Source organism: Sphingomonas sp. FARSPH, from assembly GCF_003355005.1.
In the GTDB taxonomy this organism is placed as follows: domain Bacteria; phylum Pseudomonadota; class Alphaproteobacteria; order Sphingomonadales; family Sphingomonadaceae; genus Sphingomonas.
The window spans coordinates 1,490,031-1,946,520 of record NZ_CP029985.1; the positions used below are offsets into that span (position 1 = coordinate 1,490,031).

At 68.7% G+C, this 456,490-nt stretch carries 395 protein-coding genes, 4 tRNA genes, 1 pseudogene and 1 riboswitch (2 of these 401 only partly in view); of the genes and pseudogenes, 225 read left to right on the plus strand and 175 right to left on the minus strand.

What is annotated here, in order from left to right; genetic code table 11:
• From DM480_RS07340 to DM480_RS07355, 4 genes are all read left to right on the plus strand, one after another.
• Positions 1–259 carry the final stretch of an NAD(P)-dependent oxidoreductase gene (locus DM480_RS07340; protein ID WP_115378249.1) on the plus strand. It extends 1,172 nt beyond the left edge of the window, so the window shows 259 of its 1,431 coding nt (coding positions 1,173–1,431); its start codon lies off the left edge, out of view; it ends in the stop codon at positions 257–259.
• On the plus strand, positions 256–816 hold the full coding sequence (locus tag DM480_RS07345; RefSeq protein WP_157968779.1) for a DUF2059 domain-containing protein: 561 nt from the start codon (positions 256–258) through the stop codon (positions 814–816). Before DM480_RS07340 ends, DM480_RS07345 begins: the two co-directional genes overlap by 4 nt.
• A gap of 11 nt (positions 817–827) precedes the next feature.
• Positions 828–5,354 carry a glutamate synthase large subunit gene (gene gltB / locus DM480_RS07350; RefSeq protein ID WP_115378251.1) on the plus strand — a complete coding sequence of 1,509 codons (4,527 nt, stop codon included), beginning with the start codon at positions 828–830 and terminating at the stop codon, positions 5,352–5,354.
• 179 nt (positions 5,355–5,533) lie between these two features.
• Positions 5,534–6,937, plus strand: coding sequence for a M20/M25/M40 family metallo-hydrolase (locus tag DM480_RS07355; protein ID WP_115378252.1), 1,404 nt, complete (start codon positions 5,534–5,536; stop codon positions 6,935–6,937).
• A gap of 159 nt (positions 6,938–7,096) precedes the next feature.
• On the opposite strand, the gene DM480_RS07360 is transcribed toward DM480_RS07355, so the two are convergent.
• Positions 7,097–9,055, minus strand: a complete 1,959-nt coding sequence (locus DM480_RS07360; protein ID WP_115378253.1) for a potassium transporter Kup — start codon at positions 9,053–9,055, stop codon at positions 7,097–7,099.
• Positions 9,056–9,194: 139 nt separating this feature from the next.
• On the opposite strand from DM480_RS07360, the gene pdeM reads away from it, so the two are divergent.
• A complete protein-coding gene (gene pdeM / locus DM480_RS07365) occupies positions 9,195–9,857 on the plus strand; it encodes a ligase-associated DNA damage response endonuclease PdeM (RefSeq protein ID WP_115378254.1) in 663 nt (220 codons plus the stop codon).
• Between the two features lie 73 nt (positions 9,858–9,930).
• Here the strand turns inward: pdeM and chrA are convergent, their stop codons facing one another.
• From chrA to pabB, 6 genes are all read right to left on the minus strand, one after another.
• On the minus strand, positions 9,931–11,319 hold the full coding sequence (gene chrA, locus DM480_RS07370) for a chromate efflux transporter (protein ID WP_115378255.1): 1,389 nt from the start codon (positions 11,317–11,319) through the stop codon (positions 9,931–9,933).
• Positions 11,316–12,149, minus strand: coding sequence for a chromate resistance protein ChrB domain-containing protein (locus DM480_RS07375; RefSeq protein WP_115378256.1), 834 nt, complete (start codon positions 12,147–12,149; stop codon positions 11,316–11,318). The genes chrA and DM480_RS07375 overlap by 4 nt, the downstream gene beginning before the upstream one ends.
• A 187-nt stretch (positions 12,150–12,336) precedes the next feature.
• Positions 12,337–12,990, minus strand: coding sequence for a peptide-methionine (S)-S-oxide reductase MsrA (gene msrA / locus DM480_RS07380; RefSeq protein ID WP_115378257.1), 654 nt, complete (start codon positions 12,988–12,990; stop codon positions 12,337–12,339).
• A gap of 55 nt (positions 12,991–13,045) precedes the next feature.
• A complete protein-coding gene (locus tag DM480_RS18245; protein ID WP_198665918.1) occupies positions 13,046–13,222 on the minus strand; it encodes a hypothetical protein in 177 nt (58 codons plus the stop codon).
• Positions 13,223–13,401: 179 nt separating this feature from the next.
• Positions 13,402–14,601 (minus strand): pyridoxal phosphate-dependent aminotransferase, encoded by a 1,200-nt coding sequence (locus DM480_RS07385; RefSeq protein ID WP_115378258.1) that lies wholly within the window; start codon positions 14,599–14,601, stop codon positions 13,402–13,404.
• Positions 14,602–14,640: 39 nt separating this feature from the next.
• Entirely contained in the window at positions 14,641–16,404 is a 1,764-nt protein-coding gene (gene pabB / locus DM480_RS07390; RefSeq protein ID WP_198665942.1) for an aminodeoxychorismate synthase component I, read from the minus strand.
• A 76-nt stretch (positions 16,405–16,480) separates the two neighbouring features.
• Between pabB and DM480_RS07395 the strand changes: the two genes are divergently transcribed.
• Positions 16,481–17,158, plus strand: a complete 678-nt coding sequence (locus DM480_RS07395) for an MBL fold metallo-hydrolase (RefSeq protein WP_115378259.1) — start codon at positions 16,481–16,483, stop codon at positions 17,156–17,158.
• A 154-nt stretch (positions 17,159–17,312) separates the two neighbouring features.
• On the opposite strand, the gene DM480_RS07400 is transcribed toward DM480_RS07395, so the two are convergent.
• Positions 17,313–19,682, minus strand: coding sequence for a glycoside hydrolase family 31 protein (locus tag DM480_RS07400; RefSeq protein WP_115378260.1), 2,370 nt, complete (start codon positions 19,680–19,682; stop codon positions 17,313–17,315).
• A gap of 443 nt (positions 19,683–20,125) precedes the next feature.
• On the opposite strand from DM480_RS07400, the gene rpmF reads away from it, so the two are divergent.
• The 5 genes from rpmF to DM480_RS07425 all read left to right on the plus strand — a co-directional run bounded on the left by rpmF (position 20,126) and on the right by DM480_RS07425 (position 23,139).
• Complete coding sequence (rpmF, locus tag DM480_RS07405) at positions 20,126–20,305, plus strand: 50S ribosomal protein L32 (RefSeq protein WP_115378261.1); 180 nt, start codon at positions 20,126–20,128, stop codon at positions 20,303–20,305.
• Between the two features lie 36 nt (positions 20,306–20,341).
• Entirely contained in the window at positions 20,342–21,370 is a 1,029-nt protein-coding gene (gene plsX, locus DM480_RS07410) for a phosphate acyltransferase PlsX (RefSeq protein ID WP_115378262.1), read from the plus strand.
• Between the two features lie 9 nt (positions 21,371–21,379).
• Positions 21,380–22,348, plus strand: a complete 969-nt coding sequence (locus DM480_RS07415) for a beta-ketoacyl-ACP synthase III (RefSeq protein WP_115378263.1) — start codon at positions 21,380–21,382, stop codon at positions 22,346–22,348.
• 124 nt (positions 22,349–22,472) lie between these two features.
• Complete coding sequence (locus DM480_RS07420) at positions 22,473–22,772, plus strand: integration host factor subunit alpha (protein WP_115378264.1); 300 nt, start codon at positions 22,473–22,475, stop codon at positions 22,770–22,772.
• A 4-nt stretch (positions 22,773–22,776) separates the two neighbouring features.
• Positions 22,777–23,139 (plus strand): MerR family transcriptional regulator, encoded by a 363-nt coding sequence (locus DM480_RS07425; protein ID WP_115378265.1) that lies wholly within the window; start codon positions 22,777–22,779, stop codon positions 23,137–23,139.
• Here DM480_RS07425 and DM480_RS07430 read toward each other — a convergent pair.
• Entirely contained in the window at positions 23,136–23,765 is a 630-nt protein-coding gene (locus DM480_RS07430) for a TetR/AcrR family transcriptional regulator (RefSeq protein ID WP_115378266.1), read from the minus strand. The genes DM480_RS07425 and DM480_RS07430 overlap by 4 nt on opposite strands.
• Before the next feature lie 135 nt (positions 23,766–23,900).
• On the opposite strand from DM480_RS07430, the gene DM480_RS07435 reads away from it, so the two are divergent.
• Both DM480_RS07435 and DM480_RS07440 read left to right on the plus strand, forming a co-directional pair.
• Positions 23,901–26,309 carry a TonB-dependent receptor gene (locus DM480_RS07435; RefSeq protein ID WP_115378267.1) on the plus strand — a complete coding sequence of 803 codons (2,409 nt, stop codon included), beginning with the start codon at positions 23,901–23,903 and terminating at the stop codon, positions 26,307–26,309.
• Positions 26,310–26,372: 63 nt separating this feature from the next.
• A complete protein-coding gene (locus tag DM480_RS07440; protein WP_115378268.1) occupies positions 26,373–27,611 on the plus strand; it encodes a spinster family MFS transporter in 1,239 nt (412 codons plus the stop codon).
• Positions 27,612–27,823: 212 nt separating this feature from the next.
• On the opposite strand, the gene DM480_RS07445 is transcribed toward DM480_RS07440, so the two are convergent.
• The 7 genes from DM480_RS07445 to rpmI form a co-directional block, all read right to left on the minus strand.
• Positions 27,824–29,350 carry a peptide chain release factor 3 gene (locus tag DM480_RS07445; protein WP_115378269.1) on the minus strand — a complete coding sequence of 509 codons (1,527 nt, stop codon included), beginning with the start codon at positions 29,348–29,350 and terminating at the stop codon, positions 27,824–27,826.
• Positions 29,351–29,504: 154 nt separating this feature from the next.
• Positions 29,505–30,386 (minus strand): aldose 1-epimerase family protein, encoded by an 882-nt coding sequence (locus DM480_RS07450; protein ID WP_115378270.1) that lies wholly within the window; start codon positions 30,384–30,386, stop codon positions 29,505–29,507.
• Positions 30,387–30,562: 176 nt separating this feature from the next.
• The gene (gene pheT, locus DM480_RS07455) at positions 30,563–32,929 is read right to left on the minus strand and encodes a phenylalanine--tRNA ligase subunit beta (protein WP_115378271.1); all 2,367 of its coding nucleotides are present in this window, start codon (positions 32,927–32,929) and stop codon (positions 30,563–30,565) included.
• A 148-nt stretch (positions 32,930–33,077) separates the two neighbouring features.
• Positions 33,078–34,205 (minus strand): phenylalanine--tRNA ligase subunit alpha, encoded by a 1,128-nt coding sequence (gene pheS / locus DM480_RS07460; RefSeq protein ID WP_115378272.1) that lies wholly within the window; start codon positions 34,203–34,205, stop codon positions 33,078–33,080.
• Positions 34,202–34,582 (minus strand): GIY-YIG nuclease family protein, encoded by a 381-nt coding sequence (locus DM480_RS07465; RefSeq protein ID WP_115378273.1) that lies wholly within the window; start codon positions 34,580–34,582, stop codon positions 34,202–34,204. Before DM480_RS07465 ends, pheS begins: the two co-directional genes overlap by 4 nt.
• Before the next feature lie 203 nt (positions 34,583–34,785).
• A complete protein-coding gene (gene rplT / locus DM480_RS07470) occupies positions 34,786–35,151 on the minus strand; it encodes a 50S ribosomal protein L20 (protein WP_115378274.1) in 366 nt (121 codons plus the stop codon).
• 14 nt (positions 35,152–35,165) lie between these two features.
• Complete coding sequence (gene rpmI, locus DM480_RS07475; protein ID WP_066489358.1) at positions 35,166–35,369, minus strand: 50S ribosomal protein L35; 204 nt, start codon at positions 35,367–35,369, stop codon at positions 35,166–35,168.
• 164 nt (positions 35,370–35,533) lie between these two features.
• Here rpmI and DM480_RS07480 point away from each other — a divergent pair, with 164 nt between their 5' ends.
• The gene (locus tag DM480_RS07480; RefSeq protein WP_115378275.1) at positions 35,534–37,651 is read left to right on the plus strand and encodes an AsmA family protein; all 2,118 of its coding nucleotides are present in this window, start codon (positions 35,534–35,536) and stop codon (positions 37,649–37,651) included.
• Positions 37,652–37,782: 131 nt separating this feature from the next.
• Here DM480_RS07480 and DM480_RS07485 read toward each other — a convergent pair whose 3' ends face one another.
• On the minus strand, positions 37,783–38,601 hold the full coding sequence (locus tag DM480_RS07485) for an inositol monophosphatase family protein (protein ID WP_115378276.1): 819 nt from the start codon (positions 38,599–38,601) through the stop codon (positions 37,783–37,785).
• 80 nt (positions 38,602–38,681) lie between these two features.
• On the opposite strand from DM480_RS07485, the gene DM480_RS07490 reads away from it, so the two are divergent.
• Positions 38,682–39,218 (plus strand): peroxiredoxin, encoded by a 537-nt coding sequence (locus DM480_RS07490; RefSeq protein WP_115378277.1) that lies wholly within the window; start codon positions 38,682–38,684, stop codon positions 39,216–39,218.
• A gap of 65 nt (positions 39,219–39,283) precedes the next feature.
• Entirely contained in the window at positions 39,284–40,345 is a 1,062-nt protein-coding gene (locus DM480_RS07495) for a GGDEF domain-containing protein (RefSeq protein WP_115378278.1), read from the plus strand.
• 446 nt (positions 40,346–40,791) lie between these two features.
• Here DM480_RS07495 and DM480_RS07500 read toward each other — a convergent pair whose 3' ends face one another.
• Both DM480_RS07500 and DM480_RS07505 read right to left on the minus strand, forming a co-directional pair.
• Positions 40,792–41,424: a YbhB/YbcL family Raf kinase inhibitor-like protein gene (locus DM480_RS07500; RefSeq protein WP_115378279.1), complete on the minus strand. Its 633-nt coding sequence runs from the start codon at positions 41,422–41,424 to the stop codon at positions 40,792–40,794.
• A gap of 7 nt (positions 41,425–41,431) precedes the next feature.
• Positions 41,432–41,947 (minus strand): hypothetical protein, encoded by a 516-nt coding sequence (locus DM480_RS07505; protein ID WP_115378280.1) that lies wholly within the window; start codon positions 41,945–41,947, stop codon positions 41,432–41,434.
• A gap of 41 nt (positions 41,948–41,988) precedes the next feature.
• Here DM480_RS07505 and DM480_RS07510 point away from each other — a divergent pair, with 41 nt between their 5' ends.
• Positions 41,989–42,429, plus strand: coding sequence for a DUF1810 domain-containing protein (locus DM480_RS07510; RefSeq protein WP_115378281.1), 441 nt, complete (start codon positions 41,989–41,991; stop codon positions 42,427–42,429).
• 159 nt (positions 42,430–42,588) lie between these two features.
• Here DM480_RS07510 and DM480_RS07515 read toward each other — a convergent pair whose 3' ends face one another.
• From DM480_RS07515 to DM480_RS07525, 3 genes are all read right to left on the minus strand, one after another.
• Entirely contained in the window at positions 42,589–42,936 is a 348-nt protein-coding gene (locus DM480_RS07515) for a tRNA-binding protein (RefSeq protein ID WP_115378282.1), read from the minus strand.
• A complete protein-coding gene (locus DM480_RS07520; protein ID WP_115378283.1) occupies positions 42,923–43,597 on the minus strand; it encodes a glutathione S-transferase family protein in 675 nt (224 codons plus the stop codon). Before DM480_RS07520 ends, DM480_RS07515 begins: the two co-directional genes overlap by 14 nt.
• Before the next feature lie 171 nt (positions 43,598–43,768).
• Positions 43,769–46,183: a ligase-associated DNA damage response DEXH box helicase gene (locus tag DM480_RS07525; protein ID WP_115378284.1), complete on the minus strand. Its 2,415-nt coding sequence runs from the start codon at positions 46,181–46,183 to the stop codon at positions 43,769–43,771.
• A 58-nt stretch (positions 46,184–46,241) separates the two neighbouring features.
• Here DM480_RS07525 and DM480_RS07530 point away from each other — a divergent pair, with 58 nt between their 5' ends.
• Positions 46,242–47,255: a ligase-associated DNA damage response exonuclease gene (locus tag DM480_RS07530; protein ID WP_115378285.1), complete on the plus strand. Its 1,014-nt coding sequence runs from the start codon at positions 46,242–46,244 to the stop codon at positions 47,253–47,255.
• A 3-nt stretch (positions 47,256–47,258) separates the two neighbouring features.
• Here DM480_RS07530 and DM480_RS07535 read toward each other — a convergent pair whose 3' ends face one another.
• From DM480_RS07535 to DM480_RS07560, 6 genes are all read right to left on the minus strand, one after another.
• Positions 47,259–48,110, minus strand: a complete 852-nt coding sequence (locus DM480_RS07535; RefSeq protein WP_115378286.1) for a hypothetical protein — start codon at positions 48,108–48,110, stop codon at positions 47,259–47,261.
• Between the two features lie 96 nt (positions 48,111–48,206).
• Positions 48,207–49,688, minus strand: coding sequence for an RNA polymerase factor sigma-54 (gene rpoN / locus DM480_RS07540; RefSeq protein ID WP_115378287.1), 1,482 nt, complete (start codon positions 49,686–49,688; stop codon positions 48,207–48,209).
• Positions 49,689–49,854: 166 nt separating this feature from the next.
• Positions 49,855–50,646, minus strand: a complete 792-nt coding sequence (lptB, locus tag DM480_RS07545; protein WP_115378288.1) for an LPS export ABC transporter ATP-binding protein — start codon at positions 50,644–50,646, stop codon at positions 49,855–49,857.
• 159 nt (positions 50,647–50,805) lie between these two features.
• Complete coding sequence (locus tag DM480_RS07550) at positions 50,806–51,366, minus strand: LptA/OstA family protein (RefSeq protein WP_115378289.1); 561 nt, start codon at positions 51,364–51,366, stop codon at positions 50,806–50,808.
• 5 nt (positions 51,367–51,371) lie between these two features.
• Complete coding sequence (gene lptC, locus DM480_RS07555; RefSeq protein ID WP_115378290.1) at positions 51,372–52,010, minus strand: LPS export ABC transporter periplasmic protein LptC; 639 nt, start codon at positions 52,008–52,010, stop codon at positions 51,372–51,374.
• 11 nt (positions 52,011–52,021) lie between these two features.
• Complete coding sequence (locus DM480_RS07560; RefSeq protein ID WP_115378291.1) at positions 52,022–52,642, minus strand: ribonuclease D; 621 nt, start codon at positions 52,640–52,642, stop codon at positions 52,022–52,024.
• Between the two features lie 287 nt (positions 52,643–52,929).
• On the opposite strand from DM480_RS07560, the gene DM480_RS18710 reads away from it, so the two are divergent.
• On the plus strand, positions 52,930–53,763 hold the full coding sequence (locus tag DM480_RS18710) for a cold-shock protein (RefSeq protein ID WP_115378292.1): 834 nt from the start codon (positions 52,930–52,932) through the stop codon (positions 53,761–53,763).
• Between the two features lie 78 nt (positions 53,764–53,841).
• Positions 53,842–54,648, plus strand: a complete 807-nt coding sequence (locus DM480_RS07570) for a glutaminyl-peptide cyclotransferase (RefSeq protein WP_115378293.1) — start codon at positions 53,842–53,844, stop codon at positions 54,646–54,648.
• A gap of 7 nt (positions 54,649–54,655) precedes the next feature.
• On the opposite strand, the gene DM480_RS07575 is transcribed toward DM480_RS07570, so the two are convergent.
• Entirely contained in the window at positions 54,656–55,159 is a 504-nt protein-coding gene (locus DM480_RS07575; protein WP_125471486.1) for a DUF5946 family protein, read from the minus strand.
• Between the two features lie 367 nt (positions 55,160–55,526).
• On the opposite strand from DM480_RS07575, the gene DM480_RS07580 reads away from it, so the two are divergent.
• Positions 55,527–56,219, plus strand: coding sequence for a DUF4336 domain-containing protein (locus DM480_RS07580; protein WP_115378295.1), 693 nt, complete (start codon positions 55,527–55,529; stop codon positions 56,217–56,219).
• A 22-nt stretch (positions 56,220–56,241) separates the two neighbouring features.
• On the opposite strand, the gene DM480_RS07585 is transcribed toward DM480_RS07580, so the two are convergent.
• On the minus strand, positions 56,242–57,831 hold the full coding sequence (locus DM480_RS07585; protein ID WP_115378296.1) for a cisplatin damage response ATP-dependent DNA ligase: 1,590 nt from the start codon (positions 57,829–57,831) through the stop codon (positions 56,242–56,244).
• A gap of 64 nt (positions 57,832–57,895) precedes the next feature.
• Here DM480_RS07585 and DM480_RS07590 point away from each other — a divergent pair, with 64 nt between their 5' ends.
• Positions 57,896–58,744, plus strand: coding sequence for a metallophosphoesterase (locus tag DM480_RS07590; RefSeq protein WP_157968780.1), 849 nt, complete (start codon positions 57,896–57,898; stop codon positions 58,742–58,744).
• A 29-nt stretch (positions 58,745–58,773) separates the two neighbouring features.
• Here the strand turns inward: DM480_RS07590 and DM480_RS07595 are convergent, their stop codons facing one another.
• From DM480_RS07595 to DM480_RS07605, 3 genes are all read right to left on the minus strand, one after another.
• On the minus strand, positions 58,774–59,265 hold the full coding sequence (locus DM480_RS07595; protein ID WP_115378297.1) for a Dps family protein: 492 nt from the start codon (positions 59,263–59,265) through the stop codon (positions 58,774–58,776).
• A 101-nt stretch (positions 59,266–59,366) separates the two neighbouring features.
• Positions 59,367–59,921, minus strand: coding sequence for a TMEM165/GDT1 family protein (locus DM480_RS07600; protein ID WP_232834162.1), 555 nt, complete (start codon positions 59,919–59,921; stop codon positions 59,367–59,369).
• A 20-nt stretch (positions 59,922–59,941) separates the two neighbouring features.
• Entirely contained in the window at positions 59,942–60,274 is a 333-nt protein-coding gene (locus tag DM480_RS07605) for a hypothetical protein (RefSeq protein WP_232834163.1), read from the minus strand.
• 182 nt (positions 60,275–60,456) lie between these two features.
• Between DM480_RS07605 and rpmG the strand changes: the two genes are divergently transcribed.
• Both rpmG and DM480_RS18715 read left to right on the plus strand, forming a co-directional pair.
• Entirely contained in the window at positions 60,457–60,624 is a 168-nt protein-coding gene (gene rpmG, locus DM480_RS07610; RefSeq protein WP_007407030.1) for a 50S ribosomal protein L33, read from the plus strand.
• 402 nt (positions 60,625–61,026) lie between these two features.
• Positions 61,027–61,722, plus strand: a complete 696-nt coding sequence (locus DM480_RS18715) for a methyl-accepting chemotaxis protein (protein WP_115378300.1) — start codon at positions 61,027–61,029, stop codon at positions 61,720–61,722.
• A gap of 29 nt (positions 61,723–61,751) precedes the next feature.
• Here the strand turns inward: DM480_RS18715 and DM480_RS07620 are convergent, their stop codons facing one another.
• Positions 61,752–62,114 (minus strand): response regulator, encoded by a 363-nt coding sequence (locus tag DM480_RS07620; protein ID WP_115378301.1) that lies wholly within the window; start codon positions 62,112–62,114, stop codon positions 61,752–61,754.
• 37 nt (positions 62,115–62,151) lie between these two features.
• Here DM480_RS07620 and DM480_RS07625 point away from each other — a divergent pair, with 37 nt between their 5' ends.
• The 4 genes from DM480_RS07625 (at position 62,152) to DM480_RS07640 (ending at position 64,828) form a co-directional block, all read left to right on the plus strand.
• The gene (locus tag DM480_RS07625) at positions 62,152–62,424 is read left to right on the plus strand and encodes a DUF3572 domain-containing protein (protein ID WP_115378302.1); all 273 of its coding nucleotides are present in this window, start codon (positions 62,152–62,154) and stop codon (positions 62,422–62,424) included.
• On the plus strand, positions 62,424–63,065 hold the full coding sequence (locus DM480_RS07630; RefSeq protein WP_115378303.1) for an HAD family hydrolase: 642 nt from the start codon (positions 62,424–62,426) through the stop codon (positions 63,063–63,065). The genes DM480_RS07625 and DM480_RS07630 overlap by 1 nt, the downstream gene beginning before the upstream one ends.
• 39 nt (positions 63,066–63,104) lie before the next feature.
• Entirely contained in the window at positions 63,105–63,569 is a 465-nt protein-coding gene (locus tag DM480_RS07635) for a RidA family protein (RefSeq protein WP_115378304.1), read from the plus strand.
• 119 nt (positions 63,570–63,688) lie between these two features.
• On the plus strand, positions 63,689–64,828 hold the full coding sequence (locus DM480_RS07640) for a GNAT family N-acetyltransferase (protein ID WP_115378305.1): 1,140 nt from the start codon (positions 63,689–63,691) through the stop codon (positions 64,826–64,828).
• On the opposite strand, the gene DM480_RS07645 is transcribed toward DM480_RS07640, so the two are convergent.
• Positions 64,806–66,455 (minus strand): hypothetical protein, encoded by a 1,650-nt coding sequence (locus tag DM480_RS07645; RefSeq protein WP_198665919.1) that lies wholly within the window; start codon positions 66,453–66,455, stop codon positions 64,806–64,808. The genes DM480_RS07640 and DM480_RS07645 overlap by 23 nt on opposite strands.
• Positions 66,456–66,553: 98 nt before the next feature.
• Entirely contained in the window at positions 66,554–67,771 is a 1,218-nt protein-coding gene (locus DM480_RS07650; RefSeq protein WP_115378306.1) for an argininosuccinate synthase, read from the minus strand.
• 168 nt (positions 67,772–67,939) lie between these two features.
• Here DM480_RS07650 and DM480_RS07655 point away from each other — a divergent pair, with 168 nt between their 5' ends.
• Positions 67,940–68,380, plus strand: coding sequence for an EF-hand domain-containing protein (locus DM480_RS07655; protein WP_115378307.1), 441 nt, complete (start codon positions 67,940–67,942; stop codon positions 68,378–68,380).
• 34 nt (positions 68,381–68,414) lie between these two features.
• Here the strand turns inward: DM480_RS07655 and DM480_RS07660 are convergent, their stop codons facing one another.
• The 3 genes from DM480_RS07660 to DM480_RS07670 form a co-directional block, all read right to left on the minus strand.
• Complete coding sequence (locus tag DM480_RS07660; protein ID WP_115378308.1) at positions 68,415–69,656, minus strand: SAM-dependent methyltransferase; 1,242 nt, start codon at positions 69,654–69,656, stop codon at positions 68,415–68,417.
• 211 nt (positions 69,657–69,867) lie between these two features.
• A complete protein-coding gene (locus DM480_RS07665; RefSeq protein ID WP_115378309.1) occupies positions 69,868–70,614 on the minus strand; it encodes a molybdopterin-dependent oxidoreductase in 747 nt (248 codons plus the stop codon).
• Positions 70,611–71,351 carry a cytochrome b/b6 domain-containing protein gene (locus DM480_RS07670; protein ID WP_115378310.1) on the minus strand — a complete coding sequence of 247 codons (741 nt, stop codon included), beginning with the start codon at positions 71,349–71,351 and terminating at the stop codon, positions 70,611–70,613. Before DM480_RS07670 ends, DM480_RS07665 begins: the two co-directional genes overlap by 4 nt.
• 26 nt (positions 71,352–71,377) lie before the next feature.
• Between DM480_RS07670 and DM480_RS07675 the strand changes: the two genes are divergently transcribed.
• Entirely contained in the window at positions 71,378–72,007 is a 630-nt protein-coding gene (locus DM480_RS07675; protein ID WP_115378311.1) for a flavin reductase family protein, read from the plus strand.
• A 40-nt stretch (positions 72,008–72,047) separates the two neighbouring features.
• On the opposite strand, the gene DM480_RS07680 is transcribed toward DM480_RS07675, so the two are convergent.
• The 6 genes from DM480_RS07680 to DM480_RS07705 all read right to left on the minus strand — a co-directional run bounded on the left by DM480_RS07680 (position 72,048) and on the right by DM480_RS07705 (position 76,582).
• A complete protein-coding gene (locus DM480_RS07680; protein WP_115378312.1) occupies positions 72,048–72,296 on the minus strand; it encodes a hypothetical protein in 249 nt (82 codons plus the stop codon).
• Positions 72,297–72,471: 175 nt separating this feature from the next.
• Complete coding sequence (locus DM480_RS07685) at positions 72,472–73,230, minus strand: sulfite exporter TauE/SafE family protein (RefSeq protein WP_310596132.1); 759 nt, start codon at positions 73,228–73,230, stop codon at positions 72,472–72,474.
• The gene (gene rlmN, locus DM480_RS07690) at positions 73,223–74,431 is read right to left on the minus strand and encodes a 23S rRNA (adenine(2503)-C(2))-methyltransferase RlmN (RefSeq protein WP_115380985.1); all 1,209 of its coding nucleotides are present in this window, start codon (positions 74,429–74,431) and stop codon (positions 73,223–73,225) included. Before rlmN ends, DM480_RS07685 begins: the two co-directional genes overlap by 8 nt.
• Positions 74,432–74,482: 51 nt before the next feature.
• Positions 74,483–75,373 (minus strand): AraC family transcriptional regulator, encoded by an 891-nt coding sequence (locus tag DM480_RS07695; RefSeq protein WP_232834164.1) that lies wholly within the window; start codon positions 75,371–75,373, stop codon positions 74,483–74,485.
• A 79-nt stretch (positions 75,374–75,452) separates the two neighbouring features.
• Entirely contained in the window at positions 75,453–75,935 is a 483-nt protein-coding gene (locus DM480_RS07700; protein WP_115380989.1) for a hypothetical protein, read from the minus strand.
• 2 nt (positions 75,936–75,937) lie between these two features.
• On the minus strand, positions 75,938–76,582 hold the full coding sequence (locus tag DM480_RS07705) for a histidine phosphatase family protein (protein ID WP_115378313.1): 645 nt from the start codon (positions 76,580–76,582) through the stop codon (positions 75,938–75,940).
• A 139-nt stretch (positions 76,583–76,721) separates the two neighbouring features.
• Here DM480_RS07705 and DM480_RS07710 point away from each other — a divergent pair, with 139 nt between their 5' ends.
• From DM480_RS07710 to DM480_RS07750, 9 genes are all read left to right on the plus strand, one after another.
• Positions 76,722–77,330, plus strand: a complete 609-nt coding sequence (locus DM480_RS07710; protein ID WP_115378314.1) for an outer membrane protein — start codon at positions 76,722–76,724, stop codon at positions 77,328–77,330.
• A 244-nt stretch (positions 77,331–77,574) separates the two neighbouring features.
• Positions 77,575–78,690: a DNA polymerase III subunit beta gene (gene dnaN, locus DM480_RS07715; protein WP_115378315.1), complete on the plus strand. Its 1,116-nt coding sequence runs from the start codon at positions 77,575–77,577 to the stop codon at positions 78,688–78,690.
• Between the two features lie 256 nt (positions 78,691–78,946).
• A riboswitch (cobalamin riboswitch) is annotated at positions 78,947–79,169 on the plus strand.
• Positions 79,170–79,295: 126 nt separating this feature from the next.
• Entirely contained in the window at positions 79,296–80,273 is a 978-nt protein-coding gene (locus tag DM480_RS07720; RefSeq protein WP_115378316.1) for a putative oxygenase MesX, read from the plus strand.
• Positions 80,274–80,319: 46 nt separating this feature from the next.
• A complete protein-coding gene (locus DM480_RS07725) occupies positions 80,320–81,348 on the plus strand; it encodes a methionine synthase (protein WP_115378317.1) in 1,029 nt (342 codons plus the stop codon).
• A gap of 88 nt (positions 81,349–81,436) precedes the next feature.
• Complete coding sequence (locus DM480_RS07730; RefSeq protein WP_115378318.1) at positions 81,437–82,216, plus strand: Coq4 family protein; 780 nt, start codon at positions 81,437–81,439, stop codon at positions 82,214–82,216.
• 30 nt (positions 82,217–82,246) lie between these two features.
• Complete coding sequence (gene recF / locus DM480_RS07735; RefSeq protein ID WP_115380991.1) at positions 82,247–83,302, plus strand: DNA replication/repair protein RecF; 1,056 nt, start codon at positions 82,247–82,249, stop codon at positions 83,300–83,302.
• Between the two features lie 90 nt (positions 83,303–83,392).
• The gene (locus DM480_RS07740; RefSeq protein ID WP_115378319.1) at positions 83,393–84,172 is read left to right on the plus strand and encodes an OmpA family protein; all 780 of its coding nucleotides are present in this window, start codon (positions 83,393–83,395) and stop codon (positions 84,170–84,172) included.
• Positions 84,173–84,325: 153 nt separating this feature from the next.
• Positions 84,326–86,809: a DNA topoisomerase (ATP-hydrolyzing) subunit B gene (gyrB, locus tag DM480_RS07745; protein ID WP_115378320.1), complete on the plus strand. Its 2,484-nt coding sequence runs from the start codon at positions 84,326–84,328 to the stop codon at positions 86,807–86,809.
• Positions 86,810–86,887: 78 nt separating this feature from the next.
• Entirely contained in the window at positions 86,888–87,634 is a 747-nt protein-coding gene (locus DM480_RS07750) for an SDR family NAD(P)-dependent oxidoreductase (protein ID WP_115378321.1), read from the plus strand.
• Positions 87,635–87,638: 4 nt separating this feature from the next.
• Here DM480_RS07750 and DM480_RS07755 read toward each other — a convergent pair whose 3' ends face one another.
• The gene (locus tag DM480_RS07755) at positions 87,639–88,631 is read right to left on the minus strand and encodes an oxygenase MpaB family protein (protein ID WP_115378322.1); all 993 of its coding nucleotides are present in this window, start codon (positions 88,629–88,631) and stop codon (positions 87,639–87,641) included.
• A 47-nt stretch (positions 88,632–88,678) separates the two neighbouring features.
• Between DM480_RS07755 and DM480_RS07760 the strand changes: the two genes are divergently transcribed.
• Positions 88,679–89,443: a class I SAM-dependent methyltransferase gene (locus DM480_RS07760; RefSeq protein ID WP_115378323.1), complete on the plus strand. Its 765-nt coding sequence runs from the start codon at positions 88,679–88,681 to the stop codon at positions 89,441–89,443.
• A gap of 114 nt (positions 89,444–89,557) precedes the next feature.
• Here the strand turns inward: DM480_RS07760 and DM480_RS07765 are convergent, their stop codons facing one another.
• Entirely contained in the window at positions 89,558–89,863 is a 306-nt protein-coding gene (locus DM480_RS07765) for a chorismate mutase (RefSeq protein ID WP_115378324.1), read from the minus strand.
• 200 nt (positions 89,864–90,063) lie between these two features.
• On the opposite strand from DM480_RS07765, the gene rpsD reads away from it, so the two are divergent.
• The 6 genes from rpsD (at position 90,064) to aguB (ending at position 95,877) form a co-directional block, all read left to right on the plus strand.
• Positions 90,064–90,678, plus strand: a complete 615-nt coding sequence (gene rpsD, locus DM480_RS07770; protein ID WP_115378325.1) for a 30S ribosomal protein S4 — start codon at positions 90,064–90,066, stop codon at positions 90,676–90,678.
• A gap of 259 nt (positions 90,679–90,937) precedes the next feature.
• Entirely contained in the window at positions 90,938–92,578 is a 1,641-nt protein-coding gene (locus DM480_RS07775; RefSeq protein WP_115380993.1) for a M28 family metallopeptidase, read from the plus strand.
• 8 nt (positions 92,579–92,586) lie between these two features.
• On the plus strand, positions 92,587–93,558 hold the full coding sequence (locus DM480_RS07780) for an agmatine deiminase family protein (protein ID WP_115380995.1): 972 nt from the start codon (positions 92,587–92,589) through the stop codon (positions 93,556–93,558).
• Positions 93,559–93,618: 60 nt separating this feature from the next.
• Positions 93,619–94,638 carry a hypothetical protein gene (locus DM480_RS07785; protein WP_125471487.1) on the plus strand — a complete coding sequence of 340 codons (1,020 nt, stop codon included), beginning with the start codon at positions 93,619–93,621 and terminating at the stop codon, positions 94,636–94,638.
• Positions 94,639–94,657: 19 nt separating this feature from the next.
• Positions 94,658–95,008: a DUF3147 family protein gene (locus tag DM480_RS07790; protein WP_115378327.1), complete on the plus strand. Its 351-nt coding sequence runs from the start codon at positions 94,658–94,660 to the stop codon at positions 95,006–95,008.
• 8 nt (positions 95,009–95,016) lie between these two features.
• Positions 95,017–95,877, plus strand: a complete 861-nt coding sequence (gene aguB / locus DM480_RS07795; protein WP_115378328.1) for an N-carbamoylputrescine amidase — start codon at positions 95,017–95,019, stop codon at positions 95,875–95,877.
• A 3-nt stretch (positions 95,878–95,880) separates the two neighbouring features.
• Here aguB and DM480_RS07800 read toward each other — a convergent pair whose 3' ends face one another.
• The gene (locus tag DM480_RS07800; protein WP_115380997.1) at positions 95,881–96,561 is read right to left on the minus strand and encodes a uracil-DNA glycosylase; all 681 of its coding nucleotides are present in this window, start codon (positions 96,559–96,561) and stop codon (positions 95,881–95,883) included.
• Between the two features lie 41 nt (positions 96,562–96,602).
• On the opposite strand from DM480_RS07800, the gene folK reads away from it, so the two are divergent.
• Both folK and DM480_RS07810 read left to right on the plus strand, forming a co-directional pair.
• The gene (gene folK, locus DM480_RS07805) at positions 96,603–97,085 is read left to right on the plus strand and encodes a 2-amino-4-hydroxy-6-hydroxymethyldihydropteridine diphosphokinase (RefSeq protein ID WP_115378329.1); all 483 of its coding nucleotides are present in this window, start codon (positions 96,603–96,605) and stop codon (positions 97,083–97,085) included.
• A 44-nt stretch (positions 97,086–97,129) separates the two neighbouring features.
• Positions 97,130–97,205, plus strand: a tRNA-Lys gene (locus DM480_RS07810).
• Between the two features lie 10 nt (positions 97,206–97,215).
• On the opposite strand, the gene DM480_RS07815 is transcribed toward DM480_RS07810, so the two are convergent.
• Positions 97,216–98,343 (minus strand): sulfotransferase, encoded by a 1,128-nt coding sequence (locus DM480_RS07815; protein ID WP_115378330.1) that lies wholly within the window; start codon positions 98,341–98,343, stop codon positions 97,216–97,218.
• A gap of 56 nt (positions 98,344–98,399) precedes the next feature.
• Between DM480_RS07815 and DM480_RS07820 the strand changes: the two genes are divergently transcribed.
• On the plus strand, positions 98,400–99,014 hold the full coding sequence (locus DM480_RS07820) for an aspartyl/asparaginyl beta-hydroxylase domain-containing protein (RefSeq protein WP_115378331.1): 615 nt from the start codon (positions 98,400–98,402) through the stop codon (positions 99,012–99,014).
• On the opposite strand, the gene DM480_RS07825 is transcribed toward DM480_RS07820, so the two are convergent.
• Positions 98,984–99,526, minus strand: coding sequence for a GNAT family N-acetyltransferase (locus DM480_RS07825; protein WP_115378332.1), 543 nt, complete (start codon positions 99,524–99,526; stop codon positions 98,984–98,986). The genes DM480_RS07820 and DM480_RS07825 overlap by 31 nt on opposite strands.
• A gap of 54 nt (positions 99,527–99,580) precedes the next feature.
• On the opposite strand from DM480_RS07825, the gene DM480_RS07830 reads away from it, so the two are divergent.
• A complete protein-coding gene (locus DM480_RS07830; RefSeq protein ID WP_115378333.1) occupies positions 99,581–99,874 on the plus strand; it encodes a DUF6916 family protein in 294 nt (97 codons plus the stop codon).
• Positions 99,875–99,933: 59 nt separating this feature from the next.
• Here DM480_RS07830 and DM480_RS07835 read toward each other — a convergent pair whose 3' ends face one another.
• Positions 99,934–100,557 (minus strand): phage tail protein, encoded by a 624-nt coding sequence (locus DM480_RS07835; RefSeq protein WP_115378334.1) that lies wholly within the window; start codon positions 100,555–100,557, stop codon positions 99,934–99,936.
• A 339-nt stretch (positions 100,558–100,896) separates the two neighbouring features.
• Between DM480_RS07835 and DM480_RS07840 the strand changes: the two genes are divergently transcribed.
• Both DM480_RS07840 and DM480_RS07845 read left to right on the plus strand, forming a co-directional pair.
• Positions 100,897–114,915 (plus strand): putative Ig domain-containing protein, encoded by a 14,019-nt coding sequence (locus tag DM480_RS07840; protein ID WP_198665920.1) that lies wholly within the window; start codon positions 100,897–100,899, stop codon positions 114,913–114,915.
• 71 nt (positions 114,916–114,986) lie between these two features.
• On the plus strand, positions 114,987–115,679 hold the full coding sequence (locus DM480_RS07845) for a phosphatase PAP2 family protein (RefSeq protein ID WP_115378336.1): 693 nt from the start codon (positions 114,987–114,989) through the stop codon (positions 115,677–115,679).
• On the opposite strand, the gene galE is transcribed toward DM480_RS07845, so the two are convergent.
• Positions 115,676–116,674 carry a UDP-glucose 4-epimerase GalE gene (gene galE / locus DM480_RS07850; protein ID WP_115378337.1) on the minus strand — a complete coding sequence of 333 codons (999 nt, stop codon included), beginning with the start codon at positions 116,672–116,674 and terminating at the stop codon, positions 115,676–115,678. The genes DM480_RS07845 and galE overlap by 4 nt on opposite strands.
• A gap of 71 nt (positions 116,675–116,745) precedes the next feature.
• Here galE and msrA (DM480_RS07855) point away from each other — a divergent pair, with 71 nt between their 5' ends.
• Entirely contained in the window at positions 116,746–117,291 is a 546-nt protein-coding gene (gene msrA, locus DM480_RS07855; protein ID WP_115378338.1) for a peptide-methionine (S)-S-oxide reductase MsrA, read from the plus strand.
• 46 nt (positions 117,292–117,337) lie between these two features.
• Here the strand turns inward: msrA (DM480_RS07855) and DM480_RS07860 are convergent, their stop codons facing one another.
• Positions 117,338–118,261, minus strand: a complete 924-nt coding sequence (locus DM480_RS07860) for an L-threonylcarbamoyladenylate synthase (RefSeq protein ID WP_232834165.1) — start codon at positions 118,259–118,261, stop codon at positions 117,338–117,340.
• A 38-nt stretch (positions 118,262–118,299) separates the two neighbouring features.
• Between DM480_RS07860 and DM480_RS07865 the strand changes: the two genes are divergently transcribed.
• Positions 118,300–120,003 (plus strand): acyl-CoA dehydrogenase, encoded by a 1,704-nt coding sequence (locus DM480_RS07865; RefSeq protein ID WP_115378340.1) that lies wholly within the window; start codon positions 118,300–118,302, stop codon positions 120,001–120,003.
• A 198-nt stretch (positions 120,004–120,201) separates the two neighbouring features.
• A complete protein-coding gene (locus DM480_RS07870) occupies positions 120,202–121,032 on the plus strand; it encodes an arylamine N-acetyltransferase family protein (RefSeq protein ID WP_115378341.1) in 831 nt (276 codons plus the stop codon).
• A 123-nt stretch (positions 121,033–121,155) separates the two neighbouring features.
• On the opposite strand, the gene DM480_RS07875 is transcribed toward DM480_RS07870, so the two are convergent.
• Positions 121,156–121,512 (minus strand): GntR family transcriptional regulator, encoded by a 357-nt coding sequence (locus DM480_RS07875; protein ID WP_115378342.1) that lies wholly within the window; start codon positions 121,510–121,512, stop codon positions 121,156–121,158.
• A gap of 37 nt (positions 121,513–121,549) precedes the next feature.
• Positions 121,550–122,128: a nitroreductase family protein gene (locus tag DM480_RS07880; RefSeq protein ID WP_115378343.1), complete on the minus strand. Its 579-nt coding sequence runs from the start codon at positions 122,126–122,128 to the stop codon at positions 121,550–121,552.
• Between the two features lie 217 nt (positions 122,129–122,345).
• Here DM480_RS07880 and DM480_RS07885 point away from each other — a divergent pair, with 217 nt between their 5' ends.
• Positions 122,346–123,941 (plus strand): peptide MFS transporter, encoded by a 1,596-nt coding sequence (locus tag DM480_RS07885; protein WP_115378344.1) that lies wholly within the window; start codon positions 122,346–122,348, stop codon positions 123,939–123,941.
• Positions 123,942–124,041: 100 nt separating this feature from the next.
• On the opposite strand, the gene DM480_RS07890 is transcribed toward DM480_RS07885, so the two are convergent.
• Both DM480_RS07890 and DM480_RS07895 read right to left on the minus strand, forming a co-directional pair.
• Positions 124,042–125,034 (minus strand): aldo/keto reductase, encoded by a 993-nt coding sequence (locus DM480_RS07890; RefSeq protein ID WP_115380999.1) that lies wholly within the window; start codon positions 125,032–125,034, stop codon positions 124,042–124,044.
• Entirely contained in the window at positions 125,012–126,262 is a 1,251-nt protein-coding gene (locus tag DM480_RS07895; protein ID WP_115378345.1) for a dicarboxylate/amino acid:cation symporter, read from the minus strand. The genes DM480_RS07890 and DM480_RS07895 overlap by 23 nt, the downstream gene beginning before the upstream one ends.
• Positions 126,263–126,318: 56 nt before the next feature.
• On the opposite strand from DM480_RS07895, the gene glmM reads away from it, so the two are divergent.
• The 7 genes from glmM to DM480_RS07930 all read left to right on the plus strand — a co-directional run bounded on the left by glmM (position 126,319) and on the right by DM480_RS07930 (position 133,121).
• Positions 126,319–127,662 carry a phosphoglucosamine mutase gene (gene glmM / locus DM480_RS07900; RefSeq protein ID WP_115378346.1) on the plus strand — a complete coding sequence of 448 codons (1,344 nt, stop codon included), beginning with the start codon at positions 126,319–126,321 and terminating at the stop codon, positions 127,660–127,662.
• Positions 127,662–127,886, plus strand: coding sequence for a DUF1272 domain-containing protein (locus DM480_RS07905; RefSeq protein WP_115378347.1), 225 nt, complete (start codon positions 127,662–127,664; stop codon positions 127,884–127,886). Before glmM ends, DM480_RS07905 begins: the two co-directional genes overlap by 1 nt.
• Before the next feature lie 286 nt (positions 127,887–128,172).
• Positions 128,173–128,940, plus strand: a complete 768-nt coding sequence (gene thiD / locus DM480_RS07910) for a bifunctional hydroxymethylpyrimidine kinase/phosphomethylpyrimidine kinase (RefSeq protein ID WP_115378348.1) — start codon at positions 128,173–128,175, stop codon at positions 128,938–128,940.
• On the plus strand, positions 128,928–129,545 hold the full coding sequence (locus DM480_RS07915; protein ID WP_115378349.1) for a ribonuclease HII: 618 nt from the start codon (positions 128,928–128,930) through the stop codon (positions 129,543–129,545). Before thiD ends, DM480_RS07915 begins: the two co-directional genes overlap by 13 nt.
• Positions 129,546–129,764: 219 nt before the next feature.
• Positions 129,765–130,940, plus strand: coding sequence for a site-specific DNA-methyltransferase (locus tag DM480_RS07920; protein WP_115378350.1), 1,176 nt, complete (start codon positions 129,765–129,767; stop codon positions 130,938–130,940).
• 137 nt (positions 130,941–131,077) lie between these two features.
• Entirely contained in the window at positions 131,078–132,133 is a 1,056-nt protein-coding gene (folP, locus tag DM480_RS07925; RefSeq protein WP_115378351.1) for a dihydropteroate synthase, read from the plus strand.
• A 103-nt stretch (positions 132,134–132,236) separates the two neighbouring features.
• Positions 132,237–133,121 (plus strand): bestrophin family protein, encoded by an 885-nt coding sequence (locus tag DM480_RS07930; protein WP_115378352.1) that lies wholly within the window; start codon positions 132,237–132,239, stop codon positions 133,119–133,121.
• 22 nt (positions 133,122–133,143) lie between these two features.
• Here the strand turns inward: DM480_RS07930 and DM480_RS07935 are convergent, their stop codons facing one another.
• On the minus strand, positions 133,144–134,556 hold the full coding sequence (locus DM480_RS07935) for a sigma-54-dependent transcriptional regulator (RefSeq protein ID WP_115378353.1): 1,413 nt from the start codon (positions 134,554–134,556) through the stop codon (positions 133,144–133,146).
• A 162-nt stretch (positions 134,557–134,718) separates the two neighbouring features.
• On the opposite strand from DM480_RS07935, the gene DM480_RS07940 reads away from it, so the two are divergent.
• The 6 genes from DM480_RS07940 to DM480_RS07965 all read left to right on the plus strand — a co-directional run bounded on the left by DM480_RS07940 (position 134,719) and on the right by DM480_RS07965 (position 139,288).
• A complete protein-coding gene (locus DM480_RS07940) occupies positions 134,719–134,841 on the plus strand; it encodes an aa3-type cytochrome c oxidase subunit IV (protein WP_232834166.1) in 123 nt (40 codons plus the stop codon).
• Positions 134,842–134,854: 13 nt separating this feature from the next.
• Positions 134,855–135,979 (plus strand): NAD(P) transhydrogenase subunit alpha, encoded by a 1,125-nt coding sequence (locus DM480_RS07945; RefSeq protein WP_115378355.1) that lies wholly within the window; start codon positions 134,855–134,857, stop codon positions 135,977–135,979.
• Positions 135,980–136,165: 186 nt separating this feature from the next.
• Positions 136,166–136,465, plus strand: coding sequence for an NAD(P) transhydrogenase subunit alpha (locus DM480_RS07950; protein ID WP_115378356.1), 300 nt, complete (start codon positions 136,166–136,168; stop codon positions 136,463–136,465).
• Positions 136,466–136,569: 104 nt separating this feature from the next.
• The gene (locus DM480_RS07955) at positions 136,570–138,069 is read left to right on the plus strand and encodes an NAD(P)(+) transhydrogenase (Re/Si-specific) subunit beta (protein WP_115378357.1); all 1,500 of its coding nucleotides are present in this window, start codon (positions 136,570–136,572) and stop codon (positions 138,067–138,069) included.
• A 128-nt stretch (positions 138,070–138,197) separates the two neighbouring features.
• Positions 138,198–139,154: a MarR family winged helix-turn-helix transcriptional regulator gene (locus tag DM480_RS07960; protein WP_115378358.1), complete on the plus strand. Its 957-nt coding sequence runs from the start codon at positions 138,198–138,200 to the stop codon at positions 139,152–139,154.
• Between the two features lie 58 nt (positions 139,155–139,212).
• A tRNA-Val gene (locus tag DM480_RS07965) sits at positions 139,213–139,288 on the plus strand.
• 21 nt (positions 139,289–139,309) lie between these two features.
• Here DM480_RS07965 and DM480_RS07970 read toward each other — a convergent pair.
• The 3 genes from DM480_RS07970 to DM480_RS07980 form a co-directional block, all read right to left on the minus strand.
• Positions 139,310–140,050, minus strand: a complete 741-nt coding sequence (locus tag DM480_RS07970) for a hypothetical protein (protein ID WP_115378359.1) — start codon at positions 140,048–140,050, stop codon at positions 139,310–139,312.
• A 7-nt stretch (positions 140,051–140,057) separates the two neighbouring features.
• The gene (locus DM480_RS07975; RefSeq protein ID WP_115378360.1) at positions 140,058–141,266 is read right to left on the minus strand and encodes a toxic anion resistance protein; all 1,209 of its coding nucleotides are present in this window, start codon (positions 141,264–141,266) and stop codon (positions 140,058–140,060) included.
• 316 nt (positions 141,267–141,582) lie between these two features.
• Positions 141,583–142,545, minus strand: a complete 963-nt coding sequence (locus DM480_RS07980) for a DMT family transporter (RefSeq protein ID WP_405053251.1) — start codon at positions 142,543–142,545, stop codon at positions 141,583–141,585.
• 54 nt (positions 142,546–142,599) lie between these two features.
• On the opposite strand from DM480_RS07980, the gene DM480_RS07985 reads away from it, so the two are divergent.
• Positions 142,600–143,064 (plus strand): helix-turn-helix domain-containing protein, encoded by a 465-nt coding sequence (locus DM480_RS07985; RefSeq protein WP_232834167.1) that lies wholly within the window; start codon positions 142,600–142,602, stop codon positions 143,062–143,064.
• A 135-nt stretch (positions 143,065–143,199) separates the two neighbouring features.
• On the plus strand, positions 143,200–145,023 hold the full coding sequence (gene typA / locus DM480_RS07990) for a translational GTPase TypA (RefSeq protein ID WP_115378363.1): 1,824 nt from the start codon (positions 143,200–143,202) through the stop codon (positions 145,021–145,023).
• A 118-nt stretch (positions 145,024–145,141) separates the two neighbouring features.
• Here typA and DM480_RS07995 read toward each other — a convergent pair whose 3' ends face one another.
• Positions 145,142–147,481: a TonB-dependent receptor gene (locus DM480_RS07995; RefSeq protein ID WP_115378364.1), complete on the minus strand. Its 2,340-nt coding sequence runs from the start codon at positions 147,479–147,481 to the stop codon at positions 145,142–145,144.
• A gap of 330 nt (positions 147,482–147,811) precedes the next feature.
• On the opposite strand from DM480_RS07995, the gene DM480_RS08000 reads away from it, so the two are divergent.
• Together DM480_RS08000 and DM480_RS08005 are read left to right on the plus strand one after the other, a co-directional pair.
• On the plus strand, positions 147,812–148,162 hold the full coding sequence (locus DM480_RS08000; RefSeq protein ID WP_115378365.1) for a hypothetical protein: 351 nt from the start codon (positions 147,812–147,814) through the stop codon (positions 148,160–148,162).
• 108 nt (positions 148,163–148,270) lie between these two features.
• A complete protein-coding gene (locus tag DM480_RS08005) occupies positions 148,271–148,567 on the plus strand; it encodes a DUF3297 family protein (protein ID WP_115381001.1) in 297 nt (98 codons plus the stop codon).
• A gap of 55 nt (positions 148,568–148,622) precedes the next feature.
• Here the strand turns inward: DM480_RS08005 and DM480_RS08010 are convergent, their stop codons facing one another.
• Complete coding sequence (locus tag DM480_RS08010) at positions 148,623–148,949, minus strand: ArsR/SmtB family transcription factor (protein WP_232834168.1); 327 nt, start codon at positions 148,947–148,949, stop codon at positions 148,623–148,625.
• A gap of 122 nt (positions 148,950–149,071) precedes the next feature.
• Positions 149,072–149,983, minus strand: a complete 912-nt coding sequence (locus DM480_RS08015; protein WP_115378367.1) for a protein-L-isoaspartate(D-aspartate) O-methyltransferase — start codon at positions 149,981–149,983, stop codon at positions 149,072–149,074.
• A 90-nt stretch (positions 149,984–150,073) separates the two neighbouring features.
• On the opposite strand from DM480_RS08015, the pseudogene DM480_RS18800 reads away from it, so the two are divergent.
• Positions 150,074–150,477, plus strand: a pseudogene (locus DM480_RS18800) (VOC family protein).
• A 360-nt stretch (positions 150,478–150,837) separates the two neighbouring features.
• On the opposite strand, the gene DM480_RS08025 reads toward DM480_RS18800, so the two are convergent.
• Together DM480_RS08025 and DM480_RS08030 are read right to left on the minus strand one after the other, a co-directional pair.
• Positions 150,838–152,700 carry an ABC-F family ATP-binding cassette domain-containing protein gene (locus DM480_RS08025; protein WP_115378368.1) on the minus strand — a complete coding sequence of 621 codons (1,863 nt, stop codon included), beginning with the start codon at positions 152,698–152,700 and terminating at the stop codon, positions 150,838–150,840.
• A gap of 82 nt (positions 152,701–152,782) precedes the next feature.
• Positions 152,783–153,346 (minus strand): helix-turn-helix domain-containing protein, encoded by a 564-nt coding sequence (locus tag DM480_RS08030; RefSeq protein ID WP_115378369.1) that lies wholly within the window; start codon positions 153,344–153,346, stop codon positions 152,783–152,785.
• Between the two features lie 90 nt (positions 153,347–153,436).
• On the opposite strand from DM480_RS08030, the gene DM480_RS08035 reads away from it, so the two are divergent.
• The 4 genes from DM480_RS08035 (at position 153,437) to DM480_RS08050 (ending at position 155,632) form a co-directional block, all read left to right on the plus strand.
• Positions 153,437–153,871 carry a DUF6456 domain-containing protein gene (locus DM480_RS08035; RefSeq protein WP_232834169.1) on the plus strand — a complete coding sequence of 145 codons (435 nt, stop codon included), beginning with the start codon at positions 153,437–153,439 and terminating at the stop codon, positions 153,869–153,871.
• Between the two features lie 97 nt (positions 153,872–153,968).
• Positions 153,969–154,931, plus strand: a complete 963-nt coding sequence (dapF, locus tag DM480_RS08040) for a diaminopimelate epimerase (protein WP_198665921.1) — start codon at positions 153,969–153,971, stop codon at positions 154,929–154,931.
• Between the two features lie 113 nt (positions 154,932–155,044).
• A complete protein-coding gene (locus tag DM480_RS08045) occupies positions 155,045–155,227 on the plus strand; it encodes a hypothetical protein (RefSeq protein ID WP_115378371.1) in 183 nt (60 codons plus the stop codon).
• An 84-nt stretch (positions 155,228–155,311) separates the two neighbouring features.
• Positions 155,312–155,632 (plus strand): hypothetical protein, encoded by a 321-nt coding sequence (locus tag DM480_RS08050; protein ID WP_115378372.1) that lies wholly within the window; start codon positions 155,312–155,314, stop codon positions 155,630–155,632.
• On the opposite strand, the gene DM480_RS08055 is transcribed toward DM480_RS08050, so the two are convergent.
• The gene (locus DM480_RS08055; RefSeq protein ID WP_115378373.1) at positions 155,612–156,295 is read right to left on the minus strand and encodes a hypothetical protein; all 684 of its coding nucleotides are present in this window, start codon (positions 156,293–156,295) and stop codon (positions 155,612–155,614) included. The two genes, DM480_RS08050 and DM480_RS08055, sit on opposite strands and share 21 nt — an antisense overlap.
• 253 nt (positions 156,296–156,548) lie before the next feature.
• On the opposite strand from DM480_RS08055, the gene DM480_RS08060 reads away from it, so the two are divergent.
• From DM480_RS08060 to DM480_RS08115, 12 genes are all read left to right on the plus strand, one after another.
• Entirely contained in the window at positions 156,549–157,082 is a 534-nt protein-coding gene (locus DM480_RS08060; RefSeq protein WP_115378374.1) for a hypothetical protein, read from the plus strand.
• Positions 157,082–158,443 (plus strand): DNA-packaging protein, encoded by a 1,362-nt coding sequence (locus tag DM480_RS08065; RefSeq protein ID WP_115378375.1) that lies wholly within the window; start codon positions 157,082–157,084, stop codon positions 158,441–158,443. The genes DM480_RS08060 and DM480_RS08065 overlap by 1 nt, the downstream gene beginning before the upstream one ends.
• A gap of 85 nt (positions 158,444–158,528) precedes the next feature.
• Positions 158,529–159,638, plus strand: coding sequence for a phage portal protein (locus DM480_RS08070; RefSeq protein ID WP_115378376.1), 1,110 nt, complete (start codon positions 158,529–158,531; stop codon positions 159,636–159,638).
• Complete coding sequence (locus DM480_RS08075) at positions 159,635–159,925, plus strand: DUF6127 family protein (protein ID WP_115378377.1); 291 nt, start codon at positions 159,635–159,637, stop codon at positions 159,923–159,925. The genes DM480_RS08070 and DM480_RS08075 overlap by 4 nt, the downstream gene beginning before the upstream one ends.
• Entirely contained in the window at positions 159,922–160,299 is a 378-nt protein-coding gene (locus DM480_RS08080; RefSeq protein WP_115381005.1) for an HK97 family phage prohead protease, read from the plus strand. The genes DM480_RS08075 and DM480_RS08080 overlap by 4 nt, the downstream gene beginning before the upstream one ends.
• Positions 160,300–160,315: 16 nt before the next feature.
• Complete coding sequence (locus DM480_RS08085) at positions 160,316–161,326, plus strand: phage major capsid protein (RefSeq protein WP_405053250.1); 1,011 nt, start codon at positions 160,316–160,318, stop codon at positions 161,324–161,326.
• 68 nt (positions 161,327–161,394) lie between these two features.
• Positions 161,395–161,916, plus strand: coding sequence for a hypothetical protein (locus DM480_RS08090; protein WP_115378379.1), 522 nt, complete (start codon positions 161,395–161,397; stop codon positions 161,914–161,916).
• 5 nt (positions 161,917–161,921) lie between these two features.
• The gene (gene gp17 / locus DM480_RS08095) at positions 161,922–162,311 is read left to right on the plus strand and encodes a tail completion protein gp17 (protein ID WP_232834195.1); all 390 of its coding nucleotides are present in this window, start codon (positions 161,922–161,924) and stop codon (positions 162,309–162,311) included.
• A gap of 54 nt (positions 162,312–162,365) precedes the next feature.
• On the plus strand, positions 162,366–162,773 hold the full coding sequence (locus DM480_RS08100) for a phage major tail protein, TP901-1 family (protein WP_115381007.1): 408 nt from the start codon (positions 162,366–162,368) through the stop codon (positions 162,771–162,773).
• On the plus strand, positions 162,770–163,108 hold the full coding sequence (locus tag DM480_RS08105; RefSeq protein WP_115378381.1) for a gene transfer agent family protein: 339 nt from the start codon (positions 162,770–162,772) through the stop codon (positions 163,106–163,108). Before DM480_RS08100 ends, DM480_RS08105 begins: the two co-directional genes overlap by 4 nt.
• A gap of 2 nt (positions 163,109–163,110) precedes the next feature.
• Positions 163,111–163,308: a phage tail assembly chaperone gene (locus DM480_RS08110; RefSeq protein ID WP_115378382.1), complete on the plus strand. Its 198-nt coding sequence runs from the start codon at positions 163,111–163,113 to the stop codon at positions 163,306–163,308.
• Entirely contained in the window at positions 163,301–163,846 is a 546-nt protein-coding gene (locus DM480_RS08115) for a tail tape measure protein (protein ID WP_115378383.1), read from the plus strand. The genes DM480_RS08110 and DM480_RS08115 overlap by 8 nt, the downstream gene beginning before the upstream one ends.
• Before the next feature lies 1 nt (position 163,847).
• Here the strand turns inward: DM480_RS08115 and DM480_RS08120 are convergent, their stop codons facing one another.
• Positions 163,848–164,900, minus strand: a complete 1,053-nt coding sequence (locus DM480_RS08120) for a DUF6615 family protein (RefSeq protein ID WP_115378384.1) — start codon at positions 164,898–164,900, stop codon at positions 163,848–163,850.
• Between the two features lie 107 nt (positions 164,901–165,007).
• Here DM480_RS08120 and DM480_RS08125 point away from each other — a divergent pair, with 107 nt between their 5' ends.
• From DM480_RS08125 to DM480_RS08155, 6 genes are all read left to right on the plus strand, one after another.
• Positions 165,008–167,275, plus strand: coding sequence for a DUF2460 domain-containing protein (locus tag DM480_RS08125; RefSeq protein WP_115378385.1), 2,268 nt, complete (start codon positions 165,008–165,010; stop codon positions 167,273–167,275).
• Entirely contained in the window at positions 167,272–168,087 is an 816-nt protein-coding gene (locus DM480_RS08130) for a DUF2163 domain-containing protein (protein ID WP_115378386.1), read from the plus strand. The genes DM480_RS08125 and DM480_RS08130 overlap by 4 nt, the downstream gene beginning before the upstream one ends.
• A gap of 398 nt (positions 168,088–168,485) precedes the next feature.
• The gene (locus tag DM480_RS08140; protein WP_115378387.1) at positions 168,486–170,639 is read left to right on the plus strand and encodes a phage tail protein; all 2,154 of its coding nucleotides are present in this window, start codon (positions 168,486–168,488) and stop codon (positions 170,637–170,639) included.
• On the plus strand, positions 170,636–171,139 hold the full coding sequence (locus DM480_RS08145) for a DUF2793 domain-containing protein (RefSeq protein ID WP_115378388.1): 504 nt from the start codon (positions 170,636–170,638) through the stop codon (positions 171,137–171,139). Before DM480_RS08140 ends, DM480_RS08145 begins: the two co-directional genes overlap by 4 nt.
• A gap of 110 nt (positions 171,140–171,249) precedes the next feature.
• The gene (locus DM480_RS08150; protein ID WP_115378389.1) at positions 171,250–172,371 is read left to right on the plus strand and encodes an OmpA family protein; all 1,122 of its coding nucleotides are present in this window, start codon (positions 171,250–171,252) and stop codon (positions 172,369–172,371) included.
• A 313-nt stretch (positions 172,372–172,684) separates the two neighbouring features.
• Positions 172,685–173,992, plus strand: coding sequence for a UDP-glucose dehydrogenase family protein (locus DM480_RS08155; protein ID WP_115378390.1), 1,308 nt, complete (start codon positions 172,685–172,687; stop codon positions 173,990–173,992).
• Here DM480_RS08155 and ygfZ read toward each other — a convergent pair.
• Positions 173,971–174,708, minus strand: a complete 738-nt coding sequence (gene ygfZ / locus DM480_RS08160) for a CAF17-like 4Fe-4S cluster assembly/insertion protein YgfZ (protein ID WP_115378391.1) — start codon at positions 174,706–174,708, stop codon at positions 173,971–173,973. The two genes, DM480_RS08155 and ygfZ, sit on opposite strands and share 22 nt — an antisense overlap.
• A gap of 77 nt (positions 174,709–174,785) precedes the next feature.
• Here ygfZ and pyrC point away from each other — a divergent pair, with 77 nt between their 5' ends.
• Positions 174,786–175,835 (plus strand): dihydroorotase, encoded by a 1,050-nt coding sequence (gene pyrC / locus DM480_RS08165; RefSeq protein WP_115378392.1) that lies wholly within the window; start codon positions 174,786–174,788, stop codon positions 175,833–175,835.
• Between the two features lie 18 nt (positions 175,836–175,853).
• Here pyrC and DM480_RS08170 read toward each other — a convergent pair whose 3' ends face one another.
• Complete coding sequence (locus tag DM480_RS08170; protein ID WP_115378393.1) at positions 175,854–176,621, minus strand: DUF1134 domain-containing protein; 768 nt, start codon at positions 176,619–176,621, stop codon at positions 175,854–175,856.
• Between the two features lie 162 nt (positions 176,622–176,783).
• On the opposite strand from DM480_RS08170, the gene DM480_RS08175 reads away from it, so the two are divergent.
• The 7 genes from DM480_RS08175 to DM480_RS08210 all read left to right on the plus strand — a co-directional run bounded on the left by DM480_RS08175 (position 176,784) and on the right by DM480_RS08210 (position 182,988).
• Positions 176,784–176,873, plus strand: a tRNA-Ser gene (locus tag DM480_RS08175).
• Positions 176,874–177,168: 295 nt separating this feature from the next.
• Entirely contained in the window at positions 177,169–178,047 is an 879-nt protein-coding gene (locus DM480_RS08185; RefSeq protein WP_115378395.1) for a TorF family putative porin, read from the plus strand.
• A gap of 113 nt (positions 178,048–178,160) precedes the next feature.
• Positions 178,161–178,250 carry a K(+)-transporting ATPase subunit F gene (kdpF, locus tag DM480_RS08190; protein ID WP_115378396.1) on the plus strand — a complete coding sequence of 30 codons (90 nt, stop codon included), beginning with the start codon at positions 178,161–178,163 and terminating at the stop codon, positions 178,248–178,250.
• A gap of 12 nt (positions 178,251–178,262) precedes the next feature.
• Positions 178,263–179,981, plus strand: a complete 1,719-nt coding sequence (kdpA, locus tag DM480_RS08195; protein WP_115378397.1) for a potassium-transporting ATPase subunit KdpA — start codon at positions 178,263–178,265, stop codon at positions 179,979–179,981.
• A gap of 12 nt (positions 179,982–179,993) precedes the next feature.
• The gene (gene kdpB, locus DM480_RS08200; RefSeq protein ID WP_115378398.1) at positions 179,994–182,042 is read left to right on the plus strand and encodes a potassium-transporting ATPase subunit KdpB; all 2,049 of its coding nucleotides are present in this window, start codon (positions 179,994–179,996) and stop codon (positions 182,040–182,042) included.
• 11 nt (positions 182,043–182,053) lie between these two features.
• Positions 182,054–182,653: a potassium-transporting ATPase subunit KdpC gene (gene kdpC / locus DM480_RS08205; RefSeq protein ID WP_115378399.1), complete on the plus strand. Its 600-nt coding sequence runs from the start codon at positions 182,054–182,056 to the stop codon at positions 182,651–182,653.
• Between the two features lie 80 nt (positions 182,654–182,733).
• Entirely contained in the window at positions 182,734–182,988 is a 255-nt protein-coding gene (locus DM480_RS08210; protein WP_115378400.1) for a hypothetical protein, read from the plus strand.
• 67 nt (positions 182,989–183,055) lie between these two features.
• Here DM480_RS08210 and DM480_RS08215 read toward each other — a convergent pair whose 3' ends face one another.
• Positions 183,056–183,955, minus strand: a complete 900-nt coding sequence (locus DM480_RS08215; RefSeq protein WP_115378401.1) for a DMT family transporter — start codon at positions 183,953–183,955, stop codon at positions 183,056–183,058.
• Positions 183,956–184,181: 226 nt separating this feature from the next.
• On the opposite strand from DM480_RS08215, the gene DM480_RS08220 reads away from it, so the two are divergent.
• Positions 184,182–185,471, plus strand: coding sequence for a dicarboxylate/amino acid:cation symporter (locus DM480_RS08220; RefSeq protein WP_198665775.1), 1,290 nt, complete (start codon positions 184,182–184,184; stop codon positions 185,469–185,471).
• A 10-nt stretch (positions 185,472–185,481) separates the two neighbouring features.
• On the opposite strand, the gene DM480_RS08225 is transcribed toward DM480_RS08220, so the two are convergent.
• On the minus strand, positions 185,482–186,057 hold the full coding sequence (locus DM480_RS08225) for an NADPH-dependent FMN reductase (RefSeq protein ID WP_115378402.1): 576 nt from the start codon (positions 186,055–186,057) through the stop codon (positions 185,482–185,484).
• 161 nt (positions 186,058–186,218) lie between these two features.
• On the opposite strand from DM480_RS08225, the gene DM480_RS08230 reads away from it, so the two are divergent.
• The 6 genes from DM480_RS08230 (at position 186,219) to DM480_RS08255 (ending at position 193,278) form a co-directional block, all read left to right on the plus strand.
• Complete coding sequence (locus DM480_RS08230) at positions 186,219–188,387, plus strand: transglycosylase domain-containing protein (protein ID WP_115378403.1); 2,169 nt, start codon at positions 186,219–186,221, stop codon at positions 188,385–188,387.
• 144 nt (positions 188,388–188,531) lie between these two features.
• Positions 188,532–188,912 carry a hypothetical protein gene (locus DM480_RS08235; protein ID WP_115378404.1) on the plus strand — a complete coding sequence of 127 codons (381 nt, stop codon included), beginning with the start codon at positions 188,532–188,534 and terminating at the stop codon, positions 188,910–188,912.
• Positions 188,909–190,057 carry a glutathionylspermidine synthase family protein gene (locus DM480_RS08240; protein WP_115378405.1) on the plus strand — a complete coding sequence of 383 codons (1,149 nt, stop codon included), beginning with the start codon at positions 188,909–188,911 and terminating at the stop codon, positions 190,055–190,057. The genes DM480_RS08235 and DM480_RS08240 overlap by 4 nt, the downstream gene beginning before the upstream one ends.
• A gap of 294 nt (positions 190,058–190,351) precedes the next feature.
• Positions 190,352–191,077, plus strand: coding sequence for a TorF family putative porin (locus tag DM480_RS08245; RefSeq protein WP_115378406.1), 726 nt, complete (start codon positions 190,352–190,354; stop codon positions 191,075–191,077).
• 273 nt (positions 191,078–191,350) lie between these two features.
• Entirely contained in the window at positions 191,351–192,352 is a 1,002-nt protein-coding gene (locus DM480_RS08250; RefSeq protein ID WP_115381011.1) for a threonine aldolase family protein, read from the plus strand.
• The gene (locus DM480_RS08255; RefSeq protein ID WP_115378407.1) at positions 192,349–193,278 is read left to right on the plus strand and encodes a DMT family transporter; all 930 of its coding nucleotides are present in this window, start codon (positions 192,349–192,351) and stop codon (positions 193,276–193,278) included. Before DM480_RS08250 ends, DM480_RS08255 begins: the two co-directional genes overlap by 4 nt.
• Here the strand turns inward: DM480_RS08255 and DM480_RS08260 are convergent.
• Positions 193,188–194,006: an NAD(P)-dependent oxidoreductase gene (locus DM480_RS08260; RefSeq protein WP_115378408.1), complete on the minus strand. Its 819-nt coding sequence runs from the start codon at positions 194,004–194,006 to the stop codon at positions 193,188–193,190. The genes DM480_RS08255 and DM480_RS08260 overlap by 91 nt on opposite strands.
• A gap of 1 nt (position 194,007) precedes the next feature.
• Positions 194,008–195,705, minus strand: a complete 1,698-nt coding sequence (locus DM480_RS08265; RefSeq protein WP_115378409.1) for a M28 family metallopeptidase — start codon at positions 195,703–195,705, stop codon at positions 194,008–194,010.
• A 188-nt stretch (positions 195,706–195,893) separates the two neighbouring features.
• Between DM480_RS08265 and pepN the strand changes: the two genes are divergently transcribed.
• A complete protein-coding gene (gene pepN, locus DM480_RS08270; protein WP_115378410.1) occupies positions 195,894–198,491 on the plus strand; it encodes an aminopeptidase N in 2,598 nt (865 codons plus the stop codon).
• A 233-nt stretch (positions 198,492–198,724) separates the two neighbouring features.
• On the opposite strand, the gene DM480_RS08275 is transcribed toward pepN, so the two are convergent.
• Positions 198,725–200,575, minus strand: coding sequence for an AcrB/AcrD/AcrF family protein (locus DM480_RS08275; RefSeq protein ID WP_115381013.1), 1,851 nt, complete (start codon positions 200,573–200,575; stop codon positions 198,725–198,727).
• 58 nt (positions 200,576–200,633) lie between these two features.
• Between DM480_RS08275 and DM480_RS08280 the strand changes: the two genes are divergently transcribed.
• Together DM480_RS08280 and DM480_RS08285 are read left to right on the plus strand one after the other, a co-directional pair.
• On the plus strand, positions 200,634–201,065 hold the full coding sequence (locus tag DM480_RS08280; protein WP_115378411.1) for a GtrA family protein: 432 nt from the start codon (positions 200,634–200,636) through the stop codon (positions 201,063–201,065).
• Positions 201,065–201,793, plus strand: coding sequence for a class I SAM-dependent methyltransferase (locus tag DM480_RS08285; RefSeq protein WP_115378412.1), 729 nt, complete (start codon positions 201,065–201,067; stop codon positions 201,791–201,793). The genes DM480_RS08280 and DM480_RS08285 overlap by 1 nt, the downstream gene beginning before the upstream one ends.
• Positions 201,794–201,811: 18 nt before the next feature.
• Here the strand turns inward: DM480_RS08285 and DM480_RS08290 are convergent, their stop codons facing one another.
• Positions 201,812–202,831, minus strand: coding sequence for a glycosyltransferase family 2 protein (locus DM480_RS08290; RefSeq protein ID WP_115378413.1), 1,020 nt, complete (start codon positions 202,829–202,831; stop codon positions 201,812–201,814).
• Between the two features lie 275 nt (positions 202,832–203,106).
• Between DM480_RS08290 and DM480_RS08295 the strand changes: the two genes are divergently transcribed.
• Entirely contained in the window at positions 203,107–206,385 is a 3,279-nt protein-coding gene (locus DM480_RS08295; protein ID WP_157968781.1) for a TonB-dependent receptor, read from the plus strand.
• Between the two features lie 144 nt (positions 206,386–206,529).
• On the opposite strand, the gene DM480_RS08300 is transcribed toward DM480_RS08295, so the two are convergent.
• Entirely contained in the window at positions 206,530–208,632 is a 2,103-nt protein-coding gene (locus tag DM480_RS08300) for a RelA/SpoT family protein (protein ID WP_115381015.1), read from the minus strand.
• 108 nt (positions 208,633–208,740) lie between these two features.
• Between DM480_RS08300 and DM480_RS08305 the strand changes: the two genes are divergently transcribed.
• A complete protein-coding gene (locus DM480_RS08305; protein ID WP_115378415.1) occupies positions 208,741–209,208 on the plus strand; it encodes a winged helix-turn-helix transcriptional regulator in 468 nt (155 codons plus the stop codon).
• Between the two features lie 19 nt (positions 209,209–209,227).
• Here DM480_RS08305 and DM480_RS08310 read toward each other — a convergent pair whose 3' ends face one another.
• The 3 genes from DM480_RS08310 to DM480_RS08320 form a co-directional block, all read right to left on the minus strand.
• Positions 209,228–210,004 (minus strand): sulfite exporter TauE/SafE family protein, encoded by a 777-nt coding sequence (locus DM480_RS08310; RefSeq protein WP_115378416.1) that lies wholly within the window; start codon positions 210,002–210,004, stop codon positions 209,228–209,230.
• A 238-nt stretch (positions 210,005–210,242) separates the two neighbouring features.
• Entirely contained in the window at positions 210,243–211,451 is a 1,209-nt protein-coding gene (locus DM480_RS08315; protein ID WP_115378417.1) for an LL-diaminopimelate aminotransferase, read from the minus strand.
• 294 nt (positions 211,452–211,745) lie between these two features.
• Positions 211,746–213,560, minus strand: coding sequence for a DUF885 domain-containing protein (locus tag DM480_RS08320; RefSeq protein ID WP_405053253.1), 1,815 nt, complete (start codon positions 213,558–213,560; stop codon positions 211,746–211,748).
• A gap of 164 nt (positions 213,561–213,724) precedes the next feature.
• On the opposite strand from DM480_RS08320, the gene DM480_RS08325 reads away from it, so the two are divergent.
• From DM480_RS08325 to clpS, 3 genes are all read left to right on the plus strand, one after another.
• Positions 213,725–215,461, plus strand: a complete 1,737-nt coding sequence (locus tag DM480_RS08325; protein WP_115378418.1) for a PHA/PHB synthase family protein — start codon at positions 213,725–213,727, stop codon at positions 215,459–215,461.
• A 322-nt stretch (positions 215,462–215,783) separates the two neighbouring features.
• On the plus strand, positions 215,784–216,239 hold the full coding sequence (locus DM480_RS08330; RefSeq protein WP_232833916.1) for a phasin family protein: 456 nt from the start codon (positions 215,784–215,786) through the stop codon (positions 216,237–216,239).
• A gap of 140 nt (positions 216,240–216,379) precedes the next feature.
• Positions 216,380–216,709 (plus strand): ATP-dependent Clp protease adapter ClpS, encoded by a 330-nt coding sequence (clpS, locus tag DM480_RS08335; protein ID WP_115378420.1) that lies wholly within the window; start codon positions 216,380–216,382, stop codon positions 216,707–216,709.
• Positions 216,710–216,781: 72 nt separating this feature from the next.
• Here the strand turns inward: clpS and DM480_RS08340 are convergent, their stop codons facing one another.
• Positions 216,782–217,450 (minus strand): Crp/Fnr family transcriptional regulator, encoded by a 669-nt coding sequence (locus DM480_RS08340; protein WP_232833917.1) that lies wholly within the window; start codon positions 217,448–217,450, stop codon positions 216,782–216,784.
• A 193-nt stretch (positions 217,451–217,643) separates the two neighbouring features.
• Here DM480_RS08340 and murA point away from each other — a divergent pair, with 193 nt between their 5' ends.
• A complete protein-coding gene (gene murA, locus DM480_RS08345) occupies positions 217,644–218,942 on the plus strand; it encodes a UDP-N-acetylglucosamine 1-carboxyvinyltransferase (RefSeq protein WP_115378421.1) in 1,299 nt (432 codons plus the stop codon).
• 33 nt (positions 218,943–218,975) lie between these two features.
• Here murA and DM480_RS08350 read toward each other — a convergent pair whose 3' ends face one another.
• The 6 genes from DM480_RS08350 to lgt all read right to left on the minus strand — a co-directional run bounded on the left by DM480_RS08350 (position 218,976) and on the right by lgt (position 224,333).
• Positions 218,976–219,494, minus strand: coding sequence for a phosphoribosyltransferase (locus tag DM480_RS08350; RefSeq protein WP_115378422.1), 519 nt, complete (start codon positions 219,492–219,494; stop codon positions 218,976–218,978).
• Between the two features lie 9 nt (positions 219,495–219,503).
• Complete coding sequence (locus DM480_RS08355) at positions 219,504–220,847, minus strand: cystathionine gamma-synthase family protein (RefSeq protein ID WP_115381021.1); 1,344 nt, start codon at positions 220,845–220,847, stop codon at positions 219,504–219,506.
• 76 nt (positions 220,848–220,923) lie between these two features.
• Positions 220,924–221,700: a peptidoglycan editing factor PgeF gene (gene pgeF, locus DM480_RS08360; RefSeq protein WP_232833918.1), complete on the minus strand. Its 777-nt coding sequence runs from the start codon at positions 221,698–221,700 to the stop codon at positions 220,924–220,926.
• The gene (locus DM480_RS08365; RefSeq protein WP_115378423.1) at positions 221,697–222,206 is read right to left on the minus strand and encodes a GNAT family N-acetyltransferase; all 510 of its coding nucleotides are present in this window, start codon (positions 222,204–222,206) and stop codon (positions 221,697–221,699) included. The genes pgeF and DM480_RS08365 overlap by 4 nt, the downstream gene beginning before the upstream one ends.
• The gene (locus DM480_RS08370) at positions 222,203–223,273 is read right to left on the minus strand and encodes a class I SAM-dependent methyltransferase (RefSeq protein WP_405053252.1); all 1,071 of its coding nucleotides are present in this window, start codon (positions 223,271–223,273) and stop codon (positions 222,203–222,205) included. The genes DM480_RS08365 and DM480_RS08370 overlap by 4 nt, the downstream gene beginning before the upstream one ends.
• A gap of 166 nt (positions 223,274–223,439) precedes the next feature.
• Entirely contained in the window at positions 223,440–224,333 is an 894-nt protein-coding gene (gene lgt, locus DM480_RS08375) for a prolipoprotein diacylglyceryl transferase (protein WP_115381027.1), read from the minus strand.
• Between the two features lie 66 nt (positions 224,334–224,399).
• On the opposite strand from lgt, the gene DM480_RS08380 reads away from it, so the two are divergent.
• A complete protein-coding gene (locus DM480_RS08380; protein ID WP_115378424.1) occupies positions 224,400–226,103 on the plus strand; it encodes a class I adenylate-forming enzyme family protein in 1,704 nt (567 codons plus the stop codon).
• 15 nt (positions 226,104–226,118) lie between these two features.
• Here the strand turns inward: DM480_RS08380 and DM480_RS08385 are convergent, their stop codons facing one another.
• Positions 226,119–226,310 carry a hypothetical protein gene (locus tag DM480_RS08385; RefSeq protein ID WP_115378425.1) on the minus strand — a complete coding sequence of 64 codons (192 nt, stop codon included), beginning with the start codon at positions 226,308–226,310 and terminating at the stop codon, positions 226,119–226,121.
• A gap of 303 nt (positions 226,311–226,613) precedes the next feature.
• On the opposite strand from DM480_RS08385, the gene DM480_RS08390 reads away from it, so the two are divergent.
• The 3 genes from DM480_RS08390 to phbB all read left to right on the plus strand — a co-directional run bounded on the left by DM480_RS08390 (position 226,614) and on the right by phbB (position 230,688).
• Positions 226,614–228,818, plus strand: coding sequence for a molybdopterin cofactor-binding domain-containing protein (locus DM480_RS08390; RefSeq protein WP_115378426.1), 2,205 nt, complete (start codon positions 226,614–226,616; stop codon positions 228,816–228,818).
• A 43-nt stretch (positions 228,819–228,861) separates the two neighbouring features.
• On the plus strand, positions 228,862–229,860 hold the full coding sequence (hemH, locus tag DM480_RS08395) for a ferrochelatase (protein WP_115378427.1): 999 nt from the start codon (positions 228,862–228,864) through the stop codon (positions 229,858–229,860).
• Positions 229,861–229,965: 105 nt separating this feature from the next.
• Positions 229,966–230,688: an acetoacetyl-CoA reductase gene (gene phbB / locus DM480_RS08400; RefSeq protein WP_115378428.1), complete on the plus strand. Its 723-nt coding sequence runs from the start codon at positions 229,966–229,968 to the stop codon at positions 230,686–230,688.
• Positions 230,689–230,924: 236 nt separating this feature from the next.
• Here the strand turns inward: phbB and DM480_RS08405 are convergent, their stop codons facing one another.
• Positions 230,925–231,317, minus strand: a complete 393-nt coding sequence (locus tag DM480_RS08405) for a glycine zipper 2TM domain-containing protein (protein ID WP_115378429.1) — start codon at positions 231,315–231,317, stop codon at positions 230,925–230,927.
• A gap of 167 nt (positions 231,318–231,484) precedes the next feature.
• Between DM480_RS08405 and DM480_RS08410 the strand changes: the two genes are divergently transcribed.
• A complete protein-coding gene (locus DM480_RS08410) occupies positions 231,485–232,510 on the plus strand; it encodes an esterase-like activity of phytase family protein (RefSeq protein WP_115378430.1) in 1,026 nt (341 codons plus the stop codon).
• Positions 232,511–232,579: 69 nt separating this feature from the next.
• On the opposite strand, the gene rpmB is transcribed toward DM480_RS08410, so the two are convergent.
• Positions 232,580–232,879: a 50S ribosomal protein L28 gene (gene rpmB, locus DM480_RS08415; RefSeq protein WP_115378431.1), complete on the minus strand. Its 300-nt coding sequence runs from the start codon at positions 232,877–232,879 to the stop codon at positions 232,580–232,582.
• Between the two features lie 181 nt (positions 232,880–233,060).
• Here rpmB and DM480_RS08420 point away from each other — a divergent pair, with 181 nt between their 5' ends.
• Together DM480_RS08420 and DM480_RS08425 are read left to right on the plus strand one after the other, a co-directional pair.
• On the plus strand, positions 233,061–233,270 hold the full coding sequence (locus DM480_RS08420; RefSeq protein WP_115378432.1) for a hypothetical protein: 210 nt from the start codon (positions 233,061–233,063) through the stop codon (positions 233,268–233,270).
• Between the two features lie 78 nt (positions 233,271–233,348).
• Positions 233,349–233,777: a nucleoside deaminase gene (locus tag DM480_RS08425; protein WP_115381029.1), complete on the plus strand. Its 429-nt coding sequence runs from the start codon at positions 233,349–233,351 to the stop codon at positions 233,775–233,777.
• Positions 233,778–233,825: 48 nt separating this feature from the next.
• On the opposite strand, the gene DM480_RS08430 is transcribed toward DM480_RS08425, so the two are convergent.
• A complete protein-coding gene (locus DM480_RS08430; protein ID WP_115381031.1) occupies positions 233,826–234,500 on the minus strand; it encodes an OmpA family protein in 675 nt (224 codons plus the stop codon).
• Positions 234,501–234,656: 156 nt separating this feature from the next.
• On the opposite strand from DM480_RS08430, the gene DM480_RS08435 reads away from it, so the two are divergent.
• Positions 234,657–235,958 carry a hemolysin family protein gene (locus DM480_RS08435; RefSeq protein WP_115378433.1) on the plus strand — a complete coding sequence of 434 codons (1,302 nt, stop codon included), beginning with the start codon at positions 234,657–234,659 and terminating at the stop codon, positions 235,956–235,958.
• A gap of 110 nt (positions 235,959–236,068) precedes the next feature.
• Here DM480_RS08435 and map read toward each other — a convergent pair whose 3' ends face one another.
• The 3 genes from map to purD form a co-directional block, all read right to left on the minus strand.
• Entirely contained in the window at positions 236,069–236,848 is a 780-nt protein-coding gene (map, locus tag DM480_RS08440; RefSeq protein ID WP_269801923.1) for a type I methionyl aminopeptidase, read from the minus strand.
• A complete protein-coding gene (locus DM480_RS08445; protein ID WP_115378434.1) occupies positions 236,845–237,534 on the minus strand; it encodes a hypothetical protein in 690 nt (229 codons plus the stop codon). Before DM480_RS08445 ends, map begins: the two co-directional genes overlap by 4 nt.
• A gap of 88 nt (positions 237,535–237,622) precedes the next feature.
• Positions 237,623–238,882, minus strand: a complete 1,260-nt coding sequence (gene purD / locus DM480_RS08450) for a phosphoribosylamine--glycine ligase (RefSeq protein WP_115378435.1) — start codon at positions 238,880–238,882, stop codon at positions 237,623–237,625.
• Between purD and xseA the strand changes: the two genes are divergently transcribed.
• The 4 genes from xseA (at position 238,881) to DM480_RS08470 (ending at position 244,797) form a co-directional block, all read left to right on the plus strand.
• Positions 238,881–240,290, plus strand: coding sequence for an exodeoxyribonuclease VII large subunit (xseA, locus tag DM480_RS08455; RefSeq protein WP_115378436.1), 1,410 nt, complete (start codon positions 238,881–238,883; stop codon positions 240,288–240,290). The two genes, purD and xseA, sit on opposite strands and share 2 nt — an antisense overlap.
• A gap of 13 nt (positions 240,291–240,303) precedes the next feature.
• Entirely contained in the window at positions 240,304–240,504 is a 201-nt protein-coding gene (locus tag DM480_RS08460; protein ID WP_115381035.1) for a DUF2093 domain-containing protein, read from the plus strand.
• Positions 240,501–241,355 (plus strand): M23 family metallopeptidase, encoded by an 855-nt coding sequence (locus DM480_RS08465; protein WP_115378437.1) that lies wholly within the window; start codon positions 240,501–240,503, stop codon positions 241,353–241,355. Before DM480_RS08460 ends, DM480_RS08465 begins: the two co-directional genes overlap by 4 nt.
• Positions 241,356–241,638: 283 nt before the next feature.
• Positions 241,639–244,797, plus strand: a complete 3,159-nt coding sequence (locus tag DM480_RS08470; RefSeq protein ID WP_115378438.1) for a TonB-dependent receptor — start codon at positions 241,639–241,641, stop codon at positions 244,795–244,797.
• A gap of 53 nt (positions 244,798–244,850) precedes the next feature.
• Here the strand turns inward: DM480_RS08470 and clpB are convergent, their stop codons facing one another.
• Positions 244,851–247,430: an ATP-dependent chaperone ClpB gene (clpB, locus tag DM480_RS08475; protein WP_115378439.1), complete on the minus strand. Its 2,580-nt coding sequence runs from the start codon at positions 247,428–247,430 to the stop codon at positions 244,851–244,853.
• Between the two features lie 180 nt (positions 247,431–247,610).
• On the opposite strand from clpB, the gene DM480_RS08480 reads away from it, so the two are divergent.
• The 4 genes from DM480_RS08480 (at position 247,611) to DM480_RS18730 (ending at position 253,586) form a co-directional block, all read left to right on the plus strand.
• Positions 247,611–250,448: a M16 family metallopeptidase gene (locus DM480_RS08480; protein WP_115378440.1), complete on the plus strand. Its 2,838-nt coding sequence runs from the start codon at positions 247,611–247,613 to the stop codon at positions 250,446–250,448.
• Positions 250,449–250,471: 23 nt separating this feature from the next.
• Positions 250,472–250,771 (plus strand): hypothetical protein, encoded by a 300-nt coding sequence (locus tag DM480_RS08485; protein ID WP_115378441.1) that lies wholly within the window; start codon positions 250,472–250,474, stop codon positions 250,769–250,771.
• A 117-nt stretch (positions 250,772–250,888) separates the two neighbouring features.
• Positions 250,889–252,811, plus strand: a complete 1,923-nt coding sequence (locus tag DM480_RS08490; RefSeq protein WP_115378442.1) for a CocE/NonD family hydrolase — start codon at positions 250,889–250,891, stop codon at positions 252,809–252,811.
• 34 nt (positions 252,812–252,845) lie between these two features.
• Entirely contained in the window at positions 252,846–253,586 is a 741-nt protein-coding gene (locus DM480_RS18730) for an energy transducer TonB (RefSeq protein ID WP_115378443.1), read from the plus strand.
• Positions 253,587–253,935: 349 nt separating this feature from the next.
• On the opposite strand, the gene DM480_RS08500 is transcribed toward DM480_RS18730, so the two are convergent.
• The 6 genes from DM480_RS08500 to DM480_RS08530 all read right to left on the minus strand — a co-directional run bounded on the left by DM480_RS08500 (position 253,936) and on the right by DM480_RS08530 (position 258,707).
• Positions 253,936–254,991 (minus strand): 5-(carboxyamino)imidazole ribonucleotide synthase, encoded by a 1,056-nt coding sequence (locus tag DM480_RS08500; protein WP_115378444.1) that lies wholly within the window; start codon positions 254,989–254,991, stop codon positions 253,936–253,938.
• Positions 254,988–255,443, minus strand: a complete 456-nt coding sequence (gene purE / locus DM480_RS08505) for a 5-(carboxyamino)imidazole ribonucleotide mutase (RefSeq protein ID WP_115378445.1) — start codon at positions 255,441–255,443, stop codon at positions 254,988–254,990. Before purE ends, DM480_RS08500 begins: the two co-directional genes overlap by 4 nt.
• A 408-nt stretch (positions 255,444–255,851) precedes the next feature.
• Complete coding sequence (gpmA, locus tag DM480_RS08515; RefSeq protein WP_115378447.1) at positions 255,852–256,538, minus strand: 2,3-diphosphoglycerate-dependent phosphoglycerate mutase; 687 nt, start codon at positions 256,536–256,538, stop codon at positions 255,852–255,854.
• Positions 256,538–257,005: a GNAT family N-acetyltransferase gene (locus tag DM480_RS08520; RefSeq protein ID WP_232833919.1), complete on the minus strand. Its 468-nt coding sequence runs from the start codon at positions 257,003–257,005 to the stop codon at positions 256,538–256,540. Before DM480_RS08520 ends, gpmA begins: the two co-directional genes overlap by 1 nt.
• Complete coding sequence (locus DM480_RS08525) at positions 257,002–258,111, minus strand: M14 family metallopeptidase (RefSeq protein WP_115378448.1); 1,110 nt, start codon at positions 258,109–258,111, stop codon at positions 257,002–257,004. Before DM480_RS08525 ends, DM480_RS08520 begins: the two co-directional genes overlap by 4 nt.
• Complete coding sequence (locus DM480_RS08530) at positions 258,108–258,707, minus strand: DUF4136 domain-containing protein (protein WP_115378449.1); 600 nt, start codon at positions 258,705–258,707, stop codon at positions 258,108–258,110. Before DM480_RS08530 ends, DM480_RS08525 begins: the two co-directional genes overlap by 4 nt.
• A gap of 134 nt (positions 258,708–258,841) precedes the next feature.
• Between DM480_RS08530 and ykgO the strand changes: the two genes are divergently transcribed.
• Entirely contained in the window at positions 258,842–258,967 is a 126-nt protein-coding gene (gene ykgO, locus DM480_RS08535; protein ID WP_003046794.1) for a type B 50S ribosomal protein L36, read from the plus strand.
• A gap of 12 nt (positions 258,968–258,979) precedes the next feature.
• On the plus strand, positions 258,980–259,585 hold the full coding sequence (locus tag DM480_RS08540; protein WP_232833920.1) for an HAD family hydrolase: 606 nt from the start codon (positions 258,980–258,982) through the stop codon (positions 259,583–259,585).
• Positions 259,586–259,619: 34 nt separating this feature from the next.
• On the opposite strand, the gene pyk is transcribed toward DM480_RS08540, so the two are convergent.
• On the minus strand, positions 259,620–261,074 hold the full coding sequence (gene pyk, locus DM480_RS08545; protein ID WP_115378451.1) for a pyruvate kinase: 1,455 nt from the start codon (positions 261,072–261,074) through the stop codon (positions 259,620–259,622).
• Between the two features lie 81 nt (positions 261,075–261,155).
• Between pyk and DM480_RS08550 the strand changes: the two genes are divergently transcribed.
• Positions 261,156–261,536: a DUF1244 domain-containing protein gene (locus DM480_RS08550; RefSeq protein ID WP_115381040.1), complete on the plus strand. Its 381-nt coding sequence runs from the start codon at positions 261,156–261,158 to the stop codon at positions 261,534–261,536.
• A 104-nt stretch (positions 261,537–261,640) separates the two neighbouring features.
• Entirely contained in the window at positions 261,641–261,907 is a 267-nt protein-coding gene (locus tag DM480_RS08555; RefSeq protein WP_115378452.1) for a DUF2312 domain-containing protein, read from the plus strand.
• 90 nt (positions 261,908–261,997) lie between these two features.
• Here the strand turns inward: DM480_RS08555 and DM480_RS08560 are convergent, their stop codons facing one another.
• Together DM480_RS08560 and DM480_RS08565 are read right to left on the minus strand one after the other, a co-directional pair.
• On the minus strand, positions 261,998–262,609 hold the full coding sequence (locus DM480_RS08560) for a DUF1826 domain-containing protein (RefSeq protein WP_198665777.1): 612 nt from the start codon (positions 262,607–262,609) through the stop codon (positions 261,998–262,000).
• Between the two features lie 68 nt (positions 262,610–262,677).
• Positions 262,678–264,144, minus strand: a complete 1,467-nt coding sequence (locus DM480_RS08565) for an ATP-binding protein (RefSeq protein WP_115378454.1) — start codon at positions 264,142–264,144, stop codon at positions 262,678–262,680.
• A 115-nt stretch (positions 264,145–264,259) separates the two neighbouring features.
• Here DM480_RS08565 and DM480_RS08570 point away from each other — a divergent pair, with 115 nt between their 5' ends.
• From DM480_RS08570 to ruvA, 5 genes are all read left to right on the plus strand, one after another.
• A complete protein-coding gene (locus tag DM480_RS08570; protein WP_115378455.1) occupies positions 264,260–264,793 on the plus strand; it encodes a DUF1003 domain-containing protein in 534 nt (177 codons plus the stop codon).
• A 100-nt stretch (positions 264,794–264,893) separates the two neighbouring features.
• Positions 264,894–265,637: a YebC/PmpR family DNA-binding transcriptional regulator gene (locus DM480_RS08575; RefSeq protein ID WP_115378456.1), complete on the plus strand. Its 744-nt coding sequence runs from the start codon at positions 264,894–264,896 to the stop codon at positions 265,635–265,637.
• 44 nt (positions 265,638–265,681) lie between these two features.
• Positions 265,682–266,086 carry an endonuclease domain-containing protein gene (locus tag DM480_RS08580; RefSeq protein WP_115378457.1) on the plus strand — a complete coding sequence of 135 codons (405 nt, stop codon included), beginning with the start codon at positions 265,682–265,684 and terminating at the stop codon, positions 266,084–266,086.
• Positions 266,083–266,589, plus strand: a complete 507-nt coding sequence (gene ruvC / locus DM480_RS08585) for a crossover junction endodeoxyribonuclease RuvC (protein WP_115378458.1) — start codon at positions 266,083–266,085, stop codon at positions 266,587–266,589. The genes DM480_RS08580 and ruvC overlap by 4 nt, the downstream gene beginning before the upstream one ends.
• Positions 266,586–267,188, plus strand: a complete 603-nt coding sequence (ruvA, locus tag DM480_RS08590; RefSeq protein WP_115378459.1) for a Holliday junction branch migration protein RuvA — start codon at positions 266,586–266,588, stop codon at positions 267,186–267,188. Before ruvC ends, ruvA begins: the two co-directional genes overlap by 4 nt.
• A gap of 3 nt (positions 267,189–267,191) precedes the next feature.
• Here the strand turns inward: ruvA and DM480_RS08595 are convergent, their stop codons facing one another.
• Together DM480_RS08595 and DM480_RS08600 are read right to left on the minus strand one after the other, a co-directional pair.
• Positions 267,192–268,700, minus strand: a complete 1,509-nt coding sequence (locus DM480_RS08595; RefSeq protein WP_115378460.1) for a glycoside hydrolase — start codon at positions 268,698–268,700, stop codon at positions 267,192–267,194.
• A gap of 2 nt (positions 268,701–268,702) precedes the next feature.
• Positions 268,703–270,004, minus strand: a complete 1,302-nt coding sequence (locus DM480_RS08600; protein ID WP_115378461.1) for a sugar MFS transporter — start codon at positions 270,002–270,004, stop codon at positions 268,703–268,705.
• A 151-nt stretch (positions 270,005–270,155) separates the two neighbouring features.
• On the opposite strand from DM480_RS08600, the gene DM480_RS08605 reads away from it, so the two are divergent.
• The 4 genes from DM480_RS08605 to DM480_RS08620 all read left to right on the plus strand — a co-directional run bounded on the left by DM480_RS08605 (position 270,156) and on the right by DM480_RS08620 (position 277,856).
• Positions 270,156–271,298 carry an aldose epimerase family protein gene (locus DM480_RS08605; protein WP_115378462.1) on the plus strand — a complete coding sequence of 381 codons (1,143 nt, stop codon included), beginning with the start codon at positions 270,156–270,158 and terminating at the stop codon, positions 271,296–271,298.
• Between the two features lie 13 nt (positions 271,299–271,311).
• The gene (locus DM480_RS08610; RefSeq protein WP_115378463.1) at positions 271,312–273,123 is read left to right on the plus strand and encodes an IlvD/Edd family dehydratase; all 1,812 of its coding nucleotides are present in this window, start codon (positions 271,312–271,314) and stop codon (positions 273,121–273,123) included.
• Positions 273,124–273,276: 153 nt separating this feature from the next.
• Complete coding sequence (locus tag DM480_RS08615; protein WP_115378464.1) at positions 273,277–276,528, plus strand: glycoside hydrolase family 2 TIM barrel-domain containing protein; 3,252 nt, start codon at positions 273,277–273,279, stop codon at positions 276,526–276,528.
• Positions 276,525–277,856, plus strand: coding sequence for a family 43 glycosylhydrolase (locus tag DM480_RS08620; protein WP_115378465.1), 1,332 nt, complete (start codon positions 276,525–276,527; stop codon positions 277,854–277,856). The genes DM480_RS08615 and DM480_RS08620 overlap by 4 nt, the downstream gene beginning before the upstream one ends.
• 49 nt (positions 277,857–277,905) lie before the next feature.
• Here DM480_RS08620 and DM480_RS08625 read toward each other — a convergent pair whose 3' ends face one another.
• The 6 genes from DM480_RS08625 to DM480_RS08650 form a co-directional block, all read right to left on the minus strand.
• Positions 277,906–278,517, minus strand: coding sequence for a hypothetical protein (locus DM480_RS08625; RefSeq protein WP_405053274.1), 612 nt, complete (start codon positions 278,515–278,517; stop codon positions 277,906–277,908).
• A gap of 110 nt (positions 278,518–278,627) precedes the next feature.
• Positions 278,628–279,536 carry a Gfo/Idh/MocA family protein gene (locus DM480_RS08630; protein WP_232834196.1) on the minus strand — a complete coding sequence of 303 codons (909 nt, stop codon included), beginning with the start codon at positions 279,534–279,536 and terminating at the stop codon, positions 278,628–278,630.
• Between the two features lie 29 nt (positions 279,537–279,565).
• Complete coding sequence (araD1, locus tag DM480_RS08635) at positions 279,566–280,558, minus strand: AraD1 family protein (RefSeq protein ID WP_115378467.1); 993 nt, start codon at positions 280,556–280,558, stop codon at positions 279,566–279,568.
• Positions 280,555–281,193 carry a 2-dehydro-3-deoxy-6-phosphogalactonate aldolase gene (locus DM480_RS08640; RefSeq protein ID WP_115378468.1) on the minus strand — a complete coding sequence of 213 codons (639 nt, stop codon included), beginning with the start codon at positions 281,191–281,193 and terminating at the stop codon, positions 280,555–280,557. Before DM480_RS08640 ends, araD1 begins: the two co-directional genes overlap by 4 nt.
• A complete protein-coding gene (locus tag DM480_RS08645) occupies positions 281,190–282,062 on the minus strand; it encodes a 2-dehydro-3-deoxygalactonokinase (protein ID WP_115378469.1) in 873 nt (290 codons plus the stop codon). Before DM480_RS08645 ends, DM480_RS08640 begins: the two co-directional genes overlap by 4 nt.
• Positions 282,063–282,203: 141 nt before the next feature.
• Positions 282,204–283,751, minus strand: coding sequence for an aldehyde dehydrogenase (NADP(+)) (locus tag DM480_RS08650; RefSeq protein WP_232833921.1), 1,548 nt, complete (start codon positions 283,749–283,751; stop codon positions 282,204–282,206).
• Positions 283,752–283,842: 91 nt separating this feature from the next.
• On the opposite strand from DM480_RS08650, the gene DM480_RS08655 reads away from it, so the two are divergent.
• Positions 283,843–284,712 carry an SMP-30/gluconolactonase/LRE family protein gene (locus DM480_RS08655; protein WP_115378470.1) on the plus strand — a complete coding sequence of 290 codons (870 nt, stop codon included), beginning with the start codon at positions 283,843–283,845 and terminating at the stop codon, positions 284,710–284,712.
• A gap of 19 nt (positions 284,713–284,731) precedes the next feature.
• On the opposite strand, the gene DM480_RS08660 is transcribed toward DM480_RS08655, so the two are convergent.
• The 6 genes from DM480_RS08660 to DM480_RS08685 all read right to left on the minus strand — a co-directional run bounded on the left by DM480_RS08660 (position 284,732) and on the right by DM480_RS08685 (position 292,816).
• Complete coding sequence (locus DM480_RS08660; protein WP_198665778.1) at positions 284,732–285,982, minus strand: arsenic transporter; 1,251 nt, start codon at positions 285,980–285,982, stop codon at positions 284,732–284,734.
• Positions 285,979–287,100, minus strand: a complete 1,122-nt coding sequence (locus DM480_RS08665) for a metallophosphoesterase family protein (RefSeq protein ID WP_115381046.1) — start codon at positions 287,098–287,100, stop codon at positions 285,979–285,981. Before DM480_RS08665 ends, DM480_RS08660 begins: the two co-directional genes overlap by 4 nt.
• Positions 287,097–288,377 (minus strand): MFS transporter, encoded by a 1,281-nt coding sequence (locus DM480_RS08670; protein ID WP_115378472.1) that lies wholly within the window; start codon positions 288,375–288,377, stop codon positions 287,097–287,099. The genes DM480_RS08665 and DM480_RS08670 overlap by 4 nt, the downstream gene beginning before the upstream one ends.
• Positions 288,378–288,477: 100 nt before the next feature.
• On the minus strand, positions 288,478–289,668 hold the full coding sequence (locus tag DM480_RS08675; RefSeq protein WP_115378473.1) for a histidine-type phosphatase: 1,191 nt from the start codon (positions 289,666–289,668) through the stop codon (positions 288,478–288,480).
• Positions 289,669–289,814: 146 nt separating this feature from the next.
• A complete protein-coding gene (locus DM480_RS08680) occupies positions 289,815–290,372 on the minus strand; it encodes a septal ring lytic transglycosylase RlpA family protein (RefSeq protein ID WP_115378474.1) in 558 nt (185 codons plus the stop codon).
• Positions 290,369–292,816, minus strand: a complete 2,448-nt coding sequence (locus DM480_RS08685; RefSeq protein WP_115378475.1) for a S9 family peptidase — start codon at positions 292,814–292,816, stop codon at positions 290,369–290,371. Before DM480_RS08685 ends, DM480_RS08680 begins: the two co-directional genes overlap by 4 nt.
• A 132-nt stretch (positions 292,817–292,948) precedes the next feature.
• On the opposite strand from DM480_RS08685, the gene DM480_RS08690 reads away from it, so the two are divergent.
• The gene (locus DM480_RS08690; protein ID WP_232833922.1) at positions 292,949–294,325 is read left to right on the plus strand and encodes an MFS transporter; all 1,377 of its coding nucleotides are present in this window, start codon (positions 292,949–292,951) and stop codon (positions 294,323–294,325) included.
• A 3-nt stretch (positions 294,326–294,328) separates the two neighbouring features.
• Here DM480_RS08690 and bglX read toward each other — a convergent pair whose 3' ends face one another.
• Positions 294,329–296,605 carry a beta-glucosidase BglX gene (gene bglX / locus DM480_RS08695; protein WP_115378476.1) on the minus strand — a complete coding sequence of 759 codons (2,277 nt, stop codon included), beginning with the start codon at positions 296,603–296,605 and terminating at the stop codon, positions 294,329–294,331.
• Positions 296,606–296,777: 172 nt separating this feature from the next.
• Here bglX and DM480_RS08700 point away from each other — a divergent pair, with 172 nt between their 5' ends.
• From DM480_RS08700 to DM480_RS08740, 9 genes are all read left to right on the plus strand, one after another.
• Positions 296,778–297,797, plus strand: coding sequence for a LacI family DNA-binding transcriptional regulator (locus DM480_RS08700; protein ID WP_115378477.1), 1,020 nt, complete (start codon positions 296,778–296,780; stop codon positions 297,795–297,797).
• The gene (locus tag DM480_RS08705) at positions 297,794–299,221 is read left to right on the plus strand and encodes a glucoamylase family protein (RefSeq protein WP_115378478.1); all 1,428 of its coding nucleotides are present in this window, start codon (positions 297,794–297,796) and stop codon (positions 299,219–299,221) included. The genes DM480_RS08700 and DM480_RS08705 overlap by 4 nt, the downstream gene beginning before the upstream one ends.
• Positions 299,218–300,762: a tryptophan halogenase family protein gene (locus DM480_RS08710; RefSeq protein WP_115378479.1), complete on the plus strand. Its 1,545-nt coding sequence runs from the start codon at positions 299,218–299,220 to the stop codon at positions 300,760–300,762. The genes DM480_RS08705 and DM480_RS08710 overlap by 4 nt, the downstream gene beginning before the upstream one ends.
• Positions 300,763–300,951: 189 nt before the next feature.
• Positions 300,952–303,960 carry a TonB-dependent receptor gene (locus DM480_RS08715; protein WP_115381050.1) on the plus strand — a complete coding sequence of 1,003 codons (3,009 nt, stop codon included), beginning with the start codon at positions 300,952–300,954 and terminating at the stop codon, positions 303,958–303,960.
• A gap of 756 nt (positions 303,961–304,716) precedes the next feature.
• Complete coding sequence (locus DM480_RS08720; protein WP_115378480.1) at positions 304,717–305,397, plus strand: DUF6445 family protein; 681 nt, start codon at positions 304,717–304,719, stop codon at positions 305,395–305,397.
• Complete coding sequence (locus tag DM480_RS08725) at positions 305,394–307,181, plus strand: family 43 glycosylhydrolase (RefSeq protein ID WP_115378481.1); 1,788 nt, start codon at positions 305,394–305,396, stop codon at positions 307,179–307,181. The genes DM480_RS08720 and DM480_RS08725 overlap by 4 nt, the downstream gene beginning before the upstream one ends.
• A gap of 55 nt (positions 307,182–307,236) precedes the next feature.
• Positions 307,237–307,914, plus strand: a complete 678-nt coding sequence (locus DM480_RS08730) for a DUF6445 family protein (protein WP_115378482.1) — start codon at positions 307,237–307,239, stop codon at positions 307,912–307,914.
• Between the two features lie 168 nt (positions 307,915–308,082).
• Entirely contained in the window at positions 308,083–310,995 is a 2,913-nt protein-coding gene (locus tag DM480_RS08735) for a TonB-dependent receptor (RefSeq protein WP_115378483.1), read from the plus strand.
• 192 nt (positions 310,996–311,187) lie between these two features.
• Positions 311,188–312,681 (plus strand): tryptophan halogenase family protein, encoded by a 1,494-nt coding sequence (locus DM480_RS08740; protein WP_115378484.1) that lies wholly within the window; start codon positions 311,188–311,190, stop codon positions 312,679–312,681.
• 55 nt (positions 312,682–312,736) lie between these two features.
• Here the strand turns inward: DM480_RS08740 and DM480_RS08745 are convergent, their stop codons facing one another.
• Positions 312,737–313,780: a LacI family DNA-binding transcriptional regulator gene (locus DM480_RS08745; RefSeq protein ID WP_115378485.1), complete on the minus strand. Its 1,044-nt coding sequence runs from the start codon at positions 313,778–313,780 to the stop codon at positions 312,737–312,739.
• Positions 313,781–313,938: 158 nt separating this feature from the next.
• On the opposite strand from DM480_RS08745, the gene DM480_RS08750 reads away from it, so the two are divergent.
• From DM480_RS08750 to DM480_RS08770, 5 genes are all read left to right on the plus strand, one after another.
• Positions 313,939–315,801: an alpha-amylase family glycosyl hydrolase gene (locus DM480_RS08750; RefSeq protein ID WP_405053272.1), complete on the plus strand. Its 1,863-nt coding sequence runs from the start codon at positions 313,939–313,941 to the stop codon at positions 315,799–315,801.
• Positions 315,798–317,408, plus strand: a complete 1,611-nt coding sequence (locus DM480_RS08755) for an alpha-glucosidase (RefSeq protein ID WP_115378486.1) — start codon at positions 315,798–315,800, stop codon at positions 317,406–317,408. Before DM480_RS08750 ends, DM480_RS08755 begins: the two co-directional genes overlap by 4 nt.
• Positions 317,405–319,594 (plus strand): glycoside hydrolase family 97 protein, encoded by a 2,190-nt coding sequence (locus DM480_RS08760; protein WP_232833923.1) that lies wholly within the window; start codon positions 317,405–317,407, stop codon positions 319,592–319,594. The genes DM480_RS08755 and DM480_RS08760 overlap by 4 nt, the downstream gene beginning before the upstream one ends.
• 235 nt (positions 319,595–319,829) lie before the next feature.
• Positions 319,830–321,314: a tryptophan halogenase family protein gene (locus DM480_RS08765; RefSeq protein WP_115378487.1), complete on the plus strand. Its 1,485-nt coding sequence runs from the start codon at positions 319,830–319,832 to the stop codon at positions 321,312–321,314.
• Positions 321,311–322,819 carry an MFS transporter gene (locus DM480_RS08770; protein WP_198665779.1) on the plus strand — a complete coding sequence of 503 codons (1,509 nt, stop codon included), beginning with the start codon at positions 321,311–321,313 and terminating at the stop codon, positions 322,817–322,819. Before DM480_RS08765 ends, DM480_RS08770 begins: the two co-directional genes overlap by 4 nt.
• A 181-nt stretch (positions 322,820–323,000) precedes the next feature.
• On the opposite strand, the gene DM480_RS08775 is transcribed toward DM480_RS08770, so the two are convergent.
• Positions 323,001–324,236, minus strand: a complete 1,236-nt coding sequence (locus tag DM480_RS08775) for an MFS transporter (RefSeq protein ID WP_115381058.1) — start codon at positions 324,234–324,236, stop codon at positions 323,001–323,003.
• A gap of 306 nt (positions 324,237–324,542) precedes the next feature.
• On the opposite strand from DM480_RS08775, the gene DM480_RS08780 reads away from it, so the two are divergent.
• Positions 324,543–327,134 (plus strand): TonB-dependent receptor, encoded by a 2,592-nt coding sequence (locus DM480_RS08780; protein ID WP_115381060.1) that lies wholly within the window; start codon positions 324,543–324,545, stop codon positions 327,132–327,134.
• Positions 327,135–327,194: 60 nt separating this feature from the next.
• On the opposite strand, the gene DM480_RS08785 is transcribed toward DM480_RS08780, so the two are convergent.
• The 4 genes from DM480_RS08785 to DM480_RS08800 all read right to left on the minus strand — a co-directional run bounded on the left by DM480_RS08785 (position 327,195) and on the right by DM480_RS08800 (position 335,155).
• Complete coding sequence (locus DM480_RS08785) at positions 327,195–328,550, minus strand: sensor histidine kinase (protein ID WP_232833925.1); 1,356 nt, start codon at positions 328,548–328,550, stop codon at positions 327,195–327,197.
• 10 nt (positions 328,551–328,560) lie between these two features.
• Complete coding sequence (locus DM480_RS08790) at positions 328,561–329,235, minus strand: response regulator transcription factor (RefSeq protein WP_115381064.1); 675 nt, start codon at positions 329,233–329,235, stop codon at positions 328,561–328,563.
• A gap of 138 nt (positions 329,236–329,373) precedes the next feature.
• Positions 329,374–332,103, minus strand: a complete 2,730-nt coding sequence (locus DM480_RS08795) for a DUF5695 domain-containing protein (protein ID WP_115378488.1) — start codon at positions 332,101–332,103, stop codon at positions 329,374–329,376.
• 97 nt (positions 332,104–332,200) lie between these two features.
• Positions 332,201–335,155, minus strand: a complete 2,955-nt coding sequence (locus DM480_RS08800; protein ID WP_232833926.1) for a TonB-dependent receptor domain-containing protein — start codon at positions 335,153–335,155, stop codon at positions 332,201–332,203.
• A 145-nt stretch (positions 335,156–335,300) separates the two neighbouring features.
• On the opposite strand from DM480_RS08800, the gene DM480_RS08805 reads away from it, so the two are divergent.
• The 12 genes from DM480_RS08805 to mmsB all read left to right on the plus strand — a co-directional run bounded on the left by DM480_RS08805 (position 335,301) and on the right by mmsB (position 350,288).
• The gene (locus DM480_RS08805) at positions 335,301–337,688 is read left to right on the plus strand and encodes a glycoside hydrolase family 127 protein (protein WP_115378490.1); all 2,388 of its coding nucleotides are present in this window, start codon (positions 335,301–335,303) and stop codon (positions 337,686–337,688) included.
• On the plus strand, positions 337,685–338,725 hold the full coding sequence (locus DM480_RS08810) for an Ldh family oxidoreductase (protein WP_198665780.1): 1,041 nt from the start codon (positions 337,685–337,687) through the stop codon (positions 338,723–338,725). The genes DM480_RS08805 and DM480_RS08810 overlap by 4 nt, the downstream gene beginning before the upstream one ends.
• On the plus strand, positions 338,722–340,488 hold the full coding sequence (locus DM480_RS08815) for a DUF885 domain-containing protein (protein WP_115378491.1): 1,767 nt from the start codon (positions 338,722–338,724) through the stop codon (positions 340,486–340,488). Before DM480_RS08810 ends, DM480_RS08815 begins: the two co-directional genes overlap by 4 nt.
• Positions 340,485–342,029, plus strand: a complete 1,545-nt coding sequence (locus tag DM480_RS08820) for a family 43 glycosylhydrolase (protein ID WP_232833927.1) — start codon at positions 340,485–340,487, stop codon at positions 342,027–342,029. Before DM480_RS08815 ends, DM480_RS08820 begins: the two co-directional genes overlap by 4 nt.
• A gap of 44 nt (positions 342,030–342,073) precedes the next feature.
• A complete protein-coding gene (locus DM480_RS08825; RefSeq protein ID WP_115378492.1) occupies positions 342,074–342,997 on the plus strand; it encodes a dihydrodipicolinate synthase family protein in 924 nt (307 codons plus the stop codon).
• Entirely contained in the window at positions 342,997–343,995 is a 999-nt protein-coding gene (locus DM480_RS08830; protein ID WP_115378493.1) for a 4-hydroxyproline epimerase, read from the plus strand. Before DM480_RS08825 ends, DM480_RS08830 begins: the two co-directional genes overlap by 1 nt.
• A gap of 167 nt (positions 343,996–344,162) precedes the next feature.
• Entirely contained in the window at positions 344,163–345,563 is a 1,401-nt protein-coding gene (locus DM480_RS08835) for an amino acid permease (protein WP_115378494.1), read from the plus strand.
• A gap of 40 nt (positions 345,564–345,603) precedes the next feature.
• Positions 345,604–346,035: a hypothetical protein gene (locus DM480_RS08840; protein ID WP_115378495.1), complete on the plus strand. Its 432-nt coding sequence runs from the start codon at positions 345,604–345,606 to the stop codon at positions 346,033–346,035.
• Positions 346,036–346,152: 117 nt separating this feature from the next.
• Complete coding sequence (locus tag DM480_RS08845) at positions 346,153–347,649, plus strand: CoA-acylating methylmalonate-semialdehyde dehydrogenase (RefSeq protein ID WP_115378496.1); 1,497 nt, start codon at positions 346,153–346,155, stop codon at positions 347,647–347,649.
• A gap of 5 nt (positions 347,650–347,654) precedes the next feature.
• Positions 347,655–348,155 carry a hypothetical protein gene (locus tag DM480_RS08850; RefSeq protein ID WP_115381070.1) on the plus strand — a complete coding sequence of 167 codons (501 nt, stop codon included), beginning with the start codon at positions 347,655–347,657 and terminating at the stop codon, positions 348,153–348,155.
• On the plus strand, positions 348,152–349,297 hold the full coding sequence (locus DM480_RS08855; RefSeq protein ID WP_115378497.1) for an acyl-CoA dehydrogenase family protein: 1,146 nt from the start codon (positions 348,152–348,154) through the stop codon (positions 349,295–349,297). The genes DM480_RS08850 and DM480_RS08855 overlap by 4 nt, the downstream gene beginning before the upstream one ends.
• Before the next feature lie 118 nt (positions 349,298–349,415).
• On the plus strand, positions 349,416–350,288 hold the full coding sequence (mmsB, locus tag DM480_RS08865) for a 3-hydroxyisobutyrate dehydrogenase (RefSeq protein ID WP_115378499.1): 873 nt from the start codon (positions 349,416–349,418) through the stop codon (positions 350,286–350,288).
• 43 nt (positions 350,289–350,331) lie between these two features.
• Here mmsB and DM480_RS08870 read toward each other — a convergent pair whose 3' ends face one another.
• A complete protein-coding gene (locus tag DM480_RS08870) occupies positions 350,332–350,964 on the minus strand; it encodes a L,D-transpeptidase family protein (RefSeq protein WP_115378500.1) in 633 nt (210 codons plus the stop codon).
• 207 nt (positions 350,965–351,171) lie between these two features.
• Between DM480_RS08870 and DM480_RS08875 the strand changes: the two genes are divergently transcribed.
• Positions 351,172–351,885 carry a murein L,D-transpeptidase catalytic domain family protein gene (locus DM480_RS08875; RefSeq protein WP_198665781.1) on the plus strand — a complete coding sequence of 238 codons (714 nt, stop codon included), beginning with the start codon at positions 351,172–351,174 and terminating at the stop codon, positions 351,883–351,885.
• 25 nt (positions 351,886–351,910) lie between these two features.
• On the opposite strand, the gene DM480_RS08880 is transcribed toward DM480_RS08875, so the two are convergent.
• The gene (locus DM480_RS08880) at positions 351,911–352,960 is read right to left on the minus strand and encodes a glycosyltransferase family 2 protein (RefSeq protein ID WP_115378501.1); all 1,050 of its coding nucleotides are present in this window, start codon (positions 352,958–352,960) and stop codon (positions 351,911–351,913) included.
• Positions 352,957–355,446 (minus strand): DegT/DnrJ/EryC1/StrS family aminotransferase, encoded by a 2,490-nt coding sequence (locus tag DM480_RS08885; RefSeq protein ID WP_115378502.1) that lies wholly within the window; start codon positions 355,444–355,446, stop codon positions 352,957–352,959. The genes DM480_RS08880 and DM480_RS08885 overlap by 4 nt, the downstream gene beginning before the upstream one ends.
• 122 nt (positions 355,447–355,568) lie before the next feature.
• Here DM480_RS08885 and DM480_RS08890 point away from each other — a divergent pair, with 122 nt between their 5' ends.
• The 4 genes from DM480_RS08890 (at position 355,569) to DM480_RS08905 (ending at position 360,243) form a co-directional block, all read left to right on the plus strand.
• A complete protein-coding gene (locus tag DM480_RS08890; RefSeq protein WP_232833928.1) occupies positions 355,569–356,072 on the plus strand; it encodes a MarR family winged helix-turn-helix transcriptional regulator in 504 nt (167 codons plus the stop codon).
• Entirely contained in the window at positions 356,069–357,478 is a 1,410-nt protein-coding gene (locus tag DM480_RS08895) for an efflux transporter outer membrane subunit (RefSeq protein ID WP_115378504.1), read from the plus strand. The genes DM480_RS08890 and DM480_RS08895 overlap by 4 nt, the downstream gene beginning before the upstream one ends.
• A gap of 68 nt (positions 357,479–357,546) precedes the next feature.
• Complete coding sequence (locus tag DM480_RS08900; RefSeq protein ID WP_115381074.1) at positions 357,547–358,686, plus strand: efflux RND transporter periplasmic adaptor subunit; 1,140 nt, start codon at positions 357,547–357,549, stop codon at positions 358,684–358,686.
• A gap of 15 nt (positions 358,687–358,701) precedes the next feature.
• A complete protein-coding gene (locus tag DM480_RS08905) occupies positions 358,702–360,243 on the plus strand; it encodes a DHA2 family efflux MFS transporter permease subunit (RefSeq protein WP_115378505.1) in 1,542 nt (513 codons plus the stop codon).
• 126 nt (positions 360,244–360,369) lie between these two features.
• On the opposite strand, the gene DM480_RS08910 is transcribed toward DM480_RS08905, so the two are convergent.
• Entirely contained in the window at positions 360,370–360,606 is a 237-nt protein-coding gene (locus DM480_RS08910) for a hypothetical protein (protein WP_115378506.1), read from the minus strand.
• A 136-nt stretch (positions 360,607–360,742) separates the two neighbouring features.
• On the opposite strand from DM480_RS08910, the gene DM480_RS08915 reads away from it, so the two are divergent.
• The 12 genes from DM480_RS08915 (at position 360,743) to DM480_RS08970 (ending at position 376,793) form a co-directional block, all read left to right on the plus strand.
• Positions 360,743–361,453: a response regulator gene (locus tag DM480_RS08915; protein ID WP_115378507.1), complete on the plus strand. Its 711-nt coding sequence runs from the start codon at positions 360,743–360,745 to the stop codon at positions 361,451–361,453.
• Positions 361,450–362,760: an ATP-binding protein gene (locus DM480_RS08920; RefSeq protein WP_115378508.1), complete on the plus strand. Its 1,311-nt coding sequence runs from the start codon at positions 361,450–361,452 to the stop codon at positions 362,758–362,760. The genes DM480_RS08915 and DM480_RS08920 overlap by 4 nt, the downstream gene beginning before the upstream one ends.
• Before the next feature lie 117 nt (positions 362,761–362,877).
• A complete protein-coding gene (locus DM480_RS08925) occupies positions 362,878–363,579 on the plus strand; it encodes a carbonic anhydrase (RefSeq protein WP_115378509.1) in 702 nt (233 codons plus the stop codon).
• Positions 363,579–365,087 (plus strand): SulP family inorganic anion transporter, encoded by a 1,509-nt coding sequence (locus DM480_RS08930; RefSeq protein ID WP_115378510.1) that lies wholly within the window; start codon positions 363,579–363,581, stop codon positions 365,085–365,087. The genes DM480_RS08925 and DM480_RS08930 overlap by 1 nt, the downstream gene beginning before the upstream one ends.
• Before the next feature lie 284 nt (positions 365,088–365,371).
• Positions 365,372–366,220 (plus strand): TorF family putative porin, encoded by an 849-nt coding sequence (locus DM480_RS08935; RefSeq protein WP_115378511.1) that lies wholly within the window; start codon positions 365,372–365,374, stop codon positions 366,218–366,220.
• Positions 366,221–366,296: 76 nt separating this feature from the next.
• Positions 366,297–367,415, plus strand: coding sequence for a glycosidase (locus DM480_RS08940; protein ID WP_115378512.1), 1,119 nt, complete (start codon positions 366,297–366,299; stop codon positions 367,413–367,415).
• Positions 367,416–367,472: 57 nt separating this feature from the next.
• Complete coding sequence (locus tag DM480_RS08945; protein ID WP_115378513.1) at positions 367,473–369,041, plus strand: alpha-amylase family glycosyl hydrolase; 1,569 nt, start codon at positions 367,473–367,475, stop codon at positions 369,039–369,041.
• A 136-nt stretch (positions 369,042–369,177) separates the two neighbouring features.
• A complete protein-coding gene (locus DM480_RS08950; protein WP_115378514.1) occupies positions 369,178–370,188 on the plus strand; it encodes a glycosyltransferase family 4 protein in 1,011 nt (336 codons plus the stop codon).
• Between the two features lie 33 nt (positions 370,189–370,221).
• Entirely contained in the window at positions 370,222–371,880 is a 1,659-nt protein-coding gene (locus tag DM480_RS08955; RefSeq protein WP_115381076.1) for an MFS transporter, read from the plus strand.
• Positions 371,877–373,049, plus strand: a complete 1,173-nt coding sequence (locus DM480_RS08960) for an HlyD family secretion protein (protein ID WP_115378515.1) — start codon at positions 371,877–371,879, stop codon at positions 373,047–373,049. The genes DM480_RS08955 and DM480_RS08960 overlap by 4 nt, the downstream gene beginning before the upstream one ends.
• A 224-nt stretch (positions 373,050–373,273) precedes the next feature.
• Positions 373,274–374,614 carry an efflux transporter outer membrane subunit gene (locus tag DM480_RS08965; RefSeq protein WP_232834198.1) on the plus strand — a complete coding sequence of 447 codons (1,341 nt, stop codon included), beginning with the start codon at positions 373,274–373,276 and terminating at the stop codon, positions 374,612–374,614.
• A 100-nt stretch (positions 374,615–374,714) separates the two neighbouring features.
• Positions 374,715–376,793 carry an ATP-binding protein gene (locus tag DM480_RS08970; RefSeq protein WP_232833929.1) on the plus strand — a complete coding sequence of 693 codons (2,079 nt, stop codon included), beginning with the start codon at positions 374,715–374,717 and terminating at the stop codon, positions 376,791–376,793.
• A gap of 42 nt (positions 376,794–376,835) precedes the next feature.
• Here the strand turns inward: DM480_RS08970 and DM480_RS08975 are convergent, their stop codons facing one another.
• The 4 genes from DM480_RS08975 to DM480_RS08990 are packed head-to-tail and all read right to left on the minus strand — an operon-like array spanning position 376,836 to position 381,571.
• A complete protein-coding gene (locus tag DM480_RS08975) occupies positions 376,836–377,660 on the minus strand; it encodes an HpcH/HpaI aldolase/citrate lyase family protein (RefSeq protein WP_115378518.1) in 825 nt (274 codons plus the stop codon).
• Positions 377,661–377,673: 13 nt separating this feature from the next.
• Positions 377,674–380,235: a bifunctional lysylphosphatidylglycerol flippase/synthetase MprF gene (gene mprF, locus DM480_RS08980; RefSeq protein ID WP_115378519.1), complete on the minus strand. Its 2,562-nt coding sequence runs from the start codon at positions 380,233–380,235 to the stop codon at positions 377,674–377,676.
• Positions 380,235–380,678, minus strand: a complete 444-nt coding sequence (locus tag DM480_RS08985) for a DUF2147 domain-containing protein (protein WP_115378520.1) — start codon at positions 380,676–380,678, stop codon at positions 380,235–380,237. Before DM480_RS08985 ends, mprF begins: the two co-directional genes overlap by 1 nt.
• Complete coding sequence (locus DM480_RS08990; RefSeq protein WP_157968782.1) at positions 380,675–381,571, minus strand: AcvB/VirJ family lysyl-phosphatidylglycerol hydrolase; 897 nt, start codon at positions 381,569–381,571, stop codon at positions 380,675–380,677. Before DM480_RS08990 ends, DM480_RS08985 begins: the two co-directional genes overlap by 4 nt.
• A gap of 150 nt (positions 381,572–381,721) precedes the next feature.
• Between DM480_RS08990 and DM480_RS08995 the strand changes: the two genes are divergently transcribed.
• Complete coding sequence (locus DM480_RS08995) at positions 381,722–384,760, plus strand: TonB-dependent receptor plug domain-containing protein (RefSeq protein ID WP_115378522.1); 3,039 nt, start codon at positions 381,722–381,724, stop codon at positions 384,758–384,760.
• A 71-nt stretch (positions 384,761–384,831) separates the two neighbouring features.
• On the opposite strand, the gene DM480_RS09000 is transcribed toward DM480_RS08995, so the two are convergent.
• Positions 384,832–388,239: a class I SAM-dependent DNA methyltransferase gene (locus tag DM480_RS09000; protein WP_115378523.1), complete on the minus strand. Its 3,408-nt coding sequence runs from the start codon at positions 388,237–388,239 to the stop codon at positions 384,832–384,834.
• A gap of 230 nt (positions 388,240–388,469) precedes the next feature.
• Complete coding sequence (locus DM480_RS09005) at positions 388,470–388,868, minus strand: hypothetical protein (RefSeq protein ID WP_115378524.1); 399 nt, start codon at positions 388,866–388,868, stop codon at positions 388,470–388,472.
• A gap of 132 nt (positions 388,869–389,000) precedes the next feature.
• On the opposite strand from DM480_RS09005, the gene uvrA reads away from it, so the two are divergent.
• Positions 389,001–391,904, plus strand: a complete 2,904-nt coding sequence (gene uvrA, locus DM480_RS09010) for an excinuclease ABC subunit UvrA (RefSeq protein ID WP_115378525.1) — start codon at positions 389,001–389,003, stop codon at positions 391,902–391,904.
• A 2-nt stretch (positions 391,905–391,906) separates the two neighbouring features.
• Here uvrA and DM480_RS09015 read toward each other — a convergent pair whose 3' ends face one another.
• The 3 genes from DM480_RS09015 to DM480_RS09025 form a co-directional block, all read right to left on the minus strand.
• On the minus strand, positions 391,907–393,394 hold the full coding sequence (locus DM480_RS09015) for a P-loop ATPase, Sll1717 family (RefSeq protein ID WP_115378526.1): 1,488 nt from the start codon (positions 393,392–393,394) through the stop codon (positions 391,907–391,909).
• Between the two features lie 68 nt (positions 393,395–393,462).
• Positions 393,463–393,744, minus strand: a complete 282-nt coding sequence (locus DM480_RS09020) for a BrnA antitoxin family protein (RefSeq protein ID WP_115378527.1) — start codon at positions 393,742–393,744, stop codon at positions 393,463–393,465.
• Entirely contained in the window at positions 393,704–393,982 is a 279-nt protein-coding gene (locus DM480_RS09025; RefSeq protein ID WP_115378528.1) for a BrnT family toxin, read from the minus strand. The genes DM480_RS09020 and DM480_RS09025 overlap by 41 nt, the downstream gene beginning before the upstream one ends.
• A gap of 161 nt (positions 393,983–394,143) precedes the next feature.
• Between DM480_RS09025 and DM480_RS09030 the strand changes: the two genes are divergently transcribed.
• Both DM480_RS09030 and DM480_RS09035 read left to right on the plus strand, forming a co-directional pair.
• Positions 394,144–395,055 carry a hypothetical protein gene (locus DM480_RS09030; protein ID WP_115378529.1) on the plus strand — a complete coding sequence of 304 codons (912 nt, stop codon included), beginning with the start codon at positions 394,144–394,146 and terminating at the stop codon, positions 395,053–395,055.
• Between the two features lie 202 nt (positions 395,056–395,257).
• Positions 395,258–397,192 carry a S9 family peptidase gene (locus DM480_RS09035; RefSeq protein WP_115378530.1) on the plus strand — a complete coding sequence of 645 codons (1,935 nt, stop codon included), beginning with the start codon at positions 395,258–395,260 and terminating at the stop codon, positions 397,190–397,192.
• A gap of 31 nt (positions 397,193–397,223) precedes the next feature.
• Here the strand turns inward: DM480_RS09035 and DM480_RS09040 are convergent, their stop codons facing one another.
• The 10 genes from DM480_RS09040 to DM480_RS09085 form a co-directional block, all read right to left on the minus strand.
• Entirely contained in the window at positions 397,224–398,249 is a 1,026-nt protein-coding gene (locus DM480_RS09040) for a cell wall hydrolase (RefSeq protein WP_405053275.1), read from the minus strand.
• 139 nt (positions 398,250–398,388) lie between these two features.
• On the minus strand, positions 398,389–401,253 hold the full coding sequence (locus tag DM480_RS09045; RefSeq protein WP_115378531.1) for a M16 family metallopeptidase: 2,865 nt from the start codon (positions 401,251–401,253) through the stop codon (positions 398,389–398,391).
• A 219-nt stretch (positions 401,254–401,472) separates the two neighbouring features.
• The gene (locus DM480_RS09050) at positions 401,473–401,682 is read right to left on the minus strand and encodes a hypothetical protein (protein WP_115378532.1); all 210 of its coding nucleotides are present in this window, start codon (positions 401,680–401,682) and stop codon (positions 401,473–401,475) included.
• 1 nt (position 401,683) lies between these two features.
• Positions 401,684–402,820: a tRNA guanosine(34) transglycosylase Tgt gene (gene tgt / locus DM480_RS09055; protein ID WP_115378533.1), complete on the minus strand. Its 1,137-nt coding sequence runs from the start codon at positions 402,818–402,820 to the stop codon at positions 401,684–401,686.
• A 337-nt stretch (positions 402,821–403,157) separates the two neighbouring features.
• Positions 403,158–403,625: an EF-hand domain-containing protein gene (locus tag DM480_RS09060; protein ID WP_232833930.1), complete on the minus strand. Its 468-nt coding sequence runs from the start codon at positions 403,623–403,625 to the stop codon at positions 403,158–403,160.
• A 5-nt stretch (positions 403,626–403,630) separates the two neighbouring features.
• Positions 403,631–404,662, minus strand: coding sequence for a tRNA preQ1(34) S-adenosylmethionine ribosyltransferase-isomerase QueA (gene queA, locus DM480_RS09065; RefSeq protein ID WP_115378534.1), 1,032 nt, complete (start codon positions 404,660–404,662; stop codon positions 403,631–403,633).
• Positions 404,659–405,360: a peptidylprolyl isomerase gene (locus tag DM480_RS09070; RefSeq protein ID WP_115378535.1), complete on the minus strand. Its 702-nt coding sequence runs from the start codon at positions 405,358–405,360 to the stop codon at positions 404,659–404,661. Before DM480_RS09070 ends, queA begins: the two co-directional genes overlap by 4 nt.
• Positions 405,361–405,438: 78 nt before the next feature.
• Positions 405,439–405,945: a pantetheine-phosphate adenylyltransferase gene (gene coaD / locus DM480_RS09075; RefSeq protein WP_115378536.1), complete on the minus strand. Its 507-nt coding sequence runs from the start codon at positions 405,943–405,945 to the stop codon at positions 405,439–405,441.
• Positions 405,946–405,959: 14 nt separating this feature from the next.
• On the minus strand, positions 405,960–406,865 hold the full coding sequence (locus DM480_RS09080; protein WP_115378537.1) for a polyprenyl synthetase family protein: 906 nt from the start codon (positions 406,863–406,865) through the stop codon (positions 405,960–405,962).
• A gap of 4 nt (positions 406,866–406,869) precedes the next feature.
• A complete protein-coding gene (locus tag DM480_RS09085; RefSeq protein WP_115378538.1) occupies positions 406,870–407,109 on the minus strand; it encodes an exodeoxyribonuclease VII small subunit in 240 nt (79 codons plus the stop codon).
• 61 nt (positions 407,110–407,170) lie between these two features.
• Here DM480_RS09085 and DM480_RS09090 point away from each other — a divergent pair, with 61 nt between their 5' ends.
• On the plus strand, positions 407,171–408,529 hold the full coding sequence (locus tag DM480_RS09090) for an NAD-dependent succinate-semialdehyde dehydrogenase (RefSeq protein ID WP_115378539.1): 1,359 nt from the start codon (positions 407,171–407,173) through the stop codon (positions 408,527–408,529).
• 4 nt (positions 408,530–408,533) lie between these two features.
• On the opposite strand, the gene DM480_RS09095 is transcribed toward DM480_RS09090, so the two are convergent.
• The 6 genes from DM480_RS09095 to DM480_RS09120 form a co-directional block, all read right to left on the minus strand.
• On the minus strand, positions 408,534–408,728 hold the full coding sequence (locus DM480_RS09095) for a hypothetical protein (protein ID WP_115378540.1): 195 nt from the start codon (positions 408,726–408,728) through the stop codon (positions 408,534–408,536).
• Between the two features lie 56 nt (positions 408,729–408,784).
• A complete protein-coding gene (locus tag DM480_RS09100; RefSeq protein WP_198665783.1) occupies positions 408,785–410,461 on the minus strand; it encodes a diguanylate cyclase in 1,677 nt (558 codons plus the stop codon).
• Positions 410,462–410,567: 106 nt separating this feature from the next.
• Complete coding sequence (locus tag DM480_RS09105; protein WP_115378541.1) at positions 410,568–410,825, minus strand: hypothetical protein; 258 nt, start codon at positions 410,823–410,825, stop codon at positions 410,568–410,570.
• Positions 410,816–411,010, minus strand: a complete 195-nt coding sequence (locus DM480_RS09110) for a CopG family transcriptional regulator (RefSeq protein WP_115378542.1) — start codon at positions 411,008–411,010, stop codon at positions 410,816–410,818. The genes DM480_RS09105 and DM480_RS09110 overlap by 10 nt, the downstream gene beginning before the upstream one ends.
• A gap of 73 nt (positions 411,011–411,083) precedes the next feature.
• On the minus strand, positions 411,084–413,399 hold the full coding sequence (clpA, locus tag DM480_RS09115) for an ATP-dependent Clp protease ATP-binding subunit ClpA (protein WP_115378543.1): 2,316 nt from the start codon (positions 413,397–413,399) through the stop codon (positions 411,084–411,086).
• Between the two features lie 135 nt (positions 413,400–413,534).
• Positions 413,535–413,729 carry a DUF1192 domain-containing protein gene (locus DM480_RS09120; protein ID WP_115378544.1) on the minus strand — a complete coding sequence of 65 codons (195 nt, stop codon included), beginning with the start codon at positions 413,727–413,729 and terminating at the stop codon, positions 413,535–413,537.
• Positions 413,730–413,806: 77 nt separating this feature from the next.
• On the opposite strand from DM480_RS09120, the gene DM480_RS09125 reads away from it, so the two are divergent.
• On the plus strand, positions 413,807–414,808 hold the full coding sequence (locus DM480_RS09125; RefSeq protein WP_198665784.1) for an NAD(P)H-quinone oxidoreductase: 1,002 nt from the start codon (positions 413,807–413,809) through the stop codon (positions 414,806–414,808).
• Positions 414,809–414,891: 83 nt separating this feature from the next.
• On the plus strand, positions 414,892–415,452 hold the full coding sequence (locus DM480_RS09130) for a hypothetical protein (RefSeq protein ID WP_232833932.1): 561 nt from the start codon (positions 414,892–414,894) through the stop codon (positions 415,450–415,452).
• Between the two features lie 180 nt (positions 415,453–415,632).
• On the opposite strand, the gene DM480_RS09135 is transcribed toward DM480_RS09130, so the two are convergent.
• The gene (locus DM480_RS09135) at positions 415,633–415,884 is read right to left on the minus strand and encodes a hypothetical protein (RefSeq protein ID WP_232833933.1); all 252 of its coding nucleotides are present in this window, start codon (positions 415,882–415,884) and stop codon (positions 415,633–415,635) included.
• Between the two features lie 192 nt (positions 415,885–416,076).
• On the opposite strand from DM480_RS09135, the gene DM480_RS09140 reads away from it, so the two are divergent.
• The 3 genes from DM480_RS09140 to DM480_RS09150 all read left to right on the plus strand — a co-directional run bounded on the left by DM480_RS09140 (position 416,077) and on the right by DM480_RS09150 (position 418,392).
• Complete coding sequence (locus DM480_RS09140; RefSeq protein ID WP_115378545.1) at positions 416,077–416,748, plus strand: DUF1013 domain-containing protein; 672 nt, start codon at positions 416,077–416,079, stop codon at positions 416,746–416,748.
• Between the two features lie 142 nt (positions 416,749–416,890).
• A complete protein-coding gene (locus tag DM480_RS09145; protein ID WP_115378546.1) occupies positions 416,891–417,748 on the plus strand; it encodes a dienelactone hydrolase family protein in 858 nt (285 codons plus the stop codon).
• Between the two features lie 23 nt (positions 417,749–417,771).
• Positions 417,772–418,392 (plus strand): glutathione S-transferase family protein, encoded by a 621-nt coding sequence (locus DM480_RS09150; protein ID WP_115378547.1) that lies wholly within the window; start codon positions 417,772–417,774, stop codon positions 418,390–418,392.
• 76 nt (positions 418,393–418,468) lie between these two features.
• Here DM480_RS09150 and DM480_RS09155 read toward each other — a convergent pair.
• Both DM480_RS09155 and cpdR read right to left on the minus strand, forming a co-directional pair.
• Positions 418,469–418,543 (minus strand) — tRNA-Val (locus tag DM480_RS09155).
• A 45-nt stretch (positions 418,544–418,588) separates the two neighbouring features.
• Positions 418,589–418,966: a cell cycle two-component system response regulator CpdR gene (gene cpdR, locus DM480_RS09160; RefSeq protein WP_115378548.1), complete on the minus strand. Its 378-nt coding sequence runs from the start codon at positions 418,964–418,966 to the stop codon at positions 418,589–418,591.
• 97 nt (positions 418,967–419,063) lie between these two features.
• On the opposite strand from cpdR, the gene DM480_RS09165 reads away from it, so the two are divergent.
• Positions 419,064–419,918: an N-formylglutamate amidohydrolase gene (locus DM480_RS09165; RefSeq protein ID WP_115378549.1), complete on the plus strand. Its 855-nt coding sequence runs from the start codon at positions 419,064–419,066 to the stop codon at positions 419,916–419,918.
• Between the two features lie 182 nt (positions 419,919–420,100).
• Here the strand turns inward: DM480_RS09165 and DM480_RS09170 are convergent, their stop codons facing one another.
• The 3 genes from DM480_RS09170 to DM480_RS09180 all read right to left on the minus strand — a co-directional run bounded on the left by DM480_RS09170 (position 420,101) and on the right by DM480_RS09180 (position 423,059).
• Entirely contained in the window at positions 420,101–420,649 is a 549-nt protein-coding gene (locus DM480_RS09170) for a cytochrome b (protein ID WP_115378550.1), read from the minus strand.
• Between the two features lie 150 nt (positions 420,650–420,799).
• Positions 420,800–421,561, minus strand: coding sequence for a SapC family protein (locus DM480_RS09175; protein WP_115378551.1), 762 nt, complete (start codon positions 421,559–421,561; stop codon positions 420,800–420,802).
• Between the two features lie 64 nt (positions 421,562–421,625).
• The gene (locus DM480_RS09180) at positions 421,626–423,059 is read right to left on the minus strand and encodes an FAD-binding oxidoreductase (protein WP_115378552.1); all 1,434 of its coding nucleotides are present in this window, start codon (positions 423,057–423,059) and stop codon (positions 421,626–421,628) included.
• Between the two features lie 47 nt (positions 423,060–423,106).
• Here DM480_RS09180 and DM480_RS09185 point away from each other — a divergent pair, with 47 nt between their 5' ends.
• The 6 genes from DM480_RS09185 (at position 423,107) to DM480_RS09210 (ending at position 429,859) form a co-directional block, all read left to right on the plus strand.
• Positions 423,107–423,583, plus strand: coding sequence for a hypothetical protein (locus tag DM480_RS09185; RefSeq protein WP_115378553.1), 477 nt, complete (start codon positions 423,107–423,109; stop codon positions 423,581–423,583).
• Between the two features lie 99 nt (positions 423,584–423,682).
• Positions 423,683–425,203: a DEAD/DEAH box helicase gene (locus tag DM480_RS09190; protein WP_115381087.1), complete on the plus strand. Its 1,521-nt coding sequence runs from the start codon at positions 423,683–423,685 to the stop codon at positions 425,201–425,203.
• A gap of 7 nt (positions 425,204–425,210) precedes the next feature.
• Complete coding sequence (locus DM480_RS09195; RefSeq protein ID WP_115381089.1) at positions 425,211–425,426, plus strand: DUF1289 domain-containing protein; 216 nt, start codon at positions 425,211–425,213, stop codon at positions 425,424–425,426.
• Positions 425,427–425,569: 143 nt separating this feature from the next.
• Positions 425,570–426,040, plus strand: a complete 471-nt coding sequence (locus DM480_RS09200; RefSeq protein WP_232834199.1) for a hypothetical protein — start codon at positions 425,570–425,572, stop codon at positions 426,038–426,040.
• A gap of 133 nt (positions 426,041–426,173) precedes the next feature.
• On the plus strand, positions 426,174–428,519 hold the full coding sequence (locus tag DM480_RS09205) for a TonB-dependent receptor family protein (RefSeq protein ID WP_115378555.1): 2,346 nt from the start codon (positions 426,174–426,176) through the stop codon (positions 428,517–428,519).
• Between the two features lie 2 nt (positions 428,520–428,521).
• The gene (locus DM480_RS09210) at positions 428,522–429,859 is read left to right on the plus strand and encodes a PepSY-associated TM helix domain-containing protein (RefSeq protein WP_115378556.1); all 1,338 of its coding nucleotides are present in this window, start codon (positions 428,522–428,524) and stop codon (positions 429,857–429,859) included.
• A gap of 39 nt (positions 429,860–429,898) precedes the next feature.
• On the opposite strand, the gene treF is transcribed toward DM480_RS09210, so the two are convergent.
• Positions 429,899–431,485, minus strand: a complete 1,587-nt coding sequence (treF, locus tag DM480_RS09215; RefSeq protein ID WP_115378557.1) for an alpha,alpha-trehalase TreF — start codon at positions 431,483–431,485, stop codon at positions 429,899–429,901.
• A 142-nt stretch (positions 431,486–431,627) separates the two neighbouring features.
• Between treF and DM480_RS09220 the strand changes: the two genes are divergently transcribed.
• A complete protein-coding gene (locus DM480_RS09220; RefSeq protein ID WP_115378558.1) occupies positions 431,628–432,452 on the plus strand; it encodes a shikimate 5-dehydrogenase in 825 nt (274 codons plus the stop codon).
• A gap of 71 nt (positions 432,453–432,523) precedes the next feature.
• Positions 432,524–433,309, plus strand: a complete 786-nt coding sequence (locus DM480_RS09225; RefSeq protein WP_232833934.1) for a hypothetical protein — start codon at positions 432,524–432,526, stop codon at positions 433,307–433,309.
• 128 nt (positions 433,310–433,437) lie between these two features.
• Here the strand turns inward: DM480_RS09225 and DM480_RS09230 are convergent, their stop codons facing one another.
• On the minus strand, positions 433,438–434,328 hold the full coding sequence (locus DM480_RS09230; RefSeq protein ID WP_115378559.1) for a prephenate dehydratase: 891 nt from the start codon (positions 434,326–434,328) through the stop codon (positions 433,438–433,440).
• A 117-nt stretch (positions 434,329–434,445) separates the two neighbouring features.
• Here DM480_RS09230 and DM480_RS09235 point away from each other — a divergent pair, with 117 nt between their 5' ends.
• Positions 434,446–435,150, plus strand: a complete 705-nt coding sequence (locus tag DM480_RS09235; protein ID WP_115378560.1) for a c-type cytochrome — start codon at positions 434,446–434,448, stop codon at positions 435,148–435,150.
• 177 nt (positions 435,151–435,327) lie between these two features.
• Here the strand turns inward: DM480_RS09235 and DM480_RS09240 are convergent, their stop codons facing one another.
• Together DM480_RS09240 and DM480_RS09245 are read right to left on the minus strand one after the other, a co-directional pair.
• The gene (locus tag DM480_RS09240) at positions 435,328–436,203 is read right to left on the minus strand and encodes a TIGR00730 family Rossman fold protein (RefSeq protein ID WP_115378561.1); all 876 of its coding nucleotides are present in this window, start codon (positions 436,201–436,203) and stop codon (positions 435,328–435,330) included.
• 32 nt (positions 436,204–436,235) lie between these two features.
• Entirely contained in the window at positions 436,236–436,865 is a 630-nt protein-coding gene (locus DM480_RS09245) for an extensin family protein (RefSeq protein WP_232833935.1), read from the minus strand.
• A 233-nt stretch (positions 436,866–437,098) separates the two neighbouring features.
• Between DM480_RS09245 and DM480_RS09250 the strand changes: the two genes are divergently transcribed.
• The 4 genes from DM480_RS09250 to DM480_RS09265 all read left to right on the plus strand — a co-directional run bounded on the left by DM480_RS09250 (position 437,099) and on the right by DM480_RS09265 (position 442,654).
• Positions 437,099–438,253 (plus strand): phosphoserine transaminase, encoded by a 1,155-nt coding sequence (locus tag DM480_RS09250; RefSeq protein WP_115378562.1) that lies wholly within the window; start codon positions 437,099–437,101, stop codon positions 438,251–438,253.
• A gap of 128 nt (positions 438,254–438,381) precedes the next feature.
• On the plus strand, positions 438,382–439,959 hold the full coding sequence (gene serA / locus DM480_RS09255) for a phosphoglycerate dehydrogenase (protein WP_115378563.1): 1,578 nt from the start codon (positions 438,382–438,384) through the stop codon (positions 439,957–439,959).
• 158 nt (positions 439,960–440,117) lie between these two features.
• Positions 440,118–441,224, plus strand: a complete 1,107-nt coding sequence (locus DM480_RS09260; protein WP_115378564.1) for an ATP phosphoribosyltransferase regulatory subunit — start codon at positions 440,118–440,120, stop codon at positions 441,222–441,224.
• Positions 441,225–441,364: 140 nt separating this feature from the next.
• Entirely contained in the window at positions 441,365–442,654 is a 1,290-nt protein-coding gene (locus tag DM480_RS09265) for an adenylosuccinate synthase (RefSeq protein ID WP_115378565.1), read from the plus strand.
• Positions 442,655–442,715: 61 nt separating this feature from the next.
• Here DM480_RS09265 and DM480_RS09270 read toward each other — a convergent pair whose 3' ends face one another.
• From DM480_RS09270 to DM480_RS09295, 6 genes are all read right to left on the minus strand, one after another.
• Positions 442,716–443,162: a hypothetical protein gene (locus DM480_RS09270; RefSeq protein ID WP_115378566.1), complete on the minus strand. Its 447-nt coding sequence runs from the start codon at positions 443,160–443,162 to the stop codon at positions 442,716–442,718.
• Between the two features lie 61 nt (positions 443,163–443,223).
• Positions 443,224–444,291 (minus strand): chorismate synthase, encoded by a 1,068-nt coding sequence (gene aroC / locus DM480_RS09275; protein ID WP_115378567.1) that lies wholly within the window; start codon positions 444,289–444,291, stop codon positions 443,224–443,226.
• Positions 444,288–444,599, minus strand: coding sequence for a hypothetical protein (locus DM480_RS09280; RefSeq protein ID WP_115378568.1), 312 nt, complete (start codon positions 444,597–444,599; stop codon positions 444,288–444,290). The genes aroC and DM480_RS09280 overlap by 4 nt, the downstream gene beginning before the upstream one ends.
• A gap of 12 nt (positions 444,600–444,611) precedes the next feature.
• Entirely contained in the window at positions 444,612–445,403 is a 792-nt protein-coding gene (gene fabI / locus DM480_RS09285) for an enoyl-ACP reductase FabI (RefSeq protein WP_115378569.1), read from the minus strand.
• Positions 445,404–445,414: 11 nt separating this feature from the next.
• Complete coding sequence (locus tag DM480_RS09290) at positions 445,415–446,368, minus strand: YihY/virulence factor BrkB family protein (RefSeq protein ID WP_115378570.1); 954 nt, start codon at positions 446,366–446,368, stop codon at positions 445,415–445,417.
• A 9-nt stretch (positions 446,369–446,377) separates the two neighbouring features.
• Positions 446,378–447,328, minus strand: coding sequence for a DnaJ C-terminal domain-containing protein (locus DM480_RS09295; protein WP_115378571.1), 951 nt, complete (start codon positions 447,326–447,328; stop codon positions 446,378–446,380).
• A 96-nt stretch (positions 447,329–447,424) separates the two neighbouring features.
• Here DM480_RS09295 and DM480_RS09300 point away from each other — a divergent pair, with 96 nt between their 5' ends.
• Complete coding sequence (locus DM480_RS09300; protein WP_115378572.1) at positions 447,425–447,700, plus strand: hypothetical protein; 276 nt, start codon at positions 447,425–447,427, stop codon at positions 447,698–447,700.
• 65 nt (positions 447,701–447,765) lie between these two features.
• On the opposite strand, the gene ligD is transcribed toward DM480_RS09300, so the two are convergent.
• Positions 447,766–450,216 carry a DNA ligase D gene (gene ligD / locus DM480_RS09305; RefSeq protein ID WP_115378573.1) on the minus strand — a complete coding sequence of 817 codons (2,451 nt, stop codon included), beginning with the start codon at positions 450,214–450,216 and terminating at the stop codon, positions 447,766–447,768.
• Between the two features lie 129 nt (positions 450,217–450,345).
• A complete protein-coding gene (ku, locus tag DM480_RS09310; protein WP_115378574.1) occupies positions 450,346–451,221 on the minus strand; it encodes a non-homologous end joining protein Ku in 876 nt (291 codons plus the stop codon).
• A 112-nt stretch (positions 451,222–451,333) separates the two neighbouring features.
• On the opposite strand from ku, the gene pdxH reads away from it, so the two are divergent.
• Genes pdxH through DM480_RS09325 form a run of 3 tightly spaced genes read left to right on the plus strand, consistent with a single transcriptional unit; the run spans position 451,334 to position 453,664 of the window.
• Entirely contained in the window at positions 451,334–451,915 is a 582-nt protein-coding gene (gene pdxH, locus DM480_RS09315; RefSeq protein WP_115378575.1) for a pyridoxamine 5'-phosphate oxidase, read from the plus strand.
• A complete protein-coding gene (locus DM480_RS09320) occupies positions 451,912–452,865 on the plus strand; it encodes a cation diffusion facilitator family transporter (protein WP_115378576.1) in 954 nt (317 codons plus the stop codon). Before pdxH ends, DM480_RS09320 begins: the two co-directional genes overlap by 4 nt.
• Before the next feature lies 1 nt (position 452,866).
• Positions 452,867–453,664, plus strand: coding sequence for a PhzF family phenazine biosynthesis protein (locus DM480_RS09325; RefSeq protein WP_115378577.1), 798 nt, complete (start codon positions 452,867–452,869; stop codon positions 453,662–453,664).
• 16 nt (positions 453,665–453,680) lie between these two features.
• Here the strand turns inward: DM480_RS09325 and DM480_RS09330 are convergent, their stop codons facing one another.
• Positions 453,681–453,935 carry a UvrB/UvrC motif-containing protein gene (locus DM480_RS09330; protein ID WP_115378578.1) on the minus strand — a complete coding sequence of 85 codons (255 nt, stop codon included), beginning with the start codon at positions 453,933–453,935 and terminating at the stop codon, positions 453,681–453,683.
• On the minus strand, positions 453,932–455,038 hold the full coding sequence (gene mnmA, locus DM480_RS09335; RefSeq protein WP_115378579.1) for a tRNA 2-thiouridine(34) synthase MnmA: 1,107 nt from the start codon (positions 455,036–455,038) through the stop codon (positions 453,932–453,934). Before mnmA ends, DM480_RS09330 begins: the two co-directional genes overlap by 4 nt.
• A gap of 124 nt (positions 455,039–455,162) precedes the next feature.
• Between mnmA and DM480_RS09340 the strand changes: the two genes are divergently transcribed.
• Positions 455,163–455,405, plus strand: a complete 243-nt coding sequence (locus tag DM480_RS09340) for a hypothetical protein (protein WP_232833936.1) — start codon at positions 455,163–455,165, stop codon at positions 455,403–455,405.
• Positions 455,406–455,509: 104 nt separating this feature from the next.
• Positions 455,510–455,809, plus strand: coding sequence for a CtrA inhibitor SciP (gene sciP / locus DM480_RS09345; RefSeq protein ID WP_115378580.1), 300 nt, complete (start codon positions 455,510–455,512; stop codon positions 455,807–455,809).
• A 76-nt stretch (positions 455,810–455,885) separates the two neighbouring features.
• On the opposite strand, the gene DM480_RS09350 is transcribed toward sciP, so the two are convergent.
• Positions 455,886–456,490, minus strand: partial view of a Ca2+-dependent phosphoinositide-specific phospholipase C gene (locus DM480_RS09350; RefSeq protein ID WP_115378581.1) — the 3' portion only. The gene runs 517 nt beyond the window's last position; the window shows 605 of its 1,122 coding nt (coding positions 518–1,122); its start codon lies beyond the right edge, outside the window — the gene reads right to left on this strand; its stop codon occupies positions 455,886–455,888.

Here is a 456,490-nt window from a genome sequence, read left to right on the forward strand (position 1 = left end):
CGTCATCAAGGCTTTGGGCTTCGACGCCGAGGACCTGCCGACGCTGTTCGGCGCGCCGGAGCTCGGCGTGTCGCGCTGGGGCACCGTGCTCGTCGACGGCAGGACGCTGATGACCAGCCTCGACGGCGTGTTCGCCGCGGGCGACATCGTGCGCGGCGCCAGCCTGGTCGTCTGGGCGATCCGCGATGGCCGCGACGTCGCGAGCGCGATGCACAAATGGCTGAAGGCGAAGGCGAAAGCCGAAAGGGTCGCGGCATGATGCGCCGTGCCGCCGCCCTCGCGCTCGCCGCCGCGAGCGTAACCGCCACCGCGCCGGTGCAGGCTGCCCCCGCACAGGCTGCCGCGCCCGGCACCATCGCCACCGCCCGCGCGATCGTCGCCGCGATGCACGTCGACCGCTCGCTCGACACGATGTTCGCGCAGCTGACGCCGCTCGTCTCGGCGAACATCCTCAACGCGATGCAGCAGGCGAAGGACGCGCCGCCCGCGCTCAAGGCGCGGATCGCGACGCCTGCGGGCCGTGAACAGGTGTCGGGGATCGTCGGGCAGGAGATCATCGCGGGTTTCCGCGGCCGCTACGACGATATCGCCGCGGGCCTGGCCGAGGAATATGTCCGCACCTTCAGCGAGGCGGAGCTGCAGACGATCCTCGCCTTCTACCGCTCGCCCACCGGCGCCAAGCTGATCGACGCGCAGCCCGCGATCCAGCGCGTCCTGTCCGAACAGGGCCGCGCGATCGGCCGCGAGGTCGGCATGGCCGCCTTTCCCAAGATCCTCCAGCGCGTGACCGCGCTCGACGCGCCGCAAGGCAAGTAGGAACTCCGTCGATGACCGACCCGATCACCGATCCCGCCGCCGGCCAGCGCCAGCATCTCGCCGACCACGGCATGTACCGCCCCGATTACGAAGGCGATGCGTGCGGCGTCGGTCTCGTCGCGGCGACCGACGGGCGCGCCTCGCGCCGCGTGGTGCAGTCGGCGATCGACGCGCTGAAGGCGGTGTGGCACCGCGGCGCGGTCGACGCCGACGGCAAGACGGGCGACGGCGCGGGCCTGCACATCGACCTGCCGCACCGCTTCTTCGACGATGCGGTCGTCGCCTCGGGCCACAAGGTGCTGCCAAACCGGCTCGCGGTCGGCATGATCTTCCTGCCGCGCACCGACCTCGGCGCGCAGGAAAGCTGCCGTACGATCGTCGAAAGCGTCATTATCGAGGCGGGCTACACCATCTATGGCTGGCGCCAGGTGCCCGTCGACGTCTCGGTCATCGGCCTGAAGGCGCAGGCGACCCGGCCGGAGATCGAACAGATCATGATCGCCGGCCCCATGCCGGACGAGGTCAGCGCGGCGGAGTTCGAAAAGACGCTCTACCTCGTGCGCCGCCGCATCGAAAAGCGCGTCATCGCCGCGCAGATCCAGGGCTTCTACGTCTGCAGCCTGTCGTGCCGCTCGATCGTCTACAAGGGGCTGTTCCTCGCGGAGAGCCTGTCGGTCTTCTACCCCGACCTGCAGGACCAGCGGTTCGAAAGCCGCGTCGCGATCTTCCACCAGCGTTATTCGACCAACACCTTTCCGCAATGGTGGCTGGCGCAGCCGTTCCGCTGCCTCGCGCACAATGGCGAGATCAACACGATCCGCGGCAACAAGAACTGGATGCTCAGCCACGAGATCCGGATGGCGGCGACCGCGTTCGGCGACAATTCGGAGGATATCAAGCCGGTGATCCCCGCCGGCGCGTCCGACACCGCGGCGCTCGACGCGGTGTTCGAGACGATCTGCCGTTCGGGGCGCGACGCGCCGACCGCGAAGATCATGCTGGTGCCAGAGGCGATGTCCGCCGACCTGCCCGCGCCGCACGCCGCGATGTACAATTACCTCGCCTCGGTGATGGAGCCGTGGGACGGCCCCGCCGCGCTGGCGATGACCGACGGGCGCTGGGCGGTCGGCGGCGTCGACCGCAACGCGCTGCGCCCGCTGCGCTACACGCAGACCGCCGACGGGCTGCTCATCGTCGGATCGGAAAGCGGCATGGTCGTCGTCCCCGAATCGACCGTCGTCGCCAAGGGGCGGCTGGGGCCGGGGCAGATGATCGCGGTCGACCTCGACGAGGGCCGCGTGCTGAACGACCGCGCGGTCAAGGACCGGATCGCCGCCGAGCATGATTATGCCGCGATGATCGGCGAATTCCACGCGATGCGCGACCTGCCCGAGGTCGCCGACGCCACCGTCCGCTACGACCGCGCCGATCTGACCCGCCGCCAGGTCGCCGCCGGCCTGACGCTGGAGGATATGGAACTGATCCTGTCGCCGATGGTCGAGGGCGGCAAGGAAGCCGTCGGCTCGATGGGCGACGACACGCCGCTCGCGGTGATTTCGGACAAGCCGCGGCTGATCAGCCAGTTCTTCCGCCAGAATTTCAGCCAGGTGACCAACCCGCCGATCGACTCGCTTCGCGAGCGCTATGTGATGTCGCTGAAGACGCGGTTCGGCAATCTCGCCAACATCCTCGATACCGAGGATCAGCGCGACCGCGTGCTCGTGCTCGATTCGCCCGTGCTGACCGGCCACGACTGGGCGCGGCTGCGCGCGCATTTCGGGTCGAGCGCGAGCGAGATCGACTGCACCTTCGACGCCGACGGCGGCCCGGAAAAGCTGCGCGCCGCGATCCAGCGCATCCGCAACGAGGCGGAACAGGCGGTGCGCCAGGGGAAGAGCGAGCTGTTCCTGACCGACGAGCATGTGTCCGAAGGGCGCGTCGCGATCGCCGGAGTGCTCGCGGTCGCGGCGGTGCACACGCATCTCGTCCGCAAGGGCCTGCGCTCCTACGCGTCGATCAATGTGCGGTCGGCGGAATGTCTCGACACGCATTATTATGCGGTGCTGATCGGCGTCGGCGCGACGACGGTGAACGCCTATCTGGCGGAGGCCGCGATCGTCGATCGCCAGGCGCGCGGCCTGTTCGGCGACTTGGGCCTCGACGCCTGCCTCGCGCGTCATCGCGTCGCGATCGAGGAAGGGCTGCTCAAGATCATGTCGAAGATGGGGATCGCGGTGATCTCCAGCTATCGCGGCGGCTATAATTTCGAGGCGGTCGGTTTGAGCCGCAGCCTGGTCAACGACCTGTTCCCCGGCATGCCCGCCAAGATTTCCGGCGAGGGCTACAACTCGCTCCATTACAGCGCGATCGTCCGCCACGAACAGGCGTGGGACGACGCCGTCGCCAAGCTGCCGATCGGCGGCTTCTACCGCCAGCGCCACACCGGCGAGACGCACGCTTATTCGGCGCAGCTGATGCACCTGCTGCAGACCGCGGTCGCGACCGACAGCTACACCAGCTATCTGCAATTCAGCCGCGGCGTCGCCGATCTGCCGCCCGTCTATCTGCGCGATCTGCTCCAGTTCAACTTCCCGGCAGAGGGCGTGCCCGTCGACCAGGTCGAGGCGATTACCGAGATCCGCAAGCGCTTCGTGACGCCCGGCATGTCGCTCGGCGCGCTGTCGCCTGAGGCACACGAGACGCTGGCGATCGCGATGAACCGCATCGGTGCGAAAGCGGTGTCGGGCGAGGGCGGCGAGGACGTCGGCCGCTTCACGCCTTATGACAATGGCGACAACGCCAATTCGACGATCAAGCAGGTCGCCTCGGGCCGGTTCGGCGTGACGGCGGAATATCTCGGCGCGTGCGAGGAGATAGAGATCAAGGTCGCGCAGGGCGCCAAGCCCGGCGAGGGCGGCCAGCTGCCGGGTTTCAAGGTCACCGAATTCATCGCCAGGCTGCGCCATGCGACGCCGGGCGTGACGCTGATCTCGCCGCCGCCGCACCACGACATCTATTCGATCGAAGACTTGGCGCAGCTGATCTACGACCTGAAGCAGATCAATCCGCGCGCGCGCGTCGGCGTGAAGCTGGTCAGCTCGGCGGGCATCGGCACCGTCGCGGCGGGCGTCGCCAAGGCGCATGCCGACGTCATCCTCGTCTCCGGCCATGTCGGCGGCACCGGCGCATCCCCGCAGACCAGCATCAAATATGCCGGCACGCCGTGGGAAATGGGCCTCAGCGAGGTCAACCAGGTGCTCACCCTCAACGGCTTGCGCGGCCGGGTGCGGCTGCGCGCCGACGGCGGGCTGAAGACGGGCCGCGACATCGTCATCGCCGCGATCCTCGGCGCGGAGGAATTCGGCATCGGTACGCTCAGCCTCGTCGCGATGGGCTGCATCATGGTGCGCCAGTGCCATTCGAACACTTGCCCGGTCGGCGTCTGCGTGCAGGATGAACGCCTGCGCGCCAAATTCACCGGCACGCCCGAAAAGGTCATCAACCTGATGACCTTCATTGCCGAGGAGGTGCGCGACATCCTCGCCCGCCTCGGCTGCCGCAGCCTCGACGAGGTGATCGGCCGCACCGAATTGCTCCGCCAGGTCAGCCGCGGCGCCGAGCATCTCGACGATCTCGATCTGAACCCGATCCTCGCCAAGGTCGATGCGACCGACGCGGAACGGCGCTTCTCGCTCTCGACCTTCCGCAACGATGTGCCCGACAGCCTCGATGCGCAGATCATCAAGGATGCCGCGCCAGTCTTCGCGCGCGGCGAAAAGATGCAGCTGACCTATTCTGTGCGCAATACGCACCGCGCGGTCGGCACGCGCCTGTCGAGCGAGATCACGCGCAAATTCGGCATGGCAAAGCTCGCCGACGGTCACGTCACCGTCCGTCTGCGAGGGAGCGCCGGCCAGTCGCTCGGCGCGTTCCTGTGCAAGGGCATCACGCTCGAGGTGTTCGGCGATGCCAACGATTACGTCGGCAAGGGTCTGTCGGGCGGCACGATCATCGTGCGCCCCGCCGTCTCCTCGCCGCTCGCCAGCCAGGACAATACGATCATCGGCAACACCGTGCTCTATGGTGCGACCAGCGGCACGCTGCTCGCCGCGGGGCAGGCGGGCGAGCGATTCGCGGTGCGCAACTCGGGCGCGACCGTGGTGGTCGAAGGCTGCGGCGCCAACGGCTGCGAATATATGACCGGCGGCGTTGCGGTCGTGCTCGGCCAGGTCGGCGCGAACTTCGGCGCGGGGATGACCGGCGGCATGGCCTTCGTCTATGATGCCGACGACAGCTTCGAACGCCGCGCCAATCCGGAAAACATCGTCTGGCAACGGCTGGCGTCGGCGCATTGGGAAGGCGTGCTGCGCAGCCTCGTCGAACGCCACGCGACAGCGACCGACAGCCGCTGGTCGAAGGGGCTGCTCGCCGACTGGGACGAGACGGTCGGCAGGTTCTGGCAGGTGGTGCCGAAGGAGATGCTCTCGCGCCAGACGCACGCCCTCGACGATACGCCGGATGCGGTCGCGGCCGAATAGGCCCGCCCTCGTCATCCCGGCCGAGGAGCCGGGGTCCCGCTTCTGTGTTGAGGCTTCCGAAAAGCGGGACCCCGGGTCGAGCCCGGGGTGACGAGAACGATGTGCGTGGCTCTTGCCCTATTGCCCGCCATCGCCATCCGCGCTCTACTTCCGCGTCAAACGACCGAGAAGGGGCATTCATGACGCGCACCATCACCGGCCTCGCCACCGCGGCGATCGCTCTTGCCACGGCCACCGCCGCACCCGCGCAGACGCGCCCCGACCAGCGGGCTTTCTTCGATCTCTACAAACAGCTCGTCGAAACCAACACCGTCGTCGGCGTCGGCAGCTGTACGCAGGCGGCGACGCAGATCGCGACCCGGCTGAAGGCGGCCGGCTATGCCGACGGCGACGTCACGCTCTTCTCGACGCCCGATCACCCGCAGGACGGTGGCCTCGTCGCCATCCTCAAGGGGTCGGATCCCGCCGCCAAACCGATGCTGCTGCTCGGCCATATCGACGTCGTCGCGGCGAAGCGCGAGGATTGGGTACGCGATCCGTTCAAGCTGATCGAGGAAGGCGGCTATTATTACGGCCGCGGCACGGTCGACGACAAGGCGATGAGCGCGGTCTGGGCGGACACGATGATCCGCCTGAAACAGGCCGGCAAGCCGCCGCGCCGCACGATCAAGCTCGCGCTGACCTGCGGCGAGGAGACGACGTTCGCGTTCAACGGCGCGGAATGGCTGGCGAAGAACAAACCCGACCTGATCGCGGCGGAATTCGCGCTCAACGAGGGCGGCGGCGGCCGCCTGACCGCGGATGGCAAGCGCGAGGTGCTGGCGATCCAGGTCGGCGAAAAGGCCGCGCAGAACTACACCTTCCTCGCCACCAACCCCGGCGGCCACAGTTCGCAGCCGGTGCCCGACAATGCGATCTACGAACTCGCCGATGCGGTGAAGGCGGTGCAGGGCTATGAATTCCCGATCCGCTTCACCGACACGACGCGCGCCTTCTTCACCGCCGCGGCGAAACAGGCGGGCGGCGACATGGGGCAGGCGATCACCCGCCTGCTCGCCAACCCGAACGACACCGCGGCGGACGCGATCGTCAGCCGCGACAAGACGTTCCATTCGACGCTGCGCACCACCTGCGTCGCGACGCTGCTCAATGCCGGCCATGCCGAAAACGCGCTGCCGCAGCGCGCCACCGCCAACATCAACTGCCGCATCTTCCCAGGCGAAACCGTCGACGGAACGCTCGCGCAGCTGCAGAAACTGGCAGGCGCGAAGGTGAAGGTCACCGCCAACCAGCCCGTCCGTCCCACCGCGATTCCGCCGACGCTCGATCCAAAGATCGTGGGCCCCGCGACCCGCCTCGCGGCGAAATATTTCCCCGGCACGCCGGTCGTGCCGCTGATGTCGACCGGCGCGACCGACGGCATCTTCCTCGAGGCGATCGGCATCCCCGTCTATGGCGTGCCCGGCATGTTCATCGAAAAGGACGGCGGCGGCATCCACGGCCTCAACGAGCGGATCGGCGTCACGTCGCTCTACGAGGGCCGCGACTATCTCTACGACCTGGTCAAGACCTACGCGGGGTAAGGGGCGATCGTCCTCGCGCCCTTACCTGGTCACCCCGGCCGCAGAGCCGGGGTCCCACTTCTTCTCGGACGCTGAATTGAAAGCGGGACCCCGGGTCAGGCCCGGGGTGACGCGCTAGAATGGTAGCCGAGGTTCGATAGTCACGGGCCCGCCCGGGTCCTACACCGTCACTTGCTCGCCCAGTTCCAGCACCTTGCCCGGCGGGATGCGCAGGAATTCGGTCGGGTCGCTCGCGTTCCTCTGCAGGAACATGAACACGCGGTCCTGCCACAAGGGCATGCCCTGATCCGCTTCGGGCTTCAGCGTGTTGCGGCCGATGAAGAAGCTGGTCTTCATCGCGTCCAGCCCCTGCACCTCGGTGCGCGCGCCGACGCCCAGGTCCGTGGGCACGTCTGGGCTTTCCATGAAGCCATAGGTCAGCACGACGACCTCGAAATTGTCGTCCAGCCGCTCCACCTTCGCGCGCCGCTCGGGCGGCACCACCGGCCGGTCCGCGGTGCGGATGCTGACAATCAGGTTGCGCGCGTGCAGCACCTTGTTGTGCTTGAGGTTGTGGAGCAGCGCGCCCGGCGCCGCGTCCGGATTGCCGGTCAGGAACACTGCGGTCCCCGGCACGCGTTCGGGCGGCCGTTTCGCCAGCGCGGCGGCAAGGTCGGCGAGCGGAATGCTCTGCCGCGCCTCGAACGCGCGCACGATGCCCTTGCCGCGGACCCAGGTATAGATGAGGAAGCCGATGCCGCCCGCGATCACCAGCGGCACCCAGCCGCCCTCGATCACGCGCAGGATGTTGGCGCCGAAAAAGATCGTGTCGAGCAGCAGGAACGGCAGGATCGCGGCGAGCGCCAGCGGCCGCCGCCATCCCCAGACGTGCCGCGCGACGAGGTAGCCGAGCAAGGTCGTCACCACCATCGTGCCCGTCACCGCGATGCCATAAGCGGCGGCCATCGCCGACGACGTCTTGAACTGGACGATCAGCACCAGCACGCCTGCGAGCAGCATCCAGTTGATCGCGGGCAGATAGATTTGCCCTGCGAAATCCGCCGACGTCTGGCGCAGCCGCATGCGCGGCAACAGGCCCAGCTGGACCGCCTGCTGCGTCAGCGAGAAGGCGCCGGTGATCACCGCCTGGCTGGCGATGACGGTGGCGAGCCCGGCGAGGATGACGAGCGGCCCGCGCACGCTTTCGGGCGCCATCAGATAGAACCAGTCCTGGTTGGCGAAGGGCGCGCCCGATGCCTGGGCCGCCTCCAGCTTCGACAGCGCGAACGCCCCCTGGCCCAGGTAATTGAGCATCAGCGCGGGGAAGACGAGGAACAGCCAGGCGAGCCGGATCGGCCGCTTGCCGAAATGCCCCATGTCCGCGGTCAGCGCCTCCGCACCCGTCACGGTCAGGAACACCGCGCCCAGCACGAACAATCCGATCGTGCCGTGCGTCGCGAGAAAATGGATGCCGTAGCTCGGGAAGAGTACGCGAAAGATCGAAAGCTCGTCGGCGATATGCCAGATGCCAAGGCCCCCGATGACGAGGAACCAGACGACGCAGATCGGGCCGAACAATTTGGCGACGATCGCGGTGCCGCGCGACTGGATGAAAAATAGCGCGATCAGGATGACGATCGTCAGCGCGCGGATCGTGCCCTCGTCGAATGTCTTCGCGGCGCTCGGGATCGTGCGCAGCCCCTCCATCGCCGACAGGACGGACAGCGACGGCGTGATGATCGCATCGCCATAGAATAAGGACGCGCCGACCGCGCCCAGCACGATCGCAATGCGCGAGCGTACGCCGATCGCGCGCCGCGCCAGCGCCGCGAGCGCGAGCACGCCGCCCTCGCCGTGGTTGTCGGCGCGCATCAGGAACAGCACGTATTTGATCGTGACGATCAGCGTCAGCGTCCACAGCGCGAGACTGAGCACGCCAAGGATTTCGCTCGGATCGATACCGTCCGCGGCGGTCTGGCCCAGCGCCTCGCGGAACGCGTAGAGCGGGCTGGTGCCGATGTCGCCGAACACGACGCCGATCGCACCCAGCATCAATCCGGCGAGCGCGGGATGCGTCTGCGGTGTGGCGGCCTCGGAAATCGAATGATGAGCGGTCGACGGACCGGCAATCGTGGACATGGCGCGCGACTTACCCCTGTAAAGAGCGCCCCTTGCGAAGGACGGCGCGCTTTACGCCTAATCCATGACAAGGCAAGCCCTATCGCATCACCGCCCGCAACCGCTTGATTTGTCGGCGTCATGGCGGCAAGGCGCGGGGATGGTTCCCTTTTCGTTCGGTGGCCACGATCTTGCCGCGCTCGGCGACGGCGCCTTGTGGTGGCCCGCGCGCCGCGCGCTGCTCGTCGCCGACCTGCATTTCGAAAAGGCGAGCTGGTTCGCGATGCGCGGCCAGATGCTGCCGCCCTATGATTCGCTCGCGACCCTCACCGAGCTTTCCCGGCTGGTCGCGGCGACCGGCGCGGCCGAACTCTGGTGCCTGGGCGACAGCTTCCACGATTCCGCCGGCTGCGAACGCCTGCCCGCCTCGGCGCAGGCGCTGCTGCGCGATCTGACCGCGCGCCTGCGCTGGACGTGGATCACCGGCAACCACGATTCCCTGCTCGTCGATCGCTGCGGCGGCGACGTCGTCGCGGAGGCCGCGGTCGACGGCCTGATCCTGCGCCACGAGGCCGCGCCCGACGAGCCGCGCCCCGAGCTGTCGGGCCATTTCCACCCGAAATTGCGCCTGCGCCTGCGCGGGCGTCAGGTCGCGCGCCGCTGCTTCGTCGCGACGGCGCGCAAGATCGTGCTGCCCGCCTTCGGGGCGCTCACCGGCGGCCTCGACGTCGATCACCCCGCGCTCACCGCCGCGATCGGCCGCGGCGCGGAGGCGCTGGTGCCGGTCGACAACCGCCTGCTCCGCTTCCCGATCGCGGCCTAGGGGTTTGATCCTCGGACGTGACGCATGGATCATGCGGCCGCGGTTCCGACCGCCCGCAGCGGCAGCGCGATCGTCATCGGATCATCCCGACGCCGTAAAGCACAAGACCCGCGGCCGACGTCGTCAGCAAGGTCGTGATGACTCCCGCCCGCAGCAGGAAGATCGCGCAGCCCGCGCCGAGCGACAGGATGAACGCCGCCGGATCGATGCTGGTCACCACCGGCGCATCGAAACGCAGCGGCCCCGCCGATACCCGCATCGTGACGCGGAACAGCGTGTGCAGGGCGAACCACACCGCCAGATTGAGGACGACGCCCACCACCGCCGCGGTGATGGCGGACAGCGCGCCCGCGACCGCGGCGTTGCCGCGAAGCCGTTCGATGAACGGCGCGCCGAGGAATATCCACAGGAAACACGGCACGAACGTCACCCAGGTCGCGAGCAGGCCGCCCAGCGTGCCGGCCACCAGCGGCGACAGCCCGCCGGCATCGCGATAGGCGCCGAGGAACCCGACGAATTGCAGGACCATGATCAGCGGCCCGGGCGTCGTTTCCGCCATGCCCAGGCCGTCCAGCATCTCCTTCGGTCCCAGCCAGCCGTAATGGCCCACCGCCTGCTGCGCGACATAGGCAAGGACGGCATAGGCGCCCCCGAACGTCACCATCGCCATCGTCGAGAAGAAAGTGGCGATGCGGCTGAACACATCCTCCGGGCCGCGCACGATCAGCAACGCGGCCACCGGCACCAGCCAGAGCGCGAGCCAGACCAGCGCGGTGCGGATCGTCTCCCGCCAGGTCGGCCGCGCATGCGCGGGCAATGCTTCGCCGAGCAGCGTGTCCGCGTCGGCGACGATCCTGCCTTGGGACGCGCCATGGCCCCCGCCCCGGAAGGCCGTGCCGCCGCGCCGGGTGGACCACCATCCGATGACGCCCGCGCCCAGCACGATCAGCGGAAAGGGTGCCCCCAGGAAGAAGATCAGGACGAAGGCCACAATGGCCAGCGACCGTGCCGGCACGGTCGTGAGCGCCCGGCCCCCGATCCGCACCACCGCCTGCAGCACGACGGCCAGCACCGCGCATTTCAGGCCGAAGAACAGCGCCGCGACGATACCGACCCGGCCGTAGAGGACGTAGACCCAGCTCAGCGCCATGATCGCCGCCGCGCCAGGCAGGATGAACAGCACGCCGGCGACGATGCCGCCCTTCGTGCGGTGCATCAGCCAGCCGATATAGGTGGCGAGCTGCTGCGCCTCCGGGCCGGGCAGCAGCATGCAATAGTTGAGCGCGTGGAGGAACCGCTGCTCGCCGATCCAGCGTTTCTCCTCGACCAGGATGCGGTGCATCACCGCAATCTGCCCGGCGGGACCGCCGAACGAGAGCATCGCGATGCGCAGCCACACCCAGAAGGCCTGACGCAGCGTGACCGGCGCCGGGCGCGTCGGCGTCGCCGCGTCCGCCGTCATGACGGCACCTTGCCGCGCGCCGGCCGATGCGACGACCAGTCGTGCTTCTCGCCCTGCGCATCGCGGCACCAGCGATACAGCGCGTCATACACGGCCATGCCGGCGTCGAGCTGGGCGTGATCGTCGCTGTGGATCCGCGACAGGCCGAGGGATATGGCGAGCAGTCCGGCCGTTTCCGGCGCCAGGTCCAGCCGATCGGTATCGGCGCCTCGCACGATCGCGGCCAATCGGACGAGCGGTGCGTAGGCGCCCAGGCCGAAGGCGTCGACCATCACATCGAAGGTGCAGCGCTCGCCGCGATGGGTCCAGAACACAGTCTCGTCCGCGACGTCGAAGGGTTCGGCCCGCTGCTCCGCCGCGACGGACAGCACCTCGCCGGGCGCGACGAACAGAAAGCGCGCCTGCGGATCGACGAACCGCCGGATCAACCAGGGGCAGGCGATCCGGTCCACCTTGGGCCGGGCGCGCGTCACCCACCGTGTCCGGCCGTCCTCGTGCCGCGGCGGCAGATGCGTCAGCGATACGGTGGGCAACCCGCTCGCCGTCCATGCGGCAAACCCCCCGTCCAGCACGTCGGCCGCCACGCCCTCGCTGCGCAGGACCGCCGCCGCGCCGGTCGCAGGCCCGCTGCCGCCGCCATCGACGATGACGGCCGGCGACCCGGCGTCCCAGGCGTCATAGCCCCAAAGCGTCGGATCGGGGTGGCGCGGAAAGACCGATCCCGGAATCGATTCTGCCGGGGCGCTGCGCAGGTCGACGATCCGCGGCGCGCCTGCCGATGCGACCAGGCGGGCGAGCTTGTCCGGTGTGATGGTATTTGGCGCAGGCATGATGCGTCCCTTGCATAATCGTGCTGGACGCGATGCTCTGGCTGACGCCTCGTGGGGAGATCGCTATCCCCATGCCACTAGTCAGCCATGACGACGGGCGGTTGTCAACCGAACACAAATCCGTGTCGGGGCGCCATTACCGTTCTCGATGTACGATCCCGCGCTCAGGCGGAGACGGAACGGCGCCTTACCGCGCCAGCGCCGGGAACCCCGCCTTGAACGCCGCGACCTTGGGCTTGTCCCACGCGACGATATAGGGGTGCGTCGGGTTCCGGTCGAAGAAGTTCTGGTGATAGGCTTCGGCCGGGTAGAAGCCGCCCTGCTCGATCCGCGTCACGATCGGCTTGCCGAAGCTCTTCGCCTGGCCGAGCTGCGCGATATAGGCGCGCGCCACTTTCGCCTGTTCGCCATCCTGCGGGAAGATCGCGGAACGATAGCTCGGGCCGCTGTCCGGTCCCTGCCGGTTGAGCTGCGTCGGATCGTGCGCGATCGAGAAATAGACGCGCAGCAATGTGGCATAGCTCACCTGCCGCGGGTCGAAGACGATCTTCACCGCTTCGGCATGGCGCGTCGTCTCGGTCGATACCTGCGGATAGGTGGCGGTGCCCGCCGTACCGCCGGCATAGCCCGCGGTGACGCTCTTCACGCCCTTCACCCGCTCGAACACCGCCTCCATGCCCCAGAAGCATCCGCCCGCCAGCACAGCGGTCTGCGTGCCCGGCGTCGCGGGCACGTCGATCCGCGCGGCGGGGATGGGGACCGCGCGCTCCGCATGCGCGAAGCCCGACGAGGCGAGGAGCAGGCCGCCCGCGGCGGCGATGGGCAGGAGCGTCTTCAGCATGACGCCGATTTGGGCGCGCGCAGCCGAATTACCAGAGGCACGCCCATAGGGTGCGTTATCGCGCGGTTTGCGCGGGGGCCGGCGCCGACAGCACGGCCGCGTCGTGATGCTCGGCGCTCGCCGGCTGCAGCGCGACGACGCCGACCGCGCCGATCGCGAAGCCGCCGACGAACCGCCAGAAGAAATCGGACTTCATCAGGTGCCGGGCCGTGTTGGTCGCCGTCTTGGTCATGATCGTTGCCTTCGTTCCTTCCCGGCGAAAGCGACATGGTCGCTGACCCGGTTTTCGCCATGCGACATGGGCGCACGACGCGTTGATCTCAATCGCGTTTATGGAAACACAGCGATGAACGAAGCGTGGGCGCTCCGTTCATCGCAGGTCGATATAGGTTAACCGGGTCGGCGGATGCGTCAGCGCAGGGCGGCGCACGCCTCCTGGATGCGCGTGCACGCCGCGCGCAGCAGGTCGTCCGACGTCGCATAGCTGATCCGCATCGCCGGCGACAGGCCGAACGCCGCGCCCTGCACCGCCGCGACCTTCGCATCGTCGAGCAGGTATCCGACGAAATCCTCGTCGGTGTCGATGCGGCGGCCGTTGGGCGTCGTCTTGCCGATCAGCCGGGCGAACGACGGATAGACATAAAAGGCGCCCTCGGGCGTCGGGCATGTCATGCCGTCGATCTCGCCCAGCATCCCGACGACGAGGTCGCGGCGCGCCTGGAATGCGGCCGCACGCTCCTTCAGGAAATCCTGCGGCCCGTTCAGCGCGGCGACCGCGGCGGCCTGCGCGATCGAACAGGGGTTGCTCGTCGATTGCGACTGCAGCTTGGCGATCGCCTTGATCAGCCAGGGCGCCCCCGCCGCGAAGCCGATGCGCCAGCCGGTCATCGCATAGGCCTTGGAACAGCCGTTGACGGTCAGCGTGCGCTCGTACAGCTCCGGGCACACCTCGGCGATCGTTGCGAAGCGGAAGCCGTCGTAGACGATATGCTCGTACATATCGTCGGCGAAGATCCACACGTGCGGATGCCGCGCCAGCACCGCGCCCAGCGCCTTCAGCTCGTCGACGCTGTAGGCCGCACCGGTCGGGTTCGACGGCGAATTCAGGATCACCCATTTGGTGCGTTCGGTGATCGCCGCGTCCAGCGCCTCGGGCGACAATTTGTAATTGGTCTCCGGTCCCGCCACCGCGATCACCGGCGTGCCGCCCGCGAACTGGACGACGTCGGGGTAGCTCACCCAATACGGCGCGGGCACCACCACCTCGTCGCCGGGGTTCACGCTCGCGACGATCGCGTTGAACAGCGTATGCTTGCCGCCGACGTTCACCGTCACCTGGTCGGTGGTGTAGGCAAGGTTGTTGTCGCGCGCGAACTTGGCGACGATCGCCTGCTTCAGCTCGATCGTGCCGTCGACGTTGGTATATTTGGTCTTGCCGTCGCGGATCGCCTGGATCGCCGCTTCCTTGACGAAATCGGGCGTGTCGAAGTCGGGCTCGCCCGCGCCGAGGCCAATCACGTCGACGCCGGCGCGCTTCAGCTCGAGCACGCGGCTGGTGATCGCGAGCGTGGGCGAGGGGCTGATGCGGCCGAGCGCGGCGGAGGGCTTCATGGCAGGGGCTTTCGTGGGGCGGGAAAGAACGCGCGCGCCCTATAGCGGCGAAGCGGCGTTTTCCGCAACCGCGAGAACCGCGGGAATCAGCCCGCGTAGCGCATTGCCGACAAAAAATTGCGCGTGGAGCGCTTCCGTAGACACATCCTGCTCGATCGCCCGGCCGTTCGCGATCAATTCCGCCCGGAGCACGCCGGGCAAAAGCCCGCGGGCCAGCGGCGGGGTCAGCAGCACGCCGTCGCCGCGCGGCACGAAGACATTGGTGAAGCTGCCCTCGGTCAGCATGCCGCCGCGGACGAACAGCACCTCGTCCGTTCCCGCCGCGCGTCGCGCCGCGTCGTAGAAGCCGCGGTCGCTCGTCTTGTGCCGCAATCGATAGTCATCGGGTGCGACGGGCAGCGGCACGAGCGCGACGCGCATCGGCGCGCTAAGTGGCGGCGGGGCTGGCGCAATGTCGATCGCCAGCGCACCGCTGCGCGCCAGCAGCAGTCGCACGCGCTTCGCCTCGCGCAACCGAAAGGTTGCCGCCTGCAGTTCGTTGCGCGCCGCATGCCGGTCGAACGCGAAGCCCAGCGCCGAAGCGCTCGCCTTCATCCGCGCCAGATGCCGCTCGAGCAGCAAAATGCCCTCCTCGGCATCGAACGCCATCGTCTCGATCAGGTCGATCGCGCGCTGGCCCGCGGCGACGAACGCGCCCTTCGCCAGACATTCCGCCCATTCGTCGTCCGCGCGGCTGTCCGCGACGATGCCCGATCCCAGGCCCAGCGTCGCGTGCGTCGCGTCCGCCGCCCAGTCCAGCGTGCGGATCGCGACGTTGAACGCCGCATCGCCATCCGCGTCGATCCGCCCGATGCTGCCGGTATAGACGCCGCGCGCCTCCGCCTCGACCGCGTCGATCACCTGCATGCTGCGCAGCTTCGGCGCGCCGGTGATCGACCCGCACGGAAACAGCGCGGCGAGCACGTCGACCGCATCGCGCTCCGGCGCCAAGCTCGCGGTGACGGTGGAGGTCATCTGGTGGATCGTCGGATAGGTCTCGATCGCGAACAGGTCGGGCACCGCGACGCTGCCCGCCACCGCGACGCGCGACAGGTCGTTGCGCATCAGGTCGACGATCATCAGATTTTCCGCGCGCTGCTTGGCATCGCCCGCCAGCCGCGCCGCCGCGGCGGCATCGCCCGCCGCGCTCTCGCCACGCGCCGCGGTGCCCTTCATCGGGCGGCAGGTCAGCGTGTCGCCGTCCAGCGCGAAGAACAGTTCGGGCGACAGCGACACGATCGTCCGCTCCCCGGTCGCCACCACCGCGCCATGGCCGGCGCCTGCCCGCGCCCGCAACCGCGCATAGAGCGCCAGCGGATCGCCCGCGACCGGCACGTCGGCGCGCAACGTCAGGTTCGCCTGATAGATATCGCCCGCCGCGATCCAGTCGAGCACGCGGGCGAACGCCGCGTCATAATCGTCGCGCCCGATCCGCGGCACCGGTGCGCCGGCATAGGCGCCCGCGGGATCGGGCAGCCAGTCCGCCGCGTCGACCGCCTGCCAGTCCGCGAACAGCCCGAACCACAGCAACGGCGCGCCCGTGTCGCGCACCGGCGCGCGCGGCATCAGCGCCGCGCCGGCTTCGTAGGCGAGGTATCCCGCCGCATGCAGCCCTTGCGCCCGCGCGCCGCGCAACCGCTCCAGCGCGGGAACGACCGCGTCCACCGTGTCCGCGCGCACCACCGCCACCGGATCGCGATACAGGCGCGCCGCGCCGCCGGGACGGGCATCGTCGAGCAATACGAACGGGGCGGCGATCATCATCGCCAGATGCGCAGGCGATCCGCCTTCGCGCAAGCCGCGATTGCCGCATCCCCGCGCGCTGCCTATCTCGCGGGGCATGAGCCAATCCTCTCCCCCCGTCGCCCCGCTGCGCGCCGCGATCGTCCCCGTCACGCCGATCCAGCAGAATTGCACCTTGATCTGGTGCACCGAGACGATGAAGGCCGCGGTCGTCGATCCGGGCGGCGACCTGCCGCGGATCAAGGCGGCGATCGAACAGGCGGGGATCACGGTCGAGAAAATCCTGCTCACCCACGGCCATATCGACCATGCCGGCGAGGCGAAGGCGCTCGCCCGCGACCTCGCCGTGCCGATCGAGGGCCCGCACGAGGCGGATCGTTTCTGGCTCGCCCGCCTCGACGAGGACGGGCGCACCTACGGCATCCGCGGCGAGGTGTTCGAGCCCGATCGCTGGCTGGTCGACGGCGACACGGTGACCGTCGGCAACCTCAGCCTCGACGTCTACGAAACGCCCGGCCACACGCTCGGCCACGTCATCTTCCACCATGCGCCGTCCAAATTCGCGCAGGTCGGCGACGTGCTGTTCCAGGGGTCGATCGGGCGCAGCGACCTGGCCGGCGGCAACCACCAGCAATTGATCGAGACGATCGTCACCAAGCTGTGGCCGCTCGGCGACGACACCGCCTTCATCCCCGGCCACGGCAACCCCAGCACCTTCGCGCACGAACGCGCGCACAACATGTTCGTCAGCGACCGCGCGCTCGCGGTGGAATAGGGTGGGTTTGTTTGGAAACGCGCGAAAGGGCGCGTTTCGTTGCGGCACCGGCCCACTCCCCCTCCCGACCACCCATCGAGGATACCGTGTGGGTGGCCGGGAGGGGGAGCGGGCCGGTGCCGCTAAAATGCGTCTCGACGCATTTTCAACAAACTCAGCGCTCCAGCCGCACCACCTGCGCGCGCCCGTCGTACCGCACGTCGATGCCCGCGCCCCGCGCCAGCCCGACGCCGCGGCCCGGCGCGACGCTCACGACCCGGAACGCGCGCGTCCGCATCATCCCCGGATAGCGGCCCTGGCGCGCGCCCAGCGTCAACGTGCCCGCGGCATCGTCCAGCGTCACGTCGATCGTCGCGCGTTCGCCGCGGCGCCAGCCCTGGCCGTCGCCCGCATCGTCATACAACGTGAAGCGGCCGTCCGCGCCGCGATAGACGCGCAGCTCCACCGGCCGGTCGGGCGATTCGTCGGCATGTTGCACGTCGCTGCCCAGCGGCAGGATCGTGCCCGCTGCGACATGCACCGGGATTTGTCCGATCGGCGCGGCGACGCGCACGCTCGCGCCGCCCGCCATCCGCGCGCCCGTCCAGAAATCGTACCAGTCGCGCCCCGCGGGCAGCCGCACGTCGCGCGCCGCCGCCCCCTGCTCGACCACCGGACTGACCAGCAGGCCGCGCCCGAACATATATTGGTCCGCGATCCGCCGCACCGCGGGATCGGCGGGAAACGCCATGCCCAGCGGATAGAGGAAGGACACGCCGCGATCCGCGACCTGCCACGATTGCGCATAGAGGAATGGCAGCAACCGGTAGCGCAGCCGCACCGCATCGATCAGCGGCGCGCGTGCGCCTTCGGGAAAGCTGTACACCTCTTTCCCTGCGCCGGTGCCGTGGATGCGGAACATCGGGTTGAACACCGCGAACTGCAGCCAGCGCGTGAACAGCTCCTGATACGCCGGATCGTCCGGGCTGCCGCCGAAGAAGCCGCCGATATCCGCCGACCAATAGGGGATGCCGCTCATCGAGAAATTGACGCCGCCGGGCACCTGCCGGCGGAACGCGTCCCAGGTGCCGACGACGTCGCCCGACCAGGTGATCGCCGCGTTGCGCTGCTGCCCCGCCCAGGCCGACCGGGTCAGGATCACCGGGCGCTTGGCGGCATAATCCATGGCCATCCCGTCGTGCACCGCGGTCGTGTGAAGCAACGGATAGGCGTTGTAGACGACCGCGCCCGGCCCCGCGGCGGTCGTCACGTCGCGCATCTCGCCCCATTGGCCGCCCAGCTCCGCCTCGCTGCCGTCCAGCCAGTATCCGTCGAACCCGACGCGGCCCAGCCGCTGCGACACGTCGCGCCAGTAGGTCGCGCGGGCCTTGGCGGAAAAGGCGTCGTACCAGCGGCCCTCGCCCGCCGGGTACACGTTGGGATAGGTCTTGGGATACAGCCCACCCGCCGCCTCCAGCGCCTTCGTCGTGTCGAGGCCGACGTCGAATCGCGCCCACACCGACACGATGCTGTGCACGTGCTGGCGGTGCAGCGTGCCCAGCATCGCCTTGGGATCGGGATAGCGCGCGGGGTCGAACCGGTGGCTGCCCCATTCGCCCGGCTTCCAATATTGCCAGTCCTGCACCACCGCATCCAGCGGAATGCCCATCTGGCGATAGCGCGCGGCGACGCCGAGCAGCTCGGCCTGCGACGCGTATCGCTCCTTCGACTGCCACAGACCCCAGGTCCAGCGCGCCATCATCGGCGCGGGGCCGGTCAACTGGCGATAGGCGGCGGTGATCGCGTCGACGTCCGGCCCCGCGAACAGGACGTAATCGACGCCCGATCCCGCCTGCGAGCGGAAGACGATACGGTCGGTCGCCTGCGGCACCGCGACCGCGACCTCGGTCACCGCCGGGTTGTTCCAGAACAGGCCGTAACCCGCGCTCGATACCAGCACGGGGACGCCGACGTCGGTGTTCGCCTGCTGCAACCGCACCGTCGTGCCGCGATAATCCATCACCCCCGCCTGGTGCTGGCCCAGGCCATAGATCGCCTGGTCGCCCGGAATCGCGAATCTCTGCTGCACCACGCCGTCGGGATCGGGCGTCCGGCCCAGCCGGCGCATCGCCGCGTCCGTCTCCGCGATCACCGGTTTGCCGTCCGCGCCCAGCAGCGCGACCGCGCCGTTCGCCTTGTCGATCGCGATCCGCATCATCGCCGTCGCGATCAGATAGCGCGTCGGCTCTTCGGTCAGTGTCCAGCTGGTGGCGCGCGGTGCGCCGACGATCGCCAGCGCGGGCGCCGCGGCGCCGTCTGCCGTGTCCACGGCCCGGATGCGCACACGCACGGTCCGCTCGCCCCAGATGTCGAGTCGCATCCGCCCGTCCGGCACCACCAGGTCGATCCCCGTCGCATCGCGCACGGGCGTGCCGACGCCCGTTGCCGCGGCCTGTGCCTCGGCGCCGGCGGCCGGGGCGGGCGCCGCGGGCAGGGGCGCTACGGGCACGGTGCTTGCCAGCAGAAGAAGGGCCAGTCGCATCATCTCTCTCCCCGGACGCACGCGGCGTCTCTGGGCGTAAACATGTCAGACAATTTGGCGGCATGCAAACTGGCCGCGGTTGGTCGGCGGCGCGCCGCGCGAATTCGCTGTCCTACATCATCGGTTTGTGCTACCTATGTTCCGCGCTGACGATCGGCGGCGTCGCAGGCCCTGCGACGTTTTCGGGCGGCGGCGCCGATAACCCGAAAGGGTGCGACCTTTGCGACCTTTCGCACGGGTCGCTTCGTTGCATAGGTCGATCCGCGCGGCCTTGCGTGTTTTGAGCGCAAAGCTTGCAACAATCGCCGAATTCGCTATAGGCCCGCGCTTCGCGATGCGCCCGGCTGTACGGCGGCGCCCAGCGGCCGGCGGTGAACGCGGGTCGTGCGGGCGGCGCCGGTCGTGCGTATCGATTCACTTTTTTAGTTCAAGAACAAGGTGCCGCAATGGCCGTCCCCAAGCGAAAGACCTCTCCCTCCAAGCGCGGCATGCGTCGCGGCCACGATTCGCTGTCGATCGAATCGTTCCAGGAATGCCCGAACTGCGGCGAGCTGAAGCGCCCGCACAATCTGTGCACCGCCTGCGGTCACTATAACGGTCGCGAGATCGTCACGGTCGAGGGCTAAGCCCCCGGTCTTATCCTTGGACAAGCGCTGATCACCATGCCCGACCAATCCTGGATCGCCGTCGATGCGATGGGCGGCGACGAAGGGCTGGCGGTGATGCTGGCCGGGGTCGCCCGCGCCCGGCGCCGTCACGAGGGCATGCGCTTCCTGCTGGTGGGGGATGAGGCGGCGATCGCCGCCGGGCTGAAGGCCCATCCCAACCTCAGCCAGGCGAGCGAGATCGTCCACGCCGCGGACCAGATCGGCTCGAGCGAAAAGCCCAGCCAGGCGATCCGCCGCGCCCGCACGACGTCGATGGGCGTCGCGATCGACCTGGTGAAACAGGGGCGGGCAGGCGCTGCCGTCTCGGCGGGCAATACCGGCGCGCTGATGGCGATGGCGAAGCTCGCGCTGCGCACGCTGCCCGGCATCGACCGCCCCGCGCTCGCCGCCCCGCTGCCGACGCTCGGCGACAACGACGTCATCATGCTCGATCTCGGCGCCAACACCGAGTGCGATGCCCGCAACCTCGTCCAGTTCGCGGTGATGGGCGCCGCCTATGCGCGCACCATCCTCGACCTCGACAGCCCCCGCGTCGCATTGCTCAACATCGGCAGCGAGGATCAGAAGGGCACGGACGAGATCCGCGACGCCGCCGCGATCCTGCGCGGCGCGAATCACCTGCCGCTGACCTTCACCGGCTTCGTCGAGGGCGACCGGCTGGCGCGCGGCCATCACGACGTCATCGTCTGCGACGGCTTTGCCGGCAACATCGCGCTCAAGACCGCCGAGGGCACCGCGCGTTTCGTCGGCGACCTGCTGAAGCGCGCCTTCCGCAGCTCGGCGCGCTCGAAGATCGGTTTCCTGATCTCGCGGCCCGCGACCGAGCTGCTGCGCGACCATCTCGATCCCAACAATCACAACGGCGCGGTCTTCCTCGGCCTCAATGGCATCATCGTGAAGAGCCACGGCGGCGCCAACGAGCTCGGCGTCGCCACCGCGATCGGCAATGCCGCCAAGATGGTGCGTGCCGACCTCACGCGCCGCATCGCCGAGGACCTCGGCAATTTCGAAAAGGCCGCGTAAGGGGACTTTATGATCCGTTCGGTCCTCCTCGGCACCGGCTCCGCGCTCCCGGCGCGGCAAGTCTCCAATCACGATCTCGCCGCGCAGCTCGACACCAGCGACGAATGGATCGTCGAGCGTACCGGCATCCGCATGCGCCACATCGCCGGCCCGGACGAAACGACCGCGACGCTCGCCGCCGATGCCGCCCGCGCCGCGCTCGATGCCGCCGGGGTGAGCGCGCAGGCCATCGACCTCATCGTCCTCGCCACCGCGACCCCCGACCAGACCTTTCCCGCCACCGCGACGAAGGTGCAGGCGATGCTCGGCATCGACGATTGCGTCGCCTTCGACGTCGCCGCCGTCTGCTCGGGCTTCCTCTATGCGGTGCAGGTCGCCGACGCGATGCTGCGCTCGGGGGTGCAGCGGCGCGCGCTCGTGATCGGCGCGGAAACGTTCAGCCGCATCCTCGACTGGGAAGACCGCACCACCGCGGTATTGTTCGGCGACGGCGCCGGCGCGATCGTGCTGGAGGCGCAGGACAGCGCCGACGCCGACGGGCGGGGCATCCTCGCGACGCGGCTGCATGCCGACGGACGGTACAACGATCTGCTCTACGTCGATGGCGGCCCCTCGACCACGGGCACCGTCGGCAAGCTGCGGATGAAGGGGCGCGAGGTGTTCCGCCACGCCGTCGTCAATCTCGCTGCGGTGATGGACGAATCGCTCCGTCTCGCGGGCCTCACCCCGGCCGACGTCGACTGGGTCGTGCCGCATCAGGCGAACGCGCGCATCCTCGATGCTACCAGCCGCAAGCTCGGCCTGCCCCCGGAAAAGGTCGTCATGACCGTCGACCGTCACGCCAACACCTCGGCCGCGTCCGTACCGCTCGCGCTGGACACCGCGACGCGCGACGGGCGTATCAAACCGGGACAGATCATCGTGCTGGAGGCGATGGGCGGCGGGTTCACTTGGGGTGCGGCGGTCCTGCGCTATTGATATTGATCAAGGGCCCGCCGGCACGGTAGCCTGTGACCGGAAAGTCACTTTCGGACACGTCTTGTCTGGTGTAGACATCGGGCGGGGGTGAACGACATTCAGAGGGCGGGGACGTAACGTGTTGATGACAACCGCGGGGACGCTGACGCGGGCGGATCTGGCAGAAGCGCTGCACCGGCAGATCGGATTGTCGCGGGCTGATTCGGCCAAGCTGGTCGAGCAGATCCTGACCGAGATGTGCGAGGCGCTGAGCCGGGGCGAGAACGTCAAGATTTCGGGCTTCGGCACCTTCGTCCTGCGGGACAAGGGCGAACGCGTCGGCCGCAATCCGAAGACCGGCATCGAGGTGCCGATCGCGCCCCGCCGCGTGCTCACCTTCCGTGCCAGTCAGATGATGCGCGACTGCATCGTCAACGCCGGCTGATCGCATGGCCGCGGACGTGGCCAAGGCAGACACCGCATTCCGCACGATCGGAGAGGTGTCGGCCGACACCGGCCTGCCGCACCACATCCTGCGCTATTGGGAGAGCCGCTTTCCCCAACTGCGCCCCGTCACCCGGGCGGGCAACCGGCGCTATTACCGGCCCGAAGACGTCGCGCTCGTCCGCCGGATCGACGCGCTGCTCCACCGCGAAGGCTATACGCTGCGCGGCGTCCAGCAACTGCTCGCCCGAGACGAGCGCGCCGATGCCGCCCCAATCGACGAAGCCGCGGCGCTGACAAGCCTGCGCGGCATCCGCGACCTGTTGGCGCAGGCGCTTGCCCAGGACGAGGGCCGCCCGCTGGGCTAGTCGCGTGGGCGCAGCCCGTCGCGCAGCATCGCCGCCGCCGCATCCGCCACGGCCTCTGCGGACTGGTCCTCACTCCACACGCCGTAGCGCAGGCCCAGGAACACGTTCATGCCCATGATCGCCCAGGCATGGACCTCGGCGACGTCCGCCCGCACCTCGCCGCGCTGCGCCGCACTGCGCAGCCGCTGCTCGATCCGCTCCGCCGTCGTCGCATAATGCAGGCGGAAGCTTTCCGGGTCGACGAACTCCGCCTCGTCGATGATGCGATAGATTTCCTTGTGCGCCCGGACGAAGCCGATGAACTGCGCCAGCCCCGCCCGCTCCGCCGCCAGCCCGTCGGCGGCGCCCCGGACTGCCGGCGCGACGTGATCGCGCACCTGATCCGACATATCGCGGACCAGCGCGCGGAACACCGCGTCCTTCGAATCGAAATAGGTGTAGAAGCTGCCGAGCGCGACGCCCGCCCGCCGCGTTATCGCGCTGATCGAGGCGTCGTGGAACCCGCGCTCGCCGAATTCCGCGGCGGCAGCATCCAGTAACGCGCGCAGTGTCCGCCGGCCGCGGTCGGTGCGTGGCATCTTCGCAGGTACCGGCGGATCGGTGGCCTGGAAGCTGTCCTGTGTCATGTCCCCTCCCTGCACCAGCCCCGAAACCCTGTCTGCACGACCAAGTTGAATACTGGTTCAGGTTTCAGTATAGGGATGTCGAACGACGTACAAGCCGGGATCAACCGGACGCGGCGTCGACAGGGGAGGTTGGCTATGAAGGCGCTTGGTACGTCCACGACACTCAAGCTGGGCGTGGCGCTCGCCGCGCTCTGCACGACGCCGGCGATAGCGCAGGTCGCGTCGGCCGCCGACCCCGCGCAAGCGGGGAGCGCCAGCGCGGCGGAAACCGCGCCCGACACGAACACGGCCGCTGCCGACGACGGCGACATCGTCGTCACCGCGCGGCGGCGTGCGGAAACCTTGCTGTCCGTACCGATCGCCGTCACCGCCTTCACCGCGGACAAGCTGGCCAAGTCGGGTGCGATCGACCTGACCGACATCCAGAACACGACACCCAATACGACGCTGAAGGTCGCGCGCGGCTCGAACTCGACGCTCGCCGCCTTCATTCGCGGCGTCGGCCAGCAGGATCCGGTGCCGGGCTTCGAGGCGGGCGTCGGCGTCTATCTCGACGACGTCTATCTCAACCGGCCGCAGGCAGCGGTGCTCGACATCTACGACGTCGACCGGATCGAGGTGCTGCGCGGCCCGCAGGGAACGCTATACGGGCGCAACACGATCGGCGGCGCGGTCAAATACGTCACCAAGCGCCTGCCCGACACGCCCGAAGTGCGGGTCAAGGGCACCTACGGCAGCTACAACCAGGCGGATGCGGTGGTCGCGTTGTCAGTGCCGATCGGCGATATGCTGAAGGTCGGCGTCGCGGGCGCGCGGCTGAGCCGCGACGGCTTCGGGCGCAACCTCAACCTCAATATAGACAATTACAACAAGGACATCTGGGCCGCGCGCGGCACGGTGGAGTTCGAGAGCCCGGACACGCGGCTGTTCGTGCGCATCACCGGCGACTATACGCACGACAAGAGCAACCCGCGCAACGGCCACCGCCTGATCCCCGGCATCGCCAGCGGAACGCCGGTGCTGGCGAACGTCTTCGACACGCAGGCCGGGCTCAACACGCCGCGCCAGAATATCGAGGCGGGCGGCCTGTCGATGAGCGTCAGCGCCAAGCTGACCGACCAGCTGACCTTGCGCAGCATCAGCGCGTACCGCGCCGACACATCTTATACTCCAATCGACTTCGACTCGCTGCCCGCGGTCGATGTCGACGTGCCCGCCGTCTATCGCAACGAGCAGACCAGCCAGGAATTCCAGCTGCTCTACAGCTCCGACAAGATCAACGGCCTGATCGGTTATTACTATCTGGGCGCCAAGGCCTCGACCGGGTTCGGCGTGCTCTTGTCGACCACCTTCCCGGGTCTCGACGCCTATACTGCGGGCGATGTGCGGACCGAGACGTCGTCGGTCTATGGCGACTTCACCTTCGACTTCACGCCGCAGATCAGCCTGTCGCTCGGCGGCCGCTATACGTGGGACGAGCGCAGCTCGTACATCTTCAAGGCCAATTACATCGGCCTGACCCAGGAGTTCGGCGGCACGCCGGTGCCGTTCCTGGGCACGCCGCCCTCGACCAATTTCCGCGGCGTCGCCAATTTCAAGCGCTTCACCCCGCGGGCCTCATTGAACTTCAAGCCGAACGACAACCACCTGCTCTATGCGTCCTATTCGGAAGGCTTCAAGGGCGGCGGGTTCGATCCGCGCGGGTCGGGCACGTCGGCGCCGATCAGCAACCCCGCCGCCGGACGGACGTATCAGGACATCTACAATTTCCTGCTGTTCCGCCCCGAAACCGTCACCAGCTACGAGATCGGGTGGAAGGGTGCCGCGTTCGACAAACGGCTGACCTGGGCGCTCGACGGTTTCTATTCGGACTATACCGACGTTCAGGTGCCGGGATCGGTCGGCTGCACCGTCGGCGGCGTGCAGACCTTCTGCGGCATCACCACCAACGCCGCCAAGGCGCGGATCAAGGGCATCGAGCTGGAAACCAACGCCGTGCTCGCCCGCGATTTCGCCGGCGCCGGATCGTCGTTCAGCCTGGCCGGCACGATGGGCTATATCGATGCCAAATACCGCAAGTTCATCGGCCCGACCGGGGTCGACGTCGCCAACGTCCGCGTTTTCCAGAATACGCCGGACTGGACGGCATCGGGCACCGCGACGGGCGCGATCCCGGTCGGCGACGGCCTGGTCACCGCCAATACCACCGTCTCCTACCGCAGCCTGACGCACCAGTTCGAGACGGCGAGCCCGTTCCTGGACCAGCCGGGCTATACGCTGTGGGATGCAGGCCTGACCTATGCCTTCGGCGCGGAGCGGCGCTATTCGATCGGCGTCTATGGCCGCAACCTGACCGACAAGCGCTACAAGACAAGCGGATACCAGTATATCAGGACCGACATCGCCGGTACGCCGCTCAACGCCGCGGGCCAGCCGATCACCAACGGCACCGGATATGTCCCGACATTGGGCAAGGAGGGCATCGCCACCGCCTTCTACGGCGCGCCGCGGCAGGTGTTCGGGACGTTCACCGCGCGGTTCTGATAGGGACAGTCCGTCACCCTCACCCTTCCCTCTCCCGGTGGGAGAGGGAGGCAGGAGAAGCAGATGCCGACCCGTTCCCGTTATCCGGCGCTCGTGCTGGCGATGCTGCTGCTCGTCTACACCTTCAACTTCCTCGACCGGCAGATCCTCGGCATCCTCGCGCAGCCGATCAAGGCGGACCTGAAGCTCAGCGATACCGAGCTTGGCGCGCTAGGGGGCATCGCCTTCGCCCTTCTCTATTCGACGCTCGCCATCCCGCTCGCGCTCGTCGCGGACCGCACCAGCCGCAGCTGGGTCATCACCGCCAGCCTGGCGGTGTGGAGCGGTTTCACCGCCCTGTGCGGGCTCGCCACCGGCTTCTGGCAATTGTTCGCCTTTCGCCTGGGCGTCGGGGTCGGCGAGGCGGGGGGCGTCGCGCCCTCCTATGCGATGATCGCCGACTATTTCCCGCCCGAACGCCGCGCGCGGGCGCTCGCCATCTATTCGCTCGGCATCCCGATCGGGCTTGCCGGCGGCGCGCTGCTCGGCGGGGTGATCGCCAGCCTGGTCGACTGGCGCTGGGCATTCATCGTCGTCGGGCTGGCGGGCGTCGTGCTCGCGCCGATATTCCGCCTCGTCGTCAAGGAACCGCCGCGGCCGCGGTCGGGCAGCGACGCGGTCCGCGTCGGCGCGGTGTTCCGCCTGCTCGCGGGCAAGCGCAGCTTCTGGCTGATGGCGTTCGCCGCGGCGTTCAGTTCGATGTGCGGCTATGGCCTCGCCTTCTGGGTGCCGTCGGTGCTGATCCGCAGCTTCGGCTTCACGCTTCTCGGCACGTCGCACTATGTCGCCTCGCTGTTGCTCGTCGGCGGCACGATCGGCGTGTTCGGCGGCGGCTGGCTTGCCGACCGGCTGGGCGCGCGCGACCGCGGCGCCTATGCGAGGCTGCCGGCGATCGCCTGGCTCATCACCGTGCCGCTGTTCGGGGCGGCGCTGATGAGCCCGTCGCCGGTCGTCGCCTGGTTCCTGTTCCTCATCCCCAACGGGCTCAACATCCTGTGGCTGGGGCCGGTGACGACCGCGGTCCAGCACCTCGTCCCCGCGCCGATGCGCGCGACCGCGTCGGCGAGCTTCCTGTTCATCAACAATCTGATCGGGCTGGGGCTGGGATCGTGGCTGATGGGGCGGTTGTCCGACGCGATGAAGGCGGCGCATGGTGTCGACGCGCTACGCTACGCCACCTTCTATGCGCTGGGCTTCTACGTGATCGCGGCCGCGCTGATGCTGAGCGCGGTCAAAGCGCTGCGCCGCGACTGGGTGGCGTGAAAGGTCGCGAAAGTCGCAGTGTTTGCGGGGCGTTGCCCACCATGTTGGCATGGCGGGCAAGCGCATGATAATGCACCGGAAGTCGCGCGAGTCTTGACAGAATTGACACCTGAACGCGACATCTCCTGTCGCGCCGGCGTTATTTTATGTCAACGATGCGAAAGAGCCTTTGTTCTCTTTCTGTACCACGATTTGCGCGTGTAGGACAGCCCTTACCGTTCGCGCGTCGCGAGGAAGCGGACCTTCGGGTAACGGTCGACGATATAGCCGACTTCCCATGCGCTCTTGGCGAGGAAGACGGGGTTGCCGTCGCGATCCTTGGCCATGGCGGCGCGGTTCAGGTCCATGAACGCCTTGAGGTCGGCGGGATCGTCCGCCGCGATCCAGCGCGCGGTGTCGAAGGGCGCGGGCTCCAGTCCGGCGGCAACCTTGTATTCCGCATCGAGCCGGCTGAGCAGCACGTCGAGCTGCAGCTGGCCGACGACGCCGATGATCCAGTTGCTGCCGATCTCCGGATAGAAGACCTGCGTCACGCCCTCTTGGGCCATGTCGTCGAGCGCTTTGCGCAATTGCTTGGTCTTGGTCGGGTCCTTGAGCGCGACGCGGCGCAGGATTTCGGGCGCGAAGTTCGGCAGGCCGGTGAAGCGCACGTCGGCCTTTTCGCTGAGCGTATCGCCGACGCGCAGGGTGCCGTGGTTGGGGATGCCGATGATGTCGCCGGGGAAGGCCTCGTCCGCCACTTCGCGATTCTGCGCGAAGAACAGGATCGGGGAGTGGACTGCGATCGGCTTGCCGTGGCCCGTGGGGGTCAGCTTCATGCCGCGTTTGAAGGTGCCCGAGCATAGCCGCATGAAGGCGATGCGGTCGCGGTGGTTGGGGTCCATGTTGGCCTGGACCTTGAACACGAAGCCGGTGACCTCGGAATTCTCCGGGCTGACCGGGGCGGGTTCGGCGGGCTGGGCGCGCGGGGGCGGCGCATGTTCGGCGAGCGCGGCGATCAGTTCGGCGGGGCCGAAATCCTTGAGCGCGGAGCCGAAGAAGACGGGTGTCAGATCGCCGTGGCGATAGGCGGCGGCGTCGAAGGCGGGATAGCCCACCTGCGCGAGCTCGATCTCCTCCGCGATATCCTCGGGCAGCGCCGGGTCCTGCTCCATCTTGCCCTGGAAGGTGCGGCTGTCGCCCTCCGGCCGGGTGATGCGGTTGGTGGCGAGGTCGAGGATACCCTGGAACGTCCCGCCCATGCCGACCGGCCAGGTCATCGGGCATACGTCCAATGCCAGCATGTCGGCGATCTCGTCGAGCAGTTCGAACACCGGCCGGCCTTCGCGGTCGACCTTGTTGACGAAGGTGATGATCGGGACGGATCGGAGGCGGCAGACCTCGAACAACTTGCGCGTCTGCGGCTCGATGCCCTTGGCGGCGTCGATCACCATGATCGCCGAATCGACCGCGGTCAGCGTGCGATAGGTATCCTCGCTGAAATCCTCGTGGCCCGGCGTGTCGAGCAGGTTGAAGGTGATGCCGTCATGTTCGAACGTCATCACCGACGAGGTGACGGAGATACCGCGCTGCTGCTCGATCTTCATCCAGTCGGAGCGCGCGCGTCGGTTCGCCCCGCGCGCCTTCACCTCGCCGGCGAGATGGATCGCGCCGCCGAAGTACAGCAGCTTTTCGGTCAGCGTCGTCTTGCCGGCGTCGGGGTGGGAGATGATCGCGAAGGTACGGCGGGGGGAGGTCATCACTGGGTCCGGTCAGAAGGCGTCATCCCCGCGCAGGCGGGGATCCAGATACTCAGGCGTTCGGGCAGGAGTCGCTGGCGTTGCGTCAATGGATTCCCGCCTACGCGGGAATGACGAAAATGGGAATTGCCGGGTCGCGCAACCAGACCCGCTTTTACGCGGTCAGCGTCACCTTCATGCGGATGTGCTTCGTGTCGCCGGGCGCGATCTCGAACACGCCGGGCTTGGCGCGGAAATCGCCCGCATAGCCTTCGGGATCGGCGATGCCGTGCCAGGGTTCGATGCAGACATAGGCGGCGCCGGGCTTGGTCCAGATGCCGAGCTTGGGCGTGTCCGGGAAGGCGACGTGGAGCTCGGGGCCCTCGCTCGCGCCATAGGTGACGGCTTGCGAGCGGACATGGTCCCAGACGAGCGCGTCGTCGGTGAACAGATCGTCGCGCAGCTGCAACGTGCGGCCGTCGAGCGGCGAGGGGCGCGTGGCGGCGGCGATCAGGCCGTCGGGAGCGATCTCGCGCAGCGCGCCGGGCTCGTCCGCCGCGAAGACGATGCGGTGGTCGGCGCGATCGTGCCCATAGGGCAGCGGCCACGCGAAGGCGGGATGGAAGCCGAAGCTCGCCGGCATGGCCGCGTCGTTGCGGTTGACGATGCGCGCCTCGACCGACAGCGTCGTGTCTTCGATCGAGAAGGTGATCTCCAGCCGGAAGGCGAAGGGGTAATGGCTGCGCGTCTGGTCGCTGTCCTCCAGCGCGAAGACGGCGTGACTGTCCGACGCCTCGACGACATCGAACAGCGAATGGCGGGCGAAACCGTGCTTGGGCATCGGATAGGTCGCGCCGTCGAGGTGGATCTGCAGCCCGTTGGTGACGCCGATCACCGGGAACAGGATCGGCGCGTGGCCGGTCCAGAAGGCCGGGTCGGCGTCGGTCATCAATTCGCGGCCTTGCGCATCGGTGAGGTGCGTGAGCTCGGCGCCATAGCTGTTGATCGCGGCGGTGAGCGCGCCGGAGGTGATGCGGATCATCTGGGGGTCGGTCATGATGCGGCCTGTAACGCACGAATGCCGGAAAATCCTCCCCTGCTGCGCAGGGGAGGGGGACCGCCGCCGGAGGCGGTGGTGGAGGGGCAGCCAAACAGAGCCATCGTCTGCGGCTGCCCCTCCACCATTCGGCTGCGCCGAACGGTCCCCCTCTCCCCGCGAAGCGGGGAGGATTTTCAGGTCCTGAGCACCGCACCCTGTTTCGCGGCGGCGGCGACGACCTTGTCGGCGATGGCCTTCAGCGCCTCGTCGGTGAAGCTCTTGTCGGTCGGCTGGAGCGTCACCTCGACCGCGACGGACTTCATGCCGGGCTCGACGCCCGTGCCGGTGAAGACGTCGAAGACGCGCGCGGCGGTGATCGCCGCCTTGTCCGCGCCGCGCACGCTGCGGACCAGCGCGTCGGCGGAGAGGGCGGCGGGGACGAGGAAGGCGAAGTCGCGGCGCACCGATTGCAGCGCGGGCGGCGCGAAGGCCGGGCGCATGAAGCCGCCGCCGCCGCGCTTCGCCGGCAAGGCGTCGAGGTAGAGTTCGACCGCGGCGATGCTGCCGTCGAGGTCGAACGCCTTAGTGAGCGTCGGATGCAACATGCCGAAGCGCGCGAGGATCGTCTTGGGCCCGAGCCGCAGCGTGCCCGACTGGCCGGGATGCCATGCGTCGCCGGCTTCCCCCATCACCTGCAGGTTGTCGACGGGCGCGCCTGCGGCGGCGAGCAGGGCGAGCGCCTCCGCCTTGGCGTCAAAGGCGTCGAAGGCCGCGGCCTTGCCGGCGCGCCAGCCGCGTTCGCGCGCGTTGCCGGCTAGGACGAGGCCGAGCGTCGGATGCTCGCCTTCGGCGAGATAGCGGCGGCCGATCTCGAACAGGCGCACGGCGGTGGCGCCGCGCGCAAGATTGCGGCGGGTCGCCGACAGCAGGCCGGGGAGCAGCGACGGGCGCATGACCTTCAGGTCCTCGCTGATCGGATTGGCAAGGCTCCACGCGCCGCCGCCGAACGGCGCGGCCTCGGCGTCGGAAACGAAGCTCCACGTCACCGCCTCGTCGAGGCCGCGCGCGGCGGCGGCGCGGCGGACGCGGCGCTCCAGCTTCTGCTGCGGCGTCGCGGTCGGCCTGGCGACGCCGGGCGCGCGGGGCAGGGGGACGGGCGCGACCTTGTCGATCCCCTCGATGCGGATCACTTCCTCGACCAGGTCGGCGGGGCCGTCGATGTCGCGGCGCCACGTCGGCACGGTGACACGCCAGTCATCGGCAACGGTGAAGCCGAGACGTTTGAGGATCGCCTTCTGCCGGTCGGGCGCGATGGCGAGGCCGCCGAGCGTTTCGGCGCGCGCCGGGTCGTAGGCGATCGTGCGCGGCGCCAGCGGCGGCTGGCCGGCGCGGGTGACGGCGCTGGCGGTGCCGCCGCAATATTGCTGGACGAGGAAGGTCGCGATGGCGAGGCCGTCGTCGAGGAACGCCGGGTCGACGCCGCGTTCGAACCGCTGGCGCGCATCCGACGTCAGCGCCAGCGCCTGGCCGGTGCGCGCGATCGCGTCGGGCGCGAAATAGGCGCATTCGATGATGACGTCGGTGGTCGCCTCCGACACGCCCGAATGCGCGCCGCCCATGATGCCACCGATATCGTGCACCGCGACATCGTCGGCGATGACGGTCATGCCTTCGGACAGGGTGTAGGTCCGGCCGTTGAGCGCCTCGACGGTTTCGCCGGTGCGCGCCTTCCGCGCGACGAGACCGCCCGACAGTTTCGCCTTGTCGTAGACGTGCAGTGGGCGGCCGCAATCGACGGTCATGTAGTTGGTGATGTCGACCAGTGCCGAGATCGGCTTCTGCCCGATCGCGGTCAGGCGGTGGCGCATCCACTCGGGCGCCTCGCCGTTGGTGAGGCCGCGCACCGCCTGCGCGTAGAAGGCGGGGCAGCCGTCCGCATCCTCGATGCGGACATCGGGGCCGGGGCCCTCGGTCACGACCACGGGCGCGGTCAGCGGCACGAGCGTGCCGAGCCCGGCGGCGGCGAGATCGCGCGCGATGCCGTGGACGCCCATGCAATCCTGGCGGTTGGGGGTGATCGACACGTCGATGACGGGATCGTCGAGCCCGGCATAATCGGGGAAGGGCGTGCCGATCGGCGCATCGGCGGGCAGTTCGATGATGCCGTCATGGCCCTCGCCGATCTGCAGCTCGCGCGCGGAGCACATCATGCCGTTCGACTCGACGCCGCGGATGCTCGCGACCTTCAGCGTCACGTCGAGCCCGGGGACATAGGCGCCCGGCGCGCCGAACACGCCGACCAGGCCGGCGCGCGCATTGGGGGCGCCGCAGACGACCTGCATCGGGCCGTCTCCGGCGTCGACCGACAGGACCTGGAGCTTGTCCGCCTGCGGATGCGGCGCGGCCGACAGGATGCGCGCGATGCGGAAGCTTTTGAGCGCATCGCCGGGATTGTCGACGCCCTCGACCTCCAGCCCGATGCGCGTCAGGCCGTCGAGGATATCCTCGAGGCCCGCGTCGGTGGTCAGGTGATGCTTGAGCCAGGAGAGGGTGAACTTCATCGGAACGTTCCGTCCTTATCGTCATCCCGGCGCAGGCCGGGACCCATGGACCCGGACCGCCGCTTGGTTCGCGGTCCGCGTCTTCATTACCAGCACCGCGTCCATGGGTCCCGGCCTGCGCCGGGATGACGGATCGGTGTATGCGGCGTCAGCCCGCCGCCCCGACCCCGCCCGACAGCGTCGGCACGTCGAGCGCGGCGAAGCCGTAATGCTTCAGCCAGCGGATATCGCCGTCGAAGAAGGGCCGAAGGTCGTCCATGCCGTATTTCAGCATGGCGAGCCGATCGATGCCGCTGCCGAAGGCGAAACCCTGCCATTCGTCGGGATCGAGGCCGCAGGCGGCGATCACCTTCGGGTGGACCATGCCGCTGCCCAAGACTTCCATCCAGCCGCCTCCCGAGCCGCCGATCACCCGCTTGCCCTTCTCGATCGTATAGCCGACGTCGACCTCCGCCGACGGTTCGGTGAAGGGGAAATAGCTGGGGCGCAGGCGCAGGACGATGTCGTCGCGCTCGAAGAACGCCTTGAGGAAGGTCTCCAGCGTCCATTTGAGGTGGCCGAGCGTGATGCCCTTGTCGATCACCAGCCCTTCGACCTGGTGGAACATCGGCGTGTGCGTCGCATCCGAATCGGAGCGGTAGGTGCGGCCCGGCGCGATGATGCGGATCGGCGGCGGCGTCTCCAGCATCGTGCGGATCTGCACCGGCGACGTGTGCGTGCGCAGCAGCGAGAAGGTGGTGCGCTCGTCGAACGTGCCCGCCGCCTTCGCGTCCTGGCCCTGGGTCAGGTAGAAGGTGTCGTGCATCGCGCGCGCCGGATGCGTTTCGGGAATGTTGAGCGCGCTGAAATTGTGCCAGTCGGTCTCGATCTCTGGCCCGGTCGCGACCGCGAAGCCCAGGTCGGCGAAGATTTCCGCCAGCTCGTCCATCACCTGGCTGACCGGATGGACCGTGCCTGCCAGCGGCGCGTCGGCGGGGAGCGTCATGTCGAGCGTCTCGGCGGCGAGGCGCGCGTCGAGCGCGGCGCGTTCGAGCGCGGCCTTGCGGGTGGCGATCGCCTCGGTCACCGATTCGCGCAAGCCGTGGATGCGCGGGCCTTCGACCTGGCGCTCCTCGGGGCTCATCTTGCCGAGCGTTTTCAGCAGTTGGGTGATGCTGCCCTGCTTGCCGAGCGCCTCGACGCGTAGGGATTCGAGGGTGTCGAGCGTGTCGCTCTGCCGGATGCGGTCGAGCAGATGCTCTTGCGGGTCGAGTTCGGCCACGTGAAACTCCGTCATTCCCGCGCAGGCGGGAATCCAGACGTCCTGCCGGTCGGGGCTTTGGCGTCCCGGCCTGCGCGGGACTGTGATGCAAGCGGCTCAAAGCCGAGGCCGATGGCAAGGTCAACCCAGTCGGGGTTGCTCTGTTCGATCAGCCGCGCCTTCCAGTCGCGGTTCCATTTCTTCAGTTGCTTCTCACGCCGGATGGCCGTTTCCATGTCGGACGCCATTTCGAACCAGACCAGCCTCTTGATGTCGTAGCGTTTGGTGAAGCCCTCGATCAGGCCCTCGCGGTGCTGGTAGATGCGCGCGAGCAGGTTCGAGGTGACGCCGATGTAGAGCGAACCGTGCCGCCCGCTGGCGAGGATGTAGACGCAGGGTTGCTTGGCTTCCACGGTCGCGTTTCCATTCCGTCATTCCCGCGGAGGCGGGAATCCAGACTGGCTGGCCTCCGTGACCCTTGCAAGGACCTGCTCGTCTGGATCCCCGCCTTCGCGGGGATGACGAAACGGGTAAAGGCCCGCACGCCCCCCGAAACCAAAACGGGCGCCGGTGTTGCCACCGGCGCCCGCCTGTTCGGTCTCGTCGCGAGGCGCTCTCAGGCGGCCTGCGGGAGGGCCGCCTTCGCCTGCGCGATGATGGCGGCAAAGGCCTCACCCTCGTGCATCGCGATGTCGGCCAGCACCTTGCGGTCGAGTTCGATGCCCGCGAGCTTCAGCCCGTGCATGAACTGCGAATAGGTCAGGCCCTCGGCGCGGACGCCGGCGTTGATGCGCTGGATCCACAGGCCGCGGAACGTGCGCTTCTTCACCTTGCGGTCGCGATAGGCGTACTGACCGGCCTTCTCCACCGCCTGGCGGGCGATGCGGATCGTGTTCTTGCGACGGCCGTAATAGCCCTTCGCCTGATCCAAAATCCTCTTGTGCTTGGCCTTGGTGGTCGTGCCGCGCTTTACTCGTGCCATATCTTAAGCCCTCCTCAGTTCAGGCCGTAGGGGGCCCAGGCCTTCACCGTCGCGGTGTCGGCCTTCGACAGCACCGTGGTGCCGCGGTTCTGGCGGATGTACTTGCCGTTATGGCTGATCAGGCGGTGGCGCTTGCCGGCGACGCCGTGCTTCAGCTTGCCGGTGGCGGTGAGCTTGAAGCGCTTCTTGACGCCGCTCTTGGTCTTGAGCTTGGGCATTTTGGTCCTTTCGCATGTGAGCGTCGCTTGAACAGCCGCGGCAGCCCTTGATGGCCGGGCCGTTCGTCCTCGCAACGCTCGGGAAGCTGGGGCCCTTAGCCGCGGTGCGCGCCAAAAGCAACCGATGCGGAACCGGAACGAGCCAGGGGCGCTTCACCCCGGCGATGGACGATCCCCAACCCGCTCCCAACGCCGCGGCGGCGCCCGCCGACACGCCGCCGCGCCGCCGGCGGGTGCGGCACATCGCACGCAACGCCGCGCTCGTCGTGCTGGGGCTGCTCTTCACCATCTGGCTGGTGCTGTTCGTGACCAAGGGCCGGTTCCTGAAGCATCCGTTCGAGACGATCGTCGGCCGGCTGACGCATCGCGAGGTGAAGGTTGCGGGCGATTTCCAGCTGTATTTCGCGCCGCTCCAGATCAAATTCGCCGCGCAGGGGCTGAGCATCGCCAACCCGGCCTGGGCGAGTCGGCCCTATCTGTTCCGTGCCGACGCGCTCGATTCGCGGATCGCGCCGCTGTCGCTGCTGTTCGGGCGGCGGCGTTTCTATTGGCTCGATCTCACCAACGGCGCGGTCGACCTGGAATGGTTGCCCGACCATAGCGGGAATACGTGGACGTTCAGCGCCAAAAAGGGCGGCAAGCCGCTGCAATTTCCCGTCATCGACCGCGCGAGCGTGACGGGAACGCGCGTGCGCTATCTCGACCCGCGGCTGCGCCTGCTCGCCGACCTTGCCGTCGATCCGATCCGGTCGGCCGACGCGCGGATCGGCGATGCGGTCGGCGTGACGGGGCAGGGCCGCCTGCGCGCGACGCCGTTCACCGTCGCCGCGCGCCTCTTGTCGCCCAACCAGACGGTGGCGCGCGGTGCGAACCGGCTGGAACTGACCGCGCATGCCGGCGCCAACGTCATCGACGTGACGGGCACCTTGCCCAGCCTTGCCGCGATCGAGGGCGTGCCGCTGCAGACGCGCGCGCGCGGGCGCGACCTGTCGCAGTTGCTCGGCATCATCGGCGTCGCGATCCCGCGCACGCGCACCTATCGGCTGAAGGCGCAACTGGTGCAGCAGGGGCGCGATTATCGCTTCACGCATCTGTCGGGCACGTTCGGCGACAGCGATGTCGCGGGCGCACTGACCGTCACCAACGGCGATCGGCTGTACCTCACATCGACGCTGGCGACGCGGCAGCTCGACATCGTCGATGCGGCGCCGTTCATCGGCTACAACCCCGATATCGTCGCCGCCAAGGGCGCGGCGGCGGCCGCCGCGGCGACGGGGGCCGCGCCTGAGCGGCTGCTGCCCGATGCCGCGCTGCCCGTCGCGACGATGCGGCGGTTCGACGCCGACCTCAAATGGACGATCCGCACGGTGCGATCGCGCCGCGTGCCGATCAGCGACGTCGACGTGACGCTGGCGCTGAAGGATGGGCGGCTGGCGCTGTCGCCGCTGTCGTTCGCGATGGCGCGCGGCAACGTCGCGGCCGACGTCGTCTTCGACACGCGCCAGCGGCCGGCGGCGGATTCCTACGACATTCGCCTCGCGCCGACGCCGCTGGGCAAGCTGCTCGCCGGCTGGGGCGTGGCGGAGGCGGGGACGACGGGCGTGGTGAAGGGGCGCATCCAGCTCGCGGGGCGGGGCGATTCGGTGCACGATTCGCTGGCCAGCGCGCGCGGTCGGATGGCGTTCGTGCTGCCCTCTGGTTCGATGTGGGCGCGCAACGCGCAATTGTCCGAGCTCGACATCGGGGTTTTCGTGCAGAAGATGTTCCAGCGGGAACTGAAGGAGCCGGTGCGGATCAATTGCGGGCTGGTCGGCTTTACGGTGCGCGACGGCGTGGCGGCGGCGGACCCGATCCTGATCGACACGACGAAGAACGTCGTCACCGGGCGCGGCGGGTTCAGTTTCCGCAACGAGACGGTCGACCTGGCCATCCGTGCCGACGGCAAGAAGTTCAGCCTGTTTTCGGGTCAGTCGCCGGTCAGCATCGGGGGCACGTTCGCGCACCCCTCGCTGAATGTGATCAGCCCGCAACTGCTGGCGCGGGCGGGCGCGGGGCTGGGGCTGGCGGTGGTCGCGACGCCGCTGGCGGGGATATTGGCGTTCGTCGACGTCGGCGATGCCAAGGCGGCGGCATGCGGGCCGGTGCTCGCCGGCGCCGACGCGCGCGCGCAGCGGACGACCAAGGGCAAGCCGCGCGAGGATGTCGGCAACGGCACCCCGGCGAAGAGCGGCGACGGCGGCGAGACCAAGGCGCAGCGGAAGAAGTTTCTGGGGATTTTCTGAGACGGGCGTGCCGTGCCCCTCGTGTCGTCATCCCCGCGGAGGCGGGGATCCAGACGCGCAGGTCGTCGAAAGAAGCGCACCGTCAGCGTCTCTGGATTCCCGCCTTCGCGGGAATGACGGAGAGGGGGCGATCAGTGCCCGTGCCCGTGCTCGTGGTGCGTCGCCCGCAGTGCCTCGAGCACGTCGTCGGTGCGGGCAGGGTCGCCGATGGCGAGGACGTGGCCGTCGCTCGCCGCGGTCAGCGGATCGCCGTTCCAGTCGCACATCCGCCCGCCCGCGCCCTCGACCACCGGCACCAACGCGGCGAAGTCGTAGAGTTGCAGGCCGCTTTCGGCGACGATGTCGAGATGGCCGCTGGCGAGCAGCGCGTAATTGTAGCAGTCGCCGCCATAGACCGGTCCCTGCCGGGCATGCCCGCCAGACGCCGCGGCGACGAGCGCCATGTAATGCGGCACGTCGCCGTCGGCGAACAGATGCGGGCTGGTGGTGGCGACGATCGCGCCTTCCAGCGCGGCGCAGGCGCGGGTCCGTGCGGGCCTGCCGTTGAACGTCGTCGGGCGGCCGGCGACGCCGATCCACCGTTCGCGCTGCACCGGCTGGTCGATAATGCCGAGCACGGGCCAGCCGTCCTCGACCAAAGCGATCAGCGTGCCGAAGATCGCGCGACCGACGGTGAAGCTGCGCGTGCCGTCGATCGGATCGAGCACCCATTGCCGCCCGGTGACGCCGTCCTTCGTGCCATATTCCTCGCCGACGATGCCGTCGCCCGCAGCCTCCGCGTCGAGCAGCCGGCGCATCGCGGCTTCCGCCTCGCGGTCGGCGCGCGTCACGGGACTGTGGTCGGCCTTGGTCTCGCCGCCGAAGTCCTGGCGGAAATAGGGGCGGATGACGGCACCGGCCGCATCGGCAAGGCGCTGGGCGAGAGCGAGATCGGCGGGGGTGACCGGCATCCGACCGTGCCTATCGCGCGCGCGCACATCGCGCTAGGCTGCATGCCATACACGGAAAAATAAGAGGAAGGATCTCCCGCATGCGCCTGTTTCCCGCCATTCTCGCCCTGGCCGTCGTCGCCGCGCCGGCCACCGCGGCGCTGACCGTGGGAGCGGCGGCGCCCGACTTCACGACACGCGGCGCGATGGCGGGCAAGGTGATCCCCGTCCACCTCGCCGAGGCGCTGAAGAAGGGGCCGGTCGTGCTCTATTTCTTCCCGGCGGCGTTCACCGGCGGCTGCAACGCCGAGGCGCATGCCTTTGCCGAGGCGATCCCCGCGTTCACGAAGGCGGGCGCGACGGTGATCGGCATGTCGGCGGACGACGTGCCGACGCTGCAGCGCTTTTCCAGCGAGAAGTGCGCAGGCCAGTTCGCGGTGGCGAGCGCGGGGCCGAAGGTGGTCGCGGGCTATGACGTCGCGCTCAAGGGTGGCCCGGCGGGCCGCGCGCTGACCTCGCGGACCAGCTACGTCATCGGGCAGGACGGGCGCGTCGCCTTCGTCCACGACGACATGGACCCGTCGCGCCACGTCGCGATGACGCTCGCCGCGGTGGAAAAGCTGCGCCGTCCGCGCTGAGCCGTTTTCACGCGATGATAACCAATGGCGCGTAAGCGCTTCGCCTATCTATCCGAGGGACAGGCATGCGCGGACCCATGACGGCAAGAAAGGGCGGTGAGGGCGACGTGTTCGCCCGCATCGGCGCTTTCCTGTCCGAACAGGGCCTCAGTCCGGAACCCGCCCATTATAGTTTCGCCTATTCGATCATCACCGAACCCGATGGCGCGATCGCGCAGGCGGTGCGGCGGCTGACCGATGGCGGGGTCCGGCTGCGGCGCGGCGACATCGAATCCCTGGGCGGCACGGTCGTCGCGGGCGCCCCAACGGGCGAGCCGGTTCAGCCGCGGCGCCCCGACATCAGCCACGCCGACGCGCTGGAGGACAATGCCGCGCGGCTCGTCGCAGAGACGCAGGCGCAGGTCGCCGGCTTCACGACGATCATGCAGGCGATGCAGGACGAGACGCGCGGGTTCGGCCGCGACCTCGCCGAAAGCGCGGCGGCGATCGGCACGCCGCAGGTCATCGGTCACGCCGGCGGCCTGGAAGAGATCGCGCGGATCACCGGCACGATGCTGGCGCGCGTCCGCGATGCGGAGGCGCGACTCGCGTCCGCGACGCACGAGGCGGAAGCGCTGCGCGCCAAGCTTGCCGAAGCGAACGACACCGCGCGGCGCGACGCGCTGACCGGCCTGCCCAACCGCCGCGCCTTCGAGGAGGCGTTCACCGCGCGCGGCGAGCGCGACGGCCCCTATTGCCTCGCGGTCGCCGACATCGACCGGTTCAAGCGGATCAACGACATTCACGGCCATCCGGTCGGCGATCGCGTGCTGTGCGCGGTCGGACGCCTGTTGGTCGAGGAATGTGCGGGCGAACTGGTGGTGCGGCATGGCGGCGAGGAATTCGCGATCCTGCTGCGCGGCAAGACGCTGGCGCAGGCGGCCGAGCATCTGGACGGCGTGCGCGCGATGATGGCGGCGAAGCGGTTCCGCATCCGCGAAAGCGACCAGCCGCTCGGCTCGGTGACGCTGTCGATCGGCGTCACCGCGGTGCAGGTGGGCGACGACAGCGCCGCCGCCTTCGACCGCGCGGACCGCCTGCTCTACACCGCCAAGGCGGAAGGCCGCGATCGGGTGTGCGCCGCCTGATAGTGGCGGATTTTCCGCGACACGGATGGCGGAATGCGCCAAGTCGTGTAGCGCGAAAACAGAAAATACAATGAAATTAGCTATTTAAGCAAAATGGCACGGTCGGTGCAAAGCCCTTAGTATCGCTGACGGATCGACCGGCAGCGAATACCAAAAGGGATCACACCATGTTTCTCCGCTTCGAAACCGCCCAGCGCGCCGCCGTCTCGATGGTCGTCGCCGTCGCCTTCGCCGCGCTCGCCGTCAGCGCCGCCGTCCCCGTCATGCCGATCGCCTGATGCCCGGCGCCAGCAGGAGAGATACCATGTACCGCAGCCTGTTCCTCAGCATCGCGAGCTTCGCCACCACCGTGCTCGTCATCGCCAGCCAGGGCGGCGTCCACTTCGCCTGACGCCGCTGCGCGGGTCCGGGGCCGGCACGCCGCCGGCCCGGTCCGCCGCGCCGGTTCACGCGGTCGCCACCGCACCCGCCGGACCGACCGGCGCCTCCTCCCCGCGGCCGTAGGTGCCGATCAGCACCCCCGCCGCCAGCACATGCCCCGCCATCGCCGCGATCACCGCGCCGCGCCCCGGCGTCGCGCCGGGATCGCCCGCGCCGGCATCCAGCGCGAACAGCTGAAACGCATAACGATGCGCGCCATGCCCGGTCGGTGGATCGGGCGGCAGCCAGCCTTCGGCGAAATAGCTGTTACGCCCGACGTCGCGCGCGGGCGTGCCCGCACCGTCGGCGGTTATCGCGCCCTCTTCCAGCCGCCCCGCATCGGCGGGCAGATGCCAGACGAGCGCATGCACCAGCGGGTGCGGCGTCGGCGCATCCGCATCCTCGACGATCAGCGCGAGGCTGGCGGTGCCTTCCGGCGGCACGCCCCAGGTCAGCGGCGGCGACACTCCGTCGCCATCGGCGGTGAACCGCGGCGGCAGCCGTGCGCCGTCGGCAAAAGCGGGGCTGGTCAGATCGAGCGACGCCAGATGGCGGTCCGGCGCGGCGGCCAGATCGACGCGCGCGATCGTCAGCTGGTCGAGGCCCGCGCGCACGCCGTCCAGCGCCTTGCCCAGCCAGTGCGGAACATGTTCGAGCATCGCGCCCTCAGCCCTGCTGACAGTCGCCGGGCCGGCGCACCGGCATGCTGCCTGCATACCAGAAGCTTGCGTCGGCAGCCTTTGCGGCGTCGTGCCAGCACGCCTCGCCACGGCTGCCGTCGGGCTGGACGATGAAGGTCCAGTTCTGGTCGCCGCAGTCGTGCGGGGTGCAGCCGTGCGCGGCGATGCGGCCGTCGGGCAGCCGGAAGATCGGCACGGTGACCGAATCGCGTGCGACGATACGATGGCGCAGGCTTTCGTCGGCGACCGCCTCGACCAGCGCCTGCGCGACCTCGGTCCGGTCGAAGAAGGCGATGCCCGCGACCGCATCGTTCGGATATTTGCCGATATAATCGGTGAGCGGCGGGCGCTGCTCCTGCCCCGGCAGCGGCTTCGCCTTTTGCATCGGCGGCGGCACGAAACCGGCGGGCGCGGTGTCGTTGTTGGCGGCCTTCTCCCGGCTGCCGCAGGCGGCGATGGCGAGCAGCAGCGGGAGCGCGAGGGCGGGGCGCAGGCGGGTCATGCAGGTGGAACGCGGCAGGGGGGCGGGCGGTTGCCTGACCGATGGCAGACTTCGACCTCGACCGGTTCGTGACCGCGCAGGCGGCGACCTACCGCCAAGCGCTCGGCGAACTGCGCCGCGGGCGCAAGACCGGCCATTGGATGTGGTTCGTGTTTCCGCAGATCGCCGGGCTGGGGCGCAGCGAGACCGCGCGCTTCTACGCGATCCGTTCTGCGGACGAGGCGCGGTCGTATCTGGCGCATCCGCTGCTCGGCCCGCGGCTGATCGAGGCGACGCAGGCGGTGACGGCGGCGCGGGGGAGCGTGGAGGCCATCCTGGGCGGGATCGACGCGGTCAAGCTGCGGTCGTCGATGACGCTGTTCGCGGCGGTGACGGACGATCCCGCGCCGTTCCGTGCGGCACTGGACCGATTCTTCGATGGGCAGGTCGATCCGGCGACCGTGGCGTTGCTGACGGGGCCCCCGACGTTTCCCTCGATTTGATCCGGGATGCTGCGCCACGGTCAGGGGCTCGTGTTCCTGCGCATGCAGGAACCCAGGGCCACGGGGGCACCGTCTCTGGCTCTGGGCTCCTGCGTCCGCAGGAGCACGGCGATCGAGAAGGGCGCAAGGCCGGCAGGGCGATCGATCGGGTGACGCCGATCAGAACAGGCGGCCGCCATTCGGGACGGGCAGGCTGGGTCCGATCAGCACGACCTTGCCGTCCGCGTCGGGAAAGCCGAGCGTCAGCACCTCCGACATGAACGGCCCGATTTGGCGCGGTGGGAAATTGACCACGGCGGCGACCTGGCGGCCGACCAGCGTGTCGGGGGCATAATGGTCGGTGATCTGGGCGGAGGATTTCTTCACGCCGATCTCAGGACCGAAATCGATGCGCAGCTTGATCGCGGGTTTGCGGGCCTCTGGAAAGGGTTCGGCCGCGACGATCGTGCCGACGCGGATGTCGACCGCCTCGAAATCGGCGAAGGCGATGGGCTCAGAAATCGACATTGTCGTAATGCGCGGGTGGGCCGATCAATTCCATGCGCTCCGACAGCAGCGGGCGGAAGGACGGCCGGCTCTTCAGCCCGCGATACCAGCGCGCGGTCTGTTCATGCCCCTTCCAGTCGATGCCGCCCAAATAATCGGCGACCGAAATCTGCGCCGCGGCGGCCAAATCGGCGAGGCTCATCGTCGCGCCGCCCAGCCAGTTGCGATGGTCGAGCAGGTAATCGGTATAGTCGAGGTGGCTGACCGCCGCCTTCATCGCCTCGCGCAGGCCCTTGGCGTCGGGCGCGGCGCGGTGGGCGAGCCGCTTGACGACGCGCTCGTGGAGCAGCGGCCCCGTCACGTCGCGATAGAAATGCATGTCGAACCAGGCGACCAGCCGGCGGATTTCCGCGCGGTTGGCAGCGGTGCCGTTGATCGTCGCCGCCTTGTCCACCGTCTCCTCGAAATATTCGCAGATCGCCATCGAATCGATCAGCGGCGCGCCGCCGCGGCTGGCATCGACCATCACCGGCGTCTGGCCGGCGGGGTTCATGTCCATGAACTCGTCGCGCCGGTCCCACGGCGATTCGCGGACCAGTTCGTAGCCGACGCCCTTCTCGCCGAGCAGCAGCCGCACCTTGCGGCTGAATGGGCACAGGGGGAATTGGTAGAGCTGCCACATGGTTACGTCCCTTAAGCCATGCGGGCGGGAGAGGTGAAGGGTCTGCTTGCCCCTTCTTCGTCATCCCCGCGCAGGCGGGGATCCAGAAACGCTGGGGTGTCGATGGAGCCGCAGCGTCGGCGTGTCTGGATTCCCGCCTGCGCGGGAATGACGGACGGGGGTTGCCGCCCCTCAATCCAGCCGCATCGCCTCCGCCGCCAGCGCCTCCGCCTCGACCAGCAGCGCATCGTCGGCACTGTTCGTCGCCACCCGCTCGCGGCCGATCAGCGTCAACACCGGCACCGCGAGCGGCGTCACCCGGTCGCGGTCGACGTGGAGCATCGTGTCGGCGGCGCGATCGAGCAGGTCGGCGAGGCGGCCGACATCGGTCATCCGCGCGCGCGCATCGTCCCAGGCCGCCTGCAGCAGCAGGTGCGTCGGTTCGTACTTGCGCAGCACGTCGTAGATGAGGTCGGTGGAAAAGGTCACCTGTCGCCCGGTCTTGCGCTTGCCCGGATGCTGCCGCTCGACCAGGCCGCCGATCACTGCGACCTCGCGAAAAGCGCGCTTGAGCAGGTGGCTGCGTTCGACCCAATCGACGAATTCGTGTTCGAGGATGTCCGGGCTGAACAGGGCGGCGGGATCGGTGACCTGTTCGAGGCCGTAGGTCGCGATCGCATAATCGTTGGCGACGAAGCCCAAAGGTTTGAGGCCCTGCGCCTCCATCCGCCGCGTTACCAGCATGCCCAGCGACTGGTGCGCGTTCCACCCTTCGAAACTGTAGGCGACCATGTAGTGCCGCCCTTCGCGCGGGAAGGTCTCGACGAGCAATTGGCCGGGTCGCGGCAGCGCGGAGCGATACGCCTGCACCTCCAGCCATTCGCGCACGTCGTCAGGGAAACGTGCCCATTGGGTCGGTTCGGCGAGGAAGGTGCGAACCCGGTTGGCGAGATTGGTCGACAGCGGCATACGCGCGCCGCCATAGGTGGGGATGCGCGCCGGGCGCGACGAGGCGCGCACGACGAGGTCCTCGGTGTCGATCCGCTCGACCTCGCAAGAGAGCCCCGCGAAGAAGAAGGTGTCGCCCGGCGTCAGCGTCGCGGCGAAACTTTCCTCGACCTTGCCGAGGCTGCGGCCGTTCTTGAAGCGCACCGTCAGCATCGTCGCCTCGACGATGATGCCGGCGTTGAGCCGGTGCTGCTGCACGAAACGCGGGTGGCTGACGCGCCAGGTGCCATCCGCCTCCTCGGTCAGCCGCTTGAACCGGTCATAGGCTTTGAGCGAATAGCCGCCGTCGCGGATGAAACCCAGCACGCGGTCGAACGTCTCGCCGGTCAGTGCCGAATAGGGCATCGCACCCTGGATCTCCGCGAGCAGGTCGTCGCGCCGGAACGGCCCCGCACAGGCGCAGGCCATGACATGCTGTGCGAGCACGTCGAGCGCGCCTTGGCGGAAGGGATCGGCGTCGAGCGCGCCTTCCTCCACCGCATCGAGCGCGGCGCGCGCCTCGAGATATTCGAAACGGTTGCCGGGGACGAGGATCGCTTCCGACGATTCGTCGAGGCGGTGGTTGGCGCGGCCGATCCGCTGGAGCAGGCGGCTCGATCCCTTGGGCGCGCCCATCTGGATGACGCAGTCGACGTCGCCCCAGTCGACGCCGAGGTCGAGGCTGGCGGTCGCGACGAGCGCCCGCAGCCGGCCGGATGCCATCGCGCCCTCAACCTTGCGCCGCGCCTCCAGCGCGAGGCTGCCGTGGTGGACGCCGATCGGCAGGCTCATCGCATTCGCCTTCCACAGGTCCTGGAAGATCAGCTCGGCGAGGCTGCGCGTGTTGCAGAAGACGATGGTGGTCTTGTGTGTCTCGATCTCCGCCATCACCTGTTCGGCAGCGTAGCGGCCCGAATGGCCGCTCCACGGCACGCGGCCCTGCGGCAGCAGGATCGCGATATTGGGGTCGGCGCCGCGCTCGCCGTGGACCAGATGCACCTGGTCGATGTCGCCATCGGGTGCCAGCCAGGCACGATAGGCGTCGGGGTCGGCGACGGTCGCGGACAGCGCGACGCGGCGGCACCTGGGCGCGAGCCGCTGCAACCGCGCCATGCACAAAGAGAGCAGATCGCCGCGCTTGCCGGTGGCAAAGGCGTGGACCTCGTCGACGACGATCGTCCTGAGGCCTTCGAACATCGTCGCGGCGTCGGGATAGCTGAGCAGCAGCGATAGCGATTCGGGCGTGGTGAGCAGGATGTGCGGCGGCTTGACCCGCTGGCGCGCCTTGCGATCGGACGGCGTGTCGCCGGTGCGCGTCTCGACGCGGATGGCAAGGCCCATCTCGTCGATCGGCGTGACGAGGTTGCGCTGGATGTCGACCGCCAGCGCTTTCAGCGGCGAGACGTAGAGCGTGTGCAAGCCGTCGCGCGGGGCCTCGATCAGCTCGGCGAGCGTCGGCAGGAAGCCCGACAGCGTCTTGCCCGCGCCGGTGGTCGCGACGAGCAGCGCATGGTGTCCGGCGTGTGCCTCGCGCAGCATGTCGATCTGGTGCCGGCGCGGCTGCCACCCGCGTGTCGAGAACCAGGCAGCGAGCGGGGCGGGGAGCGTGGCGTCGGGCATCGGCGCCCAATGTAGGCACGGTTGCGGCGAAACGCAGGCCTCGCGCGTAGAGCGGGGCATGGCACGGCTTGGCGATTGGCTGGAACCGCATCCGCACGGCATCTACGTGAAGCCCGCGGACGCGTGGATCGACCCGTCCGAGCCGGCGGCGCGCGCGCTGGTGACGCACGGCCATGCCGATCACGCGCGCGGCGGCCATGGCACGGTGTGGGCGACGCCGGAGACGCTGGCGATCATGGAGGCGCGCTACGGCCCGCAGGCGGGGATGCCGGTGGCTTATGGCGAGACGATCCGGCTGTCCGACGGCAAGGGGGGCGACGTCGACGTCGGCTTCGTGCCGGCGGGTCATGTGCTGGGGTCGGCGCAGATCGTGCTCGATCATCGCGGCGAACGCGTCGTCGTGTCGGGCGATTACAAGCGGCGGCCCGACCCGACGTGCGCGCCGTTCCAGCCGGTGGCCTGCGACGTCTTCGTGACCGAGGCGACCTTCGCGTTGCCGGTGTTCCGCCATCCGGACACGGGCGACGAGATCGACAAGCTGCTGGAGCGGCTGCACGCCAATCCCGACCGTTGCGTGCTCGTCGGCGCCTATGCGCTCGGCAAGGCGCAGCGGGTGATCGCGGAACTGCGCGAGCGGGGGCATGAAGCGCCCATCTATCTTCACGGCGCGCTGCAGCGACTATGCGACCTGTATGCCGAGCACGGCGTCAGGCTGGGCGAACTGATCCCCGTCGCCGACACGAAGAAGGCGGCGATGGCGGGCCATGTCGTGATGTGCCCGCCCGGCGCGCTCAACGACCGCTGGTCGCGGCGCCTGCCCGATCCGATCACCGCGATGGCGAGCGGATGGATGCGCGTGCGCCAGCGCGCGCGGCAGAAGAACGTCGAGCTGCCGTTGATCCTGTCCGACCATGCCGACTGGGACGAACTGACCGAGACGCTGACCGAGATCGCCCCGCGCGAGGTGTGGGTGACGCACGGCCGCGAGGAGGCGCTGGTCCATTGGTGCGAACAGCGCCAGATGAAGGCACGCGCGCTGGCGCTGGTGGGGTTCGAGGACGAGGACGATTGAGGGTCAGAGTTGTGGTTGCGCCCGGCTCGCCGCGACGATGCGCGATGCATCGGGAATGCGCCGCAGGGCGAACCGCGTCCACCACGGATGCCGGATGATCGCCGCGCAGAGCGAGTTCCAGAACGCGGTTTCGCCGCGGAAATCCTTCGGCCACTGGCTATGCAAAAGCTTGCGCGCGCCCTCGCTACGGCCGCTGAGCATGAGCGTCGTCAGCGCAGTGACGGTCCCGGTCGTCCCCGCGTCCATGGACCCGGATCGTTTTGCACGCGCCCATGCGCGAAGCTCACGTCCAATTGATCGTTCATCCGCATCTGTGATCGCCGGTCGTTTCGTCAGCGCCGGAAGGTCAACCATGAAGTCGTCGTGCGACCAGACGATCGGAAGTGGAACGATAGACACACCCGCGTGCGGCGCGCCGTTGAAATATTCGATATTGAAGGGGAGCGTGAGATGTAGACGGTCCGCTGCACGGCGCACTGTTGCCGAATCCATGCGCTCGCCCCGAAGCCGGCGGATGCGGATCGGGTCGACGAAAGTGACCGCAATGAGGTCCCCTTCTCCGCCGGAACCACCATCGTCGCCCAAGATCACCACGTCCGGCGAAACTGCGCTCGATTGACCCGCCCACAAGAGCTTGCCTACGATATAGCCGGCGCCCAGCGTCATCGTCTGCGTCCCACGCCGCGCCGCAAGCCCGCGGCAACTGCTGTCGCTGTCGCCGCCTGGTGGACAGGCCGTCACGACGATCGCGTTGCCGCCCCGCTGCCACAGCGGGCCAAGCGGCTGATCAGCGTGCGCGGCGCAGACCGGCACCAGCAGGGCTGCGGTAACCAAGGATCTGATCACGCCGCGCATCGCCGAAAGCTTTCCAGGGTAAGTTTAGCCGGGATCGTAGCAGATGGCCTTGGTACCGGTAGTGGATGACGGCTGGCAAAAGCGAAAAACAGCCGCCTACCCCCCCAATGCCTTTGCCCGCCGCCGTTGCACCGAGCTGCCGATGCCCATCGCCTCGCGGTATTTCGCCACCGTGCGGCGGGCGATGTCGAAGCCCTTGGCCTGAAGCAGTTCGACGAGCGTGTCGTCGGACAGGATCTTTGCTCCCTCGTTCGCGATCAGCTGGCGGATGGCGCTTTTCACCGCTTCGGCGGACACCGCGTCGCCGCCGTCAGCCGCCTGGATCGCACTCGTGAAGAAATACTTCAGCTCGAACACGCCGCGCGCGCAGCTTAGATATTTGTTGCTCGTCACCCGGCTGACGGTCGATTCGTGCATCTCGATCGCCTCTGCGACCTTGGCGAGCGTCATCGGCTTGAGGTGCGCGACGCCGTTCAGGAAGAACGCCTCCTGCTGCTTCACGATCTCGGTCGCGACCTTGATGATCGTGCGCTGGCGCTGGTCGAGCGCCTTGATGAGCCAGTTGGCGCTCGCGAGCGCATCGGTCAGCCACGCTTTGGATGCCTTGTCCTGCGGACCGTGGCTGAGTTCGTGGTAATAGCGGCGGTTGACGAGCACGCGCGGCAGCGTCGCGCTGTTGAGCTCGATGCCCCAGCCCGCCTTGGTTTTGGCGACGAACAGGTCGGGCGTCACCGCGGGCGCGGGCTCGCCGCCGAAGCGGCAGCCGGGCTTGGGGTCGTAACCGCGCAGCTCGCGGATCATGTCCGCCATATCCTCGTCGTCGACGCCGCACATCCGCTTCAATCGCGCCAGTTCGCCGCGCGCGAGCAGGTCGAGATTGTCGATCAGCCGCGCCATGCACGGGTCGTAGCGGTCCGCCTCCTTCGCCTGCAACGCGAGGCATTCGGCAAGGTCGCGCGCGCCGACGCCGGTGGGGTCGAGCGTCTGCACCTGCGCGAGCACGCGCTCGACGCGCGCGCGCGGGATGCCGAGCCGGTTGGCGATGTCGAGCAGCGGGGCGGAGAGATAACCCGCCTCGTCGAGCTGGTCGATCAGATGCTGCGCGACGAACCAGTCGGCGGCATCGACGACGGCGCCCGCCTGCGCCAGGAGGTGATCGGCGAGGCTGATGTCGGCGGCGGCGAAGCTGTCGAGGTCTGGGGCATCCTCGCCGCCCGGGCCGCCGCTGCCCGGCGCCGATCCGTTCATCGACAGCGCGCCGTCGAAGCCCCCCCCGCCATCGGCGACGCTGTCCTGCTGATGGCTTTCGGTCGCATAGTCGACGTCGAGCGGGTCGGCGGCGGCCGCGCCGGTGACGAGCGCGTCGGCGCCCGCGGGCTCGTCGGCCTCGGGGCGTTCGGGACGGACGATCTCGTCGGTCTGCGGCGCCTCGAGCAGCGGGTTCTTTTCGATCTCCTCGGCGATGAACGCCTCGATCTCGAGGTTGGACAGCGCGAGCAGCTTGATCGCCTGCTGCAGCTGCGGCGTCATCACCAAAGATTGCGACTGGCGCAGGTCGAGGCGCGGGGCGAGGCTCATCAGCCGGTTCCTCCCCGCTTGCGGGGAGGGGGACCGCGCCGTGCAGCGGCGCCGTGTAGGGGGCGTGCCGCGAATGCTGCGCGGCGTGGAAAGCCCCCTCCGTCAGCGCTTCGCGCTGCCACCTCCCCGTGCGGGGGAGGATAGAGGATGATCGCCCTCATCGGCGTTACAGCGAGAAGCCCTCGCCGAGATACAGGCGGCGGACGTTGGCGTCGGCGACGAGTTCTTCAGGGCTGCCGGTGAACAGCACGCGCCCGTCGTAGATGATGTAGGCGCGGTCGACGATGTCGAGCGTCTCGCGCACGTTGTGGTCGGTGATGAGCACGCCGATGTCGCGGCTTTTCAGGTCCTTCACCAGATCGCGGATGTCGGCGATCGAGATCGGGTCGATGCCGGCGAAGGGTTCGTCGAGCAGCATGATCGACGGTTCCGCCGCGAGTGCGCGCGCGATCTCCGCCCGGCGCCGCTCGCCGCCCGACAGCGCCATCGCGGGCGCGGCGCGCAGGCGGGTGAGGCCGAATTCGTCGAGCAGCCGGTCGAGCTTGCGCTGCCGCTCGGCCGGATCGGGCTCGGCGAGTTCGAGCACGGACGAGATGTTCTTCTCGATCGACATGCCGCGAAAGATGCTCGTTTCCTGCGGCAGATAGCCGAGGCCGAGGATCGCGCGGCGATACATCGGCAGGCGGGTGATATCCTCGCCGTCCAGCATGATGCGGCCCGAATCGGGCTTCACCAGCCCCATCACCGAGTAGAAGCACGTCGTCTTGCCCGCGCCGTTGGGGCCGAGCAGGCCGATCACCTCGCCGCGGTCGACGCTGACCGAGACGTCGGTGAGCACGACGCGCTTGTCGTAGGACTTGGCGATCGAGACGACCTGCAGCCCCTGCGCGCTCGGCGCCTCGTGGATCGGCTCGGCCGCGTTGAGACCGGAAACGGCGAGATCGGAAACGGCGTCCATCGTCCTCATGTCCCTCGTCGGTGTGCCGCGCCTGTCCGCCGCTTGGCAGGGTTCGTGCATGCGCCCGTTGCTGCCGCCGTCATGGCGCGTCCGGCGCGCGGAGGAAAGCCCCCTCGTGCCGATGGCGAAACGCGCCATCGCGCTGATCGATCGGCTGGATCAGTCGCGCTTGGGAACGGAGAAGGTACCCGTCACCCGGCCGCCGCCCTGCGACACGACGCCGCCGGTGTTGCCGGTGCCGGTCGCCGACGATCCGCCCGCGACGGACGATCCGTCCATCACCGCGCGGCCGGTGTCGAGGTTGATCGTCATCCGCCCGCCGTTGACGACGTTGCCGCCCTGCGTCAGCGTCACCGCGCCGATCATCGTGATGACGCGGCGGTTGAGGTCGTAGATCGCATATTGGCTGCGCGCGGTCTGGTCCGGACGGCGGACGGTGACGCCGCCGGCGGCATCGATGCGCGACACCTGCGGATTGCCGCCGATCACCTCGCCCGTATAGGCGACCGTCACCCGCGCGGCGTTGAGCGTCATCTCCGCCTGCCTGATCGCGACGTTACCGGTCAGGATGCCCCGATTCGCCTTGTCCTGCAGCTCGATATTATCGGCGGAAAAATCGATCGGCGCGTTCGAATTGTGGCGCTGCTGCGCCGCCAGCGGGGTGGCGACGGAAACGAGGGCGATCGACAGGGCGATCGGGAGGGGGAGCTGCGCGCGCATGCCGGCTATCTCGCCCCTCGCGGCACGATCCGCAAGCGGGCATTGCCATGCAATCGCACGACGCGATCATCGAGGTTCGCGTTGATGCTGTTGGCGCTGAACGTCCCCTGCTTCACGGTGCCGCGCACGCCGCCGTCGCTCCTCACCGTCTTCGCCTTCATGTCGACGACGGCGTCGGTGGTGTCGAGGCTGTAATTGTTGGGTGCGCGCACCGCGATCGGTCCGCGCACGCGCAATTGTTCGGAATTGAGGTCGTAATTGCCCTTGTCCGCGCGCAAGGTAGCGGGGCCGTCGGTCAGTTGCAGGTCTGCGGCCATGCGGTTGATCTGGACGATCGGCACCGACGACGACTGCTGCACCGCGGAACCCGCGTCGAGGCGGAAGGCCTGGCCCTTGTCGTCGAGCCCGCGATAGGTCGCCGACTGCAGCTTCATCCGCTCGTGCGCGACCTCGACCTTGTTCTTGTCGAGGACGAACGACACCTCGCTGCCCGCGGTCAGCGGCGCCATCACCAGAAACGCGGCGAGCACGCCGATCGCGATCGGCAGCGTGGTGCCGAGGATGCGGATCAGCCGGTCGTGGCGGCTGCCCGGGGCGGCCCATTGCTGGCGGGCGGTGCGGGCGCGGAGGGCGACGTCGGACATGCTATCCGCTACTACGCGTGAGCGAAGATATCGATCTCCGGCCAGCCGGCGAGATCGAGCGCGGCGCGCGTGGGCAGGAAATCGAAACACGCCTGCGCCAGGTGCAGGCGGTTCTCGCGGATCAGGCGCCGTTCCAGTTCGTCCTTGAGGCGATGGAGGAAGCGCACGTCGCTGGCGGCATAATCCTTCTGCGCGTCGCTGAGCTCGGGCCCGCCCCAGTCGGACGACTGCTGCTGCTTCGACAATTCCTGGCCGAGCAATTCGCGCACCAGTTCTTTCAGGCCGTGGCGGTCGGTGTAGGTCCGCACCAGGCGCGAGGCGATCTTCGTATCCCACACCGGCGCGGCGACGACGCTTAGGTAATGCTGCACGGCGGCGACGTCGAAACGGCCATAGTGGAACAGCTTCAGCCGCGAAGGGTCGGCGAGCACCGCCTTGAGGTTGGGCGCGGCATAGTCGCTGCCCGGCGCGAAGCGGACGAGATGCTCGTCGGGCCCGCCGTCGGACAGCTGGACGACGCACAATCGGTCGCGCGGCGTGATGAGGCCCATGGTCTCACTGTCCACCGCGATCGCGGCACCGGGGGCGAAGACGTCGGCGGGGAGGTCTTCCTCGTGGAAGTGTACGGTCATGCGACTCGCCCTACGCGGTGCGACCCTGCCGCTCAATATGCGACCGCGCCGATGCCTGAAATCCCGGCAGGAATGTGCCGGGCTGTGCCGTTCCGGCCACGCCCGCGCAAGTATTGGCACCAGACGGTCGCGGCACACGACGAATTTGTTCGCAGGGTCTTGCTTTGTGCGCTATGGGTTCGGTCATGGCGCAAAAGGTTTCGCGCCCGAAGGCTCGCGTTCGTCGTCCGGCGCACGGGTTCTTCGACAGGATCGGATGCGGGCGAACCGGGAAGACGAACAGGTTTATGAGTTACGACAAGGGTGGCCGCGGCAATCGTGGCGGACGTGGTCGCGATAAGCGCGATGGCTTCGGTGGCGACGATTTCGGCGGCGGCTTCGGTGGCGGTGGTTTCGGCGGCGGTGATCGCGGCGGCTTTGGCGGCGGCGGTTTCGGCGGTGGTGACCGTGGCGGCTTCGGCGGCGGCGGCGGTTTCGGTGGCGGCGGCGGCGGTGGTTTCCGCGGCGGCGGCGGTGGCGGCTTCGGTGGTGGTGGTGGCGGCGGCTTCGGCGGCGGTCGCGGCATGCCGCCGCAGGTCGTCGGCGAGGGCACCGGCGTCGTCAAGTTCTTCAACGCGCAGAAGGGCTTCGGCTTCGTCGTGCGCGATGACGGCGGCGAAGACGTGTTCGTCCACATCTCCGCGGTCGAGCAGGCCGGCCTGTCCGGCCTCGCCGAAGGCCAGCCGCTCGGCTTCACGCTCGTCGACCGCGGTGGCCGCATCTCGGCGACCGAGCTCAAGATCGATGGCGAGCCGATGGCGGTTACCGAGCGCGCGCCGCGTGAGCCGCGCGAAGGCGGCTTCGGCGATCGTGGCCCGCGTGCGGGCGGCGCTGGCGGTGCCGGTGGCCCGCAGCGTCAGCTGACCGGTGAGAAGGCGACCGGTACGGTCAAGTTCTTCAACGCGATGAAGGGCTTCGGCTTCATTCAGCGCGACGACGGCCAGCCCGACGCATTCGTCCACATCTCGGCGGTCGAGCGTGCCGGCATGCCGACGCTGAACGAGGGCGATCGCCTGCAGTTCGAGATCGAGGTCGATCGTCGCGGCAAGTATGCGGCGGTCAACCTGTCGCCGGGCAGCTGATCGCTTCCGATCCTGCTATGATGACGGCGGCCCGTCCGGATAGTCCGGGCGGGCCGTTCGTGTTTTAGGGGCTTGCCGATGCGTTTCTGGTCGATTCTTTCCGTCTTGCCCCTGCTGGTCGCGGGTGCCGCCGCGCCGGTGCCGCAGGCGGCGACCGTCGCGACCCCGCGCGCGGACGCGCCCGTGCCGCTGCTGACGGCGCGCGTGGTCGCACGCTATCCGCATGACACGCATGCCTTTACCGAAGGCCTGATCTTCGCCGACGGCGCGCTCTACGAAAGCGTCGGGCGCGAGGGCGAATCGGAGGTGCGCCGGGTGCAGCTGGCCGACGGCAAGGTGCTGGCGCGCGCCTCCATCCCGCCCGCGCAGTTCGGCGAAGGGCTGGCGCGGTGGGGCGACCAGCTGATCAGCCTGACCTGGCACGACGGCGTCGCGCACCGCTGGGACCGCAAGACCCTGCGCGCGGTCGGCACTGCGCGCTTCCCGGGCGAGGGCTGGGGGCTGGCGAGCGAGGGGAAGGCCCTGATCGAATCGGATGGCAGCGCGACGCTGAAGCGCTTCGACCCTGCGACGATGCGCGTCACCGGCCGCCTCGCGGTGACGATCCGCGGTAAGCCCGTCGACCAGCTCAACGAGTTGGAGGTCGTCGACGGCCAGATTCTCGCCAACGTCTGGCGCACGCCCTGGATCGTGCGCATCGATCCCGCGAGCGGCAGGGTCGACGCGGTCATCGACCTGCGCGCCCTCGTCGCCGAGGTCGCGGCGACCGACCCCGAAGCGGTGCCCAACGGCATCGCCTGGGACGAAAAGGGCCGGCGGCTGTTCGTCACGGGCAAATTGTGGCCGACGGTGTTCGAGGTGAAGCTGGAGCCGGCGGCGGATTAGGCGGCGGTTACGCGCCGAGCCGATCGAGCAAGATGTCGGTCGGCTCGCCCAGTGCCGCCCACGCATCATAGGCGCACCGCGCCCACTCGCGTACCATCGGCACGTGCGATGCCACCGGCGCGGCGAGCACATCGGCATGCGTGATGGCGAATCCGATCGGAATGTCCGGCAGCGAGGCGAAGTGGCCTTTGGCAAGCTTCTGCATGATCGGGGTGATCCCGGCCAGCGGTCGCCGACGCGCGAACGCGAGCCGCAAAGCGGCATAATGCACCCATACCGACTGCACCGCGCGCCGATCGCTCGGATCGCCGGGATGCTGCAGGGCGTGGGCATCGACGGTCAGCCGGTGAACGGCGCCAAACAAAGCCGGATTTTCGTACTCGCGCGTGAGAAGGCGGCCGTAGGCGGCCCAGCATCCGGGGGTCGACAGCATATAGCTATGCGTCGGTCCCGCCGTCGCCGGAAAGAAACCGCCGCAACCCGGGCATCGCTCGTCCGCCTCGTCGCGCATGTCCCGCCATTTCCATCCCGATGCCATCCACCCTCTGGCTAGAAGGGAATCGCATCATCCCGATCATCATGCCTGACATGTTCCGGCATAGCGAAAAGGCTTTGCGCCTGCCTTCCGAAAAGTGGCCGATCAGGTCCGTGTGTCGCGTTTACCCGCATGCCGGGCTGGCGGGCGGCGCGTGATGCTGCGATGTCGTTGCTTCGACAACGGGTTTGTGGGGGCGAGCGATCTGGCGCGCGAATCCCCGCGGGAGACCGATGCCCCCCACCGTTGGGATGCTTCGAGTGCCCGCAGGTTCCGACGGCAAGCGGCATGCCGACTACCGACCGTGTCCAGTCCAGACTAAGCTTGGCGAGGAGGGGCGATCATGCTGCATCGGTTCGGCGACGAGATTTGGACGGTCGAGGGCGCGACCGTGTTTGTGGCGGGCTTCGCCTACCCAACACGGATGGCCGTGATCCGACTCTCCACGGGCGACCTTTTCGTCTGGTCGCCCACCGCCCTGTCGGATCGGCTTCAAGCCGCAATCGAAATCCTGGGGCCAGTACGGCATATCGTTGCGCCAAATACCCTGCACCACCTTTTCATCGGCGAATGGCAGGCAGCCTATCCGGATGCGTCCCTGTACGGATTGCCGGCGTTGCGGGCCAAACGACCCGATCTACGCTGGGACCAGGACCTTGCGGACGCCCCCGCCGCCGCTTGGTCGGCCGAGATCGACCAGGTGTTGGTGGACAGAAACAGGATCACGGCGGAAGTCGTGTTCTTTCACCGGCGGAGCCGAACGGCGATCTTCACCGACCTTGTCCAGCATTTCGCGCCGGGATGGTTCAAAGGGTGGCGCGGTTTGGTCGCCAGCCTCGACCGCCTGACCGCGGACCGTCCGACTGTCCCCCGCAAGTTCCGGATGATGTTTCGGGACCGCGATCGCGCGCGACGGGCCGTGAGGCGGATCGCGGCATGGCCGACGGAGAGCGTGCTGTTGGCGCACGGCGCGCCGATCACGCACGACGGCCGCGACGCGATCCTGCATGCCTTCGCGTGGCTGCTGCGCGTGTAGCAGGCGGCGCGTCGATCGCGGCTCACGTCACTAGCCGCCGCAGCGTCTCCAGTCGGTCGGCTTCCGCGGCGGGCTTGTCGGTGCGGATGCGGGCGATGCGCGGGAAACGCATCGCGACGCCGGACTTGTGGCGGGTGGAGGCGTGAACCGAATCGAACGCGATCTCCAGCACCAGCGTCTTCTCCACCTCGCGTACCGGGCCGAAGCGTTGCACCGTGTGGCGGCGCACGAACGCGTCGAGCATGCGCAACTCTTCGTCGGTGATCCCCGAATAGGCCTTGCCGACGGGGAGCAGCTCGCCCTCTTCGGTCCAGCAGCCGAACGTATAGTCGCTATAGTAAGAGGAGCGGCGGCCGTTGCCGCGCTGCGCGTACATCATCACGCAATCGGCGGTCAGCGGATCGCGTTTCCATTTGTACCACAGGCCGGCGCGGCGGCCGCCGACATAGGGCGAATCGCGGCGCTTGAGCATCACGCCCTCGATCGCGGCATCGCGCGCGCCGGCGCGGATCGCTTCGAGGTCGGTGAAGCTGTCGGCGGCGATCACCTGGCTGATGTCGAACCGGTCGGGATCGAGCCGCGGCACGAACGCCTCCAGTCGCGCGCGCCGTTCCGTCCAGGGCAGGGCACGCAAATCCTGGGCGCCGTCGAACAGGATATCGTACAGGCGCACGAACGCGGGGTAATCGGCGAGCATCTTCTGGCTGACGACCTTGCGCCCGAGTCGCTGCTGCAGCGCGTTGAAGCTCGCCGCGCCGCCGCCATCCTCGAGCGTGCCGCCCTGCGCCTCGCCCTTGACCAGCAATTCGCCGTCGACCGCGCCGGGGGTGGAGAATGCGGCGGCGACGTCGGGGAAGCTCGCGGTCACGTCGTCGCCGGTGCGGCTGTACAGGCGCGTCTGGCCGGCGGTGTGGACGATCTGGACGCGGATGCCGTCCCATTTCCATTCCGCGGCATAATCGGCGAGGTCGACCTGCGCATCCTCGAGGCCATGCGCGAGCATGAAGGGGCGGAACACCGGCACGTCGGCGGCGGTCGGCTGCGCGCCGCCCGCGGCCCAGGCGAACAGCGGCGCATAAGGCGGCGACAGGCCGTGCCACACCTCCTCCACCGCATCGATGTCGAGGTCGAACGCCTGCGCCAGCGCGGTCTTGGCGAGCCGCGCGGAAACGCCGATGCGCAGTGCCCCCGTCGCCATCTTGAGCAGCGCGAACCGCTCCTCGGCATCGAGCCGGTCGAGCATGCCGGCGAGCGCGGCGGGCGCGTCGGAGCGCGACAGGTGCAGCAGGGTTTCGACCACCGACGCGACGGTGAGCGGGGGACCGGCGGGGGCGGGGACCGGCGCGGGCCACAGCAGCGCGACCGTCTCCGCGGTATCGCCGACATAGTCGCGGCTCATCCGGAACAGCACGGGGTCGACGCGCGCCTCGATCAGCGCGCGCACCACCGCGGGCTTGATCCCTGGAATGTCGAGGTCGCCGGTCAGCGCCGCCATCGCCCAGCCGCGGTCGGGGTCGGGTGTGGCATGCAGATAGTCGACGATCAGCTTCAGCTTCGCGTTGCGCCCGCGCGTATAGATGAGCGAATCGAGAAGCGCGGCGAAGGCGTGCATGACGGTCGAAACGCCTGGTGACGGCGAACCGCTCCCCCTAGCGATGGCGAATATGACGAGAGCGATGCGCAGGATCGGGGCGGTGATGCTTGGGCTGGCGGCGGCGGGCGCCGCCACGGTCGGTTATGGCCTGCACGAAATCGTCGCCGCGCCGGTGGTCAGGACGACGCGGGTCGCGCTGCGCGACTGGCCGGCGGGGGCAGCGCCGATCACGATCGCGTTGGTCAGCGACATCCACATCGGCAACCGCGCGATGGATGCAAGTCGCCTCGATCGAATCGTCGCGGCGGTCAACGCGCGGCGGCCCGACCTCGTGCTTCTCGCGGGGGATTTCGTCATCGGCCACGATGCGGCGAGCGGGGCCGGGGCGGCGGAGCAGCTCGTCGTGCCCTTGTCGCACCTGCGCGCACGGCTCGGCAGCTATGCGGTGCTTGGCAATCACGATCACTGGACGGGGGCGGCGCGAGTCGCGCGCGCGCTGGCCGCCGCGGGTATCCCGACGCTGTCCAACCGCAGCGTGCGGGCGGGGCCGGTGACGCTGGTCGGGGTCGACGATGCGTATAGCGGCCATGACGATGTCGCGCGCGCCTTCGCCGGGGTCGGGCAGGGCGCGACGGTCGTGGTGACGCATTCGCCCGATGTCGTCGCGCGGCTCGCGCCGGGGCAGGCGCCGCTGTTGCTCGCGGGGCATACGCATTGCGGGCAGGTGGTGCTGCCGACCGGTCGTGGGCTGACGGAATACAGCCTGCTGACTGGGCAGCGGCTGTACGATCCGCGATACCGGTGCGGGCGGATCGACGATCCGGGACGGACGGTGATCGTCACCGCCGGCGTCGGCGGCGGCAGCGCGCCGGTGCGACTGAGCGCGCCGCCCGACTGGTGGCTAGTCACCGTCGGCCCGGCGCGCCTCTGATCCGGATCGGCCGGATCGGGCTCGGGCGATCAGCCCTTGCGGCTGGCCTCGAACAGGAACCAGGCGCGCTCTTCGGCCTGGTCGGTCCATTCGTCGACGATGCCGCTGGTGGCATTGTCCTTCGCCGCTTCGGCGGCATCCTTTACGGTGCGGAACGCCTCGACCAGCTTCAGATTGTCCTCGCGCAGTTCGGCGAGCATCGCGTGCGCGTCGACGAAATCCTTGTCGTTGTCGGCGATCGTCTGGCGGCGGCTGATGTCGCCGATCGAGCGCAGCGTCGTGTTACCGATCTTGCGCACGCGTTCGGCGATCGCATCGGTCACGCCCAGGATCTGCGCCGCCTGGTCGTCGAGCAGCAGGTGATAGTCGCGAAAATGCGGGCCCGACACGTGCCAGTGGAAGTTCTTGGTCTTGATATACAGCGCGAAACAGTCGGCGAGCGCGGCGTTGAGCGCATCGGCGACGGAGCGGGTGTTGGTGAGGTCGGTCGGCGTACGCAGCGCCGGGTTGGTATCGGCCATCGGGACATCTCCTGCAATTTCGGTTCGGTGCGGCAACGACCCGACCGCCGAAATGCTCCCGCGAGCCTGCGCGACTTTCCTCGACCAGTCTGATCGGCGCGTCAGATCAGGCGCAACGCGCCGAGTGCGAGCCACACCGCGACGAGGAGGAACAGAATGCCTACCCCGCGGCGCAGGGCGGCCTGCGGCAAGGCGAGCCAGCCCGCCTCGCCCAGCGTTGCCGCGACGACGAGCGGAACGAGTCCGCCGATCGTAGCGCCGATCGTCGCGAACACCGGCTCGCCCGCGCGCGCGGCGAGCGCGAGGACGACGAACTGCACGCCGTCGCCGAACGCGAGGATGAACAGCCCGGCAAGGCTGGTGCCGAACGCACCGAGGCGCCAGCGGTCGAGCCGCTCGGGCGCCTTGGCGACGACGAGCATGCCGCCGCCCTGCAGTGCGAGCGCGAGCGCGACGAACAGTTGCCGCGCCTCCGGCGTCAGCTTCGGCCCGATCAGCGCGCCGCAGATCGCGGCGACCGCGGATGCGCCGGCCAGCGCGACCAGCGCGGCGGCGATGATGACACCGGTGCGGCGATAGCGGTCGGCAAGGATCGCCGCGAGCCGCGCGGGGCGATCGCCGATCTGGCCCAGCGCCGCCGCCAGCAGGGCCGCCATCAGCGCATCCATCGCGTGCGTCAGTGCGCCAGGCGGACCGAACAGGCGGCGGCGAAAGCGTCGCAGGCGGCGACGTCCTGCCGCTCGCACGCCACCGCGTCGCCGAGGATGCCGAGCCAGCTGTGGACCAAGGCGCCATGCTCGCCGCGGGAGAGCGCCGAATCGAGGAAATGCGCGACGGTGACCGCGGGGGCGAGGCCGTTGCGATGCGCGATCAGCCGGATCGCATCGACGTCGCGCGCCAGGTCGCGCGCGGCGACGTGCGGCGCACGGTCGTCGAGCGCGGCGATTCGCGCCGCCAGATCGGCGCGGACCGTCGCAAGGTTGGTGTCGCCGTCGATTCGCTGTGCCATCATCCACCCCCGTCGTCGTTGCTATAGCGCGGAGCGTCGCACGACGGTGGTAACTTCGCGGTTAAGCGCGCGTAGCGGGCGGCGTCGCGGTTGACTTTGCGGGGCACATCCGCCATGCGCCGCGGCTGATCGAGCGGTGGCGTCCGTGCCGCCGCTCTTATGCGTTTTCAGGAATACAGGCCATGGCCAAGCCGACTACCGTCAAGATCAAGCTCGTCAGCTCCGCCGACACCGGCTTCTTCTACGTCACCAAGAAGAACCCGCGCACGAAGACCGAGAAGCTGAGCTTCAACAAGTATGACCCCGTCGTGCGCAAGCATGTCGAGTTCAAGGAAGCCAAGATCAAGTAAGCCCTGATCGTCGATCGGTGCGGGCGCCGTGTCGCCCGTCGCCGATGTATCGGGTCGACCAAAGCCGCCGGCGCCACTCTGGTGCCGGCGGCTTTCGTCGTGGCGATCACCGGTGCCAGGCAGCGCCACTCCATTCGCCGCATGCCTTATTTCGGTGCGGTTGCGGACAGGTTGCGTTCATCTTTTGCGGGCAAAGAGGGCCGCGGCGGCCGGAACGTCCGGCTGCCCTGTATCGCGTCACTACGGGCTGGGGGCGGTGTCTTCTTCGAGGACGCCGCCCTTGGTTTATTCGGGCCCGTTTTGTGCGGCATCGTACGGTTTCAAGTGCGTTAACCCAACAACAAGACTGGTTCGACATTACATCCGCTATGGCGGATAAGCCGCCGACCGGAATACGCGGCCATGGAAGACTTCACCCCCGATGCCGAATATTGCTGCGCGGCCTGGCAGGCGGTGTGTGGGTCGGAGGCGGTCGTGGAATTCGCCCTAGATGGGCGGATCCTCTGGGCGAACGACATGTTCCTCGATCTGCTCGGCTATCGCCTCGATGAGATCGTCGGGCGCCACCACAGCATGTTGTGTAGCGCCGACCTCGTCGAAAGCGCCGATTACGGGCGCTTCTGGGCGGCGCTGCGCGCGGGAGAGTTCGTCAGCGGCGAATTCCGTCGTCAACGGCGCGACGGCGCCGACGTGTGGTTGCATGCCACGTACAGCGTGTTGCTTGACGCCGTCGGACGGCCGTGCCGCGTGCTGAAGATCGCCACCGATGCTACGCGACAGGTCCAGCTCGAGCGTCAGGCGACGCTGCTGCATGCCGAGGGGATGCGCCGCCAGCGCGAGCTGGAAACCCGCGGCGCGCTGCTCGATGCGACGATGGCGGAGCTGGGCACGATCGTCGAATGTATCGCGCAGATCGCCAGACAGACCAACCTGCTCGCGCTCAATGCGGCGATCGAGGCGACGCGGGCGGGCGATGCGGGGCGCGGTTTTGCGATCGTCGCCGCAGAGATCAAGAAGCTGGCCGGCGACACGCGCGCGGCGACGGTACGGGCGACCGACATGGTCACGGAACGGACAGCGGAACGCGCCGTGGTCTGAGCGGAAAATGCCGCCGCCCGGCAGCCGCGTCACAGCAGCGCGTTCACCGCATCGATGAAGCGCGCAAGGCTGATCGGTTTCGAGACATAGGCGGCGGCACCCGCGGCGCGGATACGCTCCTCGTCCTCGCGGCCCGCATAGGCGGTGACCGCCATCACCGGGATAGCGCTGAGATCGGGGTCCGCCTTCAGTTCGAGGATCAGCTCGTAGCCGGTGACGTGCGGCATCTGGATGTCCATGATGATGAGGTCGGGGACGAAATCGCGCGCGCGCGCCACCGCCTCGCGCCCGTCGCGCACCGGCTCGGCGGCGAACTGGTGCACGCGCAGCAGGTCGCAGAACAGCTTCAGATTGAGCTCGTTGTCCTCGACAACGAGAATCCTTTTTGCCACCTCGCACACCGTCCTTTCCGCTGTCATCGTGTAGGCAATGCGCGCGTCCGATACAAACACCCCCGATGCCGGTACGCTGGCGCTCCAGGCCCTGGTCTGGACGCTGGACGACGGCGACCGAGCCGATCGACTGCTGGCGTTGACCGGGCTCGACCCCGACGATCTGCGTGGGCGGGCGGGCGAGCCCGCGGTGCTCGCCGCCTGCCTCACCTTCCTCGAATCGCACGAACCCGATCTTGTCGCCTGCGCCGCGGCGATCGGCGTGCCCCCCGCGGCGCTGGTGCGCGCGCGCGAACAGCTGGAGACGTGATGAAGCCGCTGCTGATCTGCGATTGCGACGAGGTGCTGCTGCACATGGTGCGGCATTTCGGCGTGTGGCTGCGCGAGTCGCACGACATCGCCTTCACGCCCGATGGCGAGGATTTCGCCAATTCGATGCGCCGCGCGGATGGCAGCACCCCGACGCGCGACGAGATGTGGGGGCTGCTCGGCGGCTTCTTCCCCGGCGAGATGCACCGCCAGACGCTGGTGCCGCACGCTGCCGAGGCGCTGGCGCGGCTGGCGGAGACGGCCGAGATCGTCATCCTGACCAACCTGACCGATGCGTGCCGCACCGCGCGGATCGAACAGCTCGCGGCGTTCGGCATCGACCATCGCGTCGAATGCAACCAGGGCGGCAAGGGCGATCCCGTCGCGCGGCTGGTCGCGGAACATGGCGACCCCGTCACCGTCTTCGTCGACGACCTCGCCGTCCACCACGAATCGGTCGCGCGCCACGCGCCGCAGGTCCACCGGCTGCAGCTGATCGCCGAACCCGCGATGGCGCCCACCGTCCCGCCCGCCCGCCACGCGCATGCGCGGATCGACGACTGGCGCGCGGCGGCGGACTGGATCGCCGCCCGCTTCGCGGCGGGCGTGCCCGCCGAGTCGGCCTTGCCCGCGCGCGCCTGATCCCGCTACGGCCGCGCCAAGCTCAGGAAAGGATCATCGATGACCGACCGTATCGCCCGCAAGCTCGAGGAACTCGGCCTGTCGCTGCCGGAGGCCGCCGCCCCCGTCGCCGCCTATGTCCCCGTCGTCGAGGCGGGCGGGATGCTGCACCTGTCGGGGCAGCTGCCGTTCAGGGATGGCCAGCTCATCACCGGCCGCCTGGGCGATGGCGTGTCGCTGGAGGACGGCCAGGCCGCGGCGCAGGCGTGCGGCCTGATGATCGTCGCGCAGCTCAAGAAGTATCTGGGCGGTGACCTGTCGCGCGTGCGGCGGATCGTGAAGCTCGGCGTGTTCGTCAACTCGCACGGCGATTTCACCGACCAGCCCAAGGTCGCGAACGGCGCGTCGGAGCTGATGGTCGCGTTGTTCGGCGACGAGGGCCGTCATGCACGCAGCGCGGTCGGCGTGCCGGTGCTGCCGCTGGGCGCCGCGGTGGAGGTCGACGCGATCGTCCAGGTCGACTGAGGCGGCGCCTGCCCCATGCGTCGTTCCCGCCTTCGCGGGGATGATGCATGGGGCGCGTGCTGGAATGACCGGCGCGCAGGCCTATATCAACGGGCGATGAGCCCGATCCCCACCGTCGCATGACCGATGTCGTCGCGCGCCTCGCGGACGGGGTCCGCTCCATCCCCGCCGACCAATGGGATGCCTGCGCGGGCACGGCCAATCCCTTCGTCAGCCACGCCTTCCTCGCCGCGCTGGAAGACTCGGGCAGCGTCGGCGGTCGATCGGGCTGGCAACCGATCCCGATCCTGGTCGACGGCGCCGACGGCGCGCCGATCGGAATCGCGCCGGCCTATGCGAAGGCGCACAGCCAGGGCGAATATGTCTTCGACCACGCCTGGGCCGACGCATGGGAGCGCGCGGGCGGGGACTATTATCCCAAGCTCCAGATCGCCGCGCCGTTCAGCCCCGTGCCGGGCCCCAGGCTGCTGCTGCGCGATCCCGCCGCCGCGCCTGCGCTGATCGCGGCGCTGGAGGCGGTGACCGACCGGCATGGCCTGTCGTCGGCGCATGCGACCTTCGTCGCGCCCGATCAGCTGCCGCTGTTCGAACAGGCGGGGTGGCTGGTGCGCGAGGGGACGCAGTTCCACTGGGCGAACCGGGGTTATGCCAGCTTCGACGATTTCCTGGGCGCGCTCGCCAGCCGCAAGCGCAAGGCGATCCGCAAGGAGCGCGCGGCCGCGGTCGCGGGGCTGACGATCCGCCACCTGACGGGCGGCGATATCCGGCCCGCGCATTGGGACGCCTTCTGGACCTTCTACCAGGATACCGGCAGCCGCAAATGGGGGCATCCCTATCTGACGCGCGGCTTCTTCGACCTGCTCGGCGAGACGATGGGCGACCGGGTGCTGCTGATCCTCGCTGAGCGCGACGGCCGGCCGATCGCGGGCGCGCTCAACCTGATCGGCGACGACACGCTCTACGGCCGTTATTGGGGGTGCAGCGAGGAGGTGCCGTTCCTCCATTTCGAGCTTTGTTATTATCAGGCGATCGATGCGGCGATCGCGCGCGGCCTCGCGAGCGTCGAGGCGGGGGCGCAGGGCGAACACAAGCTGGCCCGCGGCTACGTGCCGGTGCCGACCTGGTCGGCGCATTACATTCCCGATGCGGGCTTCCGCCGCGCGGTCGCCGATTTCCTGGTCCGCGAACGCGCCGCGGTGGAGAGCGACCAGGCGTATCTCGCCGAACTCGCGCCGTTCAGGCGCGGGGCGGGGGACTAGGCAGCGGGAAGCTCATCGGGCGGCGCGGTGGCAGCAGCTCGGGGTCGATCTTCACCTTGGGTGGGCGGCGGTTGTCGACGCGGTAGAGCACCGAGCGGCCGTCGCGCCAGATCGGCGTCAGCCCGGCGACGAATTCGGGGCCGTAGGGGCCCGGATTGATCAGCCAGACGTAATCGAACGCATCGCGCGGCAGCATCGCCAGCGACAGCCGGAGCGGCCGCCACCATTCGCCGCGGCAGCGCCGGTCGGTGACGATCTCCGACGGATCGTGCGCAAAGCGGCCCGCGGGCGTGTAGCGCACGGTGAGCAGCTGCGCGCCCGCCATCGACCATTGATCGTTGGCATAGGCGTGGCGGCGGACGAGGGCGATACCGGGAATATGTTCGAGCCGCGAATAGGCCCAGTCGTCGTAGCAATGGCGGCCGATCATCGTCACCAGCCGCGCGCCTTCGGGCACATGGTCGAGCGCGGCGAGCGTGCGGTCGTAACTCTTGGCGTAGAGCCAGTAGCTGACCGTCTGCGCCGCCATGCGTATGCCGAAAAAAGCGAGACCGAGCGCCGCCAGCGTCGACGCGCCGCGCAGCGACAGCCCGCGCCGCGGCCGGAGCGCGATCAATGCGATGGCGAGCGCGAAGGGGGCAAGGCGCATGTCGGCATAAGCGGAGCCGAAGACGATGCGCGGCAGCAGCAGATAGACCGCGCACAGGAACAACGCCGACAGGCCGAGATTGCGCGAATATTCGACGCGCGAATCGCGCACGCCCTTCAGCAGGATGACGAACAGAATGGTGACGGAGACGATGTCGAACGCCATCCAGCGGTCGCGCAGCACCATCGTCACCCAGTTGATCTTCGCCTGCCAGTTGAACCAGTCCATCGTCTGGCCGGTGACGTGATCGCCCGATCGCCAGAACACCATCAGCAGGAAGGGCAGCGACAGCGGGAGGCAGCCGAGCCCGGCGCGCACGAACGCACGTGCCCAGTGGCGCGGGCCCCGTTCTTCCTGCGGGCGCGCGGTCATCTGGTCGTGCTGGCGGATCAGCTCCGCGGAAAAGGCGAGCACGCCCAGCACGCCCCAGCCGAAAGTGTGGCAGACCCACAAGGCGCAGGACAGCGGCACGAACAATGCGGCGCGCAAGGTGAGGCGCCCGGTGCGCGCCAGCCGCAGCCACAGCGCGAACAGGTTGAGCGCCAGCGCCATCGACAGCGCGAAGTTCACGAAGCCGAACTGAAACGGATAGCTGTAGGCGAGCGGCAGCGCGAACAGCGCGGTCGCGGGGATGCGGCCATGCACCTCGCGCGCGATCCACAACAGTCCCGATACGGTCAGCGCGGGGATGGCGATGACGATCAGCTTGACCGCCAGTTCCAGCCCGAAGATCGGCGCGAGCGGGATGATGAGAAGGTCGATGCCCAGGTTGCCGATCAGCGACCATCGGAAATCGTACCAGCCGGCCAGCCAAGGATGGCGACCGCCGTCGAGCTGGACGGCGTAGCGACCCATATGGCCGGGCAGATCGACCAAAGGCGGGATCTGCGGCCACAGCAACGGGATGATCGCGACGATCACCATCGCCACGACGAAACTGCGCGTCTGCCACCAGTGCAGCTGTTGGTCCTGCATCATACCGCCTTAGTGCGGCGGCTCACCTCACGACAAGCGCTTCCGCGCTGATGTGGGATGGTTGCATCTCTCCCCTCCCGCGGGCGGGAGGGGAGTGTCTGTCAGGCGTCCCGCCGGCCCAGCAGGCGCAGGCGCAGCGCGTTGAGCTTGATGAAGCCCGCCGCGTCGCGCTGGTCGTACGCGCCCTGATCGTCCTCGAACGTCACGACCTTTTCCGAATAGAGCGAATTGGGCGACTTGCGGCCGACGATATAGACGCCGCCCTTGTACAGCTTGAGCCGCACCGTGCCCGATACCTTCGCCTGGCTGTGGTCGATCGCCGCCTGCAGCATCTCGCGCTCCGGCGAGAACCAGAAGCCGTTGTAGATCAGCTCGGCATAGCGCGGCGCCAGCTCGTCCTTCAGGTGCGCGGCGCCGCGGTCGAGCGTGATCTGCTCGATCCCGCGATGGGCGAGGTGATAGATGGTGCCGCCCGGCGTCTCGTACATGCCGCGGCTCTTCATGCCGACGAAGCGATTCTCGACCAGGTCGAGCCGCCCGATGCCGTGGCGACGACCCAGCTCGTTGAGCTTGGTCAGCAAGGTCGCCGGGCTGGTCGCCTCGCCATTGAGCGCGACGCCGTCGCCGCGTTCGAAATCGATCGTGATGTATTCCGGCGCGTCGGGCGCGTCCTCCGGGTTCACCGTGCGCGAATAGACGTAGTCGGGCACCTCCTGCCACGGATCCTCGAGCACCTTCCCCTCGGAACTGGTGTGGAGCAGGTTCGCGTCGGTCGAGAAGGGCGATTCGCCGCGCTTGTCCTTTGCGACGGGAATCTGGTGCTGTTCGGCGAACTCGATCAGCTTGGTGCGGCTGGTCAGGTCCCATTCGCGCCACGGCGCGATCACCTTGATGTCGGGCGCGAGCGCGTAATAGCCGAGTTCGAAGCGGACCTGGTCGTTGCCCTTGCCGGTCGCACCGTGGCTGACCGCGTCGGCGCCGACCATCTTCGCGATCTCGATCTGGCGCTTGGCGATCAGCGGCCGCGCGATCGACGTGCCGAGCAGGTACAGCCCCTCGTACAGCGCGTTCGAGCGCATCATCGGGAAGACGTAATCGCGCACGAATTCCTCGCGCAGATCGTCGATGAAGATATGCTCCGGCTTGACGCCCGCCATCTGCGCCTTCTGACGCGCGGGCTCCAGCTCCTCGCCCTGGCCAAGGTCGGCGGTGAAGGTCACGACCTCGCAACTGTACGTCTGCTGCAGCCATTTCAGGATCACGCTCGTATCCAGGCCGCCCGAATAGGCGAGAACGACGCGGTTGATCTGATCGGCCACGGCAGCATCCTTTGACGTCTTGGGAAGGGGGAATATCGCCGCGCCCCTAGGGCGAAGGCGCGGCGCGTGCAACGGTTGCGTTCACATCGGGTTTAGGCGCGTGGGGGTAGGGCGGCGCATCGGGTCGCCGCCGACCCCATGTTCTTCGCAGCTTTTCGAAAGTGGCCCATGCGTCCGATCGTCCTTATCCCCCTGCTCCTCGTCGCAACGCCCGCACTGGCGGCGGACAAGACTCCGGCGAAGAGCCCGGCCGCGAAGGGCGCGGCGGCGAAGGTCGATCCGCGCATCCGCGCCGAGTTCGACCGCACCGACACCAACCACGACGGTTTCCTGAGCCGGGAGGAAATCGGCGCGCGCGTCGCGCGGATGGACGTCGGCAAGACCAAGATGCCGCCCGAACAGGCGAAGATGTTCGCCGACCGCTGGTTCACCACGGCGGATGCCAACCACGACGGCAAGGTCTCGCTCTACGAGATGCAGGGTTTGTTCCGCGCGATCGCCTCGCGCTACGACCTCAACCACGACGGCGTCATCAGCCTCGACGAACGTGCCGCGGCGCGCGCCGCGGTGATCGACGGGCCGAAGGGGGCCGCGCCGCAGGGGCGCTGACCCGCGAGTCCCCCCCCGGCGGGCCGGGGCGGAATCAGCTGCGCAGCGCCCGCTCGCCCTCGATCATGTAATCGCGCGTGATCGGCAGTTCGGTGCGGCTGCGCGAGAACTGGATCTGGTAATTGCACATGCCGCCATTCTCGAACGCCATCGCCGCGCCGGCGAGGTAGAAGGTCCACATGCGGTAGAAGCGTTCGTCGTAGAGTGCGACGATCGCATCCCGCGCCGCGACGGTGCGGCGATACCATTCATGCAGCGTGTAGGCGTAGTGCAGTCGCAGTACCTCGACGTCGGTCAGGAACAGGCGCAGCCCCTCGAACGCGGTCATCACCTCCGACAAAGCGGGGTTGTAGCCGCCGGGGAAGATGTATTTCGCCGTCCAGTCGTCGGTGACGCCGGGCTTGCCGAGCCGCCCGATCGTGTGGACCAGCGCGACGCCGTCCGCGGTCAGCAGGTCGCGGCACTTGGTGAAGAAGGTGCGGTATTGCGGCGGGCCGACGTGTTCGAACATGCCGACCGAGACGATGCGGTCGAACTTGCCGCCATGGGTTTCAGGGGCCACCCGGCGATAGTCGATCAGCTCGAAGCGCACCTGGTCGGCGACGCCCGCCGCGGCGGCGCGTTCGCGCGCGATCTTCAGCTGTTCCTCCGACAAGGTGACGCCCAGCACCTCGACCCCGAATTTGCGGTTGAGGTATAGCGCCATGCCGCCCCAGCCGCAGCCGATGTCGAGCACGCGCATCCCCGGCCGGATCGCGAGCTTGGCGGCGATATGCGCCAGCTTGTCCCCCTGCGCCTGTTCCAGCGGGTTGGCGGGATCGGTGTAATAGGCGCAGCTGTATTGCTTGTCCTTGTCGAGGAACAGGTCGTAGAGCCGCGCCGACAGATCGTAATGGTGCGCGACGTTGCGCTTCGACCGGCGTTCCATGTTGACCCGGTCGATCCGGTGCTTGACCGCGGCGGCGGCGCGCGCGGGCGCCGATGCGCCCAGCCGGTCCTGCCCCGCTTCCCACGGATCGTTGCTCGTCATCACCCGGACGAGCGCCATGATGTCGTCGCCATCGACGCTGAGGCTGCCGTCCATGTACGATTCGCCCGCGCCGAGCGAAGGGTTGGCGAGGATGCGGCGGGTGACGCCGCTGTCGTGGAAACGCAGCACGACATGGCCGAGATCGGCGTCGGGAGTGCCGAAGGTGACGGGCGGATGTCCGGGCCGGTGGAGGGTCAGTTCGCCGCGGGTGACGGCGCGGCGGAGGAAGGTGTCGATCAGCGCCATGGTCTGCGTCCGTAACGACCCGGTGGGGCGAAACGCAACCGACATTGGTAAGGGTTACGCCTATTTTATCCTGGTCGTCCGCCTGCGTGAGGCGGCCGACCACCTACTTCGGTCACCCCGGCCGTAGCGCCGAGGTCCCGCTTCATCTCAGGCCGCGAAAGCGGGACCGCGGATCAGGTCCCGGGCGACGATGGAAAAAGGACGACCCGCGTCAGATCCCTGCATACCAGTCGTAATCGACGTTATCCTCCCAATAGCCGCCCTGGCCCTTGCCGATGCCGTCGAGGCTGGCGACCGCATCGATGCCGGTCACGTATTTGGCGTGCTTGTAGCCCAGTTGGCGCTCGACGCGCAGCCTGACCGGCGCGCCGTGCGCGACCTCCAGCCGCCGGCCGTTCATCTTGAGCGCCAGGATCGTCTGCGGGTGGAAAGCGTCGACCGTGTCGATCGATTCGTAATAGGGCTGGCCGTTGTACAGATCGGCGCAGGTGAAGACGACGTATCGCGCGCTGCGCCGCATCCCCGCTGCCTGCAACACATTTCCCAGCATCGGCCCCTGCCACTGGCCGATCGCGCTCCATCCCTCGACGCAGTCGTGGCGCGTGATCTGCGTGCGCGCGGGCATGGCGGCGAGATCGGACAGGCGGAGCGACAACGGCCGGTCGACGAGGCCGCCGACCTTCAGCCGATAGCTGTCGAAGCCGTCGGCGACCATCGCGGCATAAGCGGGGGTGCCGGGATCGCGCGTGCCGTTGGCGCGGAAGATCGGCGACATCTGGTCGGGACGGAATTCGGGGGCGAGCGCGCCGCGGTCCATCAGCGCGCGCTGCAGCCCCTTGTGCATGTCGTCGCCCGCGAACAGGATACGCCGCGCCGCGGGCTGCTGGATCACCTTGTCGCAGCCCGCGAGCAGCAACCCGGCGCCGCCGACGAGCATGTTGCGTCGCTGCAGGATCATTCGGGCACCTTCCACCAGCCGGAGAGCATCGAGCGCAATTCGTTGCCCGCGCCCGCCAGGATGACGAGCACCAGGTGGACCACCGCGAACCCGCCGAGCAGGCTTGCCGCGATGAAGTGGATCGATCGTGCCGACTGGCGATCGCCGGTGACGTCGAGCAGCCACGGCCACGCCGCATCCATCCCCGGCGACAGCGCGAGCCCGGTCAGGATCATCGCGGGCAGCGCCACGAACAGGACGAGGATGTAGCTCCATTTCTGCAAGCTGTTGTACGCGCCCGGATCACGCGCGTCGTGGAAGCGGAAGTTCCAGTGGTCGCGTACGTCGGCGGCAAGATGCGCCGGGCTGACATCGGCGCGGGTCAGGCGCAGGCGGCGGAAATGCCGGTTGGCAATGCTCGCGACCATGAAGGCGGCGAGGCCGAAGGCGAAAACCAACGCGAAGAACAGATGCCAGCGGCGCGAGATGGCGAGGTTGTAGCTCGAGGGGATCGTCAGCCACGCCGGGAACCGCGGCAACGTCGCCCAGGCATGATCGAAGTTCGCACCATAGCGCCCCCAATAGAGCCGCGGATGCGCGTTCGAGATGCCGAGCCCGGAGCCGAGCAGGATGAAGAAGGCGATCGCGTTGGTCCAATGCCACAGCCGCGTGGCGACCGCGTGGCGGCGGATAAGCGTGCCGGGCGGCGGCGGAGCCTGGGGGGCGGATGGCGCGGCATCGGGGGCTGGCGGAACCATGATCCATGTGTAGCATCTAATGCGGCATGACCGAATGGCATTTCTACGAGCCCAGCGCCGGTCACGGCCTGGCGCACGATCCCCTCAATGCGATCGTCGCGCCGCGGCCGATCGGCTGGATCGGCAGCCTTTCCGAAGACGGCGTCGCCAATCTCGCGCCCTACAGCTTCTTCAACCTCGTCAACTACGCGCCGCCGCTGATCGCCTTTTCGTCGATGGGGTGGAAGGACAGCGTCGCCAACATCGCCGCGACGCGGGAATTCACCTGGAACCTCGCGACGCGCGCCCTTGCGGAGGCGATGAACGCCAGCGCCGCGATGGTGCCGGCGGAGGTCGACGAATTCACGCTTGCCGGGCTGGCGACGGCACCCTCGCGCCTGATCGCGCCGCCGCGCGTCGCGGCGAGCCCCGCATCGTTCGAATGCCGGCTGACCCAGCTCATCCGGCTGGAGACGAAGGAGGGGCGCGAACTCGACCAGTGGCTGGTGATCGGCGAGGCGGTGGGCATCCACATCGATACGGCGATGCTGGAGGGCGGCGTCTACCAGACCGCGCGCGCCCGCCCGATCCTGCGCGGCGGCGGACCGGCTGATTATTTCGAGATCGGCGAGGACGCGCTGTTCAGGATGCGGCGCCCGGGTGACGGGCGAGGATAAGAGGGAGTGGCGGCGCCACCGCTCCCTTTCACCCCGTCGTTCAGCAGATCTTGCCGTGCAGGATGTCGCCCGCGGCGATCAGGCCACTGATCACCCAGCCGATCGGCGCGGGCAGCAGCGGCTTGATATAGCCGAGCACGGTCTTCACCAGCGGCCAGTTCTGGCAGAACAATTGCTTGGGATCCGCGCCCAGCGCGGCGGCATCCACCGCCTTTGTATTTTCGCCGCCCATATCGTCGGCCAGCGCCTGCGCGATCCGGAGGCGTTCTTCCTGTGTGAAATCGACCATGACATTCCCCTGTTCACAACCGGCCAAAGCGGTCCGGCGGGGGCATGATCGCACGGCAGGTCGCGCCGCCGGCATGACGACGGCTCCATGGCGGAGCCGGTTCGGTACAATTGCGCCCCCGGTGGAGGCGTCGCCGCTTGCATCCTGCGCAAGCGCGGCGGGCAGCGGAGTCGCGTCAGCCGTAGGCGCGCCAGAAGAAGACCGCGGTCGTCGTCGCGGTGACGAGCAACGTCCAGCCGCGGATCGCCCAGGCGGGCAACCGCGTGCCGACCAGCGCGCCCAGCCAGCCGCCGAGGATCGATCCCACTAGCATCGGCAGGCAGTATCGCCACGCGACCATGCCCGACGCGACGAAGACGATCGTCGCCGCCGTATTGGCGACCGCGAGCATCAGCGTGCGCGGCGCGGCGAGGATCGCGGGATGCGCGCCGGTCAGCACGCCCCACATCGCGGTCAGCATCATGCCGACGCCGCCGCCGAAATAGCCGCCGTAGACGCCGAGCAGCGCCTGCCCCGTCATCACCGCGCGCGGCCCGGCGCGAAAACGGCTCGCCACCCAGTCGGCGGCGCGGCTGCCCAATGCGATGGCGATCGTCGCGGCGAGCAGCAGCCATGGCACGATGACGTCGAACGCGCGCGCCGGCGTCCCCACCAGCAACAGACTGCCGAGGAGGCCGCCCAGGAACGTCACCACCGACAGTGTGCGGATCGGCGCACCGCCGATCGGCGCGAGCCCGGCGCGATAGGTCCAGGCGCTGGCGATCGCGCCCGGCTGTACCGCGACGTTGCTCGTCGCATTCGCCTGTGTCGAGGGCAGGCCGAGCGCGATCAGCGTCGGCATCGTCGCGAACGACCCCCCGCCGGCGAGCGCGTTCATCGCGCCGCCCAGCACGCCCGCGCCGCCCGCCAGCGCGAGCGATGCTAACTCAGCCAAGCGCGGCCATCTTTTCCTCGGCTTCCCGGTCCATCTGCGCGCGGCTCTTCTTCTCGGCGGCGGTCTTCAGCTGGCCGCAAGCGGCGTCGATGTCGCGGCCGCGCGGCGTGCGCACGGGGGCGGAAATCCCCGCCTCGAACACGATGTTCGAGAAAGACCGGATCCGCTCCGGCGTCGAACATTCGTATGGCGCGCCGGGCCACGGATTGAACGGGATAAGGTTGACCTTCGCGGGCAGATCGTACTGGCGCAGCAGGCGGACGAGTTCGCGCGCATCCGCGTCCGAATCGTTCTTGTCCTTCAGCATCACATATTCGAACGTGATGCGCCGCGCGTTGTTGGCGCCGGGATAGTCGGCGCACGCCTGCAACAATTCCTCGATGCCGTATTTCTTGTTGAGCGGCACGATCTCGTCGCGCACGTCCTTGGTGACGGCATGGAGTGAGACGGCGAGGTTGACGCCGATCTCCGCGCCGGCGCGCGCCATCATCGGCACGACGCCGCTGGTCGACAGCGTGATGCGCCGCTTCGACAGCGCGAGGCCGTCGCCGTCCATCACCAGCTTCAGCGCGTCGCGCACCGCATCGAAATTGTAGAGCGGCTCGCCCATGCCCATCATCACGATGTTGGTGAGCAGGCGGCCTTCCGGCTGACTCGGCCATTCGCCGAGCGCATCGCGGGCGAGCATAACTTGGCCCACGATCTCGCCCGGCGTCAGGTTGCGGACGAGGCGCATCGTGCCCGTGTGGCAGAAGCGGCAGTTGAGCGTGCAGCCGACCTGGCTCGACACGCACAAGGTCCCCCGGTCCGCGTCCGGGATGAACACCATCTCGTAATCCTGCCCGTCGGGCGAGCGCAGCAGCCATTTGCGCGTGCCGTCGTTCGACACCTGCGCCTCGACCACATCGGGGCGGCCGATGACGAACCGCTCGGTCAGCCACGGGTGCTGCGCCTTGGCGATGTCGGTCATCTGCGCGAAGTCGGTCGCGCCGCGATTGTACAGCCAATGCCAGATCTGCTTGGCGCGCAGCTTCGCCTGCCGCGCGTCCATCCCCGCCTCGGCCAGCGTCTCGCGCAGCTGCTCCTTCGACAGGCCGATCAGGTCGACGCGTCCGTCCTCACGCAGCGTCGGTGCGCGCGGGACGGGCACAGGATCGATATGGCCCGGAATGGGCATGGGCGGGGACGACACTGTCAGCATGTCCGCCACATAGGCGAAAACGGCCGGGATTTCCACTCCCGGCCGTTCGGCTCAAGCGAGCGGCAGGTACAGTTCCATCACCGCCTCGCTCTCCGGCACGTCGGGGACGAAGGTAAGACGCCGGCCAAACAGCGGCGCATCGCGCAACGCCTCGCCGCTGGCGGGCAGCCAGTCGCGGTAGAGGAAGGTCGCACCCGCCTCGAGCGCGGCATCGCCGCCCGTGACGCGCAGCATCGCGGCGCGGCCGGCGGGGATCGCATCGCGTATGAAACCGGCGGCCTCCGCCTCCGAATCGGGGACGCGATCGGTCGCGACCGCAAGGTCCAAGCGATGGTCGGCGGGCGCGACCGTTTTCGGATCGGTGTGGAACAGATTGTACGTGTCGTGGCGCGCGGGCGGCAGGCGATGCGCCTTGCGAAAGGCGATAAAGCGCCGGATCGCCTCGCCGAGCAGGGCGGGATCGCCGCGATGTTCGAGGACGACGACGGGCACGGCGGGGCAATCGACGATGGCGACGTCGGCAGCGGTGTAGGTGGTCATCATTCGGCTCCTGGCTTGGGACAGCGGCGCAAGCGCCGCCTGCCACGCCGCCCAGTCCGGTGCAGTGCGAAATGCCGCCGGCGCCTGGCCCATCTGCGCGCGAAAGGCGCGGGCGAAGGCATCGGGCGCGTCATAGCCCGCATCGAGCGCGACCGTGGTGACGGCTGTGCCCGCGCGGAACGCAAGCCGGTGCGATGCCCGCGCGATCCGCGACAGGCGGACGTAGCGGTGAAGCGGCATGCCGACGAACGCGGCGAACTGGCGGTGAAAATGATGCGACGAAAAGGCGGCAAGCGCGCTCAGCCGCGCCAGCGACAGGTCGGCGTCGGGATGCCGATCGATATGATCGAGCACCCGCAGCATCCGGTCGCGATAGCGGCGTGCCGCCTCCTCCTGCATCATGTCCCCCGTGTCGTGGCGTGACCGGCGATAGGCGGCCAGATGTGCTCCTGCTCGACCGATCTTGCCTTTGTCGCGCCCGCTAACGCCCGACGCAGCCGAGCCCGGCGGCGTCGATCGCGGTCGCGGCGCCTGCCAGCAGGTAGACGTCGGCGAAGGGCGCGCCGCCGGGGGCGAGCGCCTCGATGCTCATGCTGCGGCCGCTGCGCAGCGCGGCGACGATCGCGCGGTCGCTCGGCGCGTCGGCGGCCCAGGCGTCGCGCGTGTTGGCGACGAGCGCGAAGCGCCGCTCGCCGACGCTGAGCGTGACGGGCGCGGACCGGTCGCGCGCGCGCGACAGGCGGACGTGGAGCGAGGCGCGCAACGGACGGCCTGGCCAGGTCGCGACGCTCGCCCAGCCGTCGCCGCGTCCACCCGCGCGCGCCGGCCGTGCGATCGCGTAGCAGCGCGCGGGCGCGGCGTCGCGGAACGCGCCCCAGCCCTTGTACACGCCGATCGTCTCGCGCGCCGCCGCGGGCGCGGCGAGCAGCAGCAGGACCGGGAGCAGGTGCCGGAGCGTGCGGATGCTCACGCGGGTGCGTGACCCGTGCCGCGGTGGACCAACGTCTCGCGCCCGCCCTCGACCAGCACCAGCGAGCCCTGCGGCAGGCCGGGCGCGATCGGCGGCCCGAAATCCGGATGCGCGGGTGCGTCCGTCATCACCCCGCGCAGCACGCGACTGGTGATGCCATGGCTGATGACCAGCCGGTCGCCGCGGTCGTCGTGCGTGTCCGCCAGCCAGCCGCCGACGCGCGCGGCGATTGCGCGATAGTCCTCGCCGTCGGCGGCGGGGCGCAGCAGGCCGTCGGGGGTGACGACGGGCCCGACCTCGCCGGTCACGTCGGCGTAATAACGCCCGCCCCAGCTGCCCATGCCGATCTCGGTCAGACGCGGATCGGTGCGCGTCGCGTGCCAGTCGAGCTCGAGATGCTCCGCGATCACCGCCAGCGTCTGCAGCGCACGGCCGGTCGGCGATGCCCACAGGGTGAGGGCCGGTCGCGCGCCCAGCAGGTCGCGCAACGCAAGGCCGATCTCGTCTGCCTGCGCGAAACCCGCACGGGTCAGCGGCGTGTGCGGCGTATCGCCCTGCAGCCGGCGTGCGGCGTTGAATACCGTTTCGCCGTGGCGGGCGATGAAGTCGCGGCCGCGGCGAGTGGTGGTGTCTGGCGTCATGGTTCCTGTGTGCCCGCCTGTGGCCGAAAGGCAACGGCTTTGCGCGTTTAGCTGCGGTTCATGCAACGACAGCGTCACTGGCCCATTGGAGCCGTCCGCCGCGGCTTCTGCCGTGGCCTGTCAGTAAAGGAGTAAAGTCATGCGTACCCTCATCATCGCCGCCGTGGCTGCCGGTACGACGCTGTGCGCGATACCCGCCGCCGCCCAGACCACCGGCGCGCCGTTCACCGGCCTGCGCATCGAAGGCGTCGCGGGTTATGACGCGCTGAAGGACGGCCACGACACCAGCGACGGCGTCGTCTATGGCGGCGGCGTCGGCTACGACGTGCGGCTCAACAATCTGGTTGTTGGCGCAGAGGGCGAGCTGACCGGGTCGACCACCGACACGCGTACCAGCAACCTCGTCAACCAGGGCGACCGTTTCCGCGTCGGCATGGGCCGCGACGTCTACCTCGGCGCGCGCGTCGGCGTACCGCTCAACCCGACGACGCTGGCTTATGCCAAGGGGGGCTACACCAACGCGCGCATCGACACGCGCTATACCAGCGGCACCACGGAGGTACGCGACCACACCGACCTCGATGGCTTCCGCCTCGGCGCTGGGCTGGAGCATCAGATGGGGTCGAACACCTATATCAAGGGTGAATACCGCTATTCGAACTACGGCCGCGCCAACGGCTCGGTCGGCAGTTACGACATCGACGCCGATCGCCACCAGATCGTCGCGGGCGTCGGCATGCGTTTCTAAGTGAGGGCGGTGCCGGCCCGCTCCCCTCCCGGCCACCCACATCGTATCCTGATGGGTGGCCGGGAGGGGAGCGGGCCGGCACCGCAAGATGAAGGCGCCGATCCGCGCCGCTTCGGCGGGCAGGGCGCTAACGCGCTGTTAACCGGAATCGCCCGAGGGGTCGGAGTGCTTGCTCCGACCCCTTTTTCGTGGGTAGAGCTATCGACGAACACGCCCCGGTTGCGGGGGACGGGGGTTTACTATCATGAAGGCGACGATCGAACGCGCGACGCTCCTCAAGGGGCTGAGCCATGTCCAGTCGGTGGTGGAGCGCCGCAACACCATCCCCATCCTGTCGAACGTGCTGCTGGAGGCGACGGCGGAAGGCGCGCTCCGGCTGATGGCGACCGACCTCGATCTGCAGATCAACGAATCGGTGCAGGCCGCGGTCGATCAGCCGGGCGCGACGACGGTGTCGGCGCACACCTTGTTCGACATCGCGCGCAAGCTGCCCGAGGGCGCGCAGGTGCAATTGACCGCCGCGGAAGGCCGGATGACGATCGTTGCGGGCCGCGCGCGGTTCAGCCTTGGCACGTTGCCGCGCGACGACTTCCCGGTGATCGCGGAAGGCGAATTGCCGACGCAGTTCGAAATCCCGTCCGAAACGCTGAAGCAGATCATCGACAAGACGCGCTTCGCCATCTCGACCGAAGAAACGCGCTACTATCTGAACGGCATCTTCCTCCACGTCGCCGACGACGGTAGCGAGCCGGTGCTGAAGGCGGCGGCGACCGATGGCCACCGCCTCGCGCGCGTCACGTTGCCGCGGCCCGAGGGCGCGGCGGGCATGCCCGACGTGATCGTGCCGCGCAAATGCGTCGCCGAACTGCGCAAGCTGCTGGACGAGGTCGACGGCTCGGTCGGCGTGTCGCTGTCGGGCACCAAGATCCGCTTCGACCTCGGCAATGCGATCCTGACGTCGAAGCTGATCGACGGCACCTTCCCCGATTACAGCCGCGTCATCCCGACCGCGAACGACAAAATCCTGAAGCTCGATCCCAAGAGCTTCATGGAAGGCGTCGATCGCGTCTCGACGATCGCGACCGAAAAGACGCGCGCGGTGAAGATGGCGCTCGACCGCGACCGGATCACGCTGTCGGTGACCAGCCCGGAGAACGGCACCGCGGCGGAGGAAGTCCCCGGCGACTATACCGCGCTGCCGTTCGAGATCGGCTTCAACAGTCGCTATCTGCTCGACATCCTCGGCCAGATCGACAGCGACACGGTGGAGGTGCACCTGGCCGACGCCGCGGCGCCGACGCTGATCCGCGAGAACGACAAGGCGCCCGCGCTCTATGTCCTGATGCCGATGCGCGTCTGACGCTGTCCGCCCGGCGGTGTCTGCGGAGGCCGAGCGGCGCCCGGGCGGACCCGCCGGGCATGACGCTGTGGTCTACGGCGCTGACCGGCTGCGACCCTAAGGGGTCCCTGGCGATTCGCCCGCATGGGCTCGCCCTTCACCAACCTCTCGCATCCTGGGCGCGGCGTCGCCGCGCTCCCGCATGTGCGTGCCCAGACCACGATATAAAGATATAAGGATATCTTTATATCGTGGTTGACAGCGGCGGTGCGCTGGTGTTCACTTGGCGGGTCGAGGTTCCCCATCCCAGGCATGGCGATGGGGCTAAGACGGGAAGCCGGTGGTGTCCTTCGAGGACAGAGTCCGGCGCTGCCCCCGCAACTGTAAGCGGTGAGCGGCGGCTCCATTTCGTGTCACTGGGCTTTGCAACGAGCCCGGGAAGGCCGGAGCCACCGCAGCGACCCGCGAGCCAGGAGACCTGCCTTTCGACGCCATAACGTTCCTCGGACGGGGGTTCCTCCGGTGGATCGCGCGTGACGCGAAAGCCCGGGGTGCGCGCCGCCATCCGGGGCGATCCCCGCCATGCGTGCTCCTGCCCGATCCCCGCCCGCAACAGCAGGTGAGTCATGACGGATAGCGGGTTCACGTTCACGATCGGCACCATTCCCTTCGACGAGGATTATCGCCCGGCCGACGCGACGCGCGTCACCACGAACTTCGCCAATCTGGCGCGTGGGGAGCGCCGGCGGGACAATCTGCGCAACACGCTGGTGATGATCGATCGCCGGTTCAACGCGCTGATGCATTGGGACAATCCGGCCGGCGATCGTTATGCGGTGGCGCTGACCATCGTATCCGCGGCGTTGCGGATCGGGACGGACGCGGCCGATCCGGCTTTTCCGCTGATCGAGATGCTGCACACCAGCGTCACGGACCGCACCACCGGCACGGTGCACGACGGCATGGTCGGCAACAATTTCTCCTCCTACGTCCGCGATTACGATTTCAGCATCGTCCTGCCCGATCACCAGAAAGCGGGCGGGGCGCCGGCGCGGTTCGGCGAGCTGCACGGCAATCTGTTCAGGCATTTCCTGAACTCAGACGCCTACCGCACGCGCTTCCACAAGGCGCCGGTCATCTGCCTTAGCGTGTCGAGCAAGGAGATGTATCACCGCACCGCGAACGTGCATCCGATCCTGGGCGTGGAATATCGGGCGCAGACGCGTTCGACGACCGACGACTATTTCGCGAAGATGGGGATGACGGCGCGCTATTTCATGCCGCCGCACGGCGCGGCGCCGCTCGCTTTCTACCACATCGGCGACCTTGTCGGGGATTACGGCACCCTCGAACTCGCCAGCACGATCGCGGTGATGGAGACGTTCCAGAAAATCTACCGCCCCGAAATCTACAACGCCAATTCGGTCGCGGCGGAACGCTATCGACCCAGCCTGACCGACCAGGATTATTCGCTGACCCGCATTGTCTACGATCGCGAGGAGCGCAGCCGGCTCGCGGTCGAGCAGGGCCGCTATGCGCGCGACCATCTGATCGTGCCGCACGGCGCGGCGCTGGCGCGCTGGTCCGCGACCCCCAGCCGCTGACAGCTGGCCGCTGACCGCTTTCGAACACCGACAGGATCTTTGCATCATGACCATATTGTTGCCGACGACGACCGCGGGCAGCCTGCCCAAGCCCGCCTGGCTCGCGCAGCCCGAGACCCTCTGGTCGCCGTGGAAGCTGGAGGGTGCGGCACTGGCCGCGGGCAAGCAGGACGCGCTGCGCCTCGCGCTCGACGACCAGCGGCGCGCCGGCATCACGATCGTCGGCGACGGCGAGCAGACGCGCCAGCATTTCGTCACGACCTTCATCGAACATCTGAGCGGCGTCGATTTCGACGCGCGCCGGGTGGTGCGGATCCGCGATCGCTACGACGCCAGCGTGCCGACCGTCGTCGGCGCGGTCGCGCGGCCCGCGCCGGTCTTCATCGAGGATGCCAGATTCCTGCGCGCGCAGACGGACCAGCCGATCAAATGGACGCTGCCCGGGCCGATGACGATGATCGATACGCTATACGATGCGCATTACGGCAGCCGCGAAAAGCTCGCCTGGGAATTCGCGCGGATCCTGAACGAGGAAGCGCGCGAGCTGGAGGCGGCGGGCGTCGACATCATCCAGTTCGACGAGCCCGCCTTCAACGTCTTCTTCGACGAGGCGAACGACTGGGGCATCGCGACGCTGGAACGCGCCGCGCAGGGGCTGACCGCGGAAACGGCGGTGCACATCTGCTATGGCTATGGCATCGCCGCCAATACCGAATGGAAGAAGACGCTGGGCCCGGAATGGCGCCAATATGAGCGGACCTTCCCCAATCTGCAGAAGTCCGCCATCGACATCGTCTCGCTCGAATGCCGCAATGCGCGCGTGCCGATGGACCTCCTCGAGCTCATCCGCGGCAAGAAGGTGATGGTGGGCGCGATCGACGTCGCGACCGACACGATCGAAACCGCCGAAGAGGTCGCCGAGACGCTGCGCGCCGCGTTGCGCTTCGTCGACGCCGACAAGCTCTATCCTGCGACCAATTGCGGCATGGCGCCGCTGTCGCGCGCGGTCGCGCGTGGCAAGCTGGCGGCGCTGGGCGCGGGGGCGGCGATCGTGCGCGCGGAGCTGATGCACTGATCCGCGCGCGAACGGCGTGCGGCGGGACTTGTCTTCGCGCCGAAGTTTCTTATACTGACATCATTGTCAGTAGGAGTCGCAAGTCCCCATGGCCAAGCTTCCCCCCTTCCCCGGCACCACCGGTCGCCGCGCGTGGCGCACCGCCTTCGATGCGCTCGGCAAGCTGCTCGCCAACGGCGACGACACGGGCCAGGTGTTTCGCATCATGCGCTCGCTCAACGTCGGCGACACCGCACGTGCCTATGGCCGGCTGCTCGCGACCAGCGAGGGCGGGCGCATGGCCTATGAACGGGTCGAACTGGCGCAGCGCTTTTCCGACCGCGATTGGGTCGCGACGTTTGCGCCGGGCACCGTCGGCGCGGCCTATCGCGACTTCCTCGCCACCACCGGCTATTCCGCCGACGGGCTGGTCGAGGTGAGTCGCCTCGATGCCGACCAGATCGACGTCGTCCACCCTTATGCCTGGATGGGCCGGCGCACGCGCGACGTGCACGACATCTGGCACGTCCTCACCGGTTACAAGGCGGACGAGACGATGGGCGAGGCGTGTCTCGTCGCCTTTTCCTACGCCCAGACGCGCGGGCTCGGCTGGGCGTTCATCGCGGGCGGTGCGGCGCTCAAGTCGCTGTTCGTGACCAAGAATCACCTGTTCGCGAAGGCGGTGCTCGAGGGCTATCGCAACGGCAAGCGCGCCGACTGGCTGCTCGGCGAGGATTACGAGGCGCTGATGGACGAGCCGCTCGATGCGGCGCGTGCCCGGCTGCGTATCGCCGAACCGCTCGCCTACCGGCACGCGCAGATCGCGCTGGGCGACCAATTGTCGTCCTACGCCAGTGCGATGAAGGAACGCGCCGCCGCGCTCGCCTAAGCGCCGCGGATGCTGCTAGGCGCGGACGCGATGCTGTCGCGCCTCGCCCTCACGGATTTCCGCAACCATGCCGCGCTGGTGCTGACGCCCGGTCCCGGGTTCGTCGTGCTGACGGGCGAGAATGGCGCGGGCAAGACCAACGTGCTGGAGGCGGTGTCGCTGCTCGCGCCCGGCCGCGGCCTGCGCCGCGCGGCGCTCGCCGACATGGCGCGGCAGGACGGGCCGGGCGGGTTCGGTGTCGCCGCGATGCTGGGCGGCGAGGATGTGGACCTCGCGACGGGGACGCTGGCGGGCGCGCCCGAGCGGCGATTGGTCCGCATTCAGGGCACGGGCGCGACCGCCAATGCGCTCGCCGAATGGCTCACCGTGCTGTGGCTGACCCCCGCGATGGACCGTCTGTTCGTCGAACCGGCGGGCGAGCGGCGACGCTTTCTCGACCGGCTGACCTTGGCGCTCGCGCCGTCGCACGCCCAGCATGCCGCGCGCTACGAGGCGGCGATGCGCGCGCGCAACCGCCTGCTGGCCGAGGATGCGCGTCCCGATCCTGCCTGGCTCGGCGCACTCGAGGGGCAGATGGCGGAGCATGGCGAGCGGGTGGAAGTTGCGCGGCGCAACACCGTCGATGTGCTCGCCGAGGCGCTGGCGACGCAGCCGGAGGGGCCGTTCGCGCGCGCCGGCCTGGCGCTCGACGGGTGGCAGGGGGATGCGGATCGCCTGCGCGCCGACCTCGGCGCCGGCCGCGCGCGCGATGCGGCGGCGGGGCGCGCGCTGACCGGTCCGCACCGCAGCGACCTCGTCGTTACGCATCTGGGCAAGGGGCAGGCGGCGGCGCTGTCGTCGACGGGCGAACAGAAGGCGCTGCTGCTCGGGATCGTGCTCGCGCATGCCGAACTCGTCGCGACGCGCGTCGGCCGCGCACCCGTGCTGCTGCTCGACGAGGTCGCCGCGCATCTCGACCCGCGTCGCCGCGCCGCCTTGTTCGAACGGCTGGCGGGGCGCGGGCAGGTGTGGATGACCGGCACCGAGCCCGCGCTGTTCGACGCGATCGGGGCGGAGGCGACCCGCGTCGCGCTGGGCGGCGGCTGAACGCCGCCTGTCGATGCGACTCATCGCAAGTTCAAGGCGTTTGGCCCACTTCGCCCCGGCAGAGAGCGGGGATTCGAAGGAGAAAACGCCATGAAGATGCTGATCACCGCCGCGACCGCCGCCGCTTTGGTCGCCGGTTTCGCCACGCCCGCCGGCGCGCAGGGGCGCTGGGACTGGGGTCCGGGCGACCGCCCCTATCGCCTCGTCGGCCCCGGCGTGCGCATGCTCTTTCCAGAATTGCGGATGAACCCGCGCGGCCGTGCATTCGTGATGCGCAATTTCGACTGGGACCATGATGGTATCATCTCCCCGCGCGAGGCGGACGCCGCCAACCGCGCCTTTGCCGAGGTTGCCGGCCCGCGCCGCGACCGGTTCGATTGGGATGCGCGCCGCCCGGTGGTGGTGGAGGAGCGCACGACGGTGATCGAGCGCGGGGCGCCGGCGGGCGGCTGGGATCGCCGCGCGATGCACGATTACGGTTTCCGCCAGACGCCGCGCGGCGCGACGCTGACGCTGCAGGAGGATGTGCTGTTCGCGACCGACAGCGACCGGTTGCGCCCCGGCGCGATCGAGAAGCTGCGTCCGCTTGCCGCCTATCTGCGCGCCAATCCGGGCGTGCGCGTCGCAATCGACGGCTATACCGACAGCCGCGGCACCGATGCGCATAATCAGGACCTGTCCGAACGCCGCGCTGCCAGCGTGCGGATGGCGTTCGACCAGATGGGCGTCACCCGCGCGCGCTTCAGCGTCGTCGGCCATGGCGAGCGCGACCCCGTCGCCAGCAATGCGACCGCGGCGGGCATGCGCCAGAACCGCCGTGTCGAGGTGACGTTGCTCGGCCGCCGCGCGACGGAATTCGCGCGCTACTGACGGGCAGCCGCAGGTCACCGTCACCCCGGCCGGAGAGCCGGGGTCCCGCTTCTTTCGACAGAAAGGCAGCGGGACCCCGGGTCAAGCCCGGGATGACGGCGATATCGGGGCATTTCGCTTTCGTTACAGCCGTCCGATCCCTATATCGGCCGCATGGCAGAACCCCAGAATAGCGAATACGGCGCCTCCTCGATCAAGGTGCTGAAGGGCCTCGACGCGGTGCGCAAGCGGCCCGGCATGTATATCGGCGACACCGACGATGGATCGGGCCTCCACCATATGGTGTTCGAGGTCAGCGACAATGCGATCGACGAGGCGCTGGCGGGTCATTGCGACCGGATCGACATCCAGCTGAACGCCGACGGGTCGGTCAGCGTGACCGACAACGGCCGCGGCATCCCGACCGGCATCCACCCCGAAGAGGGCGTCAGCGCGGCCGAGGTCATCATGACCCAGCTGCACGCGGGCGGCAAGTTCGAGAACACCAGCGACGATAATGCCTACAAGGTGTCCGGCGGCCTGCACGGCGTCGGCGTATCGGTGGTCAACGCGCTGTCGGAATTCCTCGACCTGACGATCTGGCGCGATGGCGAGGAGCATTACATGCGCTTCGCGCATGGCGATGCGGTCGCTCCGCTCAAGGTGGTGGGCAAGGCGGAGCCGGGCCAGAAGGGGACGCGCGTCACTTTCCTGCCCAGCCCGGCGACGTTCAAGATCACTGAATTCGACTTCGACAAGCTCGAACACCGCTATCGCGAGCTCGCCTTCCTCAATTCGGGCGTGCGCTTGTTCCTCACCGACGCGCGGCACGAAGAACCCAAGACGGTCGAACTCTATTACGAAGGCGGGATCGCCGCCTTCGTGAAGTGGCTGGACCGGGCAAAGTCGCCGCTGTTTCCCGAACCCATCGCCATCCATGGTCAACGCGACGCGATCGGCATGGACGTCGCGCTGGAATGGAACGACAGCTATTACGAGAACGTCCTGGCGTTCACCAACAACATTCCCCAGCGCGACGGCGGCACACACATCGCGGCGTTCCGCGCGGCGCTGACCCGCACGCTCAACAATTATGCCGACAAGTCGGGCCTGCTCAAGAAAGAGAAGGTGACGCTGACCGGCGACGACATGCGCGAGGGGCTGACCGCGATCGTCTCGGTCAAGCTGCCCGATCCGAAGTTCAGCAGCCAGACCAAGGACAAACTGGTATCCTCGGAAGTCCGCCAGCCGCTCGAATCGCTGATCGCAGACAAACTGGCCGACTGGCTGGAGGAAAATCCCCAGAACGCCCGCGCGATCGTCGCCAAGATCATCGATGCCGCCGCGGCGCGCGAGGCGGCGAAGCGCGCGCGCGAGCTGACGCGGCGCAAGGGCGTGATGGACATCGCCTCGCTCCCCGGAAAGCTCGCCGACTGCCAGGAAAAGGACCCTGCCAAGTCCGAACTGTTCCTGGTCGAGGGCGATTCGGCCGGCGGATCGGCCAAGCAGGGCCGCGACCGCCATTTCCAGGCGATCCTCCCCTTGCGCGGCAAGATCCTCAACACGGAACGCGCGCGCTTCGACCGGATGATCTCGTCGAAGGAGATCGGCACATTGATCCAGGCGATGGGCACCGGCATCGGCCGCGACGACTTCAACGCCGACAAATTGCGCTACCACAAGATCGTCATCATGACGGACGCCGACGTCGACGGCGCGCATATCCGCACGTTGCTGCTGACCTTCTTCTATCGCCAGATGCCCGAGCTGATCGAGCGCGGGCACCTCTTCATCGCGCAGCCGCCGCTGTACAAGGCGACGCGCGGGCGCTCCGAAGTCTATCTGAAGGATGATGCCGCGCTGGACGACTATCTGGTCGAGGCGGGCGTGGGATCAATGGTGTTCGAGACCGCGGGCGGCCCGCGCTCGGGCAGCGACCTCAAGGCGCTCGTCGATCATGCGCGGCGGATGCGTACGCTGATGCGCTACGTCCCTCGGCGCTACGACGCGTCGATCATCGAGGTGCTGGCGCTGGGCGGCGCGCTCGACCCGACCTTCACGCGCGACCAGCGCGCGGCGAGCGTCGCAGAGGTGACGCGTCGCCTCGATGCGGGCGACGACGAGGCGAAATGGACCGCGCGGCTGACCGAGGACGGCGGCATCCACTTCGAGCGGCGGTGGCGCGGCGTCACCGACCATCACATCGTCGAGGCTACTTTCCTCGCGAGCGCGGAGGCGCGCAAGCTGCATACGCTGGCGAGCGAAGAGGCGGACAGCTTTGCCGCCGCGGGCAAGCTCGTGCCGATGAAGGGGCAGGCGGAGGCGTCGGACGATCCGACCGACGAGGATGCGCAGCTGCCGACCACGCTGGCACGCGGCGAATCGCGGGTGGCGCGGCCGTCGCAATTGCTCGACGCGATCCTGGCGTCGGGGCGCAAGGGCCTGTCGATCCAGCGCTACAAGGGCCTGGGCGAGATGAACGCCGAGCAATTGTGGGAAACCACGCTCGACCCCGCCAACCGCACGATGCTGCGCGTCACCAGCGATGACGTGTCGGCCGCCGACATGATCTTCACCCAGTTGATGGGCGAGGTGGTCGAGCCGCGGCGTGAGTTCATCCAGGACAATGCGCTGAACGTCGCCAACCTCGACGTCTGACCGTCCTCCCCGTCACCCCGGATCAAGTCCGGGGTGACGGGGAAAGCCAAGATTACGCGCGGACCACAGGAGACAAAGATGAAGACCGCACTCGTCACCGGCGCGACCGCCGGTATCGGCGCCGCCACCGTCCGCGCGCTCGCGGGCGCGGGTTGGCATGTCGTTGCCACCGGTCGCCGCGCCGACCGGCTCGAGGCGCTTGCCGGAGAGTTCGACGGCCGCGTCCACGCCGCCGCCTTCGACGTGCGCGATGCGGATGCGATGACCGCGGCGCTCGACGCGCTGCCCGATGCGTTCCGGGGCATCGACCTGCTCGTCAACAACGCCGGCCTCGCGCTCGGCACCAAGCCCGCGCAGGACGCCAGCCTCGACGATTGGCGCACGATGATCGACACCAACGTCACCGCGCTCGTCGCGATCACGCACCGGCTGCTGCCGACGCTGATCGAACGCAAGGGCGGGATCGTCAACCTGTCGTCGGTCGCCGCGACCTATCCGTACACCGGCGGCAACGTCTATGGGGGTACCAAGGCGTTCGTGAAGCAGTTCACGCTCGGCCTGCGCAGCGATCTCGCCGGCACCGGCGTGCGCGTCGCGTCGATCGAGCCGGGGATGGTCGAGACGGAGTTCACATTGGTGCGCACGGGCGGCAACCAGCAGGCGTCGGACGCGCTCTACGGCGGCGCGGATCCGATGACGGCGGAGGATATCGCCGCGACCGTGCTGTGGATCGCCACGCTGCCGCCGCACCTCAATATCAATTCGCTGGAGCTGATGCCGGTCAGCCAGTCGTTCGCCGGCTTCCAGGTGGCGCGCAAGGGGTGAGCGGTCAATCCTCCCCGCTTGCGGGGAGGGGGACCAGCGCAGCTGGTGGAGGGGGGTATCCGCAGGCGCTTCGCTGCGTGGAGGTCCCCCCGTCAGGCCTGCGGCCCGCCACCTCCCCGCGTGCGGGGAGGATTAGGGAGTCATTGTGCCCGCGCCCGCTTCGCCGACCCGTGGTAAGCGCCCAGCGCAGCACGGATGCGACGCCCGCCATCCCCGCGCGGACGACGGGGCGGTGGATCGGCGGCCGTTCCAACCGGTGCATCGCCTTCGCCCACTCGGGCAGCAACGCGATGCCGCCTTCCAGCATCAGCGCCTGCGCCGGCGCCATCGCGGCGCTCGCGGGCCGCTGCCGCAGCAGTGCGCGGGCGACCTCGCGTGTGCGGTGATCGGCGCGCAACTGCGGTCGGATGGCGCGGAAATACGCCTCCACTGCCGCGCGCGACCGCGGCACACAGGTTGCGCCCAGCCGTTCGGCGATGATCGCGACTTCGGCGAGATACCGGTCCTGTTCCGCCGCCGACATGTCGGGATCGCGATACCGGCGATAGGCCGCGAGGAACATCGTCACCTCGGCGACGTGCACCCAGGTGAGCAGGGCGGGATCGTTGGCGCTATACGGCGTGCCGTCGGGTAGCGTGCCGGCGACGCGATCGTGGATCGCCCGCACCCGGGCGATCAGTCCTTCCGCGGTCGCGGTCGATCCATAGGTCGTGCCCGAGATGAACTGCGCCGTCCGCCGCAACCGCCCGAGCATATCGCGGCGGAAGTTCGAATGGTCCCACACGCCCGCCAGCGCGCCGGGATGCAACATCTGCAGCAGCAGGGCTGCGACGCCGCCCGCCATCATCGCGGTAAAATCGGAATGAACCCGCCACGCCGTCGATGCGGGTCCGAACAGCCCGTCGTCGCCCGCCGGCCGCGTCAGGTCGACGCCGCCCTCGCCGAAGCCGACCAGTCGATGGATTTGGCCCTGAATGGCGTCGCGAATATCGCCCATGGCTATCATTTAGTGTAGCACGGCCGCCAAACTAGCGACGGAGACGGATGATGCGGTGGATCGGTGCGATAGCGCTCGCGGCGCTCGGCGGTGCGGCGATGGCGCAGGGGCCGGCGGCGAAGGCGCCCGTGGTCAAAGGGCCCGCCAGCGCGCTCGTCGCCCGCGCGCTCGCCGATCCCGCGCGCGCCGACCAGCAGGGCGACGACGAGCGGCGCCAGGCGGCGGCGGTCGTCGCCTTTTCCGGGGCGAAGCCGGGCGATAGCGTGATCGATTACTTGCCGGGCAGCGGCTACTGGACGCGCATCTTCAGCGGCGTCGTCGGGCCGAAGGGGCACGTCTACGCCTATTGGCCTGCCGCCGCCGCGGCGCGGGCGGAAAAGAGCGTGGCCGCGCTCAAGGCACGCGGCCTCGCCAACGTGACCGCAGAGGTGCAGCCGACCAACCTGCCGACCGCGACGCAGCCCGTCGACCTGTTCTGGACGGTGCAGAATTATCACGATGTCCCCAATGCGGGCGCGGGCGAGCCCGTGCTGCGCGCGTTCGACACCGCTGTGTTCAAGCTGCTGAAGAAGGGCGGCACCTACGTCATCATCGACCATGCCGATGCGGCGGGCACGGGCCTTGCCGACACGCGCACCAAGCATCGCATCGATCCGGCCCTGGTACGCCGCCAGGTCGAATCGGTCGGGTTCCGCTTCGCCGGCGAGAGCAAGGTGCTCGCCAACCCGGCGGACGACCACAGCAAGCCGGTGTTCGACCCGAGCATTCGCGGCCACACCGACCAGTTCGTCTACAAGTTCAGGAAGCCCTGAGGCTGGCGCGTTCTATCCCGTCACCCCGGCCTTGAGCCGGGGTCCCGCTTTTTGGTACGGTCATCAGTAAGCGGGACCCGGATCAGGTCCGGGGTGACGAGGGGGGCGTCGCCGTCACCCCCGCCGGTCGAACGCCGCCAGTTCATAGGCTATCGACGCCTCGACCAGCCGCTCCCACAAATCGGCGACCACATGGTCCGGCACGCCCAGCCGCGCCGCCTCGGCGCGCGCGTTGGCGATCACCGCGGCTTTGCGCGCCTCGTCGCGCACATGGCCGCGTTCCGGCTTGATGCGCGCGGCGGCATCCATATAGGCGAAGCGGCGCGCGAGCAGCGCGACGAGGTCGCGGTCGAGCGCGTCGACGCCGGCGCGCACCTCGGTCATGGTGGTACAGTCCGGGCCGGGCAGGATCGTCGTCATCGCCGCGCTGTGCCGGGGCGGGGCGCACCTGTCCAGCTTGACTTGTCGCGGCCCGCCCGCTACGCGGCCGCCTTCGCAACCGCCCCCGCATCCCGGTGAAGCGGCGGGCCTGCCCTCATCAGAGACCAGCAGAGCGATACCGGGACCACCCCCGCGCCTTCGGGCACGGGATACGTCATTGTCGTTGCTAAGGAATACACATGTCGAAGCGTGCAAGCGCCAAGTACAAACTCGACCGGCGCATGGGCGAGAACATCTGGGGCCGCCCGAAGAGCCCGGTCAACAAGCGCGAATACGGCCCCGGCCAGCACGGCCAGCGCCGCAAGGGCAAGGTGTCGGACTTCGGTCTGCAGCTGCGCGCCAAGCAGAAGCTCAAGGGCTATTACGGCGACGTCACCGAAAAGCAGTTCCGCGCCTGCTACACCGAGGCGGCGCGCATGAAGGGCGACACCAGCCAGAACCTGATCGGCCTGCTCGAGCAGCGTCTCGACATGATCGTCTATCGCGCCAAGTTCGCGCCGACAATCTTCGCGGCGCGCCAGCTGGTCAGCCACGGCCACATCCGCGTCAACGGCGTGAAGTGCAACATCGCGTCGCGCCGCTGCTACATCGGCGACGAGATCTCGCTGGGCAAGAAGGCGCAGGAAATGGCGCTGGTGCTCGAGGCGCAGAGCCTCGCCGAGCGCGACGTCCCCGACTATGTCGCGCCCGACGGCACCGCCAAGGTGACGCTGGTCCGCGTGCCCACGCTGGACGAGGTCCCCTATCCGGTGAAGATGGAGCCGAACCTGGTGGTGGAATTCTACTCGCGCTAAACGCGAGGAATTGCACCGCCGGGCGGCCGGCGGCGCCGGAAGCGCCGTCCGACGACGCGGGATTCACTCCCGCGTCGGCCCGAGGTTTCAAGAAGAGGGCGGTCCTTCGGGGCCGCCCTTTTTCGTTGCCTCGCCGCCCGGCCATCCCCTGCATGACGCACCGCGGGGCTCGCATGCGCGACGCGCCTGAGCCTCCACCGTGGACAACCACCCTGCCGCGCGGCACAAGACCGGCCATATCGCCATGCCGGAGTCCTTGATGCGCCGTCCTTTTCTCGCCGCCCTCCTCGTCGCTGCCGCCGCAACCCCCGCGCTCGCGCAGACGATGCCGCAAATCTCCGTCGAGACGATGAAGGAGGTGACCAAGACCCTCTCCTCCGACGCGTTTGAGGGCCGCGCGCCGGGTAGCGCGGGCGAGACGAAGACGCTCGCCTACCTCCAGCAGCAGTTCGAGAAGGCGGGGCTGAAGCCCGGCAACAAGGGCAGCTGGCTGCAGGACGTGCCGCTGGTCGAGATCACCGCGAAGAACGTGACGCCGCTGACGATCACCGGCGGCAAGACCCCGCTCAGCCTCGCCTACGGCGCCGACATGGTCGTCGGCACCTATCGCGTCACGCCGCATATCGACGTGAAGGACAGCGACGTCGTCTTCGCCGGCTACGGCATCGTCGCGCCGGAAAAGGGCTGGAACGATTACGCCGGCCTCGACGTGAAGGGGAAGACGGTGATCGTCCTCATCAACGATCCCGACTGGCAGACGAAGGATCTGAAGGGTCCGTTCAACGGCCGCGCAATGACCTATTACGGTCGCTGGACGTACAAATATGAGGAAGCGGCGCGGCAGGGCGCGGCGGCGGTCATCATCGTCCACCAGACGGAGCCCGCGGCCTACGGGTGGAACGTCGTCCGCTCCAGCAACACGGGGCCGGCGCATGTCGCCGATGCCGCGAACGGCCATATGGACGACACCGCCGCGCACGGCTGGATGCAGCTCGACAAGGCGCGCGCGCTGTTCGCCAGCGCGGGCAAGGATTTCGACCAGCTCGCCGCCGCCGCGAAGGTCAAGGGCTTCCGGCCCGTGCCGCTCGGCGTGAAGGCGTCGGTGTCGTTCGACAATTCCATCACCAAGCAGGTGTCGCACAATGTCGTCGGCATCCTGCCGGGCAAGACCGCGCCGAACGAATATGTGCTGCTGTCGGCGCATTGGGATCACCTGGGCCGCTGCACGCCGGTCAATGGCGACGACATCTGCAACGGCGCGATCGACAACGCGGACGGCACCGCCGCGCTCGTCGCGCTGGCGCAGGCGAACGCCAAGGCGGGGCCGGCGCGCCGGTCGATGGTGTTCGTCGCGCTGACCGCGGAAGAATCGGGGCTGCTCGGCTCCGCGTATTATGGTGACAATCCAGTCTATCCGCTGGCGCAGACGGTCGGCGGCGCGAACATGGATGCGCTGGCGATGTACGGCCCGTCGAAGGACGTGATCGTCATCGGCCCGGGCAAGTCGGAGCTCGACCGCTATCTCGCCGCCGCGCTGAAGCGCCAGGGCCGCACTGCGACGCCCGAACCGACGCCGGAAAAGGGCTTCTACTATCGCTCAGACCATTTCAGCCTGGCGAAGCACGGCGTGCCGATGGTCTATTTCGAAACGGGCCAGGACCTCGTCACCGGCGGCCGCGCGGCGGGCGCGGCGGCGGCGAAGGATTACGAGGAACATCGTTACCACGCCCCTCAGGACGAATATGACCCCAAGTGGGACTGGCGCGGGGTGGAGCAGGACGTCCAGCTCTATTACATGATCGCGCGCGATCTGGCGGACGGACACGACTGGCCGAACTGGGTGCCGGGCGACGAGTTCCGCGCGATCCGTGACAAGAGCCGCGCAGGAGCGACACAGTGACGAGCCAGCTGACCCGCCCCCCGACCCCGCCCGCCGAATGGGCACCGCACAAGGCGGTGTGGATCGGTTTTCCCAGCCACGCCGAGCTGTGGGCCGAGGATCTCGAGCCGGCGCGCGCCGAGGTCGTCGCCTTCGCGCGCGCCGTCCATGCCGACGGCCGCGGTGAAAAGGTGATCCTCGTCGCCGCCGATGCGGAGGCGGGGATGGCGGCGGAGCGGATGGCGCCCTTCGCCGATGTCGTGGTGGAGCCGTTCGGCGACATCTGGCTGCGCGACACCGCGCCGATCCTGCTGAATAACGGCGAGGCGGCCGATTTCGATTTCAACGGCTGGGGCGGGAAATACGATCTGCCCGGCGACGATTCGATCGGGCTCCGGCTCGGCCAGTCGATCGGCGCGAAGGTCGGCTATTGCAACTGGGTGCTCGAAGGCGGCGCGATCGACGGCGACGGCGCGGGCACGGTGGTGACGACCGAGCAATGCCTGCTCAACCCCAATCGCAACCCGGCGATGACCAAGGCGGACATCGAGGCACGGCTGCGCGACGACCTGGGCTTTACGCGCGTCGTCTGGCTGGGTGACGGCCTGCTCAACGACCACACCGACGGCCATGTCGACAATCTCGCCCGCTTCGTCGGCGAGGGCCGCGTCGCCCTGCCGAAGGCGGCGGAGAACGACCCCAATTGGCAGGTCTTCCAGCATGCCGAGCGCGATTGCCGCGCCGCGGGACTGGAGGTCGTGCTGATCCCCTCGCCCGGCCGCGTGCTGCGCGACGAGGAGGTCGTGCCGGCGAGCTACATGAACTTCTACATCGGCAATGCCGCGGTCGTCGTGCCGCTTTACGGCAGCGAGAACGATCAGGCTGCGGTGCGGGCGATCCAGGCGATCTTTCCGGATCGCGCGGTCGTCGGCCTGCGCGCCGATCATATCCTGACCGGCGGTGGCAGCTTCCACTGCATCAGCCAGCAGATTCCGGCGTGATGGACGCGGCGCCGCCACGGCCGTAATCCGAAGACACGAAAAAAAACCGGGGAGCGGACGATGCGTACAGCGATCACGACGTCCAGTCATCGCGAGCCGCGTCGCCTGGTGCTCGGCACGATGCTGCCCGTCGCGGCGATCTGGGGAAGCGCGCTGGCGGTGCGCAGCGCGCTCGCGCTCGAACATCCTCGCATCGCCGCGCTGGTGTTTCTTTGGATCGCCTGCGACGCGTTGACGCTCGGGCTGCTCGCCCACTACCGTCGGCCGTTGCCGCGGCAGGTGCTGGCGACGCTCGCCGGCGGCGTCTTTGCAGCCTGGATGCTGTCGCCGGCGCCGCTGCGGGAGGCGGTGAGCGCGATGCCGTGGCTCGCCGCGGCGATGCTGGCGGTCGTCGCGCTGCACGTCGGCGTCCGGCTGGTCCGCGCGGGCGCGCTGTTGCCGAACGCCGATCTGCGCCGGACGGAGGGGTGGCGCCTCTTGCTGGGGGAGATGCTGCCGATGTCGGTCGCGCGCGTGCTGGTTGCGCAGGTCGGTCTGCTGCACCTCGCCCTGTTCCGCTGGAACGCGCCGGCGGACGTCCCTGCAGAGGCGCGCGGCTTCGCCTATCACCGCCAGCTCGCGCCGATGATGATCGCATTGACGTTGCTGTCGGTGATCGAGATCGGCGTTACGCATCTTGTGGTTCGCCATTGGAGTCACCTGGCCGCAACGATCATGGCCGTCGTCGGCGGATGGTCGCTGCTCTACCTCATCGGCCTCATCAAGTCGCTGCGGCTGCGGCCGGTGCTGCTGACGCCGACGGGCGTCCATCTGCGCGTCGGTATGCTGGTCGATCGCCTGGTGCCCTATGCGGACATCGCCCGGATCGAGGCGGAGCCTGCGGGCGACCGCGTCCGCGCTGCCGATACGCTCAACGTCGGCCTGCTCGCCTGGCCCAATCTGATGGTGCATCTGCGCCAGCCGGTGCCGCGACGCGGACTGTTCGGTCCCCGGCCGCCGCTCGCTGCCATCGCCTTCCGCCTTGACGATCCCGCGCCATTCGTGCGGCTGCTGCGCTGGCGACTGGGGCAGGCGGCGTGACGCGCCCCGGCGGGCGGCGATGCTCGCGCTGATCGTCCGCGCCCTGCTGTCGGGGCTCATCGTCGCGCTGGTCGCGACGATTGCCCGGCGCAGCCCGGCGGCGGGGGCGCTCGTCGCCTCGCTGCCGCTCGTCTCGGTGCTCGGCATGATCTGGCTATGGCACGACACGCGCGATCCCGTGCGGCTCGCGGATCACGCGCAGGCGACCTTGTGGTACGTATTGCCGTCGCTGCCCATGTTTCTCGTCATCCCGGCGCTGCTCCGCCACGGCGTCGGCTTCTGGCCGGCGCTCGGGGGTGGTTGCGCTGTCACGGTAGCGCTCTATCTCGCCACCGTCGCGATCGCCGCGCGATTCGGCGTTACGCTTTAGGACCTGCCATGACCGAAATTACCGTCGCCGCGCTGCAGCTGGCGTTTTCGAACGACATCGACGCGAACCTCGCCAACGTGTCGCGTTTGGTGCGCGAGGCGGCGGGGCAGGGTGCACAGGTGATCCTGCCGCCCGAACTCTTCGAGGGGGAATATTTCTGCCGTGTCGAGGACGAGGGGCTGTTCGCCAATGCCGCGCCGGTCCACGCGCACAAGGCGGTGCTGGCGATGCAGGCGCTGGCCAAGGACCTCGGCGTCACCATCCCCACCAGCTTCTTCGAGGCGGACGGGCCGCATTATTACAACAGCCTGGCGATGATCGGCCCCGACGGCGGCGTGCAGGGCGTCTATCGCAAGAGCCATATCCCCGACGGCCCAGGGTACGAGGAGAAGTTCTATTTCCGCCCCGGCAACACCGGGTTCAAGGTATGGCCGGCGCCGCCGCAGGCGCCCGGCTGGACGCTCGGCGTCGGCGTCTGCTGGGACCAATGGTATCCCGAGACGGCACGCGCGCTCATGCTGATGGGTGCGGAGTTGCTCTTCTACCCGACCGCGATCGGCAGCGAGCCGCATGACACCAGCCTCGACACCGCGCGGCTGTGGCGGCGCGCGATGGTGGGCCATGCGGTCAGCAACGTTGTGCCGATCGTCGCGGCGAACCGTGTCGGCGTCGAACACGACCAGACCTTCTACGGCACCAGCTTCATCGCCGACGAGCGCGGTGATATCCTCGCCGAACTCGACCGCGAGGAAGAGGGCGTGATCGTCGCGACGCTTGATCTCGCCAGGATCAAGCGCCACCGTGCCGCCTTCGGTTTCTTTCGCGATCGACGGCCGGATTTGTACGGGCGTCTCGTCCAGGACATCTGAGCCTCAGGCCGCGTCCAGTTCCACCGCGCGTGCGAAGACGGCGGCGAACATCGCAGGGGTCAGGCGGCCGGTGTTCTGGTTGTAGCGCGAGCAGTGATAACTATCGAGGACGATGCGCCCGTCGGGCATGCGATGCTCGGCGCCGTGCGCGAAGCGCGCCTTGGGCAGCTTGCCGCCCATCGCCTTGACCGCCGACTGGTGCGCGATCTGGCCGAGCGCGACGACGACGCGCAGCTTGGGCAGCGCGGCGAGCTCCGTCTCCAGGAACGGGCGGCAGGTGCGGATCTCGTCGGGTGTCGGCTTGTTTTCGGGCGGCAGGCATTTGACCGCGTTGAGAATGATCGCGCCCTTGAGGTACAGCGCCTCGTCCGCCTTGCCAGTATAGGTCCCCTCTGCAAGCCCCGCGGCGGTCAGCGTGTCGAACAGCAGCGGCCCCGACCGGTCGCCGGTGAAGGGCCGACCGGTGCGGTTCGCGCCCTGGCGCCCTGGCGCGAGGCCGACGATTGCCAGCCATGCGTCGGGATCGCCGAAGGCGGGGACGGGGGCGTTCCACCATTGCGGCAGTTCGGCGCGCAGCGCCTCGCGCACCGCGACGAGGCGCGGGCACAGCGGGCAGTCGCGCGGCGGCGCGATGGCGAGCAACGGAGCGAAGGGGAGCGGCGCAGGGGTCGCGGCGTCGTGCATCGTGTTTTCCAAAGACATGGCGCCTGCGTTAGGGGGGGCGGATGGCGACGACAATCTATGCGATCGGCCTCGGCTCCAACCGGCGCGGGCGACATGGCGGCCCCGCGGCGGAGGTGCGCGCCGCGCTCGCCGCGCTCGGCGATGTGATCGCGGCCTCGCCGATCGTCGCGACGCCGCCGCTCGGCCCGTCGATCCGCCGCTTCGCCAACGCCGCCGCGCTGATCGAGAGCGCCGAGACGCCGCCGCACTTGCTCGCGCGGCTGAAGCGGATCGAGGCGGCGTTCGGCCGGCGGCGCGGCCGGCGCTGGGGCGCGCGGGTGATCGATCTCGATATCCTGCTCTGGTCGGGCGGCCGCTGGCGCGACGCGCGGCTGACCGTGCCGCATGTCGCCTTGGCGCAGCGCGCGTTCGTAATCGTGCCGCTGGTGCGGATCGCGCCCGGATGGCGCGATCCCGTCAGCGGGCGCACGATCCGCCAGCTGGCAGCGCGGATCGATGCGCCCCGCCCGCGCCGGAAGGATTGACCCGCGGCGCCCGCGCGCCTAGGCCCCGCTCTCGCCGATGGCAGGGGTCCGTAGCTCAGTCGGTAGAGCAAGCGACTTTTAATCGAGAGGTCCCGGGTTCGAGCCCCGGCGGACCCACCATCGGCTTTCCCTATCCGCGCGCCGGCGCCGCCGTTGCCAGCAGCCGCGCGTGCTGGCCCGCCAGCCGCTCGGCCGCCGCGCGGACCGCGGCGTCGCTTTCCGCGCGCTTTCCCCCGCTGTCGTCGAGGAAGACGCGATCGGGATATTTCGCGTCGCGCCGCGCGGTCGCCGCGAGCGCGGCGCGGTCGCCGTCGTTCAGCGCCAGGCCGAAATGCGGTGCGATCCGTGCCGCGACCGCATCGGGCAGCGCGGTATAGGCGATCGCCAGCCCGCGCCCTTCCGCGAGCGCGGCGACCGCGGCGTCGTGGAAGGCGGCGAGCACCGCCGCGGCGCGCGCTTCGATCGCGATCGGTATCGGCTCTGCGGGGCGCAGCGCGGGCGGCATCAGGTCGGGCACCGTCTGCATGCCGGGGCGGCGCCGGTGCGAGACGATGACGTCGGCCGGATCGCGGAACAGATAGACCCAGGGCACGTCCGGGAACGCCGCGCGCAGCAGCGGAAAGGCTAGGATGTGCCAGCTGTCGAGCTTGACGACGATCCGCCGGCCGGGGGGCGACAGCAGCGCCAGCATCGTCCGCAGCGTCGCGATACGCGCGTGTTCCGCCCGGTCTGGCGCGGCGAGCACGAGGCGCAGCGCCGCGTCGAATGGATCGGGCTCCGACAACACGGCAACGCCCGGCACGGCACCCAGCATCTGCGCGATCAGCGTCGATCCGCAGCGCGACATGTGGAAGACGAAACCCGCCGGATCGGCCGCGCCATCGGGCGGCGGCAGATCGGCGAGCCGCGTCACCGGGCGGAGCAGCCGGTTCAGCGGCCGCGCGCGCGCCGCCGCCGCCGAATCGGCGAAGAAACTGTGCCGCAGCCCGTCCGCGCCGAACCGCGCCCAGGCGATCTCCGCGTCTTCGCCCGCACCCGTCACGCGCGCGGGATGCCAGTGCGGCCCCGGCTGCATGGCGCAGCGTAGCGGCGGCGGCGTCGCGGAGAGTGCCGCACGCGACAGGGCGATGCCCCAGTCGCGCGCCTGCGCGACGGCGTCGGCGGCGAAGACGTCGGGGTCGACCGTCCGGTCGAGCCGGTCCTGCGCTTCCTCGTCGTGCAGCAGGCGGCGGCGGAAGGCGTCGCGCGGATCGGTCATGGCTTGCGCTTTGCCGGGCGGGCGACGACGATGGCGCGCGCCGTCGGGGAGGGACCATGGGCTATCGCGATCGCATTCGACTGCCGCTGCGCTTCGATGCCGACCGTTTGCGCGCCGATTGCGCAAGCGCGGCGGGCGACGGTTGGACGCCGCATTTCCTGTCGCAGAATTACGATGGCGACTGGAGCGCGCTGCCGCTGCGTGCGCCGCAGGGGGCGGAACATCCGATCCTGATGCTGAGCGCGCATCCCGGCACGACCGATTTCGTCGATGCGCCCGCATTGTCGCGCACGCCCTATCTCGCCTGGCTGCTCGCGCAGCTGCATTGCCCGCTGAAAGTCGTGCGACTGATGCGGCTGACCCCGGGATCGGCGATCCGCCGCCATTGCGACCCCGGGCTGGACGCGGCGGAAGGGGAGGTGCGGTTGCACGTGCCCATCCAGACCAATGCCGGCGTCCGCTTCCTGCTCAACGATCGCGTCGTGACGATGCGGTCGGGCGAGTTGTGGTATCTGCGCCTCGCCGATCCGCATGCGGTGACGAACGACGGGGCGGAGGACCGCATCCACCTGGTCATCGATGCGGCGATGAACGACTGGCTCGATGCGCAGCTGCGTGCGGGCGAGCGCGCGGTGGCCGATCACGCGAGCGACAGCCGCATCGCGCGATAGGGCGCGACCGGATCGTCGCCGGGCACCTCGACATAGCCGCACCGGCGGTACAGCGCGGCCGCGCGCGAATTATCCATGGCGACGGACAGCGCGATCGCCATCGCGCCCCGTTCGACCGCGACGTCGCGCAGTGCCCGCATCATCGCGCTGCCGATGCCGCGTCCCCGCCGGTCCGCGTCGATGCCGATGTCGATCACGCGCCACACCGCGTCTGCCGTGGCGAGGCACAGGTGACCGACGCACGCCCGGTCGGCGGCGTCGATCGTCCAGTGTCGTCCGCCCAGCGCGCGGTAATGATGCCGCTGCGCCTGCCACTGGCCGGCGGCGAGCGCTTCGCACTGCGCCGCATCCCAACCGAATGCGGCATGGTGCCGCACGCCCTCGATACCCGCGCGAGCGCGATGCGCGGCGATATCCGCATCGTCTTCCGGCCGGATCGCCAGATCGGATCGATAATGAAGCAGATTGTCGGTCAGCAGGTGGCCGATCGCGTCGCTATCGCTCTTGTTCATAGCCGCTCCTGCCCGGCACAAGGCGCATATCCCGTTTGTGGCGAAAGGATCATCGTGCACCTGCTCTGTCCCGAAGATTTCGATGCCTGGGTGGGTCGCCAGGTTCGCGTCGAAACCGTTCCCCAGCCGATCGAGGTGACGCTGCAGCGCGTCGCGCGCGCGCCGCGGCTGGCGCCCGAGATCGACTTTCGCGAGCCCTTCTCGCTGTTTTTCGAATCGCCGCGCGACGTGATGCTGCTCGACGGCACCTATCGCTTCGATTGCGGGCAGGGCGGGCCGCACGACATCTACATCACGCAATTGCACCCGACCGCGACGCATCGCGTCTACCAGGCAGTGTTCAACTGAGTCTGCCGCCGCGCTGATGCGCCCGGGCCGTCACCAAACCGCCCGGACGCATGCGCGGATCAATTGCGCGACGGCCAGACGCCCTGAAGCGCGATGATCGTCATGATACCGAGATACGGCTGCACCAGGTTGACGGGCTGCGAGCCGCCTGCCGGTTGGACGGCGACGCTGCCCGCCACCGTGCCCGAGACGCTGACGCCGCCCAGGTTTACCGCGGTGGCCGTCGAATTCGCCGGCGCATAGAGAACCGGCGTGGCGGTGCCCGCCTGATCCCCGCAATTAGCAAGATAGCCGCCAGCGACAGGGTCGGACGAGAGATCGAGGCTCGACACGCCGCTCTTCGCCTGAAGCTGGCCGGAAAAGGACGAGCCCGTTGGCGTGAATGCCGCGGTGTGCGTGTGCATCGGCAGCTGCTGCCCGGTCAGCGTCGTATTCTCGACGCCGCCGATCTGGCCCCAGCTGTATGGCTGCAGCCCCGGTCCCTGGCCGGTGCCGACAAACACGCGGCCGCGCGCGTCGGGAAGGCCGAACGTGGTCTGGCCGTTGCCGCCGAATGTAGTGCCGAGCAGCGAGAACAACGCCTGCTGCTGCGCCAGATTCATCAATTGCCCGTTGCACTGCGCCCAGCCGCGCGGCGCATAGTTGAATCCGACCTGCATGATCTGGCCGATGAACGGTTCCATAGGATGCTCCCTCCCCGTGAATGTACGGTAGCGGCATGATAAACCCGTCGATCCGTCAAGTCATGGGGGAGTTCGACCCAGATTCGATCAATGAATAATCGTTTCGCATCCGATCCGTGATTGCGATCGGTCGGCGATGAAAGTGAACAACAACATTCATTATGGATTATTCTGTTACGAGATTCGATGAAATGGGCTTTCCCCGTGCCGGTTGGTGTGTTGCGCGGGTCGTAAACTTGAAGGTAAGGAAAGGGTAGGGGATCGGGGGGAAGTTAAGTGGTCGGCGATCTGGCTGATGCGTTCGACGCATCGTGCGCGCGTCTTGCCCGGCATTCGGGCATGATCGGCGACGCTCGCCGTCCCGCGCGATCCTGGCGCCGGCATGTCGTCGCTGCCGCGGCCGGGCTTGCGGCGATGTGCGGCGGCCTGATGCCGGCCCGCGCCTTTGCGTCCACCGGGTGCGATCAGATCAATGCGGGCGCGCTCAATCGTCAGGTGACCTATACCAATGGGTCGATCTCCGCCGCGAACACGAAGCTGAACGGCGCAACGACGGCCGCGACGATCCTGCGAACGACCCAGACCAGCGACCAGGTTTTCGGCACCGGCGCTTATTATCCGGATGCGACGACGACCTTTGCCTTTGCGGCCAACGACCAGATCACGCTCTCTTCATCGATCAGCGGCTTTTCGACCGGAACGAACGCCACCTCCAGCCTGCGGGTGGGTCTGCGGCGCGGCGTATCGGCGACCACCGGCTCGAATGTGGGCTACATCGTCACCTACACGAGCAACGCGACGCAGCCCAACGTCGATCTGACGATCTCCAACGAAACGGCGCTGGGCGTCCAGTTTACGATGGGCGGATCGACCGCGTCTGGCACAATCACCACCACGGTTACCTGCACGCCCGCGGCCAGCGCGCCGACGCTCGGCAGCTTCACCTATGGCAGCACCGTCGCCTACAACGCCGGCTCGGCGACCGCGACCAACATCGACGTCGCAACCGGCGGCAATGCCACCAACACCCCGACCGGCTATACCGTGTCGGACAGCGCGGGCGGCACCTATGGCGCGTCGGCGGCGACGGCCGGCGGCGGCACCGTCACGATCGCCAGCAATGGCGCCGCCGCCTACACGCCGCGCGTCGGCTATCGCGGCAACGACACCTTCTATGCGCGCGCATCGAACGGCGGCGGCACGTCCAATCCGGCGAGCGTCACGGTCAGCGTCGGCAACCCCACGCTCACCGCGACGCTGACCGGCAGCGGCGCGCGGCAGGGAGCTGCCTTGTCGGGCTATGCGGTGACGCCGGCGGGCGGCGCCTCGCCCTATACGTGCGCGCTTAACAGCGGATCGGCGGCGCCGCCCGCGGGCGTGACGCTCGCGACCAACTGCACCCTGTCGGGGACGCCGACCGTCTCGGGCACCTTCAGTTTCGCGGTCGACGTGACCGACAGTTCGGTGACCGGCGCGAACGGGAGCACCGCCTCGCCCTGGACGCAGAACAACGTCGCGATCGGCGGGTTCGTCATCGCCGCGCCCCTGCCGACGATCGCCGCGATCGCGCCCGCGGTCGGCCCGACCGGGCAGGGGACGTCGGTGACGATCACCGGCACCAACTTCACCGGGGCGACCGCGGTCACCTTCGGCGGCGTCGGCGCGTCGACGTTCACCGTTACCTCCGCGACGCAGATCACCGCCACCACGCCCGCCACCGTCACTGCCGGCGCGGTCGACGTCGTGGTGACGACGCCGGGCGGCGTGGCCACATCGACCAACGGCTTCCGCTTCAGCGCCGCGCCCGCGGCCCCGGTGGTGACCGCGCCCGCGAACGGCGCGACGACCGGCGCGACGCGGCCGACCTATACGGGCACGGCGGGCGCGAACCTGACCGTCACCGTCCTCGTCGACGGCGCCAGCATCGGCACGACGACGGCGAGTGCCGCGGGCAACTGGACGACGACGCAACCGACCGCGCTCGCCGCGACGTCGCACACCGTCGCGGCGCAGGCGACCAATGCCGACGGGCTGACCGGTCCCGTGTCGGCGTCGAACACCTTCACCGTCACGCCGGCGCCCCTCGCGAGCGCCTATACCGCGCCCGCGGTCGCCTATAATCCGGGCGGCGGCAGCGCGACGAGCTTCAGCATCGCCGCGAAGGCCAGCGGCAGTCCGACCGGTTTCGCGGTCGGATCGGCGGCGACCGCGCAGGGCGGCGCCGTCTCGATCACCAATGCCGGGCTCGTCAGCTACACCGCGCCCGTCGGCTTCCGCGGCAACGACAGCTTCACCTATACCGCGAGCAACGCGGGCGGCACGTCCGCGCCCGCGGTGGTGACCGTGCCGGTATCCAACCCGGCGCTGAGCGCGACCTTGAGCGGCAGCGGCACGCGCGGCGTCGCGCTCGGCGGCGTCGCGATCGCGGGGGCGGGCGGGCTCGCGCCGTACAGTTGCGCGACGACGCTCGTCTCGGGCGCGTTGCCGGCCGGCACCACGCTCGCCAGCGACTGCACGATCATCGGCACGCCCACCGCCAGCGGCAGTTTCAGCTTCACCGTCGGCCTCACCGATTCCTCGCAGCCCGCCTTCACGCAGACCAGCGGCACGCTGACGCTCGTCATCGCGGCGCCGACGCTCACGCTGACGCCGTCGACTCTGCCCGGTGCGACCGCAGGCGTCGCCTATTCGCAGGCGCTGTCGGCCGGCGGCGGCGTCGCGCCTTATAGCTATGCGGTGACCACCGGCGCGTTGCCGAGCGGGATCACGCTGGCGGGCGGGACCTTGTCGGGTACGCCGACGCAGGCGGGCATATACAATGTCACGATCACCGCCACCGACAGCGCGACCGCGGGCAGCGGCGGGCCGTATACGGCCGCGCGCAGCTACGCGCTGACAGTCGCCGCGCCGACGATCGCGCTGACGCAGGCGACGATCCCGGCGGGCACCGCGGGCGTCGCCTACAGCCAGACGCTGACGGCAAGTGGCGGCACGCCCGGCTATACCTATGCCGTGACCTCAGGCGCGTTGCCTGCCGGCGTCACGCTGGCCACGGGCGGCACGCTTAGCGGTACGCCGACCGCGGCGGGGACGTTCAACGTCACGATCACCGCAACGGATTCCAGCACCGGTTCGGGCGCGCCTTATTCGGGCAGCCGCGCCTACACGCTGACGATCGCCGCGCCGACGATCGCGCTCACGCCGACGACGATCCCCGCCGGCACTGCGGGCACCGCCTATAGCCAGACGCTGACTGCAAGCGGCGGCACGCCGGCCTATACCTACGCTGTCACCGCCGGTGCCTTGCCGGCAGGCGTGACGCTAAGCACGAGCGGCACGTTGAGCGGCACGCCGATCGGATCCGGCACGTTCAATTTCACCGTCACCGCGACGGATTCGACCACCGGCACGGGCGCGCCTTACACGGGCAGCCGCAGCTACGCGCTGACGATCACCGCGCCGACGGTCACGCTGACGCCTGCGATGATCTCGGCCGGTACCGCAGGCGTTGCCTATAGCGAGACGCTGACCGCGAGCGGCGGTACGCCGACCTATACCTACGCCGTCACTGCGGGCGCGCTGCCCGCCGGCCTGACGCTGAGCACGGGCGGGACATTGAGCGGCACGCCGACCGCGGCGGGGACGTTCAACGTCACGATCACCGCAACGGACTCGAGCACCGGTTCGAGCGCGCCTTATTCGGGCAGCCGCGCCTACACGCTAACCATCGCCGCGCCGACGATCACGCTGACGCCGACGACGATTCCGGCGGGCACCGCTGGCGCCGCCTACAGCCAGACGCTGAGCGCGAGCGGCGGTACGCCGACCTATACCTACGCCGTCACTGCGGGCGCGCTGCCCGCCGGCCTGACGCTGGCCACGGGGGGCACGCTGAGCGGCACGCCGGTCGGGTCCGACAGGTACAATTTCACCGTTACTGCGACGGATTCGACCACGGGCTCGGGTGCACCTTACACAGGCAGCCGCAGCTATGCCCTCACCATCGCCGCGCCGACGATCGCGCTGACGCAGACGACGATCCCGGCGGGCACCGCGGGCGTTGCCTATAGCGAGACGCTGAACGCGACCGGCGGCACGCCCGGTTATACCTACGCCGTGACCGCGGGCGCGCTGCCTGCCGGCGTCACGCTGAGCACGGGCGGCACACTGAGCGGCACGCCGACCGCGGCGGGGACGTTCAATGTGACGATCACCGCGACGGATTCGAGCACTGGTTCGGGCGCGCCCTACACAGGCAGTCGCAATTACACGCTCACCATAGCAGCACCGACAATCGCACTCACGCCGACGACAATCTCCGCCGGCACGGCTGGCACCGCGTACAGCCAGACGCTGACAGCGAGCGGCGGCACGCCGGCCTATACCTACGCTGTCACCGCCGGCGCGCTGCCTGCGGGCGTGACGCTCGCCACGAGCGGCACGCTGAGCGGCACGCCGGTCGGGTCCGGCACGTTCAATTTCACCATCACTGCGACGGATTCGACCACCGGCGCGGGCGCACCCTATACGGGCAGCCGCAGCTACGCGCTGACGATCGCCGCGCCGACTGTCACGTTGACCCCGACGTCGGTCCCCGCAGGCACCGCAGGCGTTGCCTACAGCGAGACGCTGACCGCGACCGGCGGCACGCCCGGTTATACCTATGCCGTCACCGCGGGCGCGTTGCCCGCTGGCGTGACGCTGGCCACGGGCGGCACGCTGAGCGGCACGCCGACCGCGGCGGGGACGTTCAATGTGACGATCACCGCGACGGACTCCAGCACCGGTTCGGGCGCGCCCTACACGGGCAGCCGCGCCTACACGCTGACGATCGCCGCGCCGACGATCGCGCTCACGCCGACGACCATCCCCGCCGGCACCGCTGGCACCGCCTATAGCCAGACGCTGACCGCGAGCGGCGGCACGCCGGCCTATACCTACGCCGTCATCGCCGGTGCCTTGCCTGCCGGGCTGACACTGAGCACGAGCGGCACGTTGAGCGGCACGCCGGTCGGGTCCGGCACATACAATTTCACGCTCACCGCGACCGACGCGACCACCGGCACGGGTGCACCCTACACGGGCAGCCGCAGCTACGCCCTCACCATCGCCGCGCCGACGATCGCGCTGACGCCGACATCGGTTCCCGCAGGAACCGCGGGCGTTGCCTACAGCGAGACATTGACCGCGAGCGGCGGCACGCCCGGTTATACCTACGCCGTCACGGCGGGCGCATTGCCGGCCGGACTGACGCTGAGCACGAGCGGCACGTTGAGCGGCACGCCGACCGCGGCGGGGACGTTCAACGTCACGATCACCGCGACGGACTCGAGCACCGGCACGGGCGCGCCCTACACAGGCAGCCGCGCCTACACGCTGACCGTCGCCGCACCGACGATCGCACTCACGCCGACGACGATCCCGGCAGGCACCGCGGGTGTCGCCTACAGCCAGACGCTGACCGCGAGCGGCGGCACGCCGGCCTATACCTACACCGTGACCGCCGGTGCCTTGCCGGCCGGCGTGACGCTGTCGAGCAGCGGCGCGCTGAGCGGCACGCCGGTCGGGTCCGGCACGTACACTTTCACCGTTACCGCGACGGATTCGACCACCGGCGCCGGCGCGCCCTATGCGGGCAGCCAGTCGTATACGCTGAGCATCGCCGCGCCGACGATCGCCGTTTCGCCGGCCAGCACCCCCGGGGCGACCGTGGGCGTCGCCTATCGGATCTCGCTCTCGGCGACCGGGGGCACCGCGCCTTATGCATTCGTGGTCACCGCCGGTGCCCTGCCAGCGGGACTGACGCTCGCCGCCGACGGTACGCTCGGCGGGACGCCAACCGCGGGCGGGAGCTTCAGCTTTGCCGTCACCGCCACCGACGCCTCGACCGGCCGCTTCACCGGCACGCGCAGTTATATGCTGACCGTGGGCGCGCCGACGATCGCGCTCGCGCCCGCCTCGCTTCCCGCCGGGACGGTGGGGGCCGGATATAACAGCAGCATCACCGCGAGCGGCGGTACGCCGATCTATACCTATGCGGTGACCGCGGGCGCGCTGCCCGCCGGGCTGACGCTGACGAGCGACGGCACGCTGTCGGGTACGCCGACCGCGGCGGGCAGCTTTACCGCGACGATCACCGCCACCGACGCCTCGACCGGCGGCACGCGTTACACCGGCAGCCAGGCCTATACGCTCAGCATCGCCGCCGCCGCGCTGTCGTTGCAGCCGGCGACCTTGCCGGCGGCGACCGCGCGCGCGGCCTATGCCGCCAGCGTCAGCGCGACCGGCGGCACCGCGCCCTACAGCTATCGCGTCTCCGCGGGCAGCCTGCCCGCCGGTGTGACGCTGGCGACCGACGGCACGCTGTCGGGCACGCCGAGCGCGCCGGGCAACTTCACCGTGACGATCGCCGCGACCGACAGTTCGACCGGGGCGGGCGCGCCCTTCACTGCGACGCGCAGCTACACGCTCGCCGTCGCCGCGCCGCCGCTGTCGATCGCGACGACGACGCTGCCCGCGATGACGGTCGGCCGCGCCTATAGCGCGACGATCGCGGCGAGCGGCGGCATCGCGCCTTATGGCTATGCGGTCACCGCGGGCACGCTGCCCACGGGTATAAGCCTGGCAAGCGACGGCACGCTGTCGGGCGTGCCGACCGCGGGCGGCAGCTTCGCCGTCACCATCACGGTCACCGACGGTGCGACGCAGAGCGCGGCGCAGGCCTATACGATCGCCGTCGCGGGTGCCGCCATCGCGATCGCGCCGACGACCCTGCCCTCGGCGACGCCGGGTCTTGCCTACAGCCAGACGCTGGCCGCAACGGGCGGCACCGCGCCCTACACCTATGCGATCACCACGGGCAGTCTGCCGGCCGGGCTGACGCTGGCGTCGAACGGCACGCTCGCCGGCACGCCGACCGCGGGCGGATCGTTCACCTTCGCGGTCACCGCCACTGATGGCTCGACGGGCAGCGGGCCCTATACGGGCACGCAGAGCTACACGCTCGCGGTGGGCACGCCGACGATCGTGGTCACCGGCACCGGGCTGCCCGGCGGCACGGTCGGCGCGGCCTATGGCGCGACGCTCGGCGCGAGCGGCGGCGTCGGCCCGTACCGCTACGCGGTCAGCAGCGGCGCGCTGCCCGCCGGCCTGACGCTGGTCAGCGACGGCACCCTCGCCGGCACGCCGACCGCGAGCGGCAATTTCCCCATCACGATCACCGCGACCGACAGTTCGACCGGGGCGGGGCCGTTCAGCGGCAGCCGCGCGCTCGTTATCGCCATCGCCGCGCCGACGATCGCACTGACCCCGGCGACGCTGCCGGCGGCGACGCCGGGCACCGCGTACAGCCAGACCCTGACGGCAGCGGGCGGCATCGCGCCCTATGGCTATGCGATCACCGCCGGCGCATTGCCGCCGGGCGTAACGCTGTCGACCAGCGGCACGCTCGCCGGCACGCCGACCGCCGGCGGCAGCTTCGCCTTCACGGTGACCGCGACCGACAGCGCGGGCGGCAACGGCCCGCACGGCGGCAGCCAGGCCTATACGCTGACCGTCGGCGCGCCGACGGTCGCGCTCGCGCCGACCAGCCTGCCCGCCGCGACCGCGGGCACTGCGTACAGCCAGACGCTGGGCGCCACCGGCGGCACCGCGCCTTATGGCTATGCGGTGACCGCGGGCGCACTGCCCGCGGGCGTCACGCTGGCGGCGAACGGCACGCTGTCGGGCACACCGACCGCGACCGGCAGCTTCGGCTTCACCGTCACTGCGACGGACAGCTCGACCGGCGCCGGACCCTATGCGGGCACGCGTGCCTACACGCTCCTCGTCAATGCCGCACCGATCGCGCTGGGCACCGCGGCGCTGCCCGCAGGCACCGTCGGCACCGCTTATGCCGGCGCCGTCGCCGCGACCGGCGGCGTCGCGCCCTATCGTTATGCGGTGAGCGCGGACGCGCTGCCGACCGGCGTGACGCTGGCGAGCGACGGCACGTTGTCGGGCACGCCGACCGCGAGCGGCACCTTCACCGCGACGGTCACCGTCACGGACAGCGCGACCGGGACCGCCGCCACCGCGAGCCGTGCCTATACGATCGCGATCGCGGCGCCGGCGCTGACGCTATCGCCCGCGACGCTGCCCACCGCGACGTCGGGTGCCGCCTACAGCCAGACGCTGGCGGCCGGCGGCGGCACCGCGCCGTACACCTATGCGGTAAGCGCGGGCAGCCTTCCCGCCGGGCTGACCTTGTCGTCGACGGGTACGCTCGCCGGCACGCCGACCGCCGGCGGCAGCTTCACGTTCACGCTGACGGCGACGGACAGCTCGACGGGCGCAGGCCCGTACAGCGTCAGCCGCGCCTACACGCTCGCCATCGCCGCGCCGACGGTGGTCGTCGACACGACGGCGCTGCCGGGCGCGACGGTGGGCACGGCCTATGCCGCGACGCTGGCGGCGAGCGGCGGCGTCGGGCCGTATCGCTACGCGGTGAGCGCGGGTGCGTTACCCGCGGGTGTGACCCTGGCGAGCGACGGCACGCTATCGGGCACGCCGACGACGGGCGGCAGCTTCGCGGTCACCGTCACCGCGACCGACAGTTCGGGCGGATCGGGTCCGTTCAGCGGCAGCCGTGCGCTGACCCTCACCGTCGCGGCGCCGACGCTGGCGCTGACGCCGGCGAACCTGCCAGCGGGGACGGTGGGCACGAGCTATGCCGCGACGCTCGCCGCGACGGGCGGCACGCCTGGCTACACCTATGCGGTGAGCGCGGGCGCGCTGCCGACCGGGGTGACGCTTGATGCCAAGACCGGCGCGCTGTCGGGCACGCCGACAGCCAGCGGTAGTTTCGCGGTGACGATCACCGCGACGGACAGCTCGACCGGCGCCGGCCCCTATAGCGCGACTCGCGCCTACACGATCGCCGTCGCCGCGCCGACGATCGCGATCACGCCGGCGAGCCTGCCGGCGGCAAACGTCGGCACCGCCTATGCGCAGACGGTGTCGGCGACGGGCGGCACGCCGGGCTATCGTTTCGCGGTGAGCGCGGGTGCGCTGCCGGCGGGAATCACGCTCGCGGCCAACGGCACGCTGTCGGGCACGCCGACCGCGGGCGGCCGCTTCGCCTTCACGCTCACCGCAACGGACAGTTCGACGGGCAGCGGTGGTGCGTTCAGCGCGTCGCAGGCCTATGTCTTGGCCGTCGACGCCCCCACGCTCGCGCTCGCGCAGGCGACACTGCCGGGCGGCAATGTCGGCAGCGCGTATAGCGCCAGCGTCGCCGCGACGGGCGGCGTCGCGCCCTATCGCTATGCGGTGAGCGCTGGCGCGCTGCCGGCCGGCGTCACGCTCGATGCGGCGACCGGCACGCTCGCCGGCACGCCGACCGCGGGTGGCAGTTTCGCCTTCACGCTGACGGCGACGGACAGTTCGACGGGCGCAGGGCCGTACAGCGTCAGCCGCGCCTATACGCTCGCCGTCGCCGCCCCCACGCTCGCGCTCGCGCAGGCGACGTTGCCGGGTGGCAACGTCGGCAGCGCGTATAGCGCCAGCGTCGCGGCGACGGGCGGGGTCGCGCCCTATCGCTATGCGGTGAGCGCGGGCGCGCTGCCGGCAGGCGTCACGCTCGACGCGGCGACCGGCACGCTCGCCGGCACGCCGACCGCGGGCGGTAGCTTCACGTTCACGCTGACCGCGACGGACAGTTCGACGGGCGCAGGCCCGTACAGCGTCAGCCGCGCCTATACGCTCGCCATCGGCGCGCCAACGGTGGTCGTCGACACGGCAACGCTGCCGGGCGCGACGGTAGGCAATGCCTATACCGCGACGTTGTCGGCAAGCGGCGGCGTCGGGCCGTATCGCTATGCGGTGACCACAGGCGCCTTGCCCGCGGGCGTAACGCTGGCGACGGACGGCACGCTGTCGGGCACGCCGACGAAGGGCGGCAGCTTCGCGATCACAGTGACGGCGACCGACAGTTCGGGCGGTTCGGGGCCGTTCAGCGGCAGCCGCGCGCTGACGTTGGTCGTCGCCGCGCCGACGCTGGCGCTGACGCCGGCGACGCTGCCGGCGGGGACGGTGGGCGCGAGCTATGCCGCGACATTGGCCGCGACGGGCGGCACTCCGGGCTACACCTATGCGGTGAGCGCGGGCGCGCTGCCGACCGGGGTGACGCTCGATGCCAAGACCGGCGCGCTGTCGGGCACGCCGACAGCCAGCGGTAGTTTCGCGGTGACGATCACCGCGACGGACAGCTCGACCGGCGCCGGCCCGTATAGCGCAACCCGCACCTATACGATCGCCATCGCCGCACCGACGCTGACGCTCGCCCAGGCGACCGTGCCCGGCGGTACCGTCGGCACCGCGTACAGCGCCAGCCTCGCGGCGAGCGGCGGCGTCGCGCCCTATCGCTACAGCGTCAGCACCGGCGCATTGCCGGCGGGCGTCACGCTCGACGCAGCGGCCGGCGCGCTTGCCGGCACGCCGACCGCGGGCGGCGACTTCACCTTCACGCTGACCGCGACCGACAGCTCGACGGGCGCAGGCCCCTATAGCGTCAGCCGCGCCTATACGCTGGCGATCGGCGCGGCGACGGTGGCGATCACCACCGCGACGCTGCCCGATGCGACCGTTGCCGCGGCCTACAGCCAGACGCTCGCCGCCAATGGCGGTATCGCGCCCTACAGCTATGCCGTGACCGCGGGCAGCCTGCCCGCTGGGCTGGCGCTATCGCCGACCGGCACGATCGCCGGGACGCCGACCGCGAGCGGCAGCTTCACCGTCACGATCGCGGCACGCGACGCATCGACGGGGGCCGGGCCCTATGCCGGGACGCGCACGCTGACGCTCGCGGTACGCGCGGCGGCGGTGTCGATCGATACCGCGGCGCTGCCCGATGCGACGGTCGCCGCCGCCTACAGCCAGGCGCTTGCCGCGAGCGGTGGCGTCGCGCCGTACAGTTATGCGGTCAGCGCGGGAACGTTGCCGGCGGGGCTGACGCTGTCGCCGACCGGCACGCTGTCCGGCACGCCGACCGCCGGTGGCCGCTTCACCGTCACCGTCACCGCGACCGACAGTTCGGCAGGTGCGGGGCCGGCGAGCGCGACGCGCGTCTACACGCTCAACGTCGCGGCGCCCGCGATCGCGCTGACGCCGGCGACTTTGCCGGCGGCGACGACGGGCGCCGCATACAGCCAGACGCTCGGCGCGGCGGGCGGAATCGCGCCGTACAGCTACGCGATCACCGCCGGCGCCTTGCCGACCGGGCTGACGCTGTCGTCGACCGGCACGCTGTCCGGCACGCCCACCGTCGGGGGCAGCTTCGCGTTCACCGTCACCGCCAGCGACACCGCGACGGGCAGCGGCCCGTACCGCGGTACGCAGGCCTATACCCTGGTCGTCGGTGCGGCCGCGATTGTCGTCGATCCCGCGCCGCTTGCCACCGCGACCGTGGGCCAGCGCTATGCCGCGACCCTTTCGGCAAGCGGCGGCATCGCGCCTTATCGCTACGCGGTGAGCGCAGGCGCGCTGCCGGCGGGCGTTACCCTGGCCGGCGACGGCACGCTGTCGGGCATCCCGACCGCAGGCGGCAGCTTCGCGGTCACCATCTCCGCGACCGACAGTTCGGGCGGTTCCGGGCCGTTCAGCGCCACCCGTGCGCTGACGCTCACCGTCACGGCGCCGACGCTGGCACTGACCCCCACCGCGCTCGCCGACGGGCGCGTGCAGCAGGCCTATGGCGCCAGCCTCTCCGCGTCGGGCGGCACCGCGCCCTACAGCTTCGCGGTCACCGCCGGCGCATTGCCGACCGGTGTGACGCTGGCGGCGAACGGCACGCTCGCCGGCACGCCGAGCGTGTTCGGCACCTTCGCCTTCACCGTCACCGCGACCGATGCCTCGACGGGCAGCGGGCCCTATACCGCGGCGCAGGCCTATCGCCTGGTGATCGCCGCGCCCGACGCGCCGGTCGCGGGCGCGACGAGCCTGTCGGTCGCTTATGGCGCCGGGCCGACGATCGTCCGACCGGTGCTCACCGGCGGCACCGCCACCGCGCTGGCGATCGCGACGCCGCCGCAGCACGGCACCGCGACGGTCGACGGGCTGACGCTGCGCTACGCGCCCGCCGCCGGCTATTTCGGGGCGGACAGCTTCGCCTATACCGCGAGCAACGACGGCGGCACCTCGGCGCCCGCGACGGTCAGCGTCACCGTCGCCAAGCCGGCCGCGCCGACCGCGGCGGACCGCGACGGCATCGCCGTCGCCTACGCCAGCGCGGGGACGAGCATCGATCTCGCGACATCGATCACCGGCGTCGTATCGGGCGTGACGATCACCACGCCGCCAGCACACGGCAGCGCGTCGGTCAGCGGCACCATCGTCACCTACGTCCCCGCGAACGGCTATTTCGGTGCCGACAGCTTCGGCTATGCCGCGACGGGACCGGGCGGCACCTCCGCCCCGGCGAGCGTGCGGCTGACCGTCGCCGCGCCGCCACCGCCGGCGGCCAAGCCGGGGGCGGGCAGCGTCGCGGGCTCGACGCAGGGCGGGACCCAGGTCGGCATCGACCTCGGCGCACTGGTCGACGGCGTCACCACGGGCGTCGAGATCGTCGTCCAGCCGCAGCACGGCACGGTGACGCTGAGCGCCGCGCCGGCGGGCAATGCCGTCGCGCTCGGCGGCCGCGATGCGGCGACCGGCGTCATCTCGACCGCCGCGACCGGGGGCCGCTACACCGCGACCTACACGCCGGCCGCGGGCTTCGCCGGGGTCGACAGCTTCCAGTTCGTCGCGGTCGGCCCCGGCGGGCGCTCGGCAGCGGCGACGGTGACGATCACCGTCCTCGGCACCGCGCCCATCGCGCAGAACAAGGTGGCGAGCATCGGCGACGGCCAGCAGGTGTCGATCGATCTCACCGCCGGCGCGGTCGGCGGGCCGTTCACCGCGGCGCAGGTAGTGAGCGCCAGCCCGGCCGGAGTCGCGCAGACCGCGATCGTCGCGACGGGCGCCGGCTACCGCCTCGACGTGACGCCCGCGAACCGCTTCGGCGGGACGCTCGCGATCCGCTACACGCTGACCAATGCGTTCGGCACGTCGACGCCGGCGACCGTCACGGTCACCGTCGCCGCGCGGCCCGACCCCTCGCTCGACCCGACGCTGCGCGGGTTGAGCGATGCGCAGGCGGAAAGCGCCCGTCGCCTGACGCGCGCGCAGATCGACAACTTCATGCGCCGCGCCGAGACGCTGCATGGCGGTGGCGGCCGCGCGGGCGTCTCGATGGGAACGCGTCTCAACGCGCTCGGTATCGGCGGTACCGGGGTCGCGAGCGGCCAGTCGTTCGGCGAGCGGATGCTCCATCCGGGGGCGACCAGCCCGCGCGACGATCTCGATCGCCGCTCGGAACTCGCCGCCGCGCTCGACGGCGCCGCGCCGGGTGCGCGCACGATCGGCCGCCATGCCGCCGGCGCACCCGCCGCGACCGATACGGCCGCGGACCCAGCGGACGCGACCGACGGCACGAAGGGTGGGCGCCGGATCGGCGCGCCGGGGATCTGGTCGGGCGGTTCGGTCGACGTCGGCACGCTCGACGCGCGAGAGGGCCGCAGCAAGATCACCGCAAGCACCGCGGGTCTCAGCGCAGGCGTCGACGTCCGCGTCGCGCCGGGGGTCACGCTCGGCGTGGGCGGCGGCTATGGCAACGAGGCGAGCCGGATCGGCGGCGATGCGGCGCGGCTGCGCACGCACGGCACGATGGCGGCGGCCTATGCCAGCGTCACGCCGGTCGACGGCACGTTCATCGACGGCATGATCGGGCGCGGTGACCTCGACATGCGCCTCCGGCGCCTGGTCGCGCAGACCGGCGGGGTCGCGGTCGGCGATCGCAAGGCGGACCTGGTGTTCGGCGCGCTGGCGGCGGGGATCGATCGCAGCGCACGGACGCTGCGCTGGTCCGCCTATGGCCGGTTCGAATATATGCAGGCCGATCTGGCGGCCTATCGCGAAACCGGCGCGGATCGCTACAACCTTCGCTTCGACGCACGCCGGCTACGGTCGCTGGGCGGGGTGCTCGGCGGCCGGATCGAGGGGCTGTACCGCACCACGTTCGGCGCGATGATGCCGCGGCTGCGCGCCGAATGGCGGCATGAATTCGCCGACGCCGATCCGCAGCTGCTCGATTACGCCGACATCGCCGGCCCGGCCTATTACCGCCTCGACACGCTCGGCTGGAGGCGCGACCAGTTCCAGCTGTCGATCGGGACGCGGGCGGCGCTGCCCGACGACTGGCTGCTCGATCTCGACCTCGGCGTATCGGCCGGGCAGGGGCAGCGCTCGGGCACGGTGCGCGTCGGTATCGGCAAGGGCTTCTGACGCCGGAACCGTCTGCCACCCCCGATCGTCCCCTTCGGCACGATCGGGGGCGGCGGAGAGGCGGCGGCATCATGCGGACGGGCGAAGGCAATCGGGACGAGGCGGCGCCGCGCCCGCCGCGCCGCATACCCCCGCTGCTCGGCGGGCTTGCCGTCATCGCCGCCGGCCTCGCGCTGATGCTGGCGGCGGGCTATGCGACCAGCCGCTGGCCCTTCGCTTTCGACCGCGCGATCCTGGTCGGCCTGCGCCACTGGCACGGACCGGCCTGGATGCCCCGGGTCGCCGCGGACATCACCGCTTTGGGCGGCGGGGTGATCCTCACCATCGTCGTCGTCGCGGTCGTCGGGCTGCTGATCGTCCAGCGGCTGTGGCTCACCGCGCTGGCGACCGGGGCGGCGAGCCTGTCGGCGGGGATGATGGTCGATGTCATCAAGGGGCTGGCGGTGCGCGCGCGGCCCGAACTCGTGCCGCATCTCGTCGACGCCACCGGCTACAGCTTTCCGAGCGGCCATGCCGCGTCGAGCGCGTGCATCTACCTGACGCTCGCCGTGCTCGGCGGGCAGGTGACGCCGCGGCGCAGCGTGCGCCGCTATCTGCTCGTCGTCGCGGTGCTGCTCGTCGGCGCGATCGGGTCGAGCCGCGTCTATCTCGGTGTCCACTGGCCGAGCGACGTCATCGCCGGGTGGAGCTTCGGCACGCTCTGGGCGCTCGGCTGGTGGATCGCCACCGCGAACGCCCGTTGCACGATCGCCGACGAGCGTTAGGCCGTCCGTTCGGCGAGCCTGCGCTCCCAGGCAAGCGCATCGCGCACGATCGTGTCGAGCTCGTCGCGCTGCGGCCGCCACGGCAGCGCGGCGAGGATCGCTGTGTTGTCCGCGACCAGTTCCGCCGGATCGCCTACACGGCGCCCTTCCAGCCGGCGCTCGATCGTCATGTTGGTGACCCGGTCGACCGCGTCGAGCACCTCGAGCACCGAAAAGCCGCGCCCGTAGCCGCAGTTGAGCACATGGCTCTCCGCCGGCCGCGCGACGAGCAGTTCGAGCGCGGCGACATGCGCCGCGGCAAGGTCGCTGACGTGGATATAGTCGCGCACGCCGGTGCCGTCGCGCGTCGGAAAGTCGGTGCCGTAGACGCCGACATGCCCGCGCTTGCCCGCCGCCGCCTCGACCGCGATCTTGATGAGATGCGTCGCACCCACCGTCGACTGGCCCGATCGCCCCTGCGGGTCCGCGCCGGCGACGTTGAAATAGCGAAGCGCGCAATAATTGATCGGATGCGCCGCGGCGACATCGCGCAGCATATATTCGGTCATCAGCTTCGACATGCCGTACGGATTGATCGGTGCCTTGGGATCCCCCTCCGCCACGGGTACCCGCTCTGGCGTGCCATAGGTCGCCGCGGTCGAGGAGAAGATGAAGTGCGGCACGCCGCCCGCCACCGCGCTTTCCAGCAGATCGCACGTCGCGGCGGTGTTGTTGCGATAATATTTGAGCGGATCGCTCACCGATTCGGGCACCACCACCGATCCGGCGAAATGCATGATCGCGCGCACGTCGTGGTCGCGGATGACGTCGCGGATCGCCGGGTCGGCGACATTCATCGTCACCAATGTCGCGCGGGGATCGACCGCCCAGTCGAACCCGGTGACGAGATTGTCGACGACGACCACCTGATAACCCGCATCGCACAGCGCCAGCACCGCGTGGCTGCCGATATAGCCTGCCCCGCCCGTCACCATCACCTTGCCGTCGATCGTCATCTGTCGGTCCCCATCCGTCCGTTGCGCCGCGCTAGCCGCTTCCTATCTTGGAGGCAAAGGAGACATCCAACATGACGGATTATGCGACGCTCGCGGGCGGCTGCTTCTGGTGTACCGAGGCGGTGTTCAAGGACGTGATCGGCGTCGAAAGCGTCGAAAGCGGCTATATCGGCGGGCATGTTCCCGATCCGACCTACAAGCAGGTGTGCGGCGGCGACACCGGTCATGCCGAGGCGATCCGCGTCGGCTACGACCCTGCCCAGATCAGTTACGCCGATCTGCTCGCGATCTTCTTCGCGACGCACGACCCGACGCAGCTCAACCGCCAAGGCAACGACATCGGCACGCAATATCGCTCCGCGATCTTCCCGGCGGACGAGGCGCAGGCCGCCGAGGCGCGCGCCGCGATCCAGCGGGCACAGGCCGATCAGTCCGCGCCGATCGTCACCACGATCGAACCGATGGCGGAGTGGTATCCGGCGGAAGGGTATCACCAGGATTATTGGGAAACCTCGGGCCGGTCGAACCCCTATTGCATGGCGGTGATCCCGCCTAAGCTGCAGAAGCTGCGCAAGAGCTTCCAGGCGCGCTCGAAGGCGGCGTCGGTCGAGGCGTAACGAAACAGGTCGTCACCCGGGACGGTTCGCCGGGTGACGGCCGGGATCAGCGATGCGCCGCGCGGCGCAGCCGGTCGTTGATCGCTTCGCCCAGCCCGTCCGCCGGGATCGGCGCCACTGCGATGGCGCGCGCGTCGCTCGCGTCCGCGCGGTGCAGCGCGTCGAACAGCCGCGCCGCCGCTTCGGTCAGGTCGCCCGCCGCCGACAGCGTCTCGTTCCCCGCGACCGCCCCGAAACCGATCAGCCATTCGCCCTCCGCTGCCGCCAGCGCGTCGAGGCGCAGCGGCTTGACCGGCGCGTAATGGCTCTTGAGCTGCCCCGGCGCGGTGACGCTGCCCCCCTCTGCCCGCCGCTCCACCGCGAAGGGCAGGTCACCCATCGCGATCGGCCCGGGGCGCAGCAAGGTACGCCCTGCAAGGATCGTCGATTCCAGCCCCGCCTCGGTCGGCCCGTCGTCCAGGATCAGCCCGATCTGCGCGCCGAGGCTAGACGCGACATGCGCCGCGCGCGTCGGGCTGATGCCGTTGCTGGCATTGGCGGACGGCGCGGCCAGTGGCCGCCCGCTCGCCGCCAGCACCGCCTGCATCGCGCGGTGGCGCGGCACGCGGATCGCCACCGTCGGCAATCCCGCGGTCACCAGCGCCGCGATCGGCGCGCGTTCGCGCAACGGCAGCACCAGCGTCAGCGGCCCCGGCCAGAACATCGCCGCCAGCATCCGCGCATCGTCGTCGAACACCGCCAGCGCCGCCGCCGCCGCCACATCGGGGACATGGACGATCAGCGGGTTGAAGCTCGGCCGCCCCTTGGCGGCATAGATGCGTGCGACGGCGTCCGCGTTCGTCGCATCCGCGGCGAGGCCGTAGACCGTCTCGGTCGGCACTGCGACGGGTTCGCCCGCGGTGATTCGCGCCGCGGCTTCCGCGACCGCAGCCATGCCGTAGCGTAAGATTCGCGGTTTTGAATCGGCCATGTTCGGTGCCTATAAACAGCGCATCCAAGGAGAGAAACATGACCTTCCGCCCCGCCGTCGCCGACCAGCGTTTCGTGCTGGAGCACGTCGTCCGGATCGACGAGCTCGCCCACACCGATCGCTTCGCTGCCGCCAGCCCCGACGTCGTCGATGCGGTGCTGGAGGGGGTCGGCCAGTTCGCCGCGGGCGAATGGGCGCCGCTCAACCGCGAGGGCGACACCGTCGGCGCGAAATGGGCGCCCGACGGCGTCCACATGCCGGAAAGCTTCATCAAGGCGTATCGCGATTACGTCGAGGGCGGCTGGGGCACGATCGGCGTGCCGGAGGAATGGGGCGGGCAGGGGCTGCCGTTCGCGATCCAGACCGCGGTGCTCGACACGCTCGGGTCGGCGAACATGGGCTTTGCGCTCTGCCCGACGCTGACCGTCGGCGCGATCGAGGCGCTGATCCATCATGGTACGCCCGAGCAGCAGGCGACATACTTGCCGCATCTCGCCACCGGCGCGTGGACGGGGACGATGAACCTCACCGAGCCGCAGGCGGGCAGCGACGTCGGCGCGCTGCGCGCCACCGCGACCCCGCTCGGCAACGACAAATGGTCGATCAAGGGGACGAAGATCTACATCTCGTTCGGCGACCACGACATGGTGGACAATATCGTCCACCTCGTCCTCGCCCGCACGCCGGGTTCGCCGCCGGGCACGCGCGGGATCAGCCTGTTCCTCGTCCCCAAATACCGCCTCAACGCGGACGGCACGCCGGGCGACTTCAACGACGTGCGCGTCGTGTCGATCGAGCACAAGATGGGCCTCCACGCCTCGCCCACCTGCGTCCTGTCGTTCGGCGACCAGGACGATTGCGTCGGCGAGCTGATCGGGCCGGAGCATGGCGGCATGCGCGCGATGTTCACGATGATGAACAACGCCCGCCTCAACGTCGGCCTGCAGGGCGTACAGGTCGCGGAAGGCGCGACGCAAAAGGCGGTCGGCTATGCGCTGGAGCGCGTGCAGGGCGCGCGCGACGGCCAGCCCGCGCGTATCGTCGAACATCCCGACGTCCGCCGCATGCTGCTGCGCATGACCGCGCAGACGCAGGCGGCGCGCGCGATCGTCTATTATGCCGCGGGCCAGGTCGACCGCGCCGCGCTCGGCGATGCGGCGGCGAGGAACCGGCTGGAGATCGTCACCCCGCTCGCCAAGGCGCACGGCACCGATATCGGCAACGAAGTCGCCAGCCTCGGCATCCAGGTCCATGGCGGCATGGGCTTCGTCGAGGAAACGGGCGCCGCGCAATATTTCCGCGATGCGCGCATTACGCCGATCTACGAAGGCACCAACGGCATCCAGGCCGCCGACCTCGTCGGCCGCAAGCTCGGGCTAGATAACGGCGGTGCCTTCGCCGCGCTGATCGCCGACATCCGCGCGGAGGCGCAGCATGGCGAGCTGATCGCGCTGACCGACGCGGTCGAGGCGATCGGCCGCCGCCTCGCGACCGCGGAGGCGGACGACAAGCTCGCCGCCAGCTATCCGTTCCTGACGATGCTGTCGGTCGCGACCTGCGGCTGGCTGATGGAGCGGCAGGGGCGTCTCGCCACCGGCGCCGACGAGGCGCAGGCGCTGAAGCGCGCCGCGGTGCGTTTCTACCTCGACCAGATCGTCCCCGAAGCGCTCGGCCTGCGCGCCGCCGCAACGGCGAGTGCGGACGTGCTCTATGCAGTGCCGGCAGAGGCGTTCGCCGCGTAGCCCAATCCTCCCCTGCACCTGCAGGGGAGGGGGACCGCCGCCGAAGGCGGTGGTGGAGGGGCAGCCCCAAGCGATGTCGCCCGTGGCTGCCCCTCCACCACCAGCCTATCGGCTGGCGGTCCCCCTCCCCGCGAAGCGGGGAGGATTTGGGCGCGGCCCGTCTTGCAACCTCGGCCATTACCCCCGAATAGCCCGCCCATGTTCGACCTCGACGCCTATCTCGCCCGCATCAACCTTCCCGCCCGCGTCACGCCCGACGCGGAGGGGCTCGGCCGGTTGCAGCGCGAACATCGCCTCGCCATCCCGTTCGAGAATCTCGACGTTCGGCTCGGCCGCGGCATCGCGATCGACGGCGCCTCGGTCTTCGCCAAGCTGGTGACGGGCAAGCGCGGCGGCTATTGCTTCGAACAGAACCGGCTGTTCCTCGATGCGCTGGGGCAGCTCGGGTTCGACGCCCGGCCGTTGCTCGCGCGCGTCTGGCTGGGCGCGACGCCGGGCACGGACGCGCCGCCGCCGCTGACGCATACGTTCAGCCTGGTGACGATCGACGGGCAGCCATGGATCGCCGACCCCGGCTTCGGCGGCAGCTACGCGCCGGCCATGCCGTTGGCCGACGGGGCGGAGACGAGCGCGCCGGACGGGGCGCGCTTCCGGCTGGAACGCGATGGCGTCGACGGGTGGATGCTCTACCGCGACGGCGCGGCGGGATCGACCGACGGGCGCGGCGCGGGCGAGGGGTGGCAGCCGCAATATGGCTTCACCACTGCGCCCGTCTTCGACGCCGACCTCGCGCTGTCGAACCACTGGACTGCGACGTCGCCCGACAGCCGCTTCACGCAGTTCGCGATCGCCAGCATCGTGCTGCCGCACGGGCTCGCCGGACTCACCGACCTGCGCTACCACCGCCGCGCCGGCGCGGACGAGACGATCGCGGAGATCACTGATCCGCGCGTCTATCGCATGCGCATGAGCCTGATGTTCGGGATCGACCTGACCAGGGAAGAGGTCGAGGGGCTGGGGCTGTTCTAAGCGCCCCCGCAAGCACCTCTATCGTCATTCCCGCGCAGGCGGGAATCCAGACGCGCAGGTCCTAGCACGGGCCGCACCGTCAGCGTCACTGGATTCCCGCCTGCGCGGGGATGACGCTATCGCTCAGACCCGCTCGCGCTCCAGCAACTCGCCCGCGTCCAGCCCGAGCAGATCGATATAGTCGCGGATCCGCGGCCATTGGTTCTTGACGAAATTGTCGCATTCCGCGCGGCGGAGCTTTTCCGCCGCGCCGGGCAGCACGAACATGCCGACGCCGCGCCGCACCTCGACATAGCCGTCGTCCTGGAAGCTCTGATACGCCTTGGCGACGGTCAGCGGGTTCGCGCCATGCTCCGCGGCAAAGGCGCGCACGGAGGGAAGCTGGTCGCCGGTGCGGTAATCCCCGCGCAGGATTCCCGCCGCGATGGTGCCGCGCAGCCGGATGTAAACCGGGCTGTCCTCGTTGCTGAGCGCTGTCATGCTGCTTTAATACAGCAAAAAGCGAAAAGGTCCAATATCAAGCTGTCCAGTGCGAGACGATCCGTGCCGGATCGGGCCTGGGCCGTTCGTCGAGCGGCCGGCCGGGATTGCCGATGAACACGAAGCCCGCGATCCGTTCCGGCGCCGCGCCGAATGCGTCGCGCACGCGCGGCGAAAACGCCGCCCATCCGGTCAGCCAGCCGCCGACGAACCCCATCGCATGCGCCGCATGGAGCAGGTTCATCGTCGCCGCGCCCGCCGACAATTCCTGTTCCCATAGGGGGATGGGGCTGTCCGTTTTGGGCGACGAGAGAACGACGACCAAAGCCGGCGCCTGGCGCGCGAACTGGTCCAGTCCGTCCAGCTCCTTCTGCGCCGCATCGGGCCGTTCCGCGCGGCACGCCGCGATCAGTAGTCGGGCGAACGCGTCGCGCTGGTCTTCCCCGACGATGACGAACCGCCACGGCGCGAGCTTGCCGTGGTCGGGCGTGCGCGCCGCGATCGCCAGCATCTGCGCAAGCTGCGCGTCGTCGGGCCCGGGCCCCACCATGTCGCGCGGCTTGCCCGAACGGCGGGTGGCGAGGAGCGAAAGGGGAGAGGAGGTGTCGTTGAACATGGGCGCGATGTAGTCGTCGCGATCACTCCGGACCACCCTCACCCTTCCGCGCCTCCGGCGCTCCCTCCCTCTCCCACCGGGAGAGGGGAGAGGTCGCGTAGCGACCGATAGGGTGAGGGTGACACGACCCTGCGCAGTTTACAGGAGCCTTCAACCCGCTAGTTTGCCGGCACGAGAGGGCGCGGGCACGCGCCGGTCACAGGAGCATCACGACCATATGGCAAGTATCGCACCGGCAGGGGGCGGCGTTCCGGCCTCCGCCAAGACGTTCCTGGGGCATCCGCGCGGGCTGTTCATGCTCTTCTTCGCGGAGATGTGGGAGCGTTTTTCCTATTACGGGATGCGCGCGATCCTGGTCTTCTACCTGACCAAGCACTTCCTGTTCGCCGAACAGCCCGCCTATGCGATCTACGGCGCCTATACCTCGCTCGTCTACATCACCCCGATCATCGGCGGCTATATCGCCGACCGCTATCTGGGGCCGCGCAAGGCGGTGCTCGCGGGCGGCATCTTCATCACGCTCGGCCATCTGCTGATCGCGCTCGTCGAAGGGCCGGTGGGGGTGCAGGGTAGCGCGCTCAACGGCTTCTACCTCGCCCTTGCCCTCATCATCGTCGGCACCGGCTTCCTGAAGGCGAACATCTCCGTCCTCGTCGGCGCGCTCTACAAGCGGGACGACACGCGGCGCGACGGTGCCTTTTCGATCTTCTATATGGGCATCAACACGGGCGCCTTCGTCGGGCCTTTGCTCGTCGGCTATCTCGGCGAGCGGGTCGGCTGGGCCTGGGGCTTCGGCGCCGCGGGCATCGGCATGGCGCTCGGCCTCGTCGTCTTCGTCCTGTGCCGGCCTTCGCTCCACAACGTCGGCGAACCGCCCGTCCCCGCCGCGCTCAAGGCGCGCACACCGGTCGGCCTGTCGATCGAATGGGCGATCTATGCCGGTGCGGTCGCGATGATCGCCCTGTGCTGGTGGCTGGTGCGCAGCCAGGGCGCGGTCGGCAATCTGCTGCTCGCCGCCTCGGTGCTGACCGTCGGCTACATCCTGATGACCAGCTTCCGCCAGCTGCCCCCCGTCGAGCGGCACCGCATCTTCGCCGCGCTGTTCCTGATCGCGCTCTCGCCGCTGTTCTGGGCGCTCTTCGAACAGGCGGGTTCGTCGCTCAGCGTCTACACCGACCAGCAGGTGGACCGCACCGTGCTCGGCTTCGACATGCCCGCCTCGTGGTTCCAGTCGGTCAATTCCTTCTTCATCATCACGCTCGCGCCGCTGTTCGGCCTGCTGTGGACCGCGATGGGCAAGCGCGGGATCGAACCGTCGGCGCCGTTCAAGTTCGGCATCGGCCTGATCCTCGTCGGCGCGGGCTTCTTCGCGCTGATCCTCGGCGCGCCCGCGGCGGGGCTGACGCCCGCGATCTTCGTCATCCTGCTCTACATGCTGCATTCGATGGGCGAATTGTGCTTCTCGCCGATCGGCCTGTCGTCGATGACGCGATTGTCGGTGCCGAGCATGACGGGCCTGATGATGGGCACCTGGTTCCTCGCCACCGCGGCGGGCAATTTCATCGCCAGCCTGATCGCGCAGGCGACGGGCGGCGAGGGCGCGGGGCCGGGCCGCGTGCTGGAGGTCTATGGCCGGATCGGCTGGTTCGCGATGGGTGTCGGCGTCGTCGTGCTCGTGCTCGCGCCGTTCGTGACGAAGCTGATGCACCTCGACCAGCTCGGCGAGCGGCCGGATCATGCGTTGGCGGGCGAACCGCTCAACGCGGAGCCTGCCGCGTCGGGGATCGACACGCGCGGCGAGCAGCGGCCCTGAAACAACACCCGTCACCCCGGCCGAAGAGCCGGGGTCCCGCTTCTGCTGGGGCGTTCGAAAGAAGCGGGACCCCGGGTCAAGCCCGGGGTGACGCACCATCCTACAACCGCACCATCGCCATCGCGCGTTCGCCATAGCGCGGCCCCGCCGTGCCACCCCGCGGCGCCGCGGCGTCCAAACGCTGCAAATCCTCCGCAGACAGCGACACCGCGGCCGCCTTCATGCTGTCCTCCAGCGTGGCGCGCCGCTTCGATCCCGGGATCGGCACGATATCGTCGCCCTGCGCCAACAGCCACGCCAGCGCCACCTGAGCGCCGCTGACGCCGTGATCGGCAGCAATCGCCTTCACCACCTCGACCATCCGCATGTTCGTCGCGAAATTCTCTTCCGAATAGCGTGGGTCGTTCCGCCGATAATCGCCCTCGGGCAAATCGTCGCGGCTGGTGATCTGCCCGGTAAGGAACCCGCGACCAAGCGGACTATACGGCACGAACCCGATGCCGAGCTCGCGCGCCAGCGGCAGGATCTCGTCCTCGACCGTCCGCTCCCACAGCGAATATTCCGACTGCAGCGCTGCGATCGGATGCACCGCCGCCGCCCGGCGCAGCGTCTCGGGGCCGGCCTCCGACAGCCCCAGATGGCGCACCTTGCCCTCGCGGACCAGGTCCGCCATCGCGCCCACCGTCTCCTCGATCGGCACATTGGGGTCGACGCGATGTTGATAGAACAGACCGATCGTCTCGATCCCCAGCCGCTTCAGCGACCCCTCGCACGCGCGCCGGACGTTGGCCGGCGAGGAATCGACGCCCTCCATCCCGTTCGCGCCGATCCGGAAGCCGAACTTGGTCGCGATCACCAGCCCATCGCGCTTGCCCCGGATAGCCTGCCCCAGCAGTTCCTCGTTGCGATAGGGGCCGTAGACCTCCGCCGTGTCGAACAATGTCACGCCCAGATCGATGGCGCGGTGGATCGTCGCGATGCTCTCGGCATCGTCGGCCTGGCCGTACATCCTCGCGCCGATGCCGGCCATCGGCATGCAGCCGAGGCCTAGCGCCGACACCTTCAGCCCGTCACCCAGCGTCCTGTATTGCATGATGATCTCCTTCACGCCCCGCAACGCAGGCGGTGACGGCGATATCCATCGTGACGTTGCCGACGGTGCGGAACAGGTCGGGCACTGTCTCCACCGCGACGAGCAGCCCCAGCGCCTCGATCGGCACGCCCATTGCGAAGGCGACGGGCGCGACGCTGGCAAAGAAGCTGATCGTGCCGGGCAGCGACACCGACCCCATCGTCGTGATCGCCGCGGTGGCGATGCCCGCCGCCATCTGCCCCGGCCCGATCGGCACGCCCAGCCAGCGCGCGACATAGAGCGCGACCGCCAGGTTCATCGCCGGGCTCGTCGCGCGAAAGATCGCGACTGCGATCGGCAGCACGATCCCCGCGGTCGCCGCCTGCACGCCGATCTCGCCGCTGCCCTTCAGCATCGCGGGCAGCGAGGCGAGCGAGGATTGCGTGCTCACCGCCACCGCCTGCGCCGGCGCGGCCGCGCGCGCGAACCGCCCGATGGGCACGCGTCCACCGAGCCGCGCGAGCGGATAGCCCGCGAGCAGCACGAGGAACCCGATCGCGGAGACGCAGACGATGTAATGGACCAGCGCGCCGAACGCCGCCGCGCCGGTGCGTGCGCCGACGCCATAAGCGAGCGCGAACACGCCGATCGGCGCGAGCCGCAATACCCAGCCGATGATGACCAGCATCGCGTCGGTGATCGCGCGGAACACCGCGACGAGCAGCGCGCGCGGTTCGGGTTCCAGCCGCGTGATCGCAAAGGCGAAGGCGAGCGCGAAGATGGTGAGCGGCAGGAACGCGTCCGCTGCGGCCGCGGCGACGACGTTGGTCGGCACGATCGTGTCGAAGAAATCCGCGAGCCCCGGCACCTTCCCCGGCGCCGGCGTGCCGCTCAGCGCCGCCCGCAACGCCGCGGCCCAGGCGTCGGGCAACGGCCAGGCGTCGAGGATCAGCGGCTCGACCAGCGCCGCCATCAGCGTCGTCGACCACAGGACGACGACGAACAGCGCGACGCTGCGCCCCGCGATCCGCCCCGCGCGCGCGGCCTCGGCGGTCGCGGCGATGCCGGTGACGAGCAGGCCGACGATCAGTGGCACGATCACCATCTGCAACGCGTGCAGCCACGCCGACCCGATCGGCTGGGTGATGCGCGTCGCAGCGAGCGCGGCGTCCTTGTCGATCGCCACCGCACCGATGCCGATCAGGATGCCCGCCAGCAACGCGAGGAGGATACGGGTGGCTTGCGACATCGTGTTCCTTGGCGCAACGAGGCGTGGAGACGGCATAGCGAACGGGATCGCGTTTCATGGCAAGGAAATATTTCGGCACCGACGGCATCCGCGGCGCGACCAATGCGGGCGCGATGACCGCAGCCATGGCGATGAAGGTCGGCATGGCGGCGGGCGCCTATTTCCAGCGCGGCGACCACAAGCATCGCGTGCTGATCGGCAAGGACACGCGCCTCTCGGGCTATATGCTCGAATCCGCGCTCGTCGCGGGCTTCACCAGCGTCGGCATGGACGTCGTCATGGTCGGCCCGCTGCCGACGCCCGCGGTCGCGCTGCTGACGCAATCGATGCGCGCCGACATCGGCGTGATGATCTCCGCCAGCCACAATCCCTTCGCCGACAACGGCATCAAATTGTTCGGCCCCGACGGCTACAAACTGTCCGACGAGGCGGAACTGACCATCGAGGGGCTGATCGACGGCGGCGACGTGCCGCTCGCGCCCTCGGCGCAGATCGGCCGCGCGCGCCGTATCGACGACGCGCAGGGCCGCTACATCCACTTCGCCAAATCCACCTTCCCGCGCGACCTGCGTCTCGATGGCCTGCGCATCGTCATCGATTGCGCCAACGGCGCCGCGTACAAGGTCGCGCCGACGACGCTGTGGGAACTGGGCGCGGACATCGTCGCGATCGGCGTCACGCCCAATGGCACGAACATCAATGACGGCGTCGGCTCGACCGCGCCGCAGACGCTGTCGGAAACCGTCGTCGCGAGCGGTGCGGACATCGGCATCGCGCTCGATGGCGACGCCGACCGGCTGATCGTCGTCGACGAAAAGGGCCGCGTCGTCGACGGCGACCAGCTGATGGCGACGATCGCCGCTGGCTGGGCGCGCGCCGGGCGGCTCGCGGGCGGCGGCCTCGTCGCCACCGTCATGTCGAACCTCGGCCTCGAACGGCATCTGAAGGCGCAGGGGCTCGGCCTCGTCCGCACCGCGGTCGGCGATCGCTACGTGCTCGAGAAGATGCGCACCAGCGGCTACAATGTCGGCGGCGAACAATCGGGGCACATCATCCTGTCGGACTATGCGACGACCGGCGACGGCCTCGTCGCGGCGCTGCAGATTCTCGCCGAGATCAAGCGCGCCGGCGCGCCGGCCAGCGAGGTGCTGCACCGCTTCGAACCCCTGCCGCAATTGCTCAAGAACGTCCGCTTCGCCGGCGGCAAGCCGCTCGAGCACGACGACGTCAAGGCCGTGATCGCCGCCGCGGAAGCCGATCTGTCGGGCACCGGCCGCCTCGTCATCCGCCCGTCGGGTACCGAGCCCGTGATCCGCGTGATGGCGGAGGGCGACGACGCGCGCCAGGTCGAAACGCTCGTCGACCGCATCTGCGACGCGGTGCGCAAGGTCGCCGCCTGATGCTGGAGATGCGCCCCGATTGCGAGCGCTGCGGCGCGGACCTTCCCGCCGCCGCGCCCGGTGCGTTCATCTGTTCGATGGAATGCACCTTCTGCACCGAATGCGCGGACGCGATGGACGAACTCTGCCCCAATTGCGGCGGCGAACTGCTCGACCGCCCGACACGCACGGGCAGGACGCTGAAGGCGAATCCGGCGACGACGGAGCGGCGGTTCCGCGCTTAGGGCCCGGCCGTGCCCCTTTCCGTCATTCCCGCGAAGGCGGGAATCCAGACACGCTACGGTCACGCCTCTATCAAGACCCTCGGCGTCTCTGGATCCCCGCCTCCGCGGGGATGACGAACGTGCATTGCAACCAAAACGCTGTCCTACAAACCGCCGCCTGTGCCATAACCCGGCCGATGGCGCACCGACCCGGCCACCCCCTTCGCATCATCGGCCTCACGCCCCCGCCCGGGGAGAGTTTCCAAGCGCGACGTACATTCCACTTCGTCCACTTCCGGCACCATTCATGATCCCCCGCGTCCTCATCATCGCCGGGTCCGATTCGGGCGGCGGCGCGGGTATCCAGGCGGATATCAAGACCGTCACGATGCTTGGCGGCCATCCGACCACCGCGATCACCGCGATCACCGCGCAGAATACGCTGGGCGTCCAGGCCGTCCATCCCATCCCCCCCGAAACGGTCGTCGCGCAGATGGAAAGCGTGCTCGCCGACATCGGCGCCGATGCGGTGAAGATCGGCATGATCGGCAGCGTGGGAACCGTCCATGCCGTGGCCGATGTGCTCGAACACGCCGACATCCCCATCGTCTTCGATCCCGTCATGATCGCGACCTCCGGCTCCGTCCTCGCCGATGCCGAGACGATCGCCGCCTTCACCCGGCTGATGCGCATGGCCGCCGTCGTCACGCCCAACCTGCCCGAGCTTGCCGCGCTCGGCGGCGCCACCGCGGTGCGCGCGCTCGGCCCCGCGCTGCTCGTCAAGGGCGGTCACGGTGCGGGCGATATCGTCGAGGATCGGCTGATCGAGGCCGACGGCGCCGAGACGCTCTGGACGCACCCGCGCATCGACACCCGCCACACGCACGGCACCGGTTGCACGCTGGCGAGCGGGATCGCTACCGGCCTTGCCGCGGGCCTGTCGCTCGCCGACGCCACGGGGCGGGCCATCGCCTATGTCCAGGCGGCGCTTGCCGCCGCGCCCGGCCTTGGCGCAGGGCACGGGCCGATGGGACATGCCTTGAACACGATACCGTTCGACCGATGCCGGGACTGAAGCACGAGAAGACCTGCCTGCCGCCCGTCGCGGGGGTGGACGAGGCGGGGCGCGGCCCGCTCGCCGGGCCGGTGGTGGCCGCTGCGGTGATCCTGCCCGCACGCGGCGTGCCGCGCGGGCTGGACGATTCGAAGAAGTTGTCGCCGTCCGAGCGCGAGCGATTGTGCGGCCTGATCCGCGCGCGCGCGATCGTCGGCGTCGGCATCGTCGAGGCGGACGAGATCGACCGGCTCAACATCTATTGGGCGACGATGAAGGCGATGACGCTCGCGGTCGAGGCTTTGGGCTGCGAGCCCGGCCACGTCCTCGTCGACGGCAATCGCCTGCCGCGCTGGCGCTATGCCGCGACGCCGCTCGTCGGCGGCGACGCGCTCAGCGCCTCGATCGCCGCCGCGTCGATCGTCGCGAAGACGGTGCGCGATGCGATCATGGTCGATCATGCCGCCGCCCACCCGCATTATCACTGGGCGAGCAACAAGGGCTACGGCTGTCCCAAGCACCTCGCCGCGCTGCGCGAACACGGGCCCTCGCCGATTCACCGCTACAGCTTCGCCCCCGTCGCCCGCGCCGCCGATCTGCTCGCGCCGGCGATAAACGCGGCCTGATCGGGCAAAAGTTGCGCCGCGCAACACGGCCGCGTGCGCCTGAGTCTTTCGCGCCACACCCCCATCGCTGGGGCATGGATGCGATCGCACGGCGCAAAATCTGGGGCGCAAGAGGGTTTTTGGGGGCGGATTAACGAAATGGTGACGAAGATCGTTAACCAATCAACGCTTGACGAGAGTCCGCGGATTCGCGCTTCTGGCCACATAAAGGGGGCGTAGATGGGGGTTATCGAGAAGGTCCGGCAGCCGCGCGTCGCGGCGCGCAGCGCTGCGGCATCGCCGGTCGGCGTGGTGGCGCGGCCTGCCGACGTCGCGCCGGCGGTGCTGCCGCTCGACCGGATTCTGACGGGCGACTGTATCGCCCAGATGAGGGCGCTGCCCGACAAGTCGGTCGACATGGTCTTCGCCGACCCGCCCTATAACCTCCAGCTCGGCGGCGAGCTGTTCCGGCCCGACGGCAGCCACGTCGACGCAGTCACCGACGATTGGGACAAGTTCGACACCTTCGCCGCCTATGACGCCTTCACCCGCGCCTGGCTGGCGGAAGCGCACCGCATCCTGAAGGACGACGGCACGATCTGGGTGATCGGCAGCTATCACAACATTTTCCGCGTCGGCACCGCGGTGCAGGACCTCGGCTATTGGATCCTCAACGACATCGTGTGGCGGAAAGCCAATCCGATGCCCAACTTCCGCGGCACGCGCTTCACCAACGCGCACGAGACTTTGATCTGGGCGTCGAAGGGCGAAAAGGCAAAATACACGTTCAACTACCGCTCGATGAAGACGCTGAACGACGAGCTGCAGATGCGCTCCGATTGGGAATTCCCGATCTGCGGCGGGCAGGAGCGGCTGAAGAAGGGCGGGCACAAGGTCCATCCGACGCAAAAGCCCGAGGCGTTGCTCTACCGCGTGCTGCTCGCCTGCACCAGGCCGGGCGACGTCGTGCTCGACCCGTTCTTCGGCACCGGCACTACGGGGGCGGTGGCGAAGCGGCTGGGCCGCCGCTGGATCGGCATCGAGCGCGAGGCGACCTATATCGAGGCGGCGCAGGAACGGATCGCGGCTGCGCTGCCGCTCGACGAATCGGCGCTGGCGACGATGCAGAGCCCGCGCATGCAGCCCAAGGTCGCGTTCGGCGTGCTCGTCGAGAACGGCTATCTCGCCCCCGGCGCGACGCTCACCGATGCGCGCCGCCGCTTCCGCGCGACGGTGCGCGCCGACGGCAGCCTCGCCAGCGCGTGCGGTACGACGGGCTCGATCCACAAGCTCGGCGCGACGCTGCAGGGCGCGCCCGCGTGCAACGGCTGGACCTTCTGGCACCACGAAACCGACGGCGCGCTCAGGCCGATCGATACGCTGCGCCAGACCTATTTGCTCGCGACGCAGCCGTAAGCGGCCGTTGCCTGCGTCACCCTGGACTTGATCCGAGGTTTCGCTTCCTTCTTTAGAGCAAGCTCGTAAGCGGGACCCTGGCTCTTCGGCCGGGATGACGGCAAGATCGCCCGGCATCGAGGAAAGACACGCGCGCCATGACCCTGCACCTGCGCCCCGTCCATTTCGTCGATACGCCGATCGGCCTGCCCGATGGCTATGCCGCGCGGCTCGCCGGGGGGATGCAGTGGTTCGCCGCGTATGAGGTGATCGCGCCGGAGGGACGCCGGATCGTGCCCGTCGCCGATATCGCATCGCTCGGCCCGCGCGCCGCGGCGCTGCACCTGCGCATCACCGCGCCGCGCGCGCCGCTGGTGCTGGGTGCGCGAACGTTGCGGCTCGACCAGCCGCTCGTCGCCGGCATCCTCAACGTCACGCCCGACAGCTTCTCCGACGGCGGCCGCCATGCTGACGATCCCGCCGCCGCGGCGGCCGCCGGCGTCGATATGGCCGCCGCCGGCGCGGCGTTGATCGACCTCGGCGGCGAATCGACGCGGCCCGGCGCGGCGGCGGTGTGGGAGGGAGACGAGATCGCGCGCGTCGAACCCGTCGTCCGCCGCCTTGCCGCCAGCGGCACGCCCGTATCGATCGATACGCGCAAGAGCGGGGTAATGGCCGCCGCGCTCGCCGCGGGCGCGCAGGTCGTCAACGACGTGTCCGCACTGCTGTGGGACGAGGCGGCGCTCGACGTCGTGGTCCACGCCGCCTGCCCCGTCGTGCTGATGCACTCGCCCGATCCCAAGGCGGGGGGGCACGGCCGCCCGGCCTATCGCGACGTCGCGACTGAAGTTTTCGACTGGCTGGAGGCGCGCGTCGCCGCGGTCGAGGCGGCGGGCGTGCCGCGCGCGCGTATCCTGATCGACCCGGGTATCGGCTTCGGCAAGTCGCTTGCCGACAATCTCGCGCTGGTTAACGCGCTGCCGCTGTTCCACGGCCTGGGTTGCGCGATCATGCTGGGCGCGAGCCGCAAGCGGATGATCGGCGCGCTCGACAACGAGGCGCCCGTCGAGAAGCGACTGGGCGGCAGCATCGCGCTCGCCCTCAAAGGCGCGGAGGCGGGCGTCCAGCTGATCCGCGTCCACGACGTCGCGGAGACGGTGCAGGCGCTGAAGGTATGGCGGGGCCTGCGCGACCGCGCGCTCGCCGGCGGGTGACGGCGGAGGGAACACGGCCGAACCGGAAACATTTCGCAACGCAGCAATCGTGCGCTGGAGACGTTGGACCGCTACTTCGCCCGCGGCAGAAAGAAGAGGCCCCATGATCGTCACCGCGACCCCCCGCTTGCGCCAGATCGTCACCGAAGTCTGGATGCCGCTGACCGTGTTGTTCGTCTGGGACGTCGCGGTCACCGTCACTTATTATCTGCTGCCGTTCCGTGCCCCGTCGCTGCCGCTGACGCTGTTCGGTACCGTGCTCGCGCTGTTCCTCGGTTTCCGCAGCAATTCGGCTTATGCGCGCTGGTGGGAAGGACGCTCTTTATGGGGCCTGATGATCAACGCCTCGCGCAACCTGTCCCGCGAGGCGCGCAACTTCCTGCCGGGTGACGAGGCGCGCGACCTGCGCCGGTCGATCGTGCTGCGCCAGATCGCCTATGTGAACGCGCTGCGTTGCCAGTTGCGGCGCCAGCCGGTCGACGACGAAGTGCTGCGCTTCCTCTCGCACGGCGAGGCGACGCCCTCGCTGTCGCGCACCAACATCGCCAACGGCCTGCTCGACGGCACCGGCCGGCGCATCGACGATGCGCGCCGCAACGGCTGGATCGACACGATCCAGCAGACGCAGATGGAATCGGTGCTGGTCGACATCGCCAATGCGCAGGGCGGGATGGAGCGGCTCAAGAACACGCCGCTGCCCAACCAGTATCGCTTCTTCCCGACCTTGTTCGTCCACCTGTTCTGCGTGCTGCTGCCGATCGGCCTCGTCGAGACATTGGGCTTTGCGACGCCGCTCGGCTCGACGATCGCCGGTCTCATGTTCCTCGCCGTGCTCGCGATCGGCGACGATCTGGTCGATCCGTTCGCCAATTCGGTGCACGATTTGCCGCTGTCGGCGATGTGCCGGACGATCGAGATCGACTTGCTGCAATCCATCGGCGACGAGGCGCCCAAGCCCTTGCAGCCAGTGCACGGCGTGCTCTGGTAATCGCGGCCCGTCCTCGCGCGGCCTATGCCGCGTTGTCGATGCCCAGTTCGCCCAGCTTGCGGTACAGTGTCGAGCGGCCGATCCCCAGCCGCCGCGCGACCTCGGTCATCCGCCCGCGGTAATGGCCGATGGCGAGGCGGATGACATCCGCCTCGATATCCTCCAGCGGGCGCAGGTTGCCATCGGGGCGGAACAATGTGACCCCGGCTCCGGACGCAGGCGCGACCGCGCCGCTGCGGCGCTGGCCGAGCGCGGCGATCTGCGGAAAGTCGCTGCGCGTCAGCGCGTCGCCGTCGCACAGCACCGCAGCGCGGAACAGCGCGTTCTGCAACTGGCGCACGTTGCCCGGCCAGTCATAGCCGACGAGCAGCGCCAGCGCCTCGTCGGTGATGCCGAGCGGACGCAGCCCCGGCTGTTGCGCGATCCGCGCGAGCAGATGGCGGGCGAGCGCAGGGATGTCCGCCGAACGCTCGCGCAGTGGCGGGATCGTCACCTGCACCACGTTGAGCCGGTAATACAGGTCCTCGCGGAAGCGCCCCGCCTCGACCTCTTCGATCAGCCTCTTATTGGTCGCCGCGACGACGCGCACGTCGACCTCGCGCATGTGGCGCGCGCCGATCGGCTGGACCTCGCCCGACTGCAGCACGCGCAGCAGCTTGACCTGCGCATCGAGCGGCATCTCGCCGACCTCGTCCAGGAACAATGTGCCGCCGTCGGCATCGACGAACCGGCCGATCTTGCGCTCGAACGCGCCGGTGAACGCGCCTTTCTCATGGCCGAACAGTTCCGATTCGACGAGGTTGGCGGGGATCGCGCCGCAATTGACCGTCACCATCGGTCGCCGGGCGCGGGGGGAGGCGGCGTGGATCGCATCGGCGACCACCTCCTTGCCGACGCCGCTCTCGCCCTCGATCAGCACGGGCACGCGCGCGCGCGCCGCCTTGGCGGCGATGGCGAGCGCGGCGCGGAAATCCGGGGCGGAGCCGACGATCTCGTCGAACGCGAGCAATGCGGGGATCTTCTCGGTCAGCGGGCGCAGTTCGCCCGCCGCGGTACCCGCGACTGCCGCCTCCAGCGCGGCGAGCAGGCGTTCGGGGGCGAGCGGCTTGACCAGGAAATCGGTCGCGCCCGCGCGCATCGCCGCGACCGCATGCGCGACTGAACCGTTGGCGGTCAGCATCAGGATCGGCAGCGCGGGGCGCTCGCTGCGCAAGGCCGCGATCGCGGCGACCGTGTCGGCGTCGGGCGCGCGATGGTCGAGCAGGATCGCATCCAGCTGCATCCCGTCCTGCGTCCCCAATTGCGCGAGCGCCATCTCGCCGTCGGTCGCGAAGATCGACCGCCAGCCCTTGCGTGCAGCCAGCGCCGCGACCAGCCGCCGCTGCGCCGGTTCGTCGTCGATCAGCAGGAGCAGCCGCTGTCCGTTGCGCGTCATCGTCGATCCCGTCCCATTTCGGAGCAACGCATAGCGCAGGGGCGGTAAAGGCGGCCTTAAACACCGCGATGCCCGTCGATGCTTGACGGGGGCGGAGCTTTGCGGGCAGGTTCGCCGCCATACAGGGCCCCGTGTGAGGGGCGTCAAGCCAGGGGTTAGAGGATGGCCGGCAACGGAGACATGCAGGCGCACGAGGCGACCTACGGCAGTGTCATCGGAATGCTAAAATGGGGCGCGGTCGGCTGTGCGATCATCGCCGCCTTCGTCATCTGGCTGATCGCATAAGGCGCGCCGAGCCATGAAGATCGCCGTCCTTCGCGACCATGCAGACGGCGAGCGGCGGGTTGCCGCGACCCCGGAAACCGTCCGCAAGTTCGCAGCCCTCGGCGCGGACGTCGCGGTCGAGGCGGGGGCAGGTGCGGCCGCCTCTTATGCCGATACGGGCTATGCCGACGCGGGTGCCGCGATCGGTGACCGGGCGACGACACTGGCGGGGGCCGACATCGTGCTGGGCGTGCAGGGCCCTGATCCCGCAAGCCTTGCCGGCGTCGCGCCGGGCGCGTGGATCGTCGCGGGCCTCAACCCCTTCGGGGCGCGCGAGCGGATCGACGCTTATGCCGCCGCGGGGCTGGAGGCGCTGGCGATGGAGCTGATGCCGCGCATCACCCGCGCGCAAGGCATGGACATACTGTCGTCGCAATCGAATCTGTCGGGGTACAAGGCGGTGCTCGACGCGGCGGCGGAATATGGCCGCGCCTTTCCGATGATGATGACCGCGGCCGGCACGGTCAGCGCGGCGCGCGTCTTCGTGATGGGCGTCGGCGTCGCGGGGCTGCAGGCGATCGCCACCGCCCGCCGGCTCGGCGCGCAGGTGTCCGCGACCGACGTCCGCTCGGCGACGAAGGAACAGATCCTCAGCCTTGGCGCCAAGCCGGTGTTCGTCGAGAATGTCGCCGGTATCGAGGGCGAGGGCGCGGGCGGCTATGCCGGCGAGATGAGCCCGGAATATCAGGCCGCCCAGGCGGAGCTGGTCTCGGCGCATATCGCCAAGCAGGACATCGTCATCACCACCGCGCTCATTCCCGGCCGCGCCGCGCCGCGGCTGATCAGCGACGCGCAGGTCGCGAGCATGAAACCGGGCAGCGTCATCGTCGACCTCGCGGTCGAACAGGGCGGCAATGTCGAGGGCGCGGTCGCGGGCGAGATCGTCGAGCGCCACGGCGTCAAGATCGTCGGCCACCGCAACGTCCCCTCCCGCCTAGCTGCCGACGCCTCTGCGCTGTTCGCGCGCAACCTCTACAATTTCCTGTCGACCTTCTGGGACAAGGAGGCGGGGCGGCCCGTCCTCGATGCCGAGATCGGCGATGCGATCCGGCTGACCCGCGACGGCAAGGTCGTACACCCGCGGCTGCTCGGGGCATGAAAATGCTGTCCTACACGAACCAAATGGGTGTATCGTGAGGCTCATGAGCATATTCGACTCCTCCCATTTCCTGCATCCTTTCCGGACTCGCGTTTTGGGTATGGCAAACCGGGGGGTGACGTTTCGCTCACTTTGTCCACTTTGGAAGGCCGGGTACGCGCCCGTGCGATCGGCAGGGGGCTGAACATGGATTTCGTCGCGATCCTTTCGATCTTCGTGCTGGCATGTTTCGTCGGCTATTACGTCGTCTGGTCGGTCACGCCGGCGCTGCACACGCCGCTGATGGCGGTGACCAACGCCATCTCCAGCGTCATCATCGTCGGCGCGTTGATCGCGGGTGCGGCGGCGGGGTCGCCGATCGCAAAGTGGTTGGGGCTCGCCGCGGTGGTGCTCGCCAGCATCAACATCTTCGGCGGCTTCGCGGTCACGCAGCGGATGCTCGCCATGTACAAGAAGAAGGACCGGCCGGCACCGGCCAAACACTGACCGTCACCCCGGACTTGATCCGGGGTCCCGCTTCTTCTGGCGGCGGGACAAGACAGCGGGACCCCGGCTCAAGGCCGGGGTGACGAAGGGGATACGGGGACAGGATGGAACACGCAACCGCCGGCAGCTCGTTCGCGGCACTCGCCTATCTGATCGCCGGGGTGTGCTTCATCCTCGCGCTGCGCGGCCTGTCGTCGCCGACGTCCAGCCAGCGCGGCAACCGCTTCGGCATGATGGGCATGACCATCGCGGTGGTTACGACGCTGGTGACGCACGTGCCGGTCATGACAGGGATTTTCCCCGTCGGCGAAGATGAGATGATGGTGGCGACGACCGATTGGGTCACCATCCTCGAAATCCTCGCTGCGATCGGCATCGGCGCAGTCATCGGCATCACCACTGCGCGCCGCATCGCGATGACCGCGATGCCGCAGCTCGTCGCCGCTTTCCACAGCCTCGTCGGCCTCGCCGCGGTGCTGGTCGCTTGCGCAGCCTTCCTCAATCCGATCGCTTTCGGCATTGCCGATATGGTGATCCCGCTGATCGGCCAGCCATTCGCGGTCATCCATCAAGTCAGCCGGATCGAGATGGGTCTCGGCGTCGCGATCGGCGCGATCACGTTCTCGGGCTCGGTCATCGCCTTCCTCAAGCTCAATGGCAATATGGGCGGCAAGCCGATCCTGCTGCCCGGCCGCCACGTCCTCAACCTCGGCGTGCTGGCGGCGATCCTGTTGCTCGTCGTCTATTTCACGCAGGATCAGAGCCCGTGGGTGTTCTGGACGATCACCGCGCTCAGCTTCGCGATCGGCTTCCTGCTCATCATCCCGATCGGCGGCGCGGACATGCCGGTCGTGGTCAGCATGCTGAACAGCTATTCGGGCTGGGCGGCGGCGGCGATGGGGTTCACGCTGCACAACAGCGCGATGATCATCACCGGCGCGCTGGTCGGCAGCTCGGGCGCGATCCTAAGCTACATCATGTGCCGCGCGATGAACCGCAGCTTCATCAGCGTCATCGCCGGCGGCTTCGGTGCGGACGCCGGGGGCGGCGCAGGTGGCGCGGCGCAGGTCGACCGGCCGTGGAAGCGCGGCAGCGCGGAGGACGCCGCCTTCCTGATGAGCCAGGCGGAACAGGTCGTCATCGTCCCCGGCTACGGCATGGCGGTGGCGCAGGCGCAGCACGTGCTGCGCGAGATGGCGGACAAGCTGAAGGCGCATGGCGTCCGCGTCAAATACGCGATCCATCCCGTCGCCGGCCGCATGCCCGGACATATGAACGTCCTGCTCGCCGAGGCGAACGTGCCGTATGACGAGGTGTTCGAACTGGAGGACATCAACGGCGAATTCGCGCAGACCGACGTCGCCTTCGTCATCGGCGCGAACGACGTCACCAATCCCGCCGCCAAGACCGACAAGACCTCGCCGATCTACGGCATGCCGGTGCTCGACGTCGAGAAGGCGAAGACCGTATTGTTCGTCAAACGATCGATGGGCGGCGTCGGCTATGCAGGCGTCGACAACGACGTCTTCTACCGCGACAACACGATGATGCTGCTCGCCGATGCGAAGAAGATGGTCGAGGAGATCGTCAAGTCCTTGGACTGATCGCCGATCGATCCGTAATGGAGAGGAAACGGCGGCCATCATCCGGCAGAGGTCTTTATCGTCTCCGGAATGGAGATGAATCGACACGCCGCGGTGCGCCGACGACCTATCCTGCCGTTATGGGGGCCATGATGACGACGACCGGTCTGGCTGCGGCCTATGCGACGACGAGCCGGCCGGTGCTGCTGGTCGCCGACCGCGGCATGGCGGGGGAAGCGGAAGCGGCGATCGCGCAGGCCGGGTGCCGGCTGCTCCAGCGGATCGGCTGGGACATGTTGCCGCAGCGGCTGGGCGAGCCGGCGCTGCGGCCCTTGCTGATGGTGGAGGCGGCGGGCGTCGCGTCCGACCTGCTCGACGCGGCACTCGCGCGGCTGGAAGGCTATGCCGCCGCGCTCGACCTGCCGATGGTCGTCAGCTTCGCCGAAGCGCAGATCGACCAGATCGCCGCCCTGATGACGCAGCGGGATGCCCTGCTGCTCTGCGACCCGGTGCCGCTAGAACGCGTGCTCGCGCTTGCGGTCGCGGCTCGCCCGGGCGATGCATTCACGCTCGGCGACAGCCTGCGCGAGAACGAGGGCGCGCGGCTGCAGCGGCTGAACGACGAGGTCGCGCGGATCGCGGAGATCCTCGCGCGGCTCGCCCGGTCGGAGGCGATGCCCTCGCACGACGCCTTCGACCTCGCCGACCGGCATCGCGGCTACGACCCGGGACCCGCGACGGGCGACCAGCGCGTCGACCCGCAGGAGGTGCGCCGTGTCATCCACCTGCGGCGGCTGCGCGCCAAATTCTTCGACGCCTTTGGCCAGGGCCTGTTCGAGGATCCGGCGTGGGACATGCTGCTCGACCTCTACGCCGCGGCGCTGGAGGGGCGGCAGGTCAGCGTGTCCAGCCTGTGTATCGCGGCGGCCGTCGCGCCGACCACTGCGCTGCGCTGGATCGCCAAGATGACCGACGTCGGCCTGCTCGTGCGGCACCCCGACCCCGTCGATCGCCGCCGCGCGTTCATGGCGCTGTCGCCGCAGGCGGCCGAGGCGATGCGTGGCTACATGCTCGCCGCGCGCCGGGTGGAGGGGGCTGCGGTCTGACGACGGGGCTTGCGCGGCGGGCCCTGGTTTGGCATCGCGGCCCCACCCTTCGCGAGAGGGGCGCTTAGCTCAGCTGGTAGAGCGGCTCGTTTACACCGAGTAGGTCGGCGGTTCGAACCCGTCAGCGCCCACCACCCCCTGGCCGATCCACGCCATCAGCGCGCAACGGGCGGCTCCTCGCCATCACCGCGATACTTCACCTCCAGATACCGGCTGCGCGTCGCCAGCGTGTCGAGGTCGTCCTGCGCCAGCCGGCGCGTCATGTCGGCGATCTCCTGCTCGATCAGGCGCAGGCCCGCGACGAGTTCGGCATCGGGAGTGCGCCCGTTGCGCTCGACCTTGCGCAAAGGTTCGGGGACACGTGCGTAATCGGTGACGAAGGCGGGCAATTGCTCGCCGATCAGGCGACGGACCTCATAGACTTCCTCGTCGCGGCCCTCCAGCCGGCCGAGCTGCGGCGACAGCGTTTCCAGCCGCTGGCCGATCTGGTCGACCAGGGCGCGCGCCGGCGCGGGCAGCGCGGGACGCTGCGCATCGAGCCAGCGTTCGGTCTTCGCGGGCAGCGCCTTGATGTCGCCCTCGCGCAGCGTCTTCTCGCTCGGCGCGCGCGGGGCCGGCGCAAGGCCGATCAGCAATGTCACCGCGACCATCAGCAAGAGCACGCCGAGCGCGCCGAAGATGCCGAGCGGAAAGAGCATGCCCAGCACCGCGGCGGCGATCAGGATCGCGGCATCGACCGCGGCGATCACCGCGAGCCGCCGACCGACACCGATCGCGCGGCGTTTCAGCCGCTTGCCGTGGACGCGATACTGATCGCGCACCGGGCCGCCATATTCTTCGCTGATCCGCGCCATCGTGGCGCGCGCGCGGGCGATCTGTTCGTCGACTTCGGTCATCGGCGCCTTACAACGACTCCAGACGATATTGGTCGCCCGGGCCCTTCAGCGCGCCCTGCGTCGCGCCCTCGGCGCGGGCGATATAGCCCTTCGATTTCTCCACCTCGTTGCCGAGCGCGTTCACCGTGGTCTTCATCGAATCGAGCGCCTTGACCTTGAACGTGTCGATCGCGTCCATCGTGTCGTAGATGTTCTGGAACGCACGCTGCAGCGTCTCCAGCGGAATGGTCGAGGCGGCGGCCTGTTCGTGGATCGCCGCGGTGTTCGAGCGCAAAAGCTTGCCGGTCGAATCGATGATGTTCGCGGTCGTCGTGTTGAGCTGCGTGATGCTTTCCAGCACCAGTTTCTGGTTGGTCAGCGCCTGCGCCACCGTCACCGCGGTGCGCAGCGCCGAGACGGTGGTGGTCGAGGCGCGATCGACGCCCTTGATCAGCTCGACGTTGTTCTTCTTCACCAGATCGAGCGCCAGATAGCCCTGCACCGTCACCGCCATCTGCGTCAGCAGGTCCTGCGTGCGCTGGCGGGTGTAGAAGAGCGCGGTCTCGCGGATCGCCTTCGCCTTGGCGGGATCGGTGTGGTCGAGGTCGTTGGCGGTCTCTTCCAGCTTGGCGTCCATCGCCTTCGACAGATGGATCATCTGCTCCAGCCGCCCCATCGCGGTCCACAGATTGGCGCGCTCGGTATCGATGGCGGCATTGTCCATCAACAGCTCGTCCTTGCCCGACGCCAGGCTCTTCAGGATCGAGCTGATGTGCGTCTGCGACGATTTGTAGCTGTCGAAATAGTCGCGCATCTTCGAGCCGAACGGGATGACTCCGAAGATCTTCTTCGGTCCGGACAGCGCGCCCTTCTTGCCGGGATCGAGATCCTCGATCACGCGGCGCAGCTGCGCCAGATCGGCACCGACGCCGGTATCCTTGTCCATCGCGCGGATCGGGCGATCGAGGAAGCGGTTGGACTGGCCCGCGGCCTCGCGAATCTCCTTCGCGCCCATCGCGGTGATCGCATCGACGCGCTTGCCGAATTCGGGGCTGTTGACGTCCTCCGCCACCAGGTCGCGGACGAAGGTGTCGACGCGCTGTTCGAGCTGCGACTTCTTGGTGTCGTCGATCGGCACCAGCCCGGCGGCGCGTTCCGCCTGCACCGTCGGCACGGGATCGGGCGGCGTCAGCACCAGGTCCGGTTGCGCGGTCAGCGTGTCGGCGGAAGTGGCCATCGTTGTCCTCCAGCGGGCATCGGCCCGGTCACGCTGCGCAATGTGCCGGTTGCCGGCCCGCCGTTCAAGTGTGTCATGCGAATAATACGCTGTCGAGAAAGGATGACGCGATTCGCGCGCGGAAGTGGACGACGTGGACGGTACGTCATCGCCGGAAACGCCCCCGCGCGACCCCTGCCGAGACAGGGCAGGGCGAGAACGGGCATGGCCATGGCAAAACCGTAGCAGATCGGTGGCGCGCAGGACAGCGGGATCAACAGGCGTCCGTCAGTGGGACCTGCACCTTTTGATTCCCGTCATAGGTTCCCAATCTGGATCAGCGTTCCTGAGCGGTCGAGCGGCGCGGCTTGAGTTCACTGACTATGACGCCAGCGATGATAAGGGCCGCGCCGAACAGCGCCAGCCCTGGAAGGCGATCACCGGCCATTCGACCGACCGCCCCGCCCCATACCGGCTCGCTGGCATAGATGATGGTCGCGCGGGTCGGTGATACTGCCTTCTGCGCCCAGTTCATGGTGAGTTGAATGAGGGCACTGGCTGCACCGAGGCCCAGTGCGGCAATCAGCCACACCCAAGAAAAGGACGGCAGCGACTCACCGGCAAGGGGCATGGCAGCAAAGGATAACAGCCCGCCTGCCAGCACCTGCACGACGGTCACGCGCGTGCTGTCCACGCGTGAGGCAAATTGACCGATCAGGATGATCTCGCCCGCGATGGCAGCCGCGCTGACGAGCGTCGCGATCTCGCCTCTGCCAAGACCCACATGCAGGGCGTCGGGTCCGGCGAGACAGACCAAGCCGAGGAACGCCAAGCCGATACCAGCCCAGGTCACCGCCTTGGGCGGACGTCGCAGGACCGCCCATTGGATCAGCGGCACCATCGGCACATAGAGCGCGGTCAGGAAGGCCGACGTACTGCTGCTGACGGTTTGAAGCCCGTAGGTCTGTAGCGCGTAACCTAGAAAAATGGTGACGCCGACCGCGCTGCCCGCAACCAGCTCGACGCGCGTCACACCGCGCATCGTTCGCCCGAACAATGCCAGCCCGACTAGGCCCGCAGTGACGAACCGCAGCCCCACGAAGAACAAAGGTCCACTGTGCCGCATGGCGATGTGGACGATGAGGAAGGTTGCCCCCCACAGCATCGTGACGCCAATCAGCGCTAACTCCTCAGGCGAGAATAGGGCTTTACGTGTGCCAGAATTGTGCAGCATAGTGCGCAAATCGATATGAGCAATATAGTGCGCAGTCAAGATGGCCGCGGGGATGTCCTGGCTCATGTGGCGAGCAATCTCCGCCGGCTTCGGCGTGCCGCCGGCCTCAGTCAAACTGCCTTGGCGACGACGTCGGGCATCAGTCGCCGGATGATTACGAACCTGGAGGGGGGCGATACCAATATCAGCCTGTCGAGCCTGGACCGGCTTGCCGAGGCGCTGGGCGTCGATTTCATCGCAATTGTCAGCGACCCCAATGCTAGCAGCCGTCGGATCGAGCAGGTGGCATGGCGTGGCCGAGACGTTACCAGCGAGGCGGTGTTGCTGGGCAGCGTACCGGCATCACGCGAGGCGCAGCTCTGGCGCTGGTCGCTGGCTCCCGGCGAACGCTACACCGCCGAACCCGACCCTGCGGGCTGGCACGAGATGATCGTCGTTACCGAAGGCTGCCTGCACATCGAACTGGCGAAAGGGGGCCTGATGGTCGAGGCGGGCGACTTCGCGATTTACAGCAGCGCACAGGCTTATGCCTATGTCAACACAGGGGACGCCCCTGTCAGTTTCATCCGCAACGTCGTGAGCTAATTCGCAATTCACGATCCTCGCTGGGAAAGCGGCGGTCCCTGAACGCCGGCATCTGCGATCCCGCCCGCCTCTTCCCGCGACGCAACAATTCGGCTATGGGCGCGCGAACTTCCCTCTTCCCGATCAGGATTTCCCATGAGCCTCCGCAACGTGGCGATCATCGCGCACGTCGATCACGGCAAGACCACGCTCGTCGACCAATTGTTCCGCCAGTCCGGCACCTTCCGCGACAACCAGCGTGTCGAGGAACGCGCGATGGATTCGAACGACCTCGAAAAGGAGCGCGGGATCACCATCCTGGCGAAGCCGACGTCGGTCGAGTGGGAAGGCACGCGCATCAACATCGTCGACACGCCCGGCCACGCCGACTTCGGCGGTGAGGTGGAGCGTATCCTTTCGATGGTCGACGGCGTCATCCTGCTGGTCGATTCGTCGGAAGGCGCGATGCCGCAGACGAAGTTCGTCACCGGCAAGGCGCTGGCGCTCGGCTTGAAGCCGATCGTCGTCGTCAACAAGGTCGACCGCGCCGACGCGCGCATCCAGGAAGTGCTGGACGAGGTGTTCGACCTGTTCGTCAGCCTCGACGCGAACGACGAGCAGCTCGACTTCCCGGTGCTCTACGCCTCTGGCCGCAACGGCTATGCCTCGACCGACATGGACGCGCGCGAAGGCACGCTGACCCCGATGTTCGAACTGATCGTCAGCCACGTGCCGGCGCCCAAGGTTGACGTCGACGCGCCGTTCAGCTTCCTCGTCACTTTGCTCGACCGCGACAATTTCGTCGGCCGCATCCTGACGGGGCGCGTCAACACCGGCACGCTGAAGCTCAACCAGGCGATCCACGCGCTCGACGGCGACGGCAACGTCATCGAGACGGGGCGTGCGTCGAAGATCATGTCGTTCCGCGGGCTGGAGCGCGTGCCGGTCGAAGAGGCGCAGGCGGGTGACATCATCAGCCTCGCCGGCCTGACCGTCGCGACCGTGGCGAACACGATCGCCGACATCAGCGTGTCGACCCCAATCAAGGCGCAGCCGATCGATCCGCCGACGCTGTCGATGCGCTTCGCGGTCAACGATTCGCCGATGGCGGGTCGCGAGGGATCGAAGGTGACGAGCCGCATGATCCGCGACCGCCTGATGCGCGAAGCGGAATCGAACGTCGCGATCAAGGTGACCGAGAGCGACGACCGCGACAGCTTCGAAGTCGCGGGCCGCGGCGAATTGCAGCTCGGCGTGCTGATCGAGACGATGCGCCGCGAGGGCTTCGAACTCGGTATCAGCCGCCCGCGCGTGCTGTTCGGCGAGGACGAGAACGGCAAGAAGACCGAGCCGTACGAGACGGTTGTGATCGACGTCGACGAGGAGTTCAGCGGCACGGTCGTCGACAAGATGAACCAGCGCAAGGCCGAGATGACCGACATGCGGCCCAGCGGTGGCGGCAAGACGCGCATCACCTTCTCCGCGCCGAGCCGCGGTCTGATCGGCTATCACGGCGAATTCCTGTCCGACACGCGCGGCACGGGCATCATGAACCGCCTGTTCGAGAAGTATGGCCCCCACAAGGGCAATATCGAAGGCCGCAAGAACGGCGTGCTCATCTCGAACGGCGCCGGCGAAGCGCAGGGTTACGCGCTGGGGCCGCTCGAAGAGCGCGGCATCCTGTTCGTCGGCCACGGCGAGGCGCTGTACGAGGGCATGATCATCGGCGAGAGCGCCAAGACGGATGACCTCGAGGTCAATCCGATGAAGGCGAAGCAGCTGACCAACTTCCGCGCGAGCGGCGGCAAGGACGATGCGATCCGCCTGACCCCGCCCAAGAAGATGACGCTGGAACAGGCGATCGCGTACATCGACGATGACGAGATGGTCGAGGTCACCCCCAAGTCGATCCGGCTGCGCAAGCGCCACCTCGACCCGCACGAGCGCAAGAAGGCGAGCCGGGCGAAGCAGGCGGCCTGATTTCACGGTTCGGCAAAGGAAAGGGCCGGTGGAGCGATCCACCGGCCCTTCTTTTATGTGCCGGAGCGGCAGAGCGGCTTGGTCACCCCGGAACGAGTCCGGGGTGACGGGCGTAGGCTTACTTGAAGCGGCCGTTGAGCGAGACGCCGATGATCCGCGGCTCGTTGAACACGGCGGCCATGTAGTTTTCGATCACGCCCTTCAGGTTCTTCTGGTTGGTGATGTTGCGCGCGAAGGCGGCGATTTCGTATTTGTCGTCGGCGGTGGTGTAGCCGATCTTCAGCCCGCCTTCGAAATTGCCGTCCGAATAGAACTCCTTCGTCTGGTAGAGGACGAAATTGGTGTAGCCCTGGACGTTCCAGTCGGTCGCGGCGAACACCTTGGCGCCGCTGGCGAGCGGCACGTCGTAGCGGGCGGTGGCGTTGAGGTTCCACTTGGGCGCGTTGGGCAGGGGATTGCCGTTGATCTGCGCGAAGGTGTTGGCCCCGACCTTGATCGTCGGGTCGAGCACGGTGCACACGACGATGCCATTGAGCTGGCAGACCTGCGCATAGACGCGATTGTCCTCGATCTTCGACTTGAGCGCGCTGGCGCCGAGCGTGATCGCGAGGTTGCGGACCGGGCGGAATTCCGCATCCAGCTCCATGCCCCAGGCGCGTGCCTTGTTGGCGTTGAACAGCACGCCGTTGCCGTTGATGTCGTTGCCGTTCAGCTGGATGTCGTCGACGGTGTAGGTGAACAGCGCGGTGTTGAGGCGCAGCCGCCCGTCGAGGAACACGCCCTTCGACCCCACCTCGTACGAGGTGATCGTCTCGCTGTTCGCGGTGGTGAAGTCGGAGTTGAACACCGCCGAGCGGCCCTGGATCGTGGGCCCTCGGAAGCCGCGCGCGACGCGGGCATAGACGCTATTTTCCGGGTTCACCTGATAGAGCGCGGACACGTCCCAGCTCGGCGTCGTGTCCGACAGGCGCACGTAGCGACGGCCGGTATAGGTCGAGACGTTGGCGATCGTGTTCGCGGTCTTGACCAGCGCGGTCTTCTTCGTGTCGTTCGTCGCGCGCGCGCCGGCGGTGATCGTGAAGTCCGGCGTCACCTTGAAGCTCGCCTGGCCGAACGCGGCCCAGCTGGTGTTGTTGTCGCGCAGCCGCACCCAGTTGTTGGGGTTGGGCAAAGTGCCGTTAACGTCCGGTTTTAACAGAAAAAAGGCGCGCTGATAGAAATCCGTGGTGTCGTTCTGGTTGAAGTAGAAGCCGCCGAACTGCCAGGTGAAGCGCTGGTCGCCGGGCGAGGCGAGGCGGATTTCCTGCGTATATTGGTTGAGCGCGCGGATGTTGCCCTGGCTCTGGCCGAACCCGTTGGCGCGGCCGTTGAACGGATAGTTGACCGCCGCGCCGCCGTCGGTGTCGCCGCGGCTGTAGCCCGAGGTCGTCTCGTACGCGCTGATCGAGGTCAGCGTCGCTGCGCCGAAGTCATAGGCGGCGTTCACCGACGTGCCGTAGGTGTCGTAGTTCTGCGGGTTGTTCTGCGCCTCGTCATAGGCGACGCGGTCGCGCGGTTCGGCGTCGACCGAATTCGACCCCTTCACCAGCGCGGCGCGGTGGAACAGCGTCGAGGTGCCTTCGTAGCCGCGGGCATGGCCCGAGACGTTGACGGTGAAACGGTCGGTCGGCGTCAGCAGGATCTGGAGCCGCGCGTCCTTTTCGGTGAAGCCGCCCATCGCGTTGCGCAGCGGCGTGCTGGTGCCGTCGGGGCTGGAGCCGGTGAAGACGTTGTCGACCCAGTCGTTGCGATGCTGGATCAGGCCCGACAGACGGACCGCGATCTTGTCGGCGACGATCGGGCCGCCGACGCCCGCGTCATAGGTGAAGGTGCCGTACTCACCTGCCGAAGCGGACATCCGGCCCTGCCAAGTCTGCGTCGGGCGGATCGTGTCGAACTTGATGATGCCGGCGGTCGTATTGCGGCCGAACAAGGACCCCTGCGGGCCACGCAAGACTTCGACCTGCGCGACGTCATAGACGGGGTTGGATTTCAGGACGACATGCTCGAGGACGACATCGTCCTGGATGATGGAAACCGGCTGGCTGGCGCCCAGGTAAAAATCGATGTTGCCCAGGCCGCGGATATAATAGCGCGGGAAGATGCGGCCCGTCGTGGTTTCGGCATAGAGGCCGGGGACGCGGCCCGATAGCGCCAGCGTATCCTCGCCGCCCGCCTGGAAGGCGCGCAGGTCGCCGCCGCCGACGACCGCGACCGACAGCGGCACGCGCTGCAGGTTCTCGGCGCGGCGCTGCGCGGTGACGACGATGTCGCCGACCTCGCCCGCGTCGGTCGAGGCGGTTTCGACCGACGGATCGGTCGCGCCGGTCTGCACGGGCGTCGTCCCGGCGGCGGGGGTGGTGGCGGTGGTCTGGGCGAAGGCGGGTGCGGCGGCGCCGGCGACACCGACGAGCAGCATGGCTTTCAGAAGATGGCGATTGGTCACGAAAGTCCCCTTTGGATGATGCGGCAAGGGGGCATGGCCGTGCTGTTCTGGCCGCGCCGCAAGGCGCGGCGCCGCGATTCGCACATGTGTCGATGGTCCCGGCCCCCCTGGCGTCGTGCCCGGCTAAACGCGGATTGTGTCTGCTTTGTGAAAGCGGCGTCGCCAAGCGCGCCTAAACCGTGGCTTAACGAGGCATTCCGGCTCGGTTCAGCGCGACTCGGCCATAGCATCGCAACACGCTTCCACCCTTGTGCGTTTCACGAAGGCGGACCGGGCGTTTGTGAGTATGAGGAGGTTCGAGCAATGAACGGCTTGTTGAAGAAGGTTGGTCTTGGCCTCGCGCTGGGCGCGACCGCGCTGACCGCGGCGGCGCCGGCAGAGGCGCAGCGCTGGGGTCGCTACGGCGGCTGGGGCGGATATCGCCATTACGATCGCGGCGGCAACGTCGCGGCGGGCGCGCTGCTCGGCGGCATCGTCGGGCTCGGGCTGGGTGCGGCGATCGCGAATTCGGATCGCGACCGCTATTACGATCGGCGCTACTATAATTACTACGATGCGCCGCCGCCGCCGCCGCGGGTCGTCTATCGCGAGCGCTATTATGCGCCGCCCCCGCCGCCGCCGGTGGTCTATCGCGACTATTATTACGGCTATTGAGCCATCCGATCCGGTTAACCGGGGAGGCGGCGTCGGTCATCCGGCGCCGCCTTTTTTTCGGGCTTTTTTTGTAGAGAGGCGCGCGCCGTGCCGCTAAGCGCGGAAGCCATGACCGATACGCCTCCCGATCGCCTGTCGACCGACCCGTCGAGCCCCTATTTCGACCAGCCCAAGCTGGAACGCGGCATCGGCATCCGCTTCAAGGGCGCGGAGCGCCGCGACGTCGAGGAATATTCGATCTCCGAAGGCTGGATCCGCGTCGCGCTGGGCAAGAAGGTCGATCGCCACGGCCGGCCGCTGACGCTGAAACTGACCGGCGAGGTGGAGGCGTGGTACGAGCGTCCCGCCGCGGGTGAAGGCGACGCGGCCGACGGCGACCGCGCCAAGGACGATGCGGAAGCCTGAGCCGGCGTCCGATCCGATGCTTCTGATCCACTTCGTCTGATCCAGCGCTGCCGGATCAGACCGCAGACACCGGCGTCGCCGGCCTGACCGCCGATTGTACATCTGCCCAGCGACCGCCGATCGCGTCGAGATAGGCGCGGGCGCCGTCGAGCGCTTCGGGGCAGTAGATGAAATGCGTCTCGCGGCCCCGGCGCTCGACGCGGAGCAGGCCGACGCGTTCCAGCACCTTGAGGTGCTTGGTCACCGCCTGGCGCGTCATGCCGCTGGCCGCGGCGAGCCGCGCGATCGAGCGCGTGCCGCCGCTGCGCAAGGCGACGAGCAGCGCGAGCCGGGTCGAATCGCCCAGCGCCGCGAAGATGGTGGCGGGAGTGGTTACGGCCATCGCAACCATCGTGTTGCACGATTTCGGCCGATCAGCAACCTATGGGTTGCGGATACCAACCTGCAACCAGCCAGGTGCCTTTCGCTGCTATCGAGGCAGCCGATCGGTTGCGCGCACCCTTCTCAGAGAACGCCGACGATCGGTGCCTTGAAGCATAACGGAATCGTCCGGTCGGTCAAAGCCCGTGGCACGAAGGGGGCGACGCGACCGCCGGTGAACGGCACGAACAGGGCCGGGCCGAGGCGACAGCGATCGAGCGCGCCGTCGGGCCGCTTGGTGACTCGCAACAGCTGCGTGCTGGTGTCGCTCGCCCCGATCGGCATCACGATCCGGCCGCCGGGCTTCAACTGATCGAGTAGCGGACGCGGCACCTCGGTCGCGCTGGCGGCGACGACGATGCCGTCGAAGGGGGCATGCTCAGGCCAGCCCATGAAGCCGTCACCGGCGCGCACCGCGACGTTAGCGTAACCCATATGGTGCAGCCGCACGTCGGCGGCGCGTGCGAGCGGTTCGACGATCTCGATCGAGGCGACGTGGCGCGCGAGGCGGGCGAGCACGGCGGCCTGATAGCCCGAGCCGGTGCCGACATCGAGCACGTTGGCGCTGCCGTCGGCGGGTAGGTCGAGCGCGGCGGTCATCACCGCGACGACATAGGGGTCGGAGATCGTCTGGCCGTAGCCGATCGCCTGCGGCAGATCGACGTAGGCCGCGGCACGGCCGGCGGGATCGACGAAATCCTCGCGCGGGAGCGTGCCGATCACAGCGAGCGCGCGGCCGAGAGCGGGCGTGTCGGCCGCGGGATCGGCGGCGTGAATATCGGCGCGGATGTCGGCGACCATCTGCGCGCGCTGCTGCGCCGGGGATTGGCCGGCGCGCGCCTTTGCCAGCGCGCCGAGCATGTCGACGGGCTGCGGCGACGCATGCGTGCAGCCGGCGAGCGAGACGGCAAGAAGGGCGGCGGACGGGAGGAAGCGGCGTGACATCGCGGATGCATCGACGAAGTGCGCATCGGTCGCAATGAAACTTCGGTTCATGATCGCCGGGGCGTCACGAGGGTCGTCGGACGGTTGACGGTCGCGCCGCGGCGGTGCAGCCCTGGTTCGGGACACCGCTCCGCCACGGGCATGCGCACCGCCGCCGCTACCACCTTTCGAAAGATATGGGGTGACGGGATTGCGACCTATGGCCGCGCGGCGCCGACGGTGCCGGTGCGCGACATTGCGGCGGCGCTGCCTTTCTATCGTGACGTGCTGGGCTTCGACATCGTCCTCACCAACGGCGATCCGGTCGGGTTCGTCGTGCTGATGAAGGATGCCGCGGAAATCCACCTGAGCCGCGCGCCCGGCATCGCGCCACGACGACCAACGTGCTCCACCTGATCGTGTCCGACGTCGCGGCGGTCGCGGCGCGCTGCACGGCGGCGGGGATGCGGATCGTCAAGGTGCTGCGCGATCAGGACTATGGCCAGCGCGCGTTCGTGGTCGCCGACCCGGACGGCAACCGCCTCGACATCGGCGAATTGCTTTAACCATAAGGGTTGAGACTATCCGCAATGCAGCTCGCGGCTGCGTTTCGCAGACGGACCCTTTCGGCGGCAAAAGGAGAGTCGACGATGCATCAAGTGGTGCGATCATCACGGCGGGCGACATGGATGCGAGCCAGGCGTTCTGCGAACGGCTGGGCTTTGCAGTGGCGAGCGACTGGCGCGGCTATCGTCCGAGCGGGGTGCGGGTGCGGATCGGGCGGGCGCTTGGCGGATAGGGGCCGCCGCTCGACCGAGGGCGGATCGCTTGCGGCGCGGTGGATGCCGGAACTGGTCCGGCATGACGAGAAGGGCTTTTGCTCCGGTCGCCCCGGGAGGCGTGGATCAGCCTGTTCTCATCCGTCCCTACGCCGCCGCCTCCAGCGCCTCGTTCGCCTCCAGCCAGCGTAGTTCGGCGGCCTCGATCCGCGCCTGCAGATCGGCGCGGCGCTTCATCAATTCGGTCATCGTCAGCCGGGCGAGCGCGGGGCTCGCCTGCTTGGGGTCGAAGAGCGCGGCGTCGACCGCGTTGCGCTCCGCGGTGAGCGTCGCGGTTTCGGCTTCGGCATCGCGGATCGCCTTCTTGCGCGCCTTTTCCGCGTCGCGGGCGATGGCGATCGCCTCCTTCGACAGCTTTTCCTTCTTCGCCTTGGGCTCGGCGGGCTTGTCGTCGCCCGCCAGGATGAAGGCGATATAGTCGTCGAGGCTACCGTCGAATTCGCGGGCGGTGCCCTGGTCGACCAGCACGAGGCGGTCGGCGGTCAGTTCGACCATGTGGCGATCGTGGCTGACGAGGATGACCGCGCCGGTATAGTCGTTGAGCGCCTGGACCAGCGCCTCGCGCGCGTCGACGTCGAGGTGGTTGGTCGGCTCGTCGAGGATGAGCAGGTGCGGCGCGTCGCGGGTGATGAGCGCGAGCGCGAGGCGCGCCTTCTCGCCGCCCGACATCTTGCCGACCTGACCCGTCGCGCGGTCGCCTGAAAAGCCGAAGCGGCCGAGCTGCGCGCGCACCGCGGCGGGGCTGGCGCCCTTCATCACGCGCGTCATGTGCGCGAGCGGCGTGTCGTCGCCGTCGAGTTCCTCGACCTGATATTGGGTGAAATAGCCGACGCGCATCTTGCCCGACGCGGCCATGTCGCCCTCCATCGGGGTCAGCTGCGCGGCGAGCAGGCGCGCGAGCGTCGTCTTGCCGTTGCCGTTGCGCCCCAGCAGCGCGATGCGATCGTCGGGGTCGATGCGCAGGTTGAGCCGCTTCAGGATCGGCGTGTCGGCATAGCCGACGCTGGCGAGGTCGAGCGTGATCAGCGGCGGGCGCAACGGATCGGGATCGGGGAAGCCGAACGACAGCGTCGGATCGTTCGCCATTTCCGCGATCGGCTGCATCTTCGCCAGCATCTTCTGCCGGCTCTGCGCCTGTTTGGCGGTGGAGGCGCGGGCGGAGTTGCGCGCGATGTAATCCTGCAGCTTGGCGCGCTGCGCGTCCTGGTTCGCCTTTGCCGCGGCGAGCTGCGCCATGCGTTCGGCGCGCTGGCGCTCGAAACTGTCGTAGCCGCCCGGATAGAGCGTGATCTTGCCGTTCTGCAGGTGCAGGATATGGTCGACGATGTTGTTGAGGAAGTCGCGTTCGTGGCTGACGACGACGATCGTCGCCTTGTAGCTCTTCAGGAAATCCTCGAGCCACATGACCGCTTCGAGATCGAGGTGGTTCGAGGGTTCGTCGAGCAGCAGCAGGTCGGGCTGCGAGAAGAGCAAAGCGGCAAGCGCGACGCGCATCTTCCAGCCGCCCGAGAAGCTGTCGAGCGGGCGCTGCTGCATGTCTTCGTCGAAGCCGAGGCCGAGCAGAATCTGCGCGGCGCGCGCGGGCGCGGTATAGGCGTCGATCGCGATCAGCCGCTCGTAGACGTCGCCGAGCCGGTCCGGGTCCTCGCAGGTTTCCGCTTCGATCATCAGCGCGGCGCGTTCGAGATCGGCGGCGAGCACGGTGTCGAAGGGCGTCGCACTGCCCGACGGCGCTTCCTGCGCGATATAGCCGAGACGGCTGCCGCGCGGCATCGCCGCGGTGCCGCCATCAGGTTCGAGCATGCCGGCGATGACGCGCACCAGCGTCGACTTGCCCGCGCCGTTGCGGCCGATCAGGCCGACGCGGCTGCCCGGCGGCAGCGCCGCGGACGCATTGTCGAGGATCGTGCGGCCGCCGAGGCGCACGGTGATGCCGTTGAGGTTGAGCATGCGCGCGCCCGTAGCAGAAGTGGCGCCGGTTTGGAACGTGCGTGCGGCGGGGGAGCGGGGCGCCGCCGAAACGCTGCCGGTCCTATAGCGCGCGGACGAGGCGGACGGGGCGGGCGATCCATTTGGGCTCTTCTACGGCGACCGGTTTCGCCCCTGGGGTGAGCGGCAGGAGGTAGACGGCGTTCGCCTCGATCGCGAGCAGGCGGCCGAACGCCATGTCGCCGGCGGGCTGCGGCGCGAGCACGTCGTGGAGCAGCGCGGTCGCGAAGGCGTCTGGGGTCAGCATCGCGCACCACAATTCGTCGCCCGCGCGATAATCGCCGATCCCGCCCGAAATGGTGATCGCGACGCCGCCGGCGGGGGCTGCAGGCACAGCGATCGTCTGCGGCCGGCGCAGCGGCGCGGCGCCGTCGGGGCCGAGCGTCGCGACGACGGGCAAGGCGGGGCGTTCGGGCAGCGTCACCAGCGCGGCGGGCTCGACGTCGAGCGCGGCGGCGATGCGGTTGAGCCAGCCGACCGAGACGGTGCGCGTGCCCATCTCCAGCCGGCCGATCGTCTGCGCCGTAGTGGGCGGCACGCAGCGGCGCGCGACCTCCTCAAGGGTCAGGCCCTTGGCCCGGCGGACGTCGCGGATGGCGGTGATCATGATGTATCCTAACCAGATCGGTTTTTCAGCTTTCCTACAAACCGACTCGCATGGCAAGTGCTCCGTGCGAATCGGGTTAGCGGGAGAGCGATGATGGAGCGGGACGTGCGCGAACGGCGGCTGGCGTCGGGGCGGCGGGTGAGCGTGAACGTGGCGGAATCGCCGCTGGGGTGGCTGCGCGCACGCGGGCTGGTCGACGCGCGCCAGTGCGAGGCGGGCGAGCGGCTGCGCGGCGATTACGAGCGCGCGCAGATGGCGCCGCGCGTGACGATGGCGTGGGATCGGGTGCGCGTGGACGGCGGTGACGGCGGCGATCCGGCGACCGCGCAGCTGGCGGCGAAGCGGCGGTTCGACGCGGCGGTCGCGGCGCTCGGGCCGGGCCTGTCCGACGTCGCGTGGCGCGTGATCTGCGCGGGCGAGCCGTTGCCGACCGCGGAAAAGGCGCTGGGCTGGCCGGTGCGCGCAGGCCGGATCGTGCTGACGCTCGCGCTCGACCGGCTGGCGGGCCATTACCGGTTGCCGTGATTTGCGTGTAGAGGAACGGCGCTTCGGCCGACGCGTTCAGCGCTGGATTCGGAGGAGAGGGTCGGCGGCGCGAGCTGCCCAATGGGAAGTGTGCGTCGTGCGTTTCGAGTTCGTGAAGTGCCATGGGTCCGGCAACGATTTCCCCCTGATCGACGCGCGCGATATCGCGCTGGACGATGCGGCCTGGGCGATCATCGCGCGCGCGCTGGCAGACCGGCGCGGGCCGGTGGGCGGCGATGGGCTGCTGTTGCTCGACAAGGGGCGCGACGGGGCGGATTTCGCGATGCGCATGTTCAACGCCGACGGCAGCGAGGCGGAGACGTGCCTCAATGGCCTGCGCTGCACGGCGCGGATGGGGTTCGAGGCGCTGCGATGCGACCGCGCGACGGTGTCGCTGAAGACGTCGCGCGCGACGGTCGAGCGCGACGCGGCACTGGCGCCGGGCATCGTCACGATCCGCGAGACGGCGGGTCCCGCGGGTCTGGCGGTCGCGGACTGGCCGCTGCACGGCGTCGCGAGCGACCGGATCGTCGATGCGCCGGTGGCGCCGCTGGGCAGCGCGCGCCGCTTCACCGCGGTGAGCATGCCCAACCCGCATCTGGTGACGTTCGTCGAGACGATCGACGAGGGCGAACTGGTCGCCATCGGCACCGCATGCGAGGCGGCGCCCGACTGGTTGCCCAACCGGGCGAATGTGTCGTTCGTCGAGGTCCGCGGGACCGATATCGACGGACAAGCGCTGTTCGTGCGGACGTTCGAGCGCGGCGTCGGGCTGACCGACAGTTGCGGCAGTGCGATGGCGGCGTCGAGCTTTGCCGCCTGCCTGACCGGGCGGCTGGCCTATGATGCGCCGATCACCGTGTTCAACAAGGGCGGGCTGGTGCGCGCCCGCGTCGGGCGCGATGCGATGGTGCAGCTGTCGGGCAATGCCACGTGGGAATGGGCGGGGTCGGTCGACGTCGACCTCGCCGCCGCGGTGGCGGGGAACCTCGACGTCCACCGCCACTTTGATGACGAGATCGCCGCCTGGGCGAAAATCGCCGATGGGGTCAACCGATAACGGCCCACGCCCGGCCGCAGGGCCGCCGCTTATCACCCCAACACATGTGATGGCCGCCGCCGCCGACACGGCGCAATCGGGCGGGCCATCGCCGACCAACAGCGAAAACGACCATGCGGGACGACATCAGTTACTTCTACGATCGCGCCGAGACCGAACTGGAGCTGGCGCAGCGCGCGGTGCATCCGATGGCGGTGCGCGCGCACTATATCATCGCCAACCATTATCTCGATCGCTGCTACGGGGGCGAGGACGATAGCCCGCCGGCGAACGAAGACGGGGATATCGCCGCCTGACCCGAAGCGCGCCCTGCATGGCGCGCGCGTATGAACCCTTGATGAAGACGTTCGTTGGTCCTTGCGGTGACGCAGGGATGTCCCATGAACGAGACGGGCCAAGACGAGGAGGCGCTGCGCGCGGCGCAGGATGGGCGGCTGTACCCGGTCGGCCGTGCGTTGCGGGCGACCTTCGATGCCGACAATCATGACAGCCTGGACCGCGATGTCACCGGGCTGATGATCGACCTGTCGCATGTGCCATACCCCTATGACGGGGCGGGCAAGGCGACCGATGCGGTTCACATGGCCGAACGTTCGCCGGATGCGTCATACGGCCTGGCGCACAAGGCGGGGCTGGCGGGGCGGCTGACCGGCGCGCTGCGGCGATGGCTGCCGGGAGGATCAGCCGCCGACCGGCGGTGAGGTGAAGCCGTCCAGCAGTTCGACGACCTTGCGCTCTCCCGCCGCGGTGAGGCGCAAGACAGTCAGCTCGCCGATCGTGTCGGCGGAGCCGTCGACCTCGATCACGCCGGACTGGACGAGGATCGCGATCCAGCGCCGGCCGGTCGTCCAGGTCGTCCCGGCTTGTCCAACCACTGCGCCGGCGACGCTCACCTTGCCCTGCACCTCGTCGAGATAGAGGACGAGCAGCATTTCGGCCGAAGCCGAGCCGATGATCTGGTCGCCGAAGCCGACGCGCCCCTTGCGCAGCGCGCCGAGCAGCATCTGCGCGCGGCGCCAGTTGATCGCGACCGGCGTGTCGAGCGGCGGACGCCAGCAGGCCATCACCACGCGCCGGATATCCGCATCCGTATAAAGCGACAGCGTCGTCTCGGTGACGAGCGGCACACCTTCGGGACGATGCCAGCGCAGCTGGATGTCGCGTAGATCGCCGTCGCCAAATACCAGATCGAGCAGACGCACGAGGTCGGACCGTAGCGACGGATCGAGAAAATCGGTGATGACCCGCCCGAGCAGCGTGTCCTTGTCGTGCAGCAGCACGTCGGGAACGCGCACATCGACAAAGCGCACGACGAAGCGGTCATCGACGAGCAGGTGGCCGACAGCGGAGGGCGGGAACAGCATGGGGAAGGACAGCAACTTTCCGGGCGGCAAATGTCGCCGGCATAATGCGTGGTGGAAACGTTATCAAAAACTTCGTCGACATTCGCAACCGAAGTGATCCGATTATCCAAATAGGATAAAAGCGCTTGACATCGTCACGCTCTTATGGCACAAAACAGGAACATTGAGGAAGTGCGGCACGGGCCGCGGTGCAAGGGGGCAGCCCCGGCGTCGCGGCCCGTTTCGCATTCCGGCGCGAGCGGGGGGATATGTCATGGACGAGCCATATCGGGCGTCTCAGTGGGCGGAGGAGCATGCGGACAATGGCGGCGGGAGCGGCGCGGTCGCGATCATCCGCCCGGCTGGGGGCTGGGTGCGCTGGAATCGGCGGATGACCGACGATTTCTTTGGCCACCTCGCCGGCAGCTGCAACGTCGCGGCATCGGCACGCGCCATCGGGGTGACGCCGTCCCAGGTCCATCGCCGGCGTCGGACCAATGCGGCGTTCGCCGCCGCCTGGGCCGAAGCGCTGGAGGCGGGATACCAGCTGCTCGAGACGCGGTTGCTGGGGCATGTGCTGAACGGCGGCGGCGCGGGGACGATCGCGCCGGACGATCCGGCCTGCGTGGGCCCGGTCGACTGGGACGGCGGCATCAAGCTGCTGACGCTGCATCGGACGCAACGCGCCGGCACGGGCAGGACGCCCGGCAGGCCTCCGTCGGTGGCGACGCGCGAGGAGACGGATGCGGCGATCCTGAAGAAACTCGCGGCGCTGGCGGCGGCGCGGGCGCGGCAGGAGACGGCGTGATGGCGGCGCGGAGCAGGCCGGGCGCCGATCGCCGCGGCGCAGCGCCGCCGGTCGACATCATGGCCGCGCTGGCGGCCTTGTCCGAGGCGGAACGGCGGGCGCTGGTGCGCAGCCTGAAGAAGCGGCAGCAGCGCGAGCTGGTGCAGCGCTGGGTCGGCGGCTGGGCGCAGGCGGGGCAGGAGCCACCGACGGGCGAGGCGTGGCGCGTGTGGCTGATCCGCGCGGGTCGCGGTTTCGGCAAGACGCGCGCCGGGGCGGAATGGGTCACCGCGGTTGCGGATGGCGACAAGCATGCGCGGATCGCGCTGGTCGGCGCGACGATGGACGACGTGCGCCGGGTGATGATCGAGGGACCGAGCGGGCTGCGCGCGGTCGCCCGGTTCGGCCAGATCCCGCATTATGTGATGCACCGCGGCGAGGTGCGCTGGCCGAATGGCGCGGTCGCCTTCGTCTATTCGGCCGACATGCCCGACCAGTTGCGCGGGCCCGAGCATGACGCGGCGTGGTGCGACGAGCTGGCGAAATGGCGGCGCGGCGAGGCGGCGTGGGACAATCTGATGATGGGGATGCGGCGCGGACCGCATCCGCGCGTCGTGGTGACGACGACGCCGCGGCCGACCGCGCTGATGAAGCGGGTGATGGGCATGCGCGGGCTGGTCGAGACGCGGGGACGGACGCGCGACAATGCGCATTTGCCGCGCGGCTTCATCGACCAGATGGAGGATGCCTACGGCGGCACCGCGCTCGGCCGGCAGGAGCTGGACGGCGAGATGATCGAGGATATCGCGGGCGCGCTGTGGACGCGCGCGATGCTGGCGGCGGCGACGACGGATAGGGTCGCCGAACCGGTGCGCGTGGTGATCGGCGTCGACCCGCCGGCGGGCGACGGCGGCGCGGGCGGCGATGCGTGCGGGATCGTCGCGGTCGGGATCGACGGCGACGGCATCGGCCACGTGCTGGAGGATGCGAGCGTCGCGGGCGGATCGCCCGAAACCTGGGCGCGCGCGGTCGCCGCCTGCGCCGACCGGCATCGCGCGGACCGGGTGGTGGCGGAGGCGAACCAGGGCGGGGCGATGGTGCGGTCCGTGCTGTTGGCGGCGGAGGTGAGCCTGCCGGTGACGCTGGTGCGTGCGAGCCGCGGCAAGGTGGCGCGCGCCGAGCCGGTGGCGGCGCTCTACGAACGCGGGCGCATCCGGCATGCCGGGCGGTTTCCGGCGCTGGACGACGAATTGTGCGGGCTGGTCGCGGGCGGCGGATACCAAGGGCCGGAGCGTTCGCCGGATCGCGCCGATGCCCTGGTATGGGCAGTGACCGAGCTGATGCTGGCGCGGCGCGGGCGGGCGGGCGTGCGCCGGGTGTAGTTGCGCGGCGCGACTTGTTGGCGGCTGCGGCGGGCGAAACGGCGGCCGGGCGCATGCCGGCGCTTTGAGATCCGGGAGAGATCAGATGCGATTGTTCGGGAAGCGGCCGCGCGACGGGGCGCGGCCAGCGCTGGCGCGTGCCGGCGGGTTGGCGGAGGCGGGGACGTGGCCGCGATCCTACGAAGCGCAATTGCGCGAGGGCTATGCGGGCAATCCGATCGCGCAGCGCGCGGTCAAGCTGGTCGCGGAAGGGGTGGCGGGAGCGCCCATCGCGGCGTCGGACCCGGCGATCGCCGCCTTGGTCGGTGCGCGCGACGGCGGGCAGATGCTGCTGGAGACGGCGGCGGCGCAGCTGCTGCTGCACGGCAACGCCTATATCCAGGTGCTGCGCGACGGCGATGGCGGCGCGGCGGCGCTGTACGCGCTGCGGCCCGAGCGCGTGTCGGTGGAGGTTGATGCGGGCGGCTGGCCCGCCGCCTATCGCTATCGCGTCGGCGAGCGGGTGACGCGGTTGGCGGCGGACGGACCGCGGCCCGACATCGTCCATATCAGGAGCTTCAACCCGCTCGACGACCATTATGGCATGGGGTGCCTGGCGGTCGCGGCCGGGCCGATCGCGATCCACAATGCGGCGGCGCGGTGGAACAAGGCGCTGCTCGACAATGCGGCGCGGCCGTCCGGCGCGCTGGTCTACGATCCCGGCGACGGATCGGCGCTGTCGGCGGACCAGTTCGACCGGCTGAAGGCGGAGATGGAGGCGGGGTTCGCGGGTGCGGGCAACGCCGGGCGGCCGATGCTGCTGGAAGGGGGGCTCAGGTGGCAGGCGCTGTCGCTGAGCCCGGCGGACATGGATTTCGTCGGGCTGAAGGCGGCGGCGGCGCGCGAGATCGCGCTGGCGTTCGGGGTGCCGCCGATGCTGCTCGGCCTGCCCGGCGATGCGACCTATGCCAATTATCGCGAGGCGAACCGCGCGCTTTGGCGGCTGACCGTGCTGCCGCTGGCGGACACGGTGCTGACGGGCATCGCGCAGGGGCTGGTGGGATGGTTCGCCGACGCGGCGCTGTCGGTCGATCTCGATCGCGTGCCCGCGCTGGCGGAGGATCGCGCGCAATTGTGGGCGAGCGTCGGCGCGGCGGATTTCCTGTCCGTCGACGAGAAGCGCGCGAAACTGGGGTTCGGGGAGGCGGGGCGATGAGCGATGTGCTGGCGCAACTGATCGCGGCGGGCGTGCGCGGCGGCGCGGACCTGCCGACGCTGCGCGCGATCGTCGAGGAGGCCGGCGAGCTGGGCGCGACGCGCGCGCTGACCCGGCTGGGCCTCGCGGACGAGGCGGCGCGCGGCGACCTGGCCGAACTGCGCGAGCTGATCGGCGCGTGGCGCGCGGCGAAGACGTCGGCGTGGAAGGCGGCGGCGGGCTGGTTCGCGGCGCTGCTGCTGACCGGGCTGGCGGTGAAGCTGGGGTTCGGCGCGTGGGTCCGCTGAGCTTTGCAGGCTATGCCGCGGTGTTCGACCGCGTCGACCGGGCGGGCGACGTGATCCGCGCCGGGGCGTTTGCGGGGGTAGGCGCGGGCGGGGGCGCCGACGTGCCGCTGCTGCGCGATCATCGCGGCGCGCCGGTGGGGCGGATCGTCGCGATCGGCGAGGATGCGCGCGGGCTGCGCGTCGCGGGCGAGATCGCGGAGGCGGAAGCCGCGCGGCTGGTCCGCTGCGGCGCGCTGCCCGCGCTGTCGGTGGGATACCGTCCGCTGGCGGTGCGCCAGGGCGCGCGGCGCGAATTGCTGCGCGTCGCGCTGGCCGAGGTGAGCCTGGTCGCGGTGCCGATGCAGCCGCTCGCCCGGATCGATCGCGTCGGCTGACGCGACACGAGTTTCAATGAGGAGAAAAGGCATGGACGTGGTCGACAGGCCGGCGCTGGATGGCGCGCGGGTGGAAGAGAACGGGGCGTTCGCGGGGTTCGTGCGGACCGGCGCGACGATCGAGATGAAGGCGTTCACCGGGGTCAGCGGCGATGCCGGCGGCTATGCGGTGCCGCGCGAGATCGACCGCGACATCGCCGCGGTGATGAAGAGCATCTCACCGATCCGTGGCATCGCCAACGTGGTGCAGGTGGGATCGGCGGGCTATCGCAAGCTCATCACCTCCGGCGGGACGCCGTCGGGCTGGGCGGCGGAAACCGCGGCGCGGCCCGAGACGGCGACCCCGGTCTTTGCGGAACTCGCGCCGCCGATGGGCGAGTTGTACGCCAACCCGAGCGCGAGCCAGGCGATGCTGGACGATGCGGCGTTCGACGTCGAGGCGTGGCTGGCCGAGGAGATCGCGCGCGAATTCGCCAAGGCGGAGGGCGCGGCGTTCGTCAACGGCAACGGCGTCAACCGGCCGCGCGGGTTCCTGCAGGCGCCGACATCCGCGGCGAAGGACGGCGTGCGGCCGATCGGCACGCTGCAACATCTCAGCACGGGGACGGCGGGCGATTTCGGCGCGAATGCGGACGAGCGGCTGATCGACCTGGTCCAGGCGCTGCGCGCGCCGTACCGGCAGGGCGCGTGCTTCGTGATGAACGCCGCGACGCTGGCCCGCATCCGCAAGCTGAAGACGGGCGACGGCACGCCGCTGTGGCAGCCGAGCCTGGTGGCGGGGCAGCCGGCGAGCCTGCTCGGCTATCCGGTGGTCGAGGCGGAGGACATGCCCGACATCGCGGCGAACAGCCCGTCGATCGCGTTCGGCAATTTCCGCGCCGGCTATCTGATCGCGGAGCGCGGCGAGACCGCGATCCTGCGCGATCCCTACAGCAACAAGCCGTTCGTCGGCTTCTACGCGACGCGGCGGATCGGCGGCTGCGTCGCCGACAGCGAGGCGATCAAGCTGCTGAAGTTCGCGGCCTGATCGCCTGCGCGGGGGCGCCCGGCGGACGGGCGGCCCCGCCATGGGGCGGCAACACGGGGGAGGATGGCATGGGCGAGGGGGCGTTTCCCGCCGCCACGGTCGCGGCGGCGGCCGCGGCGGCGGGACAGTATCTGCGCGTCGAGGCGGAAGGCGTGATGCTGCGCTGCGCCGAGACGGCGCTGTCGCTGGCGGAGCAATTCTGCGCGCGGACGTGGATTAGGCGAGGGCACGAGGAGGTGCTGGGCATCGCCCCCGCGTGGCAGCGGCTGGCGCACGATCCGGTCGCGAGCATCACGGCGGCGACGGGCCTGCCCGCGGAGGGCGCGCCCTTCGCGCTGCCGGTGGCGGCCTATGCCGTCGACATCGATGCGGACGGCATCGGCCGGGTGCGCGTGCTCGCGCCCGGTGCGGCAGGGCGGGTGACGGTGCGATACGTCGCGGGCGCGGGGGCGTGGGACGATCTGCCCCCGCCGGTCGCGAGCGGCGTCGTGCTGCTCGCGGCGCATCTGTTCGAACATCGCGAGGGCGAGGCGATGCCGCCGGCGGCGGTGTCCGCGCTGTGGCGGCCGTTCCGGCGGGGGCGGTTGTGACGGAGATGGTTGGGATGGGTGGGGCGGCGGTATTGCGCGCGGCGGTGCTGCGCCAGCTGGCGCCCTTGCGCGCGTTCGATGCGCCGCCGGCGCGCGCGGCGACCCCCTATGCGGTGGTCGGCGAGCCGGTGCTGGCGGCGATCGATGCGGCGGGGGTGAGCGGGCGCGGCGGCACGATCGTGATCGCGGGCGAGGACGAGGGCGAGGCGCCCGAGCGGCTCCGCCGGCTGCTCGCCGGGGTCGAGGCGGCGATGGAGGCGATGCCCGCCGACCTCGGCACCGGCGGGTGGCGGCTGGCGAGCGTACGGCTGGCGCGCAGCCGGATCGCGGGCAAGGGCCGCCGATGGACGGGGATGAGCGAGTTCGCGGTGCGATTGTACCGGCTGAACGGGTGATCGGGCAGGCACCGCGTCCGCGCGGTGGATCAAATTCTGGGAGGAGACATGGGCATGGCGGTGGAACGGGGCAGCGCGTTCCTGCTCAAGATCGGCGACGGCGGGGTGACCCCGGCGTTCGCGACGGTCGCGGGGCTGCGCACGACGCAATTGAGCATCAACGGCGAAGCGGTGGTGGTGACCACCAAGGATTCAGGGGGCTGGCGCCAATTGCTGTCGGGCGCGGGCGTGCGCAGCGTCAGCGTGTCGGGGGCGGGCGTGTTCACCGGATCGGCGGCGGAGGGCCGCATCCGCGGCAACGCGCTGGCGGGTACGATCGACGATTACCGGCTGAGCTTCGAGGGCGGCGACAGCATGACGGGCCGCTTCCTGGTGACGCGGCTGGATTATGCCGGCGATTTCAATGGCGAGCGATCCTATACCCTGAGCCTGGAAAGCGCCGGGCCGGTGGTGGCGGCATGAGCGGGGTCGCCGATCTGGCCGCCACTCCTCCGGCCAATCCTTTGCGCGGCGAGGCGGCGGTGCGCGTCAACGGCGCCGAACTGGTGCTGCGGCCGAGTTTCCAGGCGCTGGTCGCGGCAGAGGGCGAATTGGGGCCGCTGTTCGACCTGGTCGAGCGTGCGGTGGCGGGGAAGCTGTCGCTGGGCGAGACCGCGACTTTGTTCTGGCATTGCCTGCGCGAGGTGCCCGACGAGGTGACGCGCGAGGTGCTGGGCGAGGCGCTGGCAGCGATGGGGCTGGCGAAGCTGGCGCCGATCCTGCGCGTGTTGCTGAGCCAGATTTTGGCGGGGCGATAGGCGTGACGTTCGGGGAGGGGGCGGCGCGGCTGGCGGGCGTGGCGGGCGCGGGGCTGCGGTGGAGCCCCGACGCCTTCTGGCGCGCGACGCCGGCCGAACTGGCGGCGGTGGTGACGGCGGCGGCGGCGGGATCGGGGGAAACGCCGCCCCCCGATGCGGCGCTGATCGCGCATCTGCAAAAGGAACATCCCGATGGATGAGGTGGAAACGCTGGCGACGCGGGTGCGCCTCGACACGGGGGCGTTCGCGCGCGACGTCGAGGCGATGCGCGGGACGCTGGAGGGGACGCTCGGCCTCAGCGCGATGCGCGCGGGACGGTCGATCGAGACGGCGCTGCTGCGCGCGGCGAAACAGGGCGAATTCGGCTTCGACCAGTTGAAGGGCGTCGCGCTGGCCGCGCTCAGCGAGATCGCGCGGGCCGCGCTGTCGGCGGGGGTGCGATCGGCGACGGGGGGCGAGGCGCAGACGCTGGGCAGCGCGCTGGTGCGGCTGCTCGGGCTGGCGGGGCGGGCGACGGGCGGCCCCGTGTCGCCCGGCCAGGCCTATGTCGTCGGCGAGCGGGGGCCGGAAGTGTTCGTCCCCACGAGCGCGGGTCGGGTCGAAGCATCGGGCGGCGGCGGCACGCGCGAGGTGCGCGTCGCGATCACCGTGCGCGCCGATCCGGGTGCGGCGCCGATCGCGCTGCAACGGTCGAGCCGACAGGTGGCGCGCGCGGTGAAGGCGGCGCTGGAGGGATGACTCACGTCATCCGGCGATCGCGACGCGCGTTCCGGACACGAGGGAAATCCAGTAAGATCGGCGCAGGCGGCGGCGCATCGCGCTTTCCGTCGAAGGGACGCGTGCGCAGGATGACACGCGGACGCAGGATCGCATTGTCCTCGGGCACGAGCAGCGCAAAGGGCGCCGCCGGGTCCCCCGCCAATCCGAAGCGGGCGATGTCGACGACCTGGTCGGTCGGATCGCGCGCGTCGTAGAAGGTCAGCAGATTCTCGCGGATGTCGATATCGGGTCGTGGCGGCGTCGGGCGCGCACGGCCTTCGCCGCGTTCAGCATCGGCGGGCTTGGCGTCGTCGAACGTCGGCTGCGTGTCCGTGTCGCGGGCGGTCGTCCAGGCGGCGGGTCTGGCAAGAATGGCCGCTCGCACGGCGGCGAGGGAGTCCGCCGGCGTCGCGACGGGCGCCGGCGCGCCGCCGGAGGGCGGGCAGACGAGCGTGCGGAACGGAAAGAACAGGGGGGCGAGCTTGCCGATCTTGCGATAGTCGGCCTCGCCCGCCGCCGCCCGCTGCGCCGCAAGGCGCACCGCATGCGCGTCTGCCATGTCGATGCCCTCGACATCGGCCGCCCGCGTCGCGACACTTTCGTGATTGTAGAAGGCATAGAGCGGCACGCAGCCGGGCGGAATGTTGGTGCACAATATGTCGGCCTGCAGCGTCTTGGTCTTGCCGACGTGATGGTCGAGACAGACGTAGCGGCCCTTTTGCCAGTCGGTGCGATGGTCGGACAGGCGTTTCGCCTGAATCCGGTAATGGACCGTATCGGCGGTGACCGGATCGACGATGTGCAGGTCGAAATCCGACCCGTATCGCCATTCGGTCGGGCGCAGGATCTCGACCTGCCATGCCGGCAACTGAGCGATCGTCGCGAGGAGCAGGTCGGTTACCGATTCCTCCCTGAATTGGTGGCCCGTCCTTCGTTTGATGTCGAGCAGGTTGGCGACCATCGCCAGCATGCGGTCGGCACGATCACAGATCGACGGAAAGACGGGGACGAGCGAGCCGGGGACGTATTTCATACCGTTGCCTGTGGCGTGCGACCGTAAATGCCGTGTGTAAGTGTGTCCTAACGGCGGCGCATGAACGCAACTTCCTGATCCATTTCGAATGTACTTGGAGGCTTGCCATGGGGCATTGGCTGTGCACCGCGCGGGGCGGGCAGGTGGCGGGCGTAGTGACGCGCTTCGATCCGCGGTTCTGGACGGTGAATTTTCCGCGGCCGATGATGGCGGCGGTGACGTCGACCGCGGCGGATGGCTTGCGCGTCGATGCGGTGTTCTACAAGCGCGACGATCTGGCCGGGCTGATCTGGGAGGCGGAGGACCGCTGGGACCATCCGTTGCTGCGCTACGAGACGGCGCGCGATTTTCGTGGGTGTCGGCTGCGCTTCCGCTGGCGATCGCAGGGGGTGCGCGCGCTCGACGCGATCAACGGTCCGGTGCTGACGATCGAGGGGCGGAACGCCGCCGGAATGCCGCGATCCTGGTACGTCCGGCTATGGAATTATGCGATCGGCGCGCCGGAGGATGCGCATGTCGCGCTCGACTTCGCGGCGCTGGACGGCGGGTTCGCGCTGCCGGGCGAGGCGGACCCGGTGTGGGCGGGCGACGTCGACCGGATGTTCGTGTCGCTGGTGCCGGCGGGCTATGACGGCGTCGACGCGCCGCTGGCTGAGGCGCAAGGCGCGTGGGTCGAGCTGACCGACATCGCGTGCGACGGCCCAGGGTCGGTGCTGGCGATCGGCGATGCCGTGCTGCCCGAACAGGATTTCCAGATCGCGAGCGGCTATGACGACAGTTACAACCTGACGCCGGCGCGGCTGCTGCGCAACGCGCTGCACCTCGGCTATCGCGGCGCGATCACGCATTACGTCGGGATGAGTCATTATTTCCGGCTCGAGGCGCTGTACGGCGGTTACTACGTCAGCCTGGCGGGCGGCGCGCTCAACGAGCCGTGCGCGGCGTGGCACCGCGATTTCGCGGCGCGGGCGAAGGCGCTGGGCTATGACGTCATCTGGTCGCTGAGCTACGAGTTGTTCGACGCGCATTGCTGGAACGACTGGAAGCAACGGGCGGCGGACGGCGCGCCGGCGCTGACCGGCTGGGTGCCGCCGTCGACGCTGCTCAGTCCCGCGCATGACGGCGCGATGGGCTATCTGCGGCAGGTCGCGGCGGCGTTCATGGCTTTGGCGGTCGCCGCGGGCCTCGCGCCGAAGTTCCAGATCGGCGAGCCGTGGTGGTGGACGATGCCCGACGGGCGGCCGTGCCTGTACGATGCGGCGGCGGTGGCGGCGTTCGCGCCGGCGGCGATCCCCAGCCTGCGTGCGCCGCTGGACGGCAAGCAGCGCGCGACGCTGGACCGGGCGGGCGCGTGCCTGGCGGCGTCGACCGTGGCGCTGTGCGCGGCGGCGAAGGCGGCGGCGCCGGGCTGCGTCACGCATCTGCTGACCTTCCTGCCAACCGTGTTCGACGCGGCGGCGCCCGAGGCGAAGCGCGCGAACATGCCGGTCGGCTGGGCGTGGCCCGCGTTCGATGTGCTGCAGCTGGAGGATTACGACTGGGTGACCGCGGGCGACGGCGTGTCGACGACGCGCGGCGTCGCGGCGGCGGAGGCGCGGCTGCGCTATCCGCGCGATCGCCAGCATTATCTGTCAGGCTTCGTGCTGAAACCGGAGCAGGCGGCGCAATGGACGCTGATCGAAAAGGCGGCGCAGGCGGCGCGGGCGCGCGGCGTCGCGTCCATGGTGCTGTGGGCGCTGCCGCAGGTGATGCGCGACGGCTTCGTCCGGTTCGAGGAGGGGGAGGATGCGATGCAGGCCTATGACGACGTGCTGTTCCCGATCGCGCTGGGGCGGGAGGCGCAGGTGTCGCCGACCTTTTCGACGAGCATCCTGACCGCGGCGGGCGGCGCGGAGCAGCGCAACGCCGCCTGGGCGGAGGCGCGCACGCATTACGACGTCGGGCCGGGCCTGCGATCGGAGGCGGATGTCGCGGTGCTGCTCGCGTTCTTTCGCGCGCGCATGGGGCCGGCGCGCGCGTTCCGTCTGCGCGATCCGTTCGACAGCCGCGGCGAAGGCGAGATGCTGGGGACCGGGGACGGTGCGACGCGGCGCTTCGCGCTGGTGCGCCGCTACGACGCGGCGGTGCGGCGGATCGTGCGGCCGGTGGCGGGCAGCGTCCGCGTCGCGGTGGACGGCGTCGCGACGCAGGGGTTCGCGGTCGACGGCGAGGGGGTGGTGACGCTGGACAGCGCGCCGGCGGCGGGCGCGGCGGTGACGGCGAGCTTCACCTATGACGTGGTGGTGCGCTTTGCCGAGGACCGGCTGACCGTCAATCGCGCGACGTTCCTGGCGGGCGAGGCGGCGTCGGTGCCGCTGGTCGAGGTGCGGCCGTGAGCGGCGCCCCGGAGACGATCGCCCTGGGTACGATTGCATTGTGCTGGCGGATCGAACGGCGCGACGGTGTCGCGATCGGGCTGACCGCGCACGACCGCGACCTCGTCATCGACGGGCTGATCCACCGCGCTGCGCCGGGGATGACGCCGTCCGCTGTGGTGCGGTCCGCGGGGCTGGACGCCGACACGATGGACGTCGCGGGGGCGCTGACCAGCGGGGCGATTCGCGAGGCGGACCTTATCGCGGGGCGATGGGACGGTGCGCGGGTTCGCGTTTTCGCGGTCGATTGGGCGAAGGGCACGCGCGTCGCCGCGCTGGGCGAGGGAACGATCGGCGGGGTCGAACTGGCGCAGGGCGGCTTTACCGCAGAGCTGGCGGGGGCGGCCGCCGCGCTGGCGCGACCGGTGGCGGAGGAGACGTCGGCGGAATGTCGTGCGACGCTGGGCGACGCGCGGTGCCGCGTCGCGCTGGCCCGGCGGCGGCGCTTCGTCCGCGTCGTGGCGGCGGCGGGGCGGGTGCTGACGCTGGACCGCGCGGAGCCGGTGGCGGGCGCCTATGCCGAAGGACGCGCGCGCTGGTTCGGCGGCGCCAATGCGGGGATCGAGCAGGTGGTGGCGGGTTCCGGGGGCGATACGGTGACGCTGGCGCAGGCGCCGCCGTTCGCGGTCGCGGCGGGGGCGCTGATCGAACTGGTCGAGGGATGCGACAAGAGTCTGGCGACCTGCGCAGGCCGGTTCGGCAATGCGGCGAATTTCCGCGGCGAGCCGCATCTGCCGGGGATCGACCTGCTGACCCGCTATCCGGGTGGGTGAGGCGGGCGCGGCGGCGGCGCGCGCGCTGGTCGGCGCGCGGTTCCGGCTGCACGGGCGCGATCGCGACGGCGTGGATTGCCTGGGCGTGGCGGTCGCGGCGTTGCGGGGGGACGGCTGGCAGGGCGAGGCGCCGCGCGGCTACGGCCTGCGTGGTGGGGCGGCGGCGGTGATTGCGGCGCGCCTCGATGCGCAGCTGACGCGCAGCGACGGGGATCGGCCGGGCGACGTGCTTCTGTTCGCGGCGGGGCCGGGGCAGCTGCATTTCGCGGTGCGGACGGAGGGCGGGCTGGTCCACGCCGATGCGGGGCTGGGGCGCGTCGTCGAGCGGCCGGGGGACGGGGACTGGCCGCGGATCGGCGCGTGGCGAGTCGATGGGCGGCATGACGGGGAGGAAGACGATGGCGACCTTGGTGCTGACCGCGGTGGGGACGGCGGTGGGCGGGCCGATCGGCGGCGCGATCGGCGCGATGCTGGGCCAGGCGATCGACCAGCGCCTGTTCCGCGCCCCCGCGAGCGAGGGGCCGCGATTGTCGGAGCTGGCGATCCAGACGTCGAGCTACGGGACGACGATCCCGGTGCTGTTCGGGCGGATCCGCGTCGCGGGCACGGTGATCTGGGCGACCGACCTGATCGAGACGAGCGCGCGGACGGGCGGCGGCAAGGGGAGCGCGGGGGCCAACCGCTATAGCTATGCGGCCTCGTTCGCGGTGGCGCTGTCGGGACGGCCAATCCGGTCGGTGGGGCGGATCTGGGCGGAGGGCCAGCTGATCCGCGGCGCGGCGGGCGACTGGAAGGTGGCGACGGGGTTTCGCCTGCACACGGGCGACGAAGATCAGGGGGCCGACCCGCTGATCGCATCGGCCGAAGGCGCAACGCCCGCCTATCGCGGGATCGCCTATGCGGTGTTCGAGCGGTTGCCGCTGGAGCGGTTCGGCAACCGCATCCCGTCCCTGACCTTCGAGGTGGAGGCGGACGACGGCCCGGTCGACAGCGGTGCGATCGCGGCGGCGGTATGTGCGGAGGCGACCGCGTCGGGCGGCGTCGCGCTCGGCGGATTTGCGGCGAGCGGCAGCGTGCGCGGCACGCTGGAGACACTGACCGCGATCGATGGGGGATGCTGGCGTGCGGAAGGGTCGGGCGTCGTGCGCGTCGACGGCGGCGTGCCGGTCGACGTCGCGGATGCGGGCTTTGCCGCGGGACGGCCGGTGGGCGTCGGGCGCCGCAGTCTCGCGCCGCTCGACCGCGTGCCGCGCGAGATCGCGGTCGCGCACCACGATCCGGCGCGCGATTACCAGATCGGGGTGCAGCGCGTGGCGCGCGCGGGCGCGGGGCTGCGCCGCGACCGGATCGACCTGCCCGCGGTGCTGGCGGCGGAGAGCGCCAAGGGCGTGGCGGCGGCGATGCTGTCGCGCGCGGAGGCGGCGCGCACGCGGCGCAGCGTCGCGCTGGGGCTGGAAGGAATCGGGATCGCGCCGGGCGCGTGCGTGCGCGTGGCCGAGGATCCGACGCGGTGGCGGGTGATGCGCGCGAGCGTCGAGGGACTGGTGACGACGCTCGACCTCGTGCCCGTCGGCGAGGCACCGGCGGTGCGGCCGGCGACGAGCGGGCGCGTGCTTGCCGCCCCCGACCTGACGATCGGGCATACGGTGCTGGCGGTCGTCGAGCTGCCGGGTCTGGGCGACGTCCCCGCGACGCTGCCGCGGGTTTCCATTTTCGCCGCCGGAACCGGTGCGGGGTGGCGGCAGGCGTCGCTGCTCTACAGCCTGGACGACGGCGCGAGCTGGACACCCGTCGGCGCGACGGCGGAACCCGCGGTGCTCGGCACGATCGTGGTGCCGCCGGTGCGCGCGGCGCCGGGGCTGCTCGATGCGGTCAGCCGCGTCGAGGTCGCGTTGCGGCACGACCGATCGGCGTTGGGCGATGCGGATGCGACGGCGCTGGCGCGCGGCGTCAATCTGGCGCTGCTCGGCGACGAGCTGGTCCAGTTCGGTCGGGCGACGCGGCTGGCGCCGGGGCGATGGCGGCTGGAAGAGCTGCGGCGCGGGCTGCGCGGGACGGAGGCGATAATCGGGACACAGGCGGCGGGCGACCGCTTCGTCCTCGTCGAGCCGGCAGCCACGCGCACGCTCGATCTGCCGGGCGATGCGATCGGGCGGACGCTGCGCATCATCGCGAGCAGCAGCGGCGACGGCGACACGCCGGCCAGCGCGCGGGTGGACATCGACGGGCGATCGGTGGCGCCCCCTTCACCGGTCCACCTGACCGCGATGCGCGACGGCGATGGCGTGATGGTGCGCTGGACGCGGCGGAGCCGTACGGGCTGGGGCTGGGTGGATGCGATCGACGCGCCGCTGGCCGAGGAACGCGAGGCGTATCGCGTGCGGATCGTCGATGCCGATGGCCGGGCCACGGCGATCGAGACGACCGCACCGCAGTTGCGCATCACGGCGGCTGCCTGGCCCGGGCCGGGCGGGCACATCGCGGTGTCGCAGGCCGGGACGCTGGCCGCGTCCGCGCCCGCCATGCTTTTCATCGATGGAGCCGAACCATGAGCGATTTTCTTTCCGACCGATTCGCACTGCCGCTGCTCGCGGCCGGGCAGGCGGGCAAGGAACTGACCCACAACGAGGCGATCGCGGCGATCGATCTGACGATGCAGGCGGCCGTCGTCGGCGTCGGAACCAACGTGCCGCCGGCCGATCCGCAGCGCGGTGCATGCTGGATCGTGGGCGATCGGCCGGTCGATGCGTGGCAGGGCCACGCGGGGTGCCTGGCGGGATGGACGGGGGCGGGATGGCGCTTCGTCGTGCCACGCGAAGGGTTCGCCGCATGGAATAGTTTCGCTGCAAGAACAATCATTTACTCGGGCGGACTGTGGCGCGATGGTGACATTCTGGCGGCACGGATCATCGTCAACGGGGACGTCGTCGTCGGTGCCAGGACGGCGGCGATTCCCGATCCGACGGGCGGCACGACCATCGACGGCGAGGCGCGCGCGACACTGGGCGCCGTGCTGGCGGCGCTGCGGCGGCACGGGCTGATCGCCACCTGACGCTGTGTCTTTTGCGCCACAGGTCCGTTCTTTTGTGCGCTTGCGTGGAAACCAAGCTCCAGATAGTGAGTTTGCGCTGTCCGTAGTGACACTCAAGAAAGGGGACTTCTATGCGGAAGCTTGCTGCCGTTCTGGCATTGGCATCCACCGCTCTCGCCTCTCCGGCCCTCGCCCGCGACAAGTCGTGGTACGTGGGTATCGAAGGCGGTGCGATGATTGTCGAAGATATCGACTATGACATCGGCGCGACCTCGAAGGCTGCGACCGTCAACCACAATTATGGCTACGACGTCGACGGCGTCGTCGGTTACGACTTCGGCGGCTTCCGCGTCGAGACCGAGGTTGGCTATCGTCGTGCGACGGTGGACAGCTATCGCTCGACCCTGACCACCCCGACCTACACGGCGGCTGGTCTGGGCAACTCGCCGGCTGGCCAGTATGACTATGCCGGCGGTTCGACCTCGGCGCTCAGCTTCATGCTGAACGGCCTGCTCGACTTCGGTGCCGACGACGGCATCCAGGGCTTCGTCGGCGGCGGTGTCGGTGTCGCGCGCGTCAAGGCCAAGTACGGCCTGAACACCCGCGGCAACTTCCTCGACGACTCGGACACCGTGTTCGCGTGGCAGGGCCTCGCCGGCGTTCGCGCCCCGCTGACCGACCACATCGACGCGACGCTGAAGTATCGCTTCTTCAACGCCGACAACGTCAAGCTGGTCGACGTCACCAACCGCACGTTCGACGGTCGCTATCGCTCGCACAGCATCCTGGGCGGCGTGACCTACAACTTCGGTTCGCCGACCCCGCCGCCGCCGCCGCCTCCGCCGCCGCCGCCGCCTCCCCCGCCGCCCCCGCCGCCGGCGCCGGTTGCGGAGCCGCCGGTCTGCTCGCCGGGACCGTTCATCGTGTTCTTCGAGTGGGACAAGTCGGACATCACGCCGGAAGCGGCGTCGATCCTCGACAACGCCGTGACGCAGTATCAGAGCTGCAACAGCGCGAAGGTGATGGTTGCGGGTTACACCGACACGTCGGGTACGGCGAAGTACAACATGGGTCTCTCGCAGCGTCGTGCCGACGCGGTGAAGGCTTATCTGTCTTCGCATGCGATCCCGGATGGCGCGATTTCGACGGAAGCCTTCGGCGAGACGCACCTGCGCGTTCAGACCGCGGACGGCGTCCGCGAGGTCCAGAACCGTCGCGTCGAGATCACCTATGGTCCGGGTGCGGGGCAGTAAGCCCTACACAGATCAAGGTAATCGGAAATTGGGGAGGTCGGCATCAGCCGGCCTCCCTTTTTCTTTGTGACGCGTAGCCGTTACAGATTCGGCCGCCTTTCATGCGGATCGGCAGACCGTGGCGACGCGGGCCCCAGGTCTGCCCCGAATCGCTGACGCCGCCTGCGACGGGCTACTGCGCCCCCCCCTTGCGATCGCAGCCATCGCGTCCGGTGTTCGGCATGCATCGCCCCATTGCCGCTTCCGGTGCCGCAGCCTAGAGCGCGCATGTTCCTTGGCGGCTTTCGGGCCGTGCAGCAGCGATGGATGACGCATGCGCATTACGATGATCGGCTCGGGCTATGTGGGCCTGGTATCGGGGGCCTGTTTCTCGGACTTCGGCCATGACGTGATCTGCGTCGACAAGGACGAGAGCAAGATCGCCGCGCTCAAGGCCGGCCGGATGCCGATCTACGAGCCGGGGCTCGAAGCGCTGGTCGAAAAGAACGTCGCGGCGGGCCGGTTGAGCTTCACCACCGACCTCGCCGCGTCCGTCGCAGGCGTCGATGCGATCTTCATCGCGGTCGGCACGCCGTCGCGGCGCGGTGACGGCCATGCCGACCTCAGCTACGTGTTCGCTGCGACCGAGGAGATCGCCGCGGCGGTGACCGGACCGACGGTGGTCGTCACCAAGTCGACCGTGCCAGTCGGCACCGGCGACAAGGTCGAGGCGATCCTGCGCGAGAAGCGCCCAGACGTCGACGTCCAGGTCGTCTCCAACCCCGAATTCCTGCGCGAGGGCGCGGCGATCGGCGACTTCAAGCGTCCCGACCGTATCGTCATCGGCACCGAAGACGACGGTGCGCGCAAGGTCATGCAGGGCGTCTATCGCCCGCTCTATCTCAACGAATCGCCGATCCTGTTCACCGGCCGCCGCACCAGCGAGCTGATCAAATATGCCGCCAACGCCTTCCTGGCGACCAAGATCACCTTCATCAACGAGATCGCCGATCTGTGCGAGGCGGTCGGCGCGAACGTGCAGGACGTCAGCCGCGGCATCGGCCTGGACAACCGCATCGGCAAGAAGTTTCTGCACGCCGGCCCCGGCTATGGCGGGTCCTGCTTCCCCAAGGACACGCTGGCGCTGCTCAAGACCGCGGAGGATTTCGAGACGCCCGTCCACATCGTCGAGGCGGTGGTCAAGGTGAACGACAGCCGCAAGCGCGCGATGGGCCGCAAGGTGCTCAATGCGCTGGGCGGCGCGGAAGCCGCGCGGGGCAAGAGCGTCGCGCTGCTCGGCCTGACGTTCAAGCCCAACACCGACGACATGCGCGACGCGCCGTCGATCGCGATCGCGCAGGCGCTGACCGACGCGGGCGTGACCGTTCGCGCGTTCGACCCCGAGGGCACCGAGCAGGCGAAGCGGATGATGCCCGACCTGACCTATTGCAGCGACGCCTACGAGGCGGCGACCGGCGCGGACGCGGTGGTGATCGTCACCGAATGGGACGCGTTCCGCGCGCTCGACCTGACCCGGCTGAAGCAGACGATGGCCGCGCCGGTGCTCGTCGACCTGCGCAACATCTACCGCCGCGAAGAGGTCGAGGCGCTCGGTTTCGGCTATACCGCCGTCGGGCGCTGATCCTCGGCGATCGCTGCGGCCAGCCAATCGGGGACCAACGCGTCGCCGAGCCCATCGACCCGGCGATGCTCGACCATCAGGCCGAGATCGGGATACCGCGCCCGCGTCCGGTCGCCCGGCGCGGCGAGCGGCGCGATGACGAGACGGCGGTTCACCTTGCTGCGGTGATGCATGCGCGCGGTGTTTTCCTGCCCGACGTAGCAGCCCTTGGTGAAGCTGACGCCGTTGAGCTCGCGCGCATTGCATTCGAGCCAGAGTGTCTCGCCACTGCCGAGTTCGGCCACCCCCTCGGTCACGCCCAGTGCCAGGCGATGCGCGTGCCAGTCGGCCGTAGCCGGCGCGGCGGGGCCGAGCCAGCGGCGGCCGAGTGCGGGCAGGCGCGGGTCGGGCACGCCGATCGTCCCGTCACGCGACCAATGGACGGCGCGATCGTCGACGGGATCGATCGCGATCGCGCGCCGCAGCCGATACATTGCGAGCCGCCGCGCGAGCGCGTCGCGCTGCGCCGCCTCCGCATCGACCAGCACGGCTTCGCCATCGTCCCACAGCAGAAAATCGAACAGCGCCTTGCCCTGCGGCGTCAGCAGTGCGCCCCAGATCGGCCGATCCGGTGCGAGGGTGGCAAGGTCGCAGGTGACGAGGCCCTGCAGGAAATCGCGCACACCCTCCCCCGACAGGCGGAGCAGCGAACGGTCGGCGAGCATCGTGGCGGTCATCACCCCGACCTAGGCATTGGCGCGGCGTTTCCAAGCCCATGCTGGCGCATCGGCGGCGCGGCGATTAGGGGAGCGGGATGACCGATCGCCTGACCATCCGCCGCCCCGACGACTGGCACGTCCACCTGCGCGAAGGCGCGATGCTGCGCGCGGTTGCCGGCGCCACCGCACGCCAGTTCGCGCGTGCGATAATCATGCCCAATCTGACCCCGCCGGTTACCGACATCGCCGCGGCACAGGCGTATCGCGCGCGGATCATGACGGCGGTCACGGCGGCCGCGGGCCCCGACCACGGCTTCACCCCACTGATGACCTGCTATCTCACCGATCACAGCGATGCGGCCGAGATCGCGCGCGGCTACGAGAACGGCACGTTCGCGGCGTGCAAGCTCTATCCCGCGCACGCGACGACCAATTCGGCGCATGGCGTCACCGATATCCTCGCGCTGCGCGACGTGCTGGAGACGATGCAGCGGATCGGCATGCCATTGCTGATCCATGGCGAGGTGACCGATCGCGCGATCGACATCTTCGATCGCGAGGCGGTGTTCCTCGATCGCGTGCTGACGCCGCTGATCGCCGCCTATCCCGCGCTCCGGATCGTGCTCGAGCACATCACCACCGCGGAGGCCGCCGCCTTCGTCGCCGAGGCCGACCATCCGATCGCCGCGACGATCACGCCGCAGCATCTCATCATTAACCGCAACGCGATCTTCGACGGCGGCCTGCGCCCGCACGCTTATTGCCTGCCCGTCGCCAAGCGCGAGGCGCATCGGCTCGCGGTGCGCCGCGCCGCGGTGTCGGGCAGCGCGCGCTTCTTCCTTGGGACCGACAGCGCGCCGCATGTCGTCGGCGCGAAAGAATCGGGCTGCGGCTGCGCGGGCATCTACAACGCGCCGTTCGCGCTCGAGGCGTATCTGCAGGTGTTCGACGAGGAAGGCGCGCTCGACCGGTTCGAAGGCTTCGTGTCGGAACATGGCGCGCGCTTCTACGGCCTGCCGCTCAACGAGGGGACGGTGACGCTGGTCCGCGCGCCGGTCGACGTGCCCGCGACGACGGGCACGGGCGAGACGGCGGTGGTGCCGTTCCTCGCCGGTCAGACGCTCGCGTGGCGGATGGCGGACTGAAGGCCGCCGGCTGCCCCGTCAGAAGGGTAGCCACTTCGCCTTGTGCGTGAACTTCATATAGCCGACGTTGACGCCGGCGCGATAGCCGACGCCGAGCCGGATCGGGATCAGCACCACGTTGCCGCGGCGCAGATAGGTCGCGGCGAACCCGCCGACCAGATACAACCGCCCCTCCGCCGCGGGGAAGCGATGGAACAGATCCTCGCTGTCGTAGAGGTTGTAGACGAGAACGAACACCTTGTTCGCATCGCCGCCGACGTCGAAGCCGACCGAGGGACCGGTCCAGTAGACGGGCATCTGCCCCTCCACCTTGTGCGACATGATGCCCGATCCGTAGCGCAGGCCGACGACGAACGCGCCCGCCGCCTCGCGCCCCGCGATATAGGCGTTGGGGCGGCCCTGTTCCTTCAGCACCTTTTCGAGCAGCCCGGCGAGCCCCGCCGCGCCCTTGCCGAACACGCCCTCGCCCGCGGCCATCAGGTCTTCGCGCTCGTACGTGGTGTCGGCGCGCTGTGTCGCTTCGGCCCGCGCCTGCTGCTGCGCGGTCGAGGGATCGGCGGGCGCGGCCGTGGGGTCGGATTGATCGAAACCAGGCTGGGGCTGGGATTGGGGCTGGGCTGGGGACTGGGACGGGGTCGATCGCGTCGCCTGGCGCGCCGGCGGCGCACGCGTCGCGAGATCGCCATCGATCGCGCGATTGGGATCGATCGTCGCCACCTGCGCGGTGGCGTTGCCCGCCAGCAGCAGCGCGGCCAGCGCCATGCATCCGATCACCCGCTTCGTCATTCCGTGCCCCTCGTCAGCCCCGTCGTCCGCCGGGTTAACCACTCGCGCGCTTGCGGGGCAATGAACGAAGTGCCGGACGGGGGCGAATTTGCGCCCGATCATCGGCAACACCCGGTTGATCCCCCGAAATACCGCCGCTATAGCCGCGATCCTGCCGCATCCGGAGACGTGGGTGAGTGGCTGAAACCAACGCTTTGCTAAAGCGTCGTACGGGAAACCGTACCGAGGGTTCGAATCCCTCCGTCTCCGCCAGCCGATGATCCGACGATATCCGGCGCTGGCCCGCGATCCGAAAACCTGGACGGTCCAGCTCGCCGCGCCAAGGCCCAATCTTGATGACGCGCCGGGCGCGATGAGCGATCGCGGCGAATCCGTCACCGAACCCGGTGACGCCGCGCGCCGTCGCCGGCGGCGAAAAAAGCGGCCGCTATATGCCAGCGCTATGCGAATCATCGGAATCGCTCTCGAATTGCAACGCACGCCGGGCCTAATCGCGCTCCCCTGAAGCGGATCGTCATGGGGCGATCGCTCCTCAAGGGGTGCAAGAATGAAGTTTTGCCAAGCCGTCGCCGCCGCCGTGGTTCTCGCGCTGCCGGTTGTCGCGCACGCGCAGTCCGCGCCTCCGGGCAAGAGCGAGGCTGCGACCGATACGCCGCCGCCGCCGGCGCTCACGATCAGCGGCTCGGCCGCGATCGTGTCGGATTACCGTCTGCGCGGCATCTCGCAGAGCGACGAGCACATGGCCGTCCAGGCGGGCATCACCGTCGCGCACGACAGCGGCTTCTACGTCGGCACCTGGGCCTCGAACCTTGCCGGCTGGGGCACGTTCGGCGGCGCGAACATGGAGCTCGACCTGATCGGCGGCTACAAGACCAGGGTGTCGCCGACCGGCACGCTCGACGTCGGCCTGACCTGGTACATGTATCCCGGCGGCGCGTCGAAGACCGACTATGCCGAACCCTATGCGAAGCTGTCCGGCACGGCCGGCCCGGTGTCGTTGACCGCAGGCGCCGCTTATGCCCCCAAGCAGCAGGCGATCGGCAAATGGTACGACAACGGCGCCAGCGCGGCGCGTGGGGTCTACGATCATCCCGGCGCGAAGAGCGACAACCTGTATCTGTGGGGTGACGGCGCCGCCGCGATCCACGGCACGCCCTTCACCGCCAAGGCGCACATCGGCCACAGCTGGGGCATGGACGGGCTCGGACCCAACGCCACGGCGCCGACGCCGACCGGCGCATACTGGGACTGGTCGCTGGGCGCCGACACGACGTACCGCAACCTGACGCTGGGCCTGTCGTGGGTCGACACCAGCATTTCCGACCGCGACGCCGCCTATCTGCGGCCGAGCTTCAGCAAGGGCCAGGACGGCACCGGCAACATCGCCGGAAGCACCCTCCTCGCCACGCTGACCGCGGCATTCTGATCGTTGGAGGATGGCAATGCAGGATCTGGTCTGGATCGCGATCATCATCGGGCTCGTCGCGCTCACGCTCGCCTTCGCCCGTCTTTGCGACAACGCATAAGGGAGACCCGGCGATGACGCTCGACCTCTGGCTGGCGGCGCTGACCGCATTTGGCCTTCTTGTCTATCTCGTGGCGGTGCTGATCCGCCCCGAACGCTTCTGAGGGAGGCGATCCATGACACTCCAGGGCTGGTTCCTGATCCTCCTGTTCGTCGGCATCCTGCTGGCGCTCACCAAACCGATGGGGCTGTGGCTCCATACGCTCTACGAAGGCCGGCGGACGCCGCTGCACGGCGTGCTGGGCCCGATCGAACGCGGCTTCTACAGGCTCTCCGGCATCGATCCGGCGGCCGAGCAGAGCTGGCGCCGCTACGCCGTCCACATGCTGCTGTTCAACGTGGCGCTGCTGATCCTGACCTATGCCGTGCTGAGGCTCCAGGGCGTGCTGCCGGGCAATCCGCAGGGTCTGGCGGGCCTGTCGCCGGATCTCGCCTTCAACACCGCGGTCAGCTTCACCACCAACACCAACTGGCAGAGCTACAGCGGCGAAAGCACCATGTCGAACCTCAGCCAGATGCTGGGGCTGACCATCCACAACTTCCTGTCGGCCGCGACGGGGATCGCGCTCGCCTTTGCCCTGTTCCGCGGTTTCGCGCGGCGCGAGGCCCTGAAGAACGGGATGGGGGCGATCGGCAATTTCTGGGCCGACGTCACGCGGATCACGCTGTACCTGCTGCTGCCGCTGTGCATCGTCTACACTGTCTTCCTGATCGCCAGCGGCGTGCCGCAGACGATGGCGGGCGTCGTCAACGTCCAGACGCTGGAAGGCGCGAAACAGGCGCTGCTGCTGGGGCCGGTCGCCAGCCAGGAAGCGATCAAGATGCTCGGCACCAACGGCGGCGGCTTCTTCAACGCCAACAGCGCCCACCCGTTCGAAAACCCGACCGCGCTGGTCGATTTCGCGCAGATGCTGTCGATCTTCGTCATCGGTTTCGGCCTGACCTGGACGTTCGGCAAGGCCGTCGGCAACACGCGTCAGGGCTGGGCGATCCTGTCGGCGATGGTGATCCTATTCCTCGCCGGCGTGACGGTCACCTATTGGCAGGAAGCGGCAGGCAACCCGATCCTTCACCATGTCGGCGTCGCCGGGGGCAATATGGAGGGCAAGGAGGTGCGCTTCGGCATCGCCGCCTCCGCCCTGTTCTCGGTCGTGACCACGGCGGCATCGTGCGGCGCGGTCAATGCCATGCACGACAGCTTCACCGCGCTCGGCGGCATGATCCCGCTGTTCAACATCCAGCTGGGCGAGGTCGTGGTCGGCGGCGTCGGTGCGGGCATCTACGGCTTCCTGCTGTTCGCCATCCTGGCGGTGTTCGTCGCGGGCCTGATGGTCGGGCGCACGCCGGAATATGTCGGCAAGAAAATCGAGAGCCGCGAGGTGAAGCTCGCCGTGCTCGCCATCGCGGTGCTGCCGCTGCTCATCCTGGGGCTGACCGCCTTGTCGTCGGTGCTGCAGCAGGGTCTCGCCGGACCGCTCAACAAGGGGCCGCACGGCTTCAGCGAAATCCTGTACGCCTTCACCAGCGCGGTGGGGAACAACGGGTCCGCCTTCGCGGGGCTCACCGCCAACACGCCCTATTACAATGGGCTGCTCGGGATCGCGATGTGGGGCGGTCGATTCTTCATCATCGTGCCGATGCTGGCGATCGCCGGCAGCCTCGCGGCGAAGAAGTACACGCCTGAAAGCGCCGGCTCGTTCCCGACCACCGGGGGCCTGTGGGTCGGACTGCTCGTCGGCATCGTGCTGATCCTGGGCGGCCTCACCTTCCTGCCGAGCCTCGCGCTCGGTCCCATCGCCGATCATCTCGCGATGATCCGCGGCCAGCTGTTCTGATCGGGGGCCACCATGGCAAAAGCCCAATCCCAAAAATCTTCGGCCAAAAGCCTGTTCACCGCCGACCTGGTCGTGCCCGCGATCAAGGCGTCGTTCCTGAAGCTCGACCCGCGCCAGCTGGTCCGCAACCCCGTCATGTTCGTGACCGCTGCGGTCGCGGCGCTGATGACCGTCCTGCTTGTCATCGGGCACGACAACCTGACGACCGCCTTCAAGGCGCAGCTCGCCGTCTGGCTGTGGCTGACCGTGCTGTTCGGCACCTTCGCCGAAGCGCTCGCCGAAGGCCGCGGCAAGGCGCAGGCCGCCAGCCTGCGTGCGACCAAGGCGGAACTGACCGCCAAACGGCTGAAGGGCGACGGCCGCGCCTATGACAACGTGTCGGCCAGCCAGCTCAAGGTCGGCGACATCGTGCTGGTCGAAACCAACGATCTCATCCCGTCGGACGGCGACGTCGTGTCGGGTGTCGCCTCGGTCAACGAGGCGGCGATCACCGGGGAAAGCGCGCCGGTGATCCGCGAGGCGGGCGGCGACCGGTCGGCGGTGACGGCGGGCACCCGCGTCATCTCGGACGAGATCCGCGTCAAGGTGACGGTGGAGCCGGGCAAGGGCTTCCTCGATCGGATGATCGCGCTGGTCGAGGGGGCGGAGCGGCAGAAGACGCCGAACGAAGTCGCGCTGACCATCCTGCTCGTCGGCCTGACGATCATCTTCCTGATCGCCGTCGGCACCATCCCCGGCTTCGCCAGCTACGCCGGCGGCAGCATTCCCGTCGCGATCCTGGCGGCGCTGCTCATCACGCTGATCCCGACGACGATCGCGGCATTGCTGTCGGCGATCGGCATCGCGGGCATGGACCGGCTCGTGCGCTTCAACGTGCTCGCCAAGTCGGGCCGCGCGGTGGAGGCGGCCGGCGACATCGACGTCCTGCTGCTCGACAAGACCGGCACGATCACCATCGGTGATCGCCAGGCCAGCGAGTTCCGCAGCGTCGGTGGCACCAGCGATGCCGAACTGGCGGAGGCGGCGCTGCTTGCCAGCCTGGCGGACGAGACGCCGGAAGGCCGCTCGATCGTCGTCCTGGCGCGCGACCGGTTCAACCTGCAGCGCGCGATGCCGGAGGGGGCGGAAGTCATCCCCTTCACCGCGCAGACGCGCGTATCCGGCGTCCGCTTCGGCGACACGCTGATCCAGAAGGGCGCGGTCGATTCGATCCTGCGCGCCAACGCCGGATCGGGCGAGACGGCGGCGGCGACCGAGCTGCGCCGCATCACCGACGAGATCGCGCGCGCGGGCGGCACGCCGCTCGCCGTCGCGAAGGACGGCCGCCTGCTCGGCGCGATCTTCCTGAAGGACGTGGTCAAGGCGGGGATCCGCGAGCGCTTCGGCGAATTGCGCACGATGGGCATCCGCACGGTGATGATCACCGGCGACAACCCGCTCACCGCCGCGGCGATCGCGGCCGAGGCGGGGGTCGACGATTTCCTCGCCCAGGCGACGCCGGAGGACAAGCTGGACCTGATCCGCAAGGAGCAGCAGGGCGGCAAGCTGGTCGCGATGTGCGGCGACGGCACCAACGATGCGCCCGCGCTGGCGCAGGCCGACGTCGGCGTCGCGATGAACACCGGCACGCAGGCCGCGCGCGAGGCGGGCAACATGGTCGACCTCGACAGCGATCCGACCAAGCTGATCGAGGTCGTCGGGCTGGGCAAGCAGCTGCTGATGACGCGCGGCGCGCTGACGACCTTTTCGGTCGCGAACGACGTCGCCAAATATTTCGCGATCATCCCGGCGATGTTCGTGGCGCTCTACCCCGGCCTCGGCGTGCTCAACGTCATGGGGCTGGCGACGCCACAGTCGGCGATCCTCAGCGCGATCATCTTCAACGCGATCATCATCCCGCTGCTGGTGCCGCTCGCGCTGAAGGGCGTCGCCTACAAACCGATGGGGGCGGGCCCGCTGCTGGCGCGCAACCTCGCCGTCTACGGCCTTGGCGGCCTCGTCGCGCCGTTCGTCGGCATCAAGCTCATCGACCTCGTGGTCGGTGGCCTCGGCCTCGCGTAAGGATCAAGAAAATGGGCAAGGATTTCTCTTCCGCGCTGCGCCCCGCGATCGTCATGACGATCCTGTTCGCCGCGCTTCTCGGGCTCGCCTATCCGCTGGCGATGACCGGCATCGGTCAGGCCGTCTTCCCCGGCCAGGCCAATGGCAGCCTGGTCCGCGACACCGGGGGCAAGGTGATCGGTTCGACGGTCGTCGGCCAGGCCTTCGTCGCCGACCGCTATTTCCAGACGCGCCCCTCGGCCGCCGGCAAGGGCTATGACGGCCTCAATTCGTCCGGCTCGAACTTCGGCCCGACGAGCAAGGCGCTGGTGGATCGGGTGAAGGCCGACATCGCGAAGCGGCGCAGCGAGGGCGTCGCCGGCGCACTGCCCGCGGATCTCGTCACGGCGAGCGGCTCGGGCCTCGATCCCGATCTGTCGCCCGACGCGGCGTGGGCACAGGCGCCCCGGGTCGCGCGGGTGCGGGGCGTTTCGATCGATCGCATCCGCGCGCTCGTCAGCCAGAACGTGGAGACGTCGCTGTTCGGCGATCCGCACGTCAACGTCCTGGCGCTCAACCGGGCGCTGGATGCGCTGCAGCCCGTTCCCGCCTTCGCCACACCGGCGCGCTGACGCGGCCTGCCGGCCCCGACACCATGTCGGGCCGATAGCCGGAGCATCACGACGAGGACAAGGACGACGAGGGTAAGGGCATGGCGGCATGGCATCGGTCGCGGCGCGCCGACATCGGTCTACGCGCCGCGGGGCTTCTTCTCTGCTGGGTAAGCTACCGCGCGATCCTGGGGCTGGTGGCGCTGCATCTGCCGACCCAGCGGGCCGGCATCCTGGCCTATGCCCTCGCCCTGACCGGCTTCGCAAGCGCGAGCGCCGGCAGCGCACTCGCCCTCGTCGGGCGTCACCTGTTCGATCGGATCGAGGTCGGCCCCCGCTGGCGGCGATCCGGTTGAACCCGGCGCGTCCGCGGGAAAGCGACATCATAATCCTTTGCCATGCGACCGGCATTCCGGTCGTCGCTCAGGCCACCGTTGGCGGTGCGTCGTGGTGGTGGTCTTCGCCGAGCACGACGGCAAGGCTGCCGAGGATAATGAGCACGCCGCCCGCGGCCAGCGCTGCGGTCAGGCGGTCACCGAACAGCGCGACGCCGATGATCGCGCCCATCAGCGGTTCGATGTTGATGAACACGCCCGCGCTGGCGCTGCCGACCCGCGAGGAGCCATATTGCCATGCCGCCGTGGCGAGCATCGTCGAGAGCAGCCCCTGCCCGACGATGCCGGCCCAGGCGCCGACGCTGAGGTCGAGGCGCGGCGCGCCGTGCATCGCGAGCGAGATCGGCAGGATCGCGAGCGCGGCGACGATCACCGTCACCGCCGGCATCGCGAGCGGCGCGCGCACCGTCGGCGCGCCCTTCAGCGCATAGAACCAGCCGAGGAACAGCAGCAGCGAGGCGAGGGAGAGCAGCACGCCCGCGAGCGACCCCGCGCCGCCCGGATCGCCCGCGATCAGCACCGCGCCCAGCGTCGCGGCCGCGACGCCGGCCCAGCTTTTCGCGGTCGTCCGCTCGCCGAGCAGGCGCGCCGATACCGCGATCAGCGCGGGCATCGCGCCGACCAGCAGCGCGGCGAGCGTCACGCTGACCCGTGCCAGGCCTTCGAACTGGACGAGGAAGCCGAGCGCGTAGAGCGATCCGGCAAGGAGGACCGCGGGCGAGGCGAACAGCGCCCGCGCCTCGCGCCCCAGCACGAACGGCAGGGCGGCGACCGCGGCGACGGCGAAGCGCAGCAGCACCATGTGCGCGGGCGTCGTCTCGCGCAGCGCGAGCTTGCCGAGCGGAAAGCCGAGGCCCCAGCATATCCCCGCAAGGATCAGGGCGAGGAAGGCGTTGCGCCGGATCGTGCGGCGCGCGGATACCGTCATGGAAAGGGGCTCCGTTATCTCGCGTTTGTCCGCCGCCCGAAGCGCCGGGGGCCTTGCGTCGTCGTGCACTGTCGCACGGAAGCGGGACCCCGGGTCAAGCCCGGGGTGACGGGGCACCGCTCGCTGGAGCCCGCGACAGGGGATCGAGGCCGCCCGCGACGGCGGCTTTACCCGGCCCACGCATTTCTTGTGCCCGGCACGGGCATGGGGCACCTACACCGCGGTGATGACCGAATCGGCCCGTTTCCGCATGCCCCCGTTCGGGGTCCAGGTGTTCGTCGGCATGGGCGTCGGCCTGATGCTCGGCTTCGTCGCGCGCAGCACCGGGGTCGCCGGGCTGGCGGAGGGGCTGCGCATCGTCGGCGACCTGTTCGTGCAATTGCTGAAGGCGCTGGTCATCCCGCTCGTCTTCACCGCGATCGTCGCATCGATCGCGGCGCTGCGCGATCTCAACAATGCCGCGCGGCTGGTCGCGGGCACGTTCGTCTGGTTCGCGATCAGCGCGCTGATCGCGGTCAGCATCGGGCTGGCGCTCGGCGCCCTGCTGCAGCCGGGCGTCCATGCCGGGGTCAGCGCGGCAAGCGCGGTGCGGCCCGATACGGCGGGCTCGTGGCTCGATTTCCTGCGCGGGCTGGTGCCGGTCAACATTCTGGGATTGGAGGCGTCGACCAGTCTGAAGGATGGCGCGGCAACGACCAAACTGTCGTTCAACGTGCTGCAGCTGATCGTCGCCGCGGTCGCGATCGGCGTCGCGGCGGTGCGCGTCGGCGAGGCGGGGGCGCCGTTCCTCGCCTTCAACGCGTCGGCGCTGGCGATCTTCCGCCGCATCCTGCGCTGGGTGGTGCGGCTGACCCCCATTGGCACCGGCGCGCTGCTCGGCAGCGCGGTCGTGCGCTACGGCTGGCAGTCGCTGTCCGCGCTCGGCACCTTTGCGATCGCCGTCTACATCGGCTTGGCGCTGGTGCTGTTCGTCGTCTACCCGCTGCTGATGCTGGCGAACGGGATCAGTCCGCGGCGCTTCTTCGCCGCCGCCTGGCCCGCGATCCAGCTCGGCTTCGTCTCGCGCTCGTCGATCGCGACCCTGCCGGTCACCGAAGAGGTGGTCGAACAGCGCCTTGGCGTGCCGCGCAGCTACGCGGCCTTTGCCGTGCCCTTCGCCGCGACGACGAAGATGGACGGATGCGCCGCCATCTATCCGGCGATCGCGGCTTTGTTCGTCGCGCAATATTACGGCATCCCGCTGCACGGCGTCGATTACCTGCTGATCGTGATGGTGTCGGTGCTCGGCTCGGCGGCGACCGCGGGGCTGACCGGCGCGCTGGTCATGCTGACGCTGACGCTGTCGACGCTCGGTTTGCCGCTGGAGGGCGCGGGCCTGTTGCTCGCGATCGACCCGATCCTCGACATGGGGCGCACGGCGGTCAATGTCGCGGGCCAGGCGCTGATCCCGACGATCGTCGCCAAGCGGCAGGGGATGCTGGGCGAGACGCAGGGCGGCGCGCTCGCCGCCGCCTAGCCCGTGCCGATCAGGCTGTGGCGAGCGGCGCGAAGCGGGCGACCTGGCGGCCGATCAGCCGCAGTTGCTCGAGCACCGCGGGGTCGCTGGCGCCGCCCTGATCGTCGAACTTGGTCACCTGCGTGTTGATCGCGGCGGCGAACGGCGTCGGCCAGCCGCGCAGCGCGTGGACGATCGAGCGCAGCGCCGCGATCGTCGATCCCGTCGCCTGCCAGCCATAAGCGGTCGCGATCAGCCCGACGGGCATGTCGGCGAGGTACGGCCGCGCATCCTTCGCCGTCTCCTCGAGCAGGTCGAGCGCGTTCTTGACGACGCCGCTGATCGACCCGTGATAGCCGGGACTCGCGATGATCACCGCCGACGCGCGCCGCACCGCGGCGACGAATGCCTGCTCGTCATCGGTCCGCGTATGCGCGCGCGGGTCGTAGAGCGGCAGCCGCGCCATGTCGGCGCCGCCGAACATCTGCGTCGCGAACCCCTGTTCCGCCGCGGCGTCGAGCGCGATGCGCAGCGCGCGCTCGGTCGACGAGACGCCGCCGATGGTGCCGCCGATGCCGACGACGAGCGGGGGAGGGGATGCGGTCATGGCCGCGAGCGATAGCGTGCGTCGTCCCCCTGCGCCAGCACGCGTCGGTGCCGTGCGGCGATGCCGGTCCCGATGCTGGCCATCCGCCTTGCGACACGGTAAATGGCGCGGATCGGCGCGAAAGACTTGCCTCCAGCCGCTTTAGGATAGTAATACACCCCATGGCTGACCGCTGGGACGAGCCGATGCGTCACGATTCCATCGACACTCACCGCCTTGGCCCGATCGGGCGGCGTTACGCGCTCGACGACGAGGCGCCGGCGGCCGACGTGCACGACCGCTATGCGGATCGCTTCGCCGATTTCCATGACGATGCGCCCGCCGACGACGTCGCGCCGCGCCGCCGCTTGCCGGTCGGCCGCTGGATCGTGCGCGGGCTCGGCGCGCTGATCGTGCTGTTCGTCATCGCGGTCGGCTGGCTCGCCTTCACCGCGCCCTTGTCGAAGTCGCTGCAGCCGCCGACGCCGCCCTCGATCACGCTGACCGCGGACGACGGCACGCCGATCGCGCGGCGCGGCGCGGTCATCGGCGCGCCGGTCGACGCGGCGAAGCTGCCGAAACACGTCACGCAGGCGTTCCTCGCGATCGAGGATCGGCGCTTCTACAGCCACTGGGGCATCGACCCGCGCGGCATCCTGCGCGCCTTCGTCCACAACGTCGGCTCGGGCGGCGTGCGCGAGGGCGGCAGCACGATCACGCAGCAGCTGGCGAAGAACGCCTTCCTCGATTCGGATCGCACCGCCGCGCGCAAGATCCGCGAGGTGATGATCGCCTTTTGGCTCGAAGCATGGCTGTCGAAGGACCAGATCCTGTCGCGCTATCTGTCGAACGTCTATTTCGGCGACAACGTCTATGGCCTGACCGCGGCGGCAAAACATTATTTCGGCCGCGCGCCGGAGGATATGAACATCGGCCAGGCGGCGATGCTGGCCGGCCTCGTCAAGGCGCCATCACGCCTCGCTCCGACGAGCAATCTGGAGGGCGCACGCAAGCGCGAGATGGTCGTGGTGCGCGCGATGGCGGATGCGGGCTTCCTGACCAAGGCGGAAGCCGTCGACGTCCAGCCGCAGCGCGTGCTCGCCAGCCGGCCCGCGCAATTGCCCAGCGGTACCTATTTCGCCGACTGGGTGCTGCCCGAGGCGCGCGATCAGGCCGGCGAGGTGAAGAGCGAATCGACGGTGAAGACGACACTCGACCGCCGGTTGCAGGCGACCGCGGAACGCGTCATCCGCCAGGCGGGCCTTCGGCAGGCGCAGGCGGCGATCGTCGCGATGCGGCCCGACGGCCGCGTCGTCGCGATGGTCGGCGGCAAGGACTACACCAAGAGCCCGTTCAACCGCGCGACGCAGGCGATGCGCCAGCCGGGATCGACCTTCAAATTGTTCGTCTACCTCGCCGCGATGCGCGCCGGCATGACGCCCGATTCGGTGATGGACGACAGCCGCGTCGAGATTGCCGGGTGGAAGCCCAAGAACGACGATAACCGCTATCTGGGGCCGATCACGCTGCGCCGCGCCTTCGCGCGTTCGTCGAACGTCGTCGCCGCGCGGCTGACGCAGCAGGTCGGCGTGCGCAACGTCATCCAGGCGGCGCGCGACCTCGGCATCTCGACGCCGATCGCCAACGAGGCGACGATCGGGCTCGGCACGTCGGAGGTGACGCTGCTCGAACTCACCGCCGCCTATGCGGCCATCGCCAACGGCCATTATCCCGTCCAGCCGCGCGGGCTTCAGGAGGTCGCCAACAAGGGCGCCTGGTACCAGTCGCTGACCGGCGGGCAGAAGTCGCTCGACGACGACACGCGGCAGAAGATGCTGGAACTGCTCGGATCGTCGCTGCGCGGGACGGGGCGCGAGGCGGCGTTGACCGTCCCCGCCTACGGGAAGACGGGCACCAGCCAGAACAGCCGCGATGCGTGGTTCATCGGCTTTGCGGGCGATCTCGTCGTCGGGGTCTGGGTGGGTAACGACGACAGTTCGCCCAACCCCGGCCTGCACGGCGGCGGCATCCCCGCGCAGCTGTGGCGCAACTTCATGGTGTCCGCGCTGGGCATCGCGCCGGTCGAGCGGCCGGTGGTGGTCGAGGAGAATGCGATGGACCCCGAAGCGCTGACCGACAATGTCGGCGATGCCGTTGGCGACCTCATCCAGGATACGGTCGGCGATGCCATTCCGCAGGTGCAGGGCGCACTGCGCGGCGCCGGCATCGATCTCAACACCAACCGCGACGGCAGCATCTCGATCACGCCGCGCCGCACGCCCGACGGTCCGCCGCCGCCGCGCGAGCCGCGTCGCGGCGAGGAGGGGCCGCCGGCGGACGAGGGAGGGTAACTATCCTCCCCTGCAAGGGGAGGGGGACCGCCGAAGGCGGTGGAGGGGGGCTTCCACAAACGCTGTGCAGCGTGGAGAACCCCATCGTCAGCGCTGACGCGCTGCCACCTCCCCGCGGGCGGGGAGGATAAGGGGGGGAAGCGTATGAAGATCGACCTCAGGATCACCACCGCCGTCGCCGCCAGCCTGCTCGCAAGCGGTTGCGACCGCCAGCCCAAGGACAATGGCTGGACGACCGCGCAGGACACCGCGGTATGCACCGACAAGCAGGGCAACCGCGTCGCCGACGCCAATTGCCGCCGCGCATCCTATGCGCACGGGGGCGGGGGCTTCGGTTGGTATTATCTTGGCCGCAACGCGCGGCTGCCGTTCCTCGGCGAGCGGGTTGGCGGCGGCTCCTACGCCCGCAACCCGGCGGCGCGTTACGCCTTTGCGCCGCCCGCCACCGCGGTGACGCGCAGCGGCGCGATCAGTCGCGGCGGCTTCGGCAGCGCGGCCCGCTTCTTCGGCGGCGGCCGCTCGTGATCCGCATCGAGACGGCGCCGCGCCCCGACTGGCAGGCGGCGGTCGAGGCGCAAGGGCTCGTCTGGCACACCGCCGACGGCAAGCCCTATTGGCACGAGGGTGCGCATTACCGCTTCACGCCTGCGCAGATCGCCGCGATCGAGACGGCGACCGCCGAGCTTTACCGCCTGTTCGTCGATGCGGGCGACGCGATCCTCGCCGATCCCGCCCTGCTCGCGCGCTTCGACATTCCCGCCGCCTTCCATCAGCCGATCCGCGACGCCTGGGCCGCGGAGCCGCCCGCGCTCAACATCGGGCGCTTCGACCTCGGCTATGACGGCGCCGGGCCGCCCAAGCTGTTCGAATTCAACTGCGACACGCCGACCTCCCTGCTCGAGGCGGCGGTGGTGCAATGGGACTGGAAGGAGGCGGTGTTCCCCGCGCTCGGCCAGTATAACGACCTGCACGAGGCGCTGGTCGCGAAATGGCGCGACATCGCCCCGTATCTGCCGCCGCGCGTCCATTTCGCGCATGCCGACGAGGACAGCGGCGAGGATGCGGTGACCGTCGCCTATCTGCGCGACACCGCGGAGGCGGCGGGGATCGCGACCGCCGGCGTCACGATGGACGATATCGGCTGGGACGAGGATGCGCGCCGCTTCGTCGACGGCGACGATGCGCCGGTCGAGGCTTTGTACAAGCTCTATCCCTGGGAATGGCTGACGCGCGAGGCGTTCGCGCCCCAGCTCGCCGAAAGCCTCGCCGCCGGCACGACATTGTGGATCGAGCCGGTGTGGAAGATGATCTGGTCGAACAAGGCGATCCTGCCGATCCTGTGGCAGCGCAATCCCGGCCATCCCAATCTGCTGCCCGCGAGCTTCGACATCCCCGATGGCGACACGGTCGCCAAGCCGCTGCTCGCGCGCGAGGGGGCGAACGTGTCGATCCGCTGCGGCGGCCGCGTCGTCGCGGAGGCCGACGGCGCCTATGGCGATATGGGCTACGTCTACCAGGCCTTCTACCCGCTGCCCGAAGCCGCGCCCGGCTGTTACCCGGTGATCGGCAGCTGGATCGTCGACGGCGCGCCTGCGGGGATCGGCATCCGCGAGGACGGCCTCATCACCGGCAACACCGCGCGCTTCGTCCCGCATGTGATCGCCGACTGACGGGCCGTCGCCAGCTGGCGGCAGCGGGAGGGGGAACACTGCCGCATCCGGTTCAAATCTGCCGTCAGGCACGATGCCTGCAGAATAGGATGCCGGCAAGGCGATCCATCATTGCGAGCGTAGCGAAGCAATCCAGGGCGTCTTGATCCGTCGCTGGATTGCTTCGCTACGCTCGCAATGACGAGCTTGCGTCAATCTCACCAAAGGTTGTGCGCCTTCGTTGGACGACATTGCGCGATCGTGCCGTACAGCGTGCTTGACCGCCGAGATACCACGCGACAGGGCGGCGGACCCATGCGTCATTCCCTCGCCATCGCGCTCTTGTCGCTGTTCGCCGCCGCTCCGGCGATCGCGCAGACTACGACCAGCATCGACGTCGCCGCCGCCAGCGACGATCGCCGCCGCGGGCTCAGCTGGAGCGACGGCGCGCTCGCCCCGTCGGTCGCGGTGCGCGCCACCGCCGGCCCGTTCGATGCGGGTGCGCGCCTCACTGCGACGCGCGGCAGCGCGCGGTTCGGCGGCGCGGATGCGGTCGGCGATCTCGACCTCGGCTATACGCTGCCGCTCGGCGGCGGCGTCGATCTCGTCGGGGTCGGCGCGGCGCATCTGTTCGCCGGTGCGCGCGGGCGGCAGGACTTCGTCGAGGGCGGTGCGGATCTCGACTATCTGATCGGCCCGCTCACCTTGACCGGCGGCGCGCGCTACGCCCCGCGCCAATCGTCGATCGGCGGCGACATCCTCTATCTGTTCGCCCGCGCCGAGGGCGGCGTGCCCGGCACCCCGATCAGCCTGCATGCGCAGATCGGCCGCACCGGCGGCGCTACCGACGACGCGGTGGCCGCGGCCCGGCTGCGTCCTGGCGGCGACTATACCGACTGGACGATCGGCGGCCGCCATGTGCGCGGGCGGCTGTCGATCGGTCTCGACTATGTCGGCACCGACATCGCGCGCGACGCGGCGCGCCTGTCGGGCGGGCACGCCGGCGATACGCTGGTCGGGCGCGTGGCCCTGCGCTTTTAGGTCGGATCGGCCTTCAGCTTTTGGCGCGGATATCGCTACCTCTGGACGACATACGGTCCTCTTCTCGTTACCCCGGCCGCAGAGCCGGGGTCCCGCTTCTTCGATCCTCAAATAGCGGGACCCCGGATCAAGTCCGGGGTCACGGCGGAAAGTCTGGATCGGTGAATGTCGATCCGCCCTGGCGCCGGGGTTTCGGGCGCCGGACCGCCGCTGTTCCTCCGGCCGACGCTTCCTGCGTTGACCGGCGGGGCGGGCCGCCGCAAGGCGAACGCCATGCGCTTCTTCTCCGACAATGCCGCGCCCGTCCACCCACAGGTGATGGCCGCCATCATCGCCGCCGACACGCTCGACACCGCCTATGACGGCGATGCGCGCTCGCGCGGGCTCGATGCGCGGTTGTCCACGCTGTTCGGCACCGATGTCGCCGCGCTATGGGTGCCGACGGGCACCGCGGCGAATTGCCTCGCGCTCGCCGCGCTGTGCCCGCCGCACGGCGGCATCGTGTGCCACCGCGACGCGCATATCCAGAACGACGAAGGCGGCGCGCCCGAATTCTACACGCACGGCGCGAAGCTGTTCCTCGCCGACGGGCCGGGCGCGAAGCTGACGCCGGACGCGATCCGCGGCGTGATCGATGCCATTCCCAACGACGTCCACCGGGTGCAGCCGCACGCGATATCGATCACCAACGCCACCGAATATGGCCGCGTCTACACGCCGGCCGAGGTCGCGGCGATCGGCGACCTCGCCAAGGCGCGCGGCCTTGGCCTGCACATGGACGGCGCGCGTTTCGCAAATGCGATCGCGACGCTCGGCTGCGCCCCCGCCGACGTGACGTGGCGCGCGGGCGTCGACGCTTTGTCGTTCGGCTTCGTCAAGAACGGCGCGATGAGCGCGGAACTGCTCCTCTTCTTCCGCCCCGACCTTGCCGACGTCACGCGCTATCGCCGCAAGCGTGCCGGGCTGCTGCTCTCCAAGGGCCGCTATCTCGCCGCGCAGGTGCTGGCGATGCTGGAGGACGACCTGTGGATCGCCAATGGCGCCGCCGCCAATGCGCACGCCGCCCGGCTCGCCGCCGCGGCGCCCGCCCGGCTGGTCCATCCGGTCGAGGCGAACGAGGTGTTCCTGCGCGTCACGCCCGAAGAGGCCGCGGCGCTGCGCGCGCAGGGGTTCGACTTCTATGACTGGGCACCGGGCGAAATCCGCCTCGTCACCGCATGGGACAGCGATCCGGGCCATGTCGCCGCGCTCGCGGAGGCGATCGCCACCCTATGAACCGGGCTGCGAACGATCCGGCCGCCCCGCAATCGACCCGCGCCGCGATCCTCATCCCGTTCGCGATCGTCACGCTCATCTGGGGATCGACGTGGCTGGTGATCCGCGACCAATTGGGCGTCGTGCCGCCCAGCTGGTCGGTCACCTATCGCTTCATCGTCGCAGGCACCGCGATGGCGCTCTACGCCAAATTCCGCGGCGAGCGGCTGGCGCTCGACGGGCGCGGCTGGCTGTTCGCCGCCGCGGTCGGGCTGTGCCAGTTCTGCCTCAATTTCAACTTCGTCTACCGGGCGGAACATCACATCACCTCCGGCCTCGTCGCGGTCGCTTTCGCGCTGCTGCTCGTCCCCAACGCGCTGCTCGCGCGCATCGTGCTCGGCCAGCGGATGGGGCGCCAGCTGATCGCGGGCTCCGCAGTCGCGGTGGCGGGCATCGCCCTGCTGTTCGTCCATGAGGCGCGCAGCGGCGCGGCGGGGCGGGCGGACACGCTGATCGGCCTCGCGCTCACCGCCTGCGCGATCCTTGCGGCGTCAAGCGCCAACGTGATGCAGGCGACGCCCACCGCGCGCCGCTACCCGATGCTCGTCGCGCTCGCCTTTGCGATGCTGATCGGCGCCGCCGTCGACGGCGCGCTCGCCTGGTGGCTCACCGGGCCGCCGGTGGTGGAGATGCGCCCGGCCTATTGGGCGGGCATCCTCTACCTCGGCCTTGCCGGCTCGACCTTGTCCTTCCCGCTCTATTACACCGTGCTGCGCGTTATTGGCCCGGCTAAGGCGGCCTATTCCAGCGTCATCGTCCCCGTCATCGCGATGCTGCTGTCGACGGTGTTCGAGGGCTATCGCTGGTCGGCGCTGGCGGCGGGCGGTGCGGCGCTGACCGCGACCGGACTGGTCATCGCGCTCAGGGCACGCAGGCCGAACCGGTAGTCGGGATAGCGCGGCGCCCAGCCGAGCAGCCGCTTCGCCTTGCCGTTGGCGACGCGGCGATTCTCCGCATAGAACCCCCGCGCTATCGGCGACAGGCTGTCGAGCGACACCAAGGGCGGCGGCGGCAGGCCGAGCAACGCCGCGGCATAAGCGACGACGTCATCCTGCGCGCACGGCCGATCGTCGGCGAGGTTGTAGGCTCCCGCCGGCGCGCCTCGCGCCGCGATCACGCCCGCGACGATGTCGTCGACGTGCACGCGGCTGAACACCTGATCGGCCAAGCCCACGCGATGCGCGCGGCCGTCGTGCACCCGCTCCAGCGGCGATCGGCCGGGGCCGTATATGCCGGGCAAGCGGAACACCCGCGCGCCGCGCGCCAGCCACGCCGCATCCGCCTGCGCCCGCGCCGAGCGTCGCCCGCCGCCGGTCGGCGCGCTTTCGTCCACCCATGCGCCGCCCGCATCGCCATAGACGCCGGTGGACGACAGATAGCCGAGCCAGCGCCCGCCCAGCGCGTCGCCATAGCGCGCCAGCACCGGGTCCGCGTCCCCCTCCGGCGGTACGGAGGAAAGCACATGGCTCGTTCCCGCCAGCGCCACGCGCACCGCCGCCTCGTCGTCGAAGCGCAGCGTCCCGTCGCGCCCGTCGCGCGTCGTCCCGATCACCGCCCCCGGCCACGCCCCGGCGATACGCGACGCGGTATAGCCGAGGCCGAAGATCAGCAGCATGTCACTTGGCGATCACGCCCTTGTACGTCGTGCCGAAATAATCGCCCTTGTTCCACATTGGCCGCACGCCTGCGTCGGCGATCTCGCGCGCGATCGCGTAATTGGTCGCGACGAAGCGCACGCCCTGATCCCACAGGATCGGCTGAGTCAGGTCGTCGCCCGGCCGGTGATAGCGGTGCGACAGGAAATCCTCGAACTTGGCGCGGCCTTCGCCCTTCATGCCCGGCCACAGGAAGACGCTGGGGATGCCCTTCTTGACGAAGTTGAAATGGTCGGAGCGGACGAAGAAGCCCTGTTCGGGCATCGGATCGGGCGACAGGTCGACGCCCGCCGCATTGACCGCGGTCTTGACGATCGGGCCCAATGTCGATCGGTCCGCGCCGAACACGATCATGTCCTCGAACTTGTAGAGCAGCACGGGCATGTCGAGATTGACGTCGGCGACGATGTCTTTCAGCGGCACGGTCGGGTGGTTGGCGAAAAAGTCCGATCCGACCAGCCCCTTCTCCTCGCCGGTCACCGCCAGGAACATGACGGTGCGCCTGGGCGGCTTGCCGCTCGCGGTGAAGGTCTTCGCTTCCTCGATCAGGCTGGCGATGCCGATCGCATTGTCGAGCGCGCCGTTGTTGATCCGGTCCGCGCCCGCGGGCTGGCCCGGCCGCTCCGCGCTGACGCCGATATGGTCGAGGTGCGCGGACAGGATCACCACCTCCTTGCCCAACACCGGGTCCGCGCCGGGGATGATGCCGATGACGTTGCTGCTCGCCGCCGGGGTGAAGGCGGTCGACGTGCTCGCGGTCAGCGTGCCGGCGAGCGCGACGGGTGCGTAGCGCGGATTGTCGCCCGCCGCCTGCGCCGCGATCGTCGCCCAGGGCGTCTTCGCGCCCGCGAACAGCTTCGCTGCGCCCGCCTGGCTTATCGTGCCCAGATAGGGCGTCGTCGCCGCCGCGCTCGTCCCCGTGCCGTCCGGATTGGCCCAGGTCATCCGCGGCGCATCATAATATTGCGTCATCGCCGAAAATGGCCGCGCCCGCGGCCCGGCGCGCGGGCTGTCGAGCGTGACGATGCCGATCGCGCCATGCTGCTCGGCGATCCATGCCTTGGTCGCGGGGCTGCCGAAATAGGCGCGCTCCTCGCCGCCGAACGTGTCCGGCGCGCCGGCGAAGATCGCGACGATCTTGCCGCGCACGTCGACGCCTTTGTAATCGTCGACCTTGTATTGCGGCGCGACGATGCCGCGGCCGACGAAGACGACGGGCGCGGAGACGTTGGTTTCCTTGGCGGCCGGATTGGCGCTCGGCACGAAATCCTCGCCGAAGATGAGCGGCTGCGGCTGGCCGCGCTTCGCGGTCCACACCATGTCGCCCTTGCCGGCCGCCTTGTACGTGACGAGCGGCACCTTCTGCAGATAGCCGCCGTCATCGCCCGCCGGGCGCAGCCCCGCGGCATAGAATTGCGCGGCGACATATTGCGCGGCGATGTCGAATTCCGGGCTGCCCGCCTCGCGTCCCTTCATCGCGTCCGACGCCAGGAACAGCACGTGCGCCTTCATCGCCGCCTGGTCGGCGGGCAGCGGCGCGTTGATCGCGGCGAGGTCCAGCTTCGCGGTCGGCGATGTTGCGGCCGGGGCGGGCGCCGTCTGGGCAAAAGCAGAGGTCGACAGCGCGAGCAGCGCCAACGCGCCAAACGTACGGAACATGCGGCAAATCTCCCCGTCGGTCCGGTGGCCGGACCCTTATCTGTGCGGTTCGGGTAGCACAGCATGGACGCGGCGCAAGCCTCCGTCACCGCCGGGGCGAGCCGGGGGTGACGCGCGCACGACACGCGTTCGTCCCACCGGGCAAACGCCGCATGGAACTCCCGCGCCGCCCGCGTATACGTACATCCATGCTCGACGTTCAGACCGCGCCCGCCCAGCCGTCCGTTATCCATCGCGGCGACTATCGTCGCCCCGCCTGGCTGGTGCCCGACATCCATCTGGACTTCGACCTCGATCCCGCCGCGACGATCGTGCGCGCGCGCCTGTCCGTGACGCGCAGCGGCGCGCATGACGAGCCGCTGCGTCTCGACGGCGCGGGGCAGCAGGTGCGTGGCGTCCGCGTCGACGGCCAGACGGTCAACGACTGGCAGGTGGCGGGCGATCAGCTCGTCGTCCCGCTCGCCGGCGACGCGCACGTCGTCGAGACCGAGGTGGCGATCGTCCCCGAAAGCAACACGCAGCTGATGGGCCTCTACGCGTCCAGCGGCATCCTGTGCACGCAATGCGAGGCGGAAGGGTTCCGCCGCATCACCTATTTCCCGGACCGGCCCGACGTACTCAGCCGCTACAGCGTGCGGATGACCGCGGACAAGGCGCGCTTTCCCGTCCTGCTCGCGAACGGCGATCCGGTCGCGGCGGGCGACCTCGACGACGGGCGCCACTGGGCGGAATGGAACGATCCCTTCCCCAAACCCTGCTACCTCTTCGCGCTCGTCGCGGGCGATCTCGCGGTCAATCGCGGCACGTTCGTCACCGCCTCGGGGCGCGAGGTGCAATTGGGCATCTGGGTGCGCGCGGCGGATATCGCGAAGACCGACCATGCGCTCGACGCGCTCAAGACGTCGATGGCGTGGGACGAGCGCGTCTACGGCCGCGAATATGATCTCGACGTGTTCAACATCGTCGCGGTCGACGATTTCAACTTCGGCGCGATGGAGAACAAGGGGCTGAACATCTTCAACAGCCGCTACATCCTCGCCGATCCCGACACCGCGACCGATTACGATTACGACGCGATCGCGGCGGTCGTCGCGCACGAATATTTCCACAATTGGTCGGGCAACCGCATCACCTGCCGCGACTGGTTCCAGCTTTCGCTCAAGGAAGGCTTCACCGTCTATCGCGACCAGGGTTTCTCCGCCGATCAGGGATCGGCGGCGGTCAAGCGGATCGAGGACGTGCGCGGCCTGCGCGCCAGCCAGTTTCCGGAGGATTCAGGGCCTCTCGCCCACCCCGTCCGTCCGGAAAGCTATCTCGAGATCAGCAATTTCTACACGGCGACCATCTACAACAAGGGCGCGGAGCTCATCCGGATGATGGCGACCATCCTGGGGCCCGTAAAGTTCCGCGCCGCCACCGACCTCTACTTCAAGCGGTTCGACGGCACCGCGGCGACGTGCGAGGATTTCGTCGCCTGCATGGAAGAGGCGGGCGACGTCGACCTCGCGCAATTCCGCTTATGGTACAGCCAGGCGGGCACGCCGCGCGTCTCCGCCAGCCTGTCGCACACCGCGGGCAGCGGCCGCGCGACCTTGCGCCTCGCGCAGCAGGTGCCCGCGACGCCCGGCCAGCCCGACAAGGCGCCGATGGTGCTGCCGCTCAAGGTGCGGCTGTTCGGGCTGGAGACCGGGCGTCCGCTCGGCGACGAACAGCTCGTGCTGCTCAAGGACCCGGCCGAGACGATCGTGTTCGAGGCGGTGACCGAACGGCCGGTGCTGTCGATCAATCGCGGCTTTTCCGCGCCCGTCGTGATCGAAAGCGATCGCAGCCCCGCCGAACTCGCCTTCCTGTCGGCGCACGACGACGATCCCTTCGCGCGCTACGAGGCGATGCAGCAGCTGATGCTCGACACGCTCGTCGCCGGTGCGATCGACGGCGGCCGTGCGGATCACGAAGCGGTCGTCACCGCGGTCGCGAATACGCTCGAAAACCCCGATCTCGACCCCGCCTTCGTCGCGGAGGCGGTGCTGCTGCCGTCGGAAAGCTTCGTCGGCGATCAATTGTCGATGGTCGATCCCGATGCCATCTTCCACGCGCGCGAGGCGCTGCGCCGCGATCTAGGCCGCCGGCTCGCCGACCGCTGGCGTGTCGCTTACGCGCAGGCGCCCCAGGGGCCGTACGTTTACACGCCGGAAGCGAAGGGGCGGCGCCGCCTGCGCAACGTCGCGCTCGGCTATATCGCGGCGGGCGGCGCGGCGGATGCCGATGCGCTCGCCTTCCGCCAGTTCGAGGCGGCGGACAATATGACCGACCGGCAGGGCGCGCTCACCGTGCTCGCCAGCGGTCATTCCGGCGCGCGCGAGGCGGCGCTCGACATCTTCTACAACCGCTATGCGGGCAATCCGCTCGTCATCGACAAATGGTTCCAGACGCAGGCGCTGTCGTCGCGCGACGATACCGCCGCGCTCGTCGCGGACCTCGCGCGCCATCCCGACTTCACGCTGGCGAACCCCAATCGTGCGCGCGCCTTGCTCGGCGCGTTCGGCGTCAACCAGCGCGCGTTCAACGCACCCGATGGTTCGGGCTATCGCTTCCTCGCCGATCAGCTGATCGCGCTCGACAAGCTCAATCCGCAGACCGCGGCGAAGCTGCTCCCCCCGCTCGGCCGCTGGCGCCGTTTTGACGCGCACCGCGCGGAGCGGATGCGCGCCGAACTCGAACGCATCGTCGCGACGCCCGGCCTGTCGAAGGACCTGTTCGAACAAGCGTCTAAAAGCCTGGGCTGAAGGAATCGAAAAGCCCCTCCCCTTTAGGGGAGGGGTTGGGGTGGGGCACGCTGCATGGGGAAGCAGTTCGGGACATCTCCCGCAAGCGGCACGGGAGACGAGGTCGCTGTCCTACAGCCCCGCATTGTGCTATACGAACCATATCGGTTCAGGCTGATCGCCGCTCTTTCTCAACCTGAGTAACAAAAGAACCAAAACGCGCACGAACATGTCACGTTCAGGTGTCAACTTTGTCAAGACTCGCGTGGGCGCATCCCGTGCTGTGCCCCGTCGATCGCGAACAGCCGAAGCGGCGATCCCTTGGGCAGAGGCAGCGGGGTCAGCCAGTCGGGCACCCATCCTCGCGCCATATGGTCGTAGAACCCGCCCGGATTGCGCGCGCGATAGTTGGTCGATTCCGCCATGTTCGGGCAGAGCAGCAGCAGCGTTGCGCCGTGCCGCTTCATGATCGCATGCGCCTGTTGCTCGGTCCCGCCGAACGCATGCTGCACGTCGAGGATCGCGTCGCCGTTGCGGTGATACGGCCCCGCGATCGCGCTGTGGTGCGTCAGCGTGATCAGCCGCGGCCCCAGGTCGACGAAGGTGAAGATCGTCTGCGCCGGATAGGCGTCGAGCGGCTTCAGCACGGTATAGCGGATGCAGTTGCCCGTCGCGCCGTTGACCCGCTTCTGATAGGCGTTGGGCCGGTCGGGCGGCGTATAGGCCAGCTTTTTGCCGAACAGGTTCATGTCGAACGGCTTGAAGACCAGCGGCGCGGCGACGCCGGAGATGACGAGGAACGCCACTGCACTGCCCGCGACGCGCACCGCGATGTTGCGATGGTCGAGCAGCCGCGGCAGCACGATCCACGCCAGCAGTACCGCGCCCGGCACGCCGAGCAGCTGTGCCGCCGGACCCGCACGCACCTGCCACAGCAGCATCAGCCCGGCGAAGGTGACGAACAGCGCCACCGCGACCCAGCCGACCAGCATCGGGCTGCGCCGCGCGCGCCACGCGCCGACGATGACGCCGACGATGCCGATCGCCGGCAGCGCCGCGATCGGCACGCCGAGGCGCAACGGGTGTTTGTAGATCGGCTTCGCCTCGCGGACGTTGTCCAGCCAGTTCTTCTGCAATTCGGGCGACACGCCTTCCGGCCGGCCGAGGCATTGCGGGAAGAAATGGACGAAGCCCGCCGCGATCACCGCGCCCGCGACGACGGCGAGGCCCAGGCGCACGTTGCGGCTTTCGGGATTGGCCCAGGCCATCGCGAAGAGGAGCGCGCCCGCCGCGACCATCACCGACAGCCACACCGGCGTCAGCGCGTCGCAGCGCATCGCGGCATTGGCATAGGAGGCGAAGGCGGCATAGCCGATTGCGCTGCCGCCGCCGAGGCTGAGTGCATAGGGCGCCAGCCGGGCCGCCTCGCGCCGGTCCCAAACCCACGCCAGCGCCAGGATCGCGCCCGCCATCGCGCAATAGGGCAGCATCTCCAGCCCTATCGACAGGCTGACCGCGCTGGCGAGGCCGACCATGATGCCGCCGCGCACCGGCCTGCGGTCGCACAGCCCCGCGACGGTCAGGCTCAGCATCGCGAGCTGCCAGCCGTGGTGGTCGATCCGTTCGGGCAGGAACATCAGCATCGTCGCCGACGTCATCAGCAGGAAGACGATGGCGAGCGGCCAGGCGAGCGGGTGGATCAGCCGGCGCACCGTCGCGCCGAGGCCGATCATCGTGATCGACAGGGGCAGCAGCGGCGCGATCCCGCACGCCAGCCGCTCGGCCCAGTAATTGCTGGTGAACAGGCGGAAGAACAGGATCAGCCCGGCGATCGGCAGGTCGACGATGCGGCTCCAGTGGATGTCGAACCCCTGCGGCGGGTTGAGCCGATACTGGCGCAGGTCGTACCAGCCCTGGCCCCCCAACCAGGCGCGCACCTGCATCAGGCGCATGTTGTCGTCGGTGTCGCCCAGCGACAGCCAGCGCACCATGTTCCAGTCGTGCCAGACGTACCAGGCGGTCACCGCGAGCCACGCGACGAGCGTCAGCGCGATCCAGTTGCGGTCCAGCTCGGCGTCCAGCCGGCCGCGCGGGGAAGTGTTCAAGCGAGGGCCCTTCGAATTGCCGTTCCGTTCCCGGTCCATGTCCTTTAGGGCGCGTGCCATGGCGAGGGAAGCGTTCGCGAAACTGGAAGAGATGCGGCGCAGCGGGCTGCTGGCGCAGATCGTGCGCTTCGGCATCGCCGGCGGCGTCTCGACGATCATCTATTCGGCCGTCTACCTGCCGCTCACCGCCTGGGTGCTGCCGCGCGACCATGCCGTCTACGCCGTGCCGCCCAGCTTCCTCGTCGCGGTGATCTGCGGCTTCTTCCTGCACAGCCGCTGGAGCTTCAAGGGGCACGGCACGCGCCAACCCGGCATGACGCAGCAGCTGAAGTTCGTCGGCGTGCAGGCGAGCGGCATGGCGCTGAACGCGCTCGTCACCTGGATCGGCACCGCCGGTTTCGGCCTTGCCCCCTGGGTGCCGCTCGTCCCCGCCATCCTTCTTGCGACGATGGTCACCTTCGTCCTCAACCGCTATCTGGTCTTCGCATAATGGATCGCATCGTCTACGACCGCATGGCCGCGCATGATTCCACCCATTGGTGGTATCGCGCGCGCCGCGACATCCTCAGCGACTATCTGAAGCGCTATGGCAACGTCCCCACGGGCGCGCGCATCCTCGAAATCGGCTGCGGCACCGGCCACAATCTGCCGATGCTCGCCGCATTCGGTGCGGTCGATGCGATCGAGATCGATCCGGCGGCGCGTGCGATCGCGAGTGAGCGGCTCGGCAAGCCGGTCGGCGCGGCGCCGCTGCCTGAACTGCCCGGCGTCGCGCGCGGCGCCTACGACCTCGTCGCGGTGCTCGACGTCGTCGAGCATATCGAGGACGACGTCGCCGCGCTCGCCGCGATGAAGGCGCTGCTGAAGCCCGGCGGCAAGATCCTGATCGCGGTTCCGGCGCACCAGTGGATGTGGAGCGCGCACGACGTCGTCAACCATCACCATCGTCGCTATTCGAAGGCGACGCTGGCAAAGGCGATCGCCGCGGCGGGACTCGCGCCGCGCAAGCTCACCTATTTCAATTCTCTGCTCTTCCCGCTCGCCGCGGCGGCGCGGATCGCAGGGCGGCTGACGGGGCGCGACGACAGCGACGATTCGCCGCCCGCCAAGCCGCTCAACGCCTTGTTCGAGACGATCTTCCGCCTCGAACGCCACGCGGTCGGCCGCGTGCCGCTGACGCCGGGGGTATCGATCGTGACGCTGGCGGAACCGCGCTGATCCGCTAATCCGTGGGGGTTACTCTGCCGCGCGCTGCTCTAGGGGCGCGTCGAATTCCGGCGACGGCTCTGCGGCGTTGAAGCCGAGGCTGGAATGGCCCTTCACCGGGCCGGCGATGTCCGCGACCAGATACAGCGGCCGTCGCTTCGATTCGATGTACAGCCGGCCCAGATACTCCCCGATCATGCCCAGCACGAACATCTGCACCGCCGACAGGACGGTGACGACGAGCATCGTCGAGGTCCAGCCCTGCACCGGCGACCCTTCGAAGAAGCCCCACAGGATGTAGATGAGCAGCAGCAGCGACGCGCCGGCGAGGATCACCGAGGCGTGGCTGGCGAAGCGCAGCGGCGCGGTCGAAAAGCCGGTGACCGCATCGAACGCGAGCCGCATCATCTTGCCGAGCGGATAATTGGTCTCGCCCGCATGGCGCTCGGCGCGGTCGTAGGGGAAGGGGACCTGGCGGAAGCCGACCCAGGCGACCATGCCGCGGATGAAACGCGCCTGTTCGGGCAGCGACAGCAACGCATCGAGCGCGCGCCGGCTCATCAGGCGGAAATCGCCCGTGTCGAGCGGGATCGGCGTGTCGGTGACGCGATCGAGCACGCGGTAAAAGGCGGCGGCGGTCGCCTTCTTGAAGATCGTCTCGCCCTCGCGCTTGCGCCGGACGGCGTAGACGACATCAGCCTCTTGCTGCGCCATCGTCGCGCGCATGTCGGCGAGCAGTTCGGGCGGGTCCTGCAGATCGGCGTCGATGATCAGGATCTGCGCGCCGCAGCACAGGTCGAGCCCCGCGGTCAGCGCGAGCTGGTGGCCGTGGTTGCGCGACAGGTTGATCGCGACGAGCCGCGGGTCGGCGGCGGCCAGGCGCTGCATCACCGGCCAGCTGTCGTCGCGGCTGCCGTCGTTGATCAGCACGATCTCGTAATCATCCCCCACCGCCGCGCGCGCGGCCGCGGACACGCGCGCGTGCAGCAGCTCAAGGCAGGCGGCTTCGTTGTAACACGGAACGACGACGGACAGGGCGGGACGATGCATGATGCGCCGCCTTGTAGCGGCTCGCGGCGGCGGCGTCATCATCACCCGTCCCGGTGCAGCCGACGCCCTGAGCCGCGGCCTTCGCGACCGACATGGCAAGGCGCCGCTCGGAAAGCCAGGCCGCCGGCAGTGTTGCGCAAATGCGGCACATGAAAATTCTGTTACTTTTTTGTCATCTCGCGGTGCGGAATTCCGATGCCGGCGTCGTGAATACGGTGTGGATCGCGATAGACGGGCAATTCCGGACGGCCATCGGCGATGCAAGGGGGGATTCAATGCAGGCAGTTTTCGATCGTCGCGTCGCACGGCCGCGCCTCAGCGCGGCGCTGAAGGCCTTGGCACTGCTCGGCGCGGGCGTCGCCGCCGTCAGTGTATCGGCGCCTGCCGTGGCGCAGGATTATAACCAGGTTCAGGCGACCGGCCGCGTCCAGGGAACGAACGGCCAGCCGATCGCCGGCGCGACGGTGACGGTCACCTCGAACGACCAGGGTTTCGTGCGCACGGTCACGACCGGATCTGACGGCACGTTCCGTGTACAGGCGCTGCCCCAGGGCAATTACACGTTCAACGTCGCCGCCGACGGATTCGATACGTTTACCGATCCGAACGTCTCGCTGACGCAAGGCAACTCGGCCAACCAGTTCACGCTGTCGCCGACCGGCGGCGCCGATGCCGGCGATATCGTCGTGCGCGCCGGCCGCGTCCGCGTCGTCGACTTCGATCGCACGACAACAGGTGCGGTCATCAACGTCAGCGACCTTGCGACCCGCGTGCCCGTCGCGCGCGACCTCACCTCGGTCGTCCTGCTCGCGCCCGGCACCACCGGCGGCGATACCGCGTTCGGCAACCTGCCGTCGGTCAACGGCGCGTCGGTGTCCGAAAACGCCTATTACATCAACGGCCTGAACGTTACCCAATTCCGCAATGGCCTTGGCGCGGCGGCGATCCCGTTCGAATTCTATCAGACCGTCGAAACCAAGACCGGCGGCATTTCCGCAGAGTTCGGCCGCATCACGGGCGGCTTCGTCAACGCGACGACCAAGTCGGGCTCGAACGAATTCCACGGCGGCATCACCTTCAACTGGGAGCCGAACGGCCTCCGTTCGAAGTCGCCCAACACCTACGCGTCCGACAACGACGCGGCGTTCAACGAGCGCAAGGAATTCATCGCCCAGCTGTCGGGTCCGATCATCAAGGACCATTTGTTCTTCTACGGCATCTACAATGCCCGCGACGTCCAGTCGAACTTCGGCAGCACCGCGACGATCAGCGCGACCGGCACGGGCGTCAACGGCTGCGTCACCAATCCGGGCTATTGCGCCGACTTCGGCAACCTGTCGGCGGCGAACTTGAAGATCGCCGGCACGTCGTACAACTTCGACCGGAACACGACGCCGTTCTATGCGGGCAAGATCGATGCGGTCATCGTCGATGGCCAGCGGATCGAGGCGACCTACTTCCGCACTGCGGGCGAGACGGTGCGGCAGATCTTCGGTACCTCGGGACTGACCGACGGCTTCACGCGCACCTTCGCCAACGGCGGCCGCTACAATCTCAACACCAACCAGATCGGGCGGTACGCGACGACCACCCGCTTCCGCTCGGGCGGCGAGAATTACGTGTTCCGCTACACCGGCACCTTCACCAACTGGCTGACGCTGTCGGGCGCCTACGGCGTCAACAAGAATACGGATACCACCGAATCGGCGTTCCCAAACCTGCCGTCGATCGTCGACCAGCGTAACGGCGGCAATTCGCAGATCGGCAACGTCACAGCGAACAACTCGGTCAACTTCGACAAGCGCACCTTCTATCGCGCCGACGTCGATCTGAACTTCAACTTCGTCGGGTCGCACCACATCCGCGGCGGTTACGATCGCGAGGAGCTGAACCTCAACCAGCAAACGCTGTCGAACGGCCCGGGCCAGGTGACGCTGCTCACCTCGACCGGTCTCAACCAGACGGGTCTTCCCGCCGGCACGTCCTATGTGAAGGTCCGCCGCTTCCGCACCGGGGGCGAGTTCAACTCGATCAACCAGGCATTTTATGTCCAGGACAGCTGGTCGCTGTTCTCTAACCGCCTGCTGCTCAACCTGGGCGTGCGCAACGACTCGTTCAATTCGAAGAACGGCAGCAACGTCACGTTCTTCCGACAGAAGAACCTGTGGTCGCCGCGTCTCGGGTTCAGCCTCGACCCGCAGGGCGAAGGCCGCTCGCGCGTCTACGGCTCGTTCAGCCGCTACTATCTGCCGGTCGCGGTCAACACCAACGTGCGTCTTGCCGGCGTGCAGCAGGACTATGACGCCTTCTATCAGTTCAGTGGGTTGAACTCAGACAACACGCCGATCCTGACCACGCCGCTGACCACGGTCCCCGGCAACGTCGCCTGCCCGGGCGGCACGCCGGCGGGAACCTCGTGCCTGATCCGCCAGCCGGGCGATGCGGCGCAGCCGACCGGATCGACGGTCAGCTCGAACCTCAAGGCGCAGTCGACGGAGGAATATATCCTCGGCGGCGAGCAGCGGATCGGCAGCCGGATCAAGATCGGCGCCTATTTCACGCTCACCAAGCTGCGCAACTCGCTGGAGGACGCGGAGCTCGACCAGGCGATCGTTCCGTATTGCGTGTCGCAGGGCAAGGCGCTGGCCGCGTGCCAGGCGACCTTCTCCGGCTCGACGCAGGGCGCGCTCATCAATCCGGGCAGCGATGTCGTCGTCGATCTGGCCAAGCCGCTACCGGGCGAGACGGCGGTGCGCCGTCAGGTTCTGCTGTCGGCCGCGGCGCTCAATTATCCACGCGCGGAACGCCATTATCGCGCGATGAGCTTCACCTTCGATCGCGAGTTCGACGGCAAGTGGGATTTCCACCTCAACTACACCTATTCGAAGCTCTACGGTAACATCGAGGGCGGCGTCCGTTCGGACAACGGGCAGACCGATTCCGGCCTGACCACCGCGTTCGACTTCCCGGCGCTCGTCACCGGCACCTACGGCTATCTGCCCAACGATCGCCGCCATGCGCTGAAGGCGTTCGGCAGCTATCGCATCGCCGACTGGCTGACGCTGGGCGCCAACGGGTCGATGACGTCGCCGCGCCACTTCGGCTGCTTCGGCACCGCGCCGGCATCCGCCGACTTCAACGCGACGCAGGTGTCGGGCATCGCCGGGCCGTTGTACAACCCCGGCGCCGCCGCCTATTGCAACGTCTCCAACGGGCAGATCGTCACCAACCCGGTCGGGTTCCAGGTGATCAACGATCCGTTCAACCAGCCCGGCGGCGTCAAGCCGAGCACGTTGCAGGTCGTTCGCCGCGGCACGGCGTTCCAGTCGGATTGGGTGTACCTGCTCAACCTCGACGCGACGGTGCAGATTCCGACCGACGCCTTCAACGGCTTCGTCCGCTTCTCGGTGTTCAACGTCTTCAACTGGCAGGCGAAGTCCGACTTCAACGAGATCGGCACGCTGACCGGCGGCGTCCCGAGCGCGACCTACCGCCTGCCGCAGGTCTACCAGACGCCGCGCTACGTGCGCGTGCAGCTGGGCGTGTCGTTCTAAGCGACCGTTGACATCGTTTCCCTCGCGGGCCGGGTGCGATGCACCCGGCCCTTTTTTGTGGGCGGTAGAAATCGCACAGCACAGCGGCACCGTTCGACGCAATAGCGCGTCGCGCTTTGCTGCCGTGGCGAAAGGCGCGTGTGGCTAGACCCGCTCCACCGCATTCACCGCGTCGGCGGCGCGCAGGGCGGCGATCAGGCGCATCAGCTGGTGGACGTCGTGGACCTCGACGTCGATCACATTGGTGTGGAAGACGGTGTCGCGCGTGTCGAGGCGCAGCGCGATGATGTTCGCCTTGTGCGCGCCGATGATCGTCGAGACGATGCCGAGCGCGCCGGGTTCGTTCCTGACCTGCACGCTGATCCGCGCGACGGCGCCGTCGGACTGATCGCCCCAGTCGACGTCGACCCAGTCGGTTTCGTCCGCGCCGCGTTCGGCAAGCTCGGCGAGCACCGGGCAATCGATCGCATGCACCTCGATCCCCGCATCGGGCCGGCGCAGGCCGACGATGCGGTCGCCGGGCACGGGGTGGCAGCATTCGGCAAGGTCGAAGGCGACGCCCGGCGTCAGTCCCTTGATCGAGATGGCGGTGGACTGCGGCGCAAGGCGGCCGGCGTCGGTGCCCGCGGAACCGGGCATCAGCGCCTCCATCACCTGCACGTCCGACACGTGGCGGCGGGCGATCGCCATCATCAGCGCGGGTTCGTCCGGCAGTTTCAGCCGCTGCACCGCATGATCGAGCGCACCGGGCGCCAACGTGGCGGGCAGACGGCGCACGATGTCGTCGTAGAGCGTGCGGCCGAGCGCGATCTGCTCGGCACGCTCGGTATGACGCAGGTGGCGGCGGATCGCCGCCGACGCCTTGCCCGTGATCGCGAAGTTGAGCCAGCCGGGCTGCGGCACCTGGCCCTTGGACCGCAGCACCTGCACCTGGTCGCCATTCTCGATGACGGTCGATAGCGGCACGACGCGGCCGTTGATCTTCGCACCGACCGCCTGGTCGCCGAGGTCGGTATGGACGGCATAGGCGAAGTCGATCGGCGTCGCGCCCTTGGGCAGCTGGATCAGCTCGCCCTTGGGCGTGAAGGCGAAGATGCGATCCTGGTACATCGCCATGCGCGTGTGTTCGAGCAGCTCTTCCGGGCTGCCCGCGGTGTCGAGGATTTCGACCAGGTCGGCGATCCAGCTGTGCTGGCTGTCGGCGCGGACCTTCTTCTCCTTGTAGGCCCAATGCGCGGCGAGGCCGAATTCGGCCTCCGCATGCATTTCGGGCGTCCTGATCTGGATTTCGATGCGCGCATTGTCGGCGTGGATGACGCTGGTGTGCAGCGAGCGATAGCCGTTGCGCTTGGGCGTCGAGATGTAATCCTTGAACCGCCCGGGCACCATCGGCCAGCGGCGGTGGATGATGCCGAGCGCGCGGTAGCAATCCTCGATCGTCGGCACGATCACGCGGAACGCCATGATATCCGACAGCTGTTCGAAGCTGATGTGGCGCTCGCTCATCTTGCGCCAGATCGAATAGGGATGCTTCTCGCGCCCCGTCACCTCCGCCTCTACCCCGGCGCGCGCGAGCAGCAGTTTCAGGCCCGAGCCGATCTTGGCGATCCGGTCGCCGCCGCCCAGCTTCAGCTGCTCCAGCCGCTTGCTGATCGACTGATACGCCTCTGGTTCGAGCTGTTCGAAGGCGAGCGTCTGCATCTCCTTCATGAATTCGTACATGCCCACCCGCTCGGCGAGGGGGGCGTAGATGTCCATCGTCTCCTTCGCGATCCGCCGCCGTTTCTCGGGCTTGGGGATGTGGTGGAGCGTGCGCATGTTGTGCAGGCGATCGGCGAGCTTCACCAACAGCACGCGGATGTCGTCGGACATGGCGAGCAGGAATTTGCGCAGGTTTTCCGCCGCGCGTTCGTTCTCGGTCTGCGCCTCGATCTTGGAAAGCTTGGTGACGCCGTCGACGAGGCGGGCGACGTTGGTGCCGAACACGCGCTCGATCTCGTCCGAGGTCGCGACCGTATCCTCGACCGTGTCGTGCAGGATCGCCGTCGCGATCGTCTCGTCGTCGAGGCGCAGGTCGGTCAGGATGCCGGCCACCTCGATCGGATGGCTGAAATACGGGTCGCCCGACGCGCGCTTCTGGCTGCCGTGCGCGCGCATCGAGAAAACGTAGGCGCGGTTGAGCAGCGCCTCATCGGCATCGGGGTCGTATTCGAGCACCCGGTCGACCAGTTCATATTGCCGCAGCACGGCACCATTCATGGGGCGTTGCAGCATGATTTGGCAATGGTTTGTTGCCGATCAACATGATCGTTTTTGCCGCATTCATGCGTTTGGTCTAATCTGGAGGGCCAGCCCATGCCCGAGGTGACGATGGAAAAACTGCGCGAAACGCTCAAGGCATGCAGCCTGCCCGCCGCTCTGGAAGCGATGGGCGAGCGTTGGGCGTTCCTGATCCTGCGCGCATCGTTCAACGGTCTGCATCATTTTGAGGAGTTTCAGTCGGAACTGGGCATCGCGCGCAACATCCTCGCCAACCGACTGGGCCGGCTGGTCGAACATGGCATCCTGCAGCGCGAGGCGATGGCCGACGACCGGCGCAAGGTGCGCTATTCGCTGACCGAAAAGGGATTCGCGCTGCTGCCGACGATGGTCGCGCTTCGCCAGTGGGGCGAACGATGGGAAACGTGCCAGCCCGCCTTTCCGGTGCTGGTCGATACGCGCGACAAGCGGCCGATCGCGCCAATGGCGGTGCGCGCGCACGATGGCCGCGTGCTGGGCAAGGGCGAGATGATCTGGGCGCGGCCGGAAGAGGTCGGGGACTGACGCACCAGCCGCGCGTCGGTCACATCAACAGCTTGACGCCGACGATCGCGAGCACGGTCGCCAGGATCGGGCGCAGCACGCCCTCGCGCATCATGCCCGCCAGCAGGCTGCCGATGACGATGCCGGGGATCGACCCGACGAGGAGCGAGCCGAGCAGCGCGAGATCGACCGAGCCGAGCAGCCAATGTCCCGCCCCCGCAAGCAGGGTGAGCGGCACGGCATGCGCGATGTCCGCGCCGACGAGACTTTTCAGCGGCCGCCGTGGGTAGAGGACGAGCAGCGCGGTCATGCCGAGCGCGCCGGCACCGACCGAGGTCAGCGAGACGAGTACGCCCAGGATCGCGCCGAGCGCGACCGTGAGCAGCGCGGGTTCGCGTCCTTCCGTCTCGCCGAGCCGCGGGGTCAGTGCGGCGACGATGCGGTGCCGCAGCAGCGTCGCGATGGCGGAGGCGACGAGGACGATGCCGAGCAGGCTGGCGAGCAGATGCTGCGTCGCGGCGGAATGCTCCTGCGCCTGGCCGAGCAGCAGCAACGTCACGATCGTGGCGGGCACGCTGCCCGTCGCCAGCCGCCGCACGATCCGCCAGTCGAGCGTGCCGCGCCAGCCGTGCACGGTGGTGCCGACCGTCTTGGTCGCGGCGGCGTAAAGCAGGTCGGTGCCGACCGCGGTCGCAGGGTGAAAGCCGAAGGCGAGCACCAGGATCGGTGTCATCAACGATCCGCCGCCGACCCCGGTCAGCCCGACGAGCACGCCGACGAGGACGCCGGCCAGCGAATAGAGCGGTTCGATGGTCATGCTGGAGATCTCAACACGCGATGCGATCGGCCGGCGGGTGCTCTTGCGACGACGGACGCTGCGACCCCACACAGCGTTGCGCTTCCCCGGCGGACGCCGGGGGCCAGCGGGAAAGGCGGCGGCAACGGTGCGTCGTCATCGGCCGTGAGCGTCCCCCACCTGGATCCTGGCCTCCGCCGGGGCGAGCGATGGGGGCGCGCGACCCGTGCCGGTTCCGACGCAGCGCGGAGCGAACCCCTCAACCCGCGTTCCGGCTCGGCGTATTGACGCCCATGCTGGTGAGGTAGCGTTTCACGTTGCGCGCCGCCTGGCGCAGCCGCTGTTCGTTTTCCACCAATGCGATGCGCACAAAGCCTTCCCCGTTTTCGCCGTACCCAACACCTGGCGCAACCGCGACATGCGCGCACGTCAGCAATTGTTTGGAGAACTCAAGGCTGCCTAGGTGCCGGAGCGCGGGCGGCAGCGGCGCCCAGGCGAACATCGACGCGCGCGGCGCGGGAATGTCCCAACCGGCGCGGCCGAAGCTTTCGACCAGCACGTCGCGGCGCTTGTGATACAGCTGGCGGTTCGCCTCGACGATGTCCTGCGGGCCGTTGAGCGCGGCGCAGGCCGCCGCCTGGATGGGCGTGAAGGCGCCATAGTCGAGATACGATTTCACCCGCGTCATCGCCGCGATCAGTTTTCGGTTGCCGACCGCGAAGCCGATCCGCCAGCCCGCCATCGAATAGGTCTTCGACAGGCTGGTGAATTCGATCGCGACGTCCTTCGCGCCTGGCACCTGCAGGATCGAGACGGTCGGCTTCCCGTCGTAATAAAGCTCCGAATAGGCGAGGTCGGAGATGATCCAGACCTGGTTCTCCTTCGCCCAGGCGACGAGCCGTTCGTAAAAGGCGAGGTCGACCGTCTCCGCGGTCGGATTGGACGGATAGTTGACGACGAGCATGCTGGGGCGCGGAATGGTGAATTCCATCGCACGCTGCAGGCTCTCGAAATAATGCTCGTCCGGCGTCGTCGGCACCGCGCGGATCGTTGCGCCGGCGATGATGAAACCGAAGGTGTGGATCGGATAAGACGGATTGGGCGCGAGGATGACGTCGCCCGGCGCGGTGATCGCGGTGGCGAGGCTGGCCAGCCCCTCCTTCGACCCCATCGTCACGACGACCTCCGTCTCCGGGTCGACGTCGACGCCGAAGCGACGGCCGTAGTAATTGGCCTGGGCGCGGCGCAGGCCGGGGATGCCCTTCGACTGCGAATAGCCGTGCGCGGACGGCTTCTGCGCGACCTCGACCAGCTTTTCGATGACGTGCGGCGGTGGCGGCAGGTCGGGATTGCCCATGCCAAGGTCGATGATATCCTCGCCACCGCTGCGCGCCGCCGCCCGCATCGCATTGACCTCGGCGATGATATAGGGCGGCAGGCGTTTGATGCGGTAGAAGTCGTCGGACATGGGGCACCGTGTGGTTTGCAGGTGCCTTTCGCTTTACCCCCGGCGCGCACGGGTGGCCACCCTCGGGCGATGGGAAACGTTCGCGCAAAGCCGCGAAGACGCAAAGATGTTGCGGGTGGGGGTGTGAGTGTGGACCGCCCCTGCGCCGTTTCCACGAGCCCACCACTACCGTTCGTGCTGAGCTTGTCGAAGCACGTGCGGCGAACGCGACGCCTGGGGCTTGTCCTTCGACAAGCTCAGGACGAACGGATTACGGGGTTGGATCGGCGTATGCGGCGTCAGCCGATCCGTCGCCTACCGCACCCCCGCCACCCAGGCATCGACCTGCTCCTCGAGCACGCCGAGCGGCAGGGCGCCGTTCGCCAGCACCACCTCGTGGAAATCGGGCAGCTGGAATTTCGCCCCCAAGGCGCTCTCCGCCTTGCGCCGCAGGCCCGCGATACGCAACTGGCCGACCATGTAGCTCGTCGCCTGCCCGGGATTGTTAATGTAGCGGTCGACCTCCTTCGTGACGTCGCGCTGCGACAGCGGAGCGTTCTCCGTAAAATAGGCGATCGCCTTGTCGCGGCTCCAGCGCTTGGCGTGCATCCCCGTGTCGAGGACGAGGCGGCAGGCGCGCCACACCTGCAGCGACAGCATGCCGAGTTCGGCATAGGGATCGGTATAGGCCCCCATCTCTTTAGCCAGCCGCTCCGAATAGAGGCCCCAGCCTTCGGTATAGGCGCCGTAATAGCCGAAGCGGCGGAACTTGGGCAAAGTCCCCAGTTCCTGCGCGCGCGCGATCTGGAAATGGTGGCCGGGCGCGCCCTCGTGGTGGGCGATGCCCTCCACCTGCGGCTTCTGCACCTGGGTCATGTCGGCGAGGTTGACGTAGAAGATGCCCGGCCGCGACCCGTCCGGGGCGGGCGGGTTGTAGAAGGCGACCGACGCCGTCTCCTGCCGCCACGGCTCGACGCTGCGCACCTCCAGCGCCGCTTTGGGCAGCCGGCGGAAGAAGCGCGGCGCGGCGGCCATCGTCTGCGCGATCGCGGCGCGCGCGTCCGCCAGATATTGCTGCCGGCCCGCGTCGGTATTGGGATATTTGAACTTGGGGTCGGTGCGCAGGTCCGTGAACAGCTGCTGCAACGTGCCGGTATAGCCGATGCGCGTCATCACGCCCTTCATCTCGGCATGGATCGCCGCGACCTGCGCAAGGCCGAGCTGGTGGATCTGCTCCGCGGTCAGGTCCGTCGTCGTGTAATAAGCGAGGCGCGCCTGATAATAAGCGTCGCCGCCGGGCAGGCTCCATGCGCCGTCATTGCCCTTCGCCTGCGGCTCGATCGCGTCGAGCGCGGCGAACAGGATGTCGAAGCCCTGGCGGAACGGCCCCGTCAGCGCGGCGGTCGCGTCGGCGATCAGCTGCGCCTTGGTCGCGGCCGGGGCGGAAAGCTTGCCAACTTTCGCCTTGAAGTCGGCGAGCAACGTGCTGTCGGCGCCGCTGTCGAACGGTGCGCCGGTGATGACCTTGCGCGCATCGCCGCGCGCGGGGGCGAACACCATCTTGGGCGGAACGATGCCCTTGGCGGCCTGCGCGCGGATCCGGTCGGCGACCTCCTGCATCACGCGGCGGCTGTCCCGCAGCCGGGCGACATAGGCCTTGGCGTCCGCGACGCTCTCGACGCGATGCTGGTTGATGAGGAAGACGGGGATGTCGCCCGCCGGGCTGCCGTTGGTCGACACGGGAAACGCATAGTCGCGATAGCGCGCCTGCCGGGCATCTGTGGCGACCTGCTCCTCGAACAGGCGATAGCTCAGCCGCCCCTGCGGCCCCAGCCGTTCGGGGCGGAAGCGGCGCTTCATCTCGGCAAGCTGGCTCTGTTCGAGCGCCAGGCTGCGCCGCGCGGCGGCATCGGTGTAATCGTCGAGCCTGTCGTAGTTGGTCTTGAGGCCGAGGCTCGTCTGCGTTTCCGGGCTGAGCGCGGTCTGCGCATCGAAGGCCGCGTCGAGAAAGGCGAGCAGCGCGGCATCGTCGGGGCCGGCCGTCGCCTCGGCCCATACCGGCGCAGGCACCAGCGCCGTCGCCGCGGCACCCGCCATCATCGCCATGTAGCCGCGCCTGTCGATCCGCATCATGTCCGCTCTCCCGCTGAAGTGTCGGCGAGCTAGGCCGGTTCGCAAGGCGGGGGCAAGTCCTGAAAATTCCTCCCCGCTTCCCCGCAAAAGCAGGGAAGGATTGGCGATGGCGGTTCCCCGTCCCCCCCGAACCCGCTATGTCTGCGGGCGGAGAGGTAGCCATGGCCGACGCAGAGCCGACGTTTTCGAAGACGCCCGATCTCGCCGAGCTGCAGCACTGGACCTGGGTGATGGGCCGTGCGCAGCAGATGATGATGGAGCAGGGGCTCGACTGGTTCGACGCTGCGCGCTTGCCCGACGTCGCCGACACGCCCGCCGCGGCGCAGGTGCGCGATTTCTGGCACGACAGCCTGATCCTTTGGCAACGCTTCCTCGACCCCGCCGCCGCGCCGCCCGCACCGCCCGCACCGCCCGCGTCGGAGGGCGATGCCCGCGACAAGCGCTTCAAGGACCCGGCGTGGCGCGAGGATCCCTATTTCGACTGGGTCCGGCGCAGCTACAATCTGATCGCCGACCACATGCTGCGCGGCGTCGACCGGCTGGACGGGCTGGAGGAGAAGCAGAAGGAGCAGCTGCGCTTTGCGGCGAAGGGTTTCGTCGATGCGATGAGCCCGTCGAACTTTCCCGCCACCAATCCGGAAGTCGTGCAAAAGACGATCGAAACCAAGGGGCAGAACCTGCTCGACGGATTGCAGCACATGCTCGCCGATCTGGGGCGCGGCCAGATGACGCACAGCCCGGCCGAAGCGTTCGAGGTCGGGCGGGACCTGGCGACGACGCCGGGCAAGGTGGTCAAGCGCACGCCGCTCTACGAACTGATCCAATATGCGCCGACCACCGAGAGCGTGCTGGCGACGCCGCTGGTCATCTTCCCGCCGTGGATCAACCGTTTTTACATCCTCGACCTGACGCCGGAAAAAAGCTTCATCCGCTGGGCAGTGGACCAGGGCATCACCGTGTTCATGGTGTCGTGGAAATCAGCGGACGCATCGATGAAGGACGTGATCTGGGACGATTACGTCGGGGCGCAGATCGACGCGATCGATACCGTGCGCGGCCTGCTGTCCGTGCCCGCGGTGCATACGGTCGGCTATTGCGTCGCGGGGACGACGCTGGCCGCGACGCTCGCGCTGCTGTCGGCGTGCGGGGCGGCGGACAAGGTCGCATCGGCGACCTTCCTGACCGCGCAGGTCGATTTCGCCGCGGCGGGCGACCTGACGCACTTCGTCGATGACGAGCAGCTTGCGCTGATCGGCGCGCTGTCGCCGCAGGGGTTCCTCGACGGGCGCTATCTCGCGGCGACGTTCAACCTGCTGCGCGGGCGCGACCTGATCTGGAGCTACGTCACCAGCAACTATCTGCTGGGCAAGGATCACATGCCCTTCGACCTGCTGCACTGGAACGGCGACGTCACCAACCTGCCGGCGAAATGGCATCTGTCGTATCTGACCGATCTCTACCGCGACAATCTGCTGGTGAAGCCGGGTGCGCTGTCGATCGCGGGGGTGCCGCTCGACCTGACGAAGGTGGCGACGCCCGCCTATGTCCAGGCGGGGCGCGAGGATCATATCGCGCCGCCCGAAAGCGTGTGGAAGATCACGCGGCTGTTCACCGGCCCTTTGCGGTTCGTGCTTGCGGGGTCGGGTCATATCGCCGGCGTCGTCAACCCGCCGGCGGCGGGCAAGTATCAATATTGGACCAACGACGCGCCCGCCGAATCGCTGGAGGCTTTCGTCGCAGGCGCCCGCGAAACGCGCGGCAGCTGGTGGCCTGACTGGGCGGCATGGTTGCGGGAACGCGATGGCGAAACCGTCGCGGCGACCGGCGCGCGGATCCCGGGCGAGGGGGCGCTGCCCGCGCTGGCGGAGGCGCCGGGCGCGTACGTCCGTACGCGGTGACATTCATGGGAACGGTCACATCCCGACGATGATGGTGCGGCGCACAAAAAGCCTTGAAACGTAGCGTTAAACGGCTTATTGTGCATTGCAGCAAAAACGTTGGAGCAGGACGATGGCCCAGCCGACCAAGCCGGTCCGCAAGGCGACGAAGCCGCCGGTCGCACCGGCCGCGGCTCCTGTCGCGCATGCGAAGACCGCCGTTCCCGTGAAATCCGAACCGACCGGTTCCAAGCCGGCACCGCGCGCGGCCCCGAGCCCCGCGCCGCAACCCCCCGCCGCGGCGCCCGTCGCGCCGCCGGCCCCCGCAGCAAAGGAAGTGACCATGGACACGATCGATACCGCAAAGACCGCCGCCGAGAACGCCACCGCCAAGGCGCAGACCTTCGTGAACGAGGCCGGCGACCGTGCGAAGGGCGCGTTGGAAAAGGGCCGGAAGTTGATGGAAGACGCCGCGGACTTCGGCCGCGGCAATGTCGAGGCGCTGGTCGAATCGTCGCGCATCGCGGCACGCGGCCTGGAAGCGCTGAGCCACGACGGCGTCGCCTATGCCAAGAAGGCGTTCGAGGAAGCGACCGCCACCGCCAAGCAGATGGCCAGCGTCAAGTCGCCGACCGAGCTGCTGAAGCTGCAGGCCGATTACGCGCGTAACGCGTTCGACGCGCTGGTCGCGGAGAGCTCGGCTCGCGCCGAGACCATGCTGAAGCTGGCGGGCGAGGTCGCCCAGCCGATCTCGAACCGCGTCGCGCTCGCCGCCGAGAAGATGAAGGTCAGCGCGTAACCTATGCACTGATCCCCGATAATGGGACGAACGGGGCGGCCGCAGCGATGCGGCCGCCCTTTTTGCGAGGCGAGGGCCTTGCCCCCACGCCCTCGCATGCCATATTTCGGCGTCTCACCATGACAATCGCACCGATCCACATGGCCGACCGCCGCGACGATGGGCAGGATGACGGGACCGGCACCGGCCTCGCCACCAAGACGCGTACGCGAACGAAGCAGCCGACGCCGTACCGCGTGCTGATGCTCAACGACGATTACACGCCGATGGAGTTCGTCGTGCTGTGCCTGCAACGCTTCTTTCGCATGAACATGGAAGAAGCGACTCGCGTGATGCTGCACGTCCACCAGAAGGGCGTCGGCGTCTGCGGCGTCTTTTCCTACGAGGTGGCGGAAACGAAGGTCGGGCAGGTCATCGACTTCGCGCGCCAGAACCAGCATCCGCTGCAATGCACGCTCGAAAAGGCGTGAGCAGGCGAACGCTCGCCGAGCCGCTCAGCTTGCCCCCGGCCTAGTCCCAGATTCGCACTGAGCCCGCGTGCGTCACCGTCCCGCGGGCAACCACGCCAGATCGATACCCGCGCCGCGCTCGACGTGGTTCGCCGCGCGCATCAGGCCGGCTTCGTCGAGGAAGGTGAAGCGCCCGCCCTCGCGCGCGATCAGCCCCTCGTCCTCCAGCTGTCGCAGCATGCGGTTGACGTGCACCGCGGTCAGCCCGGTGGCATCGCCCACCTCCTCCTGCGTCAGCCCGAGCACGAACGTCGCCTCGTCGCGCGCACGGCCGGCATGAAGGCGGTTGCGGATCTCGATCAGCAGCGCGGCGACGCGCGCCTTCGCTGATGTGCGGCCAAGCCCCGCCAGCCGGTCGGTCAGCGCGACCCGCTCCATCTGGTCGAGCGCCAGGAACATCGCGGCCAGCCGCGGATGGTCCGCGATCAACGCTGCGAGCAGGCTGCGCTCGACCGGCGCGACCGCGCATTCGGTCAGCGCCATCGCGGTTTCGGTCGCGCCGCGATAGATCAGCCCCGACATCGCCACCATGTCGCCAGGGAACAGGAAGCGCAGGATCTGGCGGCTGCCGTCGGGCAGGATGACATAACTCATCATCGTGCCGCGCTTGATGACGAACAGCTCGGTCAGCCGGTCGTTCTCGCGCACCAGCACCGCCCCGCGGCGCAAATGCCGCTCGCGTTGCTCAAGGGAATCCAGCACCGCCGTTTCCGTTGCCGACAGGTCGATGAGTTCGCCGATACGAGCGGCGAGGCAATTGGCCACGCGGTTGAAACCCCCGAAAATGCTGTGCGCGGCACAAAGCAAAGCGGCAGGCTTGCTGCATTAAAATCGATCAAGACGTGGTTATGGCGGACCATTGCCGATCCCGGGATATGCTCCTAGACGCTGGGCGATGGACCGTATCCTGATCCGCGGCGGCCATCGCCTGTCCGGCCGCCTGCCCATTTCCGGCGCGAAGAACGCCGCCCTGACGCTGATGCCGTGTGCGCTGCTGACCGACGAGCCGGTGACACTGCGCAACCTGCCGCGGCTCGCCGACGTCGACGGCTTCGGTCATCTGCTCAACCAGCTTGGCGCGTCGACCGCGATCCAGGGCACCCGGCCGGAGGATTTCGGCCGGGTGATGACGATCCGGGCGGGGCAGCTGACCTCGACCGAGGCGCCCTACGACATCGTGCGCAAGATGCGCGCGTCGATCCTGGTACTGGGGCCCGTGCTGGCGCGCGCGGGCGAGGCGCGCGTGTCGCTGCCCGGCGGCTGCGCGATCGGCAACCGCCCGATCGACCTCCACCTGAAGGCGCTGGAGGCGATCGGTGCCGAGCTGGAGATGGCGGCGGGCTACGTCACGGCGCGGGCGCCCAGGATCAACGGAACGCGCGGGCGGCTGTCCGGGGGGCGCTATCGCTTCCCCGTCGTCTCGGTCGGCGCGACCGAGAACGTGCTGATGGCGGCGGCAACGGCGCAGGGGCCCAGCGTCATCGAAAATGCCGCGCGCGAGCCCGAGATCGTCGACCTGTGCAACCTGCTGGTCGCCATGGGCGCGCGGATCGAGGGCATCGGCACCGAGACGCTGGAGATCGAGGGCGTCGATCGCCTGCACGGCGCGACCTATGCGGTGATGCCCGACCGGATCGAGGCGGGCAGCTATGCCTGCGCCGCGGCGATCACCGGCGGCGAACTGGAACTGGTCGGCGCGCGCGCCGCGGATATGCGGGCGACGATCGACGCGCTGCGTGAGGCGGGCGTCGCCGTCACCGAGACGCGCGACGGGGTGAAGGTCGCGGCCGACGCGCCGCTCGGCCCGGTGACGCTGTCGACCGCGCCCTTCCCGGGCTTCGCGACCGACATGCAGGCGCAGTTCATGGCGATGCTGACGCAGGCGGACGGCGCCAGCGTCTTGACCGAGACGATCTTCGAGAACCGCTACATGCACGTGCCCGAACTCGCGCGGATGGGCGCGGACATCCAGGTCCACGGCCGCACCGCGGTGGTGAAGGGCAGAAGCGCGCTCGTCGGCGCGCCGGTGATGGCGACCGACCTGCGCGCGTCGATGAGCCTGATCCTCGCCGGCCTCGTCGCGGAGGGCGAGACGGCGGTGGCCCGCGTCTATCACCTCGATCGCGGGTATGAGCGGCTGGAGGAAAAGTTGTCGGCGGTCGGCGCCGATATCGAACGCGTCAGCGACGGCTGATCCCGAGCCTTCCCGTCGTGACGGGAAGGCGGGTCAGGCGATGCGGTCCGGCACCTCGGCCGCATCGTGCGCGATCGCGTCCTCGGATGCGACCGCTTCCCAGGGGAAGACGAACCAGTCCTTGGTGACGCGCCGGTCGATCGTGCGCGCGCGATAGTCGACGCGCACCGTCGACACCGCATTGTCGATCAGCGTCGCGAAACGCACGTTTGCCGCGGGCGCGCCCGCCTCGGCCAGCGTCGCGCGCAGCCCGGCGATCGTGCGGCCGGAATCGTTGATGTCGTCAACGAACAACAGCCGCCGGCCCGCCGCCGCCCACCCCGCGACGCGGACGAGCACCGTATCGACCAGCCCGTCGATCCCGCTCGACTGATCGCACGACACCGTCGGCACCCCGATCGCGTGGCTGAGGTAGACCGCCGGCACCAGCCCGCCCCGGCCGATGCCGACGATATGGTCCGGCCGCCATTCCGCATCGCCCGCGACCGCCGCGGCCAGCGTGCGGACGTCGGCGACGAAATCATCGTGCGGGATGACGGTGAACACAGGCATGCGGGCTCCTTAGATCGCCGCCAGCGCCTGGTCGAAATCGGCGATCAGGTCGTCTGCATCCTCGACCCCGATCGAGATGCGCACCAGGTTGTCGGTGATGCCCAGCGCCTGCTTGCGCGCTTCGGGCACCGACAGATGCGTCATCGCCGCCGGATGCGACGCCAACGTCTCGGTGCCGCCGAGGCTGACCGCGAGCTTGGCGATCTTCAGCGCGTCGAGGAAGCGGAACGCTTCCGCCTCGCCGCCCTTGACCAGCAATGAGAAGGTCGATCCCGCGCCGGTGCAATGCCTCTCGTAGATGTCCTTCTGGCGCGCATCCTCGATGAAGCCGAGATAGCCCATGCTCTCCACCTTGGGATGCTGGCGCAGGAAGGCGCACACCTTGGCGGCATTCTCGCCCGCGCGGCTCATGCGCAGTTCCAGCGTCTCGAGGCTGCGCAGCAGCATCCACGCGGTGTTGGGATCGCAGATCGTGCCGATCGTGTTGCGCATCGCGCGGATCGTGTTGATGTGCTCCTTCGTCCCCAGCACGCCGCCGGCGACGAGATCGGAATGGCCGCCGGCATATTTGGTCAGCGAATAGACGACGATGTCCGCGCCATGTTGTAGCGGCTTCGACCAGAGCGGCCCCAGGAACGTGTTGTCGATCGCGATCGGCGGTTTCACGGCGGCATTGGCGAAGATCGCATCGCGGCTGGCGCGCACCGCCTCGACGTCGACCAAGGCGTTGGTCGGGTTGGCGGGGCTTTCGAGGTAGATGAGCGCGACGTTGCCGCTCGCCGCCTTGCTCAGCACCGCGTCGATCTCGGCGCGCGTCGCGCCCGCTGGGAAATCGAGCCAGTGGACGCCGAACCGGCCGAGAATGCGCGCGATCAGCGTCTCGGTAGCCGCATAGAGGGGCCCCGAATGGACGATCGTGTCACCGGGCTTGACCATCGACAGGAACAGGGTCGCGATCGCCGACATGCCGCTGGAAAAGGCGAGCGCGTCCTCCGCCTCTTCCCACACCGACAGGCGATCCTCGAGGATTTCCTGGTTCGGCCCGTTGAAGCGCGAATAGACGAGGCCCTCCGCCCCGCCCGGCCGCTTGCCCGTCACGCCCTCGAAATGGCGCTTGCCTGCGGCCGCATTGGGGAAGACGAAGGTGGAGGTGAGGAAGATCGGGGGTTTGAGCGATCCTTCGGACAAAGCGGGGTCGAAGCCGTGGCCCATCATCAGCGTCGAGGGCTTGAGCTTGCGGCCGGCAATCGTCTTGGGCGTGCTGGGCGCCGCGTCGGGGGCGGGCACGCCGGTCAGCTCGGCTTCGGTTCCGCCGAGGGGGGTTTCGCGCGGTTGCGTGTCGCGGTCGGGCATCGTCATCTCCTGAATATGCAGGCCGCAATAGCGCCGGATCGTAACCGGCGATACCAGCTTGCCGTATGCAGAGGCGCTATCGCGGCAATCCGATCAGGCTGATCTGCCGCCCGTAATCGGGCTCGCCCCGATGCGTCGCGCGGCGGAAGCTGTAATAGCCCTCGGCATCGGCATAGGTGTCGCGGCCGAGCGCGGTGACGCGGCCGACGCCGGCGGCGGCGAGGCGGTGCGCGACATAGGCCTCGAGGTCGAACTGGTGATGTCCGTCGCGCCCGTCGGCGAAGAAGCGCGCATCGGCAGGATCCACCGCGGCGAAGCGCGCGAAAAATGCTTCGTCTACCTCATAACTGGCGCGCGCGATGCACGGGCCGATCGCCGCGACGATGCGCCCGCGCGCCGCGCCCAGCGCCTCCATGGCATCCAGCGTCGCGTCCGTGACGCCGGCGAGCGCGCCTTTCCAACCGGCATGCGCCGCGCCGACCACGCCCGCCTGCGGGTCGAGGAACAGCACCGGCGCGCAATCGGCGGTGAGGATGCCGAGCAATATGCCCGGCCGGTCGGTGACGAGCGCGTCGGCACGCGGCCGCGCCTCGTCGGGCCATGGCTGCGTCACCGTCACGACATCGGCGGAATGAACCTGATAGGCGGTGACCAGGGGCGCACCCGGCAGCACCGCATAGGCGGCGCGGCGGCGGTTTTCCGCCACGGCAGCGGGATCGTCGGCGGACCCGAGCCCGACGTTGAGCCCCGCGACCAGCCCGGTCGACACGCCGCCGCGCCGGCCGAGGAAGCCGTGCGGCACCTCGCCGAAGCCGCGCACCCGCGCCGCGTCGATTGGTGCGTCGGGGCTCACAGCGCCAGCCTCATCAGATCATCCTCGTCGCGGTGGTTGCCGACCATGAAATCGTACCGCCCGACCCGCACGAAGCCGTAGCGTTCGTAGAAGCGGCGCGCGCGATCGTTGTCGACATAGACCGACAGGAACACTTCGGCAGCCCCCCGCTCGCGCGCGGTGGCGATCGCCCAGTCCATCATCCGTTGCGCCAGCCCCGTGCCCTGCGCCGCATCGGCGAGGTAGAGCTGGCGCAGCTCGATCATCGGCCCTGTCGGCGTGACGGGCAGCGAGTGCGGCCCGAGCTTGGCGAAGCCGAGCAGCCGCCCCTCCGCTTCCGCGAGCAGGAAGGCGAAGGCGGGATCGGCGATCTCCGCCTGCCAGCGCGCCAGCGTCAGGCCATCGAGAAACGCGGCGAGATCGGCCGGCGCATAGAGGTGGCCGAAGGTCGCGGTGAAGCTGTCGCGCATCAGCGCGGCGATCGCGGGGGCGTCGTCGCGCGTCGCGGGGCGCAGCGTCGCCGTCATTCGCCATAGCCCGCGGGCACGGGCCAGCCGCCACCGGTCAGCGCAAGCGCGCGGAACAGCGCGCCCATATCCTCCATCAACCGGTTGCGATCGGCGAGCAATTGCGCGGCGCGATCCGGCGCACGCTGCGCCAGCGCGCTGGTGCGCGCGTCGATGCCGAGCTGGCCGAGTAGGTCGCGCTGGCTGATCGGGCCCCAGGCGGTCGCGCCCGCGCTCTGCCCCGCGGCGGCGAGCGTCGCGAAATCGACATGCGCGGACAGGTCGACCTCCCCCGGCGTCTCGAACGGATTGGCGAAGCCATGGCCGCGCACCGCCTGCAGCGTGTCGCCGAGCGCCGGACCTTCGTAACCGTAATCGATCGCGAGCAGCGCGCCGCCCTGATGCGCGATCCGCCCCGCCAGCGCGCGGACCACCGCGACGCTCGCCGGCGAGGTTTCGAGGATCGACCCCGCGGGCGCATCGCGCATCGCCTCGGGCAGCACCTCGGCAGGGATCGGCTTGCCGGCGATCGGCAGAAACATCGTGTCCTGGCACGCGACGAGCCGTTCGTGCCACGCATCGGCGCGGCGGATCAGCTGGCGGATCGGCAACGCATCGAAGAATTCGTTGGCGACGACGATCAGCGCGACGTCGCCCGGCAGCGTGTCGACGCCGTCATGCCACGTCGCATCGGCCAGGTGGCGAGCCTGCGCCGCGCGCAGCACCGGGCTGGTTTCGACCAGATGCACCGCGGGCGAAAACCCCGCCCGCGCCATCGCGCGGCGCGCATCGGCGGCGAGCGTGCCGCGCCCCGGGCCCAGCTCCACCCACGCGGTCGCCGGCCGTCCCGCGCGGTCCCACAGGTCCGCGCACCACAGGCCGATCAGCTCGCCGAACATCTGACTGATCTCGGGTGCGGTGACGAAATCGCCGCCCGCGCCCAGCGGATCGCGCGTCGCATAATAATGCGCGTTGGCGGCCGCCATGAACTGCGACACCGGCATCGGCCCGGCGAGCGTGATCGCGCGCGCGAGCCGATCGGGAAGGGGGCCGTCGTCGGGGAAAGGCTGGGCAGGGGCGTCCGTCACGCCGGCGGAAATGCAGGCGGCAGAAGCAAGGCGCAAGGCCTATCCCGCAGCGTCCCCACACCATGCCAAGTTGCTCCACACCACACCACACCACACCACATCGTCCTCGCACCCCAACACCGTCATCCCGGCGAACGCCGGGATGACGGAGGAGAGGGGCGGATCCCTACGCCACGCTCTCCGTCCCCAGCGTCGGCTCGACGCGCACGCGCCGCTTCGGCGCGGTCAGAAACAGGTAGAGCCCGCCCGCGATCATCGGCACGCACAGCCACTGGCCCATGTGCAGCCCCGTCGCCTCGATGAAGGTGCCGCGAAACTGCGCGTCCGGCTCGCGGAAGAATTCGACGATGAAGCGCGCGATGCCGTAACCGAGCACGAACAGCCCGACCAGCCGCCCCGGCTGGTACCGCGCCTTCGTCCGCCAGAAGGCGAACCACAGCACCGCGAACAGCAGCACACCCTCCAGCCCCGCTTCGTACAGCTGGCTGGGATGGCGCGCGGGCTCGGGGATGCCATAGGGAAGCGTGCGGTTGAACACGATCGCCCAGGGCACGGTCGCGGGCTTGCCCCACAATTCGCCGTTCACGAAATTGGCGAGCCGGCCGAAGAACAGGCCAAAGGGGACGCAGCAGGCGATATAATCGTGCACGCGCAGCCAGTTGAGCTTGTGCTTTCGTGCGAACAGGATGAGGCCGATCGACGTGCCCGCCGCGCCGCCGTGGAAGCTCATCCCCCCGTCCCACAGCCGGAGGATGCGGATCGGATGCAGGATCATCTCGGGCGCGTAGAACAGGACGTAGCCGATGCGGCCGCCCAGGATGATGCCCAGCGTCGCATAGAAGACGAGGTCGTCGGCATGCCGCCGCGCCATTGGCGCGCCCGGCTGCGCGAGCAGCTTCAGCAGATACCACCAGCCGACGAGGATGCCGGTGATATACGCCAGGCTGTACCAGCGCAGCGTGAAGAAGCCGATCGAGAAGACGTCGGGGTGCAGCCCCAGGTCGTCGAAGCGGATATGGCCGGCCGCGGGCGCGGCGGCGGCGAGGATAGGCAGGATCACGGGCTTCCCCCAGGGATGAGCCGCCTGCATAGTGGCGCAAAAGGCCAAGACCAAGCGGAGAGGTGTATGCGGACCGAACTCGACCAGCGCATGGATGCGACGATGGCGGCACTGACCGCGCCGGGCGCGATGCTCGCGCTCGCCGGCGTCGAAAAATTCGGCCGCACCCTGCCCGTCATCGCCGCGGCGCCGCCCGCGCTGCCCCAGTATTTCGCGCATTATTGCGCCGAGCATGCCGAAAAGCCCTTTCTCGTCGCGGGCGCGGAGCGACTGACCTTCGCGGAGACGCATGCCGCCGCGACCCGCGTCGCGCGCGCGCTGGTCGCGGGCTATGGCATCGCCAGGGGGGACCGCGTCGGCATTGCGATGCGCAATTCGCCGTCGTGGATCGTGCTCTACATGGGCATCCTGATGGCGGGCGGCGTCGCGACATTGCTCAACGGCTGGTGGCAGGCAGAGGAGCTGGCCGCGGCCATCGGCGATGTCGAATGCGCGCTGATCTTCGCCGATCCGCCGCGCGCCGAGCGGCTGGTCGCCGCGCCCGGGACCAAGCCGCCGGTGGTCACGATCGAGGATCGCCTGCCGATCGCCGATGCGCTTGCGCCCGTCATCGCGCGCGACGACGCCGATGCGGCGCTGCCCGCGGTCGGCGCGGAGGATGACGCGACGATCCTGTTCACCTCCGGCTCGACCGGCAAGTCGAAGGGCGCGGTGTCCGATCATCGCGCGGTGGTGCAAGGGACCTTCAGCTTCCTGTCGCAGGCGATCATGATGCTCGGCATCGCGACCGCCGACGGCAATCCGCCGACGCTGCAGCCCGCGACGCTGCTGACGCTGCCGCTGTTTCACGTGACGGCGGAGGTCGCGGTGCTGCTGCAAAGCTTCGCGATGGGACGCAAGCTGGTGCTGATGCCCAAATGGGACGCGCGCGAGGCGATGCGCCTGATCGCGGCGGAACAGGTCACCTATTTCGTCGGTGTGCCGCTGATGAGCTTCGAAATGCTCAACCATCCCGATCGCGCGCAATTCGACCTCAGCACGGTCACCGATTTCGCCGCCGGCGGCGCGCCCCGGCCCGAAGAGCACGTCCGCCGCATTCAGGCGGAAATGGGCGGCGGCGCGCCGCTGATCGGCTACGGCCTTACCGAAACCAACGCGGTCGGCGCGGGCAATTGGCGCAGCAACTATCTCGCCAAGCCCGCCAGCACCGGACGCGCATCGGCGCCGCTGGTCGAGATCGCGGTCCTCGACGACGACGGCGCGTCGCTGCCGCAGGGGGAGCGCGGCGAGATCGCGATCCGCTCGATCTGCAACTTTCGCGGCTATTGGAACAACCCGGCGGCGACCGCGGCGTGCATCACGCCCGACGGTTTCTTCCGCACCGGCGACATCGGCTATCTGGACGAGGACGGCTATCTGTTCATCGTCGATCGCGCGAAAGACATCGTCATCCGCGGCGGCGAGAACATCTCCTGCCAGGAGGTCGAGGCCGCGCTCTACACGCATCCGGCCGTGGCCGAGGCCGCCGTCTTCGGCCTCGCCGACGAACGCTATGGCGAAGTGCCCGGTGCGGTCGTCCACCTGCGCGAGGGCGAGGATGCGGACATCGACGAGGCGGCGCTCAAGGCCTTCCTCGCCGACCACATCGCCGCCTTCAAAATACCCGCCCGCCTGTGGCTCTCCGCCGTCCCGCTACCGCGGCTGGGCACGGAAAAGATCGACAAGGTCGCCCTGCGCACCACCTACCGCGCGCTCGCCGCGGCGGGGTGAGGGGGGCTTGCGGCCTCATGGCCTCGCCGCGGGTAGATCGATCTTCACCGCGTGGGTCTGGACCGGCGTCGTCAGGAAGACGATGCCACTGAGCAGGCCGACGACGCCCCAGCCGTACCGTCGCGCGCGCAAGTCTGCGGCGGCCTTGACGATACAATAGACGCCCGCGATCAGTGCGGCGATGGTCCACAGTGCGAATGTCCACATGCCATGATCCTATCGTGGCATATTTTCGAGGGCAATCAGGGGCTGCGACCATCCGATCCCTGAATATGACGCTGTCCTACAAGACGTAGTTTGTGCTAGGCATTTAGCGAAGATTTGCTGTCCCTGCTGTTTGAACCGTTGAGATCGTAGGCTCGTCGCCCGCCGACAGAGGCGAGGCTTCGAAAATGTGGCGAGCACGTAACAACATTGCGCGTTCAGGTGTCAATTTTGTCAAGACTCGCGGAAAAACCTTGTCAGCGCAGCACCTTCCCACGCCCCGCGCGCGCCGATAGAGCCGCGCGCATGGCACGGATCAGCAGGCGCGGGGTGATCGCAGGCGGCGGAGCGGGGGTCGGGCTCGTCGTCGCTTGGGCGCTGTGGCCGCGTCGCTATCGCCCGAACCTTGCCGCCGCGCCGGGCGAGCATGCGTTCGGCGCGTGGCTGAAGGTCGGCGAGGATGGCCATGTCACCGTCGCGGTGCCGCAGCTCGAACACGGCCAGGGCATCTGGACCGCGCTGGCGCAGGTCGTCGCGGACGAGCTCGGCGCGGACTGGCGCACCGTCGGCGTCGAGCCCGCGCCGCTCAACCCGCTCTACGCCAATCCCGTCGCGCTCGATTCGCTGTTCGAGGGGCAGTATGACCGCGTGCCGGAGGCGCTGCGCCGGACGCTCGCCGCGCGCGCGACGCTGATGCTGACCGCGGGCTCCTCGTCGATCCGCATGTTCGAGGACGGCTGCCGCCAGGCGGGTGCGGCGGCGCGCGCCTTGCTGTGCATGGCGGCGGCGAAGCGCTGGGGCGTCGCGTGGGATGCGTGCGGCGTCGCGGGCGGCTTCGTCGTCCACGGCGACAAGCGGCTGCGCTTTGCGGCGCTCGCGGCGGAGGCGGCGCGGCTGACCCCGCCCGATCCGCTGCCCATCGGAATGCAGGGCGCCGGCAAGCTCGCCGGACGCGCGGTGCCGCGGCTCGATGCGCCCGCAAAGGTCGACGGCTCCGCCACCTTTGCAGGCGACATCCGTTTGCCCGACATGGTCCATGCCGCGATCCGGCAAGGGCCGACCGGCGACAGCCGGCTGGTCGCGGTCGATCCCGCCGTGGCCGATCGGACCCGCGGCGTGCTGACCGTCGTCGAAAACCCGCGCTGGGTCGCGGCGGTGGCGACGACCTGGTGGGCGGCGGAGCGCGCGCTGCAGGCGATGGCGCCGCGCTTCGCCACGCCGGCGCCGGCGGTGGACGATGCGCGCATCGCAGCGACGCTGGCGGACGCGCTCAAGGCGAAGGGACATCGGCTGGCCGCGGTCGGCGAGATCGGCCAGCTGCTAGACGGCAACGGTGTGATCGCGGCGGACTATGCGGTCGACATCGGCCTCCATGCGGCGCTCGAGACGCCGAGCGCGACCGCGGCCTATCGCGACGGGCGGCTCGAATTGTGGCTGCCGACCGGCGCGCCCGCGGTGGTGCGCGCCGCCGCGGCGCGGGCGGCGGGCATCGGCGAGGGCGAGGTCGTCGTCCACCCGGTGATGGGCGGCGGCGTGTCGTCGGCGACGCTCGATCCTTTGGTCGCGGAACAGGCGGCGATCCTCGCGGTGCGGCTGAAGCGGCCCGTCTGCCTCGTCTGGTCGCGGGCCGAGGACATCGCGCACGACCGCTACCGCCCGCCGGCGCGCGCGCGTCTGTCGGCGCGGCTGGCGGGCAATGGCGGGGTGGCGGCGTGGCAGGCGGCGATCGCCGCGCCGGCCACGGGGCGCGCACTCGCGGCGCAGCTGCTGCCCGCCGCCTTTGTCGCGGCGGCGAGCGGGCTGGGCGAGGCGGATCGCTATGCGGTGGCGGGCGCGCTGCCGCCCTATCGCATCCCCGCGGTTGCGATCGATCACCACCCTGCCGACATCGGCGTGCCGACAGGCCATGTCCGCGGCGGCGCGCATGGGGCGACGTGTTTCTTCACCGAAAGCTTCGTCGACGAACTGGCACGCGCGGCGAACAGCGAGCCCGTCTCCTACCGGATCGGCATGCTCGGCGGCGATACGCGGCTGGCGCGATGCCTGTCGACGGTCGCATCGCTCGGCGGCTGGGGCGGCGGCGTGCCGGGCAGCGGGCAGGGGATCGCCTGCCACGCGTTTCGCGGCAGCTTCGTCGCGGTACTGGCGGAGGCCGCGCTGGAGGACGGGCGCGTGCGCGTCGGCAGGCTGGTCGCGGCGGTCGATTGCGGGCGGACGATCAACGCCGACCTGGTGCTGCAGGCGATCGAGGGCGGCCTGATCCACGGCCTGGCACAGGCGACCGGTGCGACGACGGGCATCGCGGCGGGGCGCGCGACGGCTCGGCGAATCGGCGACCTCGGCCTGCCGCGGCTGGTCGATTCGCCCGACATCAACATCGAGCTGATCCGCTCGGACGAGGAGCCGGGCGGCGTTGCCGAACTCGCGGTACCGCCGGTCGGCCCCGCGGTCGCCAATGCGCTGTTCGCGGCGACGGGACGGCGATGGCGCCATCTGCCCCTTCGGGCGTGACGCTGGATCATCGCCGCGACCGGCGCGTATAGAGGCACGGACCATGACACCGCCCGCCGACCATCCCGCCATCCCGCCGCGCAAGGTCGGCGTCCTCCTCGTCAACCTCGGCACGCCCGATGCGCCGGACCCGGCGTCGGTCAGACGCTATCTCGCCGAATTCCTGTCGGACAAGCGCGTCGTCGAAATTCCGCAGATCGTGTGGCAACCCATTCTGCGCGGCGCGGTGCTGACGACGCGCCCGAAGAAGAGCGCGCATGCCTATGGCCTCGTCTGGCGCGATGACGGTTCGCCGCTGGCCGCGATCACGCGCGCGCAGGCGACGAAGCTCGCCGATGCGTTCGGGCCGAACGTCGTCGTCGACTGGGCGATGCGCTATGGCAATCCCGCGATCGGCGACCGGCTGGCGGCGATGAAGGCGCAAGGGTGCGAGCGCATCCTGATCGCGCCGCTCTACCCGCAATATTGCGCGGCGACGACCGCGACCGCCAACGACAAGGCGTTCGCCGCGCTCGCCGCGATGCGCTGGCAACCGGCGATCCGCACCCTGCCGCCCTATCACGACGATCCCGCCTATATCGACGCGCTGAAGGCGTCGGTGGAGACCCAGTTGGAGGCACTGGACTTCGCACCCGATGCGCTGCTCGTCAGCTTCCACGGCATGCCGCAGCGGACCCTGGAGCTGGGCGACCCCTACCACTGCCATTGCCAGAAGACGGCGCGGCTGCTGGGCGAGGCGATGGGGCGCGATGTCACGATCGCCTTCCAGTCGCGCTTCGGCCGCGCCAAATGGCTGGGCCCTGCGACGGATAGGGTGCTGGAGGCGATGCCCGGCCGCGGCATCCGCAAGGTCGCGGTGGTCGCGCCCGGATTCTCCGCGGATTGTATCGAGACGCTGGAGGAACTGGCGATCCGCGGCCGAGAGAGCTTCGAAGGCGCGGGCGGCACCCATTTCGCCTATCTGTCGTGCCTCAACGACAGCGCGGTCGGCCTTGCGATGCTGCAGGCGCTGATCGCGCGTGAGTTGATGGGCTGGGCCTGACATCGCACCACTCCGAACACGAAACGTCACGCTTCGCCCATTGCGGCTTTTCCGCGGGAGCCGTAGCGTCCGGCCCGAACCTAATAACTATGGGAGAGGCGCTTTATGGCACGGGTTGCGATCGTCACGGGCGGTACGCGCGGCATCGGCGAGGCGATCAGCCTCGCGTTGAAAGAGGCGGGGGTCACCGTCGTCGCCAATTACGCCGGTAACGACGAACGTGCGCAGGCCTTCACCGCGCGCACCGGCATCGCCGCGCGCAAGTGGGACGTCGCCGACTATGACGCGTGCCAGGATGGCTGCGCGCGCGTCGCGGCGGAGGTCGGCCCGATCGACATCGTCGTCAACAACGCCGGCATCACCCGCGACGGCACCATCCTGAAGATGGACTATCAGGCCTGGAAAGAGGTGATCGACACCAACCTGGGCGGATGTTTCAACATGGCCAAGGCGGTGTTCCCCGGCATGCGCGAGCGCAAATGGGGGCGGATCGTCAACATCGGATCGATCAACGGCCAGGCGGGCCAGTATGGCCAGGTCAACTATGCCGCTGCCAAGTCGGGTATCCACGGCTTCACCAAGGCGCTGGCACAGGAAGGCGCGCGGTTCGGCGTCACCGTCAACGCGATCGCGCCGGGCTATATCGACACCGACATGGTCGCCGCCGTGCCGGGCGACGTGCTGGAAAAGATCGTCGCCAAGATTCCCGTCGGTCGTCTGGGCCAGGCGAGCGAGATCGCGCGCGGCGTCGCCTTCCTCTGTTCGGACGAGGCGGGCTTCGTCACTGGATCGACCCTGAGCATCAACGGCGGCCAGCATATGTACTGACGGGCGCGGGCCCGCGTGCCGCGGGCCGATGCGCCGGTCACAGCGGCGCAGCGCCCGGCACGGCCGGCGGGATCGGCAAAGACCGATCCCGTCCGACGTCACGGCGGCGGCTTCGCCGTCGCCGCGCTGCCGCCGAGCCGTCCCCTGCACGCAAAAAGGGCCGGCTCTCGCGAGCCGACCCCTTCCACCCCGATACGCCACGCGGGAAACCGTGAGGGTATGCGCCCGACCGGGCGTTAGCGGCAGTAACCCGGACGATCCGACCGCTCCACCGCGCGGCCGGCGAGCGCGCCCGCGCCGGCACCGAGCACGGTGCCCAGCGTGCGATCGCCGCGCGTGTCGATCGTGCGGCCGAGCAGGCCGCCGGCGATCGCACCGACGATCGTGCCGGTGGTGCCGCTGTTGCAGCGGCGCGGCGCACGGTCGCGGTAGTAACCGCGGTCGCCCCGATAGACGCGGCCGTCGTTATAGCCGCGGCCATAATCGTAGCCGCCGCGGCCATAATCGTAGCCGCCGCGATCGTAATAGCCGTTGCCGTAATAACGCTGTGCCGCGGCGGGGGCGGTCGGCACGATGGCGCCCGCGGTCATGGTCAGCGCGGCAGCGGCGAGGCTCAGGGTCTTCAGCATGGGTCTTCTCCCGTTATTCCGTGGCGACGGTGGAAGGCCGGTCGGCCATCTCGTTTCCGTCGTCGATGAAGGGCTTTTGCGCGATTCGCGTTGAGCCGACCCTGAATGCGCATGTTATCCATCGTTCAGGCTTCCCGGCGCGGACGCGCTCCCTATGAGGGGCGGCCATGCGCGTGGTTGTCAGCATCCTGTTGGTCGTTCTTGCGGTGCTGGCGGTGGTACCCGGCTGGACGGGCGAGACGCGCCTCGCCTTGCTTGGCGACCATCCGCAGATGATCGCGACGCGCGTCGCGCTCGATCCGCATGACCCTGCGCGCTTGCGACTGGGCGCGCTCACCTACATGGGTGGGGTCGGCCTGCGCAGCCTAGACCCGGCGTTCGGCGGCTATTCCTCGCTCGCGGTCGATGGTGAGGATTTCACCTTGCTCAGCGACGGCGGCAACGTCGTCACGTTCCGCATGGGCGCGGACTGGCACCCGCGCGCGATCGGCTTCCGCAACCTGCCCGCCGGCCCCGGCATCGGCTGGGACAAGCGCGACCGCGACACCGAATCGATGGTGCGTGATCCCGCCACGGGGCAAAGCTGGGTCGGGTATGAGAATTACAATGCGATCTGGCGCTACGCCCCCGGGTTCGCGCGGGTCGAGGGGCATGTCGAACCACGGGCGATGCGCGACTGGCCGGTCAACGGCGGCCCCGAATCGCTGGCACGCCTGCCCGATGGACGGTTCGTGACGATCAGCGAGACGGGTCATGTTCCCGCGTCACGCTGGCCGGGTACGCGGGCGGCGCGGCTGAAGACGCGCGACGCCCTGATCTTCGCGGGCGATCCGATCGCGGGCGGCGCGCCCGAGGCCTTCGCCTATGAGCCGGAGGGGCGATTCGATCCCGCCGATGCCGCCGCACTGCCGAACGGCGACCTGGTCGTGCTGGAGCGCGATTTCCGACTACCCTATCGATTCCACAACCGCATCGCGCGGGTTCCCGCATCGGCGATTCGGCCGGGCGGCATGGCGCGCGGCGTCACGCTCGCCTATCTCGACGCGCCGCTGATTCACGACAATTTCGAAGGGATCGCCGTGACGCGCGAGGGCAGGGCGACGATGCTGTGGATCGTGTCGGACGACAACCAGTCGCTGTTGCAGCGCACGTTGCTGCTCAAGTTTCGGATCGATACGGCTGCCCGCCGATAGCGCGCACGCCAATGGCCCGCCGCTCCGGGGTGGAGCGGCGGGCCGATGAATCCGTCGGAGAAGAAAGGCTTACGCCGCCTGTGCGGCGGTCGACAGCTTCTTGACGATGTCGCGCTTCAGGCGGCGGCAACGCAGCGACAGCTTCTCGTCGCTGGTCTTGACCAGCCAGTTGTCGAGGCCGCCGTTATGCTCGACCGAACGCAGACCGTGTGTCGACACGCGCAGACGCACGCTCTTCTCGAGCGCGTCGGAGATCAGCGTGACGTTCTGCAGGTTGGGCAGGAAGGTCCGCTTGGTCTTGTTGTTGGCGTGGGAAACGTTGTTACCCACCTGCCGGCCCTTGCCGGTCAGCTCGCAAATGCGCGACATCGCTTTGATCCTGAATTTCGCCTTGGGTTCCGGTTGCCCGGAAAGTGGGCGCCAGTAACCGGTGACGGGCGATCCGTCAACCGTGCCATGCCCCGGAAAGCGTCGCGGACGGCATGATGCAACCCCGGCACGGCGGCGTCGTTGTTACGCCGGTGAATCATTTCAGGGAAGGGGTGCCGCCATGCGAACGTTGCTCGTGCTCATCGGAATCGTCGCGCTGATTGCCGTCGCGCTGATGTATTTCGGCTTCATCAACATCGACCAGACCCGGCCCGCGCTGGTTCAGGCGCCCGCGTTCAAGGCGGATGTCGCGCGCGTCAGCGTCGGCACCGAGAACAAGACCGTCGCGGTGCCGACCGTCAACGTCGAAAAGCCCGCGAACACGCAGTAAATCGGGCCGGTCGGCGGGGGCTTTACCCCGACGGCATGCGGCGGCAGACGGGGAGGCATGTTCCCGCTGCCGCCCCCGATGCGCCGTGCGCTCGACGCCGCGCGTGATGCCGCCGCGGCGGGCGAGGTGCCGGTCGGCGCCGCGCTCGTCTGGCGGGGAGAGGTGATCGCGGCCGCGGCGAATGCCCCGCGTGCGCTGCACGACCCGACCGCGCACGCCGAAATCCGCGTCATCCGTGCGGCTGCCGCACTGCTTCAACGCGAGCGGTTGGAAGAGGCCGAATTGTGGGTGACGCTGGAACCGTGCGCCATGTGTGCAGGCGCGATCGCGCATGCTCGGATCGGGCGGCTCTATTATGCGGCATCGGACGCGAAGGGCGGGGCGGTGGAGCACGGCGCCCGTGTGTTCGCGCACCCGACCTGCCATCACCGGCCCGAGGTTTACGCTGGGATTGGCGAGGGCGAGGCGGCAGCGTTGTTGCGCGATTTCTTCGCGGCGCGCCGCTGAGGCGAAGCGCCGCCCCGGCGCGTCGGCCGGGGCGGCGTCTATCCCCCATCAGCGCTGCAGATCGCTCTGGTTGATCGGCACGATCTTGATCTCGACGCGGCGATTCGCGGCGCGGCCGGCTTCGGTCTCGTTCGACGCGATCGGGTTGCTCTCCCCGAAGCCGCGCGTGCCGATGCGGGCGGGCTGCACGCCGCGGCTGGCGAGGTAATCGGCGACCGCGGTCGCGCGGCGCTCCGACAACTGCTGGTTGTACGCGTCCGACCCGGTCGAATCGGTGAAGCCGTACACGTCGATATACGTCTGATTGTACTGCGCCAGCGTATCGGCGACCTGATCGAGCGTGCGCTGGAACTGCGGCTGCACCGTCGCGCTGTTGTAGGCGAAGGTGATGCCCGACGGGATGTTGAGCAGCAGGTTGTCGCCCTCGCGCACCACTTGCACGTCGGTGCCCTGCGTGCGGGCGCGCAGGTCGCGCTCCTGCTTGTCCATGTAGGCGCCGATGCCCGCGCCGGCGAGGCCGCCGATGCCAGCGCCCAGGATCTTGGCAGTGCGGTCGTTGCGTCCGCCGACGAGGTCGCCCAGCACATAGCCGCCCAGCGCGCCGCCGATGCCGCCGATCGCGGTCGACGACAGCCGTCGCTGGCCCGTCTCCGGGTCGGTGGTGCAGGCGGTGGTGGTGACCAGCGCGGTCAGCGCGGCAGCGGCGAACAGCTTGCTCTTCATCATGTCCCTTTCCGATTGGATGCGGCGTTAAACACAGGTCCGAAGCGGCTTGTTCCGTGTCCGGTCTGAACGCGCGATGATCGCGCGGCCTTCGCCACCGCGATCATCGAACCGGTTGTCGTGTCCGCGTTTGTCGGGCAAAGAGAGGCAACGCCGATGGCTCCCCTTCCGCCCTTCCCCTGGATCGACGTCCTCATCATCCTCGCGCTCGTCGCGTTGAACGGCGTCTTCGCGATGAGCGAACTCGCGCTCGTCTCGTCGCGCCGCGCGCGGCTGGAGGCGATGGCCCGCACCGGGCGCAAGGGCGCGACGACCGCGATGGCGCTCGCCGCCGACCCCGGCAAGTTCCTGTCGACGGTGCAGATCGGCATCACGCTGATCGGCATCCTCGCCGGCGCCTATTCCGGCTCCAGCCTCGGCGGACCGACCGCGGCGCGGCTCCAGGCGCTCGGCCTGTCGCAGCATAGCGCGGAAACTTTGGGCTTCGCGATCGTCATCGGCCTCACCACCTACGCCTCGCTGATCGTCGGCGAACTCGTCCCCAAGCAGTTCGCGCTGCGCAAGCCAGAGGTCGTTGCCGCGCTGGTCGCGGTGCCGATGCGCTGGATCGCGATCGGCTGCGCGCCGCTCGTCTGGCTACTCGATTCGTCGAGCGCGCTCGTCTTTCGCCTGATCGGCCTCAACCGCGAATCGGAGGATCAGGTGACGGCGGAGGAGCTGCACCTGATCGTCGCGGAGGCGAGCAAGTCGGGCGTGATCGAAGAGCATGAGCGCACGATCATCTCCGGCGTCGTCCGCCTCGCCGACCGCCCGGTGCGCGAGGTGATGACGCCGCGCACCGAGGTCGACTGGCTCGACGTGCGCGCCAGCGCCGACGAGGTGCGCGACGCGCTGCTCGCCTCGCCGCACAGCCGCATCCCCGTCGCGGAAGGATCGATCGACGCGGTCGTCGGCGTCGTCCAGGCGCGCGACATCGCCGGCGCGCTGTTCCGCGGCGCACCGCTCGACCTGGCGCAACTGATGCGCAAGGCGCCCGTCGTCATCGACCGGATCGACGCGATGGACGCGCTGATCGAACTGCGCCGTGCCGAGGTGCCGATGGCGCTGATCCACGACGAATACGGCCATTTCGAAGGGATCGTGACGCCGTCGGATCTGCTCGCCGCGATCGCGGGCGAATTCGCGTCCGATGCCGATCCCGACGACGCGCCATCCGTCGTGGTGCGCGACGACGGGTCGCTGCTCGTCGCGGGCACGATGGCGGCCGATGCGCTGGCCGAGCGGCTGGGCATCGACCTGCCCGAGGATCGCGACTACGCCACCGTCGCCGGCCTCGCGCTCGCCGCCTTCCGCCATTTGCCCGGCGAGGGCGAAAGCTTCGAGGAACAGGGCTGGCGGTTCGAGGTCGTCGACCTCGACGGCCGCCGCATCGACAAATTGCTGGTCAGCGAGGCCTAGGCGCAACCGTTACCGCGGATGTGTTCCGGAGTGACGGAGGAACTGATCTTTCGACACGCGTGATAGGTTAAGGCGGACCGGTCCCGGGAGCCCGGCCCGGCGCGTGCTCCCTACCGCCCCGCCACCTCGCCTTCGCGCAGCGTCAGCACCTCGACACCCGTCGCGGTCACCGCCACGGTATGCTCGAACTGCGCAGAGAGTTTCCCGTCGTCGGTCACCACCGTCCAGCCGTCGTCCTCGGTCGACACGCCGCGCCGGCCCTGGTTGAGCATCGGTTCGATCGTAAAGGTCATGCCTGCGCGCAGCACCTCGCCGGTGCCCGCCCGGCCGAAATGCAGCACGGTCGGCTCCTCGTGCATCTCGCGGCCGATGCCGTGGCCGCCATAGTCGCGCACCACCGAATAACCGTTGGCCTTAGCATGGCGTTCGATCGCAAAGCCGATGTCGCCCAGCCGCGCGCCCGGGCGCACCGCGCGAATGCCCCTCCACATCGCCGCCTGCGTCACGTCGAGCAGCCGCCGCGCGGCGGGCGCGACGTTGCCGACGGCGTAGGTCTTGCTTGAATCGGCGATATAGCCGTTCTTCTCCAGCGTGATGTCGAGGTTGACGATATCGCCGTCGCGCAGAACATCGTCGGCGCTCGGCACGCCGTGGCAGACGACATGGTTGATCGAGCTGTTGAGCACATAGGCGAAGCCATATTGCCCCTTGCTCGCCGGTCGCGCGGAAAGGTCGATGGTGATGAACCGTTCGACCATGTCGTTGATTGCCAGCGTCGACAGGCCAAGCAGTGATTGGCGATCGAGCATTTCGAATACCGAGGCGAGCAGCCGGCCCGACACCCGCATCAGCGCGATTTCGTCGGGCGTCTTGATCGTGCCGGCGGTCACAGCCGACCGAACACCGCCTCGAACCCCTTGATATCGCCCGCTGCGAGCAGCCGCGCCTGTTCGATCCAGCGATCGCGCGCCATCCGCCCGCTGAACGCGCCGAGATCCGCGTCGAGCCGCGCGGCGGCGGCATCGTCGAGCGCGGCGAGCTGGCCGACGCGCGTGATGCCGAGCTCGCCCAGCCGCGCCGCAACCTTCGGGCCCAGGCCCTTCAGCTGGCTTACCGGCCGGTCCGCCGGATCATCCGGTGCGGCACCCGAATCGGGGATGGACGCCGCCTCCGATGCCGGCGCGGCGTCGAGCGGCGCGGCGGCGGCGATCGGTTCGTCCGCGATCGGCGCGGTCGCGACAGACGCGGGATCGGGCGCGGCGGGTGCCAGCGGCGGCGGCGGCGGTGCCACCGGCGGCGCGACCGGTGCCGTCGGGACGGGCGTCGGGGCAGGGGCTTCGCGGACGTCCTCGCCGACCTTGCGCGTCGCCGCTGGTGCCTCAGCCACCTCGGCGTTGCGCGCCTCGATCTCACGCTCCGCCTGTCTGCGCCTATGCTTCAGCCGCGCCCCCCAGATCAGGCCGAGGATGACGACGATCGCAAAGATCGCGACGATCGTCAGATGCGCGGTGGTGAAAAGCGTGGTGGTGCTGGGCAGCAGGCTTTCGCCCGGGACCGATGTGGCGCTGTCGTTCATCGTCTCATCCTAATTGCCGCCGCGCAGCCTGCAAACGGGTCGTCCGGGAAAGAGGCAAGCAAAAGCGGGTCGGGCCATAGACGTGCCGTCAGCGCGCCAGTTCCCGCCAGCCGATGTCGCGGCGGCAGAAGCCATCGGGAAAGCGGATCGCATCGACCCCGCGATAGGCGGCGTCGCGCGCCGCGCCGATGTCCGCGCCCGACGCCGTCACCGCCAGCACGCGCCCGCCCGCGGCGACCAGCCGGTCCCCGTCGGATCGCGTGCCCGCCTGGAACACGACAGCGCCCGTCGCCTCCGCCGCATCGATCCCGTCGATCGTGCCCCCTGCTATGGGCGTGCCGGGATAGCCCCTCGCCGCGAGCACCACCGTCATCGCCACATCCGCGACGAAGGCGGGCGGCGGGGCCGTATCCAGTCGTCCTTCTGCCACCGCGAGCAACAACTGCACCAGGTCGCCGCGGAAGCGCAGCATCAGCACCTGGCATTCGGGATCGCCGAACCGCGCGTTATATTCGATCAGCTTCGGCCCCGTCGGCGTCAGCATCAGCCCGGCATACAGGACGCCGCTGAACGGCATGCCATCTTCGGCCATTGCCTTCACCGTCGGCGCGACGATCTCGTCGATCGCGCGGCGTTCCAGTTCAGGCGTCAGCACGGGGGCGGGGCTGTATGCGCCCATGCCGCCGGTGTTGGGGCCGGTATCGCCCTCGCCGACGCGCTTGTGATCCTGCGCGCTGCCGAACGGCATCAGGCTCGTGCCGTCGGTCAGGACGAACAGGCTCGCCTCCTCGCCGGTCAGGAATTCCTCCAGCACGACCGGCGCGTCGCCGGCGGCGAACATCGCGTCGAACGCCTCGGCCGCCTCCGCCTCGCTCGCGGCGATCACCACGCCCTTGCCTCCGGCGAGCCCGTCCGCCTTGATGACGACGGGATAGCCGAACGTCGTCGCCAGCGCGGCTTCCGCCTCTGCGCGGCTGCCCACGCGGACGTAGCCGGCGGTCGGGATGTTCGCGCGGCGGCACAGGTCCTTGGTGAAGCCCTTCGACCCTTCCAGCTGCGCGGCGGCCTTGTCCGGCCCGAACACCGCGATGCCGGCGGCGCGCAGCGCATCGCCCAGCCCGTCGACCAGCGGCGCCTCGGGCCCGATCACCACCAGGCCGATCGCATGATCGCGCACGAACGCGACGACGGCGGCATGATCCGTCGCATCCAGCGCGGCGCAGGTCGCGTGCGCGGCGATCCCGGGGTTGCCTGGCGTCGCATAGAGCGTATCGAGGGTCGGCGACTGCGCCAGCCTCCACGCCAATGCGTGTTCGCGTCCGCCGGAGCCGACCAACAGGACGTTCATGCCCGATCCCTTCCTCGATGATGACCCGCGGCTGCTAGCCGAGCCGCGCCCCGGCGACAACGCGCTCGCGCTGTCGGTCGGCGAACTCAGCTTCAAGCTGAAGCGGATGGTGGAGGGCGAATTCGGCCATGTCCGCCTGCGCGGCGAGATTTCCGGCTACAAGCGCGCCGCCTCCGGTCACGCCTATCTCTGCCTCAAGGACGACCAGGCGGTGATCGACGGCGTGATGTGGAAGGGGCAGATGGCGGGCCTCGCCTTCGCGCCGCAGGACGGCGTCGAGGTGATCGCGACGGGCAAACTCACTACCTATCCCGGCCGATCGAAATATCAGGTCGTCATCGAGCGGATGGAGCTCGCCGGCGCGGGCGCGCTGATGGCGCTGTTCGAAAAGCTCAAGGCCGGCCTCGCCGCAGAGGGGCTGTTCGACCCCGCGCGCAAGCAACGCCTGCCGTTCCTGCCGGGCACGATCGGCGTCGTCACCTCGCCGACCGGTGCGGTGATCCGCGACATCCTTCACCGGCTGGAGGATCGTTGCCCCAGCCACGTCGTCGTCTGGCCCGTGAAGGTGCAGGGCGCAGGCGCAGCGGACGAGGTGGCGGCGGCGATCCGCGGCTTCGATGCCTTGCCCGCCGAAGGCCCAGTGCCGCGCCCCGATCTCGTCATCGTCGCGCGTGGCGGCGGCTCGATCGAGGATCTGTGGGCGTTCAACGAAGAGGCGGTGGTGCGCGCGGTCGCGGACTGCACGATCCCGATTATCTCGGCGGTCGGCCACGAGACCGACACCACCTTGTGCGATTATGCCGCCGATCTGCGCGCCCCGACGCCGACCGCGGCGGCGGAACTGGCGGTGCCGGTGCTCGCCGACCTGCGCCTGTCGGTGCAGAGCCATGCGGCGCGCACGCTGCGCTGCGCCAGCCGCTACGTCGAGCGCGGACGCGAGCGGCTCAGCGCGACCGCGCGGCTGCTGCCCAGGCGCGACGCGCTGCTCGGGCCGCAGCGCCAGCGTGCCGACGAGGCGGGCCAGCGGCTCGACCGCGCGCTCGAACGGCGGATCGCGGTGGCGCGCGGGCAGCTCGACCGCAACGGCGGCGCGCTCCGCCCCGCGGTGCTGCAACGCCAGTGGGAGGCGGCGCGGCACCGTCTCGAGGCGACGTGGCGGCTCGCCCAGTCGCTCAACCCTGATACGGTGCTCGACCGTGGCTATGCGCGCATCACCACGCGCGCCGGCGAGACTTTGGTCAGCGCCGAGTCTGCGCGCACCGCGGTGGCGCTGACCCTGCGTTTCCGGGACGGCGCGGTCGACGCGATCGTGGCGGCGGACGACGGCATGATCGCGCGCCCAAAGGCGGAGCGCGCGCGTTCCAAACCACCGGCCGTCGCCAGAGGCGACCAGCCGACCTTGCTTTGACAGGATATCCATGATGCTCGTATCGAACAGCGATCGTCCGGCCCGGCTGCATTACATGGCCAACGGCTTTCGCGTGCTCAGCCCCGGCGACCACGTCACTTGCGCGGTGACGGGCGCGCGTATCCCGCTCGACATGCTGCGCTACTGGAGCGTCGCGCGCCAGGAAGCCTACGCCAATGCCGACCAGGCGGCCGAGGCGCTGCGCCCGCAATGAGCCTGCGCGCGGCGATCGGTGTGGCGATGCTGCTCGTGTCGGCGGGAACCGCCGCGCAAGACGATGTGACGGCCGGGGTGCCCGCGGCGACGGGCGGCTTTCGCTGGACGGGTACGCTCAGCCAGGGCGGCCTGATCCGCGGCACGGTGCCCGCCGGAACGCGCAGCCTCGCGCTCGATGGCCGGCCCGTCCCGCTGGCCGGCACCGCCTTCGTCATCGGCTTCGACCGGGACGCCGCCCCGGTCGCGACGCTGGTCGCGACGCGCACGGATGGCAGCGCGGTGACGCAGCGGCTCGCGGTCGCGCCGCGCGCGTGGCGGATCGAGCGGCTCGACACGTTGCCGCGCTATCCCGCGCCCGACCCCGTCTTCGCCCGGCTGCGTCCGCCCGAACTCGCGCAGATCGCCGCCGCGCGCGCGCTGCGCACCGACGCGAATGGCTGGCGCCAGTCCTTCGCCTGGCCTGCGACGGGGCGTATCTCCGGCCTGTTCGGGGCGCAGCGCGTCTATCGCGGCGAAGCGGGGGCCTATCACGGCGGCGTCGACGTCGCGCTCCCCACCGGGACGCTCGTCCGCGCGCCCGCCGACGGCGTTGTCATCCTCGCCGCCGACCATCCCTTCACGCTGGAGGGCAATCTGCTGATGATCGACCACGGCCTCGGTCTCAACAGCGCCTTCCTCCATCTCTCGCGCATAGACGTCAGGGTCGGCGACCACGTCCGCCAGGGCCAGGTGATCGGTGCCGTCGGCGCCACCGGCCGCGCAACGGGGCCGCACCTCCATTGGGGCATGCGCTGGGACGAAGCACGCCTCGACCCGCTCCTCATCGCCGGCGCGATGCCGGGTCGGTAACGCTGCTCGCGCTTGCAGCATTTTTGCTACGTGTGCTTACGTATTAGGCACATTTTGCATCGCGGAAAGGGGCGCATAGGCCCGCGGTGTGGCTTTTCTGGCACATTGTTCACCAAAGCTACACATGCGCGCCGATGCCGACTTTACAGTTCTACAGTACGTCTGCTTTGTTTCCCTTCATGTCTCGTGGAGACCGATCAGGCGGTCTTTGGGGGCTTGGTAAGGCCTGGCTATCGACACCGCGCGAAGCGGGTCGGACGGCTAGGCTAAGCGAGGGAAACACATGATCCATACTCTTGATTTCGCGCGTCGCGTATTGCGCGGCGGCACCGCTCTACAGGCATTGGCTCTGGTCGGGGCGGGCGTAGGGGCAAACTTCGCCGCGGCGCCAGCTAGCGCGCAGGATTATACGACTGGCGCTGTTCGCGGGGCCGTCGTCGACACCGATGGGAAAAGCGTAGCAGGCGCGCAGGTTACCCTGCGATCGCAAGGCCAGGGGCAAACCCGCACGTTCACCACTAACGGTGATGGCTCTTTTTCCGCGGCCGGCCTGACGCCGGGAGGATACGACGTCACGATCGCAGCTAGCGGCTACCGTGATTTTTCGGGTGTTATCAGCATAGCTGCTGCTCAGGAAAGCCGTGTCACACTTACGGTCGCTGGCGTTGATGTCGCGAACGACATCGTCGTAAAGGCGCAGCGGGTCCGGCAAGATTTCACCAAGACCACCACCGGCATCAATATCGATGTGCCGACGATCGCAACGCAGATTGCGTTGCCGCGGTCGGTCACGGCGCTGACCTTGCTCGCCCCAGGAACGACGCGTGGCGTTGCAGGGTTTGGCGACGTCGCCTCGATCAGCGGGTCTTCAGTCGCTGAAAACGCGTATTACATCAACGGATTGAATATCACCAATCCTGACACGTACGTTGGCGGTGCGCAGGTTCCGTTTGATTTTTACAAGACGGTCGACGTTCAAACCGGCGGCTACGCCGCGGAATTCGGACGGGCGACGGGCGGCATCGTCAATGCCACTACGAAGTCGGGTACCAATGCCCCATTCATGGCGATCCATGGCAATTTCACGCCAGCGGGAACGATCTCTCATCTGCCTAACATCGGTGATCCGAAGAATCCTTCGTCTATCGGTGCCCTGTCAAGCAGTGACACGTCGCAGTTGACGGTTGAGGCTGGTGGTGCGCTGATCAAGGATCACGTGTTCCTCTACGGTCTTTTCACTGATAATCGCGTCATCACGAAGAACGCATATTCGTCGGCGCGCAACTACGAACGCACGAAGAACACGGATCCATTCTACGGTGGCAAGGCCGACGTGTATTTCACATCGACCCAGCATCTGGAATTCACGTACTTCAATACGAACTCGCGAACCTACGTAACTGACTATACGTTCACGCCTAATGCGCAGTTTACTGGCGGGACGATAGGTGCCTTCAAAGCGGGCGAGATCAATCGTATTGGCGGAAGCAACTGGGTCGGTCGCTATACAAGCGGCATAACTGATTTCTTCCAGATTTCTGGCGCATACGGAATCAGTAAGGACAATAACGATATCGTTCCCGCCGATACGGCGTCCTATTATGTTCGTGATCAGCGTGCCTCGACCTCTCCAACTGGCACAACTTCGACCAGAATCATTTCCTCGACGCAGGCATATCAAGGAAATACTATCGACCAAACGCGGCGCGAATTTTACCGCGTTGATGGCGATCTGCGCTTTTCCCTGCTTGGGACGCACCATGTTCGGTTCGGGTTGGATAACGAAAACCTGAGCGAGACAAAGTTGAACCAGCTGAATGGTACGCTGCCAATTCGCTACACGTATACCAATACGGGGGTGCAGCTGCTTTACGAGCGGCTTGGTGGTCAAGTTTCCGGCCAGGATCGCGCATATTATCTGCAAGATTCATGGGAGCCGGTATCCGGTCTCACCCTAAACCTCGGTATCCGGGACGACGAATTCCGCCAATCGAACCTGTCTGGTCAGCAATACCTGAATTTCAAGGGAAATTGGGGTCCGCGGGTTGGCTTTAGCTATGTGCCCAATGGCGACTCGCCGTTCAAGTTTACGGGTAGCTACGGACGCTATTTCATTCCCCCCGCCATGAATCTTGGATTCCGTGGTCGAGATTTGTACTTCGCGGAATACTTTAATTATCCAGGCGCCGTCACCGCCGCACAAAATCAGGCGATTGCCGGTACGTTCCGGACGGATCCGGTAACAGGCCTGCCGCTCCTGGCGCTGGGCTCCGCCCAAACGTTCCGCACCGGCTCTGGCTATGGCTCTGCGTGCCCCGCTAATATTTCCTCGGCGCCCGGTAATCCGGTCAACGGGGCCGCAACCTGTCTGGTGCTTGGTGGCGGTGTCCAGGATCCTGCTTATGCTAAGGTTGCTCCAGGCACCAAGGCTACGTACGAGGACGAGATCATCCTGGCGGCGCGCTATCAGGTTACGCCTCTGCTGGCGGTTTCGCTCACCGGCACGCACAGGGCTTTGTCGCGTGTCTCCGAGGACACGGATTTTGCGCCCATCATCGCAAATCAACTCGGCTGTAACGGCACCACGCCGTCCGGTACGGCCGCACAATGCGACTTTTACACGAATAATTCGACCTATTATATCTGGAATCCAGGAAGCTCGACTTTGAAGGTTCGGGATTGGCTGGATGGTTCGAAGACGCTGACGCTGACCGGCCTTGCCTTCCCCAAACCACGTCGGACTTATGATGCGGTCACGCTTGAATTCGTGCGGGCCGATGACGGCAAATGGTTCGCGCGCGGGTCTCTGACCTGGTCGCGTCTGCGTGGTAATACGGAGGGTACCGTCAAGTCCGACGCCGGTAATGGCGCTCAGACGGACGCAGGCTCGACGCAGGACTTCGATTATCTTGGCCTGACCGATTACAGCTACGGACGACTTCCGAACGATCGGGCGCTCAATTTGAAGCTGTTCGGTTCGCTTCACATCGGCAACAATCTGCTCATCGGCGGAAACCTGCAAGTGCAGTCGCCGCTGCCGGGGTCCTGTGAAGGCTTCCATCCGACCGATGCCAACGCGGGAGGCTATGGCGCGTCGAGCTATTATTGTGCTTACGCGCTTGACCCTGCTAGCGGAAACTACACGGCAACCCGCCCGTCTCCGCGCGGTACCGGCTACCGTTCTGACTGGCTCGTGCAGTTCGATCCCTCGGTTCGTTTCACGCTTCCGGAAGCGTGGGGCTTTGGAAAAGGTTTTGTGCTGCGAGCAGATGTGTTCAACGTGTTCAATTCTCAGTCTGTTTTGCAACGTTATGTTCAGCATGAGACCGCACAATTGGCGCCGGGTCTGAACGGTGTCTATGTTCCCGATCCGCTGTACGGCACCCCGACCGTCTACCAGCAGCCCAGGTCGTTCCGTTTCGGTTTCGACATGGCCTTCTAAAGGCGAATTGAGGTAGTCTTTTTTAGGGGGCGAAGTATCTTCGCCCCCTTTTTTTAGCTGACATTCAAAACTAACCGTCCCTCGCCCTCGTCGACATGCACGATCGACCCGTCCTTCACCTCGCCGCGCAGGATCGCCTCCGCCAGCGGATCCTGGAGATACCGCTGCACTGCGCGCTTGAGCGGCCGCGCGCCGTAGACGGGGTCGTAGCCGACCCGGCCTAGCCACGCCCGCGCCGCATCCGTCAGGTCGAGCGTCACCTTGCGGTCGGCGAGCAGCTTGCCGACGCGCGCGACCTGGATGTCGACGATCGGCCCCATATGCGCCTGGCCCAGGCGATGGAACAGGATCACCTCGTCCAGCCGATTGAGGAACTCGGGCCGGAAATGCGCGCGGACGATCTCCATCACCTGTGGCTCGACGGTGTCGACCGCCTGGCCTTCCTCGAGATTGGCGAGATACTGGCTGCCAAGGTTGCTGGTCAGGATGATGATCGTGTTGCTGAAATCGACCGTGCGGCCCTGACCGTCGGTCAGGCGGCCGTCGTCGAGCACCTGGAGCAGCACGTTGAACACGTCGCCGTGCGCTTTCTCCACCTCGTCGAACAGCACGACCTGATACGGCCGGCGTCGCACCGCTTCGGTCAGCACGCCGCCTTCCTCGTAACCGACATAGCCCGGGGGCGCGCCGATCAGGCGGGCGACGGCGTGCTTCTCCATGAACTCGCTCATGTCGATGCGCACCATCGCGGATGCATCATCGAACAGGAATTCGGCGAGCGCCTTGGTCAGCTCGGTCTTGCCGACGCCCGTCGGCCCCAGGAACAGGAAGCTGCCCAGCGGCCGGTTCGGATCCTGCAGCCCCGCGCGCGCGCGCCGTACCGCGGTCGACACGGCGCGCACCGCCTCGCTCTGTCCGATGACACGCGCGCCAAGCACTTCTTCCATCCGCAGCAGCTTCTCGCGCTCGCCCTCCAGCATCCGATCGACGGGCACGCCGGTCCAGCGGCTGACGACCCCGGCGATATCGTCGGCGGTCACCTCTTCGCGCAGCATCGCGCCCTTGGTGGAGCCCTGCGCCTCCGCGAGCTGCTTCTCGAGCGCCGGGATGCGGCCGTAGGACAGCTCGCCCGCCTTGGCGAGGTCGCCGCCACGCTGCGCCTGGTCCAGTTCGAGCCGCGCGGCGTCGAGCTGTTCCTTGAGCTTCGCCTCGCCCGCGATCTTGTCCTTCTCCGCAAGCCAGCGCGTGGTCAGCTCGGCGGATTGCTGTTCGAGGTTCGCGAGTTCACCCTCGATCTTCTCGAGCCGGTCCTGCGACGCCTCGTCCGTCTCGCGGCGAAGGCCCTCGCGCTCGATCTTGAGGCGCAGGATGCGACGGTCGAGGCTTTCGATCTCCTCCGGTTTCGATTCGACTTCCATCCGTATTCGGCTCGCGGCCTCGTCCATCAGGTCGATCGCCTTGTCGGGCAGGAAGCGGTCGGTGATGTAGCGGTTGGACAGCGTCGCCGCCGACACCAGGGCGCCGTCGGTGATGCGCACGCCGTGGTGCATTTCATATTTGTCCTTGAGCCCGCGCAGGATGCTGATCGTATCCTCGACGGTCGGCTCGCCGACGAAGACGGGCTGGAAGCGCCGCTGGAGCGCGGGGTCCTTCTCGACATGCTTGCGATATTCGTCGAGTGTGGTCGCGCCGACGCAGTGCAGTTCGCCACGGGCGAGCGCGGGTTTCAACAGATTGCCCGCGTCCATCGCGCCTTCGGATTTGCCCGCGCCGATCAGCGTGTGCATCTCGTCGATGAACAGGATGATGTCGCCCTCGGCGGCCTTCACCTCGTCGATGACGCCTTTCAGCCGCTCCTCGAACTCGCCGCGATATTTCGCGCCCGCGATCAGCGCGCCCATGTCGAGCGCCATCAACGTCTTGTCCTTCAGGCCATCGGGCACGTCGCCGTTGGCGATGCGTAGCGCGAGGCCCTCGACGATCGCGGTCTTGCCGACGCCGGGTTCGCCGATCAACACGGGGTTGTTCTTGGTGCGGCGCGCGAGCACCTGGATCGTGCGGCGGATCTCCTCGTCGCGGCCGATCACGGGGTCGAGCTTGCCGTCGCGCGCCGCCTGCGTCAGGTCGCGCGCGAACTTCTTGAGCGCGTCGTACCGGTCTTCGGCGCCTGCGGTGTCGGCGGTCCGCCCCTGACGCAGCTGGTTGATCGCGGCGTTGAGCCCCTCCGCGGTTGCGCCCGATGCCTGTAGCGCCTTACCCGCGGCGGTGTTGAGCGACAGCGCCAGCGCGACGAGCAACCGTTCGACGGTGACGAAGCTGTCGCCCGCCCTCTGCGCGATCTGTTCCGCCTGATCGAGCACGCGGACAGCATCGTTCGACAGTCCGGGCGAGGATTGCGCGCCCGAACCCGAGACGGCGGGGATTTTCGCCAAGGCAAGATCGGTGTCGGCGATGGCGCGGCGCGGGTCTCCGCCTGCCGCCTGGATCAGGCCTGCGGCCATGCCCTGCTCGTCCTCGAGCAATGCCTTCAGCAGATGTTCGGGGGCGATCTGCTGATGGTTCATGCGGATCGCGACGGTTTGCGCGGACTGCAAAAAGCCCTTCGCCCGGTCGGTGAATTTTTCGAGGTTCATCTGGTGTCCCTGTTTCCTTTGGGTGTCAGATGGTGTTGCATTTGGGCAACACAAGGGGTTATGTTGATGATCGGGTCGCAACCCGTCGACCGTCAAGGCGAAACACCCGATCGCGTCATGTTATCCTATTGTCTGGCGTCCTCACGCCGTTATGCTCCGCTCAAACACCGGTTGGGGAGAATGACGATGAAAACGCTTTGGCTCGCAGGGGCGGCCACCCTCGCGCTCGTCGCGCCCGCAACGGCACAAACGGCGAAGCCGGTGCCGGCGGCGACGCTGATCAAGCAGGTGAACATCCCGTATCAGGCGTTCACGCTGAAGAACGGCCTGCGCGTCATCGTCAGCACCGATCGCAAGGCGCCGATCGTCGCGGTCAGCGTCTGGTACGACGTCGGCGCGAAGCACGAGCCCAAGGGATCGACGGGTTTCGCGCATCTGTTCGAACATCTGATGTTCAACGGGTCGGAGAATGCGCCGGGCGACTTCTTCGAACCCCTGAAACAGGTGGGCGCGACCGATTTCAACGGCACGACCAACCTCGATCGCACCAATTATTTCGAGACGGTGCCGACGGCGGGGCTGGAACGCGCACTGTTCCTCGAATCCGATCGCATGGGCTATCTGCTCGGCGCGATCACACAGGCGAAGCTCGACGAGCAGCGCGGCGTCGTCCAGAACGAAAAGCGACAGGGCGATAACCAGCCCTATGGCCTGACGCGCTACAAGGTGACCGAAGGGCTGTTCCCGGCAACGCACCCCTATGGCCATGACACGATCGGCTCGATGGCCGACCTCGATGCAGCGAGCCTCGAGACGGTGAAGAACTGGTTCCGCGATCACTATGGCCCCAACAATGCGGTGCTGGTGCTGGCGGGCGATATCGATGTCGCGCAGGCCAAGCCTTTGGTCGAAAAGTATTTCGGCGCGATCCCGGCGGGCCCGAAGAGCGTCCGCCCAGTCGCGCCCGTGCCGACGCTGGCGGCGCCCAAGGCCGAAACGATCAAGGACCGCGTCGCTGCGGTGATGGTCAGCCGCTATTGGGCGATCCCCGGCGGCGACACCCCCGATGCCGCGTCCCTTGAGGTCGCCGGGTCGGTGCTCGGCGGCCTCGCGTCCAGCCGGCTCGACACCATCCTGGTCAAGCAGGAAAAGCTCGCGGTCAGCGCCTCGGCGGCCGCCATCCCGGGGGCGCAGGTCGGGACGTTCGCGATCCGGGCGATCGTCCGCGCTGGCGTCGACCCCGCGCTGGTCGGGCGGCGGATCGACGAGATCCTCGCCGATTTCCTGGCGACGGGGCCGACCGCGGACGAGGTCAACCGCGTCGTCACGACGCGCGCAGCCGGCACGATCGGTGGCCTGGAGTCGGTCGGCGGCTTTGGCGGCAAGGCGGTCGCGCTGGCGCAGGGTGCGCTGTTCTACAACGATCCGGGCTATTACAAGAAGCACCTGGCCGCGCTGGCGGCGCAGACGCCCGCGAGCGTCAAGGCCGCAGCCGACAAATGGCTGAGCCGCCCCGCCTATGCATTGACCGTCGAGAAGGGGCCGCGCGCCGCCTATGAGGAGGCCCGCGTCCCGGCGCCGGCGGCCGTGGCGGCCGCGCCCGACACGCCGGTCAAGGGTACGCGCGGGCCGCTGCCGGTGGTCGGTCCCGTCACGGGCCTGACCTTTCCGACCGTCCAGCGCGCGCGACTGAGCAACGGGATCGAGGTCGTCTACGCACAGCGGAGCGCGGTGCCGGTGACGCAAATCGCGGTGTCGTTCGACGCGGGGGTGGCAGCCGACGTGCCGGGCAAGCTGGGCACGCAGGGCGTGACGCTGGCGATGATGGACGAAGGGATCGAGGGCATGACCTCCATCCAGCTTGCGGAGGCGAAGGAGCGGCTGGGGGCGCAGTTCGGGGCGAACGGCACGCCGGATCGCACCTTGGTCCAGCTGGGGGTGCCGAGCGCCAATCTCGCCCCCGCGCTCGACCTGTTCGGCAAGGTGGTGCGTGCGCCGACCTTTCCGGAGGCGGAACTCGCCCGCGTCAAGCAACAGACGCTCGCCGGCATCGCGCAGGAACTGACCAGTCCCAACGGGCTCGTCGGTCGCGTGCTGCCCCCGTTGCTCTACGGCCCCGCCTATCCCTATGCGAAGGCGCAGGGCGGGGGGGATCCGCGCGCCGTGGCGGCGTTGACCCGCGCCGATCTCATCGCCTTCCAGCGGGCGTGGCTGCGCCCGGACAAGGCCAAGATTTTCGTCGTCAGCGACCGGCCGCTGGCAGAGGTGCGTGCCGCGCTCGACGCGCGTTTCGGCGACTGGCGGCCGATGGGTCCGGCGGGCGTCAAGGACTTCTCTGCCCCGCCGCAGCCGTCCGCTCCCCGGATCGTGCTGGTCGACCGGCCGGACAGCCCGCAGTCGGTGGTGATCGGCGCGATCCCGACCGCGCTGAAGGGTACGCAGGACCTGCTGCCCGTCACGACGGCGAACGATGCACTGGGCGGCAGCTTCCTCAGCCGGCTCAACATGGACCTGCGCGAAACGCGTCACTGGTCCTATGGCGCCAACGGCCGTTTCCAGACGACGGTGGAGGCCGCGCCCTACGTCATCAGCGCGCCGGTGCAGGCGGACCAGACCGGCCCGTCGCTGGCGTCCGCACGGACGGACGTCGTCGAATTCCTGACGAAGCAGCCGATGACGCAGGAGGAGTTCGACCGTGCGATCAAGGGCGGGATCAACGCGCTGCCGGGCAGTTACGAAACGTCGGGCGCGGTGCTCGTCGCGATGCAGTCGAACGACACCTACAGGCGACCCGACGATTACCAGATGACGCTGGCGACGCGCCTGCGCGGCTATACGCTGGCCGATCTCAACGGCGCGATCCGCGGCGCGATCGATCCGAACAAGGCGTTCTGGGTCGTCGTCGGCGACGCGGCGAAGGTCAAGCCGCAGCTTGACACCCTGGGGCTGCCGGTCGAGGTCATTCCGGCGAACGCGGTCGCCGGCGCCCCCGCCGGCGGCGCGCCGGTCGCGAAGTAACGCCTGGTTTTGGGAGAGTGACGATGGCCGATATCGACGGCACCTGGGATTGCACCGTCAAGTCGCCGCTGGGCGACCAGAATATGACGCTGACCATCGCCACCGACGGGGGCAGCTTCACCGGCTCCGCGTCCGGCGCGATGGGGTCTAGCGATATCGCGGGCGACGCGGCGGGCAACACGATCACCTGGAAGCAGCAGATGACCTCGCCGATGCCGATGACGCTGGATATCGAGGCGACGGCGGACGGCGACACGCTGACCGGTTCGGTCGGCGCCGGCGCCTTCGGCAGCTTCCCGCTGTCGGGCACGCGCACCGCGTGACGGGATCGTCCCGCTGATCTTCCGGCCCGCTCCCCGCCGCCTCGACGCGGCAGGGGGCGGGCCTTTTTCGTTTTCGCCCGCTCCCGTCTCGCCTTCGCACTCGAAAGAGGTTGTCCGATGAAACGCCCGTTGCTGCTCGCTTCCGCCACCGCCCTGCTGCTGACCGCCGGCGCCGCCCCGGCGCAGCAGCGGATCAAGCCCGTCACCTGGACGGAACGGCCCGCGACGCCGCCCGCGAAGGAGGATACGTACGGTTACGTCCGCCGCGTCGTCGACATTCCGATGCGCGACGGCATCAAGCTGCACACCGTGATTGCGATCCCGAAGGGCGCGCACGATGCCGGTATCTTGATGACGCGCACGCCCTATGACGCGGAAAAAGCGCTCGGCGATAACCCCGGTTTCTACGCCGCGCCGACCGCGGATGGCGCGACCGGCGACGATGCGATCACCGAAGCGGGCTATATTCGCGTCTTTCAGGACGTGCGCGGCATGCACGGGTCGCAGGGCGGATACGTCATGAACCCCGCGCCGGTCGGCACGCCGTTCAACCCCAGCCAGGTCGATGATTCGACCGATACGTACGACACGATCGACTGGCTGGTGAAGAACATCAAGGAATCGAACGGGCGCGTCGGGATCACCGGAATCAGCTACGACGGGTTCCTGTCGCTGATGCCGCTCATCAACCCGCATCCGGCGCTGAAGGTCGCGGTGCCGATGAACCCGATGGTCGACGGCTGGCGCGGCGACGACTGGTTCCACAACGGCGCATTCCGCGAAACGATGCTGCCCTATATCCTGGGGCAGGAGGCGACCGCCGCGGCGGACACGCCGTTCCGCACCGGCTATGCCGACGATTACGAATATTACCTGAAGATGGGCTCTGCCGGCGCGGTCGCGAAGGCGAAGGGCGTCGACAAGATGGGCTTTTATCAGAAGCTGGTCGAGCACTCCGCCTACGACAGCTACTGGCAGAGCCAGGCGATGGATCAGGTGCTGGCGAAACAGCCGTTCAAGGTGCCGATGATGCTGGTCGACGGCCTGTGGGACCAGGAGGACATCTACGGCGCGCCGGCGGTCTATCGCGCCTTGAAGCCCAAGGACGCGAACAACGACATGGTCTTTCTGTCCGCGGGGCCGTGGTTCCACGGCCAGGAAGCGGGCGACGGTAATGCGCTGGGCGCGATCAAGTGGGACAGCGACACCGCCAAATGGTGGCGACGCCACGTGCTCGCGCCCTTCCTTGCCCATTATCTGAAGAGCGACCAGCCCGCGATGGACGTCGCGCCGGTGACGGTCTTCCAGACCGGTGCGAACGAATGGCAGCGGCTGCAATCCTGGCCGGCCGTGGCGGACGCGAAGGCGACGCCGCTTTACCTGAAGCCCGGCGGCGCGTTGGGATTCGATCCGGCGGCCGGGGCCGCGCAGACGGTGGATTACGTATCCGACCCCCGCGCGCCGGTGTCGTTCCGTGTCCGCCCGCTCAAACCGACCTACGCGCCCGGATCGACGTGGCGCCAGTGGCTGGTCGACGATCAGCGCGGCGTATCGGGGCGGCCCGACGTCATCACCTTCACCACCGAACCGCTGACGCAGGCGGTGACCGTCGCCGGCGTGCCGGAAGTCCACCTGACCGCATCGACGAGCGGCACCGACAGCGACTGGGTGGTCAAGCTGATCGACGTCTATCCCGAAGGGATGAAGGCGGATCAGGCGATGGCCGGATATCAGCTGGCGGTGTCGATGGACATCTTCCGCGGCCGCTATCGCGAGAGCCTGGCGGAGGCAAAGCCGATCGCGGCGAACACGCCCTTGCCCTATAACTTCGCGCTACCGATGGTGAACCACGTCTTCCTGCCCGGCCACCGCATCATGGTGCAGGTGCAGTCGAGCTGGTTCCCGCTGTACGATCGCAACCCGCAGACGTTCGTGCCCAACATCTTCAACGCCAAGCCGGGCGATTTCGTCGCGGCGACGCAGAAGGTGACCGTGTCGGGCGCGGGCGCCAGCTATATCGCGCTGCCCGTCGTCAAGTGACCGGGCGGCCCCCCACGCGGAGTCGGCGGGATTAATGCCGCCGCGTGCCCCCGATCGTCGCGCGCTGGCGCTCGCGATCGGGGCGCATGCCGCGATCCTGGCGCTGTTGCTGAAGGCGCACGGGACGCTGCCGGTACGTCCGGACATGCCGGCGCTGGCGGTGTTCGACGTGCCGCCACCACCGCCGCCGCCACCGCCGGTCGTATCCAAGCCGCCGCCGCCGCGCCCGCCGATGCCGGCGCGCAAGCCCGCGGGTGGATCGCCGCCACCGCCGCCGCCGCCGGAGCGCGTCGACACGACGCCGCTGCCGGTCGCGCCGCCGGCGCCGCCGGCCGTCGCCTCGCCGTTCGCCGCGGATGGCGTGCCCGCGCAACTGGCGGGGACGGGCCGCGACGCGGCCGGGACGGGGCGGGGCACAGGTGGCGGCAGCGGCGACGGAATCGGGCCGGGCGACGGCGGGGTCCGCTATGCGAGGGCGGAATGGATCCGCATGCCGCCGCCCGATGCGATGCAGGCGAACTGGCCACGCGAATCGATCAAGCGGCGCGTGCCGGGGCGGGTCGAACTGGGCTGCTACGTCCCCCGACCGGGCCCGCCGCGACGCTGCTGGCTGCTCAGCGAGACGCCCAAGGGCTTCGGCTTCGGTAAAGCGGCCATGGCGCTGTGGGGGCAGTTCCGTATCCGACCCGTGCGGCGGAATGGCGAGCCGCTCGACGTGCCGGTGGTCGTGCCGGTCAACTTCATGATGCCGGCAGCGCCGCCCTTGCCGAAATGATGCATCGCGCGAGTCTTGACAAAATTGACACCTAAACGGGTAATGTCGTGTCGGGTTAGTAAAATAAAGTTTCGCGAGACATTTTTACGCGGTGAGTTTTCGGACAGGGGGGCTGAGCGATGTTCTGCGATCAGCACAAGCGGGACCCCGGATCATGTCCGGGGTGACGACGTATGACTGGCCTGCTGTCGATGGGCACGCACGGACGTCGGATCGGTCGACTAAGGAGCCGGCGCGAAACGATCGGGCGGTTCCGTTTCACCGTGACCTTGGGCTGCCATGAGAAAGAGCGCGCCGACTTCCGCGGGCACCCCGTGTACCACGTTTGTTCTGTTTTGGATAGCCCCGTTCAGCGCGTGACGCGGGTGACATGGCCCATCTTGCGACCGGGTCGCGCCTCGCCCTTGCCATAGAGGTGCAGATGCGCGCCGGGTTCGGTCAACGCGTCCGCCCACGGGTCCTCGCCGATCAGATTGCGCATCTCGACGCGGCCGGTCGGAGTCGTCGCGCCCAGCGGCAGGCCGCAGATCGCGCGGATGTGGTTCTCGAACTGCGAGGTTTCCGCGCCCTCGATCGTCCAATGGCCGGAATTGTGGACGCGCGGTGCCATCTCGTTGAACACCGGGCCTTGGTCGGTCGCGAAGAATTCGCACGCGAGCACGCCGACATAGTCGAGCGCGTCGGCGATGCGGCAGGCGAGCGCGGTCGCCTCTTCCGCCTGCGCGACCACTTCGGCAGGCGCGGGTATAGTGGAAGTGCGCAGGATCGCGTCGCGATGGACGTTGTGCGGCGGGTCGTAGCGGACGGCGACGCCATCGTGGCCGCGCGCGATCAGGATCGAAAATTCGTGGTCGAAGCGGATGAAGCCTTCCAGCACCGCGGGGCCGCCGATCGTATCCCACACGCTGCCTGCGTCGGCGGGCGTCGCGATCACTGCCTGCCCCTTGCCGTCGTAGCCGAAGCGCGTCGTCTTCAGGATTGCGGGTGTGCCGATGCGCGCGATCGCGGCGTCGAGGTCGGCGCGGCTGTTCACTGCCGCCCAGGGGGCGGGGCGGCCGCCGACCTTTTCGACGAAGCTCTTTTCCGCGATCCGGTCCTGCGCGACGCGCAGCGCGGCGGGCGCGGGGTGGACGGGGACGCGCGCCGCCAGCCATTCGACGGGGACGACGTCGATATTCTCGAACTCGTAGGTGACGACATCGCACGCCGCCGCGAAATCGGCGAGGACGATGCGATTGTGGTAATCGGCGCGCGTCAGGCTGGACGCGGTCTGCGCGGCGACGCTTTCGCGATCGGGCGCGAGGACATGCGTGCGGTAACCGAGCTGCGCCGCCGCGACGGCGAGCATGCGGCCGAGCTGGCCGCCACCGAGAATGCCGATCGTCGCGCCGGGATCGAGCCTCATGCCGGATCGACCGCGACGCTGTCGGTCTGGCGGCGGCGCCAGTCCTGAAGCCGCTGCGACAGCGCGTCGTCGCCGATCGCGAGGATCGCGGCGGCGAGCAGCCCGGCGTTGATCGCACCGGCCTTGCCGATCGCGAGGGTGCCGACGGGAATGCCGCCGGGCATCTGGACGATCGAGAGGAGGCTGTCCTGCCCCTTCAGCGCCTTGCTTTCGACGGGCACGCCCAGCACGGGCAGATGCGTCATCGCGGCCGCCATGCCGGGCAGGTGCGCCGCGCCGCCGGCGCCGGCGATCACCACCTTCAGCCCGCGGCCGGCGGCGGTCTTCGCATAATCGTAGAGGCGGTCGGGGGTGCGATGCGCGGACACGACCCTGGTTTCATGCGGCACGCCGAGGTCGTCGAGCACGGTCGATGCGTGGCGCATCGTGTCCCAGTCGGACGTCGATCCCATGATGATGCCGACCAGAGGCTCTGTCACGCGTTGCTCCTCGCGAGGGAGACGCTGCCTAGCCAAAGGTGCGGGGGAGGGCAACGGTGGAGGGGGACGGCGGGCGCGCTTACGCCGTTGGGTTGGAGCGGCAGGGGGTAGGGTATGCGGCGCTGCGCCTCGAAGGCCTCGTCATTCCCGCGCAGGCGGGAATCCAGAGACGTCGACGCTGCGGCTCCTTCCATGCGCTGCGCGTCTGGATCCCCGCCTGCGCGGGGATGACGGCGAAGGGCGCGTGTCCGTTGCCACTTTCGTCATCCCGGCGGACGCCGGGACCCACGGACACGCGCCATCGGCGGTGATGCGCCGCCATTCGCCGATCACCTCCATGGGTCCCGGCTTTCGCCGGGATGGCAAGGGTGATGAAGCCGGTCAGCGCTCGCTCAGATAATAACGGTCGGTGGCGTTGAGCTGGTCGTCGAGCTGATAGACGATCGGCTGGCCGGTCGGGATTTCGAGGCCCGTGATCTCCTCGTCCGAAATGCCGGACAGATGCTTGACCAGCGCGCGCAGCGAATTGCCGTGCGCGGAGATCAGCACGCGCTGGCCGTCCTTCAGCGCGGGCGCGATGCGGGCATCCCAATAAGGCAGGACGCGGGCGATCGTGTCCTTCAGGCTTTCGGTCTGGGGCACGGCGATGCCGGCGTAGCGGCGGTCCTGGCTGAGGTCGTATGCGCTGCCCGCTTCGAGCGGTGGCGGCGGCACGTCGAAGCTGCGGCGCCAGATGTGGACCTGTTCGTCGCCATGGCGGGCCGCGGTCTCCGCCTTGTCGAGGCCGGTGAGGCCGCCATAGTGGCGCTCGTTGAGGCGCCAGTCCTTCTCGACCGGCAGCCACAGCCGGCCCATCGCCTCGAGCGCGAGGTTCAGCGTCTTGATCGCCCGCGTCTGGAGCGAGGTGAAGGTCATGTCGAAATCGAGGCCTTTGGCCGCCATCAGTTCGCCCGCGGCGCGCGCTTCGGCCGCGCCCTTTTCGGTCACGTCGACGTCCCACCAGCCGGTGAAGCGGTTTTCGAGGTTCCAGGCGGACTGGCCGTGGCGGATCAGGACGAGCGTGGGCATCAGGCCTCCAATATCAGGGTCATGTAGCGATTCTGCGTGCTGTCGGCGGGATAGTCGGCGAAGGCGCCGCAGTCCACGAAGCCGAAGCGGCGGTACAGCGCATGCGCCGGCGCGAAGCGGTCGCCGGTGCCCGTTTCCAGGCTCAACCGGGCGATGCCTTGCGTGCGTGCATGCGCGATCAGCGCGGCCAGAACCGCCGCGGCGACGCCCTTGCGGCGATGCGCGTCGGCGGTGCGCATCGATTTCAGCTCGGCGTGATCGTCGTCCAGCCGCTTCACCGCGCCCATGCCGACCAGCGCATCGCCATCCCAGGCGGTGAAGAAGGCAGTGTCGGGCGCCCGGAGCTTTGCGGCGCCGAGCGCGAAGCGAAAGGCGGCATCGCCGTCCGCCTGCGCGAAGGCGAGATGCTCGGCGATCAGCGCCGCCGCCGCCGGTGAGCAGGGGTCGTCGCGGCGAACCTCGATCACAACGTGTCGATCATCCCGGTGAGGACCTCGAGGCAGGACACGGCCAAAGCCTTCGACCGTTCGCCCGACCAGCCGAATTCGGCATCGGGATTGGGATCATGGTCCTTGAACGGCATTTCCAGCGTCACCGACACCGTGCCGAAGCGGTGCGCGAGCTGGTTGGTCGACATCGACAGGTTGGCGTTGCCGGCACTTGCCTTCTCATAGCCCTTCTCGACCTGGAAATCGGGCGTGTGCGCGGCGAGGCGGCGGCCTAAGTCGTAGAATTTGGCGCCGTGATCCTCGGTCCAGTTGGGGATGCCCTCATAGCCCGCGATGAAGTTCGCCGGGATCGCCTCGTCGCCATGGACGTCAATCGCGAAGACGACGCCGGTTTCGTCCATCGCGTTGCGCACGCACAATACTTCCGGGCTGCGTTCCGCGGTCGGGGCGTGCCATTCGCGGTTGAGGTTCACGCCCGCGGCATTGGTGCGCAGATGGCCGCGGCGGGTGCCGTCGGGGTTCATGTTGGGGACGACGTGGACCGTCGCCTTTTCCAGGAGCGGCCGGGCGGCGTCGCTGGTCAGCCAGTCGAGCGCGCCTTCCATCCACCATTCCGCCATCGATTCGCCCGGATGCTGGCGCGCGTACAGCCACACCGGCTTCGGCCCCGCGCCGATCCGGAAATAATCGATCGCCTGCCCGTCGAGCGAGGTGCCGAGCTGGCGGTGCGTGACGCCGGGCGCCTGCGCGATGCGTGCGACCAAAGCCTCGTGCATCTCCATGGTGTAGGGCGCGAAATAGGCGAACCAGGCGAGTTCGCCGTCGACCTGATAGTCGAACGACAGCACGCCGCCTTCGTAGCGGGTGTCGATCATCCGCCAATGGATTCGATCGGTGCTCGCGCGCGTCCGGTAGCCCGGCCAGCCGAACGGATAGGCCGATTCGCCCGCATTGAGGATGCGGAGCGTCAGCCGCCGCCCGCGCGCGCCGGCGACGCGGAACGAGAACCACTGGAAGAAATCCGACTGATGATCCTTGACGATCTCCAGGTCGACGCGATCCCCGTCGATCGCGACGAGCCGGATGTTGCCGCCGTCGAAGGCGGCGTTGATCTGTATGGTCATTTGACCTCGATAGTGCGGCCGGACTCGCCCGGGAACCCCACGAACAACGCATGGGCGAGGCGCGGCGCCTGTTCGTCGGCGCTCCTGATATCGCTGATCCCCTGCGCCTGGCCTTCCCAGACGGGCGACTGGTCGCGGCCGTTCTTGATCGTCACCGACAGGCGCGCGGCGAGCACTTCGGTGGGGCGACGCTTGCCGATCGGGAAGCTGATGCCGCCGCCGAGGCCCACGCCGCCACCACGATAGCCGCCGCTATAGCCGCCTCCGCCCAGGCCGATGCTGACCGGCGGCTGGCGCGGCGGGCCTTCCTGCGTCGTGCGGGTGAAGTTGACGGTCGCGACGTAATCGGGCCGCGCGCCGGCGGCGGGCAGCGTGTAGCCGAGTTTCAGCAGCTCGCCCTCGACCGCGGCGGCGTAGGTCTTGAACTCGATGCTGGGCGTGCCGGTGTCGAGCGGCTGGACCGCGATCGTCCCGCGCGCGATCGGCTGGTTCAGATGATAGCGCACGACCTGCGTCGGCGGCAGCGACGCGGTGGTGGCGCATCCGGCGAGCGCGATGCCCGCGAAGCCGAGGACGAGGAAGGGGCGAAGGGTCATGCGGCGAATCCCGATATAGTGACGCGTTGCGAAACGCTCTAAACACCCCGGCGTTGCTTGACTATTGCAGCGCTTCTGCCTAGGCGCTCGCGCTTTCTCCGACACCTTTCAATTCGAAAAGAAGCGAATCGATCATGAAGATCCGCAACAGCCTGAAGTCGCTCAAGGACCGCCACCGGGACAACCGCGTGATCCGTCGCCGCGGCCGCACGTACGTCATCAACAAGACCAACCGTCGTTTCAAGGCGCGTCAGGGCTAAGCAGCCATGCGCATGCCGACCGCCGTCATCTTCGACGTCGGCCGGGTCTTGTACGACTGGGACCCACGGTTCCTGTATCGGCGCCTGATCGACGACGATCGGGCGCTTGATGCGTTTGTGCGCGACGTCGTCACGCACGAATGGCATTTCCAGCATGATGCCGGACGCGACTTCGCCGACACCTCGGCGGAGCTTACGGCGCTGTTCCCCGAACATGCTGAGCTGATCCGCGCCTGGGGGCCGCGCTTCCTCGAGAGCATCGGCGATCCGATCCCCGGCATGCACGCGCTCGTCGACGAGCTGCATGCGCGCGCCGTACCGCTGTTCGCGATCACCAACTTCAGCCACGAATTCTGGCCGCCGTTCCGCGCGCGCGAGGCGGCGATGTTCGACCGGTTCCGTGATGTCGTCGTGTCGGGCGACGAGAAACTGGTGAAGCCCGATCCCGCCATCTATCGCCTGGCGCTCGACCGATTCGGGCTTGAGGCGGCGGAGACGGTGTTCATCGACGACAATGCGGCGAACATTGCCGGCGCGCAGAGCGTCGGGCTGATCGGGCTGCATTTCACCGGCGAGCCGACGCTGCGCCGGGAACTCGAGACGCTGGGGCTGCTGTAATCCCCCTCCCGCAAGCGGGAGGGGAGGTGCCTGCTCAGCCGTCGTCCTTCAATTCGTCGCCGATGATACGCACGACGTGGATGACGTTGGTCGATCCCGGGGTGCGGAAGGGGACGCCCGCCATCACGATGACGCGGTCGCCCGCCTTAGCAATGCCGGTGCGCAGCGCCATCCGCTTCGACTTGCCGACCATGTCCTCGAACGATTCGACGTCGCGTGTGTGGACCGCATGCGTGCCCCACAGCAGACCGAGCCGACGCGCCGTCTCCTTGTTCGGCGTCAGCGTCAGGATCGGCACCGGCGGCCGTTCGCGTGCGATGCGGCGCGCGGTCGAGCCGGACGTGGTGAAACAGATGATCGCCGTCGCCGACGTGGTATGCGCGATCGACTTCGCCGCCTCCGCCAGCGCGTCGGCGGTGGTCGGATCGGGGCGCGTCACGGTGAAGTGGATACGGTCGCCGTGGCCGGGGTCGCTTTCCACCGAGATGCCGATCGCATTCATCATCGCGACCGATTCGACCGGCCATGCGCCGGCCGCGCTTTCCGCAGACAGCATGATCGCGTCCGCACCGTCGTAGATGGCGGTGGCGACGTCGGACACCTCGGCGCGGGTCGGCGACGGGCTCTGGATCATCGATTCGAGCATCTGCGTCGCGACCACCACCGGGCGGCCGAGCCGGCGCGCGGTTTCGACGATGCGCTTCTGCAGCGGCGGTACCGTCTGCGGCGGCAGTTCGACGCCCAGGTCGCCGCGCGCGACCATCACGCCGTCGCACGCCTCGACGATCTCCTCGAGCCGGTCGATCGCCTGCGGCTTTTCGATCTTGGCGAGCAGCGCGGCCTTGCCGCCGATCAGTTTGCGCGCCTCCCACAGGTCCTCGGGCCGCTGTACGAAGCTCAATGCGATCCAGTCGACGCCCTGCTCGACCGCGAAGGCGAGGTCGCTGCGATCCTTTTCGGTCAGCGCGGCCATCGGCAGCACGACGTCTGGGACGTTGAGCCCCTTGTTGTTCGACAGCGGCCCGCCGACCTCGACCGTGGTGACGATCCGATCCGCGTCATGCTCGGCGACGCGCAGCACCAATTTGCCATCGTCGAGCAGCAGGCGGGCGCCCGGCTCGATCGCCTCGAAAATCTCGCGATGCGGCAGTTCGACGCGCGTCGCGTCGCCCGGCGCCGGGTCGCGATCGAGCACGAAGCGGCTGCCGTGTTCCAGCACGACCTTGCCGCCGTCGAACTTGCCGACGCGCAGCTTGGGGCCCTGAAGATCGGCCAGGATCGTGGTCGGGCGCCGGAATTCGCGTTCGAGGTCGCGGATCGCCTGGATCACGGGCACCTTCGATGCCTGGTCGCCGTGGCTCATGTTGATGCGGAAGGCGTCGGCCCCGGCCTGGAACAGGGTGGCGATCATCTCGGGGCTGTTGCTCGCGGGACCGAGGGTCGCGAGAACGCGCACTTTTCGCGATCTGGGCGCGATGGCAGTGGTCATGAATGGGGCTCCTGGGGAATGGCCGCCGTCCCCTCTAGTCCCTATCTGGTCGGGATCAACCATTGGAAGGGCCAAGCGCGCATGACCGATCCCCTCGACACGCTGGACGATACCGTCGCCGCTGCGGCGTTCCGTCGCCTCGTTCGCCATCTGCGCCACCGCACCGATGCGCAGAACATCGACCTGATGGGGCTTGCGGGTTTCTGCCGCAACTGCCTGTCGGACTGGATCGAGGAGGCGGGCGGCCTGTCGAAAGACGCGGCGCGCGAGACGATCTACGGCATGCCGCAGGCGGAGTGGAAGCGGCATTACCAGACGGAGGCGAGCCCCGAGCAGGTCGCGCGCATGGCGGACAGCGTCGCCCGGAACCGGCGTGACGCCGACCTCGACGAGGCGTTGGACGAAAGCTTTCCGGCGAGCGACCCGCCCGCAATGACCGAACCGGGTCGCCGAGAGGCTTGAGCGCATCGTGGTAAAGGCCTAGACGCGGCGCCCTGCCGGCGCGGCCGGTATCATCATCGAATCAGCAAGGAAGGGCCGCGACCGGTTCGCGGCGGGTGGGACATATGGCGGAAGAGCGTGGCGAAGGCATGGGCGGCGGGCACGTCGCGGCGGACGAACTGCGGCTGCTGATCGAGCGCGCCGAGCGGCTCGAAGAAGAGAAGAAGGGTATCGCCGACGACATCAAGGACGTGATGGCCGAGGCGAAGGGGCGCGGTTACGACCCGAAGGCGATCCGCAAGATCCTCTCGATCCGCAAGAAGAAGAAGGAAGAGTATCAGGAAGAGGAAGCGATCCTCGAGGTGTACATGCAGGCGCTCGGCATGATCTGAGCCCGCATCGGGCTTTCGCGGGTGTCGCGACGGCCCGATGTCCCGGCCTTTTCGGCCGCGTGCGGCGGCGCGTTCCGCCCGCAGGGCCGCTCAGTCGTCGGCGGCGACCGGATCGACGACGAGCAGCAACCGCGCCGCCGCCGGATCGGCGAGCGGCGGCGAACGGTGCAGGATCGCCGGCTCGGCAACGAGCCGCCGCCCCTTGAGCAGGGCGATGGCGTTACGCGGAATGTGCCGGATCGCGTCCGGCCGCGTCGCCTCCACCCATTGCGTGCCGGCACCGCGATAGGTGACGAGCAGGCGCGTCGTCACATAATCCATGTGAAAGCGGCGGCAGGCGTCGGTGACGATCCATTCCAGCCGGATGCGGACCGCCGCGACGCGGCGGATGCCCGCGTGGAAGCGCGCCAGCCGCGCGATGTCGATTGCCAGCGGGACGGCGAGGTCGGCGGGGTAGCCCGCCTCCATCAGCGCGCGTGGCAAATCCGACGCCAACTGGGCGACAGGCATGATCGTGTCGATCGATGCGATCGGATCGATCGCGAGCGTCCCAAGCGCGGCCAGCGCCGGATCGGTGTCGCGCGGACAGATCGCGAGCTGGCAGGACGAAGCGTCGATCGCCGCGGCGAGCGCGGGGAGGTCGTCGACAGGCGTGACGTGCGGACCATCGCAGGTGCGCGGGTCATCGAAAAGAGCGTGCATCGAATCGTGATGATACATCGTATCAAATTTGTCGAGTGGCCGATCCGCGCCGGCGAACGGGTCGCCGTTCACACGGCCTCGCTCGCCGCGGTCGTCCAGCCCAGGCGGGGGATGGTGATTGAGCGTTTGCCCGATAGATCGGTGCGCAGCACGAACAGTTCGCGGCTTTCGATGTAGCCGACGAGCCGGCGGACGCGGCCCAGCGAACTGGTGCCATAGGTTTCCGCGAGCGCGGCGTCGGACGGGCACGGCTCGCCCTCGCGCGCGGCACGGGCGACGAGCAGGAACGGGCCGATCATGTCCTCGGGCAAGGTATCGGCGAGCGCCATCGCCGCCGCCCATTCGGGATCGCTGACGTCGAAGATGCCGGCGCGTGCCGCGGACAGGCGCCGGGTGAAGCCGGCGAGGTCGAGCGGTGGCTTCGCCAGCCCTGCCATGCGGCAGCGGACCTGAAAGTCCTGGAACAGCACCGATGGCGGCCGCATCGCGGCATCGCCGTCCGCGACGATCGCACGCAGCACGTCGGCGTAGATCGTCTCGACCTCCTCGTCCGACTTGTCGGGCAGCGGCGCGAGACCGGGCTGGACCGGCGCGGGGCGTTCGATCGTGTCGAGCAGCTCGTCCGCAGGCACGCGGCGCGGACGCGGATCGAACGTCATCGGCAGCTGCGGCGCCGCCTCGGGCGGGGGCGCGAAGATCAGTTCCTGGAGATTCTCGACCGGCGCGGAAGGGAGCGGGGTCAATTTTGGGCTGCCCGAGCGTGCGCTCGTCTCGACCGCGCCGATCCTGACCGTGATCGGGCGGCGCGACACCGCGGGGCCGAGCGCCAGGAAGGTGCCGCGCGCGAGGTCGCGGATTGCCTCCGCCTGGCGCCGCTCCATGCCGAGCAGGTCGGCGGCGCGCGCCATGTCGATATCGAGGAAGGTGCGCCCCATCAGGAAGTTCGACGCTTCCGCGGCGACGTTCTTGGCGAGCTTCGCCAGCCGCTGCGTCGCGATGACGCCGGCGAGGCCGCGCTTGCGGCCGCGGCACATCAGATTGGTCATCGCCGACAGCGACGCACGGCGCACTTCTTCGGCGACCTCGCCGCCGCCCGCGGGCGCGAACAACTGCGCCTCGTCGACGACGACGAGCGCGGGATACCAATGGTCGCGTGGCGCATCGAACAGCGCCGACAGGAAGGCCGCGGCGCAGCGCATCTGCCCTTCCGCCTCCAGCCCTTCGAGGCTAAGCACGACGCTGGCGCGATGTTCGCGCAGGCGGCCGGCGATGCGCGCGATCTCGGCCTGCGAATAATCCGCCGCCTCGATCACGACGTGGCCGTAGGCGTCGGACAGCGTGACGAAGTCGCCTTCGGGATCGATTACCACCTGCTGCACCTGGCCCGCCGAGCGTTCCAGCATGCGGCGCAGCAGGTGCGACTTGCCCGACCCGGAATTGCCCTGGACGAGCAACCGGGTGGCGAGCAATTCTTCGAGGTCCATGGTCACGGGCGCGCCGCGTTCGTCGCTGCCCATGTCTACGCTGACGGTCATGATCGCCGCCCGTTTGGCCGACGGGGGGGCGGGGGGCAAGCGGTTTGCGTCGGGTTGGCGGCGGCGGCGCGCACGGCTAGGGCGACGACGGACTTTTCAGCCGGAATCCCCAGCCATGTCGCAGCGCCCGCCGATCACCGACCTTGCCCTGCGACTGCTGCGCAAGCCCAACGAGGCGCTCGATCCCGAGGAGCGGCGCGTCCTTGCCAGCATCGACGCGGGCACGCTGATCAGCCGCGACGCGGCGGACGAGGCGGATCTGCGCGCGAGTGTCGGCGACCGGCTGGCGGACAAGGTCGCCGCGGTCGGCGGGTCGTGGGGCTTCATCATCGCCTTCACGCTCGTGCTGCTGGGCTGGATGATCCTCAATTCGGACGTGCTCGGCCATTTCGGGCTGGTCTTCGATCCGTATCCCTACATCTTTTTGAACCTGATGCTCTCGACGCTGGCGGCGATCCAGGCACCCGTCATCATGATGAGCCAGAACCGCCAGGCGGCGAAGGACCGGCTGGCCGCGAGCCTGGACTATGAGACGAACCTGCGCGCGGAGCTGGAGATCCTGCGGCTGCACGAGAAGCTCGACCTGCTCGTCGCGGAACGGCTGGCGGGACTGGAAGCGAAAATCGACGGCTTGGCCCAAAGGACCTGAGGCGGCACCGGCCCGCTCCCCCGCCCGGGAGCGGGCCGGTGCCGCTTCCACGTCAGTGGATCAGCCGCTAAAGGCACACGATTATCCGTCAGAGGCGACCATGGCAGGCCATTCCAAGTTCAAGAACATCATGCACCGCAAGGGCGCGCAGGATAAGAAGCGCTCGAGCATGTTTTCCAAGCTGTCCCGCGAAATCACGGTCGCGGCGAAGATGGGTCTCCCCGACCCCGACATGAACCCGCGCCTGCGCGCCGCGATCGCCGCGGCAAAGGCGCAGTCGATGCCCAAGGACAATATCCAGCGCTCGATCGACAAGGCGTCCAAGGGCGACGGCGAGAATTACGAGGAAATCCGCTACGAGGGCTTCGGCCCCGGCGGCGTGTCGCTGATCATCGAGGCGCTGACCGACAACCGCAACCGCACCGCGACCAACGTGCGCACCGCGGTGGCGAAGAACGGGGGCAATCTGGGCGCGAGCGGATCGGTGAGCCACGGCTTCGACCGGATGGGCCTGATCAGTTATCCGGCGAGCGCGGGCGATGCCGAGAAGGTGTTCGAGGCGGCGCTGGAGGCGGGCGCGGAGGATGTGACGTCGAGCGAGGACGGCCACGAGATCTGGACCGCGACGGGGGACCTGCACGAGGTCGCCAAGGCGCTGGAGCCGGTGCTCGGCGAGGCGGAGGGCGCGAAGCTTGCCTGGCGCCCGCAGACGATGGTCGCGGTGGCGGAAGGCGATGCGGCGACGTTGTTCAAGCTGATCGACGCGCTCGACGACGACGACGACGTGCAGACCGTATGGGGGAACTACGAGGTTTCCGACGAGGTGATGGAGAAGCTGGGCTAAAAGCCCCTCCTCTTCAGAGGAGGGGTTGGGGTGGAGGACGCCGGATGACGCTCGATCGGATCGGGAAGAATGCTCGCGCCAACCGCCATAATCCAACTGAGCCCGAGGCGCGGCTATGGCGACACCTGTCGGCCTCCCGCCTCGGTGGTTTGAAATTCCGGCGTCAGCATCCTGTCGAAAGCTGGATCGTCGATTTCTTCTGCGCGTCGGTCGCGCTGGGGGTGGAAATTGATGGCCATACGCACGATGCGGAGGATGATGCCCGCCGCGATGCCTACTTCCGCGAACGGCTTGGGATTGAGATGCTGCGCTTCACCAACACCGACGTGATGACGAACATGGACGGTGTGTTGCACGCGATCCTGACGCGCGCAAAGTCGCTACCGCCGCGCTGGATCCCGAGCGGCGGCCTCCACCCCAACCCCTCCTCTGAAGAGGAGGGGCTTTGATCATCCTCGGTCTTGACCCGGGGCTCGGCACGACGGGCTGGGGGGTGATCCATGCGGATGGCAATCGCCTGAGCCATATCGCCAACGGGCAGATCAGGACCGATCCGTCGATGCCGCTGCCGCGACGGCTGGCGAACCTCAATGCGGCGCTGACCGACGTCATCCTTGCCGAAAAGCCCGATGGCGCGGCGGTGGAGGAGGTGCTGGGCAACACCAACGCGCAATCGACGCTGAAGCTGGGGCAGGCGCGCGGCGTCGTGTTGCTGACTGCGGCGAACGCCGGGCTGCTCGTCGGCGAATATCACCCCTCGACGGTCAAGAAGGCGGTGGTCGGCACGGGCGGCGCGGAGAAACGGCAGATCCAGGCGATGATGGCGGTGCTGCTGCCCGGCGCGAAGCTGGCGGGGCCGGACGCCGCCGACGCGCTGGCGGTGGCGATCACGCACGCGCATCATCTGGCGAGCGCGGCCGGCATGGCGCGCCGGGCAAGGATTACGGCATGATCGCGCATCTGAAGGGCCGCCTCGATTCGACGGGCATCGACCATGCGGTGATCGACGTCGGCGGCGTCGGCTATCTCGTCGGCGCCTCGTCGCGCACGCTCGCCGCGATCGGCCCGGTCGGCGAGGCGGCGACCTTGTTCACCGAGATGCTGGTCGGCGAGGATTTTCTGCGCCTGGTCGGCTTTGCGACCGCGGGCGAGCGCGACTGGTTCCGGCTGCTGACCGGGGTGCAGGGCGTGGGCGCGCGCGTCGCGCTGGCGATCCTGTCGGCGCTGGAGCCGGCGGAACTGTCGCGCGCGGTTGCGGCGCAGGACAAGGCGATGGTCGCGCGCGCCAATGGCGTCGGGCCGAAACTCGCCGAGCGGATCGTGCGCGAGCTGAAGGACAAGGTCGGCGCGGTCGCGACGCTGGGGCCGGCGGCCGCGTCGCAGATCGCGCCCGTGGGAGCGAGCGCGGATGCGGTGTCGGCGTTGCTCAACCTCGGCTTCCGCCCCGCCGAGGCGGCGAGCGCGGTCGGCGCGGCGGAGGAGGAACTGGGGCCGGGCGCGACGCTCGACGCGTTGGTGCGGCTGGCGCTGCGCAAGGCGGCGAAAGGCTGACCCTCAGCGGGGCGACGACGCGCCGCAGACGTCGGCCGGCGTCGGTCCCCTGGTCAGCACGAGCGTGACGATCGACCGCGGCGGGGCGGCGACGCCCGCGACGCAGGCGGCGTCGTGCGTCGCGTCGGTCAACACCGTCTGTACGCGCCAGCCCGTCGGCACGACGAGCCGCCGCGCCATGGGTGCGGGGTTGACGTGCACCATCACCAGCCGGTCGCCGCCGGGCGACAGCGCGCCCGCCGTATCCATATCGTCGACCGGTACCAGCCGGTAGCCCGGGCGGATGAAGCGGCTGAACTGCGCCATCGCCCAGTATTTGCGGGTGACGTACAGCGGGTGCGGGCCGCCGGCGAGGCTGCGCTGGTCCGCCTTGACGAGGCCCCAGTTGCTGCCCGCCGCGCCGTCGCGCGCGCTGAGGTCCTCGACCGCCTGCCAGAAGACCCAGGCGGCGGGCTCCAGCCGCTTCAAGTCGCCGACGACATGCTCGGCGAAGGCGAGCGGGCTCGCCATGCCGTCAAAATTTTCCGGGTCGCCCGCCAGCGGCGCGTCATTCTCGCTCATCCACAGGCGGATGCCGCTCGACCGCGCGACGTCGCGCACGCCGGTCTGGTGGATCGCGCCATAGCTGTGGACGTTGAGCTGGCCGATCCGCGCGCGCGTCGCGGCGGGATAGCCCGCCCAGTCGGTCAGGAAGGTGTGGGAATTGGTTTCGTCGGGCGCGGCGACGACGGTTTTCAGCCCGCGCGCCTTGAGCGCGGCGTCGCTGGCGTCGATCATCGCGGCCTGGCGCGCGGGGCTCCAGTGCGCGCCCTCCTGCTTGTTCGCGGCGAACCAGTAATCGGTGTTGGGCTCGTTGACGGGCGACAATGTGCGAAAAGCGATGCCGTGACGGCGCTGCAGTTCGTCGACGACGCGCGCCAGATAGGCGGCGAAGGGCGCTTCGAAACCGGGGCGCAGATTGTCGTCGGTCGCCTTGTCCGCGCCGGAAACGCGGCCCGACACGGTCATGAACCAGGGCGGCGAGTTGGAGAAAGCCTCGAAGATCGGCGCCTCGACACGCGCCTTGATCGCGCCGAGCCACCAGCGCTGGTTCGCATCCTGCGTCCAGTCCCACATCGTCGGATCGTCCGCGCGCCACCAGTCGCGGCCCGTCGCGCCCGCAGGCTTGCGCCAGAAGCCCGGCACCGCGCCGCCCGCGCGCAGATAGGCGGGCGTGTCCGCGGCATTGCCACCGCCGATATTGTAGCGCGCGATCGTCCAGCCGAGCCCGCCCTTGCCGTAGAACAGATCGGCGAGCCGTGTCCGCTCCGCCTCCGGCCAGCCGCCGCTGAGGTTGGCGAACCAGGCGAGCGCGGTGCCCCAGCCTTCGAACCGGGTGGACGGGCGATCGACCGCCGGGCGCAGCGTGACGGTGACCGGCGCGTCCTGCGCCGGAGCGGGGGCCGGGGCAACGGCGGACGCTGCGGATGCGGCGCCTGCCGCCAGCAGGACGGCGAGGCGCACGCACCGCATCGTCAGACCTGCTGGTCGGGCAGGGCGTTGGTCGGCCGCGAGCCCACCAGCGCATAGAACAGCACGTAGAGCGCGCAGCCCGCCGGTATCAGGAAGCCCCAGTGCAGACCGTAGGCATCACCGATCTTGCCCTGGATCGAGGCGAGCGCGCCGCCCGCGATCGACATGATAAGGAGGCCCGAGCCTTCCTCGGTCAGCGGGCCTAGGCCGCGGATCGCCAGCGCGAAGATCGCCGGGAACATGATCGAGATGCCGAGACCCGATACGATCAGGCCGTACATCGCCAATGGCCCGGTCACGAGCGCGGCGGTCAACGTGCCGGCCAGGGCGATGAGCGAGAAGAGCGCCAGGACATGCTGTGCCGCGATCTTGCGCATCAGCGCGGCGCCGGCGAACCGGCCGACCATCATGCCGCCCCAGAAGAAGAGGAGGTAGGATGCCGCATGGTCCTGCGCGAGGTTGGCGACATCGGGTTGCGACACGAAGTTGATGAAATAGCTGCTGACGCCGATCTCGCCGAGCACGCAGAGCGCGATGCCGACGCAGCCGAGGATCAGGTTGCGGTGGCTCCACAGCGACAGACCCTTGCGGTCCTCCGCATTGGCGCGCTGCGTTGCGGCGCCCAGCGCGGGCAGTTTCGCCCGGGCGATCAGGATCGCCAGCAGCGCCAGCACGATCGCGACGATCAGATAGGGCAGTTCCGTCGCCTGCGCGTCGGCCATGCGCTGCGCCTCGGTCAGTTGCGTGCCGTGCGCCGCGGTGCCGGCGGTGGTGCGCGCGAGGATCAGATATTTCCCGAAGATGATCGCCAGCACATCGCCGGTGGTGTTGAAAGCCTGGACCAGCGTCAGCCGCCCCTCCGCGGTTTCCGGCGGGCCGATCACCGCGACATAGGGGTTTGCGGCCACCTGCAGCAGCGCGATGCCGCACGACACGACGAACAGCGACGCGACGGTGACGCCGTACGACACCATCGATGCCGCCAGGATCATGCCGAGCGAGCCGAGCGTCATGACGCCCAGACCCGTCGTCAGCGCACGCTGATAGCCGATCCGCTCGATCAGCTTCGCCGCCGGGATCGACGCGAGGAGATAGCCGATGAACCATACCGATTCGATCAGCCCGGTCTGGAAGTAATTGAGCTCGAACACGCTGCGCAGGTGCGGCAGCAACGTATTGTTGATGACGGTGATGAAGCCCCACATGAAGAACAGCGAGGCGAGCAGCGCGAGTGCGGGGCCGTATGACGCCGACGGGCCCGTCCCCCCTCTCGCTGCGGTATTGGCAACCATCGGTCCGGGCATGATCCTCTCCTTGGGTTCGCAACGCGGGTGCGACCGGGACCGACACTAAACCTGCATCTTCCCCCGGCACAATCGCTTGCGCTCTTATATGTCTGACTATATGCCGTCCAAGACACGGTCAATCGGGAAACGGCCGGTCGGGAGGAGAACGATGCGAAAGGTTGCCACGCTGCTGTCGTCTGCCGTCCTTGCGAGCCTGCTGGCGCCGGGGGCGGTGTCCGCATCGACCGCGACGCGCGGCGCATTCGGCCAATTGCCGGACGGAACGAAGATCGAGGCGGTGACGCTGACCGGCGCGAACGGCGTGCGGGCGCGCATCATGACGCTGGGCGCGACGCTGCAATCGTTCGAGGTGCCCGACCGCAACGGCAAGGCCGCCGACATCACGCTCGGCCACGACACCGCGGCGGAATATGTGACGCAGCCCAATTTCTGGGGGCAGACGGTCGGCCGCTACGCCAATCGGATCGCGGGCGGCAGGTTCGTGCTGGACGGCAAGACATACCAGCTGCCGCTCAACGACAAGACCAACTCGCTGCACGGCGGCACCACCGGTTTCGACAAGGCGGTGTGGCGGATCGTGTCGGTGAAACAGGGGCCGCAGGCGAGCGTGACGATGGCGCTGACCAGCCCGGCGGGCGACCAGGGTTATCCCGGCACGCTGAACGTCACGGCGACCTACACGCTGGACGACAATGGCGCGCTGACCATCGACATGGATGCGAAGACCGATGCGCCGACGATCGTCAACCTGACCAACCACGCGCTTTTCAACCTGGCGGGCGAGGGATCGCAGGGCGGCATCTACGCGCAGCGGATGACGGTGCCGGCGGCGCGCTACACCCCCGTCGACGCCGCCCTGATCCCGACCGGCGAATTGAAGCCGGTGGCGGGCACGCCGTTCGATTTCACGCAGGGACGCGTGATCGGCCAGGACATCCGCGACGGCCGCGACCCGCAGATCGTGCTCGGCCGCGGCTACGACCATAATTTCGTGCTGGACAAGGGGCGCACCGCCGAACCCAAGCTGGCCGCACGGGTCGAGGATGCGGCATCGGGCCGCGTGCTCGAGGTACTGACCACCGAGCCGGGCGTGCAATTCTACACCGGCAATTTCCTCGACGGCACGATCGTCGGCAAGCAGGGCCACGTCTATCGCATGGGCGACGCCTTCGCGCTGGAGCCACAGGTGTTCCCCGACACGCCCAACCATCCCGCCTTCGGATCGGCGCGCGTCGACCCGGGCAAGCCCTATCACCACCGCATGATCTATCGCGTCTCCGTGGCGCGCTGACCGGAGCCTATCCATGACCACCGAGGCCCAGACGGGCGACGCCCCGAAGCAGCTGCGCAGCCGCGCCTGGTTCGACAATCCGGCGAACATCGACATGACCGCGCTCTATCTAGAGCGCTACCTGAACTTCGGCCTCAGCCTCGAGGAACTGCGCTCGGGCAAGCCGATCATCGGCATCGCGCAGACCGGCAGCGACCTCAGCCCATGCAACCGCCATCACCTGGTGCTGGCGGAGCGGGTGCGCGAGGGCATTCGCGAGGCGGGCGGCATCGCGATCGAATTCCCGGTCCATCCGATCCAGGAAACCGGCAAGCGGCCGACCGCGGGGCTGGACCGCAACCTCGCCTATCTGGGTATCGTCGAGGTCTTGTACGGCTATCCGCTCGACGGCGTCGTACTGACGATCGGGTGTGACAAGACGACGCCTGCCTGCCTGATGGCGGCGGCGACGGTGAACATCCCGGCGATCGCGCTGTCGGTCGGCCCGATGCTCAACGGCTGGCACAAGGGCGAGCGGACGGGCAGCGGCACGATCGTGTGGAAGGCGCGCCAGCTGCTCGCGGCGGGCGAGATCGACGATGCGGAATTCATCCGCCTCGTCGCCTCGTCGGCGCCGTCGACCGGCTATTGCAACACGATGGGCACCGCGACGACGATGAACAGCCTGGCCGAGGCGCTGGGCATGTCGCTGCCCGGATCGGCGGCGATCCCCGCGCCCTATCGCGACCGCCAGGAAGTCGCGTGGCGCACCGGCAAGCGCATCGTCGATATGGTGCACGAGGATCTGAAGCCCTCCGACATCCTGACGAAGGAGGCGTTCCATAACGCCATCCGCGTCAATTCGGCGATCGGCGGATCGACCAACGCGCCGATCCACCTCGCGGCGCTGGCGCGCCACGTCGGCGTCGACCTGCCGCTGACGGACTGGCAGGAGCAGGGCCATGACGTGCCCTTGCTCGTCAACCTGCAGCCGGCGGGCGAGTATCTGGGCGAGGATTATTACCGCGCCGGCGGCGTCCCCGCGGTGGTCAACCAGCTGATGGCGCAGGGGCTGATCCACGAGGACGCAATCACCGCCAACGGCCGCACGATGGGCGACAATTGCCGTGGGTGCGCGATCGAGGACGAGGCGGTGATCCGCCCGTATGACCGGCCGCTGAAGGAGCGCGCGGGCTTCATCGTCCTGTCGGGCAATCTGTTCGACGCGGCGATCATGAAGACCAGCGTCATCTCCGACGAATTCCGCGACCGGTATCTGTCCAACCCCGACGATCCCGATGCGTTCGAAGGGCCGGCGATCGTATTCGACGGGCCGGAGGATTATCACCACCGGATCGACGACCCCTCGCTCGGCATCACGCCCGCGACGGTGATGTTCATGCGCGGCGCGGGGCCGGTCGGCTATCCGGGCGCGGCGGAAGTCGTCAACATGCGCCCGCCCGCCTATCTCATCACCGAAGGCGTGCATGCTCTGCCCTGCGTCGGCGACGGCCGCCAGTCGGGGACCAGCGGCAGCCCGTCGATCCTCAACGCCTCGCCCGAAGCGGCGGCGATGGGCGGCCTTGCGCTGCTGCAGACGGGCGACCGGGTGCGCATCGACCTCAACAAGGGGACGGTCGACGTTCTGATCCCCGATGCGGAACTCGCGGAGCGTCGCGCCGCGCTGGCGGCGGCGGGCGGCTACCCCTATCCCGCCTCGCAGACGCCGTGGCAGGAAATTCAGCGGTCCGTCGTCGGCCAGATGAACACCGGCGCGATCCTGGAAGGCGCGGAGAAGTATCAGCGGATCGCACAGACGATGGGGCTGCCGCGCGACAACCACTGATCGGCGATCACCGGCACGCGATGGACGGGCGCCCCGCCAGATCGGCGGGGCGCCCGTTTCGCATTCCGCCGGCCGGGGGTTGAACACGATCCTTTATCGGCTATTGTCAGACAAAGAAGATGCGATCCGATCGCAACGATCATGGGAGAGACTATGCGGGCGCTGATGTTGGCGGGGGCGGGGCTGGTCGGCCTGATGGCGGGCGCGGCGCATGCGCAGGACGGCGCGCCGCAGGTGCAGCCGGTGCAGGTCGACGCCAGCCGTCCCGACTGGGAAAATCCCGCGGTCAATTACATCGGCAAGGAGCCCGCCCGCGCCACCGGCTTCCCCTACGAAAGCCGCGCGCAGGCCGTCGCCAACGATCCCGCCCGGTCGAAGCGGTTCCTGTCGCTCAACGGTGCGTGGCAATTCGCGCTGTCGCCCAACGCCGACCAATTGCCCACAGGGTTCGAACAGCCGGGCTATGACGCATCGGGCTGGAAGACGATCAAGGTCCCCGCCGACTGGCAGGCGGAGGGGTTCGACCAGCCGCGCTATAACAACATCACCTATCCCTTTCCCGCCAACCGTCCGCTGATCCCGCACGCCACCGATCCGGTGGGATCGTACCGGCGCGACGTCGACCTGCCCGCCAATTGGCAGGGAAGCGACGTGCTGCTTCATATCGGCGCAGCGGGATCGGCGTACACCGTGTGGGTCAACGGGCAGAAGGTCGGCTATTCGGAAGATTCGAAGCTGCCGAGCGAATTCGACGTCACGCGCTTCGTCCATCCGGGCAAGAACGTGGTCGCAATCCAGGTCGTCCGCTGGTCCGACGGCAGTTACCTCGAGGATCAGGATTTCTGGCGCGTGTCGGGGATCGAGCGTGACGTCTATTTGATCGCCGCGCCGGCGACGCGCATCCGCGACTTCTTCGTCCACGCCGGGCTCGATCCCGCCTATCGCGACGGCACACTGGCGGTCGACCTCGCGGTGACGCCGGGGGCGGCGACGTCGGCGCGCTATGTGCTGATGGACGGGGACCGCATCGTTGCGGAGGGGCGCCGGCCGGTCGCGGCGGGCAAGGCGGATCGCACGCTGACGCTGACCGGGACGGTGCCGGGGGTGAAGCCGTGGACCGCGGAGACGCCAAACCTCTACACTTTGCTGGTCGAGCTTTACGACAACAAGGGCGCGCTGGCGCAGTCGACGTCGGCGCGGATCGGCTTCCGCACCGTCGCGATCATCGACGGCCGCGTCACCGTCAACGGCAGGCCGATCACGATCCGCGGCGCGAACCGTCACGAGCACGACCCCGAGACGTTCCACGTCGTCAGCCGCGCGTTGATGGAAAAGGACGTGCAGCTGATGAAGCGCAACAACGTCAACGCCATCCGCACCTCGCACTATCCGAACGACCCGTATCTCTACGAACTCGCCGATCGCTACGGCCTCTATGTGATGGACGAGGCGAATATCGAGAGCCACGCGTACATGGATTACGCGAACAAGCATCCCGACGACCGCGCCAAATATCAGGTCGGCTTCGATCCCGCGTGGAAGGACGCGCACGTGTCGCGCGTCGTCAACATGGTCGAGCGCGACAAGAACCATCCCTCGATCATCTTCTGGTCGCTGGGCAACGAGGCGGGCATCGGCCCCAATTTCGAGGCGGCCGCCGCGGCGGCGAAGGCGCGCGATCCGTCGCGCCTCGTCAGCTACCTTGGCTGGGGGACGTGGGACGGGATCCACGATCATCGGCCCAACTGGTTCGCCGATATCTATGCGCCGATGTACGATCCGGCGGTGAAGATGGCGGATTATGCGAAGAACTGGACGTTCAAGCAGCCGATGATCCAGTGCGAATATGCGCATATGATGGGTCAGTCGGGCGGCGACCTGAAGGACTATTGGGACACGATCTACGCGCATCCCGACAAACTGCAGGGCGGCTTCGTGTGGGACTGGGTCGACCAGTCGATGTATCGTTACACCAAGGACGGGCGGCGGTACTGGGGCGACGGCGGCGAATATGGCCCCAACCCCGGCGGCGACATCGAATTCGGTGATGGGCTGCTACAATCGGATCGCACCCCCAATCCACAGTTGTACGAGCTGCGCAAGGTCTATGCGCCGGTGCAGTTCGACGGCTTCGACGCCGCGAGCGGCCGCGTCACGGTGCGCAACCGCCACGATTTCCGCGACCTGTCGGGCTTTACGTTCGACTGGGTGCTCGACGAAGATGGCGTCGCGGTGGCGCGGGGCGCGTTGCCGGCGCTGACCACCGCGGCGCGCAGCGCGGAGGTCGTGACGCTGCCGCTGGCGGGCTATGCGCGCAAGCCGGGGGCGGAATATTTCGTGACGGTCAATGTACGCAGCAGGGATGGCGCGGTGCCCGGCGTCGCCGGCGGGACGCTGGTCGGGTTCGAGCAGTTCGCGCTCGGCGCTTCGCCCGGCGGCACGCCCCGGGCTCCGCTGCCGGCGGGGATGCCGGGCGCGCAGCTGCGAGAGACGCGCGACGCCGTGACGCTGTCGCTGGGCGATGCGGCGCTGGTCGTCGATCGCCGGACGGGGCTGATCCGCAGCTACGGGCGCGGCGGCAAGGTGCTGCTGACCGGCGGCACCCCGCATTTCTGGCGCGCGGTGACCGATAACGACATCGGTATCGGCGTCGACAAGCAGCTCGCGGTGTGGAAGGCGATGAGCGACACGCGCCGCGTGACGGCGGTGCGGAGCAGGCGCAACGGCGGCGGGGCAGAGGTGGCGGTCGATTACGCGCTCGGCGACGGGGCGGCGACATTCACCACCACCTACACGATGGCGGCCGACGGCGGCGTCGCGGTGGCGGGGCAGTTGACGCCGGTGAAGACCGATCTGCCGCCGCCGTTCCGCGTCGGGTTCGCCTTCGCGATGCCGACCGACATCACGACGGTCGAATGGTATGGCCGCGGGCCGCACGAAAGCTACGTCGACCGCAAGACGAGCGCGCCGATCGGCCTGTGGCGGGGCAAGATCGCGGAGCAGAACCACGACTTCATCCGCCCGCAGGAAACCGGCAACAAGGTCGACGTGCGCTGGATGGAACTGTCGGGCGTCGGCGCGAACGGCGCTGCGGGCCTGCGCGTCGAGGGCGATGCGCCGCTGATGATGAACGCGCTCGCCTTCCCCTATGCCGACCTCGATCGGCATACCCCGGGGACGTGGAAGTCGACCGATATCGTGCCGCACGGGCAGGTCACGTTGCTGGTCGATGGCGCGCAATGGGGCGTCGGCGGCGATACGCAGTGGAGCGAATTCGGCAAGCCGCTGCCCCAATATCGCACCAAGGCGGAGCCGACGCGCGTCGCCTTCCGCCTGACGCCGTTCACCGGGGACGGGACGACGCCGGACAAGGCGCGGCCCGCCAGCGCGACGGGCGAGGAATGATGCGCGCGCGCCTGCTCTCGCTGCTGCCGCTCGCCGCGGCGGCGTTGATGGCGGCGGACGCGCCCGCGCCGCGCTGGGACACGCCGGGCGACCGCAACCCGCTGCTGCCCGGCTATTTCGCCGATCCCTCGATCGTGCGCGACGGCGGGCGCTGGTACATCCTCGCGACGATCGATCCCTGGGGCGGCGACCGGCTGGGCCTGTGGACGAGCGACAACGGCCGCGACTGGCGCTTCTCGACGCCCGACTGGCCGACCAAGCAGGCCGCGACCAGCCCGACCTCGGGCGATACGAAGGTCTGGGCACCCTCCGTCGTCCGCGCGCCGAACGGCCGCTGGTACATGTACGTGTCGGTCGGCAGCGAGATCTGGGTGGGCAGCGCGCCGTCGCCCGCCGGGCCGTGGCGCGATGCGCACGGCGGCACACCGCTCGTCGCGCGCGACTTCGCCCCCGCCTTTCATATGATCGACGCGGAGGCGTTCGTCGACGACGATGGCCGCGCCTATCTGTATTGGGGATCGGGCCTCAACTGGACCAACGGACATTGCTTCGTCGTCCGGCTGAAGTCCGACATGGTCAGCTTCGACGGCGCGCCGCGCGACGTGACGCCGGCGCATTATTTCGAGGCGCCGTTCATGGTGAAGGCGGGCGGCAAATATCTGCTCACCTACAGCGACGGCAACACGACGAAGGACACGTACAAGGTCCGCTATGCGACCGGCGACACGCCGTTCGGCCCGTTCCGCGAAGGCGCGAACAGCCCGATCCTGCAGACCGACGCGGCGCGCGACATCGTCAGCCCCGGCCATCATGCGGTGTTCCGGTCGGACGGCCACGCCTACATCCTCTATCACCGCCAGGCGCTGCCGTGGCCGCAGGGCGGCGACGCGGTGCTGCGCCAGGTCGCGGTCGATCCGCTGACGCTGGGCCGCGACGGGACGATCGGCACCGTCGTCCCCTCGCACGGCAGCGCGGTCGACGGTTTCGCCGCGCAGCGGACGCGCGGCTTCCGCTGGCGCGCGACGGATGCGGAGGGTGCGAAGGCGGCGGACGACAATTTCGCGACCCTGTGGCGCGGGCGCACGCTGGTCGCCGATCTGGGCGCGCGGCGCGCGGTCAGCGCGACGCGGCTGCTGCCCGAGTTTCCCACGCACACGTACCGCTTCGGGGTGGAGGCGTCGGACGACGGCACCACGTGGCGCAGCATCGCAGCCGTCGCGGCGCGTAGCGGATCGCCGATCGTCGTGCCGCACGCCGTCCAGGCGCGCTACCTGCGTCTCGTCTTCCCGGACGGCGATGGCGCGGCGTGGGAATGGGTGATCGACTAAAGGGCGACGGCGTCGCCCCGGCGCATCGGCCGGGACGACGCCGGGCGTATCATTGCGTCGCGCCGACCGGCCTGGCGGCGGAGACGACGAGCGGGGCCGGCCCCGCATCGGCGAGCGCGAGCGGCACGTCCTCGTCGACGAAGCCCTGCACCGGCGTGCCGACCGCGACGCGCGCGCTGGTGCCGGTCATGAAGAAGCCCGCGGGCAGGAAGACGATCGCGGAGGTCGCGACCGCGCCGACGCCGCCCGCGGTCCCCTTGTCGTCGAATGCGCCGCTGAGGCGGATCTGGCGGCCGTTGACGGTGACGTAGAGCACGCGTGCGTTGAGCTTGCCCGACTTGCCCCACATCCCCTTGTTGCGCACGTCGATCACCTCGCCGACCGCGGGGCTGCCGACGGGGATGACGATCACGTTGTTGACCAGCACCGGCGCGGCGGTTTCCAGGCGGAAACGCTGGCCGACCTTCAGCTTCTTACCCTTCGTGGTCAGTTCTTCCGCCAATTTGAGTGGCACGGGCGTGCCCGTGCGCAGCACCGCCTGCCCCGCGGTGGCGACGGCGGGTACCGGTGCGGCCGGCACCACGGGCGCGACGGGCGCCGCCTGCGCGAACGCCGCCGCCGGCGCGACGAGTGCCGCGCACGCCAAAATCCGTGACATCATGAAATCCCCCGTTCCGTCGATCCGGCCCCCCCGGATCGTCGCGCGGATGATGGCTGGGACGGCGCGCCAGTCAATCGGGAAAGGCTCCGTTGCGAGCCTTTCCCGATCGCTCATTCGACGAAGGGTTCGACGCTGATGTGGCGGCCGCGCAGAAAGGCGTCGGCGACATGGCGCAGCGGCGCGACGTCGACGTCGGACGTGCTCGCCGCGACGATCTCTGCAAAGCGGGCGTAGAGGCCGGGATATTCGCCGTGCAGCGCGTCTTCGGCGACGGGCATCTCGCCGCCGCCGACCGACAGTTCGGAGCCGCCCTTCGCCAGCGTGAGCGTACCGCGGTCGGTCTCGACGACGATGTCCCAGCTTTGCGGCCCTTCCTGCCGGAAATCGAGGTCCATCGCGATGGGCACGTCGGCGGCGTCGCGGAAGGCGATGCGGGCGGCGATCGGCGCGGCGCAGTTCGACGGCACGTCGAGTTCCGCTTCCTCGACGAAGAAGGGGCGCGGCAGGATATGCGTCGCGATCGACAGCGCGTTGATGCCGGGATCGAAAACGCCGAAGCCGCCGGGCTGCCAGATCCACGTCTGCCCCGGATGCCAGACGCGCACGTCCTCGCGCCAGGTGATCGTGACGTTGCGCAGCGTCTTGTCCGCCAGCCATCGCCGCGCCGGCTCGACACCGGGTGCGTAGCGTGAGTGCCAGCTGGCGAACAGGCTGATCCCCTTCGCCTCGGCCGCAACGCGGAGCGCCTCGACCTCCGCCAGCGTCGCGCCGGGCGGCTTTTCGAGGAAGACGTGCCAGCCGTTGGCGATCGCGGTTTCGGCGATGGCGCGGCGGACCTGCGGCGGTGTGCACAGCGCGACCGCGTCGACCGCGACGTCGCTGGCGGCGAGCGCGTGGATGTCGGGAAAGAAGGGCAGCTCGCCCTCCGGCCCGCCGTGGCGGCTGACGGTGGCGACGAGCATGAAGCGCGGATCGGCGGCTATCGCGGGCAGATGCTGGTCGCGCGCGATCTTGCCCATGCCGACGAGCGCGAGGCGGATCGGTGTGCTCACAGCGCGCGCACCGTCACCGGCGCGTCGGCCGCGATGGCGAGCGGATTGCGCAGCGGCAGCGCGAAGGGCGGCGCCTCGATCTCGAACACGTCGCCCGCCTGCGTGCGCACCTGATCGGAAAAGGAAAGCGTCGCGGTGCCGAAGAAGTGGATGTGGAGGTCGCCGGGCCGGCGGAATCCGCCATATTTGAAGTGATGGTATTCGAGATTGGCGAGGCTGTGCGACATATTGTCCTCGCCGGTGAGGAACGGCTTTTCCCACAGCGTCGTCCCGTCGCGGACGATGCGGCTGGTGCCGCGGATGTCGGACGGCACGTCGCCGATCAGCAGTTCGGGGCCGAGCGCGGCCTGGCGCAGCTTCGAATGCGCGAGCCACAGGTAATTGTGCCGTTCGGTCACGTGGTCGCTGAATTCGTTGGCGAGCGCGACGCCGAGGCGGAAGGGCGTGCCGTCGTCACCGATCAGGTAGACGCCCGCAAGCTCGGGCTCCTCGCCGCCGTCCTGCGCGAAGGCGGGCGAGGTCAGCGGCTGTCCGGGGCCGACCAACGCCTGGCCGTCGCCCTTGTAGAACCATTCGGGCTGCTGGCCGATCGCGCCGGCAACAGGCTTGCCGCCCTCAACGCCCTCCAGAAACATGCGCATCGAATCGGTCGGCCGGTCGCTCGACGCCGCGGCCTTGTGCATCGCGTCGCGCCCCTCGGCGGAACCGAGGTGGGTGAGGCCGGTGCCCGCCAGCGTCAGTCGCGCCGCATCGGGATGGTCGATCGCCGGCAGCAGGCGCCCGGCGGCGAGTTCGGCGGCGATATCGACGCGCTCGTCGCTCGCGCGCGTGCGGGCGGCATCGGCCAGCGAGGTGCCCTCGGCGATCGCCGCCTGCGCCAGCGTCAGCGTCGTGTCGACGCCGCGCAGAAAGCGGCTGCCGTCCGCGTCGGACAGGATGACGCGGCGCGTCCCGTCCGGGCCGAGATGCTGCAGGAGACGAAGGGTCATGCCGGGTCCTTGATGGCGGAAACGAAGCGCGCGGCGTCGGCCGCGACATCGGCGGCGACCTTGCCGCTGCGATAGAGGTTGGAGCCGAGCCCGAAGCCGTCGGCACCCGCGGCGCGCCACGTCGGGATCGTCTCCGGCGAAACACCGCCGACCGCGAGTACGGCGACGTCGTGCGGCAGCACCGCGCGCTGCGCCTTGAGCATCGCCGGGCTGGCGCCGTCGGCGGGGAAGAGCTTGAGCGCGGTCGCGCCCGCGGCGAGCGCGGCGAACGCCTCGCTGGGCGTGAAATAGCCGGGTAGCGAGACGAGGCCGCGCGCGGCGCTGGCGCGGATCACCGCGGGATCGGTATTGGGCGAGACGATGAGCTGTCCGCCGGCTGCGGCGACGTCCGCCACCGCGGCTTCGGTGAGGACGGTGCCGGCGCCGACCAGCGCACGGCCGGCGAGCCGGTCGGCGAGCAGGCGGATGCTGTCGAGCGGACGCGGCGAGTTGAGCGGCACCTCGATGAGGGTGATCCCCGCCTCGACCAAGGCATCGCCGATCGCGGGCGCTTCCTCCGGCGTCAGGCCGCGCAGGATCGCGACGAGGGGACAGGCGGCAAAGGCCGCGTGGAAACGATCGATCAGGTCGGTCATCGGATTATCTTCCAAAGGGCGTGCGCGCCGGCGGCGAAGGCGGCGTGGCTGTCGATCGTCGCGGGTGTGCCGCCGCACGCGCGGACCGCGGCGGCGTAAAGGTCGGCGAGCCCGCCGATGGCGAGCAGGTGGACGGTGGCGCCCGGTACGTCGCCGCGCGCGCCGACGTCCGCGCCGATCAGCACGCCGCTGGCGAAGGCGGCGGCATCGTCGGCGGGGAGCGTGCCGAGCAGCACGCGCGCGCGCACCTCGAACAAGGCGGTGGCGAGGTCGCGCGCGCCGGCCCCGCGCGCGATACCGGCGCGAAAGGCATCGCCATCCGCCACCGCGCCGTCGAGCATGCCGGCGAGGATGCCATGGCCCTTGACGAGCGAGAACAGCTCGCCCGTCATCGCCGTCGCGATATCGGTGATGCGGCCGCCGCGCAGTGCGATCCATTTGTTATGCGTGCCCGGCTGCGCAAGCAGCGCATCGGCGGGAACGAGGCCGGCGGCGACCGCGCCGAGCGCCTGCACCTCCTCGCCGCGCATCACGTCGGCACGCGCGCCGGTCAGCGCGACGCCGGGGACGATCGCGATATCGTCGGGCAGGCGCAGGCAGGCGGCGGCGAGCGCGTCGAGGCCGGCGGGAGCGGCGACGTAGGCCGCCTCGTGCCAGCCGCGCGTCGAGCCGACCATGCCGACCGCGATCACCGGCAGCATGCCCCAGCGGCGGCGAAAGGCGGCGATGTCGCGCGGATAGTCGTCGGCCGCCATCGCCAGAACGCCGCGATCGTCCCGGATCGTGTCACGCACCGCGCCATCCGCAGCCAGCAGATAGGCGCGGCGGTTGGTCGTTCCCCAGTCGATCGCAATGCAGGCGTCGCTCACCGGCGCAGGCGCTCCTCTTCCTATTTGTTGGACAATATCCCGGGCGCAGCGGCGGGGTCAAGCGACTTGGCTCGGCAATTCCCCTCCCGCAAGCGGGAGGGGGGAATGGGGCTTTGGGCGAGCGGTCGAGATTTCCGAGGCTCAGGCCGCCTTGCCGTCGACCAGCTTCGGGCCTTCCGCGCCGTCGTGCAGTTCCGCGGGCAGCAACTCTGCGGGCAGGTCCTGGTAGCAGACCGGGCGTAGATAACGGTCGATGGCGAGCGTGCCGACCGACGTGGTGCGGCCGTCCGACGTCGCCGGGAAGGGCCCGCCGTGGACCATCGCATGCGCGACCTCGACGCCGGTCGGCCAGCCGTTGGCGAGGATGCGGCCCGCCTTGCGCTCGAGGATCGGGATCAGCGGCTGCGCGGCGGCGCGATCCTCCGCATCCAAATGCAGCGTCGCGGTCAGCTGCCCCTCCACGGTGGCGAGCACCTTGGCGAGCGCATCCATGTCGGCGCAGCGGACGAGCAGCGACGACGCGCCGAACACCTCATGCCCCATCGCCGCGTCGGCGAGGAAGGCGTCGGCGGTGGTCGAGAAGAACCGCGCCGTCTCGCGCGCGACGCCGTCGCCGGTGCGGCCGGCGGCGACCTCTTCGACGTTCGGATTGGCGGCGAGCGCGGCGGTGCCGTGCGCGAACGCCTGGCGGATGCCGCCGGTCAGCATCGGCTGCGGGTCGTGCGCCGCCAGCGCGTCCTTCGCCGCGGCGACGAAGGCGTCGAGGCCCGGACCCTCCACCGCGAGCAGCAGGCCGGGGTTGGTGCAGAACTGGCCTGCGCCCATCGTCAGCGATCCGACGAAGGCGGTGCCGAGCGCCGCGCCGCGCGTCTCCAGCGCATGCGGCATCAGCACGACGGGATTGATGCTCGACATTTCGGCATAGACGGGGATCGGCACGTCGCGGCCCTGCGCGATGCGGACGAGCGCAAGGCCGCCGGCGCGCGAGCCGGTAAAGCCGACCGCGGCGATGCGCGGATCGGCGACCAGCGCCGCGCCGAGCTCGTTGGCGGGGCCGCGGACGTGGCCGAACACGCCGTCGGGCATGCCGGTACGCTTCGCGGCGGCGCGGATCGCGTCGGCGACCATCGCATCGGTGCCGGGATGCGCTGGATGCCCCTTCACCACCACCGGGCAACCGGCGGCAAGCGCGCTGGCGGTGTCGCCGCCCGCGGTCGAGAAGGCGAGCGGGAAGTTGGACGCGCCGAACACCGCGACCGGGCCGACCGGGATCATGCGCAGGCGCAGGTCGGGGCGGGGCAGCGGCTGGCGATCGGGCTGCGCCGGATCGATGCGCACGCCGCGCCAGCAGCCGTCGCGCACGACCTGTGCGAACAATTTGAGCTGGCCGACGGTGCGCCCGCGCTCGCCGGTCAGGCGCGCGAGCGGCAGGCCGCTTTCCTGCGACGCGCGGTCGAGCAGCGCGTCGCCGAGCGCGAGAATTTCGTCGGCGATCGCGTCCAGAAAGCCGGCACGCGCGTCGGCGTCGGTCGCGCGATAGGCGTCGAAGGCGGCCTCCGCCGCGGCGCAGGCGGCGTCGACATCGGCGAGCGTGCTGACGGGATAGGCAGGCTCCAGCGGGGTTCCGGTCGCGGCCGCGAGGCCACGGAAGCTCTGCTGCGGATCGGCTTCACTCACGACGGTCTCCACTTCTGTCTGACTTATTTGCTGGTATAGGGCGTCTATAGGTAGGCGACCGGCGATCCACAACAACGTCGGGGTGACGAGAGAGGAAGTTTCGATGAGCGAAGTGCGTACCGTGTGGAACGGCCAGGCAACGCTGGGCGAGGGACCGGTGTGGGATGCAGGCCGCGGCTGCCTGTGGTTCGTCGATATCAAGGGCCGGCACGTTCATCGCCTGATCGAGGGGCAGGATGCGGCGCGCTGGGACGCGCCGGCGCAGATCGGCTGGGTGCTGCCCGCCGCGGACGGCACCCTGCTGGCGGGCTTGCAGACGGGCCTGGCGCGGTTCGATCCCGAAGACGGCAGCTTCACGCATCTGCACGATCCCGAGCCCGCCTTGCCCGGCAACCGGCTGAACGATGCGACCGTCGGCCCTGACGGCACCGTCTGGTTCGGGACGATGGACGACGGCGAGAGCGAGGCGACGGGCCGCGTGCACCGGTTCGACGGCACGGGCGTCACGACGACGGATATCCCGGCGGTCACCATCACCAACGGACCGGGCATCAGCCCGGACGGCGCCACGTTGTATCACGTCGATACGATCGGCGGGATCATCCATGCCGTGCCGGTCGCGCCGGACGGGACGACCGGTACCCCGCGCGAATTCGTGCGGATCGATCCGGCGGACGGTCATCCAGACGGCGTGTCGGTCGATTCGGCGGGCAACGTCTGGCTGGCCCTGTGGGGCGGTTGGGCGGCGCGCTGCTACGCGCCCGACGGGACGCTACGCACCGAAGTACGCCTGCCCGCGGCGAACATCACCAAGGTCGCGCTGGGCGGTGCAGACCTGATGACCGCTTATGCGACCAGCGCCCGCAAGGGATTGAGCGACGCCGATTTGGCCGCGCAGCCGGAGGCGGGCAACGTCTTCGCGTTCCGCGTCGACGTGCCGGGACAGGCGCAGACGCTGGCCAAAGTGGGATAAAACCGACCCCTGGGGGCGGTCAGCCGATCGCCAGCCGCACCCCCAGCGCCGCCACGAGCGCGACGGGCATCGCCACCGCGCCGACCTTCAGGAAGCGCCAGAAGCCGACGTCCTCGCCCTCGCGGCGGATCGCCTGCAGCCACAGGATCGTCGCGAGTGATCCCGTGACGGACAGGTTGGGGCCGAGGTCGACGCCGATCAGCAACGCGTCGACCATCACGCGCGGCGGCTGCGACTGCGCGACCGCGGTGCTGGCGATGAGGCCGGCGGGCAGGTTGTTCATCAGGTTCGATCCGAAGGCGAGGATCGTGCCGGCCCAGGCGGCGCCCTCCACCGGGCGCGCCGCCGCGGCGCGCAGCAGCCCCGCCACCCAGCCGATCACGCCGGTGCGGTCCAGCGCCTCGACCAGTACGAACAGGCCGGCGACGAGCGGCAGCACGCCCCAGGACACGTCCTTCGCCAGCGCGAGCGGCGATGCGCGCGCGATGACCGACACGAACAGGGCGGTGGCGATGCCGGCCAGCGCGGTCGGCAGGCCGAGTTCGATGTCGAGCGCGGAGACGACGAGCAGCAGCACCGCGGTCGCAACGATCCCCGCGAGCGCAGCCTTGCCCTCGCGGCTCAGCGTCGGCGCCGCGACGTCGCAGGCGCACGCCCCCTGCAGCCGCGATCGCTCGAGGATGCGCAGCGCCAGATAGGTCGCGACGATCGCAACGAGCGACGGCAGCGCGAATGAGCCGAGCCAGCGGCCGAGCGGCGGCATGTGCCCGCCGTAGAGGACGAGATTGGCGGGGTTGGAGATCGGCAGCACGAAGCTTGCCGCATTGGCGATCAGCGCGCAGGCGAGCAGCAGCGGCAGCGGGTTCGCCTCCGCCCGCCGCGCGACCGCGAAGACCGCCGGCGTCAGCACGACCGCGGTCGCATCGTTCGACATGAAGGTCGTGACGACGACGCCGGTCAGGTAGACGAGGCCGAACAGCCGCGGCGTCGAACCCCTTGCGCGATTGACCGCGAGCGCGGCGATCCAGTCGAACACGCCATGCGTACGCGCTGCCTCGCTGAGCAGCATCATACCGGTCAGGAAGAGATAGACGTCGAGGCCCTTCGCCACCGCGCCGCCCGCCGCCGTCAGGGGCACCAGGCCGGTGACGACGAGCAGCGCCGCGCCGCCGACCGCCCAGATCCATTCGGGCCAGCGCATCGGCCGCGTGATGACGCCTGCGGTGGCGAGGCCGGCCACCGTCCAGGTCGCGCCCGTGGCCAGGATCACTGCTTGCCCCCGTTCCTGTTCGGTCCAAGCTGGAACCCGTCGATCCCCGCGGCCGGCCATGCGCCGACGCTGTGACAGCTGTGGCCCGGCGCGACCAGGCCATAACGTTTGGGGATCTGGTCGACGGGGCGGACGAGCAGGTCGATGACGTCCTCGCCCGCGCCGCAGGCGACGCGGATCGCGTGGCGACCGGCGGGCACGACGACGCGCGCGTGCCAGCCCCCGTCCGCGTCGCGCGTCATCACCTGCGGCGCGTCGCCGTCGACCGAGACGAGCACGGGCGCGTCGGCCGTACCGAAAACGCGCGCGACGACGTCGACCGCACCGGGGCGGGGCACTTGCGCTGTATCATACGGACGGGTGACGAGGCGCAGGTCGCAGGGCGAGACGATCTGGACGTGGGGCCAGGCCGCGCCGGTGCGGCGAAAACGCCAGCTCGGCACGCGGTCGTGCAGCGCGACGATCGTATAGCCGGGGGCGCCGTCGTCCTCCTCGATCTGCCCGGTCGAGCGCGTCGCGCCATAGACGACCGCGCCGTCGTTCAGCAGCTCGTTGTAATGGGTGTGGCCGGTGTCGACGAAGGCGACGCCCGCGTCGGCGAACGTGCGCGCGATCTCGTCGCCATCGGCGGCGAGGTCGCAGGGGAAGGCGTGCATGAAAACGAGCGGCACCTGCCCCGCCGCCCGTGCGGTGGCGAGTTCTTCGCGTAAGCGGTTGCGATCGTGCATGGTCAGGCGGAAATCGGGGCCGCCCGCGCCGGCGGTGATGATGTCGAGGTAGATGCAGCGATAGCCGCCGATCGTTTCCGCCTCCGGCCGGTTCTCTTGCGGCACCGCGGCTTCGTAGACGGCGAGGTGGCCCGGCTCGACATCGTGGTCGCCGGGAATGATCCGCCACGGCATGCCGGCGGGCAGGCGATTGAGCGCGGTCAGCATCGCGCGATACTGGTCGTCCTCGCCATGGTTGGCATTGTCGCCGGGCAGAAAGACGAAGTCGACCTGCCCCGCGAGATGCTGCGCGATCTCTGCGACGATCGCTTCGAAGCGCGCGAGGTTTTCGGGCGCGACCGCTTCCAGATGCAGGTCGCCGACATGGACCCAGGCGATCGACGCGGTCATTGCGCGTCCGCCTTCGTCCCGGCGCAGGCGGGGCGCAGCGTCGCGGCGAATCCGATCCACAAAGCGAGACTGACGAGCGCGAAGCTGCCGAGGATGAAGAAGGCGAGCTTGTAGCCGATCAGCTGCGCCAGCCATCCGCCGATTGCCGGCGACAGGCTGGCGCCCACGCCCTGCACCGTCATCACCGCGCCCTGGCCGACGTTGACGCGGCCGGTGCCGTTGAGCAGGCAGGCGACGAGGCCCGGCACCGCGACGCTCTGCAACCCCGCGCCGATGCCGTCGAGCGCCTGGACCGGCCATACGCCCCAATGTTCGATGACGCTGCCCGCGATCAGCCCGCGCACCGGCAAAGCCGCGAACGAGATCAGCATGACCAGCCAGTATCCGCGCCCTGCCGCCATCTTCATCGCGACGAGGCTGGTGACGATCATCACCGCCTGCGCGACGACGACGGTGGTCGCGGTAAAGGTCGCGGCATTGCCCTTGCCCGCGCCGACGACGGCGAGGCCATAGAGGGGCAGCATCGCGCCGTTGCCGAGGTGGAAGCAGGCGAGGCAGGCGGCAAGGATCAGCATCGGTTTGTTGCGCAGCAGCGTCTTGAACCCTTCGGCCTTGCTGTCGCCCGCGCCGTCATCGTCCGTATCGCTCTCCAGACCGCGCGCCGCCTTGTGGTCGATCGCGCGTTCCGGGATCATCAGCACCGATGCGATGGCAAGCACGCCGAAGGCCGCGGCAAGATAGAAGATCGCGGGCATGCCGAACTTCCAGCCCAGCCAGCCGGACAGCCCCGCGCCGACCATGTTGCCGGCATGGTTCCACGCCTGGTTGCGGCCGTTCTGTGCGTTGAATCCCTTTTGCCGCACGATGCCGAGCGTCATGCCAGTGACGGCGGGACCGATCGCCGCGCCGGCGATCGCGGTCGCGACCTGGCTGACGGTGACGACCAGCCCCGATTGCGACCACAGGATCAGGAAGGAGGCGAGCACCGTGCAGATCCCGGTGACGACGACGACCCAGCGCTTCTTTTCGGTATGGTCGATGAACGCGCCGGCGGGCACGGTCATGATCATGCCGGCGACGCCGCCGGCGGTCATCACGGTGCCGATCGGCCCGGTCTGCCAGCCGCGCTGTTGCAGGAAGACGCCCAGGAACGGGCCGATACCCGCCTGCATGTCGGCCATGAAGAAATTGAGCGATTGGAGCAGGCCGCGCGCGCGGCGCGTATCGTCGCGGTCCGGCGCTTTGCCGGACCGGTCCATCGGAAGCGTGGTCGCCATCGGTCACCTTCGCGTTGAGGGGCCGCAGCAAAACTATGTTACGATGCTTTGGGTCCGCGCCGGGCCGATGCTGCCTAAATAATTGTATACACGGCCGCGATCAGCGCACCGACAGGCGGTTCATCATGATCGTCGCAAACCGGTCGAGCGGACAGTCGATCGCGCAGCCGGGCACGCGCAGCAACATGCCCTCCACCCCCGGCTGCAGCATGCGCAAAGCCTCGATCGGCTGGATGCGGTAGCTGGTGCGCACGAAGCGCGCGCCGGTTGCGGGATCGCGCAGCAACGTCAGCACGAGCGCGCCGTCGGGCGGCACGTCGCCGCTTGCATAGTCGCGGCTGACGAGGTCGACGCGCAGGGCCGCGGCGAGCGCGGTGACATTGGTGTCGTGTCCGACGAACAGGTCAAGGCGAGGCGCGCGACGCGCCTCCAGCGATGCCAGCATGGCGCGACCGAGCGGACCGGCCTGGCGCGCGGCCATGTAGGGCGATCGGGTGAACACGTCGAACAGCGCGGCATGCAGCGCGCCGAGCCGCTTGATCGTCGCGGCATCGGCGCGGCCCCAGCCGACCTGCGCCGGCGGCAGGCCTTGTGCATATTGCAGCAGCAGCACCTGCGCGATGCCGGAGCTGCGCCGGATCGGACCGGTTAGCTCGATGCCGCGCCCGTCGGCGCTCGCGCGCACGGCGGCGCCGTCGCGCGGCGTGCACCCGGTCTGCTGCGGACAGGCGAGCACCCGGTCGAGGAGGTCGAGTTCGGCGCGATGGCGTTGCGTCAGCCGATCCATGCCGCCGGTATAGCGGTTGATCGACGCGATCGCGGCGGCGGGATCGAAGCCGCTGCCCGGCGCGCGTAGCGCTTCGAACCGCGGATCGACGGTGCCGGCGGGCTGATGATCGACGGTGAGGCCGCAGCCGGGCGCGAAGCCGCGCGCGAAGGCGGCGGCGCTGTCGATCGTACGCTGGCTGGTATTGCTGCGGATGCGCACCGTGCCGCGTTCGGGACAGCCGGCGGCGGTGAACAGGCGCTTGTCCGCGAGCCAGGCGCGATCCTGCGCGCCGCGCAGTTCGAGCGCGGCGGCACCGTGCGGCGTCAGCTGTTCCGCCGGGACAGGCCAGCGCGGCCAGGGCGCGCCGCTGCGCGTATCCGCCGGCACTTCGCCGTCGATGGGGGCACGAACGCCATGACGCATCACCATGACGACGCGGTCGATGCGCAGCGCGGGCGGCGTCGCGTCGGCGGGCGGGGCTGAGACCGACGACAGCGCGGCGGCGAGGAGCAGGTGGATCATCGGCCTTCACCCTGGCAGGTTCGTTACGCGGGCCGGCGCGTTATGCGGCCGCTTCTGCCCCATCCATAGGACTATTACGGCTACGTTACATCTTTATGGCCGAAACGGATCGGATTTCGACCGAAACCGGCCATTGAGGGTGGGCGTCAGCGCGAGGGAATGGCGCCGCCGAGTTGCGTGCGGAGGGCGCGCACCTGATCCGCGGGAATGGGCGGCAGCGCGGCGGCGGGCTTGCCGCGGCGCAGGCGGGCACGGTCGCGCTCGCCGGGCTCGACGACGCGCACCCGCACCGCCGCCGGGCCGCCGCGCAGGCCCAGCATGTCGGCGGCGGCGCGCGACAGGTCGATGATCCGGCTGTCGCCGCCGCCGAACGGCCCGCGATCGTTGACGCGCACAAGGATGCGCGCGCCGGTGTCGAGTGCGGTCACCTCGATATAGCTGGGCAGCGGCAGGGTGCGGTGCGCCGCGGTCGGCCAGCGCGGGCGGAATTTTTCCCTGAGCGCGGTGCGATTGCCCGATTCGCCGCCATACCATGTCGCATAGCCCAGCATGTCGTAGCCCGGCTGCGCCGCCGGAACGTAAGTATGCCCGCGCACCGTATAGGGCCGGCCGATGCGGACCGGGGTGTCGCTGACCGGCCGATATCCGCCCGCGCAGGCGGCGAGCGCCAGCGCGAGTGTGATGCCGGCGGCCGCGCCCGTCATTCGGCGGGGGCGGGGGCGCCCTTTGCCGGTTTGACGTAGCGGTCGAGCCAGTCGGTCATCTGCCACAACGTCTCCTCCGTCGATTCGAGCGCGCGATAGCCGTGCGGCTCGTTGGGCAGCACGACGTAGCGCACCGTCGCGCCATTGCCCTTCAGCGCGGCATACATGCGTTCCGACTGGATCGGGAAGGTGCCGCTGTTGTCGTCGGCGCCGCCGTGGATCAGCAGGATCGGCGTCTTGATGCGGTTGGCGTAGGTGAAGGGGCTCATTTCCGTATAGGTCGGCGTTGCCTGCCAATAGGTGCGCTGTTCCGCCTGGAAGCCGAATGGCGTCAGCGTGCGGTTGTACGCGCCCGACCGCGCGATGCCGGCGCGGAAAAGGTCGGTGTGCGCGAGCAGATTGGCGGTCATGAACGCGCCATAGCTGTGCCCGCCCACCGCCATACGGCTGCGGTCGCCGACGCCCAGCTTCGCGACCGCGTCGACCGCGGCCTCCGCATCTTCGCGCAATTGCTTGACGTAGGTGTCGTTGGGCTCGGCGCCGTTTTCGCCGATGATCGGCATCGCCGGATTGTCGAGCACCGCATAGCCCTGCGTCAGCAGGAACAGGTGGCTGATCCCGCGCGGGCGGACGAAGCGGTTGCCCTGGTCCACCGTCTGGCCGGCGACCTTCGCGTCCGTGAATTCGGCCGGATAGGCCCAGAGCAGCGTCGGCAACGGGCCGTCGCGCTTCGCGTCATAGCCCGCCGGCGTGTAGAGCGTGCCCGACAGCGGCAGGCCATCGGCGCGATTGTAGGTGATCGTCTGCTGCTTAACCCCCGCGAACACCGGCGCGGGATCGGCGAAGGCGGTGACCGGGCGCGCCGTATTGCCCTTGACGGTGCGCACCACGTAATTGGGCGGCTGCGTCGCGCTTTCGCGCCGGGTCAGGATGCGTTGGCCCCTGTCGTCGAGCATCGACACGAGTGTTTCGTAATAGGGCGCCCGGGCGGTCCACAGCCGGCGTTGCTCTCCGCCAGCGACTGGCATGGTCGCGAGGAAGGGAAAGGCGCCCGCCTTGGTCGCGCCGTTGCCGCTGACGAAGACCGCGGCGTGATCGGGAGTGAAGCGCATCACCGGCTTGCCCGCGGCATTCGCCTCGGTCACCGGCGTGCCGGGATCGCCATATTGGTCCTGGTAGTTGCGCGTCAGCAGCAGGCGCGGCGCGCCCGGCGCATCGGGCGATACGGCGTAGCGATGCTCGGTACGCGTCTTCCACTCCCGGTCGCCGATCAGCGCGAAGCCGCCGTCGCCCCACATCACCTCTGCAAAGCGGCTCTGCGTCTTCGCCAATTCGACGGGCGGTGCGGTGAAGGGCGCGGCCTGCATCACGACGCGGTCGTGGAACGGCACCTTCGCCTTGGGATCGCCGCCGTCGAGCGCCTCCGCCCAGGCCAGCGTCGCTGGTGCGTCGGCGCGCCATTCCACCTCGCGCGGGCCCTTGACGGTCGCGTCGAAATCGACGGGCAGGTCGTCGGCGAGCGGACGGTCGACGATCGTTCTCACCGGTTGCCCGTCGATCGTCGCGACCGCGATCTCGGTCGGGAAGAAGCTGGCGGGCAGCAGATAGGAATAGGGACGCTTCAGCCGCTGGGTTAGGAGGTAGCGGCCATCGGGCGAGACGCTGAAATCGCTGTACAGCCCCGGCTGGCCGACCGCGACCGGCGTGCCGCCCGCCAGGTCGACGCGCGCGAGCTGGCCGGTGAAATAATGGTCGAACAGCGCGGCGTCGTGCGCATTGCCGATCAGATCCTCATACGTGCGCGCGGCGGAACGGCGGCCGTTGCTCTCCTGCACCACCGGGCCGTCGGGCGTCGCGGTTTCCGCCGGTGCGGCGCCGCGGCCGGCGGGGACGAGTCGTGCAATCAGGCTGCGGCTGTCGGGCAGCCAGGCGAAGGCATCGCCCGAGAAGGCCGCGTTGACGCCGCCGGCGACCCTGCGTGCGGTGCCGCCCTCGCGATCGGCGACCCACAAAGCGAGCCCGTCCGGCTCCTGCGCGAGGAAGGCGATGCGCGCGCCGTCGGGCGACCAGACGGGCGCGGTGAAGCGCATGCCGGCGGGCAACGCGACCGGCGTCTCGCGCCCGCTGGCGATATTCTTGAAGCTGAGGCCGGTCAGCCATTGCGTGCGCACTTCGGCCTGGCCGTTGGTGGCGGGATCGATGCGATAGCCTCCAAGGCGCAGGATCGGCTTCGACAGGTTGGCGATGCTGGGCAACCCTTCGCGCACGATGATGCCGAGCGTGCGATGGTCGGGGCTGATCGCGGCGCCCGGCGTCGGCGGCGTCTCCAGTATCTTCGCGATCGCATCGGGCGCGCGGTGATAGCCGGTGGCGGCCGGCGTCTGGGCGGCGGCGATCGTGGTCGAGCAGAGCAGCAGGGGCAACAGAGCGAACGTCGCGCGCATCGGGCATCCTCGTGATGGTGTCGCCGGGAAGAGTGGCCGATAGTAGGGGCGGGGTCCAGTTGGCCGGTTGCTTCCCTTCCGCAGATGGAAGGGAAGGCGACGTCTCTCTCGACATTCGTCCTTTGGCCGCCGATGGACGAGCGTATGGAGCAGGACGGCGGGGGCGGGGCGCGGGTCGGGCGCATCAGGCTGGCGGGATTCGCCGCCGGGGATCTCGCGTTCAACCTCTATTGGCAGAGCGCGATCCTCTACCTCCTCTTCTATTACACCGATGCGCTGGGGCTGCGCGTCGAGACCGCGGCGACCATCTATCTCGTCGCGTCGGTGTGGGACGGGCTGGTCAGTTTCGCGGTCGGCGTGCTCGTCGACCGGCGCGGCGCGGCGGCGGATCATCGCCGCGTGCTGATCGTCGGGGCGATGCCGCTCGGCCTCGCCTTTTGCGCCGCCTATGCGCCGCCGCCACTGACGGGGCGCGGGGCGGAGATCGCAGTGCTGGCCGGCCATCTCGTCTTCCGCACCGCTTATGCTTTGGTCAACATCCCCTATCTCGCGATGTCGGCGCGGGTCAGCGCGAACAGCCGCGATCGCGCCTTCGTCGCCGGCTTGCGCATGCTGGCGGGGACGGCGGCGGCGGTGCTCGTCGCGCTCGGCACGGTGCCGCTGGGCGGTGCGGTGATGGGCGTGGCGGGAGGCCCGCGCGCGTTCCTGGGTGCGGCCTTGCTGTTTGCGGGTATCGCGAGCGTCGTCCTGATCCTCGTCGGCTGGACGTTCCGAGACGCGCTCGTCTGCGCCGATGCGCCGCCGGCACCGCGCCCGCGGCTGTCCGTCGCGCTCGCCGGCGTGGCGCGCAACCGCGCCTTCACCACGCTCGCCGCCGCGATGATGGCGATGGTCGTCGCGACCAGCGTGCTCAACAAGTCGGTGCTCTATTATTTCAAATACGTGTTCGGCGATCAGGCGGCGGGCCAGCTCGCGCTCGGCGCGATGATGGCGGTGAGCGCGGCGGCGGTGCCGGCGTGGATGATAGTGGCACGCGGCATCGGCGTGCGGCGCCTGTGGTTCGCCGCGATCGCCCTGTGCAGCGTCGGCCTTGCCGTCTTCGCGCTCGCCGACCTGCCACGCGCGGGCGCGATGCAGCTGTTCCTGGTCGGGATGCAGGCGGCGACGGTCGGGCTGCACTTCGCCTTCTGGGCGATGCTGCCCGACGTCATCGATCATGGCGAGCGCACCGGCGGCGTGCGGGCGGAAGGAATCGTCTTCGGCATCGTCGCACTGCTACAGCGCGTCGCGATCGGCATCGCGACGCTGCTGATCGGCGTGTCGTTCGGCGAGGCGGGTTATGTCGCCAATGTCGCGCAGACGCCCGCGACGCTCGCGGCGATGCGGATGACCATCGCGCTGGTGCCGCTGGCCGGGTTCGTGCTTTCGGGCCTGCTGATGATGCTGAGCCCGATGCGCGCGGAACGCCGCGCGGCGCCCCGTCCGCCCCGCGAGGCGGACGGGACTTAGGCGTCAGCGCACCAGATCGAACGTGCCGTGCACGCCGGGCGCCTGCGCGGACGGGGCGATCCACACGTCGAACGTGCCGGGCTCCACCGTCGGCTTCAGGTCCTTGCCCAGGAATTCGAGCTGCGCGCGGGTCAGCGTGAAGGTGACCGTCTCGCTCTTGCCCGGGGCCAGCGCGACCTTGCGGAACGCCTTCATCTCGCGCACCGGCCGCGTGATGCTGGCGACGCGGTCGCGGATGTAGAGCTGGACCAGCTCCTCGCACGCGCGCGTTCCCGTGTTGGTCACCGTCGCGGACACGGTGATCCGCCCGTCCCACGCCAGGCTGGCGGGCACCACCGGCGCGTCATAGGTCACCTTGCCGTACGTCAGGCCGTGACCGAAGGGATAGAGCGCGGCGTTGGGCGCGGTGCGCCACTGCGCCTTGTACGGCACGCGCGGCCCCTCCGGCGCGGGGCGGCCGGTCGCCTTGTGCGCATAATAATAGGGTTCCTGCCCGCTTTCGTACGGGAAGCTCAGCGGCAGGCGACCCGAAGGGCCGACCTTGCCGAACAGCACGTCGGCGATGGCATGGCCGGTTTCCGATCCCAGGAACCAGGTGACGAGGATCGCGGGCGCGTCCCTGACCGCGCCTTCCAGCGCGAGGCCGCGGCCGTTCTTGAGCAGCACGACGATGGGCTTGCCCGTTTTGGCGACGGCTTCGGCCAGCGCCATCTGCGGCGCGGGCACGGTGATCGACGTGCGCGATTGCGCCTCGCCCGACATATTCTCGCTCTCGCCGATCGCGAGCACGACGACGTCGGCGGCCGTGGCCGCGGCGACCGCCGCGTCGATCCCGCCGGCGATCGGCGCCTCGACGCCCGAACCCTCGGTGACGGTGACATTGGTCGCGCCCGCCGCCTTCACCCCGGTGGCAAGGTCGATCGCCTGGTTGTTGTCGCCATAGACGACCCATGGCCCGTTGAGGTCGTGCTGGCCGCTGGCGAACGGACCGATCAGCGCGATCTTGCGCCGCGGGTCGAGCGGCAGCAGGTCGCCGTCGTTCTTGAGCAGCACCATCGCCTTTTGCGCGGCCTCGCGCGACAGCGCGAGCGCCGCCCTGGTGCGCGAGCGGGCGGCCTCGCGCTTCTTGTCGATGCGGCGGAAGGGGTCGTCGAACAGGCCGAGCATGTGCTTGACCGCGAGCACGCGGCGCACCGACTGGTCGAGCAATTGTTGGGGCACCAGCCCCTCGCGCACCAGCGACGGCAGGTACAGCGTGTAGAAGTTCGACTGCATGCTCATGTCGACGCCGGCGAGGAACGCGATGCGCGCGGCATCCCTGCCATCCTTCGCGAAGCCCGCGGCGATCATCTCCTCATCGCCCGTATAGTCGGACACGATGATGCCGCGGAACCGCCATTCGTCGCGCAGCACGTCCTTCATCAGCCACGGATTGCCGGTGGAAGGGATGCCGTCGATCTCGTTGAACGAGGCCATGCCACTCATCGCGCCCGCGTCGAACCCGGCCTTGTACGGCGGCAGATAGACTTCGCGCAGCGTCCGTTCGGAAATGTCGACGCTGTTATAGTCGAGTCCGCTTTCCGCCGCGCCATAGGCCGCGAAATGCTTAACGCAGGCCATCACCGCATCGGTGTCGGCAAGGCTCTTGCCCTGGAAGCCCTTGACGCGCGCCGCGGCGAACAGATTGCCGAGCAACGTGTCCTCGCCCGCACCTTCCATCGTCCGGCCCCAGCGCTGGTCGCGCGCGATGTCGACCATCGGGAAGAACGTCCAGTCGATCCCCGCCGCCGCCGCCTCGAACGCCGCCATCCGCGCGGTGCGCATCGCCAGATCGGGCTCGAAACTGGCCGCTTCGGCGACGGGCACCGGGAAGATCGTGCGGTGGCCGTGGATGACGTCCGCGGCGAAGATCAGCGGGATCTTCAGGCGCGAATCGCGCATCACGGCGGTCTGCATCCGCCGCGCCATTTCCGCGCCATTGCCGTTGAACACGCCGGTCAGCTTGCCCGCGATCGCATCGTTCACCTGACCCTCGAAGCTCGGGCCGTTGGAGGGCGGGTTGAGCCCGGTCGCGATGCCGCCGCTCCACGCCGCGGCGTTGAGCTGGAGCTGCCCGGCCTTTTCCTCCAGCGTCATCTTCGCCAGGATCGCCTCGACGCCGGCGGGCAGCGCCTGCGCGTCCGCCTGCGCGAGCAGCGCGCGCGCCGGGCTGGCGGCCCAGGCGGCGATGGCCCCCGCGCCGAGCAGCGCCGCGCGGCGCGAGATGTTGGTGTCGGTCATGGCCTCGGATCTCCCCTCAGGTGCGCCGGATACGCGCGCGATACGGCCTGGTGCGGCCGGCCGGCTTTTCGCGTTGACGCTTGCCTGTAACCGGTTACACAGGCCGCGGGCGTCGCACAAGATGCGTCGGCAGGGGCTTGATCGTCCCGCAGAGGATTTGGGGAGGGACGGCGTGCGACAGGTATCCGCCACGATACGCGACGTGGCGCGCGAGGCGGCCGTATCGGTAGCATCGGTTTCGCGCGCGCTCAACGGCCACAGCAGCGTCCACCCCGAAACGCGCGCGCGCGTCGTCGCCGCGGCGGATGCGCTGGGCTATGTTCCCCACGCCGGCGCGCGCAGCCTGTCGCTGGCGCGCAGCCATGCGATCGGCGTCGTGCTGCCCGACCTGCACGGCGAGTTCTTTTCCGAAATCGTGCGCGGCATGGACCGCGAGGTGAATGCGCGCGGCTATCACCTGCTGCTTTCCAACATGCATGCGGATGCCGCGCTGGCGGCGCAGGCGATGCGATCGATGCGCGGGCGCGTCGACGGACTGATCGTGATGGCGCCGCAACTGGATGCGGCGGGGCTCGACGCGGCGCTGCCGCGCGGCGTGCCCGCGGTGCTCGTCAATTCGCACGACGGCATCGGGCGCGCGGCGTTCCGCATCGACAATGCGAGCGGTATCGCCGCCAGCGTCGCGCACCTCGCCGCGCTCGGCCGGCGACGGCTGGTGCATGTCGCGGGGCCGGCGGCCAATATCGACGCGCGCGAACGCGCCGACGCCTATCGCGCCGCGCTGGCGCGTCACGCGCCGGACGTCGCGCCGATCGTCGTCGAGGGCGATTTCCACGAGGAGTCGGGGGCGGAGGCGGTAGCGATGCTGCGCAATATGGGTGCAGCATATGACGGCATCGTCGCAGGCAACGACATGATGGCGCTGGGCGTGCTGCGCGCGTTGCGCGAACAGGGCGTCGACGTTCCCGGCGCGGTGGCGGTGACCGGGTTCGACGACATTCCGCTCGCCCGCTACCTCGGCCTTACCACCGTGCGCGTACCGCTGGCGGAGATGGGCGCGCGCGCCGTCGGTCGCCTGGTCGACGCGCTGGAGGGCGCGGCGCTGTCGCCCGACGTGCAGTCCGTCGCCACCGAACTCGTCGTCCGCACGACCACCGCGCACGTACCGCCATCCTCTCCGGGAGCCCCATGACCGACCTTCTCGCCCCGCTCGATCGCCGCACCCTACTGGCGCGCGCGCCCCTCGCAGCTGCGGCGGCCAGCCTGCCGATCGCGGCGCTTGCCGCGCCCCGCACGACGTTGCCGGGGTGGTTCGACGATCTCGAACAGCGCACTTTCCGCTATTTCTGGGAACTGGCGAACCGCAAGAACGGCCTGGTTCCCGATCGCTGGCCGACGCCGTCCTTCGCCAGCATCGCTGCGGTCGGCTTCGCGCTCACCGCTTATCCGATCGGCGTCGAGCGCGGCTGGATCCGGCGCGAGGAGGCGCGCGACCTGACGCTGACCACCTTGCGCTTCTTCGACACCGCGCCGCAGGGCGAGGCGGAAACCGGCATGGCCGGGCACAAGGGTTTCTTCTACCATTTCCTCGACATGGAGACGGGGCAAAGGTTCCGCGATACCGAGCTTTCCAGCGTCGACACGACGCTGCTGTTCCTCGGCATCCTGTTCGCCGGCGCGTGGTACGACCGCGCCGACCCGGTCGAGGCGGAAATCCGCCGCCTGGCGCAGCGCATCACCGATCGCGCCGACTGGCCGTGGTTCACCAATGCGCGTGGCAGCGTGTCGATGGGCTGGCACCCTGGCAAGGGCTTCATCGATCGCGCGTGGGAGGGGTATAACGAGGGGATGATGGTCTACATCGTCGGCCTGGGCAGCCGCGGCAAGGCCCTGGGCGACGGCGCGTGGAGCGCCTGGGCGAAAACCTATCCCGAATTCTGGCGCGGGGAGGGGGCGACCCGCCATCTCGCCTTCGCACCGCTGTTCGGCCACCAGTACAGCCAGATGTGGATCGATTTCCGCGGCATCCGCGATGCGACGATGCGCGCGGAAAAGCTCGATTATTTCGAGAACAGCCGGCGCGCGACCTATGCCAACCGCGCCTATTGCATCGCCAATCCGATGGGCTGGCGCGGCTATTCGCGCGACATCTGGGGGCTGGCCGCCTGCGATGGTCCGGGCAATTTCGAACTGCCCTATCGCGGCGGCAGCGCGACCTTCTACGGCTATGCGGCGCGCGGGCCGCTTGGCCAGCCAGACGGGCGCGACGACGGCACGATCGCGCCGACCGCGGCATTGGGCAGCCTCGCCTTCGCGCCCGAGATCGTCGTGCCCGCGGCGGACGCGATGAAGCGCTGGCCCGGCCTGTACGGCAAATACGGCTTTCTCGACAGCTTCAACCCCTCGTTCCGCTACACCGACGTGCGGCTCGAAACGGGATCGGTCGATGCCACGCGCGGCTGGGTGGCGCGCGACTACCTCGGGATCGACCAGGGCGCGATCGCCGGCGCGGTCGCCAACATGCGCGACGAGGGCGTGTGGCGGGTCATGCGGCGCTCGCCGACGATCCGCCGCGGCCTGCAACGCGCAGGCTTCACCGGAGGGTGGCTGGGATGACGCACGCCGAAGCCGCCTCCCATCCCAATCCCCCGATCAAGACGATCACCATCGTCGGTGGCGGCACCGCGGGGTGGATGACCGCCGCGCTGCTGTCGCGCCTGTTCCTCGGCGCCTACACGATCCGGCTGATCGAATCGGAGGAGATCGGCACGATCGGCGTCGGCGAGGCGACGATCCCCGCGATCCGCACGTTCAACGGCCTGGCCGGCATCGACGAATTCGACTTCGCCCGCGCGACGCAGGCGACGTTCAAGCTCGGCATCGAGTTCCGCAACTGGGGCGGCATCGGCGACAGCTACGTCCACGGTTTCGGCAAGATCGGGCAGGACCTCTACTGGCTGCATTGCCACCAGTTCTGGCTGAAGGCGCGTGCCGCCGGCCGCGCCAAGCATCTCGACCTCTACGCGCTCAACACGCTGGCAGCGCGGATGAACCGCTTCGCGCTGCCCGATCCGTCGAACCCGCATTCGCCGATGGCGGACCTCGACTATGCCTATCATTTCGACGCGTCGCTGTTCGCGCGCTTCCTGCGCGGGCGGGCGGAGGCGGCGGGGGTGACCCGGATCGAGGGGCGGATCGTCGCCGCCAACCGACGCGGGCACGACGGCTTCCTCGACCATGTCGTGCTCGCCGACGGGCGCACGGTCGACGGCGATCTGTTCGTCGACTGTTCGGGTATGCGCGGGCTGCTGATCGGCGATGCGATGGGCATCGGCTACGAGGACTGGAACCAGTGGCTGCTGTGCGACCGCGCGCTGGCGGTGCCGAGCGCGCGGGGGCCGGGGCCGCTGACGCCCTATACCCGGTCGACCGCGCATGCCGCCGGGTGGCAATGGCGCATCCCGTTGCAGCATCGCACCGGCAACGGCCACGTCTATGCCAGCCAGTTCGTGTCGGACGACGCCGCGGCGGATACGCTGCGCGCGCATCTCGACACGCCTGCGCTCGGCGATCCGCGGCCCGTCCGCTTCCGTCCCGGCAAGCGCCATCGAGCGTGGGAGAAGAACGTCGTCGCGCTGGGTCTAGCCGGTGGCTTTCTCGAACCGCTCGAATCGACCAGCATCCACCTGATCCAGACCGGCATCCTGCGCCTGATCGCGCTGTTCCCGGGCCGCGGTTTCAATGCCGCCGACATCGACGAATACAATCGGCAGACCGATTTCGAATATCGCGACGTGCGCGATTTCATCATCGCCCATTACAAGGTGACCGAGCGCGACGATTCCGAATTCTGGCGATACCTGAAGGCGATGGACGTGCCCGACAGCCTGACCGAACGGCTCGATCTGTTTCGTGCGTCGGCGCGCTTCTTCATGCATGGCAAGGCGGAACTGTTCCGCGAGGAAAGCTGGGTGCAGGTGCTGCTCGGCCAGCGGCTCGAGGCGGCGTACGATCCGATGGTCGACATGATCCCCGCCCAGGAGGCGAACGCGTTCCTGCGCGATGTCGAGGACGTGGTGGCCGATGTCGCGAGGGGCCTGCCGACGCATGAGGCGTTCATCGCCCGCCATTGCCAGGCGCCTGCCACCGCAGCCTGATGCGCGGGGGAGACTGTGACAGTTCGGCAACAACCGGAATGATAGTGAAACGCGCCTGACGTGGCTGGTTGTAACCGGTTACGGTGGCGAGTAACCGGTTCCATACGCCCTTCGCGATCCGTGGAGTCGACGCGCGTCGTCCATGCGCCACGGAAGCAAAAAGGGGCTGGTGATGGTGAGGGGATGAACATGGCTTCCAGGATTCAACGCGCGCACGTCCGTCGCGGCATTTCGGCAGCGGCGCTCGCCGCGGCACTGGTCTTCGGCGCGCCCGCGCTTGCGCAGGCGACGTCGACCTTGCGCGGCCACGTCGAGGGGCCGACCGGCACGACGGTGACGATCACCGATCTGACGACGGGCCAGGTCATCACCGCGCGCACCAACGCGACCGGCGACTATACCATCCCCGGCATCCGCCCGAGCACGTATCGCGTCGACGTCGCCGGGCAGAAGCCCGAACAGGTCGTCGTGCCGATCGGCCAGATCATCACCGCCGACATCGGCACGCCCGATCAGGCCGCCGAAACCACCACCGTCACGGGCAAGAACGCCGGCGACATCATCGTCACCGGCCGCCGCACGCAGGAAGTGCGCACCGCCGAGGTCGCGACCAACGTGTCGCAGCAGCAGATCGAAAGCCTGCCGCAGAGCGACCGCAACTTCCTGAATTTCGCCGCGCTCGCGCCCGGCGTCGCCGTCACGCCGGGCCGCGGCAACCGTCAGGTGCAGGCGGGCGGCGTCAGCGCCGACAACATCAACGTCTTCATCGATGGCCTCAGCCTCAAGAACCAGGTCAACCACGGCGGCGTCGCCGGCCAGAACTTCAGCCAGGGCAATCCCTTCCCGCAGCTGGCGGTGCAGGAGTTCAAGGTCGACACGCAGAACTTCAAGGCCGAATACGAACAGGCCGGCTCCGCGATCATCACCGCGGTGACCAAGTCGGGCGGCACGTCGTTCCACGGCACCTTGTTCGGGGAATGGCAGCCGAGCTCGTTCTACGGCACGAAATATTTCGATCGTCCGGGCAACGCCAACAACATCGACGGCTCGCGCAAGCAGGGCGATTACGACCGCAAGCAATATGGTGGCGACCTGGGCGGCCCGATCATCAAGGACGTGCTGCACTTCTACGGCGCGTTCGAGGCGACCGACCAAAAGGCGCCGTCGAAAGCCGTGCTGCTCGGCAACACCAACGCGACCGATCCGACGCAGATCGTACCGCAGGCGATCGCGCAGCAATATAACGGCAGCTATCCGCAGGACTTCCACCAGAAGCTCTACTTCGGCAAGCTGACCGCCTTCGTCAGCAACGCCGACACGGTGAACTTCAGCGGCTTCTTCCGCCGCGAAAGCAATCTCGCTGACTTCGGCGACACGTCGGTCCCGTCGCACGGCCATCTGTTGCAATCGAAGATCGACCTGTACCAGCTCGAATGGAACCATCGCGGCGACAACTGGCTGAACGAGGCGACCGTCGCCTATAATACGGTGTTCAACGGCACGCCGCGCACCAGCAGCGGCCCGGAAATCAACCTGGGCTTGCCGGGCGCCGTCGTCGCGCAGCTCGGCACCAACGGTTTCGAACAGGCCGACAACCAGAAGACGTGGACGTTCAAGAACAACGTCACCTTCTTCGGGCACGGGCATATCGTGAAGGCGGGGGCGAAGGTTTCGCTCAACGACCTGTCGCGATCCGAAGACAATCTGGGCAACGGCGCCTATTATTTCCGGCCGTCGACCTACACGACCTTCGACGCATCCACCCCGCTGCAGGCGGCGGTGTCGGTCGTGCCGGTGCGTCCGGCGATGGCCAAGGATACGCAGATCGGCGTGTTCATCCAGGACGACTGGACAGTCAATTCGCATCTGACGGTCAACGCCGGCCTGCGCTGGGATTACGAGACCAACGCGAAGAACGAGAAGTTCGTGACGCCCGCCGGTATCGTCACCGCACTGCGCAACTATCAGCCGTGGCAGGCCGCGGGGATCAACCCGAACGATTACATCTCCACCGGCACCAATCGTAAGCCCTATTGGAAGGCGTTCCAGCCGCGCCTGGGCGTTTCCTACGACGTCAACGGCGACCGCGATCTGGTGCTCTTCGCGGGCGCGGGTCGCTATTACGATCGACCCTTGTTCATCGCGTCGGGGATCGAAACCGTGAAGGCGCTATACCAGCGCACCGTCACGCTCAGCTTCTGCGACGGTCCGGGGCAGCCGACCTGCGCCTCGGTGCGTGCCGGCAACAACGGCGCGCTGCCCGCGACGACGCTGGCGTGGAATGCGAACTACAAGAATGTCGATGCGCTGCGCGCCGCCGCGACCGCGACCGGTGTCGGCGGCGACGTGTGGCTGCTCAACAACGATACCAAGCTGCCCTATTCGGATCAGTTCAACTTCGGCATGCGCAAGCGGGTCGGCGCGATCCAGACGTCGGTCACCTTCAGCCACGTGCGCAGCCACAACATCTTCAAATACGTCCGCGGCAACCGCCTGCCCAATGGCCAGTATACGACGCAGGGCGATCAGTGGATCGAGGACAATTTCCCGGCGCAGGGCATCCTGCCCGGCTATAGCGGCAAGCTGAACATCGGGTCGAACGACGGCAAGGCCTACTACACCGCCGTCTACTTCACCGCTGAAAAGCCGTTCGTCACCGGATCGCGGTGGGGCTTTACCTCGACGCTGACGTTGCAGCGCGCGCGGTCGAACGTCGCGCAGGAATTGCAGGGCGACGAATTCTACAACGGTCCGCGCGTCGATGCCTATGGCATCAACTATGTCGCGGGCGTCGAGAAGTGGCGCTTCGTCGGCACCGGCATCGCGCGCGGTCCATGGGATACCAAGCTGTCGGTCACCGGCACGTTCAGCTCGGGTCCGTCGTTCGGTCAGGTCATCAGCCGTCCCGCACCTGCAGAGTTCCTTAATTCAAGCGGGACCTACGGCAATTTCGGCGGCGTGTTCTGGCCCGACCAGATCGTCGGCTATGCCTCGGTTGATGCGCGCATTTCGAAGACGTTCACGATGCCATGGGGCCACGATCTCGAGGTCAATTTCGCGGCGTTCAATATCTTCGATTCGGTCAACCGCACCTATTCGGCATGGGGCGCGGGATCGGGTGTGAACCCGACCAAGCGCGAAAACGACACGCAGGGCGTGCCGCGCTCGTTCCAGGTCGGCGCGCGCTACAAGTTCTGAGTGTAAATTAGAGAAAATTAGCGGATAATGCCCGCCACATTTGCATAATATGGTGGCGGGCATGAATAAAAGTGAAGAATTAGAAGTTTCCGCAGACTGGAGTCCCGCTGCCTACTGTTCCTGTCCGTGAGTCGTAATTGAATATATAAACACATCGCGGAGCCCCGTTATATACGGGAACCTCATGCTTTGCTGGACCATAAACATAGGTATAATAAGAGCCCAAAACATCAACAATGTGTGACGCTGTCCAGTCGTTGACTGGCTGGCTATTGACGTAAAATATATAGCCGGAGTCCATTTTTTCTTGGACTATTCTTATCCATTCATCCCGGCCTTGTTGGGTAAATTGAGATAATATAGTGTATCCTTTATAGGTATCTTGGGCGGATAGTTCTTGCGGGGTCATAAAAAGCGACGCTAGAAAGAATGTCAAAATCTTGATGCGCATCACGAGACACTCCCTATGAAAGGTTATTTTCTCGACTACCTTGAGAAGATCCCGGTGATATATATAAGGCGGTGTGCACAGATCGGCAATGTTAATTGCGTCGCAAATGGCATGTTTCGCAAGTAGATTCGTCAAATATCGTAGATACAGAATGCACGTTTAGAAAAAGCCATTTGCCGCCTCGTTTCTACATATTTTGCACGCTGATCGACTCAGCGAAAGTCCGGGGCCGTATGGAGTCGTTAGGCAAACATCTGGCCCACCCCGTGGCTCCACCGAAACGCCCCGATCGTGAGCGCGCCAGCATGACCCCCAGCCTGATCCGCGTCGGCGCAACGCAGAGCCCGGTCGTTATCGTCGATGATGCGACCGGCGATCCCGCTCGTATCGTCGACCTCGCCGCCGCGCTGGCACCCTTCCCGACCATGTCCGGCAGTTACTATCCCGGCGTCCGGCGCGTGCTGACGCCGGCGGACGGCGCGGCGCACGATTATGCGACCGGGCTGCTCCACGCCCTTGCCCCCTTTATCGGCGGCGCGTTCGACGTCGACGGCTTCGACTGGATCGAGGGGAGCTTCTCGATCGTCACCGCGGATCCCGCCGCGCTGTCGCCGGCGCAGCGCGCGCCGCATTTCGATGCGGCCGACCCCGCTTACATCGCGGTGCTCCATTATCTGTCCGACACCCCCGGCACCGGCACCGCTTTCTATCGCCAGCGCAGCACCGGGATCGAGCGCGTCGACGCCGCTAACCGCGCCGCCTTCGTCGCCGCCGCGCGCCGCGACAGCGCCGCGCTTACGGGCTACACCAACGCCAGCAACGCCGCCTTCGAACAGATTGGCGCGGTTGAAGCGAAACGCGACCGGGTCGTCCTCTACCAGGGGTGCCTGCTCCATTCGGGCATCATTCCGCCGGGCATGCCGATGAGCGCCGACCCGCGCATCGGCCGCCTGACCGCCAACCTCTTCATCCAGGCGCAACGATGATCGCCAGCCTTCTTCTCGCCGCGGCGGCGCAGCACACCTACGCCAACCCGGTCGACATCGACTATCGCTACAATTTCGAACAGGTGAACGAGGGCGTATCGTACCGCACCGGCGCGGACCCGGTGATCGTGCCGTTCAAGGGCGCCTATTATCTCTTCCTGACGCTGGCGGACGGATATTGGCGATCGACTGATCTCGTCACCTGGCGCTTCGTCACGCCCAGCCGCTGGCCGGCGGAGGGAATCGTCGCGCCCGCGGTGACGTCGGATGGCGAGCGTTTGCTCATCATGCCGTCGATGACGACGCAGGGGACGATCTACGCGACCAGCGATCCCGCGAGCGGCCGAATCGACTATTTCGTGCGCCGTATGCCGGCCTTGCCCAATGCGGTGAAATCGGGGCTGGAGGACACGATCAAGCCGGGGCAGGTGCCGCCCGGCCCGTGGGACCCGGACTTGTTCCAGGACGATGACAAGCGCTGGTACCTTTATTGGAACTCGTCGAACGTCTTTCCGATCTACGGCGCGCCCGTATCGTTCGCCGATGGCAGGATGACGTACGGCACGCCGCGCCGCTCATTCATCCTGCTCGATCCGGACAGGCACGGCTGGGAGCGGTTCGGGCAGGATCATAGCGGCACGCTCCCCAACGGCACGCCGATCAAGCCCTTCATGGAGGGCGCGTGGATGACCAAGGTCGCCGGGCGATATTATCTGCAATATGGCGCGCCCGGCACCGAATATAATTCATACGCCACAGGCACGTATGTCGGCACCTCGCCGATGGGGCCGTTCACCTATGCGCCCTACAACCCCGTCGGCTACAAGCCCGGCGGGTTCGTGCAGGGGGCGGGACACGGCAACACGTTTCAGGACCTCAACGGCAATTGGTGGAACACCGGCACGCCGTGGATCGGCTACAACTGGACATTCGAGCGGCGGATCGGCATGTGGCCGACGGTGTTCGACGCGGACGGGCAGATGCGCGTGTCGACGCGTTTCGGCGATTTTCCGCAGCGGATGCCGACCGCGCGGTTCACCGATCCCGATGCGCTGTTCACCGGCTGGATGCTGCTGTCCTATCGCAAGGCCGCGACGGCGAGTGCCAGCGTCGCCGGCCATGGCCCGGCGGATGCGACCGACGAAAATCCGCGCAGCTTCTGGCTGTCGCCGACGAAGGCCGCCGGCGCGACGCTAACGATCGATCTGGGCGCGGTGAAGACGGTGCGCGCGGTGCAGGTCAATTTCGCCGATTATCAGGCGGGGCGGTTCGGCGATGCGCCCGACATCTATACCGAATTCCGGCTGGAACAGTCGCTCGACGGGCGGACGTGGCGCCCGCTTGCCCGGACGGAGGCGCCGCGGCGCGACCGGTCCAACGCCTATTTCGAACTGCCTGCACCGGTGCGCACGCGCTATGTCCGCTACGTCCACGGCCATATCGGCGGCGCGCATCTCGCGATCAGCGACCTGCGCGTGTTCGGGTCGGCGGGCGGCGCGATGCCGGGCGCGCCGACTTTGGTCGCGGCCACGCGCGGCGCCGACACGCGCGATGCCACGATCCGCTGGCGGCGGGTGCCCGGCGCGGTCGGCTACAACGTGCGCTGGGGCATCCGGCCCGACCGGCTCGCGCTGACGTATCAGGTCTTCGCGGACCGCGTCGCCGATGGCGACGCCGCGACGCTACCGTTGCGCGCGCTGACCGTCGGCCAGCGTTACTATGTCGCGGTCGAGGCGTTCGACGAGAATGGCGTCTCGTCCTTGAGCCGCGTTGCGGCGATGTGAAGTCGCGCACGGCGAGGGACTTAAAGTTGCCGATCGCTGCTGCTACCCGGTCGTCATGACGCCGCAGATCACCGTCACCCGCCACGGCCGCGAGGACCAGCCCGTCGTCGTCATCGACGCCTTCGCCGATGCCGAAGCTTTACGCGAAGACGCGGGCTTCCTGTCGTTCGTGCCGATCGGCGAACATTATCCCGGGATCCGCGCGCAGGTGTCGCCCGCAATGCTGCGCCCGATGCTTGCCACGATCGCGCCGGTCGCGGCGGAGGTGTTCGGGTTGACCGACCTCGATGTCGTCGATGCCTTCTACTCGCTGGTCACGGTGCCGCCGTCCGCGCTCGCGCCGATCCAGCGACTGCCGCATTTCGACGAGGTGTCGCCAAGCCGGCTTGCCTTGCTCCATTTCCTGTCGCCCGACGAGAGCAGCGGGACCGCCTTCTACCGCCAGCGCAGCACCGAATTCGAATCGGTCGATGCTGCGCGCCTGCCTGCCTACCGCGCCGCGCTGCAGGCCGATCTGGCGCGCCATGGTCTGCCCGATGCCGGCTATATCGCGGGCGACACGCCAATATTCGAACAGGTCGCGCTGCATCGCGGGCGGTTCAACCGCGCGATCCTCTATCGCTCGAACACATTGCATTGCGCCTATATTCCGCCCGGCCTCGCGCTCAGCGACGACCCGTTGTCGGGGCGGCTGACGGTCAACACCTTCCTCGACGGACGGCTCGTCTTGTAACGCTCTGTTGCCCGAATATCACGCCGCGATCCGGCGGCATGAATACGTATGTGGCCATGTTGGCACGAAATCCCCCTTTGTTCACAAGCACTCGGGTTACGCCGGCCGATCGTCCTCCCATGACAGGGGGCGGGGGCACGGCATCACTCTTGGGGGAGGATCCTTCTCGTGGCCCGTTCCGTTTCGTCGTTCTCGCTGCGCCGCCGCGCCGCGCTCCGCACCACCACCGTCGGCCTTGGCAGTCTGTTCCTGGCGACGGGCGGCGCCGCATTCGCGCAGGAGACGCCCAACCCGCAGTCGCCCAACGCCAATCCGCCCGCCGCCGCGACAGTGCAGGCGCCGGCCCCCGCCGCCGAGCCGACGCCGAACCAGGATGCCGAGCAGGCGAAGACGCAGGCGGATGCGGCGGGCGACGGCCAGGACATCGTCGTCACCGGCATCCGCGCCAGCCTTGCAAGCTCGGCCAAGATCAAGCGCAACTCGACGCTGATCGTCGACAGCGTCTCGGCCGAAGACGTCGGCAAGCTGCCCGACGTGTCGATCGCCGACAGCCTCGCGCGCCTGCCCGGCGTCACCGCGCAGCGCCTCGAGGGCCGCGACCAGCGCCTGTCGATCCGCGGCCTCGGCCCCGATTTCTCGACCACCTTGCTCAACGGCCGCGAGCAGGTGACCGTCGGCGACAACCGCGGCGTCGAATACGACCAGTATCCGTCGGAATTCTTCCGCAACGTCAACGTCTACAAGTCCGCCGACGCGTCGCTGATCGCGGCGGGCATCTCGGGCACCGTCGATTTGCGCATGCTGCGCCCGCTTGACCAGCCGGGCCGCGTCGTCGCGATCAATGCGCGCGGCCAGATGAACGGCATCGACAGCCTCAACCCGGATTCGTCACGCTACGGCTATCGCGCGTCGGCGACCTATGTCGACAAGTTCGCGGACGATACGCTCGGCATCGCGCTCGGCGTGTCGGCGACGCAGACGCCGTCGCAGGACGAACGCTACAACGCTTGGGGCTATTCGGGCAGCGGCACCGCCGCCGATCCCTATGTGCTGGGCGGCGCCAAGCCCTACGTCCAGTCGAACGAGCTGCGCCGCTACGGCGGCGTCGCGACGATCGAGTGGCAGCCGTCGGAGAATTTCCACTCGACGTTCGACGCGCTCTATTCGAAGTTCAAGGAAGAGCAGCACCTGCGCGGCGTCGAGTTCCCGCTCGGCTTCTCCGATCCGGTGAAGAGCGGCATCCAGACCAACAACGGTTTCGCGACCGCGACGACGTTCAGCAACGTCTTCGCCGTGATGCGCAACGACTATAACCGACGCGACGCGGAGAATCTGTCGCTCGGCTGGAACAACGACCTGAAGGTCACCGATCGCATCCACTTCAACGTCGACGCAAGCTGGAGCCGCGCGACGCGCACCGACTTCCTGCTCGAAACGAACGCGGGCACCGGATATCAGAAGTCGGGCGTGCCCGATCGCGTGACGGTGACGCAGAATGCGAACGGCACGTACCGGATCGTGCCGACGCTCGATTACACCAACACCAACATCTTCAAGCTCACCGACCCGCAGGGCTGGGGCTACAACGGTACGCAGCCCGTCGTGCAGTCGGGCTTCCTCAACCGTCCGAGCTTCAAGGACGACCTGAAGTCGCTGCGCGCCAGCTTCAACGGCGAGATCGACGGCAGCATCGTCAAGAGCTGGGAAGTCGGCGGCAATTACAGCCGGCGTGAGAAGACGAGCGCCTATTCGTCCTACTTCCTGTGCCCGACCGGCGGCGGCACGAACTGCACCGTCGCCAGCGGCACGCCGACGACCGCGCCGGTGCCGACTGCGGCGCTGCTCGGCACCAACGTACCGCTCGCCTATCTCGGTATTCCCGCGATGCTGACCTGGGACCCGCTCTACGTCTACAACAACGCGCTCAACAAGGCGTTCGACGGCCGTCCGTCCGCGCTGGTCCGCGACAATGTCGTGACCGAGAACGTCTGGACGGGCTATGCCAAGATCAACCTCGACGGCGATCTCGGCGGCAAGGCGGTCAAGGGTTCGCTCGGCGTGCAGGTCGTCCGCAGCGAGCAGCGCGGCACCGGCCAGATCGCGAGCGTCAACAACGGCGCCGTCACGCTGGCGCCTGCCGACCAGAAGGAAACCTATACCAACGTGCTGCCCAGCGCGACCTTCTCGGTCGAGCTGATCCCGAGCGGTTACATCAAGATGGGCGCGTCGCAGACGATGATCCGTCCGCGCCTCGACCAGGAGCGCGTGACGCAGGACGTGTCGATCAACATCGCCAACATCGGCCGGACGCAGCCGGGCCTGCTCTTCCCGGTCTTCTCCTCGAACGGCGGCAACGTCGCGCTGCGTCCGTATCAGTCGACAAACATCGACCTGTCGTTCGAGAAGTATTTCGACGGCGGCGGCTATGTCGCGGTGTCGGGTTACTTCAAGCACCTCACCGACTTCGTCGATCCGAACAACAGCTATGCGTTCAACTTCACCGGACTGCTGCCGGCATTGACGCCTGCGCAGCAGGCGCAGGTGATCGCCGCGAACCAGACGATCGGCACCGTGTCGGCGCCCGCCAACACGGGTCGCGGCGAGGTGATGGGCGTGGAGGGCACGATCTCGCTGCCGTTCAAGATGCTGACCAGCGCGCTCGACGGCTTCGGCGTGTTCGTCACCGGCAACTACACCGACTCGACGATCAAGTATGCCAACAGCCCTGCGCCGATCACGCTGCCCGGCCTGTCGGACGTCACCGCCAGCGGCACGCTCTATTTCGAAAAGTGGGGTTTCCAGGCACGCGCCAACTATCGCTACCGGTCGAACTTCCTCGCCGAGGTGGCGGGCCTGTCGGCGGCGCCGACGTATCGCACCGCCAAGTCGGAAGGCATTCTCGACGCGCAGATCGGCTACGAATTCCAGGAGGGCTTCCTGAAGGGCTTCTCGATCCTGGCGCAGGCCAAGAACCTGACCGACCGGCCGTTCATCACCTACCAGAACAACGATCCGCGTCAGGTGATCGACTATCAGCGCTATGGCCGCGATTACTATATCGGGCTCAGCTACAAGTTTTAACGGTCCTTTTCTCCCCCACCTTACGGGCTGTCGTCGCATGCCGGCGGCGGCCCGTTTTGTTGGGTTTTCGTCACCATGGACTTGTTCCGCGGTCCACCGTTCCGCAAGACGACCAGCCTGTGCGCATGCGGGACGGTAGATGCCGGAACAGGTCCGGCATGACGACCTGAGCCAATCAGAGGACAGCGTTCCATGACCCTCAACACCATCGTCATCGCCGGCGGCGGCACCGCGGGGTGGATGGCGGCCGCGGCGCTCGGCCATCTGCTCGGCGAGCATGTCGCGATCCGGCTCGTCGAATCTGAGGAGATCGGCACCGTCGGCGTCGGCGAGGCGACGATCCCGCAGATCCGGCTGTTCAACCAGGCGCTGGGCCTCGACGAGGATGCGTTCCTGCGCGCGACCGGCGGCACGTTCAAGCTCGGCATCGCCTTCGACGGCTGGACCGCGCCGGGGCACAGCTACATGCATGCGTTCGGCGACGTCGGCCGCGATGTCGGGCCGGTGCCGTTCCAGCATTACTGGCTGCGCGCCCGCGCCGCCGGGGTCGCCGGGCCGCTCGGCGACTATTGCATGAACGACGTCGCGGCCCGCGCGGGCCGGATGCATCGCGGCGCGCCGCTGACCGCGCGCACGATCCCCGCCATCCCCTACGCCTTTCACTTCGACGCCAATCTCTACGCGGCGTACCTGCGTCGCTTTGCGCAGAACCGCGGCGTCGTGCGGACGGAGGGGCGGATCGCACACGTCGAGCGCGACGGCGAGAGCGGCGACGTCGCGGCGCTGGTGCTCGACGGCGGCGAGCGGGTTGCGGGCGACCTGTTCCTCGATTGCACCGGTTTTCGCGCCTTGCTCAGCGAGGGTGCGCTGGCGACGGGGTACGAGGACTGGTCGCGATGGCTGCCGTGCGATCGCGCGGTCGCGCAGCCGAGCGCGGGGGCGGGGGCGCCCTTGCCCTACACCCGCGCGATCGCACGGCAGGCCGGGTGGCAATGGCGCATCCCGCTGCAGCATCGCACCGGCAACGGCCACGTCTATTGCAGCGCATTCACCAGCGATGACGAGGCGGCAGCGACGCTTGCCGCCAATCTCGACGGCGCGGCGACGGGCGATCCGCGGCCGTTGCGGTTCGTCACCGGGCGGCGGCGGCGCGCCTGGAACCACAATGTCGTCGCGCTCGGCCTCGCCAGCGGATTCCTCGAGCCGCTGGAGTCGACCAGCATCCACCTGATCCAGTCCGCGATCGCGCGGCTGGTTAAGCTGCTGCCCGCGATGCCCGTCGCGCCCGCGCTGCGTGCCGAATACAATCGCCAGGCCGATTTCGAGATGGAGCGTATCCGCGATTTCCTGATCCTCCATTACTGGGCGAACGGCCGCGACGAGCCCTTTTGGCAGGCGTGCCGCGATATGGCTCTGCCCGACACGTTGCAGGCGAAGATCGACCTGTGGCGCGAGGCCGGCGTCATCACGCGCGAGCATGAGGAACTGTTCACCGAGGACGGCTGGCTGCAGGTGCTGGTCGGGCAGGGGGTCGCGGCACAGGCGTACCATCCGCTCGCCGACGCGATTTCGGACGGGGACCTTGCGGAATATATGGAGATGCTGCCGCTGCTCTACCGCCGGGAGGCGGGTGCGCTGGCGGAGCACGGTGCCTTCGTCGCCAAGCATTGCGCGATGCGGCGGTAGTCGCTCGCCTTCACCGTTCCAGCGGCGGGAAGGGTGAGGGTAGGGGGGGGAGTTCCTAACTCGACCCGCGCACCACCAGCCGCGGTTGCAGCAGCGTTGCCTGCGTCGGCTGGTCCGCAATGCGGCGCAGCAATGTATCGACCAGCACCTCGCCCGCGCGCCGGTAATCCTGCGCCACCGTGCTCAGCGACGGCTGCGTCGTCGCGGCGGCGGGGATGTCGTCGAACCCGACGACGGAGACGTCCTGCGGCACGCGCAGCCCAGCCTCGGCCAGCGCGCGCATCGCGCCGAGCGCGATCAGGTCGGACGCGGCGAACAGGGCGTCGAAGGGAATGTCGCGCGCGATCAGGCGGCGCATCGCGTCATAGCCGCCCTGTTCGACCGACAGCGAATCCGCGTGCAATCCCAGATGCACCGGCAACCCCGCCGTGCGCAGCGCCTCGGCCAGGCCGCGGTAGCGGTCGCGGAATTCGGGATAATGATCGTCCGCCTGGCCGATGAACGCGACGCTTTTGCGGCCGCGCGCGATCAGATGCTCGCCCGCCGCGCGGCCGCCGGCGATATTGTCGCTGCCGATCGTCGTCGCCAGCCCGTCGGGGTCGACCGCACCCCAGCGCACGAAATGCGTGCCCTGCGCAACGAGGGCTTCGAGCCGCGCCTTGTACACCTCGTAATCGCCATAACCGAGCAGGATGATCCCGTCCGCCTTGCGGCTGTCCTCGTAATCCATGTGCCAGTCGGCGGAGAGATGCTGGAACGAGGTGAGCAGATCGTAACCGCGCGCCGCGCAGGTGCGCAGGATCGATCCCAGCATCGAGAGGAAGAACGGGTTGATGTACGTCCCGTCGGGCAGCGGATCCTCGAAGAACAGCAGCGCCAGCGTCATCGTCTGGCCGCGGCGCAGCGAGGATGCGTTCTTGTCGACCTTGTAGTTCAGCTGGTGGGCGATCGCCTCGATCCGCATCCGCGTCGCCGCGCTGACCGTCGGATCGCCGCGCAGCGCCCGGCTGACCGTGGGTTGCGACACGCCCGCGCGCGCGGCGATGTCGAACGACGTCGGTTTATCGCTCGTCCCCCTGCTGCGCGTCCTCGCCGTCATGGCGAAGCAATAGACCAGCGGCAGGAAAGGCGAAAGCTTTCGCGTGAATACGTATGCCTTGCGCTTCCCTTGTGCGTGCCGGTTACCCAGAACGGCGCCTGACGCGGACGGGCATCGGCATCCGTGCGCGCGAGGGATACGACCGGGAGGGGCCTGCCATGCGCCGAGGCGCGATACTTCACTCCGCGATCGCCGCGGCACTGGCGGCATGCTGCGCGACGACCGCGGCCGCGCAACGGGCGACGCCGGCACCGACGCCAATGTCGGCGCGCGCCGATTATCGTGCGCGCCTGCCGCAGGACGAGGTGATCTATTTCCTGCTGCCCGACCGGTTCGACAATGCCGATCCGTCCAACGATCGCGGCGGCCTGACCGGCGACCGCGGCGTCACCGGGTTCGACCCCACCGCGAAGGGTTGGTACCACGGCGGCGACCTGAAGGGCGTGACGCGCCGGCTCGACTATATCCAGGCGCTGGGCGCGACCGCGATCTGGGTTGCGCCGATCTTCAAGAACAAACCCGTGCAGGGCAGCGGCGCCTATCAGTCCGCCGGCTATCACGGCTATTGGATCACCGATTTCACCCAGGTCGATCCGCATTTCGGCACCAATCGGGACTTCGCCGACCTCGTCGCCGCCGCGCACAAGCGGGGGATGAAGGTGTACATGGACATCGTCGTCAACCACACCGCCGACGTCATCCAGTATCGCGAATGCGTCGCGAAGCCCGATTGCCCGTATCGCAGCCGTGCCGATTATCCCTACCAGCGCCGCGGCGGCGTGGGCGGCCCGCCGATCAACGCGGGGTTCGCCGGCGACCAGGATCGCAGCGAGGCCAATTTCGCGAAGCTCATCGATCCGACCTACGCCTACACGCCGTTCGTGCCCGAGGCGGAGAAGACGGTGAAGGTGCCCGCCTGGCTCAACGACCCGATTTATTACCACAATCGCGGCAACACGACCTTCGCCGACGAAAGCGCGACGATGGGCGATTTCGGCGGCCTCGACGACGTGATGACCGAACATCCGCGCGTCGTCGCGGGCATGATCGACATCTACGGCGGCTGGATCGACCGGTTCGGCATCGATGGTTTTCGCATCGACACCGCGCGCCATGTCGAGCCGGAATTCTGGCAGGCCTTCGTCCCCGCGATGCAGGCGCGCGCGCGGGCGAAGGGCATTCCCAATTTCCACATCTTTGGCGAGGTCGCGTTCGAGACTCTCGACGTCGGATTGCTCGCCCGCCACACCGTCGTCGACCGATTGCCCGGCATCCTCGATTTCGCGACGCGCCAGGCGATCGTCGAAAGCGTCACCGGCAAGCAGGAACCGGGTGCCTGGGACAAGCTGACGCGCGGCGACGCGCTCTACGCGCATGGCTACGACACCGCGGTTCAGCTTCCCACCTTCGTCAGCAACCACGACGCGGGCCGCCTCGCGATGATCATCCGTCGCGAGATGCCGCTGATCAGCGACGATGAGCTGCTGCAGCGCGTCCGTCTCGCGCATGCGATGCTGCTGACGCTGCGCGGCGTGCCGACCATCTATGCCGGCGACGAACAGGGCTTCACCGGCGACGGCAATGACCAGGATGCGCGCGAGGACCAGTTCGGCAGCAAGACCGCGAGCTACAATGACAACCACCTGATCGGTACGACCACGACGACCGCGACGCCGCATTTCGGTCGCGACCATCCGCTCTATCGCGAGATCGCGATGCTGGCGAAGCTGCGTACCGCGACGCCCGCGCTGACCCGCGGCACCGAGGTGTTGCGTGCGCGCAGCGACCAGCCCGGCCTCGTCGCGCTGTCGCGCATCGACCCCGCGACGGGGGCGGAGGTGCTGCTTGCGTTCAACACCGCGACGACCCCGCTGACGCGGCAGGTGGAGGTCGGCATCGGCGCGACGACCGCCGACACGCTCGCCGGTACGGGGTGCGGCGCGGTGGCGGCGCCCGGCAGCCTCACCGTAATGCTGCCGCCGCTCGGCTATGCCGTCTGCGCGCTGAAGGCCGCACGATGAACGGGATAGAACGACCGTGGTGGCACGGCGCCACCATCTATCAGATATACCCGCGCAGCTTCGCCGATTCGAACGGCGACGGCATCGGCGACCTTGCCGGCATCACTGCGCATCTCGACCATGTCGCGCGGCTGGGCGTGGAGGCGATCTGGCTGTCGCCGTTCTTTACCTCGCCGATGGCCGATTTCGGCTATGACGTGTCCGATTATTGCGACGTCGACCCGATTTTCGGCACGCTCGCCGATTTCGACGCGCTGGTCGCGCGGGCGCACCAACTGGGGCTGAAGGTCATCATCGACCAGGTCTGGGCGCACACCAGCGACCGCCACCCCTGGTTCGAGGAAAGCCGCCAGAGCCGCGACAACCCCCACGCCGACTGGTATGTCTGGCGCGACCCCAAGCCCGACGGGTCGCCGCCCAATAACTGGCAATCGGTGTTCGGCGGTCCGGCATGGACGTGGGACGCGCGCCGGCGCCAGTATTACATGCACAATTTCCTGAAGGAGCAGCCGCAGGTCAACGGCCACCATCCGGCGGTGCAGCAGGCATTCCTGGACGTCGCGCGCTTCTGGCTGGAGCGCGGGATCGACGGGTTCCGGATCGATGCGATCAATTTCATGATGTTCGATCCCGATTTCCGCGACAATCCGCCCGCACCCGAGGACGACGGCATCCCGCGCACGCGGCCGTTCGATTACCAGCTGCACAGCTTCAACCAGAGCCATGCGGCGATCCCCGGCTTCCTCGAACGCGTCCGCGCGCTGTTCGACAGCTACGACGCGCGCTTCACCGTCGCGGAGGTCGGCGGCGCGGACAGCGACCGCGAGATGAAGCTGTTCACCGCGAACGGCCGCCGCCTGCACAGCGCCTACGGCTTCGATTTCCTCTACGCCCCGGCGCTCACCCCCGCGATGGTGGCGGAGGCGGTGGCGAAATGGCCGGAGGCGGAGGGTGTCGGCTGGCCGAGCTGGGCGTTCGAGAACCATGACGCGCCGCGCGCCATCTCGCGCTGGGCCGCGCCCGGTCAGGCGGGTGCCTTTGCGCGGATGAAGATGCTGCTGCTCGCCTCGCTGCGTGGCAATATCTTCCTCTATTATGGCGAGGAGCTGGGCCTGACGCAGGTCGAGGTGCCGTTCGAGGCACTGCAGGATCCCGAAGCGATCGCCAACTGGCCGCGTACGCTGTCGCGAGACGGTGCGCGCACGCCGATGGCGTGGTCGGCGGACGCGCCCAATCTGGGCTTTTCCACCGCGACGCCGTGGCTGCCGATCGGGGCGGATCACGCGAGCCTCGCGGTCGACCGGCAGGAGCGCGACCCGCACGCCTTGCTGCACTGGACGCGCGACGTGTTGGCGATGCGCAAGCGCCACCCCGCCTTGCTGACCGGCGACATCCGCGTCGTCGAGGCGGGCGAGGCGATGCTTGCACTGGAGCGGCGCAGCGGGGGCGATACGTTGCTCTGCGTTTTCAACCTGTCGCCCGAGCCGCAACGCTGGGCGCCGGCCGATCCCGATCGCTGGCGCACGGTGACGCAGACTGCGACGCAGGGGTGGCATTTCGACGGATATGGCGCATTGATCGCCGAACACACGGGAGAGGCACGATGAACCGCGGCCAGTCAGTGTTCTTGCGCACGCAGGAACCCAGGGTAATCAAGCGCGCCGCCTGTGGCTCTGGGCTCCTGCGTCCGCAGGAGCACAAGCGGGCGGCGTTGCATGTCCTGCTCGCCACTGCCGCGCTCAGCCTCGTCGGCAGCCCGGCGCTGGCCCAAATCGACCCCAATGCCGTCGCGCAGGTTCCGACGACCGCGTTCAAGCCGGTGGCGACCGCGACCTCGCCGAATGGCCAGATCGCGGTGACGATCGCCTTCGATAACGACGGCCGCCCGACCTATGCGGTGACGCGAAAGGGCAAGCCGGTGCTCAACCCCGGCCGTCTCGGCGTCATGTTCACCGACGCGCCCAAGATCGAGCGCAACGTCGAACTGATCGGCCAGAAGACCAGCGCGTCCGACACCAGCTGGACGCAGCCATATGGCGAGTGGAAGACGATCCGCGACAATCACAGGGAACTGGCGCTCCGCTTCCGCGAGAAGACCGGGCTGAAGCGCGAAATGGACGTCACCTTCCGCCTCTTCGACGATGGTATCGGCTTTCGCTATAGCTTCCCCGACCAGCCCAACCTGCACGAGGCGAACATTGCCGACGAACTGACCGAATTCGCCTTCGCGCAGGGCGGCACGGCGTGGTGGAAGCCGGCATACCAGTGGAACCGCGAGGAATATCTCTACAACAAGACCCCGCTCGATGCGGTCGGCACCGCGCAGACGGTGATGACGGTGAAGCTGGCGGACGGCACGCACGCCGCGCTGCACGAGGCGGCACTGGTCGATTATGCCGCGATGAACCTCGCACGCAGCGAGGGCAACACCTTCAAGGCGTCGCTGACGCCTGGTGCGGGCGCGCCCAAGGTACGGCGCACGGCGCCCTTCGCCTCGCCGTGGCGCACCGTCATCCTGTCGGACGACGCGGCGGGGCTATACATGAGCCATCTGGAGCTCAACCTAAACGAGCCCAACAAGCTGGGCGACGTCAGCTGGGTGAAGCCCGCCAAGTTCGTCGGCGTGTGGTGGAAGATGATCAAGGGCGAGTGGACCTGGGCGACCGGGCCGCAGCACGGCGCCACCACCGCCAACGTCAAGACGTACATCGACTTCGCCGCCGCTAACAAGATTCCCGGCGTGCTCGTCGAGGGGTGGAACGTCGGCTGGGACGGCGACTGGTTCGGCAATGGCAACGCCATGCAGTTCGACACGCCGACGCCCGACTTCGACGCCGCCGAACTCGCCCGCTATGCCAAGGCGAAGGGCGTGCACCTCGTCGGGCATAACGAGACGGGCGGATCGGCCAGCCATTACGACGCGCAGCTCGACCGCGCCTTCGCCTATGCGCGCGACCATGGCATCCCCGTCGTCAAGACTGGCTATGTCACCGACGCGGGCCAGATCGAGCGCGTCGATGCCGACGGCACGAAGGCGCGCGAGTGGCACGAGGGCCAGTGGATGGTGAACCACTATCTGCGCGTCGTTGAGACCGCCGCGAAGTACAAGGTCGCGATCGACAGCCACGAACCCGTCAAGGACACCGGGCTGCGCCGCACCTATCCCAACTGGATGGCGCGCGAGGGTGGGCGCGGCATGGAATACAACGCCTGGCCCGGCAAGAACCCGCCCAACCACGAAGCCAACATGTTCTTCACGCAATGGCTGGGCGGCCCGATGGACTTCACGCCCGGCGTGCTCAGCCTGACGGGGCAGGGCGGCAGCGCGCTGATGTCGACCGAGGCGAAGCAGCTGGCGCTCTACGTCGTCATCTATTCGCCGGTGCAGATGGCCGCCGATACGCCCGAAAACTATGCGCAGCATATGAACGCGTTCAAGTTCATCCGTGACGTGCCGGTCGACTGGTCGGACACGCGTGTGCTGAACGGCGAGGTCGGTGATTACGTTACCGTCGCGCGCAAGGACAGCGCGAGCAACGACTGGTATCTGGGGTCGATCACCAACGAGGCGGGCCGCACGCTCACCGTCCCCCTCGACTTCCTCGACGGCGGTAAGCGCTACACCGCGGAAATCTATCGCGACGGCGACGGCGCGGATTACCGCACTGACGCACGCCACGCGATCGCGATCGAGACGCGCCAGGTGAAGAGGGGCGACACGCTGACGCTCAACCTCGCGCCGGGCGGCGGCCAGGCGATCCGCTTCGTCGCCGCGGGCAAAGGGCGGCGTTGAGGCCAGCCTCTCTTCGTCACCCCGACCTCCAGCCGGGGTCCCGCCTCTTGCTTCGCCGGGTGGCAGAAGCAGCGGGACCCCGGGTCAAGCTCGGGGTGACGAAGGTGTTCGCTTGTCTCCCCACGCCGTCATCCCCGCGGAGGCGGGGATCCAGACGCGCGGAGCTCGCGGGAGGAATCGCGACGGCAGCGTCTCTGGATTCCCGCCTTCCCGGGAATGACGAGCGGGTGCGGATATGACCCCATGCGGCCCCAGCATCGCCATCGTCGGCGGCGGAACCGCCGGCTGGATGGCGGCATGCCTGATGGCCAAGGCCTGGCCCGACGCGGCGATCACGCTCGTCGAATCCCCTGATGTCGGCATCGTCGGCGTCGGCGAAGGATCGACGCCGCAGATGAAGGCGCTGTTCGATGGCCTGGGTATCGCCGAAAGCGCGTGGATGCCGACCGCCGATGCAACGTACAAGGTCGGGATCGCTTTCCGCAGCTGGGGCGGGGCAGGTTCCTCTTACTTCCACCCCTTCGCCGGCGCGGTCGATCTCCACACCCAGCCCGCGTTTCACGCGAGTGCCCACGCTCGCCGCACCGGCGCCGACGTGGCTGCGCATCCCGACCGGTTCTTCCTCAACAGCCGTCTCGCCGCCGCGCGCCGCGCGCCGGTCGCGCCCGCCCATTTCCCCTTTCCGGTCGGTTACGGCTATCATTTCGACGCGCACAAGGTCGGGGAGGTGCTGCGGGCCGAGGCGCTGCGCCGCGGCGTTGGCCACGTCCGCGCGCACGTCACCGACGTGCCGCTGACCGAGACGGGCGACATCGCTGGCCTGACCCTGGCCGATCGCGACCCGATCGCCGCCGAGCTGTTCGTCGATGCCAGCGGCTTTGGCGGCCTGCTCGTGCAGCAGGCGTTACGCGTGCCGTTCCGGCCGTTCGCGGACAACCTGTTCAACGATCGCGCCGTCGTGATGCCGACGCCGCGGGGCCCCGACCTGGATGCGCATACCACCGCCACCGCGTTGTCCGCGGGCTGGGCGTGGGCCATCCCGCTGACGACGCGCACGGGCAACGGCTATGTCTTTTCGTCCGCCCATCTTTCGCCCGATGCCGCGGAGACGGAACTGCGCCGCCACCTTGGCCTCATCGACAGCGACGTCGCCGCGCGGCATCTGACGATGAAGGTCGGCCGCGTCGAACGCAGCTGGGCGGCGAACTGCCTCGCCATCGGCCTGGCGCAGGGATTCATCGAGCCGCTGGAGGCGACCGCGCTCCATATCGTGCAGGCGACGGTGGAAGGCTTCATCCAGGCCTATGACGCGGGCGGCCGTTCCCCGCGCGAACGCGACGGCTTCAACGCGCGCATCGCCCGCCGCTACGAAGGCATTCGCGATTACATCGTAGCGCATTACCGCCTCAACCGTCGCACGGACACGCCCTATTGGCGCGACGCGGCGGCGGTCGAGCATCTGTCCGACGACCTCAAGGCGATCATGACCGCGTGGTTCACCGGCCGCGACGTCGCGGCGGTGATCGAGGGCCGCGACCTTCGCGGCTATTACGCCCCGATGTCGTGGGAAGTGCTGCTCTCCGGCTACGGCACCTTTCCGCCGGCGGACCGGCTGCGCGCCGTGTCGCCTGTCGCCGACCTCGCCGGCATCGACGCGTTGCTCGACGGCTGCCTACTCAATTTTCCGCCGCACGCAGCGGCCCTGAAGGATCCCGCATGACCGCAATGCTCGCCCGTCGTCCGCGCCAGAGCTGGGCGGGGTTGTGGAACATCTCGTTCGGCTTCTTCGGCATCCAGATCGGCTTCGCGCTGCAGAATGCCAACATGAGCCGCATCTTCCAGTCGCTCGGTACCAGCCTGGACGATCTGCCCGCTTTATGGATCGCCGCGCCGCTGACCGGGCTGCTGGTCCAGCCGATCATCGGCCATCTGAGCGACCGCACGTGGCTCGGCCGGCTCGGCCGACGGCGGCCCTATTTCCTCGCTGGCGCGCTGCTCGCGGGCTTCGCGCTGTTCGTCATGCCCGAAAGCCCGGCATTGCTCGTCGCCGCGCTGATGCTGTGGGTGCTAGACGCCTCGCTCAACATCTCGATGGAGCCGTTCCGCGCGTTCGTCGGCGACATGCTCGACCGCGACCAGCATGCCGCGGGCTATGCGGTGCAGACCGCGTTCATCGGCGCAGGCGCGGTGTTTGGGTCGATCTTTCCCTGGCTGCTCGAACATCTCGGCGTGTCGAACCAGGCGGCGGCGGGCGGGATCCCCGACACGGTGCGTTTCGCCTTCTGGTTTGGCGGCGCGGCGTTGGTCGGCGCAGTGCTGTGGACCGTGCTGACGACGCGCGAATATGCGCCGGACGAGATGGCGGCCTTCCATGGCGTCGCCGACCCGGAAGAGGGCGCGCATGTGCTGCGCGCCCTCGCCGCGCGCAGCTATGGCGCCAGCATCGCGTGGATCGCGGCGGGAGCGGCGGTGATCGCGGGCGTCGCGGCGCTACGCCTCGAAAAGGAGGTGTATCTGCTCGGCGCCCTGCTCGCGGCCTACGGCGTTGCCAGCCTCGTCGCGTTGGCGGGGGCGAAGCGCGGCCGCGCGCCGGGCCTGCTCGGCCATATCGTCGGCGATTTCGCGGGCATGCCCGTGTTGATGAAGCGGCTGGCGGTCGCGCAATTCTTCAGCTGGTCGGCGTTGTTCATCATGTGGATCAACACGACGCCGATCGTCGCGGGCCGGTTTTTCGGCGCACCCGATGCCACCAGTCCGCTGTATCAGGAGGGCGCGAACTGGGTCGACGTGCTGTTCGCCGCCTATAACGGCATCGCCGCCATCGCCGCGCTGACGCTGCTGCCGCTGCTCGCGCGGCGCATCGGTCAGGCGCGGACGCACATCGTCGGCCTGCTGTGCGGCGCGGCGGGCTTTGCGAGCTTCTTCCTGATCCGCGATCCCAAGTGGTTGCTGGCGAGCGAGATCGGCATCGGCATCGCCTGGGCCTCGATCCTCGCCATGCCTTACGCGATCCTCGCGTCCAGTCTGCCGCAGCGCAAGCTCGGCATCTACATGGGGTTGTTCAACGTCTTCGTCGTCGTGCCGCAATTGCTGGTCGCGACGGTAATGGGGTCGATCACCAAGCATTTCTTCCCTACCGAGCCGATCTGGACATTGGCCTTCGCTGCCGGGTCGCTGATCCTCGCCGCCGCGGCGATGACGCAGGTGGACGCGGCACGCGCGTAGGCGCTGCACGCATCCTGCACGGCCTGCGCCCGGGATCGGGACGGGGCGGGCGGTACGATCTGCGCAGCGTGCGTCGACAGGGGCATGATCCGCGTCGACAGGAGCCCGCGCCTTGCCCCGATCCCATCATGCCAAGGCGCTCGCGATACAGGCCGCCGCCGTGGCTGCCGATCGCGGAAGGTTAAGCGGCGGGTTCGCTGCGCGGCCATGCCGTGATGCAGCCGTATGCGAAGGCCGCGATGACCAGATAACAGACGAGCGAAAGCGAAAACGCCGCGCGCAGGCCGATCGCGTCCGCCATCCGCCCGGTCAGCACCGGCACCACCGCGCCGCCGACTACCGCCATGCACAAAGCCATCGAGGCATAGGGCGCCGCCTCCGCATCGTCGGGGAGGGAAAGGGCGAAGATCGTCGGATACATGATCGCGTTGCACAGGCCGACCGCGAGGAGCGCGGCCGCACCGATCGCGCCCGGCGTGCCGATCGCCACCGCGACGAGCAGCGCGGCGGCGATCGCGGTGCCGGCCAGCGCGCGCGACGGCGCGATGCGCGCGAAGGCGGCGGCGCCGACGAAGCGGCCGATCATTGCGCCCGCCCAATACAGGCTGACCAGCCGGCCCGCGGTGACGAGCGGCACGGCGAGAACGTCGCCGCGCACCAGGAAATTGGCGAGCAGCGATCCGATCGTCACTTCCGCGCCAACATAGGCGAACATGGCGGCACTGCCCGCGAGCAGGCGCGGATCGCGCAGTAACGCGACGACGCCCGCCAGCGGCACGCGCCGCGGCGGCGTCAGATCGTCGAGCAGGCGGCGCGCACCGAAAAAGGCGATCGCGAGCGAGGCGAGCGCCGCGGCGCTGGCGAGGAACGGCAGCGCCAGCGCGACCCAGCCCGACGGGCCCGTCGATGCGCTGCCGAGCAGAAAGGACGCGCCGAGGAGGGGGGCTAGGACCGTGCCTAGGGAATTGAATCCCTGCACCAGAGTCAACCGGGAAACGGCGCGGGGGCCGTCCTCGACGACGACGAAAACGATGCCGCCCGCCAGTTGCAGGAAGGTCACCCCGGCGGACAATGTCAGCAGCGCGACGAGGACGAGCGGATAGCTGCCCGCTGCGGCGGCCCCGGCGAGGCCTGCGCAGCCCAATGCCATCACCGCGAGCCCCAGCGAAAGCCCGCGCATGTAGCCGATCGCGACGATCCACGCGGTGATCGGCAGCGCGAACAGCAGATAGCTGGAATGAAAGGCGAGCTGGACCAGCGACGCCTGAAAATAGTCGAGGCCCATCAGCAGCTTCAGTCGCGGGACGAGCAGGCTGATCAGCGAGATGATGAAGCCGCCCATGAAATAATTGCCCAGCGACAGGCGGAACAGGCGGCGCGCACGGGCGGATGCGGTGGTGGCGGGATCGGACGACACGCGGGCGACCTTATCGAGACGGAGCCGGCGGGCAACGTCACTGCCCGCGACAAGCGCGCACAACTGTGGCTTTGCCGCACCACCGGCGGACAAAAAGCATGCCGGTGGCCAGGACGCGATCCGGCTGACGTTACGGAAAGCGGCGCCATCAGCGCTACTCGGCGCTTCTATGAGATCAACGTGAAATTACCGCGATCTGTGCGTCACCGATCTGTCATTGGTCCGTCCCGACTCAGTCATAAGGCGCCCCTCGAAGCCGATCCGGTCTGCAAAGGGGAATTCAACGTGATCTCGAACCATTCGCGCCTGCTCGCGGGTGCCGCGCTGCTCGCCATCTCTGGCGTCGCGCACGCGGAAACCAAGCCGGCGGCGACCGCGCCCGTCGCGCCGGCAGCGGCGCAGGACACGGCGGCCGCCGCGGCGACCCAGCCCGACGACACCAACAGCGGTTCGCAGCTTGGCGACATCGTCGTCACCGCGACGCGTCGCGAGACCAACCTGCAGAAGACGCCGATCTCGATCAGCGTGCTGAACACGCAAGGGCTGCAGGACCGTCACGTCCTCAGCCTGTTCAACCTTGCCGACGGCACGATCCCGTCGCTGCGCGTCGCGACGTTCGAGGCGCGCCAGTCGGCGCTGACCATCGGCATCCGCGGCATCGTGCCGTACGACCAGAACCAGACCGCGCGCGACGGCGGCGTCGGCGTCTACATCGACGGGGTCGCGCTGGGTAAGACGCAGGGGCTCAACGCCGCGCTGTTCGACATCGAGCGGATCGAAGTGCTGAAGGGTCCGCAGGGCACGCTGTTCGGTCGCAACACCGAAGGCGGCGCGCTGTCGCTCGTCTCGCGCGCGCCGACCGGCGTGTTCGGCGGCCGCATGACCGCAGGCGTCGGCAATTACGGCAGCCGCAACGCCGATGTGCACGTCGACCTGCCCGAATATTACAACATCTCGCTGAAGCTGGACGGCGTGTACCAGCACCAGGACCCGACCGTGAAGAACCCGCTGACGGGGTCGACCGGCTGGAACTATTACGACCGCAAGGGCGGCCGGATCGCGGCGCGCTGGAAGCCGGTCGACGGCTTCACCGCCGACTTCGCCTATGATTATGCGAAGGACGACAACACGCCGCAGTACAGCCAGCTCGTCAACTACAACCCCAACGGCTATACCGTCGGCGCGTTCAACGGCACGACGTTGGTCCTGCCGGGCACCAACACCGCCTGCGGTGGCACGATCACCGCGGCGCAGGCCGCCGCCGGTCGCCCGATCTGCATCGCGCCCAAGGCGCCGCTGGTCGGCGTGCATCCCGATCGCCAGAAGGTCGCCGACGTCGGCGTGCCGCAGCAGCCCAGCGTCGACATCACGCACGGCTTTTCGTCGAACCTGAAGTATGCGCTGTCGCCGTCCGTCGAGCTGCGCTCGATCACCGCGTGGCGCGGCGTCGGCACCGACCAGTGGGACAATTCGGGCGGTCCGGAGCGCAGCAGCTTCGCGCCGAACTCGAACTTCAGCCGCTACAGCCTGTCGTTCCTGCACCAGCACCAGTTCAGCCAGGAATTCCAGGCGGTGGGCAGCATTCCGCAGCTCGATTACGTCGTCGGCGCCTATTATTTCACCGAACACGCGACCGAATATGCCGCGACGCCGCTCAGCAACCTGTGGAACGCGGACGGCACGGCGTACACCATCCGCAGCCCGATCCCGGGTAATGCCAATCCGATCACCAGCGCCAACTCGGGCTATCAGCAGTACGATCCGTCGTGCAACAACACGCTGGCGACGACGGTGCCGCAGTTCGCCAACAGTTGCCAGTTCATCACCCGCGCCAGCCAGGCGAGCGACCACAATTACTCGCTGTTCGGCAACCTGACGTTCACGCCCGCCGCGCTCGGCGACGTGCTGCACGTCACGCTGGGCGGCCGCTGGACCAAGGACAAGCGTCACGGCACGCTCTACGTCGTCAACAACCGCGCGGACCTGGTCACCGCGGGCACGGTGTCGCCGTTCTCGTTCCGCAACAGCATCAGCCGCTTCGACCCGATGATCAACGTCTCCTACGACGCGTCGTCGGACATCCATCTGTACGCCAAATATGCGACCGGCTTCCGCGCCGGCGGCGCGAACGACCGTTCGCTCCAGTTCAATGCCTTCGGCCCCGAGTCGGTGAAGTCGTACGAAATCGGTTCGAAGATGGAGTTCTGGGACCGCAAGGCGCGCCTGAACCTTGCCGGCTACATCATGGACCGCAGCAACACGCAGTTCGACTTCGACTATTTCGACACCAACGGGTCGAGCCCGACCAACGGCAGCCACATCGAACAGACGATCAACGCCGGCAAGAGCAAGATCCGCGGCGTCGAGGCGGACCTGACCGTCGCACCGGTCGAGGGCCTGACGCTGACCGGTTCGTATGCCTACACCTACTGGAAGGCGCCGTCGGCCGTGAACCCGCTGACCCCGGGCGCGCCGCCGCAGCAGCTGTACATCGTCTATACGCCGCGCAACGCGGCGTCGGGCGCGATCGACTATAACGTGCCGATCGGCAACGGCGATGCGACGGTGCGCTTCCACCTCGACGGCAATTACGCGAGCAGCCAGTACAGCTTCCAGCTCGAGCCGACGAAGACGGACGCCAGCTTCGTCATGAACGGCCGCGTCGCGCTTGCCGACATCGCGGTGTCGGATCACAACAAGGTGACGTTCGCCTTCTGGGTGCGCAACCTGCTCGACACGACGTACATCTATCGCCGCTCGGCCGCGAACTCGTCGCCGGTGTTCAACTATGCCTCCAACGGCCAGCTGATCTCGACCAGCTACGGTGGCATCCTGGGCGATTACGCCAACTTCAACCCGCCGCGGACCTGGGGTGTGGAAGCGACCGTCAAGTTCTGATCTCTCGGCTTCGGCCGAACATTCGAACGCCCGGTCCCTCGCGGGGCCGGGCGTTTGCGTTCAGGGACGTGTGCCGGCAGGCAGCGTCAGCATCGCGCTGAGCCCGGGGTCGGCATCGTCCAGCACCAATGCGCCGCGGTGCAGCCGGGCGATCGCATCGACCAGCGGCAGGCCGAGCCCATGCCCGTCGGTGGTGCGGCTGGCGTCGAGGCGCCCGAACCGGCGCAGCGCGAGCGGCCGGTCGGCGGCGGCGATGCCGGGGCCCGCGTCGCACACCCCGATCGTCGCCGTATCGCCGCCGCCCCCGGCGACGATCGTGACTCGCGTGCCCGCGGGCGTATAGCGCAGCGCGTTTTCGACCAGATTGACCAACGCCTGCGTCAGCAGCCGCCGGTCGCCGTCGACGATCGACGGTGCGGCGACCTCGACGCCGAGCCGATGACCGCTTTCCTCCGCCACCGGCGCCATCGCCTCGCCGACGTCGCGGGCCAGCGCGGCAAGGTCGATCGGTGCGAAGGCGGCGCGCCGGTCGCCCCCTTCGATCTCGGTGATGCGCAGCGTCGCGGCGAACATGCCCAGCAGGTCGTCGCATTGCGCGAGTGCGCCCTCGAGCTCTGCCTGCAATGCCGGGTCGGACGCGCGTGCCGCGATCAGCGTCAGGCGCGATCGCAGCCGCGCGAGCGGCATGCGCAGGTCGTGCGCGATATCGTGGCTGACCCCGGCGATCCCCTCCATCAGCGCGGCGATCCGGTCGAGCATGCGGTTGAACGCCATCGCCTGCGCCGCAAAAGCGCCATCGGTCGGGTCGACGGGGACACGCGCGCGCATGTCGCCATCGATGATCGCCTCCGCCGTCGCGCGGACGCGCGCGATGCGCCGTTCGATGAGCACGGCGAACAGGATCGTGCCGCCCAGCACCACCAGCACGATCGCGCCGAAGCCCAGGATCGCGTTGCGCAGCCGCACGCGGGCGTAATCGTCGACCGGCTCCGTCTCCGCGACCACCGTCAGCCACAGGCCGCCGCCCAGATCGCGCACCAGCGCGCGGCCGGCGGAAAGACCGGCGATGCCGTCGCCGTGATGCAGCGTCGAAAAGCCCGGCGGCAGGATGCGGCCGAGCACGATGTTGCCGCCCAGGCGGCGACCGTCGGCGTCCTTCAGCTCCAGCCCGATATCGCCCGTGTCGCGCGTGCGGGTGAGGCGATCGATCCGGGCGAGCAGCGTGGCGACGTCGCCGCGGCGCAGGCCGTCGTCCAGCTCGTCGCTGACCGTCGCCACGCGGCGGTCGATCAGCCGCTCGACCGCGGCGCGCGATGCGGAATAGCTGGCGACGCCCGTCGCCAGCACGGTCGCCAGGAACATTGCCAGGAACGCCGCGGTCAGCGTCCGCAGCGATCCCCGGCCCAGCACCTTCACCCGCGCATCCTCATCCGCGCAGCATATAGCCCAGACCGCGTTTGGTCACGATCGGATCCTCGCCACCCGCCGCGGTCAGCTTGCGGCGCAGCATGCGCACCTGCGCATCGACGATGTTGGTGGTGGGTTCGAAGTCATAGCCCCAGACGCGCTCGAGCAGCATCGCGCGGGTCAGGATCATGTTCGGCTGGCGGGCGAGTTCGGTGAGCAGGCCCAGTTCCAGCTTGGTGAGGTCGAGCGGCATGTCGCCCCGCCAGGCGCGCAGCTGCGTCGGGCTGACGGTGATGTCGCCGGCGCGCAGCGTGTCGCCGGCCTTTTCCGTCCAGCCGCGCGCGCGGGCCAGCGCCTTCAGCCGCGCGTCGAGTTCGGGCGCGGGCGTCGGCTTGACGACATAATCGTCCGCGCCCGCCTCCAATCCCTCGACCTTCTCGACCGAGCGGCCGAGCGCGCTCAGCATCAGCACGGGCAGCGTCGCGCCGCTTTCGCGCAACCGCTGCAGCACCGTCGTCCCCTCCATCTGCGGCAGCATGCGGTCGAGGATCATCGCGTCGAAACTGTCGCGCGCCACCGCTTCCAGCGCGGCGACGCCGTTCGGCGCGATGGTGACGCGATGATCGAGCGCGCGCAGTTCCTCGGCCAGGGTGGCGGCATAAACCGTATCGTCCTCGACCAGCAGCAGGTCCATCGCGGGCATCCGTCGAATTGTCAGCGCCGAGCCTCTAGAACGCGACCGCATCGGGAGGAAGCGGATGCGCGCGAGATGACACTTTTGACACGATGCGGCGCATCAGGCGAGGGTGTCGATACCGGGCCGGCGCACCGCTCAGCGACGCACCAGCACGACCTGCGTCTGCCCGGCGCCGAGCGGGATCGTATAGCCGCCGCGCTCCACGGTGCCGGCGGACGGCACGAAGGCCGTGGTACCGGGCGTCGTCGCCTCGACGAACATCCGCGCCCGCGGCGTTGCCGCATCCGCCGGGTCGAGCGTCAGCACGATCCCCTTGCCGTCCGCCGCATAGTCCGCCCGCGCGATCTTGCCCGCCTCCAGCGTGATCCACTGGCCCGCCGGCGCGACGAACAGGCGCGAGCGCGCGCCGTCCTTCGGCACGATCGAGACGGCGCCGCCGGCACCTTCGCGCACGTCGCCACCAAAGCCCAGCCAGCCGAACGTCGCGTCCTTCACGAGATAGGTCGCGGCCGTATAGGCGTGCCCGAAAAAGCCCATGCCGTAATCGCCGCTATACGGGTCCCACTTCATCATGTCGGGCCAGCTGTGGAAGCCCGCGGAGGAGAAGCCGTCCTGCGCGATGTTGGTGATGCCGCCCATCATCCCGCCATAAGCGACGCGGAGCAGATGGAGGTCCGCGGGGTCGGCGCGATAGGCATCGAACAGCGGCACGGCATTCAGCGCCGATCCGTAATGGTGGATCTGCCGTTCGATCCGCGGATATTTGCCGCCGTACAGGAAATCCCAGTACCGGCGCGCATTGCCGTTATAGCCCCAGTGCGGGATCGTCGGATCGTATCCCAGGATGACTTCGCGCGTCGCGTCCGCCTGCGGCTGGAACCCGAAATAGCGCATCCACGCATAGACCTCCGGCTGACCAGTCGAATCCCATGCCATTTCCGATCCGAAGGGATATTTCAGGCCGCGCCAGCGATCGGCGCGCTTGCGCATCAGCGCCTCCATCTCGGTCGCTTGGCGCGTCCAGCCTTCGCGTTGCAGGTCCTTCAGGATATCGACGAAGACGTCCCCCTCCATCAGCCCGAATTCGGTATAATAGGGGGCGTCGCGCATCATCGCGACGACCGTCTGGTAGGCATGGTCGAGATACCACGGCCAGGCATGGCGTACGACGAGCCCCGGATGGTTGCGCGCCGTCCGGTACAGCACCCAATGGCCGATCGCGACGTGCGGGTAATTATAGGCGCGGCCCAGGTCGCCCGCGTCCTTCGGCTTCCACGCGGTCCAGCTGCGCCAGGCCTTGGGATCGCCGGGGTACAGCGTCGGGAATTTGGCGGGATCGTAATAGAACAGGCTCTTCTTGACCGCGCCGGCGTGCGGACCGTCGGCAACCTGAAGATTGCCGACGACGGTGCCGTCGATCATCCGTTCGAGCTTCGCGATCTCGCTGCGATCCGGATTGTCGAGCTGCTTCATCGTCGCCGCGACCCAGCTGCCCGCGCCGCCTTCGTCGCTCATTCCCGCGATCCACACGCGCGGCTCGACGTCGACGATCTTCTTCGCTTCGGCGTCATAGGTCAGGATCGCGGGCGATCGGCCGAACGGATCGCCCTTGCCCTCATACCATTGCCGGCTCGTCGCGAACCGGCCGAGATCGGCCATCGCCTGCGCCAGCGGTTTGGTGACGTAATAGCTCACCGTCTGCACCTGCCCGTCGGCATAGGTCAGCGTCAGGCGCGCACGCCCCCAGTGCCGGCCGCGGACGGAGAGCCGCGTCCAGCCGTGGACGGTGCCGGCGTGCGCCGTGTCGAGCGCGCCCGCAGGCCAGCTGTCGATCCGCGCGATCGGGCTCCTCGCCTTGACGAACACGGTCGCCGCGCTGTCCATCGGCACGACATAGCCCGGAATGCCGACCGCGACCGGGCGGCCCGCCGCCGCCAGCGTCGCCTCGATGCCGCGGATGGTCGGTGACGGCGTCAGCCGCACGCCGACCGTCATCGTCTCGCCCGGCGCCAGCGTGCGCGCGGTCGGCGCATTCCATTGCTCGCCCGCATCCTTCCACTCGCGATCCGCATAGCCGGCGGAATGGACGGTCCAGTCGTAGAAGCCCTCCGCCGTCTGTGCGCGCGGGCTCTTGTCGGTGAAGCTGGTCGCGCCATTTTTGTCGCCGGGCGTCCGCAGCGGGACATAGGCTTCCAGCGGCGTGCCGCGCTCGGGCGTCACCAGCAGCGCCGGGCCCTTCCCGTTCAGCCGCGTGACCTGAAGATAGCCGGCGTCGCGGCCGATATAGGGATCGACGAAGCTCGCCTGCGCATGCGCCTGATCCAAGGTACGGTCGGTGATGATGTTGTCGAACACCATCGGCAGGCCGAGCACGCCGATCTCCAGCGGGGCGCCGCTGGTGTTGCGGATGACGAACGACAGCGCGAGCTGCCCGCCCGCGTTGCGCCAGTGCCGCTCCACCGCTACGGGCGCATCCGCGCCGAGACTGGCGGTGATGTCCGCCGCCGCGATCGTCGTGCCGCGCGCGGGCAGCACGCGGATCGGCCGCCGCGCCGCCGCCGAATCGAGGTCGCGCCACGCCCCGCCCGGTGCCCGCACGCGCAGGTGGATGTCGCCGATGTGATTATAGCCGTCGCCCGCCCGCGCCGCCTCGCGGCCCGTCGGCACGAAGCTGAACCCCGGCTCCGCCGCGGGCGACAGGCGCGCGAGCGTCTGCGTGTCGCTCCGCAGCGCTACGCGAAACGGTCCGACCGTATAATCGCGCGTCGCGATCGGTGCGGGGATGATGGCCCGATCCGCTGGCATTTCCGCGACACCCGCGCTCGGGATGAGCAGCAGGAGCGACAGCAAGCGGACGGGGAACATCGGCGGACAGCCTTTCCTGTAAACGAACCGGAGCCCTGCACGTCACGACGCGACGCACAGGGCTCCGGCCTTGCCATTCCGGCAGGGTGTACGCCGGTCAGAACTTCACGGTAGCCCCGGCGAACAGGCGACGGCCGATTACGTCGTACACACCCGGATAGGTGTTGCCGTTGCCGAACACCGTCAGCAGGTTGGTATCGATCGCCGGCGGGTTCTTGTCGAACAGGTTGGTCGCACCCAGCCGCAGCGACAGATTGTCGTTGACGGTGAACGAGGCGGTCAGATCGAAGTAGTTATACGCCGGCAGGCGCGCATCGATCGGATCGGGGCTGCCGTTCAGGAACGAGTTGCTCGAGGTCGTCGACAGCGCGGTCGGGCCGATGTAGCGCCATGCCAGCGACAGGCTGGTGGACCGGTCCGGGCTCCAGGTCAGTCGGGCGTTGTGGCGCCATTCCGGCTGCGGCTGGCCACAGCTGAAGCCATAGAGCCCCGTACAGTCATAGGTACCGCCACCCGGCAGCGGCTGCGTCACCGACTGGAACAGCCAGGTGCCGACCATTTCGGCGCTCAGCTTGCCGAAACGGCCGAGGCCGACGTTCAGGTTGGTACCGAAATCGAGGCCCGACGTCAGCAGGAAGCCGGTGTTGAGCGTCGTCGAGACGACATAGCCGTTGGTGCCGAAAATCGCGCCGGTCACCGGATCGCGGCGGAACAGCCCGCAATAATAAGGGCTGCCGGTCTGGATACACTGGTTGATCGCGGTGTTGGGATCGATGCTGCCGATGTAATCCTTCACCTTGATGCGGAAATAGTCGACCGACAGCGACAGCGTGCGGCCGCCGTTGGGGGCGAAGACCGCGCCGCCCGTGATCGTATCGGCGGTCTCCGGCTTGACCGCCAGGTTGCCGCCGAACTGCGCGGTGCACTGGCCGGCCGGGCAGTCGATGATCAGCTTGTTGTTGTATTGCGCGGCCGTCACGCCGGTCAGCTGGCAGGCGGCGAGCGATGGCCGGCTCGGGTTGCTGCCCGCGCACGGATCGGCCGCATTGACGTTGCCGAGACTGAGCGGCGAGAACAGCTCGCCGACGTTGGGTGCGCGGATCGCGTGGTTGATGCTGCCGCGCAGGCGCAGCGGCTCGACGATCTGCCAGTTCAGCTCGCCCTTGTAGGTGAAGGCGGTGTAGGACGAATTGCGGCCGGTCGAATCCTGGCGGTTCTTGTAGCCGGAATAGCGGAAGCCGCCGTTCAGCGTCAGCGCGCGGAAGACGGGCTTGTCCTGCAGGATGGGGATTTCGATCTCGCCGAAACCTTCGGTCACCGAAATGATGCCGTCGGAATTCTGCGTGCCGTTGGCCAGCGCCTGTGCGTCGCCCTGGAAGATCAGGCTCTCGCGGCGATGCTCGCCGCCGATGACGATGCCGACGCCGTCGCGCGCCCAGGGGCTGGTGATGCCGAGCTTGCCGAGGTCGCCGGTGATCGATCCGGTCGCAACGTCGAGCTTGGTGCGCGCCATCGTCCGCGTCGGCGCATAGAGGTAATTGGCCTGCGCCGCGGTCAGGCCGTTCGCCTGGAACACGTTGATCGGGACACAGGCGGGATCGGTGCCGTTGAGCACGGACTGACAGGTGACGCCGCCCTTGCCGTCGGACACCGCGTAGAGCGCCTTGTTGGCTTTCGCGTTGTTGACGTCGTTCAGATATTGCTCGTCCAGGTCGGCCTGGCTCTTGAAGACGTCGAGGTCGTAGCTGAAGCCGCTGCCGAGGTCGCCGCGCACGCCGACCATGTAGCGGTAATATTCATGGCGCAGATTGTCGCGACGCGGCTGCGTCCCGTTGCCGCCCAGGCGATAGCCGATCAGCGTGTTCTGCGTCGCGGTGGTGCCGGCGGCGGCGCCGCACAGCTGTTGCTGCTGGCTCGCGCTCATCAGCGGGTTGTTGCACGGGATGGTGAAGACCGCACCCTGGAAGAGCGCGGACGGCGCGATCTGCGAGAAGGTGTGATCCCGCATGTACATGAAGCTGCCGTAGAATTGCGCGGCATCCGCGACCTTCAGGTGGACGAACGCGCCGCCGGTGACGCGGTCGTCGCTGCGCTGGAAATAGTTCAGCGGCGCATAATTATAGGCGTAGACCGAGCCGACATAGGGCACCCAGGTCTTGGTGCCGTCGATATTGTTGGTCAGTCGCTGCGCAACGTTGGGCCCGCCCAGCGGCACGAAGGTGCCGTAGGGGGTGTTGCTCGACCCGCCGCACGCGAAGCTGGTGCCGGTGGTATTGAGCGCGCAGGACGACACGTCGCGCGTCGCCTGGAGCACGGGCTCGGTATGGCGATAGCCGCCATAGACGGTGATGTTCAGCCGCCCGTCGAGGAAGTCCTTGCCATAGGCGCCGTTGATATCCTGCTTGGCCCCGTCGAACGTGTGCGTCGGCGCGGTCTGGTAACCGCGCGCCGAGACGATCGAGCGGATGAAGCTGTTGTCGTTGCTGTGGTCGGCGATGCTCGACTGCGCATCGAGGCGCAGCCCGTTGAGCTTGTCGCGCAGGATGAAGTTGACGACGCCCGACAGCGCGTCGGAACCATATACGGCAGAGGCGCCGCCGGTCAGCACGTCGACGCGCTCGACCAGCGCCGATGGCACGAAATTGATGTCGTTGGCCTGCGCGGGCAGCATGCGCTGGCCGTTGATCAGCGTCAGCACGCGGTTCGAGCCGAGGTTGCGCAGGTTGATCTGCGCCGTGCCGCTCGCACCGTTCGAGACGTTCTCGTTATCGTCGGCGGTGAACTGCGGCAGCCGGTTGAGCGCATTCTCGATATTGGTCGTACCCTGCAGCTGCAATTCCTGCGACGACACGGTGGTCAGCGGGCTGTTGCTGAGCAGTTCCGGCCGGCGAATGCGCGTGCCCGTCACGACGACGTCATCGGGCGTCTGCTGCGCATCCGGCGCTTCGGGTGGCGGCGCCGCGGTCTGTGCGAGTGCCCTGCCAGCCGACATCAATCCCGTCACCAAGGCAATGATGGCAGCCGATCGTCGTAGCGTGATGGTGTTTGTCATTGTCGTCGCGCCCCTTCGAGAAATTTTATTTCGATTCTCCCGTTACGTCATATCAAAGACATTATACGGTATGCGGTCAAGTGGTTTGTGGTTGACGACACCGCCTCGCTGGCGGAAAAGTATACGAAATAAGCGAGGGTGTGACATGGCGACGCGGCGAGCGGTGTTGGGCGGGATCGCCGGATCGATGGTGATGGCGCGCGCGCAAGGGGCATCCGCGACGGGCATGCAGCCGGCCGCGTCGGCGCGTGCCAGGTCGCTGCCGCTGGCTGCGGTGCGGTTGCGGCCGTCGGATTATGCGACCGCCGCCGGCGTCAACCGCACGTATCTGCTGCGCCTGCAGCCCGACCGGCTGCTGCACAATTTCCGCAAATATGCGGGCCTTGCGCCCAAGGCGGATATCTATGGCGGGTGGGAAAGCGACACGATCGCCGGCCATACGCTGGGCCATTACCTGTCCGCGCTGGTGCTGACGTGGCAGCAGACGGGCGATGCGGAGATGCGCCGCCGCGCCGACTATATCGTCGACGAACTCGCGCTGTGCCAGGCGAAGCGCGGCACCGGCTACGTCGGTGCGCTGGGGCGCAAGCGCAAGGACGGCACGATCGTCGACGGCGAGGAGATTTTCGGCGAGGTGATGAAGGGCGACATCCGCTCGGGCGGGTTCGACCTCAACGGTTCGTGGTCGCCGCTCTACACGGTGCACAAGGTGTTCGCCGGCCTGCTCGACGTCCATGCCGGCTGGGGCAATGCCGCCGCGCTACGCGTCGCCGAGGGGCTGGCGGGCTATTTCGCGCGCGTCTTCGCGGCGCTGTCGTCCGAACAGGTGCAGACGGTACTGGGCTGCGAATATGGCGGCCTCAACGAAAGCTACGCCGAACTCTACGCGCGCACCCGCGATCCGCGCTGGCTCGGCATGGCGACGCTCCTCTACGACAACCGCGTGCTTGATCCGCTCGCGCGCGGCGAGGACGGGCTCGCGAATCTCCACGCGAATACGCAGGTGCCAAAGCTGATCGGCCTCGCGCGCATCCACGAGGTGTCGGGCGGCGCGCCGGACAAGGCGAAGGCGGCGCGCTTCTTCTGGGAGACGGTGACGCAGCATCATAGCTACGTGATCGGCGGCAATGCCGACCGCGAATATTTCAGCGCGCCCGACACGATCGCACAGCACATCACCGAACAGACGTGCGAGCATTGCAACACCTACAACATGCTCAAGCTGACGCGGCATCTGTGGTCGTGGCAGCCGGACGGCGCCCTGTTCGACTATTACGAGCGCGCGCACCTGAACCACGTGATGAGCGCGCAGGACCCGGCAACGGGCGGCTTCACCTATATGACGCCGCTGATGAGCGCCGCGCCACGCGATTATTCGACGACGGCGGACGACGCCTTCTGGTGCTGCGTCGGATCAGGGATGGAAAGCCACGCCAAGCATGGCGAAAGCATCTTCGCCGAAGGGGACGACGGCACCTTTTACGTCAACCTCTACATTCCCGCCGACGCGCAATGGGCCGCGCGGGGCGCAACGGTCGGGCTCGACACCCGCTATCCGTTCGAAGGGGCGGCGACGCTGACCTTCGCGAAGGTGCGGCGCGGGCGCTTCCCGGTCGCGCTGCGCGTGCCGGGCTGGGCGGCGGGCAAGGCGGCGGTGACGGTCAACGACCGGCCGGTGACGCCCGTGATGGCGCGCGGCTATGCGACGGTGACGCGCGTGTGGCGGGCGGGCGACCGCATCGCGATCGCGCTGCCGCTCGACCTCCGGCTGGAAGCGACGCCGGGGGACCCGGACGTCGTCGCGGTCGTCCGCGGGCCGATGGTGCTCGCCGCCGATCTCGGGCCGGTCGAGGCCAAGTGGGACAAGCCCGACCCGGCGCTGGTCGGTGCCGACCTGATCGGCGGCTTCGCACTGCGCGATGCGGCAAAGGGCGTTTATGCGACGCGCGGCGTCGTCAGGCCTGCCGATGTGTCGTTTGTGCCCTTCTACCGCCAGTATCGCCGGCAGAGCGCGGTCTATTTCAAGTGTTTCACCGACGCCGCCTGGGCGAGCGAAGAGGCGAGCTACATCGCGGAGCAGGCGCGGTTGAAAGACATCGCCGCGCGCTCCGTCGACGTCATGCATCTGGGCGAGATGCAGCCAGAGCGCGACCACAAGCTCACCAGCGACATCTCCTATCCCGTCACCTATCGCGGGCGGCAGGGGCGCGATGCGCGGTCGGGCGGGTTCATCGAATTCGACATGACGACGCGGCCCGGGCCGCTGATCCTGCAGGCGACCTATTGGGGTGGCGAGCGGTCGCGCGATTTCGACATCCTGGTCGACAATGTGAAGGTCGCGACGCAGCATCTGGACGAGGATGCGCCGGGCAGGTTCTTCGACGTCGATTATCCGCTGGCCGAGGCATTGACTCGCGGCAAGGCGCGCGTGCGCGTGCGCATCGTGCCGCACGATCGCAGCAGCGCGGGTCCGATCTTCGGCATGCGCCTGTACACCGCCAAGCCCGCCGGCAAATCCGGGGCGATCGCGTGAGCGCGGCGGCGAGCGAGGCGGCAAGCGAGGAGGGCGTCCACCTGACGCTCGACGCCCTGCGCGACCTGGCGGTGACGAAGCTGCGCGCGGTCGGCCTCGCGCCGGATCATGCCGCGGCGGTGGCGGAAACGATGGTCGCGGGCGAGCGCGACGGCTGCGCCAGCCACGGCATCTACCGCCTGCTCGTCGCCGCGAACAGCGTGGCGAAGGGCGTGGTGGTGCCCGACGCGGTGCCGGTCGTCAGCGAACCCGCGCGCGCGCTAGTGCGCGTCGATGGCGGCGGAGGTTTCGCCCAGCTCGCTTTCGCGCGCGGCCTGCCGATGCTGGTGGACAAGGCGCGTGCGTTCGGCATCGCGGCGATGGCGCTCAACCGCGTCGTCCATTTCGCGGCCCTGTGGCCGGAGGTCGAGGCGCTGGCGGACGCGGGGCTCGCTGCGCTCGCCTTCACGCCCAGTCATGCCTGGGTCGCGCCGGCGGGCGGCACGCGGCCGGTGTTCGGCACCAACCCCATCGCCTTTGGCTGGCCGCGCCCCGGCGGTCCTCCCTTCGTCTTCGACTTCGCGACGAGCGCGGTGGCGCGCGGGGAGATCGAACTGCACCGCCGCGCCGGCAAGCCGGTGCCCGATGATTGGGGCTATGACGCGCAAGGCCGGCCGACGACCGCGGCGGACGCGGTGTTGGCAGGCGCGATGCGCACGTTCGGCGGGCACAAGGGCTCGGCGCTCGCCGCGATGGTGGAACTGGTCGCGGGGCCGCTGATCGGCGACATGACCAGCGCTGAATCGCTGGCCGCCGACCGCGGGCGCGGCGGATCGCCGATCGGCGGCGAGCTGATCGTCGCGATCGATCCCGCCGGCTTCCTGGGCGATACGGTGGCCGGGCATCTGGCGCGCGCGGAGGCGATGTTCGCCGCTATCGAGGATCAGGGCGCGCGGCTGCCGTCCAGCCGGCGTTATGCCGCGCGGACGCGCAGCCTCGCGGACGGCGTCGTCATCCCGGCGGCGCTCTATGCGGACATCATGAGGATCGGGGCATGAGCATTTTCGTCGCGGCGCTGTTGCTCGCCGCCCCCGCGCCCGCCATTGCGGCGCCGATGGTCGCCGCCGCGGTGCCCGGCAGCGCCGATGCGCGGTTAAAGGCGTTATACACCGACGAATATGCCTGGCGTCGCCGCATGCTCGCATCAGGCGACGCCAATCCCGGCGGCGACACGCGCCGCCTGCCCGATGTCGGCCCCGCGGCGCAGGCGGAGAAGCTGGCGCGCTGGACGCGCACCGCCGCCGCGCTCGCCGCGATCCGCCCGGCCGACCTGTCGGCCGCCGAGCGCATCAACTATCTGGTCTACCGGGGGCAGATCGACGCCTTGCTCGCCGAGCAGCGGTTTCGCGATTACGAGAAACCGCTCAATTCCGACACCAGCTTTTGGGGCGACGTCGCCGATGCGTCGCGCGGCGATTTCGTCCGCGAGAAGGATTATCGCGACTATATCGCGATGCTGCGCGACATGCCGCGCTATTTCGACCAGCAGATCGCCAACATGCGCGCAGGCCTGGCGCGCGGGTTCACGCCGCCGCAGGTGACGTTGAAGGGGCGCGACATCGGCGTCGCGCAGGTGGTGGAGGCGCGCAGTCCGGAAGAGTCGCTGTTTTACGCGCCGTTCCTGAAGATGCCGGCGACGATTCCCGCGGCGACGCAAAGCGCGCTGAAGGCGGAGGCCGCGGCGGCGATCCGCGCGGCGGTCGTGCCTGCGCATGCGAAGCTGCTCGCCTTCCTGCGCACCGACTATATCCCCGGCGCGCGCAAGACCATTGCGGCGTACGACCTGCCCGATGGCCGCGCCTATTATCGGTCGAAGGTCGCCGAATTCACCACGCAGGACCAGACGCCCGAGGATATCCACCGGATCGGCCTTGCCGAGATGGCGGCGATCCGCGCGCGGATGCAGGGGGTGATGACCGAGGTCGGCTTCAAGGGCGACCTGCCCGCATTCCTCGCCTTCCTGCGCAGCGATCCGCGATTCTACGCGAAGACGCCGCAGGATCTGCTCGATCGCGCGGCGTGGATCGCCAAGACGTTCGACGGTAAGGCGAGCCAGTATTTCGGCCATCTGCCGCGCGCGCGCTTCGCGATCAAACCGGTGCCGGCGGACCTTGCGCCCTTCTACACCAGCGGGCGCGGCGGGCCGGGCGTGTACCTGGTCAACACCTACAATCTGCCCGCGCGGCCGCTCTATTCGCTCGCTGCGCTGACGCTGCACGAAAGCGCGCCGGGCCACGCCTTCCAGATGCCGCTCGCCGCGGAGAATAGCGACCTGCCCGCATTCCGGCGCGACGGCTATCTGTCCGTCTACGGCGAGGGATGGGCCTTGTATTGCGAGGCGCTGGGCGAGGAGATGGGGATGTACGACACGCCCTACGACCGGTTCGGCATGCTGAGCTATCAGGCGTGGCGCGCGGCGCGGCTGGTCGTCGACACCGGTCTGCATGCAAAGGGCTGGACGCGCGAACAGGCGCAGCGGTACCTTCATGACAACACCGCGCTCGCCGATCACGAGATCGAGACGGAGGTCGACCGCTACATCGCATGGCCCGGGCAGGCGCTGAGCTATTACACCGGACAGCTGGCGATCCAGCGCGACCGGGCGCGGGCCGAGGCCGCGCTGGGGGCGAAGTTCGACATCCGCGCCTTCCACGATGCGATCCTGTCGCTCGGTTCGGTCCCCGTCTCGGTGCTCGACGCGCGTACCGACCAGCTGATCCGCGATGGCGGCAAGGGCCCCTATCCGGACGAGGAGAAGTGACGCCGGCCGCCGCGCTGTTCCTCGCCGCGATGGCGGGACAGGCGGCGCCGGAGACGATCGTCAGCCACGGCAACCCGATCCTCGCGGATGGCCGTTTTTATTCGACCGATCCCGCACCGATCGTCGTCGGCGACACGCTGTATATCCTCGCCGGCCGCGACGAGGCGCCCGACGGCGTCAACGATTTCATCATGAACGAATGGCAGCTGCTGTCGACGAAGGATCCGGGATCGGGCCGGTGGCAGCATTATCCGAATGTCGCGCGCCCGCACGATATCTTCGCCTGGGCCGAAGCGGGGCGCGCCTATGCCGGCCAGATCGTGCGGGGGGCGGACCGGCGCTTCTACCTCTATGCACCCGTGCTCCAGCGGGTCGGTCCGGCGAAGGACCGGTTCGCGATCGGCGTCGCGGTGGCGGACGATCCGCGCGGGCCGTGGCGCGACGCGCATCCCGCCGGGCCGATCATCTCGCAGATCGTACCGGTCGCGAACGACATCCAGAATATCGACCCGACCGTGCTGGTCGAGGACGAGGGCCGCGTGACGATCATCTGGGGCACGTTCGGCCAGCTGCGCGGCATGGCGCTGAAGCCCGATATGGTGACGCCCGCCGGGCCGGAGGTGACGCTGACCGGCGCGACCGGTTTCTTCGAGGCGCCGTGGCTGATGAAGCGGCGGGGCACCTATTACCTGCTCTATGCGGCAAACAATCCGGGGCCGGACAGCCCGTGCACGCCGACTCTGTATCACGCGTGCCAGGCCTATGCCTCCGCGCCGGGGCCGCTGGGGCCGTGGACCTATCGCGGCGTCGTGCTGCCGCCCGTGTCGTCGACCACGTCGCATGCCGGCGCGATCGAATTTCGCGGGCGCTGGTATCTCGCCTATCACACTGCCGACGCGGTGGGCGGCGGGCATTTCCGCCGGTCGGTCGCGATCGATCCGATGGCGTGGGACGACAGCGTCAGCCCCGCGGCGATCCGCCCGGTCGTGCCGACGCGGATCGCGCACACCGTCGTCGCGACGCGCAACGTCGCCACCGGCGCCAGCGTCGCGACCTCCGCCATGCCCGTCCCGGTGCAATTCTGGTTGCGCGCCGTCAACGACGGCATGGTGCGCGCCGCACCGCTGCCGCCCGACATGTGGAGCGACTGGCGCGGCGCCGCGACGCCGGCGCAGGCTTGGCTGGAATATCGCTGGCCATTGCCTGTGACGATCGAGGCGAGCCGCATCCGCTTCTTCACCGATCAGCCCGCAGGTGCGCGCGCAGGGACCGCGCCGCCGAAGGACTGGCGCCTCGAATATTGGCGGGATGGCCGCTGGCAGGGGGTAGCCGGCGTGGTCCACCATGGCCGCGATGCCGCGGGCTTCGACACCGTCATCTTTCCACCGATCACGACGCGATGCCTGCGCGCCGTCTTCACCGCATCGGGCGATACGCGTGGCCATGCCGCGGTGGCGGTGGAGGAGTGGGAGGCCCTGGCGCCGCGCGCCGCCCCGCCACCATCGCCGCCGCACGATGTCGCACCCCCTTGTGCGACATGATCGAAAACCGTATACGATCATCAATCCATCAGAAAGGTTTTGGCATGACAGTGGCTTGGAAGGGCGTGTTCCCCGCCGTGACGACGCAGATCCGCGCGGACATGAGCATCGACCTCGCCGATACGCAGCGCGTCGTCGACGACCTGATCCGCGACGGCGTGACCGGCGTGATCGCGCTCGGCACGGTCGGCGAGAACAATTCGCTCGACTACGACGAGAAGGTCACCGTCCTGTCGGCGATCGTCGAGGTGGTCGACGGCCGCGTGCCCGTCATCACCGGCGTGTCGGAATATGATACGCGCCGCGCGGTGCGCTATGCCCAGGCGGCCGAGAAAGCGGGGGCCGACGGGCTGATGCTGCTGCCGCCGATGGTCTATGTGCCCAAGGCGCACGAGTTGGTGAACCACTTCAAGGGCGTCGCCGAGCAGACCGGCCTGCCGATCATGCTCTACAACAATCCGCCCGCCTATCGTACGGTGATCGACCAGGAGGTTCTTTCCGCCCTCGTCGACGTCAAGAACATCGTCGCGGTCAAGGAAAGCGCGCCCGACACGCGCCGCTTCACCGATTTCCGAAACGCGTTCGGCGATCGCTACGTGCTGTTCGCGGGGTTGGACGACGTGGCGCTCGAGGGGCTGTATCTGGGCGCGCAGGGCTGGGTGTCGGGCCTGACCAACGCCTTCCCGCAGGAATCGGTGGAACTGGTCCGCGCGTTCGAGCGGGGCGATCATGCCAAGGCGATGGAAATCTATCGCTGGTTCATGCCGCTCCTGCACCTCGACGCCGAGCACGATCTCGTCCAGTCGATCAAGCTCGCGGAGCAGGTGATGGGCCGTGGGTCGGAGCGCGTGCTGCCGCCGCGCTACGTGCTGGAGGGCGCGCGCCGCGCCGAGGTGATCGCGATGGTCGAAAAGGCGGCGGCGACGCGCCCGACGCTCGGCGCGACCGAGGCGCGTATCGCCGCCTGATGCGCCACACCTTCTTCTGCATCGACGGTCACACCGCCGGCAACCCCGTCCGCCTCGTTGCGGGCGGGGCGCCGTTGCTGAAGGGCGCGTCGATGTCGGAGCGGCGGCAGGATTTCCTGACCCGCTTCGACTGGATCCGCACCGGGCTGTGTTTCGAACCGCGCGGCCACGACATGATGTCGGGCGGGTTCCTGTATCCGCCGACGACGACCGATGCCGATATCGGCATCCTGTTCATCGAGACGTCGGGCTGCCTGCCGATGTGCGGGCACGGCACGATCGGCATGGTGACGTTCGGGCTGGAGCATGGGTTGATCCAGCCGGCGACGCCGGGGCGGCTGAAGGTCGAGGTGCCCGCCGGCGTCATCGACATCGCTTACGAGACCGCGGGCGACAAGGTGACCGCGGTGCGCATCACCAACGTCCCCGCCTATGTCGCCGCGAAGGGTGTTGCGGTCGATGTCGAGGGCATCGGGCCGCTCAGCATCGACGTCGCTTATGGCGGCAATTATTACGCGATCATCGAACCGCAGGGGCAATATGCCGGGCTCGACGCGATGGGCGCGAGCCGGCTGGTCGAACTGTCGGGCCGCATCCGCGAGGCGGTGCGCGCGAAATGCGAGCCGGTCCACCCGCTCGACCCGACGATCCGCGGCGTCAGCCACATCCTGTGGGCGGATAAGCCGCGCAGCAATGACGCCGACGGCCGCAACGCGGTCTTCTACGGTGACAAGGCGATCGATCGCAGCCCGTGCGGCACGGGCACGTCGGCGCGGCTGGCGCATCTCGCCGATCGGGGCACGCTGAAGGTCGGCGACCGCTTCGTCCACGAAAGCTACATCGGCAGCCGCTTCGTCGGCCGGGTCGAGGCGGCGACGATGCTGGGCGACACGCCCGCGATCGTGCCCTCGATCGAAGGGTCGGCGATCGCGACCGGGTTCAACACGATCTGGATCGACCGCGCGGATGCGTTCTGGGAGGGGTTTCAGGTACAGTGACGTTTCAATCCTCCCCTGCTTCGCAGGGGAGGGGGACCGCCAGCCGCAGGCTGGCGGTGGAGGGGCCGCCCCGGGGCGGTGTCGCGTGCGGCTGCCCCTCCACCACGCCTTCGGCGTGGTCCCCCTCCCCGCGGAGCGGGGAGGATCGAAGACATTAGGGGGTGCGCATGTTCGGACCACGCAAGAGTCTCGCCGCCGTCACGCAGCATGAAGCGGGCCGGGCGCTCGCCAAGACGCTGTCGTGGCCGCATCTGATCGCGCTCGGCGTGGGGGCCATCGTCGGCACGGGCATCTACACGCTGACCGGCGTCGGGGCGGAGCGCGCGGGGCCGGCAGTGATCCTCGCCTTCGCGATCGCCGGCGCGGTCTGCGCCTGCGCCGCGCTCGCCTATGCCGAACTCGCAACGATGATCCCCGCGGCGGGCAGCGCCTATACGTTCAGCTATGCTGCGCTCGGCGAGGGCGTCGCCTGGATCGTCGGGTGGAGCCTGATCCTCGAATATTCGCTCGCCTGTTCGACCGTCGCGGTCGGCTGGTCGGGCTATCTGGTCGGCTGGATCCAGTCCGCGGGCATCCACCTGCCGCCGGCGCTGCTCAGCGGCCCGCACGGCGGCGGCATCCTCAACCTGCCCGCGGTGGTCGTGGCGCTGGCGGTGATGGGCATGCTCGTCGCGGGGACGCGCGAAAGCGCGACGCTCAACATCGTGCTCGTCATCGTCAAGCTGGTGGCGCTGGGCGTGTTCATCGCCTTCGCGTTTCCTGCGTTCAACGCCGACAACCTCCACCCGTTCATGCCCTATGGCTTCGCCTCGGTCGAAAGCGGCGGCGAGAAGCGCGGCGTGATGGCGGCGGCCGCGATCGTCTTCTTCGCCTTCTACGGCTTCGACGCGGTCGCGACTTCTGCCGAGGAAGCGAAGCGGCCGGGGCGCGACCTGACGATCGGTATCGTCGGATCGATGCTGGTGTGCACGATCATCTACATGGCGGTCGCGATCGCCGCGGTCGGCGCGCTGCCCTTCCGCCAGCTCGCCAATTCGCCCGAGCCGCTCGCCCTGGTGCTGCGCAGCCTCGGCCAGCCGCTGGCGGGGCATCTGATCGCGCTCGCCGCGATCGTCGCGCTGCCGTCGGTCATCCTGGTGATGATGTACGGACAGAGCCGCATCTTCTTCGTCATGGCGCGCGACGGCCTGCTGCCCCGCGGGCTCGCCACCGTATCCCCGCGCACCGGCGCGCCGACCCGGATCACGGTGCTGACCGGCGTGTCGATCGCGATCGTCGCCGGGCTGTTCCGGCTCGACGAGATCGCGGAACTCGCCAATGCGGGCACGCTGCTCGCCTTCATCGCGGTCGGCGCGTGCCTCATGGTGCTGCGCAGGACGGCGCCCGACCAGCCGCGGCTGTTCCGCTGCCCGGCGCCCTATGTCGTCGGCACGCTCGCGATCCTGGGCTGCATCTACCTGCTCGCCAGCCTGCCGTCGGCGACGCTGGTGCGGTTCGTGATCTGGAACATACTCGGCCTGCTGCTCTACTTCGCCTATGGCCGGCGACGGAGCCTCGCTGCCGCCTGACGCGTTGCGCGCATCGGAATCCACGTTGGAAGGTTAGCCGATGCGTGCCCTGTTCGCTCTTTTGCTCGTCGCCGTCGCAGCGCCCGCCGCGGCGCTCGACCGCACACCCGCGCAGGCGCGCGACGTGGTCGCGCGCTATTACGCCGCGCTGGACCGCGGCGCCTATCGCACCGCCTATATGCTGTGGGACCGGAGCGGGCAGGCGAGCGGGCAGAGCTATGCCGGGTTCGTCCGCGGCTTCGCGCGCACCGCGCACACGCGCGTCGTCACCGGCGCACCGACCGACATGGAAGGCGCGGCGGGGTCGTCGTACATCACCGTGCCCGTCAGGGTTTATGCGACGCTGAAGAATGGCGCGGCGCAGCGCTTCACCGGCACCTATACCTTGCGCCGCGTCAACGACGTCCCCGGCGCGACGCCAGCACAGCTGAGCTGGCATCTCTCGGCAGCAAAGCTGCGCCAGGCGCGCTGAGCCGCCGATCAGCCGGCGCAACATTCGTTCGCCCCGCCGTTATCCTCTTGCGCGACGCGCGCAGGCCTGCGAACGGGCGGACAAGGCCCGCGTGAGAGCGGACAAGGAGGATAGAGGATGCGTACGATCGATCATCTGATCGTCGGTCATGCAGGTGGCGCCGCCGCGCGCAGCAGCGATGTGTTCGACCCCAATACGGGTCAGGTCCAGGCGCGCGTGTCGCTGGGCACGCAAGCCGATCTCGATCATGCCATCGCTGCGGCGCAAAAGGCGCAACCCGGCTGGGCGGCGACCAATCCGCAACGCCGCGCGCGCGTCATGTTCCGCTTCAAGGAACTGGTCGAGCGCGAGATGGACGCGCTCGCGCACCTTCTCAGCTCGGAACACGGCAAGGTGATCGCCGACGCAAAGGGCGACATCCAGCGCGGGCTGGAGGTGATCGAATTCGCCTGCGGCATCCCGCACGTGCTGAAGGGCGAATATACGCAAGGCGCGGGGCCGGGCATCGACGTCTATTCGATGCGTCAGCCGCTCGGTATCGGCGCCGGCATCACGCCGTTCAACTTCCCGGCGATGATCCCGATGTGGATGTTCGGCGTCGCGATCGCGTGCGGCAACGCCTTCATCCTGAAGCCCAGCGAGCGCGATCCGTCGGTGCCGGTGCGCCTTGCTGAGCTGATGCTGGAAGCCGGCGCGCCGGAGGGCATCCTGCAGGTCGTGCACGGCGACAAGGAGATGGTCGACGCGATCCTCGATAATCCCGCGATCGCCGCCGTGAGCTTCGTCGGTTCCAGCGACATCGCGCATTACGTCTATCGCCGCGGCGTCGAGGCGGGCAAGCGCGTCCAGGCGATGGGCGGCGCCAAGAACCACGGCATCGTCATGCCCGACGCCGACCTCGACCAGGTCGTCGCCGACCTGTCGGGCGCGGCATTCGGTTCGGCGGGCGAGCGGTGCATGGCGCTCCCCGTCGTGGTGCCCGTCGGCGAGGATACCGCCGACGCCCTGCGCGAAAAGCTGATCCCCGCGATCCGCGCGCTTCGCGTCGGCGTGTCGACCGATGCGGAGGCGCATTACGGCCCGGTGGTCAACGCGGCGCACAAGCAACGCGTCGAGAACTGGATCGGCACCGCAGTCGACGAGGGCGCGGAGCTGGTCGTCGACGGCCGCGGCTTCAGCCTGCAGGGGCATGAGGACGGCTTCTTCGTCGGCCCGACGCTGCTCGACCGGGTCACGCCGCAGATGCGATCCTATCAGGAGGAAATCTTCGGCCCCGTCCTCCAGATCGTGCGCGCGCCCGATTTCGAGACTGCGCTTCGCCTGCCGAGCGAGCATCAATATGGCAATGGCGTCGCGATCTTCACGCGCAACGGCCATGCCGCGCGCGAATTCGCCGCGCGCGTCAACGTCGGCATGGTCGGGATCAATGTGCCGATTCCGGTGCCCGTCGCCTATCACACGTTCGGCGGATGGAAGCGCAGCGCGTTCGGCGACGTCAACCAGCACGGCACCGAGGGCGTGCGCTTCTGGACCAAGGTCAAGACGGTGACGCAACGCTGGCCCGACGGCGCGCCCGATGGTGGCAATGCGTTCGTCATCCCGACGATGGGGTGAATGCCATGCGTTTTGCGATGATCGGCACCGTCCTCGCCCTGCCGCTCGCCGCCTGCGGCGGAGGGAGCGGCGCCGCGGGCAATAACAGCCAGCAGGCCGCGACCGCGCAGGCGGAGCCGGCCGCCGCGCTGACCGAAGACCCCGACAACGAACTGGTGCCGGTGACGCTGCCGTCGCCCGTCACCGTCAAGGCGATCCCCGCGGCGTTCCAGGGGCGCTGGGGCATGGTCGCCAACGATTGCGATCCGAAGCGCGCCGACAACAAGGGCCTGCTGACGATCGCGGGCGACAGATTGTCCTTCTACGAATCGCGCGGTGTCGCGACCGGGATACGCAGCGAGGGGGACATGCGCGTCTTGTTCGACCTGCCGATGAGCGGCGAGGGCATGAGCTGGACCGAAGCCACGATCCTGACGCTGAAGGGCGACGGCCGCGCCCTGATCCGCGAGGTCACCGCCCCCGCCGACCGCGTCGGCTCATTCCGCTACCAGAAGTGCCCCGCATGACGAACCAGTTCGACCTCACGGATGACCAGCGCGAGATCCAGGAGCTCGCGCGCCGCTTCACCGCCGACCGGATCACGCCGTTCGCGGGCGAGTGGGACGAAAAGCACCATTACCCGATCGACGTGTGGAAGGCCGCGGGCGAGCTCGGCTTCGGCGCGATCTACGTCAGCGAGGAATCGGGCGGCATCGCGCTCGGCCGGCTGGAGGCGGCGCTGGTGATGGAGGCGATGGCCTATGGCTGCCCCGCCACGTCGGCGTTCATCTCGATCCACAACATGGCGGCGTGGATGATCGACCGCTTCGGGTCGGACGACCTGAAGCAGCGTTATCTGCCCGGCCTCGTCACGATGGAGACGATCGGCAGCTACTGCCTGACCGAGCCGGGCTCCGGCTCCGACGCCGCGGCGCTCAAGACCAGCGCGCGGCGCGACGGCGACCATTATGTGCTGAACGGGACGAAGCAGTTCATCTCCGGCGCGGGCTACAACGACCTGTATGTCTGCATGGTGCGGACGGGTGAGGAAAAGAGCCGCGGGATCAGCGCGATCGTCGTCGAGAAGGGCACGCCCGGCCTGTCGTTCGGCGCGCCCGAGAAGAAGCTCGGCTGGAACGCGAGCCCGACCGCGCAGGTGATCTTCGAGGATTGCCGCGTGCCCGTCGCCAATCTGGTCGGCGGCGAGGGCGAGGGGTTCCGGATCGCGATGGCGGGGCTCGACGGCGGCCGGCTCAATATCGGCGCCTGCTCGCTCGGCGGGGCGCAGCGGTGCCTCGACGAGGCGATCCGCTATACCAAGGAGCGCCAGCAGTTCGGCCAGCCCGTCTCCGACTTCCAGAACACGCAATTCACGCTCGCCGACATGGCGACCGACCTGGAGGCGGCGCGCGCGTTGCTGTATCTCGCCGCGGCGAAGGTCACCGCCAACGCCCCCGACAAGTCGCGCTTCTCGGCGATGGCGAAGCGGCTGGCGACCGACAGCGGTTCGGCGATCGTCGATCGCGCGCTGCAATTGCACGGCGGCTACGGCTATCTGCGCGATTATCCGATCGAACGCTTCTGGCGCGACCTGCGCGTTCATTCGATCCTGGAAGGGACGAACCAGGTGATGCGGATGATCGTGGGGCGCGACCTGTTGCGGCAGTAACGCCATCGCCGCCGTCCCCTGCGCGTCATTGCGAGCGCAGCGAAGCAATCCAGGGCGGCGCACGAGACTTCCGGATTGCTTCGCTGCGCTCGCCATGAAGAATCGTGGGAGAGCATCAATGGCACGCGTCGCGTTCATCGGGCTGGGCAACATGGGCGGCGGCATGGCTGCCAACCTCGCGAAGAAGGGGCATGACGTGCGTGCCTTCGACCTCAGCGCCGATGCGCTCGCCAAGGCGAAGGCGGCTGGATGCCTTCCCGTCGACAGCGCCGCTGCCGCGGTGGAGGGCGCGGAGGCGATCGTCACCATGCTGCCCGCGGGCGCGCACGTAGAGGGTGTTTATGCCGATGCGGTGTTCGGCCGCGCCGCGCCGTCGGCGATCCTGATCGACTGCTCGACGATCGACGTCGCCACCGCGCGCCGGCTGGCGGAACAGGCGTCGGCGAACGGCATGCTCGCGGTCGATGCGCCGGTGTCGGGCGGCATCGCGGCGGCGGCGGCGGGCACGCTGACCTTCATGGTCGGCGGCAGCGCGGAAGGGTTCGACCGCGCGCGCCCCTTCCTTGCCGACATGGGCAAGACGGTGATCCACGCCGGTGCCAGTGGCGCGGGGCAGGCGGCTAAGATGTGCAACAACATGCTGCTCGGCGCGACGATGGTCGCGACGTGCGAGGCATTCAGGCTGGCCCACCGGCTCGGCCTCGATCTGCAGACCTTCTACGACATCTCGTCGGTCAGTTCCGGGCAGAGCTGGTCGATGACCACCTATTGCCCCGTGCCCGGCGTCGGCCCCGAAACGCCGGCGGATCGCGACTATCAGGGCGGATTCGCCGCTGCGCTGATGTTGAAGGATCTGCGCCTCGCGATGCAGGCGGCGGGCGAGGCGGGCGCGACGACGCCGATGGGAAGCCGCGCCACGGAATTGTACGAGGCGTTCGTCGCGGGCGGGCAGGGCGGCACCGACTTTTCGGGGATCATCCGGACGCTGTAGTGGCGGGGGGCGAGGCGTCCCGCTCCCCGCGCAGGCTTCACGCTTACCGTCCCGCGATCTGTTCCAGCTGGCCCGCGTTTGCCGCAGCGGTTTCGGCGATCGTCTCCGGGCTCGCTTGCGGCGTATCATATGTCGGCACGTCTTCGATCGACGGCATCGTCGTGCCGTCGCCCAGGCTTTCGTCGGTCACGACGACCGGCGTGCCGACCGAGGTCGCCGCGAACAGCCGCTTGGCGAACGCCATCGGCACGCGGATGCACCCGTGCGATGCGGGGAAGCCCGGGTTGTTGCCCGCGTGGATCGCGACACCGTCCCACGTCAACCGCTGCATGAACGGCATCGGCGCCGCATCGTACAGGTTCGATTTGTGCGTTTCCGATTTCTGCAGGATCGTGAACGCGCCGACGGGCGTCTCTTTACCGTCCTTGCCGGTGGACACGGTGGAGGCCGCGACCAACGTCTTGCCGCGATAGACATAGGCTTTCTGGTCGGGGATCGAGACGACGACGCGCAGCGGCTCGTTCGACGCCGAGTCGGCCCAGACGTAGCGGTTGGGCGAAAGAGTGGCGGCTTCGATCGCGACCGCGCCGGCGGCGGCATCGGTGTCCGCAGCGCGCGCATGGCCGGGGGCGATGGCCAGAAGCACCGCGCCCGCAACGGCAAGCATGTCCTTCATAACGGGTCCCTTTCCTTCCGCCCCCCTCTCAACTGTCCAACGCGCAATGTGCGGTTTCGTGCCGTGTCAAGTCTTCGATCAACCGGGCTTCGCACGCGGCGAGTCGTGCAACCGCAAAGCCAAGCCGCTGGATGCGCAGCAGAAAATTAGGTCCAAAACTGCTATGTAAGGCGAAAGCGGGGATCGAGCCGGGGCTTATTTTTTTCGATGATTGATCAGCATGACGACGCGCTGCGTAGCAGGCGCGCCCTTCTGAAGAACGGCCTGGTACTGGGTGCGACGCTGGCGGTGCCGGGGGCGGTGTCCGCCGCGACGCGCCGCCTGACGCAGAGCGATCTACGCGCGGTCGCGACGCCGCCGCTGCCCGCCGGCGCTCCGCGCGTCGCTGCGCAGGCGATCACCTCGCCGCGGGTGGTGCGCCCCGAACTGCTCCGCCGCGCGATGGCCGCGCTCGACCGGCACGGCCGCCAGCTCGCCAATCGCGACCGGATCGCGATCGCCGACATGGCGGCGCCCTCATCGCAGCCGCGCTTCCACATCGTCGATCTCGCCAACGGGCGCAGCCAGTCTTTCCTCGTCGCGCATGGCAGCGGGTCCGACCCGTCGCACACCGGGTTCCTCAAGCGCTTCTCGAACGACCCGGGCTCGAACGCGAGCAGCGAGGGCGCCTTCCTCACCGCCGACTATTACGTCGGCAAGCATGGCCGGTCGCAGCGGCTGATCGGGCTCGACGCGACCAACGACAATGCGCTGTCGCGCGCGATCGTCGTCCATTCGGCATGGTATGCCAACCCCGACATGATCCGCAGCCACGGCATGCTCGGCCGCAGCCAGGGCTGCTTTGCGGTCGGCGAGGACGATCTGTCGCGCGTCTTCGCGGCGCTCGGGCCGGGCCGGATGATCTATTCCGACAAGATCTGAGCAGCGGGATTTCGGTTGGCGCCGATCAGGCGCGGCGGCGCACCCGCCGCGCTGCGCCGATCGCGCCGCACCACAATAAGGTTTCCAGCCCGGCATAGCCCAGGCCCAAGTGCGGCGGACGTGCCGCCAGCACGTCGCCGACGCCCACCGATCCCGATCGCAGCGCCGCGCGCCCGATCCCGGCCCAGCGCCGCGCGGTTTCCCAGCGGATCAGCTTGCGGCTTTCGCGGTCCGGGTCGTGGCGTGCGAGATAGGCCGCCTGCAACCGCGCGATGCCGTTGCCCAGCGTCTGCAGCGTCGCGCGGTCGGGCACGGCGGCACCGCCCATATTGTGGACGACGAGCAGCGTGGCGAGCCGCCCGGCATCCTCGCCCAGCACGTCGGCATGCGCTTCGGTAAGCGCGCGCGTCGCGCTGGCGCGCATCGTGTCGACGAACCGCTTGGAGACGCCGCCGGCATGCTGGCGATAGAGGACCAGCGGTTCGTCGAGCCGCGCGAGCCGGCCGAACGCGGCGATACGGTGATAGAGGTCGAAATCCTCAGCATAGACGAGGTCGGGCCGGCTGAACGGGTCGAGCCGGTGCGCGACGTCGGCGCGGATCATCACCGTCGACCAGACCAAGGGATTTTCGATCCAGCTGAGCCAGCCGATGAGGTCGGGCGTCGTGTGCGTCGGATAATGCATCGCCGACACGCGCCCGTCGCGCAGCTGCTCCGCCTGCGTCCCCAGCAACGCGACGTCGCGATGACGGTCGAGATAGGCGACCTGGCGTGCGATCCGGTCGGGCAGGCACAGATCGTCCTGGTCCAACCCGGCGATGTAGCGGCCGCGCGCGGCAGCGACGCCCATGTTGCGCGCCAGCACCGGGCCGCCGTTCTGGTCGCGTTCGATCAGGCGGACGCGTGGGTCCGGCCAGTCGCGGATCAGGGCGCGGGTGCCATCGGACGATCCGTCGTCGACGACGATCGCCTCCCAGTCGCGCAGCGTCTGCGCCTCGATCGACCGCAACGTCTCGCCGATGAACCCTTCGCCATTGTAGCTGGGGATGACGAACGAGACGATCGGGTCGGTCATGCCGCCACCTGGACCGACGGCGCCTCCGTGCCAAGCACCTGATCGACGATCATCTGGCCGACGTCGTTCTGCCACAGCCACAGGCCGTTCGCCTGGCCACGAAAGCTCTTTTCCCCACCCAGCCGGCCCCAGGGGACGAAGCCCGCCGACAGGCCGATGCCATAGGCGCCCGGCACGGGCAGGTCGGCGGCATCGAGGATGCGGCAATGGCGATCGACCATCGGCCGGCCGGCGGTGTGCGCCAGCGCGATCGGCGCGCCCGCCGTATCGAACAGCGGCAGCGCGCGCGGACGATAGCCGAGCGCGCCGACGACGAGGTCGGCATCCGACAGGATCGCGCGCGCGGCGGCATCGTCGTCGCCCGCGATACGGTGGATCGCGACGCGCGGGTCGGGCGTGCGCCCCGCCAGTGCCAGCATGCGCAGCACCAGTTCGCGCGATTCGAGGCGCAGGCCGGCAAGGCGCAGTACGAAGCCGCTGATCGGGCAGATGTCGTCCGCGTCGAAATCGGTGAAGCCGTCGGCGTGTGCGGCCTCGATATTGGGGTAGAAGGGCTTGGGGATTTCGCGCACCAGCAGGGTGATCGCGCCCGCGCCGAGCGGCAGGTCGTGTCGCTTGAGCAGCAGCACCGCGGCAGCGAGCGCGCTGGTGGAGGCGCCGACGATGGCGATGCGCGGTGCGGGACGGCCGCGCAGGCGCTCGACCGCGGTGTCCACCCCGCCCAGCCGCAGTAGCGCGTCCGATCGCATCAACCGGTCGCCGGCGAGGGTGCCGAGCGTCGCGCCGGCGACGACCTTGGCCGCGACATGCTCGTCGGTCTGATATCCTCCGGTCGCGACGACGATGCTGCGCGACGTCAGCAGGCGCGGGCCATCCGGCGTCGCCAGCATCGTCGTCCACGATCCGTCGCGCGTCCGCTGCGCGTGCAGCGCCTCCGCGCCGGTCAGCACCGTGCCGCCGTGCTCCGTGACGATAGTGCGCAACCGGTCCGCGGTCACGCCCAGCAGCGGCGCGGTATCGATGAGCGGCGCGCCCAGCTGGCCGCAATAGGTCGCCATGCGCCGCGCCGCGGGATGGTCGGCGAGCGCCGCGAGTTCGGGATGCGGATTGTCTCTCACTGCCGACAGGAATGTTTCGGCGGTCGTGTCCGACCGGATCGCATAGCCGCCGAGCGCGCCCGGGCCGATCCGGCCTCCGCGCTCGACCAGCGTGAGTCCATCCTCGGCGAGCGGCACGAGCTGGCCCGATTTGCTCGCGGCGGTGAGCATCGCGGTGCCCGCGGGGCCCCCACCGATCACCACGCAGCCGCGCGTCGTGTCGTCCATACAAATCCCAAGATTGTCCGCGGCGGTTTCGGCAACCCGTTCGATCGCCGCCGCCAGGCGTCCCGCGATGGTGTGGGCGTCGGCGGGACACATCGCGTCGGTGACCGGAAGGCTGAGCATCCGCGCGGACAGATCGTCCGCGACCGGTGTCGCCTCGACGATGGCGGTGTCGCGGAACAGCCGCTGCTCGCCCAGGTGCGGGCTGAAATAGCGGCCGACGCCGACACCGTCCGCCGCCAACGCGGCGCCGATCGCGTCGCGGTGCGGCGCGAGATCGCGCGGCAGCAGCACCGGCATGAACTGCGCCGCCTGTCTCATCCCGCGCGCGCGCTGGAAGGTGAAACCGGCCAGGGCCGCGCGGTAGGCAACGTCGATCTCGGCACGCGCGTCGCAGATCGCGTCGACCTGCGTCAGCTTGGCGCGCGCCATCAGCGCGAGCACCTCGGGCAGCTTGGCGTTGATGCCCGGCAAGGTCGCGCTACGCCCGCCTTCGAAGCCGAAATTGGTCATGCTGCGCAACTGATCGATCAGCGCGCGGTCGCCGCTGTAGATCAGGCCGCCTTCCGCGACTGAAAACGTCTTGGTCGCGTGCATCGAATAGACGAGCGTGAAGGGCGCGCCCGTGCCGAAGCCGCGCCCCTCCGTGTCGCGCGTACCCAGCGATGCGGCGGCGTCGATCACGACGCCTACCCCGAACCGGCGCGCCAACCAGGCGTAACGGTCGAGGTCGATCGCGGTACCGAACGTCGCATAGGGTACGAGAACGCCAATTCGGCTGCCGTACCGGGCGAGCGCGTGCTCCTCCGCTGCCGGATCGATGCTCCACTCGTCCGGATCGACGTCGACGATCAGCGGTGTCAGACCGGCCCACATCGCCGCCTGTCCCGTGGCGGCAAAGGTCATCGCCGGCATCAGTGCAAGCGTGCCCGGCGCCGGGTGCAGGCCCGCTGCCTGGCGGATCGCGATCATCAGCCCCAGCGTCGCGTTGCCGACCGCCACCGCCGCCCCGGTACCATCGAACAGCGCGTCGACCACCTCGCGTTCGAACGCGCGGACTTCCGGGCCGTTGTTGCTGAACACGCCCGATGCCTCGATGCGCCGCAGGCCTTCGCCGAGTTCGGAAAGACGGGGTGGGCGTGGGGCGATCAGCGGAAATTCCATAGCGCGCGGGTCCTGTGGCAACCCCCGGCGCTTACGGCCGGCGTCCCTAAGAAGCCGTTAGCATCGCCGCGGCCGCCCATGCCGCGACCAATACGGCAGCGCAAATGACGTAATTTTCATTTGTGCGCTCCGGCAACAGTTGCCATGGCAACTATATGGGCTTCTACACCGACTCGACGTTCATGCCGGAAACCTCGATCGGCTATCTCGTCCGCCGCTCGCACCAATTGAGCGTGCAGGCGCTAGAGCCGATCTTCGCGGCGGCGGGGATGACGGCGACGCAATGGTCGGCGCTCGCATCGATCCGTGTCCAGCGGCTCAGCACCTGCGCCGCGGTGGCGCGCGACATAGCCTACGACAAGGGCGCGACGACGCGGCTGCTCGACTCGCTGGAGGAGCGCGGCTGGATCAACCGGCGGCGCGACCACGGCGACCGCCGCGTCGTTCACGTGATGCTGACCCCTGCGGGCGAGACGGCGGCGATGGCGGTGCGCGACGCGGTCGTGGCGCAATGGAACGAATGGCTTACCGATTGGAACGACAAGGATATCATGGACCTCATCCGTCTTTTACAGCGGCTGCGCGGTACGTTGACGCAGGCCACCGACGAAGGCGCGGCGGCATGACCCGCGCGCGCCTGGCCCCGTTGCTGTCTGCGGCCCTGCTCGCCGGCTGCGCGGTGCCGCACAGTCCGCCCGCCGTCGCGCCGCTTGCGCCCGCCGCGCTCGGCCTCGATGCCGCGACCACGCCCGTCATCGCGGACGATTGGTGGAAGGGCTTCGGCGATCCCCAGCTCGACCGGCTGGTCGCCGACGCGACCGCGGGCAATCCGACGCTCGATGCCGCGCTCGCCCGCGTGCGCCAGGCGGAGGCGGTGCTCGCCGGTCGCCGCGCCGAAGACGGCCCCAACGTCACGCTCGATGCCTCGGTGCAGCCGCAGCGCTTCTCCGGCAATTACATCATCCCACCCCCCTATGGCGGCACGGTGCGGACGATCGGCCAGGTGCAGGGCAATCTGTCGTGGAACCTCGATCTGTTCGGGCGCCAGCATGCCGCGATCGTCGGCGCGCGCGCCTCGGCCCGTGCCGCCGCGCTCGACGTCGCCGCGGCACGACTCGCCATCGCGGGATCGGTGGTGCAGACGTACATCGACCTCGCCCGGGCGGAAACGCAGGCGCGGCTGGCCCGCGACACGGTCGCGACGCGGCAGCGCTCGCTCGACCTCGTCAACGTGCGCATCCGCAATCGTCTCGCCAGCAACCTGCAGGCCGAAGCCGCGGGCACGTTGCTGGCGCAGGCGCGCGAGGCGGCGGTGCGCGCCGACGGCGCGCGCGCCATTGCCGCCAATGCGCTCGCCGCGCTGGCGGGGCGGGGGCATGACTATGCGCTGGCGATCCAGCCCGCGCGGCTCAACCTCGACGCGGCGTTGCCGCTGCCGCGCACCCTGCCCGCCGACCTGCTCGCGCGTCGGCCGGACATCGCCGCGGCCGAGGCGCGGATCGACGCCGCCGCGGCGGGACGCCAGGTTGCGCGCCGTGCCTTCTATCCCAACGTCAACCTCGCCGCCTTTGCAGGGCTCCAGGCGATCGGGCTCGGCAACCTGATCGGCCTCGATTCCGCGGCGGTGGGGGCGGGCCCGGCGATCCACCTGCCGTTGTTCGACAATGGCCGGCTGAAGGCGGATCTCGCCGGCGCGACCGCCGCGCTCGACGTCGCCACCGCCGATTACAATGATCGCGTGATCGGGGCGGTGCGCGATGCCGCAGACGCGATCGCGCTGGTCGACAATATCGCGCAGCAGCGCGCACGGGCGGCGGAGGTCGTGCGCGGCCTGTCCGAAACCAACCGCCTCAACGCGATCCGCGTGTCGAGCGGCCTCGACAGCAAGCTCGACCTTGTCGACACCGACATCCGCCTGCTCGACGCGCGTCTCGCCACCACCAACCTCGCCGCCGATGCGGCCCGCCAGCGTGTCGCGCTGGTGCTGGCGCTCGGCGGCGGGTTCACGCCTGCCCAGGAAACCGCCCGATGACCGACTCCCGCTCCGCTTATGACGATTCCGCCGCCGCGCCCGGCGCCGAGGTGCAGGCACCAGAGGTGATGGCGACGAAGGAGCCGGCGCGCCCGCGCGCGCGGCGGCTGGGCTTCGCGATCCTCACGGCGATCGTCGTCATCGCGCTGATCGTCTGGGCGGTGATGCATTTCCTGCTCGCCAATCCGGAAGAGGAAACGGACGACGCCTATGTCGCGGGCGACGTCGTCTCCGTCACCGCGCGTGACGCGGGACAGGTGATCGCGATCCACGCCGACAATACGCAGACGGTGAGGGCGGGGCAGCCCTTGCTCGACCTCGACCCGGTCACCGCCGACGTCAACCTCGCCAGCGCCGCGGCCGAACTGGCGCGGGCGGTGCGCGCGACGCGCGCCGACTTCTCCAAGGTCTCCGAAAGCGGCGCCTCGGTAGTGCAGGCGCGCGCGCAGCTGTCCGCCGCGACCTCCGACTATGCCCGCCGCCAGGGTGCGGCGGCGCAGGGCGCGGTGTCGGGCGAGGAACTGGCGCACGCCGCCGACGCGGTGAAGGTGGCGCGCGCCAACCTCAATCTCGCGCTCAGCCAGCAGGCGCAGTCGCGCTCTGCGGTGCAGGGCACCGACGTGTCGACCAACCCCGCGGTGCTCGCCGCGGTCGCCGCCTATCGCCGCGCCGCGATCATCCGCAGCCACATGCACGTCGTCGCGCCGATCGACGGCGTCGTCGCGCAGCGCACCGTGCAGATCGGGCAGCAGGTCGCGGCGGGCACGCCGCTGATGGCGGTCGTGCCGCTGTCGCGCGTGTGGATCGACGCCAATTTCCGCGAAACGCAGCTCAAGGATCTGCGCATCGGCCAGCCCGCGACGGTTACCGCCGACATGTACGGCAAGGGCATCGTCTATCATGGCCGGGTGATCGGCCTGGGCGCAGGCTCGGGCAACGCCTTCGCGCTGCTGCCGCCGCAGAACGCCAGCGGCAACTGGATCAAGATCGTGCAGCGCGTGCCGGTGCGCATCGCGCTCGACGCGGGCGAGTTGCAGCGCAATCCCTTGCGCGTCGGCCTGTCGGCGAACGTCACCGTCGCGACGGGCGATCTGTCCGGGCCGCGCCTGGGCCAGGCGGCGACCACCGCCTATACCGACAGGCCCGCCGACGATCGCGATCCCGCGGTCGAGGCGCGCATCCGCCAGATCATCGCGGCGAACCGGTAAGGCCCGAGCGACCCGATGAGCGCCCCCGCAACCGAACTGCCGCCGCTGGAGGGCGGGCGCCGCGCCTTGCTCGCCTTCGCGCTCGCGCTCGGCACCTTCATGATGGTGCTCGACAGCACTATCGCCAACGTCTCGCTGCCGACGATCGCGGGCAATCTCGGCGTCTCCAGCGACAATTCGACGTGGATCATCACCGCCTTCGCCGTCGCGAACGGCGTCGCGGTGCCGCTGACCGGCTGGCTGATGGGCCGGTTCGGCGTCGTACGTACCTTCTGCGTCGCAGTGGCGGCGTTCACGCTCGCCTCGTTCCTGTGCGGCATCGCGTGGAACCTGCAGTCGCTGATCCTCTTTCGTATCCTGCAAGGCGCGTGTTCGGGACCGATGATGCCGGGCAGCCAGGCGTTGCTGATCTCGATCTTCCCCGCCGACCGGCGCTCGACCGCGCTCGGCGTCTGGTCGATGACCACCCTCGTGGGCCCGGTGATGGGACCTATCCTGGGCGGCTGGATCAGCGACAATTACCATTGGAGCTGGATTTTCCTCATCAACGTGCCCGTCGGCATCTTCTGCGCGCTCACCTGCTGGAACGGCCTGAAAAGCCGCGAGACGCCGACGCGCAAGCTGCCGATCGATACCGTTGGGTTAGGGCTGCTCGTGCTGTGGGTCGGCGCGCTGCAAGTCGTGCTCGACCTCGGCAAGAACGCCGACTGGTTCAACGACACGACGATCTGCATCATGACGGTGATCGCCGCGGTCGGTTTCGTCGCCTGGCTGATCTGGGAATTGACCGATGCCAATCCGGCAGTCGACCTGTCGCTGTTCGCTAACCGCAATTTCGCGATCGGCACCGCGGTCTTCTGCATGGGCTATGCGATCTTCTTCGCCAATACGCTGATCCTGCCGCTCTGGCTGCAGACGCAGGTCGGCTATACCGCGACCTGGGCGGGGCTGATCGCGGCGCCCAGCGGGCTCGTCGCTGTGGTCATGTCGCCGCTCGCCGCGCGGCTGTCGGGCAAGGTCGATGCGCGCATCCTCGCCAGCATCGCCTTTCTCGCCTTTGCCGTCTCCTACTGGATGCGATCGCGGTTCGTCACCGACGCGACCGTCGTCGACTTCATGCTGCCGCTGCTGGTGCAGGGCATCGGGATGAGCGTGTTCTTCCTCGCGATGATCACCATCCTGCTCGACGGCATCCCGCCGCACCGCATCCCGTCGGCGACCGGCATTTCCAACTTCGCGCGGATCGTCGCCGGATCATTCTCTGCCTCGATCATCACCACCGCCTGGGATCGGCGCGAGACGCTGCACCAGACGCGCCTGGCGGATGCGGTGGGGCAGGGGACGGCGTTTCAAATGGCGAGCGACAAGCTGCAGCATCTCGGCGCCTCGTCGACGCAGGCGGCGGCGGCGATCACCCGCCAGATGGTGGGGCAAGCCTATCTGCTCGCATCGACCGACCTGTTCCGGCTGTCGGCCTATCTGTGCATCGCGGGCACGTTGCTGGTGTGGTTCACGCGGCGTCCGGCGGCGGTCAGCGGGCCGGTGGCGGCGGATTGATCCGGGCGGCCGATCGGGCGGGCCACGGGTGGCGAGGTTTCGCCGGCGTCTCGGGTCAAAGGAGACGGGAAACCTCGCCGACCATGTTCATGCGCGCGGGCGCATGAACCCGGCCGAAACGAGCCGTCAGTCGCGCGCGACGACCGGTGCGACCGGGGTGGGACGCAGCTTGTCGTTGGCGGCGACGGTCTGCGCCTTGGTGGGGCAGAAATAGACGGGCGCGTGGCTTACCATCTTGCCCGCGGGGGCGTGGACCTGATGTTTGGTGCAGCCGGCGGCGACCTTCGGGTCGGTCGGGCTACCGGCAAGCGCGGGCGATGCGATACCGGCCAGTGCGACCGCGGTGATGACGAAACGGATCATGCGAAAACCTCCTCCAGTTGCATGAGAGCGCATGATCTAGGCCCCGCCGCTTTCCCGCGAGCGACGCGCGCGTAAGGAATTGTGTCCGCGCCGGGCTTGGTTGACCCGTCCCGACGCGCAGCCTACCTCATGGCGCATGACCGCCCCCACCATCCTCCTGGTCGAGGACGATCCCGCGCTGCGCACACTGACGACGCGGGCGTTGCAGGAAAACGGCTACATCGTCCGCCCCGCCTCCGCCGCGCCGGAGATGTGGCTGGCGCTGGAGGCCGGTCCCGTCGACCTCGTCCTGCTCGACATCATGCTGCCCGGCACCAGCGGCATCGACCTGTGCCGCGCGCTCCGTCAAAAGAGCGAGGTCCCGATCATCTTCATCAGCGCCAAGGGCAGCGAGACCGACCGCGTCGTCGGGCTGGAACTCGGCGCGGACGATTACCTGCCCAAGCCGTTCGGCACGCGCGAGCTGATCGCCCGCGTCCGCGCGGTGTTGCGCCGCGGCCAGCTCGAACGGCGCAGCGGCGAGCGCGAGGAGGGCGTGTTGAGCTTCGATGGCTGGACGGTCACGTTGCCACGCCGCGAGCTGACCTCGCCCACCGGTGCCGTCGTCGACCTAACCGGCGCGGAGTTCGACCTGCTCGTGGCGCTGGCCGAACATGCCGGCCGCGTCATCGCGCGCGAACGGCTGATCGAGCTGTCGCGCACGCGGCTCGGCGACAGTTCGGATCGCAGCATCGACGTGCTGGTCAGCCGCCTGCGCCGCAAATTGTCCAACGCCGGCCAGGACGCGCCGATCATCACCGTGCGCGGCGTCGGCTACATGTTCAACACCGAGGTGACGCGCCGTTGAGGCGCCTGTTGCGGCCTTCGATCGGCCTGATCGGGCAGATCGTCGCGATCCTGCTGCTGACCATGGTGATCGAGTTCGGCGTATCGACGCTGTTGTACGAGCGGGCCAGCCAGTTCTCGGTCCGCGACGACGAGGCGCGCCGGCTCGCCGAGCATCTGGTTATCGCCCGCCGGCTCGTCGCCGAACAGCCGCCGCCGCGCCGCGCGGCGATGGCGGAGGACCTGACCACCGAGCGCTATGCGCTCGACTGGCAGCAGTCGCTGCCCGCGCCGCCGCCGATCGCGCCCGCGCTCGACAGCATGCGCCACCAGGTGATCGAATGGGAGCCGTCGCTCGCGCGGTCTGACCTCAGGCTGCGGCTCAGTTCGCCCGGGCGCAGTTCCGTCGTTACCGGCGGCCTGCAATTGCCCGACGGCAGTTGGCTCTATTTCCGCACGCTGGAGCCGCTCCAGAATCTCAACCTCGCCGCCGAACGGATCCTGCTCGCGCTGATCCCCGCGCTCGCGCTGATGCTGCTTGGCGGACTGCTCATCCAGCAGATGCTGCGCCCGATGCGCAACCTCGCCGCGGCCGCGGACCGGTTCGGCGACGGCGTCCACGCGCCGGTGCCGGAGGACGGGCCGGGCGAGGTGCGCCGCGTCGTCGCCGCTTTCAACCGCATGGCGGGCCGCATCCAGCGGCTGATCGCCGACCGGACGCAGGCGCTCGCCGCGGTCGGTCACGACCTGCGCACGCCGCTCGCGCGCCTCCGCCTGCGCGCCGACGGCGTCGACGATCCCGCGGTGCGCGCGGCGATCGGCCGCGATCTGGGCGAGATGGAGGCGATGATCTCCTCATTGCTCGCGTTTCTCGGCGGCGACAGCGATCCGGAAGTGCCCGTGCTCACCGATATCGCCGTGGTCTGCGCGACCTTGATCGACGATGTCGAGGATCGGGACCTGCCCGGCCGATACGACGGGCCGAACCATTGCGAGGTGCGCGTGCGCCCGGTCGCCTTCAAGCGCGCGCTGTCCAACCTCGTCGAAAATGCGCTCCATTATGCCGGCAACGTCGTGCTGCGGCTGGACAGCAAGAGCGAGGGCGTCACGATCGCGGTCGAGGACGACGGGCCCGGCATTCCTGACGAACAGCTGAAACGCGTGCTCGAACCCTTCGTCCGCCTCGACACCGCGCGGCCGCGCGACACCGTCGGTTTCGGGCTCGGCCTGCCGATCGTCGCGAAGATCGTCGCGGGCGAGGGCGGGACGCTCAGCCTGTCCAATCGCGCGGGCGGCGGCCTGCGCGCGGCGATCTTCCTGCCGCGATAAGACGTCGGGACCGGAAACACTTCCTCACAGCGACGCGGCGCCGCAGCAAAATCGGTGCCGTACATCCTTCCCGTTAGGCCGGGCCCCGTTCCCGGCGTTCGAGGAGGAGTATCAACCATGAACAACGAAGTGATCGGCCGTGTCCTCGCCTTCGAAAAGAAGGTGTTCCAGGACCAGCACGCGCTCTATTCGACGCTCGCCCGCCACGGCCAGAGCCCGAAGGCGCTCATCATCTCCTGCTCCGATTCGCGCATCGTGCCCGAGCACATCATGCAGGCGCAGCCGGGCGACCTGTTCGTCTGTCGCAACGCCGGCAACATCGTGCCCCCGTTCGCGCAGCCGTCGGGCGGCACCACCGCGACGGTCGAATATGCGATCTCCGTGCTCGGCGTGCGCGACATCATCGTCTGCGGCCATTCCGACTGCGGCGCAATGAAGGGCCTGTCGGGCGATCCCGCTGCGCTGTCGTCGGTCCCCAACGTTGCGCAGTGGCTGCGCCACGGCGCCGCCGCGCGCCAGGTCGTCGACCGCAGCTATCCCGAGCTGACCGACGGCGAGCGCGTCCGCGCGCTCAGCCTGGAGAACGTCGTCGCGCAAATCGCCAACCTGCGCACGCATCCGTCGGTCGCCGCCGGCATCGCGCGCGGCGAGATTTCGCTGCACGGCTGGTTCGTCGACATCCATGAGGGCAACGTCCTTGGCCTCGACGGCAACACCGGCAAGTTCGTCGTGATCCGCGAGGGCGATGCCTTCCCGGTCGCGCTGCCCGCTGCCGAACGTCGCGCGAGCGACGTCGACTTCGCCATGGCCGCGGAGTGATGCCCCGCCTGACATTGCCCTCGACGGCGATCCTGACGCGTGATTTCACCGCGTCGATCGTCGTCTTCCTCGTCGCGATGCCTTTGTGCATGGGCATCGCCGTCGCGTCGGGCGTGCCGCCCGAAAAGGGTCTGATCACCGGCATCATCGGCGGCATCGTCGTCGGCGCGCTGGCGGGATCGCCGCTGCAGGTCAGCGGCCCCGCCGCGGGCCTGGCGGTGGTGGTGTTCGAACTGGTGCGCGATCACGGCATGTCCGCGCTCGGCCCGATCCTGATCCTCGCCGGCGCGATCCAGATCGTCGCCGGCATCCTGAAGCTCGGCGGCTGGTTCCGCGCGATCAGCCCGGCGGTCGTCCACGGCATGCTCGCCGGCATCGGCCTGCTGATCGTCGTCGGCCAGTTCCACGTCCTGTTCGATGCCAAGCCGCTGCCGTCGGGCCTGCTCAATCTCACCGCGATGCCCGGCCGCCTGCTCGGTCTGTCGCCCGACAATATCCAGGCCGCCGAACTCGCGTTCGGCATCGGCATGCTGACGATCGTGTGCATGATCGGCTGGGAAAAGGTGCGCCCCGCCTCGATGAAGCTCGTTCCCGGTGCGCTCGTCGGCGTGCTCGCCGGCACGTTCGCCGCGATGGCGTTCGGGCTGGAGGTCGCGCGCGTCAGCGTGCCCGAATCGATCACCGCGGCGGTCGCACTGCCGGGCAACGACATCGTCGCGCGCTTCATGGATCCCTCGATCCTCGCCGCCGCGCTCGCCATCGCCTTCATCGCCAGCGCGGAAACGTTGCTGTCGGCGGCGGCGGTCGACCGGATGCACGACGGGGTGCGCACCAACTACAATAAGGAACTGCGCGCGCAGGGCATCGGCAACCTGCTTTGCGGCATCGCCGGCGCGCTGCCGATGACGGGCGTCATCGTCCGCTCCTCCGCCAACGTGCAGGCGGGTGCGAAGACGCGCGCCTCGACGATGCTGCACGGCATCTGGATCCTCGGCTTCGTCGCCCTGCTGCCGTTCGTGCTGCGCGAGATTCCGATGGCGGCGCTCGGCGCGATCCTGGTCGTCACCGGCTGGCGCCTCGTCAGCCTCAGCCACGCGAAACACCTGTTCTCGCATTACGGCATCCTGCCCGCCTTCATTTGGGCAGCGACGCTCGTCACCGTGGTCGCGGCGGATCTGCTCACCGGCGTGCTGGTCGGCATCGGCCTGTCGCTGCTCGAACTCGTGCCCAACCTGACGCGCCTGAAGCTCCGGGTGTCCGAAGGCGAAACCGCGGGCGGCCACGCCATCGGTCTGGCGGGCGCGGCGACCTTCGTCTCGCTGCCCAAGCTGTCGGACACGCTCGATCGTGCGCCGACCGGCCCCGTGCGGCTCGACGTCAGCGACCTCAAGACCGTCGACCACACCTGCGCCGAATTCATCAAGGATTGGTTCCAGCGGCGCCGCGCCGCCGGGGACGCGATCGAGGTGTTCGGCGCCAGCGGCAAGGTCGCGGCGCTGGCGCACTGATCGCGGCTACGAAGCCTTCCCTCGGCCCCCCTGCCGTTCGTGCTGTCCCGATTCCGATCGGGTCGGCACGGACGGAATTTTCCCTGGGGACGCGAGGGCCTATCGATCCGATCGGCGTGACGCCCGGCAACATTTCGTCACGCCCAAGCAACCCGCGGGCAGCTTTGCTGCACTAGCGAGGACCGTGCCCGGGAACGACTGGCGATCCGTCTCATCCTCCTCCGAGACGAGCGCGCTGGCGGACCCGGGCGCAGGAGGGACCTCACCGATGTGAAAGGGGTCCCATGAAGTCTGTTGCATCCATCGCGGCCATGGTCGCCGCCTTTGCCGCCGTCCCCGCCACCGCGCAGGACAGCGCGCCACCCAAGCCCGTTACCGTCACCGGCAACGTCGCGCTCGTCTCCGACTATCGCTTCCGCGGCGTGTCGCAGTCGGACGAGGAAATGGCGATCCAGGGCGGCCTCACGGTCGCGCACGAAAGCGGGCTTTATGTCGGTACCTGGGCCTCCAACCTCGCCGGCTGGGGCACGTTCGGCGGCGCGAATATGGAACTCGACCTGATCGGCGGGTATAAGATGCCGGTGGGCGGCGGCGGCACGCTCGACGTCGGACTCACCTGGTACATGTACCCCGGCGGCGCGTCGAAGACCGATTTCGCCGAACCCTATGTCAAACTGTCGGGCACGCTCGGCCCCGCCAGCCTGCTCGCTGGCGTCGCCTACGCCCCCAAGCAGCAGGCGCTCGGCGACTGGTACGCCACCGGCGCGGCGGCGCAGACGGGCGTCTATACGAAGCCGGGGGCGAAATACGACAACCTCTACCTTTGGGGCGATGCGACCGCAGGCGTGCCGAACACGCCGCTGACCGCAAAGGCGCATATCGGCTATTCCAGCGGCAATCCCGGCCTGGGCCCCAACGGTACTTCTGTCGCGCCGACGGGCAAATACTGGGACTGGATGCTGGGCGCCGACCTTGCGGTGAAGGGCACGCCGCTGACGCTCGGCGTCGCATACGTCGACACCGACATCAGCACGCGCGAGGCGGCCTATCTGCTGCCCAATTTCTCCTCGACCAAGGATGGCGGCCCGATCGCCGGCGCGCAGGTGGTCTTCTCTGTGACCGCGGCATTCTAACGATCATTCCTCCCCGCTTTGCGGGGAGGAACAGGTCTGTGGGGAACCCAACCCGCCCCACCGCGCTTCACGCGGCATGGTCCACGCCGACACGCTGATCTTCACCCCCGACGACGTCGACCTCTCCCGCTCGCCGCTGCGCCGCGGGATCGCGGAGCCGACCTATGTGCTCGGCGCGTTCAACCCCGGCTTCACGCGGCTGCCCAGCGGCAACCTGTTGCTGATGGCCCGCATCGCGGAGGCGCTGTCGCAGCCGGTGCGCGACGACCACGTCCGCGCGATCCGCCGGACCCCAGCGGGTTACGTCCTCGACCCCTGGCCGCTCGCCGACGTCGACATGACCGATCCGCGCCAGTTCGAGATCAAGGGGCGCAAGCACCGCGTGCTCGGCCTGACCTCGCTGTCGTGGCTGCTCCCGGTCGAACTCGACCCGACGGGACAGCGGATCGTCGCGGTCCATTATGACAAGGCGATCGAACCCGCCGCCTCCTACCAATGCTACGGCGTCGAGGATGCGCGGATCACGAAGGTCGGCGACACCTGGTACATGACCACCTGCTCGGTCGGGGCGGAACGGCATTGCACGACGCTGCACATGTCGCGCGACGGCCTCACCTATCGGCTCGAGGGTATCGTGCTCGACCACCAGAACAAGGACATGATCCTGTTCGAGGGCAAGGTGGCAGACAGGTTCATGGCGCTCACCCGTCCGCTCGGCGAGGTGTATTTCGCCTATCCGCCCGACAGCGAATGGGTCGGCGGCCCCTCGATCAATTTCGCACAGAGCCCGGACGCGCTCCATTGGAAGCCGCTCGACGCGCCCGGCCTGCGCGCGCGGCGCGGCTCTACCTCTGCGATGAAGATCGGCGGGGGCACGCAGCCGGTGCTGACGCCGGACGGCTGGATGATGATCTACCACGGCGTCGAGGCGCGCGAGAGCGTCGGCATCTATCGCAGCTTCTGGGCATTGCTCGACCGCGACGACCCGTCGCACATCCTGCGCGTCGAGGACGACGTCCCGCTGATCGAGGCCGATCCCGCGCTGACCGCGCTCATCGCGCACCAAATGTATCTGCCCACCCCCGTGGTCTTCTCGACCGGGCTGGTCGAGGACGGCGACGATTATCTGATTGCCAGCGGCGAGGCCGATCTGGCCTGCCGGATGACGCGCATCGCCAAGTCGCGGTTTCGCTGAGCGGAACCGTTACGCCCCCGCACCGTTCGGTTGCCGGTTGAAACGGGGGAACCGGCCTTGGCACCATGGTGGCAATCGGGCGCGATCTATCAGATCTATCCGCGCTCGTTCCAGGACAGCGACGGCGACGGCATCGGCGACCTCAAGGGGATCGCGGCGCGGCTCGACCATCTCGTCGCGCTCGGTGTGGATGCAGTGTGGATTTCACCGATCTTCCCCTCGCCGATGGCCGACTTCGGGTATGACGTCGCGGATTATTGCGGGATCGACCCGCGCTTCGGCACGCTCGCCGACTTCGACGCGCTCCTCGCCGCGGCGCACGAGCGTGGGCTGAAGCTGCTGCTCGATTTCGTCCCCAACCATTCGTCGAGCGAGCATCCCTGGTTCCGGGAAAGCCGGTCGTCACGCGACAATTCCAAGCGCGACTGGTACATCTGGCGCGACCCGGCCCCGGATGGCGGCCCACCCAACAACTGGATCAGCGATTTCGGCGGATCGGCTTGGGCCTGGGACGAGGGCACCGGTCAGTATTATTACCACGCCTTTTTGAAGGAACAGCCCGACCTCAACTGGCGCAACCCGGAATTGCGCGCGGCGATGATGGACGTGCTGCGTTTCTGGTTCGACCGCGGCGTCGACGGTTTCCGCATCGACGTGCTGTGGCACATGGTGAAGCACGCCGACTTCTCCGACAATCCGCCCAACCCCGGCTACCGGCCGGAGATGGGGGAGATGCACGCGGTGCTGCAGCTCAATTCCACCGACCAGCCCGAGGTGCACGATATCGCCGCCGAGATGCGCCGGATCGCGGATGGGTATCCCGGCGACCGCGTGCTGATCGGCGAAATCTACCTGCCCGTCGAACGGCTGATGGGCTATTACGGCACGGACGTACCGGAAGTGCATCTGCCCTTCAATTTCCAGCTGATCGACGCGCCCTGGGATGCGCGCCATCTCGCGCAGCTGATCGGCGAGTACGAAGCCGCCCTGCCGCCTGGCGGCTGGCCGAACTGGGTGCTCGGCAACCACGACCGTCCGCGCATCGCAACGCGGGTGGGCGATGCGCAGGCGCGCGTCGCCGCGATGCTGCTGCTGACGCTGCGCGGCACGCCGACGATCTATTATGGCGACGAGATCGGCATGGCAGACGTCGCGATCCCCGCCGGCCTGGTGCAGGACCCGCGCGAGTTGCGCGAACCCGGCCTCGGCCTCGGTCGCGATCCCGTGCGCACGCCGATGCCGTGGAACGCGAGCGCCGGCGCCGGTTTCACGACGGGCGATCCCTGGCTGCCGCTCGGCTCCGACTGGCCGACGCGCAACGTCGCGGCGCAGGCGGGCGACGATGCTTCCATGCTCGCACTCCACCGCCGCCTGCTTCACCTGCGCCGCAAGCACGACACGCTGGCGATCGGCGATTTCCGCCTGATCGAAAGCGACGGGAGCGTCCTCGCCTACGAACGCCATCATGGCGACGAACGCATCGTCGTCGCGCTTAATCTGGGCGCGGACCCGCAGCCGTTCGCGTTGCCGGAGGGCGAGGTGCTGGCATCGACGCTGCCCGACCCGCATGAACCGGGCCTGCTGCGCGGGGACGAGGGCGTCGTGATTCTCGTCGTGCCCGCGTGACACCCTCACCCTTCCGCGGCTTCGCCGCTCCCTCCCTCTCCCAGCGGGAGAGGGAAGAGGCGCGTAGCGCCGAAAGGGTGAGGGGTGGGTGCGTGACGCCTCGCATTGTCTCCTTTCGAAAGCTCCACCCCGCGCCATGAAGATCGCCATGCTCGCCCCCATCGCCTGGCGCACGCCGCCGCGTCATTACGGCCCATGGGAGCTCGTCACCAGCCTGCTCACCGAGGCGCTGGTCGCGCGGGGCATCGACGTCACGCTGTTCGCGACGCAGGACAGCCTCACCGCGGGGACGCTCGCCGGCGTCGTTCCCGCACCCTATTCCGAAGACCCGTCGATCGACGCAAAGGTTTGGGAATATCGCCACCTCGCGCACGTCTTCGAACGCGCGGGCGAGTTCGACATCATCCACAACCAGGCGGATTTCCCCGCCCACGCCTTTTCGAATCTCGTCGACACGCCGATCGTCACGACGATCCACGGCTTCTCGTCCGACCGCATCCTGCCGATGTACAAGCCGTACGAGCATCGCGTGCACTATGTCGCGATCAGCGACGCCGACCGGTCGCCGCAGCTGCATTACGCCGCGACGATCCACCACGGCATCGTGCTCGACGATTTTCCCTTCGATCCGCGGGGAAGCGACACCTTGCTGTTCTTCGGCCGCATGCATCCCGACAAGGGCGCGGCGGAAGCGATACGCGTGGCGCAGGCGACGGGGCGCGACCTTGCCATGTACGGCATCGTCCAGGACCAGGGTTATTACGACCGCGAGATTCGCCCGCATCTCGGCGGCACGCGCATCCGCCATCCCGGCGCGGTCGGTGGGGCCGAGCGGACGCGCGCGCTGGGCAAGGCGGCGGCCTTGCTCCACCTCATCAACTTCGACGAGCCGTTCGGTTTGTCGGTGGTCGAGGCGATGGCCTGCGGCACCCCCGTCATCGCGATCAACCGCGGCTCGATGCCCGAACTGATCGAGCATAGCGTCACCGGCTTCCTCGTCGGCAGCGTCGATGAAGCGATCGCCGCGGTCGGCCGGCTGGGTGAGATCGATCGCGCCGCCTGCCGCGCGGCGGTGGCGGCACGCTTCAGCGTCGAGCGGATGGCCGATCGCTACATCGCGCTGTATCGATCCATCTTAGGTGCTTGATCCCGCCGGGTCTTGCAGGCGAATGTCACCGCCATGCTGAGCCGCGTGCGCCGTTTCCTGACCGAGGAGGACTGGCAGTTCCTGCCGCACGAGCGGCCGGCGCTGCCCGGTTCGCCCGGCTCGGTCGAGCATGAGACGCGCATCCGCGTCGCTTATGGCGTCATCGCGATCCTGCTCGGCCTGACCGGTGGATTCGGCAATGCGCTGATCAGCGCCAATACGACGACGCTGCAGGGCGCGCTCGGCCTCGATCCCGCGGAGATCGCCTGGCTGCCGACCGTCTATGTGATGACCAACGTCAGCATCAACCTGCTGCTCATCAAGTTCCGCGCGCAGTTCGGCCTCCGGCCCTTCGCGCTCCTCTTCCTCGGCCTCTACGTGGCCGTCACGCTCGGCCACCTGTTCGTGCGCGAATTCCAGACCGCCATCCTGGTGCGCGCGATCAGCGGCATGGCGGGCGCGCCCTTGTCCAGCCTGTGCCTCTATTACATGATGCAGGCGCTGCCGCTCAAATGGCGGCTGAAGGCGATCGTGCTGGGCATCGGCGTGCCGCAATGCGCGACGCCGCTTGCGCGGCTGTTCTCGCCCGAATTGCTCGCCATGTCGCAATGGCGCACGCTCTATCTTTTCGAACTCGGCCTCTCGCTGCTCAGCTTCGCTGCGGTCGCGCTGCTCCGCCTGCCGCCGACGACGCGGTCGAAGGCGTTCGAGAAACTGGATTTCGTCACCTTCCCGCTGTTCGCGGTCGCGATGGCGCTGATCGCCGCGGTGCTCGGCCTGGGTCGCTACGTCTGGTGGACCAATGCGGCATGGCTCGGCTGGGCGCTGATCGTCGCCATCCCGATGCTCGCCGCCGCATTGGTCATCGAGCACAACCGCGCCAACCCGCTGCTCAACACGCGCTGGCTGGGCAGCGCCGATATCGTTCGCTTCGCGATCGTCACGATCATGGCACGCATCGTGCTGTCCGAACAGACGTTCGCCGCGGTCGGCCTGCTCACCGTGCTGGGCCAGAACAACGACCAGCTCGGCACGTTCTTCACCGTCATCTTCCTGTGTTCGGCGGCGGGCGTCGCGCTTAGCGCGATCACGCTCGACACCAACCGCACCGCGCACCCGATCATGCTCGCGGTCGGCCTGGTCGCGATCGCCGCGTGGGCGGACAGTTATTCGACCAGTCTGACGCGCGCGCCGCAGATGTACTGGACGCAAGGGTTGATCGCATTCGCCGGCACCTATTTCCTCGGCCCCGCGTTGCTGTTCGGCATGCTGCGCGCGCTGCAGCAGGGGTCCGGCCATGTCATCAGCTTCATCGCCGTGTTCGGCATCGTCAACGGCATCGGCGGCCTTGCCGGCACCGCCCTGCTCGGCACGTACCAGATCGTCCGCGAGAAGGCGAACAGCGCCGGCATCGTGCAGGGCATCGATCCGACCGACCCGATCGTCACGCAGCGGCTGACGGCGGGGGGGCAGGCGGTGGCGCGCGTCGTCGGCGATCCCGCCTTGCGCAGCGCAGAGGGTGGCGCCCTGCTGTCGCAGACCGCGACGCGCGAGGCGAACGTTCTGGCCTATGACGACACCTTCCGCCTCGTCGCCATTCTCGCGGCGGCGACCTTCCTGTATCTCGTCTTCCTCTTGATCCGCCGCGCGCGCCGGGCCCGCCGTGCCGCGCTCGCAGGGGCACCCGCATGACCGATACCCGCAGCCCGGAAACCCGCAGCCCGGAAAATCGCAGTCCCGTCGACTCCGCCCCCGCGACCGACGAAGCGCAGGCGCAGGCCGCCGCCGCGCCCGCCAGTTCCGGCTGGCGCCCGACGCCGCCCAGCCGCACCGCGATGATCGTCATCGCGCTCCTCGCCGTCGCGGGCATCCTCGCGGTGCTCGCCGCGTGGCGACTGCCGCCCTTTGCCACCGCCTATCAATCGACCGACAACGCCTATGTCCGCGGCCGCACGACGGTGATCGCGCCGCAGGTGTCGGGCTATGTGACGCAGGTGCTCGTCCGCGATTTCGAGCAGGTGCAGGCTGGCCAGCCGCTCGTCCGCATTGATGATCGCATCTATCGCCAGCGCGTCGACCAGGCGAGCGCGCAGGTCGATGCGCAGGCCGCGACGCTCGCCAACGCGCAGCAATCCGAACGCAGCCGCGAGGCGAGCTTCGCCGCGCAGAACGCCGCGGTCGCCAATGCGCAGGCGCAGCTGATGCGCGCGCAGGCAGACATGGCGCGCGTCGACGACCTCGTGAAGGACGGGTCGGTCAGCTTGCGCGAACGCGACCAGACGCTCGCCGCGCTGCGCCAGGCGCAGGCCGCGGTGCAGCAGGCGAACGCCGCGCGCGAGATCGCGCGGCAGGACATCCGCACGGTGCAGGTCGGCCGTGGCGGCCAGCGGGCCGGCGTCTCGGGCGCGGAAGCCGCGCAGCGGCTCGCGCAGATCGACCTTGCCAACACCGTGATCCGCGCGCCCGAAAACGGCCGTTTGTCGGAGGTCGGCGTGCGCGTCGGCCAATATGTGACGGCGGGCTCGCAGTTGATGTTCCTTGTGCCGCCCGAAACCTGGGTCATCGCCAATTTCAAGGAGGCGCAGACCGCGCGGATGATGGTGGGCCAGCCCGCCAGTTTCACCGTCGACGGCCTCGCCAACGCGCGCCTGACGGGCCGTGTCGAGCGCATCTCGCCCGCCGCCGGATCCGAATTCGCGGTGCTCAAGGCGGACAATGCGACGGGCAATTTCACCAAGGTGCCGCAACGGATCGCGGTGCGCATCCGCATCGATCCCGGCCAGCCGCTGATCCAGCGCCTGCGCCCCGGCATGTCGGTGCAGGCCCGCGTCGACACCACCTCCGGCCCGGCGGTGCGGTGATGCGTGTCCTGCGAAACGGGTCCTCCTTCTTCCCCGGCGAAAGCCGGGGCCCAGTTGCGAAGGCCATCGTTGGGACGCGTTCCGCGCTGTTGCGTGCGTCTCCCAACTGGGTCCCGGCCTCCGCCGGGGAAGAACCAAGGGTTGCACGCGCAGCTCCTTCGCGTCTTCGCGTCTTCGCGCGCACCCTTCTCACCGTCGCCGCGACCGCCACGCTCGCGGCCTGCATCGGTCCGCGCTCCGCGCCGCCCGCCGCCAGCGCGGTTGTGCCGCCGCCGGCGTGGCGCACCGCGCTCGGCCCCGGCGCGCCGATCCGGGCCGACTGGTGGAATGCGTTCGGCGATCCAGTGCTGACCGATCTCGTCGCGCGTGCGCTGGCGAACAACGTCGACCTCGCCACCGCCGCCGCGCGCGTCGAGGAGGCGCGCGCGGCGCTGCGCCTCGCCCGCGCGCAGCAGACGCCGCAGATCGGCGGGCAGGCGCCCTCGACCGGCGGCCAGACGGTGAGCCCGTTCGGTACGCCTAGCGATGCGATCGGCGCCGCGCCCGCGGTCACCGCCAGCTACGACCTCGACATGTTCGGTCGGCTGCGGCAGGCGAGCCGCGCCGCCCGCGCGCAGGCGCTCGCCAGCGAGGGCGCGCGCGACACCGTCCGCCTCGCCATCGCGAGCGGCGTCGCCAACGGCTACATCAGCTTGCGCGGCCTCGACCAGCGGCTCGCCGTCGCGCGCCAGACGCTCGCGGCGCGCGCGGAGGGGCTGCGCATCGCGCGCCGCCGGGCCGAGACGGGCTATACGTCGAACCTCGAGCTGCATCAGGCGGAATCGGAATATCAGGCGACGCTGCAACTCGTCCCCGCCGCCGAACTCGCGGTCAGTCGGCAGGAAAATGCGCTCAGCCTGCTGCTCGGCGAGGCGCCGCGGGCGATCCCGCGGGGTCTGCCGCTCGACCGGCTGACGACGCCTGCGATTCCCGACGGGCTGCCCGCCGACCTGCTGCGACGGCGCCCCGATCTGTTCCAGGCCGAACAATCGCTCGTCGCCGCCGACCGCACGCTCGACAGTGCGCGCGCGGCGATGCTGCCCAATGTCGCGTTGACGGGCAGCGCCGGCGTCACCTTGTCCACCGTGCTCGCCAACCCGATCGGCGTCTTCACGCTCGGCGCGAATATCCTGTCGCCGATCTTCGACGGCGGCCGGCTGCGTGCGCAGACCGACGTCGCCGCCGCGCGCCGCGATCAGGCGGCCTTCGCCTATCGCCGCGCCGCGCTCACCGCCTTTCGCGAGGTCGACGACGCACTCGCCGGCGTACGTCGCTCGGGCGAACAGGCGCAGGCGCTCGGCGGTCAGGTCGACGCGCTCGCCGCGGCGCTGCGCAACGCCAGCAACCGCTATCGCGCGGGGTACAGCGCCTATATCGACCAGCTGGACGCACAACGCGGCCTGCTCGCCGCCGAACTCGCGCTGGTGCAGGCGCGCGCGGATCGCCTCAACGCCTATGTCGCGCTCTACCAGGCGATGGGCGGCGGCTGGAGCGTTGCGGATATCGCGACGACCTCGCGCCGATGAAGGCCCCCTTCGGTCATATGGGATCGACCCGCGCGCTCGCTCGTTCCGCCGACCCGTCCAACCCTTTGACCGACCCCCGATGCCGATGTCCGACCCCCTTATGACAGACGACGTGCAGAGCAGCGTTGGCAGCTGGGACTGGGACATCCCGGCCGACCGGGTCACCGCCGATCCGGGGTTTGCCGCGCTCTACGGCGTCGATGTGGCGCAGGCGCAGCGCGGCGTCCCGATCGCGTCCTTCTTCGCCGGCATTCACCCCGATGATGTGGCGCGCGTCCACGAGGAGGTCGACCGCACGATCGCGACGGGCGGCGAATTCAGCAGCGAATACCGCCTCGTCCAGCCCGACGGGCGCAGCCTGTGGGTGATGGCGAAGGGGCGCTGCATCCTCGACGACGTCGGCCGGCCATCGCGCTTTCCGGGGATCAGCTTCGACATCGATGCGCGCAAGCGTGCCGAGCTGCGCCTCGCCGGCCTGATCGAACTCAACGATCGGCTGCGCGAACCGGGGGATGCCGCCGATCTCGCCTTCGCCGCCGCCGAAATCCTCGGCCGGTTGTTTGAAGTGGGGCGGGTCGGCTACGGCACGATCGACCGCGCCGCGGAAACCATCGTCACCGAACGCGCCTGGTGCGCGCCGGGGATTTCGCCATTGCCGGCTATCCTGCACTTTCGCGACTATGGCTCGTACATCGAGGATCTGAAGCGCGGCGATACCGTCGCGATCGACGATGCGTACAAGGACCCGCGCACGCGCGCCACCGCGGAGGCATTGAAGGGTCTTTCCGCATTGTCGTTCATCAACATGCCGGTGACCGAACAGGGCGGCTTCGTCGCGCTGCTCTACCTCAACCACCCCGTGCCGCGCGTCTGGCGACCCGACGAGGTCGCCTTCGTCCGCGATGTCGCGGAACGGACGCGCGATGCGGTCGAGCGGCGGCGCGCCGAACAGGATCTGGCGGCGCTCACCGCCTCGCTCGAGGAACAGGTCCATGCCCGCACCGCCGAGCTGATGGCGGCGGAGGAGCATCTGCGCCAGGCGCAGAAGATGGAAGCGGTCGGCCAGCTCACCGGCGGACTCGCGCACGATTTTAACAACATGCTCACCGGCATCTCCGGCGCGCTCGAGATGATGCAGGTGCGCATCCGGCAGGGGCGGATAAACGACCTCGACCGCTACGTCAGCGCGGCGCAGGGCGCGGCGAAGCGGGCGGCGGCGCTCACCCACCGCCTGCTCGCCTTTTCGCGCCGCCAGACGCTCGATCCCAAGCCGACCGACGTCAACCGCCTGGTCGCCGACATGCACGACCTCATCCAGCGGACCGTCGGGCCGGCGATCGGCGTGGAACTGGTCGGACAGTCCGGGCTATGGCCCGCGATGGTCGATCCCAACCAGCTCGAGAATGCGCTGCTCAACCTGTGCATCAATGCGCGCGATGCGATGCCCGATGGCGGGCGCATCACGATCGAGACCGCCAACCGCTGGCTCGACCAGCGTGCCGCGCGCGAACGCGACCTCGATCCGGGCCAGTATCTGTCGCTGTGCGTCACCGACACCGGCACCGGCATGACGCCGGAGGTGCAGGCGCGCGCCTTCGACCCCTTCTACACCACCAAACCGATGGGGGAGGGGACGGGCCTCGGCCTGTCGATGATCTACGGCTTCGCACGCCAGTCAGGCGGCCAGGTGCGCATCTATTCGGAACTGGGGCAGGGGACGACGATGTGCATCTACCTGCCCCGCCATTACGGCGATGCGGCGGAGGAGGATGCGTCCACGATCGTCGCTGCGTCGCCGCGCGCAGGCGAGGGACAGGCGACGGTGATGGTCGTCGACGACGAACCGACGATCCGCATGCTGGTGACCGAAGTGCTTTGCGAGATGGGGCATAACGTGCTTGAGGCGGGCGACGCCGCTGCGGCGATGCGCCTGTTCGCGACCGGCACGCCCGTCGACCTGCTCATCACCGACGTCGGTCTGCCGGGCCAGATCAACGGCCGCCAGCTCGCCGACGCGGTGCTGGAGGAGCGGGCCGGGCTGAAGGTGTTGTTCATCACCGGCTATGCCGAAAATGCGGTGATCGGCAACGGTCCGCTCGCTCCCAACATGGGCCTCGTCACCAAACCCTTCGCGATGGAGCATATCGCCGATCGGATCGCGGCGCTGCTGCGGGAATAGCCGTCCTCTCTCGCTCTCTCCCTGCCGCGCTATGGGAGCGGGTCACGCCATCGCCAATATCCGCTTCGCCTCCGCCAGGTGCAGCCGCTCGACCATCGCGCCGTCCAGCCGGATCGCGCCCTTGCCCGCCGCCTCGGGTGCGGCAAAGGCCGCGACCACGGCGCGCGCCCAGGCGATCTCGGCAGCGTCCGGCCCGAACGCCGCGTTCGCCGCATCGATCTGGCCCGGGTGGATCAGCGTCTTGCCGTCGAAGCCCAGCATCGCGCCCTGCGCGCATTCCGCCGCCAGTCGTGCCGCATCACCGATCGCGTTGCACACGCCGTCGAGCACCGTCAGCCCCGCCGCGCGGCCCGCGATCACGATCTGCGCCAGCACCGGGACCAGCGGTGCCCGGTCCGTCCCGGGTCGGCAGCGCATCTCCTTGGCAAGGTCGTTGGTCCCCGCGATCAGCACGGTGCAGCGTGCGGCCGCGGCCGCGCCGACGATCTCGCCCAGCCGCAGCACCGCGCCGCACGTCTCGATCATCGCCCACAACGGCGGTCCGTCCGCGCCGACGGCATCCCGCGCCGCATGCAGATCGTCCGCCGACGACACCTTGGGCAACACCACCGCCATCGCCCCTCCCGCCGCCGCGGCATCGTCGCGTCCCCAGGGCGTGTCGAGCGCGTTGATCCGGATCGCCACCGCCCGATCGCGCGCGGTCGCCGTCGCGGCATCACGCGCCGCCGCCTTCGCCTCGGGCGCCACGGCATCCTCCAGGTCGAGGATCGCGGCATCGCAGGCGAGGGTCGCGAGCTTGGCGATCGCACGCGGGTTGGATGCCGGCAGGAACAAGACGCTGCGCCGCCGTCCATCGATCGTCGTCATCGCACCGGTCCTCCTATCCGCTCACCAGCCGCGCCAGGTCGAGCAAAGCCTTGGGCATCGCCACCCCCGGCGGCGCCGCGATATAGCGCGCCTCCCACGCCGGCCCGAACTTCGCCTTGAACGCGCGCAACCCCGCAAAGCCATAGATCCGCTCGCCATTGGCGAACAATGCATGGCCCAGCCGCGCCCACACCGGCGCCAGCCGCCCCGTCGGCAGTCCGGCGAGTGGCGCCATGCCCAGGTTGAACCGCGCGAACCCCTGCGCACGGCCCCATTCGATCATCCGCACCATCATCGCCTCCATCGTGCCATAAGGCGCGTCGGGCAGGTGGCGCATCAGATCGACCGAAAGCTCGGCGCCGTCCCCCGATGCCCAGACATTGGCGAAGGCGACGATCCGCCCTTCGCACCGCACCAGCGCGACCGGGAAACGCGCCAGATAGTCGGGGTCGAACGCGCCCAGGCTGAAGCGCTTCTCGCGCCCCTTCTTGTGCGCCAGCCAGGCGTCGGACACCGCGCGCAATTCGTCGATCAGCGCGGGCACCGCGGCGGCGGGCTCGACGCTGAAGACCGCGCCCGCCTGGTCGCTGCGTCGGATCGCGTGGCGCAGCGATTTGGCGCGCGGCCCCGCAAGCGTGAAGCCGTCGAGCGCGACCACCGCCTCCTCGCCGTATTTGATCGCGTGCAAGCCCAGTTCGACGAACAGCGGCAGCATGCGCTCGCTCGCCTGATAGACGCACAAGCGCCCGCCGCGCGCGTCGCATGCGCGGCGGATCGCCCAGCCCAGCTCGCTCCACGCCGCGACCGGGCCGACGGGATCGCCCATCACCGTCCACGTCCGCCCCTGCACCCGGTACATCAGAAACGCGTCGCCCGCCGCCGAGACGATGAAGCTCTTGTCGCCGGTGAAAGCGAGGTTGGCGTCCGCCCGCCCCGCATGGCGCAACGCCGCAAGGACGGCGGGTGTCGGCGGCGTCTCGCCGACGCGCGCAGTCCGGCGCCCGGTCATCAACTGCCACAGGCTCGCCGCGGTCAGCAGCACGCCCGCCGCGAAACTGGCGCGCAGGAAGCGCGGCGCATTGGCGTCGAGCGCGAACCGCCACCACAATTGGTCGGTATAGGCGGTTCGCTTGTACGCGAAGAAGCCGGCCCAGATGCTCAGCGCCAGTGCCACCACCGCCGCCGCCAGCCACGGCCAGCGCGGCCGGTCGGTCAGCACGCCGCCCTCGCGATAGAAGCTCGGCCGACAATATTGCAGCACGCCCGCGATGACGAGCTGGAGTGAGGCTTCCTCCCAGTCGAGGCCCTTCATCAGCGAAAAGATTGCGCCCCCGATCAGCAGCATGCGCGCCGCCGCCCAGCCCGAACGCAGCCGCGCATTGAGCGCTGGCGCGACGAGCAGCAGCGCGGTGCCGATCAGGCTGCCCGCCATGTGCGAGCCTTCGATGAAGGGGAGGGGCACCAGGTCGTCGAGATCGGTCAGCCGCCCCTTCACCCCCGGCAGTGCGCCCGAGACGAGCAGGACGAAGCCCGCGACGAAGACGAGCGCGGTCACCGCGGTCGGCGCCAGTGCCTGCGCGGCGCGATCCGCGACGCCGAGCGACCGGCGCAGCGGATGGCGCAGCCGCCAGGCTTCCGTCGCTGCGATGCCGATCGCCGCGATCAGCAGCGGCAGCAGGTAATAGATCAGCCGATACAGCAACAGCGCGGCGAAGATCGTCGGCCGCTCCCCCGGCACCGTCGCCAGCACCACCGTCTCGAACACGCCCAGGCCGCCGGGGACGTGCAGCACCAGTGCGACGATCACCGCGACCGCATAGGCGACGAGGAAATCGGGGTAGGCGCCGATCGCGGTGCCCGGCACGAGCACGAACAGCGCCGCCGATGCGGCCGCCAGGTCGATCAGCGACAGCCCGGTCAGCACGCCCATGTCGCGCACCGCGGGTACGGGCATGCGCCACCGGCTGAACCCGATACTGTCGAACCCGCGCGTCCGCGCGATCGGCGGGATCGCCAGCATCGCGATCAACCCCGCGCCGATCAACCGCGCGGCGAGCACGGGTACCGTCACCGGCCCCAGCGCGACCGCGCCCGGCGTCAGCAACAGGCCGATCCCCGCCGCGCCGAAGATGCCGCCCCAGAACGACACGCCCGCGATCCCCGCGACCTGCGCCACCTCGCCCAATGACAGTCCGGCCGCGCCATAGATGCGTAGGCGCGCGGAGCCGCCGGTCAGCACCGCCATCCCGAAATTGTGGCTGAGCGTGTAGCTGGTGAACGATCCCGCCGCCGCGATCCGCCACGGCAGCGGCCGCCCGATCGCGCGCAGCGAAACCCAGTCGATGCCGGTCAGCACCAGATAGCTCAGCACCGTCAGCCCCAGCGCCGCCGCGATCCGCCCGTCGGGGATGGCGTGCAGCGCGGCGCGCACGTCGCGCAGGTGCACCTGTTTCAGGACGATGTGCAGCGCCTCGAACCCGATCAGTCCGATCACCGCCACCGCCACCACCGTCAAAATGCGGCGGTGGCGCGCGGCGAGGGCCAGCGCGGCGTCGATCCGGGCGGTCACGTCCATCAGCCGATCCGGTGCCAGACCTGCGATTTGCACAGGAAACGCCCGACTAGGCATTGCGAGATCGTCAGCTCGGTCGCCGTCGTCTGCTGGATGTGCGAGGCGAAGGTGCGGCCCATGTCGGGCACGAACACGCGGCCCTCCCAATGGCCCGCGCCGACGCGGCGATAGGCGTGGAGCAGGCGCGTGCCGACCAATGTCGGCAGCTTCGCCTGCCGCGCGGCGGCTTCGGCATGCGCGCTCGCCCAGACGATCGTGCCGCACAAGGTGTCACCGGGGCACGGATGCGTCTCGACCGCCAGCGTCCCCTTGGGGTTGCTCCACCGGCCGACCACCGGATCGTGCGTCGCTTGCAAGGGACGGGCTTGAAAGGCCTGGACTTGCAAGGGGTGGGCCTGCACGGAATGGGCCGACGCGGCGAGCATCAGCGCGATCGACGCGATCATGGTTCGCCCCCGGCCCGTGCGGCCAGTGCGCTGCGCACCGCGGCGATTTCATGGGCGACGAGTGCGGCGTGATCGTTGTGCAGGAAATGCCCTCCCGGCATACCGACGACGCGGGCGCCCCGGACCCGCACCAGCGGACAGGCGCTGTCGCGTTCCTCGACGCCGTAGATGCACGTCAGCGGCGTCCAGTCGATCCGGTTGATCGTCGCCGCCGCGCGACTGTCCGGCGCGAACAGATAGGCGATGCCCGACGGGTCGGCGCGAAAGAAGACGGTGTCGCCCGGCACGACCAGCACCACGCCCGCGACGTGGCGGCGCAGCGCCGGCGGCAGCGCGACGAGCCCGGTCTGCAGGATGTCCGCGCCGAACGACTGGCCGATCAGCACCAGTTCGGTCGCGCCGGTGCGCGCCAGCCCCGCGCGGACGCCGTCGGCGACGATCCGCGCCGCCGCTGCCGCCGTCTGCTGTCGGCGGAACAGCGTCGGCGAATTGAGGCCCAGCACGGGGATGCCGTCCGCCGCCAGCCCCTCGGTCGTGTTCGCGCCCATCCCGAAACGCAGGCCGAGGTCGCCGGAAAACAGCACCGCCGCGCCGCCCGCGGGATGACGGGCCGCGGCAACGGGGTCGGCTGGATAAAGTCGTGTCGCATCGCGCGCGAAGAACCCCGCCGCCGTCCACAGCGCCGCGATTCCAATGCCGATCAGCAGAACGATCGCGACGACCCTGGCCGAACGGTGGTGCAACAGGGAAACGCGCGACATGGCGCGGCTGTGCGCTTTTGCGCCGCCGCTCGCAACGGCAGGATCGGCCTTTTTCGTGCCCGACACGACCTTCGGCGTCGCGCGCAACCGCCAGATCGGGTCAAGACTGCGCTGGAAGGCATGCCCGGCCACGCAATGTTGCATTGATGCAACATGCTGAAAATTTCGTCACGTTAATGTCACTAGGGCAGTGGTGCGGACGTTTGAACCGCTCTAGGGGCGCCGATCTGGTCAGCTATGCTGTCTGAATTGGTCGATAACAAACTTTTAGGATCAGGGATCATGACCATCGCGTACCGTCGCCAGTTGCTTGCGACATCTCTTCTCGTCGGCGCCGCCATGCTGGTGAACCCGGCGCTCGCGCAGCAGGCCGGTGCGCCCGCGCAGGCGACCCCCGCGACCACGACCAACGACCAGGCGGCCAGCCCCGCCGCGACCGGCCAGACCCCCGCCGGCGACAATGCCACGTCGACGCAGGCGCCGACGCCGGGCGGCGACATCGTCGTCACCGGTTCGCGCATCGCCTCGCCCGCCGCCGCCAGCGCGTCGCCGCTGCAGGTGATCGGCGCGGAACAGATCCAGCAGCAGGGCGCGATCAACGTCCAGGAAGTGCTGCAGCTCAACCCCGCCTTCGGGTCGCCGGGCATCAGCCGCACCAACTCGTCGTTCGCGACGCAGGGCGCCGGCGCCGCGACCGTCAACCTGCGCAACCTGGGCGAGGACCGCACGCTCGTCCTCGTCAACGGCCGCCGCTTCGTCTCGGGCCAGCCGGGCAGCCAGGCGGTCGACCTCAACGTCATCCCGACGCAGTTCATCGACCGGATCGACGTGCTGACCGGCGGCGCCTCGGCCGTCTACGGCTCCGACGCGGTCGCCGGCGTCGTCAACATCATCTACAAGAAGAACTACGAAGGCCTGCAGCTCGATGCCCAGACGGGCATTTCCGAGCATGGCGACGGCGCCGACCGCCAGGTCAGCCTGCTCGGCGGCAAGAACTTCGCCGACGGCCGCGGCAACATCATGCTGTTCGGCAGCTATTCGAAGCAGGGCACCGTCCTCAAGCGCAACCGCTCGACCGAAGCAGGCTCGAGCGCGGTCGATTCGACGAGCCTCGGAGCGCAGAACGGCAACGACGCGGACCTGTTCACGCCGCGCGTCCTGCTGTCGGGCTTCGCTCCCGGTGGTCGCATCTATGCAGGCCCGGTAGACCCGGCGACCGGCCTTCGTCAGACCTTTAGCTACAATACGGGCTCGTTGGTGAATTGCACCGGCGTCAGCTGCGGTGGCTTCAACCGTTCGGATTATCGTTACCTCGCGGTGCCGGTCGAGCGCTACGTCGCCGCGGGCCGCGCGAATTTCGAAGTGTCGCCGGCTGCCAATCTCTGGCTGGAAGGTAACTACGCCAAGACCAAGGTGCAGACGTCGATCGAGCCTTTCCCGCTCAGTTCTGATCTGGTTGCCATTGCGACAAATGGCAATGTGCCGATCCAGACCCGCGTCAATGGCGTGGTTTATCGCAATCCCTTCGTGCCCGACGCGATTTTCAATGCAGCGACCGACACGGATGGTGATGGCCTCCGCGACATCTACTTCGATCGTCGCCTCGCCGACTTCGGTCCGCGCACCAGCTCGGCGGATCGCGACCTGTTCCGCATCGCCGGCGGCCTCAACGGCAGCTTCGGCGGCAATCGCTGGAGCTACGAGGTCTACGGCATCTACGGCCAGAGCAAGGAGCATCAGGTCGGCAGCGGCCAGTTCGACAGCCGTAACTTCGTGAACGCGTTGAATTCTTATCGTGATCCCGCGACCGGTCAGATCGTCTGTGCCGACGCGACGGCGCGTGCGGCGGGCTGTATTCCGGCGAACATCTACGGCATCGGTACGCTCGCGGCGGCGGCGCCGTACCTCGCGGTGCCTACCACGCTCGATGCCAAGATCACGCAGACGGTCGCCGGCGGTAACGTCACCGGCAAGCTGTTCTCGCTGTTCGGCGCAGACCCGATCGGCGTCAACATCGGCACCGAATATCGCCGCGAAACCAGCAGCAACACTTTCGACTTGCTGACGCAGCAGGGATTGAACGGCAACAATGCGCTGCCGGCGACCTCGGGCAGCTTCCACCTGTGGGAAGGGTTCGCGGAGGCGATCGTCCCGATCATCCAGGACAAGCCGTTCTTCCACTCGCTGTCGGTGCGCGGTGCGGTGCGCGTTTCCGATTATTCGACGATCGGCACGACGTTCAGCTACAACTACGGCGGCGAATGGGCTCCCGTGGAGGACATCCGCTTCCGCGTGATCAAGGCCCGCTCCGTGCGCGCGCCGAACATCAACGAACTGTTCCAGCCCGCGCAGCAGGACTTCCCCTCGGGTCTGCAGGATCCGTGTAAGGGCGTCACAGCGACGACTACCGGCACGGTGGCGACTAATTGCCGCGCCGCGCCTGGCGTGGCGGCGAACATCGCGGCCAACGGCGCGTTCACCGTCAGCCAAGCCGATCTTCAGGGCATCACCAGCTTCGGCGGCGGCAACCCGAACCTCAGCGAGGAAAAGGGCGACAGCTTCACCGCCGGTGTCGTGATCAATCCGCGTTCGATCAATGCGCTGCGCAACTTCGTCCTGACGGTCGACTACTTCAATGTCCGCGTGAAGGGCGCGATCGTATCGACCCCGCTGCAGTTCATTCTGAACCAGTGCTATGCGGCGTCTGACCAAACGGCATGCGCTCGGATTGTCCGGCGTGCGACCCCGGTAGGCCCGAACAGCGCGGGTTCGCTGGACGAAGTCAACACCAGCCCGACCAACAGCGGCGGCGTAAAGACGTCCGGCATCGATACGACGGTGACCTGGCGTCAGAACCTCTCCGACTGGGGTCTGGACGGTACGCTCGGCGTGCGTGGTTCGTACACGCATCTGATCTCGGGCTACACCGTGCCGCTGCCTGGCTCGCCGCGCGACTATTTCGCCGGGGAAATCGGGGCGTCGCGTGACAAGTTCACGATCAACAGCTCCTACGACCTCAAAGGCGTCGGCCTGACGCTGACCGGCACGTGGCTCAGCCAGGCGAGCCTTGACGATCAGCTGACGGGGGCTCGTCCGGGCACCAATCCGCTGTACCGCGTGCGCCCGCAATTCTACCTCGACTCGCAAATCCGCTTCCGCACGAAGGACAATTTCGAATTCTTCGTCGGCGGCGACAATCTGCTGAACAACAAGCCGCCGTATCTTGCGGACATCGGCGCGTCGGCGGGTCAGGACACCGATGCGGGCACGTATGACCCGCTCGGCCGCCGCTATTATGCGGGCGTGCGCATCGGGTTCTGATCGACCCGTTCGTCAGCGAACCTGGGGAGTGGCCGCAAGGCCGCTCCCCCTCTTCTTTCTTGCCGCCGAGTTCAGGCGGCGCGGCGCAGGCGGTAGCCGCCGCCCTCGCGCGTCACGTGGCCCAGCCGCGCCAGCGCCTCCAGCGTCGCTGCCACCCGCCGTTCGATCTTGCGCCCCTGCGCGAAGCCGCGCGCGATCGTTTCCGCGTCGAGCGGCTTGCCGGCACGCAGTTCGGCAAAAACCGCCGCCGTCTGCCCTACCGCATCGCGCGGGAAGCGCGGTTTGCGCACGATCGCCTGCAACGCCGCCTCGATCTGCTGTCCCTCGGCCGCCGCCGCCGGCAATGCGGTCAACCCGGCCCGCGCGATCTGATAGGCGGGCCGCAGCCAGCGCACCGTTCCGCGTCGCTCCTCCGCCCGCCGCTCCGCGTTGAGCGCCACCAGCCGCGCGACGATCTCCTCCGCCGGCAGGTCGACCGGCCAGCCATAGGTGTCCGCCACCGCCGCATCGATGCGATCGTGCAGTTCGGCGATGATGTCGACGCGTCCCCGCCGGCGCTGGTCCTCTTCCGCCGGGGTGAGCGCTTCGCCGCGGCCGATCGCGGCGCGCAGATTGTACAGCACCGTCAGCGTCAGGTCGGGATGTTCAGACAGCACCGTCTCGCGGGTCTCGTCGAGTTCCTCTGCCAGCATGCCGATCGCTTGGCGGCCGCTCTCACTGGCGTCGGGAAAGGGAAAGGGATCGAAAATGTTTGATTTAGTATAGCGATGCCCCTGTTCGAAGCGTGCGACGCCGATCAAGCCGCTGTTCGCATAGGTCCATTCAAGCGATATGCGCGAACTCAGAATCCCGAGATGAAATGGCCGATCGGATGCAATGCATGTTATCATGTTGTCAGGCAGTATGCCGGCGTCGATGAAGCAGAAGACGCGATGCTTTGCAGTTTCTACCGTGCCGATGTATCGCGCCAGGCCTGTCAGCGCTGCGCGCAATTCGGGTCTCGGCTTTCCGAACTGCCACCAGCGCGCCACGTAATCGAGGGCGTCTTTGGTCGGTGCGCGTGCTGCTTGCGCCACACGCGCCGCTTTCACCGATCGCAAAAGATGCTGGTATAGACCTGGCCACCGCCGACGCGCCTCGGCTTCCTCATGATCCGTCAGGTCGATCGCGTAGTTGCGTTGACGGATGCCGGTTAGCGCTTTGCCCTTCAGGTAGTTGCTTACCGGCAGGGGCAGCGTGTCCGCATGAGTTGTCGCGGCGGCTAGCGCGGTTTCGGTCAGAACGAATCCTGCGCCGTGCAACTTGATGCCAGGCGAGCATAGCCAGGCATTTGCGCGGAGGGGCTCCGCTGCCGTCACATCGACGCCGACGCCCAGATCGGCATTCACCCGCCCCTCGCGCGTGGCGAACACGATCTCCGGTGCGTCCGTATCCAGCCCGCGCTCGCTGCGCACCTCCAGCGCCACGCCCTCGCCCGTTCCGGCCTCCGCCACGCTCATCGCGATCCGCACCGCGGCGGCGTCGCGCGTCGCCTTGGTCCACGGATGGTCGGGGATCGCCATCACCAGCGACACCGGCTTTGCCGCCGCCATGCGCCGTGCGATGACGCGGCGGCTGAATTCCTGCGTGATCGAATTTGTCGTGACGAAGCCGAACCGCTTCAGCCGCGTGTCCGGTTCGGTCAGCCGCTCGGCGGCGCGATCCCACCAGTACATCACGTAATCGGCGGACTTGTTGACCTTGGGATGCGCCTTCCACAGCGCGGTCGCATAGGCCTCGCCCAGCCGGCCCCGGATGTCCTTGCCGCCGATGAAGGGCGGGTTGCCGACGATATAGTCCGCCGCCGGCCAGTCGGGACGCCGCGGGCGCGGCAGGCTGCCGTCCGCAGCCGGCGGATCGTGCGCCAGCACGGCGTCGCCGACGTGGATCGTGTGCAGCGTCTCCAGCACCGGATCGGCGATCGCGCCGCCATTGCGCATCTGCCATTGCAGATAGCCCAGCCACAGCACGAGTTCGGCGATCGCGGCGGCGCGCGGATTGACCTCGATCCCGCAGAAATTGCGCGGGTGCACGCTCGCGGTCTCCAGCGCCAGCGCCTCCTGCCCGCCGAGGTCGGCGAGCACCTCGAGCACGTCGCCTTCCAGCCGCTTCATCAGTTCGAGCGCGACATACAGGAAATTGCCCGTGCCGCACGCGGGGTCGAGCACCACCGTCCCCGCCAGCTTCTCGTGGAAATCGTGCACCGCGCGGATCGCGGCGGCGGGATCGGCGGTCCGCTCGCGCTCGACGGTGCCCAGCACCACCGCCTCCCATTCACGCTGCAACGGCGCGATCACCGTCGCCACCACCAGCCGCTCGACATACGCGCGCGGCGTGTAATGCGCGCCCAGCCGCCGCCGCTCGCCCGGGTCGAGCGCCTGTTCCAGCAACGTGCCGAAGATCGCCGGCTCCACCTCCGTCCAGACGTGGCGCGCCGCCTCGTACAATTCGCCGATCTCCTCGCGGTGCAGCGGGATGACGTGCGCCGCGGCGAACAGCCCGCCGTTGAAGCGGCGGATCGGGCAGTGCAGGACATGCGAGAAGCCGCCGCGGTTCATCTCCATCCACAGTCCCTCCAGCAACGGCGCGAAACGGTCGGGCGCGGCGCGCGCCTCGTCGAGCAGCCGCGTGAAGCATCCCGCCGCCAGCAGGCCGGTGTCCTCCGCGAACATCGTGAACAGGCAGCGCATCAGGAAATGCGCGACGGGTTCGGGCCGGTGCCCGCGATCCTCCAGCAATTTGTTGACGCTCGCCAGCCGCTTTGCGATGTCGCGGGTGACGGCGGCCGCGCGCTTTGCCGGATCGAGCGCGTGCGGATCGCGCCAGATGTCGCGCAGCCGGTCGCGCACCTGGGGCTGGTGCAGGTCGTCGAGGAAGATGCGATAGCCGCCGCGATCGGGGAACTGGCGGTAATTCTTTCCCTGGCCGGAAAAGTCGGCGAACACCTCGATCGCATGGCCGACGTCGACGACGAGGATGAACGGCGGCCAGCCGTGGCTCTCGGGAAGCGCGCGGGCATATTGCTCCGCCTGCTCGCGCGCATTGCGCATCAGCACGTCCCAGCCGCGATGCGCGCTGCGCCGCCCGCGCGCCGCCATGTCGAACCCGGGCAATGTCGCCTGCGTCGCACCCAGCGCCACCTCCTTGGCGCCGCCCGGCTCGCGGCTCTGCTTCGCCTCGAGCACGAAGCAGCCGCGTTTGTACAGGTCGATGCGCCCGTGGCCGGTGCGATCGACACCGTCGCGAAAGGTGACGGCGCGTTCGAACACGTAATCGTTGCGATCGTGCGTCGCATCGGCGGGGTTCGGCCGGTCGAGGCCGAGCAGGTCGCACAATTCCATCAGGAACAGCACGTAATTCGCCCGCTCCGCCCCGCCCTCGTTCCGCCGCCAGCGATCGACGAACCTGGCGATCGCGATATCGTCGCTGATGTCCGGCATGACTGTTCCTCCCGGAGGAACAGGCTGGCGAAGATTATCGGCGGCCGCAGATTTGATGAATCAATAACGGACCTCGGCAACCAGAGAGGCACGAATACCTCGCCTTTTATCGTCATCCCCGCGCAGGCGGGGATCCAGACACGCAAAGGTCAGCGATCTTGCCGGCACGTTAGCGTCTCTGGATTCCCGCCTGCGCGGGAATGACGAAAACCGCCGAATTGGAGACGAAACTACCCCTTCTTGGTGAACAGCTTCCCCAGCACGCTTTCCGCCACGGTGCCGACCATCGCCAGCATCGCCGTCGGATCGGGATCGCGCTGCGTCCCCTGCGGCGGCGGAGCCGGTGGGGGGGGCGGCGGCGCCGCGTCCGCAGCCCGCGCGGCATCCGGCGCGGGTGCAGGCCCCGCCGCCGCCGTTTCGCGCTTCATCCGCCCCTTCGCCACCGCAGCGCTCGCGGCGGCGGCCGCCATCGTCAGCCCCGCCGCCAGCATCTCGCGCCCCTGCGGCGTGTTCGCCTTTTCCAGCACCGCGCCGCCGATCTCGCGCACCTCCTTGGGCAGGCGGATGCCCATCACCTCCTTGGGCAGCTTGGTCTTCTTGCGCTTCTTCTCGCCGCTCTTCTTGCCCATGATCCAGCCTCGATATCGTGTCCGATGAAGGTAATACACGCCCATCGCAAATCAACGGGTGCTGGCAGCCCGCGTCGCGCGTTCCTATCTGCCGACTAGCCCTTTCTTCGGAACAGAAGTAGAACCCACCGCATGAGCCTTACGACCATTTCCGTCCGCGGTGCGCGCGAGCACAATCTCAAGGACGTCGACGTCGACATCCCGCGCGACACGTTGACGGTGATCACCGGCCTCAGCGGCTCGGGCAAGTCCAGCCTCGCGTTCGACACCATCTATGCCGAGGGACAGCGCCGCTACGTCGAATCGCTCAGCGCCTATGCGCGCCAGTTCCTCGAACTGATGCAGAAGCCCGACGTCGACCATATCGAGGGTCTGTCGCCCGCCATCTCGATCGAACAGAAGACGACCAGCCGCAACCCGCGCTCGACGGTGGCGACCGTCACCGAAATCTACGATTACATGCGCCTGCTCTGGGCGCGCGTCGGCATTCCCTACAGCCCCGCGACCGGCGAGCCGATCGCCGCGCAGACCGTCAGCCAGATGGTCGACCGCGTCATGACCCTGCCGGAGGGGACGCGCCTCTACCTGCTCGCCCCCGTCGTGCGCGGCCGCAAGGGCGAATACCGCAAGGAACTGGCGGAGTGGCAGAAGGCGGGCTTCACCCGCGTCCGCATCGACGGCCAGATCCACGAGATCGACGAGGCGCCGGCGCTCGACAAGAAGTTCAAGCACGACATCGAGGTCGTGGTCGACCGGCTGGTGATCCGCGAGGATATCGCCACCCGCCTCGCCGAAAGCTTCGAAACCGCGCTCGCGCTTGCCGACGGCCTCGCCTATGTCGACCCGGCCGATCCTGTCGAACCGCACACGCCCAAGTCCGCCGTGCTTGGCGACCACGCCCCCCCGGGCCGCATCGTGTTCAGCGAGAAGTTCGCTTGCCCCGTCTCCGGCTTCACCATCCCGGAGATCGAGCCGCGTCTGTTCTCGTTCAACGCGCCGCAGGGCGCCTGTCCGGCGTGCGACGGCCTGGGTGAGAAACTGCTGTTCGACGAGGACCTCGTCGTCCCCAACCACGACCTTTCCATCAAGAAGGGTGCGGTCGTCCCCTGGGCCAAGTCCAACCCGCCGAGCCCTTATTACATGCAGGTGCTCGGCTCCCTCGCGCGCGAGCTCAAGTTCGACCTCGAGACGCCGTGGAAGGACCTGCACCCAGAAATCCGGGACAAGATCCTGTTCGGCACCGGCAAGACGGCCGTCACGCTGACCTTCATCGACGGCAAGAAGAGCTACGACGTCAAGAAGCCGTTCGAGGGCGTCATCGGCAACCTCAACCGCCGTATGCTGCAGACCGAGAGCGCGTGGATGCGCGAGGAACTGTCGCGCTACCAGTCCAGCCGCCCGTGCGAGGTCTGCCACGGCGCGCGCCTCAAGCCCGAGGCGCTGGCGGTGAAGATCGCCGGCCAGGACATCGCGCACGCGACGCATCTGTCGGTGGTCGACGCGCTCGCCTTCTTCACCGCCATGCCGGCGACGCTCTCCGACCAGCAGCGCGCGATCGCCGAGCGCATCCTGAAAGAGATTGTCGAGCGCCTCGGCTTCCTCAACAACGTCGGCCTCGATTACCTCAACCTCGACCGCACCAGCGGCACGCTGTCGGGCGGCGAGAGCCAGCGCATCCGCCTCGCCAGCCAGATCGGCAGCGGCCTGTCGGGCGTGCTCTACGTGCTCGACGAACCCAGCATCGGCCTGCACCAGCGCGACAACGACATGCTGCTCGCGACGCTGCGCCGCCTGCGCGACCTCGGCAACACCGTGCTCGTCGTCGAGCATGACGAGGATGCGATCCGCACCGCTGACTACGTCATCGACATGGGGCCGGGCGCCGGCGTCCACGGCGGCCAGGTCGTGGCAAAAGGCACGCTCCCCGAACTGCTCGCCAGCGAGGGGTCCGTCACCGCCGATTACCTCAACGGCGTGCGCGAGGTGCCCGTCCCCGACGCTCGCCGCAAGGGCAACGGCAAGAAGCTGACCGTCCACAACGCCCGCGCCAACAACCTGACCGGCGTCACCGCCAGCATCCCGCTCGGAACCTTCACCTGCATCACCGGCGTGTCGGGGTCGGGCAAGTCGAGCTTCACCATCGACACGCTCTTCGCCGCCGCCGCGCGCCAGCTCAACGGCGCGCGCATCCTCGCCGGCAAGCACGACAAGATCACCGGGCTCCAGCACCTCGACAAGGTGATCGACATCGACCAGTCGCCGATCGGCCGCACCCCGCGCTCGAACCCGGCCACGTACACGGGCAGCTTCACGCAGATCCGCGACTGGTTCGCCGGCCTGCCGGAGGCGCAGGCGCGCGGCTACAAGCCCGGCCGTTTCAGCTTCAACGTCAAGGGCGGCCGGTGCGAGGCGTGCCAGGGCGACGGCGTGCTCAAGATCGAGATGCACTTCCTCCCCGACGTCTACGTCACCTGCGACGTCTGCCACGGCGCGCGCTATAATCGCGAGACGCTGGAGGTGAAGTTCAAGGGCAAGAGCATCGCCGACGTGCTCGACATGACGGTCGAGGATGCCGCCGAATTCTTCAAGGCCGTGCCGCCGATCCGCGACAAGATGGAGATGCTGGTCGAAGTCGGCCTCGGCTACGTCAAGGTCGGCCAGCAGGCGACGACGCTGTCCGGCGGCGAGGCGCAGCGCGTCAAGCTCGCCAAGGAACTCTCGCGCCGCGCCACCGGCAACACGCTCTATATCTTGGACGAGCCCACCACCGGCCTCCACTTCGAGGACGTGCGCAAACTGCTCGAGGTACTCCACCAGTTGGTCGAACAGGGCAATACGGTCGTGGTGATCGAACACAATCTCGACGTCATCAAGACCGCCGACTGGATCATCGACCTGGGCCCCGAAGGCGGCGTCAAGGGCGGCGAGATCGTCGCGACGGGCACGCCGGAGGAGGTGGTCAAGGAGCCGCGGAGCTACACCGGGAAGTATCTGGCGCCGTTGTTGAAGGGCGCGCGCGTGGAGGTGGCGCAGTAAAACTATTCTTCGTCATCGTTGTCGCCCTCCACTTGGAATGCCTTTCCCTGTGTAATTCCAAGTCCTTCACGATACAGAGTTGGAACTTTGTACGTTCCCTTGATATCTTCAAGAAATCCTAATTCTAGCAGGGGCTTGATAGCATTTTTTACTTCGGCTATAGTGACGCCAAGAACGTCAGATAGAGACTCTGCGTTATGTTCTGCCTTTCCATCTCTGAATTTTGCTATTGCAGGCGACAATAAACCCGCCTCAGCCAAGAGCGTATCATTAACTCGACTCTCGCTAAGTTGACTTAGTCCTTTTCTTAAGGATTCTGATTCAATTATGGTTTCGTCAGTAAGTTGTCTTGGATCACGGTCTTCTTTTGGTAGTTGAGCTTCTCTGGAAAATTTTATCAGATCGATAAGATTTCTTGGCGGCTTAACATCATTTCCATCTCTAACGCGCCGCATAATCCACACCCACGTTTTTGGCTTTCGAAGGCCAAAATCGACTTGATCAGGAAAAATACGGTTAAACATTTCTAGATCGGAAAGCTTTGCTGCATCTATATCAGCAATGAAGTCCTTGTTTTCGCGCATACGTCGCACAAGTAGATTCAGTAGATCTTCTTCATCCCAGATTATTTCAAGCTTCTTAGCATTTATGTGCGTTAGATTTACAAATCCGGTCGATGTAACCCGTCTGAATAGGTCTCGCCTCAGGAATAATTTAAGTTTGAAACTCTCAAACTCTGTTAAATCAAGATATGTTCTAAGAAGAGCGCGAAGCGCGGTAACTTCAATTTCTGCGTGACCCTGAAATGCCTCATCTAGTCGATCAAACGTGACCCATGCGCGCACGCCTGAGCTTTGCATCGCCCGTTCCAGTACAACGAACGCATCTTCCGCTGGGATTTTGCGCTCGACCATCTTGTCGGGTGCGTCCGAGGCAAACTCGACCTTAGGAGATATCTGCGGAAGCCCAGCTTCTGTTAGCGAAAATTGCATTTCTGCGGATTTCCAACGAAGGAAATTAGGTATTTGATCTAAGATTCGGCTAAATATAGGCTTTGGAGCGACGACCTCTGCCCGGAGACCAAGTGCTCTCAACATATTGTCAAGGTCTGATCCAACGAGAAGAGGGTCATTGGCAATGACTGTATTGCCTACCAATGATAAGATGTATGACTTCCAAAGCAGTACGTAATCCCCCTCGCCCAGCGTGCTCCTTTCGGTTAGTTTAGTGAAAATCGGATTGCCGGACGGATTAAAAGCCGGAATTATGGTTACGCCTTTAAGTTCGGGAATATCAGCGTGTCTTTTATTAATGAACCGATATATTGCGGTTTTGCCAGTGCCTTTGTCTCCCGCAATTATGTCTACGCGGTCGCGCACGAATTCGCGGAATACGTTTGTTTCGACAAAGTAATTTTCCAAATCCTCGTCAAACTCAGCGACGGATGTGCCCAGATTTAACTTTCCAAGAACTTCTTTGACGGTAGCCATATCGTAATGATCCAAAATTTTGGATAGCTTCGATTGCGGTGTGCAATCCGTCAAGACCTCGTGTGGTATTAGTTTAGCCCCGCCGCCTTGCGTAGCGCCGCGTTCATCCGCGCCTGCCAACCCGGCCCGTCCGCGCGAAACCGCTCGATCACATCCGGGTCGAGCCGCAACGTCACCTGCCGCTTCGACGCCGCGCCCAAGGGAGGCCGCCCGGCGCTGCGCCAGGCACCGGGGCGGATGACCTGCTCGCCGACGCGCACCTCCGCTTCCGCGAACATCTCTTCGGTCCATTCGGGCGCATCGTCGGGATCAACCCAATTGCCGGCCGAACCGGTGCTGTTCTCGCTCATTGCACTTCCTCATCGAGATGATCCGCCGGCCGGGTTTCGTTTCGGCCCACACCACCATCACCAGCCGTTCATCCAATAACCCGAACGTCTGAAAGCGCGGTTCCGAGTACGCGAACCGCTCATCCGGCCGGGTGTACGTCAACCCCGCGAACAGTCGCGGCGCATCGGCGAAATCCAACCCGCGCTCCCTCAGTGTCTTGTCGCGCTTGGCCGCATCGAAGCTGATGTCGCCCCACATTATGTAACTCCATAATGGTCGACGTCAATGTCGACTGCAAAGCGTACATGGCGCCCTCGACCTCATCAACATAAAAGATCAAAACAAGAACAAAACACTTTCCTACAAGCCCCTTTCCGGCATATGTCGCCTGTCGACCTGATCACGACGGGAGGGACGACATGGCCAAGAAGATGCGCACCTGGACCGCGGCGGAAAACGCGTTCAACAATTTCCGGAGCGGCGTGCAGCGCGAGATGACCGACCGCGTCATCATCGCCGGGCTGGAGGCGACGAAGGCGGGCGGGGATGTCGCGGGGGCGATGGCCGCCGAGACGGAGGCGTGCGACGCCGAATGGCCGCGGCGCGCGGCGGCGTGGGATGCGGAGCGTCGCGCCGCGCGCGCCGACGCGGCCGATCCCGCCGCCACCGCCGCACCCGCATCGGCTGCCGACGCCGCCACCGCTGCCGCCGGGGACGCCGCCGAGGACGCCGACGATACCGCGCTGCGGGCGGAGATCGACCGGCTGCTCACCCCCAGCCGCCTGCGCGTCGCGGGCTGGTCGGTGAAAACGCAGCGCGCCTTCATCGTCGCGCTCGCCGAAACCGGCTGCGTCAGCCACGCGGCACAGGCGGTCGGCCGTTCGCGCCAGAGCGCCTATGCGTTGCGCAACCGCGCGCCGCGCGCGATCTTCGCCATCGCCTGGGACGTCGCGATCGAACAGGGCAAGAAGCGCCTCTACGACCTCGCGCTCGAACAGGCGATCGAGGGGCGCGAGGTGCCCGTCTGGTATCGCGGCGAACAGGTCGGCACGCGGCGCGTCTTCAACGACCGGCTCACCGCCTTCCTCATCGCGCACAAGCGCGGCCCCGCGCATCCCGCCATGTCCGACTATGAAGCCTCCGCGATGCTGCCGCAGATGCTCGGTGCGCTTGGCATGGTGCTGCCCGATCCGCTCGCGGTGCGCATCGCGACGGAAAAGGCGATCGCCCGCGAAAGCGCGCGCGATCCGGCGCAGGACAGGCCCGGCGGCCGCTGGGGCAAATTGTATCCACAGGAGGAGGACGAACTTTTCCCAAAGCTCGACAGCTGAAAGATTGCGCGTTCAGGTGTCAATTCTGTCAAGACTCGTGGCCGTCCCCACCCTTGCCCCCTGGCGGCAGCGGGCGGGGTGGGGGCGCCCGCGACGCGGCGCAGGATCGAGCGGGCAATGCGCGGGCAGCGCTGCCCCTCTCTCTTGCAGGTGCGCCGCCGCCCGCTAAGCTGCGCGCATCCACCGCCCTTCGGGAGCCGTCATGCGCTTGAAATCCGCCGCCTTCACCTCCGCCGCCATCCTGCTCGCCGCCCCCCTTGGCGCGATGCCCGCGACGTCGCAGACCGCACCCGCCGTCCACCAATATGGCGGCCTCGCGCTCAGTCCCGCGGGCGACCGGATCGCGACGATCGAGGCGCAAGGGCCGCGCGGCGTCGTCACACTGCGCAGCGCGGGCGACGGCCGCGTGCTCGGTACGATCGATCCCTGCCCGAGCTGCGGCTATTCGGGCCTCGCCTTCGCGCCCAACGGCGACCTCGTCTTCCTCGCGCGCGACTACAAGGCCGGTACCGTCGCGCTCGATTATGCCGACGCGAAGGGCGCGGTGCGCACGCTCGCGACGGTGCGCGGCATTGCGCAAACGCCGCGCGTCTCCCCCGACGGCAAGCGCGTCGCGTTGCTCGTCACGCTCGGCGCGGCAAAGGAATCGGGCGCGACGCAGGCGGGCGCGCGGATGATCGGCGAGATCGGCGAGCACAACGACGAACAAAGGCTCGCCGTGTTCGACGTCGCCGGTGCCAATGTCGCGGACGTCGCGCCGGTGTCGCCGCAGGGCCGCTACGTCTACGAATATGACTGGACGCCCGACGGCCGCGGCTTCGTCGCGACGACCGCGCTCGGCAACGGCGACAACAATTGGTGGGTCGCGACGCTGGATGCGATCGATGCGCAGACGGGCGCGGTGCGCCAGATCGCGAAACCCGCGACGCAGCTCAACCAGCCGCGCGTCTCGCCCGACGGCCGGACGGTCGCCTATATCGGCGGTTTGATGAGCGATTTCGGCTCGATCGGCGGGGACGTCTTCACTGTGCCGCTCGCCGGCGGCACCCCGCGCAACATCACCGCGGGCGCGAAGGAGACCGTGACGACGATCGACTGGACACGCGGCGGCCTGCGCACCGTCAGCCTCGCGGGCGACCGCATGCGGCTCGGCACGCTGGAGCCCGGCCGCCCGCTCACGCCCGGCTTTGCGAAGGCGGCGAGCGCCAGTGCCGGCGACGGCCGCGCCGTCTTTTCCGCTGATGGCCGCATCGCCGCCGCGGTGGTGCAGGATTTCGAGCACGCGCCCGCGATCTACGCCGGCCCGGTCGCTAGCCTCGCGCAGGTCACGCACGACAATGACGCGGTCGCGCCCACGGTCGCCGCGCGCAGCGTCAGCTGGAAGAACGAGGGCTTCGACGTCCAGGGCTGGCTGCTCGGCCCGCGCACCGCGCCCGCGGGCAAGGCGCCGATGATCACCATGGTCCACGGCGGGCCGTCTGCCGCTTCCGTGCCTGGCTTCATCATGCCCGGCACGATGGTCGGCCAGCTGGTCAACGCGGGCTATTACCTCTTCTACCCCAATCCGCGCGGCAGCTACGGCCAGGGCGAGGCGTTCACCGCCGCCAACAAGCGTGACTTCGGCGGGGGCGACCTGCGCGATATCCTGACCGGTATCGACGCGGTGGAAAAGGTCGCGCCGATCGACGACAATCGCCTCGGCCTCGGCGGGTGCAGCTATGGCGGGTTCATGGCGATGTGGGCGAACACGCAGACCAACCGGTTCAAGGGCATCGTCGCGGGTGCGGGCCTGTCCGACTGGGTCAGCTATTACGGCACCAACGGCATCGACCAGTGGATGCTGCCCTTCTTCGGCAAGACGATGTACGACGACATGAAGGCGTATCAGGACGTCTCCGCCGTCTATCAGGCGAAAAAGGCGAAGACGCCGACCTTCATCTACGTCGGCGAACGCGATATCGAGGTGCCGCCGACACAGTCGATCGAATGGTGGCATGCGCTCAAGGACATGAACGTCCCCGTCAGCCTCGTCATCTATCCCGACGCGGGCCATTGCGTCCCCGCGCCCGAGCAATCGCGCGACGTGACGAAGCGCGCGATCGCCTGGTACGACCAATATGTGAAGGGCGCAAAATAACGCCCGTGTCCGGCCGGGGGGAGGGGGCAGTTCACTTGAGCGGCTTGCCCGAATCCTTCCACTTGTCGAGCACGGTGGACGCGGGCGGCAGATGGTCGTCGCTCGCCGGGGCGGGCGGGGCGATCGCCTGCCCGCTCGCTGCATAGGCGGGCTTGACCTCGGCGGGCGGCGTCACCGGCGCGACAGGGACGGTGGCGGTCGCCGCGATCAGCGTCGGCGCGGCAGGTTGCACCGGCAGCATCAACGGCGCATGCGGCCCCGGCACCGGCTCCCCGCCGCGATAGGCCCGTGTGAACGCCCCCGCCGTCCCCCAAAATCCCTTCCACCGGTGGAACAGGTGCGCGCCGACCACGTCGGTCAGCACCAAAGTCCGGTTCCACGCCGGCGTCACCGCATAAGTATGGTAATGCGTCGCAAGGCCCACCGGCGCGAAGACGTATCCGCCGAGCGCGCGCGCCGCGGCGCGGGCCGCGCGCGCCCAGCCGCTGCGCGACGGCACCCGCGCCATCGCCCCGTCACAGGCGAAACTGAACTGGCACCCCGACCGCTCCGACCCCTGATAGACGACGCCGCAGACGGTGGCCGGAAAGGCGGGATGCCGCGCGCGGTTCAGGATCACCTGCGCCACCGCCGCCTGCCCCGCATCGGGTTCCGACGCCGCCTCGTAGTAAATCGCCGCGGTCAGGCATTCGAGCGCGCGCCCGCGATCGACCGCACTCGCCAGCCGTGTGGAAAAAGGCATCGCCCCGCTACCCGCAGCAACGCCGGACGAAAGCTGTGCGGCATCGGCGGGCAGCGGCGGCAATGCGATCGTACCCGTCACGCCGACCGCGGGCGCCGCCTGTTCGGCCGGCGCGGGCGCGTCCTCGGCAGTCGCATAGAGCAGCGCCGCACCGGGAAAATGCGCCTCCGCCTCATAACCCGCAGGGGCGGGCATCGGCGGGATGCCCGCGGGATGCGCCGCGATCGCCAGCCACGCCGCACGGATCGCGAGCGCGACGAGCACCGCCAGCGCCAGCCCGATCACGACGATCCAGCCGCGCGCCACCTTCCGCATCGTATCCGACCGCACCCGCATCGTGTGCGCATAGCGGATAGCGTCGCGGCTGTCCGAACCGAAAAACGTCCCTCGCGAGGAATGCCGGCGCGGCCGCCGCCGCCCTGCCTCACACCGCAGGCGGGGCGGCGGGGGGGACCTATTTCAACGTCGCGCTGTCCAGGTTGAGCTGCCCCTCGGTCAGCGTCTCGACATTCGGATAGGCGGCGCGCAGCGGCGCGATGAACTGTTTCGCGTCGCCCACCACCGCGATGCTCGCCGCCTTCGGATCGAGCAGCGCCGCCGACGCGCTCCGCACCTCGCCGGGCGTCACCGCCTCGACCTTGGCGGTGTAGCGCTGCAGCTCGTCGAGCGGCACGCCGTCGAGCACATAGGTGCCCAGGATCCCCGCGACGCCTTCCGTCGTCTCGATACCGCGGCCGAAATTGCCGACCAGCACCGCCTTGCGCGTCGCCAGCTCGGCGTCGGGCACGGGCGCGGCGCCCATCTTCGCCATCTCCGCGGTCATCAGCGTCACCACTTCTGCCGCGGTCGGATTCTTGGTCTGCGTCCGCGCCGCGAAGCTGCCCGTCGCGCGTGCCGCATCGACGCCGCTCGACGCGCCATAGGCGAGGCCGCGCTTGATCCGCACTTCCTGGTTGATCCGCGACGAGAAGCCGCCGCCCAGCACCGTGTTCGCGACCGCGAGCGGATAGAAGCGCGGGTCGGTGCGCGGGATCGCGACGCGTTCGACCACGACGCCCGCCTGGCCCGCGCCCGGCATGTCGACCGCGACGACGCGCGGCGTGGGCAAGGCGGGGGCGGCCGGCAGCGGTGCCGCGGTGCCGCCGACGCGCCAGCCGCCCAGCTGCGCCTCGGCCAGTGTCTTCGCCTGCGCCGGCGTGATGTCGCCGACCAGGATCAGCGCCGCCTGATCGGGCCGCCACGTGCGCGCATAGGCGGCCGTCACGTCGCTCCGCGTCATCGCCTTCAGCGACGCGGGCGTGCCGTTGCCCGGCGCGCCATAGGGCGACGCGCCGAAGGTCGCGCGATCCGCGACCAATGCGGCGAGTTGCGCCGGGTTCTTGAACGCCACCGTGACGCCGTCGATCGCCTGCGCCCGCGCGCGTTCCAGCTCCTGCGGCGCGAAGGCGGGATGCTGCGCGACATCGGCGAGGATCGTCATCGCCGGGGCGAGCTGGTCCGACTTGACCGTCACCGCCACCGACCCGCCCTCCTCGGCGGCATCCGCGCCGATCGACCCGCCCAGGCTTTCCATCTGGCGCGCGATCTGGGTCGCAGAGCGGGTCGCGGTACCCTTCGTCATCAGCGTCGCGGCGAGCTGGCTGACGCCGGGCCGGTTCGCCGGGTCGAGCGCCTCGCCGCCGGTCGCGACCAGATAGGCGGTCGCGATCGGCAGCGCGTGATTCTCGACGGTGATGACGCGCAGGCCGTTGGCGAGCCGCGTCTCGACCGGCTGCGGCAGCGTCGCCGTCACTGGCGCGCCCGGCGCGGGCGGCATCACGCGCTGTCCTTCGGGCGCGGGCGTGACGACGGCGATGTCCCTGGGCGGGGTCAGCGCTTCGGTCTGCACGGTGGACGCCACCTGAATCGTATCGCCCGTCTTCCCCGCGGGCTTGGCGGTATCGGGCAGGTAGCGGATCGTCGCCGACTGGTTCGGGTTGAGATACCGGCGCGCAACGCGCTGCACGTCGGCGGCGGTCACCCGCGCGATCTCCGCGAGCTGACGATCGGCAGATCGCGGGTCGCCGTCGATGATGACCGACGCGGCGAGGATGCGCGCCTTGCCCTCCGCGGTTTCTCGGCTCTTGATCGCGGCGGTCAGGATCTCGTTCTTCGCCTCGGCCAGCTCTGCGGCGGAAACGGGCGCGTCGCGGAACCGCGCGATCTCGGCCTTCAGCGCGGCCTCACCCTGGTCGACCGTCTTGCCGCCCGCCAGAATGGCATAGGCGACGAGATTGCCCGTCCCCTGTTTGGTGTCGAGGAACGACGAGGCGTCCTGCGCCAGCTGGTCGCGGTAGACGAGGTCCTCGTACATCCGGCTGCTCTCGCCGGTCGACAGGATCGTATTGAGCACGGTCAGCGCGGGGATGTCGGCGTTGCGATCGGCGGGGACGTGCCATGTCATCGCGACCGCGGGCAGCGGCGTGTTCGGCTCGTAGACGGTGTAGCTGACCGGCTTCGTGCGCGCGGGCTCGGTCGCGGTCACGCGCGGGATCGGCGTGGACGGACGCGCGATGCCGCCGAAATACTGGTCGACCCAGCGGTCGAGCTGCGCCGGATCGAAATTGCCCGCGACGACCAGGATCGCATTGTCGGGCCGGTAATAGGTCGCGTGGAACGCGCGCACGTCGTCGATTCCCGCCGAATCGAGATTTTCGATGCTGCCGATCGTCGACCGGGCATAGGGGTGCGTCGTGTAGGATGCGGCCGACAGATAGGTGGAGAACAATTTGCCGTACGGCCGCGCCAGCGTCGACTGGCGCAGTTCCTCCTTCACCACCTCGCGCTCGCTCGCGAAGCTCTTCGGCTCGACGACGAGACTCGCCATCCGGTCGCCTTCCGCGAACAGCAGCCGCTGCAGGTGGTTGGCGGGCACGACCTCATAGTAATTGGTGTAATCGTCGTTGGTCGACGCGTTGTTGTAACCGCCGACGTCCTCGGTCAGCCGGTCCATCTGCTCGGAGACGAGGTTGCGGGTCGCCTTGAACATCAGATGCTCGAACATGTGGGCAAAGCCCGAGCGCCCTTTGGGGTCGTCCTTCGACCCGACGTCATACCACACCTGCACCGCGACGTTGGGCGTCGACGTGTCGCGGATCGCGTAGACCCTGAGGCCGTTGGCGAGCGTCCGCTCGGTAAAGGCGATCGGCTTGACTGCCGCGGCATCGGGCGCGGGCGCGGCGGGTGTGGGGGGGGCGGGCGTTGCGGGGGCGGTCTGGGCCGTGGCGGCGAGCGGCAGAAGGGCAGCGCCCACGAGGAGGGCGGCACGAACGAGACGCATGGACAAAGGCTCCGGCGAACGGCGGGTCGGGAGCTTCGGAACGTGGCCCGGCGGGGCGGGTGGTGTCAATTGGCGGCGCGCGCTCCCCTCCCGCTTGCGGGAGGGGTCGGGGGTGGGCGCGTCAGGACGGTACGTTCGCCCATATCGCGCCAGGCTGCCGTATCGCCCGGACAGGCCCACCCCTAACCCCTCCCGCAGGCGGGAGGGGAATGAAAGGCATCAGCCCTTCTTTTTCTTCCGCCCCGAATTGGCGAACAGCACCGCCGCCGCGACCGCGGCCGATCCGATTCCGACGCCGATGATGCGCATCGGCCAATGGCCCGTCTTCGCCGGGTCCGCGGTGCGCGCGTCGGCGGCATGGCCAGCCGCCTTGGCGGCGGCGGCGGCTTCGAGGATTTCGTTGGGCTGGTCGGGCTGATGATCGGCCATGTTACTCTCCCTTTTCGCGCCGATACCTTGCGCGAAACGACGTGGCGAATGCGGTCAACGCACGATCCGCAATGGCGGCTCTGAGGTCCGCCATCAACCCTTCATAAAAAGCGATATTATGTTCGGTCATCAGCATCGCGCCCAGGATTTCGCCCGCGCGGACCAGATGGTGGATGTACGCGCGGCTCCACGTCGCGCACACCGGGCACCCGCATTCGGGATCGAGCGGCCCGGTATCCTCCGCAAACTTCGCATTGCGCAAATTGATCGGCCCGGTGCGCGTGAACGCCTGGCCCGTGCGGCCCGAGCGCGTCGGCATGACGCAATCGAACATGTCGATGCCGCGCTCGACCGCGCCGACGATGTCGTCGGGCTTGCCGACCCCCATCAGGTAGCGCGGCTTGTCGGCGGGCAGCTGCTCCGGCGCGAAGTCGAGGCAGCCGAACATCGCCGCCTGCCCCTCGCCGACCGCAAGGCCGCCGACGGCATACCCATCGAAACCGATGTCGATCAGCGCATCGGCGCTCGCCTTGCGCAAGCCTTCGTCCAACGCACCCTGCTGGATGCCGAAGATCGCGTTGTTTGCGGCATGGTCGCCGCCGCCGTCGAACGCGTCGCGGCTGCGCCTCGCCCAGCGCATCGACCGCTCCATCGCCGCCGCCTGCACCTCGCGCGTCGAGGTCGTCGGCACCAGCTCGTCGAACGCCATCACGATATTGCTGCCGAGCAGCCGCTGGATCTCGATCGAGCGTTCCGGGCTCAGCATGTGGCGCGTGCCGTCGAGGTGCGACTTGAACGCCACGCCCTCTTCGGATCGCTTGGTCAGATCGGACAGGCTCATCACCTGATAACCGCCCGAATCGGTCAGGATCGGCCGCTGCCAGCCCATGAGATCGTGCAGCCCGCCCAGCTTCGCCACCCGCTCCGCCCCGGGGCGCAGCATCAGGTGATAGGTATTGCCCAGGATGATGTCCGCGCCCGCGTGTTCGACGTCCGCCGGCTTCATCGCCTTCACTGTTGCGGCGGTGCCGACGGGCATGAAGGCGGGGGTACGGATCGTGCCGCGCTGCATCCGGATCGCGCCGGTACGCGCGCGGCCGTCGGTGGCGCTGATGGAAAAGGCGAAACGCTCGGTCATGGGGCAGGGCTCTTGGCGAAAGCGCAACGCGCTGTCGAGGCACCGCGGCGATGTTCGCGCTGTCCTACATGCCGAAAATATGCTATCGACATTGGATAAGAATGTCGCTCTTTCTCATCATGGAATAAACTGGCGATAACGCGTAACGAGATTACGCGTTCAGGTGTCAATTCTGTCAAGACTCGCGGAATTTCGACGCAATCCCAGACACCTCGCCGCCTCGGTCAGCGGGGCCGGGGCTTCCTTCTGTTGGGCAAAAGGCAAGAAATGCGGCCCGCCCACTCTCGCCAAGCTCGTTCCGGCATGACGAAGGGCGAAGCTGCGGCGTCGATCGCCCTCAGCGCCGCTTGTGCCGCCCCGCCGGCGGACCGTTCGCCATCCCGGCGTTGGCGCGGATCGTCAGCGCCTCCTTGCGCGTGACCGCGCCGTCGCGATCCTTGTCGAGCCGGTCGAAGATGCGCCCGAACGCCGCCTCCAGTTCGGCAAGCGTGATCCGGTCGTCGCCGTTGGCATCGACCTCGAACGGGCTCGGCAGCGCATTGGGATCGCCCAGCCAGCGCGTCGCCCAGTCGGCGAAGGCGATATAGCCGATCGAGCCGGCCTTCGCCGCATCGACGCCCACGAAGCTGCGGCGCACGCCCGCCTCCATCTCGGCGCGCGTCGTCCGGCCGTCGCCGTCCGCGTCCCAGCCGACGATCGCCATCGCCGCAGGCTCGACGACGAAGGTGGCAGGCGGCTGTGGCTGCGTTGGCGCCTGCGTTACGGCCGGCACGGCTTGGGCCTGGAGCAGCAGCGCGAGCAGCATGTATGTCACCGTGGCGGCAGGAGGAGGGAGGAATCGCCGTAGCTGTAGAATCGGTATCCCGTCGCGATCGCATGCGCATAGGCCGCCTGCATCCGCTCCAGCCCCATGAGAGCGGAGACGAGCATGAACAATGTGCTCTTGGGCAGATGGAAATTGGTCATCAGCCCGTCGATCGCGCGGAAGGTATAACCCGGCGTGATGAAGATCGCGGTGTCCCCTTCGAACGGCGCGATCGTGCCGTCCGGCGTCGCGGCGCTTTCGAGCAGGCGTAGCGACGTCGTGCCGACCGCGATCACCCGGCCGCCATCCGCGCGCACCGCGTTCAGCCGGTCCGCGGTCGCCGCGTCGATCCGCCCCCATTCGGCATGCATGCGATGCGCCTCGGTGTCCTCCGCCTTGACCGGCAGGAAGGTGCCCGCGCCGACGTGCAGCGTCAGCGTCTCGTGCCCGATCCCCGCCGCATCGAGCGCCGCGAGCAGGCCCGGGGTAAAGTGCAGCGCCGCGGTCGGCGCCGCGACCGCGCCCGGCTCGGCGGCGAACATCGTCTGGTAATCGTCCGCGTCGCGCGCGTCGGTCGGCCGCTTGGCCGCGATATAGGGCGGCAACGGCATCCGCCCGGCGCGCTCGAGCAGCAGCTCGACGGGCTCGTCGCCCGCGAAATCGAGCGCGAAGCTGCCGTCCTCCGCCCGGTCGCGCGCGATCGCGGATACGCCCTGGCCGAAATCGATCGCGTCGCCATCGCGCAGCCGCTTGGCGTTGCGGATGAACGCGCGCCAGCGCCGCGGCCCCTCGCGCTTGTGCAGCGTCGCGCCGATGCCGGCGTCGCCGCGCCGCCCCTCCAGCTGTGCCGGGATCACGCGCGTGTCGTTGAACACCAGGCAGTCGCCCGCGCGGAGCTGCGCCGGCAGGTCGCGGACGTGGACGTCGCGCGTCGCGTCGCCATCCAGCACCAGCATCCGCGCCGCATCGCGCGGGGCGGCGGGACGCAGCGCGATGTTTTCCGGCGGCAGCGCGAAATCGAAAAGGTCGACCTTCACTTGGCCTTCGGCGCCGCCTTCTTAGGGGCTGCCTTGCCTGCGGGCGTGCCCGAATCCGGCAGCGTCACCGGCGCGCCCAGGCTGACCGGGGCGGGGGCGGGCTGGTTCGAATAGGCCGGCGGATTGTCCGCGGCTATGTAGGCGTGAACGATCCTGGTCGGGTCCGACGGCGGCTCGCCGCGCTCGATCCGGTCGACATATTGCATGCCGTCGATGACGCGGCCGAACACGGTGTATTTCTTGTCGAGGTTCAGCTTGGGCTGGAAGACGATGAAGAACTGGCTGTTCGCGCTGTTGGGGTCGTCCGCGCGCGCCGCCGACACCGCGCCGCGCACGTGCGGCAGATAATTGAACTCGGATGCGACGTTGGGCAGCGTCGAGCCGCCGGTGCCGTCGCCCTTCGGGTCGCCGCCCTGCGCCATGAAGCCGTCGATGACACGGTGGAAGGCGAGGCCGTCGTAGAAATGCTGGCGGGTCAGCGTCTTGATCCGTTCCACCATCTTGGGCGCGACGTCGGGGCGCAGCCAGATGGTGACGCGGCCACCGTCGGACAGATCGAGCAGCCACAGGTTCTGCGGGTCGTTGATTGCAGGCGGCGTGGCGCGGCCGGCGACATTGGCTTCGATGACCTGCGCGGCGACGGGCGTGGTCGCGAGGCACAGGGTGGTCAACGCAAGGAAACGGGCGAACGCGCGCATGGAAATCCTATCCAGATGATCGCGGCGGCTTAGACCAGAATCCGGGTTGCACCAAACTGAACGTGGCGGACGCCGGGTTCAGCTGCCCTTGCGGCCTATCGCCGCGACGCGCGCGACGACGTCCTCGCACACCTGCGGCGTGACGAAGCGCGCGATCGGGCCGCCGAACAGCGCGATTTCCTTGACCAGTCGGCTGGCGATCGGCTGCAGCGCGACGTCGGCCATCAGAAAGACCGTCTCGACCCGCGGATTGATCTGCTGGTTCATGCCGGCCATCTGATATTCGTATTCGAAATCGGCGACCGCGCGCAGGCCGCGCACGATCACCTTCGCGCCCTCGCGCTCGGCAAAGTCCATCAGCAGCGAATCGAACGCGACGACCTCGATCGCGCCGGCGATGTCCGCCGTCTCGCGCCGCACCATCGCCATGCGCTCGTCGAGCGTGAACATCGGCGACTTGGACGGATTGGTCGTCACCCCGATCACCAGTTTGTCGACCAGTTTCGCGCCGCGGCGGATGATGTCCATATGCCCCAGCGTGACGGGGTCGAACGTGCCGGGATAGACGCCGATGCGGGTCGACATGGCTGCGGGGTCCCTTACCGGTCGCGCGCGACGACGTAGCGGGCCAGATCGCGCAGCACATCGGCCTCGGCGCCATGACCCTTCAGATGCTGGATCGCCTGGTCGACCAGCATCGCGCATTGTTCGCGCGCACGCTCGATGCCGAGCAGCGTCAGGAACGTCTCCTTGCCCGCGTCGGCATCCTTGCGCAGCTTCTTGCCCGCCGCTGCCTCGTCGCCTTCCGCGTCGAGCAGGTCGTCGGCGATCTGGAAGGCGAGGCCGAGGTCGCGCGCATAGCCGCGCAGCGCGACGCGCGCGTCGACGGGCACCCGGCCCAGGATCGCGCCCGCCTCCACCGCGACACTGATCAGCGCGCCGGTCTTCATCTGCTGCAACCGGGTGACGGTGGCGAGGTCGAAGCGCGAGCGTTCCGCGACGAGGTCCATCATCTGGCCGCCCGCCATGCCCGACGGGCCGGACGCATGCGCGACCGCCATCACAAGCTCGGCACGAACGAACGGGTCGGGGTGCGTCGCAGGATCGGCGAGCACCTCGAACGCGAGCGCGTGCAGACAGTCGCCCGCCAGGATCGCGGTCGCCTCGTCGAACGCCTTGTGGACCGTCGGCTTGCCGCGGCGCAGGTCGTCGTCGTCCATTGCGGGCAGATCGTCGTGGATCAGCGAATAGACGTGGATCGCCTCGATCGCCGCCGCGACCTCGCCCGAACAGTCGCGCGATACGCCGAACAGGTCGGCGGTGGCGCAGACGAGCAGCGGGCGCAGCCGCTTGCCCCCCCCGATCGCGGCATGGCGCATCGCATGGTACAGGTCGGCACGGGCATCGTCGGGCACCGCGAGCAATCGGTCGAAGCGGGCGTCGATATCCGCCGCCACTTCGGTCAGCGCGGTGGCAAGCGTTGGCGGAAGCGCGGCTGCGGCCATCGGATCAACCTGCGGCAAAGGGGCGGGTGCCGGCGGCCTTGCCCTCGGCGTCCAGGCGGATCGCCTCGATCCGCGCCTGCGCCGCATCGAGCCGCTCGGCACAGCGCTGGCGCAACCGGTCACCGCGTTCGTAGAGCGCGATCGATTCGTCCAGGCTCGCCTCGCCGCTTTCCAATCGGGAGACGATACGCTCCAGTTCCTTGAGGGCATCCTCGAACGACAGGCTCTCGATCGGCGTATCCATGGGGACGCGCTATGCGGCAGGGCGGGGGATCGGGCAAGCACCCCTGCGCGTTCGGCCGGTCATGTTCACCAGCATCAATCCCGCGACCGGCGAGGCCGGCACCCCGATCCCCGAACTGACCGCCGACGAGGTCGAGGCGCGCATTGCCCGCGCCGCGGCCACCTACGCAAATTGGCGGACGACGTCGTATGACGAACGCACCGCGCTGCTCGAACGGATCGCCGAGGCGTTCGAAGCGGACAAGCGTCGTCTGGCGGAGATCGCGACGCGTGAGATGGGCAAGACGCTGACCTCCGCCATTGCCGAGGTCGAGAAATGCGCCGCCGCCTTCCGCCATTATGCGCAGGAAGGGCCTGCGATGCTGGAGCCGCGCATGTTCCAGACCGCATCCGGACCCGCGACCGCGCGTTGGCTGCCGATGGGGCCGGTGCTGGCGGTGATGCCGTGGAACTTCCCCTATTGGCAGGTCATCCGCTTCGTCGCGCCGACGATCATGGCCGGCAACGTCGGGCTGCTGAAACACGCCTCGATCACGCAAGGATGCGCCGCTGCGATCGAGGAGACGATCATCGCCGCCGGTGCGCCCGCCGGTCTGTTCCAGAACCTCGCCATCCGGTCGGACAAGGTGGAGGCGCTGATCGACGATCCGCGGATCGTCGCCGTGACGCTCACCGGCAGCGAAGGGGCGGGGATCAAGGTCGCCGAGGCGGCCGGGCGCAACCTCAAGAAGGTCGTGCTGGAACTGGGCGGCTCGGACCCGTTCATCGTCATGCCGTCCGCCGATCTCGACAAAGCGGTCGAACAGGCGGTGAAGGCGCGTATCCAGAACACCGGCCAGTCGTGCATCTGCGCAAAGCGCATGATCGTTCATGCCGACATCTACGATACGTTTCTCGACCGGTTCGGCGCGGCGATGCGCGCGGTGAAGGCCGGCGATCCGCTGGACCCCGCCACCGACATGGGGCCCCTGTCGAGCGAAGAGCAGCGGCAGACGACGCTGGACCAGATCGACGCGATCGAGAAGGCGGGCGGCCGCCTGCTGTTCGGCGGCGAGGCGCTGCTGGGCAAGGGCGCCTATATGTCGGCGGGCGTGATTGTCGACGTGCCCGTCGACCATCCCGCGGCGCAGGAGGAAGTGTTCGGCCCGGTGGCGATGGTGTTCCGCGCCGACGATATCGACGCCGCGATCGCCCTCGCCAACGACGTGCCCTTCGGCTTGGGATCGTCCGTGTGGACCAACGATCCGGGCGAGCGCGCGCGGTTCGAACGCGACATCGCCGCGGGTATGACCGCGATCAACGCAATGCTCGCCTCTTCACCCGAAGCGCCGTTCGGCGGGATCAAACGCTCAGGCCATGGGCGCGAACTGGGGCCTTACGGCCTGCACGAGTTCATGAACCTCAAGACGGTGTTCGGCTGAGCGATCACCGCAGGCGCTGCGTCCAGGTATAGAGGACCGAGACGCCGACCAGCCCGAAGTCGATCGCGGCCTGCATGCGGTGCGGCGTCGGGTCGGCGGCGTCGTGCGTGATCAGCCGGATGTCCGCGGTGGGATGGCGCACGGCGATGATCGCGAGCGCAAGGCCCGCACCGATCGCTATCTTCCGCCGGTCGCTCATCCGTTACGCCTCCCGATGCGGCAGCATAACAGCGTGGGCGGGACGCCGCCAGTGGGTCAGGCGGCGCTGAACAGCGGCGCCGCGCCGCGGACGCGGTCGCGACCGGCAGCCTTCGCCTCGAACAGCGCGCGGTCGGCGCAGCGGTACAGCGCCTTCCAGTCGGTTTCCCGATCGAGCGGGCCCGAACAGGTGCCGATGCTGGCGGTGACGGACAGATCGAACGGCATGCGCTCCGCGCGCAACGCGTCGAGCACCGCGTCTGCGTCGAACGCGGGTTCAGCGGGCATCAGCAGGGCGAACTCCTCGCCACCGAACCGGGCAATCAGCGTGCCCGGCGGTGCCACCGTGCGTAGCGACCGGGCGACGCGGCGCAGCACCTCGTCGCCGCCGTCATGGCCGATCGTCTCATTGACCGCCTTGAAATGGTCGATGTCGGCGATGACGAGTTGCTGATCTCCGCTGCGGCCGATCGCCTGCTCCAGGAAGGCGCGACGGTTGAGCAGCCCGGTCAGCGGGTCGGTCGCGGCGAGCAGGCGGGCGGCGATTTCCTGCTCGCGCGCGCTGTCGCGCTCCAGGCTGAGCAGGCGGATGCGATAGGCGACGCCCAGCGACGACAGCGACGCTTCCAGCGCCATTGCGAGCAGCGTGGAATGATCGATCCACCAATACCAGCTGATGACGTTCATCGCCGCGAGGATACGCACCGAACACAGGGCGACGGGCGCGCCCCAGGCGATGGCGAAGACCCACAGATGGTTGCTGCGCGCGCGCCACGCCCGCCACAGCACCGCGCCGACCAAGCCGATCAGCAGGACGTAGGACAGGTTGACGGCGAGGTTGATCGCGACCGGGAAACGCGGCGTGAACAGGGCGAAGCTCGACGAACTGACCAGGATCGCCGCCGCCACCACATTGCTCGTCGGGCGTAGCCAGCCGTCGAACACGCGGCGTTCGAAGAAGGCGCGCGCGAAGGTGATCGCGGCGACCGCCGCGACGGCGAGCAGCACATAATTGAGGCGCATCCGGTCGTTGTTGTCGATCGCGGTGATCTGGCCGAGGAACCCCGAAGAACTGAACGCATAGCCGAGCAGGCTGAGCACCATCAGGCAATAGGCGGGCTGGAACGCCTGGCGCAGCGCCGCCCACAAGGCGAGATTATAGATCAGCAGCGCGATGCACATGCCCGCGAACGTCGCGTACAGGGCGGCCATGCCCAGTTCATGGCGCACGGCTTCCCGACCGCTGACGATATACGCGCCATTGACGATGCCGCGCACGTTGAGCGAGCCTTCGATATGCCAGAGCAGGCGGACCGGCTGCGCCTCGCGCGGCGGCAGCGGCAGCTGGAAGGTCGCGCCCAGCATCAACGCGCGGCCCGCGGCGCGACTGTCGAAACCGAGCCGACGGATCGCGCCGTCGCTATAGAGGATGTAGAGCGAAACCTGCCGTTGCCAGGTGCTGGCGAAGCGGATCGCGGCCCTGTCCGCACCCGTATGGGGGATCGGCCGGGACAGCATCCAGTAATCGCCGGCGCCATAATGATTCTGCGGTGTCGTGCAGTCGAACCGGGCCGGATCGGCGAACATCCGCACGGCCGTGTCCGCTGGCCGCGCGCGCGCGACGCAGGTTTGCAGCGGCACGCCCGGCATCGCGGACGCCGGCACGGCGCAGGCGATCGCGATCATCGCTCCGAACAGGGCGATCAGTCGAGCGAGGGCGCGGGTCACCGACATCGGGTCGGCGATACGGCCGCTTCACCAAACAATGGTTAACATCGTCGCAGCTTATCGTCCCTCGCGGCGCGCAAACTGCCGCGACGTCGTCGTTTTCTGTCGGCGGCTATCGGATCGCCCCACCTCGCTGGCGCACCGACAGGACGAAACCCGTCGGCCCCGCGCCATGCACGCGCAGGACGAACGGGCGCAGCAGCGCGACGTCGTGGCACCCCGCTGGATGGTCCGCATAGGCGTCCAGCCGGCGCGCCGTATCGATCGCCGCCCACGCTAGCCGGGTTTCCGCCCCCCGACCGATCGCCCCGAGGTACCGGCGGATATGTTCGAGATCGGCGATCGCGCCTTCGGTCCAGATCAGCGCCACGGCGGGGTTCCGCCGCCCTGCGTGCCCCACAGGCCCAGCCAAAGCGCGACGGCCTCGTTGCCCAGCAGCCGTCCGGCGGTGATGTCGCCGTAACCCCGTGCGTCCAGCCGGTCGACCATATCGGGATCGTCGAAGAGATTGTCGGCGGCCTCGCGCGGCACATTCTGCTGATCGTCCGGGTCCATGCAGGATCGGATACAATGAAAACGGAGCGACTTTTCGCAAAGTCGCTCCGTTTCGGATCGGTCTTGCCGCAGGTTACTTGGCGTCGACGGCCTCGGGTTTGCCCTTTTTCTTGGGCTTTTTCGGCGCGGCCGGCTCGATCGCAAAGGACAGCGCGCCGTCCTTCATCTTCACCGTCACCTCGCCGCCGTGCACCAGCTTGCCGAATAGCAGTTCCTCGGCGAGCGGCTGCTTGATCTTCTCCTGGATCAGGCGGCCCATCGGACGGGCGCCGTACAGGCGGTCGTAGCCCTTTTCGGTCAGCCAGCTCTTTGCGGCATCGTCCAGGTTTATGTGCACTTGGCGATCCGCCAGCTGCAGTTCGAGCTGGAGGATGAACTTGTCCACCACCCGCGCGACCACCTCGGTCGGCAGGTAGCCGAAGGGCACGATCGCATCGAGCCGGTTGCGGAACTCGGGCGAGAACATCCGCTGCACCGCCTGCTCGTCCTCACCCTCGCGGGTCAGGTTGCCGAAGCCGACCGTCTCGCGCGCCATGTCCGCGGCGCCCGCATTGGTCGTCATGATCAGGATGACGTTGCGGAAATCGACCGTCTTGCCGTGCTGGTCGGTCAGGCGGCCGTTGTCCATCACCTGGAGCAGGATGTTATAGAGGTCCGGATGCGCCTTCTCGATCTCGTCGAGCAACAGCACGCAATGCGGGTTCTGGTCGACCGCATCGGTCAACAGACCGCCCTGGTCGAAGCCGACATAGCCCGGGGGCGCGCCGATCAGCCGGCTGACCGAATGGCGCTCCATATATTCGGACATGTCGAATCGCTGGAGCGGGATGCCCAGGATCGTCGCGAGCTGCTTTGCGACCTCGGTCTTGCCGACGCCGGTCGGGCCGGTGAACAGATAGTTGCCGATCGGTTTTTCCGGATCGCGCAGGCCGGCGCGGCTGAGCTTGATCGCCGCGGCGAGCTTCTCGATCGCACCGTTCTGCCCGAACACGACGCGCTTCAGGTCGGTTTCCAGCGTCTCCAGCACCTTTTTGTCGTCGGAGCTGACCGATTTCGGCGGGATGCGCGCCATTGTCGCGATCACCGCCTCGATCTCGCGCGCGGTGATCGTCTTCTTGCGCTTGTTCTGCGGCACCAGCATCTGCATCGCGCCGACTTCGTCGATAACGTCGATCGCCTTGTCGGGCAGCTTGCGGTCGTTGATGTAGCGTGCCGACAATTCCACCGCCGACTTGATCGCATCGGGCGTGTACTTGACGCTGTGATGCTCCTCGAACGCCGAGCGCAGGCCGGCGAGGATCTTGATCGTATCCTCGATCGTCGGCTCGTTGACGTCGATCTTCTGGAACCGGCGCAGCAGCGCGCGATCCTTTTCGAAGTGGTTGCGGAACTCTTTGTAGGTCGTCGATCCGATGCAGCGGATCGAACCGCCCGACAGCGCCGGCTTCAGCAGATTGGACGCATCCATCGCCCCGCCGCTGGTCGCGCCGGCGCCGATCACGGTATGGATTTCGTCGATGAACAGCACCGCGTGCGGCAGCTTTTCCAACTCGTTGACGACCGCCTTCAGCCGCTCCTCGAAATCGCCGCGATAGCGGGTGCCGGCAAGCAAAGCGCCCATGTCGAGGCTATAGATCACCGCCTCCTTGAGCACGTCAGGCACCTCGCCCTCGACGATCTTGCGCGCCAGGCCTTCGGCGATCGCGGTCTTGCCGACGCCGGGATCACCGACATAGAGCGGATTGTTCTTTGATCGGCGGCACAGGATCTGGATCGTGCGGTCGACCTCCGGCCCGCGGCCGATCAACGGATCGACCTTGCCGATCTTCGCCTTTTCGTTGAGATCGACGGTGAACTGCTTGAGCGCGCTTTCGCTCTTGCCCTTGTCCGCGGCGGCCTTCGGCTTCTCCTCTTCGGCACCCTTGGGCGGCGCGGCCTCGGTCGCCTGGCCGCCCTTGCCGACGCCATGGCTGATGAAGCTGACCGCATCGAGGCGGCTCATGTCCTGTTGTTGCAGGAAATAGACGGCGTAGCTCTCGCGTTCGCTGAACAACGCGACGAGCACATTCGCGCCCGTCACCTCGTCACGGCCCGACGACTGGACGTGCAGGATCGCGCGCTGGACGACGCGCTGGAAACCGCTGGTCGGCGACGGATCGGTCGCGGCATCCACTTTCAACGCGTCGAGCTCGGTATCGAGATAATGGGCGACGGTGGTCTTTAGATCGCCGAGATCGACGTTGCAGGCCTCCATCACCTTCGACGCATGCTCGTCGCCGATCAGCGCGAGAAGCAGATGCTCCAGCGTCGCATATTCGTGGCGGCGGGACGACGCGGCCTCGAGCGCCTTGTGCAGCGTGGTCTCGAGCGCGGGGGCGAAGGATGGCATGAGAATGTTACTCCAGTCGGGCCGCGGACGATGACGCGGCCCTTTCCACCAATGTCGGTATCGCGGGGCCGTCCATCAACCGGTCGGGCATCGTGCCGGCGCGTGACCAACGCGCAGGAGCGATGCCCGGTCCGGTCATCGACGGAATAGCGCGTCGGCGCTTGCGCGATGGTTAACGGCGCGTTCGCGATGCGCGTGGACGCGCGCGATCTCCGCCTCCAGCGCGGCGACCCGCGCGTCGAGTTCGGCCACGGAAAGCGGGTCTAGGTCCTGCCGGCGCAGCATCGCGAGCGCGTCGTCGGGACGAGGGGGAAGATCGTCCATGTCCATAACGTGACGCAACGTTGACCCGCGCCAAAGCGATGTCAATAAGCGACGGACCGCGCCATGGACGAGGATGCGACCGGATGACCGAGATCCCCGAAACGATGCAGGCGATCGACCCGGAAGGTGCGGGGGGACCAGAGGTCCTGCGGCTCGTGACGCGACCCGTGCCGCGCCCCGCCATGGGCGAGGTGCTGGTCCGCGTCGCCGCCGCGGGCGTCAACCGGCCCGACGTTCTGCAGCGCAAGGGCGGCTATCCGCCGCCGCCGGGCGCGCCGTCGATTCCGGGGCTGGAGATCGCGGGCACCGTCGTGGCGCTCGGCGATGGCGCGGATGCCGCGCTGCTCGGCCAGCCGGTGTGCGCGCTGCTCGCTGGCGGCGGCTATGCGGAATATGCCGCGGTCGCTGCCGGCCAGTGCCTGCCCGTGCCCGACGGCCTCGAGATGTACGAGGCGGCGGCATTGCCGGAAACCGTGTTCACCGTGTGGACCAACCTGTTCGAACGGGCCTTTGCCGCGCAGGGCGACACGGTGCTGGTCCACGGCGGCACCAGCGGAATCGGCACCACCGCGATCGCGCTCGGCCAGCTGTTCGGCCTGACCGTCATCGTCACCTGCGGCGACGCGCGCAAATGCGCCCGCGCGCTGGAGCTCGGTGCGGCGCACGCGATCAATTACCATGACGAGGATTTCGTCGCGCGCGTCCGCGAGATCACTGGGGGCGCCGGGGTTGCGGCGGTGCTCGACATGGTTGGCGGCGATTACGTGCCGCGCAACCTCGAATGCCTCGCCGACGATGGCCGCCATGTCTCGATCGCGGTGCAGCGCGGCACGCAGGCGACGGTGCCCTTGTTCGACATCATGCGCCGGCGCCTGACGCTGACCGGATCGACGCTGCGTCCGCGCGACAGCGCATTCAAGTCGCTCGTCGCGGACGAGATCGCGCGCGTCGTCTGGCCGCATGTGGCCGCCGGCCGGCTGCGCCCCGTCATCGACCAGATCTATCCGCTAGGCGAGGCGGCGGCCGCACATGCCCGGATGGAACAGGGCGATCATATCGGCAAGATCGTGCTGACGGTCGGGTGAAACGAGAGGCCGACCGGCGTGCGCGTGGCGGGATCTAAGCGTGAAGCATGACGTTGGACAGGCGTAACGGATAGGATGAATTGATGCGGTTCTGGTTGGGCGCTGCCCTGTTCGCCGCGATGATGGCGGCATCGCCCTCGACCGCCGAAACCGCGCGCGAGGTGCTGGCGCAGGCATCGTTCAGTGACCGCGATCCCGACGACGCGCTGAAGCGGATCACCGCGGCGCAGGCGCTCGCCACCGCCGCGCTGAAGCACAACCCCGACGACCGCGAGGCACAACTGATGCAGGCGACCGCGCTCGGCTATCGCGCGCGCCTCAACGGCAGCCGGAGCGATGCGATCGCGGCGCGCAAGCTGTTCGAGGCGATGGTCGCGCGCGATAGCCGAGCGCGGAGGCGCAGCTCGCGCTCGGCGCATGGCATGTCGGTGCGGTATTCCGGCTGGGGCGGCTCGGCGCGCGCGCGATCCTGGGCGCGCAGAAACCCGTCGCCTTCGCCGCGCTCGACCGCGCGGTGGCGCTGGGCGGGGATCGTGCACTCTATCCAGGCCTGTCGGCGCTGTTGCGGCTGGAACTCGATCCGGAGGATGCGCGGGCACGCCAACTTGCGGAAGCGGCGAGCCGGGCCGCGGCGCCGACATTGATCGATCGGACGATGCAGCGTGCCGCGGCGGCGATCCTGGTGCCGATCCGCGCAGGGCGGACGGATGAGGTGCGGCGGCTGGCCGCCGAACTGCTGCCGTTCGGCCGGCTGCGCAAGGCGTGAACGAAAAGGGCCCCGCGGCGGCTGCCGCAGGGCCCCGTTTTTCGGCGATCTGCTGCGATCAGTTGCTGTCGGACTTGTCCGTCGCGACGAGCACGATCGCGGTCAGCGCGGCGAGGATGCCGATGCTGATCAGCGTGGTCGTCGACACCGATGCGCCGATCTTGCTCTTGCCCGACGCCGGCGCGGCCGCGCGCGCGACAGACAGGCTGGCGGCAGGATTCGCCTGCGCCGGCGCCGCCGAGGCGGCGACGGGGGCGGCAACCAGCGCGGTGCCGGCGATGACGAGCGACAGGCTCTTGAAAACGGTCATGATTCCCGAACTCCCTGGATGTTTTCTATTGATCGATGCGGCGCCATAGTCGGGAATTGTGACAGTTCGGTCAACGCGGGTGCACAAAATGCCTGACGGGTTGCCCTTCGGCCACACGCGCGGTACATCGGGGGTGTACGACGGCCGCTCCGTGATGGGGCGGCCCTATTTATTTCTACGGAGCAAGACCCCGTGTCCCAGCCGCTCATGCCTCATGCGACCGCTTCCTGGCTCGTCGACAATACCTCGCTGTCGTTCGACCAGATCGCCGATTTCTGTGGGCTTCACATCCTGGAAGTGCAGGCGATCGCCGACGACACCGCCGGCACCAAGCTGACCGGCCGCGATCCGGTGCGTGCGCACGAGGTGACGCAGGAGGAGATCGACAAGGGGCAGGCCGATCCGGCCTACCGCCTGAAGATGACCAAGGGCCCCGAGCAGGTCCGCCGCACCAAGGGCCCGCGCTACACGCCGGTGTCGAAGCGGCAGGACAAGCCCGACGGCATCGCCTGGATCATCCGCAACCATCCGGAAATCTCGGACGGTGCGATCAGCAACCTGATCGGCACCACGCGCACGACGATCGCGGCGATCCGCGACCGCAGCCACTGGAATATCGCCAATATCACGCCGAAGGACCCGGTGACGCTTGGCTTGACGACGCAGCGCGAGCTCGACGCCGCGGTCTCGAAGGCAGCCAAGACGAGCGGCGCCGAGCCCGCGCCGCAGGATACGCGCCTGGAGGGCGACCGCGAGGCGCTGATCGCCAGCCTGCGCGCCGAGCGCGAGGCGGCGGCCCGCGGCGTCGAGGAAGGCGAAACCGGCGCGCAGGCAGAAGCGCGCGCGCTGTTCGGCGACCGCTGACAGGGACACGGTCGGGCTTCGGCTCGCCCGCCCGCCGGCCGAACCGGCCGGGACGCGATGATGCGCCGGTCGTCAACGCACTGGCGGATGCGGTTTTCCTGCTATAGCCTCCCGACCGGATATACGGATCGGGAGAGGCGCGATGTGCGACGAATGGACCGCCGAGGATAACGAGCATCACCTGTCGCGCCGCGCGTTCGGCGCGGCCGCAGGGGCGGCGGGGATCGCGATGGTCCTGCCCGCGCCCGCCGATGCGCTCCCCGTCAAGGGCCGCGACGTCACTATCGCAACGCCCGACGGGCAATGCGACGCCTATTTCACCGCGCCAGCGAGCGGCCGTCACCCCGGCGTGTTGATCTGGCCCGATATCATGGGGCTGCGCCCCGCTTTTCGCCAGATGGCCGACCGGCTCGCGCAGAGCGGCTATGCGGTGCTCGCGGTCAATCAATTCTACCGGTCGACGAAGGCGCCGTTCCTGAAGGACGGCGAGTCGTTCGACCAGCCCGCGGTGCGCGACCGGATCATGCCATGGCGCGAAAAGCTGACGCCCGCCGCGACGACCAGCGATGCACGCGCCTTCATCGCGTTCCTCGACAAGCAGCCATCGGTGGATACGAAGCGCCCGCTCGGCGCCGCGGGCTATTGCATGGGCGGCCCGTTCGTCCTGCGCACCGCGGCGACCGATCCGGTGCGCGTCCATGCCGGCGCATCCTTCCACGGCGCCGCGCTGGTGACCAACGATGCCGACAGCCCGCATCTGCTCGCACCGAAGCTGCGCGGGCGCTATCTGATCGCGATCGCGGAGAATGACGATGGGCGCAGTCCAGGCGACAAGGATGTGCTGCGCACCGCCTTCGCGGCGGCGAAGGTGCCGGCGGAGATCGCGGTCTATCCGGGCGCGATGCACGGCTGGTGCGTGATCGACAGCCGCGTCTACAACGCGCCGCAGGCCGAACGCGCCTGGGGGCGGATGCTCGACCTGTTCAAGCGCACGCTTTGATCCCAGCAGGCGAAAGGCTCACCATGACCGACCTGACGTTCTACACCAACCCGATGTCGCGCGGCAGGATCGCGCGGTGGATGCTGGAGGAGACCGGCCAGCCGTATGAAACGGTGGTGCTCGATTATGCCACCGACATGAAGGGGGACGCCTATCGCGCGATCAACCCGATGATGAAGGTGCCGGCGATCCGCCATGGCGATCGGGTGGTGACCGAGGGCGCGGCGATCTGCGCCTACCTCGCCGAAGCCTTCCCCGACGCCGAACTCGCGCCGACCGCTGATGAGCGCGCCGATTATTATCGTTGGCTGTTCTTCGCGGCGGGGCCGATGGAAGCGGCGATCACCAACCGGTCGATGGGCGTCGAACCCAATGCCGACCAGCAGCGCATGGCGGGTTACGGCAATTTCGACCTCGTCGCCGGCGTGTTCGACCAGGCGGTATCGCGCCAGCCCTATATCGCGGGCGAGCGGTTCACCGCAGCGGACGTCTACGTCGGCTCCGCGGCGATGTGGTATACGCAGTTCGGCCTGCTGCCCAAGACCGACGGCATCATGGGCTATATCGCGCGGCTGGCGGACCGGCCCGCCTACAGGCGCGCCGGCGAGATCGACGACGCGCTGATCGCCGCCAAGCCTTCCTGACGCACGATCGTCGTCGGCACGCGCCCCGTGCAAAAAGACCCTGGAAATCCACATGGGATTTCCAGGGTCTTTTGGATGGTGGGCGTGGCAAGGATTGAACTTGCGACCCCTGCGATGTCAACACAGTGCTCTACCACTGAGCTACACGCCCGCCGGGAGTGGCGCTGTTAGCCGCGCCTTTTATGGGATGCAAGCGTCAATTGATGCCGCTCGCATTTCCCGTCTCGAAAACCCGATCGACCTCCGCCACGAGGTCGCGCAGGTGAAACGGTTTGGACAGAACGCGCGCGTTCGGCATTTCGCGCCCCGCCTTTAGCGTCACCGCGGCAAAGCCCGTGATGAACATGACGCGCAGCCCCTCGACCATCTCGCTGGCGCGCCGGGCGAGCTCGATGCCGTCCATCTCGGGCATCACGATATCGGTGAGCAGCAGGTCGAACCGTTCCGTCTGTAGCAGCGGGATCGCCGCCGTGCCGCGATCGACTGCCGTCACCGCATAGCCCGCCCGTTCGAGTGCGCGCGTCAGATATTCGCGCATCACCTGGTCGTCTTCCGCCAGCAGAATCCGGATCATGTTTCGTATCTTCGTCCCTGTTCGGCCGCGGTTATGATCGCGGGAGCTTAATATTTCCAGCGCGCGCAACGCGCAGGCGCGCTATGGCGTGCCATTGATGGACGGTTCGTTCGATCAGTTCGGCGCAACGCCCCCGGCTAGCCCCGTCGTGCTGTCTGTGCCCCATGCGGGGCGCGACTATCCTGCCATATTGGCGTCGGTGCGGCGCGTGCCGGCAGGGGCGCTCGTCGTGCTCGAGGACCGCCATGTCGATGCCGTTGCGCAAGGGGCGCGGGGCGACCAGGCGATGCTGGTGCAGCGGCGGGCGCGCGCGTGGATCGACCTCAATCGCGGCGAGGACGAGCGCGACGCGCTGGTCGACGAGGGCGTGCGCCCGCAAGGCCAGGCGCAGGCGTCCGCCAAGTTGCGCAGCGGGCTCGGCCTCGTCCCGCGGCGCGGCGGTGTCGCGGGCGACCTGTGGCGGCGGCGTTTCACCGCGGCGGAGGTGGAGGCACGGATCGTCGGCGATCACCGGCCGTATCATCGGGCGCTGGCATCCGCGCTGGCGGCCGCGCATGCGCGTTTCGGCATTGCCGTGCTGCTCGACATCCATTCGATGCCCCCGCTCGGCACGGGCGCGCGTGTCGTGCTGGGCGACCGCTTCGGCAAGAGCGCGGACAGCCGCTTCGTCGCGCGGCTGGAGGCAGAGGCGGCGATGATGGGGATCGGATGCGCGCGCAACAGCCCCTATGCCGGCGGGCATATCCTCGCCCGTCACGCCGCACCCGATCGGGGCATCCATGGCGTGCAGATCGAATTCGATCGATCGCTCTACCTCGATGCTGCGCTCGACCGGCCGGGGCCGGGAATGAGGCACACCGTCGCGCTGCTGCAAAACATGATCGCGGCAGTTGAGGATGAAGCGCTGAACGGCGGGGCGGTTCGTTCCGAAACGGCGCTGGCCGCGGAGTGAGCGTATAAAAAAACCACCTCGTGCGGATCGCACGAGGTGGCCAAGGTTCAGGGAGGAGACACACCCGAAGGTGTGCCATACGGCGCCGCGAAAGGGGGGGACACGTCGCCGTACAAGCGAATAAATAGGCGGGCGGCGATTTGGTTCAACCCCCGCCCGCCAGGTCGTGCTTTTTTTGTCGATCAGCCGCGTTCGAAGATCGGCGCCATGCGGGACAGAATTTGATCGCGGCGCACGAAATGATGCCGCAGCGCCGCGGCGACGTGCAGCACGACCAGCGCGACCATCGCCCAGCCGAGGATGCCGTGCGCCTCGTGCCCGAAGCCTGCCGCCGCTTTCGACGCAGGCAGGTGCGGCATGATGAACAGGCCGAACCACGTCATCGGCCGGCTCGGCCCGGGGCCGGACACCATCAGCCAGCCGGTCAGCGGCAGCGCGAGCATGAGCAGGTACAGGCCCCATTGATTGGCGTGCGCCACGCCCTTTTCCCACGCCGGCATCGCGGCGGGGTAGGGCGGCGCACGGTGGCCCAGGCGCCACGCGACGCGCAGCACGGTCAGCGCCAGCACGGTGAGGCCGATCGCGAAATGCGCACCCATCAGCGCGCGCAGCGCCGGCACGCTGTCGTGGCCGATGCCGATCACCAGATTGGCGATGATCAGCACCGCAATCCCCCAGTGGAACCAGATCGCGACGGTGGAATAGCGCTCGTCGCGCGGCAGGCGGCTCATCGGCAGGGTCCTCAGCACGGGAAGGGGGCGAGCTTTGCGCGGTGTGCGGATCGGGTCAAGCGCGTAACGAAACGGGCGGCGCCGGCATCCCGGCGCCGCCCGTTCGCGATCATGCGCGCCGGGCGACGTGACGTCGCCCGCGGCGTTCGGTCAGCCGAGCTGCGGCTGGGGCTGCTTGCCCTGATCCACCTGGCGCGCGAACACCTCGCGCATCAGCGACAGCGAGAACAAGTGCGCGTACAGCAGCGGCAGCATGCCCGACTGGCTCATCTTGCGCAGCTGGTCGCCGCGCAGGTTGGCGAGCTTTTCCTCGTTGATCATCTGGAAACCGCGATAGACGAACGGCTGCTGGTTCTGGTCGACCTGGATCGACACCTCGCCCTCCATCAGCAGCTCCATCTCGCGCAGCTCGTTCATGAAGTTCTGCGTACGCGCGCCGGCCTGTTCGAACTGCTCGGCGAAGCCCAGCACGCTCTTGGTGAATTCGGTCGGCTGGCCGTCTTCGAACAGCGCCTCGCCGTCCTCGAATTCGCCGATCGTCTCCGACGTCGGGTCGAAGCACAGCGACAGTTCCTCGCTGTCCGGGCGCAGCCGCGCCAGCATATACGGATAGCGGCGGATATAGGCGGGGACGTAGAAGTTCGTCTCGGTCAGCTTGCCGTCGTCGCCGACGAAGACGTTGACGCCCTCGTTCAGGCCCATCAGCGCGAGCGGGATGGCATCGTCGCCGCTGGAGAAGACGATCGGCATGAAGCGCTGCACCAGCGGAAATTCGTCGGTGGTGATCGGGATCGCATGCTGGCCCGCGAGGAACGGCGCGCTGTCCTGCGGCCGGACGCGCCAGGTCGCGTGCATCTCGCTCGAAAGCGGCTCGAGGCCGTTGTAGAACAGGGGAAGCGGCGCGCTGGCCATGGGAACTCTCTCCGTATTCGTGAGTTTTGGCGCGCCTGGCACGCCGGTCGAACCGGCGGCCGCTCTATTGCCCAGCGGCGGGCGGCGCAAGCGGCACGAGCTTGCCGGGGTTGAGAATCCCCAGCGGGTCCATCGCCGTCTTGATCGCGCGCAGCATCGTCAGCCGTGCGGGAGAGGAAAGCCGCGCAAGTTCGTCGATCTTCATCTGGCCGATGCCGTGTTCCGCCGCGATCGAGCCGCCCGCCGCGACGACCAGATCGTCGACGAAGCGCGTCACCACGGGCACGTCCTGGGCATACCAGCGCGCAGGATCGGTGCCGGGTGCCGCCCGGACGTGAAAATGCACGTTGCCGTCGCCCAGGTGGCCGAAGCCGCTGGCGTGCGTGCCCGGAAAGCGCGCGTCGCACGCCGCGGCCGCGTCGATCATGAAGCGCGGCATCGCGGCGACGGGCACGGAGATATCGTGCTGCGAGGCGGGGCCGAGCGCGCGTTCGGAATCGGAGATCGATTCGCGGATGCGCCAGAAGCCGTCGGCCTGCGCCTCGCTCTGCGCGATCGTCGCATCGGCGATGAGCCCGTCGGCAAGCGCGGTGCCGAGCAGGGTTTCGAGCAGCGGCGCGCCGCGCGGGTCGGCGATCTCGATCAGCAGATGCCACGCATGCTCGTCCGCCAGCGGCGCGCGCGCGGAAGGTAGGTGGACGAGCACGGCGGCGAGCGATTCGTGCGGCAATATCTCGAAACTCTCGACCGCGTCGGTCGCCTGCTGGAAGCGGCGCAGTAGCCGGAGCGCGCTTTCGGGATCGTGCGTCGCGGCCCAGGCGGTGGCGCGCGACACGGGGCGCGGCACCAGGCGCAACGACGCGGCGGTGACGATTGCCAGCGTCCCCTCGCCGCCGATGAGCAGCTGCGTCAGGTCGTAGCCGCGATTGTCCTTCTTGAGGACGGCGAGCCCGTCGTGCACCGACCCGTCCGCCAGCACCGCCTCCACCCCTGCGACCAGCCCGCGCATCGAGCCGAAGCGCAGCACCTGCGTGCCGCCGGCATTGGTCGAGACGAGGCCGCCGACGGTGGCATTGCCCTTCGCTCCCAAGGTCAGCGGGAAGCGACGGTCGACGCCGAGCGCCGCGTCATGCAGGTCCGACAGGATGACGCCGGCCTCCGCCACCGCGAGCCCTGCGTCGGCATCGACGTGGCGGATACGGTTCATGCGCCGGAGCGACAGGATCAGCGCCGAGCCGTCCGCAGGCGGCGTCGCGCCGCCGACCATCGAACTGTTGCCGCCCTGCGGCACCAACGGCACGCGGTGCGCCGCCGCGGCGGCGACGATCGCTGCGACCTCCGCGGTATCGGCGGGCGCGAGAATCGCGGGGGCATGGCCGTGGAAGCGGCGGCGCCAGTCGGTTTCCCAGGGGGCGATCGCGTCGCGGTCGGTGACGATCGCCTTGTCGCCCAGCCGCGGAGCGAGCGCGGCTAGCATCGCGGATTGCGCAGGGGTCATGCGGCGCGCGCTACGCCAAGTTCATCCGCCGTTCAACGATCGCCGCTATGGCACCGCACGACCATGTCCGATCGTTCATGATCCATCCGGGGGTGACCCTGTCGCTGTTTACGGTCTTCGCGCCCGCTCTTGCGGGGGCGTGGGACGATTTTGGCCGCGTCCAGTTCGCGCAGGTGACGCTGCACCAGCGGGTCGTGATCCGCGTCACGACGACGGCGCCCGCGCCCGTATCCGCGCCCCGACCGATCACCTGGAAAGAGAAAAAGGGGCCCAAATGTATCGCGGTCGCCGATCTGGGCGGCGCGATGGTCAGCGGGGACGGCGCGATCGACCTGGCGCTGACCGGCAACCGCCGCATCCGTGCGCACCTGGGCGGGGAATGCCGGCCGATGGATTATTATTCCCGTTTCTATCTGAAACCCGCGGCGGACGGGCGCGTGTGCGCCAATCGCGACGTGCTGAGCATGCGATCGGGGCTGACGTGCGAAATCAAGGCCTTCCGCACGCTGGTGCCGCGCAAATAAGGCGCGCGGGCCCGAAAATCTTGACTTTTGCGCGTAAATCCGCAAGCGCGCGAAGCGATGTCGCAGGCAGTCGCCGCGACCGTTTTCCCGGACCTCTGCATGAGCTTTGCCGATCTCGGCCTTTCCGACGAACTCCTGAAGGCAGTGACCGACGCCGGCTATACCGAGCCGACGCCGATCCAGGCGAGCGCGATTCCCTCCGTGCTGATGATGCGCGACCTGATCGGCATCGCGCAGACGGGGACGGGCAAGACCGCGGCCTTCGTCCTGCCGATGATCGACATCCTGGCGCACGGGCGCAGCCGTGCCCGCATGCCGCGCAGCCTAATCCTGGAGCCGACGCGCGAACTCGCCGCGCAGGTGGCGGAGAATTTCGAGAAGTATGGTGCCGGCCACAAGCTGTCGATGGCGCTGCTGATCGGCGGCGTGTCGATGGGCGACCAGATCAAGGCGCTGGAAAAGGGCGTCGACGTGCTGATCGCAACGCCGGGCCGGCTGATGGATTTGTTCCAGCGTGGCAACATCCTGCTGACCGGATGTTCGTTGCTGGTGATCGACGAGGCGGACCGGATGCTCGACATGGGGTTCATCCCCGACATCGAGGAAATCTGCACCAAGCTGCCCAAGCAGCGTCAGACCCTGTTGTTTTCGGCGACGATGCCGCCGCCGATCAAGAAGCTGGCTGACAAGTTCCTCGACAATCCCAAGACGATCGAGGTCGCGCGGCCCGCGTCAACCAACGTCAACATCAAGCAATGGCTGGTCCCGGTGCCGGGCAGCGCGTTCAAGAAGCGTGACGCGCTGCGCCAGTTGCTGCGCCAGGACGACGTCACCACTGCGATCATCTTCTGCAACCGCAAGACGACGGTGCGTGAGCTCAACAAGAGCCTGAAGAAGCACGGCTTCCGCTCGGGCGAGATCCATGGCGACATGGAGCAGCCGCAGCGGCTGGCCGAACTCGACCTGTTCAAGAAGGGTGAGATCAACATCCTGGTGGCGAGCGACGTCGCGGCGCGCGGGCTCGACATCAAGGGCGTGTCCCACGTCTTCAACTTCGATGCGCCGTGGCATCCGGACGATTACGTCCACCGCATCGGTCGCACCGGCCGCGGCGGCGCGACCGGCGTCGCCTACACGCTGATGACCGCGGAAGATGCGGAGAACATCGACAATATCGAAAAGCTGACCGGGCAGAAGATCGATCGCATGACGATCGAACAGACGCCGGACACCGCCGAAGAGGCGCGCCCGCCGCGCCGCGAGCGCAGCACGCGTAGCGGCCGGGGCGAGGACCGCGGCGAGCGGCCCGAGCGGGGCGGTCGCCGCGATCGTCGCGACGCCGGTCAGGCGACGGAGGCCCCGCGTGCGGATCACGCCCGTGCCAATACCGCCAGCGCTGAGGGTGTTCGCACCGAGCGTAGTCCTGTCGAGTCCGGGCGGGGCGATTATGGCCGCGCCGAGCGGTCGTACGGCGGCGACGCGCCGCGGCCGGCGGATCGCCGCCCGCGCCGCGACCGACGCGACGAGGGGCAGGAGGCTGACTGGAACGGCGGCTGGAACGGCCCGATCCCGGACTTCCTGTCGGTCGCGCTCAATGTCGGTGATCCCGTCGACGCGTGACGCGCCGATGGCCGAGCCAGTGATCGCAATCGTGCCCGCCGAGGCGGCGAGCCTCGCCTCCCCGTGCATCAACGTCTGCACTCTCGATGCGGCGACGGGCTGGTGCCGCGGGTGCGGCCGGACGATCGGCGAGATTTCCAACTGGAGCGCCAAGCCTGCCGCAGAGCGCCGTACGATCCTCGATGCGTTGCCGCCGCGCATGGCGATGCTGGCGCAGCAATAGCGGGCTGCCTGCGCGCCGCGGCGACGTGACGGGCATCCGGCCCTTGCCGTTCCGCGGCGATGCGGCACCAATCCTGTTGGCGGCGGGCATGCCGGTGGATGACACCGCCCGCCCGAGCGCGTAGACGGCGCCGCGTGGACGTGATGCGCCGCCTGATCCTGACGCACCGGACGGTGGCGGCCCTGGTGCTTGCCGCCGCGCTGGCGATGCGGCTGCTCGTGCCGGCCGGGTTCATGCCCGACGTGGCTGGCGGTGCAGTGCGGTTGATCCTGTGTCCGGCCGCGGGGCCCGTGCCCGCCGCGATGTCGCCCATGGCGCACGGTTCGATGGCCATGCCGATGGGGCATGCGGGAACGGACAATCACGTCGCGTCGGCGCATGACCATGGCGCGCACGATCACGACAAATCTTCATCGCACGATCACGCGCCGCAGGACGCACCGTGCGCCTTTGCCGGGCTGGCGCTGGCATCGCTGATGCCGGTCGATCCGGTGCTGCTACTCGCGGCGATCGCCTTCGCGATGGCGTTGGCGGCGTTCGGCCTCGCCTTGCCCACGCCGGGCCGCGTCCCCTACCTCCGCCCGCCGCTTCGCGGTCCCCCCATCGTCGCCTGAACCCGATGCCGGCGCTGCACGCGCCGGTTCTCGACGTCGCGGCCGATCCCGTTTCGGCGTAGGGGCCCGGCGGCCTGTCACCGTCCGGGCGGGCGCGACGTCGTTTCCCACGACGATCTCACAGGGGACCATCATGCCCATCACAAGCCTGTTCCTCGTCGCCGCACTGGCGGCGGGGCAGGGCGATTCGCCTGCCGACCGGCGCGCCGCCCTCTTGCGCGAACGCGCCGCGATCGATGCCGAACTGCGCGCCCTCGACGCCCAGGCGGCTGCGCCCGCGACACCTGCCACGACGTCCGGCGCGGCGAACCAGCAGCGCGCGCTTGCCGACGACGTCGTCGTCACCGGTCGCGCGCTGTCGCTGACCACCGACGTGCGCGGGCAGACCGTGACGACGGTTCGCGACGCCGTGTTCCGCAACACCCCCGCGACGACGATCGCGGATATCGTCCGCTTGTCGCCGGGCGTCGTCGTCATCCAGGGCAACGGCCCGCGCGACGTCGGCGTATCAGTGCGCGGCTCCAACGCGCGCAACAGCTTCGGTGCGCGCAACCTGCAGGTGTTCGAGGACGATTTCCCCGTCACCCAGCCCGATGGCCTTGCCCGGTTCGACCTGACCGACCCGCACGCCTATGGCGCGGTCGACGTCGTGCGGGGGCCATCGTCCGCCCGTTACGGCAATTACGCGCTGGGCGGCGCGATCAATTTCCGCACCCGCCGCGGGCGCGACATCCGCGGCGCGGAGGTTGGCACCGACTTTGGGGGCGACGGCTATGCCAATGCCTATGCGACGATCGGCAACGTCGGCGCGACCTACGAATACAGCCTGTTCGCCAGCCTCGCCGGCGGCGACGGCGCGACGGGGCATAGCGGCTACGAGACGGGAACGCTGAACGGCCTCGTCACCATTGCGCTCGGCGACCACGACCGGCTGACCGGCAAGCTCATCTACAACGAGGGGTTGTTCCGTTTATCGACGCGGCTGTCGTACAATCAATATCTCGCCAATCCGTATCAGCAAGGTTGCGATCGGGCGGCGAGCGCGGCGGCCGGCTGCGGCACGATCGCGGTGCTGGTCAACGGCGTCAACGGCGCGCGGATCGCGCAGAGCGCGGCGGAGGGCGACCTTGCCCGCAACGATCGCCGTACGATCGTCGGCACGCGCTGGGAGCATGACTTCGACGGCGACACGACGCTGCGGACGCAGGCGACGTTCGACAGCCGCGTCGTCAACCAGCCGACCAGCGCCACGCCGTTCAAGGGGACGCTCGACAGCTATAACCTGTCGACCGACCTGACCGATCGCCACCGCCTGTTCGGGCTGGACGCGACCGGTTTCTTCGGGCTGTTTTACAACTATCTCGACAACCAGAGCTACAGCTTCAACAAGACGCCCGCCGGCCGCAACGGCATCGGCGCGCCGACGCAGACGGTATTCGGCGACGTCCGCAACCTGGGCGCGCGCGCGCGCGAGGAAGTGGCGGTGACGCGCGACGTGCGCCTGATCGCGGGGATCGGCGCGGAACGATCCGACATCCGCATGCGCCAGACGGCCTATGCCTATCCGGTGGGGGGCATTCCGACGCTCACCGTCATCCCCGCCGATCGCCGATTCTGGAACGTCGCGCCCGAAGCATCGGTGCTGTGGCAGGCAACGCGCGCGGTTGGGCTGCATGCCCGCATCGGCACGGGTTACGGCATTCCGCAGGGCGGCAACCTGTTCGTGACCAGCGCGGGCGTGCCGGGCAACAACGTCGCGCTGAAGGCGCAGCGCAACACCGGTGTCGATATTGGCGCGGCGCTGACGCTGGGCGACACGCTGAGCGCCGAGGTGACGGGCTATTACGAATGGTTCCGCAACGAACTGGTGACGCAATCGGCGGGCGTGAACCTGTTATCCTATACCACCAACGCGCCGCGGTCGGTGCACCGCGGCGTCGAGCTGGGGCTCGACTGGCATCCGGTATCGGGGGCCAAGCTGCTCGCGAGCTACAGCTACAACGACCAATATTATACCGACTTCGCGGAGCGGCTGACCGCGGGCACGACGTCGGTCGTGATCGATCGCGCGGGCAATCCCATTCCCGGCGTGGTCCCCAACATGGCGAATGTGCGCGCAGGCTACGATCAGCCGCGCGGGGGCTTGCAGGGACTGGGCGGGTTCGTCGAGGCAAGCTGGCGCGATCGCTATCCGATCGACAACGGCAATCTGTTGCGCGTGCCGGGCTACACGCTCGTCAACCTCAACCTGCATTACGATCCGCCCGCGGGCGCGGACTGGTGGCGGCGCGTCAGCCTGTTCGCCAGCGTGCAGAATTTGTTCGACGAAACCTATGTCGGATCCGCGTCGGTCATCGCGGACAGCCTGAACCCCACAACGGGGCAGCAGAACCCGGCCGTCGTGCTGCAGGGGACGACGGGCAGCATCTATGCCGGCCAGCCGCGCACGGTCTACGCCGGCATCAAGACGAGGTTCTGACCATGACCGTATCCCGAAAGGCGCGGCGTTGGCCGGGCTATCCGACGATCTGGCGCTGGCATTTCTATGCCGGATTGCTGTGCATCCCCTTCGTCCTGTGGCTGTCGCTGACCGGCGCGGCCTATCTGTTCCGGCCGCAGGTGGAGGCGTTGATCGACCGGCCCTACGCCCATGTCGCAGGGCCGGGCCCGCGTGCTACCGCTGCGGCGCAGGTCGATGCCGCGCTCGCCGCAGTGCCGGGATCGGTGCTGCACCGGTATCAGCTACCCGATACGCCCGATCAGGCGGTGCAGGTGATCGTCGGCGCGCACGGGCGCGAGACGCGCGTCTACGTCCATCCGCAGACGCTCGTCGTGCTGAAGACGGTGGGCGAGCAGGACCGGCTAATGCGCATCGTCTTTCGCCTGCATGGCGAACTGCTGGCGGGCGATGTCGGCTCGTACGTCGTTGAGTTGGCCGCATCGTGGACGATCGTCATGGTGCTGACCGGGCTGGTGCTGTGGTGGCCGCGCGGCGGCAGGCTGGCGGGCGTCGTCTATCCGCGGCTGACCGCGGGCGGGCGGCGGTTCTGGCGCGACCTGCACGGCGTCACCGGCTTCTGGGTGTCCGCGATGACGTTGCTGTTGCTCGTCTCCGGCCTGCCCTGGGCGAAGAGCTGGGGCACGTATCTGAAGACCGTGCGCACCGCGGTGGAGGGCGGCCCGGTGAAGCAGGACTGGACGATCGGCGCGGCGACCAAGGGCACGCGCGCGATGGAGGGCGCGCATGCCGAACATGGCGGGATGACGATGGACCATCCCCGCCAGTCCTACGCGCCGCTCGACCGGATGATCGCGGCGGTGCGGCCGCTCGACCTTGCCGCGCCGGTGCTGATCGCGCCGCCCGCGGGGATGGGGCAGCCGTGGACCGCCAAGTCCGACGCCGCCGACCGGCCGCTGCGCACCGACGTCGAGCTAAACGCCGATGGCCGCATCCTGTCGCGTAAGGATTTCGCGCAGCGGCGGCTGGTCGACCGGATCGTCGGCTATGGCGTCGCGCTGCACGAGGGCGCGCTGTATGGCTGGCTCAACCAGCTCGTGAATCTGCTCACCGCGCTCGGTCTGATGCTGCTGGCGGTCAGCGGCGTGGTGTTGTGGTGGCGCCGGCGGCCCGATGGCGTGCTGGGCGCGCCGCATCCGCGCCCGCGTCCTGCGCTGGCGATGAGCCTGATCGCAGTGATCGTGGCGCTGGGCGTGCTGCTGCCGCTGTTCGGTGTGACCCTGATCGCGGTGCTGCTGGTCGAGCGGCTGCTGTTCGTGCGGTTGACGCGGGCGCGGCACTGGCTCGGGCTGGCGGGATAGTCCGGTGCGCCCCTCCCGCGGACGGGGCGGGGCGCATCCTCACTTCTCTTTGGCGAGGCCCGGCCAGCGCGCGTCGATCGCGCTCGCGACGCCATTGGTCCAGCCGAAGCCGTCCTGCGTCGGATATTCGCCGCCGCCGCCCGCCTTGCGTTCGGCAACGTCGTATTTCTCCAGCATCTTGCCGGTTTCGGCATAGGCGCGCGCCACCGTCGTCATCCAGCGGCCGGCGATCTCCTTCGCCAGTGCCTTCTCGCCGTTGCGCGACAGGCCGTCGATCGCGATCCATTGCAGCGGCGCCCAGCCGTTGGGCTCGTCCCATTGCTGCCCCGTGCTGGCGGTCGTCGTGCGCAGCCCGCCCTCGCCGAGCAGCTTCGCACGGACCAGCGCGGCGGTCGCGCGCGCCTGCGCCGGGGAAGCCGCCCCCACGAACAGGGGGTAGAGGATCGCGGCGGTGACCGCCGGCGTCGGCCGCTTCGCCGCCATGTCCCAGTCCGCGAATCGCGCCTCGCCCGGTGCCCACAGATAGCGCGTGATCGCCGTACGTCGCCGGATCGCCCGCTGGCGGAAATCGGCGGCGCAAGCAGCATCGCCTGCGGCGGCGCAGCGCGTCGCGATCCGCTGCTCCATCGCCAGCATCAGACTGTTGAGATCGACGGGCACGATCTGCGTGGTGCGGATCGTCGCCAGCGTGCGGCCATCCGCCAGCCAGCGGCTCGAAAAGTCCCATCCGCTTTCCGCCGCGGCGCGCAGGTCGCGATAGACGGCGGCGGTGTCGCGCCCCGCGGCGGCCGCCGCGGTGCCGGTCGCGACGTCTTCGGCGTAGGATTCGTCGCGCGGCGTGTCACGATCGTCGTAATAGCGGTTGAGCAGGCTGCCGTCGGGCATGCGCACCACCCGCGCGCACGCGCCGGTCGCGGCGACGCAGTCCGTCCCCTTCATCCACCAGGCATATTCCCGGCGCAGCGCCGCCAGCCGTCGGGCGGCGCGCGCGGGATCCGTATCCCGCGACAGGTCAAGCATCAGCGCGAAAAACGGCGGCTGCGACCGGCTGAGGTAATAGCTGCGCATGCCGTTGGGGATATGACCGTAACGCTCGATCACGCTGGTAAAGTCCGCCAGCATCGATTCGATCAGCGGCTGCTGTCCGTCCGCGGCCAGGCCCAGCATCGTGAAATAGCTGTCCCAATAATACATCTCGCGAAACCGTCCGCCCGGGACGACATAGGGTTCGGGCAGCGGCAGCGCGGAGCCGCCCGGCACCCCGGCGGCGGGCTGGCGCACCAGCATCGGCCAGAGCGCGCGGATATGCGCGCGCATGTCGCCCGCATCATGATCGTTGACGCCGGGCACGGTGAAATTGGCGAGCACGAACGCCTTCAGGTCGCCGATCCGCGCGCGGTCGAAATCGGCCATGATCGCCGCCGGATCGCGCTTCGGCACCGCATCGACGAACGTCTTGCCGTCGGGGAAGATCTTCTGCGTCTGCACCGCGACGAACAGCGGGCCGTAAAGGTCGGCGGGAGAGGCGGGTGCCGGCCGCGTCGTCGGCACGGCCTGTTGCGCGCTTCCGGCGACCGGCATCGCGGCAAGGCCGGCGGCGAGCAGAAGGGTCGATAGACGTGGCATGGGCCTCTCCCGGATATCTGCGCCGCGCCGGACTTGTCCCGGCATCCACCGTATCGCACATACGGCGCATAGCCTTCTTTGCGGAACCGTGGATACCGGGACAAGCCCGGCGTGACGAAGCCATGGGCGAAAGGATGAATGCATGCCGGCCAAACCCCCGATCGGCCGCGACACGCGGCTCTGCATGTCGCTCGCCGCGCGGCCCGGCAATTTCGGGTCGCGCTTCCACAACCGCCTCTACGAACTGACCGGGCTGGATTACGTCTATAAGGCGTTCACCACGCACGATCTGGCGGCGGCGATCGGCGGCATCCGTGCGCTCGGCATCCGCGGCTGCGCGATCTCGATGCCGTTCAAGGAGGCGGTGATCCCGCTGCTCGACGCGCTGGCACCGACCGCGGCGGCGATCGACAGCGTCAACACGATCGTCAACGATGATGGCGTACTGACCGGGCACAACACCGATTATGGCGCGGTGCGCACGTTGCTGGACGAGGCGGCGGTCGATCCGGCGATGCCGTTCGTGCTGCGCGGATCGGGCGGGATGGCGAAGGCGGTGGCGGCGGCGCTGCGCGATCGCGGGCATCGCACGGGAACTATCGTCGCGCGCAATGCCGCGGCGGGGCGGGGGTTGGCCGACCTTTACGGTTTTGCGTGGCAAGCCGATCTTGCCGGGGCGAGCGCGTCGCTGCTCGTCAACGTCACGCCGATCGGCATGGCGGGCGATGATGCCGATATGCTCGCCTTCCCGACCGATGCGATCGCGGCGGCGCAGGTCGCGTTCGACGTCGTCGCATTGCCCGCGGAAACGCCCTTCCTGCGCGCCGCAGGTGAGGCGGGCAAAAAATGCGTCACCGGCGCGGCGGTGGCGACGCTGCAGGCGCTCGACCAGTTCTTGCTCTACACCGGCGTTCGGCCGACCGATGCTGAGGTCGCCGAGGCGGAGGCGTTCGCCCGCGCGGGTTAGAAACATACCGGACACATGCGACGAACGGCCGAAGCGGGCGATTGCCCGCGGGCGACGGAGCCCTTAATGCCATGCGCCGCATGTACGCGGCGTCCTATCGATCATCCCCGGACCGCCGCCGCAGGGCGATCAGCCTGGCGCTGACGATCGTCGCGCATATCCTGATCGTCCTCCTGCTCTTGCTGCTCCCCAATTCGCCGCTGACGCGCATGGGGCCGTCGACGGCGCTCACCACCTTCGACGTCTCGTCCTCCGGCAGCCCCTCGCCCAGCAAGGCGCAGGCGAAGAAACAGGCGGCCGCCGCCCCGCGCGGCGGCGCGCCGGAGGTGAAGCCGCAACCGACCCCGCCGCAGGACCAGCCGCTGCCGCCCCCACCGCCCGAGGTCGTGCCCGACAACATGCTGATCATGGACCGCGCGTCGTTCGCCGCGACCGACGTCAGCAAGATCAAGGGCAAGAAGAGCGCGCGTGAGCTCGCCGCTGCGGGGGATGCGAGCGGCGACAGCGGCGATGCGGGCGCGGGCGACGATACGCCGGGCGCGGGCAAGGGGCCGGGCGGCCAGCGCCTCTATGCCGCCGAATGGTATCGCGAACCCGTCGCGTCGCAGACCTCGCCCTATATGCCCAAGGAGATCCGCGAGGGCAGTTGGGCGGAGATCGCGTGCCGAACCGCACCCGATTATCGGGTGGAGGATTGCCAGCAGATCGGCGAATCGCCCGTCGGCGCGGGGCTGGCGCGCGGGCTGCGTGAGGCGGCGTGGCAGTTCCGCGTCCGCCCGCCGCGGATCAACGGCAAGCCGATGATCGGCACCTGGGTGCGCATCCACTACGACTTCACCGAGCGCGCTGCGCGCTAAGGTCCTGGATCAGAGGCGGTGCCGGCCCGTTCCCCCACCCGGCCTCCCAACCAGGATATGCTTTGGGAGGTCGGGTGGAGGAGCGGGCCCGCACCGCATCCACGTCAGTGGAGCAAACGTCTGGAACCTTACCCCCGTTCGCGTGCGCGGCGGTACGTGCCCAGCAGGCGCACCCATTTCGAATGGAAGCCCAGTTCCTCCAGCGCGCGGTCGACCGCGACGTCGCCGGGCTTGCCTTCGATATCCGCGTAGAATTCGGACGCGGAGAAACTGCCGGCGCGCTGGTAGCTTTCCAACTTGGTCACGTTGACGCCGTTGGTGGCAAGGCCGCCCAGCGCCTTGTAGAGCGCGGCGGGGACGTTCTTCACCTCGAACATCAGCGTCGTCATCCACGGCCCGTCTCCGACCGCCGGCTTGCCGCCGCGCGCCAGCACGACGAAGCGCGTGGTATTGTGGTCCGCATCCGCGATGTCGACGCCGAGCAGGTCGAGGCTGTAGATCGCCGCCGCCCCCGGCGGGGCGAGCGCCGCAATCGCCGGATCGCGCAGTTCGGCGACATAGGCGGCGGCCCCCGCGGTGTCGGGATAGGCGAGCGCGCTGATGCCGTGCGCCTTCAGCCAGTGGCGGCACTGGCCCAGCGCCTGCGGATGGCTCATCGCCTGCGTCACCGCCTCGCGCGGGCCGGTGCCCATCAGTGCGTGACGGATCGCGACGAAATGCTCGCCGATGATGACCAGCCCGGATTCGGGCAGCAGGAAATGCATGTCGGCGACGCGGCCATGCAGCGAATTCTCGATCGGGATCACCGCGCGGTCGGCGCGCCCTTCGCGCACCGCGTCGATCGCATCGGCGAACGAGAAGCAGGGCAGTGGCAGGCAGTCCGGACACGCCTCCAGCGCGGCGACGTGGCTGTTCGCGCCGGGTGCGCCCTGGAATGCGACCGCGCGTTCCGGATCGGCGAAGGCGGCGGCGGTCATCGCGGCGACGATCGGGCGGGCGGGGGCGGCGTAGGTCTCCATGATCGCAGCGCGCGTAACAGGCGGGGGCCGCCGCCCGCAAGCGCGCGCTTGCGGGCGCGCACGGGCTTTCCTATGGGTTACAGCCCAGAGGCGAGGATAACAGGGGCTACACCGGCAATGGATAACCGCACCAACACGATTGCCGGCTGGGCATTGGCGGCCTGTGGCGTCGCGCTCGGCCTGTCGATCGCCGGCGGGATGATCTTCCACAGCGAGCGCCCCGAAAAAATGGGCTATGCGATCGAGGGTGTCGAGGAAGCGGGCGGCGGCGGCGAGGCCGCGGCGGTGCCGATCGCGACGCTGCTGCCGACCGCCGACGTGGCGAAGGGCGCGGAAGTGTTCAAGAAATGCGCCGCGTGCCACACCGTCAACCAGGGTGGCGCGAACGGCATCGGTCCCAATCTGTACGCGACGCTGGGTGAGCCGATCGGCCAGGGTAAGGGCGGCTTCGCTTTCTCCGATGCGCTGAAGGGTGTCGGCGGCAACTGGGACTTCGACAAGATGAACGCGTGGCTGACGTCGCCGCGCAAATTCGCGCCTGGTACGAAGATGACCTTCGCGGGCCTCGGCAACGCGCAGGACCGCGCCAACGTCATCGCCTATTTGAACAGCCAGGGCTCGAACCTGCCGCTCCCCGCCGCGCCCGCCGCCGGCGCGGCGCCTGCGGGCAAGCCGGGCGAAAAGCCCGCCACCGCCGCCGCCAAGGATTCGGTGGCCAACGCCGACGCGGCGAACAACCTCGGCAACACCGGCACGCCGGCGTCGGGCGCGCCGTCGGTCGACCCGAACGCCGCCAAGGAAGGCGCGAAGGCGGGGAAGTAACCTTCATTTCCTCTCCCTTTGGGAGAGGAAGAGCCGCCGCAGGCGGCGATAGGTGAGGGCGGGAGCGTGACGGCCGTTCGGGGCCCGCCAGCGCGCCGCTAGCCTTGGCGATCGACCCTCACCCTTCCGGCACTGAGCGTCTCCCTCCCTCTCCCGATGGGAGAGCGAAAGAACGGCTCACCCCTCGGCGCGCGCCTGTTCCTCATAGAATTCGCGCACCACGTCCCACGCCTCTTCGGCGGTTTCGACATAGGTGAAGATGCCGAGGTCGCGCTGGCTGACGACGCCTTCGTCGACCAGAGCCTGGAAATTCACCACCTTGTCCCAAAATTCCCGGCCGAACAGCAGGACCGGGATCGGCTTGATCTTGCCCGTCTGGATCAGCGTCAGCAGTTCGAAGAGTTCGTCAAACGTCCCGAAGCCGCCCGGGAAGGCTGCGAGTGCCCGGGCGCGCAGCAGAAAGTGCATCTTGCGCAGCGCGAAATAGTGGAACTGGAAGCTCAGCGCCGGCGTGACGTAGGGATTGGGCGCCTGTTCGTGGGGCAGGACGATGTTGAGGCCGATCGATTCGGCGCCGACGTCGGTCGCGCCGCGATTCGCCGCCTCCATGATCGACGGGCCGCCGCCCGAGCAGACGACGAACTGGCGCATGCCGTTCTGGTCGCGCGGCACCCGGCTGGCGATCTGCGCCAGTTCGCGCGCGACTTCGTAATAGCGGCTCTTGGCCACCAGCTTCTCGGCGATCGCGCGCGCGGTCTCGTCACTCGCCATGTCCAGCAGCGCCTTCGCCTTGGCGGGCTCCGGAATGCGCGCCGACCCGTACATGACGAAGGTGGAGGCGATCTTCGCCTCTTCCAGCAGCAATTCGGGCTTCAGCAGCTCGAGCTGGAAACGCACGGGCCGCAGATCGTCGCGGAGCAGGAAGTCCATGTCCTGGAAAGCGAGCTTGTAGGCGGGGTGCTCGGTCTGCGGCGTGGATATCGCCGCCTTCGCGCTTTCGGCGTCCTGCTTTGCATGAGGAAAGACGCGCGCGGGTACTTTGGTATCGGTCATTTATGCCGGGTTAGAGCAAAGCCGAGGGGCGCTCAACGGCAGAAATGCGCGCCATCGTCCTCGAGATGCAGGTGGTTGCGATGCGCCGCATTATAGGCCGGCGACAGCACCGTGCCGAAGCGGCGACAGGCGGAGGCATGGATGGCCGACAGGAACGCCTGCACCTGCGGATCGGGCGAGGTCCAGTCGTTGAGGACCGAGATGCGTCGTCCGTCCTTGAGGGTGAAGCCGCCGACGTCGACCGCATTGGCGATGGCATGGCCCGATCGGCGGTCGCCATATCCCGCCGTGCCGACGACGTTGCGGCAGGCATAGCTGCCCATGCCCTGTACGCTCGCCAGTTCGCTGCCCAGCATCTGGTATGCGGCGGGGCCGACGGCGTTGCGCACCCAGGCGGAAAAGGCGCGGGCTTCGCCGCAGCGCATCGCGGTGACGCCGGTGATGGGCACGCCGATCTCGACCAGCTGCACCGCGCCCGACAGGCCGCAGCCGTTGCCGAAATCGCGGTCGGGCAACACGCGATAGGCGACATGATTGGCGCGCAGGTCGGCGAGGCATTGCGCCGTGACCCGCGGCGAGACCACCGCGATCGATTCGCGTGGCGGCGCGGGACGTTCGCGGCTGCCGCAGGCGGCGAGAGCCAAAGCGACCGCCATCGTCATGCCGGACCTGTGCCGGCATCCATTCGTCCCAAATCCCGACACCCATTTGCTGTGCCTCGCTGCGGACCTCGGAACAAGTCTGCGATGACGAGCTGCCGGAAACACAGGACCAATAATCCTGGCCACTCGCGGAGAGGAAGTTTGCCCGTTGCCAACACCCGCGTCGGTCTTTAGGGCGGTCGACGGGCCACGCGGTCCCAACGCCGCGCGTGCTCTCTGTGAGGAGAGTTGACATGACCGATACGACGCTCGCCGACGCCGCTCTTGCGCCTGCGAAACCCGCCGCTAAGCCGGCGCGACCCCATTTCTCGTCCGGCCCCTGCGCAAAGCCGCCGGGCTACGACCCCGCCAAACTCGCCACCGCCGTGCTCGGCCGCTCGCACCGTTCGAAGCTGGGCAAGCAGCGCCTGCAATATTGCATCGATCTGATGCGCGAACTGCTCGGCCTGCCTGACACGCACCGAATCGGCATCGTGCCCGGCAGCGACACGGGGGCGTTCGAGATGGCGATGTGGACGATGCTGGGCGCCCGCCCCGTCACCGCGCTCGCCTGGGAAAGCTTCGGCGAAGGCTGGGTCACCGACGCGGTCAAGCAGCTGAAGATCGACCCGACCGTGATCCGCGCCGATTACGGCGAGTTGCCCGATTTGACCCAGGTCGACTGGTCCAACGACGTGCTGTTCACGTGGAACGGCACGACCAGCGGCGTGCGCGTGCCGGACGGCGACTGGATCGCGGATACCCGCGAGGGGCTTTCCTTCGCAGACGCCACCAGCGGCGTCTTCGCCTACGACCTGCCGTGGGACAAGATCGACGTCGCGACGTTCAGCTGGCAGAAGGTGCTGGGTGGCGAGGGCGCGCACGGCGTGCTGATCCTGGGGCCCCGCGCGGTCGAGCGGCTCGAAAGCTACACCCCCGCCTGGCCGCTGCCCAAGGTGTTCCGCCTGACCAGCAAGGGCAAGCTGACCGATGGCATCTTCAAGGGCGAGACGATCAACACGCCCTCGATGCTCGCGGTCGAGGATGCGATCTTCGCGCTCGAATGGGCGAAGGGGCTGGGGAAGGGCGGCCTGATCGCCCGCTCCGACGCCAATGCGGCGGCGCTCGACAAGATCGTCGCGGAACGCGACTGGCTCGGCCACCTTGCCCAGGACCCCGCGTCGCGGTCGAAGACCAGCGTCTGCCTGACCGTCGATGCCGACGAGGGCGTCATCAAGAAGATGGTCTCGTTGCTCGAGGCGGAGGACGCCGCCTACGACATCGGTGGCTATCGCGACGCTCCGCCGGGCCTTCGCATCTGGTGCGGCGCGACCGTCGACACCGCCGATATCGCCGCGCTCGGGCCGTGGCTCGACTGGGCCTATGCGACCGCCAGGTCGGCAGCCTGATCTAATCCACTCGTCATTCCCGCGCAGGCGGGAATCCAGACACGCAGGTCGTCGCAGGGGCCGCATCGTCAGCGGCTCTGGATCCCCGCCTACGCGGGGATGACGACTGGTCATCCAAGGAAAAACCCATGCCCAAAGTGCTCATCAGCGACAAAATGGACCCCAAGGCCGCGCAGATCTTTCGCGAGCGCGGCGTCGAGGTGGACGAGATCACCGGCAAGACGCCGGACGAGCTGAAGGCGATCATTGGCCAATATGACGGCCTCGCCATCCGCTCCTCGACCAAGGTGACGAAGGACATCCTGGCGCATGCGACCAACCTGAAGGTCGTCGGCCGCGCCGGCATCGGCGTCGACAATGTCGACATCCCGGCCGCCTCCGCCAAGGGCGTGGTCGTGATGAACACGCCTTTCGGCAATTCGATCACCACCGCCGAACATGCCATCGCGCTGATGTTCGCGCTCGCGCGCCAGCTACCCGAGGCGGATGCCTCGACGCAGGCCGGCAAGTGGGAAAAGAACCGCTTCATGGGCGTCGAGCTGACGTCGAAGACGCTCGGCCTGATCGGTGCGGGCAACATCGGCAGCATCGTCGCCGACCGGGCGCGCGGGCTCAAGATGAAGGTCGTCGCGTTCGACCCGTTCCTGACGCCCGAGCGCGCGCTGGAAATGGGGGTCGAGAAGGTGACGCTGGACGAGCTGCTGGCGCGCGCCGACTTCATCACGCTGCACACGCCGCTGACCGACCAGACGCGCAACATCCTGTCGGCCGAGAATCTCGCCAAGACCAAGAAGGGCGTGCGCATCATCAATTGCGCGCGCGGCGGGCTGATCGACGAGGCGGCGCTCAAGGAAGGGCTCGATAGCGGCCACATCGCGGGCGCCGCGCTCGACGTCTTCGTCGAGGAGCCGGCGAAGGCCTCGCCGCTGTTCGGCACGCCGAATTTCGTCTCGACGCCGCACCTCGGCGCGTCGACCACCGAAGCGCAGGTCAACGTCGCGATCCAGGTCGCCGAGCAGATGGCCGATTTCCTCGTATCGGGCGGCGTCACCAACGCGCTCAACATGCCCAGCCTGTCCGCCGAGGAAGCGCCGAAGCTCAAGCCCTATATGGCGCTCGCCGAAAAGCTCGGCTCGCTCGTCGGCCAGCTGTCGCACGGGGCGCTGACCGGCATCGCCATCGAGGTCGAGGGTGCGGCGGCGGAGCTCAACCAGAAGCCGATCACCGGCGCGGTGCTCGCCGGGCTGATGCGCGTCCATTCCGATACGGTGAACATGGTCAACGCGCCCTTCCTGGCGAAGGAGCGCGGACTCGACGTGCGCGAGGTGCGCCACGACCGCGAGGGTGATTATCACACATTGCTGCGCGTCACGGTGAAGACCGCGGAAGGCGAACGATCGGTCGCGGGCACGTTGTTCGGCGACCAGGCGCCGCGCCTCGTCGAGCTGTTCGGCATCAAGGTCGAGGCCGATCTCGCGGGCCAGATGCTGTACGTCGTCAACGAGGACGCGCCCGGCTTCATCGGCCGCCTCGGCACGACGCTGGGCGAGGCGGGCGTCAACATCGGCACCTTCCACCTCGGCCGCCGCTCGGCGGGCGGCGAGGCGGTGCTGCTGCTGTCGGTCGACGAGCCGGTCGGCGGCGAGCTGCTCGCGCGGGTAAAGGCGTTGCCGGGGGTCAAGACCGCGATGGGCCTGTCGTTCTAGGTCGGCAGGCGCGCCTCACGCGCGTCCTCACCCGGTCGCCGGCTTCGCCGTCTCTTCCCTACCCCAATGAGATAGGGAAGAGTGCCGCGGGCGAAGGGTGAGGGTAGGGGCGCAAAGCCCCGTGGCGCGTTCGGCGCAACCCCGCTATCGCGCGAACCATGATGACGACCGGCCTGCTCCCCGAGGGATTCCACGACCGCCTGCCGCCGCATGCCGACGCCGCCGCCGCGATCGAGGCGCGCGTGCTGGAGGCGGCGCGCCTGCATGGCTACGAGCGTGCCGACCCGCCGCTTGCCGAATATGCCGACGGCCTGTCGTCGCGGCTGAAGGATGGCGCGCTGACCGATGCGGTGCGTTTCGTCGACCCTGTCTCGCAACGCACGCTGGCGATCCGCCCCGACATGACCGCGCAGGTCGCGCGCATCGCGGCGACGCGCATGGGCCACCACCCGCGCCCCGTGCGCCTGTCCTATGCCGGCCCGGTGCTGCGGCTGCGCGCCGATCAACTGTCGCCCGCGCGCGCCTGGCGGCAGATCGGGTGCGAGCTGATCGGTCTCGATTCGGTTGCGGCGGCGCAGGAGGTCGTCGGCGTCGCGGTGGAGGCGCTTGCTGCGGCGGGGGCCGGTGGTCTGTCGATCGACTTCACCTTGCCCGACCTCGTCGCGACGCTCGCCGCCGGGCCGATGCCGGTTGCGGCGGAGGCAATCGAGCCGCTGCGCGCGGCGCTCGATGCGAAGGACGCGGGTACCGTCGCGACGCTGGCGCCCGCCTATCTGCCGCTGGTCGAGGCGGCCGGGCCGTTCGCGGTCGCGGTGGAGCGGCTGCGCGCATTCGATGCCCATCGCGCGCTGACGAGCCGGCTCGACGCGCTCTCGGCGATCGCCGCCACGCTGGGCGAGCATGCGACGCTGACGCTGGATCCGACCGAGCGGCACGGATTCGAATATCAGTCGTGGCTCGGCTTCTCGCTGTTCGTCGCCGGCGCCAGCCGCGAGGTCGGGCGCGGCGGTACCTATACGATCGTCCATGCGGATGGTGCGGAAGAGGCGGCTACCGGTTTCTCGCTCAACGCCGACGCGATCGTCGCCACCGCCGCACCCACGCCGCGCCGCCGCCTGTTCCTGCCCTTCGGCACCGCGCCTGCGGAGGGCGCCGCGATGCGTGCTGCCGGCTGGGTCACCGTCGCCGCATTGGAGCCGGGCGATACGCCAGCGGCGCAGCTGTGCACGCATGTGTGGCAGGATGGCGCGGCGCGGGCGCTCTAGGCAGCACTCTCGAAACCGTGTGGGCGGTTGACCGGGCGCTTCCGCCCGGCTAACCGCCCGCCCGCACTCACTGGAAATCCCGCCGCGCCGAGTCCTGTCGAAGGGCGCGCCGGGTCTGGCCGGCAGGTGGAGACCTGTACATGGCGAACGTCGCGGTGATCGGCGCCCAATGGGGCGACGAGGGCAAGGGCAAGATCGTCGACTGGCTGGCGGAGCGTGCGGACATGGTCGTGCGCTTCCAGGGCGGGCACAATGCCGGCCACACGCTCGTCGTGGGCGACAACGTCTACAAATTGTCGCTGCTGCCCTCGGGCATCGTGCGCGGCACGCCGTCCGTCATCGGCAACGGTGTGGTGCTCGACCCCTGGGCGCTCAAGGCGGAGATCGAGCGACTGGCGGCGCAGGGCGTCCATGCCACGCCTGAGACGCTGCGTATCGCCGATACCTGCGCGCTGATCCTGCCGCTGCACCGTGACCTTGATGCCTTACGTGAGGATGCGAGCGGCGCCGGCAAGATCGGCACGACGCGCCGTGGCATCGGTCCGGCGTATGAGGACAAGGTCGGCCGGCGCGCGATCCGCGTCTGCGACCTCGCCCACCTCGACGATCTGGGTCCACAACTCGACCGGCTGCTCGCGCACCACGACGCGCTGCGCGCCGGGTTCAACGCCGCGCCGATCGACCGCGACGGCCTGATCGCGGAACTGCGCGAGATCGCGGGCTTCGTGCTGCCCTTCGCCAAGCCGGTATGGCGCGACCTCAACGCAGCCAAAGCTCGCGGCAAGCGCATCCTGTTCGAAGGCGCGCAGGGCGTGCTGCTCGACGTCGACCACGGTACCTATCCGTTCGTCACCTCGTCCAACACGATCGCAGGGACAGCGGCGGGCGGATCGGGGCTGGGGCCGGCGGCGGTCGGCTTCGTGCTGGGTATCGCCAAGGCCTATACCACGCGCGTCGGATCGGGGCCTTTCCCCACCGAACTCGACGACGAGACGGGCGAGCGGCTGGGGCAGCGCGGTCATGAGTTCGGCACGGTCACGGGGCGCAAGCGCCGGTGCGGCTGGATCGACACCGTGCTGCTGCGCCAGTCGGCGGCGGTCGGCGGGATCACCGGTATCGCGCTGACCAAGATCGACGTGCTCGACGGGTTCGACACGGTGAAGATCTGCACCGGTTATCGCCTGAACGGCGAGACGCTCGACTATTTCCCGGCGCATGCCGCCGACCAGGCGAATGTCGAGCCGGTCTATGAGGAGATGGAAGGCTGGCAGCAGTCGACCGCGGGCGCGCGCAGCTGGGCCGATCTGCCGGCGCAGGCGATCAAATACATCCGCCGCGTGGAGGAACTGATCCGCTGCCCCGTCGCGCTGGTGTCGACCAGCCCGGAGCGCGAGGACACGATCCTGGTCCGCGATCCTTTCGCGGATTGATAAGGACATAAAAAAGGCCGGCTGACGCATGCCAGCCGGCCTTTCTCACAACCTTGGCGGGTTATTGCGGCGTCGGGGTACCCGTGGTGGTTCCTGCGGTGCCGCCGACGGTGCCGGTGGTCGAGGTTCCGCCCATCGTTCCCGTGGTCCCGCCACCCATGGTGCCGGTCGCGGTGCCCGTCCCAGTGCCGGTCGTGCCACCCATCGTATCGGTCGTGCCGCCCAGGCTGCCCGACGTCGACGTTCCGGTCGACGTATCAACGCCTGTCGTGCTGCTGCTGGTACCCGAACGGCTGCTGCGACCGCGCTTGCTTGCCTTGCTTTTCGATTGGGTCGACATGGTACCCGACGTCGTGGTCTGGTCGGTCGGCGACGTGGTCGTCTGGCCGCTGGCGTCCACCGAGCCGGATGCGGAGCCGCCCATGGTCGAGCCGCCAGTCGTGGTCTGGGCGAACGCCGCCGGGGTGATCAGCATGGCAGCCGCCATGATCGGAAGGACCTTACGCATTGTTCTCTCCTGCAAAAATCTGTCCGCCTTCAACGGATCGGGCAGAAGAGCGTTCCGGCCGTCAGCCGCATTGGCCCCGATGAAGCAACGCCTGGTCGGCTAGAACAAGCGCGACCATCGCCTCGACGACGGGCACGCCGCGGATGCCGACGCAAGGATCGTGACGTCCCCTCGTCGCGATCTGCGTCTCCTCGCCGGTCGGCGAGATCGTGTCGACGGGGGTCAGGATCGAACTGGTCGGCTTGAACGCGACGCGCATCGTCACCGGCTGGCCGGTGGCGATGCCGCCCGCGATCCCGCCGGCGTGGTTGGCGAGGAAGCGCGGGCCGTCGTCGCCTGCGCGCATCGGATCGGCATTCTGCTCGCCGGTCAGCGCCGCGGCAGCGAAGCCGTCGCCGATCTCGAATCCCTTTACCGCATTGATGCTCATGCACGCCGCGGCGAGCGCGCTGTCCAGCTTGGCGTAAAGCGGCGCACCCCAGCCGGCGGGAACACCGGTTGCCTCGCACGCGACGACCGCGCCCACCGACGATCCCGCCTTGCGCGCGGCATCGACGATACCTTCCCATCGCGCCGCGGCGGCAGGATCGGGGCAGAAGAAGGGATTTGCGTCGATCTCGGCATCGTCGAAGGCGGCATAATCGATGCCGTCGCCACCGATCGCCTCGACCCAGGCACGGATGCGGACCCCCGGCACCACCAGCCGCGCGACGGCGCCCGCCGCGACGCGGCTCGCCGTCTCGCGCGCCGACGACCGGCCGCCGCCGCGATAGTCGCGAAAACCGTATTTGGCGTCATAGGCATAATCGGCATGACCGGGGCGATAGGCCTTGGCGACCTCCGAATAATCCTTCGACCGTTGGTCGACGTTCTCGATCATCAGGCTGATCGGCGTTCCCGTCGTGCGGCCGTCGAACACGCCCGACAGGATGCGCACCTGATCGGGCTCGCGCCGCTGCGTCGTGAAGCGGCTGGTGCCCGGGCGGCGTTTGTCGAGCCACGGCTGGATATCGGCTTCGGCAAGGGCGATGCCCGGCGGGCACCCGTCCACCACCGCGCCGATCGCGGGCCCGTGGCTCTCGCCCCAGGTGGTGAAGCGGAAAAGATGCCCGAAGCTGTTGACGCTCACAATTGTGCCCCCGGATCGATGCGGAAGGCGCGCAGTAGCGCCCGCCGCAGCGGCCCGGCAAGCAACAAGGCGATGAGGACGCCGATCGACGCGCCCGCACTGCCAGCCGCGGCGATCCAGCCCCAGGCGGGCGCGAGCCAGCCGCCGATCCACACGCCCGCGACGATCAGCGCCAGGACCAGCGCGTCGCCGATCGCCCGGGCATGCGCCTCGCGCGCCGGCACCGCGACGCGATCGTATCGGCTGCGCTGCCACGCGTAATAGCCCGCCAACATGGCGAGAAGGGCAAGGGCCGCGGACAGCGTCATCGCGTCGATCCGTTACGCCAGCGCGATGTCCGGCGCGTCCTCCGCCTTCATGCCGATGACGTTGTATCCGGCGTCGACATGGTGGATTTCGCCCGTCACGCCCGACGACAGGTCGGAAAGCATGTAGAGGCCGGCACCGCCGACATCCTCGATCGTCACGGTGCGGCGCAGCGGTGCGTTCAGCTCGTTCCACTTCAGGATGTAGTTGAAGTCGCCGATGCCGCGCGCCGCCAGCGTCTGGATCGGGCCCGCGGAGATGGCGTTGATGCGAATATTTTCCGGCCCGAGGTCGACGGCGAGATACTTGACGCTCGTCTCCAGCGCAGCCTTGGCGACGCCCATCACATTGTAGTGCGGGATCACCTTTTCCGCGCCATAATAGGTCAGCGTCAGGATCGCGCCGCCGTTCGGCATCATCGCCCGCGCGCGCTGCGCGACGGCGACAAGCGAATAGGCGGAGACGTTCATCGTCATCAGGAAATTGTCGAGCGTCGTGTCGTAATAGCGCCCACGCAGCTGCGACTTGTCGGAAAAGCCGATCGCATGGACGACGAAATCGATCGTCGGCCATTCCGCCTTGAGCGCGTCGAACGTCGCATCGAGCGCCGCCATGTCGGCGACATCGCAGTCGAACAGGCGCGCGACGCCCAATTGCTCGGCGAGCGGGCGTACGCGCTTTTCCATCGCCGCGCCCTGATAGGAAAAGGCGAGTTCCGCGCCCGCCTCGGACAATTGCTTGGCGATCCCCCAGGCCAGCGATTTGTCGTTCGCCAGACCCATGATCAGCCCGCGCTTGCCCGCCATCAACCCCGTCGTCACGCCGCCTGTGCCTCCACCTTTTGCGTCGCGCCCTCCTCTAGACCCGGTTCGGGGGGTTCCGCCAGTGCCGCGTTCAGATGTGCGCCGAAGACGAGGCCAAGGCCGATCAGGTAGAAGAACAGCAGCATGACAACGACGCCGGCAAGACTGCCGTAGGTCAGGTCGTACCCGCCGAGACGGCTGAGCACGATCGGCAGCAGCGCGGTCATCGTCACCCACCAGGCGGCGGTGAACAGGGCACCCGGCCATTTCGGGCAGTTGGTGTACCGATATTTGCCGGGCGTGACCGAATAGAACAGCAGGTAGAGCGCGCCGAACATCACGACGCCGGGAATGACCCGCGACAGACCTACCCAGGCGGCGGCGTCCCTCGCGAAGGGCAGGAGGCGATAGATGAATTGCTCGGCGGCGGTCAGGATACCTTGAACCAGAAAGCTCATCAGCGCGATTACCACCGACAGGATGATGACGCCCGACGAGGAAAGACGCGATTTCCAGAACGGTACGCTCGCCTTCGTGCCATAGGCGCGGTGGAACATGTCGCGGATCGTCTCGATGAAGCCGCCGACGGTCCACAGACCGACCAGCCCGCCCAGCCACAGCAGCGACCCCGTGCGCGCCTGCAGCACGTCGGCGATCGGCTTGCGCAAAATATCGGCGACGTTGGGAGGCAGGACGTGGAGGAACGAGGCGACGGCGCGCTGCGTCTCCGTGCTCTGGCCGAGCAACGACAGCACCGCGGCGGCAGTGATGAAAAACGGAAACACCGTCATCAGCGCGAGATAGGCAAGGTTGCCGGCGTAGATGAAGCCATCGTTGAATACGCCGATCGCGGCCCGCTTGGTCACCTCCCACGCGGCGGCCGGCGGCCGCAGCCTGGCGAGACGATGCCGTGCGCCCCGAAGCTGATGCGCGCGGTCTTCGGGGGTGTAGGCGGTCGTTTCGGTCACGTCACCGCGTCAGACGCCCATCGTCGCCCGTGGGTTCCGCGGGTCGTCCCATCCTTCGACGAACTGTTGCAGCGCGGCATCACCCGCCGGCACGTCGATGATCAGCGTGACGAGCTGGTCGCCGCGCGTCCCGTCCTTCCGATGGAAGCCCTTGCCCTTGAGGCGCAGCGTCTTGCCCGACGTGGTGCCCTTCGGCACGGTCAGCATCACCGCCTTGTCGACGGTGGGCACGCGCACCTGCCCGCCCAGCACCGCCTCGCGCAGCGTCAGCGGCAGGTCGAGGCGCACGTCGTCGCCATCGCGCGTGAAGAAGCGGTGTGGTTGTACCTCGATCGTCACGATCGCGTCACCCGCACCGCCGGGCCCCTGTTCGCCCTTGCCGCCCAGGCGCATCTGCGTGCCGTCCTCGACGCCCGCGGGCAGTTTCAGGTCGATCGTCTTGCCATCGCCCAGCGTCACCCGCTGCGGGCTCAGCGTCGCAGCGTCGGTGAAGGGGACGCGCAGCGCATAGGCGATGTTCGCGCCCTTGGGCTGCGGCCGCCGGCCGAACCCGCTGGCAAAGCCGCCGCCGCGCGCGCCGCCGCCGCCGAACAGGCCTTCGAAGATGTCGCCCATGTCGGCATTGTCGCCGCCGAATTCGAACCCGGCGCTGCTGAAGCCGCCGCCAGGACCGGTGCGGGTATAGGGGCCGCCGCTGCCACCGGGACGGCCGCCGCCAAAACCGAAGGGCGAGGCGGGGTTGCCGTCGCCGTCGATCTCGCCGCGGTCGAACCGCGCGCGCTTGTCCTTGTCGGTGAGCAGATCGTACGCCGACGTCACCTGGCTGAACCGTTCGGCGGCCTTGGGATTGTCCGTGTTCCGATCCGGATGCAGCTCTTTCGCCAGCTTCCGATAAGCCTTCTTGATGTCCGCCTCGGTCGCGTCGCGCGCAACGCCCAGGGTCTTGTAAGGATCGGCCATTGGGTCCCCGTTGGTGTATTACGCGCCTATGTGGGGGAGGGTACGGCGCAACGCAATCGACTCCGCGTTCGTTGAGGCGCGAAGAGGAGACGGACGATGGGCGACACGCAACCGACGCAGGCGATGGACAAGGATCATGACCGCGATCATGGCGGCGCGCACGACGGTGTCGGCGACGCGCCGGGCAAGGTCGCCGGCGGCGGCGAGAGCGACGGCGGCGCCTATCCCAATACGCATACGGGCAAGGGCGGCGGCGATGTCGGCGGCGGTTTCTTGGAGCATGGCGGCCAGTCGGACATCGACTATCCGGGCACTGGCGACAAGGACACCGACGACGCGGTCGGCAACACTAACGCGGTGACGAAAGAGTAGGTTTGCGTCCGCACATCTTCCCCGGCCTTCGCCGGGGAAGATGTGCGGGGGCTATCCTCCGGCCGTCACAGGTTCGGCAACACTTGGTCCGCGACGCCCCAGCCTTGCAGCGCGCGCGACGTCGCCCTCGCCAGCAGTTCGTCGCGATCCGTCACCGACCAGCGCGCCACCGTATCGATGTCGCGCAGCTCGCTCCACGACACCGGCACCGCAACGGGCGCACCCGCGCGGGCGCGCGCCGAATAGGGCATGATCGCGGTGCTGCCGCGCTGGTTGCGCAGGTAATCGAGGAAGATGCGCCCTTTGCGCTTCGCCTTCGTCATCACCGCGACGAAGCGGTCGGGGTCGGCGGCGGCGAGCGCCTTGGCGAAGCGTTCGGCGAAATCGCGCACCACCGGCCATTCGGCCTGCGGGGTCAGCGGCACGACGACATGCACGCCCTTGCCACCCGACAGCAGCGGAAAGCTGGCAAGGCCGATCTCGGCCAGCTGGTCGGCGATGAACTGCGCCGCCTTCTTCGTATCGGCAAAGCCCAGCGCTTCGTCCGGATCGAGATCGAAGATCAGGCGATCGGGCCGCTCCAGCGCATCGATCGTCGATCCCCAACCATGGAATTCGATCGTTCCCATCTGCACGCAGGCGACGAGCCCGTCGGCGCTGTCGACCCATAGATAGGGCTGCGTGCTGCCGTCCTTCTCGGTGATGTCGACGTGATGGACATGCTCGCCGAAGCTGCCCGCGTCGTGCTTCTGGAAAAAGCACGCCTTGGCGCGCCCCTGCGGGCAGCGGACCAGGCTGACCGGCCGCCGCCCCGTCCACGGCAGCATGACGGGCGCCAGCGCGGCATAATAATCGGCGAGCTCGCCCTTGGTGACTTGGCTGTCGGGAAAAATGACCCGGTCGCGGCTCGACACCTTCACCGCGACGGCGGGGGGCGCGGGCGTCGGTTCGGGCGTTTCGACCACCACCTCCGCCGCGGGCTTGTCCCCGCGCAGACCGATGAAGCTTGGATGGCGCAGCAGGCCATCGGGCGTCACTTCGGTAAAGGCGATCTCCGCGACCAGTGACGGCGTCACCCAATGCGCGCCGCGGACCATCGCGCGCGGCGCTTCCACCGTGGGCGTCTTGCGGGACAGGCGGGCGAGTTTCGCTGCGATCTCGTCCATCAGCCTGGCGTCGAACCCGGTCCCGACCTTGCCCGCATAGCGCAGCCGCCCGCCCTCGTACACGCCGAGCAGCAGCGATTTGAAGCCGCGCTTTTTGTCGGACGCGAGCCAGCCGACGATGACGAATTCCTGCCGCCGGATGCATTTCGCCTTCAGCCAGGCGCGCGTACGGCCCGATCGATAGGGCGCGTCGGCGCGTTTCGAGACGACGCCCTCTAACCCTTCGCGGCACATCGCCGCGAACAGCGGCTCGCCCGGTCCCAACACATGCTCGGCGAAGTGCAGGCGATCGTTCGTCGGCAACAGGGCACGCAGCCGTTCTTTGCGCGCGATGGTGGGAAGGTCGCGCAAATCCTCGCCCTCCGCTTCGATAAGGTCGAAGGCAAACAGCGTCATGTCGCCCCCGCTCGCGATCGCGTCTTTGAGCGTCGCGAAATCGGGGCGTCCGTCCTTGAAGGCGACGATCTCGCCATCGATCAGCGCGGTGCCGGGGATGGCGGCGGCCGCGTCGGCGATGCCGGCGAACTTGGCGGTCCAGTCGAGGCCGCTGCGCGTGAAGATCCTCGCACGCCCGTCCGCCACCGCGACGAGGGCGCGATAGCCGTCGTATTTCACCTCGTGCAGCCAGCCCGCGCCGGGCGGGACGGCATCGACGAGCGTGCACAATTGCGGTTCGATGAAGGCGGGCGACGTCCCCCCGGGTCCGGACGGGTTGGCCGCCGGTTCGGGGGAGTTCTTCTGCGGTCGGGATGCCGTCTTGTCGCGAATGCGCCTGGGGCGCACGCCATCGGCGATCTCCTGCATCGTCCGGCCGGTCGACACGCTGGTCAGCGCCTCTTCGGTCAGCACGTCGGTGCCGCCGGCGAAGCCGTCGTCGATCTTGCGCAGCAGCCAGTTCTCGCGGCGCTCCTTGCCGCGCGGCTTCAGGCGGATGAGCAGCCATTCGCCCTTCATCCGTTCGCCCTCGAGCACGAAATGCAGATGCCCCTTGTCGAGATCGGCGGCGGATTTGCCCGCGACGGGCGCCCAGGTGCCGCGGTCCCACAGCATCACCGTGCCGCCGCCATATTCGCCGGCCGGGATCGTCCCCTCGAACGACGCATAGGACAGGGGGTGATCCTCCGTCCGCACCGCCAGCCTTTTCTCGTCTGGGTCGAGGCTGGGGCCGCGCGTCACCGCCCAGCTTTTCAGTACGCCGTCGATCTCCAACCGGAAATCCCAGTGGAGGCGCGTGGCGTCATGCTTCTGAACGACAAAGCTGTTGCCATGGCCGGGTTCGGGCATGCCGGCAGGCTCGGCGGTCTTCGCAAAGTCGCGCTTGGCGTTATAGGCGGAAAGGGCGTCGGTCATTAGGTTACTCTCCACACCCGCTCGTCATATCCGCGCACGCCGGGACCCATGTCGCCCGGAGCGTTGACGCCGCCGACGTTCCGTGTCCGTGGGTCCCGGCGTGCGCCGGGATGACGAAGGGGGGAGCGGTTACGCACGCTTTTTCGTCGGCTTTGTCGCCGGAGCCTTCGCAGCCGGCTTGCGGGCCGGTGTCTTCTTCGTCGGCGCTTCTGTTTTCCCGCCCTCCATCGATTTCTTGAGCGCCGCCATCAGATCGACGACGTTGTTGCCCGACTTGGCGGCGCCCTCATCGTCGTCCTCGATGATCTTGCGCCCCTTCGCCTTGCGCTTGCGCTCGATCAGGTCCTTCAGCGCATCGACGTAGCGGTCGTGGAATTCCTGCGGCGCGAACGCGCCCGTCTTCTTGTCGATCAGCGCCTGCGCGAGATCGAGCAGATCGGGATCGGGCTTCGCATCCGGGATTTCGCGGAAATAGCTTTGCGCCTTGTTGACCTCGTCGGCGTAGCGCAGGGTTTCGAGCACCATGCCGCGCCCGCACGGCTTCAGGCTGACGACATATTCGCGGCCCCTGAGCGCGAGCTGGCCCAGCCCCACCTTCTTCGATCGCTTCAACGCCTCGCGCAGCACGATGAACGCCTCTTCGGCCAGATCGTCGGCGGGGACGACGAAATAGGGTTTTTCGTAATAGATGACGTCGATCTCGCTCGCATCGACGAACTGCGTCAGTTCCAGCGTCTTTTTCGATTCGAGCTTCATGGCATCGATCTCGTCCTGCTCCAGCAGCACGAACTCGCCCTTCGATACCTCATACCCTTTCATGATCTCGTCGGTATCGACGGGGCCTAGGCCGGTGACGACCTTTTCATAATGGATCGGCTTGCCGCTCGGCTCGTGAATCTGCTTGAAGGATACGGATGCGCCGCTCCTCGTCGCGGCATAGATCTCGACCGGGATCGAGACGAGGGCGAGGCGGATCTGGCCTTGCCAATAAGCGCGTGCGGGCATCGGTCGGGGCCTTGACGTTGCGGAAGCGATTCAATCCGCCGGCGAAAGCCCGGTTCCCGCGCGGTTGGATCGACCTGTGACAGCGCGTCGCTTTTGGGCTAGGGCGCGGGGCATGGTCGACGATCCCTTCGCGCTGTTCGACGCCTGGCTGAAAGCGGCCGAGGCGGGCGAACCCAACGACCCCAACGCCATGGCGCTCGCCACGGTCGATGCCGCCGGGCAGCCGTCGGTGCGCATGGTGCTGCTCAAGGGGCATGGGCCGGACGGCTTCGTCTTCTACACCAACCGCGAGAGTCGCAAGGCGCACGACCTTGCGGCGGTGCCCAGGGCGTCGCTGCTCTTCCACTGGAAATCGCTGCGTCGGCAGGTGCGGATCGAGGGCGCGGTGACGCAGGCGAGCGATGCCGAATCGGACGCCTATTTCGCTACGCGGGGGCGCGACTCGCGGCTCGGCGCATGGGCGTCGGACCAGTCGCGACCCCTCGATGCCCGCGCGACGTTTGAGGCGCGGTTTGCCGCGATGCAGGCGCGGTTCGAGGGGCAGGACGTGCCCCGCCCGCCGTACTGGGGCGGATATCGCGTGGCGCCGGTGCGGATCGAATTCTGGCAGGACCGCGCGCATCGTCTGCACGAGCGGCGACTGTTCACGCGCGACGGTGCGGGCGCCTGGACCGAAGGATTGCTGTTCCCATGACGCAGGACGAACGCCGCCGGATCATCCCGCTCGCGACGCGCGCCGCGCTCGCCAGCGTCGCCATGGCGTGTTTCCTGCTCGCGCTGAAAAGCTATGCCGCCTGGCAGACCGGATCGATCGCGATGCTCGGCAGCCTTGCCGACACCGCGCTCGACCTGCTCGCCAGCCTGGTGACGCTGTACGGCGTGCGCCTGGCCGCGACACCGGCGGATCACGACCACCGCTTCGGCCATGGCAAGGCGGAGGCGCTGGCCGCATTGTTCCAGGTCGCGCTGATCACCGCATCCGCCGGCGGCATCGCGTGGCGCGCGATCGATGCGCTGGGCAGCGACACCGCGACGGGCGATGCCGAATTCGGCATCGGCGTGTCGATCGTCGCGATCCTCGCGACGATGGTGCTGCTCTGGTACCAGCGCCGGATCATCCGCCAGACCGGGTCGGTCGCGATCATGGCCGACAACGTCCACTATCAGTCGGACGTGCTGCTCAACGGATCGGTGATGGTCGCGCTGATCGTCGACCAGTATCTGGGCTTCCACAAGGCCGATCCGCTGTTCGGCATCGCCATCGCGCTGTGGCTCGCCTGGGGCGCGTTCCAGGCGTCGTCGACCGCGATCGATCAGCTGATGGACAAGGAATGGCCCGAGGATCAGCGCGCCGCCTTCCTCGACGTCGCCGCGCGCCAGCCCGGGTTGAAGGGTATCCACGATTTCCGAACCCGCCGGTCGGGCAGCCACGATTTCGCGCAATTCCACATGGAGGTCGACCGCAACCTCACGGTCGGCGCGGCGCACGACATCGTCGAGACGGTGGAGCGCAGCCTGCGCAGCGCCTTCCCGAAAGTGGAGGTGTTGATCCACCTCGATCCCGAAGGCCATGTCGACACCGACAATCCGCTGGTCGAGGCGGACGTGACGCCGCACTGGTTCGGCAAGCGCGTGGGGTATTGAGATGCGGATACCGTTCAGCCAGATCGATGCCTTCGCCGACGCGCCCTTTTCGGGCAATCCGGCGGCGGTGATGCCGTTGTCGGCCTGGCCAGACGATGCGCTGCTGCAGGCGATCGCGGCGGAGAACAACCTGTCCGAAACCGCTTTTCTCGTCCCCGCATCCGGTAACGATGCCGATTTCGAATTGCGCTGGTTCACGCCCACGGCCGAGGTCCGCCTGTGCGGTCACGCGACGCTGGCGAGCGGGCATTTCGTTTTGTCGTCCGGCGAGCCGCGCGATGCCGTACGCTTCGCGACGCGGCAGGCGGGCGTGCTCACCGTGATGCGTGAGGGCACGGGCTATGTGCTCGCGCTGCCCGCGTGGCGGCCCGAACCCAAGCCGCTGGCGGACGTGGTCGCGGCGTTGGGTGTCGAGGACGTGGTCGACACGCTGTGGCGTGACGGCGGCTATGCCGTCGTCGTGCTCGAGTCGGAAGCCGCGGTGCGCGCGGTCGCGCCCGATTTTCGCGCGCTCGCCGCAACGGGCGAGCACCAGGCGATCGTCACCGCGCGGGGAGAGACGGCGGACGTGGTCAGCCGCGTGTTCGTGCCGGCGTTCGGGATCGACGAGGATCCGGTGACCGGATCGGCGCACGCGGTGATCGCGCCCTATTGGGCGGAGACGCTGGGCCGCGACGCGTTCACCGCGTTCCAGGCGAGCGCGCGCGGCGGGCGGCTGACGTGTCGGATCGCGGGCGACCGGACGGTGCTGGGCGGCGCCTGCGTCACGGTGATCGAGGGCACGTTCCTACTGCCCTGACGCTACCTTTTGCGCGCTACCTTTTGCGGCCCTTGGTCATCGGATCGGGCTTCTTTGGTTTGATCCAACCTTCGGGCGGTTCCACCTGCTGGCGGCTGGTGCCCAGACCCATGGCGCCCGGCCGTTGCCGGATCAATCCGGCGGGATCGGCATCGTCGCCGCCCGCGCGCAACAGGCTGATCCGGTCGCGCAGCTCGGCAGCGCGGGTGAAATCGAGCGCGGCCGCGGCAGCCTCCATCTCCGCCTGCAGGTCTGCGATCGAGACGGTCATGCCACCGCCGCCAGCGCGGCCTCCGTCTCTGCGATCCAGCCGCCGCCGAGCACGCGGTCGCCCGCGTACAGGACCGCGGCCTGCCCCGGCGACACGCCATATTCGGGTGCGTCGAACGCCAGGCGATTGCCAACCATGCGTGCCGGCACCGGCTTCGCCATCGAGCGAACCTTCGCGCTGAGCGGGCCGTCTAGCGGTCCGAGCCGGTTGAGGTCAGTCAGTCGCGCCGCCGCGACCGCAAGCGCCGCGCGTGGGCCGACGACGACGCGTTTCGCCGCCGCGTCGAGCCTGACGACGTAGAGCGGTTCGGCGGTGCCGCCGATCTCCAGCCCGCGGCGCTGGCCGACGGTGAAATGGATGATACCGCGATGCTCGCCCAGTTTCTGCCCGGCGAGATCGACGATGTCGCCCGCGGTGTCCGCCTCCGGGCGCAGCTTCTTGACCAAGCCGGCATAATCGCCGTCGGGGACGAAGCAGATATCCTGGCTGTCGGGCTTGCCTGCGACCGCGAGGCCCATCTCCGTGGCCAGTTCGCGCACCCGCGCCTTGGGCAGCGCCCCCAGCGGAAAGCGCAGGAAGTCCAGCTGGTCCTGCGTTGTGCCGAACAGGAAATAGCTCTGGTCGCGCGCGGGATCGGCGCCGCGGTGGAGTTCCGCGCCATTCGGCGCTGCCATGCGGCGGACGTAATGGCCGGTGGCGAGGCAGTCTGCGCCGAGATCGCGCGCCATCTGCAGCAGATCGGTGAACTTGGGTCCCGTATTGCACTGGACGCAGGGGATCGGCGTGCGGCCGGCGAGATATTCGTCAGCGAACCGGTCGACCACCGACTCGCGGAAGCGGGTTTCGTGGTCGAAGACGTAATGCGCAATGCCCAGGCGATCGCACACCGCGCGCGCGTCGCGGATGTCGCGGCCGGCGCAGCACGCGCCCGCGCGGCCGACCGCCTCGCCATGGTCGTAGAGTTGCAGCGTGACGCCGATCGTCTCCGCACCGGTGCGCGCGGCGAGTGCCGCGACCACCGAACTGTCGACGCCGCCCGACATCGCGACCACGATCCGGCGCGCCGTCGCCGGCCCGGAGAGCTGGAAATCCACATCGTCCATGATGCACCCACCATAGCCGCTTTCGCGCCCGCCCGCAAAGTTCACGATGGTTCACGACCCGTTGCCGGCGCCTTTACGGAGCCTTCATCCTGCCTGGGCTAAGCCGCTGCTCCCGAACGACGGCATGGGCGTAACGCTTTTGGATCTGAGCTTTCCCGGTTTCGACAAGGATGCGGAGGTCACCCGGCTGCCGGGGGACCTGGCCGTGCTGATGATCGGAATCGCGGCGCGCCAGAATGCGAGCGCCACCGCGGCGGCACAGGCGCAATTCGGCCGGGTGCGCGACATCGGGCGGCTGCTTCAGCCGCTCGACGGCGCGTTCAACGGCCCGATGGCGGCGGCGCTGATGCGGTGGGGCGAGGGGTGAACGCGATGTTTACCGCGGCGCTTCAGGTGATCTTCAAGCGTCGTCGTTAGGGAAGCGTATCGAATGTTGAACGTAGGGCTGCTGGCCCCGGTCGAGGTTGAGTAATGATCGAAAACCAGAAAATCCGTCCTGCCAAGGTCATCGGCCCGCTCGGCGAGTCGCTGACGCTGGACAGCCTGCCGCCGCCGTCGACGACGCGCTGGGTGGTCCGCCGCAAGGCGGAAGTGGTCGCCGCGGTCAACGGCGGGCTGCTGTCGGTGGACGAGGTGTGCGAGCGTTACGGCCTGACGGTCGAGGAATTCGCGGGCTGGCAGCGCGCGATCGACCGGTCGGGCATGCCCGGCCTGCGCGTGACGCGCATCCAGCATTACAAGTCGCTGTACGAGCGCCAGCAGAAATACTGATCCGCTCCCGCTTGAGCGGTGCATGCCGGCCCGCTTCCTCCCGGTTCGAACCGGGAGGAAGCGGGCCGGTGTCGATTCAGGGGCGCAAGGCGCACCCGGCGGACACGCGCACCGGGCTGCACCGCGCCATCGCGCCGCCGGGCAGCGTGACGGCGAAATGCAGGTTCGCCGGATCGGGGGCGCCGGGATAATAATCCGTGCTGACCGCCTGTGCGCCGCTCTCCATCGCGGCGGTCGCCTTGGCGCGGTTACCGCTGCGCGCCTCGACGGTATTGGCGTCGGTGCGGGTGCGCACGATCAGGCCCCGGCGCACCCAGTCGCGAATCTTCGCGCCGTCCACCAGCGGATCCTGCACGATCTCGATCGCGGCCTCCGGCTCGCCGGCGGGATACCAGCCGAACATCGCGCGTCCCTTCAGCGACGGGTGCCCGGCGCGATAGACGTCCGACACCGCGGGGCGAACGTCGAACAGCACGTAAACCCGCCCGCGCGCCGCATCGAGGCTGGGCCAGCCGCGCGTGCGGATCGCATCGGCGAGCGTCGGCGCGGACCCGCGCACCTCGTCCGGCGTGATCAGCCGGCGGCCCGGCAAAGCCGCGCGGATTTCGGCATCGAGCGTGTCGAGCAGGGCCGCGTCGTCCAGCCCCAGCGGAGGGCTGATCTCCGGCCGGTCCGACGGCG

What these genes read in the sequence shown, in the direction of transcription:
- typA (WP_115378363.1), top strand. Translation starts at nt 143,200, where the DNA reads ATGAGCCTCCGCAACGTGGCGATCATCGCGCACGTCGATCACGGCAAG.
- DM480_RS08320 (WP_405053253.1), bottom strand. Translation starts at nt 213,560, where the DNA reads ATGCGGATCGACAGGCGCGGCTACATGGCGATGATGGCGGGTGCCGCG.
- gpmA (WP_115378447.1), bottom strand. Translation starts at nt 256,538, where the DNA reads ATGCCCACGCTCGTCCTGATCCGCCACGGCCAGTCCGCCTGGAACCTC.
- DM480_RS08030 (WP_115378369.1), bottom strand. Translation starts at nt 153,346, where the DNA reads ATGATCACCGCCATCCGCGACGTCCGCCGGGCCAAGGGCCTGACCCTT.
- DM480_RS08485 (WP_115378441.1), top strand. Translation starts at nt 250,472, where the DNA reads ATGGCCGATATCGACGGCACCTGGGATTGCACCGTCAAGTCGCCGCTG.
- rpmG (WP_007407030.1), top strand. Translation starts at nt 60,457, where the DNA reads ATGGCCAAGCCGACTACCGTCAAGATCAAGCTCGTCAGCTCCGCCGAC.
- DM480_RS08915 (WP_115378507.1), top strand. Translation starts at nt 360,743, where the DNA reads ATGACCGCCCCCACCATCCTCCTGGTCGAGGACGATCCCGCGCTGCGC.
- DM480_RS09265 (WP_115378565.1), top strand. Translation starts at nt 441,365, where the DNA reads ATGGCGAACGTCGCGGTGATCGGCGCCCAATGGGGCGACGAGGGCAAG.
- DM480_RS08950 (WP_115378514.1), top strand. Translation starts at nt 369,178, where the DNA reads ATGAAGATCGCCATGCTCGCCCCCATCGCCTGGCGCACGCCGCCGCGT.
- DM480_RS07625 (WP_115378302.1), top strand. Translation starts at nt 62,152, where the DNA reads ATGCGCGCGTCCGATACAAACACCCCCGATGCCGGTACGCTGGCGCTC.
- DM480_RS09120 (WP_115378544.1), bottom strand. Translation starts at nt 413,729, where the DNA reads ATGGACATGGACGATCTTCCCCCTCGTCCCGACGACGCGCTCGCGATG.
- DM480_RS08570 (WP_115378455.1), top strand. Translation starts at nt 264,260, where the DNA reads ATGTCGCAGCGCCCGCCGATCACCGACCTTGCCCTGCGACTGCTGCGC.
- DM480_RS08825 (WP_115378492.1), top strand. Translation starts at nt 342,074, where the DNA reads ATGACAGTGGCTTGGAAGGGCGTGTTCCCCGCCGTGACGACGCAGATC.
- DM480_RS07600 (WP_232834162.1), bottom strand. Translation starts at nt 59,921, where the DNA reads ATGGCGGCCCTGCTGGCGGCGGCGCTGGGCCAGATCGGCGATCGCCCC.
- DM480_RS08605 (WP_115378462.1), top strand. Translation starts at nt 270,156, where the DNA reads ATGCGAAAGGTTGCCACGCTGCTGTCGTCTGCCGTCCTTGCGAGCCTG.
- DM480_RS09190 (WP_115381087.1), top strand. Translation starts at nt 423,683, where the DNA reads ATGAGCTTTGCCGATCTCGGCCTTTCCGACGAACTCCTGAAGGCAGTG.
- DM480_RS08050 (WP_115378372.1), top strand. Translation starts at nt 155,312, where the DNA reads ATGAACGAGACGGGCCAAGACGAGGAGGCGCTGCGCGCGGCGCAGGAT.
- DM480_RS08790 (WP_115381064.1), bottom strand. Translation starts at nt 329,235, where the DNA reads ATGGACCTGCTGCTGGTCGAGGACGATACGGTTTATGCCGCCACCCTG.
- DM480_RS09220 (WP_115378558.1), top strand. Translation starts at nt 431,628, where the DNA reads ATGCCGGCCAAACCCCCGATCGGCCGCGACACGCGGCTCTGCATGTCG.
- DM480_RS07430 (WP_115378266.1), bottom strand. Translation starts at nt 23,765, where the DNA reads ATGACACAGGACAGCTTCCAGGCCACCGATCCGCCGGTACCTGCGAAG.
- lptB (WP_115378288.1), bottom strand. Translation starts at nt 50,646, where the DNA reads ATGGACGCCGTTTCCGATCTCGCCGTTTCCGGTCTCAACGCGGCCGAG.
- DM480_RS08905 (WP_115378505.1), top strand. Translation starts at nt 358,702, where the DNA reads ATGAGCGCCCCCGCAACCGAACTGCCGCCGCTGGAGGGCGGGCGCCGC.
- DM480_RS07495 (WP_115378278.1), top strand. Translation starts at nt 39,284, where the DNA reads ATGCGCGGACCCATGACGGCAAGAAAGGGCGGTGAGGGCGACGTGTTC.
- coaD (WP_115378536.1), bottom strand. Translation starts at nt 405,945, where the DNA reads ATGTCGACCCGCATCGGCGTCTATCCCGGCACGTTCGACCCCGTCACG.
- DM480_RS07385 (WP_115378258.1), bottom strand. Translation starts at nt 14,601, where the DNA reads ATGAAGCCCTCCGCCGCGCTCGGCCGCATCAGCCCCTCGCCCACGCTC.
- pdxH (WP_115378575.1), top strand. Translation starts at nt 451,334, where the DNA reads ATGGTCGACGATCCCTTCGCGCTGTTCGACGCCTGGCTGAAAGCGGCC.
- DM480_RS07505 (WP_115378280.1), bottom strand. Translation starts at nt 41,947, where the DNA reads ATGACCCGCCTGCGCCCCGCCCTCGCGCTCCCGCTGCTGCTCGCCATC.
- DM480_RS09145 (WP_115378546.1), top strand. Translation starts at nt 416,891, where the DNA reads ATGTGCGACGAATGGACCGCCGAGGATAACGAGCATCACCTGTCGCGC.
- DM480_RS08100 (WP_115381007.1), top strand. Translation starts at nt 162,366, where the DNA reads ATGGCGGTGGAACGGGGCAGCGCGTTCCTGCTCAAGATCGGCGACGGC.
- DM480_RS08835 (WP_115378494.1), top strand. Translation starts at nt 344,163, where the DNA reads ATGTTCGGACCACGCAAGAGTCTCGCCGCCGTCACGCAGCATGAAGCG.
- gyrB (WP_115378320.1), top strand. Translation starts at nt 84,326, where the DNA reads ATGGCAGAACCCCAGAATAGCGAATACGGCGCCTCCTCGATCAAGGTG.
- DM480_RS07970 (WP_115378359.1), bottom strand. Translation starts at nt 140,050, where the DNA reads ATGACCGAAGTCGACGAACAGATCGCCCGCGCGCGCGCCACGATGGCG.
- DM480_RS09330 (WP_115378578.1), bottom strand. Translation starts at nt 453,935, where the DNA reads ATGACCGTCTCGATCGCAGACCTGCAGGCGGAGATGGAGGCTGCCGCG.
- bglX (WP_115378476.1), bottom strand. Translation starts at nt 296,605, where the DNA reads ATGACCGACACCAACATCTCGCGCCGCGCGGCGCTGCTCGGCGCGGGG.
- DM480_RS09225 (WP_232833934.1), top strand. Translation starts at nt 432,524, where the DNA reads ATGCGCCGCATGTACGCGGCGTCCTATCGATCATCCCCGGACCGCCGC.
- DM480_RS08910 (WP_115378506.1), bottom strand. Translation starts at nt 360,606, where the DNA reads ATGATCCGTTTCGTCATCACCGCGGTCGCACTGGCCGGTATCGCATCG.
- DM480_RS08895 (WP_115378504.1), top strand. Translation starts at nt 356,069, where the DNA reads ATGACCCGCGCGCGCCTGGCCCCGTTGCTGTCTGCGGCCCTGCTCGCC.
- DM480_RS08145 (WP_115378388.1), top strand. Translation starts at nt 170,636, where the DNA reads ATGAGCGATTTTCTTTCCGACCGATTCGCACTGCCGCTGCTCGCGGCC.
- DM480_RS08420 (WP_115378432.1), top strand. Translation starts at nt 233,061, where the DNA reads ATGCGAACGTTGCTCGTGCTCATCGGAATCGTCGCGCTGATTGCCGTC.
- DM480_RS07740 (WP_115378319.1), top strand. Translation starts at nt 83,393, where the DNA reads ATGAAGATGCTGATCACCGCCGCGACCGCCGCCGCTTTGGTCGCCGGT.
- DM480_RS07655 (WP_115378307.1), top strand. Translation starts at nt 67,940, where the DNA reads ATGCGTCCGATCGTCCTTATCCCCCTGCTCCTCGTCGCAACGCCCGCA.
- DM480_RS09130 (WP_232833932.1), top strand. Translation starts at nt 414,892, where the DNA reads ATGCGGTTCTGGTTGGGCGCTGCCCTGTTCGCCGCGATGATGGCGGCA.
- DM480_RS08330 (WP_232833916.1), top strand. Translation starts at nt 215,784, where the DNA reads ATGGACACGATCGATACCGCAAAGACCGCCGCCGAGAACGCCACCGCC.
- rpmB (WP_115378431.1), bottom strand. Translation starts at nt 232,879, where the DNA reads ATGTCGCGCATTTGCGAGCTGACCGGCAAGGGCCGGCAGGTGGGTAAC.
- DM480_RS07485 (WP_115378276.1), bottom strand. Translation starts at nt 38,601, where the DNA reads ATGCCGGTCACCCCCGCCGATCTCGCTCTCGCCCAGCGCCTTGCCGAT.
- DM480_RS07585 (WP_115378296.1), bottom strand. Translation starts at nt 57,831, where the DNA reads ATGCACGCCTTCGCCGCGCTTCTCGATTCGCTCATCTATACGCGCGGG.
- DM480_RS08840 (WP_115378495.1), top strand. Translation starts at nt 345,604, where the DNA reads ATGCGTGCCCTGTTCGCTCTTTTGCTCGTCGCCGTCGCAGCGCCCGCC.
- DM480_RS07960 (WP_115378358.1), top strand. Translation starts at nt 138,198, where the DNA reads ATGATGACGACGACCGGTCTGGCTGCGGCCTATGCGACGACGAGCCGG.
- DM480_RS07645 (WP_198665919.1), bottom strand. Translation starts at nt 66,455, where the DNA reads ATGATGCAGGACCAACAGCTGCACTGGTGGCAGACGCGCAGTTTCGTC.
- DM480_RS07500 (WP_115378279.1), bottom strand. Translation starts at nt 41,424, where the DNA reads ATGCTCGAACATGTTCCGCACTGGCTGGGCAAGGCGCTGGACGGCGTG.
- DM480_RS08410 (WP_115378430.1), top strand. Translation starts at nt 231,485, where the DNA reads ATGCGCGTGGTTGTCAGCATCCTGTTGGTCGTTCTTGCGGTGCTGGCG.
- kdpA (WP_115378397.1), top strand. Translation starts at nt 178,263, where the DNA reads ATGACACTCCAGGGCTGGTTCCTGATCCTCCTGTTCGTCGGCATCCTG.
- DM480_RS08245 (WP_115378406.1), top strand. Translation starts at nt 190,352, where the DNA reads ATGCGTCATTCCCTCGCCATCGCGCTCTTGTCGCTGTTCGCCGCCGCT.
- DM480_RS07885 (WP_115378344.1), top strand. Translation starts at nt 122,346, where the DNA reads ATGGCAAGTATCGCACCGGCAGGGGGCGGCGTTCCGGCCTCCGCCAAG.
- DM480_RS09165 (WP_115378549.1), top strand. Translation starts at nt 419,064, where the DNA reads ATGGACGGTTCGTTCGATCAGTTCGGCGCAACGCCCCCGGCTAGCCCC.
- DM480_RS09125 (WP_198665784.1), top strand. Translation starts at nt 413,807, where the DNA reads ATGACCGAGATCCCCGAAACGATGCAGGCGATCGACCCGGAAGGTGCG.
- DM480_RS07630 (WP_115378303.1), top strand. Translation starts at nt 62,424, where the DNA reads ATGAAGCCGCTGCTGATCTGCGATTGCGACGAGGTGCTGCTGCACATG.
- DM480_RS08715 (WP_115381050.1), top strand. Translation starts at nt 300,952, where the DNA reads ATGGCTTCCAGGATTCAACGCGCGCACGTCCGTCGCGGCATTTCGGCA.
- DM480_RS08625 (WP_405053274.1), bottom strand. Translation starts at nt 278,517, where the DNA reads ATGATGTCACGGATTTTGGCGTGCGCGGCACTCGTCGCGCCGGCGGCG.
- DM480_RS07480 (WP_115378275.1), top strand. Translation starts at nt 35,534, where the DNA reads ATGGACGATCCCCAACCCGCTCCCAACGCCGCGGCGGCGCCCGCCGAC.
- DM480_RS07560 (WP_115378291.1), bottom strand. Translation starts at nt 52,642, where the DNA reads ATGACCGTACACTTCCACGAGGAAGACCTCCCCGCCGACGTCTTCGCC.
- mnmA (WP_115378579.1), bottom strand. Translation starts at nt 455,038, where the DNA reads ATGGACGATGTGGATTTCCAGCTCTCCGGGCCGGCGACGGCGCGCCGG.
- DM480_RS08480 (WP_115378440.1), top strand. Translation starts at nt 247,611, where the DNA reads ATGACGATGAAAACGCTTTGGCTCGCAGGGGCGGCCACCCTCGCGCTC.
- DM480_RS09295 (WP_115378571.1), bottom strand. Translation starts at nt 447,328, where the DNA reads ATGGCCGATCCTTACAAGACCCTGGGCGTTGCGCGCGACGCGACCGAG.
- DM480_RS07400 (WP_115378260.1), bottom strand. Translation starts at nt 19,682, where the DNA reads ATGATGCGACTGGCCCTTCTTCTGCTGGCAAGCACCGTGCCCGTAGCG.
- DM480_RS07535 (WP_115378286.1), bottom strand. Translation starts at nt 48,110, where the DNA reads ATGCGCGGCGTGATCAGATCCTTGGTTACCGCAGCCCTGCTGGTGCCG.
- ku (WP_115378574.1), bottom strand. Translation starts at nt 451,221, where the DNA reads ATGCCCGCACGCGCTTATTGGCAAGGCCAGATCCGCCTCGCCCTCGTC.
- DM480_RS08315 (WP_115378417.1), bottom strand. Translation starts at nt 211,451, where the DNA reads ATGTCCGACGACTTCTACCGCATCAAACGCCTGCCGCCCTATATCATC.
- DM480_RS07550 (WP_115378289.1), bottom strand. Translation starts at nt 51,366, where the DNA reads ATGCGCGCGCAGCTCCCCCTCCCGATCGCCCTGTCGATCGCCCTCGTT.
- DM480_RS08995 (WP_115378522.1), top strand. Translation starts at nt 381,722, where the DNA reads ATGACCATCGCGTACCGTCGCCAGTTGCTTGCGACATCTCTTCTCGTC.
- DM480_RS08065 (WP_115378375.1), top strand. Translation starts at nt 157,082, where the DNA reads ATGGCGGCGCGGAGCAGGCCGGGCGCCGATCGCCGCGGCGCAGCGCCG.
- DM480_RS08325 (WP_115378418.1), top strand. Translation starts at nt 213,725, where the DNA reads ATGGCCGACGCAGAGCCGACGTTTTCGAAGACGCCCGATCTCGCCGAG.
- DM480_RS07575 (WP_125471486.1), bottom strand. Translation starts at nt 55,159, where the DNA reads ATGCGCGACGAGGCGGACGAGCGATGCCCGGGTTGCGGCGGTTTCTTT.
- DM480_RS09020 (WP_115378527.1), bottom strand. Translation starts at nt 393,744, where the DNA reads ATGAGCGAGAACAGCACCGGTTCGGCCGGCAATTGGGTTGATCCCGAC.
- DM480_RS08000 (WP_115378365.1), top strand. Translation starts at nt 147,812, where the DNA reads ATGAACGGCTTGTTGAAGAAGGTTGGTCTTGGCCTCGCGCTGGGCGCG.
- DM480_RS08745 (WP_115378485.1), bottom strand. Translation starts at nt 313,780, where the DNA reads ATGACGGCGAGGACGCGCAGCAGGGGGACGAGCGATAAACCGACGTCG.
- DM480_RS08490 (WP_115378442.1), top strand. Translation starts at nt 250,889, where the DNA reads ATGAAACGCCCGTTGCTGCTCGCTTCCGCCACCGCCCTGCTGCTGACC.
- DM480_RS08280 (WP_115378411.1), top strand. Translation starts at nt 200,634, where the DNA reads ATGGCGAGGGAAGCGTTCGCGAAACTGGAAGAGATGCGGCGCAGCGGG.
- DM480_RS08060 (WP_115378374.1), top strand. Translation starts at nt 156,549, where the DNA reads ATGGACGAGCCATATCGGGCGTCTCAGTGGGCGGAGGAGCATGCGGAC.
- DM480_RS08150 (WP_115378389.1), top strand. Translation starts at nt 171,250, where the DNA reads ATGCGGAAGCTTGCTGCCGTTCTGGCATTGGCATCCACCGCTCTCGCC.
- DM480_RS08845 (WP_115378496.1), top strand. Translation starts at nt 346,153, where the DNA reads ATGCGTACGATCGATCATCTGATCGTCGGTCATGCAGGTGGCGCCGCC.
- DM480_RS07725 (WP_115378317.1), top strand. Translation starts at nt 80,320, where the DNA reads ATGACCATATTGTTGCCGACGACGACCGCGGGCAGCCTGCCCAAGCCC.
- recF (WP_115380991.1), top strand. Translation starts at nt 82,247, where the DNA reads ATGCTGTCGCGCCTCGCCCTCACGGATTTCCGCAACCATGCCGCGCTG.
- DM480_RS08125 (WP_115378385.1), top strand. Translation starts at nt 165,008, where the DNA reads ATGGGGCATTGGCTGTGCACCGCGCGGGGCGGGCAGGTGGCGGGCGTA.
- DM480_RS07520 (WP_115378283.1), bottom strand. Translation starts at nt 43,597, where the DNA reads ATGTGGCAGCTCTACCAATTCCCCCTGTGCCCATTCAGCCGCAAGGTG.
- pheS (WP_115378272.1), bottom strand. Translation starts at nt 34,205, where the DNA reads ATGACGGAGTTTCACGTGGCCGAACTCGACCCGCAAGAGCATCTGCTC.
- DM480_RS09095 (WP_115378540.1), bottom strand. Translation starts at nt 408,728, where the DNA reads ATGAGCGACCGGCGGAAGATAGCGATCGGTGCGGGCCTTGCGCTCGCG.
- DM480_RS08445 (WP_115378434.1), bottom strand. Translation starts at nt 237,534, where the DNA reads ATGAACGACAGCGCCACATCGGTCCCGGGCGAAAGCCTGCTGCCCAGC.
- DM480_RS08365 (WP_115378423.1), bottom strand. Translation starts at nt 222,206, where the DNA reads ATGACGGCGACGCTGCGCCCCGCGACGCGCGACGACGCCCCCGCGATC.
- DM480_RS08740 (WP_115378484.1), top strand. Translation starts at nt 311,188, where the DNA reads ATGACCCTCAACACCATCGTCATCGCCGGCGGCGGCACCGCGGGGTGG.
- DM480_RS07875 (WP_115378342.1), bottom strand. Translation starts at nt 121,512, where the DNA reads ATGACAGCGCTCAGCAACGAGGACAGCCCGGTTTACATCCGGCTGCGC.
- DM480_RS09200 (WP_232834199.1), top strand. Translation starts at nt 425,570, where the DNA reads ATGCGCCGCCTGATCCTGACGCACCGGACGGTGGCGGCCCTGGTGCTT.
- DM480_RS09085 (WP_115378538.1), bottom strand. Translation starts at nt 407,109, where the DNA reads ATGGATACGCCGATCGAGAGCCTGTCGTTCGAGGATGCCCTCAAGGAA.
- DM480_RS08615 (WP_115378464.1), top strand. Translation starts at nt 273,277, where the DNA reads ATGCGGGCGCTGATGTTGGCGGGGGCGGGGCTGGTCGGCCTGATGGCG.
- mmsB (WP_115378499.1), top strand. Translation starts at nt 349,416, where the DNA reads ATGGCACGCGTCGCGTTCATCGGGCTGGGCAACATGGGCGGCGGCATG.
- araD1 (WP_115378467.1), bottom strand. Translation starts at nt 280,558, where the DNA reads ATGACCCTTCGTCTCCTGCAGCATCTCGGCCCGGACGGGACGCGCCGC.
- DM480_RS08580 (WP_115378457.1), top strand. Translation starts at nt 265,682, where the DNA reads ATGACGCTCGATCGGATCGGGAAGAATGCTCGCGCCAACCGCCATAAT.
- DM480_RS08010 (WP_232834168.1), bottom strand. Translation starts at nt 148,949, where the DNA reads ATGGCCGTAACCACTCCCGCCACCATCTTCGCGGCGCTGGGCGATTCG.
- DM480_RS07895 (WP_115378345.1), bottom strand. Translation starts at nt 126,262, where the DNA reads ATGTCGCAAGCCACCCGTATCCTCCTCGCGTTGCTGGCGGGCATCCTG.
- DM480_RS07865 (WP_115378340.1), top strand. Translation starts at nt 118,300, where the DNA reads ATGACCTTCCGCCCCGCCGTCGCCGACCAGCGTTTCGTGCTGGAGCAC.
- DM480_RS08075 (WP_115378377.1), top strand. Translation starts at nt 159,635, where the DNA reads ATGAGCGATGTGCTGGCGCAACTGATCGCGGCGGGCGTGCGCGGCGGC.
- clpS (WP_115378420.1), top strand. Translation starts at nt 216,380, where the DNA reads ATGGCCGACCGCCGCGACGATGGGCAGGATGACGGGACCGGCACCGGC.
- DM480_RS08140 (WP_115378387.1), top strand. Translation starts at nt 168,486, where the DNA reads ATGGCGACCTTGGTGCTGACCGCGGTGGGGACGGCGGTGGGCGGGCCG.
- DM480_RS07905 (WP_115378347.1), top strand. Translation starts at nt 127,662, where the DNA reads ATGCTGGAGATGCGCCCCGATTGCGAGCGCTGCGGCGCGGACCTTCCC.
- DM480_RS08500 (WP_115378444.1), bottom strand. Translation starts at nt 254,991, where the DNA reads ATGAGGCTCGATCCCGGCGCGACGATCGGCATTCTCGGTGGCGGCCAG.
- DM480_RS07940 (WP_232834166.1), top strand. Translation starts at nt 134,719, where the DNA reads ATGGCCGGCAACGGAGACATGCAGGCGCACGAGGCGACCTACGGCAGT.
- gltB (WP_115378251.1), top strand. Translation starts at nt 828, where the DNA reads ATGACCGACCCGATCACCGATCCCGCCGCCGGCCAGCGCCAGCATCTC.
- DM480_RS08460 (WP_115381035.1), top strand. Translation starts at nt 240,304, where the DNA reads ATGCTCGTATCGAACAGCGATCGTCCGGCCCGGCTGCATTACATGGCC.
- DM480_RS08795 (WP_115378488.1), bottom strand. Translation starts at nt 332,103, where the DNA reads ATGTTCCCCGTCCGCTTGCTGTCGCTCCTGCTGCTCATCCCGAGCGCG.
- DM480_RS08295 (WP_157968781.1), top strand. Translation starts at nt 203,107, where the DNA reads ATGCAGGCAGTTTTCGATCGTCGCGTCGCACGGCCGCGCCTCAGCGCG.
- DM480_RS09280 (WP_115378568.1), bottom strand. Translation starts at nt 444,599, where the DNA reads ATGACGCTGTCCGCGGCCCTTGCCCTTCTCGCCATGTTGGCGGGCTAT.
- DM480_RS09300 (WP_115378572.1), top strand. Translation starts at nt 447,425, where the DNA reads ATGGGCGACACGCAACCGACGCAGGCGATGGACAAGGATCATGACCGC.
- DM480_RS07815 (WP_115378330.1), bottom strand. Translation starts at nt 98,343, where the DNA reads ATGACCGATCCGCGCGACGCCTTCCGCCGCCGCCTGCTGCACGACGAG.
- DM480_RS18730 (WP_115378443.1), top strand. Translation starts at nt 252,846, where the DNA reads ATGCCGCCGCGTGCCCCCGATCGTCGCGCGCTGGCGCTCGCGATCGGG.
- DM480_RS07950 (WP_115378356.1), top strand. Translation starts at nt 136,166, where the DNA reads ATGGATTTCGTCGCGATCCTTTCGATCTTCGTGCTGGCATGTTTCGTC.
- pyk (WP_115378451.1), bottom strand. Translation starts at nt 261,074, where the DNA reads ATGACCACTGCCATCGCGCCCAGATCGCGAAAAGTGCGCGTTCTCGCG.
- DM480_RS08255 (WP_115378407.1), top strand. Translation starts at nt 192,349, where the DNA reads ATGAACCGGGCTGCGAACGATCCGGCCGCCCCGCAATCGACCCGCGCC.
- DM480_RS09100 (WP_198665783.1), bottom strand. Translation starts at nt 410,461, where the DNA reads ATGTCGGTGACCCGCGCCCTCGCTCGACTGATCGCCCTGTTCGGAGCG.
- DM480_RS07995 (WP_115378364.1), bottom strand. Translation starts at nt 147,481, where the DNA reads ATGCTGCTCGTCGGTGTCGCCGGCGCCGCCGCACCCGCCTTCGCCCAG.
- DM480_RS09135 (WP_232833933.1), bottom strand. Translation starts at nt 415,884, where the DNA reads ATGACCGTTTTCAAGAGCCTGTCGCTCGTCATCGCCGGCACCGCGCTG.
- DM480_RS08610 (WP_115378463.1), top strand. Translation starts at nt 271,312, where the DNA reads ATGACCACCGAGGCCCAGACGGGCGACGCCCCGAAGCAGCTGCGCAGC.
- DM480_RS08730 (WP_115378482.1), top strand. Translation starts at nt 307,237, where the DNA reads ATGACGCCGCAGATCACCGTCACCCGCCACGGCCGCGAGGACCAGCCC.
- murA (WP_115378421.1), top strand. Translation starts at nt 217,644, where the DNA reads ATGGACCGTATCCTGATCCGCGGCGGCCATCGCCTGTCCGGCCGCCTG.
- DM480_RS07755 (WP_115378322.1), bottom strand. Translation starts at nt 88,631, where the DNA reads ATGGGCGATATTCGCGACGCCATTCAGGGCCAAATCCATCGACTGGTC.
- DM480_RS07730 (WP_115378318.1), top strand. Translation starts at nt 81,437, where the DNA reads ATGGCCAAGCTTCCCCCCTTCCCCGGCACCACCGGTCGCCGCGCGTGG.
- DM480_RS07975 (WP_115378360.1), bottom strand. Translation starts at nt 141,266, where the DNA reads ATGGCCACTTCCGCCGACACGCTGACCGCGCAACCGGACCTGGTGCTG.
- pepN (WP_115378410.1), top strand. Translation starts at nt 195,894, where the DNA reads ATGCTCGACGTTCAGACCGCGCCCGCCCAGCCGTCCGTTATCCATCGC.
- DM480_RS08355 (WP_115381021.1), bottom strand. Translation starts at nt 220,847, where the DNA reads ATGCCCGACCGCGACACGCAACCGCGCGAAACCCCCCTCGGCGGAACC.
- DM480_RS09025 (WP_115378528.1), bottom strand. Translation starts at nt 393,982, where the DNA reads ATGTGGGGCGACATCAGCTTCGATGCGGCCAAGCGCGACAAGACACTG.
- DM480_RS07890 (WP_115380999.1), bottom strand. Translation starts at nt 125,034, where the DNA reads ATGCAATACAGGACGCTGGGTGACGGGCTGAAGGTGTCGGCGCTAGGC.
- rpsD (WP_115378325.1), top strand. Translation starts at nt 90,064, where the DNA reads ATGTCGAAGCGTGCAAGCGCCAAGTACAAACTCGACCGGCGCATGGGC.
- DM480_RS08235 (WP_115378404.1), top strand. Translation starts at nt 188,532, where the DNA reads ATGAAGATCGACCTCAGGATCACCACCGCCGTCGCCGCCAGCCTGCTC.
- pyrC (WP_115378392.1), top strand. Translation starts at nt 174,786, where the DNA reads ATGACCGATCGCCTGACCATCCGCCGCCCCGACGACTGGCACGTCCAC.
- DM480_RS08755 (WP_115378486.1), top strand. Translation starts at nt 315,798, where the DNA reads ATGAACGGGATAGAACGACCGTGGTGGCACGGCGCCACCATCTATCAG.
- DM480_RS08805 (WP_115378490.1), top strand. Translation starts at nt 335,301, where the DNA reads ATGGCGACGCGGCGAGCGGTGTTGGGCGGGATCGCCGGATCGATGGTG.
- DM480_RS08690 (WP_232833922.1), top strand. Translation starts at nt 292,949, where the DNA reads ATGGACGAGCGTATGGAGCAGGACGGCGGGGGCGGGGCGCGGGTCGGG.
- DM480_RS08685 (WP_115378475.1), bottom strand. Translation starts at nt 292,816, where the DNA reads ATGCGCGCGACGTTCGCTCTGTTGCCCCTGCTGCTCTGCTCGACCACG.
- DM480_RS09005 (WP_115378524.1), bottom strand. Translation starts at nt 388,868, where the DNA reads ATGGGCAAGAAGAGCGGCGAGAAGAAGCGCAAGAAGACCAAGCTGCCC.
- DM480_RS08120 (WP_115378384.1), bottom strand. Translation starts at nt 164,900, where the DNA reads ATGAAATACGTCCCCGGCTCGCTCGTCCCCGTCTTTCCGTCGATCTGT.
- rlmN (WP_115380985.1), bottom strand. Translation starts at nt 74,431, where the DNA reads ATGCTGACAGTGTCGTCCCCGCCCATGCCCATTCCGGGCCATATCGAT.
- DM480_RS09240 (WP_115378561.1), bottom strand. Translation starts at nt 436,203, where the DNA reads ATGACCGATACCAAAGTACCCGCGCGCGTCTTTCCTCATGCAAAGCAG.
- DM480_RS08085 (WP_405053250.1), top strand. Translation starts at nt 160,316, where the DNA reads ATGAGGAGAAAAGGCATGGACGTGGTCGACAGGCCGGCGCTGGATGGC.
- DM480_RS18245 (WP_198665918.1), bottom strand. Translation starts at nt 13,222, where the DNA reads ATGACCAAGACGGCGACCAACACGGCCCGGCACCTGATGAAGTCCGAT.
- sciP (WP_115378580.1), top strand. Translation starts at nt 455,510, where the DNA reads ATGATCGAAAACCAGAAAATCCGTCCTGCCAAGGTCATCGGCCCGCTC.
- DM480_RS09185 (WP_115378553.1), top strand. Translation starts at nt 423,107, where the DNA reads ATGGCACCGCACGACCATGTCCGATCGTTCATGATCCATCCGGGGGTG.
- DM480_RS07590 (WP_157968780.1), top strand. Translation starts at nt 57,896, where the DNA reads ATGCGCAGGATCGGGGCGGTGATGCTTGGGCTGGCGGCGGCGGGCGCC.
- DM480_RS08380 (WP_115378424.1), top strand. Translation starts at nt 224,400, where the DNA reads ATGCGGACCGAACTCGACCAGCGCATGGATGCGACGATGGCGGCACTG.
- clpA (WP_115378543.1), bottom strand. Translation starts at nt 413,399, where the DNA reads ATGCCATCCTTCGCCCCCGCGCTCGAGACCACGCTGCACAAGGCGCTC.
- DM480_RS08620 (WP_115378465.1), top strand. Translation starts at nt 276,525, where the DNA reads ATGATGCGCGCGCGCCTGCTCTCGCTGCTGCCGCTCGCCGCGGCGGCG.
- DM480_RS08265 (WP_115378409.1), bottom strand. Translation starts at nt 195,705, where the DNA reads ATGTTCCGTACGTTTGGCGCGTTGGCGCTGCTCGCGCTGTCGACCTCT.
- mprF (WP_115378519.1), bottom strand. Translation starts at nt 380,235, where the DNA reads ATGGACGTGACCGCCCGGATCGACGCCGCGCTGGCCCTCGCCGCGCGC.
- DM480_RS08565 (WP_115378454.1), bottom strand. Translation starts at nt 264,144, where the DNA reads ATGACCGTCAGCGTAGACATGGGCAGCGACGAACGCGGCGCGCCCGTG.
- rplT (WP_115378274.1), bottom strand. Translation starts at nt 35,151, where the DNA reads ATGGCACGAGTAAAGCGCGGCACGACCACCAAGGCCAAGCACAAGAGG.
- DM480_RS09050 (WP_115378532.1), bottom strand. Translation starts at nt 401,682, where the DNA reads ATGGCCGATCATCAGCCCGACCAGCCCAACGAAATCCTCGAAGCCGCC.
- DM480_RS09325 (WP_115378577.1), top strand. Translation starts at nt 452,867, where the DNA reads ATGCGGATACCGTTCAGCCAGATCGATGCCTTCGCCGACGCGCCCTTT.
- DM480_RS07605 (WP_232834163.1), bottom strand. Translation starts at nt 60,274, where the DNA reads ATGGCACAGCGAATCGACGGCGACACCAACCTTGCGACGGTCCGCGCC.
- DM480_RS09080 (WP_115378537.1), bottom strand. Translation starts at nt 406,865, where the DNA reads ATGGCCGCAGCCGCGCTTCCGCCAACGCTTGCCACCGCGCTGACCGAA.
- DM480_RS08655 (WP_115378470.1), top strand. Translation starts at nt 283,843, where the DNA reads ATGAGCGAAGTGCGTACCGTGTGGAACGGCCAGGCAACGCTGGGCGAG.
- kdpF (WP_115378396.1), top strand. Translation starts at nt 178,161, where the DNA reads ATGACGCTCGACCTCTGGCTGGCGGCGCTGACCGCATTTGGCCTTCTT.
- DM480_RS08670 (WP_115378472.1), bottom strand. Translation starts at nt 288,377, where the DNA reads ATGGCGACCACGCTTCCGATGGACCGGTCCGGCAAAGCGCCGGACCGC.
- DM480_RS08310 (WP_115378416.1), bottom strand. Translation starts at nt 210,004, where the DNA reads ATGACCATCGAACCGCTCTATTCGCTGGCCGGCGTCCTCGTCGGCGTG.
- galE (WP_115378337.1), bottom strand. Translation starts at nt 116,674, where the DNA reads ATGACGATCGACGGCAAGGTGATGGTGACGGGCGGGGCAGGCTATATC.
- DM480_RS09245 (WP_232833935.1), bottom strand. Translation starts at nt 436,865, where the DNA reads ATGACGATGGCGGTCGCTTTGGCTCTCGCCGCCTGCGGCAGCCGCGAA.
- DM480_RS07415 (WP_115378263.1), top strand. Translation starts at nt 21,380, where the DNA reads ATGATCCGTTCGGTCCTCCTCGGCACCGGCTCCGCGCTCCCGGCGCGG.
- uvrA (WP_115378525.1), top strand. Translation starts at nt 389,001, where the DNA reads ATGAGCCTTACGACCATTTCCGTCCGCGGTGCGCGCGAGCACAATCTC.
- DM480_RS08170 (WP_115378393.1), bottom strand. Translation starts at nt 176,621, where the DNA reads ATGACGAAGCGGGTGATCGGATGCATGGCGCTGGCCGCGCTGCTGCTG.
- DM480_RS08850 (WP_115381070.1), top strand. Translation starts at nt 347,655, where the DNA reads ATGCGTTTTGCGATGATCGGCACCGTCCTCGCCCTGCCGCTCGCCGCC.
- DM480_RS18710 (WP_115378292.1), top strand. Translation starts at nt 52,930, where the DNA reads ATGAGTTACGACAAGGGTGGCCGCGGCAATCGTGGCGGACGTGGTCGC.
- DM480_RS08220 (WP_198665775.1), top strand. Translation starts at nt 184,182, where the DNA reads ATGACCGAATCGGCCCGTTTCCGCATGCCCCCGTTCGGGGTCCAGGTG.
- DM480_RS08750 (WP_405053272.1), top strand. Translation starts at nt 313,939, where the DNA reads ATGCGCCGAGGCGCGATACTTCACTCCGCGATCGCCGCGGCACTGGCG.
- DM480_RS08925 (WP_115378509.1), top strand. Translation starts at nt 362,878, where the DNA reads ATGAACAACGAAGTGATCGGCCGTGTCCTCGCCTTCGAAAAGAAGGTG.
- DM480_RS08045 (WP_115378371.1), top strand. Translation starts at nt 155,045, where the DNA reads ATGCGGGACGACATCAGTTACTTCTACGATCGCGCCGAGACCGAACTG.
- clpB (WP_115378439.1), bottom strand. Translation starts at nt 247,430, where the DNA reads ATGAACCTCGAAAAATTCACCGACCGGGCGAAGGGCTTTTTGCAGTCC.
- DM480_RS08935 (WP_115378511.1), top strand. Translation starts at nt 365,372, where the DNA reads ATGAAGTCTGTTGCATCCATCGCGGCCATGGTCGCCGCCTTTGCCGCC.
- DM480_RS08955 (WP_115381076.1), top strand. Translation starts at nt 370,222, where the DNA reads ATGCTGAGCCGCGTGCGCCGTTTCCTGACCGAGGAGGACTGGCAGTTC.
- ligD (WP_115378573.1), bottom strand. Translation starts at nt 450,216, where the DNA reads ATGACCGACGCCCTTTCCGCCTATAACGCCAAGCGCGACTTTGCGAAG.
- DM480_RS07785 (WP_125471487.1), top strand. Translation starts at nt 93,619, where the DNA reads ATGCGTACAGCGATCACGACGTCCAGTCATCGCGAGCCGCGTCGCCTG.
- plsX (WP_115378262.1), top strand. Translation starts at nt 20,342, where the DNA reads ATGCCCGACCAATCCTGGATCGCCGTCGATGCGATGGGCGGCGACGAA.
- DM480_RS08675 (WP_115378473.1), bottom strand. Translation starts at nt 289,668, where the DNA reads ATGATCCACCTGCTCCTCGCCGCCGCGCTGTCGTCGGTCTCAGCCCCG.
- DM480_RS08640 (WP_115378468.1), bottom strand. Translation starts at nt 281,193, where the DNA reads ATGACCGACCTGATCGATCGTTTCCACGCGGCCTTTGCCGCCTGTCCC.
- DM480_RS08230 (WP_115378403.1), top strand. Translation starts at nt 186,219, where the DNA reads ATGGCTGACCGCTGGGACGAGCCGATGCGTCACGATTCCATCGACACT.
- DM480_RS08770 (WP_198665779.1), top strand. Translation starts at nt 321,311, where the DNA reads ATGACCGCAATGCTCGCCCGTCGTCCGCGCCAGAGCTGGGCGGGGTTG.
- ygfZ (WP_115378391.1), bottom strand. Translation starts at nt 174,708, where the DNA reads ATGACCGCCACGATGCTCGCCGACCGTTCGCTGCTCCGCCTGTCGGGG.
- DM480_RS08105 (WP_115378381.1), top strand. Translation starts at nt 162,770, where the DNA reads ATGAGCGGGGTCGCCGATCTGGCCGCCACTCCTCCGGCCAATCCTTTG.
- DM480_RS07765 (WP_115378324.1), bottom strand. Translation starts at nt 89,863, where the DNA reads ATGACGACGATCCTGCCCGGCCCGGACTGTACCACCATGACCGAGGTG.
- DM480_RS08425 (WP_115381029.1), top strand. Translation starts at nt 233,349, where the DNA reads ATGCGCCGTGCGCTCGACGCCGCGCGTGATGCCGCCGCGGCGGGCGAG.
- DM480_RS07760 (WP_115378323.1), top strand. Translation starts at nt 88,679, where the DNA reads ATGATGCGGTGGATCGGTGCGATAGCGCTCGCGGCGCTCGGCGGTGCG.
- DM480_RS09205 (WP_115378555.1), top strand. Translation starts at nt 426,174, where the DNA reads ATGCCCATCACAAGCCTGTTCCTCGTCGCCGCACTGGCGGCGGGGCAG.
- DM480_RS07345 (WP_157968779.1), top strand. Translation starts at nt 256, where the DNA reads ATGATGCGCCGTGCCGCCGCCCTCGCGCTCGCCGCCGCGAGCGTAACC.
- DM480_RS08760 (WP_232833923.1), top strand. Translation starts at nt 317,405, where the DNA reads ATGAACCGCGGCCAGTCAGTGTTCTTGCGCACGCAGGAACCCAGGGTA.
- DM480_RS07675 (WP_115378311.1), top strand. Translation starts at nt 71,378, where the DNA reads ATGACCGAATGGCATTTCTACGAGCCCAGCGCCGGTCACGGCCTGGCG.
- DM480_RS07580 (WP_115378295.1), top strand. Translation starts at nt 55,527, where the DNA reads ATGCTGCATCGGTTCGGCGACGAGATTTGGACGGTCGAGGGCGCGACC.
- xseA (WP_115378436.1), top strand. Translation starts at nt 238,881, where the DNA reads ATGCCCGATCCCTTCCTCGATGATGACCCGCGGCTGCTAGCCGAGCCG.
- DM480_RS07570 (WP_115378293.1), top strand. Translation starts at nt 53,842, where the DNA reads ATGCGTTTCTGGTCGATTCTTTCCGTCTTGCCCCTGCTGGTCGCGGGT.
- rpoN (WP_115378287.1), bottom strand. Translation starts at nt 49,688, where the DNA reads ATGAGCCTCGCCCCGCGCCTCGACCTGCGCCAGTCGCAATCTTTGGTG.
- DM480_RS08250 (WP_115381011.1), top strand. Translation starts at nt 191,351, where the DNA reads ATGCGCTTCTTCTCCGACAATGCCGCGCCCGTCCACCCACAGGTGATG.
- gp17 (WP_232834195.1), top strand. Translation starts at nt 161,922, where the DNA reads ATGGTTGGGATGGGTGGGGCGGCGGTATTGCGCGCGGCGGTGCTGCGC.
- DM480_RS09210 (WP_115378556.1), top strand. Translation starts at nt 428,522, where the DNA reads ATGACCGTATCCCGAAAGGCGCGGCGTTGGCCGGGCTATCCGACGATC.
- DM480_RS08290 (WP_115378413.1), bottom strand. Translation starts at nt 202,831, where the DNA reads ATGCATCGTCCCGCCCTGTCCGTCGTCGTTCCGTGTTACAACGAAGCC.
- DM480_RS07450 (WP_115378270.1), bottom strand. Translation starts at nt 30,386, where the DNA reads ATGACCGACCCCCAGATGATCCGCATCACCTCCGGCGCGCTCACCGCC.
- DM480_RS08875 (WP_198665781.1), top strand. Translation starts at nt 351,172, where the DNA reads ATGATTGATCAGCATGACGACGCGCTGCGTAGCAGGCGCGCCCTTCTG.
- DM480_RS09045 (WP_115378531.1), bottom strand. Translation starts at nt 401,253, where the DNA reads ATGCGTCTCGTTCGTGCCGCCCTCCTCGTGGGCGCTGCCCTTCTGCCG.
- DM480_RS08350 (WP_115378422.1), bottom strand. Translation starts at nt 219,494, where the DNA reads ATGCCTGTGTTCACCGTCATCCCGCACGATGATTTCGTCGCCGACGTC.
- DM480_RS07790 (WP_115378327.1), top strand. Translation starts at nt 94,658, where the DNA reads ATGCTCGCGCTGATCGTCCGCGCCCTGCTGTCGGGGCTCATCGTCGCG.
- DM480_RS07425 (WP_115378265.1), top strand. Translation starts at nt 22,777, where the DNA reads ATGGCCGCGGACGTGGCCAAGGCAGACACCGCATTCCGCACGATCGGA.
- aguB (WP_115378328.1), top strand. Translation starts at nt 95,017, where the DNA reads ATGACCGAAATTACCGTCGCCGCGCTGCAGCTGGCGTTTTCGAACGAC.
- DM480_RS08435 (WP_115378433.1), top strand. Translation starts at nt 234,657, where the DNA reads ATGGCTCCCCTTCCGCCCTTCCCCTGGATCGACGTCCTCATCATCCTC.
- thiD (WP_115378348.1), top strand. Translation starts at nt 128,173, where the DNA reads ATGATCCCCCGCGTCCTCATCATCGCCGGGTCCGATTCGGGCGGCGGC.
- DM480_RS07980 (WP_405053251.1), bottom strand. Translation starts at nt 142,545, where the DNA reads ATGAGCCAGGACATCCCCGCGGCCATCTTGACTGCGCACTATATTGCT.
- DM480_RS07955 (WP_115378357.1), top strand. Translation starts at nt 136,570, where the DNA reads ATGGAACACGCAACCGCCGGCAGCTCGTTCGCGGCACTCGCCTATCTG.
- DM480_RS09030 (WP_115378529.1), top strand. Translation starts at nt 394,144, where the DNA reads ATGGCCAAGAAGATGCGCACCTGGACCGCGGCGGAAAACGCGTTCAAC.
- DM480_RS08005 (WP_115381001.1), top strand. Translation starts at nt 148,271, where the DNA reads ATGACCGATACGCCTCCCGATCGCCTGTCGACCGACCCGTCGAGCCCC.
- DM480_RS09150 (WP_115378547.1), top strand. Translation starts at nt 417,772, where the DNA reads ATGACCGACCTGACGTTCTACACCAACCCGATGTCGCGCGGCAGGATC.
- DM480_RS09175 (WP_115378551.1), bottom strand. Translation starts at nt 421,561, where the DNA reads ATGGCCAGCGCGCCGCTTCCCCTGTTCTACAACGGCCTCGAGCCGCTT.
- cpdR (WP_115378548.1), bottom strand. Translation starts at nt 418,966, where the DNA reads ATGATCCGGATTCTGCTGGCGGAAGACGACCAGGTGATGCGCGAATAT.
- DM480_RS08550 (WP_115381040.1), top strand. Translation starts at nt 261,156, where the DNA reads ATGACCGATCCCCTCGACACGCTGGACGATACCGTCGCCGCTGCGGCG.
- folK (WP_115378329.1), top strand. Translation starts at nt 96,603, where the DNA reads ATGGCGACGACAATCTATGCGATCGGCCTCGGCTCCAACCGGCGCGGG.
- DM480_RS07670 (WP_115378310.1), bottom strand. Translation starts at nt 71,351, where the DNA reads ATGGTTCCGCCAGCCCCCGATGCCGCGCCATCCGCCCCCCAGGCTCCG.
- DM480_RS08970 (WP_232833929.1), top strand. Translation starts at nt 374,715, where the DNA reads ATGACAGACGACGTGCAGAGCAGCGTTGGCAGCTGGGACTGGGACATC.
- DM480_RS07800 (WP_115380997.1), bottom strand. Translation starts at nt 96,561, where the DNA reads ATGCACGACGCCGCGACCCCTGCGCCGCTCCCCTTCGCTCCGTTGCTC.
- DM480_RS07435 (WP_115378267.1), top strand. Translation starts at nt 23,901, where the DNA reads ATGAAGGCGCTTGGTACGTCCACGACACTCAAGCTGGGCGTGGCGCTC.
- chrA (WP_115378255.1), bottom strand. Translation starts at nt 11,319, where the DNA reads ATGACGGCGGACGCGGCGACGCCGACGCGCCCGGCGCCGGTCACGCTG.
- DM480_RS07355 (WP_115378252.1), top strand. Translation starts at nt 5,534, where the DNA reads ATGACGCGCACCATCACCGGCCTCGCCACCGCGGCGATCGCTCTTGCC.
- DM480_RS08710 (WP_115378479.1), top strand. Translation starts at nt 299,218, where the DNA reads ATGACGCACGCCGAAGCCGCCTCCCATCCCAATCCCCCGATCAAGACG.
- DM480_RS08525 (WP_115378448.1), bottom strand. Translation starts at nt 258,111, where the DNA reads ATGACCATACAGATCAACGCCGCCTTCGACGGCGGCAACATCCGGCTC.
- DM480_RS08960 (WP_115378515.1), top strand. Translation starts at nt 371,877, where the DNA reads ATGACCGATACCCGCAGCCCGGAAACCCGCAGCCCGGAAAATCGCAGT.
- DM480_RS08210 (WP_115378400.1), top strand. Translation starts at nt 182,734, where the DNA reads ATGGCGGCATGGCATCGGTCGCGGCGCGCCGACATCGGTCTACGCGCC.
- DM480_RS08575 (WP_115378456.1), top strand. Translation starts at nt 264,894, where the DNA reads ATGGCAGGCCATTCCAAGTTCAAGAACATCATGCACCGCAAGGGCGCG.
- DM480_RS08560 (WP_198665777.1), bottom strand. Translation starts at nt 262,609, where the DNA reads ATGCACGCTCTTTTCGATGACCCGCGCACCTGCGATGGTCCGCACGTC.
- DM480_RS08285 (WP_115378412.1), top strand. Translation starts at nt 201,065, where the DNA reads ATGGATCGCATCGTCTACGACCGCATGGCCGCGCATGATTCCACCCAT.
- kdpB (WP_115378398.1), top strand. Translation starts at nt 179,994, where the DNA reads ATGGCAAAAGCCCAATCCCAAAAATCTTCGGCCAAAAGCCTGTTCACC.
- DM480_RS09110 (WP_115378542.1), bottom strand. Translation starts at nt 411,010, where the DNA reads ATGGACCCGGACGATCAGCAGAATGTGCCGCGCGAGGCCGCCGACAAT.
- DM480_RS07510 (WP_115378281.1), top strand. Translation starts at nt 41,989, where the DNA reads ATGGCAGACTTCGACCTCGACCGGTTCGTGACCGCGCAGGCGGCGACC.
- DM480_RS08665 (WP_115381046.1), bottom strand. Translation starts at nt 287,100, where the DNA reads ATGACCGCGTCGATCGCCTGGGTCCATGTCGGCGACCTGCATCTGGAA.
- DM480_RS08815 (WP_115378491.1), top strand. Translation starts at nt 338,722, where the DNA reads ATGAGCATTTTCGTCGCGGCGCTGTTGCTCGCCGCCCCCGCGCCCGCC.
- DM480_RS08405 (WP_115378429.1), bottom strand. Translation starts at nt 231,317, where the DNA reads ATGCTGAAGACCCTGAGCCTCGCCGCTGCCGCGCTGACCATGACCGCG.
- DM480_RS08930 (WP_115378510.1), top strand. Translation starts at nt 363,579, where the DNA reads ATGCCCCGCCTGACATTGCCCTCGACGGCGATCCTGACGCGTGATTTC.
- DM480_RS07870 (WP_115378341.1), top strand. Translation starts at nt 120,202, where the DNA reads ATGTTCGACCTCGACGCCTATCTCGCCCGCATCAACCTTCCCGCCCGC.
- dnaN (WP_115378315.1), top strand. Translation starts at nt 77,575, where the DNA reads ATGAAGGCGACGATCGAACGCGCGACGCTCCTCAAGGGGCTGAGCCAT.
- DM480_RS08055 (WP_115378373.1), bottom strand. Translation starts at nt 156,295, where the DNA reads ATGCTGTTCCCGCCCTCCGCTGTCGGCCACCTGCTCGTCGATGACCGC.
- DM480_RS09340 (WP_232833936.1), top strand. Translation starts at nt 455,163, where the DNA reads ATGGGCGTAACGCTTTTGGATCTGAGCTTTCCCGGTTTCGACAAGGAT.
- DM480_RS07880 (WP_115378343.1), bottom strand. Translation starts at nt 122,128, where the DNA reads ATGTTCAACGACACCTCCTCTCCCCTTTCGCTCCTCGCCACCCGCCGT.
- treF (WP_115378557.1), bottom strand. Translation starts at nt 431,485, where the DNA reads ATGCCACGTCTATCGACCCTTCTGCTCGCCGCCGGCCTTGCCGCGATG.
- DM480_RS08070 (WP_115378376.1), top strand. Translation starts at nt 158,529, where the DNA reads ATGCGATTGTTCGGGAAGCGGCCGCGCGACGGGGCGCGGCCAGCGCTG.
- DM480_RS08465 (WP_115378437.1), top strand. Translation starts at nt 240,501, where the DNA reads ATGAGCCTGCGCGCGGCGATCGGTGTGGCGATGCTGCTCGTGTCGGCG.
- DM480_RS08885 (WP_115378502.1), bottom strand. Translation starts at nt 355,446, where the DNA reads ATGGAATTTCCGCTGATCGCCCCACGCCCACCCCGTCTTTCCGAACTC.
- DM480_RS07530 (WP_115378285.1), top strand. Translation starts at nt 46,242, where the DNA reads ATGGCACGGCTTGGCGATTGGCTGGAACCGCATCCGCACGGCATCTAC.
- fabI (WP_115378569.1), bottom strand. Translation starts at nt 445,403, where the DNA reads ATGGCGGGCAAGCGCGGGCTGATCATGGGTCTGGCGAACGACAAATCG.
- DM480_RS08155 (WP_115378390.1), top strand. Translation starts at nt 172,685, where the DNA reads ATGCGCATTACGATGATCGGCTCGGGCTATGTGGGCCTGGTATCGGGG.
- DM480_RS07660 (WP_115378308.1), bottom strand. Translation starts at nt 69,656, where the DNA reads ATGGCGCTGATCGACACCTTCCTCCGCCGCGCCGTCACCCGCGGCGAA.
- rpmF (WP_115378261.1), top strand. Translation starts at nt 20,126, where the DNA reads ATGGCCGTCCCCAAGCGAAAGACCTCTCCCTCCAAGCGCGGCATGCGT.
- DM480_RS09170 (WP_115378550.1), bottom strand. Translation starts at nt 420,649, where the DNA reads ATGAGCCGCCTGCCGCGCGACGAGCGCTATTCCACCGTCGCGATCTGG.
- DM480_RS07825 (WP_115378332.1), bottom strand. Translation starts at nt 99,526, where the DNA reads ATGAACAAGAGCGATAGCGACGCGATCGGCCACCTGCTGACCGACAAT.
- DM480_RS08940 (WP_115378512.1), top strand. Translation starts at nt 366,297, where the DNA reads ATGGTCCACGCCGACACGCTGATCTTCACCCCCGACGACGTCGACCTC.
- DM480_RS08705 (WP_115378478.1), top strand. Translation starts at nt 297,794, where the DNA reads ATGACCGACCTTCTCGCCCCGCTCGATCGCCGCACCCTACTGGCGCGC.
- DM480_RS09250 (WP_115378562.1), top strand. Translation starts at nt 437,099, where the DNA reads ATGACCGATACGACGCTCGCCGACGCCGCTCTTGCGCCTGCGAAACCC.
- DM480_RS07490 (WP_115378277.1), top strand. Translation starts at nt 38,682, where the DNA reads ATGCGCCTGTTTCCCGCCATTCTCGCCCTGGCCGTCGTCGCCGCGCCG.
- DM480_RS08975 (WP_115378518.1), bottom strand. Translation starts at nt 377,660, where the DNA reads ATGACGACGATCGATGGACGGCGGCGCAGCGTCTTGTTCCTGCCGGCA.
- DM480_RS08540 (WP_232833920.1), top strand. Translation starts at nt 258,980, where the DNA reads ATGCCGACCGCCGTCATCTTCGACGTCGGCCGGGTCTTGTACGACTGG.
- DM480_RS07930 (WP_115378352.1), top strand. Translation starts at nt 132,237, where the DNA reads ATGATCGTCACCGCGACCCCCCGCTTGCGCCAGATCGTCACCGAAGTC.
- DM480_RS08855 (WP_115378497.1), top strand. Translation starts at nt 348,152, where the DNA reads ATGACGAACCAGTTCGACCTCACGGATGACCAGCGCGAGATCCAGGAG.
- folP (WP_115378351.1), top strand. Translation starts at nt 131,078, where the DNA reads ATGACCCTGCACCTGCGCCCCGTCCATTTCGTCGATACGCCGATCGGC.
- DM480_RS08870 (WP_115378500.1), bottom strand. Translation starts at nt 350,964, where the DNA reads ATGAAGGACATGCTTGCCGTTGCGGGCGCGGTGCTTCTGGCCATCGCC.
- DM480_RS08390 (WP_115378426.1), top strand. Translation starts at nt 226,614, where the DNA reads ATGGCACGGATCAGCAGGCGCGGGGTGATCGCAGGCGGCGGAGCGGGG.
- DM480_RS07515 (WP_115378282.1), bottom strand. Translation starts at nt 42,936, where the DNA reads ATGTCGATTTCTGAGCCCATCGCCTTCGCCGATTTCGAGGCGGTCGAC.
- DM480_RS07680 (WP_115378312.1), bottom strand. Translation starts at nt 72,296, where the DNA reads ATGGTCGATTTCACACAGGAAGAACGCCTCCGGATCGCGCAGGCGCTG.
- DM480_RS09040 (WP_405053275.1), bottom strand. Translation starts at nt 398,249, where the DNA reads ATGCGGAAGGTGGCGCGCGGCTGGATCGTCGTGATCGGGCTGGCGCTG.
- DM480_RS09230 (WP_115378559.1), bottom strand. Translation starts at nt 434,328, where the DNA reads ATGGAGACCTACGCCGCCCCCGCCCGCCCGATCGTCGCCGCGATGACC.
- DM480_RS09320 (WP_115378576.1), top strand. Translation starts at nt 451,912, where the DNA reads ATGACGCAGGACGAACGCCGCCGGATCATCCCGCTCGCGACGCGCGCC.
- DM480_RS08385 (WP_115378425.1), bottom strand. Translation starts at nt 226,310, where the DNA reads ATGTGGACATTCGCACTGTGGACCATCGCCGCACTGATCGCGGGCGTC.
- DM480_RS09060 (WP_232833930.1), bottom strand. Translation starts at nt 403,625, where the DNA reads ATGCTGCTCGCGCTGCTGCTCCAGGCCCAAGCCGTGCCGGCCGTAACG.
- DM480_RS18715 (WP_115378300.1), top strand. Translation starts at nt 61,027, where the DNA reads ATGGAAGACTTCACCCCCGATGCCGAATATTGCTGCGCGGCCTGGCAG.
- DM480_RS08430 (WP_115381031.1), bottom strand. Translation starts at nt 234,500, where the DNA reads ATGAAGAGCAAGCTGTTCGCCGCTGCCGCGCTGACCGCGCTGGTCACC.
- DM480_RS07420 (WP_115378264.1), top strand. Translation starts at nt 22,473, where the DNA reads ATGACAACCGCGGGGACGCTGACGCGGGCGGATCTGGCAGAAGCGCTG.
- DM480_RS09260 (WP_115378564.1), top strand. Translation starts at nt 440,118, where the DNA reads ATGATGACGACCGGCCTGCTCCCCGAGGGATTCCACGACCGCCTGCCG.
- DM480_RS08035 (WP_232834169.1), top strand. Translation starts at nt 153,437, where the DNA reads ATGATGGAGCGGGACGTGCGCGAACGGCGGCTGGCGTCGGGGCGGCGG.
- DM480_RS07595 (WP_115378297.1), bottom strand. Translation starts at nt 59,265, where the DNA reads ATGGCCGATACCAACCCGGCGCTGCGTACGCCGACCGACCTCACCAAC.
- DM480_RS08985 (WP_115378520.1), bottom strand. Translation starts at nt 380,678, where the DNA reads ATGATCGCGTCGATCGCGCTGATGCTCGCCGCGTCGGCCCATTCCGTG.
- DM480_RS08530 (WP_115378449.1), bottom strand. Translation starts at nt 258,707, where the DNA reads ATGACCCTTCGCCCCTTCCTCGTCCTCGGCTTCGCGGGCATCGCGCTC.
- DM480_RS07710 (WP_115378314.1), top strand. Translation starts at nt 76,722, where the DNA reads ATGCGTACCCTCATCATCGCCGCCGTGGCTGCCGGTACGACGCTGTGC.
- DM480_RS08215 (WP_115378401.1), bottom strand. Translation starts at nt 183,955, where the DNA reads ATGACGGTATCCGCGCGCCGCACGATCCGGCGCAACGCCTTCCTCGCC.
- pabB (WP_198665942.1), bottom strand. Translation starts at nt 16,404, where the DNA reads ATGATGATCGCCGCCCCGTTCGTATTGCTCGACGATGCCCGTCCCGGC.
- DM480_RS07720 (WP_115378316.1), top strand. Translation starts at nt 79,296, where the DNA reads ATGACGGATAGCGGGTTCACGTTCACGATCGGCACCATTCCCTTCGAC.
- DM480_RS07525 (WP_115378284.1), bottom strand. Translation starts at nt 46,183, where the DNA reads ATGCCCGACGCCACGCTCCCCGCCCCGCTCGCTGCCTGGTTCTCGACA.
- DM480_RS07440 (WP_115378268.1), top strand. Translation starts at nt 26,373, where the DNA reads ATGCCGACCCGTTCCCGTTATCCGGCGCTCGTGCTGGCGATGCTGCTG.
- DM480_RS08025 (WP_115378368.1), bottom strand. Translation starts at nt 152,700, where the DNA reads ATGCTCAACCTCAACGGCATCACCGTGCGCCTCGGCGGCCGCACGATC.
- DM480_RS08880 (WP_115378501.1), bottom strand. Translation starts at nt 352,960, where the DNA reads ATGACCGACCCGATCGTCTCGTTCGTCATCCCCAGCTACAATGGCGAA.
- serA (WP_115378563.1), top strand. Translation starts at nt 438,382, where the DNA reads ATGCCCAAAGTGCTCATCAGCGACAAAATGGACCCCAAGGCCGCGCAG.
- DM480_RS08225 (WP_115378402.1), bottom strand. Translation starts at nt 186,057, where the DNA reads ATGACCGCATCCCCTCCCCCGCTCGTCGTCGGCATCGGCGGCACCATC.
- DM480_RS09180 (WP_115378552.1), bottom strand. Translation starts at nt 423,059, where the DNA reads ATGACCCCTGCGCAATCCGCGATGCTAGCCGCGCTCGCTCCGCGGCTG.
- DM480_RS09090 (WP_115378539.1), top strand. Translation starts at nt 407,171, where the DNA reads ATGTTCACCAGCATCAATCCCGCGACCGGCGAGGCCGGCACCCCGATC.
- purE (WP_115378445.1), bottom strand. Translation starts at nt 255,443, where the DNA reads ATGGGATCGACGTCCGACTGGGACACGATGCGCCACGCATCGACCGTG.
- DM480_RS07820 (WP_115378331.1), top strand. Translation starts at nt 98,400, where the DNA reads ATGGGCTATCGCGATCGCATTCGACTGCCGCTGCGCTTCGATGCCGAC.
- DM480_RS08595 (WP_115378460.1), bottom strand. Translation starts at nt 268,700, where the DNA reads ATGCGGTGCGTGCGCCTCGCCGTCCTGCTGGCGGCAGGCGCCGCATCC.
- pheT (WP_115378271.1), bottom strand. Translation starts at nt 32,929, where the DNA reads ATGAAGTTCACCCTCTCCTGGCTCAAGCATCACCTGACCACCGACGCG.
- pdeM (WP_115378254.1), top strand. Translation starts at nt 9,195, where the DNA reads ATGGTTCCCTTTTCGTTCGGTGGCCACGATCTTGCCGCGCTCGGCGAC.
- DM480_RS09270 (WP_115378566.1), bottom strand. Translation starts at nt 443,162, where the DNA reads ATGCGTAAGGTCCTTCCGATCATGGCGGCTGCCATGCTGATCACCCCG.
- DM480_RS09195 (WP_115381089.1), top strand. Translation starts at nt 425,211, where the DNA reads ATGGCCGAGCCAGTGATCGCAATCGTGCCCGCCGAGGCGGCGAGCCTC.
- DM480_RS09000 (WP_115378523.1), bottom strand. Translation starts at nt 388,239, where the DNA reads ATGCCGGACATCAGCGACGATATCGCGATCGCCAGGTTCGTCGATCGC.
- DM480_RS07695 (WP_232834164.1), bottom strand. Translation starts at nt 75,373, where the DNA reads ATGATGCAGGAGGAGGCGGCACGCCGCTATCGCGACCGGATGCTGCGG.
- DM480_RS08470 (WP_115378438.1), top strand. Translation starts at nt 241,639, where the DNA reads ATGATCCATACTCTTGATTTCGCGCGTCGCGTATTGCGCGGCGGCACC.
- DM480_RS08600 (WP_115378461.1), bottom strand. Translation starts at nt 270,004, where the DNA reads ATGCCCGGACCGATGGTTGCCAATACCGCAGCGAGAGGGGGGACGGGC.
- DM480_RS09035 (WP_115378530.1), top strand. Translation starts at nt 395,258, where the DNA reads ATGCGCTTGAAATCCGCCGCCTTCACCTCCGCCGCCATCCTGCTCGCC.
- DM480_RS08115 (WP_115378383.1), top strand. Translation starts at nt 163,301, where the DNA reads ATGGATGAGGTGGAAACGCTGGCGACGCGGGTGCGCCTCGACACGGGG.
- DM480_RS08830 (WP_115378493.1), top strand. Translation starts at nt 342,997, where the DNA reads ATGCGCCACACCTTCTTCTGCATCGACGGTCACACCGCCGGCAACCCC.
- DM480_RS08630 (WP_232834196.1), bottom strand. Translation starts at nt 279,536, where the DNA reads ATGGGCAAGATCGCGCGCGACCAGCATCTGCCCGCGATAGCCGCCGAT.
- DM480_RS07845 (WP_115378336.1), top strand. Translation starts at nt 114,987, where the DNA reads ATGCGGACGGGCGAAGGCAATCGGGACGAGGCGGCGCCGCGCCCGCCG.
- DM480_RS07375 (WP_115378256.1), bottom strand. Translation starts at nt 12,149, where the DNA reads ATGCCTGCGCCAAATACCATCACACCGGACAAGCTCGCCCGCCTGGTC.
- DM480_RS08555 (WP_115378452.1), top strand. Translation starts at nt 261,641, where the DNA reads ATGGCGGAAGAGCGTGGCGAAGGCATGGGCGGCGGGCACGTCGCGGCG.
- rpmI (WP_066489358.1), bottom strand. Translation starts at nt 35,369, where the DNA reads ATGCCCAAGCTCAAGACCAAGAGCGGCGTCAAGAAGCGCTTCAAGCTC.
- glmM (WP_115378346.1), top strand. Translation starts at nt 126,319, where the DNA reads ATGGCAAGGAAATATTTCGGCACCGACGGCATCCGCGGCGCGACCAAT.
- DM480_RS08260 (WP_115378408.1), bottom strand. Translation starts at nt 194,006, where the DNA reads ATGCTGCTGATCTTCGGCCTCGGCTATACCGCGTCGCGTATCGCCGGG.
- DM480_RS07840 (WP_198665920.1), top strand. Translation starts at nt 100,897, where the DNA reads ATGATCGGCGACGCTCGCCGTCCCGCGCGATCCTGGCGCCGGCATGTC.
- DM480_RS09015 (WP_115378526.1), bottom strand. Translation starts at nt 393,394, where the DNA reads ATGGCTACCGTCAAAGAAGTTCTTGGAAAGTTAAATCTGGGCACATCC.
- DM480_RS07835 (WP_115378334.1), bottom strand. Translation starts at nt 100,557, where the DNA reads ATGGAACCGTTCATCGGCCAGATCATGCAGGTCGGATTCAACTATGCG.
- kdpC (WP_115378399.1), top strand. Translation starts at nt 182,054, where the DNA reads ATGGGCAAGGATTTCTCTTCCGCGCTGCGCCCCGCGATCGTCATGACG.
- DM480_RS07640 (WP_115378305.1), top strand. Translation starts at nt 63,689, where the DNA reads ATGACCGATGTCGTCGCGCGCCTCGCGGACGGGGTCCGCTCCATCCCC.
- DM480_RS08185 (WP_115378395.1), top strand. Translation starts at nt 177,169, where the DNA reads ATGAAGTTTTGCCAAGCCGTCGCCGCCGCCGTGGTTCTCGCGCTGCCG.
- DM480_RS07635 (WP_115378304.1), top strand. Translation starts at nt 63,105, where the DNA reads ATGACCGACCGTATCGCCCGCAAGCTCGAGGAACTCGGCCTGTCGCTG.
- DM480_RS07360 (WP_115378253.1), bottom strand. Translation starts at nt 9,055, where the DNA reads ATGTCCACGATTGCCGGTCCGTCGACCGCTCATCATTCGATTTCCGAG.
- DM480_RS09235 (WP_115378560.1), top strand. Translation starts at nt 434,446, where the DNA reads ATGGATAACCGCACCAACACGATTGCCGGCTGGGCATTGGCGGCCTGT.
- purD (WP_115378435.1), bottom strand. Translation starts at nt 238,882, where the DNA reads ATGAACGTCCTGTTGGTCGGCTCCGGCGGACGCGAACACGCATTGGCG.
- DM480_RS07445 (WP_115378269.1), bottom strand. Translation starts at nt 29,350, where the DNA reads ATGACCTCCCCCCGCCGTACCTTCGCGATCATCTCCCACCCCGACGCC.
- DM480_RS07860 (WP_232834165.1), bottom strand. Translation starts at nt 118,261, where the DNA reads ATGGCCGATTCAAAACCGCGAATCTTACGCTACGGCATGGCTGCGGTC.
- DM480_RS08720 (WP_115378480.1), top strand. Translation starts at nt 304,717, where the DNA reads ATGACCCCCAGCCTGATCCGCGTCGGCGCAACGCAGAGCCCGGTCGTT.
- DM480_RS08900 (WP_115381074.1), top strand. Translation starts at nt 357,547, where the DNA reads ATGGCGACGAAGGAGCCGGCGCGCCCGCGCGCGCGGCGGCTGGGCTTC.
- DM480_RS09070 (WP_115378535.1), bottom strand. Translation starts at nt 405,360, where the DNA reads ATGCGCGCGTTCGCCCGTTTCCTTGCGTTGACCACCCTGTGCCTCGCG.
- DM480_RS07750 (WP_115378321.1), top strand. Translation starts at nt 86,888, where the DNA reads ATGAAGACCGCACTCGTCACCGGCGCGACCGCCGGTATCGGCGCCGCC.
- DM480_RS08680 (WP_115378474.1), bottom strand. Translation starts at nt 290,372, where the DNA reads ATGACGGGCGCGGCCGCCGGCATCACACTCGCGCTGGCGCTCGCCGCC.
- tgt (WP_115378533.1), bottom strand. Translation starts at nt 402,820, where the DNA reads ATGACCGAGCGTTTCGCCTTTTCCATCAGCGCCACCGACGGCCGCGCG.
- DM480_RS07395 (WP_115378259.1), top strand. Translation starts at nt 16,481, where the DNA reads ATGAGCCAATCCTCTCCCCCCGTCGCCCCGCTGCGCGCCGCGATCGTC.
- phbB (WP_115378428.1), top strand. Translation starts at nt 229,966, where the DNA reads ATGGCACGGGTTGCGATCGTCACGGGCGGTACGCGCGGCATCGGCGAG.
- DM480_RS07915 (WP_115378349.1), top strand. Translation starts at nt 128,928, where the DNA reads ATGCCGGGACTGAAGCACGAGAAGACCTGCCTGCCGCCCGTCGCGGGG.
- DM480_RS07935 (WP_115378353.1), bottom strand. Translation starts at nt 134,556, where the DNA reads ATGACGCGCAACGGACAGCGGCTGCTCCTGCTGATCGACGACGAACCG.
- ruvA (WP_115378459.1), top strand. Translation starts at nt 266,586, where the DNA reads ATGATCGCGCATCTGAAGGGCCGCCTCGATTCGACGGGCATCGACCAT.
- lptC (WP_115378290.1), bottom strand. Translation starts at nt 52,010, where the DNA reads ATGTCCGACGTCGCCCTCCGCGCCCGCACCGCCCGCCAGCAATGGGCC.
- DM480_RS07775 (WP_115380993.1), top strand. Translation starts at nt 90,938, where the DNA reads ATGCGCCGTCCTTTTCTCGCCGCCCTCCTCGTCGCTGCCGCCGCAACC.
- DM480_RS08765 (WP_115378487.1), top strand. Translation starts at nt 319,830, where the DNA reads ATGACCCCATGCGGCCCCAGCATCGCCATCGTCGGCGGCGGAACCGCC.
- DM480_RS08015 (WP_115378367.1), bottom strand. Translation starts at nt 149,983, where the DNA reads ATGAACCGAAGTTTCATTGCGACCGATGCGCACTTCGTCGATGCATCC.
- DM480_RS07665 (WP_115378309.1), bottom strand. Translation starts at nt 70,614, where the DNA reads ATGATCCTGCAGCGACGCAACATGCTCGTCGGCGGCGCCGGGTTGCTG.
- DM480_RS07945 (WP_115378355.1), top strand. Translation starts at nt 134,855, where the DNA reads ATGAAGATCGCCGTCCTTCGCGACCATGCAGACGGCGAGCGGCGGGTT.
- hemH (WP_115378427.1), top strand. Translation starts at nt 228,862, where the DNA reads ATGACACCGCCCGCCGACCATCCCGCCATCCCGCCGCGCAAGGTCGGC.
- DM480_RS08305 (WP_115378415.1), top strand. Translation starts at nt 208,741, where the DNA reads ATGCCCGAGGTGACGATGGAAAAACTGCGCGAAACGCTCAAGGCATGC.
- DM480_RS07920 (WP_115378350.1), top strand. Translation starts at nt 129,765, where the DNA reads ATGGGGGTTATCGAGAAGGTCCGGCAGCCGCGCGTCGCGGCGCGCAGC.
- ykgO (WP_003046794.1), top strand. Translation starts at nt 258,842, where the DNA reads ATGAAGATCCGCAACAGCCTGAAGTCGCTCAAGGACCGCCACCGGGAC.
- DM480_RS08800 (WP_232833926.1), bottom strand. Translation starts at nt 335,155, where the DNA reads ATGACAAACACCATCACGCTACGACGATCGGCTGCCATCATTGCCTTG.
- DM480_RS08725 (WP_115378481.1), top strand. Translation starts at nt 305,394, where the DNA reads ATGATCGCCAGCCTTCTTCTCGCCGCGGCGGCGCAGCACACCTACGCC.
- DM480_RS08090 (WP_115378379.1), top strand. Translation starts at nt 161,395, where the DNA reads ATGGGCGAGGGGGCGTTTCCCGCCGCCACGGTCGCGGCGGCGGCCGCG.
- DM480_RS07705 (WP_115378313.1), bottom strand. Translation starts at nt 76,582, where the DNA reads ATGACGCCAGACACCACCACTCGCCGCGGCCGCGACTTCATCGCCCGC.
- msrA (WP_115378257.1), bottom strand. Translation starts at nt 12,990, where the DNA reads ATGCTGAAGACGCTCCTGCCCATCGCCGCCGCGGGCGGCCTGCTCCTC.
- msrA (WP_115378338.1), top strand. Translation starts at nt 116,746, where the DNA reads ATGACGGATTATGCGACGCTCGCGGGCGGCTGCTTCTGGTGTACCGAG.